379 protein-coding genes, 13 tRNA genes, 16 rRNA genes, 3 pseudogenes and 10 riboswitches (2 of these 421 running past the window's edge) are annotated in these 461,373 nt (G+C 39.5%); of the genes and pseudogenes, 330 read left to right on the plus strand and 81 right to left on the minus strand.

The window, feature by feature from the left end; all coding sequences use genetic code 11:
• From MHI18_RS12415 to MHI18_RS12425, 3 genes are all read left to right on the plus strand, one after another.
• On the plus strand, positions 1–83 hold the final stretch of the coding sequence (locus MHI18_RS12415; RefSeq protein WP_340847821.1) for a FecCD family ABC transporter permease. It extends 928 nt beyond the left edge of the window; only the last 83 of its 1,011 coding nucleotides appear in the window; its start codon lies beyond the left edge, outside the window; its stop codon occupies positions 81–83.
• Between the two features lie 15 nt (positions 84–98).
• Positions 99–884 (plus strand): ABC transporter ATP-binding protein, encoded by a 786-nt coding sequence (locus MHI18_RS12420; protein WP_340847822.1) that lies wholly within the window; start codon positions 99–101, stop codon positions 882–884.
• 190 nt (positions 885–1,074) lie between these two features.
• Positions 1,075–1,635 carry a histidine phosphatase family protein gene (locus MHI18_RS12425; RefSeq protein WP_340847823.1) on the plus strand — a complete coding sequence of 187 codons (561 nt, stop codon included), beginning with the start codon at positions 1,075–1,077 and terminating at the stop codon, positions 1,633–1,635.
• 36 nt (positions 1,636–1,671) lie between these two features.
• Here MHI18_RS12425 and MHI18_RS12430 read toward each other — a convergent pair whose 3' ends face one another.
• Positions 1,672–2,301 carry a nitroreductase family protein gene (locus MHI18_RS12430; RefSeq protein ID WP_340847824.1) on the minus strand — a complete coding sequence of 210 codons (630 nt, stop codon included), beginning with the start codon at positions 2,299–2,301 and terminating at the stop codon, positions 1,672–1,674.
• Positions 2,302–2,509: 208 nt separating this feature from the next.
• Here MHI18_RS12430 and MHI18_RS12435 point away from each other — a divergent pair, with 208 nt between their 5' ends.
• The 7 genes from MHI18_RS12435 to MHI18_RS12465 all read left to right on the plus strand — a co-directional run bounded on the left by MHI18_RS12435 (position 2,510) and on the right by MHI18_RS12465 (position 9,575).
• Positions 2,510–3,577 (plus strand): nitric oxide synthase oxygenase, encoded by a 1,068-nt coding sequence (locus MHI18_RS12435; protein WP_340847825.1) that lies wholly within the window; start codon positions 2,510–2,512, stop codon positions 3,575–3,577.
• Positions 3,578–3,788: 211 nt separating this feature from the next.
• The gene (locus MHI18_RS12440) at positions 3,789–4,331 is read left to right on the plus strand and encodes a helix-turn-helix domain-containing protein (RefSeq protein ID WP_340847826.1); all 543 of its coding nucleotides are present in this window, start codon (positions 3,789–3,791) and stop codon (positions 4,329–4,331) included.
• 66 nt (positions 4,332–4,397) lie between these two features.
• Complete coding sequence (locus MHI18_RS12445) at positions 4,398–5,507, plus strand: ABC transporter ATP-binding protein (protein WP_340847827.1); 1,110 nt, start codon at positions 4,398–4,400, stop codon at positions 5,505–5,507.
• Positions 5,497–6,300 carry an ABC transporter permease gene (locus MHI18_RS12450; protein WP_340850279.1) on the plus strand — a complete coding sequence of 268 codons (804 nt, stop codon included), beginning with the start codon at positions 5,497–5,499 and terminating at the stop codon, positions 6,298–6,300. Before MHI18_RS12445 ends, MHI18_RS12450 begins: the two co-directional genes overlap by 11 nt.
• Position 6,301: 1 nt before the next feature.
• Positions 6,302–7,105 (plus strand): ABC transporter permease, encoded by an 804-nt coding sequence (locus MHI18_RS12455; protein ID WP_340847828.1) that lies wholly within the window; start codon positions 6,302–6,304, stop codon positions 7,103–7,105.
• Positions 7,102–8,175 carry an ABC transporter substrate-binding protein gene (locus MHI18_RS12460; RefSeq protein ID WP_340847829.1) on the plus strand — a complete coding sequence of 358 codons (1,074 nt, stop codon included), beginning with the start codon at positions 7,102–7,104 and terminating at the stop codon, positions 8,173–8,175. Before MHI18_RS12455 ends, MHI18_RS12460 begins: the two co-directional genes overlap by 4 nt.
• A gap of 494 nt (positions 8,176–8,669) precedes the next feature.
• Positions 8,670–9,575: a foldase protein PrsA gene (locus MHI18_RS12465; RefSeq protein WP_340847831.1), complete on the plus strand. Its 906-nt coding sequence runs from the start codon at positions 8,670–8,672 to the stop codon at positions 9,573–9,575.
• Between the two features lie 193 nt (positions 9,576–9,768).
• Here MHI18_RS12465 and MHI18_RS12470 read toward each other — a convergent pair whose 3' ends face one another.
• The gene (locus MHI18_RS12470; RefSeq protein ID WP_340847832.1) at positions 9,769–10,245 is read right to left on the minus strand and encodes a YtxH domain-containing protein; all 477 of its coding nucleotides are present in this window, start codon (positions 10,243–10,245) and stop codon (positions 9,769–9,771) included.
• Positions 10,246–10,431: 186 nt separating this feature from the next.
• Here MHI18_RS12470 and MHI18_RS12475 point away from each other — a divergent pair, with 186 nt between their 5' ends.
• From MHI18_RS12475 to MHI18_RS12520, 10 genes are all read left to right on the plus strand, one after another.
• A complete protein-coding gene (locus MHI18_RS12475) occupies positions 10,432–10,899 on the plus strand; it encodes a MarR family winged helix-turn-helix transcriptional regulator (RefSeq protein WP_340847834.1) in 468 nt (155 codons plus the stop codon).
• Entirely contained in the window at positions 10,896–14,012 is a 3,117-nt protein-coding gene (locus tag MHI18_RS12480; RefSeq protein ID WP_340847836.1) for an MMPL family transporter, read from the plus strand. Before MHI18_RS12475 ends, MHI18_RS12480 begins: the two co-directional genes overlap by 4 nt.
• Before the next feature lie 542 nt (positions 14,013–14,554).
• Positions 14,555–15,340 carry a 2,3-dihydro-2,3-dihydroxybenzoate dehydrogenase gene (locus MHI18_RS12485; RefSeq protein WP_340847838.1) on the plus strand — a complete coding sequence of 262 codons (786 nt, stop codon included), beginning with the start codon at positions 14,555–14,557 and terminating at the stop codon, positions 15,338–15,340.
• Between the two features lie 57 nt (positions 15,341–15,397).
• Positions 15,398–16,606: an isochorismate synthase DhbC gene (dhbC, locus tag MHI18_RS12490; RefSeq protein ID WP_340847839.1), complete on the plus strand. Its 1,209-nt coding sequence runs from the start codon at positions 15,398–15,400 to the stop codon at positions 16,604–16,606.
• A 16-nt stretch (positions 16,607–16,622) separates the two neighbouring features.
• On the plus strand, positions 16,623–18,257 hold the full coding sequence (locus tag MHI18_RS12495; RefSeq protein WP_340847840.1) for a (2,3-dihydroxybenzoyl)adenylate synthase: 1,635 nt from the start codon (positions 16,623–16,625) through the stop codon (positions 18,255–18,257).
• A gap of 29 nt (positions 18,258–18,286) precedes the next feature.
• A complete protein-coding gene (locus MHI18_RS12500) occupies positions 18,287–19,177 on the plus strand; it encodes an isochorismatase (RefSeq protein ID WP_340847842.1) in 891 nt (296 codons plus the stop codon).
• 35 nt (positions 19,178–19,212) lie between these two features.
• The gene (locus MHI18_RS12505; RefSeq protein ID WP_340850280.1) at positions 19,213–26,391 is read left to right on the plus strand and encodes an amino acid adenylation domain-containing protein; all 7,179 of its coding nucleotides are present in this window, start codon (positions 19,213–19,215) and stop codon (positions 26,389–26,391) included.
• Positions 26,388–26,609 (plus strand): MbtH family protein, encoded by a 222-nt coding sequence (locus tag MHI18_RS12510; protein ID WP_340847843.1) that lies wholly within the window; start codon positions 26,388–26,390, stop codon positions 26,607–26,609. Before MHI18_RS12505 ends, MHI18_RS12510 begins: the two co-directional genes overlap by 4 nt.
• A 386-nt stretch (positions 26,610–26,995) precedes the next feature.
• Positions 26,996–27,751 (plus strand): 4'-phosphopantetheinyl transferase family protein, encoded by a 756-nt coding sequence (locus MHI18_RS12515; protein ID WP_340847844.1) that lies wholly within the window; start codon positions 26,996–26,998, stop codon positions 27,749–27,751.
• Positions 27,738–29,087 carry an MFS transporter gene (locus tag MHI18_RS12520; protein ID WP_340847845.1) on the plus strand — a complete coding sequence of 450 codons (1,350 nt, stop codon included), beginning with the start codon at positions 27,738–27,740 and terminating at the stop codon, positions 29,085–29,087. The genes MHI18_RS12515 and MHI18_RS12520 overlap by 14 nt, the downstream gene beginning before the upstream one ends.
• A 52-nt stretch (positions 29,088–29,139) precedes the next feature.
• On the opposite strand, the gene MHI18_RS12525 is transcribed toward MHI18_RS12520, so the two are convergent.
• Positions 29,140–30,873: an AAA family ATPase gene (locus MHI18_RS12525; RefSeq protein ID WP_340847846.1), complete on the minus strand. Its 1,734-nt coding sequence runs from the start codon at positions 30,871–30,873 to the stop codon at positions 29,140–29,142.
• Positions 30,874–31,112: 239 nt separating this feature from the next.
• Between MHI18_RS12525 and def the strand changes: the two genes are divergently transcribed.
• The gene (gene def, locus MHI18_RS12530; protein ID WP_340847847.1) at positions 31,113–31,691 is read left to right on the plus strand and encodes a peptide deformylase; all 579 of its coding nucleotides are present in this window, start codon (positions 31,113–31,115) and stop codon (positions 31,689–31,691) included.
• Between the two features lie 42 nt (positions 31,692–31,733).
• Here the strand turns inward: def and MHI18_RS12535 are convergent, their stop codons facing one another.
• Positions 31,734–32,429 carry an SGNH/GDSL hydrolase family protein gene (locus MHI18_RS12535; RefSeq protein ID WP_340847848.1) on the minus strand — a complete coding sequence of 232 codons (696 nt, stop codon included), beginning with the start codon at positions 32,427–32,429 and terminating at the stop codon, positions 31,734–31,736.
• 225 nt (positions 32,430–32,654) lie between these two features.
• Complete coding sequence (locus MHI18_RS12540) at positions 32,655–34,175, minus strand: MDR family MFS transporter (protein ID WP_340847849.1); 1,521 nt, start codon at positions 34,173–34,175, stop codon at positions 32,655–32,657.
• A 125-nt stretch (positions 34,176–34,300) separates the two neighbouring features.
• Between MHI18_RS12540 and MHI18_RS12545 the strand changes: the two genes are divergently transcribed.
• The 6 genes and pseudogenes from MHI18_RS12545 to MHI18_RS12570 form a co-directional block, all read left to right on the plus strand.
• Complete coding sequence (locus tag MHI18_RS12545) at positions 34,301–34,786, plus strand: MarR family transcriptional regulator (protein ID WP_340847851.1); 486 nt, start codon at positions 34,301–34,303, stop codon at positions 34,784–34,786.
• A gap of 101 nt (positions 34,787–34,887) precedes the next feature.
• Positions 34,888–35,736 (plus strand): iron uptake system protein EfeO, encoded by an 849-nt coding sequence (gene efeO / locus MHI18_RS12550; protein WP_340847854.1) that lies wholly within the window; start codon positions 34,888–34,890, stop codon positions 35,734–35,736.
• Entirely contained in the window at positions 35,737–37,026 is a 1,290-nt protein-coding gene (gene efeB, locus MHI18_RS12555; protein ID WP_340847856.1) for an iron uptake transporter deferrochelatase/peroxidase subunit, read from the plus strand.
• Positions 37,027–37,058: 32 nt separating this feature from the next.
• Positions 37,059–38,804, plus strand: a complete 1,746-nt coding sequence (locus MHI18_RS12560; protein ID WP_340847857.1) for an FTR1 family iron permease — start codon at positions 37,059–37,061, stop codon at positions 38,802–38,804.
• Between the two features lie 67 nt (positions 38,805–38,871).
• Positions 38,872–39,435: a helix-turn-helix domain-containing protein gene (locus tag MHI18_RS12565; RefSeq protein ID WP_340845507.1), complete on the plus strand. Its 564-nt coding sequence runs from the start codon at positions 38,872–38,874 to the stop codon at positions 39,433–39,435.
• Positions 39,429–40,262: pseudogene (locus tag MHI18_RS12570) on the plus strand (IS3 family transposase); the annotation flags it as partial. The gene MHI18_RS12565 and the pseudogene MHI18_RS12570, both read left to right, overlap by 7 nt.
• A 45-nt stretch (positions 40,263–40,307) precedes the next feature.
• On the opposite strand, the gene MHI18_RS12575 reads toward MHI18_RS12570, so the two are convergent.
• Positions 40,308–40,739 carry a DUF4395 domain-containing protein gene (locus tag MHI18_RS12575; RefSeq protein WP_340847858.1) on the minus strand — a complete coding sequence of 144 codons (432 nt, stop codon included), beginning with the start codon at positions 40,737–40,739 and terminating at the stop codon, positions 40,308–40,310.
• 520 nt (positions 40,740–41,259) lie between these two features.
• Here MHI18_RS12575 and MHI18_RS12580 point away from each other — a divergent pair.
• From MHI18_RS12580 to MHI18_RS12595, 4 genes are all read left to right on the plus strand, one after another.
• Positions 41,260–41,652, plus strand: coding sequence for a MerR family transcriptional regulator (locus MHI18_RS12580; RefSeq protein ID WP_340850281.1), 393 nt, complete (start codon positions 41,260–41,262; stop codon positions 41,650–41,652).
• A gap of 146 nt (positions 41,653–41,798) precedes the next feature.
• Entirely contained in the window at positions 41,799–43,094 is a 1,296-nt protein-coding gene (locus tag MHI18_RS12585; protein ID WP_340847859.1) for a hemolysin family protein, read from the plus strand.
• Positions 43,095–43,292: 198 nt separating this feature from the next.
• A complete protein-coding gene (locus tag MHI18_RS12590; protein ID WP_340847860.1) occupies positions 43,293–46,100 on the plus strand; it encodes an ATP-binding protein in 2,808 nt (935 codons plus the stop codon).
• A 32-nt stretch (positions 46,101–46,132) separates the two neighbouring features.
• Positions 46,133–46,966, plus strand: coding sequence for a CheR family methyltransferase (locus MHI18_RS12595; protein ID WP_340850282.1), 834 nt, complete (start codon positions 46,133–46,135; stop codon positions 46,964–46,966).
• Positions 46,967–47,000: 34 nt separating this feature from the next.
• On the opposite strand, the gene MHI18_RS12600 is transcribed toward MHI18_RS12595, so the two are convergent.
• The 3 genes from MHI18_RS12600 to MHI18_RS12610 form a co-directional block, all read right to left on the minus strand.
• The gene (locus MHI18_RS12600; RefSeq protein WP_340847861.1) at positions 47,001–48,140 is read right to left on the minus strand and encodes a PP2C family protein-serine/threonine phosphatase; all 1,140 of its coding nucleotides are present in this window, start codon (positions 48,138–48,140) and stop codon (positions 47,001–47,003) included.
• 321 nt (positions 48,141–48,461) lie between these two features.
• Positions 48,462–48,626 carry a CsbD family protein gene (locus MHI18_RS12605; protein ID WP_081704767.1) on the minus strand — a complete coding sequence of 55 codons (165 nt, stop codon included), beginning with the start codon at positions 48,624–48,626 and terminating at the stop codon, positions 48,462–48,464.
• Positions 48,627–48,698: 72 nt separating this feature from the next.
• Positions 48,699–49,454 (minus strand): alpha/beta hydrolase, encoded by a 756-nt coding sequence (locus MHI18_RS12610; protein WP_340847863.1) that lies wholly within the window; start codon positions 49,452–49,454, stop codon positions 48,699–48,701.
• Positions 49,455–49,515: 61 nt separating this feature from the next.
• Positions 49,516–49,618: riboswitch (SAM riboswitch) on the minus strand.
• Positions 49,619–49,810: 192 nt separating this feature from the next.
• Positions 49,811–49,915: riboswitch (SAM riboswitch) on the plus strand.
• An 81-nt stretch (positions 49,916–49,996) separates the two neighbouring features.
• Positions 49,997–50,095, plus strand: a riboswitch (SAM riboswitch).
• Positions 50,096–50,170: 75 nt separating this feature from the next.
• On the opposite strand from MHI18_RS12610, the gene MHI18_RS12615 reads away from it, so the two are divergent.
• The 7 genes from MHI18_RS12615 to rrf (MHI18_RS12645) all read left to right on the plus strand — a co-directional run bounded on the left by MHI18_RS12615 (position 50,171) and on the right by rrf (MHI18_RS12645) (position 59,166).
• Positions 50,171–51,202 carry a methionine ABC transporter ATP-binding protein gene (locus tag MHI18_RS12615; RefSeq protein ID WP_340847865.1) on the plus strand — a complete coding sequence of 344 codons (1,032 nt, stop codon included), beginning with the start codon at positions 50,171–50,173 and terminating at the stop codon, positions 51,200–51,202.
• A complete protein-coding gene (locus MHI18_RS12620; RefSeq protein WP_340847866.1) occupies positions 51,192–51,842 on the plus strand; it encodes a methionine ABC transporter permease in 651 nt (216 codons plus the stop codon). The genes MHI18_RS12615 and MHI18_RS12620 overlap by 11 nt, the downstream gene beginning before the upstream one ends.
• A gap of 16 nt (positions 51,843–51,858) precedes the next feature.
• Complete coding sequence (locus tag MHI18_RS12625) at positions 51,859–52,689, plus strand: MetQ/NlpA family ABC transporter substrate-binding protein (protein WP_340847868.1); 831 nt, start codon at positions 51,859–51,861, stop codon at positions 52,687–52,689.
• A gap of 18 nt (positions 52,690–52,707) precedes the next feature.
• Positions 52,708–53,913, plus strand: coding sequence for a M20 family metallopeptidase (locus MHI18_RS12630; protein WP_340847869.1), 1,206 nt, complete (start codon positions 52,708–52,710; stop codon positions 53,911–53,913).
• Between the two features lie 453 nt (positions 53,914–54,366).
• A 16S ribosomal RNA gene (locus tag MHI18_RS12635) occupies positions 54,367–55,912 on the plus strand.
• 140 nt (positions 55,913–56,052) lie between these two features.
• A 23S ribosomal RNA gene (locus MHI18_RS12640) occupies positions 56,053–58,985 on the plus strand.
• A gap of 65 nt (positions 58,986–59,050) precedes the next feature.
• Positions 59,051–59,166, plus strand: a 5S ribosomal RNA gene (gene rrf, locus MHI18_RS12645).
• Together the 16S, 23S and 5S rRNA genes form the textbook arrangement of a ribosomal RNA operon.
• A 351-nt stretch (positions 59,167–59,517) precedes the next feature.
• Here rrf (MHI18_RS12645) and MHI18_RS12650 read toward each other — a convergent pair.
• A complete protein-coding gene (locus MHI18_RS12650) occupies positions 59,518–60,060 on the minus strand; it encodes an IS3 family transposase (RefSeq protein WP_340850283.1) in 543 nt (180 codons plus the stop codon).
• A complete protein-coding gene (locus MHI18_RS12655) occupies positions 60,060–60,353 on the minus strand; it encodes a transposase (RefSeq protein WP_340847871.1) in 294 nt (97 codons plus the stop codon). Before MHI18_RS12655 ends, MHI18_RS12650 begins: the two co-directional genes overlap by 1 nt.
• Positions 60,354–62,491: 2,138 nt before the next feature.
• Between MHI18_RS12655 and MHI18_RS12660 the strand changes: the two genes are divergently transcribed.
• The 14 genes from MHI18_RS12660 (at position 62,492) to MHI18_RS12725 (ending at position 83,878) form a co-directional block, all read left to right on the plus strand.
• Positions 62,492–64,038 (plus strand): 16S ribosomal RNA (locus tag MHI18_RS12660).
• A gap of 139 nt (positions 64,039–64,177) precedes the next feature.
• Positions 64,178–67,110 (plus strand): 23S ribosomal RNA (locus MHI18_RS12665).
• A gap of 65 nt (positions 67,111–67,175) precedes the next feature.
• Positions 67,176–67,291: ribosomal RNA gene (gene rrf, locus MHI18_RS12670) — 5S ribosomal RNA — on the plus strand.
• 323 nt (positions 67,292–67,614) lie between these two features.
• Positions 67,615–68,178, plus strand: a complete 564-nt coding sequence (locus MHI18_RS12675; RefSeq protein WP_340847872.1) for a group-specific protein — start codon at positions 67,615–67,617, stop codon at positions 68,176–68,178.
• A gap of 840 nt (positions 68,179–69,018) precedes the next feature.
• The gene (gene ltrA, locus MHI18_RS12680; RefSeq protein ID WP_340847873.1) at positions 69,019–70,293 is read left to right on the plus strand and encodes a group II intron reverse transcriptase/maturase; all 1,275 of its coding nucleotides are present in this window, start codon (positions 69,019–69,021) and stop codon (positions 70,291–70,293) included.
• 2,194 nt (positions 70,294–72,487) lie between these two features.
• A 16S ribosomal RNA gene (locus MHI18_RS12685) occupies positions 72,488–74,033 on the plus strand.
• 139 nt (positions 74,034–74,172) lie between these two features.
• Positions 74,173–77,105, plus strand: a 23S ribosomal RNA gene (locus MHI18_RS12690).
• 65 nt (positions 77,106–77,170) lie between these two features.
• Positions 77,171–77,286, plus strand: a 5S ribosomal RNA gene (gene rrf, locus MHI18_RS12695).
• 288 nt (positions 77,287–77,574) lie between these two features.
• Positions 77,575–78,432, plus strand: a complete 858-nt coding sequence (locus MHI18_RS12700; protein WP_340847874.1) for a tyrosine-type recombinase/integrase — start codon at positions 77,575–77,577, stop codon at positions 78,430–78,432.
• Between the two features lie 90 nt (positions 78,433–78,522).
• A complete protein-coding gene (locus tag MHI18_RS12705; protein ID WP_340847875.1) occupies positions 78,523–79,125 on the plus strand; it encodes a pyroglutamyl-peptidase I in 603 nt (200 codons plus the stop codon).
• Positions 79,126–79,260: 135 nt separating this feature from the next.
• Complete coding sequence (locus tag MHI18_RS12710) at positions 79,261–80,166, plus strand: diacylglycerol/lipid kinase family protein (protein WP_340847876.1); 906 nt, start codon at positions 79,261–79,263, stop codon at positions 80,164–80,166.
• Between the two features lie 114 nt (positions 80,167–80,280).
• Positions 80,281–80,943 (plus strand): hypothetical protein, encoded by a 663-nt coding sequence (locus tag MHI18_RS12715; protein ID WP_340847878.1) that lies wholly within the window; start codon positions 80,281–80,283, stop codon positions 80,941–80,943.
• 13 nt (positions 80,944–80,956) lie between these two features.
• On the plus strand, positions 80,957–82,204 hold the full coding sequence (locus tag MHI18_RS12720; RefSeq protein WP_340847879.1) for an efflux RND transporter periplasmic adaptor subunit: 1,248 nt from the start codon (positions 80,957–80,959) through the stop codon (positions 82,202–82,204).
• A 143-nt stretch (positions 82,205–82,347) separates the two neighbouring features.
• Positions 82,348–82,495, plus strand: a riboswitch (cyclic di-AMP (ydaO/yuaA leader).
• 129 nt (positions 82,496–82,624) lie between these two features.
• Positions 82,625–83,878: a cation:dicarboxylate symporter family transporter gene (locus tag MHI18_RS12725; RefSeq protein WP_340847880.1), complete on the plus strand. Its 1,254-nt coding sequence runs from the start codon at positions 82,625–82,627 to the stop codon at positions 83,876–83,878.
• A gap of 47 nt (positions 83,879–83,925) precedes the next feature.
• On the opposite strand, the gene MHI18_RS12730 is transcribed toward MHI18_RS12725, so the two are convergent.
• Positions 83,926–84,537, minus strand: a complete 612-nt coding sequence (locus MHI18_RS12730; RefSeq protein WP_340847882.1) for a histidine phosphatase family protein — start codon at positions 84,535–84,537, stop codon at positions 83,926–83,928.
• Positions 84,538–84,728: 191 nt separating this feature from the next.
• On the opposite strand from MHI18_RS12730, the gene MHI18_RS12735 reads away from it, so the two are divergent.
• The 6 genes from MHI18_RS12735 to MHI18_RS12760 all read left to right on the plus strand — a co-directional run bounded on the left by MHI18_RS12735 (position 84,729) and on the right by MHI18_RS12760 (position 92,618).
• The gene (locus tag MHI18_RS12735; protein WP_340847883.1) at positions 84,729–85,496 is read left to right on the plus strand and encodes a hypothetical protein; all 768 of its coding nucleotides are present in this window, start codon (positions 84,729–84,731) and stop codon (positions 85,494–85,496) included.
• 174 nt (positions 85,497–85,670) lie between these two features.
• Positions 85,671–86,732 carry a D-alanine--D-alanine ligase gene (locus MHI18_RS12740; RefSeq protein ID WP_340847885.1) on the plus strand — a complete coding sequence of 354 codons (1,062 nt, stop codon included), beginning with the start codon at positions 85,671–85,673 and terminating at the stop codon, positions 86,730–86,732.
• Positions 86,733–86,766: 34 nt separating this feature from the next.
• Positions 86,767–88,158 carry a UDP-N-acetylmuramoyl-tripeptide--D-alanyl-D-alanine ligase gene (locus MHI18_RS12745; protein WP_340847886.1) on the plus strand — a complete coding sequence of 464 codons (1,392 nt, stop codon included), beginning with the start codon at positions 86,767–86,769 and terminating at the stop codon, positions 88,156–88,158.
• A 930-nt stretch (positions 88,159–89,088) separates the two neighbouring features.
• Positions 89,089–90,609, plus strand: a complete 1,521-nt coding sequence (locus tag MHI18_RS12750) for a DEAD/DEAH box helicase (protein ID WP_340847887.1) — start codon at positions 89,089–89,091, stop codon at positions 90,607–90,609.
• A 109-nt stretch (positions 90,610–90,718) separates the two neighbouring features.
• Positions 90,719–91,192 (plus strand): PH domain-containing protein, encoded by a 474-nt coding sequence (locus MHI18_RS12755; protein ID WP_340847888.1) that lies wholly within the window; start codon positions 90,719–90,721, stop codon positions 91,190–91,192.
• The gene (locus MHI18_RS12760) at positions 91,185–92,618 is read left to right on the plus strand and encodes a PH domain-containing protein (RefSeq protein ID WP_340847890.1); all 1,434 of its coding nucleotides are present in this window, start codon (positions 91,185–91,187) and stop codon (positions 92,616–92,618) included. Before MHI18_RS12755 ends, MHI18_RS12760 begins: the two co-directional genes overlap by 8 nt.
• On the opposite strand, the gene MHI18_RS12765 is transcribed toward MHI18_RS12760, so the two are convergent.
• The gene (locus tag MHI18_RS12765; protein WP_340847892.1) at positions 92,619–93,215 is read right to left on the minus strand and encodes a rhomboid family intramembrane serine protease; all 597 of its coding nucleotides are present in this window, start codon (positions 93,213–93,215) and stop codon (positions 92,619–92,621) included.
• Between the two features lie 88 nt (positions 93,216–93,303).
• Here MHI18_RS12765 and acpS point away from each other — a divergent pair, with 88 nt between their 5' ends.
• Positions 93,304–93,660 carry a holo-ACP synthase gene (gene acpS, locus MHI18_RS12770; RefSeq protein ID WP_340847893.1) on the plus strand — a complete coding sequence of 119 codons (357 nt, stop codon included), beginning with the start codon at positions 93,304–93,306 and terminating at the stop codon, positions 93,658–93,660.
• 71 nt (positions 93,661–93,731) lie between these two features.
• Here the strand turns inward: acpS and MHI18_RS12775 are convergent, their stop codons facing one another.
• Positions 93,732–94,232 carry a hypothetical protein gene (locus tag MHI18_RS12775; RefSeq protein WP_340847894.1) on the minus strand — a complete coding sequence of 167 codons (501 nt, stop codon included), beginning with the start codon at positions 94,230–94,232 and terminating at the stop codon, positions 93,732–93,734.
• Positions 94,233–94,500: 268 nt separating this feature from the next.
• On the opposite strand from MHI18_RS12775, the gene MHI18_RS12780 reads away from it, so the two are divergent.
• The 13 genes from MHI18_RS12780 (at position 94,501) to MHI18_RS12840 (ending at position 105,159) form a co-directional block, all read left to right on the plus strand.
• On the plus strand, positions 94,501–95,508 hold the full coding sequence (locus MHI18_RS12780; protein WP_340847895.1) for a LolA family protein: 1,008 nt from the start codon (positions 94,501–94,503) through the stop codon (positions 95,506–95,508).
• Positions 95,509–95,626: 118 nt separating this feature from the next.
• Positions 95,627–96,796, plus strand: a complete 1,170-nt coding sequence (gene alr / locus MHI18_RS12785) for an alanine racemase (RefSeq protein ID WP_445669993.1) — start codon at positions 95,627–95,629, stop codon at positions 96,794–96,796.
• Between the two features lie 148 nt (positions 96,797–96,944).
• Positions 96,945–97,226 carry a CopG family ribbon-helix-helix protein gene (locus MHI18_RS12790; RefSeq protein ID WP_040373983.1) on the plus strand — a complete coding sequence of 94 codons (282 nt, stop codon included), beginning with the start codon at positions 96,945–96,947 and terminating at the stop codon, positions 97,224–97,226.
• A 7-nt stretch (positions 97,227–97,233) separates the two neighbouring features.
• Complete coding sequence (locus MHI18_RS12795) at positions 97,234–97,584, plus strand: type II toxin-antitoxin system PemK/MazF family toxin (RefSeq protein ID WP_040373999.1); 351 nt, start codon at positions 97,234–97,236, stop codon at positions 97,582–97,584.
• A gap of 392 nt (positions 97,585–97,976) precedes the next feature.
• Complete coding sequence (locus MHI18_RS12800) at positions 97,977–98,834, plus strand: RsbT co-antagonist protein RsbRA (RefSeq protein WP_340850285.1); 858 nt, start codon at positions 97,977–97,979, stop codon at positions 98,832–98,834.
• On the plus strand, positions 98,806–99,162 hold the full coding sequence (locus tag MHI18_RS12805; protein ID WP_040373982.1) for an STAS domain-containing protein: 357 nt from the start codon (positions 98,806–98,808) through the stop codon (positions 99,160–99,162). Before MHI18_RS12800 ends, MHI18_RS12805 begins: the two co-directional genes overlap by 29 nt.
• A gap of 4 nt (positions 99,163–99,166) precedes the next feature.
• Positions 99,167–99,568 carry an anti-sigma regulatory factor gene (locus MHI18_RS12810; protein WP_340847897.1) on the plus strand — a complete coding sequence of 134 codons (402 nt, stop codon included), beginning with the start codon at positions 99,167–99,169 and terminating at the stop codon, positions 99,566–99,568.
• A gap of 11 nt (positions 99,569–99,579) precedes the next feature.
• A complete protein-coding gene (locus MHI18_RS12815) occupies positions 99,580–100,590 on the plus strand; it encodes a PP2C family protein-serine/threonine phosphatase (protein ID WP_340847898.1) in 1,011 nt (336 codons plus the stop codon).
• Between the two features lie 60 nt (positions 100,591–100,650).
• Positions 100,651–100,983, plus strand: a complete 333-nt coding sequence (locus MHI18_RS12820; RefSeq protein WP_040373979.1) for an anti-sigma factor antagonist — start codon at positions 100,651–100,653, stop codon at positions 100,981–100,983.
• Complete coding sequence (gene rsbW / locus MHI18_RS12825) at positions 100,980–101,450, plus strand: anti-sigma B factor RsbW (protein ID WP_340847900.1); 471 nt, start codon at positions 100,980–100,982, stop codon at positions 101,448–101,450. Before MHI18_RS12820 ends, rsbW begins: the two co-directional genes overlap by 4 nt.
• Positions 101,428–102,216 carry an RNA polymerase sigma factor SigB gene (sigB, locus tag MHI18_RS12830; protein WP_340847901.1) on the plus strand — a complete coding sequence of 263 codons (789 nt, stop codon included), beginning with the start codon at positions 101,428–101,430 and terminating at the stop codon, positions 102,214–102,216. Before rsbW ends, sigB begins: the two co-directional genes overlap by 23 nt.
• On the plus strand, positions 102,216–102,824 hold the full coding sequence (locus tag MHI18_RS12835) for a PP2C family serine/threonine-protein phosphatase (protein WP_340847903.1): 609 nt from the start codon (positions 102,216–102,218) through the stop codon (positions 102,822–102,824). Before sigB ends, MHI18_RS12835 begins: the two co-directional genes overlap by 1 nt.
• 151 nt (positions 102,825–102,975) lie before the next feature.
• Positions 102,976–105,159, plus strand: coding sequence for a Tex family protein (locus MHI18_RS12840; protein ID WP_340847904.1), 2,184 nt, complete (start codon positions 102,976–102,978; stop codon positions 105,157–105,159).
• Positions 105,160–105,238: 79 nt separating this feature from the next.
• Here MHI18_RS12840 and cmpA read toward each other — a convergent pair whose 3' ends face one another.
• A complete protein-coding gene (cmpA, locus tag MHI18_RS12845; RefSeq protein WP_152526437.1) occupies positions 105,239–105,358 on the minus strand; it encodes a cortex morphogenetic protein CmpA in 120 nt (39 codons plus the stop codon).
• Between the two features lie 84 nt (positions 105,359–105,442).
• Here cmpA and MHI18_RS12850 point away from each other — a divergent pair, with 84 nt between their 5' ends.
• The 22 genes from MHI18_RS12850 to tsaD all read left to right on the plus strand — a co-directional run bounded on the left by MHI18_RS12850 (position 105,443) and on the right by tsaD (position 115,550).
• Positions 105,443–105,916, plus strand: coding sequence for a SprT family protein (locus MHI18_RS12850; protein ID WP_340847905.1), 474 nt, complete (start codon positions 105,443–105,445; stop codon positions 105,914–105,916).
• A gap of 188 nt (positions 105,917–106,104) precedes the next feature.
• Positions 106,105–106,179: transfer RNA gene (locus MHI18_RS12855), tRNA-Asn, on the plus strand.
• 3 nt (positions 106,180–106,182) lie between these two features.
• Positions 106,183–106,273: transfer RNA gene (locus MHI18_RS12860), tRNA-Ser, on the plus strand.
• A gap of 14 nt (positions 106,274–106,287) precedes the next feature.
• Positions 106,288–106,359: transfer RNA gene (locus tag MHI18_RS12865), tRNA-Glu, on the plus strand.
• 18 nt (positions 106,360–106,377) lie between these two features.
• Positions 106,378–106,454: transfer RNA gene (locus MHI18_RS12870), tRNA-Asp, on the plus strand.
• A 71-nt stretch (positions 106,455–106,525) separates the two neighbouring features.
• Positions 106,526–106,600: transfer RNA gene (locus MHI18_RS12875), tRNA-Gln, on the plus strand.
• Between the two features lie 11 nt (positions 106,601–106,611).
• Positions 106,612–106,687: transfer RNA gene (locus MHI18_RS12880), tRNA-Lys, on the plus strand.
• Between the two features lie 10 nt (positions 106,688–106,697).
• Positions 106,698–106,778: transfer RNA gene (locus MHI18_RS12885), tRNA-Leu, on the plus strand.
• A gap of 58 nt (positions 106,779–106,836) precedes the next feature.
• Positions 106,837–106,923, plus strand: a tRNA-Leu gene (locus tag MHI18_RS12890).
• 33 nt (positions 106,924–106,956) lie between these two features.
• Positions 106,957–107,033: transfer RNA gene (locus MHI18_RS12895), tRNA-Arg, on the plus strand.
• A 5-nt stretch (positions 107,034–107,038) separates the two neighbouring features.
• Positions 107,039–107,115, plus strand: a tRNA-Pro gene (locus MHI18_RS12900).
• Between the two features lie 31 nt (positions 107,116–107,146).
• Positions 107,147–107,220: transfer RNA gene (locus MHI18_RS12905), tRNA-Gly, on the plus strand.
• A 98-nt stretch (positions 107,221–107,318) separates the two neighbouring features.
• A 16S ribosomal RNA gene (locus tag MHI18_RS12910) occupies positions 107,319–108,864 on the plus strand.
• A 140-nt stretch (positions 108,865–109,004) separates the two neighbouring features.
• Positions 109,005–111,937: ribosomal RNA gene (locus MHI18_RS12915) — 23S ribosomal RNA — on the plus strand.
• Positions 111,938–112,002: 65 nt separating this feature from the next.
• Positions 112,003–112,118 (plus strand): 5S ribosomal RNA (gene rrf, locus MHI18_RS12920).
• A 29-nt stretch (positions 112,119–112,147) separates the two neighbouring features.
• Positions 112,148–112,221: transfer RNA gene (locus tag MHI18_RS12925), tRNA-Met, on the plus strand.
• Between the two features lie 251 nt (positions 112,222–112,472).
• Positions 112,473–112,588 (plus strand): 5S ribosomal RNA (rrf, locus tag MHI18_RS12930).
• A 30-nt stretch (positions 112,589–112,618) separates the two neighbouring features.
• Positions 112,619–112,692: transfer RNA gene (locus tag MHI18_RS12935), tRNA-Met, on the plus strand.
• Between the two features lie 201 nt (positions 112,693–112,893).
• Positions 112,894–113,346, plus strand: a complete 453-nt coding sequence (tsaE, locus tag MHI18_RS12940) for a tRNA (adenosine(37)-N6)-threonylcarbamoyltransferase complex ATPase subunit type 1 TsaE (RefSeq protein WP_340850286.1) — start codon at positions 112,894–112,896, stop codon at positions 113,344–113,346.
• The gene (tsaB, locus tag MHI18_RS12945) at positions 113,346–114,050 is read left to right on the plus strand and encodes a tRNA (adenosine(37)-N6)-threonylcarbamoyltransferase complex dimerization subunit type 1 TsaB (protein WP_340847907.1); all 705 of its coding nucleotides are present in this window, start codon (positions 113,346–113,348) and stop codon (positions 114,048–114,050) included. Before tsaE ends, tsaB begins: the two co-directional genes overlap by 1 nt.
• Positions 114,051–114,084: 34 nt before the next feature.
• On the plus strand, positions 114,085–114,537 hold the full coding sequence (gene rimI, locus MHI18_RS12950) for a ribosomal protein S18-alanine N-acetyltransferase (RefSeq protein ID WP_340850287.1): 453 nt from the start codon (positions 114,085–114,087) through the stop codon (positions 114,535–114,537).
• On the plus strand, positions 114,534–115,550 hold the full coding sequence (gene tsaD / locus MHI18_RS12955) for a tRNA (adenosine(37)-N6)-threonylcarbamoyltransferase complex transferase subunit TsaD (protein ID WP_340847909.1): 1,017 nt from the start codon (positions 114,534–114,536) through the stop codon (positions 115,548–115,550). Before rimI ends, tsaD begins: the two co-directional genes overlap by 4 nt.
• A 334-nt stretch (positions 115,551–115,884) precedes the next feature.
• Here the strand turns inward: tsaD and MHI18_RS12960 are convergent, their stop codons facing one another.
• Positions 115,885–117,804, minus strand: coding sequence for an ABC-F family ATP-binding cassette domain-containing protein (locus MHI18_RS12960; RefSeq protein ID WP_340847910.1), 1,920 nt, complete (start codon positions 117,802–117,804; stop codon positions 115,885–115,887).
• Positions 117,805–117,951: 147 nt separating this feature from the next.
• On the opposite strand from MHI18_RS12960, the gene moaC reads away from it, so the two are divergent.
• Together moaC and MHI18_RS12970 are read left to right on the plus strand one after the other, a co-directional pair.
• Positions 117,952–118,455 (plus strand): cyclic pyranopterin monophosphate synthase MoaC, encoded by a 504-nt coding sequence (gene moaC, locus MHI18_RS12965; RefSeq protein WP_340847911.1) that lies wholly within the window; start codon positions 117,952–117,954, stop codon positions 118,453–118,455.
• A gap of 34 nt (positions 118,456–118,489) precedes the next feature.
• Positions 118,490–119,152: a redox-sensing transcriptional repressor Rex gene (locus MHI18_RS12970; protein ID WP_340847912.1), complete on the plus strand. Its 663-nt coding sequence runs from the start codon at positions 118,490–118,492 to the stop codon at positions 119,150–119,152.
• Between the two features lie 38 nt (positions 119,153–119,190).
• Here MHI18_RS12970 and MHI18_RS12975 read toward each other — a convergent pair whose 3' ends face one another.
• Both MHI18_RS12975 and MHI18_RS12980 read right to left on the minus strand, forming a co-directional pair.
• The gene (locus MHI18_RS12975; protein ID WP_340847913.1) at positions 119,191–119,403 is read right to left on the minus strand and encodes a YdiK family protein; all 213 of its coding nucleotides are present in this window, start codon (positions 119,401–119,403) and stop codon (positions 119,191–119,193) included.
• On the minus strand, positions 119,400–120,137 hold the full coding sequence (locus MHI18_RS12980) for a CPBP family intramembrane glutamic endopeptidase (protein WP_340847915.1): 738 nt from the start codon (positions 120,135–120,137) through the stop codon (positions 119,400–119,402). Before MHI18_RS12980 ends, MHI18_RS12975 begins: the two co-directional genes overlap by 4 nt.
• Before the next feature lie 338 nt (positions 120,138–120,475).
• Between MHI18_RS12980 and groES the strand changes: the two genes are divergently transcribed.
• From groES to MHI18_RS12995, 3 genes are all read left to right on the plus strand, one after another.
• Positions 120,476–120,760 carry a co-chaperone GroES gene (gene groES, locus MHI18_RS12985; RefSeq protein WP_040376616.1) on the plus strand — a complete coding sequence of 95 codons (285 nt, stop codon included), beginning with the start codon at positions 120,476–120,478 and terminating at the stop codon, positions 120,758–120,760.
• 62 nt (positions 120,761–120,822) lie between these two features.
• Complete coding sequence (gene groL, locus MHI18_RS12990; RefSeq protein ID WP_340847918.1) at positions 120,823–122,445, plus strand: chaperonin GroEL; 1,623 nt, start codon at positions 120,823–120,825, stop codon at positions 122,443–122,445.
• A gap of 384 nt (positions 122,446–122,829) precedes the next feature.
• On the plus strand, positions 122,830–123,258 hold the full coding sequence (locus MHI18_RS12995; RefSeq protein ID WP_340847920.1) for a hypothetical protein: 429 nt from the start codon (positions 122,830–122,832) through the stop codon (positions 123,256–123,258).
• 397 nt (positions 123,259–123,655) lie between these two features.
• On the opposite strand, the gene MHI18_RS13000 is transcribed toward MHI18_RS12995, so the two are convergent.
• Positions 123,656–123,982: a hypothetical protein gene (locus tag MHI18_RS13000; RefSeq protein WP_340847921.1), complete on the minus strand. Its 327-nt coding sequence runs from the start codon at positions 123,980–123,982 to the stop codon at positions 123,656–123,658.
• Positions 123,983–124,419: 437 nt separating this feature from the next.
• Here MHI18_RS13000 and MHI18_RS13005 point away from each other — a divergent pair, with 437 nt between their 5' ends.
• The 5 genes from MHI18_RS13005 (at position 124,420) to MHI18_RS13025 (ending at position 129,600) form a co-directional block, all read left to right on the plus strand.
• Positions 124,420–124,791 (plus strand): DUF956 family protein, encoded by a 372-nt coding sequence (locus MHI18_RS13005; protein WP_340847922.1) that lies wholly within the window; start codon positions 124,420–124,422, stop codon positions 124,789–124,791.
• 934 nt (positions 124,792–125,725) lie between these two features.
• On the plus strand, positions 125,726–126,700 hold the full coding sequence (locus MHI18_RS13010; protein ID WP_340847923.1) for a mannose/fructose/sorbose PTS transporter subunit IIA: 975 nt from the start codon (positions 125,726–125,728) through the stop codon (positions 126,698–126,700).
• A gap of 37 nt (positions 126,701–126,737) precedes the next feature.
• Positions 126,738–127,544 (plus strand): PTS mannose/fructose/sorbose transporter subunit IIC, encoded by an 807-nt coding sequence (locus tag MHI18_RS13015; RefSeq protein WP_340850288.1) that lies wholly within the window; start codon positions 126,738–126,740, stop codon positions 127,542–127,544.
• A gap of 22 nt (positions 127,545–127,566) precedes the next feature.
• Positions 127,567–128,478, plus strand: coding sequence for a PTS system mannose/fructose/sorbose family transporter subunit IID (locus MHI18_RS13020; protein ID WP_340847925.1), 912 nt, complete (start codon positions 127,567–127,569; stop codon positions 128,476–128,478).
• Between the two features lie 105 nt (positions 128,479–128,583).
• Positions 128,584–129,600: an oxidoreductase gene (locus MHI18_RS13025; protein WP_340847926.1), complete on the plus strand. Its 1,017-nt coding sequence runs from the start codon at positions 128,584–128,586 to the stop codon at positions 129,598–129,600.
• 97 nt (positions 129,601–129,697) lie between these two features.
• Here MHI18_RS13025 and MHI18_RS13030 read toward each other — a convergent pair whose 3' ends face one another.
• A complete protein-coding gene (locus MHI18_RS13030; protein ID WP_340847928.1) occupies positions 129,698–131,110 on the minus strand; it encodes a PQQ-dependent sugar dehydrogenase in 1,413 nt (470 codons plus the stop codon).
• Between the two features lie 148 nt (positions 131,111–131,258).
• On the opposite strand from MHI18_RS13030, the gene MHI18_RS13035 reads away from it, so the two are divergent.
• The 9 genes from MHI18_RS13035 (at position 131,259) to MHI18_RS13075 (ending at position 142,208) form a co-directional block, all read left to right on the plus strand.
• Positions 131,259–131,834, plus strand: a complete 576-nt coding sequence (locus MHI18_RS13035) for a hypothetical protein (RefSeq protein WP_340847929.1) — start codon at positions 131,259–131,261, stop codon at positions 131,832–131,834.
• A gap of 250 nt (positions 131,835–132,084) precedes the next feature.
• Complete coding sequence (locus tag MHI18_RS13040) at positions 132,085–135,861, plus strand: AAA domain-containing protein (RefSeq protein WP_340847931.1); 3,777 nt, start codon at positions 132,085–132,087, stop codon at positions 135,859–135,861.
• A 104-nt stretch (positions 135,862–135,965) separates the two neighbouring features.
• Positions 135,966–136,595 (plus strand): DUF305 domain-containing protein, encoded by a 630-nt coding sequence (locus tag MHI18_RS13045; RefSeq protein WP_340847933.1) that lies wholly within the window; start codon positions 135,966–135,968, stop codon positions 136,593–136,595.
• 157 nt (positions 136,596–136,752) lie between these two features.
• A complete protein-coding gene (locus tag MHI18_RS13050) occupies positions 136,753–137,553 on the plus strand; it encodes an ABC transporter ATP-binding protein (protein WP_340847934.1) in 801 nt (266 codons plus the stop codon).
• Entirely contained in the window at positions 137,550–138,575 is a 1,026-nt protein-coding gene (locus MHI18_RS13055; protein ID WP_340847935.1) for a FecCD family ABC transporter permease, read from the plus strand. Before MHI18_RS13050 ends, MHI18_RS13055 begins: the two co-directional genes overlap by 4 nt.
• On the plus strand, positions 138,572–139,585 hold the full coding sequence (locus tag MHI18_RS13060; RefSeq protein WP_340847937.1) for a FecCD family ABC transporter permease: 1,014 nt from the start codon (positions 138,572–138,574) through the stop codon (positions 139,583–139,585). Before MHI18_RS13055 ends, MHI18_RS13060 begins: the two co-directional genes overlap by 4 nt.
• A gap of 92 nt (positions 139,586–139,677) precedes the next feature.
• Positions 139,678–140,601, plus strand: coding sequence for an ABC transporter substrate-binding protein (locus MHI18_RS13065; RefSeq protein ID WP_340847938.1), 924 nt, complete (start codon positions 139,678–139,680; stop codon positions 140,599–140,601).
• A gap of 112 nt (positions 140,602–140,713) precedes the next feature.
• Positions 140,714–141,313: a TetR/AcrR family transcriptional regulator gene (locus MHI18_RS13070; RefSeq protein WP_340847939.1), complete on the plus strand. Its 600-nt coding sequence runs from the start codon at positions 140,714–140,716 to the stop codon at positions 141,311–141,313.
• 109 nt (positions 141,314–141,422) lie between these two features.
• Positions 141,423–142,208, plus strand: a complete 786-nt coding sequence (locus MHI18_RS13075) for an SDR family NAD(P)-dependent oxidoreductase (RefSeq protein ID WP_340847941.1) — start codon at positions 141,423–141,425, stop codon at positions 142,206–142,208.
• A gap of 131 nt (positions 142,209–142,339) precedes the next feature.
• On the opposite strand, the gene MHI18_RS13080 is transcribed toward MHI18_RS13075, so the two are convergent.
• A complete protein-coding gene (locus MHI18_RS13080) occupies positions 142,340–142,471 on the minus strand; it encodes an anti-repressor SinI family protein (protein WP_340847943.1) in 132 nt (43 codons plus the stop codon).
• 316 nt (positions 142,472–142,787) lie between these two features.
• Positions 142,788–145,334 carry a LuxR C-terminal-related transcriptional regulator gene (locus MHI18_RS13085; RefSeq protein ID WP_340847945.1) on the minus strand — a complete coding sequence of 849 codons (2,547 nt, stop codon included), beginning with the start codon at positions 145,332–145,334 and terminating at the stop codon, positions 142,788–142,790.
• A gap of 349 nt (positions 145,335–145,683) precedes the next feature.
• Here MHI18_RS13085 and MHI18_RS13090 point away from each other — a divergent pair, with 349 nt between their 5' ends.
• The 14 genes and pseudogenes from MHI18_RS13090 to MHI18_RS13155 all read left to right on the plus strand — a co-directional run bounded on the left by MHI18_RS13090 (position 145,684) and on the right by MHI18_RS13155 (position 155,984).
• Entirely contained in the window at positions 145,684–146,328 is a 645-nt protein-coding gene (locus MHI18_RS13090; RefSeq protein WP_340847946.1) for a 2OG-Fe(II) oxygenase, read from the plus strand.
• Between the two features lie 179 nt (positions 146,329–146,507).
• Positions 146,508–147,917, plus strand: coding sequence for a glycoside hydrolase family 1 protein (locus MHI18_RS13095; protein ID WP_340847947.1), 1,410 nt, complete (start codon positions 146,508–146,510; stop codon positions 147,915–147,917).
• 10 nt (positions 147,918–147,927) lie between these two features.
• Positions 147,928–148,635 carry a GntR family transcriptional regulator gene (locus MHI18_RS13100; protein ID WP_340847949.1) on the plus strand — a complete coding sequence of 236 codons (708 nt, stop codon included), beginning with the start codon at positions 147,928–147,930 and terminating at the stop codon, positions 148,633–148,635.
• 97 nt (positions 148,636–148,732) lie between these two features.
• Complete coding sequence (locus MHI18_RS13105; RefSeq protein WP_340847950.1) at positions 148,733–149,881, plus strand: glycerate kinase; 1,149 nt, start codon at positions 148,733–148,735, stop codon at positions 149,879–149,881.
• A gap of 271 nt (positions 149,882–150,152) precedes the next feature.
• On the plus strand, positions 150,153–150,446 hold the full coding sequence (locus MHI18_RS13110; protein ID WP_340847951.1) for a hypothetical protein: 294 nt from the start codon (positions 150,153–150,155) through the stop codon (positions 150,444–150,446).
• A 160-nt stretch (positions 150,447–150,606) separates the two neighbouring features.
• On the plus strand, positions 150,607–150,771 hold the full coding sequence (locus tag MHI18_RS13115) for a hypothetical protein (protein ID WP_340847953.1): 165 nt from the start codon (positions 150,607–150,609) through the stop codon (positions 150,769–150,771).
• 117 nt (positions 150,772–150,888) lie between these two features.
• Positions 150,889–151,104, plus strand: a complete 216-nt coding sequence (locus MHI18_RS13120) for a hypothetical protein (protein WP_340847954.1) — start codon at positions 150,889–150,891, stop codon at positions 151,102–151,104.
• A gap of 1 nt (position 151,105) precedes the next feature.
• Entirely contained in the window at positions 151,106–151,534 is a 429-nt protein-coding gene (locus MHI18_RS13125) for an SMI1/KNR4 family protein (RefSeq protein ID WP_340847956.1), read from the plus strand.
• A gap of 132 nt (positions 151,535–151,666) precedes the next feature.
• On the plus strand, positions 151,667–152,185 hold the full coding sequence (locus MHI18_RS13130) for a hypothetical protein (RefSeq protein ID WP_340847958.1): 519 nt from the start codon (positions 151,667–151,669) through the stop codon (positions 152,183–152,185).
• 84 nt (positions 152,186–152,269) lie between these two features.
• Positions 152,270–152,614, plus strand: a complete 345-nt coding sequence (locus MHI18_RS13135; protein ID WP_340850289.1) for an HNH endonuclease — start codon at positions 152,270–152,272, stop codon at positions 152,612–152,614.
• Between the two features lie 5 nt (positions 152,615–152,619).
• Positions 152,620–153,105, plus strand: coding sequence for a DUF6985 domain-containing protein (locus MHI18_RS13140; protein ID WP_340847959.1), 486 nt, complete (start codon positions 152,620–152,622; stop codon positions 153,103–153,105).
• Between the two features lie 350 nt (positions 153,106–153,455).
• A pseudogene (locus MHI18_RS13145) lies at positions 153,456–153,770 on the plus strand (pre-toxin TG domain-containing protein); the annotation flags it as partial.
• Positions 153,770–154,207 carry an SMI1/KNR4 family protein gene (locus MHI18_RS13150; RefSeq protein ID WP_340847960.1) on the plus strand — a complete coding sequence of 146 codons (438 nt, stop codon included), beginning with the start codon at positions 153,770–153,772 and terminating at the stop codon, positions 154,205–154,207. The pseudogene MHI18_RS13145 and the gene MHI18_RS13150, both read left to right, overlap by 1 nt.
• Before the next feature lie 385 nt (positions 154,208–154,592).
• Positions 154,593–155,984, plus strand: coding sequence for a VWA domain-containing protein (locus tag MHI18_RS13155; RefSeq protein ID WP_340847961.1), 1,392 nt, complete (start codon positions 154,593–154,595; stop codon positions 155,982–155,984).
• Between the two features lie 419 nt (positions 155,985–156,403).
• Here the strand turns inward: MHI18_RS13155 and MHI18_RS13160 are convergent, their stop codons facing one another.
• Positions 156,404–156,604 (minus strand): hypothetical protein, encoded by a 201-nt coding sequence (locus tag MHI18_RS13160; protein WP_340847963.1) that lies wholly within the window; start codon positions 156,602–156,604, stop codon positions 156,404–156,406.
• 147 nt (positions 156,605–156,751) lie between these two features.
• On the opposite strand from MHI18_RS13160, the gene MHI18_RS13165 reads away from it, so the two are divergent.
• The 28 genes from MHI18_RS13165 to purD all read left to right on the plus strand — a co-directional run bounded on the left by MHI18_RS13165 (position 156,752) and on the right by purD (position 195,140).
• Positions 156,752–157,957 carry a quaternary amine ABC transporter ATP-binding protein gene (locus MHI18_RS13165; RefSeq protein ID WP_340847964.1) on the plus strand — a complete coding sequence of 402 codons (1,206 nt, stop codon included), beginning with the start codon at positions 156,752–156,754 and terminating at the stop codon, positions 157,955–157,957.
• Positions 157,958–157,961: 4 nt separating this feature from the next.
• Entirely contained in the window at positions 157,962–159,689 is a 1,728-nt protein-coding gene (locus MHI18_RS13170) for a glycine betaine ABC transporter substrate-binding protein (protein WP_340847965.1), read from the plus strand.
• A 239-nt stretch (positions 159,690–159,928) separates the two neighbouring features.
• Positions 159,929–163,462: a hypothetical protein gene (locus MHI18_RS13175; RefSeq protein ID WP_340847966.1), complete on the plus strand. Its 3,534-nt coding sequence runs from the start codon at positions 159,929–159,931 to the stop codon at positions 163,460–163,462.
• A gap of 350 nt (positions 163,463–163,812) precedes the next feature.
• Entirely contained in the window at positions 163,813–163,971 is a 159-nt protein-coding gene (locus MHI18_RS13180) for a hypothetical protein (protein ID WP_340847968.1), read from the plus strand.
• Between the two features lie 145 nt (positions 163,972–164,116).
• Positions 164,117–165,073 carry an AAA family ATPase gene (locus tag MHI18_RS13185; protein ID WP_340847970.1) on the plus strand — a complete coding sequence of 319 codons (957 nt, stop codon included), beginning with the start codon at positions 164,117–164,119 and terminating at the stop codon, positions 165,071–165,073.
• 1 nt (position 165,074) lies between these two features.
• The gene (locus tag MHI18_RS13190; RefSeq protein ID WP_340847972.1) at positions 165,075–166,283 is read left to right on the plus strand and encodes a DUF58 domain-containing protein; all 1,209 of its coding nucleotides are present in this window, start codon (positions 165,075–165,077) and stop codon (positions 166,281–166,283) included.
• A complete protein-coding gene (locus MHI18_RS13195; RefSeq protein ID WP_340847974.1) occupies positions 166,280–168,499 on the plus strand; it encodes a DUF4129 domain-containing transglutaminase family protein in 2,220 nt (739 codons plus the stop codon). The genes MHI18_RS13190 and MHI18_RS13195 overlap by 4 nt, the downstream gene beginning before the upstream one ends.
• A 30-nt stretch (positions 168,500–168,529) precedes the next feature.
• A riboswitch (purine riboswitch) is annotated at positions 168,530–168,631 on the plus strand.
• A gap of 164 nt (positions 168,632–168,795) precedes the next feature.
• Entirely contained in the window at positions 168,796–170,349 is a 1,554-nt protein-coding gene (gene guaA / locus MHI18_RS13200; RefSeq protein ID WP_340847976.1) for a glutamine-hydrolyzing GMP synthase, read from the plus strand.
• Positions 170,350–170,518: 169 nt separating this feature from the next.
• Positions 170,519–170,620: riboswitch (purine riboswitch) on the plus strand.
• Positions 170,621–170,721: 101 nt separating this feature from the next.
• Positions 170,722–172,053, plus strand: coding sequence for an NCS2 family permease (locus MHI18_RS13205; protein WP_340847977.1), 1,332 nt, complete (start codon positions 170,722–170,724; stop codon positions 172,051–172,053).
• Between the two features lie 145 nt (positions 172,054–172,198).
• A complete protein-coding gene (glcT, locus tag MHI18_RS13210; RefSeq protein WP_340847978.1) occupies positions 172,199–173,041 on the plus strand; it encodes a glucose PTS transporter transcription antiterminator GlcT in 843 nt (280 codons plus the stop codon).
• Between the two features lie 184 nt (positions 173,042–173,225).
• A complete protein-coding gene (gene ptsG / locus MHI18_RS13215; protein ID WP_340847979.1) occupies positions 173,226–175,286 on the plus strand; it encodes a glucose-specific PTS transporter subunit IIBC in 2,061 nt (686 codons plus the stop codon).
• A gap of 337 nt (positions 175,287–175,623) precedes the next feature.
• Positions 175,624–177,169: ribosomal RNA gene (locus MHI18_RS13220) — 16S ribosomal RNA — on the plus strand.
• A 140-nt stretch (positions 177,170–177,309) separates the two neighbouring features.
• Positions 177,310–180,242: ribosomal RNA gene (locus MHI18_RS13225) — 23S ribosomal RNA — on the plus strand.
• A 65-nt stretch (positions 180,243–180,307) separates the two neighbouring features.
• A 5S ribosomal RNA gene (rrf, locus tag MHI18_RS13230) occupies positions 180,308–180,423 on the plus strand.
• 897 nt (positions 180,424–181,320) lie between these two features.
• Positions 181,321–181,857: a DUF2179 domain-containing protein gene (locus tag MHI18_RS13235; RefSeq protein WP_445669994.1), complete on the plus strand. Its 537-nt coding sequence runs from the start codon at positions 181,321–181,323 to the stop codon at positions 181,855–181,857.
• A complete protein-coding gene (locus MHI18_RS13240) occupies positions 181,841–182,041 on the plus strand; it encodes an NETI motif-containing protein (protein ID WP_340847983.1) in 201 nt (66 codons plus the stop codon). Before MHI18_RS13235 ends, MHI18_RS13240 begins: the two co-directional genes overlap by 17 nt.
• Before the next feature lie 79 nt (positions 182,042–182,120).
• Positions 182,121–182,221: riboswitch (purine riboswitch) on the plus strand.
• Positions 182,222–182,336: 115 nt separating this feature from the next.
• A complete protein-coding gene (gene purE, locus MHI18_RS13245) occupies positions 182,337–182,825 on the plus strand; it encodes a 5-(carboxyamino)imidazole ribonucleotide mutase (RefSeq protein WP_340847984.1) in 489 nt (162 codons plus the stop codon).
• Positions 182,809–183,969, plus strand: a complete 1,161-nt coding sequence (gene purK / locus MHI18_RS13250; RefSeq protein ID WP_340847985.1) for a 5-(carboxyamino)imidazole ribonucleotide synthase — start codon at positions 182,809–182,811, stop codon at positions 183,967–183,969. Before purE ends, purK begins: the two co-directional genes overlap by 17 nt.
• On the plus strand, positions 183,966–185,258 hold the full coding sequence (gene purB, locus MHI18_RS13255; protein ID WP_340847986.1) for an adenylosuccinate lyase: 1,293 nt from the start codon (positions 183,966–183,968) through the stop codon (positions 185,256–185,258). The genes purK and purB overlap by 4 nt, the downstream gene beginning before the upstream one ends.
• A gap of 88 nt (positions 185,259–185,346) precedes the next feature.
• Positions 185,347–186,066 carry a phosphoribosylaminoimidazolesuccinocarboxamide synthase gene (gene purC, locus MHI18_RS13260; RefSeq protein WP_340847987.1) on the plus strand — a complete coding sequence of 240 codons (720 nt, stop codon included), beginning with the start codon at positions 185,347–185,349 and terminating at the stop codon, positions 186,064–186,066.
• Positions 186,059–186,313, plus strand: a complete 255-nt coding sequence (gene purS / locus MHI18_RS13265; RefSeq protein ID WP_340847989.1) for a phosphoribosylformylglycinamidine synthase subunit PurS — start codon at positions 186,059–186,061, stop codon at positions 186,311–186,313. Before purC ends, purS begins: the two co-directional genes overlap by 8 nt.
• Positions 186,310–186,996: a phosphoribosylformylglycinamidine synthase subunit PurQ gene (gene purQ / locus MHI18_RS13270; RefSeq protein WP_340847990.1), complete on the plus strand. Its 687-nt coding sequence runs from the start codon at positions 186,310–186,312 to the stop codon at positions 186,994–186,996. Before purS ends, purQ begins: the two co-directional genes overlap by 4 nt.
• Positions 186,980–189,202, plus strand: a complete 2,223-nt coding sequence (purL, locus tag MHI18_RS13275; protein ID WP_340847992.1) for a phosphoribosylformylglycinamidine synthase subunit PurL — start codon at positions 186,980–186,982, stop codon at positions 189,200–189,202. The genes purQ and purL overlap by 17 nt, the downstream gene beginning before the upstream one ends.
• Entirely contained in the window at positions 189,187–190,599 is a 1,413-nt protein-coding gene (purF, locus tag MHI18_RS13280) for an amidophosphoribosyltransferase (RefSeq protein ID WP_340847994.1), read from the plus strand. The genes purL and purF overlap by 16 nt, the downstream gene beginning before the upstream one ends.
• Positions 190,600–190,617: 18 nt before the next feature.
• The gene (purM, locus tag MHI18_RS13285; RefSeq protein ID WP_340847996.1) at positions 190,618–191,652 is read left to right on the plus strand and encodes a phosphoribosylformylglycinamidine cyclo-ligase; all 1,035 of its coding nucleotides are present in this window, start codon (positions 190,618–190,620) and stop codon (positions 191,650–191,652) included.
• A 10-nt stretch (positions 191,653–191,662) separates the two neighbouring features.
• Positions 191,663–192,259: a phosphoribosylglycinamide formyltransferase gene (gene purN / locus MHI18_RS13290; RefSeq protein WP_340847998.1), complete on the plus strand. Its 597-nt coding sequence runs from the start codon at positions 191,663–191,665 to the stop codon at positions 192,257–192,259.
• Positions 192,256–193,788 (plus strand): bifunctional phosphoribosylaminoimidazolecarboxamide formyltransferase/IMP cyclohydrolase, encoded by a 1,533-nt coding sequence (gene purH, locus MHI18_RS13295; RefSeq protein ID WP_340848000.1) that lies wholly within the window; start codon positions 192,256–192,258, stop codon positions 193,786–193,788. The genes purN and purH overlap by 4 nt, the downstream gene beginning before the upstream one ends.
• 80 nt (positions 193,789–193,868) lie before the next feature.
• The gene (gene purD / locus MHI18_RS13300) at positions 193,869–195,140 is read left to right on the plus strand and encodes a phosphoribosylamine--glycine ligase (RefSeq protein WP_340848002.1); all 1,272 of its coding nucleotides are present in this window, start codon (positions 193,869–193,871) and stop codon (positions 195,138–195,140) included.
• Positions 195,141–195,183: 43 nt separating this feature from the next.
• On the opposite strand, the gene MHI18_RS13305 is transcribed toward purD, so the two are convergent.
• A complete protein-coding gene (locus MHI18_RS13305) occupies positions 195,184–195,438 on the minus strand; it encodes a YgaP family membrane protein (RefSeq protein ID WP_340848004.1) in 255 nt (84 codons plus the stop codon).
• Between the two features lie 166 nt (positions 195,439–195,604).
• Here MHI18_RS13305 and MHI18_RS13310 point away from each other — a divergent pair, with 166 nt between their 5' ends.
• From MHI18_RS13310 to MHI18_RS13340, 7 genes are all read left to right on the plus strand, one after another.
• Positions 195,605–197,350: an adenine deaminase C-terminal domain-containing protein gene (locus MHI18_RS13310; protein ID WP_340848008.1), complete on the plus strand. Its 1,746-nt coding sequence runs from the start codon at positions 195,605–195,607 to the stop codon at positions 197,348–197,350.
• A gap of 40 nt (positions 197,351–197,390) precedes the next feature.
• Positions 197,391–198,419: a DUF3048 domain-containing protein gene (locus MHI18_RS13315; RefSeq protein WP_340848009.1), complete on the plus strand. Its 1,029-nt coding sequence runs from the start codon at positions 197,391–197,393 to the stop codon at positions 198,417–198,419.
• A 19-nt stretch (positions 198,420–198,438) separates the two neighbouring features.
• The gene (locus MHI18_RS13320) at positions 198,439–198,741 is read left to right on the plus strand and encodes a YerC/YecD family TrpR-related protein (RefSeq protein ID WP_040375236.1); all 303 of its coding nucleotides are present in this window, start codon (positions 198,439–198,441) and stop codon (positions 198,739–198,741) included.
• A 922-nt stretch (positions 198,742–199,663) separates the two neighbouring features.
• The gene (locus tag MHI18_RS13325) at positions 199,664–200,347 is read left to right on the plus strand and encodes a heptaprenylglyceryl phosphate synthase (protein ID WP_340848011.1); all 684 of its coding nucleotides are present in this window, start codon (positions 199,664–199,666) and stop codon (positions 200,345–200,347) included.
• A gap of 82 nt (positions 200,348–200,429) precedes the next feature.
• Complete coding sequence (gene pcrA / locus MHI18_RS13330; RefSeq protein WP_340848012.1) at positions 200,430–202,673, plus strand: DNA helicase PcrA; 2,244 nt, start codon at positions 200,430–200,432, stop codon at positions 202,671–202,673.
• A 28-nt stretch (positions 202,674–202,701) separates the two neighbouring features.
• The gene (gene ligA / locus MHI18_RS13335; protein ID WP_340848014.1) at positions 202,702–204,708 is read left to right on the plus strand and encodes an NAD-dependent DNA ligase LigA; all 2,007 of its coding nucleotides are present in this window, start codon (positions 202,702–202,704) and stop codon (positions 204,706–204,708) included.
• A 12-nt stretch (positions 204,709–204,720) separates the two neighbouring features.
• Positions 204,721–205,893, plus strand: a complete 1,173-nt coding sequence (locus MHI18_RS13340) for a CamS family sex pheromone protein (protein WP_340848017.1) — start codon at positions 204,721–204,723, stop codon at positions 205,891–205,893.
• Positions 205,894–206,014: 121 nt separating this feature from the next.
• On the opposite strand, the gene MHI18_RS13345 is transcribed toward MHI18_RS13340, so the two are convergent.
• From MHI18_RS13345 to nagA, 4 genes are read right to left on the minus strand one after another with little or no spacing between them, the layout of a single operon-like run.
• Positions 206,015–206,752: an SIS domain-containing protein gene (locus MHI18_RS13345; RefSeq protein ID WP_340850290.1), complete on the minus strand. Its 738-nt coding sequence runs from the start codon at positions 206,750–206,752 to the stop codon at positions 206,015–206,017.
• 22 nt (positions 206,753–206,774) lie between these two features.
• Positions 206,775–207,497: a GntR family transcriptional regulator gene (locus MHI18_RS13350; protein ID WP_340848020.1), complete on the minus strand. Its 723-nt coding sequence runs from the start codon at positions 207,495–207,497 to the stop codon at positions 206,775–206,777.
• Positions 207,487–208,236, minus strand: a complete 750-nt coding sequence (nagB, locus tag MHI18_RS13355) for a glucosamine-6-phosphate deaminase (RefSeq protein ID WP_340848022.1) — start codon at positions 208,234–208,236, stop codon at positions 207,487–207,489. Before nagB ends, MHI18_RS13350 begins: the two co-directional genes overlap by 11 nt.
• A 2-nt stretch (positions 208,237–208,238) precedes the next feature.
• Positions 208,239–209,423 carry an N-acetylglucosamine-6-phosphate deacetylase gene (gene nagA, locus MHI18_RS13360; RefSeq protein WP_340848023.1) on the minus strand — a complete coding sequence of 395 codons (1,185 nt, stop codon included), beginning with the start codon at positions 209,421–209,423 and terminating at the stop codon, positions 208,239–208,241.
• 253 nt (positions 209,424–209,676) lie between these two features.
• Here nagA and nagE point away from each other — a divergent pair, with 253 nt between their 5' ends.
• Complete coding sequence (nagE, locus tag MHI18_RS13365) at positions 209,677–211,563, plus strand: N-acetylglucosamine-specific PTS transporter subunit IIBC (RefSeq protein WP_340848026.1); 1,887 nt, start codon at positions 209,677–209,679, stop codon at positions 211,561–211,563.
• 221 nt (positions 211,564–211,784) lie between these two features.
• Complete coding sequence (rlmN, locus tag MHI18_RS13370) at positions 211,785–212,849, plus strand: 23S rRNA (adenine(2503)-C(2))-methyltransferase RlmN (RefSeq protein ID WP_340848028.1); 1,065 nt, start codon at positions 211,785–211,787, stop codon at positions 212,847–212,849.
• Positions 212,850–212,906: 57 nt separating this feature from the next.
• Here the strand turns inward: rlmN and putP are convergent, their stop codons facing one another.
• On the minus strand, positions 212,907–214,382 hold the full coding sequence (gene putP / locus MHI18_RS13375; RefSeq protein ID WP_340850291.1) for a sodium/proline symporter PutP: 1,476 nt from the start codon (positions 214,380–214,382) through the stop codon (positions 212,907–212,909).
• A 417-nt stretch (positions 214,383–214,799) separates the two neighbouring features.
• Here putP and gatC point away from each other — a divergent pair, with 417 nt between their 5' ends.
• The 3 genes from gatC to gatB are packed head-to-tail and all read left to right on the plus strand — an operon-like array spanning position 214,800 to position 218,006.
• Complete coding sequence (gene gatC, locus MHI18_RS13380; RefSeq protein WP_340848031.1) at positions 214,800–215,093, plus strand: Asp-tRNA(Asn)/Glu-tRNA(Gln) amidotransferase subunit GatC; 294 nt, start codon at positions 214,800–214,802, stop codon at positions 215,091–215,093.
• 12 nt (positions 215,094–215,105) lie between these two features.
• Positions 215,106–216,566: an Asp-tRNA(Asn)/Glu-tRNA(Gln) amidotransferase subunit GatA gene (gene gatA, locus MHI18_RS13385; RefSeq protein WP_340848033.1), complete on the plus strand. Its 1,461-nt coding sequence runs from the start codon at positions 215,106–215,108 to the stop codon at positions 216,564–216,566.
• Between the two features lie 12 nt (positions 216,567–216,578).
• Complete coding sequence (gene gatB, locus MHI18_RS13390; protein WP_340848034.1) at positions 216,579–218,006, plus strand: Asp-tRNA(Asn)/Glu-tRNA(Gln) amidotransferase subunit GatB; 1,428 nt, start codon at positions 216,579–216,581, stop codon at positions 218,004–218,006.
• Here the strand turns inward: gatB and MHI18_RS13395 are convergent.
• Entirely contained in the window at positions 218,003–218,185 is a 183-nt protein-coding gene (locus tag MHI18_RS13395) for a hypothetical protein (RefSeq protein ID WP_340848036.1), read from the minus strand. The two genes, gatB and MHI18_RS13395, sit on opposite strands and share 4 nt — an antisense overlap.
• Before the next feature lie 428 nt (positions 218,186–218,613).
• Between MHI18_RS13395 and MHI18_RS13400 the strand changes: the two genes are divergently transcribed.
• A complete protein-coding gene (locus tag MHI18_RS13400) occupies positions 218,614–220,182 on the plus strand; it encodes an IS1182 family transposase (protein WP_340846018.1) in 1,569 nt (522 codons plus the stop codon).
• A gap of 69 nt (positions 220,183–220,251) precedes the next feature.
• On the opposite strand, the gene MHI18_RS13405 is transcribed toward MHI18_RS13400, so the two are convergent.
• Positions 220,252–221,391, minus strand: coding sequence for a GGDEF domain-containing protein (locus MHI18_RS13405; RefSeq protein ID WP_340848039.1), 1,140 nt, complete (start codon positions 221,389–221,391; stop codon positions 220,252–220,254).
• A 390-nt stretch (positions 221,392–221,781) separates the two neighbouring features.
• Here MHI18_RS13405 and MHI18_RS13410 point away from each other — a divergent pair, with 390 nt between their 5' ends.
• The 3 genes from MHI18_RS13410 to MHI18_RS13420 are packed head-to-tail and all read left to right on the plus strand — an operon-like array spanning position 221,782 to position 224,090.
• Positions 221,782–222,738 carry a diacylglycerol kinase gene (locus MHI18_RS13410; RefSeq protein ID WP_340848041.1) on the plus strand — a complete coding sequence of 319 codons (957 nt, stop codon included), beginning with the start codon at positions 221,782–221,784 and terminating at the stop codon, positions 222,736–222,738.
• 46 nt (positions 222,739–222,784) lie between these two features.
• On the plus strand, positions 222,785–223,348 hold the full coding sequence (locus MHI18_RS13415; RefSeq protein WP_340848044.1) for a GNAT family N-acetyltransferase: 564 nt from the start codon (positions 222,785–222,787) through the stop codon (positions 223,346–223,348).
• 13 nt (positions 223,349–223,361) lie between these two features.
• The gene (locus MHI18_RS13420) at positions 223,362–224,090 is read left to right on the plus strand and encodes an alpha/beta fold hydrolase (RefSeq protein ID WP_340848046.1); all 729 of its coding nucleotides are present in this window, start codon (positions 223,362–223,364) and stop codon (positions 224,088–224,090) included.
• A gap of 33 nt (positions 224,091–224,123) precedes the next feature.
• Here the strand turns inward: MHI18_RS13420 and MHI18_RS13425 are convergent, their stop codons facing one another.
• Complete coding sequence (locus MHI18_RS13425; protein WP_340848048.1) at positions 224,124–224,342, minus strand: methionine aminopeptidase; 219 nt, start codon at positions 224,340–224,342, stop codon at positions 224,124–224,126.
• 205 nt (positions 224,343–224,547) lie between these two features.
• Here MHI18_RS13425 and rlmD (MHI18_RS13430) point away from each other — a divergent pair, with 205 nt between their 5' ends.
• The 5 genes from rlmD (MHI18_RS13430) to MHI18_RS13450 all read left to right on the plus strand — a co-directional run bounded on the left by rlmD (MHI18_RS13430) (position 224,548) and on the right by MHI18_RS13450 (position 232,668).
• Positions 224,548–225,921, plus strand: a complete 1,374-nt coding sequence (rlmD, locus tag MHI18_RS13430) for a 23S rRNA (uracil(1939)-C(5))-methyltransferase RlmD (protein ID WP_340848052.1) — start codon at positions 224,548–224,550, stop codon at positions 225,919–225,921.
• Between the two features lie 365 nt (positions 225,922–226,286).
• On the plus strand, positions 226,287–227,264 hold the full coding sequence (locus MHI18_RS13435; protein ID WP_340848055.1) for a tRNA dihydrouridine synthase: 978 nt from the start codon (positions 226,287–226,289) through the stop codon (positions 227,262–227,264).
• Positions 227,265–227,668: 404 nt separating this feature from the next.
• On the plus strand, positions 227,669–229,039 hold the full coding sequence (locus tag MHI18_RS13440; protein WP_340848057.1) for a 3' terminal RNA ribose 2'-O-methyltransferase Hen1: 1,371 nt from the start codon (positions 227,669–227,671) through the stop codon (positions 229,037–229,039).
• A 2-nt stretch (positions 229,040–229,041) separates the two neighbouring features.
• Positions 229,042–231,636, plus strand: coding sequence for a polynucleotide kinase-phosphatase (locus MHI18_RS13445; RefSeq protein WP_340848058.1), 2,595 nt, complete (start codon positions 229,042–229,044; stop codon positions 231,634–231,636).
• Between the two features lie 273 nt (positions 231,637–231,909).
• Positions 231,910–232,668 carry an SDR family NAD(P)-dependent oxidoreductase gene (locus MHI18_RS13450; protein WP_340848060.1) on the plus strand — a complete coding sequence of 253 codons (759 nt, stop codon included), beginning with the start codon at positions 231,910–231,912 and terminating at the stop codon, positions 232,666–232,668.
• Positions 232,669–232,730: 62 nt separating this feature from the next.
• On the opposite strand, the gene MHI18_RS13455 is transcribed toward MHI18_RS13450, so the two are convergent.
• Both MHI18_RS13455 and MHI18_RS13460 read right to left on the minus strand, forming a co-directional pair.
• The gene (locus MHI18_RS13455; protein WP_340848061.1) at positions 232,731–233,639 is read right to left on the minus strand and encodes an EamA family transporter; all 909 of its coding nucleotides are present in this window, start codon (positions 233,637–233,639) and stop codon (positions 232,731–232,733) included.
• Between the two features lie 259 nt (positions 233,640–233,898).
• Positions 233,899–234,111 (minus strand): DUF5316 family protein, encoded by a 213-nt coding sequence (locus tag MHI18_RS13460; RefSeq protein ID WP_340848063.1) that lies wholly within the window; start codon positions 234,109–234,111, stop codon positions 233,899–233,901.
• Positions 234,112–234,482: 371 nt separating this feature from the next.
• On the opposite strand from MHI18_RS13460, the gene MHI18_RS13465 reads away from it, so the two are divergent.
• Complete coding sequence (locus MHI18_RS13465) at positions 234,483–234,701, plus strand: hypothetical protein (protein WP_340848065.1); 219 nt, start codon at positions 234,483–234,485, stop codon at positions 234,699–234,701.
• Between the two features lie 41 nt (positions 234,702–234,742).
• Here the strand turns inward: MHI18_RS13465 and MHI18_RS13470 are convergent, their stop codons facing one another.
• Positions 234,743–235,075: a hypothetical protein gene (locus MHI18_RS13470; protein WP_340848067.1), complete on the minus strand. Its 333-nt coding sequence runs from the start codon at positions 235,073–235,075 to the stop codon at positions 234,743–234,745.
• Positions 235,076–235,147: 72 nt separating this feature from the next.
• Positions 235,148–235,248, minus strand: a riboswitch (SAM riboswitch).
• 161 nt (positions 235,249–235,409) lie between these two features.
• On the opposite strand from MHI18_RS13470, the gene MHI18_RS13475 reads away from it, so the two are divergent.
• Both MHI18_RS13475 and purT read left to right on the plus strand, forming a co-directional pair.
• Positions 235,410–236,135, plus strand: a complete 726-nt coding sequence (locus MHI18_RS13475; protein WP_340848068.1) for a GDSL-type esterase/lipase family protein — start codon at positions 235,410–235,412, stop codon at positions 236,133–236,135.
• Positions 236,136–236,390: 255 nt separating this feature from the next.
• A complete protein-coding gene (purT, locus tag MHI18_RS13480; RefSeq protein ID WP_340848069.1) occupies positions 236,391–237,551 on the plus strand; it encodes a phosphoribosylglycinamide formyltransferase 2 in 1,161 nt (386 codons plus the stop codon).
• A gap of 154 nt (positions 237,552–237,705) precedes the next feature.
• On the opposite strand, the gene MHI18_RS13485 is transcribed toward purT, so the two are convergent.
• A complete protein-coding gene (locus tag MHI18_RS13485) occupies positions 237,706–238,494 on the minus strand; it encodes a hypothetical protein (RefSeq protein ID WP_340848071.1) in 789 nt (262 codons plus the stop codon).
• A gap of 527 nt (positions 238,495–239,021) precedes the next feature.
• Here MHI18_RS13485 and MHI18_RS13490 point away from each other — a divergent pair.
• From MHI18_RS13490 to MHI18_RS13530, 9 genes are all read left to right on the plus strand, one after another.
• Positions 239,022–240,743 carry a vWA domain-containing protein gene (locus tag MHI18_RS13490; protein WP_445670034.1) on the plus strand — a complete coding sequence of 574 codons (1,722 nt, stop codon included), beginning with the start codon at positions 239,022–239,024 and terminating at the stop codon, positions 240,741–240,743.
• A gap of 11 nt (positions 240,744–240,754) precedes the next feature.
• Positions 240,755–244,144 (plus strand): tubulin-like doman-containing protein, encoded by a 3,390-nt coding sequence (locus MHI18_RS13495; RefSeq protein ID WP_340848074.1) that lies wholly within the window; start codon positions 240,755–240,757, stop codon positions 244,142–244,144.
• Between the two features lie 20 nt (positions 244,145–244,164).
• Positions 244,165–246,477, plus strand: a complete 2,313-nt coding sequence (locus tag MHI18_RS13500; RefSeq protein WP_340848075.1) for a hypothetical protein — start codon at positions 244,165–244,167, stop codon at positions 246,475–246,477.
• 17 nt (positions 246,478–246,494) lie between these two features.
• Positions 246,495–247,772: a vWA domain-containing protein gene (locus MHI18_RS13505; protein ID WP_340848077.1), complete on the plus strand. Its 1,278-nt coding sequence runs from the start codon at positions 246,495–246,497 to the stop codon at positions 247,770–247,772.
• A 23-nt stretch (positions 247,773–247,795) separates the two neighbouring features.
• On the plus strand, positions 247,796–248,425 hold the full coding sequence (locus tag MHI18_RS13510) for a beta-mannanase (protein ID WP_340848079.1): 630 nt from the start codon (positions 247,796–247,798) through the stop codon (positions 248,423–248,425).
• 10 nt (positions 248,426–248,435) lie between these two features.
• A complete protein-coding gene (locus MHI18_RS13515; protein ID WP_340848080.1) occupies positions 248,436–249,689 on the plus strand; it encodes a TRAFAC clade GTPase domain-containing protein in 1,254 nt (417 codons plus the stop codon).
• Between the two features lie 2 nt (positions 249,690–249,691).
• Positions 249,692–252,298: a GAP1-N2 domain-containing protein gene (locus MHI18_RS13520; RefSeq protein ID WP_340848082.1), complete on the plus strand. Its 2,607-nt coding sequence runs from the start codon at positions 249,692–249,694 to the stop codon at positions 252,296–252,298.
• A gap of 181 nt (positions 252,299–252,479) precedes the next feature.
• The gene (locus MHI18_RS13525; RefSeq protein ID WP_340848083.1) at positions 252,480–253,322 is read left to right on the plus strand and encodes a DUF1206 domain-containing protein; all 843 of its coding nucleotides are present in this window, start codon (positions 252,480–252,482) and stop codon (positions 253,320–253,322) included.
• A gap of 105 nt (positions 253,323–253,427) precedes the next feature.
• Positions 253,428–254,279, plus strand: a complete 852-nt coding sequence (locus MHI18_RS13530; RefSeq protein WP_340848085.1) for a VOC family protein — start codon at positions 253,428–253,430, stop codon at positions 254,277–254,279.
• 222 nt (positions 254,280–254,501) lie between these two features.
• Here the strand turns inward: MHI18_RS13530 and MHI18_RS13535 are convergent, their stop codons facing one another.
• The 4 genes from MHI18_RS13535 to MHI18_RS13550 form a co-directional block, all read right to left on the minus strand.
• Complete coding sequence (locus MHI18_RS13535; protein WP_340848086.1) at positions 254,502–254,987, minus strand: QueT transporter family protein; 486 nt, start codon at positions 254,985–254,987, stop codon at positions 254,502–254,504.
• A gap of 9 nt (positions 254,988–254,996) precedes the next feature.
• Positions 254,997–255,042: riboswitch (PreQ1 riboswitch) on the minus strand.
• Between the two features lie 42 nt (positions 255,043–255,084).
• The gene (locus tag MHI18_RS13540; protein ID WP_340848087.1) at positions 255,085–256,713 is read right to left on the minus strand and encodes a PAS domain S-box protein; all 1,629 of its coding nucleotides are present in this window, start codon (positions 256,711–256,713) and stop codon (positions 255,085–255,087) included.
• A 327-nt stretch (positions 256,714–257,040) separates the two neighbouring features.
• Positions 257,041–257,859: an STAS domain-containing protein gene (locus MHI18_RS13545; protein WP_340848088.1), complete on the minus strand. Its 819-nt coding sequence runs from the start codon at positions 257,857–257,859 to the stop codon at positions 257,041–257,043.
• A gap of 91 nt (positions 257,860–257,950) precedes the next feature.
• Positions 257,951–258,247: a DUF3892 domain-containing protein gene (locus tag MHI18_RS13550; RefSeq protein WP_340848090.1), complete on the minus strand. Its 297-nt coding sequence runs from the start codon at positions 258,245–258,247 to the stop codon at positions 257,951–257,953.
• Between the two features lie 308 nt (positions 258,248–258,555).
• Between MHI18_RS13550 and adhP the strand changes: the two genes are divergently transcribed.
• Positions 258,556–259,569 carry an alcohol dehydrogenase AdhP gene (gene adhP / locus MHI18_RS13555; RefSeq protein ID WP_340850292.1) on the plus strand — a complete coding sequence of 338 codons (1,014 nt, stop codon included), beginning with the start codon at positions 258,556–258,558 and terminating at the stop codon, positions 259,567–259,569.
• Between the two features lie 42 nt (positions 259,570–259,611).
• Here adhP and MHI18_RS13560 read toward each other — a convergent pair whose 3' ends face one another.
• The 4 genes from MHI18_RS13560 to MHI18_RS13575 form a co-directional block, all read right to left on the minus strand.
• The gene (locus tag MHI18_RS13560; RefSeq protein ID WP_340848092.1) at positions 259,612–261,057 is read right to left on the minus strand and encodes a sigma-54-dependent transcriptional regulator; all 1,446 of its coding nucleotides are present in this window, start codon (positions 261,055–261,057) and stop codon (positions 259,612–259,614) included.
• Positions 261,058–261,075: 18 nt separating this feature from the next.
• Positions 261,076–262,551 carry a GAF domain-containing sensor histidine kinase gene (locus MHI18_RS13565; protein WP_340848093.1) on the minus strand — a complete coding sequence of 492 codons (1,476 nt, stop codon included), beginning with the start codon at positions 262,549–262,551 and terminating at the stop codon, positions 261,076–261,078.
• Positions 262,552–262,690: 139 nt separating this feature from the next.
• Complete coding sequence (locus MHI18_RS13570) at positions 262,691–263,839, minus strand: iron-containing alcohol dehydrogenase (protein ID WP_340848095.1); 1,149 nt, start codon at positions 263,837–263,839, stop codon at positions 262,691–262,693.
• A 132-nt stretch (positions 263,840–263,971) separates the two neighbouring features.
• Positions 263,972–266,389 carry an SH3 domain-containing protein gene (locus MHI18_RS13575; RefSeq protein WP_340848096.1) on the minus strand — a complete coding sequence of 806 codons (2,418 nt, stop codon included), beginning with the start codon at positions 266,387–266,389 and terminating at the stop codon, positions 263,972–263,974.
• 244 nt (positions 266,390–266,633) lie between these two features.
• On the opposite strand from MHI18_RS13575, the gene MHI18_RS13580 reads away from it, so the two are divergent.
• From MHI18_RS13580 to MHI18_RS13625, 10 genes are all read left to right on the plus strand, one after another.
• Positions 266,634–266,921, plus strand: coding sequence for a hypothetical protein (locus tag MHI18_RS13580; RefSeq protein WP_340848097.1), 288 nt, complete (start codon positions 266,634–266,636; stop codon positions 266,919–266,921).
• Between the two features lie 134 nt (positions 266,922–267,055).
• Positions 267,056–268,348, plus strand: a complete 1,293-nt coding sequence (locus MHI18_RS13585) for an ABC transporter substrate-binding protein (RefSeq protein ID WP_340848098.1) — start codon at positions 267,056–267,058, stop codon at positions 268,346–268,348.
• A 99-nt stretch (positions 268,349–268,447) separates the two neighbouring features.
• Positions 268,448–269,308, plus strand: a complete 861-nt coding sequence (locus MHI18_RS13590) for a carbohydrate ABC transporter permease (RefSeq protein ID WP_340848099.1) — start codon at positions 268,448–268,450, stop codon at positions 269,306–269,308.
• On the plus strand, positions 269,308–270,126 hold the full coding sequence (locus MHI18_RS13595) for a carbohydrate ABC transporter permease (RefSeq protein WP_340848100.1): 819 nt from the start codon (positions 269,308–269,310) through the stop codon (positions 270,124–270,126). Before MHI18_RS13590 ends, MHI18_RS13595 begins: the two co-directional genes overlap by 1 nt.
• 26 nt (positions 270,127–270,152) lie before the next feature.
• Positions 270,153–270,881, plus strand: coding sequence for a ThuA domain-containing protein (locus tag MHI18_RS13600; RefSeq protein WP_340848101.1), 729 nt, complete (start codon positions 270,153–270,155; stop codon positions 270,879–270,881).
• Between the two features lie 12 nt (positions 270,882–270,893).
• A complete protein-coding gene (locus tag MHI18_RS13605; protein WP_340848102.1) occupies positions 270,894–271,919 on the plus strand; it encodes a Gfo/Idh/MocA family protein in 1,026 nt (341 codons plus the stop codon).
• Between the two features lie 13 nt (positions 271,920–271,932).
• Positions 271,933–272,994, plus strand: a complete 1,062-nt coding sequence (locus MHI18_RS13610) for a Gfo/Idh/MocA family protein (RefSeq protein ID WP_340848103.1) — start codon at positions 271,933–271,935, stop codon at positions 272,992–272,994.
• Positions 272,991–273,959 (plus strand): sugar phosphate isomerase/epimerase family protein, encoded by a 969-nt coding sequence (locus MHI18_RS13615; RefSeq protein WP_340848104.1) that lies wholly within the window; start codon positions 272,991–272,993, stop codon positions 273,957–273,959. Before MHI18_RS13610 ends, MHI18_RS13615 begins: the two co-directional genes overlap by 4 nt.
• Positions 273,960–274,100: 141 nt before the next feature.
• Positions 274,101–275,138 carry a DUF2804 domain-containing protein gene (locus tag MHI18_RS13620; RefSeq protein WP_340848105.1) on the plus strand — a complete coding sequence of 346 codons (1,038 nt, stop codon included), beginning with the start codon at positions 274,101–274,103 and terminating at the stop codon, positions 275,136–275,138.
• A gap of 372 nt (positions 275,139–275,510) precedes the next feature.
• The gene (locus MHI18_RS13625; protein ID WP_340848107.1) at positions 275,511–278,222 is read left to right on the plus strand and encodes a GTP-binding protein; all 2,712 of its coding nucleotides are present in this window, start codon (positions 275,511–275,513) and stop codon (positions 278,220–278,222) included.
• A gap of 46 nt (positions 278,223–278,268) precedes the next feature.
• On the opposite strand, the gene MHI18_RS13630 is transcribed toward MHI18_RS13625, so the two are convergent.
• Positions 278,269–278,628, minus strand: a complete 360-nt coding sequence (locus MHI18_RS13630; protein WP_340848108.1) for a hydrolase — start codon at positions 278,626–278,628, stop codon at positions 278,269–278,271.
• 132 nt (positions 278,629–278,760) lie between these two features.
• On the opposite strand from MHI18_RS13630, the gene MHI18_RS13635 reads away from it, so the two are divergent.
• From MHI18_RS13635 to qoxD, 10 genes are all read left to right on the plus strand, one after another.
• On the plus strand, positions 278,761–279,597 hold the full coding sequence (locus MHI18_RS13635) for a hypothetical protein (protein WP_340848110.1): 837 nt from the start codon (positions 278,761–278,763) through the stop codon (positions 279,595–279,597).
• A gap of 384 nt (positions 279,598–279,981) precedes the next feature.
• Positions 279,982–280,746, plus strand: a complete 765-nt coding sequence (locus tag MHI18_RS13640) for an alpha/beta hydrolase (RefSeq protein WP_340850293.1) — start codon at positions 279,982–279,984, stop codon at positions 280,744–280,746.
• A gap of 119 nt (positions 280,747–280,865) precedes the next feature.
• Positions 280,866–281,570 carry a response regulator transcription factor gene (locus MHI18_RS13645; protein WP_340848111.1) on the plus strand — a complete coding sequence of 235 codons (705 nt, stop codon included), beginning with the start codon at positions 280,866–280,868 and terminating at the stop codon, positions 281,568–281,570.
• Positions 281,560–282,978: a sensor histidine kinase gene (locus MHI18_RS13650; RefSeq protein ID WP_340848112.1), complete on the plus strand. Its 1,419-nt coding sequence runs from the start codon at positions 281,560–281,562 to the stop codon at positions 282,976–282,978. Before MHI18_RS13645 ends, MHI18_RS13650 begins: the two co-directional genes overlap by 11 nt.
• 139 nt (positions 282,979–283,117) lie before the next feature.
• Complete coding sequence (locus MHI18_RS13655) at positions 283,118–284,383, plus strand: S1C family serine protease (protein WP_340848114.1); 1,266 nt, start codon at positions 283,118–283,120, stop codon at positions 284,381–284,383.
• 262 nt (positions 284,384–284,645) lie between these two features.
• A complete protein-coding gene (locus MHI18_RS13660) occupies positions 284,646–284,780 on the plus strand; it encodes a BA3454 family stress response protein (RefSeq protein WP_340848115.1) in 135 nt (44 codons plus the stop codon).
• A gap of 329 nt (positions 284,781–285,109) precedes the next feature.
• Entirely contained in the window at positions 285,110–286,015 is a 906-nt protein-coding gene (gene qoxA, locus MHI18_RS13665; RefSeq protein ID WP_340848116.1) for a cytochrome aa3 quinol oxidase subunit II, read from the plus strand.
• A gap of 49 nt (positions 286,016–286,064) precedes the next feature.
• Entirely contained in the window at positions 286,065–288,008 is a 1,944-nt protein-coding gene (qoxB, locus tag MHI18_RS13670; RefSeq protein WP_340848118.1) for a cytochrome aa3 quinol oxidase subunit I, read from the plus strand.
• Positions 288,005–288,601: a cytochrome aa3 quinol oxidase subunit III gene (qoxC, locus tag MHI18_RS13675; RefSeq protein WP_340848120.1), complete on the plus strand. Its 597-nt coding sequence runs from the start codon at positions 288,005–288,007 to the stop codon at positions 288,599–288,601. The genes qoxB and qoxC overlap by 4 nt, the downstream gene beginning before the upstream one ends.
• Position 288,602: 1 nt before the next feature.
• Entirely contained in the window at positions 288,603–288,887 is a 285-nt protein-coding gene (qoxD, locus tag MHI18_RS13680) for a cytochrome aa3 quinol oxidase subunit IV (RefSeq protein WP_340848121.1), read from the plus strand.
• A 50-nt stretch (positions 288,888–288,937) separates the two neighbouring features.
• On the opposite strand, the gene MHI18_RS13685 is transcribed toward qoxD, so the two are convergent.
• Complete coding sequence (locus tag MHI18_RS13685) at positions 288,938–289,168, minus strand: hypothetical protein (protein WP_040374438.1); 231 nt, start codon at positions 289,166–289,168, stop codon at positions 288,938–288,940.
• Positions 289,169–289,433: 265 nt separating this feature from the next.
• Between MHI18_RS13685 and MHI18_RS13690 the strand changes: the two genes are divergently transcribed.
• From MHI18_RS13690 to MHI18_RS13700, 3 genes are read left to right on the plus strand one after another with little or no spacing between them, the layout of a single operon-like run.
• Positions 289,434–290,321 (plus strand): ABC transporter permease subunit, encoded by an 888-nt coding sequence (locus MHI18_RS13690; RefSeq protein WP_340848122.1) that lies wholly within the window; start codon positions 289,434–289,436, stop codon positions 290,319–290,321.
• Positions 290,318–291,268, plus strand: coding sequence for a hypothetical protein (locus MHI18_RS13695; protein WP_340848123.1), 951 nt, complete (start codon positions 290,318–290,320; stop codon positions 291,266–291,268). The genes MHI18_RS13690 and MHI18_RS13695 overlap by 4 nt, the downstream gene beginning before the upstream one ends.
• Positions 291,269–291,292: 24 nt before the next feature.
• Positions 291,293–291,919, plus strand: coding sequence for a class I SAM-dependent methyltransferase (locus tag MHI18_RS13700; RefSeq protein ID WP_340848125.1), 627 nt, complete (start codon positions 291,293–291,295; stop codon positions 291,917–291,919).
• 36 nt (positions 291,920–291,955) lie between these two features.
• On the opposite strand, the gene MHI18_RS13705 is transcribed toward MHI18_RS13700, so the two are convergent.
• Positions 291,956–292,792, minus strand: coding sequence for a DMT family transporter (locus tag MHI18_RS13705; protein ID WP_340848126.1), 837 nt, complete (start codon positions 292,790–292,792; stop codon positions 291,956–291,958).
• Between the two features lie 233 nt (positions 292,793–293,025).
• Here MHI18_RS13705 and MHI18_RS13710 point away from each other — a divergent pair, with 233 nt between their 5' ends.
• The 24 genes from MHI18_RS13710 (at position 293,026) to MHI18_RS13825 (ending at position 320,072) form a co-directional block, all read left to right on the plus strand.
• On the plus strand, positions 293,026–294,396 hold the full coding sequence (locus MHI18_RS13710; RefSeq protein WP_340848128.1) for an aspartate kinase: 1,371 nt from the start codon (positions 293,026–293,028) through the stop codon (positions 294,394–294,396).
• A 648-nt stretch (positions 294,397–295,044) separates the two neighbouring features.
• The gene (locus MHI18_RS13715) at positions 295,045–295,302 is read left to right on the plus strand and encodes a DUF3953 domain-containing protein (RefSeq protein ID WP_340848129.1); all 258 of its coding nucleotides are present in this window, start codon (positions 295,045–295,047) and stop codon (positions 295,300–295,302) included.
• Between the two features lie 200 nt (positions 295,303–295,502).
• Positions 295,503–296,702, plus strand: coding sequence for a sensor histidine kinase (locus tag MHI18_RS13720; RefSeq protein WP_340848131.1), 1,200 nt, complete (start codon positions 295,503–295,505; stop codon positions 296,700–296,702).
• Positions 296,699–297,358, plus strand: a complete 660-nt coding sequence (locus tag MHI18_RS13725; protein WP_340848133.1) for a response regulator transcription factor — start codon at positions 296,699–296,701, stop codon at positions 297,356–297,358. Before MHI18_RS13720 ends, MHI18_RS13725 begins: the two co-directional genes overlap by 4 nt.
• Positions 297,359–297,550: 192 nt before the next feature.
• Positions 297,551–298,444: a CPBP family intramembrane glutamic endopeptidase gene (locus tag MHI18_RS13730; RefSeq protein ID WP_340848135.1), complete on the plus strand. Its 894-nt coding sequence runs from the start codon at positions 297,551–297,553 to the stop codon at positions 298,442–298,444.
• A gap of 297 nt (positions 298,445–298,741) precedes the next feature.
• Positions 298,742–299,677: an ABC transporter ATP-binding protein gene (locus tag MHI18_RS13735; RefSeq protein WP_340848136.1), complete on the plus strand. Its 936-nt coding sequence runs from the start codon at positions 298,742–298,744 to the stop codon at positions 299,675–299,677.
• A gap of 10 nt (positions 299,678–299,687) precedes the next feature.
• The gene (locus MHI18_RS13740) at positions 299,688–300,887 is read left to right on the plus strand and encodes an ABC transporter permease (protein ID WP_340848137.1); all 1,200 of its coding nucleotides are present in this window, start codon (positions 299,688–299,690) and stop codon (positions 300,885–300,887) included.
• A 13-nt stretch (positions 300,888–300,900) separates the two neighbouring features.
• Positions 300,901–302,049 (plus strand): ABC transporter permease, encoded by a 1,149-nt coding sequence (locus MHI18_RS13745; protein WP_340848139.1) that lies wholly within the window; start codon positions 300,901–300,903, stop codon positions 302,047–302,049.
• A 277-nt stretch (positions 302,050–302,326) separates the two neighbouring features.
• A complete protein-coding gene (locus MHI18_RS13750; protein WP_340848141.1) occupies positions 302,327–303,268 on the plus strand; it encodes a VanW family protein in 942 nt (313 codons plus the stop codon).
• Between the two features lie 926 nt (positions 303,269–304,194).
• The gene (locus tag MHI18_RS13755; protein WP_340848142.1) at positions 304,195–305,925 is read left to right on the plus strand and encodes an ABC transporter ATP-binding protein; all 1,731 of its coding nucleotides are present in this window, start codon (positions 304,195–304,197) and stop codon (positions 305,923–305,925) included.
• Positions 305,912–307,699, plus strand: a complete 1,788-nt coding sequence (locus MHI18_RS13760) for an ABC transporter ATP-binding protein (protein WP_340848144.1) — start codon at positions 305,912–305,914, stop codon at positions 307,697–307,699. Before MHI18_RS13755 ends, MHI18_RS13760 begins: the two co-directional genes overlap by 14 nt.
• 65 nt (positions 307,700–307,764) lie before the next feature.
• The gene (locus tag MHI18_RS13765) at positions 307,765–308,106 is read left to right on the plus strand and encodes a PadR family transcriptional regulator (protein ID WP_340848145.1); all 342 of its coding nucleotides are present in this window, start codon (positions 307,765–307,767) and stop codon (positions 308,104–308,106) included.
• 253 nt (positions 308,107–308,359) lie between these two features.
• Positions 308,360–309,379: an ATP-grasp domain-containing protein gene (locus tag MHI18_RS13770; protein WP_340848146.1), complete on the plus strand. Its 1,020-nt coding sequence runs from the start codon at positions 308,360–308,362 to the stop codon at positions 309,377–309,379.
• 207 nt (positions 309,380–309,586) lie between these two features.
• Positions 309,587–311,209 carry a YceG family protein gene (locus MHI18_RS13775; protein WP_340848147.1) on the plus strand — a complete coding sequence of 541 codons (1,623 nt, stop codon included), beginning with the start codon at positions 309,587–309,589 and terminating at the stop codon, positions 311,207–311,209.
• Positions 311,210–311,252: 43 nt separating this feature from the next.
• Positions 311,253–312,350 carry a toxic anion resistance protein gene (locus MHI18_RS13780; protein ID WP_340848149.1) on the plus strand — a complete coding sequence of 366 codons (1,098 nt, stop codon included), beginning with the start codon at positions 311,253–311,255 and terminating at the stop codon, positions 312,348–312,350.
• Between the two features lie 121 nt (positions 312,351–312,471).
• The gene (locus MHI18_RS13785; protein ID WP_340848151.1) at positions 312,472–313,083 is read left to right on the plus strand and encodes a TerD family protein; all 612 of its coding nucleotides are present in this window, start codon (positions 312,472–312,474) and stop codon (positions 313,081–313,083) included.
• Between the two features lie 30 nt (positions 313,084–313,113).
• Positions 313,114–313,695 (plus strand): TerD family protein, encoded by a 582-nt coding sequence (locus tag MHI18_RS13790; protein ID WP_040374422.1) that lies wholly within the window; start codon positions 313,114–313,116, stop codon positions 313,693–313,695.
• A gap of 49 nt (positions 313,696–313,744) precedes the next feature.
• On the plus strand, positions 313,745–314,323 hold the full coding sequence (locus tag MHI18_RS13795; RefSeq protein WP_340848153.1) for a TerD family protein: 579 nt from the start codon (positions 313,745–313,747) through the stop codon (positions 314,321–314,323).
• 92 nt (positions 314,324–314,415) lie between these two features.
• Positions 314,416–315,192 carry a TerC family protein gene (locus MHI18_RS13800; protein WP_340848154.1) on the plus strand — a complete coding sequence of 259 codons (777 nt, stop codon included), beginning with the start codon at positions 314,416–314,418 and terminating at the stop codon, positions 315,190–315,192.
• Positions 315,193–315,297: 105 nt separating this feature from the next.
• Complete coding sequence (locus tag MHI18_RS13805) at positions 315,298–316,494, plus strand: HpcH/HpaI aldolase/citrate lyase family protein (RefSeq protein ID WP_340848156.1); 1,197 nt, start codon at positions 315,298–315,300, stop codon at positions 316,492–316,494.
• Entirely contained in the window at positions 316,439–317,899 is a 1,461-nt protein-coding gene (locus tag MHI18_RS13810) for a phosphoribosyltransferase family protein (RefSeq protein ID WP_340848157.1), read from the plus strand. Before MHI18_RS13805 ends, MHI18_RS13810 begins: the two co-directional genes overlap by 56 nt.
• Positions 317,847–318,962, plus strand: coding sequence for a cysteine protease StiP family protein (locus tag MHI18_RS13815; RefSeq protein ID WP_340848158.1), 1,116 nt, complete (start codon positions 317,847–317,849; stop codon positions 318,960–318,962). Before MHI18_RS13810 ends, MHI18_RS13815 begins: the two co-directional genes overlap by 53 nt.
• Positions 318,963–318,969: 7 nt before the next feature.
• Complete coding sequence (locus MHI18_RS13820) at positions 318,970–319,791, plus strand: HAD family hydrolase (protein WP_340848159.1); 822 nt, start codon at positions 318,970–318,972, stop codon at positions 319,789–319,791.
• A gap of 41 nt (positions 319,792–319,832) precedes the next feature.
• The gene (locus MHI18_RS13825) at positions 319,833–320,072 is read left to right on the plus strand and encodes a helix-turn-helix domain-containing protein (protein ID WP_340848160.1); all 240 of its coding nucleotides are present in this window, start codon (positions 319,833–319,835) and stop codon (positions 320,070–320,072) included.
• Positions 320,073–320,130: 58 nt separating this feature from the next.
• Here the strand turns inward: MHI18_RS13825 and MHI18_RS13830 are convergent, their stop codons facing one another.
• On the minus strand, positions 320,131–321,507 hold the full coding sequence (locus MHI18_RS13830) for a TerD family protein (RefSeq protein WP_340848161.1): 1,377 nt from the start codon (positions 321,505–321,507) through the stop codon (positions 320,131–320,133).
• Positions 321,508–321,878: 371 nt separating this feature from the next.
• On the opposite strand from MHI18_RS13830, the gene MHI18_RS13835 reads away from it, so the two are divergent.
• From MHI18_RS13835 to MHI18_RS13865, 7 genes are all read left to right on the plus strand, one after another.
• A complete protein-coding gene (locus MHI18_RS13835) occupies positions 321,879–323,093 on the plus strand; it encodes an ammonium transporter (RefSeq protein ID WP_340848162.1) in 1,215 nt (404 codons plus the stop codon).
• A gap of 18 nt (positions 323,094–323,111) precedes the next feature.
• A complete protein-coding gene (locus tag MHI18_RS13840) occupies positions 323,112–323,477 on the plus strand; it encodes a P-II family nitrogen regulator (RefSeq protein WP_340848164.1) in 366 nt (121 codons plus the stop codon).
• A 22-nt stretch (positions 323,478–323,499) separates the two neighbouring features.
• The gene (locus MHI18_RS13845; protein ID WP_161629125.1) at positions 323,500–323,661 is read left to right on the plus strand and encodes a hypothetical protein; all 162 of its coding nucleotides are present in this window, start codon (positions 323,500–323,502) and stop codon (positions 323,659–323,661) included.
• 253 nt (positions 323,662–323,914) lie between these two features.
• Complete coding sequence (locus MHI18_RS13850; protein ID WP_340848167.1) at positions 323,915–324,565, plus strand: LytTR family DNA-binding domain-containing protein; 651 nt, start codon at positions 323,915–323,917, stop codon at positions 324,563–324,565.
• A 130-nt stretch (positions 324,566–324,695) separates the two neighbouring features.
• A complete protein-coding gene (locus tag MHI18_RS13855; protein ID WP_340848169.1) occupies positions 324,696–326,228 on the plus strand; it encodes an acetyl-CoA hydrolase/transferase family protein in 1,533 nt (510 codons plus the stop codon).
• Between the two features lie 115 nt (positions 326,229–326,343).
• The gene (locus MHI18_RS13860) at positions 326,344–326,916 is read left to right on the plus strand and encodes a TetR/AcrR family transcriptional regulator (protein WP_340848171.1); all 573 of its coding nucleotides are present in this window, start codon (positions 326,344–326,346) and stop codon (positions 326,914–326,916) included.
• A gap of 56 nt (positions 326,917–326,972) precedes the next feature.
• Positions 326,973–327,908, plus strand: coding sequence for an SDR family NAD(P)-dependent oxidoreductase (locus MHI18_RS13865; protein ID WP_340848172.1), 936 nt, complete (start codon positions 326,973–326,975; stop codon positions 327,906–327,908).
• A 435-nt stretch (positions 327,909–328,343) separates the two neighbouring features.
• On the opposite strand, the gene MHI18_RS13870 is transcribed toward MHI18_RS13865, so the two are convergent.
• Together MHI18_RS13870 and MHI18_RS13875 are read right to left on the minus strand one after the other, a co-directional pair.
• Positions 328,344–328,997 (minus strand): carboxymuconolactone decarboxylase family protein, encoded by a 654-nt coding sequence (locus MHI18_RS13870; protein ID WP_340848173.1) that lies wholly within the window; start codon positions 328,995–328,997, stop codon positions 328,344–328,346.
• Positions 328,998–329,019: 22 nt separating this feature from the next.
• Entirely contained in the window at positions 329,020–330,438 is a 1,419-nt protein-coding gene (locus MHI18_RS13875) for an NAD-dependent succinate-semialdehyde dehydrogenase (protein ID WP_340848175.1), read from the minus strand.
• Positions 330,439–330,664: 226 nt separating this feature from the next.
• Between MHI18_RS13875 and MHI18_RS13880 the strand changes: the two genes are divergently transcribed.
• The 12 genes from MHI18_RS13880 (at position 330,665) to MHI18_RS13935 (ending at position 340,907) form a co-directional block, all read left to right on the plus strand.
• Positions 330,665–331,747, plus strand: a complete 1,083-nt coding sequence (locus MHI18_RS13880) for a hypothetical protein (RefSeq protein WP_340848176.1) — start codon at positions 330,665–330,667, stop codon at positions 331,745–331,747.
• Positions 331,734–333,899, plus strand: a complete 2,166-nt coding sequence (locus tag MHI18_RS13885) for a molybdopterin oxidoreductase family protein (protein WP_340848177.1) — start codon at positions 331,734–331,736, stop codon at positions 333,897–333,899. Before MHI18_RS13880 ends, MHI18_RS13885 begins: the two co-directional genes overlap by 14 nt.
• The gene (locus MHI18_RS13890; protein ID WP_340848178.1) at positions 333,900–334,457 is read left to right on the plus strand and encodes a 4Fe-4S dicluster domain-containing protein; all 558 of its coding nucleotides are present in this window, start codon (positions 333,900–333,902) and stop codon (positions 334,455–334,457) included.
• Positions 334,458–334,472: 15 nt separating this feature from the next.
• Entirely contained in the window at positions 334,473–334,994 is a 522-nt protein-coding gene (locus MHI18_RS13895; protein ID WP_340848180.1) for a Rieske (2Fe-2S) protein, read from the plus strand.
• The gene (locus tag MHI18_RS13900) at positions 334,984–335,184 is read left to right on the plus strand and encodes a hypothetical protein (protein ID WP_340848181.1); all 201 of its coding nucleotides are present in this window, start codon (positions 334,984–334,986) and stop codon (positions 335,182–335,184) included. Before MHI18_RS13895 ends, MHI18_RS13900 begins: the two co-directional genes overlap by 11 nt.
• Positions 335,185–335,186: 2 nt before the next feature.
• Positions 335,187–335,498: a hypothetical protein gene (locus MHI18_RS13905; RefSeq protein WP_340848183.1), complete on the plus strand. Its 312-nt coding sequence runs from the start codon at positions 335,187–335,189 to the stop codon at positions 335,496–335,498.
• Complete coding sequence (locus tag MHI18_RS13910) at positions 335,485–335,769, plus strand: hypothetical protein (protein WP_340848184.1); 285 nt, start codon at positions 335,485–335,487, stop codon at positions 335,767–335,769. Before MHI18_RS13905 ends, MHI18_RS13910 begins: the two co-directional genes overlap by 14 nt.
• The gene (locus MHI18_RS13915) at positions 335,762–337,273 is read left to right on the plus strand and encodes a nitrate/nitrite transporter (protein ID WP_340848186.1); all 1,512 of its coding nucleotides are present in this window, start codon (positions 335,762–335,764) and stop codon (positions 337,271–337,273) included. Before MHI18_RS13910 ends, MHI18_RS13915 begins: the two co-directional genes overlap by 8 nt.
• Before the next feature lie 90 nt (positions 337,274–337,363).
• Positions 337,364–338,014 carry a sensor histidine kinase gene (locus MHI18_RS13920; RefSeq protein ID WP_340848187.1) on the plus strand — a complete coding sequence of 217 codons (651 nt, stop codon included), beginning with the start codon at positions 337,364–337,366 and terminating at the stop codon, positions 338,012–338,014.
• Between the two features lie 30 nt (positions 338,015–338,044).
• Positions 338,045–338,698: a response regulator transcription factor gene (locus tag MHI18_RS13925; RefSeq protein ID WP_340848188.1), complete on the plus strand. Its 654-nt coding sequence runs from the start codon at positions 338,045–338,047 to the stop codon at positions 338,696–338,698.
• Complete coding sequence (locus MHI18_RS13930; RefSeq protein WP_340848189.1) at positions 338,688–339,164, plus strand: GAF domain-containing protein; 477 nt, start codon at positions 338,688–338,690, stop codon at positions 339,162–339,164. The genes MHI18_RS13925 and MHI18_RS13930 overlap by 11 nt, the downstream gene beginning before the upstream one ends.
• 15 nt (positions 339,165–339,179) lie before the next feature.
• Positions 339,180–340,907: a PAS domain S-box protein gene (locus MHI18_RS13935; protein ID WP_340848190.1), complete on the plus strand. Its 1,728-nt coding sequence runs from the start codon at positions 339,180–339,182 to the stop codon at positions 340,905–340,907.
• A gap of 43 nt (positions 340,908–340,950) precedes the next feature.
• Here the strand turns inward: MHI18_RS13935 and MHI18_RS13940 are convergent, their stop codons facing one another.
• Together MHI18_RS13940 and MHI18_RS13945 are read right to left on the minus strand one after the other, a co-directional pair.
• Entirely contained in the window at positions 340,951–341,862 is a 912-nt protein-coding gene (locus tag MHI18_RS13940) for a ketopantoate reductase family protein (RefSeq protein ID WP_340848192.1), read from the minus strand.
• A 119-nt stretch (positions 341,863–341,981) separates the two neighbouring features.
• On the minus strand, positions 341,982–342,542 hold the full coding sequence (locus tag MHI18_RS13945; protein ID WP_340848193.1) for a 3D domain-containing protein: 561 nt from the start codon (positions 342,540–342,542) through the stop codon (positions 341,982–341,984).
• Between the two features lie 373 nt (positions 342,543–342,915).
• Here MHI18_RS13945 and MHI18_RS13950 point away from each other — a divergent pair, with 373 nt between their 5' ends.
• Positions 342,916–343,503 carry a helix-turn-helix domain-containing protein gene (locus MHI18_RS13950; protein ID WP_340848194.1) on the plus strand — a complete coding sequence of 196 codons (588 nt, stop codon included), beginning with the start codon at positions 342,916–342,918 and terminating at the stop codon, positions 343,501–343,503.
• A gap of 522 nt (positions 343,504–344,025) precedes the next feature.
• Here the strand turns inward: MHI18_RS13950 and MHI18_RS13955 are convergent.
• Entirely contained in the window at positions 344,026–345,114 is a 1,089-nt protein-coding gene (locus MHI18_RS13955) for a M20 family metallopeptidase (RefSeq protein ID WP_340848195.1), read from the minus strand.
• A 226-nt stretch (positions 345,115–345,340) separates the two neighbouring features.
• On the opposite strand from MHI18_RS13955, the gene MHI18_RS13960 reads away from it, so the two are divergent.
• Positions 345,341–345,895: a general stress protein gene (locus tag MHI18_RS13960; protein ID WP_340848197.1), complete on the plus strand. Its 555-nt coding sequence runs from the start codon at positions 345,341–345,343 to the stop codon at positions 345,893–345,895.
• A gap of 356 nt (positions 345,896–346,251) precedes the next feature.
• Positions 346,252–347,733, plus strand: a complete 1,482-nt coding sequence (gene dacB, locus MHI18_RS13965) for a D-alanyl-D-alanine carboxypeptidase/D-alanyl-D-alanine endopeptidase (protein WP_340848199.1) — start codon at positions 346,252–346,254, stop codon at positions 347,731–347,733.
• A gap of 34 nt (positions 347,734–347,767) precedes the next feature.
• On the opposite strand, the gene MHI18_RS13970 is transcribed toward dacB, so the two are convergent.
• Positions 347,768–348,112, minus strand: a complete 345-nt coding sequence (locus tag MHI18_RS13970) for a DUF6176 family protein (RefSeq protein ID WP_340848200.1) — start codon at positions 348,110–348,112, stop codon at positions 347,768–347,770.
• Between the two features lie 158 nt (positions 348,113–348,270).
• On the opposite strand from MHI18_RS13970, the gene MHI18_RS13975 reads away from it, so the two are divergent.
• Entirely contained in the window at positions 348,271–349,050 is a 780-nt protein-coding gene (locus MHI18_RS13975) for an aminoglycoside adenylyltransferase domain-containing protein (protein WP_340848201.1), read from the plus strand.
• Between the two features lie 281 nt (positions 349,051–349,331).
• Here MHI18_RS13975 and MHI18_RS13980 read toward each other — a convergent pair whose 3' ends face one another.
• Both MHI18_RS13980 and MHI18_RS13985 read right to left on the minus strand, forming a co-directional pair.
• Positions 349,332–349,910: a GNAT family N-acetyltransferase gene (locus tag MHI18_RS13980; protein WP_340848202.1), complete on the minus strand. Its 579-nt coding sequence runs from the start codon at positions 349,908–349,910 to the stop codon at positions 349,332–349,334.
• A 221-nt stretch (positions 349,911–350,131) separates the two neighbouring features.
• Positions 350,132–351,046, minus strand: a complete 915-nt coding sequence (locus MHI18_RS13985; RefSeq protein WP_340848204.1) for a helix-turn-helix transcriptional regulator — start codon at positions 351,044–351,046, stop codon at positions 350,132–350,134.
• 166 nt (positions 351,047–351,212) lie between these two features.
• Here MHI18_RS13985 and modA point away from each other — a divergent pair, with 166 nt between their 5' ends.
• The 10 genes from modA (at position 351,213) to MHI18_RS14035 (ending at position 361,249) form a co-directional block, all read left to right on the plus strand.
• A complete protein-coding gene (gene modA / locus MHI18_RS13990; protein WP_445669995.1) occupies positions 351,213–351,998 on the plus strand; it encodes a molybdate ABC transporter substrate-binding protein in 786 nt (261 codons plus the stop codon).
• Between the two features lie 3 nt (positions 351,999–352,001).
• Complete coding sequence (gene modB / locus MHI18_RS13995; RefSeq protein ID WP_340848207.1) at positions 352,002–352,658, plus strand: molybdate ABC transporter permease subunit; 657 nt, start codon at positions 352,002–352,004, stop codon at positions 352,656–352,658.
• Positions 352,659–353,248: 590 nt separating this feature from the next.
• Positions 353,249–353,941, plus strand: a complete 693-nt coding sequence (locus MHI18_RS14000; RefSeq protein WP_340848208.1) for a response regulator transcription factor — start codon at positions 353,249–353,251, stop codon at positions 353,939–353,941.
• A gap of 1 nt (position 353,942) precedes the next feature.
• Positions 353,943–354,869 carry a sensor histidine kinase gene (locus tag MHI18_RS14005; RefSeq protein WP_340848209.1) on the plus strand — a complete coding sequence of 309 codons (927 nt, stop codon included), beginning with the start codon at positions 353,943–353,945 and terminating at the stop codon, positions 354,867–354,869.
• Between the two features lie 92 nt (positions 354,870–354,961).
• Entirely contained in the window at positions 354,962–355,885 is a 924-nt protein-coding gene (locus tag MHI18_RS14010; protein WP_340848210.1) for an ABC transporter ATP-binding protein, read from the plus strand.
• Positions 355,878–356,570 (plus strand): ABC transporter permease, encoded by a 693-nt coding sequence (locus MHI18_RS14015; protein WP_340848211.1) that lies wholly within the window; start codon positions 355,878–355,880, stop codon positions 356,568–356,570. Before MHI18_RS14010 ends, MHI18_RS14015 begins: the two co-directional genes overlap by 8 nt.
• Positions 356,571–356,730: 160 nt before the next feature.
• Positions 356,731–358,164, plus strand: a complete 1,434-nt coding sequence (locus MHI18_RS14020; protein ID WP_340848212.1) for an NAD(P)H-hydrate dehydratase — start codon at positions 356,731–356,733, stop codon at positions 358,162–358,164.
• Positions 358,165–358,174: 10 nt separating this feature from the next.
• A complete protein-coding gene (locus tag MHI18_RS14025; protein WP_340848213.1) occupies positions 358,175–358,732 on the plus strand; it encodes a GNAT family N-acetyltransferase in 558 nt (185 codons plus the stop codon).
• Between the two features lie 569 nt (positions 358,733–359,301).
• A complete protein-coding gene (locus MHI18_RS14030) occupies positions 359,302–360,489 on the plus strand; it encodes a M14 family metallopeptidase (protein ID WP_340848214.1) in 1,188 nt (395 codons plus the stop codon).
• A gap of 58 nt (positions 360,490–360,547) precedes the next feature.
• Positions 360,548–361,249, plus strand: coding sequence for a suppressor of fused domain protein (locus MHI18_RS14035; RefSeq protein ID WP_340848215.1), 702 nt, complete (start codon positions 360,548–360,550; stop codon positions 361,247–361,249).
• 47 nt (positions 361,250–361,296) lie between these two features.
• On the opposite strand, the gene MHI18_RS14040 is transcribed toward MHI18_RS14035, so the two are convergent.
• Positions 361,297–363,333: a molybdopterin oxidoreductase family protein gene (locus MHI18_RS14040; protein ID WP_340848217.1), complete on the minus strand. Its 2,037-nt coding sequence runs from the start codon at positions 363,331–363,333 to the stop codon at positions 361,297–361,299.
• A 173-nt stretch (positions 363,334–363,506) separates the two neighbouring features.
• On the opposite strand from MHI18_RS14040, the gene MHI18_RS14045 reads away from it, so the two are divergent.
• The 6 genes from MHI18_RS14045 (at position 363,507) to megL (ending at position 369,339) form a co-directional block, all read left to right on the plus strand.
• On the plus strand, positions 363,507–363,833 hold the full coding sequence (locus MHI18_RS14045; RefSeq protein ID WP_340848218.1) for a PadR family transcriptional regulator: 327 nt from the start codon (positions 363,507–363,509) through the stop codon (positions 363,831–363,833).
• Entirely contained in the window at positions 363,823–364,374 is a 552-nt protein-coding gene (locus MHI18_RS14050) for an HAAS signaling domain-containing protein (RefSeq protein WP_340848220.1), read from the plus strand. The genes MHI18_RS14045 and MHI18_RS14050 overlap by 11 nt, the downstream gene beginning before the upstream one ends.
• Complete coding sequence (locus MHI18_RS14055) at positions 364,374–365,369, plus strand: DUF4097 family beta strand repeat-containing protein (protein ID WP_340848221.1); 996 nt, start codon at positions 364,374–364,376, stop codon at positions 365,367–365,369. Before MHI18_RS14050 ends, MHI18_RS14055 begins: the two co-directional genes overlap by 1 nt.
• A gap of 93 nt (positions 365,370–365,462) precedes the next feature.
• Entirely contained in the window at positions 365,463–366,740 is a 1,278-nt protein-coding gene (locus MHI18_RS14060) for an ATP-binding protein (RefSeq protein ID WP_340848222.1), read from the plus strand.
• A gap of 50 nt (positions 366,741–366,790) precedes the next feature.
• Positions 366,791–367,927, plus strand: coding sequence for a DEAD/DEAH box helicase (locus tag MHI18_RS14065; protein WP_340848223.1), 1,137 nt, complete (start codon positions 366,791–366,793; stop codon positions 367,925–367,927).
• 218 nt (positions 367,928–368,145) lie between these two features.
• Entirely contained in the window at positions 368,146–369,339 is a 1,194-nt protein-coding gene (megL, locus tag MHI18_RS14070; protein WP_340848224.1) for a methionine gamma-lyase, read from the plus strand.
• A 35-nt stretch (positions 369,340–369,374) separates the two neighbouring features.
• Here the strand turns inward: megL and MHI18_RS14075 are convergent, their stop codons facing one another.
• Positions 369,375–370,091, minus strand: a complete 717-nt coding sequence (locus tag MHI18_RS14075) for a tryptophan-rich sensory protein (protein WP_340848226.1) — start codon at positions 370,089–370,091, stop codon at positions 369,375–369,377.
• Between the two features lie 157 nt (positions 370,092–370,248).
• The gene (locus tag MHI18_RS14080; RefSeq protein WP_340848227.1) at positions 370,249–371,268 is read right to left on the minus strand and encodes an NADP-dependent oxidoreductase; all 1,020 of its coding nucleotides are present in this window, start codon (positions 371,266–371,268) and stop codon (positions 370,249–370,251) included.
• A gap of 148 nt (positions 371,269–371,416) precedes the next feature.
• Positions 371,417–371,546, plus strand: a riboswitch (FMN riboswitch).
• 144 nt (positions 371,547–371,690) lie between these two features.
• On the opposite strand from MHI18_RS14080, the pseudogene ribD reads away from it, so the two are divergent.
• The 7 genes and pseudogenes from ribD to MHI18_RS14115 form a co-directional block, all read left to right on the plus strand.
• Positions 371,691–372,799: pseudogene (gene ribD, locus MHI18_RS14085) on the plus strand (bifunctional diaminohydroxyphosphoribosylaminopyrimidine deaminase/5-amino-6-(5-phosphoribosylamino)uracil reductase RibD); the annotation flags it as partial.
• A complete protein-coding gene (gene ribE, locus MHI18_RS14090) occupies positions 372,784–373,422 on the plus strand; it encodes a riboflavin synthase (RefSeq protein ID WP_340848230.1) in 639 nt (212 codons plus the stop codon). The pseudogene ribD and the gene ribE, both read left to right, overlap by 16 nt.
• Before the next feature lie 18 nt (positions 373,423–373,440).
• Positions 373,441–374,631 (plus strand): bifunctional 3,4-dihydroxy-2-butanone-4-phosphate synthase/GTP cyclohydrolase II, encoded by a 1,191-nt coding sequence (locus tag MHI18_RS14095; RefSeq protein WP_340848233.1) that lies wholly within the window; start codon positions 373,441–373,443, stop codon positions 374,629–374,631.
• Positions 374,632–374,644: 13 nt separating this feature from the next.
• Positions 374,645–375,118 carry a 6,7-dimethyl-8-ribityllumazine synthase gene (ribH, locus tag MHI18_RS14100; protein WP_340848235.1) on the plus strand — a complete coding sequence of 158 codons (474 nt, stop codon included), beginning with the start codon at positions 374,645–374,647 and terminating at the stop codon, positions 375,116–375,118.
• A gap of 73 nt (positions 375,119–375,191) precedes the next feature.
• The gene (locus tag MHI18_RS14105) at positions 375,192–375,326 is read left to right on the plus strand and encodes an RAxF-45 family protein (RefSeq protein ID WP_340848237.1); all 135 of its coding nucleotides are present in this window, start codon (positions 375,192–375,194) and stop codon (positions 375,324–375,326) included.
• Between the two features lie 174 nt (positions 375,327–375,500).
• The gene (gene abc-f / locus MHI18_RS14110) at positions 375,501–377,375 is read left to right on the plus strand and encodes a ribosomal protection-like ABC-F family protein (RefSeq protein ID WP_340848239.1); all 1,875 of its coding nucleotides are present in this window, start codon (positions 375,501–375,503) and stop codon (positions 377,373–377,375) included.
• Positions 377,376–377,536: 161 nt separating this feature from the next.
• On the plus strand, positions 377,537–378,721 hold the full coding sequence (locus tag MHI18_RS14115; RefSeq protein ID WP_340848241.1) for a DHH family phosphoesterase: 1,185 nt from the start codon (positions 377,537–377,539) through the stop codon (positions 378,719–378,721).
• 51 nt (positions 378,722–378,772) lie between these two features.
• Here the strand turns inward: MHI18_RS14115 and MHI18_RS14120 are convergent, their stop codons facing one another.
• The 7 genes from MHI18_RS14120 to mreBH all read right to left on the minus strand — a co-directional run bounded on the left by MHI18_RS14120 (position 378,773) and on the right by mreBH (position 384,300).
• On the minus strand, positions 378,773–379,660 hold the full coding sequence (locus tag MHI18_RS14120) for a YihY/virulence factor BrkB family protein (protein ID WP_340848243.1): 888 nt from the start codon (positions 379,658–379,660) through the stop codon (positions 378,773–378,775).
• Positions 379,661–379,779: 119 nt separating this feature from the next.
• Positions 379,780–381,006: a cation:proton antiporter gene (locus MHI18_RS14125; protein ID WP_340848245.1), complete on the minus strand. Its 1,227-nt coding sequence runs from the start codon at positions 381,004–381,006 to the stop codon at positions 379,780–379,782.
• Positions 381,007–381,009: 3 nt separating this feature from the next.
• Positions 381,010–381,507 (minus strand): cation:proton antiporter regulatory subunit, encoded by a 498-nt coding sequence (locus MHI18_RS14130; RefSeq protein WP_340848246.1) that lies wholly within the window; start codon positions 381,505–381,507, stop codon positions 381,010–381,012.
• A gap of 59 nt (positions 381,508–381,566) precedes the next feature.
• Complete coding sequence (locus MHI18_RS14135) at positions 381,567–382,130, minus strand: tyrosine-type recombinase/integrase (protein ID WP_340848248.1); 564 nt, start codon at positions 382,128–382,130, stop codon at positions 381,567–381,569.
• A 156-nt stretch (positions 382,131–382,286) separates the two neighbouring features.
• A complete protein-coding gene (locus MHI18_RS14140) occupies positions 382,287–382,559 on the minus strand; it encodes an acylphosphatase (protein WP_340848250.1) in 273 nt (90 codons plus the stop codon).
• A complete protein-coding gene (locus MHI18_RS14145) occupies positions 382,556–383,119 on the minus strand; it encodes a thioredoxin family protein (RefSeq protein ID WP_340848252.1) in 564 nt (187 codons plus the stop codon). The genes MHI18_RS14140 and MHI18_RS14145 overlap by 4 nt, the downstream gene beginning before the upstream one ends.
• 173 nt (positions 383,120–383,292) lie before the next feature.
• Positions 383,293–384,300, minus strand: a complete 1,008-nt coding sequence (gene mreBH / locus MHI18_RS14150; protein ID WP_340848254.1) for a rod-share determining protein MreBH — start codon at positions 384,298–384,300, stop codon at positions 383,293–383,295.
• 536 nt (positions 384,301–384,836) lie between these two features.
• On the opposite strand from mreBH, the gene MHI18_RS14155 reads away from it, so the two are divergent.
• The 13 genes from MHI18_RS14155 (at position 384,837) to MHI18_RS14215 (ending at position 406,783) form a co-directional block, all read left to right on the plus strand.
• A complete protein-coding gene (locus MHI18_RS14155; RefSeq protein ID WP_340848255.1) occupies positions 384,837–385,148 on the plus strand; it encodes a hypothetical protein in 312 nt (103 codons plus the stop codon).
• Between the two features lie 193 nt (positions 385,149–385,341).
• The gene (locus MHI18_RS14160) at positions 385,342–386,670 is read left to right on the plus strand and encodes a glycoside hydrolase family 125 protein (protein ID WP_340848256.1); all 1,329 of its coding nucleotides are present in this window, start codon (positions 385,342–385,344) and stop codon (positions 386,668–386,670) included.
• Positions 386,671–386,693: 23 nt separating this feature from the next.
• Complete coding sequence (locus tag MHI18_RS14165) at positions 386,694–387,308, plus strand: YesL family protein (protein WP_340848257.1); 615 nt, start codon at positions 386,694–386,696, stop codon at positions 387,306–387,308.
• Positions 387,309–387,347: 39 nt separating this feature from the next.
• Positions 387,348–389,228 (plus strand): beta-N-acetylhexosaminidase, encoded by a 1,881-nt coding sequence (locus MHI18_RS14170; RefSeq protein WP_340848258.1) that lies wholly within the window; start codon positions 387,348–387,350, stop codon positions 389,226–389,228.
• A 705-nt stretch (positions 389,229–389,933) separates the two neighbouring features.
• Positions 389,934–390,815, plus strand: coding sequence for an ABC transporter permease (locus tag MHI18_RS14175; protein ID WP_445670035.1), 882 nt, complete (start codon positions 389,934–389,936; stop codon positions 390,813–390,815).
• 46 nt (positions 390,816–390,861) lie between these two features.
• The gene (locus MHI18_RS14180; protein ID WP_340848260.1) at positions 390,862–391,845 is read left to right on the plus strand and encodes a carbohydrate ABC transporter permease; all 984 of its coding nucleotides are present in this window, start codon (positions 390,862–390,864) and stop codon (positions 391,843–391,845) included.
• Between the two features lie 22 nt (positions 391,846–391,867).
• Complete coding sequence (locus MHI18_RS14185; protein WP_340848261.1) at positions 391,868–393,322, plus strand: ABC transporter substrate-binding protein; 1,455 nt, start codon at positions 391,868–391,870, stop codon at positions 393,320–393,322.
• 126 nt (positions 393,323–393,448) lie between these two features.
• A complete protein-coding gene (locus tag MHI18_RS14190; RefSeq protein ID WP_340848262.1) occupies positions 393,449–395,239 on the plus strand; it encodes a sensor histidine kinase in 1,791 nt (596 codons plus the stop codon).
• Positions 395,232–396,737, plus strand: a complete 1,506-nt coding sequence (locus MHI18_RS14195; protein WP_340848263.1) for a response regulator transcription factor — start codon at positions 395,232–395,234, stop codon at positions 396,735–396,737. The genes MHI18_RS14190 and MHI18_RS14195 overlap by 8 nt, the downstream gene beginning before the upstream one ends.
• Before the next feature lie 413 nt (positions 396,738–397,150).
• Positions 397,151–400,270, plus strand: a complete 3,120-nt coding sequence (locus tag MHI18_RS14200) for an alpha-mannosidase (protein ID WP_340848265.1) — start codon at positions 397,151–397,153, stop codon at positions 400,268–400,270.
• A gap of 88 nt (positions 400,271–400,358) precedes the next feature.
• The gene (locus MHI18_RS14205) at positions 400,359–402,650 is read left to right on the plus strand and encodes a glycoside hydrolase family 3 N-terminal domain-containing protein (RefSeq protein ID WP_340848267.1); all 2,292 of its coding nucleotides are present in this window, start codon (positions 400,359–400,361) and stop codon (positions 402,648–402,650) included.
• 677 nt (positions 402,651–403,327) lie between these two features.
• Positions 403,328–404,743, plus strand: a complete 1,416-nt coding sequence (locus MHI18_RS14210; RefSeq protein WP_340848269.1) for a glycoside hydrolase family 1 protein — start codon at positions 403,328–403,330, stop codon at positions 404,741–404,743.
• 405 nt (positions 404,744–405,148) lie between these two features.
• Positions 405,149–406,783 carry a M20/M25/M40 family metallo-hydrolase gene (locus MHI18_RS14215; RefSeq protein WP_340848271.1) on the plus strand — a complete coding sequence of 545 codons (1,635 nt, stop codon included), beginning with the start codon at positions 405,149–405,151 and terminating at the stop codon, positions 406,781–406,783.
• 109 nt (positions 406,784–406,892) lie between these two features.
• Here the strand turns inward: MHI18_RS14215 and pflA are convergent, their stop codons facing one another.
• From pflA to MHI18_RS14230, 3 genes are all read right to left on the minus strand, one after another.
• The gene (gene pflA, locus MHI18_RS14220) at positions 406,893–407,624 is read right to left on the minus strand and encodes a pyruvate formate-lyase-activating protein (protein ID WP_340848273.1); all 732 of its coding nucleotides are present in this window, start codon (positions 407,622–407,624) and stop codon (positions 406,893–406,895) included.
• Positions 407,625–407,680: 56 nt separating this feature from the next.
• A complete protein-coding gene (gene pflB / locus MHI18_RS14225) occupies positions 407,681–409,906 on the minus strand; it encodes a formate C-acetyltransferase (RefSeq protein ID WP_340848274.1) in 2,226 nt (741 codons plus the stop codon).
• 235 nt (positions 409,907–410,141) lie between these two features.
• The gene (locus MHI18_RS14230) at positions 410,142–410,591 is read right to left on the minus strand and encodes a C40 family peptidase (RefSeq protein ID WP_340848276.1); all 450 of its coding nucleotides are present in this window, start codon (positions 410,589–410,591) and stop codon (positions 410,142–410,144) included.
• A 312-nt stretch (positions 410,592–410,903) separates the two neighbouring features.
• Here MHI18_RS14230 and motA point away from each other — a divergent pair, with 312 nt between their 5' ends.
• The 3 genes from motA to MHI18_RS14245 all read left to right on the plus strand — a co-directional run bounded on the left by motA (position 410,904) and on the right by MHI18_RS14245 (position 412,853).
• Positions 410,904–411,695: a flagellar motor stator protein MotA gene (gene motA / locus MHI18_RS14235; protein WP_340848277.1), complete on the plus strand. Its 792-nt coding sequence runs from the start codon at positions 410,904–410,906 to the stop codon at positions 411,693–411,695.
• Positions 411,688–412,455 carry a flagellar motor protein MotB gene (gene motB / locus MHI18_RS14240; RefSeq protein WP_340848279.1) on the plus strand — a complete coding sequence of 256 codons (768 nt, stop codon included), beginning with the start codon at positions 411,688–411,690 and terminating at the stop codon, positions 412,453–412,455. Before motA ends, motB begins: the two co-directional genes overlap by 8 nt.
• Before the next feature lie 143 nt (positions 412,456–412,598).
• A complete protein-coding gene (locus MHI18_RS14245) occupies positions 412,599–412,853 on the plus strand; it encodes a late competence development ComFB family protein (RefSeq protein ID WP_340848280.1) in 255 nt (84 codons plus the stop codon).
• A gap of 129 nt (positions 412,854–412,982) precedes the next feature.
• Here the strand turns inward: MHI18_RS14245 and MHI18_RS14250 are convergent, their stop codons facing one another.
• Positions 412,983–414,164 (minus strand): MFS transporter, encoded by a 1,182-nt coding sequence (locus MHI18_RS14250; protein WP_340848282.1) that lies wholly within the window; start codon positions 414,162–414,164, stop codon positions 412,983–412,985.
• A gap of 277 nt (positions 414,165–414,441) precedes the next feature.
• Here MHI18_RS14250 and MHI18_RS14255 point away from each other — a divergent pair, with 277 nt between their 5' ends.
• Together MHI18_RS14255 and map are read left to right on the plus strand one after the other, a co-directional pair.
• Positions 414,442–414,960 (plus strand): type 1 glutamine amidotransferase domain-containing protein, encoded by a 519-nt coding sequence (locus MHI18_RS14255; protein ID WP_340848284.1) that lies wholly within the window; start codon positions 414,442–414,444, stop codon positions 414,958–414,960.
• A 133-nt stretch (positions 414,961–415,093) separates the two neighbouring features.
• Complete coding sequence (map, locus tag MHI18_RS14260; RefSeq protein WP_340848285.1) at positions 415,094–415,843, plus strand: type I methionyl aminopeptidase; 750 nt, start codon at positions 415,094–415,096, stop codon at positions 415,841–415,843.
• 606 nt (positions 415,844–416,449) lie between these two features.
• Here the strand turns inward: map and mobB are convergent.
• The 3 genes from mobB to MHI18_RS14275 form a co-directional block, all read right to left on the minus strand.
• Positions 416,450–416,974 (minus strand): molybdopterin-guanine dinucleotide biosynthesis protein B, encoded by a 525-nt coding sequence (gene mobB, locus MHI18_RS14265; RefSeq protein WP_340848287.1) that lies wholly within the window; start codon positions 416,972–416,974, stop codon positions 416,450–416,452.
• A complete protein-coding gene (locus tag MHI18_RS14270; protein WP_340848289.1) occupies positions 416,968–418,233 on the minus strand; it encodes a molybdopterin molybdotransferase MoeA in 1,266 nt (421 codons plus the stop codon). Before MHI18_RS14270 ends, mobB begins: the two co-directional genes overlap by 7 nt.
• A 140-nt stretch (positions 418,234–418,373) precedes the next feature.
• On the minus strand, positions 418,374–418,595 hold the full coding sequence (locus tag MHI18_RS14275) for a DUF1128 domain-containing protein (protein WP_040373817.1): 222 nt from the start codon (positions 418,593–418,595) through the stop codon (positions 418,374–418,376).
• A gap of 189 nt (positions 418,596–418,784) precedes the next feature.
• Between MHI18_RS14275 and MHI18_RS14280 the strand changes: the two genes are divergently transcribed.
• Entirely contained in the window at positions 418,785–419,177 is a 393-nt protein-coding gene (locus MHI18_RS14280; RefSeq protein ID WP_340848291.1) for a YtxH domain-containing protein, read from the plus strand.
• Between the two features lie 26 nt (positions 419,178–419,203).
• The gene (locus MHI18_RS14285) at positions 419,204–420,043 is read left to right on the plus strand and encodes a YihY/virulence factor BrkB family protein (protein ID WP_340848292.1); all 840 of its coding nucleotides are present in this window, start codon (positions 419,204–419,206) and stop codon (positions 420,041–420,043) included.
• A gap of 221 nt (positions 420,044–420,264) precedes the next feature.
• Here MHI18_RS14285 and MHI18_RS14290 read toward each other — a convergent pair whose 3' ends face one another.
• Positions 420,265–421,446 (minus strand): MFS transporter, encoded by a 1,182-nt coding sequence (locus MHI18_RS14290; protein WP_340848293.1) that lies wholly within the window; start codon positions 421,444–421,446, stop codon positions 420,265–420,267.
• 124 nt (positions 421,447–421,570) lie between these two features.
• On the opposite strand from MHI18_RS14290, the gene cax reads away from it, so the two are divergent.
• Positions 421,571–422,635: a calcium/proton exchanger gene (gene cax, locus MHI18_RS14295; RefSeq protein WP_340850294.1), complete on the plus strand. Its 1,065-nt coding sequence runs from the start codon at positions 421,571–421,573 to the stop codon at positions 422,633–422,635.
• 505 nt (positions 422,636–423,140) lie between these two features.
• A complete protein-coding gene (locus MHI18_RS14300; RefSeq protein ID WP_340848295.1) occupies positions 423,141–423,953 on the plus strand; it encodes a YfkD family protein in 813 nt (270 codons plus the stop codon).
• A gap of 38 nt (positions 423,954–423,991) precedes the next feature.
• Here MHI18_RS14300 and yfkAB read toward each other — a convergent pair whose 3' ends face one another.
• Positions 423,992–425,116: a radical SAM/CxCxxxxC motif protein YfkAB gene (yfkAB, locus tag MHI18_RS14305; RefSeq protein ID WP_340848296.1), complete on the minus strand. Its 1,125-nt coding sequence runs from the start codon at positions 425,114–425,116 to the stop codon at positions 423,992–423,994.
• A 144-nt stretch (positions 425,117–425,260) separates the two neighbouring features.
• Between yfkAB and MHI18_RS14310 the strand changes: the two genes are divergently transcribed.
• Positions 425,261–425,446 carry an SE1561 family protein gene (locus tag MHI18_RS14310; protein WP_040373823.1) on the plus strand — a complete coding sequence of 62 codons (186 nt, stop codon included), beginning with the start codon at positions 425,261–425,263 and terminating at the stop codon, positions 425,444–425,446.
• 260 nt (positions 425,447–425,706) lie between these two features.
• Complete coding sequence (locus MHI18_RS14315; RefSeq protein WP_340848297.1) at positions 425,707–427,278, plus strand: fumarate hydratase; 1,572 nt, start codon at positions 425,707–425,709, stop codon at positions 427,276–427,278.
• A 34-nt stretch (positions 427,279–427,312) separates the two neighbouring features.
• Here MHI18_RS14315 and MHI18_RS14320 read toward each other — a convergent pair whose 3' ends face one another.
• Complete coding sequence (locus MHI18_RS14320) at positions 427,313–427,480, minus strand: hypothetical protein (protein WP_340848298.1); 168 nt, start codon at positions 427,478–427,480, stop codon at positions 427,313–427,315.
• A gap of 118 nt (positions 427,481–427,598) precedes the next feature.
• On the opposite strand from MHI18_RS14320, the gene MHI18_RS14325 reads away from it, so the two are divergent.
• Positions 427,599–427,799 carry a hypothetical protein gene (locus MHI18_RS14325; RefSeq protein WP_340848299.1) on the plus strand — a complete coding sequence of 67 codons (201 nt, stop codon included), beginning with the start codon at positions 427,599–427,601 and terminating at the stop codon, positions 427,797–427,799.
• A gap of 142 nt (positions 427,800–427,941) precedes the next feature.
• Positions 427,942–428,703, plus strand: coding sequence for a delta-lactam-biosynthetic de-N-acetylase (gene pdaA / locus MHI18_RS14330; protein ID WP_445670036.1), 762 nt, complete (start codon positions 427,942–427,944; stop codon positions 428,701–428,703).
• A gap of 417 nt (positions 428,704–429,120) precedes the next feature.
• On the opposite strand, the gene MHI18_RS14335 is transcribed toward pdaA, so the two are convergent.
• Together MHI18_RS14335 and MHI18_RS14340 are read right to left on the minus strand one after the other, a co-directional pair.
• On the minus strand, positions 429,121–430,080 hold the full coding sequence (locus MHI18_RS14335; RefSeq protein ID WP_340848301.1) for a hypothetical protein: 960 nt from the start codon (positions 430,078–430,080) through the stop codon (positions 429,121–429,123).
• Positions 430,077–431,018: an ABC transporter permease gene (locus tag MHI18_RS14340; RefSeq protein WP_340848303.1), complete on the minus strand. Its 942-nt coding sequence runs from the start codon at positions 431,016–431,018 to the stop codon at positions 430,077–430,079. The genes MHI18_RS14335 and MHI18_RS14340 overlap by 4 nt, the downstream gene beginning before the upstream one ends.
• Positions 431,019–431,169: 151 nt before the next feature.
• Between MHI18_RS14340 and MHI18_RS14345 the strand changes: the two genes are divergently transcribed.
• Positions 431,170–432,051, plus strand: coding sequence for a DNA-3-methyladenine glycosylase family protein (locus MHI18_RS14345; protein ID WP_340848305.1), 882 nt, complete (start codon positions 431,170–431,172; stop codon positions 432,049–432,051).
• On the plus strand, positions 432,048–433,427 hold the full coding sequence (rlmD, locus tag MHI18_RS14350) for a 23S rRNA (uracil(1939)-C(5))-methyltransferase RlmD (protein ID WP_340848307.1): 1,380 nt from the start codon (positions 432,048–432,050) through the stop codon (positions 433,425–433,427). Before MHI18_RS14345 ends, rlmD (MHI18_RS14350) begins: the two co-directional genes overlap by 4 nt.
• Positions 433,428–433,659: 232 nt before the next feature.
• Here the strand turns inward: rlmD (MHI18_RS14350) and MHI18_RS14355 are convergent, their stop codons facing one another.
• Entirely contained in the window at positions 433,660–434,175 is a 516-nt protein-coding gene (locus MHI18_RS14355; RefSeq protein WP_340848309.1) for a TetR/AcrR family transcriptional regulator, read from the minus strand.
• 109 nt (positions 434,176–434,284) lie between these two features.
• Here MHI18_RS14355 and MHI18_RS14360 point away from each other — a divergent pair, with 109 nt between their 5' ends.
• From MHI18_RS14360 to MHI18_RS14430, 15 genes are all read left to right on the plus strand, one after another.
• The gene (locus tag MHI18_RS14360; RefSeq protein WP_340848311.1) at positions 434,285–434,626 is read left to right on the plus strand and encodes a VOC family protein; all 342 of its coding nucleotides are present in this window, start codon (positions 434,285–434,287) and stop codon (positions 434,624–434,626) included.
• A 245-nt stretch (positions 434,627–434,871) separates the two neighbouring features.
• Entirely contained in the window at positions 434,872–435,744 is an 873-nt protein-coding gene (locus MHI18_RS14365; RefSeq protein WP_340848313.1) for a YitT family protein, read from the plus strand.
• 73 nt (positions 435,745–435,817) lie between these two features.
• Positions 435,818–436,879, plus strand: coding sequence for an LLM class flavin-dependent oxidoreductase (locus MHI18_RS14370; protein WP_340848315.1), 1,062 nt, complete (start codon positions 435,818–435,820; stop codon positions 436,877–436,879).
• A gap of 196 nt (positions 436,880–437,075) precedes the next feature.
• Entirely contained in the window at positions 437,076–437,606 is a 531-nt protein-coding gene (locus tag MHI18_RS14375) for a YehS family protein (RefSeq protein WP_340848317.1), read from the plus strand.
• 321 nt (positions 437,607–437,927) lie between these two features.
• Entirely contained in the window at positions 437,928–438,239 is a 312-nt protein-coding gene (locus MHI18_RS14380; protein WP_340848319.1) for a PadR family transcriptional regulator, read from the plus strand.
• A gap of 2 nt (positions 438,240–438,241) precedes the next feature.
• On the plus strand, positions 438,242–438,781 hold the full coding sequence (locus tag MHI18_RS14385) for a DUF2812 domain-containing protein (protein ID WP_340848320.1): 540 nt from the start codon (positions 438,242–438,244) through the stop codon (positions 438,779–438,781).
• A 145-nt stretch (positions 438,782–438,926) separates the two neighbouring features.
• Complete coding sequence (locus MHI18_RS14390; RefSeq protein WP_445669997.1) at positions 438,927–440,105, plus strand: amino acid deaminase/aldolase; 1,179 nt, start codon at positions 438,927–438,929, stop codon at positions 440,103–440,105.
• Complete coding sequence (locus MHI18_RS14395) at positions 440,105–441,409, plus strand: D-arabinono-1,4-lactone oxidase (RefSeq protein WP_445670037.1); 1,305 nt, start codon at positions 440,105–440,107, stop codon at positions 441,407–441,409. The genes MHI18_RS14390 and MHI18_RS14395 overlap by 1 nt, the downstream gene beginning before the upstream one ends.
• A gap of 393 nt (positions 441,410–441,802) precedes the next feature.
• Positions 441,803–443,359, plus strand: coding sequence for a response regulator transcription factor (locus tag MHI18_RS14400; protein ID WP_340848324.1), 1,557 nt, complete (start codon positions 441,803–441,805; stop codon positions 443,357–443,359).
• A gap of 32 nt (positions 443,360–443,391) precedes the next feature.
• Entirely contained in the window at positions 443,392–445,158 is a 1,767-nt protein-coding gene (locus tag MHI18_RS14405) for a sensor histidine kinase (protein WP_340848325.1), read from the plus strand.
• Positions 445,159–445,321: 163 nt separating this feature from the next.
• Positions 445,322–446,614, plus strand: a complete 1,293-nt coding sequence (locus tag MHI18_RS14410) for an ABC transporter substrate-binding protein (protein ID WP_340848326.1) — start codon at positions 445,322–445,324, stop codon at positions 446,612–446,614.
• 187 nt (positions 446,615–446,801) lie between these two features.
• Positions 446,802–447,674 (plus strand): carbohydrate ABC transporter permease, encoded by an 873-nt coding sequence (locus MHI18_RS14415; RefSeq protein ID WP_340850296.1) that lies wholly within the window; start codon positions 446,802–446,804, stop codon positions 447,672–447,674.
• Entirely contained in the window at positions 447,667–448,491 is an 825-nt protein-coding gene (locus MHI18_RS14420) for a carbohydrate ABC transporter permease (RefSeq protein WP_340848327.1), read from the plus strand. Before MHI18_RS14415 ends, MHI18_RS14420 begins: the two co-directional genes overlap by 8 nt.
• 89 nt (positions 448,492–448,580) lie before the next feature.
• Positions 448,581–451,727, plus strand: coding sequence for a beta-galactosidase subunit alpha (gene ebgA / locus MHI18_RS14425; RefSeq protein ID WP_340848329.1), 3,147 nt, complete (start codon positions 448,581–448,583; stop codon positions 451,725–451,727).
• A gap of 188 nt (positions 451,728–451,915) precedes the next feature.
• Positions 451,916–452,674: an SDR family NAD(P)-dependent oxidoreductase gene (locus tag MHI18_RS14430; protein WP_340848330.1), complete on the plus strand. Its 759-nt coding sequence runs from the start codon at positions 451,916–451,918 to the stop codon at positions 452,672–452,674.
• A gap of 158 nt (positions 452,675–452,832) precedes the next feature.
• Here MHI18_RS14430 and MHI18_RS14435 read toward each other — a convergent pair whose 3' ends face one another.
• On the minus strand, positions 452,833–453,732 hold the full coding sequence (locus MHI18_RS14435) for a 3-hydroxyacyl-CoA dehydrogenase (protein WP_340850297.1): 900 nt from the start codon (positions 453,730–453,732) through the stop codon (positions 452,833–452,835).
• A 343-nt stretch (positions 453,733–454,075) separates the two neighbouring features.
• Here MHI18_RS14435 and MHI18_RS14440 point away from each other — a divergent pair, with 343 nt between their 5' ends.
• The 4 genes from MHI18_RS14440 to MHI18_RS14455 all read left to right on the plus strand — a co-directional run bounded on the left by MHI18_RS14440 (position 454,076) and on the right by MHI18_RS14455 (position 458,812).
• Positions 454,076–454,861 (plus strand): SDR family oxidoreductase, encoded by a 786-nt coding sequence (locus MHI18_RS14440; RefSeq protein WP_340848332.1) that lies wholly within the window; start codon positions 454,076–454,078, stop codon positions 454,859–454,861.
• A gap of 267 nt (positions 454,862–455,128) precedes the next feature.
• A complete protein-coding gene (locus MHI18_RS14445; protein ID WP_340848333.1) occupies positions 455,129–456,361 on the plus strand; it encodes a cytochrome P450 in 1,233 nt (410 codons plus the stop codon).
• A 177-nt stretch (positions 456,362–456,538) separates the two neighbouring features.
• Positions 456,539–457,018, plus strand: coding sequence for a hypothetical protein (locus MHI18_RS14450; RefSeq protein WP_340848334.1), 480 nt, complete (start codon positions 456,539–456,541; stop codon positions 457,016–457,018).
• A 144-nt stretch (positions 457,019–457,162) separates the two neighbouring features.
• Positions 457,163–458,812 (plus strand): catalase, encoded by a 1,650-nt coding sequence (locus MHI18_RS14455; RefSeq protein WP_340848336.1) that lies wholly within the window; start codon positions 457,163–457,165, stop codon positions 458,810–458,812.
• Positions 458,813–458,970: 158 nt separating this feature from the next.
• Here MHI18_RS14455 and MHI18_RS14460 read toward each other — a convergent pair whose 3' ends face one another.
• The gene (locus tag MHI18_RS14460; protein WP_340848338.1) at positions 458,971–460,392 is read right to left on the minus strand and encodes a LysM peptidoglycan-binding domain-containing protein; all 1,422 of its coding nucleotides are present in this window, start codon (positions 460,390–460,392) and stop codon (positions 458,971–458,973) included.
• Positions 460,393–460,649: 257 nt separating this feature from the next.
• Between MHI18_RS14460 and MHI18_RS14465 the strand changes: the two genes are divergently transcribed.
• On the plus strand, positions 460,650–461,373 hold the 5' portion of the coding sequence (locus MHI18_RS14465) for a protein adenylyltransferase SelO (RefSeq protein ID WP_340848339.1). It continues 740 nt past the right edge of the window; 724 of the gene's 1,464 nt are visible here — the first part of the coding sequence; its start codon is at positions 460,650–460,652; the stop codon falls past the right edge of the window.

The raw sequence follows: 461,373 nt of genomic DNA on the forward strand, positions 1-461,373 counted from the left end.
CACCTGTCGAGATTCCAGCGGGGATTGTTGTTTCTATTATCAGCACACCCTATTTTATCTATCTATTATTGAAAACAAAATAAGATTGGAGAGTCATCATGACAAACTTATTTGCCGAGGAGTTAACGATTGCATATGATAATGAAGTAATCGTCGATCGTTTGAATCTCAGGTTTTCACCCGGAGAGATTACTGCGATTATCGGTCCGAATGGCTGTGGGAAATCTACTATTTTAAAAACGATGGCCCGGCTGCAGCCAAGCCAATCCGGGGCAGTTTATTTAGACGGAAAACTGATTCATAAAACGCCTTCCAAAGAAATAGCGAAGAAAATGGCTATTTTGCCACAATCTCCTGATGCTCCAGAAGGACTGTCAATATATGAGTTGATTTCTTATGGCCGTACCCCTTATCAGTCAGGGTTTTCACGGTTAACGACGCATGATTGTGAAATGATTGAGTGGGCACTTAGGGTAACAGGATTGAGTTCGATTCAGCACCAGCCAGTAGATACGCTGTCAGGGGGCCAGCGTCAAAGGGCTTGGATTGCAATGGCTATCGCTCAAGAAACGAATTTGCTGATGCTTGATGAACCGACAACCTATTTAGATCCTGCTCACCAGCTTGAGGTTCTGACGTTATTAGAAAAGTTGAATAAAGAAGAGGGACGAACAATCGTTATGGTTATTCACGATTTGAATCACGCTGCACGGTTTGCACACCATCTGGTTGCTCTGAAACAAGGGAAAGTCATCAAAGAGGGAACAGCTGAACAAGTGATGAATGCAGAGGTACTTAAAGAAGTCTTTACTATTGATACAGAGATTATAACGGATCCGCGTACAGGAAAACCCGCAATGATTTCTTATGATTTAATTAAATAAACGTGAGGCGGAAGCCTGATGGGACAGGCTTAATGATATTTAATCAATCGATTGATTAAGAAAAAATGGGTCAGTACTATTTACTTGGAATATTCGGCTTACTAGGGGTTAAAGACGGTCATAAATGGCTCTATATCAAGCCTATATGGATTTTAATCAATCGATTGATTAAGAGAAGTGGGGGGGTCTCATGGTAACGACGATTTATTTAGTTAGACATGCCCATTCTGTATACAGCCTAGATGAAGTGAATCGGCCTTTGTCAGAAGAAGGGTTTAAGGATGCTAGTCAGGTCAGTTATGCGATGAACAAGGAGCAGATTGATATAGTTGTATCGAGTCCCTATAAACGTGCGATTCAAACCGTAGAGGGAATTGCAAGCCATATCAGGAAAGAGGTTGTGCTGCAGCCTGCTTTTCGGGAAAGAAAGCTTTCAGAAGAACCGTTGGAGAATTTTGAAGATGCTCTTAGAAAGGTTTGGTCTGACGAGGAATTTTTTTGGGGTGGTGGTGAGTCAAATCTTACCGCAAGGCAGAGGGGTATACTAGGAATTCACCACGTACTTGAACAGTATAAGGGAAAAAGGATTGTAATTGGTACTCACGGGAATATCATGATCCTAATCATGAGTGCCTACGATCCGCGTTATGATTTTCATTTTTGGAGAAAGCTTGACATGCCGGATATATATCAGTTGACCTTTGAGGAAAAGGATTTGATTGGAATTAAAAGAATTTGGACACCAAGCTAAAATAACACCCCTCGCATAATGCGAGGGGTGTTTGGGTTAGATAAATTTAGCTACTTCGTTCAATGGCAGGCGGGAAGATTGGAAAGAGGGTCCTGCTGACTTGCCAATCGCAATCAATACAATCGGAACATAACGTTCTTCTACATTGAATTTTTCACTAAATTGCTGCTTATTAAACCCGCCCATAGTCACGGTATCATAGCCCCTTGAGCGGGCAATAAGCATCAGCTGCATGGAGATAAGACCTGCATCAAAAGAAGCAATACTCTCTAAAGCTGTTTTAGGAGCAAGGGGGTATGAGTTCAACGTATTTTGAACAATACGATCGCGTGTTCCTTCATCCATGAAACCAGCTTCAACATTCATGCTATAGATTTTATCAACATTTTTGAACATTTCTGTATCACCCAGCACGGCAATAACAGCAGAAGATGTTTCAACGGCTTCTTGGTTATTGGCTATCGGTCGTAACTCTTTTTTAACTTCCTGATCAGAAATAACAAGGAAGCGCCAAGGCTGAAGATTACTTGAGGATGGGGCAAGAATGGCTTCATTCAAGATCTCTTCCAATTCTTCTTTTGACATTTTATATGATGGATCATATTTTCTAACAGAGTGACGTTCTTTAATAATGGTGGATAAAGTTTGATCTGTGGGCATAGTCATTATATTTCCTCCTCGTACGCTTACTTTAAGTAAGCGGATTTATAGAATACTCCTTATGTACTCGTTTGGTCAAGAAAAAAGATTGGTGCGTGTTATAAGGCTTCGTTAGGCACGATTTTAGGGGCTGGGTAAGGAATATGGTAAATTAGGAAGAGAAAACCGAGAATGAGTTAGGTCGTGCAGCTAAGTCACGAAGGAGGCAAAGAATATGCAGGAGTTGCTTCATGAAGCGGAATTATTTATTCGTACGAGTTATATAGAAATGAATAAAACAGAAACTGAAATAAAACGGCGTCTGAATGACGTTCGCCTTTCAATAGAAAAAACGGGTGAGTACAAACATACTTTTGAGGAATTGAAATATGGTGCGAGAATGGCTTGGCGTAACAGTAATCGTTGTATTGGCAGATTATTTTGGGAGTCTTTACATGTTTTTGATCAAAGGGACTTAATGACCATTGAAGAGGTAAAGGAAGCTCTTTTTACTCATATTCGTTTTGCAACGAATCAGGGGAGAATTAAACCAGTGATATCCATCTTCAATGAAAAACAGGTAAGGATTTGGAATCATCAGTTGATTCGTTATGCGGGTTATGAAACGGAAGAAGGTACGATTGGTGATCCGGATTCGATCCATTTTACAAAAACATGTGAAAAACTTGGCTGGAAAGGAGAAGGCGGTTCATATGATCTGCTTCCCCTTGTCATAGAAATGAACGGCTATCCTCCGGAGTACTTTGACTTACCAAATGAAATGATTATGGAGGTCCCATTGCGTCATCCGGAATTTGACTGGTTTGAAGAACTTCATTTGAAATGGTATGCCGTTCCGATTATTTCGAGTATGGCTCTTGAAATAGGAGGAATCTCTTATGCTGCGGCACCATTTAACGGCTGGTATATGGGAACAGAAATTGGAGCACGTAATCTAGCAGATGAAGACCGCTATAACATGCTACCAGCAGTAGGAAAGAGAATGGGACTTGATATTCAAAGAAATTCGTCGCTATGGAAAGATCGTGCCCTAATTGAATTGAATCAAGCTGTATTATATTCCTATAAAGAGGCAGGCGTTAGTATCGTCGATCATCATACTGCAGCGCAGCAATTTAAGCTGTTCGAGAAACAAGAAGCAGCTGCTGTTAGAGACGTTACAGGAGATTGGACATGGTTAATACCACCGGTCTCACCCGCAGCCACACACATTTTCCATAAATCCTATGATAATAAACGGGTTCAACCCGCATATACCTATCAAAAGCTGCCTTATGAGTAAAGTAAGTAACCCCCTTTTCTGTTGAAAGAAAAGGGGGTTTTGCGTTCGGGTATTTCATAAAAAATAGAAGAAAATCTTTCTTGAAAAAAAATATTGCAGTTTATCATAAAACCTGTATAATTAGCTTGGTTAAAATTAAACTTAAAGTTTACCAATAGTGAACTTTATTGCTCGTAAGTTTACTATACTTAAACTGAATGAAGGTAATAGTATGAATATTGGTCGGAAAATTAAAAACTTACGTTTAAAAAAGGGTCTAACACAAGAAGAACTAGGTGAACGCACCGATTTAAGTAAAGGATATATATCACAAATTGAACGGGACCTCAGTTCACCGTCTATAGAAACCTTCTTTACAATAATAGAAGTTCTTGGCTGTACACCAAAACAGTTTTTCGATGAGGAAGAACGAAAACAAAAAGTGGTGTATGACGAAGCTGAGCAAACCTTTTATCAAGACGAAGAACGCGGATACCAAATTCAGTGGCTCGTTCCGGAATCTAATGAAAAAGAGATGGAACCTATTCGACTGACACTGAAAGAAAAGGGAGAACATAAAACCTTTGAACCTTCACTTTCTGAAACATTTGGGTATGTGTTAACAGGACGAATTCTAGTTCGGCTTGGAAGACATGTTTACCAAGCAAAAGCAGGAGAATCTATCTACTTTCATGCATCAGAAGAGCATCAAATTGTGAACGATCATGATGGTCTTTCGGAATTATTGCTGGTGGTAACAAATTCATACCTTTGAAAGGTATTTGGGAACATTAAATAGTGAGGAAGCGAAGGTTTCACACTGTAAAAGGGAGAGGTCGCAATGTCAGACCAAGTAATTATTCGATTTGAGGGTGTAACAAAACAGTACGATCAAGATTCACCCGTGTTAGATGATGTCAGCTTCGAAATTGAACGCGGCAAGTTCTATACACTGCTTGGGCCATCAGGTTGTGGAAAAACAACTATCCTGCGGTTAATTGCTGGATTCACTGAGGCTACGCAGGGAGAGATCTATTTTAATGGAAATGTGATTAATAACGTGCCTGCGAATAAGCGTCAAGTTAACACAGTTTTTCAGGATTACGCCTTGTTTCCGCACTTAAATGTTTTTGAAAATGTTGCATTTGGACTGCGCATTAAAAAAACGAAAAAAGAAGAAGTAGCCAAAAAAGTTCATGAAGCGCTGGCATTTGTTAACCTTGAGGGATATGAGAATAGAGAGATTCGTGAAATGTCCGGTGGACAGCGTCAGCGTGTTGCTATCGCTCGTGCCATCATTAATGAGCCAGAAGTTATTCTTCTAGATGAACCATTATCGGCGCTTGATTTAAAGCTGCGTACCGAAATGCAGTATGAACTTCGTGAATTGCAACAGCGCCTTGGTATTACCTTTATATTTGTTACTCATGACCAAGAAGAAGCATTAGCCATGTCAGATGAGATTTTTGTTATTAACCGCGGTAAAATTCAGCAAAGCGGAACGCCGACGGATATCTATGATGAGCCAATTAATCGTTTTGTTGCTGATTTTATTGGTGAATCAAACATTGTAAAAGGAAAAATGGTGGCTGACCATCTTGTTGAGTTTGTCGGAAAACAATTTGACTGTGTCGATCAGGGGCTTAATCCAAATGAACCGGTGGAAATTGTTATTCGTCCAGAAGATCTTGAAATCTCTACACGTGAACGCGGTAAACTGCAAGTTAGAGTTGATTCCCAGTTGTTCCGGGGGGTTCATTATGAGATCAGCAGTTATGATAAAGATGGAAATGAGTGGCTTGTTCATTCAACTAAAAAGGCAACTGTAGGTGACGAAATCGGATTATACTTTGATTCAGAAGCGATTCACGTTATGCGTTTTGGCGAAACTGAAGAAGAATTCGATAAACGACTTGAAGCTTATGGAGATGGTGTCGGGCATGAAGAATAAACTGTCACACAATCTCTATGCCATCCCTTATGCTCTCTGGATTTTAATTTTCGTGGTTGCACCTATTGTGCTCGTGCTTTATTATTCGTTTTTTGACATTGAGGGTAATTTATCACTTACAAACTATATAAACTTCTTCACACCCGTTTATTTGAAAATGACATTAAGCTCCTTTTGGTATGCGTTTTTAATTACAGCCTTTACATTATTAATTTCGTATCCAACAGCTTTCTTGTTAACTAAAACAAAACACAAGCAGTTATGGCTGCTTTTAATCATTGTTCCTTCTTGGATAAACCTTCTGCTAAAAGCCTATGCTTTTCTTGGCATTTTCGGTACATATGGTACAGCGAACAGCTTACTTGAGGTACTTGGGATTGGCTCAAAGCAAATTTTATTCACTGATTTTAGTTTTATTTTTGTTTCGGTCTATATCTTTATTCCGTTTATGATTTTACCAATCTTTAATGCATTGGATGAAATGAGTCCAACTTTACTAGACGCAGCCAACGATCTTGGAGCTTCTGCTTGGACAACTTTCCGTAGAGTTATTTTCCCTTTAACATTAGATGGTGTTCGTTCAGGCTGTCAGGTTGTCTTTATCCCAGCGTTGTCTTTGTTCATGCTGACAAGATTAATATCAGGTAATCGGGTCATTACGCTGGGAACAGCCATTGAACAACAGTTCCTTGTTACGCAAGACTGGGGAATGGGCTCAACCATTGCTGTTTTCTTAATTATTATTATGTTTGTGTTTGTTGCCCTAACTGGCAGCAGAAAGCGGGGTATGTAAGTTGAAAAAGAAATTAACTCCGTTGTCGACATTCTTCCTTGTACTTGTGTTTCTCATCTTGTACGCACCGATTTTCTTTTTAGTATTTTACTCGTTTAACAGCGGCGGTACGATGTACAGTTTTGAGAGCTTTACGCTTGACTGGTATCGAGAGCTGTTCTCTGATACACGCTTATTGATTATTGTTTTGAATACCGTAGTGGTTGCTTTGCTATCTGCACTCATTTCTACCATTATTGGAGTGTTAGGGGCCATAGCCATTAAGTCAGTTAAAGGGAGACGGTCCAAAAACACCCTGCTTTCTTTAAACAGTGTGTTAATCGTCAGTCCTGATGTAATCATTGGTGCTTCTTTTTTAATTTTATTCACTATGGCTGGCGTTAAGCTAGGTTTCTACTCAGTTTTACTTTCGCATATTGCTTTTAGTGTGCCGATTGTAGTTCTGATGGTACTGCCGAAACTTATGGAAATGAGCCCAAGTTTGCTAGATGCAGCTTATGATTTGGGGGCAAGTCGCTGGAATGTACTGACAAAAGTTATCCTTCCGTATATTACTCCAGGTATTTTCGCTGGATTTTTTATGGCATTAACCTATTCGTTAGATGATTTTGCCGTGACGTTCTTTGTTACGGGTAATGGCTTTTCAACATTGTCTGTAGAAATTTATTCGTTAGCTCGTCGTGGAGTTTCCTTGAATATTAATGCTTTATCTACTTTAATCTTTATTGCTACGATCTTTCTGGTTATTGGCTATTACTTTATTACAAAACAATATAGTAAAAGCGGAATGGGGGGCAAAAAATGAAGAAGCTTCTCCAAGCGTTCGTACCTATTCTAATCGTATCTATTGTGCTTTTATTTGTCATTTCAAGCTTAAATTCGTCTCAGGGCTATTCAAGCAAGAACAAGTTGACCATTTATAATTGGGGAGATTATATTGACGCCGATTTAATTGAGCAATTTGAAAAGGAAGCAGGCATTACAGTAGTCTATGAAACCTTTGATTCAAACGAAGCGATGATGACCAAAATTGAACAAGGAGGAACCGCTTATGATGTAGCTGTTCCATCTGAATATATGATTGATAAAATGATTCAAGAAGATCTGCTTCTTCCGCTTGACCACGAAAAATTGTCAAATCTAAATAATATTGACGATCGATTTATGGACCTTCCGTTTGATCCAAAAAATAAGTATTCAATTCCTTATTTTTGGGGAACCGTCGGGATTGTTTATAATTCGAAAATGCTTGGTGATATCGAGATTAACAGCTGGTCTGACTTATGGGATCCACGTTTGAAAAATGAAATCCTGCTAGTTGACGGTGCAAGGGAAGTAATGGGAATGGGGCTTAATAGCTTAGGCTATTCATTGAATGATTTGAATCAAGATCATTTGAATGAAGCGAAGAAAAAACTCGACACATTAATGCCCAATGTAAAAGCAATTGTGGGTGATGAAAGCAGAATGCTGCTTGAAAATGAAGAAGCATCAATCGGGCTAGTGTGGTCCGGGGTAGCTTCCGAAATCATGGCAGAAAACGAAGATCTCGAATTTGTCGTCCCAAAAGAGGGATCAAATTTATGGTTTGACAATATGGTCATTCCGAAAACAGCCAAAAATGTCGAAGCAGCTCATCAATTTATTAACTTTATGCTGGATGCAGAAGTTGCCGCTCAAAATACAGAATACGTCAGCTATGCAACACCTAATAAAGAGGCACTGAACTACTTGCCAAAAGAAATTGTGAACGATGAGCGCTTTTATCCTGCGCCAGAGCTAACTGAAAGACTCGAGGTTTATGAGAACTTAGGTAAAAAAAATCTTGCTTACTATAATGAATTATTTTTACGCTTTAAAATGCATACGAAATAAGAAGAACGCCGTCCTTAATTTGGACGGCGTTCAGTTTGTCGACAAAAGGGGGCTGGAATGGTTTCATTCTAAACTCATTTGGATTTTTTGAGCGGGAACAAGCTGGTCTAGTGTTAACATTTCAAGTTGGTTTTCGAAAATACTCCTTATTACCTCAAAAAAATAGGTCTTGACCTTTAAATTTAGAAAGTCTGTTGATTGAAATGTAAGGCGTGAAGACTCCTGCGGGAACAGCGGGACAGGTGAGACCCCGCAGGAGCGTAAGTATTGATGCGGCTCACCGCCCGCCCGCGGAAAGCGAAGCGACTGGAATGGAAATCAACATCTCGATTTTAAATCTCACCTGAGTATGTCTACAGTCTGAACGCCGTCCTTAATTTGGACGGCGTTTTTTTTGTGAACTTACTTCATGGTTCTTTCACTGCCTGTTCATAGTTTATTCATAATTAGGGAGTAAGATTAGGTTAATTGAAAAGAGGGACGTGAATAAATTAATGAAGAACAGTTGGAAACAGCCCAGTACGTATTTTTGGATTGCAGGTATTCTTGTAGTAGGAGCGCTTATCTTTTTGTTAATCACATATACGAGCAGTGCAAAAGGAAAGGCAGTAGCTACAATAGATGGGGAAGAAATTTCGAAAGACGAGTTATATGAGAACTTAGTTAATCAATATGGTGCAACTGCATTAAGTACCATGATTTCCGATAAAATCGTTGATATGGAAGCAAAGAAGGAAGATATTAAGATAACGGATAAGGAAATCGATAAAGAAATGAAAACGTTGATTGAATCTTATGGTGATGAAGAGACCTTTGAACAGCAATTAGCGGCAACAGGTGCGACTAAGAGTACCCTTGAAAAAGACATAGTGAAATATCTGCAGACAGTCAAAATACTTGAACCGCGTATTGAAATTACAGATGAAGAAATAAATACCTACTTTGAAGAAAATAAGGACTCCTTTGCTCAAGAAGAACAAGTAAAAGCTTCCCATATTCTTGTAGAGAGTAAAGTGGAAGCTAAAGATATAGCTAAGAAGTTAGCGGCTGGGGAAAAGTTTGCTGACCTTGCTAAGGAATACTCCACAGATACCGCCAGTGTAGAGAATGGTGGGGAACTCGGCTTTTTCGGTAAAGGAGAAATGGCTGAGGAATTTGAAAAGGTTGCTTTTTCTCTTGATAAAGGAAAAATCAGTGATCCAGTCAAAACGAGTTATGGCTATCATATAATCAAAGTAACAGATAAAAAAGCAGCTAAAAAGGCTAATCTTAAGGATAGCAAAACGGAAATTACTGCGACATTAAAAAATGAAAAACTACAGACTGAATATACAACTTGGCTGACAGAGAAGCAAAAGGATTATGATATTTATAATAGTCTTGAAAGTGAAACAGAATAAGAAAAACGGTTTAATTTGGTGTAAACCAAGTTAAACCGTTTTTTTTGTTACTGCCTACTTTATTTTAGTGGGATAAAGTTCCACGTGAAACAATTCTGTTCTTTTGTCAGAGGATCTGGAAGAATGAACAGACAAAATTGAAGAGAAAGGTACCTTTCTCTTCAATCCGTGGAGGTTAATTACTTTTCAACTATTATAATTTTGAAGAAGAGGGTTCATAGGTGCTTGTGTTAGCGTCATTTGTTTGTGCAGTTTCAGTTAGTTGTGAACCAGCTTCAGCTACTTTACTAGTAAGGCCTTTGAGTTCTCCGGTTACTTCTTTTGCGCTGGATAGGGCTTCTGTAGAAATTTCTTTTACTTCGTTTACTTTACCAAAAATATTCTCGTTGACTGTAGCATATAAATCTTGAGCATCACTAATTGCTTCTTTCAAGGTTTCTGAAGCTGCTTTAAAGCGATCAACCATTTGGTCTTTAAGTTCAGTTGGGTTTTCTTTGACTTGTGTGAACATATCGACTGATGAATCTTTCAAATCCACTGCTGTTTCAGTGACTTTTCTACGAGTCGTTGAATCAAGAAGCATCAAAGCTCCGCCAACTATACCTCCGATAATAATCCCTTTTATTAACTTGCTGCTGCTTTCATTATCTGTAGTCATTTGTTTTGACATAATCATTCCTCCTCAATAGATTTACTTTATATAATTGTTTTTGCCCGTTTTCTCCACTTTTCAAACGTCGATCAGTAAAACAATAAAAAAGAAAATATACCTAAATTTGACAGTAAGGTTTTACCATATTATAGTTTACTATGTTAATAGTTAACGACGTGAACTAAATGAAGGGCGTGAACAGGTTTGAACAAAGATCAAGTTACTGAGTTAATTCATCGCTATACAAAGGTGTCTTTTATTGTAAATAGGATGGCTGAGTCGCTGATTAAGGATCAATTATCAGACGCTTTGACAAATGGCCAATTCTATATGCTGAGGTACATACAGGAGCAGGGAACGTGTACATCTTCCAATCTTGCTGAAGCTTTTTTTGTTAATAAAAGTGCCATTACGGCAATTATTTCTCGTCTTAAGGATAAAGGGTTAATAAACCGGGTCCGAAATGAGGATGATCGAAGGGTGGTCTATCTGACTCTTTCGGAGAAGGGGCAGAAATTATTTACGGAAACAGAAACGAGGATTCATCTGCTGTTAGAAAACTTTATAACCGAATTTAATGAAGATGAGATATCAGCCTTTATCACCACTTACGAAAAACTTTCAGAGATACTGGTGGATCTAAAACAAAATCAACAGGAGGAATTAGAATGAGGGGAATCGTAAAAGGAAAATGGGTCATTTTACTTGCTTGGATTGTCATTGTCGCTGGATTACTGCTTACGGCCCCAGGGATGGCTGATTTAGTCCGTGAAAAGGGGAATCTTGATGTTCCCGAGGGCTATTCCTCTTCTCTAGCTGCTGATTTGCTGAATGACATTCAGAAAGAAGGGGACTCTTCAGCAGCGCTTGTCTTCACAAGCGAAAAGAAATTATCTGATACTGATATGTTGGAAATTGAGCAGGGGATACAAGCGCTTGAAAAGGATCAAACCAAGTTAGGAATTGCAGGAATTACAACTCACTTTAATGAGCCTGCCTTAAAAGATCAGCTGGTTTCAAAAGACGGAAAAACCGTGTTGGTTTCCCTGACTATGAATATGAAAGATCGTGAACCAAAGCAAGTGTTAGCAGCTCTATACGACAGGATTGAAGATAATAAAGTGGAACATTACTATACAGGCGACTGGATCATTTCTGAAGACTTGAACACAAACTCGCAGGAGGGGTTAAAGAAAACAGAGGGAATAACGGTTGTATTTATTCTTGTCGTGCTCCTGTTGGTATTCCGCTCAGTGGTTACGCCTATTATTCCGCTGATTACCGTGGGCTTCAGCTACTTAGCTTCTCAGTCAGTGGTAGCGTTCTTAGTCGATCGTTTTGATTTTCCCATATCCTCTTATACGCAAATCTTCTTAGTTGCTGTGTTATTTGGAATTGGGACGGATTATTGTATCTTACTTTTAAGCCGTTATAAGGAAGAACTATCAAAGCAAGAATCCATTTTAGAAGCCATTGTAGAAACCTATCGTACTGGCGGAAAAACCGTATTCTATAGCGGCCTAGCTGTTATGATCGGGTTTGCAGCGATTGGTTTTTCCACATTTAAATTGTATCAATCGGCAGCAGCCGTAGCAATCGGTGTTGCATTCCTCTTATTAGCGCTTTATACAGTGGTCCCGTTCTTTATGGCTGTGTTCGGTATGAAGCTGTTTTGGCCGTCTAAAGGAAAGCTCGAACATAAGGAAAGTCGTTTCTGGGGATTTCTCGGTACCTTTGCGCTCAATCGACCAGTCATTGCCTTAACGTTTGTCGCAGTCATCTGCGTTCCTTTTTTGTTGACTTATGATGGAGAGGTTTCTTATAACTCTCTAGAGGAGGCAGGCGATGATGTCCCGTCCATTATGGCTTTCAATATCATTGCAGAAAGTTTCGGGCCTGGTCAATCGATGCCCACTCAAATTGTCATTGATAATGATGAGAAAATGAATTCTGAAGAATATATTGGCTTGGCTGAAAAAATCAGTGAGTCATTGAGTAAAGTGGATGGTGTAGATACTGTACGTTCAGTAACCAGACCTACAGGTGAGCCAATCAAGGAATTATTTGTTCCTAATCAAGCGGCAACGCTAGGGGAGGGAATCGGCAAAGGAAATGAAGGAATTGAAGAAATCAGCAATGGTCTTAAGACAGCAGGAAGTGAACTATCGAAATCGAGTCCGCAGCTTAAGCAAGCAACGGGTGGTATTGACAGCCTGATAAAGGGCACTGATGAGTTGAAAGGCGGCGTCGGTCAGGTTCAAACAGGTTTAGGGAAAATCGAGCAGGGAATACGTGACGGCTCAATGGGCTCTAGAGAAATTAATAAAGGTCTTAAGGAAATAAATACGAATCTCCGTGAGTTGGCTGCAGGAACAACTCAATTAGCAAAGGGGTACCGTGAAGCAGCTTCAGGCTTAGGAACGATTAGAAAAGAATACGATGGGATTCAGAGTAATCTAACCACGATGGCTAAGTCACTCAGCAGGTTAGATTCAGCTTTTAAGGGCCTCGAAAACAGTAATCCGAATCTGTTAACTGATGGTAACTACCAAACGATTAAACAAACTGTTCAAGGGGTTGAATCCGGATTGGTTCCAGTAGCAGCTGGAATGAAGGAGTTGAATAAAAACCTGGCTGTTATACAAGGAGGGCTTGGTACAGCCAATAAACACTTAGCAGCTATTGCAAGCGGTCAACCGAAATTGGCTGATGGGATTGAAAAGTTGATTACCGGCGTTAGTGAATTGCAAACAGGTTTAAATGCAGCAGCTAATGGTCAAAATCAGATTATCGGTAACCTATCTTCGTTCGAAGGAGGGCTCGATAGCATTAATAATGGACAGCAGAAGCTTTTATCTGGTTTTTCCGGTCTTGATGGTCAAATGAATGAACTATCAAATGGATTGACGAAAAGCTCTAAAGGGCTTGATCAAGTGCATGATGGTTTGAATTCAACCGAAAGCTACTTATCTGGTCTTGCAGCGGTTGAAGATAGTATAGCAGGGGTTCATATTCCAAAAGAACTTTTAGAAAGTGATGATTTTGCACAGGTTTTGGACACCTATCTGCCTGGAGATCATAAAATCATGACGCTCGATGTGATTTTTAAGAACAATCCGTATTCAAATGATGCGATTAATAAAATTGATGAACTCGAAGCCGCGATTAAACAAGCAACATTGGATACTAAGCTTGAACATGCCGAAGTAGCAATTGGCGGGACAACGAGTACGTACCATGACCTAGGGAATCTATCGGACGCTGATTTTTCACGTACAGTCCTTTTAATGCTGTCAGGTATTGCCATTATTTTGTTTCTGATGCTGCGCTCATTGGTCATGCCGATTTACTTGATTTTATCATTAATTTTGACATACTATACAGCGGCCTCTATCACAGAATTAATATATGTTGATCTACTCGGTTATGATGGAATCGGCTGGGCAGTACCATTTTTTGCTTTCGTCATTCTTATCGCGTTAGGAATTGATTACAGCATCTTCCTAATGGATCGCTTTAATGAATTTAAAGAACAGCCAGTAAGAGAAGCCATGCTGCTCGCTATGCGGAAGATGGGAACGGTCATTATCTCAGCAGCCATTATCCTTGGCGGAACGTTCGCTGCTATGATGCCTGCAGGCGTGCTATCATTACTGCAGATTGCGACCTTAATTCTGATTGGTCTCGTTTTATATGCACTTCTTATTCTGCCTCTCTTTATCCCTGTGATGGCTAACTTATTTGGCAGAGCCAACTGGTGGCCGTTTGTGAATCATAAACGGTAGAGAAATAATGAATTCAGGCTGTCGAAACTCGACAGCCTTTTTCGTTTATAGATAGACTCTTGAATGAATAATAGGGTGTCTTTAGTCATGTTTGTGAAAAAGGATTCAAAAGAGGTGAATAGGGATTTCTCCTTATTAATTAACAGGGAAAAAGACAAAGTAAACATAGGAGTGCGCGTGGATGATCATGAATAATACCTGATTCACAATTAGTCAAAAAAGTGAGCTGTATGTGTGGTTAAAGGGGGTTATAAATAGAATCTATAAGGATCGGTTCCCTCATAGATGAATGAATTATGGGCTTTAATGCTAAGGATGAATAAACCTGAGGTAAGGAATAGGTCTTTCTTAGCAAATCATGGAATACCCATTGACCGTTAAGGTAGAAATGTATATCATTACCTGTAGAATTTGATTGATAATGATTCTCATTATTGATAAGACAGGTGGAAATTCCCAAGATTAGATTAAATGGAGTGAGCCTTTAATAGATTGAATACGATTCAAACTAGTGTTTCTGATGAAGAAAGGGAGAGGTAAGTATGTACGAACAGGAGTTTAAGGGAAAAGTTGCGCTGGTCACAGGAGGAGCGCAAGGCATTGGAGGTACAGTGGTTCAAACCTTAGCGAAACTTGGTGTTGTTGTAGCGGCGGTTGATTTTCAAGCTGAAAAGTTACAGAAGCATGTAGATGCTTTGAAGTCTGAAGGGTTAGACGTTTATGCGTTTCCAGCAGATGTAAGTGATAGCTCGGCTATTGATAGAATGGTTGATACTGTTGAGCGGGAGATCGGTCCAATAGAATTATTGGTAAATGTAGCCGGTGTACTTACCCCAGGATTAATAGAGTCATGCAGCGATCTTAATTGGGAAAGGACGTTTGCTGTCAATTCTACCGGCGTTTTCAATGTTTGTCGTTCCGTCAGTAAACATATGGTTTCGAGGAAAAATGGATCCATTGTGACAGTAGGTTCCAACGCGGCAAGTGTTCCAAGAATTTCTTTAGCTGCTTATGCGGCATCTAAGGCAGCTGCGACTATGTTTACTAAGTGCTTAGGTTTAGAGTTAGCGCAATATAATATTCGCTGTAACATCGTTGCCCCTGGTTCGACGGATACAGAAATGCAATGGTCTTTATGGGATGGCAATGATGGAGCGAGAACGGTAATAGATGGTATTCCTGAAGTTTTCAAGGTGGGAATTCCGCTGAAAAAAATCGCTGAACCTTCTAATATAGTAGATGCGATTCTTTTCTTCCTATCGGATCAATCAAATCATATTACCATGAGCAATCTCTGTGTGGATGGGGGAGCAACCCTAGGCGCTTAAGCTATCCTTGGTTTTACATAACTGAATATTCAATAAAAAAAGGGAGATGTTGATTAGATGAAACAGGAACCTAGCTCTGTCGTTTTGGAAAAACCAATGTTGAATGATTACCAAGTTGGTGACTTCTTTCTATCAAGTCCGAACCAAACCATATTAGGAAAAGGTTCCATGACCACTGTTCCAATAAATGAGGAACAGGATAATCAAATGGAAGGACTCATTGATCGAGTTGCCGCGGCATTGCTTTATGCAAAAGAGCAAGGACATAGTAATCCAATCGTCACAGGGGCAATACCCTTTGATTATAAAAAGCCAGCTCATCTGCATGTACCGCAGACGGTACAAATGTCTGCCAGTTTACAAGAATATGAGGTTGGCAAGACAGTAGAAACAGATAGTCCTCCTGTATACGAAATACAATTCGTTCCCGATCCTGCTCAATATATAGAAGGTGTGGAGAAAGGGCTGGCTCAGATAGCCAGTGGTCATCTAGACAAAATTGTACTGGCTAGGTCTCTGCATCTTACTTCATCTGCAAATGTAGAGATTCATCAGCTTCTTCAAAATCTAGCTGCTCAAAACACAAAAGGGTATACATTCGCTGTTGATTTAAACAAAAAAGGAAAATTCATTCGTGACCATTCATTAATTGGAGCTAGTCCAGAATTACTTGTTTCAAGGACTGGATTACGTGTTGTCGCGAATCCCTTGGCAGGCTCTAGGCCGCGAAGTGACGATCCAGTAGAAGATCAAAGACGGTCGAAGGAACTGCTTTCGTCTTCAAAAGATTTACATGAACATGCTGTCGTAGTAAATGCAGTTGCGGAAGCACTTCGACCGTTCATGAAACACATAGAAGTACCTGACAGTCCATCATTAATAAGTACAGAGACGATGTGGCATCTTTCAACAAAAGTGAAGGGGGAACTTGCCCATTCGGAGACTTCTGCTTTAGAACTTGCGATTGCCCTTCATCCGACACCGGCCGTATGCGGTTCACCGGCGGAACGAGCAAGGGAATCCATTTTGGACATCGAATCCTTCGACCGTGGTTTCTTTACGGGAATGGTTGGATGGTGTAATGCCCTAGGAGATGGTGAATGGATCGTTACGATTCGATGTGCAGAGGTTGAAGAAAACGAACTTCGTTTGTTTGCAGGGGCAGGAGTAGTCGGGGAATCAAAACCGGAAGAAGAACTGGCTGAAACGACGGCTAAACTTCAAACCATGCTTCGCGCAATGGGAATTACAAAGCTATCAAAGTAATGTGGAGGAGATTTTAATGTTGAACGGTTTCACTTCATGGCCTAAGAACATGGCTGATTTATATAGAAAAGAAGGCTGTTGGAAAGGTGAAACTTTCGGCAGTATGCTGCGTGAACGTGCAGAAATGTATGGAAGTCGAATCGCTCTTACTGGCGGGGATAGAGTCCTGACTTATGCTGAATTGGATATCCAAGTGGATCGGTTAGCGGCAGGTTTTCAACAGCTTGGAATTAAGAAGATGGATCGGGTGGTGATCCAGCTTCCTAATATTGTGGAATTTTTTGAGGTCTGTTTCGCATTATTTAGGATTGGGGCTCTACCTGTTTACGCGCTTCCGTCACATCGTAGTAACGAAATCGATTACTTTTGCGAGTTCACTGAGGCGGTCGCCTATATTATTCCGGATAAGCACAACGGATTTGATTACAGAACACTAGCCAGAGGGGCGCAAGGGAAAAGTGATACCTTATTGAATGTGATTGTGGCAGGAGAACCTGAGGAGTTCATCTGTTTAGAACGTTTATATGGAGAACCTGCCGATTTAATGGAAACGAATGTTCAACCGAGTGATGTTGCGTTCCTTCAATTATCCGGAGGAAGTACCGGGTTATCCAAATTAATTCCAAGAACGCATGATGATTACATATACAGTTTACGGTTAAGTGCCGATATTTGCGGAATCAATCAAGATAGTATCTATCTTGCGGCCCTTCCTATTGCTCATAACTTTCCAATGAGCTCACCTGGTACGCTGGGTACGCTGTATGGAGGTGGACAGGTTGTTCTTTCACCTGGTCCAAGCCCCGATGAAGCGTTCCCTCTCATTGAAAAATATGGCGCGACGATAACAGCACTTGTTCCTCCACTGGCTTTGAGATGGCTTGATGCCGTTTCAACACGCAATTACGATTTATCCAGCCTTCAGGTCCTTCAAGTTGGAGGAGCAAAGTTTAGTGCTGAAGCGGCGCGTCGTGTAGGTCCAGTATTTCAGTGTGTCTTACAACAAGTATTTGGGATGGCGGAAGGCCTAGTGAACTATACAAGACTTGATGATCCAGAAGAGATTGTCGTGAACACTCAAGGAAGACCCATGTCTGAACTAGATGAAATTCGAGTGGTTGACGAAGAGGATAGGGAAGTAGCACCTGGTGAAGTAGGGACTTTATTAACAAGGGGACCCTATACGATTTGCGGGTATTATAATGCACCGGCCCATAACGAGAAGGCCTTTACTAAAGATGGTTTTTACCGGACAGGTGATTTGGTTAGTTTGAATTCTTCAGGGTACCTGACTGTGGAAGGACGAGATAAGGATCAAATCAATCGAGGCGGCGAAAAAATTGCAGCAGAAGAAGTGGAAAACCACCTGCTGGCCCATACATCTGTTCATGACGCAGCCATTGTTTCCATGCCTGATGACTATCTTGGGGAGCGGTCTTGTGCCTTCGTGATTCCCCGAGGGGAAACGCCTAAAGCTCGAGAACTTAAACAATTCTTAAAAGATAGGGGTTTGGCTGCCTATAAAATTCCCGACCGTGTGGAATTTATGGAGGCCTTTCCTAAAACACCATTAGGCAAAGTGAGTAAGAAAGCATTACGACAACTAATTTCTGATAAGTTACGTGCAAGCCGTACGGTCATTCATAAATAAAAAAATAATGAGGATAAAGGAGTGATTTGATGGCTATTCCTGCTATCACACCATATACAATGCCTGTTGAATCTGATTTACCAAAAAATAAAGCAGCATGGAAAGCGGAACCGAAACGTTCAGTTCTTCTCATTCATGACATGCAGCAATATTTTATCGATTTTTATGAAAAAGGCGATTCACCCATACCAGAATTACTTAAGAATATAACAACCATTAAGAATCGTTGTATGGAATTAGGAATCCCGGTTGTTTATACGGCTCAGCCTGGAGAACAAGATCCTAAGGACCGTGCACTTTTAACTGATTTCTGGGGGCCGGGACTCGATAATAATCCAAACCAAACAAATATTGTGAGCGAGGTTGCTCCAACGGACGATGACATCGTGTTAACTAAATGGAGATACAGCGCATTTAAAAGAACTAATCTTCTTGAATTAATGAAAGAACAGGGTCGTGATCAACTTATTATTTGCGGAGTATATGCTCATATCGGCTGCCTCTTAACCGCAAGTGAAGCGTTTATGCAGGATATAGAATCCTTTTTAGTAGCAGATGCTGTAGCAGATTTTTCTTTGGAAGAGCATAAAATGGCCATAAAATATGCAGCAGAACGATGCGCGTTTACCACTTCAACCAGTCAATTACTTGACCAGCTAGAAGCTCCTGAACAGGAAGGAACCAATCGGACGTTGGAGGAAGTAAGAACGCTTATTTTTGAACTTCTTGGCGAAGATCCTTCTGAAGGTCTCGATGATCATGAGGATTTAATTGACAGAGGGATGGACTCTATTCGCATGATGAGCCTTGTGGAAATGTTGAGAGAAAAAGGGGCAGACATAAATTTCATGCAGTTGGCTGAAAAACCAACGATTGCTGCTTGGGGGAATCTGTTGACCTCTAAAAAAGTTTTAGCTTGAACCGAGGCAGAAAGGGGATAGATGAAGTGAGTAATATGGAGAACCAACAGCGCTGGGCATTGTCCGGCGCACAGTCCGGCATATGGTTTGCCCAGCAGCTAGAACCGAATAATCCGATTTATAATACCGGTGAGTACATAGAGATTAAAGGGAACATTGATCTAAATAAGTTTGAAGAAGCACTGACTAGGGCTGTAAAGGAAGCAGAAAGTTTACATCTCCAATTTGGGGAAGACCAAAATGGGCCCTATCAGGTAATGGGATTCGCTGATGAAGTACCTTTTCATTTCTTGAATGTAAGTGATCAAATTAATCCTGCAGAGAAGGCCTTGCAATGGATGAAAGAAGATCTGCTTCGGCCCATTAACTTGAAAACGGATAGGCTCTTCTCTCAAGCCTTATTTAGGGTCACAGCAGACCGGTATTTCTGGTATCAGCGGATTCATCATATTGTTATGGATGCCTTCGGTTTTTCCTTGCTATCGCAGCGAGTGGCGAAACTATATACGGCACTTGTTCAAGGTCGAACCTGTGAAGAAACAGCCTTTAGCCCCTTTGTTAAGCTTTTGGAAGAAGATTTAGGGTATCGCGCATCAGAAAAATTTGAACATGATCGGCAGTTTTGGCTGGAGCGCTTTGTCGATCAACCGGAAGTTATGAGTCTTGCTGAACGGGCACCTAGGACATCTACTGGTTTTCTTAGTCAAACGGGTTATTTGTCATCAGCCGCTGCACAATCGTTTAAAAAAAATGCTCATAAATATGGGGGAACATGGCATGAATTGGCCATGGCCGTCACAGCTGTTTATATCCATCGTCTGACGGGGACGGAAGATGTCATCTTATCTCTGCCGATGATGGGGCGCTTAGGATCTGCTTCAATTAATATTCCAAGTATGGTCATGAACTTACTCCCGCTCCGTTTAGCGGTACAACCGGAGATGACGTTGAGGGATTTAGTCAAGCAAGTATCAAAAGAAGTACGTACGATCCGCCGCCATCAAAATTATAGACATGAAGAACTTCGCCGTGACCTCAAGCTTCTTGGTGATAATCAACGATTATTCGGTCCGCAAATTAATGTCATGCCTTTTGACTATGGGTTGGATTTTGCCGGTAATCAAGCGATAACACATAAGTTGGCTACAGGACCCGTCGATGACCTCTCAATCAATATTTATGACAAGTCTGATGGTAATGGACTCAGAATCGATTTGGATGCGAATCCTGAAGTGTATGGGTTGGGGGAGTTAGCCACCCATCACAGCCGTTTCTTAAGCTTACTTGAAAAAGTGGCCAATCTTGAGGGGGGCCATTTAATAGGGGAACTTGAAGTGCTGTTACCGGAAGAACGCGTGAAGGTTATGCATCAATGGAATCAAACAGACCAAGAAATTCCTCTTGCTAGTCTGCCAGAATTATTTGAAAATCAAGCAGCAAAAACCCCGTACCTGACAGCTCTAGCAGATGAAAAGACCGTTCTTAGTTATGCTGAATTGAATGAGCGAGCGAATCAACTTGCACATCTATTAGTAAAAAAAGAACTAGGACCCGAAAAATTCGCAGCGATTGCCTTACCACGCTCTGTGAACATGGTTGTGGTCATGTTGGGTGTATTAAAAACAGGGGCCGCATACTTACCAATTGACCCAGATTACCCAATCGACCGTATCGATTACATATTGAACGACGCGAAGCCAATTTGCCTCATAACAAACAAAGAGCTTGCTTCAAAGTTACCAATTGACGGGGCAACTGAGCTCGTTATATTGGATGAGTTAGAACTGCATCAATATCCTACTGAGAATGTGGATGACACGAAACGGATTGGCAAGCTATCACCGCTTAATCCGGCATATATGATTTATACATCTGGTTCCACGGGGAAACCAAAAGGCGTCGTGATTCAATCGGAAAGCTTGATTAACTTCCTTTCTTCTATGCAAAGTCAATTTTCTTTGCATCAAGAAGACAGGCTTTTAGCGGTTACGACTATTGCTTTTGATATATCTGGTTTAGAAATTTACCTGCCGCTTCTTCATGGAGCCGGCTGCATCGTTGCTTCTAAGGAGACGATTCAAGAGCCTAAGGCTTTAGCAGAAATGATGACACAGCATGATATTACGATTATGCAAGCGACACCGACGCTTTGGCAAGCAATGGTAGCCAATTACCCAGAGGTGATCAAGAATCTCAGGGTGCTTGTTGGCGGGGAGGCGCTTTCCATTAGCTTAGCCACAGCCTTACAGGAGATAGGCTGCGAAGTAACCAATCTATATGGCCCTACTGAAACAACGATATGGTCAACGTCAAATTCACTGAATTCTAACCAGGCAGGTATGCCTTCTATTGGATCACCTTTATGGAATACACAGGTGTTTGTACTTGATGCCGGATTACAACCAGTTCCTCAAGGGATTGTCGGCGAATTATATATTGCTGGAATGGGTCTGGCCCGTGGATATTTAGGCCGACCTGATTTAACAGCTGAACGTTTTGTCGCCAACCCGTATGGCCCTAAAGGAAGTCGGATGTACCGTACAGGCGATTTGGTACGTTGGAGAGATGATGGAAGCCTGGATTATATTAGTCGGGCAGATCATCAAGTTAAAATACGCGGTTTCCGAATTGAACTTGGAGAAATAGAAGCAAGGCTCGCCCAGCATCCAGAAGTTGAACAGGCGTCAGTGATTGTTCGTGAAGATACTCCCGGGGAAAGACGGATAGCAGCCTACATTGTCTCTTCAAAGAATTCAACTGTGGATTCAGGGGAACTTCGCGAGTTTGCCGGCAGCAGTCTTCCAGATTATATGGTTCCATCCGCAATCGTTGTGATGCAGGAGTTACCGCTGACACCGAATGGGAAGCTTAATCGTAAAGAATTGCCAGTGCCTGACCTCTACTCTCTCATTACAGATCGAGTACCGAGAACGCCGCAAGAAGAAATTTTGAGTGAGTTATTTGCCGAGGTTCTTGGTCTTTCTAGGGTAGGGATAGACGATAGTTTCTTTAATTTAGGCGGTCATTCACTCCTAGCCTCAACGTTAATGGCTCGCATCCGCAGTACATTTGGAGTGGAATTAGGTATAGGAAAGATCTTTGAGGCACCGACTGTATCGAGCCTTGCCAAAACGCTCTCTCAGGGAAAAAGCGCACGATTACCTGTGAAAAAAACGAGTAAACCTGAAAAGATCCCTCTATCCTTTGCTCAAAGAAGATTGTGGTTCCTTCACAGTCTTGAAGGTCCTAGTCCGACCTATAATATTCCACTAGTAATCGAGTTAACCGGTGATTTAGATACGAAGGCTCTCGAGGCCGCGATTAATGACATTGTTGCTCACCATGAAACGCTTCGGACAATTTTTCCAGTAACCGAGGGAAATGCTTATCAAGACATTATTGACTCTTCAGAAGCACAAGTTGAATTGCTAATTACAAGAATTAAAGAATCGGAACTGGATGCGGAGATTACCAGCGCTACTCGGTATAGCTTTAATCTTGCAATGGAGCCATCCATTTATGCGCAGCTTTTCACGATGAAACGAGACAAGCATGTTCTAGTTTTACTGTTACATCATATTGTAGCTGATGGATGGTCCCTCACACCGCTTACGAGAGATTTAACAGCAGCATATAAAGCCCGAATCCGTGGGGAGGCGCCTAACTTGACTCCTCTTCCCGTTCAGTATGCAGATTATGCGCTTTGGCAGGAAGAGATGTTGTTGGCTCGTGACAACGGGGAAGTCAGTTTAGTCGCTGAACAGCTTGATTATTGGAGGAAGACGTTGGCAAACCTTCCTGAACAATTGGAATTGCCTATGGATTTCCCGCGTCCTATCGAACCAAGTTATAAGGGTGATACAAGGAGATTTACCATTTCTCCTGTCCTCCATGGCAAGTTGATCGAACTGGCTCGAGAAAATGGTGTCAGCTTATTTATGGTGTTACAGGCGGGACTTGCGGCCTTGTTTACTCGCCTTGGTGCGGGTACTGACATACCAATTGGAAGTCCGATTGCAGGGAGAAGTGACGATGCCTTGAGTGAGATTGTTGGGTTATTTATTAATACCCTAGTGCTGCGTACGGATACTTCCGGAAATCCTTCTTTCCGCGAGCTTTTTGAAAGGGTGCGAACAGTTGATTTAGCGGCTTATGACCATCAAGATATTCCATTTGAACGTTTGGTAGAAGAACTGAATCCCCCTCGTTTAAGGTCTAGGCATCCGTTATTTCAAATTATGCTTGCCCTGCAAAATACGCCTGAGCCAAAATTGGAACTTCCAAATGTTCAATCCAACTTAGAGTTAGTTAGTGTTGGAACGTCTAAATTCGATATGACGATTGAAATTCGTGAAACGTATGATGAAATAGGGAAACCGGATGGAATGAACGGGTTTGTTGAATATAGTACAGATTTATATAAATACGAATCAATGGATTTACTGGTTAATCGATACGTACGATTATTAGAAGCCGCTGTTACAGAACCTGATCAGCCAATTGGCCGGCTGAACATACTTGCATCAGAAGAACGTCAAAAAATTCTAGTTGAATCAAATCCACATGGTAAAGAGATCGAGCAGGAGACTTTGCCTGCATTGTTTGAGGAACAAGTAAGTAAGTATCCTGAAAAAATTGCTGCCGTATATGAAGAGGAATCAGTAACCTATGCAGAATTAAACAAAAGGGCGAACCAACTTGCCCATCTGTTGATGGATAAAGGAGTAGGAGCGGAGCAGTTTGTAGCATTGGCTACACCAAGATCATTGGATATGGTGGTTGGTTTACTTGCTGTACTAAAAGCAGGGGCGGCTTATTTGCCTCTAGATCCAGACTATCCAATCGACAGACTGACATTCATGATCCAAGATGCAAAGCCAAGCTGTGTCCTTACAAGTTCCAGTGTGGCAGCCAGCCTCCCAGGTATACATAGCCAACAAATTGTAATGGATGATCCAAGCACGCTAGTAGAATTGTCACGATATTCTTCAGAAAACCCACTGGACAGTGACCGGAAACAGCCAATATCACCTTTAAACACAGCCTATATTATTTATACATCAGGTTCAACGGGTGTACCAAAAGGGGTAGTCATTCCTCATCAGAATGTTACAAGGCTTTTTCGGTCGACAGAAGCATGGTACCAATTTAACGCTGATGATGTTTGGACGATGTTCCACTCATATGCTTTTGATTTTTCAGTGTGGGAGATATGGGGGGCTCTTCTTCAAGGTGGAAAGCTTGTCGTTGTTCCACATGCAATCAGCCGATCACCTGAAGAGTTTTTACAGCTCCTTGTGGATGAACGAGTCACTGTTCTTAACCAGACCCCATCTGCTTTTTATCAATTAATGCAGGCGGATCGGAACCATCCGGAACTTGGGCAGGATCTTGCGTTACGGTATGTGATTTATGGCGGGGAAGCACTTGAACTTAGTCGTTTGGAGGATTGGTATAGCCGTCATCTCGAAAATGCACCGCAGTTAATTAATATGTATGGCATTACGGAAACCACCGTTCATGTAAGCTATCTTGAGCTTAATCGAGACATTACCTCGGTGAAGGCGAACAGTCTCATAGGCAGTGCAATACCGGATCTTGGTGTGTATATACTGGATGAGAGTTTACAACCAGTGCCGGCAGGAGTGATTGGTGAGATGTATGTTTCTGGGGCTGGTTTAGCCCGAGGGTATCTTGGACGCCATGGTTTGACAGCAGAACGTTTTGTTGCTAATCCATTTGGCCAAGCTGGAAGCCGAATGTATCGGACTGGAGATTTAGCCAAATGGCGTGAGGATGGCTCATTAGATTATCTGGGCCGGGCCGACCACCAGATCAAGATTCGCGGCTTTCGGATTGAACTTGGAGAAATTGAGGCAATACTTGCCCAGTGTACTGAACTGGTACAAGTTGCAGTTATAGTACGCGAAGACAATCCAGGTGATAAGAGATTAGTTGCTTATGTAGTGCCAGCAGCTAATACGGACTTTGATTCAGCTGAATTACGACGGTACGTAGCAGCCAGCCTTCCAGATTACATGATTCCATCAGCATTTGTACAAATGGTAGATTTGCCTTTGACAGCGAATGGAAAACTTAATCGAAAGGCGTTGCCAATTCCAGAATTCGGTGCGGCCATAACAGGGCGTGGACCACGGACACCGCAAGAAGAAATCCTTTGTAATCTATTCATGGATGTTCTCGGTTTACCACAGGTGGGAATCGATGATGGATTCTTTGATTTGGGGGGACATTCCCTTCTCGCTGTCCAGTTGATGAGTAAAATACGTGAGGCGCTTGGCATTGAATTAGGTATCGGGAATTTATTCGAGGCACCAACAATTGCTGGTCTAGTAGAAAGGTTTGAAATGGGATCAAGTCAGAGTGCTTTGGCTGTTCTGCTGCCACTTCGTAAAAGTGGTCAAGAGCTTCCGCTATTTTGTTTACATCCAGCGGGAGGCTTGAGCTGGTGCTATGCGGGGTTAATGACAGCACTCGGACCGGACTATCCGATATATGGTCTGCAAGCTCGCGGTATTTCAGAGCGTGAGCGTTATCCGGAAACACTAGTAGAAATGGCAGAGGATTATATTAAACAGATCCGTAAAGTCCAGCCGCAAGGCCCTTATCGTTTATTGGGTTGGTCACTGGGTGGAAATGTCGTTCATGCCATGGCTGTGCAACTACAAAACGAGGGAGAAGAAGTCCAACTTGCCGCTATTCTAGATGCCTATCCTAGTCAGTTCTTGCCGACCCAAGACGCACCAGGTGATGAAGAAGCCTTAATTGCCCTGCTTGCTTTAGGCGGATTTGAACCTAATAAATTAGGAAGCGAACCTTTAGATGATGCTAGTGCCATAGAAATTTTGCGTCAGGATGGAAGCGCGTTGGCTAGTTTGGAAGAAGAAACGATTCTTAATTTGAAAGAGACCTATGTTAATTCTGTTCGCATCATGGGCGAATACGAACCGGGAGTATTCAATGGTGATGTCTTATTCTTTAAATCGACACTCGTGCCGGAATGGTTTCCTGACATTTCTACGGATTCATGGCATCCATATATAAAAGGAGTAATTGAACAGCATGATATCGTTTGCCGCCACAAGGATATGTGTCAACCTGAACCGCTTGCAGAAATCGGACAGGTTATTGCAACTAAGCTAGCAAAAATGAAAACTTACGCATTAATTAATGAAGGTGGAGATAACGGATGACCAACCCTTTTGAGAAGCAGGATGGTACGTATAAAGTTTTAATAAATGAAGAAGGCCAGCATTCCCTTTGGCCCGCCTTTTTACATATACCAGAAGGCTGGTCCACCATATATGGAGAAGAAAGCAAAAAAAACTGTTTGGACTATATCAATGCAAATTGGATCGATCTTCAACCTAAAAGTTTAAAGCTTGTTACGAACATCTATGGAAAAAAGTAAGTGGCATAGACAAAAATTAGTCGTTTGTATGGTTTGTGTGATTGCCATGTTTATGGTTTCTATGGATGCCACGATCGTCAATGGGAAGAGCAAATTCAAGGATAAATGTACAAAATAGAGTGGGTTCTGCCGCAGGTGTTGCTCTATTAGCCAGTGTTTTGGGAACAAGTGAAATGACAATGGGACGGGATCTAACGTAGTAACGGTAGTCATTCTTGTTTTAGGTCTATTCATTCACTAAGTTTGAAGAAAGAAGACTTCAAGAACATCCAAAGTTAATTCCAAGGTAGATTGAGTAAGTCATAGATAGAAAGTTTAGAATAGTGGGTTGCTGAATATTAATCAGCGGCCCCTATTTATTTGTTCCAATGAAAGGAGGGAATCTGGTGGTTGAAGTATATACCTGTAAATTACCTGCGAACAGAGAGACTACGGTGTTAGATAAATTGCTTTTTCATGTTTCAAAAGAAAGACAAAGTCGATTGAAAAGGTTTGTGAAGATTGATGACGCATACCGTTCACTGGTTGGCGATTTGCTCGTTCGTTTTGCGCTGACAGAACGATACGGTGCAATAGACGGGGAACTGAAAATTGAGACCAATGAATATGGAAAGCCATTCTTATGTGAGTACTCTGATTTTCACTATAACATCTCCCATTCGGGTGACTATGTGGTGTGTGCTGTTCATGTTGATGCCGTGGGCGTAGATATTGAATACATAGGACCATTTAATTTGCACCTGGCTAAGGAGCTGTTTACTGAAGAAGAGTATCAAGAAGTACAGGAAAATGAGAACAGCCTGGCTGCCTTTTATGATATATGGACCTTGAAAGAAAGTTATATTAAAGCCGTTGGGCAGGGTTTGTCCAAGTCGTTAAAGGAGTTTTCTATAAAAAAAGATAGAAGTAATGACTCTATTCGAATAAAGGATGTGCAGACAGGTAAAGAGATGATGGACTATGTTTGCAGACAGTATAAGGCAGACGATAACTACCGTCTCTCTGTTTGTGCTCATCATGCTAATGCTGCTCAGTTTAGAAGTCTGCCTATCTCTGTCACATTTCAAGAAATTTGTGAGAGATTGGGCATGGCTGTAACGAAACCCAATGTATATGGAGGAATAAAAATTGAGACAAATTAACATTGCGCAGGTTATTGAAGGGAGTAAATTTAACTCTTTTCACTTATCTGTTTTACTATGGTGTGTTTTCCTTATCCTGTTTGATGGCTATGATTTAACTGTTTTTGGAGCAGTTATTCCAACCTTAAGTAAAGAGTGGGGGACGTCACCAAGTATCTTAGGCTTGATCGGAAGCTTAACTTTAGTTGGCGGCTTAATCGGCTCACTTATTTGTGGAATAGCAGCAGATAAAATAGGGAGGAAGAAAGTCATTATTGGTTGTGTGGCTCTGTTTGGTGCGTTTACTTTATTGACGGGATTAGCACAAGGACCAGTAGATTTTGCTATCTACCGTTTTCTTGCAGGAATTGGATTGGGGGGAATTCCACCATTATTAGTTGTACTAACCTCTGAATATTCTCCTAAGGCAATAAAAAATATCATGGTAGGAATCATGTTCAGCGGTTATTCAATAGGCGGCATATTAGTCTCTCTTTTTGGAATGAAGGTCATTCCAACAGTAGGATGGAATTGGATGTTTTTCATTGGGGCTATTCCGTTAGCCGCCATTCCCTTTCTAATTAAATATTTACCGGAATCTCTCTATTATTATGTGGAAAAGGGAGAACATGAAAAGGCTAAAGAGATAGTGACTCGGTTAGATCCTTCCTATGTTCCTCATGATACAGATCGATTTATAAATGAGTTATCAACCTCAGGTGTTCCTGTCGTAAAACTCTTTGAAAATCAACGCGGCAGGTCCACGATCATGTTTTGGATTGCATGCTTTATGGGATTATTAATGGTATATGGTTTGGGTACATGGCTGCCTCAACTAATGGTTGAGGCAGGATATGAATTGAATTCAAGCTTGCTATTTTTATGCTGTTTAAATATAGGAGCCATCGTAGGTTCGGTGTGCGGCGGTTGGTTAGCCGATCGAATTGGATCAAAACGAGTATTAATTAGTTACTTTAGTATCGGGGCCGTCTGTCTGGTCTTACTTGGGTTTAAACCAGGTTCCCTTTTTCTTTATGTTCTAATCGCTGTAGCTGGGGCAGCGACGATTGGATCGCAAAATTTAAACAATGCGTACATCTCCATGTTCTACCCAACGCAGATGAAATCAACTGCATTGGGTTGGGCCTTGGGGGTAGGAAGGTTAGGAGCGATAATGGGACCGACAATCGGCGGGCTGTTAATACAGTTGAAGCTGCCTATCTATATAAATTTTCTTAGCTTTGCGATTCCTGCATTGATCGCAGCGGTATCGATTAGCTTTGTCCAAAATCAATATAATAGTACGATGAATCTCAAATTATGTCCTTCTCCAGAAGACTACCAAAAGAGCAGCTAATAAAGAACCCATTTTGAACATTGTTCAAAATGGGTTCTTTTCGTATTCACGACTATGAAAATGACAGGACCTTTGCTTCTTGAGAATCAACGATCAATTGTACCTCTGTACCATCAATCGTTTCTTTTTTTAGAAGTACCTCTACGAGTTCTTCGTATTGAGGACGGTTTAAATCAATTAAACTTTCCGTCTCCTGGATTGCTTGAGTGAAAAGGGCTTGCATCTTTTGTTCTTTCTCACTTTTATTAAATGTTAAGGTAAAGCCGTCTTGGAGCAGGCCCGTATCGACCATTTGTTCAAGGAGCTGCTTCGCCTGCTGAACGTCCCCGCCTACGCCGACACTATGTTCACCTAAATACATTCTTTCAGCAACGCCGCCTGCTACGATCATTTTAACTTGATCCAGCAATTCACTTGCCGTAGCTAAATGGAGTTCTTTTGGAATGGGTGCCACATACCCTAAGGCTTCGCCGCGAGGGATAATGGTTGCTTTTCGAACAGAACCAGGTTTAGTTAGAGCGGCAATCAAGGCATGTCCACTTTCGTGAATGGCCACTCTGCGTTTTGTATCAGGGTCATTCAAGCTTCTTGAGGTACTGCCAAGAACAGTCCGGTCAATCGCATAATCAATATCATCTTTCTCTATTAAATCCTGTCCATTACGTAACGCTCGTCTTGAGGCTGTTTCAAAAAGCGAATTCAGGTCAGCACCAGAAAAACCTGACGTACTTTCAGCTAGTTTATCAAGAGATGCGAGAACGTCTAGAGACAGCTGTTTCCCTTTGGCGTGTATCTCTATAATTTCTTTTCTGCCTGTTGTATCAGGAAGGGGGACCTGAAAAGAAAAGTCGATCCGTCCTGGGCGTAGAAAGGCTTCATCAAGCATATCCTTTCGGTTTGTAGCAGCTACAAATAGGATGCCTTCATTTGAATGGCCGCCGTCCAGCTGAACAAGCAATTCGGTAAGGGTCTTTTCCCCCTCTTCACCGCCATTTTGTTTTCTACGTCCAGCAAGTGCATCTACCTCGTCAATGAAAATGACGGCAGGAGTCTGCTTACGAGCATTTTGAAATAAATTTCGAACACGAGATGCACCGACGCCGACAAACATTTCGTTAAAGGCCGAACCGCTTGTTGAAAAGAAGTTTGCTCCTAATTCCTTTGCAATGGCTTGTGCTAACAAAGTTTTTCCGGTCCCTGGAGGGCCGTATAGTAAGATGCCCTGAGGAGGTTTGATCCCAATTTTTGCTGAACGTTCTGGCTCTTTTAGAGTAGTAAGGGTTTGAAGGATTTCTTGTTTAATTTCAGGCTGTAGTCCTCCTACATCAGCTAATGTGATAGACGGAAGGGGGCGGGCTGTCGATATGGCATTCTTAGATTTTCCTTTAATTCCGATACCGCCTTTAGATTTCTTTTGGATCGTTATAACGGCTGCAACAAGTAAACCGACCAAGCCGCCTAAAATCCATATACTATAGGTATTCGTTGAAGAATATACATAATCTATGTTATAAGTGGAAACTAATTTATTCACCATTTGGCTGTTTGGGGGGATATGTGAAACGTATGTGCCATCTGCGGTATTAATCACTAATTTACCGTTTGGCTTTTCTTTAATAGAGATAGTCTGGCCCTCTTGAGCATTAATTGTTTTCTCTACTGAGGAAAAAGGGAGGGGTGTCACTTGGCTTTTATCCATTACATACCAAGCAATACCTGCTAAAATCACAAATGACAAACTAACAATTGGAAGTATTTTCGACATAAACTTGACCTTCGAATTCAACTACTCATCTCCTTTTGGAATATACCTACAAGTATAAGAAATAAAGGTAGAATATAAATGGGTAAAAATACCTAAAAAATTAGGTAAATTATGTTATTTGTTAAATATAGGTTTAATTTTATGGATGGCAGGATTTGAGCATTTTGAATTTGCCGGCAGGGAATGATAAAATATAATCATAATAATACAAGGCTTTAAGATATGAAAAAATAACAAAATGAAGGCAGTTGAATACTAAATTGAGTAAATTCACCAGCGATTATATGATAACGATGAAAGATATTGTGAAGGAAGGCAGTCCTAGTCTTCGCCAAGTAACGGAAGAGGTTGAGCTTCCATTATCAAAAGAGGACAAAGACACGTTGAATTGTATGATGCAATTCTTAAAAAACAGCCAGGATCCTGTTATTTCTAAAAAGTATGGACTACGTGCAGGTGTGGGGCTTTCAGCTAATCAAATCGGGTTGAATAAGCGGATGTTTGTGGTTTACTTTACGGATGAAAAAGGAGTTTTGCATGAATACACAATGATTAATCCAAAGGTTATAAGTACGTCAACTTCAATGATTTATCTGCCGCAAAGCGAAGGATGCTTGTCAGTAGACCGTGAAATCGTAGGATTTGTACCAAGATATGAGCGGGTCAAGGTGAAGGCAATAGATATTGAGGGTAAGGAATTCACGATACGTTTTAAAAAATTCCCAGCAATTGTTTTCCAGCATGAGATGGATCACTTGAACGGTATCATGTTCTATGATCGAATTAACCAGGACAATCCGTTTAAGCTCCCCGAGAATGTTGATATAAACAGTTTATAATGTAAACAAACAGACACCCTGTATGACAGGGTGTCTGTTTGTTTAAAAAGTTTCAGATACACGGTAATGAATGTTCAAATCTTGAAAGATTGCTCTGCTCATTTCCATATATCCTTCAGATGTAAGATGTATGCCGTCATCTGATATTAATTGATTGAGATTACCTGCTTCCTTCAAGTACGTACGGACATCTATCAGTGTTACATTCATTTCCACTGCTAATTGTTTTAATCGGCGATTATACATCCCGTGCCAATGTTCTATCCCGCCAACGCTTGAAACCCAGTGGGCGATGGATGGACCAAATTGTGTGCAAATTGACCGATAATACCGGGCAGGATCGAGAGGTGGAAGTGTAAGTAAAAACGGAGTAATATGTTTATCCTGAAATTCAGAAATAATCGCAGTCAGGTTCTCTACATAACGTTCAATTGGAACGATTGGTTCATGTTCTCCGTCTGGCAGAGCAGCCACTTCATCCCATTTAAAATTACAATCATTACCCCCGACATTAATTAATACCGCATCAGGCTTTTCAGCTATAACATCTTTATCAATACGATTCATCAGAAGGTCTGAATTATCATTAAATACACCTTTATTAATTACTTCTATAGAGGGAAATGATTCAACAAGATTCGCTAATATATTTGGGTAGTTTTGCTTAATAATTCTCAGTCTGCCTTTTACAATGGATATACCTCTAGTTAGACTGTCACCAAAACAAATAATCTTCAATTGGTTTCTCTCCTATCCGTTCCTAACTCTCCTTCTAGTTTAGTAGCAATTCATAGATTCGACAATGGATATGACTTCCTAAATGTTGAGAATTGGTGAACTTTTTTTAAAAGCATGCTAAGTATTCCTGACGGAGATAACCCCGTGCAGAGGCTTCGTTTTTAAAGCTTCTATACCCGCGATTCGGCGAAAAAAAACAACCCTCTAATAAGAGGGCTGTTTAGGTTAATTAGTATGTTGTTCAATCTTAGGTTCTGCTTCAACACGGGCATTACCCATGAAGAAGACGGTGATGATTGCTATACCAATTGGAATTAAAGCGAGCAAGAACGTTAACGTTATGGAATCCGACAAAGCATTAACAATTTTATCGAGTATCTCAGGTGGAATTTGAGAGCGTGTATCGGATTGGAACAGCTGGCGCGGATCGTCGAAATTCATAGCTGCTCCCTGACCACCCATTCCTTTGAATGATTCCGCCATTTTATTAGCAAATGAATTCGTCTGAATAGCTCCAAAAATGGTGATTCCAAGCGTCATTCCGAAAGAACGCAGGAACGAGTTGGTCGAGTTAGCTGAGCCGCGATAACGCGGATCAAGTTTGTGGATGGAGGCAGTCGGTAACAGTGAAAAGGAGAAACCAACGCCAAATCCGACAATGATCATATAAATCGTCAGCAGTGTTCTGCTAGTATCAGGCGTTAATGTGCCAAGCAAGAGCATTCCTGCAAAGAATGAAAAGACCGATACGATCATAAGGGTGCGGAAGCTTGTTTTCGTTTGGAATATCCCTCCGCCGGCGCTGCCTAGAACGCTTCCAAGCATCATTGGCATTAAGATTAAGCCTGCATTTGTAGCAGAACCGCCATAAACAGCTTGAACAAAGATTGGAATATATACGGTCAGTATAATAAATGTTGCACCATAAATAATCGCAAGGATTTGTGAGGTAGCGAATAGTCGTTTTTTAAACATCCAAAACGATATGATTGGATCACTTGCTCTTCTTTCAAAATAGAAGAAAAGGATGAAAAACAGAGCAAAACTTGCAAACAGGGAGATAATTGGAGTAGAGCTCCAACCATATTGTCCGCCTAACTCCAGCGCAAACATTAAGCTGACAACCGCAATAACAAGGGTAGCCGCACCGCCCCAATCAATTTTTTGTTCTTTATGTGAAGAAGATTCTTTATAATAAGAAACAATAAAGAATAATGAAACAAGACCAATAGGTACATTCACATAAAAGATCCAATGCCAGCTTAGGGTTTCAGTAATAAAAGCACCCAATAAAGGGCCAAGAACGCTTGAAATACCAAAGACGGCACCCAGAAGAGCAGTCATTTTTCCGCGTTTATTAGCTGGGAAGATATCAAATACAATGGTAAACGCAATTGGCATCAATGCGCCGCCGCCGATACCTTGAATCGCCCGAAAAATACTGAGCTGCGTCATAGACTGAGCTAGTCCGCATAAGGAAGATCCGATTAAAAACATGACTAGACCAAAAACAAAGAAACGTTTCCTTCCGTACATATCAGATAGTTTTCCGAAAATGGGCATTCCAGCCATCGTTGCGACAAGGTAGGCAGATGTAACCCAGACAAATTTATCAAAATCACCTAAATCAGATACGATAGTACCCATAGCTGTAGAGACAATGGTATTGTCCATAGATGCCATGAAAATCCCCAGTAATAGACCGGCGACAATGAATGATTGCTTATTATTTTTTTCAGCTAGCAAAAGGCTCTCCTCCTTAGTTAGGCATTACTTGCTTTTGTGCTTAGTGAAATGTATACGTTAGAATGAGTAAAAAAATATATCTTGATCATCAAGATAAGTTCAAGTTTAGTTGGAGGGACAAGCTAATGTCAAGAGATAACAGCAGAAAAACGGACCAGATAGAGAGTTTGACACAACAACTGAGAAAGTACGGAATGAGATCTGTTCTGTTTCAACAAAATATGGCCTTAAAACTTGGAGTTTTTCCTACTGATCTTAAGACCGCAGATATCTTAAATGAAACCGGCCCCATCACAGCGGGTGAGCTTGCGAGAATTACCGGCTTAAGCACAGGTGCAGTAACCGCCCTAATCGATCGCCTGGAAAAGGCAGGCATTGTTACGCGTAAAAAGGACCCTAATGATGGGCGCAGAGTTGTTATTGCGCCTGTTTTAAAACGTCATCAAGAAATCTTGGAACATTATCAAACGCTGGCACAGGCTACGAAAGAACTGTGTGTGGATTATGACGAAAAAGAAATGGATTTAATTCTTACATTTACCCGTAATATCACGATGATCATGGAAGAAGAACTTGAAAAATTAACAGTAGAAAGGGATGGAGGCATATAGGAAAAAGTCTTAAAAAAATTTTAATTGAAAATGATTATCAATATCTGTTAGAATGATAAAGGAAATTAATGCGGGAATAAATGACAAGGGAGTTTTGGGGTATGAATACAATTAAATCCACTATGGCCGTTCTATTGTCTACGAGTTTATTATTTGGGTGTGGACAAAAAGAAGAAGCAACGCCTGCTGCAGATAAATCGGAGAAAACAGTGGGATCAACAAGCAATTTAGATAAAGTTTCAACTGAATATAGAGACTATGCCATTCTTGAGATTGAGGAGTTTGTAAAAGAAACAGAAGCATTTACAAATGCCGTTATCTCAGGAGATATTGAGAAGGCAAAGGAATTATATGCACCTGCAAGAATGCATTATGAACGGGCTGAGCCAATAGCTGAGGTATTCGGTGATCTTGATCCGAAAATTGATGCACGTGATGGTGATGTGGATGAAAAAGACTGGGGCGGTTATCACCGTATTGAGCAAGGCTTATGGGAAGAAAACACAACTAAAGGGTATGAAGGATATGCTGAACAGTTAATGAAAGACGTTAACTTGCTTCGTGCAAAGGTTGAAACGGTCGAAGTAACACCTGAATTATTAATAACGGGTGCAGTGGATCTTTTAAATGAAGTGTCAACCTCAAAAGTAACGGGGGAAGAAGATCGCTATTCTCATACAGATTTATATGATTTTGCTGCAAATGTTCAAGGAGCAGAAAAAATCTTTTCTATATTAACTCCAGCTCTTAAAGAAAAAGACGAAGCGTTAGTGACGGAGATTGATACTCAATTTGCTGCCGTTTACAATCTATTAAACGAACAGAAGCAAGGGGAAGATTATACCCTGTATGATAAATTGGATAAGCAAGAAATTAAAGAGTTAAGTCAGTCGATTGATGCTCTTGCTGAACCTCTTTCTCAGATCGGAATTGTAACGGAGGAATCTTAAGTGAGTGATTCATCTATATCTGAAAATGAATCAGCATCTCTTTTGTCAAAAAAAGTAACCAGACGGGATATGCTTAAAACAGCGGGAATCGGGGGAGTCGGCGTACTGATTGGCGCTGCCGGAATAGGAGGCGTGATGTCTCTTTCTACTGCAGCTGCGCCAGAAGGGAATAAGAAGAAAGATACAGTTCCTTTATACGGCGCGCATCAGGCAGGTATCGTAACTGCCATGCAGGATAACTTGTATTTCGCGTCTCTCGAGGTTACGACTACCGATAAAACGGAACTAATTAAGCTTTTTAAGGACTGGACAGTGGCAGCGGCGAACCTTATGGATGGAAAACCAGTGGGTGATTTATCATCTAATGGATTCTTACCCCCTAAGGATACTGGAGAAGCTGAGGGGCTGTCTCCAGCTAACTTAACAATAACATTTGGCGTAGGTCCCTCCCTTTTTGTTAAAGACGGCCAAGATCGATTCGGTCTACGTTCCAAACAGCCTAAGGAGCTCAAAGAATTACCGAAGTTTTCATTTGATGCATTAGATGAAACATGGTGCGGCGGCGACATCTGCATACAGGCTTGTGCTGATGATCCACAGGTTGCTTTTCACGCTGTAAGAAATTTAGTCCGGATTGCTAGAGGGAAATTAATCATTCACTGGGCACAGACTGGGTTCCAACGTACCAAACATGCTGGGAATATTAAAGAAACCCCCCGTAACTTATTCGGGTTTAAAGATGGAACGGTTAATCCAGATGGTAAAGAGGATTTGAAACAAGTGTGGGTTCAGCCGGGTGATGGTCCGAATTGGCTTGTGGGCGGAAGTTACATGGTGGTTCGACGTATTCAAATGTACATTGAGGTATGGGATCGAACAACATTAAAGGATCAGGAAGAAACCTTTGGCCGTAAGCGAATGAGTGGAGCGCCGCTCGGCAAGGAACAAGAATTTGATGAACCAGATTTAGAAGAAAAAGATGAGAATGGAAAGTTTGTTATTCCAGAGACAGCTCATATGCGGCTAGCCCGTGGTGATGGTACGCAGCAACTATTAAGGCGCTCATATTCGTATGCGGGTGGAATGGATCCAAAAACAGGGAGTATTGATGCAGGGTTATTATTTATAGCCTTTCAAAGAACCCCAAGCAAGCAATTCATTCCGATGCAGCAGAGACTGGCGGGTCTTGACAAATTAAATGAATATATCATCCACCGAGGCAGCGCTCTTTTTGCGTGTTTACCTGGAGTAAAAAAAGGCGGATATATCGGAGAGACACTTTTTAATTAAAGTGTCTTCTTTTAAAGGAGTGCGTGGGAAGCATGTTAGTAAGTAAGTGGAAACAGTATCTTGGATTCATGTTCATCATTGGGATGGTTTTTTCGGCGATTCCGCTGGTCGCACAGGCCGAAGATAATCATGATGAGCTATTTATTTATATCGGTGACAGCTTAATGAAAGCTAAAAATGGGGAAAAAGAGATAATCGTCAGCAACATGAATGAGTTTGAAAAGGAATGGCAAAGCACGCGAAAAGACAGCGAGCTGGCTGAGGTTGTGGATCAACAGCTGCTTGCAGTTAAACAGGCACTAGAAAAGGAAGAAGATACTCAGAATCTCAAACCAATATTATCAGCTCTTTCAAGTGCGGTCATAGCGTACGATCTAGAACAAAATCCAGTGGATACAAGCAAACATACAGATACTGTAAAGCAGCTGCTACCATTTATTACTGAATTGGATCGATCAATCGCAGATCAGGACTATGAAAAAGCAAAAAAGAAATATCAAGTTCTCTTGAATTTCTGGAATAAAGAAGTGGAGAGCATTGTTCGTGAGAAAAGTGTCGTTTCATACGGCGAAATTGAAAAATATATGGCCTTCGTCCGGATCAGCATTACGCAAGAACCGGCAGATCAGGATAAGGCAGTCAATAATCTAGATCATTTAAGGACATCTATAGATAACTTTCTGTCTGGAAATGTGAAAAAGGCCGAGGCTGACAGCTTCACATTATCGGATGTAACCGATCTGTTACAAGCGAGCGGACAAGCACTGAAAAGCGGTGAGTACTCTACAACGATTGAGAAGTTAAATGAAATTTTAACTATTTGGCCAATGGTCGAGGGGGATGTATCAACTCGAGACAGTAAGCTTTACAGTGATATGGAAACAAAGGTGCCAACGGCTATCAGTCTGCTGGAATCCGAAAAAGTTAAAGCGGAAGAAGCTCAGACTATTATTGAGGACTTACATGAAAGGCTGCTGCCTCTTATCTCAGAGACGAGCTATTCAACGTGGGATGCCGCCTTAATTCTCCTTCGCGAAGGTCTTGAAGCCTTGCTGATTGTAGCTACGCTGCTAGCCTTTTTGAAAAAAGTGAACCAGGGAGATAAACAAAAATGGATTTGGGTCGGGGTAGCTGCTGGTTTACTAGCCAGTGCGATATTAGCCATTATTATAAATATTGTCTTTTCAAGAATAACCGCGGCATCCAGTCGAGAATACATCGAAGGGATCACAGGCATTGCGGCTGTTGTGATGATGGTCAGCGTTGGAGCATGGCTTCATAGTAAAGCAAATGTGAAAGCGTGGAATCGCTATATAAACAAACAGATGACTCAAGCTATTACTACTGGAAGTGTTATATCTTTTGCTATGGTCAGCTTTTTGTCCATATTCCGTGAAGGAGCAGAGACCATCATTTTCTATGCTGGCATGTCACCTTATATGAGTATGAAGCAGCTGCTGACTGGAATTGTCCTTGCCTTAGTCATTTTAATTGTGGCGGGGGTATTAATCATGAGATATAGTGTGAAAATTCCCATCAGTGTATTCTTTAAAGCAGCGACCGTCTTTATCTATTTATTAGCATTTAAAATACTGGGTGTGAGTGTTCATGCACTACAAGTATCAAAGACGATCTCGATACATACACTTCATTCCTTCCCATTTATCGATTGGATTGGGCTTTATCCAACAGTAGAAACGCTTATACCACAGCTTGTTTTACTACTTATTATTCTCTTTACGGGAATTACGATAAAAAAACGGAATCAAACAGCATAAAAAAAGTTCCCAAATGAAGTGCACCCCAAAAGTTAGAGTCATAATCTAACTTTTGGGGTGTTTTAGTATGGCTAAATATAGCGATGAGTTTAAGTTGATGATTGTGAGAGAGTATCTTAATGGTCCACTTGGCTTCAAACTACTTGTTCGTAAATACGAGATAAAATCACCTACGCAATTAAGAAATTGGGTAAATATATACAAGAACCAAGGCGCAGTTGGACTTTCTAGAAAGAAAACCAATGAATTTTACTCTGTTCAATTCAAGCTTGATGTACTAAGCTTTATGAAAAGGACAGGCGCTTCTTACACTGAAACGGCTCTTCACTTCGGGTTGACCAATCCACCTTTGATTGCTTCGTGGAAAGGAAAACTCCTTGAGAGTGGTGTGGAAGGCCTACTTAAACCGAAAGGACGGCCAGCCATGTCAGACAAAGCGAAGAACAATCAAAGAAGAAAACAGCCTGTAAAAGAGATGACCGTTGAACAGAAACTCAAAAGGGAAAATGAACTTCTGCGTTTGGAGAACGAGTACCTAAAAAAGTTGCGCGCTTTTCAGATGGATCCGGACGGTTATCTCGAAAAGCACAAGCAGCGCTATCATACGAACTCAAAGAAGAATTCCGACTGAAGGATGTACTTCAGTTCATAGGTATTCCCGAATCTTCTTATCATTACCATGTGAAAAAAATGAAGCAAGAAAACCCTCATCAAGAAGTAGAAGAAATCATTCAAGCTATTTTTGAAGAGCATAATGGCAACTATGGGTATCGCAGGATTCGTTTAGCGTTAAAGAACCAGGGACTCCTAGTGAATCATAAGAAAGTACTACGCATCATGAGAAAGCTTGGATTGAAAGGGGATAAGTTCACCCGTAAATCACGTCGATTTAGTTCGTACAAAGGAACAATTGGCACGGTAGCGAAGAACAGAATCCATCGCCGGTTTAAGACCCCTATTCCCTATCAAAAACTCACCACCGACATCACAGAATTCAAGTGTGCGGATGGAGGTAAACTCTACCTCAGTCCGATTTTGGATATGTATAATGGTGAAATTCTTTCATATGGGATGAGTATGCATCCGACACTGGACTTTGTACTAGAGCCTTTGAAGGAAACTCTTCGAGTAGTAAAAGAGGCAAGATACCGAACGACCATCCATTCAGATCAAGGCTGGCATTATCAGCATAGAAAATGGGTCCATACATTGAAAAAACATAACGTGTTCCAAAGCATGTCCCGAAAGGGAAACTGCTTAGATAACTCGCCTATGGAGAACTTCTTCGGATTATTAAAGCAAGAAATGTATTATGGTGAACCACTTCGCACGTACGAGGAACTGAAACGGACTATCGAGTCCTACATTTATTATTATAATAACCAACGCATTAAACAGAAATTGGCTGGAATGAGTCCGGTACAATACCGTCTTCAAACCAACCAATTGGCTGCGTAATATAAAACTCTAACTTTTAGGGGTCACATCAAAAGGGAACTTTTTTTATGCCTTTAACGAACGCCGGTAGCGATACTGCTGCCATTGAAAACGGATAAAACAGCCAATACAGAAACCGAGGATGGCAATAAATGAGGCTAATGCAACCATGCATGTAAACACATACCCTGCTGAATTCCAGTTCATAAGAAAACTGAGTAATCCCAACCCCAGAAAGACGACAGCAATACCTTGATTAAATTGCTGTTGTGCATGCTCTTCTGGGATATAATCAGAAGGATTCTTCTTCAGAAACAGCTTTGCGAATCTCATTATAGGATTAAAATTAACAAGTAAACCAAGCATGCCAAAGAGTAACGGCACAGCTAAAATCCACTCTTGACCTGATATCCAAGTGATCACAACACTTAAGAAAATAAACCATTGATTGGTTCTCACCAGAGGCCGAGGTACCGTACGGATAGGAGTGTTTATCATAAACCCAACCTTTCAAGTGTGTTTTATCTATTAAAGCACGATACAGGTTGTTTTGGAAATGTCTTTGTTTAAATTATAATAATTCTAAATAAGTATTGATTATTGTTTTAAAGTAAGATACTATATAAATAACTAGTTGAAGAGTATAAATCTGAAGGAGGAAGTATGATGGCAGTGAAAATTTGCGATACATGCGGAACACCAATAAAGAAATTAAAACACTCGGTATTATGTCAATGTGGTCCGAAGATTCTGACTGGACATCATACTGCTAAAAGCAAGAAGTAAAGATTGCTGATCTCTAAAGATTGTTCAAAGGTCGATTGTTTTCCCGAGGAAAACGGTTGGCTTTTTTCGTTTCTTCTTACTTTTTACAAAAACGTTACGAAAATAGTAGATATTCTTATTCAAAATCGTGAATATAATGTAAGATAGTATAGGAAGTATTTTTTTTATTAAAACTCTGCAAACCATCACGTTATAGTTAGGGGGAAATTAAATTGGGATCGATAATCTGAAAATAGGTGAACTAGCACAACTAGCCAATGTTACGAAACGAACTGTTGATTACTACACCAATCTTGGATTGTTACAAGCAAGGCGGTCCTCATCTAATTACCGCTACTATACAGAAGATGAGCTTGAACGTTTGCGGCTGATTGTGGAATATAAACGTAATAAATATACGCTTGAAGAAATAAAAGTATTTTTGCTAAAAAAAGAACAAGAAGAAACTGACGTTGAACAAGCAAGACAAGAGCTTACCTGTAAGCTGACTCATATAAACCAAGAACTAAAAGAAGTCATTTCTTTTCTTGAGAAAAATAAACACAATAAACCCATGTTAAATCAACCTGTGTCCCATGAAAGCGTCACATTAATACAATCATTAACAGCTCTATTTTTAGTATAAGCAGGTTTTTTTGGAAATGTTAATGATATGAATTACAACTTAACTAAGTGACCCATACAAACATTATGTAGGAGGTGCTTGGGAGATAACCAGCTTTTCTTCCGAAGCTAGATGCGGAGGGGATGAAGTTGGTTAACCCATACACATTGGAAATTACGATAAAATTATTAGCAGTTGCTTTATTAATAGCATTAACAGCATTTTTTGTCGCATCAGAATTTGCGATTGTGAAAGTAAGAACATCCCGTATTAATCAGCTAATTGAAGAAGGCAACACGGCAGCCATTGCTGCAAAACGTGTAATTGGACATCTCGACGAATATTTGTCAGCTTGTCAGTTAGGGATTACTGTGACAGCACTTGGACTCGGGTGGTTAGGGGAACCTACTGTAGAACTCATTTTACACCCGTTGTTTGAGAAGTTCCATATGGATGAATCACTAACCGGTATTCTTTCTTTCGTTATTGCTTTTGCTTCGGTTACTTTCCTTCATGTTGTTATTGGTGAATTAGCACCAAAAACAGTGGCTATCCAGAAAGCTGAACAAATAACGCTGCTGTTTTCAAAACCATTAATTTGGTTTTACCGTATCATGTTTCCGTTCATTTGGGTGCTGAATGGTTCAGCGCGTATTTTAACAGGAATGTTCGGAATAAAGTCGGCCTCTGAACAAGAATCAGCACATTCTGAAGAAGAGCTTCGGATTATCTTGTCAGAAAGCTATAAAAGCGGTGAAATTAATCAATCTGAGTACAAATATGTAAATAAAATTTTTGAATTTGATAATCGTAATGCAAATGAAATCATGGTACCCCGTACAGAAGTGGTGGCTATTGAAAAAGGTACGTCACTATTGGATGTCATTGAAATTGTTCAGCAGGAGCAATTTACCCGCTATCCTGTTATTGAAGGTGACAAGGACAATGTCATCGGAATGGTTAACATTAAACGTCTGTATACAGCAACCATCACAGAAGAGCACGTTGCCGAACTGCAAATTGATAATTTTATTGCGCCAGTTATTCGTGTCCTTGAGACGATTCCAATTCATGATTTATTATTGAAGATGCAAAAAGAACGGATTCATATGGCTATTTTAACTGATGAGTATGGCGGAACAGCCGGGTTAGTAACGGTTGAAGATATTTTGGAGGAAATCGTAGGGGAAATCAGAGACGAGTTCGACCAAGATGAGCGCCCGCTTATTCAAAAGATTAAAGAAAACCATTATCTGTTTGACGCCAAAATGCTTATACAAGATGTAAGTGATATGCTCGGCATTCAGCTTCCAGAAGAAGATATCGATACACTCGGTGGATGGATATTGACAGGAAGATATGACGTAGCAATTGGTGATAAAGTGGAATATGAAGGGTATGAATTTACTGTTAAAGAAATGGATGGCCACCATGTTTTATATATAGAGGCTAATAAGCTATAAGTAGTTGACCGGAGGCAAGAGCTTCCGGTTTTTCTTTTGGGTTAAAGTGTATAGTAAGAATGGATCATTACCAATAATCTGCCTCGTTTAGTACTACTGTTCTTACTGTAATAATGTTAAAATAGGAATATCCATGACTATCTATACTTCGGTTGAAATCATAGATTGAAATTTTACTAATAGGAAGCAGGAGATAAGATGAGTTTTAAAAAGAAACAGCTAATAGGCTTCGGATTAATCTTGCTTTTTTTAGCGGTGTTGCTTACTGGCATTATCTTTATGCTAAATAGTATAAAAAGCGATATGACTGAAATTGTAGAAGATCGGTATTATAAGGCGCAAAGTACGATGGAAATCCGTCAGCTTTTTTCACGTTCGGATCGAGAAGTACTCTTTGCGGTGAATGAAGCCAATAAAAAGGAAGCAATGGCTAGTGTTGAAATTGTAGAAGAAAATCATAAAGAAATTAATGCAAAGATTGCTGAGCTATCAAGTATTTTAAATACGGTGAAAGCGGAACAGCTCCTTAAACAGGTAGAAACTGATTATGCCTCTTACCGTATGACTGAAGAAGATATTGTGCAAAGTGTTAAGGAGTCTAATTCTGCAGGTTCATTGACAGGATTGATGGCAGATCAAAGCAGTAAGCGTCTGAAAGTCATGGAGAGTATTGAAGACTTCAAAGATTATCAGGAAACCTTAATGAATAATGCACTGAGTGATGCCACAACCACATACAATGATTTGATAAATTTTATTATTATTGCGGTTAGTTTAAGTATTATAGTCATCGCAGCAACGGTGATTTGGATGATAAAGAGTACATCGAATAACTTACAGTCTATTACGGAAGTTATTAAGCAAATTGACTTTAAAAATTTATCGAACTTACCAAGGATTTCTGTTCAAACAGATGATGAAATCGGTGAAATTGCTGAGTCATTTAATGAGATGGCAGGTTCTCTGGAAACATATAATAAAAAAGAAAAAGAATTTACAAGCAAGATCAGCAATCAAAATTGGGTTCAAACGAGACTTGCTGATATGGCCACGATGTATCAAAGAATTGTGGATATGGAAGCTCTGGGTCATCGATTCATTACGCGTCTTACCCCTATGATGGGAGCCTCATTGGGTGCGTTTTATGTTAAACGTGGTCAAGGTGAATATACAACCTTTGTTAAACTTGCTTCATTTGCAGGAAATGGGGAAGAAGCAGGTCGGGTGGAATTCAAGCCGGGTGAAGGTCTCATTGGACAATGTATTCTGGAGAAGCGCTCGCAGATTATTAATGATGTACCAGATGATTTTAAAGTGGTGACAACGGGATTAGGTGAAGCAAAGCCTAAAAGTATATTTATTACGCCAGTTATTTTTGAAGATGAAGTGATTGCTGTCATCGAGCTTGGAAGTTTAGAGCCATTTACTGAACAACAACAAACTTTATTAGGTAGAGTTGTAGAAACATTGGGGATTACAATCAATAGTGTTCAAGGACGAATGGAAATTGAACGTCTATTGAAGGAATCACAGGCTCAAACAGAGGAATTACAGGCTCAGTCAGAAGAGCTGCAAGCACAATCAGAAGAAATGCAGGCACAATCCGAAGAACTCCAGACACAAGCTGAAGAGTTACGCATGATTAACGAACAGCTTGAAGAACGTAACCGTGATACTGAAGAGAAATCTAAGGAACTACAACGAGTGAAAGTAAGCTTAGAAGCACAAGCAGAAGAGCTTAAGTTAAGTTCTAAATATAAATCTGAATTCCTGGCAAATATGTCGCATGAATTACGTACACCCTTGAATAGTATCCTTATCCTATCTGAAATGTTATCTGATCAGACTGAGACGGGGCTTTCAAGTGAACAACAGGAATTCGCCCGCGTGATTAACACATCAGGTCAGGATCTTCTGTCGTTAATAAATGATATTTTGGATTTATCCAAAGTTGAGGTTGGGAAACTGGATGTTGTGTTTGAAGAAACCAACCTTAGTGAGCTGCCTGACTCGTTAGTACGTAATTTTGAGCACGTGGCAGCTAAAAAAGGTTTAGACTTTACTGTGAAAAAAGATAAAAATGTACCAGATATCTTCTTTACTGACCAACAGCGTTTCCAACAGATTTTAAAGAACCTGCTTTCAAATGCAATTAAATTCACTGAAAAAGGATCTGTTTCTGTACACATTAAGCTTGCTGAAGAAGAACAAGTTGCACAGTTCATCAATACGAGTGGGGCAAATAACTGGGTTGAAATTAAAGTAACCGATACTGGGATTGGTATTCCAAAAGAAAAACAAGAACAAATTTTTGAATCCTTCCAGCAGGTAAATGGCGCTACTATGAGAAAATACGGTGGTACGGGACTTGGTCTTTCGATATGTCGAGAATTTGCAAAACTTCTTGGCGGTTGGGTAATTGTAGATAGCGAAGAAGGTCGAGGCAGTGAATTTACGTTATTTATTCCGAGCCTTCCAGAAGGTGTAAACAGTGAAAACAATACTGCTGCACAAATAGAGGAAGTAGCTGCGGGAACCGCTGTTCCAACTGCTGAAACGAATGTTGAAATTCAGATTAATATCAGTGACGAAGATAATGCAGTATTCGAGGATACTAACACGACTAACCTATTTAAAAATAAAAAGGTGCTAGTTGTAGACGACGATCACCGGAATATTTATGCATTAAAGTATGCCTTAGAGCGTGAAGGTATGGAAATCATTACTGCTGAGAATGGGATGGAATGTTTGGAAATCCTGAAAAATGGTTATAGTATTGACGCAATATTAATGGATATTATGATGCCTGAGATGGATGGATATGAAACCATGCGTCGTATACGGAGTGAAGGGATCTATGAAGAATTGCCGATTATTGCTTTGACAGCAAAAGCGATGAAAGGCGATCGAGAGAAATGCTTGAAGGCCGGGGCATCGGATTATGTAAGTAAACCATTGAAAATGGATCAGCTGCTTTCTGTATTACGAGTATGGCTGACGAATTAACAGGGGAAATAGAAAAGGCAGGCGGTACGTTCATGAAGGACCAATTGAGCCAAGAAGAACGGGAAGAACTGGAGATAGACTTATTGCTTCAAGCCGTTTATCGGGTTTCTGGTTTTGATTTTAACCAGTATATGAGGTCTTCGATTAAAAGGCGTATTGATAATCGTATGAGGCTGGACCGAGTCCGTACGATTAGCGGTATGATAGAAAAAGTATTGTATGATAAAGGGTTTGTTGAGAAGTTGATTAGTGACTTTTCGATAAATGTTACGGAAATGTTTCGGGATCCAGATTTCTTCAAATCGTTTCGGACTAAAGTTATTCCACTTCTTCGAGAACTTCCTGAAATCAGGATATGGCATGCTGGTTGTTCAACAGGAGAAGAAGCCTTTTCGATGGCTATTCTTCTCGAGGAAGAAGGTCTTTATGATCGGTCGAAGATTTACGCAACCGATATGAATGAACGAGTTCTCGAACAAGCTGGAAAAGGTATTCTTCCATTGAATAGAATGCAGTCCTATACGAAGAATTACCTGCAGTCCGGCGGTAGTCAGGCTTTTTCTGAATACTATAGTACGGATTACCAATTTGCCTATTTGAATCCACCATTGCTGAAGAACATCACCTTTTTTCAACATAATCTTGTTACAGACGGTTCATTTAATGAATTTCACGTGATTATGTGCCGGAATGTGATGATTTATTTCAACAGTGAATTGCAAGAAAGCGTTAATCAACTATTTTATGATAGTTTATGTAAAGGTGGATTCCTAGGAGTAGGAAACAAAGAAACACTAAGAACTATGGATTACTCTGACAAGTATTCTGACTTTGACTGTAGAGAAAAGATTTATAAAAAATTATAAAAAAACGAGTATGCCCTTTAGGCATACTCGTTTTTTAATGGGCTTGGATAAACACCACGCACATATCGTCGGGTTGTTCAAGTTGCAGTTCTTGGGGCATGACGAAGTTTATTGGCTCTTCGTTTGAACCATCGAGCCATTTCTCTGAAATGACTGCTTTCAGTTGTTCAAGACCATCGATTCCGTCCTTTTCAACGGCTTCCATTACACCATCGGTAAATAAAAGCAGCTGAATTTTGTCTTTGTAGGAAAGGGTAGCTTTCTCAATTTTCATTTCAGGAAAAAACCCAACCGGACAGCTTCCAGTTGATAGAGGATGTATTTCTTCATCATCAATCATGGCAAAGCCAGGGGGATGCCCGGCATTCACATATTCTACTGTTTTTTCGCTGGTATCAATGATCATATAAATCGCTGTGAAATAATAATGAACTTCATTATCTTCTTTATTAAGAAGATTCATCCATCGGTTTAATTCAGTTATAACGGCTGTAGGATCTGTATAAGTACGAATCGCATCTCGTAATACAGAAGAAATAAACATACATACGAGTGAAGCGGTAATTCCGTGCCCCATCATATCTAATAGGATAATTGCGTACCGGTCTTTATCGATTCGGTGCCAGTAGTACATATCACCCGCGAGTTTATTCGCAGGTAAGTATGACGCCTTAATGAGCAGGTGATCATTTGCAACAGGTTCACTTAACAGACTGCTTTGTACTTGCATGGATAAATCAAGTTCATTGCGGATTTTTTCTTCTTGCATTCGGTGCCAGTCTTTCTCGTATTTTAGACGAAGGCCTACTCGAATTCTTGCGAGTAAATCGACTTTATTAATAGGTTTTAATATGTAATCAATTCCACCGACATCTAAGGCTTCTGCCACCTTATTAGAATCTTCAAGGGCGGTAACAAAGATGACTGGGATATCTTTTAAGTGTGGAATACTTTGAAGCTTCCTGCAAGCTGTAATTCCATCAATATCAGGCATCATAATGTCGAGGAGAATAATATCAACTGATGTTTCTTTATTTGGACCGTCTACCTCTAAATAATCATACATTTCCTGAGCAGAAGTCAGGGAGGTGAAATCTTCATAGCCGGCGCGCTTTAAAATTTTTTCTATAACAAAAAGATTTACCTGATTGTCATCTACGATTAGAATTTTCATTCTCTGCTTCTCCTTTAAACTTAACAAAAAATACGTATATATATTCTTATGGAATATAGAATCAAGTAGGTTAATTGTTAGATAATGGCGTAATACTTTTATTATAACGTACTTTTGTTTACAAATATAATTAGAGAGTGTTGAAAAATCAAGATAAGCAACCATAAAAAAACATGGCTCAAGTCAAAAGAGCCATGAGGAAAAATACCAATATACACTTCATTTACCCTGCTGAAATAAAAATAAACCTAAAATAGCATAAAACTTTTAAAAATAAAAAAACCGACTCCCTAGGGGGAGCCGGTTTTATATGGTAATACCTTAATCTTTTAATTTTCCAATTCCTTTTTGAATACTGCCTTTTACTTTATCTGCTTTTCCTTCTGCTTGTAGGGAAGGATCATTCTGTGCGTTACCAGCTTGATCTTTGGCCTCGCCTTTAACTTTATTTACAGTGCCTTTTACCTTATCAGATAATCCACTCATATAAAATTCCTCCTCATTAGCGTGATAATGTTCTTTACCCGGATTAGGAAGAGGGTAAACACATGTGGATGATTAAGAGGCCATTTTTTTAAGGACATAACGCTCAATAAAGGAAAGGGATGCCTCTACAATTTTATCCTTATCATAGTCTAGGGATGCTACGTGATAAGAAGAGGGTAAGTCCATACATTCCTTTTCAGAGGATGAAATACTTTGAAAAATTTCCATGGAACAATAAGCCGGAACTACGTGGTCATCAGGAGAGCTGCATATGAGAACAGGACAGGAAACGTGATGGAGCTTTTGCCGTAAATCCTGCATTAAGAGCAGTAATTGTTGAACTGCTTTAAGCGGAACGGAGGGATAGGTAATTTCATACGCAGCTGGATCATGAATATCTGGTTTTCCTTCTGCAATGAATCTGGGTGAATCTGCGTGTTTAAATGTTTCATACCACGGGACCTCGAGGGCAGCATTTAGCGTGACAATGCCGCTGCATGCTTCCTTTTCTGCTAATGTTAAAGCTAGGGTGCCGCCCATTGATTGACCAATCACAACTATATTGGAACAAGTTTTCTTAAGTGTGTTGTATGCATCTTCTATATTTTGAATCCAATCTTGGTAATAACAAGTCTCCATATCTTCTGCGCACGTACCGTGTCCTTTTAAAAGCGGGGCATATACAGTGAAGCCCGCCTTAGCGAAGCATTCGCCAATATAGGCAATGCTCTGGGGGGTACCGTTAAAACCGTGACAGATTAGAATACCAGTATGGTTTCCGGGTATGAAGAATGAATCAGCGCCGGAAATAATCGTCGAGTTTGACATAAAAATTCTCCTTTCAAAATAAAAAACCTTCTTCTTATAGTTGAGAAGAGGGTTTTAGCCGATTTCATCAACCAAAGCATAGCTTTGCTGGTAGGAGCACCTTTCCATTTAGGAGGTTGCTGTGAAGTCTATGAGCCAGTTCTCTCGTTCACTCTTGATACACGTGTATGAAGGGAATTCACTCGAAATGAAATTATTCCCACTTGTTTACTTGGGATTATCGTATCATGAAGCCTGAAAATATGTCAAGACCAGAATAAAACGAATTGTTTAAATGGTTTTAAAAAATAGAATAATCAATAAACAGGTTGACAAACGGTGTCAGTGTTTGTAAGATTGTATTAACTTAATATGCATTCTTATCCAGAGAGGTGTAGGGATTTGGCCCGTCGATACCTCAGCAGCAGATTCTTTTTAGAATACTGTGCTACTTCCAACAAGCATAGCTTGGTAGATAAGAGCGTACTGATCGGATATTATGATTGGAACCTCTTCTATTTGCAGAAGAGGTTTTTTGTTTGAAAATAAAAAACTATATAGATTTCTTATCCAGAGAAGCTGAGGGACTGGCCCAATGAAGCTTCGGCAGCGGACGCAGGTACCGTGCCAATTCCAGCAAGCTTTAGCTTGAAAGATAAGAAGAGGCAGTCTTTGGACTGCGCAGACCCTCTTCTTATTTAGAAGAGGGTCTTTTTAATAGAGATTGGGGGAGCATCATGATTACATTCGAAGGATTGGAGAAAGAATACCGCACGAAAGACAAAACCTTTAAAGCTCTTAATGGAATTAACTTAACCATAGAAAAAGGAGAGATATTTGGAGTGATTGGCTTCAGCGGTGCTGGTAAAAGTACATTAATCCGCTGTGTTAATTTCTTAGAAAAGCCGACAGGAGGGAGGGTGCTAGTTGATGGGCAAGACTTATTAACGCTGTCCCCTTCTAATATCCGAAAAGTAAAAAGGAATATCGGGATGGTTTTTCAGCATTTTAATCTCCTGCAGTCAAAAACAGTGTTTGCTAATATCGCTATGCCGTTGGTATTAGAAGGAGCACCGAAGAAACAAATCAAACAACGAGTAGAAGAACTGCTAAAGTTCGTTGGATTAAGCGATAAGGCAGGTGCCTATCCAGAACAACTTTCAGGTGGACAAAAACAGCGTGTTGGTATTGCGCGGGCGCTGGCTACACAGCCATCGATTCTGCTTTGTGACGAAGCTACATCGGCACTTGATCCACAAACAACAGGCTCGATTTTAAAACTTTTGAAAAAAATTAATGCCGAATATAAGATAACAATCTTGATGATTACCCATGAAATGTCTGTGATACGAGATATTTGCGACAAGGTCGCTGTGATCGAAGGCGGAGAAATCATTGAATCTGGCACTGTCTTTGATATATTTTCAAATCCCCAAACGAAAACAGCGCAAAACTTTGTTCATTCGGTTCTTAATGATTCCATTCCTGAATCAGTCAGGACTCTCGTTAAAGAACATAATCCAAATGGAAAGCTGTTTAAAATCAATTTTGTAGGAGCTTCTTCCGGGCAGCCTTTGTTATCGAAGATTGCTAAGAAGTTTGATGTTGATATAAACGTGTTGTTTGGGAATATTACGGAGCTTCAAGGGGTCCCATTTGGGCACCTAATTGTTGAACTCCGCGGACAAGAAAATGAAATTAAACGAGCTTATCTGCATATTCAGCAGGAGAACGTCAGCATACGGGAGGTAATTGCAGATGCGAGTTAGTAATGAAGAAATTATCGAAGCTTTTTGGGAAACCGTATCAATGGTCAGTATTTCACTACTATTTGCGGTAATCATTGGTCTCCCGCTCGGCATTTTATTAGTCGTTACAAGAAAGGGACATCTATTCGAAAATAAATTTATCTTTTCCATCCTAAGTACTGTGGTTAATATCTTCCGTTCGATTCCGTTTATTATCTTAATGGTAGCAATCGTGCCCTTAACAAGATTATTAGTAGGATCATCGATTGGAACAGCTGCAGCAGTCGTGCCATTGGTCTTTTATTCTGGACCTTATATTGCGAGGTTAATTGAAAACTCCTTGCTCGAAGTTGATTCAGGAGTTATTGAGGCGGCTGAGGCGATGGGAGCAACGCCTTTTCAAATTATTTTCCGATTCCTTATACCTGAAGCGTTAAGTTCACTTATTCTGGGGATTACCATCGCGACCATTGGGTTGATTGGTGCCTCGGCAATGGCTGGAGCTGTTGGAGGGGGAGGCCTAGGCGATTTAGCCATTACATATGGATATCAACGATTTGATACACAGGTCATGGTCATTACTGTTGTCATTCTTATTCTTATGGTTCAAGGGATGCAGACATTCGGAAATATACTTGCGAAAAAAATTAGAAGAAACTAACGAGGAGAGTGCAAACATGAAAAAATTATTCTTATTTATCATATTAGCTGTATTTTCGACTGTATTGAGTGCTTGTGGAGATAGTGAAGGATCAGGGGACAAGAAAGAAACAGTGAAAATCGGTATTAGCGGGACAGATGATCGAGTTTGGAAATATGTAGCCGAAAAAGCCGAAAAAGAAGGAATTGAAATCAAACTGGTAAGTTTCTCTGATTATGTGCAGCCAAATGTTGCGCTGGCAGAGGGAGATTTAGATGCAAATTCTTTTCAAACAGTGTCGTATTTCAATGCATTTATTAAAGAACGTAAGTTAGATCTAGCGCCGGTTGCTACAACGGTCATTGCACCGATGGGTTTATACTCAGAAAAACATAAAAGTATAAACGATATACCGAATGGCGCCACCATTGCGGTACCGAACGAAGCCACTAATATGGGCAGAGCCTTTTTACTCTTACAAGAAGCAGGTTTGATTACCTTGCCGAAGGATTTTGATGGCAATGGATCCTTGGACAAAATCGTGGATAACCCAAAGAACATTAAAATTGAACCAGTGGTAGCTGGGCAGACACCACGTGTCCTTCCTGATGTGGATGCATCCATTATTAATAATGGAATTGCTGTAGATGCAGGGTTTGATCCTATCAAAGATTCCATTTTCCATGAAGACGCAACGGCAAAACCGTATATAAACATTATTGCTGCTCGAACCGAGGACAAAAATCGTGACGTATTAAAACGCATTGCAGAGCTTTACCAAGAAGATGATGTAGCGAAACTAATAGAAACAGAATTTAAGGGAGCGCAAATTCCAACATTTGTCCCATTAAGTGAAATCGATTATTAAAAGGGAGGATGAGATACTATGACCACAATTACACATGATACTGAACTACTAAAAGCTAGCATCATCTCGAGTATTGAAAAGAATAAACAAACGTATCTCACTACCAGTCATCAAATTCATGAACGTCCGGAAATTGGTAATCAAGAATTCTTTGCTTCAGAATTACTGAAAAGTCTTCTTCTATTAGAAGGATTTACAATTGAAAGTAATGTAGCTGGACATGAAACAGCTTTTATCGCTAGAAAGAAAGCCGCAAAGCTAGGAGGTCCGGTTATTGGTTTCTTAGCAGAATATGATGCCTTACCTGGACTCGGGCATGCTTGTGGTCATAATATTATCGGGACAACTAGTACGGCAGCAGCCATCGCTTTTAGTAAGGTAATAGAAGAAACAGGCGGAGAAGCCGTTGTATTTGGTACACCCGCAGAAGAAGGCGGCCCTAATGGAAGCGCAAAGGGAAGCTTTGTGAAACATGGATTAACCGATGGAATTGATGCCTTCATGATGATACACCCTGGCAATGAAACGAGAGTGACCTGTGAGACACTTGCTGTTGACCCGCTTGACTTTGAGTTTATTGGGAAGTCTGCTCATGCAGCAGCAGCTCCTGAAGAAGGAATTAATGCCTTAGATGGTGTGATTCAACTTTTCAATGGAATCAATGCACTGAGACAACACCTCTCAAGTGATGTACGTATCCATGGGATTATTACTGATGGGGGAGATGCGCCTAATATTGTCCCGGACTACGCAAAAGCCAGATTCTATATTAGAGCAGCCACTCGACAAACATTAGATGCAGTTACGAATAAAGTGAAGGCTATTGCTGAAGGAGCTGCACTGGCTACTGGCGCAAAGGTAAATGTGATTGCCTTCCAAAATCAAATCGATAACTTTTTATTAAATAAAAGCTTTGATGAAGCAGCAGGGAATGTATTAGATAGTCTTGGAGAAACTTTGTTCACTAGTGAAGGAAAAGGCTTAGGTTCGACTGACGGAGGAAATATAAGTCAGGTCGTACCGACTATTCATCCCTATATTAAAATTGGAGGAAGTGAACTTGTCGCGCATACTAATGAATTTAGAGAAGCGGCTAGATCACCTAAAGGTGATGAAGCACTCATTACGGGTGCGAAAGCGCTTGCTTTAATTGCTCTTAGATTAGTAACCGAACCGGAATTATTAAAAAGGATTAAAGAAGAGTTTATAGAAACAAAAAAATAGCAGCAAACAGAAAGCGTGTATCTCTAAGTGAGATACACGCTTTTATATAGAAGGAAGTAGGTATTTACTAAATCAATGAAAGAAAGTGATTGACATAAAAAGCAGGAGGGAGTATTATTAGTAAGTCGCCAACACAGCGGCTTTGAAAAAACAATAACACGCATGCCACAGGGGATGCTGAAGCGTAGCTTAAGAAGAAACATTCTTAAAAAAACTTATTGACTTCTTACTTGGTTGATGGTAAGATAAAGTAGTCGCTGAGAAACACGGCGATTAAAAATAAGTTAAAAACTTCGCAGAAGTTGACAACTGTTCGTAACCATGTTATACTAATTCTTGTAGCTAGCGAATAACTCGCAGCTGAAATTGCTCTTTGAAAACTGAACAAAACAAAGCGTCAACGTTTTAAAGAAGTGAGTACACACTATAAAAACAACCGAGCAAGTCAAACATTCTACGGAGAGTTTGATCCTGGCTCAGGATGAACGCTGGCGGCGTGCCTAATACATGCAAGTCGAGCGAATTGTTGAGTTTACTCAACAGTTAGCGGCGGACGGGTGAGTAACACGTGGGCAACCTGCCTATAAGACTGGGATAACTTCGGGAAACCGGAGCTAATACCGGATATGTTCTTTTCTCGCATGAGAGAAGATGGAAAGACGGTTTCGGCTGTCACTTATAGATGGGCCCGCGGCGCATTAGCTAGTTGGTGAGGTAATGGCTCACCAAGGCAACGATGCGTAGCCGACCTGAGAGGGTGATCGGCCACACTGGGACTGAGACACGGCCCAGACTCCTACGGGAGGCAGCAGTAGGGAATCTTCCGCAATGGACGAAAGTCTGACGGAGCAACGCCGCGTGAACGATGAAGGCTTTCGGGTCGTAAAGTTCTGTTGTTAGGGAAGAACAAGTACCAGAGTAACTGCTGGTACCTTGACGGTACCTAACCAGAAAGCCACGGCTAACTACGTGCCAGCAGCCGCGGTAATACGTAGGTGGCAAGCGTTATCCGGAATTATTGGGCGTAAAGCGCGCGCAGGTGGTTCCTTAAGTCTGATGTGAAAGCCCCCGGCTCAACCGGGGAGGGTCATTGGAAACTGGGGAACTTGAGTGTAGAAGAGGAAAGTGGAATTCCACGTGTAGCGGTGAAATGCGTAGAGATGTGGAGGAACACCAGTGGCGAAGGCGACTTTCTGGTCTATAACTGACACTGAGGCGCGAAAGCGTGGGGAGCAAACAGGATTAGATACCCTGGTAGTCCACGCCGTAAACGATGAGTGCTAAGTGTTAGAGGGTTTCCGCCCTTTAGTGCTGCAGCTAACGCATTAAGCACTCCGCCTGGGGAGTACGGCCGCAAGGCTGAAACTCAAAGGAATTGACGGGGGCCCGCACAAGCGGTGGAGCATGTGGTTTAATTCGAAGCAACGCGAAGAACCTTACCAGGTCTTGACATCCTCTGACACTCCTAGAGATAGGACGTTCCCCTTCGGGGGACAGAGTGACAGGTGGTGCATGGTTGTCGTCAGCTCGTGTCGTGAGATGTTGGGTTAAGTCCCGCAACGAGCGCAACCCTTGATCTTAGTTGCCAGCATTCAGTTGGGCACTCTAAGGTGACTGCCGGTGATAAACCGGAGGAAGGTGGGGATGACGTCAAATCATCATGCCCCTTATGACCTGGGCTACACACGTGCTACAATGGATGGTACAAAGAGCTGCAAACTCGCGAGGGTAAGCGAATCTCATAAAGCCATTCTCAGTTCGGATTGCAGGCTGCAACTCGCCTGCATGAAGCCGGAATCGCTAGTAATCGCGGATCAGCATGCCGCGGTGAATACGTTCCCGGGCCTTGTACACACCGCCCGTCACACCACGAGAGTTTGTAACACCCGAAGTCGGTGAGGTAACCGCAAGGAGCCAGCCGCCTAAGGTGGGACAGATGATTGGGGTGAAGTCGTAACAAGGTAGCCGTATCGGAAGGTGCGGCTGGATCACCTCCTTTCTAAGGAAAATTAACGTGACGCTTTTGTTTTGTTCAGTTTTGAATGAGTAATTCATTCAACCTTGTTCTTTGAAAACTAGATAATAGATAGAAGGCAAATTTTGCATCAATTTTTAAAACACCGAATGTTTTTTTTAGTAGGTTAAGTTAGAAAGGGCGCACGGTGGATGCCTTGGCACTAGGAGCCGATGAAGGACGGGACTAACACCGATATGCTTTGGGGAGCTGTAAGTAAGCGTTGATCCAGAGATTTCCGAATGGGGAAACCCACTGTTCGTAATGGAACAGTATCTTTACCTGAATACATAGGGTACTGAAGGCAGACCCGGGGAACTGAAACATCTAAGTACCCGGAGGAAGAGAAAGCAATAGCGATTTCCTGAGTAGCGGCGAGCGAAACGGAATCAGCCCAAACCAAGAGGCTTGCCTCTTGGGGTTGTAGGACACTCAATATGGAGTTACAAAGGAACGGGGTAAATGAAGAGGTCTGGAAAGGCCCGTCAAAGAAGGTAAAAACCCTGTAGTTGAAACTTCGTTCCCTCCTGAGTGGATCCTGAGTACGGCGGGACACGAGAAATCCCGTCGGAAACAGGGAGGACCATCTCCCAAGGCTAAATACTCCCTAGTGACCGATAGTGAACCAGTACCGTGAGGGAAAGGTGAAAAGCACCCCGGAAGGGGAGTGAAATAGATCCTGAAACCGTGTGCTTACAAGTAATCAGAGCCCGTTAATGGGTGATGGTGTGCCTTTTGTAGAATGAACCGGCGAGTTACGATCCCATGCGAGGTTAAGTTGAAAAGACGGAGCCGCAGCGAAAGCGAGTCTGAATAGGGCGAATTAGTATGTGGTCGTAGACCCGAAACCAGGTGATCTACCCATGTCCAGGGTGAAGTTCAGGTAACACTGAATGGAGGCCCGAACCCACGCACGTTGAAAAGTGCGGGGATGAGGTGTGGGTAGCGGAGAAATTCCAATCGAACCTGGAGATAGCTGGTTCTCTCCGAAATAGCTTTAGGGCTAGCCTCAAGATGAGAGTATTGGAGGTAGAGCACTGATTGGACTAGGGGCCCCCAACGGGTTACCGAATTCAGTCAAACTCCGAATGCCAAATACTTATTCTTGGGAGTCAGACTGCGAGTGATAAGATCCGTAGTCAAAAGGGAAACAGCCCAGACCACCAGCTAAGGTCCCAAAGTATACGTTAAGTGGAAAAGGATGTGGAGTTGCTTAGACAACCAGGATGTTGGCTCAGAAGCAGCCACCATTTAAAGAGTGCGTAATAGCTCACTGGTCGAGTGACTCCGCGCCGAAAATGTACCGGGGCTAAACGTATCACCGAAGCTGTGGATGGACACCGTAGGGTGTCCGTGGTAGGAGAGCGTTCTAAGGGCGTCGAAGCTAGACCGTAAGGACTGGTGGAGCGCTTAGAAGTGAGAATGCCGGTATGAGTAGCGAAAGAAGGGTGAGAATCCCTTCCACCGAATGCCCAAGGTTTCCTGAGGAAGGCTCGTCCGCTCAGGGTTAGTCGGGACCTAAGCCGAGGCCGAAAGGCGTAGGCGATGGATAACAGGTTGATATTCCTGTACCACCAATTTATCGTTTGAACGATGGGGGGACGCAGGAGGATAGGGTAAGCGCGCTGTTGGATATGCGCGTCTAAGCAGTTAGGCCGGAAACGAGGCAAATCCCGTTTCCATTAAGGCGGAGCTGTGATAGCGAGGGAAATTAAGTACCGAAGTTCCTGATTCCACACTGCCTAGAAAAGCCTCTAGTGAGATAAAGGGTGCCCGTACCGCAAACCGACACAGGTAGGCGAGGAGAGAATCCTAAGGTGTGCGAGAGAACTCTCGTTAAGGAACTCGGCAAAATGACCCCGTAACTTCGGGAGAAGGGGTGCTTTTTAGGGTGAATAGCCCGGAAAAGCCGCAGTGAATAGGCCCAGGCGACTGTTTAGCAAAAACACAGGTCTCTGCGAAGCCGCAAGGCGAAGTATAGGGGCTGACGCCTGCCCGGTGCTGGAAGGTTAAGGGGAGAGGTTAGCGTAAGCGAAGCTTTGAACCGAAGCCCCAGTAAACGGCGGCCGTAACTATAACGGTCCTAAGGTAGCGAAATTCCTTGTCGGGTAAGTTCCGACCCGCACGAAAGGCGTAACGATCTGGGCACTGTCTCAACGAGAGACTCGGTGAAATTATAGTACCTGTGAAGATGCAGGTTACCCGCGACAGGACGGAAAGACCCCGTGGAGCTTTACTGTAACCTGATATTGAATTTTGGTACAGCTTGTACAGGATAGGTAGGAGCCTTTGAAACCGGAGCGCTAGCTTCGGTGGAGGCATTGGTGGGATACTACCCTGGCTGTATTGAAATTCTAACCCGCGCCCCTTATCGGGGTGGGAGACAGTGTCAGGTGGACAGTTTGACTGGGGCGGTCGCCTCCTAAAGAGTAACGGAGGCGCCCAAAGGTTCCCTCAGAATGGTTGGAAATCATTCGTAGAGTGTAAAGGCACAAGGGAGCTTGACTGCGAGACCTACAAGTCGAGCAGGGACGAAAGTCGGGCTTAGTGATCCGGTGGTTCCGCATGGAAGGGCCATCGCTCAACGGATAAAAGCTACCCCGGGGATAACAGGCTTATCTCCCCCAAGAGTCCACATCGACGGGGAGGTTTGGCACCTCGATGTCGGCTCATCGCATCCTGGGGCTGTAGTCGGTCCCAAGGGTTGGGCTGTTCGCCCATTAAAGCGGTACGCGAGCTGGGTTCAGAACGTCGTGAGACAGTTCGGTCCCTATCCGTCGTGGGCGCAGGAAATTTGAGAGGAGCTGTCCTTAGTACGAGAGGACCGGGATGGACGCACCGCTGGTGTACCAGTTGTCTTGCCAAAGGCATAGCTGGGTAGCTACGTGCGGACGGGATAAGTGCTGAAAGCATCTAAGCATGAAGCCCCCCTCAAGATGAGATTTCCCATAGCGTAAGCTAGTAAGATCCCTGAAAGATGATCAGGTAGATAGGTTTGAGGTGGAAGCGTGGTGACACGTGGAGCTGACAAATACTAATCGATCGAGGACTTAACCATTCGTTTTAATTACATGCAAAACCCTTCTTATTATCTAGTTTTGAAGGAACAACGTTCCTTTATAGTCTGGTAATGATGGCGAAGAGGCCACACCCGTTCCCATTCCGAACACGGAAGTTAAGCTCTTCAGCGCCGATGGTAGTTGGGGGTCTCCCCCTGTGAGAGTAGGACATTGCCAGGCAATAGAAAGAAAAGATCAGCTGCATAGCTGGTCTTTTTTTGTGGTGTTTTTTAGAAGTTGAGCAGGAAGCGTGGTACTTTGAGGGGTATTTTGTACTGAAAATAGTGCCCAGACAGGAATAAACAAGATCCAGACGCGATTACCACAACGTAGACGGGAATAAGAGTACTCCTGGTCTTATGTCAAGAAAGTGGACACTATATTTCGGCGAACTTTCCTATGTGAAGTCCTACCGTACTTAGCTTAAGGGGGATATAAAATCGATTAGTCGACATCTCAACTAATCGAATTTTTTATCAAACTGGTTAAATAACAGCCTTCTTTACGGGGTGTTGTCCCTCGTAATTTCGCTCAAAATGAATAGCTTAACTTGGAATGTTTTCTCTTCTCATTATTATCGTCCATCGCCCACCCGACAATTTTTCTAGAAAACAAGTCCATGACCGTCGATAAATATACCCACCCTTCTAAGGTCCGTATGTACGTAATATCAGCTACCCATACTTGATTGGGGGTTTGAACGGTAAACGTTTGATTTAATAGATTAGGATAGATACGTAGGTTATGCTTGGAGTCGGTAGTCGCCACATATCTTTGTTTTGGCGTAGCCCGGATACCTAGTTCACACATCATACGGCCTACCGTTTTGCATGAAATCGTGTACCCCCATTCCACTAAGTCATGATGGATACGCGGACTGCCATAGGTTTCACCACTTTCGTGAAAGGACTTACTAATTTTCTGTTGAACCTCTTTTTTATACACTTCTTTTTCAGGAGAAAGTTTGTCCTGGTTTTTCCGCCATTTATAGTACCCACTCGTTGATACCTTCAAAACTCTGCACATCATCACTACCGTATGCTCATCCTTATGGGCGTGAATAAACCGGTAAATTACGAGGGGTCTTTTGTGAAAATATGCATGGCCTTTTTTAAGATTTCATTTTCCTCTCTCAGTTTATTCAATTCTTTTTCATGTTGTTTTTGAAGGGTCTCAACTTCACTTGGAGTGAGGTAGGTTTCTTGATCGGATCCTTTCTTTTTCTTCTTCCGATAGTCTGACACCCATCCCTTAATGGTCGAAGAAGAAATCTCTAATTCATGAGCGACTTCTGTAACCATACGATGATCTTCTACGATTAGTTTAGCTACATACTCTTTGAACTGTGAATCACGATGTTTTCCCATGTAAACACTTCCTTTTATTAGGTAAGTTAAGTATACGTTATAACTGGATTTGACGTGTCCACTTTTAAGACTAACTTTACTCCAGATGGGATTAATGGTCGGAATAGCATAAACAGAGATAAAATACCCCTAGGGGAAAACTTATTCATCAGGTCTACCTAAAAAGTGTAACTAAAGAAATAGATCTAAAGATTAGCGACCCATTTTCAAAAACCATCAAAACAATGATGCCCCATGGGGTATTTTAGAGCAGAAAATAGGGCCCAGACGGGAATACGCAGCCTCTAGACGGGAATACGCATGATCCAGACGGGAATACGTGAAGACCAGACGGGATTAATGGCCGGAATAGCAGAAAAATAGATAATATACCCCCGCAGAGGAACTTATTCATCAGGTCTACCTAAAAAGTGTATCTAAAGAAATAGACCTAAAGAATAGCGACCCATTTTCAAAAACCCTGCAAACAATGATGCCGCACGGGGATATTCTAGATATGGAAATATTGCCCATGAGGGAATGGGCATGATGCAGACGGGAATACGGCCATCTCAGACGGGAATACGTGAAGACCAGACGGGATTAACAGCCGGAATAGCAGAAAAATAGATAGAATCCCCCCCGGGGAAACTTATTCATCAGGTCTACCTAAAAAGTGTATCTAAAGAAATAGTCCTAAAGATTAGCGACTCATTTTCTAAAAAACCAATAAAGCATGATGCCGCAGTTAGTTATTTGAAATTGACTGGTCTTCTTTAAAAGTGTATCTAAAGAAATAACAATGCAAAAGAAGTGACACGTTTTAAAAAACTACACTAAAGATAGTGTCGAGACTGATTGAGCTCGTTATGGACAAATAATTTTATATTGGCTCTGTTAATGTTTATTGTTGATAATAGGTAATTAGGAACTTAGGTTCTACAATGGGGTTAACTAAAAAGATTGGTGACGACCGTGAGAGCGACTGATATTCTTAAAGCCATTCAAAAATTAAATCCAGCAGAGAAATCGACTACGAGAATATTTAATAGAGAGAGAAGGATAAGTATTAATGCAAATTTATTCATATAGCATCCCAGCTTTAGATTACAAGAGCATTCCTATTTATGATAAACATAACAATGGTGCGTAAGTTTAAGAAGAAAATTTTTAAAATAGAACTTCCCTGAAACAAGAAGATTTATTTTTGGTTTTATTTCAACATCACTTTAACAGAGCCTTTATATTAAATAAGGTCGACATTCGCTGCACACATGTTCATGACAATAAAAAGCACAAGTGAAAGTACCCGAATGTACTTGAACTTCAATATTAAATTTTTCCTTCTATATAAATAACATAATATCTTAATCAGTGCAGTTACATAGCCTTGGGTTAGAAAGAATCAACTGAGAGATATATGAATTATAGTTTGTAGCATACTAATTTTGTGTAAGAAACATACCAATATCCAGTGAATCTAATTTCTGTCTTATTAAATCAACACTGTATTAAGGTTAATTGTCTATTTTAATCGAAGGGATAAACTTCGTTCATAGGTTTCTTACTTCTAGGTGATCCTTTGAAATTGAAATGGTGATAACTCCTATTATAGAAGAGAATGTTCACTTGAGACGTATGCTGGAGATATAATAAGTTGAACTGGAAAGTTAATGATGATCAGATTAGATGGTCGTAACCAACTAAAGTTAGGCAAAGGGACTAATTGAGTTGTCACCTTTTTTGCTGCCGTTTGATACTTATGATTAGTTTATTTTTATTTTGATATAACATATTGACATTAATCATGATAAGCAGTATTATTAGTAAGTCGCCAACACAGCGGCCTTGAAAAAACAATAACATGCATGCCGCAGGGGATGCTGAAGCGTAGCTTAAGAAGAAACACTCTTAAAAAAACTTATTGACTTCTTACTTGGTAGATGGTAAGATAAAGTAGTCGCTGAGAAACACGGCGATTAAAAATAAGTTAAAAACTTCGCAGAAGTTGACAACTGTTCGTAACCATGTTATACTAATTCTTGTAGCTAGCGAATAACTCGCAGCTGAAATTGCTCTTTGAAAACTGAACAAAACAAAGCGTCAACGTTTTAAAGAAGTGAGTACACACTATAAAAACAACCGAGCAAGTCAAACATTCTACGGAGAGTTTGATCCTGGCTCAGGATGAACGCTGGCGGCGTGCCTAATACATGCAAGTCGAGCGAATTGTTGAGTTTACTCAACAGTTAGCGGCGGACGGGTGAGTAACACGTGGGCAACCTGCCTATAAGACTGGGATAACTTCGGGAAACCGGAGCTAATACCGGATATGTTCTTTTCTCGCATGAGAGAAGATGGAAAGACGGCGTCTCGCTGTCACTTATAGATGGGCCCGCGGCGCATTAGCTAGTTGGTGAGGTAATGGCTCACCAAGGCAACGATGCGTAGCCGACCTGAGAGGGTGATCGGCCACACTGGGACTGAGACACGGCCCAGACTCCTACGGGAGGCAGCAGTAGGGAATCTTCCGCAATGGACGAAAGTCTGACGGAGCAACGCCGCGTGAACGATGAAGGCTTTCGGGTCGTAAAGTTCTGTTGTTAGGGAAGAACAAGTACCAGAGTAACTGCTGGTACCTTGACGGTACCTAACCAGAAAGCCACGGCTAACTACGTGCCAGCAGCCGCGGTAATACGTAGGTGGCAAGCGTTATCCGGAATTATTGGGCGTAAAGCGCGCGCAGGTGGTTCCTTAAGTCTGATGTGAAAGCCCCCGGCTCAACCGGGGAGGGTCATTGGAAACTGGGGAACTTGAGTGTAGAAGAGGAAAGTGGAATTCCACGTGTAGCGGTGAAATGCGTAGAGATGTGGAGGAACACCAGTGGCGAAGGCGACTTTCTGGTCTATAACTGACACTGAGGCGCGAAAGCGTGGGGAGCAAACAGGATTAGATACCCTGGTAGTCCACGCCGTAAACGATGAGTGCTAAGTGTTAGAGGGTTTCCGCCCTTTAGTGCTGCAGCTAACGCATTAAGCACTCCGCCTGGGGAGTACGGCCGCAAGGCTGAAACTCAAAGGAATTGACGGGGGCCCGCACAAGCGGTGGAGCATGTGGTTTAATTCGAAGCAACGCGAAGAACCTTACCAGGTCTTGACATCCTCTGACACTCCTAGAGATAGGACGTTCCCCTTCGGGGGACAGAGTGACAGGTGGTGCATGGTTGTCGTCAGCTCGTGTCGTGAGATGTTGGGTTAAGTCCCGCAACGAGCGCAACCCTTGATCTTAGTTGCCAGCATTCAGTTGGGCACTCTAAGGTGACTGCCGGTGATAAACCGGAGGAAGGTGGGGATGACGTCAAATCATCATGCCCCTTATGACCTGGGCTACACACGTGCTACAATGGATGGTACAAAGAGCTGCAAACTCGCGAGGGTAAGCGAATCTCATAAAGCCATTCTCAGTTCGGATTGCAGGCTGCAACTCGCCTGCATGAAGCCGGAATCGCTAGTAATCGCGGATCAGCATGCCGCGGTGAATACGTTCCCGGGCCTTGTACACACCGCCCGTCACACCACGAGAGTTTGTAACACCCGAAGTCGGTGAGGTAACCGCAAGGAGCCAGCCGCCTAAGGTGGGACAGATGATTGGGGTGAAGTCGTAACAAGGTAGCCGTATCGGAAGGTGCGGCTGGATCACCTCCTTTCTAAGGAAAATTAACGTGACGCTTTTGTTTTGTTCAGTTTTGAATGAGTAATTCATTCAACCTTGTTCTTTGAAAACTAGATAATAGATAGAAGGCAAATTTTGCATCAATTTTTAAAACACCGAATGTTTTTTTAGTAGGTTAAGTTAGAAAGGGCGCACGGTGGATGCCTTGGCACTAGGAGCCGATGAAGGACGGGACTAACACCGATATGCTTTGGGGAGCTGTAAGTAAGCGTTGATCCAGAGATTTCCGAATGGGGAAACCCACTGTTCGTAATGGAACAGTATCTTTACCTGAATACATAGGGTACTGAAGGCAGACCCGGGGAACTGAAACATCTAAGTACCCGGAGGAAGAGAAAGCAATAGCGATTTCCTGAGTAGCGGCGAGCGAAACGGAATCAGCCCAAACCAAGAGGCTTGCCTCTTGGGGTTGTAGGACACTCAATATGGAGTTACAAAGGAACGGGGTAAATGAAGAGGTCTGGAAAGGCCCGTCAAAGAAGGTAAAAACCCTGTAGTTGAAACTTCGTTCCCTCCTGAGTGGATCCTGAGTACGGCGGGACACGAGAAATCCCGTCGGAAACAGGGAGGACCATCTCCCAAGGCTAAATACTCCCTAGTGACCGATAGTGAACCAGTACCGTGAGGGAAAGGTGAAAAGCACCCCGGAAGGGGAGTGAAATAGATCCTGAAACCGTGTGCTTACAAGTAATCAGAGCCCGTTAATGGGTGATGGTGTGCCTTTTGTAGAATGAACCGGCGAGTTACGATCCCATGCGAGGTTAAGTTGAAAAGACGGAGCCGCAGCGAAAGCGAGTCTGAATAGGGCGAATTAGTATGTGGTCGTAGACCCGAAACCAGGTGATCTACCCATGTCCAGGGTGAAGTTCAGGTAACACTGAATGGAGGCCCGAACCCACGCACGTTGAAAAGTGCGGGGATGAGGTGTGGGTAGCGGAGAAATTCCAATCGAACCTGGAGATAGCTGGTTCTCTCCGAAATAGCTTTAGGGCTAGCCTCAAGATGAGAGTATTGGAGGTAGAGCACTGATTGGACTAGGGGCCCCCAACGGGTTACCGAATTCAGTCAAACTCCGAATGCCAAATACTTATTCTTGGGAGTCAGACTGCGAGTGATAAGATCCGTAGTCAAAAGGGAAACAGCCCAGACCACCAGCTAAGGTCCCAAAGTATACGTTAAGTGGAAAAGGATGTGGAGTTGCTTAGACAACCAGGATGTTGGCTCAGAAGCAGCCACCATTTAAAGAGTGCGTAATAGCTCACTGGTCGAGTGACTCCGCGCCGAAAATGTACCGGGGCTAAACGTATCACCGAAGCTGTGGATGGACACCGTAGGGTGTCCGTGGTAGGAGAGCGTTCTAAGGGCGTCGAAGCTAGACCGTAAGGACTGGTGGAGCGCTTAGAAGTGAGAATGCCGGTATGAGTAGCGAAAGAAGGGTGAGAATCCCTTCCACCGAATGCCCAAGGTTTCCTGAGGAAGGCTCGTCCGCTCAGGGTTAGTCGGGACCTAAGCCGAGGCCGAAAGGCGTAGGCGATGGATAACAGGTTGATATTCCTGTACCACCAATTTATCGTTTGAACGATGGGGGGACGCAGGAGGATAGGGTAAGCGCGCTGTTGGATATGCGCGTCTAAGCAGTTAGGCCGGAAACGAGGCAAATCCCGTTTCCATTAAGGCGGAGCTGTGATAGCGAGGGAAATTAAGTACCGAAGTTCCTGATTCCACACTGCCTAGAAAAGCCTCTAGTGAGATAAAGGGTGCCCGTACCGCAAACCGACACAGGTAGGCGAGGAGAGAATCCTAAGGTGTGCGAGAGAACTCTCGTTAAGGAACTCGGCAAAATGACCCCGTAACTTCGGGAGAAGGGGTGCTTTTTAGGGTGAATAGCCCGGAAAAGCCGCAGTGAATAGGCCCAGGCGACTGTTTAGCAAAAACACAGGTCTCTGCGAAGCCGCAAGGCGAAGTATAGGGGCTGACGCCTGCCCGGTGCTGGAAGGTTAAGGGGAGAGGTTAGCGTAAGCGAAGCTTTGAACCGAAGCCCCAGTAAACGGCGGCCGTAACTATAACGGTCCTAAGGTAGCGAAATTCCTTGTCGGGTAAGTTCCGACCCGCACGAAAGGCGTAACGATCTGGGCACTGTCTCAACGAGAGACTCGGTGAAATTATAGTACCTGTGAAGATGCAGGTTACCCGCGACAGGACGGAAAGACCCCGTGGAGCTTTACTGTAACCTGATATTGAATTTTGGTACAGCTTGTACAGGATAGGTAGGAGCCTTTGAAACCGGAGCGCTAGCTTCGGTGGAGGCATTGGTGGGATACTACCCTGGCTGTATTGAAATTCTAACCCGCGCCCCTTATCGGGGTGGGAGACAGTGTCAGGTGGACAGTTTGACTGGGGCGGTCGCCTCCTAAAGAGTAACGGAGGCGCCCAAAGGTTCCCTCAGAATGGTTGGAAATCATTCGTAGAGTGTAAAGGCACAAGGGAGCTTGACTGCGAGACCTACAAGTCGAGCAGGGACGAAAGTCGGGCTTAGTGATCCGGTGGTTCCGCATGGAAGGGCCATCGCTCAACGGATAAAAGCTACCCCGGGGATAACAGGCTTATCTCCCCCAAGAGTCCACATCGACGGGGAGGTTTGGCACCTCGATGTCGGCTCATCGCATCCTGGGGCTGTAGTCGGTCCCAAGGGTTGGGCTGTTCGCCCATTAAAGCGGTACGCGAGCTGGGTTCAGAACGTCGTGAGACAGTTCGGTCCCTATCCGTCGTGGGCGCAGGAAATTTGAGAGGAGCTGTCCTTAGTACGAGAGGACCGGGATGGACGCACCGCTGGTGTACCAGTTGTCTTGCCAAAGGCATAGCTGGGTAGCTACGTGCGGACGGGATAAGTGCTGAAAGCATCTAAGCATGAAGCCCCCCTCAAGATGAGATTTCCCATAGCGTAAGCTAGTAAGATCCCTGAAAGATGATCAGGTAGATAGGTTTGAGGTGGAAGCGTGGTGACACGTGGAGCTGACAAATACTAATCGATCGAGGACTTAACCATTCGTTTTAATTACATGCAAAACCCTTCTTATTATCTAGTTTTGAAGGAACAACGTTCCTTTATAGTCTGGTAATGATGGCGAAGAGGCCACACCCGTTCCCATTCCGAACACGGAAGTTAAGCTCTTCAGCGCCGATGGTAGTTGGGGGTCTCCCCCTGTGAGAGTAGGACATTGCCAGGCAACAAGAAGAAAAAGATCAGCTACATAGCTGGTCTTTTTTTGTGGTGTTTTTTAGAAGTTGAACAGGAAACGGGGGTATATTGCGCCCGAAAATGCTCCCAGACGGGAATACGAGGTCTCTAGACGGGAATATGCAGGGCTTGGACGGGATTAACGTGATCTCAGAAGGGAATATGGATACTCCAGAAGGGATTAATGGTTGGAATAGCATAAAAATAGGTGAAATACCCCCCAAGGACACTTAGTTACTATCCTGAAACGGAAATTGAAGAGGAGAGTGTTGGACACTTGTCGAATTATACATAAGATATGGAGGTGCCAGAATGCAAGAATATATATATCATATGGTACCTAAAGAGATGATCGGCGACAAACTGATACCTTTGAGTGCTTTAGGTGAAATTTCTCCTCATTTGTTTAAGCAATATACGAAAAAGTATTTTAGTCACCCTGAGAGATTGAAATTGCTTAAAAGACAAGTCCCTAAACTAAATTGTTTATGGAATGATGTTATTCATTTTATTCCTCTAAACCCCTATTACGTATATGAAGCTCTTACATCTTTAGGGATCAAAACTAAAGAAAAACAACAATTTTTTAAAATTCCAATTGAAAGATTAACAAATAATACGAGTGCTATATATTTTTATACAAAAGAGAAATACAGAGGTCCAACTAAAGAAATTGAGGAAGATGAAATTAAGATTTTGAATGTTGAGACTTATCAAGAACTAAAAGAATTACCCACAGCATCAGTAGAATATTATCAACTTGAATATGAAAAGGGTAATAAATTTGGCCTTTTTGCATATATTCCCCATGTATTAAGTCTTGGCGAGGTTCAAATTAATGATGTGGAGATTGTATATTGGAACCAATACAAATGAAATGCTATTTGGTACTCTATTTCAATGTTTAACTTTGGAATGTAAATACTTTAAAAGGAGCAAAAGATGTCTTCAGGTTTTATTGTAGTCATAGCTATAGTGTCTATATATATTTGGAGTAAATTGTCCCTAGAAATTATGAAAGAGAATAATAAAAATAGATTCAAACTAATAACCTTAATGTTGTCGGGTACCTTAACAACACTATTTTTAATGGTCTCATTCTTTGAATACATACAACTATGAGCTAAAATCTAAATTCGAAGATGTTACATGTGGTTCTTTTACTCGACGGTTTAACGGCAAGATATCAGAGCTGTCTTTATGACAGCTTTTTCTTAGTGTGCCAGGCATGGCAACTATCTAGGTGGTGAAAGTCCACTGTGGGGGTAAACATCGACCAACCACTAAGGAAGCGCAAGGTACTTACCGTGAGGTAAGGGCTGGAGGAAGCGTGGAATAAAATCTTGGCTTGACGAACAGAAATCTGATACGAAGGCTCTACAAAGGGATAAGGCTCCTAAACAAGTCAAAGTCCAAAAGATGTGCGTAACTTTGTAGAGTAAATCAGACGAGTGAAAGAGGAAAGATAGTTGTCTTACCCTGGGAGGTCTTGCGGGTGTACAACTAGTACAGTCGAAAAAGGTTAGCCGCAAGAAGTCAGCAGAAGCCATAGTAATGAAGTCATTCATGAAGGGCTGAACAATTTATAGTGTTTCAACGCCACGAATGCATAAGTGACCTACTCCGAATGTGTTAATGGGGAAAGTATGAGCGTATCTCAAAGGATAACCAAAATGGAGCTATCACTTATTACGTGAGAGGAAAGGAGAAACGAGTGTGGAACTTTTAGAACAGATTCTAAGTAATCAAAATATGAATGAAGCCTACTTGCGTGTCTATAAAAATAAAGGTGCTAGTGGGGTCGATGGAATAACGGTCGATGAACTGAAGCAATATCTGAAAGAGAACAAAGATGAACTACGTCAGCGCATCAGAACAAGAAAATACCAACCACAAGCTGCCTTAAGAGTGGAAATCCCAAAAGAAAATGGCAAGATGCGCAAGTTGGGAATACCTACAGTAGTGGATAGGGTAGTTCAACAAGCCATTCATCAAGTTCTCAGTCCGATATTTGAAAAGCAATTTAGTGAATACAGTTACGGCTTTAGGCCGAAAAGAAGTTGTGAGATGGCAATTATTAAGAGCTTGGAATTTCTAAATGATGGACACGATTGGGTAGTGGACATTGACCTTGAAAGATTCTTCGATACCGTTCATCACGATAAACTGATGCGACTTATATCCAACACAATAAAAGACGGAGATGTCATCTCGTTAATCAGGAAATACTTAATCAGTGGAGTCATGATAAATGGAAAATATGAAGACACACCTGTCGGTACTCCGCAAGGAGGAAACCTCAGCCCATTATTGAGTAACATTATGTTAAACGAACTCGATAAGGAACTAGAGAAAAGAGGACTAAGGTTCGTGAGGTACGCAGATGATGCCCTCATCTTTGTGAAAAGTGAAAAAGCAGCGACTCGAGTAATGAGTTCAATCGTGAGATTTATAGAAGAGAAATTAGGTCTTTTAGTCAACGCAGAGAAGAGTAGAATTTCACGTCCAAAAGAACTAAAATTCTTAGGATTTGGGTATTATTACGACTCTAAAAACGAGAAATACCGAGTGAAACCTCATTCAACCTCCATACAGAAATTCCAAAGGAAGCTTCGACAATTAACAAAGCGGAACTGGAGTATTTCGCTAGACTATCGAATATTGAAACTTAAACAAGTCATATTCGGATGGGTAAACTACTTCAGAATCTCAAGTATGAAAGAAGCTATAAAGCGAATTGATATGAAGCTTCGCTCCAGAATTAGAGTCATCATCTGGAAGCAATGGAAAATTACAAGGAAACAAATCAAATCGTTAATTCAACTAGGGATACCCGAAGAAGAAGCGAAAGGACTAACGTTCTGTCGGAAAGGTTTCCGGTATATCGGATTATCGAAAGTTGTTCAAAGAGCAATTTCAAACAAAAGACTAAAGCAGAGGGGACTACCCTCTGCTTTAGAACATTATCTAAAAGTACACACTGTAATATAAATTGAACCGCCGTATACGGAACCGTATGTACGGTGGTGTGAGAGGGGCGAAAATAATTAAAATATTTTCCCTCTACTCGATTCCCTAAAAGACGGTCTTTTATGTTGACGGATTTTTTTGAAGGCAAGCATAAAGTTGAAACTTCTGTATACTAATATCACTTTAATAGGCAGATAGGGTCAATTTGATGAATGAATTTTAACTGATTAAATGGCGATTAAGTTAAACAAGGATTTGTTTAGAGGAACTGTTGTTATACATGTGGATCAATTGTACAGGACAGCTTACCAAGATTTTGATTACATACTTGAATCATACCTCTAACTCAAAGGGGTGGATTAACAATAACCAGTGCTTCTTATGATGGAGAGTCATTGAAATTACATTTTCTGTGAAAGGAGAAGCAGAGGAAGATTGAAATATCCAAGGATGTATGAAATTTATGATGAAAAAGAGGGGATTTCTGATAATAAAGAATTTGTCTATACGGAGCCATCAGATAGTAGCTATATAGGTAGTATACAATTAAGATAACCAAAAACGGAATTACCTCCATCAACTTCTATCCCACATGGATTCGAGAATATTGGTGAAAAGGATGAGGCTGGAGATTCAACGTACTTATAACCCAATTATCTTATGAGACAGTAATTGTTCAAAGGGATGGAAGATGAGGAAGCAAACATAAAAGTTCATATTAATTAGGTTTACGATGACAAAGGAAAAGAAGTTTATATATCCAGTGACGGAATAGATCTAGAAACAATGGAAGAGAACAATAAAATTATTGTTAAAAGTAGAAGTAGTATTCCACAATCATTGAAGGGAGAAAAATTAGTTATTTATCTTGAGGTATATCCTAAAGTGGCATTAACGGAATCAGACCACTTTATTCAATTAAGTGATGTAGTTAGGGCTGCAAGTTAAGATTTTGTTGTTGGAATGGAAAAGATCACTACTAAGGACTGTTACTTACGATTTCCAAATTAATAAGGGAATTACATGAACTAAGATTTTACGTTTTATCATAACTTTGCTCGTAATGAGGTCACACTGGTTAAAAAAGGATATATATAAAGAGCCGGTTAAGCAAAGATAACTTACGATATAGAGTTACCTTTGATAGTAGTAAAATTAATGACTTTAATATAGTTGAGTGTGTAATAAGAATTAATATGCGTTCATTAAGTTCCGATATTCCTTTCGAGTAAGATAGGAGTCAAAGTTGATTTGAATTTAATACGGTTATTGGGGGAAAGGGGCGGGTACTACCCTTTCTAACTTAGGAGCTGATCAGCTCCTTTTTGTATTAAAATCTGCCGCAGACTAGGCGGGAGGAGACCATCAGGAGAAGAAATTAGAGTTCTGGAAAAGGTTGATTATATTTGAGTGGATAATAAAACAACCTTCTGCCTTACAGAAGAATTGAATGAAAACAAACATTAGACAGCAGTCGTTAGACGTGCAGACGGAATAATGCAGTTTAAGACTATGTTACTACTGAATGTTAGAACATAAATGCCTTGGAGGAAAGCTTTTAGCTATTTACCATACAGGTCAAATTATTCATAAAATTTAGGGTTACCAGTTATAGCATTGTGAAAAAGCAGTAAGCTAAAGTGACATTCGGAGGGGGAAGTTAAATATTTTAAAAATGTCTTTCTTCTATAAAGGAGTTTTATTCTGATGTCTTCGAAAGTAATTACTAAAGCTAAAGGAGAAAAAATCCAGGAATTAAGGATTTTGTATAGAACCTCAAAAAGTAAACGATTAGCTTGAATATGTTCCACAATAGAGATAGTTAAATTAATAAGACTTGGAGAAGAATTGAATTAAGGTGAAAAACATAAAAAAATGCGTATAATAATAAGTGGAATTAGGGATGTTAAAGGAAGATATTCTTTTGATTGCGTTTAATTTTGGTTTTCTGAGTGTCTGAATTTGCGAGTATTTAAAGGGTTAGTAAATGAAAATTCATTAAATAAAGCATTGGTAAGAAGGGTTGAAAATACTTTTGAAATTAATTTAATAAAACCGTTGACAGTCTGTAGTGTGCTTGGTATACTTACATAGTCGCTTCGAGAGAAACGGCAAACGAAATAACAAATTGCTCTTTGAAAACTGAACAAAACAAAGCGTCAACGTTTTAAAGAAGTGAGTACACACTATAAAAACAACCGAGCAAGTCAAACATTCTACGGAGAGTTTGATCCTGGCTCAGGATGAACGCTGGCGGCGTGCCTAATACATGCAAGTCGAGCGAATTGTTGAGTTTACTCAACAATTAGCGGCGGACGGGTGAGTAACACGTGGGCAACCTGCCTATAAGACTGGGATAACTTCGGGAAACCGGAGCTAATACCGGATATGTTCTTTTCTCGCATGAGAGAAGATGGAAAGACGGTTTCGGCTGTCACTTATAGATGGGCCCGCGGCGCATTAGCTAGTTGGTGAGGTAATGGCTCACCAAGGCAACGATGCGTAGCCGACCTGAGAGGGTGATCGGCCACACTGGGACTGAGACACGGCCCAGACTCCTACGGGAGGCAGCAGTAGGGAATCTTCCGCAATGGACGAAAGTCTGACGGAGCAACGCCGCGTGAACGATGAAGGCTTTCGGGTCGTAAAGTTCTGTTGTTAGGGAAGAACAAGTACCAGAGTAACTGCTGGTACCTTGACGGTACCTAACCAGAAAGCCACGGCTAACTACGTGCCAGCAGCCGCGGTAATACGTAGGTGGCAAGCGTTATCCGGAATTATTGGGCGTAAAGCGCGCGCAGGTGGTTCCTTAAGTCTGATGTGAAAGCCCCCGGCTCAACCGGGGAGGGTCATTGGAAACTGGGGAACTTGAGTGTAGAAGAGGAAAGTGGAATTCCACGTGTAGCGGTGAAATGCGTAGAGATGTGGAGGAACACCAGTGGCGAAGGCGACTTTCTGGTCTATAACTGACACTGAGGCGCGAAAGCGTGGGGAGCAAACAGGATTAGATACCCTGGTAGTCCACGCCGTAAACGATGAGTGCTAAGTGTTAGAGGGTTTCCGCCCTTTAGTGCTGCAGCTAACGCATTAAGCACTCCGCCTGGGGAGTACGGCCGCAAGGCTGAAACTCAAAGGAATTGACGGGGGCCCGCACAAGCGGTGGAGCATGTGGTTTAATTCGAAGCAACGCGAAGAACCTTACCAGGTCTTGACATCCTCTGACACTCCTAGAGATAGGACGTTCCCCTTCGGGGGACAGAGTGACAGGTGGTGCATGGTTGTCGTCAGCTCGTGTCGTGAGATGTTGGGTTAAGTCCCGCAACGAGCGCAACCCTTGATCTTAGTTGCCAGCATTCAGTTGGGCACTCTAAGGTGACTGCCGGTGATAAACCGGAGGAAGGTGGGGATGACGTCAAATCATCATGCCCCTTATGACCTGGGCTACACACGTGCTACAATGGATGGTACAAAGAGCTGCAAACTCGCGAGGGTAAGCGAATCTCATAAAGCCATTCTCAGTTCGGATTGCAGGCTGCAACTCGCCTGCATGAAGCCGGAATCGCTAGTAATCGCGGATCAGCATGCCGCGGTGAATACGTTCCCGGGCCTTGTACACACCGCCCGTCACACCACGAGAGTTTGTAACACCCGAAGTCGGTGAGGTAACCGCAAGGAGCCAGCCGCCTAAGGTGGGACAGATGATTGGGGTGAAGTCGTAACAAGGTAGCCGTATCGGAAGGTGCGGCTGGATCACCTCCTTTCTAAGGAAAATTAACGTGACGCTTTTGTTTTGTTCAGTTTTGAATGAGTAATTCATTCAACCTTGTTCTTTGAAAACTAGATAATAGATAGAAGGCAAATTTTGCATCAATTTTTAAAACACCGAATGTTTTTTTAGTAGGTTAAGTTAGAAAGGGCGCACGGTGGATGCCTTGGCACTAGGAGCCGATGAAGGACGGGACTAACACCGATATGCTTTGGGGAGCTGTAAGTAAGCGTTGATCCAGAGATTTCCGAATGGGGAAACCCACTGTTCGTAATGGAACAGTATCTTTACCTGAATACATAGGGTACTGAAGGCAGACCCGGGGAACTGAAACATCTAAGTACCCGGAGGAAGAGAAAGCAATAGCGATTTCCTGAGTAGCGGCGAGCGAAACGGAATCAGCCCAAACCAAGAGGCTTGCCTCTTGGGGTTGTAGGACACTCAATATGGAGTTACAAAGGAACGGGGTAAATGAAGAGGTCTGGAAAGGCCCGTCAAAGAAGGTAAAAACCCTGTAGTTGAAACTTCGTTCCCTCCTGAGTGGATCCTGAGTACGGCGGGACACGAGAAATCCCGTCGGAAACAGGGAGGACCATCTCCCAAGGCTAAATACTCCCTAGTGACCGATAGTGAACCAGTACCGTGAGGGAAAGGTGAAAAGCACCCCGGAAGGGGAGTGAAATAGATCCTGAAACCGTGTGCTTACAAGTAATCAGAGCCCGTTAATGGGTGATGGTGTGCCTTTTGTAGAATGAACCGGCGAGTTACGATCCCATGCGAGGTTAAGTTGAAAAGACGGAGCCGCAGCGAAAGCGAGTCTGAATAGGGCGAATTAGTATGTGGTCGTAGACCCGAAACCAGGTGATCTACCCATGTCCAGGGTGAAGTTCAGGTAACACTGAATGGAGGCCCGAACCCACGCACGTTGAAAAGTGCGGGGATGAGGTGTGGGTAGCGGAGAAATTCCAATCGAACCTGGAGATAGCTGGTTCTCTCCGAAATAGCTTTAGGGCTAGCCTCAAGATGAGAGTATTGGAGGTAGAGCACTGATTGGACTAGGGGCCCCCAACGGGTTACCGAATTCAGTCAAACTCCGAATGCCAAATACTTATTCTTGGGAGTCAGACTGCGAGTGATAAGATCCGTAGTCAAAAGGGAAACAGCCCAGACCACCAGCTAAGGTCCCAAAGTATACGTTAAGTGGAAAAGGATGTGGAGTTGCTTAGACAACCAGGATGTTGGCTCAGAAGCAGCCACCATTTAAAGAGTGCGTAATAGCTCACTGGTCGAGTGACTCCGCGCCGAAAATGTACCGGGGCTAAACGTATCACCGAAGCTGTGGATGGACACCGTAGGGTGTCCGTGGTAGGAGAGCGTTCTAAGGGCGTCGAAGCTAGACCGTAAGGACTGGTGGAGCGCTTAGAAGTGAGAATGCCGGTATGAGTAGCGAAAGAAGGGTGAGAATCCCTTCCACCGAATGCCCAAGGTTTCCTGAGGAAGGCTCGTCCGCTCAGGGTTAGTCGGGACCTAAGCCGAGGCCGAAAGGCGTAGGCGATGGATAACAGGTTGATATTCCTGTACCACCAATTTATCGTTTGAACGATGGGGGGACGCAGGAGGATAGGGTAAGCGCGCTGTTGGATATGCGCGTCTAAGCAGTTAGGCCGGAAACGAGGCAAATCCCGTTTCCATTAAGGCGGAGCTGTGATAGCGAGGGAAATTAAGTACCGAAGTTCCTGATTCCACACTGCCTAGAAAAGCCTCTAGTGAGATAAAGGGTGCCCGTACCGCAAACCGACACAGGTAGGCGAGGAGAGAATCCTAAGGTGTGCGAGAGAACTCTCGTTAAGGAACTCGGCAAAATGACCCCGTAACTTCGGGAGAAGGGGTGCTTTTTAGGGTGAATAGCCCGGAAAAGCCGCAGTGAATAGGCCCAGGCGACTGTTTAGCAAAAACACAGGTCTCTGCGAAGCCGCAAGGCGAAGTATAGGGGCTGACGCCTGCCCGGTGCTGGAAGGTTAAGGGGAGAGGTTAGCGTAAGCGAAGCTTTGAACCGAAGCCCCAGTAAACGGCGGCCGTAACTATAACGGTCCTAAGGTAGCGAAATTCCTTGTCGGGTAAGTTCCGACCCGCACGAAAGGCGTAACGATCTGGGCACTGTCTCAACGAGAGACTCGGTGAAATTATAGTACCTGTGAAGATGCAGGTTACCCGCGACAGGACGGAAAGACCCCGTGGAGCTTTACTGTAACCTGATATTGAATTTTGGTACAGCTTGTACAGGATAGGTAGGAGCCTTTGAAACCGGAGCGCTAGCTTCGGTGGAGGCATTGGTGGGATACTACCCTGGCTGTATTGAAATTCTAACCCGCGCCCCTTATCGGGGTGGGAGACAGTGTCAGGTGGACAGTTTGACTGGGGCGGTCGCCTCCTAAAGAGTAACGGAGGCGCCCAAAGGTTCCCTCAGAATGGTTGGAAATCATTCGTAGAGTGTAAAGGCACAAGGGAGCTTGACTGCGAGACCTACAAGTCGAGCAGGGACGAAAGTCGGGCTTAGTGATCCGGTGGTTCCGCATGGAAGGGCCATCGCTCAACGGATAAAAGCTACCCCGGGGATAACAGGCTTATCTCCCCCAAGAGTCCACATCGACGGGGAGGTTTGGCACCTCGATGTCGGCTCATCGCATCCTGGGGCTGTAGTCGGTCCCAAGGGTTGGGCTGTTCGCCCATTAAAGCGGTACGCGAGCTGGGTTCAGAACGTCGTGAGACAGTTCGGTCCCTATCCGTCGTGGGCGCAGGAAATTTGAGAGGAGCTGTCCTTAGTACGAGAGGACCGGGATGGACGCACCGCTGGTGTACCAGTTGTCTTGCCAAAGGCATAGCTGGGTAGCTACGTGCGGACGGGATAAGTGCTGAAAGCATCTAAGCATGAAGCCCCCCTCAAGATGAGATTTCCCATAGCGTAAGCTAGTAAGATCCCTGAAAGATGATCAGGTAGATAGGTTTGAGGTGGAAGCGTGGTGACACGTGGAGCTGACAAATACTAATCGATCGAGGACTTAACCATTCGTTTTAATTACATGCAAAACCCTTCTTATTATCTAGTTTTGAAGGAACAACGTTCCTTTATAGTCTGGTAATGATGGCGAAGAGGCCACACCCGTTCCCATTCCGAACACGGAAGTTAAGCTCTTCAGCGCCGATGGTAGTTGGGGGTCTCCCCCTGTGAGAGTAGGACATTGCCAGGCAACAGAAAGAAAAGATCAGCTGCATAGCTGGTCTTTTTTTGTGGTGTTTTTTAGAAGTTGAACAGGAAACGGGGGTGTTTTGCGCCTGAAAATAGCTCCCAGACGGGAATACGGGGTCTCTAGACGGGATTTTATTAGCCGGAATAGCATAAAACAGCGAAAAAATCCTCCTTTGAAGAATATGTTTAAAAAGAAAATAACTGAATAGATGATATGTTCTTTATGTTCTGTTGAGATATTATGTTAAAATGGTCTAAACTCGGAATTATGACTTGGGAGGAATAGGCGTTGGAGAGTAATAACGATACTTCTACTAAGGAAACAATTTTTCAAGCTTTTAGCGAATGGCTGATAAGCGAAGGAAAATCAGAAAATACCATAAAGACGTATATTGGTGTGTTGTCACAATTTGAAGGATGGTGTCCTGGGGAATTTAAGGAAGCAGGTCCTGTGGATATTCAAAATTACTTAGATTATTTAGAGGAATCTCAAAAAAGTGCCGGAACGATTGAGAAGCATTATATGGCTATTAATGTGTTTTATAAGTTTCTTGGTCAGCCTCAAGTCATGCTCCATATAGATCGTAAGCTGAAAGAACAAAAGCAAGAGGTTCCTGAATCTCTTAGTCTACAAGAGCAGGAAAGGCTTTTGAAGGATTTAGAGACGGAGGGGAATCTGCGTAACATAGCTATGGTATTCGTTATGCTTCATACGGGTGTAAGGGTGTCTGAGTTATGCGATTTGAATTGTAGTGATGTATTAATTGAGGGAGATAAAAAGTATATTGTGGTGAGAAATGCTAAAGGTGAGGTAGATCGGTCTGTGCCACTCTCTAATGAAGCTGTACAACGCTTGCAGGTATACCTTAGTTCCATTAAGGAGAAGGAACAGAAAACAGCCTTGTTCATTTCCAGCTATGGTCAGCGTATGACACCAAGGTCTGTACAGTATATGCTGAAGAAATTTGATGTTCATCCGCATAAACTTCGTCATACATTTTGTCAGCAGCTTATTAATAAAGGGATAGATTTGCCGATTGTGTCTAAATTGGCCGGACATAAAGATTTGAATATGACCAAAAGGTATCTCATAGATAAGAAATTGGATTTAGATGACGCGATTGATCAGACCTTTTCGAAGTTTTGAACAGGAGGATTAAATAATATCCTCCTATGGGTGTTTATGTTAAAAAAACAGAATATTCTCTTTTAATAGCAGATAGAAAGTAGGAACTTTATGAAAAAATTGCTTCTTACTGGTTTTGAACCATTTCTGAACTACCCCATCAATCCTACAGAAGAGATTGTTCAGGCATTAGATGGAGCAGTCATAGGTGATTATATGGTTTGCAGTAAGCTATTACCGGTTGAATTTCGTCTTTCAGGTGATAGGATCATTGAGTATATTCAAGATATATTGCCAGATGCAGTTATATCTTTAGGCTTGGCTGCTGGTCGAAGTCAGATCACGCTTGAGCGAATTGGTATTAATTGTGCCGACGGTGAAAAAGATAATACAGGATATAAACCGCTAGGAGAGCGCATAGTCGCCGATGGTGCTGATGGTATGTTTACTAGTCTTCCGTTAAATCAAATGCTGGAGGGACTCATAGAGGCTGGTTATCCAGCATCTATTTCAAATAGTGCAGGTACTTATGTGTGTAATCAAGTCATGTATCGAGTACTGCATCATCTTCAAGAAACCAAACAGAGCAAGCAAGCAGGCTTTATTCATGTGCCGGCAAATCATTCCCTTGCGCTGCATATGGGGAAGATTCCTAGTTGGTCACAGCAGGATTTGCAAGAAGCCGTTCAGGTACTAATTAATCATTTAAATTAAGAGAAACAACAAGGACGTTTAGGTGGCAATTTTTCTATTCCACCTTTTTTGTCGTATAAAAAAAAGAAGATGGTTTTGGAATCTTTAAAATGAGGGAAGTTAAGAGTATAAGTAAAATTTTAGGAGGTGTTGATTGTGAAATGGAAAAAGGCCATGTTAATTTATAATCAGGCTGCAGGAAAAGGAAATATCCAAACTATGCTTGAGCAATGTTTGCCTATTCTAACTTTGGAAACGGAAGAACTGATGGTATTACAGTCTTCAAAGGCTGGTGATGCCCTGGAATATTGTCAGAAGTATGGAGAGCAAATGGACGCGGCCTTTATCTTGGGGGGTGACGGAACGGTTCATGAGTGTATAAATGGACTTGCTTCCTTGGAAAATCGTCCAGTAGTGGGAATTCTTCCTGGAGGGACCTGTAATGATTTTTCTAGGACGTTGAATATACCCCAAAATATTCGCCAAGCTGCGGAAACCATGATTTCCGGAGAAGTATCATTAATTGATGCTGGAAAAGCAGGTAATAATTACTTTTTAAACTTTTGGGGAATTGGACTGATCGCAGAAACTTCTGCCAACATATTTGAAAAGGAAAAGAATCGATTCGGTACAATCAGTTATCTGTTAAGTGCTATACGGACGGTAGGGGATAATGAACCTTTTCCATATAAGATTGAATTTGATGGGGAAGTACTTGAGGGTCAGGCCGTTTTGGTGCTTGTGCTAAATGGGAACTATATAGGCACAAACTCTCTGCCTTTTACAGATGTCCACGCAGACGACGGGTTCCTAAATCTAATTATTGTAAAGGAATCTAGTTTGAGCATATTGAAGGAATTACTTACGTTGAAGGGTGCATTAAGCGAAGTAGATGCAGATAACGGTCTGCTTCATTTTCAAGCAAGAGAAATTGTCATAGAAACTCCAGAAGAGATGGATGTTGATATGGATGGTGAAATTTATGCTAAAACACCAACGAAGATAACAAGTCTTCCTCAACATTTTAAAATGTTTTCAGGCATTAGCGAAAAGATTGAGTAAATTGATCGTGTTTTTCTTTAATTTTACAATTTTCAACACAGGAAAACGGCACATTCCTCCATTTTACGATACAATTAAAGGGAAGAATATTTACATAATCACGGGGGAATGTGTATGACTTATCAAGTAAAACTAGTAAAGGGCCTGTTTCGTCCATCTCTTAGTTCCTTTCAATTAAAAGAAGCCGAAGAAATAACCGCATTTAAACTGAAACTAATATGGGTATACATAGCGAGTATCCTATTGTTCTCAATAAGTGGTTATTTTGGGATTGGTACGGAATCGGTTTCAAAAGAGTTAAATGGACTTGGTACGGAAAGATTTGAAACGGGTAAACTGCTTGTATTTTTGGGGAACATCATTGCAGGTCTTATACTCCCGTCTATCTTTTTGTTTGTATCAGCCATGATCTTTTGGGTGATAACAGATATTCCATACATAAAGATTGTTGTTGTCCAGATGATTGGTTTCACACTTTTTTTAGTGGAAAAATTCCTATTGATTCCCTTTTTCTTATTGATGGATCTGAATCAAGATGCTAATCCATTTTCTTTAGGGGTAGTCAGTCAATATTTTATTGCGAATGATTATTTTATTCACTTCTTTAGTGAAGTGTCTATTTTTAGTGTGGCAATTATTGTGATTACATATAAATATTTGAAAGCTTTATCTGATAAGAAACCGATAATTATATTACTGATGATTTGCTTCAGTTACCTTTTATACTGGTTTTTAGCGGCTTTCTGTTCTTATTTAGACGTCAATGTATTCGTATGAGGAGGTGTAGTCAATGAAGAAATGGAAAATTATTTCGCTCTCTGCAGTTTCAGGATTACTAATAGCGGGTAATTTATATTTAATAGGTAAGGAAGATAGTAAAGTTGAGCGAACTTTATATGTAGAGAACTGGACGAAAGCTAAACTAGGCGATATTTCAAGGACTTTTCAAGTACAAGGCATGGTAGTACCATATGAAGAGTATCCTGTGTACTTCGATCATGAAAAACAATTCCAGAAATTTTTAGTACAGGAAGGAGATACGGTCACTTCAGGGACGCCTTTATATGAATACCTTGATCCAAAAGCTTCAACAAGCAAAGCCAATCTTGAAAATGAAAAACAACTTGCTGAAAATGATCTTTCTGCAATAGAGAGTTATATCAGCAGCCTGGAAAGTTATCAATCCTCCATTCCAGAAGCTCCTTCAGTGTCTGATAATGAAGATAATGCAGAACTGGAAGCAGACTTAAATTTGGATGAGCATGCTTCATCTGAACTAATTGTTGCCACTATTGAACAGGAAATATTTAAACAGGAATATGAGAAAAGCAAAATAGAAGAAAAGGTTAACATTCTAGAAGCTGAGCTTGTAAATCTTGATGAAATAAGCGGGACTGTATCAGCTGTTAGTGATGTTGATGGCACTGTGAAGGAAGTGAATAAGAGTCTTACTGGCCCTATTCTAACTTTATCTTCAAATAGGTTGTCAATTGAAGGAGAACTTTCTGAAAAAAGGTTAAAGGAAGCTGAGGAAGGACAGGCAGTTACGGTTGAATCATCTGAATTAAAAAAACCTCTTATAGGGACAGTCGATCGTATTACAGCCTATCCGAAATCGGAACCAAGTATGAAGAAAGAAAGCACTTATCCGTATAAAGCTATAGTTAAGGATGATCAATTGCTTCTACCAGTTGGCAGCAAGGTGAATGTATCGATTGTTACCTCAAGTGTGCAAAATGTTCCGGTTATTCCTGAAGATACCTTACATATGGGTTCAAAGCCATTTGTTTATAAGTTAACTACTGGCCGTGTGAATAAGCAGTATGTAACGAAGGGTATTGAAATGAGTGGAAGACAAGAAATTCGGAAGGGCATGACCGCAGGCGAAACGATTTTAGCTGAACCAGAGAATGTACCACAAAATCATGCTTATTTTATAACAGCACTACAACCAAAAGATATAACACGAAAGCAACTTAAAGAGATTAGTACACGCGATAAATTCCGGTATTTATTAACAGGCCTATTAGAGAGATAGGACTTGATATGTTATTTGAACTACATAAATAAGAGAAAAAACGGATTCATAAAGGGATTTTTGAGGGATTTCCAGCAATTTTATGCATAGAACAGAAATAAATATATTTACAGAAATGAAATTTTACTATAATATTTTATTATAACGTAATACCGCTTAATCTTATCGAAAGAACGGGGGACCCAATTTGCGGATCCGTTCGCTTGGGGTGAATTCTAGATTAGTAGAAAGGGCTTTGTGTTTCCAAGTCCTAACCCGACAGCTAACCTCGTCAGCGTAAAGGGAACAGTTTGAAAAATGTTCGCGTAAAATGACACACAGTGTGTCTTTTTTTTGCCGGAGAAAATTTACCTTGTTTCCCTTACCGAGACAAAATGCATGTTTGCAGCATAGAATTTTTACAGAAGGTGAGGATGTTAGATGAAGAAAATTAGTTTAGCTTGGCAAATATTTATTGGTCTCGTATTAGGGATTATCGTGGGGGCTATTTTTTATGGCAACCCTGACGTATCTACTTATTTACAACCACTTGGAGATGTTTTTCTCCGTTTAATTAAAATGATTGTTGTTCCAATTATTGTTGCGAGTATCGTAATGGCTGTAGCGGGTGTAGGTGACCTTAAGGCACTCGGTAAAATCGGCGGAAAAACGCTTCTCTATTTTGAAATAGTTACAACCATTGCTATTATCGTAGGTATAATGGCTGCAAATATATTCCAACCAGGTGCAGGCGTAGATATGGGCTCCCTGGAAAAAACAGATATCAGCAGTTACGTTGAAACGGCTGATAACACAGAAACTAAATCATTAGTGGATACAATAGTGAATATTGTCCCATCTAACCCAATTAAAGCAATGGCTGAGGGCGATATGCTGGCCATTATCTTCTTCTCCCTTTTGTTAGGTTTGGGAATAGCCGCGGCTGGAGAAAAAGGAAAACCTGTCCTTGGATTCTTCCAAGGGTTGGCGGAAGCAATGTTTGCTATGACTAATATGATTATGAAATTTGCTCCGATTGGTGTATTTGGTTTAATTGGAGTAACCATTTCTAAATTTGGACTAGAATCCCTTATTCCACTGGGTAAATTAGCGATTACTGTTTACGGAACGATGATTTTCTTCGTAGTAGTTGTTTTAGGTTTAATAGCTAGACTTGTTGGCTTTAATATTTTCAAATTATTCATCATCTTAAAAGAAGAATTGATCTTAGCTTTCTCTACTGCAAGTTCAGAAGCAGTACTTCCAAAATTGATGGAGAAAACAGAAAAGCTAGGCTGTCCAAAGCATATTTCTACATTCGTCATCCCAACTGGTTACTCGTTTAACTTAGATGGTTCAACGTTATACCAAGCGTTGGCAGCAATCTTCATTGCTCAAATGTACGGAATAGATTTAACTATAGGTGCTCAAATTTCCCTAATCCTTGTCTTAATGGTTACTTCAAAAGGGATTGCGGGTGTGCCTGGTGTTTCATTCGTTGTCCTATTAGCGACATTAGGATCAGCTGGAATTCCAGTAGAAGGTTTAGCCTTCATTGCTGGTATCGACCGTATCCTTGATATGGGTAGAACAGTTGTTAACGTAGTAGGTAACTCTCTAGCAGCTATCGTTATTTCTAAATGGGAAGGTCAATTCAATCCTCCTGTAGAAGCGGCTGAAGTAAAAAGTGCATAATAAAAAAGGACTTGCAGTTTCTGCAAGTCCTTTTTTTATTAGGTCAATCAACTTAAACAGTGGGTAGTGTCTCCCTCGAAAATGATTTCGGGCTTATTTTGATTGACGGTAATTTTAGTTAAACTTACATTCCCAATATAGGGTTGTGAATAGAGCTGGGATAAGGAAAGATTCTTTATAGTGGCCATAAAAGCTCGAATGAATAGAGAATGGGAAACAATCAGAACTGTCCCTTCAGGGTGTGCTTCGGTAATGTTTTTATAGGAAGTAGCTGCACGTTCTAGGATTTGTGGATACGACTCTCCGCTGTTACGCTGGTAAAGATGGGGAGTCTCCCAAAATGATTTATACTCATTTGGGTATTCTGCTTCAATCTCTTCTTTATGTCTGCCTTCCCAGTCACCAAAAGACATTTCACGCAGCAGTTCACTTTTGATGAGTGGAATCACGCGTTTGCCTGCAATGAGTTCAGCAGTGTGAGCAGCACGTTCACTCGTACTTGTATAGATACAATCGATGGGTGTGTCCTTTAAACGCTTTCCTAAAGCTAATGCATCGTTTATCCCTGAGGTAGTCAGGTCGCTGTTTTCCCAGCCTTGCATTCTTCCTATAAGGTTCCATTCGGTTTGTCCGTGGCGTACTAAGTAGATCGTTAACATCGCTATCTCTCCTGCTTTTGTTTTTAAATTTATTATATACGCTGTATAGCGTACAGGCTAAGATAATGATATTCTTTTCGAAAGAGAAATAAAACATACGAAAGTAAACTATTTGCTCGGCTATTTTGGTAAAATAAAGTGGAAAGTGTCTGTTGTTTTTTTAATTGCTGGTGCGGAGGGTAAGGGATACCATGAAAAATGATAGTAGAGACATTATTTATATACATCTGCAGGCTTCTGAACGTTTTGCACTCTTTTCTGGAATGAGTTTTCGAGAATTTGGACACTCAACGGAAGTACCATTGAGTAATCTTCTGCTGCTAAAGCATCGATATGAAGAAGGAGAATTTAACTTAAATACGTTATTAGAGTATGTTCCTGAGGATCGTGTCGGGGAGATACTGAAGGAAGATGTAGATGAATATGGTGATTTTTGCTGGCTGGATTTTGAGGAAGAGTCAGGGCTCGACGAATTAGATGGACAGGAAATTGCCGAATTATTATATTTAGGGCATTGTAAACATCATCTGCGCCCGCCGTTCTTTCGGAAGCTAAAAAATCAATATGTCTATCTTGCTCATGATGACGGTTGGTTTAATAAATTATACTACCGTACTCTTAGCAGCTATTTACATTTGATTGGAAATGTACTGCCTCTTAAACTAGAATCCGTAACAATAGAACGAACCTGGCTGGGTTTTAAAAAGAAAAGTGAGATCCCTAAGGTGCCGGATGAGATTCTTGCTCATCTTACACCGTTAATGGCAGAGGGTTTGATTTTATCGTTTTCTAAAGCACAACAGACGAGGCAGAAGATTGAAATACCTGGTTGGGTTATTGGTGATTATGTAAATATGGACGATATGATGGAGAGCTATAAAGAAATGAGCGCTGATCATCCACATATACAGATTATTTATTATCGAAAAACAAAAGAGTGGGCCATTATAAAAAAATAATTCCCCTGAATCAGGGGTTTTTGTTTTCCCAAATTATATAGGCAGGCGCGAAAATAGGCTATCTAACATAGATTAGTGAATAAAACTCACCTGATTTCCATGATTAATTTTTTTCGTTTTGAAGGGAAAATGATACAATAATAAAGGTTACTAGAATATTGGAGGGTTTACTTAATGAAAACAAAACTTGGATTGCTTTACGGCGGCAAATCAGCAGAGCATCAGGTATCGATGCAAACGGCTCTTGCAGTTATTAAAGCATTAGATATAGAAAAATATGATATACATCCGATCTACATAACTGAAGAAGGGGAATGGATGAATGGTCCTAAACTGACTGGTCCCGTTCAAAATGTTAAGGAATTAGCCTTTACTGGTGGAAGCTCAATTTCACCTCTAGCGCTTAGTTCTACCGAAGATGAACCGAAATATGATGTCATCTTCCCTCTACTGCATGGTCCTAATGGCGAAGATGGAACTGTACAAGGAATGCTGGAATTGATTAACCTTCCTTATGTAGGGAACGGTGTATTAGCCTCTTCAGCAGGAATGGATAAAGTCATCATGAAAAACCTCTTTGCACAGGCAGGTCTTCCACAGGTGGGCTATAACTGGTTTATTCGTTCTGAATGGGAATCAAATAAAGCAGCAGCTTGTGAAAAGGTTGAAAGTGAGTTAGGGTACCCTTGCTTTGTAAAACCAGCTAATCTTGGTTCAAGTGTGGGAATCAGTAAGGCAGTTAATAGAGATGAATTAATGGCAGCATTTGATGAAGCTTTCCAATTTGATCGTAAAGTAATTGTGGAAGAAGGAGTCATCGCTAGGGAAGTAGAAATTGGGGTGATGGGTAATGATACTCCTGACTGTTCAGTAGCAGGAGAAATCATTGCTAAGAAAGATTTCTATGACTATAAAGCTAAATATGAAGATGAAGATACCGTTATGGTTATCCCAGCTGAAATTACAGAATCAGAATATAAAATGTTAAGTGAAATGGCCGTTACCTCGTTTAAAGCGCTGGATTGCTCTGGACTTGTTCGAGCAGACTTTTTCCTAACAAAAGATGGGAAAGCTTATATCAATGAAGTGAACACGATGCCGGGGTTCACTCCTTACAGCATGTTCCCTCTGTTATGGAAGCACACAGGAGTTGAATATCCTGAGTTAATTGAACGTTTAGTTAACCTGGCTAAAGAACGTAATGAAGAGAAACAAAAAATTAAATATACTTTTTAAGTTATCATGCTGCAAAGATTGGTGGAGGAAGTAAATGATTAAAAGAACGTTTAACCAAATTCGAGAAATGGCAAAAGGCCTTAATCAGACTACCCAATTTGGGGATGTTATGGTTGAGGGTGTCACGATTGATTCCCGGAAAATAGAACCAAACAACTTATTTGTGCCGCTTGTCGGGGAGCATGTAAACGGTCATCAGTTTGTAGAAAAAGCGTTTCTTCAAGGTGCAGCTGCATCCTTTTGGCAAAGTGATATGCCTAATCCTCCGGAAGGACTGCCGCTGATTATTGTTGACGATGTTCAAGCGGCCCTTCAACAATTAGCAAAAGTATACCGTCATCAAGTGGACTGTAAGGTGGTCGGCATTACAGGAAGTAATGGCAAAACGACAACAAAAGATATGACGGCTGCTTTGCTGTCCAAAAAATATAAGGTATGTAAGACAAGAGGGAATTATAATAACCACTTGGGCATGCCTTTGACACTATTATCGATGGATGAAGATACGGATGTCGCTGTCTTAGAAATGGGGATGAGCAGCAGAGGAGAAATAGAATTTCTTTCAGCGCTTGCTCAGCCGGATATCGCTGTTATCACGAATATTGGTGAGTCGCACTTACTTGATCTTGGTTCACGTGAAGAAATTGCGAATGCTAAGCTTGAGATCGTTGCGGGTATGGCTGATGGAGGAACGCTTATTTATCAGGGGGATGAACCCTTACTTCTTGAGCGGATTGACGGGAAGTACCCTCACCTGAAAACAGTATCATTTGGTCGTGGTCAGGATAGTGCTCTTTATGCGGCTTCTATTATGCAAAATCAGGATACTACCTCTTTTAAATTAGAGGAAAATGGGGATGAGTACATGATCCCTGTTCTCGGCAATCATAATGTCCTTAATGCGTTAGCTGCAATTTTAACTGCGAGAGAACTGCAGGTAAGTGAAACAGCTATAAAAGAAGGTCTAAAGACCATTCAGCTGACGAATATGCGCATGGAGATGGTTGCAGGTGCTAATGGCGAGAAAATTATTAATGATGCTTATAATGCCAGCCCTACATCTGTTAAAGCAGCAATCGAGTTAGTTGAAGGGATGACCGGATTTAAACACAAACATTTAGTTTTTGGAGATATGCTGGAGCTTGGACCACAGGAAGAAATCTTCCATTTGAAGATTGGCGAAATGATTAATCCCAGTGAGATTAATTATCTTTACACCTTTGGACCTTTAGCACAAAAAATTGCAGAAGGTGCGGGCAAACAATTTTCTAGTGAGAATGTTCATTCGTTTCAAGATAAATCAGCTTTAATTCTTAAACTGAAAGAATTGTCCAAAGCGGGCGATTTGATTTTAGTTAAAGCTTCAAGAGGAATGAAGCTTGAAGAAGTCGTTTCTGCACTACAAGCAAAAAACAGCGTTCAGTGATTATCCAAAATGGCAGCCCGCAGACCGATTGCGGTGCTGCTGTTTTTTATTTAGAAATGAGAATAACCAAAATAAATCGGGTCCAACATTGCAATACCAGCATTATAATGGTAATATAGAGGTTGAGGTTAAATGCCTTTTAATTGGTGATAATAGTATATGTCTATTTCCTTAAATATTAAAGGCACTTAAGTAGCTCTTATGAAAAATTTTCGTTCGTGAGTTTTCGTTGTTTTTGAAGAAATTCGTACTTTCAGATTAAATAGACCGAGCGTCTTGAAACCATATAAAAGCTGCCGTTTTGGCGGCTTTCGTTGCAAATAGGAATGCGGACCGAGGATCTTCCCTCGGTTAGCAGATTCACAAGTTTCCAGCCTAGCTGGCTGAAATCCACAGACGGAAACTCCGTCATGCCTTAAAGGCACCGCTTGTGACTCGATACCACTTCCGCACTCCCTCAACGCAAAAGGGTCTGTTTGTATGAAGCACCTGGATTTCCAGGTTTGTCTATGCTGTTTGTAGAGACTTTTTCTACTCCCACAGATAGGGAAAAGGTGCAGCAGCCCTCACCTGAATAATACGGCAGCTCCGTATACTACTTTGATATTTCCATTTTTGGATTTAATTTTGATTACATGTACTATTAAAAAGTGAGATGCCTATGTAGGGTGTTTACTGCTTACTTGCAGCAGGCTTTTAAGTAATTTAGCTTGTTTTCATGTTGTTCCTTTTTAATAAATCATGATTAGATTCAGCGTTTTATAAAAAATGTAGTGTTTCTTTTGGGTGATAATTGAGAAAACTTTTCTTAAGAGACGTTTGCTTCTATCGATATGATGGAATTGATTAATGGATACGCTGATGTCCTAAGATCAGCACACCGGGCTATTGCCACGGAAAAAACTAAGATAATAAAGGGGCACGAATAAATTGACATTGTTTAGTGAATTAGGATTAGACAGAACATCGATGAAATCAATAGAAAAAATGGGTTTTGAAGAAGCTAGTCCCATTCAAGCACAGACGATTCCATTGGCACTTGAAGGAAAAGATATCATTGGTCAAGCACAAACAGGTACTGGTAAAACAGCTGCTTTTGGTATTCCTTTGATTGAAAATATCGACTTATCTAGTGATAATGTACAGGGAATTGTTATCGCACCTACTCGTGAATTGGCTATTCAAGTTTCGGAAGAACTTTTCAAACTTGGTTACGGAAAACGCACTCGCGTATTAGCAGTTTACGGTGGACAGGATATTGACCGCCAAATCCGTGCTTTAAAGAAAAATCCGCATATCATCGTAGGTACACCTGGTCGTCTATTAGATCATATTAAACGTAAGAACATTAAATTAGGCACTGTTCATACTGTAGTATTGGATGAAGCAGATGAAATGCTGAACATGGGCTTCATTGAAGATATCCAATCTATTCTTTCAAACGTTCCAGAAGAAAGACAAACATTGCTTTTCTCTGCAACAATGCCTGATCCAATCCGTAAAATTGCGGAAAGGTTTATGAAGGATCCTACACTTGTTAAAGTGAAAGCTAAGGAAATGACTGTTTCTCTTATCGATCAATATTATGTTGAGCTAAGAGAAAATGAAAAATTCGATACATTGGCTCGTCTGCTTGATATTCAAACACCAGAACTTGCTATTGTTTTCGGTCGTACGAAACGCCGTGTTGATGAACTTGCATCTGCATTGACAATTCGCGGTTATATGGCAGAAGGAATTCATGGTGATTTAAGCCAAGCAAAACGTATGTCTGTATTGAAGAAATTTAAAGACGGCAACATTGATGTCTTAGTTGCAACAGATGTTGCTGCTCGTGGTCTAGATATTTCTGGTGTTACTCACGTTTATAACTTTGATATTCCTCAAGATCCTGAAAGCTATGTCCACCGTATTGGACGTACAGGAAGAGCTGGAAAGCACGGAGCAGCCGTTTCTTTTGTAACGCCAAGAGAAAGAGGTCAGCTTCACGCAATTGAGCACACAACTAAAAAGAAAATGGAGAAATTAAAAACTCCTACTTTAAGTGAAGCACTTGAAGGACAACAAAAAGCGGTTACTGAAAAAATCGTTAATACTGTTGAAAACGAAGATTTATCATTATACCTTCCACACGCTGAAGAATTACTTCAAAAGCACAGCGCGGTTGATTTAGTGGCTGCAGTCCTTAAAACAATGACTAAAGAACCGGATGCATCTCCGATTAAATTAACGGATGAAGCTCCAGCTGGATCAAAACGTGGTGGATACAAAGGCTCAAACAGCCGTCCACGTAATGGCAGCGGCGGCGGACGCAGCTCATCAGGCGGCGGACGTAAAGATTACGGCGGTGCTAAACGCACTGGCGGCGGAAGCACTAACCGTAAGTCAAATGGTTATGGCAACCGCAGCAGCAGCAGCACAAGTTCGAACAGAGATAAAATCAATAAATAATATGTTTTAAAACAGAAAGAGCCGCTCACTTGTTGAGCGGCTCTTTCTGTTTTTTATTTTGGAAATTATAGTATACTTAAACTAATTAGAATGAGAAAGGGGATGGCATATGGAACCTCAGAAACGTATTGCTACAGATGCACTCAAAGTGTGGAGAATTAGTGGAATCATTGAATCGTTGCTCATTCTGGTAATCAGCATAGCTGGGATTACGCTGACATACATATTTGATTTTCCACGATGGATTATTATTCTTTGCGTATGTGTAATTATCGTGTTTGTTTTTCTTTTTGTGTTCCTTCTACCAACGCTAAGGTGGAAGCGGTGGAGGTATGAGGTAAGAGAAGATGAAATTGAGATACAAAGTGGGATTTGGATTATTAAACGTACACTGATCCCGATGGTTAGAGTTCAACATGTTGAAACAAAGCAAGGACCTCTACTAAGAAGATATGAGCTGGCAACCGTAGAAATTTCAACTGCTGCTACAAGCCATGAGATACCAGCTTTAGAGATAAAAGAAGCCGATGATTTGCGGTTCTATATTTCAAGAATGGCCAGTGTGGAGGAAGAAGATGTATAATCCGAAACGGCTCCATCCAGCTGCTATCTTGTTAATGATTCTGAAAATACTTAAGGACGCTATTTTCCCCCTGGTACTCATTTTTCTTTTTGGAGGAAACAATTTTGGAGAGAAAAGTTATCTGCTGTATCTAGGGTTTGGATTAGTTATTTTGTTTGTTATCGGGTCAGCAGTTCTAACTTGGTTTCGATTTACATACTGGATTGAGAATGGGGAACTTCGTATTGAATCAGGGTTATTTGTTAAAAAGAAACAATACATCCGATTTGAACGCATACATAGTGTGAATATTTCTGAGGGACTGGTTCAGCGATTGTTTGGCTTAGCTAAGCTTCAAATAGAAACGGCTGGCGGGGAACAAGCTGATGTGGAACTAGCTGCGATTAATAAGAAGGAAGCTGAAAGAATTCAATTGACGCTGGCAGAAGGGAAAAGAGAGAAAACACCCGAAGCGGCAGAGTCCGCAGACGTACAAACAGAGAGTATTTTTCAACAGACTTTTCCTCAGCTTTTCTTAATGGCTGCTACTTCCGGTGGCGTAGGCGTTGTTTTTTCCACGTCCGCCGCATTCATTTCTCAATTTGATGAGATTATTCCCTTTGATAAGGTCTTTAGTGGCTTTGAACATGTGTTGGAAGCAAGCCTTATATTTATAACTATTTTGGTGGTGAGTGCCTTTATCGTTGCTTACTTAATTGCTACGATAGGGGTTGTCTTAAAGTATGGTCATTTTACTTTGAAAAAAAAGGGTGAAGAATTAATAATCTCCCGAGGCTTGCTGGAAAAAAGGCAGATTACCATCCCAACTAAGAAGATTCAGGCAATCAGGATATCAGAAAACTTATTAAGGCAGCCTTTAGGGTTGGCGAGTGTCTACATTGAATACGCTGGTGGATCTGCTTCAGAAAATGCTAAGATTATGCTATTTCCACTCATTAAAAGGAAAGATTTGCAGGGACTGCTTGATTCCTTTGTTCCTGGGTATCAATACGAAGCAGCTATGAAAGGTTTGCCGAAGCGAGCATTTTCCCGGTATTTATTTAGGCACTCATTCTTTGCTGTAATCATTATGGCTGCTTGTATCTGGCTGTTCAGACCTTGGGGATTCCTATCATTAGTGCTGATACCGCTATCCTGTCTGTGGGCTTATTTAAGTTTCAGGGAAGCAGGCTGGGAAATTTCGGGCAATCAGCTTCAAGTAAGATTTAGAATCATTTCTAAACAGAGTTACCTATTTCATAAAAATCGAATTCAGTCTATAACTTATTCCACCAATTGGTTTCAATTACGCAAAAGTCTAGCCTCCATTTTTATCACCGCAAAATCCGGAGCAGGTCCGACAATCGGACGGATAAAAGATTTAGAAAAACAAGATACATCAACGATTACACGATGGCTTGCTTCACGTGATTACGAACAAGTTTAACTAAAGTTGTTGAGACCGTTTTTGAAAAAACGGAGCAAAGACAAATCCGGCAATCAGTCCGGTAAAGTGGCCAATCAGATTGATATTCGGTTCAATCAATGACATAATTACTGCGAAAATGGCAAGAGAGTAAATGGTTGTTTCAAATTGTTTGGGTACAGGCTGCTTATGGAAGATAGACGCATAAAGATAAAAACCTAGTAGTCCCATAATCGAATTACTTGCTCCAACATGGACATATGATAAGGGCATGAATAAATAAGTAGCTATATTTGCGATTAGACCTGTTAAAAGAAAGAAGCCTGCGAATAACGAACTTCCTAAATGACGTTCTAATAGAGGGCCGAATAACAGGATGGATAGACTATTAAATAGGAAATGACTAAATGAAATATGGAGAAAAATAGGGGTTAGGAGCCTCCACCATTCACCGTTAGCGATATAGAGATTGACACCTGCCCCATTGTAATAAAGCAAACCCTTAGGGAATAACGGGGAAATATGGAGAACATAAACAGCTAGACAGAGGGAGAGAATGATTAGTGTCATTGGGTAAAGACTAGGGTATTGACGGTAATTATCTGATTTTAGATACATTAGATTCATCCTTTGTAATAGGAATTTAGTTAATCGATAAGCCTGTCTAATGTATATGCGGGTCAGATAAAGGATAGAAGGGAAGCTTATGATAAAGGGAATAGGTATGGATATTGTAGAAATTGACCGAATTCAGGCAATTGTAGATCGACAGCCGAAATTCATCAGCAGAATATTAACAGAGCAGGAGCGTATGCGGTTTTCTAAATTAAAAGGAAACAGACGTTATGAGTATTTTGCCGGCAGGTATGCAGCAAAAGAAGCATTCTCTAAGGCATGGGGTACGGGAATTGGGAAGGAACTTTCTTTCTTGGATATTGAAATTATGGTTGAACCAAGTGGTAAGCCGTATGTCAGTAAACCGTTGAAGAATGGAGTCCATCTTTCTATTACTCATAGCAAAGAGTTTGCAGCGGCTCAGGTGGTTATTGAAGAACAGGAGTAAGCAAACTTCTAAGAGCCTTACTACACTTAAATGTGTAATAAGGCTCTTAGAAGTTTGTACGAATAGTAAGGTTACTTTTCCTTAATATCCATAACCAATGTATCGAATAATTGGTCGCCAATATAAACGAGGAGGGCCCATTTTCCTGCCTTGGGCAGCTCGACATTCGAAGGTAAACTCGCATCTGCTCCATTTATTTCACCACCACCGATACTCGTCCTAGACCAACTCCCATCACTTAAAACAGGACTTATAGTAGAAGTATCTTGGTTGTAACCCACAAGTGTAAATTCACCTTGATCAATCCCCCAAAAATGCCACAACCACTTTCCCGCTTCATTTGGTTTTAACTCTGGACCGAGTAGGCCAAGTTTATTTTTATTCCCACGTGTACCTGTATCAAAGGAGGCAGCCATCCTATCCCAATCGATTTTTTGAATATCTTGTTCCGTAACAAAATTAGGAACATCTTCAGGCAGACTGATTTTATTTGGATTTACCGTGGTTGATGTACAACCACTCATAACAAATAAACAAATAAATAGTGCGATGAAAAGGCTCTTAATTTTCAAGAAGGTTCCTTATTTCTAGTTTTTTGATTGTACCATTAAATACCATTTTCTGGAGTGGTGATCCTGTCTTCGGCTTTTCAGTCATATTGGTACGAGTTGTCTCATATACTCATATTGCTTAGGGAGACAAGGCCTGTTAGAAGGAACATTGACATATAAACCGAAAGACGAGATAAACGGAACTCATGATTTGGTTATGTATTCAATGTCTGGACGCTGCCCTTTCCTCTCTCTTTTACATTTAAATGAAAAGATGGGGGCTGGAGAAATGAAGAAGGTCTTTGCAATTTTTGCAGGAATATTACTGATACTTGCGCTTTCTGCCTGTGGAAAAAAGTCGCAGGATGAAGTAGTGAGTGATTTAAACGAAAAAGTGGATGAAATGAAGGGCTATAAGGTGAATGCTGTTATGACCTTGAAGATGGGAACGGATCCTCAAGTATATGATGTGGAAATCTGGCATAAGAATCCTGATTTTTACAAAGTGAATTTAAAGAATTCTGAAAAAGAACAAAGCCAAATGATTCTCCGTAATGATGAAGGCGTGTATGTACTAACACCTGCTTTGAATAAAAGTTTTAAATTTCAGAGTGAATGGCCAGAAAACAGTAGTCAAGCCTATTTATATGAATCATTGGTAAAGGACATTATGGATGATGAAACAGCAGGATTCAAAGAAACGGATAAACATTACGTCTTTACGACAAAGACACGTTATCAAAATAATAAAATGCTCCCTTACCAGGAGATTACTCTGACCAAACGTGATTTAAAACCGGTCAGTGTCAAAGTAATGGATCCTGATCAAAATGCCCTCGTGACGGTAAAGTTCTCGAAAGTAAACTTCAATGCTGCATTTGATAAGGATGCTTTTGATATGAAGAAAAATATGGCGCGGGCAAAGATGGAGATGCCGGCAATGGCTGGGATGAAGGATGAGAATTTCTCAGTGCGGTATCCAGAAGGAATCGAAGGAGCAACACTTGCGGAGGAGAAAGAAATAGCAATTGAAAATGGACGTCGAGTAGTCTTGACCTATCAAGGTGAGCGTAACTTTACGTTGGTTCAGGAAAAAAGAGATGTCAGAGAAACGACTGTCTTATCGGATTTGGTGAATGGCGAGCCGGTTGATTTAGGCTTTACTTTCGGTGCAATGACAGCTAATACAGTTAGGTGGACATATGAAGGTGTTGATTACACCCTTGCGTCTCAAAATTTAACGGAAGAAGAATTGGTGACGATCGCCCGTTCAGTTAATGGGACAGCAGTAAAATAATGAATGCTGACTCTGCCGATTGACCTAGAAGAACCAACTTCTTTTTTCTGGTGTACTGTATTTGTCCTTCCGTTATTAAAAAAAATTCTCTATAATAAGGGGCACATAACAGTACACTATGAAAGAAGGATTATCTGTGACTTTGCATAATTTTTATAGAGATACTTGGGCAGAAATCAATTTAGATGCTATTTACGAGAATGCAGCAAATATGAAAAAACACCTGCCTCCTGAGATTACTCTCTTTGCGGTTGTAAAGGCAAATGCATATGGTCATGGCGATGTTGAGGTTGCTAAGACTGCAATTCAGGCTGGTGCGGGGTATTTAGCAGTAGCCTTTTTAGATGAAGCACTCGCATTACGAAAAAAAGGAATAACGGCACCGATTTTAGTCTTAGGAGCATCACGCCCTGAAGATGCTCAAATCGCTGCTAAAGAAGCAATAACCTTAACTGTTTTTCAAGCAGGCTGGCTTGAAGCAGCTCAGTCTTTTCTTGAAGGAACGGTTCTAAATATACATGTAAAGTGTGATAGTGGTATGGGGAGAATTGGGATACGGAAACAAGAAGAGATGAATGAAATCGAACGTATTCTTCAGAAAACGAAGTGTTTTGTATTAGAAGGAATCTTTACGCACTTCGCCACTGCGGATCAACTAGATACAGAGTATTTTAGTAATCAGCTTGCTCGATTTGAGGAAATGCTGACATGGCTCAAGGAAAAACCAAAATATGTCCACGCGGCAAATAGTGCTGCATTATTAAGATTCCCAAATGCAGTCTTCAATTCGGTTCGTATGGGTATTTCTTTATATGGCTTGTCACCCTCCATGGAAATGAAAGGCGTTTTACCTTTTAAGCTGCGTCCAGCTTTTTCATTAAAGACCAAACTTGTGCATGTCAAGAATATCTCGAAAGGCCAAAGCGTAAGCTATGGAGCGACCTATACAGCAGAAGAAGATACTTGGATTGGCACGTTGCCTATTGGTTATGCGGATGGCTGGATTCGAATGCTCCAAGGTCAGGAGGTATTGCTTGAAGGTGAAAGGTCTCCGTTAGTTGGGCGGATATGTATGGATCAATGCATGGTTAAATTATCACGAGATTTCCCAGTAGGTACTGAGGTAACGTTAATAGGGAAGAATGCTACTGAGTGTATCACTGTCGATGACATTGCTGAGAAATTAAAGACAATAAACTATGAAGTAACCTGTATGATTTCATCCCGGGTTCCTCGGGTGTATCTGCAGGAAGGACGGGTCACTGGAGTCAGTAATCAACTAATATAATTAATTTATAAATAATATCGTATAAAATATATCTACTTTTGCTGATAATAATATAGAGTTTCGAATATACTCTTTGCAGATAGTAAATTTAATGGTAATATTATAAAGAATATATTATGGTGTGTAGTGATGGTGGAGGTGTATGTTTGTGTCTGAATCCAGCGCAACAAGAGAAATTTTAATTCGATTACCTCAAAACTTTTTATCCGAGCTTGATGGGTATGTTTCTGAAGAAAATGTGAATCGTAGTGAATTTATTTACCATGCGACAAAAGTGTATATTCGTGAAAGAAAAAAAAGAGAATTTCGCGAATCGATGAAACGTGGTTATATTGAGATGGCAGCCATTAACTTAACAATTGCTTCGGAAGCATTTTTGTTAGAATTTGAAGCTGACCATTGCGTTGAACGATTAGCTAGCGGAGGCTGAGCCCTTGATTGTTGTGAAACGTGGTGACGTATACTTCGCAGACCTGTCTCCGGTCGTAGGATCAGAACAAGGCGGGACGCGACCAGTGCTTATCCTTCAAAATGACATTGGAAATCGCTTTAGTCCTACTGTGATTGTAGCAGCCATTACAGCGCAAATTCAAAAAGCCAAATTGCCTACACACGTTGAAATTAATGCCAAGAAATATGGGTTCGAGCGTGATTCAGTTATTTTACTAGAACAGATCCGCACTATTGATAAGCAGCGGCTGACTGATAAAATTACTCATCTTGATGAACCGATGATGGAAAAGGTCAAAGATGCTCTGCAAATTAGTTTAGGACTGGTTGATTTTTAAGAAAATGTCATCCTATTTATTATTCATATAATCTGAATCCTGAGATTCTCAGGATACTTGGAAAAGGCTGATCCGAAAAGGACAGTCTTCTTTTTTTGCATTTTTTTAGCTCATCGATAAAATGGACTTCTTTTTTTCAACTTACGTAAATTAGCAGGGGAAACTATAACATTTGACGAATGAAAGAATAAAAACGTATAGTTAAAATGAGAAGAATCTCCATTTAGTAGGATATTCAGATATAGGAAAAATACTGAAGCAGGTAAATTAATAGATCGTTGAGCAATAGTTAATGATAAATTCGAGATAAATAAGTTTTTATTTACATTTAGATAACATCCATGTTACCTGGAAGGGAATGGCCTAGGGGATGTGTTAGAATGGAGGAAAATATGAATAAACAGGTGTATGATTTTATAAGAAATAACCAAGAATTCATCCTAGAAAAATGGATGGATATTATGAAGAAAAATGCGGATGAGCGTCTTATAAAGGTAATTTCTGATCAGATGTTTACTCAGACAAGCCATGAATTTATTGATATGGTTATTGCCAATATGGAAAGTAAAAATGATGCATTTACAACTAAACTGTCTGATTTTGCAGAAAAAGTTGTTCGCTTAGGCTGGCCGCTCTTCTTTGTGAACGAAGGTTTACATAAATTCACACTGATTGTCTTAAATGGTATGGCTGAACAAAAAATCATAAATCCTGAGAATCAAATTGAGATTATAAATAGCCTTGATAAGTGGTCCTCTCCAATGAATAATGAAATAGTTAATGTGTACACCCATACATGGGAAAGAACCGTATCTCTTCAAAAAATCGCGCTGCAAGAGTTATCTGCACCTTTGATTCCAGTATTAGAGGGCATCACGATTATGCCTTTGATCGGAACCATTGATACAGAAAGAGCAAGGCAAATTATGGAGAACTTACTAACAGGCGTGGTAAAACACCGCTCAGAAGTAGTGCTAATCGATATCACAGGGGTACCTGTCGTTGATACAATGGTTGCTCACCACATTATTCAGGCAGCGGAAGCTGTCCGTTTGGTAGGAGCAAAATGTATGCTGTGCGGCATAAGACCGGAAATTGCACAGACTATTGTTAATTTAGGGATCAATTTGAATGAAATTATTACAAAGAACTCCCTCAAAAAAGGAATAGAGGCAGCTTTAGAAATAACAAGCCGTAAGATTATAGAGGTGGAGGAAGATCATGAGAATTCCAATTTTAAAACTATATGATTGTCTTCTCGTTTCGATACAATGGGAGCTTGACGACGCAACCGCCCTTCAATTTCAGGAAGATTTACTGCAAAAGATCCATGAAACAAATGCTAATGGTGTAGTAATTGATATTACTTCGATTGACTTTATCGATTCCTTTATAGCTAAGGTATTAGGTGATGTCTTTAGTATGTCGAAGCTGATGGGGGCGAAAGTTGTCATAACAGGAATCCAGCCAGCTGTTGCTATTACCCTCATTGAATTAGGAATCACCTTAGATGATGTCCTTACAGCGTTAGATTTAGAGAAAGGCCTGGAGAAATTACAACAGGAATTGGGGGATTAGAAGTATGGAGGTCCAATCCTGCGTAAAAATTATCAATGAATGGGATATCGTGGCCGCTCGACAGCTTGGACGAAATGTGGCGAAGGAACTCGGCTTTGGCACGGTCGATCAAGCAAGAGTTACGACGGCCATTAGTGAGCTGGCAAGAAATATTTATCTATATGCCGGACAAGGTAATATAGCGATAGAAAAAGTCCAGAGAAATGGAAAAGCTGGAATGAAAATAATTGCCATGGACGAAGGTCCTGGAATTAAAGATATTCGAAAAGTGATGGAAGATGGATATACTACTTCAGGAGGACTAGGAGCAGGCCTTCCTGGGGTAAAGAGGTTGATGGATGAATTCGATATCGATTCCACGCCAGGGAAAGGAACGAAAATCCTTGCAACGAAATGGCTTCGTTAGGGGGAGAGGTAATGGAATTCAAAGATAATTTGGAAGGTAAATACCGTGAGGCCCTTTCAAGCTTTCTTAAGGATCAAACAGAACAAGCCTTATACCAAGGACAAAAAATCAGTAGAAAAACGATGGAAAATCGTGTTTCACCTGAAGAAATCATTAGCATGCATAAAAGTATTCTAATGGAAGTTTGTCCTGATGATCCGCAAAAGGTACTTGATTCATTTGATTTTTTAATGGAGGTCATGATGGGATACGGGATTGCATATCGTGAACATCAAAGCTTACGTCATCAGCAGCAGGAGCTCAAATCAGAAATAGAACTAGCAGCAAATGTACAGCATACGCTGCTTGAAACAAAAATTCCGGATGTGAAGGTGATGGATATTGGTGCAATTAGTGTGCCTGCTCGCCAAATGAGCGGAGACTACTATCACTTTGTCCAAGATGAAAACCAAAATATCGGGGTGGCAATAGCCGATGTAATCGGTAAAGGAATTCCAGCTGCGCTTTGTATGTCGATGATTAAATATGCAATGGACAGCCTTCCAGAAAATCGTCATGCTCCGAGTAGTGTTCTTGAAAGTCTTAATCGGGTTGTTGAACAAAATGTCGATCCAAGTATGTTTATCACGATGTTTTATGGGCTTTATAACCCGGATAATCACGTTTTTTCGTATGCTGCAGCGGGCCATGAGCCAGGGTTTTATTATGAAGCAAGCACAGATACGATGAGTGATTTAGATGCCAGAGGGTTGTTATTGGGGGTCGAGAAAAAAACCAAGTACCGCCAATACGAAAAGCAAGTTGAACCTGGAGATATGATTATTCTGCTTTCCGATGGTGTAACAGAATGCCGGACAAGTGAAGGGTTTATCGAAAGAGAAACATTAATGCAATTTATAAGAAATAATCTCCATCTAGGAGCGCAGGAAATTGTCAATAATATCTTTAAGCAGCTGGAGAAAATGCAGCACTTTGAACTAAGAGATGATTTTACTTTAATTATTTTAAAAAGAGATGTTTAAGAGTAATTAAACTGGGTATATAAAAACATGGATATTGAGATATAAAGGTGGGTCAATCGAATGAATATTACAATTGATGTTAAAGATATAAACTCAACCGTAGAAGTGCAAGTTAAAGGCGAAATTGACGCTTATACAGCACCAAAGCTTAGAGAATCATTATTTCCGCTTTCAGAGCAGGCTAATGTTTCTATGGTAGTCGATTTAACAGAAGTATCTTATATGGACAGTACTGGCTTAGGAGTATTTGTAGGTTTGTTTAAAAGTGTAAGAGCGCATAATGGAGAATTCAAGCTGATTGGATTATCTGAACGTCTGCGCCGTCTGTTTGATATTACCGGTCTAGCCGATATTATCGATATTAAAAGTCATGCAGAGGGTGGGTTAGAATGAGTCAAGCATACGATTTTATTGAAATGAAAATACCCGCAAAGCCAAATTTCATTGGAGTAATTCGTTTGACCCTTTCAGGTATCGCCAGCCGAATGGGCTTCACTTATGATGAAATTGAGGACTTGAAAATCGCTACAAGTGAAGCTTGTACGAATGCAGTTCAGCATGCATATAAAGATAATCAAGGCGAAGTGAAAATTAGTTTTGGCCTTTATGAAGATCGTTTAGAAGTCATGGTCTCAGATAGTGGAGAAAGTTGTGACTTTGATGAAGTACGCCAAGGATTAGGACCGTATGAGAATGGACAAAACGTAGAATTCCTTCGAGAAGGAGGCTTGGGCCTTTACCTCATAGAGACTCTAATGGATGAAGTGAAAATTCACCAGCATGAAGGGGTCACGGTATTTATGACTAAGTTTATAGAGCGGGAGCAGGTGGAGATGGATGCAAAGACACTCTCAACCTAATCAGATGACTAAAGACAAGGTCAATGCTTGGATTAAAGCTTACCAACTCCACCAAGATGAGGAAGCTCAACAACAACTTGTTCTTCATTATAAAGGCTTAGTTGAAACGATTGCGCGAAAGTATTCAAAGGGAAGATCCTTTCAAGAAGATATCTCTCAAGTAGGGATGATCGGATTGCTTGGTGCAATTCGTCGATATGATGAAAGTTTTGGAAAGAGTTTTGAAGCGTTCGCAGTACCAACTATCATCGGAGAAATTAAACGTTTCTTACGTGATAAAACATGGAGTGTTCATGTTCCGCGTCGTATCAAAGAACTTGGACCGAAAATTCGGGTTACGGTTGAAGAACTTACAACAGAACTTCATCGGTCACCTAGAATTGATGAAATTGCAGAGCACCTTGACGTACCAGAGGAAGAAATTCTAGAAGCAATGGAAATGGGAAAAAGTTATCAAGCTTTATCAGTTGATCATTCTATTGAAGCGGATTCAGATGGAGGAACCGTTACTCTTCTGGATATCTTCGGAAATGTTGATGAGGGCTTTGAACGAGTTAATCAACGCCTTGTTCTGGAAAAGGTTCTACATGTATTGAGTGAAAGAGAAAAGATGATTATTCAATATACGTACCTTGAAAACCTTAGTCAAAAAGAAGCAGGAGAAAAACTAGATATTTCCCAAATGCATGTATCGCGTCTTCAACGAAGAGCGATTAAAAAACTGCAAGTGGCTATAAATGCAGAAAATAATACGGAGTCTCTATAATGATTAAAGAAGTACTCAGGGAGAAGGAGCTAGAAGTGTTAGCTTCCCAATCCTCCAAAAATGGGATGCCCTATTGCGGAGATGATTACTTTTTCATGAATACAAATGAGTATTTCCTATGCGTTCTCGCAGATGGTCTCGGCAGTGGTAAATTCGCATACGAGTCCTCAAGTGCAATAACTGATGAGGTTAAGAATTATCATCATGAAAGTGTCGAGACCCTCATGTCACTTTGTAATAATACACAGGTGAATAAAAGAGGGGCAGCGGTGTCCATTCTGAAGATATACTATGACACGAAAGAGTTTGTATACAGTTCAGTAGGAAATATCCGTTTTTTTCTGTATAACCCCGACTCAGATAAGTTGGTTTATCCATTACCGGTAACCGGTTATTTATCTGGCAGGAAACAAAAGTATCATACGCAAAGATTTAAATATGAATCAAACGCGAAATTTATACTCCACTCAGATGGCGTTTCTCTGCAGGGAGCAAAATCTTTATTGAACACAAGATTTTCTCTTGAACGGAACGCTCAATTGATTTTAGATGGGAATACCATTCAGTCTGATGATTCTACATTTATAATAGGAAGCTTACTTTCTTGAGAAATCATAAAAGTAAGCTTTTTTATGTTAGGTGCTTTTGGTTGTATGAAACAGAGTGAAGATTCGCAACATGCTTTTTGATTTGTTAGACTAGTTATAAGCAATAAAGAGATAATGATTATTTTTTTACATAAAGAGCGGAGGAATCCCGATGGTAGCAGAAGAAAATCAATTAAAACTGATCATTAAACAAGTAGTAAAAGAATTAAATTTAAAAGTTAATCAAGTTCAAAGTGTCATTAACTTGTTAAATGAGGGGAATACTGTCCCGTTTATTGCTCGATATCGGAAAGAGATGACCGGTTCGTTGGATGAAGTAGAAATTCGCTCGATAATGGATAGATGGAAGTACCTTGAAAATCTTCATACTCGTAAAGAAGAAGTAGTACGTATTATTGAAGAACAAGGCAAATTAACACCCGAGCTGAAAGCTCAAATTGAACAATCGGTAAAGCTGCAAGAAATTGAAGATCTTTATCGGCCGTATAAGCAAAAAAGAAGGACGAAAGCCACTGTAGCTAAAGAAAAAGGGTTAGAACCTTTTGCTTTATGGTTGATGGAATTTCATCCTGAATCTGTTTTGCCTAAGGCAGAGGAATTTATTTCTGCTGATTTAGAAGTTTTAACGGCAGACGATGCTATTGCTGGTGCAAAGGATATTATTGCTGAGCAGATCTCTGACGACGCTTCACTGCGAAAGTGGATGAGGGCAGATGTCTTTAAAACGGGGAAAATAATGTCCGTTAGTAAAAATGAGGATGCCGACGAGAAAAAAATCTTTGAAATGTATTATGAATATGAAGAGCCTGTTCAAAAGATTGTCCCTCACCGAGTTCTTGCGCTCAACCGTGGAGAAAAAGAAGATATTTTAAGAGTGTCGATTGAGCCGAAGGAAGAAGCAATTATCGAGTATATGGTAAGAAAAATCATTAATAAAAATGAATCAGAATCCGCAAGTTTTGTGACCGAAGCCATTGAAGATAGCTTCAAACGTTTGATTTTTCCTTCAATTGAGCGTGAAATTAGGAAAGAACTAACCGAGAAGGCTGAAGATCAAGCCATACATATATTCTCTGAAAATCTGAAGAATTTATTGCTGCAGCCACCTTTAAAAGGAAAAGTCATACTTGCATTAGATCCAGCGTTTCGAACAGGCTGCAAACTTGCTGTACTTGATGAAACAGGAAAAGTCATTGATATTAGTGTTATTTATCCACATGCTCCGATTAATAAAAAAGCAGAGGCCCGAGATAAAACAATTTCGCTCATTGAACAGTTTGATGTAGAAGTGGTAGCGATAGGGAATGGGACAGCTTCAAGGGAGTCGGAACAATTTATTGCAGATATCCTTAAAGACTTGCAGCGGAATATTTCGTATATCATCGTAAATGAAGCGGGTGCAAGTATTTATTCAGCATCTGAAATAGCGCGTGATGAATTTCCTGACTTACAAGTTGAACAGCGCAGTGCCGTATCTATTGGCAGAAGGCTTCAGGATCCACTTGCTGAATTGGTGAAAATAGATCCGCAATCTGTTGGTGTAGGGCAATATCAGCATGATGTATCACAGAAAAAATTAGCTGAATCGTTAACATTTGTCGTAGAAACGGCTGTTAATCAGGTAGGAGTAAATGTTAACACGGCTTCACCGTCATTACTTCAGTATGTGGCAGGACTATCAAAGACTGTCGCGCAAAATATCGTGAAGAAAAGAGAAGAAGAAGGAAAGTTTGAAAGTAGAAAACAATTAAAAAACATTCCAAGACTCGGTGCAAAAACCTATGAACAAAGCATTGGTTTCATGAGGATTATAGATGGTACAGAACCACTGGACCAAACATCTATTCATCCTGAAAATTATGGTGCTGTGACAAAACTACTGAAAAAATTAGGTTCGACTAAAGCTGAATTGGGAAGTGAAGCGTTAACTCAGTCATTAAAGCATTTAGATGTAAAGGCGTATTCAGAGGAACTGGATATCGGTGAAATTACCCTGAAAGATATCATAGAAGCTTTGATGAAGCCGGGCAGAGACCCCCGGGATGAACTGCCTAAACCATTGTTGAAGAAAGACGTGCTTAAAATGGAGGATTTACAGAAAGGGATGGAACTACAAGGTACGGTCCGAAATGTTGTCGACTTTGGTGCTTTTGTCGACATCGGGGTTAAGCAGGATGGTCTTGTCCATATCTCCAAACTAAGCAACCGTTTTGTCAAACACCCACTGGATCTTGTGTCAGTAGGAGATGTTGTTACGGTATGGGTTGAGCAGATAGATGTTAATAAACAACGCGTATCATTAACTATGCTTGAACCTAAAGAACAGACTATGTAAAAGACTGCCCCTTTCTTCTATATAGAAGAAAGGGGTATTTTTATGGATTGTTAACCACTATAGGTTGACAAGTTCTCTGCTATAAATGAATTCGTTCTTTTTTACGATAATAAAACCAGCATTGATTAAGTAATTTGATTTGATAGGAGTCTTTTTCATAGAAAGCCCGTTTCATTTGGTTTTGTAACCAATTTGGCATGGATAAACCTCCTGGTTTTCTCACTAGTTACCACTATGTTTATGATATAATGGGTTGTCATGTTACCAGGAAAGGGAGAAGTTAATGGATAACGAGATGCTTCAGGAGTTAGTCGAAGATATTTCGGAAAGAGAATTTGGTAAAACGTTTAGGCATCAAGCAAGTTTTAATTCTCGCTTACGGACGACAGGCGGCCGATACTTACTTCGATCTCATAATATCGAGATTAATGAAAAATATTACTTAGAAGGCGGAATGGATGTTTTAGTAGGGATTATTAAACATGAGCTATGTCACTATCACCTTCATCTAGAAGGAAAAGGATATCAGCACAGAGATGCCAGTTTTAGAAAATTACTAAGAGAAGTAGAAGCCCCGCGTTTCTGCAAGCCCCTTGCTTCACAGCAAGTTAAACAGAAGAAGTCGAGAATTCTTATGTACTCTTGTACAAGCTGCAGCCAGATTTATCAGAGAAAGAGAAGAATAAATCTAACGAAATATGTTTGTGGAAAGTGTAAAGGAAGACTGGTGTTGACAAAAGAAATCATAGCCCAATGAAAAGTTCTTTAGATTTATCAATGGTTGAAACCCTTGTGGTTATTGAGTTTACGGCTTTAAAACTTCTTTCTTAAATAATAAATGAAGAATATTAAAAAAGAGTGTTGACTTTTGATAACAATGTCCTTATAATCTAAAGAGTCGAGAAAATAACTTACGGGTTTTTAACGGCAGACAAGATACATTATTCCGCAGTAGCTCAGTGGTAGAGCATTCGGCTGTTAACCGAACGGTCGTAGGTTCGAGTCCTACCTGCGGAGCCATATGGGGAAGTACTCAAGAGGCTGAAGAGGCGCCCCTGCTAAGGGTGTAGGTCGCGCGAGCGGCGCGAGGGTTCAAATCCCTCCTTCTCCGCCAGGAACATTTTTTAAGGCCCCTTGGTCAAGCGGTTAAGACACCGCCCTTTCACGGCGGTAACACGGGTTCGAATCCCGTAGGGGTCACTTTATACATAATTTAATGGTCCGGTAGTTCAGTTGGTTAGAATGCCTGCCTGTCACGCAGGAGGTCGCGGGTTCGAGTCCCGTCCGGACCGCCATTATTATTTTAAAAAAGTACTTGCAGTGAAACATCGTAATGTGATAAGATGATTTTCTGTATTAGATTTATTGGGCTATAGCCAAGCGGTAAGGCAACGGACTTTGACTCCGTCATGCGTAGGTTCAAATCCTGCTAGCCCAGCCATTTTTTTGTACGAGCCATTAGCTCAGTTGGTAGAGCATCTGACTTTTAATCAGAGGGTCGTAGGTTCGAATCCTACATGGCTCACCATTTTTTATATGCGGGTGTGGCGGAATGGCAGACGCACCAGATTTAGGATCTGGCGCCGCGAGGCGTGGGGGTTCAAGTCCCTTCACCCGCATTAGAAATTACTTGTTGACAGCAACTCACCAACGTGTTACGATGATAAAGTCGCTTTTGCGGTCGTGGCGGAATGGCAGACGCGCTAGGTTGAGGGCCTAGTGGGGGTTAACCCCGTGGAGGTTCAAGTCCTCTCGGCCGCACCAACAAAATTTCAAAATATACTTTTCTTATATAAAGCGCCCGTAGCTCAATTGGATAGAGCATCTGACTACGAATCAGAAGGTTGTAGGTTCGACTCCCGCCGGGCGCACCATATTTCGGGAAGTAGCTCAGCTTGGTAGAGCACTTGGTTTGGGACCAAGGGGTCGCAGGTTCGAATCCTGTCTTCCCGACCATTACTTCTCAATAAAAATTTCAATTATATATGCGGGTGTAGTTTAGTGGTAAAACCTCAGCCTTCCAAGCTGATGATGAGAGTTCGATTCTCTTCACCCGCTCCATTTTAACTTTATTGCTCTTTGAAAACTGAACAAAACAAAGCGTCAACGTTTTAAAGAAGTGAGTACACACTATAAAAACAACCGAGCAAGTCAAACATTCTACGGAGAGTTTGATCCTGGCTCAGGATGAACGCTGGCGGCGTGCCTAATACATGCAAGTCGAGCGAATTGTTGAGTTTACTCAACAGTTAGCGGCGGACGGGTGAGTAACACGTGGGCAACCTGCCTATAAGACTGGGATAACTTCGGGAAACCGGAGCTAATACCGGATATGTTCTTTTCTCGCATGAGAGAAGATGGAAAGACGGTTTCGGCTGTCACTTATAGATGGGCCCGCGGCGCATTAGCTAGTTGGTGAGGTAATGGCTCACCAAGGCAACGATGCGTAGCCGACCTGAGAGGGTGATCGGCCACACTGGGACTGAGACACGGCCCAGACTCCTACGGGAGGCAGCAGTAGGGAATCTTCCGCAATGGACGAAAGTCTGACGGAGCAACGCCGCGTGAACGATGAAGGCTTTCGGGTCGTAAAGTTCTGTTGTTAGGGAAGAACAAGTACCAGAGTAACTGCTGGTACCTTGACGGTACCTAACCAGAAAGCCACGGCTAACTACGTGCCAGCAGCCGCGGTAATACGTAGGTGGCAAGCGTTATCCGGAATTATTGGGCGTAAAGCGCGCGCAGGTGGTTCCTTAAGTCTGATGTGAAAGCCCCCGGCTCAACCGGGGAGGGTCATTGGAAACTGGGGAACTTGAGTGTAGAAGAGGAAAGTGGAATTCCACGTGTAGCGGTGAAATGCGTAGAGATGTGGAGGAACACCAGTGGCGAAGGCGACTTTCTGGTCTATAACTGACACTGAGGCGCGAAAGCGTGGGGAGCAAACAGGATTAGATACCCTGGTAGTCCACGCCGTAAACGATGAGTGCTAAGTGTTAGAGGGTTTCCGCCCTTTAGTGCTGCAGCTAACGCATTAAGCACTCCGCCTGGGGAGTACGGCCGCAAGGCTGAAACTCAAAGGAATTGACGGGGGCCCGCACAAGCGGTGGAGCATGTGGTTTAATTCGAAGCAACGCGAAGAACCTTACCAGGTCTTGACATCCTCTGACACTCCTAGAGATAGGACGTTCCCCTTCGGGGGACAGAGTGACAGGTGGTGCATGGTTGTCGTCAGCTCGTGTCGTGAGATGTTGGGTTAAGTCCCGCAACGAGCGCAACCCTTGATCTTAGTTGCCAGCATTCAGTTGGGCACTCTAAGGTGACTGCCGGTGATAAACCGGAGGAAGGTGGGGATGACGTCAAATCATCATGCCCCTTATGACCTGGGCTACACACGTGCTACAATGGATGGTACAAAGAGCTGCAAACTCGCGAGGGTAAGCGAATCTCATAAAGCCATTCTCAGTTCGGATTGCAGGCTGCAACTCGCCTGCATGAAGCCGGAATCGCTAGTAATCGCGGATCAGCATGCCGCGGTGAATACGTTCCCGGGCCTTGTACACACCGCCCGTCACACCACGAGAGTTTGTAACACCCGAAGTCGGTGAGGTAACCGCAAGGAGCCAGCCGCCTAAGGTGGGACAGATGATTGGGGTGAAGTCGTAACAAGGTAGCCGTATCGGAAGGTGCGGCTGGATCACCTCCTTTCTAAGGAAAATTAACGTGACGCTTTTGTTTTGTTCAGTTTTGAATGAGTAATTCATTCAACCTTGTTCTTTGAAAACTAGATAATAGATAGAAGGCAAATTTTGCATCAATTTTTAAAACACCGAATGTTTTTTTTAGTAGGTTAAGTTAGAAAGGGCGCACGGTGGATGCCTTGGCACTAGGAGCCGATGAAGGACGGGACTAACACCGATATGCTTTGGGGAGCTGTAAGTAAGCGTTGATCCAGAGATTTCCGAATGGGGAAACCCACTGTTCGTAATGGAACAGTATCTTTACCTGAATACATAGGGTACTGAAGGCAGACCCGGGGAACTGAAACATCTAAGTACCCGGAGGAAGAGAAAGCAATAGCGATTTCCTGAGTAGCGGCGAGCGAAACGGAATCAGCCCAAACCAAGAGGCTTGCCTCTTGGGGTTGTAGGACACTCAATATGGAGTTACAAAGGAACGGGGTAAATGAAGAGGTCTGGAAAGGCCCGTCAAAGAAGGTAAAAACCCTGTAGTTGAAACTTCGTTCCCTCCTGAGTGGATCCTGAGTACGGCGGGACACGAGAAATCCCGTCGGAAACAGGGAGGACCATCTCCCAAGGCTAAATACTCCCTAGTGACCGATAGTGAACCAGTACCGTGAGGGAAAGGTGAAAAGCACCCCGGAAGGGGAGTGAAATAGATCCTGAAACCGTGTGCTTACAAGTAATCAGAGCCCGTTAATGGGTGATGGTGTGCCTTTTGTAGAATGAACCGGCGAGTTACGATCCCATGCGAGGTTAAGTTGAAAAGACGGAGCCGCAGCGAAAGCGAGTCTGAATAGGGCGAATTAGTATGTGGTCGTAGACCCGAAACCAGGTGATCTACCCATGTCCAGGGTGAAGTTCAGGTAACACTGAATGGAGGCCCGAACCCACGCACGTTGAAAAGTGCGGGGATGAGGTGTGGGTAGCGGAGAAATTCCAATCGAACCTGGAGATAGCTGGTTCTCTCCGAAATAGCTTTAGGGCTAGCCTCAAGATGAGAGTATTGGAGGTAGAGCACTGATTGGACTAGGGGCCCCCAACGGGTTACCGAATTCAGTCAAACTCCGAATGCCAAATACTTATTCTTGGGAGTCAGACTGCGAGTGATAAGATCCGTAGTCAAAAGGGAAACAGCCCAGACCACCAGCTAAGGTCCCAAAGTATACGTTAAGTGGAAAAGGATGTGGAGTTGCTTAGACAACCAGGATGTTGGCTCAGAAGCAGCCACCATTTAAAGAGTGCGTAATAGCTCACTGGTCGAGTGACTCCGCGCCGAAAATGTACCGGGGCTAAACGTATCACCGAAGCTGTGGATGGACACCGTAGGGTGTCCGTGGTAGGAGAGCGTTCTAAGGGCGTCGAAGCTAGACCGTAAGGACTGGTGGAGCGCTTAGAAGTGAGAATGCCGGTATGAGTAGCGAAAGAAGGGTGAGAATCCCTTCCACCGAATGCCCAAGGTTTCCTGAGGAAGGCTCGTCCGCTCAGGGTTAGTCGGGACCTAAGCCGAGGCCGAAAGGCGTAGGCGATGGATAACAGGTTGATATTCCTGTACCACCAATTTATCGTTTGAACGATGGGGGGACGCAGGAGGATAGGGTAAGCGCGCTGTTGGATATGCGCGTCTAAGCAGTTAGGCCGGAAACGAGGCAAATCCCGTTTCCATTAAGGCGGAGCTGTGATAGCGAGGGAAATTAAGTACCGAAGTTCCTGATTCCACACTGCCTAGAAAAGCCTCTAGTGAGATAAAGGGTGCCCGTACCGCAAACCGACACAGGTAGGCGAGGAGAGAATCCTAAGGTGTGCGAGAGAACTCTCGTTAAGGAACTCGGCAAAATGACCCCGTAACTTCGGGAGAAGGGGTGCTTTTTAGGGTGAATAGCCCGGAAAAGCCGCAGTGAATAGGCCCAGGCGACTGTTTAGCAAAAACACAGGTCTCTGCGAAGCCGCAAGGCGAAGTATAGGGGCTGACGCCTGCCCGGTGCTGGAAGGTTAAGGGGAGAGGTTAGCGTAAGCGAAGCTTTGAACCGAAGCCCCAGTAAACGGCGGCCGTAACTATAACGGTCCTAAGGTAGCGAAATTCCTTGTCGGGTAAGTTCCGACCCGCACGAAAGGCGTAACGATCTGGGCACTGTCTCAACGAGAGACTCGGTGAAATTATAGTACCTGTGAAGATGCAGGTTACCCGCGACAGGACGGAAAGACCCCGTGGAGCTTTACTGTAACCTGATATTGAATTTTGGTACAGCTTGTACAGGATAGGTAGGAGCCTTTGAAACCGGAGCGCTAGCTTCGGTGGAGGCATTGGTGGGATACTACCCTGGCTGTATTGAAATTCTAACCCGCGCCCCTTATCGGGGTGGGAGACAGTGTCAGGTGGACAGTTTGACTGGGGCGGTCGCCTCCTAAAGAGTAACGGAGGCGCCCAAAGGTTCCCTCAGAATGGTTGGAAATCATTCGTAGAGTGTAAAGGCACAAGGGAGCTTGACTGCGAGACCTACAAGTCGAGCAGGGACGAAAGTCGGGCTTAGTGATCCGGTGGTTCCGCATGGAAGGGCCATCGCTCAACGGATAAAAGCTACCCCGGGGATAACAGGCTTATCTCCCCCAAGAGTCCACATCGACGGGGAGGTTTGGCACCTCGATGTCGGCTCATCGCATCCTGGGGCTGTAGTCGGTCCCAAGGGTTGGGCTGTTCGCCCATTAAAGCGGTACGCGAGCTGGGTTCAGAACGTCGTGAGACAGTTCGGTCCCTATCCGTCGTGGGCGCAGGAAATTTGAGAGGAGCTGTCCTTAGTACGAGAGGACCGGGATGGACGCACCGCTGGTGTACCAGTTGTCTTGCCAAAGGCATAGCTGGGTAGCTACGTGCGGACGGGATAAGTGCTGAAAGCATCTAAGCATGAAGCCCCCCTCAAGATGAGATTTCCCATAGCGTAAGCTAGTAAGATCCCTGAAAGATGATCAGGTAGATAGGTTTGAGGTGGAAGCGTGGTGACACGTGGAGCTGACAAATACTAATCGATCGAGGACTTAACCATTCGTTTTAATTACATGCAAAACCCTTCTTATTATCTAGTTTTGAAGGAACAACGTTCCTTTATAGTCTGGTAATGATGGCGAAGAGGCCACACCCGTTCCCATTCCGAACACGGAAGTTAAGCTCTTCAGCGCCGATGGTAGTTGGGGGTCTCCCCCTGTGAGAGTAGGACATTGCCAGGCTGTTTCTTTTTTAGTTTCATTCAAATCGTCGCGGGGTGGAGCAGTCCGGTAGCTCGTCGGGCTCATAACCCGAAGGTCGCAGGTTCAAATCCTGTCCCCGCAATCATTTAAAAGACAACAGAGAACTTTCTCTGTTGTCTTTTTTGTTTCGACTATTAAAAGTGTCATTAAATCGGATTCAGGTCATATGATAAAAAAGAGATAGTGAATAAACAGTTGTTAAATGGAGAAAATAAAGTTAGAGTTAAAGATCCACAGGCAGCAATTTCTTCTAGAAGAAAAAAGAAACAAAAAAGCTCTTGCAATTGTGTAAAAATAATGTTAATATAATATTATAGTAAGAAATGAATAATGTCTGGCAGTGATGGCGAAGAGGCCACACCCGTTCCCATTCCGAACACGGAAGTTAAGCTCTTCAGCGCCGATGGTAGTTGGGGGTCTCCCCCTGTGAGAGTAGGACGTTGCCAGGCATATTTATTTTTTAGTTTCATTCAAATCGTCGCGGGGTGGAGCAGTCCGGTAGCTCGTCGGGCTCATAACCCGAAGGTCGCAGGTTCAAATCCTGTCCCCGCAATCAGTTAAAAAAACGAAACAATTGTTTCGTTTTTTTTTATGTCTAGAAAGATAGAAAAATTCGTTTCTAACTCAGTGCTATTCGTCGTCAAATCACATTTCCGGTTCATCCGTTGTTTCCTATAGCGAAAAAAGGTAAACTACAGGTATAAGGTTTATTACAGGTCGATGATAAAAGAAGGATATAAGGGTGAATGATAATATGCAGCAGTATGAGTTAGTTACTGAGAATGAAGATCAAACATTCGCTTTAGCGAAACAGATAGGTGAAAAGCTTAATGGTGGAGAGGTAATTGCGTTAGAAGGAGATTTGGGGGCTGGAAAGACGGCGTTTACGAAAGGCCTAGCCAAAGGTCTAGCCGTAACTCGGGTGGTCAACAGCCCTACCTTTACGATTATTAAGGAATACCAAGGGCGGATTCCCCTTTACCATATGGATGTTTATAGGGTAAGTGCGGAGGATGAAGATCTTGGTTTTGACGAATATTTTGAAGGTACAGGGGTTACGGTTGTGGAGTGGGCACATTTAATTAAAGAACAGCTTCCTGATGAACTGCTGACCATTAATATCTATCGGATTGGTGATACAAGCCGTAAATTTGTATTAGAAGCTAAGGGAGAACGATACCTTCAGTTATGTAAGGAGATTTGTTAATGAAAGTGTTAGCGTTAGATACATCAAATTTTATATTAGGTATCTCTTTAATAGAGGATGATAAGGTAATTGGCGAATATATCACGAATCTAAAGAAGAATCATTCATTACGTGTTATGCCGGCCATTGAGGGTTTATTGAAGGAATGTGATACTACTCCAGGAGAACTCGATAAAATTGTTGTAGCAAAAGGACCAGGATCCTATACGGGTGTAAGGATAGGTGTTACCATTGCTAAAACATTGGCTTGGACCCTAAAAATCCCCCTATCTGGCGTATCCAGCCTTGAAGCATTGGCTGCGAATGCTCGTTTTTTTGATGGGTATATTGCACCGTTGTTTGATGCAAGACGGGGCTTGATCTTTACAGGTCTTTATAAATTCACCAATAACAAATTAGAAACAATCATAGATGACTGCAACATTTTATCTGTAGATTGGGCTAAACGGTTAAAGTCTACGAATGAATCGATTTTATTCATTGGCCAAGATATCGCTTTGCATCAAGAAGCCATTATAGAGGGATTAGGAGAACAAGCCGTATTTGCCCCGCCCTCATTATTCAACCCAAGACCGAGTGAGCTGGCTTTATTGGGAAGGGATAAGGATGAAGAAGATATCCATCAATTTGTACCAAATTATGTCCGGATGGCTGAAGCAGAAGTTAAATGGCTGGAAACTCAGGCGAAAAAAAATGACCTTTGATGAGAAAATACTTGGTGAAAAGAGACCGGTTTCGATGAGTGATTCTTTAGTGTTTAGACTTATGAGAACAGAAGATATTGACCAAGTTTTAATCGTGGAAAGAGAGTCTTTTACACTTCCATGGAGCAGGGAAGCTTTTTATAATGAATTGAATACTAATCAATATGCTATTTACCTGGTTATTGAGGATGAAGGAAAGATTGTCGGGTATTGTGGGGCTTGGATTGTTTTAGATGAGGCGCACATTACCAATATAGCCATACTGCCAGAATACAGGGGGCAAAAGCTTGGCGAGGCTTTACTAGTTAAGATGATTGAAGTTGCATTAAGCAAGCAAGTAATCAAAATGACTTTAGAGGTTCGTGTAAGTAATATACCGGCACAATCCTTATATAAAAAACTCGGATTCCAAACTGGCGGAACCCGGAAGAATTATTATACGGATAACCAGGAAGATGCATATGTTATGTGGGTGAATTTATCGTGAAAAAAGATCAAATTATATTGGGAATTGAAACAAGCTGTGATGAAACGGCTGCAGCAATTATTAAGAACGGTACAGACATTCTAAGCAATGTCATTTCATCACAAATAGAAAGCCATAAGCGTTTTGGCGGTGTTGTTCCAGAGATTGCCTCAAGAATGCATGTTGAACAAATTACACTTGTCATAGAAGAAGCATTACTTCAAGCAGATGTTACCTATAAGGATATCGATGCAATTGCCGTTACAGAAGGACCAGGCCTTGTAGGCGCCCTTTTAATTGGTGTTAACGCAGCTAAAGCCGTGGCATTTGCTCATGGGATTCCGCTTGTAGGTGTTCACCATATAGCAGGTCATATCTATGCTAACCGATTAATACAGGAAATGAAGTTTCCAGCGTTGTCTCTCGTGGTTTCAGGGGGGCATACAGAACTTGTATTACTTAAAGAGCATGGTTCATTTAAGGTAATCGGTGAGACTCGTGATGATGCAGCAGGAGAAGCGTATGATAAGGTGGCTCGGACACTTAACTTCCCGTATCCAGGCGGTCCACATATTGATCGTCTTGCCCATGAGGGGAACCCTTCGATAAACCTTCCTAGAGCATGGCTGAATGGAAGCTATGACTTTAGCTTTAGCGGATTGAAATCTTCGGTTATTAATACTCTGCATAACGCGGAACAGCGTGGAGAAACGATAGAACCGGCAGATTTGGCAGCTAGCTTTCAAGCTAGTGTCATTGAAGTGCTTGTCACAAAAACCCTTAAGGCAGCTGAAGATTTCAACGTGAAGCAAGTTATGCTAGCAGGCGGAGTCGCGGCGAATAAGGGACTTCGTGCAGCTCTTACAGAAGCTTTTACCGTAGTTCCGGATATAGAGCTTGTGATTCCTCCATTATCTCTTTGTACAGATAATGCAGCGATGATTGGTGCAGCTGGAAGTATCCTGTTTGAAAAAGGCAAGCGATCAGATCTTGCTTTAAACGGTAATCCTGGTCTTGATATTGAAAATCTCTGAATAAATGCGTGAGATGCCGAATTTGGTATCTCACGTTCTTTCTGTGGGTAAAAGGAAAATATCTCACTATTCTGTGGATAAAGTTTTTTGATTATTAAAACAGATTGTGTATAACTCGGCTTATTGTGGATAAAACAGACGACTTCTGTGGATAATGTGGAAAACTCTAAGGAATGTGGGTAAATCAAGCTTTTGTTTGTGGGTAATTCTGTGGATATGTTGATGTGAAAAAATAAAAGTTATCCACAAAAATAAATTGAAGTGAAAGAAGATGAATACCAAATGAAAACAGGCTGCTTCAAGCCCGTCTATCGGGTCTTGAGGCAGCCTGTTCTTACCCTTCAAGTTCAGCCCATTCTTCTAGAAGTGTATCGACATCTGATTGTGCCTGATCGAGTTTCACTTGGATTTCAAGGACCTTTTCATGGTTTTGGAATATTTCAGGATCGCATAGTAGTTCATTGTAGGTTCTGATTTCTTCTTCTAGCTTCTCAGTAGCGATTTCTATTTCCTCAATTCTCCGCTTACGCTGTCGTTCCACTTTTTTTACTTCCTTATCCATTTGATAAGAAGTGGCGACTGGAGGTGTATCAGCCTTTATCGCGTGTTCTTTTCTTTCGAGCTCAATGAGTTCAGCTTGTTCCTGTTTCTTCTCTACGTAGTAATCATAATCACCAAGGAATTCTTCACTGCCGTTTTTACTAAGCTCAATGACCTTTGTGGCAATTCGATTGATAAAGTAACGGTCATGGGAAACGAAGAGGATCGTCCCAGGATAATCGATTAAGGCGTTTTCGAGCACCAGTTTACTATCAAGGTCTAGGTGATTGGTCGGTTCATCTAAAATTAACAGGTTGCCTTTTTCCATCATCATCTTAGCTAGTGCGAGGCGAGCCTTCTCGCCGCCGCTGAGGGATGAGACGTTCTTAAGGACATCATCACCGGAAAAAAGAAAATTGCCTAGAATGGTACGGATTTCTTTCTCGGGCTTCAGTGGATGTTCATCCCATAACTCATTTAACACACGCTTGTTTGAGATGAGATTAGCTTGTTCTTGATCGTAGTAGCTGATTTGGACGTTTGTGCCCATTTTAAATTGTCCTGAAAGCAATTCAAGCTTTCCAATCAACGTCTTTAATAAGGTTGATTTCCCAACCCCATTAGGACCAACAAGCGCTACACTGTCCCCTTTTGAAATATTGATGTTAATGTTTCGGGAAACATAATCTTGGTTGTAGCCAATGGCTGCTCCCTGAATAGCAAGCACATCGTTCCCGCTTTGTCTTTCGATTTGAAACGAAAAATTCGCTGATTTTTCATCACCACTTGGCCTGTCCAATACATCCATTTTTTCTAGTTGTTTACGCCGGCTTTGTGCCCGTTTGGTCGTTGAAGCTCTGGTAATATTACGTTGAACGAAGTCCTTCAGCTTATCAATCTCGTCCTGCTGCTTTTCAAATTGCTTTAAATCCCGTTCATAGTCGAGTTCTTTTAAGGCTAAGTAGGCACTATAGTTTCCATGGTACTTCCGCATTGAATGACGAGATATTTCATAGACCTGGTTAACGACTTTGTCCAGAAAATAACGATCATGAGAAACAATTAATACGGCACCAGGATAGCCCTGTAAATACTGTTCCAGCCAAGAAAGAGTATCGATATCAAGGTGATTGGTCGGTTCATCTAGAATAAGAATATCAGGTTTCTTTAAGAGTAATTTACCTAGTGCAAGCCTGGTTTTTTGACCACCGCTTAGCGTGGCAATCGGTGTAGATGGATCAAACGTAGAGAATTGCAGCCCATGAAGAACGGACCGGATATCTGCTTCATATTGGTACCCGCCCTGTTCAGCAAACTTGACTTGCAAGGCATCATATTCAGAAAGAATCTTTTTATAGAGTGTTTCATTTTCATAGGTCTCCGGCTTGGCCATCGTGACCTCTAGGTGCCGCAGCTGCTTTTCTTTAGCAATCAGCTCAGTAAAAACAGTCAGCATTTCATCCCATATGGATAATTCAGACTCTAAACCGGTATCCTGAGCCATATAGCCAATAGTCGTACCTTTAGGTTTAATGATCTCGCCGCCATCATGAGAAAGATGACCAGCAATAATTTTTAATAGTGTGGATTTCCCTGCACCATTTCTGCCGACAAGAGCCACTCGATCTCTATTTTGAACTTCGAGCTTCATATTTGATAAAATAAGCTCTGCCCCATAATATTTCGATAATTGGTTAACTTGTAATAGAATCATGTTTTTCACCTCTAAATTGCGTTATAGATAGTGTACCTTATTCAGGCAATATCCGCGAGGGTGAGTATCAATATGATTATGTGAAGGATGAAACAAAGTCATTACAAATGGTGAATTTTAGTGTATGATTTAGGAGAGGTGTTTTGAATGAAAGAGTTAACTCATTTTAATGAAGAAGGCAGGGCGAAAATGGTTGATATCAGCCAAAAGCCTGAAACTGTTCGTACAGCTGTTGCTCAGTCGAGCATATTGCTGAATGAAGAAATTTACGAAAAAATAACCAACAATAAAATGAAAAAGGGAGACGTACTTGCTGTTGCCCAGGTAGCGGGAATCATGGCTTGTAAGAATACGTCCAACATTATTCCTATGTGTCATCCCATTTCATTACAAGGTGTGAATATCTCTTTTAACTGGTTAAAAGAGGACGATAATCATCGTCTGCAGATTGAAGCAACGGCTAAGACAAAGGGAAGCACAGGTGTGGAAATGGAAGCGTTAACAGCTGTTTCAGCAGCTGCACTGACTGTTTATGATATGTGTAAGGCTGTGGATAAGGGTATGATCATAGGACCAACGTTTTTAGTTGAAAAAACCGGTGGTGTTTCCAGTCCCGACTACCAGAGGCAGATTAATCAAACCGAAGAATAGGATTCGGAAACATTTGTGAAAGCGGGGAAAATATATGAGCCCAGAACATTTGAAGATACCGCAGGCAACCGCCAAGAGATTACCCTTATACTATCGTTTTCTAAAAAACCTACATTCGTCAGGCAAACAGCGTGTTTCTTCAGCTGAACTCAGCGAAGCTGTTAAGGTAGATTCTGCCACGATACGCCGGGATTTTTCTTATTTTGGTGCACTTGGTAAAAAAGGCTACGGATATAACGTTAATTATCTTTTATCATTTTTCCGGAAAACACTGGATCAAGATGAGTTGACTAAAGTAGCCTTAATAGGTGTAGGTAACTTGGGTACAGCTTTTTTGAATTATAATTTCTTAAAGAATAATAACACGATTATTGAGTTAGCCTTTGATGTTGACGAAAGTAAGGTGGGCACGAGAATCTGTGACGTTCCGGTGTACCATATGGACGAGTTAGAAGAACAGTTAAATCAACGTGATATATCTGTCGCAATCTTAACTGTGCCATCACATGTGGCGCAAACCATTACGGATTACCTCGTTAAATCAAATGTTAAAGGGATTTTAAATTTTACTCCGGCACGCCTTACTGTACCGGCTGCCATAAGAGTTCACCACATTGATTTATCTATTGAACTGCAATCATTAATTTATTTCTTAAAGCATTACCCATCAGCCAATATTCAGGCCATCACCGATTAAATACAAAAACGCTGCCAGATTATAAGCAGCGTTTTTTGTTATTTCTTATTCTTTTTCTGGATAGATTTAATTTTTAAGTGCAGGAGCAGCATTCGAATGCCTGATCCTAAATCAAGTGTGGCCAACAATACAAGAAAATAGGCGAAGAAGCCCCATCCGGATCTAGAAACCGTTTGGATGGACATAAAGATAAATAACGCGCCTAAAGCCATATAAATAATGGCTAAAGTTAAAGGTGAAATTCGTTTCATAAAAACCCTCCGATGAAGTTTTGCACGTGCTCTGCGTCCTTCAGGAATTTTTCAATATCATCTTTGTAAATTTGAGTAATGACCACTAAGGAGTTCATGGACACGTGCGCAAAGATGGGGACTAAGATACGATTGGTTTTTACATATAAAAAGGCAAAAACAAATCCCATCGCAGTGTAGAGCAATAAATGAATAAATTCGCCGTGAGCGGCCCCAAATATTAATGAACTAATCAGAGCAGATAAGAAAAAGTTAAGTCGTTTGTGCAGGGATCCAAAAATAATTTTACGAAAAACGATTTCCTCAAGAATCGGTCCAATAACAGAACTAACAAATAAGACCAGAGGAACATTGAGAATTAAATTAATAATTGTCTGCGTATTCTCAGAACCTGCCTCAATGCCGATGGCTGTTTCAATCATTCCTGCTATGGATTGAGAAAATAACGCAAGAAAGATTCCGGCGAATCCCCAAAAAATAGAGGTAGGAACAGACGCTTGATGTTTTCGTAAATCACTATTATTTTTCACTTCTTTTCGTATTAAGAATAATGTTGCTATCAATCCTATAAGGAAGCTGATAACAATCCAATACGCGCCAGAAAGCTGTTGAAGCTCGGCATTTTTTTCGGCTCCTCTCCAGATCCCAAACATCATTAAAAGAGGAACACCAACGATACTCGATAACTGCATTGCAATATAAACAATAATAATGTACCAATATTCTCTCTTCAAACTCATAACTCCTTCGATGTTGCGGTAAAGGCAGCCTGCCGTAAACCCAACAAAATGAATCGCACTAGTGAGAGCCTAAGCTACCTTATAAAAGAGTATCAAAATAAACGACCAAACTCCACATAAAGGTTTCCAAAATGCAAAGGATTTAAAGATGGTGTAAGGTGTTTTCTTATTATAGTATTCCCAAGCACCTCAAGAAATTAATAGAAAAAAAAGAGATAAGATACTTGCAAATATGTCCCAATTTATTTAATATAGTAATTGTGTTAGCACTCACAGTAGATGAGTGCTAATAATTAAACACTAACCAGTAGAATTTGAGGAGGTCGTTTCACTTGTTAAAACCATTAGGTGATCGCGTAATTATTGAGCTAGTTGAATCAGAAGAAAAAACTGCCAGCGGTATCGTTTTACCGGATACTGCAAAAGAAAAGCCGCAAGAAGGAAAAATTGTAGCTGTAGGAACAGGCCGTGTTCTTGAAAATGGCGAGCGTGTTGCTTTAGAGGTTGCCCAAGGCGATCGGATTATCTTCTCTAAATATGCAGGTACAGAAGTGAAATATGACGGGTCAGACTACTTAATTCTTAGAGAAAGTGACATCTTAGCTGTTATTGGCTAATTGTCCTAAACATACTTAATAAACGAAAACTAATACAAAAATACTTTGGGAGGTTTTTATATATGGCTAAAGACATTAAATTCAGTGAAGACGCACGACGTTCCATGCTTCGCGGTGTAGATGCACTCGCTAATGCAGTAAAAGTGACACTTGGACCAAAAGGACGTAACGTCGTTCTTGAAAAGAAATTCGGTTCACCGCTTATTACGAATGATGGTGTGACAATCGCTAAAGAAATTGAATTAGAAGATGCATTCGAAAACATGGGTGCAAAATTGGTTGCTGAAGTAGCAAGCAAAACGAATGACATTGCTGGTGATGGTACAACAACAGCTACAGTTCTTGCACAAGCTATGATCCGTGAAGGCCTGAAAAACGTAACGGCTGGTGCGAACCCTATGGGCATTCGTAAAGGGATTGAAAAAGCTGTGAAAGTGGCTATTACTGAGTTACAAGCCATCTCTAAACCAATTGAAAACAAAGAGTCTATTGCGCAAGTTGCAGCGATCTCAGCTTCTGACGAAGAAGTGGGTCAATTAATCGCTGAAGCAATGGAACGCGTTGGTAATGACGGTGTTATCACGATTGAAGAATCTAAAGGTTTCATAACTGAACTAGATGTAGTAGAAGGTATGCAATTCGATCGTGGATATGCATCTGCTTACATGGTAACAAACCCAGATAAAATGGAAGCAGTTCTTGAAAATCCATATATCTTAATTACAGACAAAAAAATCTCTAGCATTCAAGAAATTCTTCCTGTACTTGAACAAGTTGTTCAACAAGGAAAATCTCTATTGCTGATTGCTGAAGACATCGAAGGCGAAGCACTATCAACACTTGTTGTGAACAAACTTCGCGGAACATTCAATGCAGTTGCTGTAAAAGCACCTGGATTCGGAGATCGTCGTAAAGCAATGCTAGAAGATATCGCTGCATTGACTGGCGGAGAAGTGATTTCTGAAGAAGTGGGTCTTGAACTGAAATCAGCAACACTAGCTTCACTAGGCCGTGCATCTAAAGTTGTTGTAACGAAAGAAAACACAACAATCGTTGAAGGTGCTGGAGATTCAGCACAAATTCAAGCACGTGTACACCAAATCCGTGTTCAATTAGAAGAAACAACTTCTGAATTCGACCGTGAAAAATTACAAGAACGTCTTGCTAAACTAGCAGGCGGAGTAGCTGTCATTAAAGTCGGAGCTGCTACTGAAACAGAACTAAAAGAACGCAAACTTCGCATTGAAGATGCGCTTAACTCTACTCGTGCAGCGGTTGAAGAAGGAATCGTAGCCGGTGGTGGTACAGCACTTCTTAATGTATACAACAAAATTGCTGAAATTACAGCAGAAGGCGACGAACAAACAGGAATCAACATCGTACTACGTGCGATCGAAGAGCCTGTACGTCAAATCGCTCACAATGCAGGACTAGAAGGTTCTGTCATCGTAGAGCGCCTAAAACACGAAGAAGTAGGCACAGGCTTCAACGCAGCTACTGGCGAGTGGGTAAACATGATCGACGCTGGTATCGTTGACCCTACTAAAGTAACACGCTCAGCGCTTCAAAACGCTGCATCTGTTGCTGCAATGTTCCTAACTACTGAAGCAGTAGTTGCAGACAAACCAGAAGAAAACCCAATGCCATCAATGCCTGATATGGGCGGCATGGGCGGCATGATGTAATCATCTCCCTAGAACCCTTTAGATTGGGTTTTGGAGTAAGATGAGAGTGTAATGCTAATATTGCGTTTAATAAAGGAGGCTTCTCATGAGTTCATTGAACTTGTGCGGAGCTTCTTTTTTATTTATTGGGGGATATGGAGATAGACATTAGACCTTGATATTGAAGGGCTTGTGGGTTATGTGGTTATTTTTATTCGTCTAAAAGTATAGGTTTCCGCTATAAAATCGCTTATTAAAACCCCGATTTAAGGCTGTTTTAGCCCGCAAAGTTTGGAAATTGGCTTGACGTTTTCGTAAAATTGAATATAGGGTAGAGTCGTATAAAGATTGTTCCGCAATCGGGCCAGGTTATGGCCAACAAAATATTAATAGAGGAATGAGACTATGGAAGTGCCTATGAGTTTAGACCAAGCAACTTATCATGTAGAAAAAACTAAACCACTGAAACTAAAAGAAGTAAATTTCAAGATTAAACCTAACATTAAAGAACAAAAAAGATTATTTAGAACATCGTTATATAAATTAACAATTATCGTAGAGGTAAATAATCAAGTGTATGAATTTGTAGGTTATAATCTCAATCACAAGCTGATTTCACAGCTAGAAAAAGACCCTTCAAGATTTCTAGTTGGAGCAGAGCCACCATTTTTAAGTGGAACTAACTGGCCGGATAGTGGAATATCTGAAGTCGTTGAGGCAAACAATGTACCTTTGGATTCCCTGATTATAACAGATGGAAAAAAGGTCATTGCTACAATTTATAATGATGAGATACCTATATTGATTAACTGGCTTGAAAATTTAATCAATTAAAATAAAAAGAAGAGAAAAGGGGATTTACTAAATGTATTTAAGCGATATTCACGTAGTGTGGTGATTTGATTCTATGGAAACAACTATTAAAACTAGCTGTGGATAGTGATGAATCTTTATTCTAGAAGATATAGGTACTGTAGAGTGAAGGTTGTAACACACAGATTAAGGAGGATAAATACTAGGCGTTCGTTATCTTGCATAGAATTAACTTAATGCAACAATCAATGCATTATATGGTCAGTGGATAATGGGAAGCGATTAGTACCTCACCGCCTCCCTGTTTTCAAGTACATAGTCGACTTAGAACAGTATTGATATGCCTTAACTCCTTGGCGAAGAGGCATGCTAAGTAACTTTATCTAAAATGATTAAAGACTCAATTAGATATCAACCTTTACAAAGGCTTTAATTCACGTAAAAATCCATCTACCTCATCATCTGATTGGAATTTATAAGCATATCCAAAGCAAATTGGTCCATTACCAGTGTGTTCTCTCTTGGGGAAGTTTAGGAAAGCTGTATTATGAATTAACCCGGTAGATTTTACTTGTAGATCTTTATTTTTTTCTACAATTTTTGGATTTAAAACTATAGTAATTTCTTTGTTTGGAAGTAAATAAACTATTTCATCGGTTACAATATTTTTAAATTCAATAGCTTTTGATGTTTCTTTTATCGTTTTAAAATTGTTTAAACCAAATGTATTTTGTATATTTCCCATATTACAATTCACCTCTTAATGTAATTATATACTAATTCTGTTAATAGGTATAAATTCATAATCCCGTTATGTAATAGAAAAAGGGACAAGAAGATTGATATTAGCCCATAGTGTGAACAGTAATACCTATAATTCGGTATAACTGAGATAGAGGATGTATAAAGACTTTTTTTCATGAGGAAACACATTCTTCATCATTTGTTCACGGATAAGACCGTCATACCACTGATTTATACATTGTGATGCCGGCATTTTTTTAATATAATTTAGGTAGTAGTAAACATATTCCTTTGGTATTTAGTTGCTATAGAAGATTCTTTAACTCTATCATCTCAATTTTATTAGAATTTAGCTGAGATCCTTTATCATGTATAAGTTTTGCTTAAAGTGAAAAGATGAGTATAATCATGATTAATAAAAGAGAGAAGTGGATATACATGGTTCAATCAATTAATACAAAAGTCGATTTAGTTATTGATGCAACCTCACATATGGGACTTCCTGATTACGGAAAAATTATGATTGGAAACAAGGGATTTGAATTTTTTAATAATCGTGATGCTCGGAAATTTATCCAAATTTCCTGGGAAGAAGTTGATAGTGTTATTGCTTCGATCATGTTCAAAGGGAAATGGATACCGCGTTATGCTATTAAAACGAAGCGAAACGGGACATATACATTTTCATCAAAAGATTCGAAAAAAGTTTTGCGAGCAGTTCGTGAATATGTTGAGCCGAATCGTATGGTTCAATCATTAAGTTTTTTTGATGTTATCAAACGCGGAATGAAGAATACATTTAAAAAGTGAATACACACAATAAAGACAAGTAGAAACTTGTCTCAGTTAGTAGACAAACGAGGTACGGAATGGTTTCATTCCGTACCTCGTTTGCATTTTGAACACATTTCATGGATGTTATCCTCCTGAATCTGTTCTAGGGTAGCACGTGTTGCCGTTCAAACGCTGGGTTTTAATTCAAGATTGAATATAGAGAGACGGTTGATTGGAGAGGAAGGCGTGAAGACTCCTGCGGGAATAGCGGGACAGGTGAGACCCCGCAAGAGCGTAAGCGATGAGGAGGCTCACCGCCCGCCCGCGGAAAGCGAAGCGCTTGGAACGGAAATCAACAGAACCATTTTTACAAACTAAAAAAAGAAGACTGTAGACAAACTTAATTTCATCGAGTTTGTCTACAGTCTAAGACAAGCTGGAACTTGTCTTTTTTTATTGGTACCGAACCAAATTTGTGAACTTTTATTGTCATTTTTTTTCACTGTACACATAATTTTTACCCGGTTTTTATGTTTTTTAACTGAAAATAATTCATTGAAAGTCGTTGCCTAGCGGGGATTCACAAGCATTCGTAGTCTATAATCTGCAATTGATAGAATAGTCCTTGTTATGAGTGGAGAGTCACATGAAAAAGTTAATTTTTGCATGGAAATGGATTATTTTATGTGCTATAATCTCTATGAAAGATGATTAAAGCGTTTGCAATATAATACTAAATATCCATCGCCATTATTTTTTACGTGTTACTGATTCGATCAGGCATGAGTGAAGAGTATTGATAGATGAAGAAAAAGGGTGCATTCTATACCTATATCTTCATTATCAACTTTTTATTCATGCCTTTTTTGGCGCTTGTGGAAACGCTTTCGGGTCGATGGGTAATACCTTAAGGAATAACTGGACGTGTATCACCGGTTTAATTATTACTATATTAATAGGAGGTAAAAAGATGGTAGGGATTATCATTGCTAGTCACGGCGAATTTGCCAATGGTATCTTGCAATCCGGGGAGATGATCTTTGGAGTACAAGAAAATGTAAAAGCTGTTACATTGATGCCGAGCGAAGGACCTGATGGTGTAAAAGCAAAAATAACTGAAGCAATCTCCTCTTTCGACAACCAAGACGAAGTATTATTCTTAGTCGATCTTTGGGGTGGTACTCCTTTCAACCAAGCCAACAGCTTGTTTGAAGAACATCAAGACACATGGGCAATTGTTGCCGGAATGAACTTACCTATGTTAATTGAAGCCTTTGCATCGCGCTTTTCCATGAACACAGCGCATGAAATTGCCGCGCAAATTTTAGGAACAGCTAAAGAAGGAGTTAAAGTAAAACCTGAAGAGTTAGAACCAGCGGTATCAGTTGCATCTGAAGATCAACGATCAACGGCAGGTGTCCCGGGTACATTCGAATATGTGTTAGCACGCATTGACTCTCGCTTGCTTCATGGACAGGTAGCGACAGCTTGGACAAAATCGACGCAGCCAACTCGTATTATCGTTGTATCTGACACAGTAGCTAAGGATGAGCTTCGTAAGAAATTGATTCAACAAGCTGCCCCGCCCGGTGTAAGGGCACACGTTGTTCCGGTCAAAAAAATGATTGAACTTGCAAAAGATGATCAACACTTCGGCAGCGAGCGCGCATTGCTGCTTTTTGAAAACCCGCAAGATGCACTAAAAGCAGTTGAAGGCGGCGTTCCATTGGAGACGATTAATGTCGGTTCTATGGCACACTCGCTTGGTAAAGTACAACCGAATAAGGTATTGGCATTTAGTCAAGATGATATTGATACGTTTGCAAGACTAAAAGAGCTTGGTTTGAAATTTGATGTACGTAAAGTTCCGAACGATTCAAAAGGCAATATGGCTGAAATTATTAAAAAGGCGCAAGAGGAGTTAAACAAACAAAAACAATCATGATTATCATGAAAAAAAGGGAGGATAAATCATCATGGATTTGACGATTATTCAAATCATATTAGTCGTTCTCGTTGCATTTTTGGCTGGTGTAGAAGGTATTCTGGATGAATTCCACTTCCATCAACCAATCATTGCATGTACGTTAATCGGCTTAGCTACAGGACAAGTTGTACCTTGTCTTATCTTAGGCGGTACGCTTCAAATGATCGCTTTAGGCTGGGCGAATATTGGAGCTGCCGTAGCACCGGATGCTGCGTTGGCAGCTGTTGCATCTGCCATTATTTTAGTTTTAAGCGGACAAGGTCAAGATGGTGTATCTTCTGCAATCGCGATTGCTGTTCCACTTGCAGTTGCAGGTTTATTGTTAACGATCATCTGCCGTACGATAGCAACAGCATTTGTTCACTTTATGGATGCTGCGGCTCAGGATGGAAACATTAGAAAAGTTGAATTTTGGCACATCATGGCAATCTGTTTGCAAGGGCTGCGTATAGCAATTCCAGCTGCCTTAATTGTAGCAATTGGCGCTGGCCCAGTTAGAAACCTGCTTGAATCTATGCCAATGTGGTTGACAGACGGTTTAGCAATCGGCGGCGGAATGGTTGTAGCCGTTGGTTATGCCATGGTTATTAATATGATGGCAACAAAAGAAGTATGGCCGTTCTTTGCCATTGGGTTCGTATTAGCGACTGTTTCACAAATCACACTTATCGGTCTAGGTGCGATCGGTGTGGCTATTGCACTTATCTATCTAGCACTTTCTAAACAAGGCGGTTCAGGCGGAGGCAATGGCGGTAACGGTAATACAGGTGATCCGATAGGCGACATTATTGATAGTTACTAAGAAAATGAAGGAGGACGGAAAAATGGAACAAGAATTAAGATTATCAAAAAAAGATCGTATTTCTGTTTGGTGGCGTTCAACTTTCATTCAAGGTTCTTGGAACTATGAACGGATGCAAAACGGCGGTTGGGCATACGCAATGATTCCAGCCATTAAGAAATTATATAAAACAAAAGAAGATCGTTCGGCTGCACTAAAACGCCACTTAGAGTTCTTTAATACGCATCCATATGTAGCTTCACCTATATTGGGTGTAACGTTGGCGCTTGAAGAAGAACGAGCAAATGGCGCGCCTGTTGATGACGTAGCGATACAAGGGGTTAAAGTCGGAATGATGGGACCTTTAGCAGGTATCGGGGATCCAGTTTTCTGGTTTACAATTAAGCCGATTCTTGGTGCGTTAGCAGCTTCCCTTGCTATGACTGGTAATATCCTAGGTCCTATTCTTTACTTTGTTTTATGGAATCTGCTTCGGATGGGATTCACATGGTATACGCAGGAATTCGGTTACAAAGCTGGATCTAAGATCACGGAAGATTTATCTGGCGGGCTGCTTCGAGATATTACCAAAGGAGCATCCATACTCGGTATGTTTATCCTTGGGGCATTAGTTAACCGTTGGGTATCTGTAAGTTTTACTCCAACCGTTTCTAAAGTTCAACTTGATGACGGCGCTTTTATCGAGTGGGATAAACTTCCGGCAGGTGCGGAAGGGATTAAATCGGCGCTGGAACAACAAGCTTCCGGGCTTTCATTGACCGCTGAGAAAGTAACCACTTTACAAAGTAACTTGGATAGTTTAATTCCTGGATTAGCAGGATTACTATTAACACTTTTCTGCATGTGGCTGCTTAAGAAGAAAGTATCTCCTATCGTTATGATTCTTGGGTTATTCGTAGTAGGTATTGTATTCCACTTAGTACACTTGATGTAACTAGTCATTCTCGAATAAATATAAAGCACCTTCTAGCATGAGCTTATGTTAAGAAGGTGCTTTTCATATGCATGGTACTAGACAAATAGATTTTAGGAGGAAGCTATGCTTACTATTGGTTACATAGGAAATGGAAAAAGCACGAACAGATATCATCTTCCGTTCGTCTTGCAAAGAGAGAATATAAAGGTTAAAACCATCTATCAAAGAAATCCTGATCATGAAGACTGGGACCGGATTGAAGGGGTCCATTATACTTCTGTTTTAGATGAATTATTAACTGATAAGGATATTCAGCTGATTGTGGTTTGTACTAAACATGACAGTCATCTTGAATACGCAAAATTTGTATTAGAACACAATAAACACTGCTTGGTTGAAAAGCCTTTTATGGAAACGTCCAAGGAGGCGAAAGAAATATTCGCACTGGCAAAAGAGAAAGGACTAATCGTTCAAGCGTATCAAAACCGGCGCTTTGACAGCGATTTTTTAACGGTTCAGAAGGTTATTGAAGAAGGGAAATTAGGGGACTTGCTGGAAGTGGAAATGCATTATGACTATTATCGTTCTGAAGTACCAGAGTCCGTTCATTCCTCTGATCCTGCTTTGTCCTTTTTATACGGACATGGCTGTCATACACTGGATCAGGTAATCAGCTATTTCGGAAAACCGGAACATATTCATTACGATGTAAGACAATTACTAGGACAAGGAAGAATGAATGATTACTTCGATTTGGACCTATATTATGGCACGTTAAAAGTATCAGTGAAATCCAGTTATTTTAGACTCAAAGAAAGACCAAGCTTCGTCGTTCATGGCAAAAAGGGATGCTTTGTGAAAGAAACTAAAGACCGCCAGGAAGAACATTTAAAGTTATTTTACATGCCTAATAACAAAGACTTTGGTATCGATACGATTAAACAGTATGGTGTACTGACCTATATTGATGAAGAAGGAAACATACACGAAGAGAAAGTGAAATCGGTAAATGGAGACTATGGAAGAGTATACGATGATTTATATGAGTCTATCGTCAACGGGAAAGCTAAAACCATTACAGACGAACAGATCCTGCTGCAAATGGAGATATTGGAAACCGGAGTTAGAGATTTAAAGTGAAATGAATAATGTTCTTAGCAACTAAGGCCGTTCATGTGAAGAAAAACCATCTCCTAAAATTCAGGAGATGGTTTTTTTATATGATTATTCCTTTGAATCACGGAATAATCTCAAATATCGTCCCTTGGTTAAAGTCAGTCACCTTCATAGATCCATAAACCCCTAAATAGAGTTTAGTTTGATCTAGATTCGTTCCTAAACTAACGTAATAAGCTGATTGATTCCCAAAATGGTAATCGGTTTGAATCACGCTGAAATCATTTGGTCTACCATCTGTTCTTAGCCGAGTATAAGCTAGTACCCCTTTGGCTGGGGATTTAGTTTCTTCCTTCCGGGAAAGGTCGGTAAACACAACGCTTCCGGTTAATGCTGGGATGTTATTCCCCATGTAAGCTTGCACGCCTGTAAGTGCAGTTCCTTGAAATTTATCGGTTCGTGGATCTTTATGATAGTAGCTGGTTACTGGTTGAAGACGTGTTACTGAATCGCGTACTGCTTCCTCATAATAAGCCATTGTTTTCTCAGTTAAGGCCGGATTTGCGGTACAGTCCTTGATAATCTGAGTAGGGAAAATACCTTCCCATGATCGCCAGCCAAAGTTAACCAAACCTTCTTGGTTAGTTTCAGCTTGCATTAAATAAGCTTGGACAAGCTGGGTAACCGGTAGGGGGTTATTCTGATTGAATGAAAAAATGGACTCTACCAAATCCTGTCCGACGTTTCCTACATATTTAATGTATTGATTATGAAATTTTTGAAATGAAATGCCCGGTATATTTCGAACCCCTTTGGCAACCACTGAGAGTGTTTCCTGAATAGGGACGGGAAGTTCATGAAAGCGTGTGACTACGGGTGGGTTCTGGATAAGTGTGTGTTTACCTACATCAATTTCGACTATTTTACCGGCGATTTCCATGTCATTTTGGCTTAAATTGAATGGATCATAGCCTGATCCGCCATCCCCCGTAGTTAAAACGAGTTTTCCTGTTTCAGGTGAAAAATTCAAGCTATTGAACCCATTATGATTCGAAAAGGGTCTTCTTATGTTTAGTAATGTCCGGCGCTTTTGAGGTTGCCCACTCGATGGTAAAGTCCATTCTTCCACAGTATCGATATGATCATATTGAGTGTCTCTATCTTTCCATGTAAGGTTTAACGTTTTTGGATCACACGGGTCCGGCGAAAAAGACTCAGAAAGAGCACCTGGACCTTGTGTTCCAGCTGATGAATAATGAAGATAAAACAGACCGTTATTATAAAATCCAGGATGAAATGCCAGCCCCAGCAATCCTCGTTCATCATACCCACCAGAAGTACCTAGTTTCACAATCCGAGTACGAATATCTAAAAAGATCCGTACACTTCCATCTCTTATGTAAAAAATCTCTCCTACCTGAGTTGCAATAAATAATGTTTCTTTGGAGTCACCAGGAAGTATCGCTGTTTTCAAAACGGTCGGTAAATTTACCTTGCTGACAATAGGCTGTAAGCTAACCTTAACTTTTATCAACAAACTTCACGCTCCTTTTATACTCTTTTAAAAGAATATGAGGAGAACAGTATTATTAATACAGGAGTTGGTAAACCAATAGGGATTTTTCTATAAAACAGTGAATAGCATAAGGGTAGCAGCTTACTAGTTGCCGGGGGTGGGATGCGTGATAAATGTAGTCGTACAGTATTGGCAGGACCCTTTCGTTGAAATCAAACATGACATTAAGGAGTTGTCACCTACTACAAAACTGATATTTACAGCGGTACTAAGTTCTTTTGCAGCTATACTTCAGTCAGCAGGAGCATATGCGCCAGGTATCGGTTTTATTGTAAGTGCCATGACGACTTTACCAATATTCTTAGCAACAATTGTATCCATCAGGCACGGTTTCCTTTCTTATTGTGTTACGTTTCTCCTTTTAATGATTATCCAGCCCAGTGAACTCCTTATTTTCTCCTTTACAACCGGGGTTCTTGGACTAGTCCTTGGTGTTTCCTTCTATACGTCGCAAACACGATTTTGGGTTGTTTCTTTGGGGGGAGCGGCCTTATTTATAGGCATTATAATGCTTCTATTTATTTTCGGCTTTCCAGTATTAGGACCAGGTTTTGGTACTTCTCTTCAGTATCGTCCTTTATTGCTGATCGTGATGTTCAGTATGTTGTATGCATGGATAGCCGCAGAAGCTTGTTCGTTTACATGGAAACGATTGGCTCACAGGTTTAGATCTTATGAATAGAGAGAAACTATTCCTAACAACCTTCAGGTCATATAGGACCATGACAAAGAATAGGAATGTATACATGTTATTTTTGTGTATGGTACTATTGCATTAAAAAGGTAATTTAATCTATATTTATGTAATAATGGATAATATATAAAGGGGTTAGTGATTGTATATCAAAATGAACGAAGTTATTTCATCCTAGATAAGAAGATTATCATGAAAAAAAATTTATGGGGAGGAGCATATGCTCTTCCTTTTTGAGATGGAAATTCTTCAGAGAGAAGGTAAAACGGTGAAAGAAAATCTAATACATATGAGAGATAAACTAAATGATATTAGTCGACGTAATCGCTCCATTAGATTGTTGAAAATTTATAATAAGTGGAGTTTTGACTTAACGGAAATAGATAAGGTATCTGATAAAAACGTTTCTGAATCTATAGTTAGGAAGATAGTTAGGCAATCAAAAGATGAGATTACGCTATTAAAGCCGATTTTGGATAATGAAGACTCCTTGGCTATTTCAAAAAAATTAACGGATCTAACAAGAAATATAAAAATGATTGAAGAAGAATCAGGTGTTCATGACTTTTATTTAGGTTATCCGTTTATAGCAGGAAGCCTCTCTGACGGCACTTTTTATCAAGCTCCACTTTTCTTATATCCAATACGATTAGAAAAAAGCAAGGTAAATACACACAAATGGATGATTCGAGTGGAAGAAGCAGGTCCACAAATTAATCGAACTTTATTTTTGGCTTTTAAGAAATTAAATAATGTTGAGTTCACTGAAGAATTTTTTGAAGAAGCAGCTGAAATTGCTAAAACAGATGATATAGAAGTATGGCATTCCTTCTTTAAAAAACAAGAAATGGATCTATCATTTTCTAGGAATGGAATAACAAAAATAAAAGAGTATAAAAAGGATGAAATTCCTGAGTTAAACGGTAACACAATGTTAGAACATGCGATTATTGGGAGTTTTCCACAAGGTAGTTCTTCACTTGTTAAAGATTATGATGAACTAATAGAGCTTTCTAAGGAATCTAATTTATCGTTAGTAAGTGAATTGATCGATCCCCAAGAGAGTGAGTCATCAGAAGATATAGAAATAGAAAGTAATCTTATTCGTGATGATCTGGACATTCTTAATCTCCTAGATACTGACGGGTCACAAGAAGAAATATTAAAAGAAGCAAGATATAAAAAAGGAATTGTTGTTCATGGACCTCCAGGAACGGGAAAATCACAAGTCATTGTAAATTTAATTACAGATGCTATTAGTAGAGAAAAGAAAGTATTGGTGGTCTGTCAAAAAAGAGCAGCTCTTGATGTAGTATATCAACGTCTAGACGGGTTAAAGCTAACAAACCATATTGCATTAGTTCATGACGAAAAAAATGATCGGAAACTTTTGTACAATAAAATTGGTAGTCTAATTGAAAATAATAAAATTTTGTTTGAACAGTCTCTCCAAGAATTAAGATCCACGTCTAAAAGGATGGCTACCCATGAAAACTTGTTAAATGATATTGCGAAAGGACTTTATGAAAATCAAGATTTTGGATATCGTTTATATGATTTATATGGGAAAGCAACATCTTTAGATAACGTGACTCACATGCTAAATTTAAAACCTATCTTAAGTGAGTTACATAAAGATGTTTTAGATGATATAGGAGAAAAAATATACAGTTATGCAGAATGGTATGAAAGATTTGGCAGTGAGGACTATGAATTAAAAAACCGTAAATCCTTTGCGCAGTTTTCTATGAAGGATAAAATAGAATTGGAAGAATTACTTAATCATTTAATTAAGAAGGCAAAGGTCTCTGCTGAGTATTTGAATTCATTAGATTATAAAAAGATTACCCCTGCATACACATGGTTGATGGAAAATAAGTTAGAAAAAATATATCCTGACCTAGAAGATGATAGTAAAAAAACGCTACAAGGATTAAGGATTTGGTGGTGGACTTCCTTCTCTGGAAAATCGATAATCGAAGAATTGTTGGACGGGGAAAAGTTTCAAGGAACGAATTCCACAGAGTGGATTAAACTAAAACAATCACTTATTGTGATGAATAATTTGGGTAAGGAAACGAGAAAAATGTCAGATGAATTCAATCATTTAAAAAAATATTTTGATGAAAAAATGATTGAAAATTTTCAAAGTAGAATTGCGAATGGGGATATACCATTACAAGAATTAGATAAAATTGCAGAATATATTTATCAAGATTTCGAAGATTTACAACAAATGGATATGTATTTGGAAGAATGTTCGACGGTGACGAAAAAAATAATTCAAGAACTCATAACCAAAATTCCTGTCTCTGAACAAGGCTTATCAGATTATTGGGTTCAATTATTTAAGAATGCTGCTTATATTCATTGGATAGATGAGACGGAAAGTAAATATCCAGAGGTAAAGAAGATATCAACAACTGAATTTTCAAGGATAAGAGAAAACTTCGCCAAACTAATTGTACAAAAAAGAACGATTGCCAATGAATATTTAATTAATCAATTAACACAATCAGTAGACATAGTTCAGAAAAGATATCCAAAAGATTTAAGAGACCTTAAACATCAGGTAGGAAAAAAAAGAATGATCTGGCCTTTGAGAAAATTGGTCAATCAATTTGCTGATAAAGGATTGATTGAACTTATGCCCGTTTGGTTAGCATCACCTGAAACGGTTTCTGCTATTTTTCCTTTAAAAGAGGATTTATTTGATCTTGTCATTTTTGATGAAGCTTCACAATGCACAGTAGAGAGTGGTATTCCTGCAGTTTATAGAGCGAAACAATTAATTGTTGCAGGAGATGAAAAACAATTACCACCATTTACGATGTTTCAGTCTACATATGTAAATGATGAGGATGAAGAGGCTTATGATACAGATGAATCACAAAGTTTATTAAATTTAGCGAAAAGAAGGTTTCCAGAAAAAATTCTTCAATGGCATTATCGTTCAAAATATGAGGAGTTAATTAATTTTTCTAACCATGCCTTTTATAATGGACAAATACAAATTGCCCCAAATGTTGAACCGTTAAAGAATCCACCTTCAATTACGTGGAATAAGGTTGACGGTAGATGGATTAATCAATCAAATGAAGTAGAAGCACAAGAAATTTATAGCATTTTAAAAGATATTTTGATAAAACAACCAGATAAAACGGTCGGTATCATTACTTTTAATGCTAAACAACAAACAAAAATAGTAGACACGATTGAAAAATCAGCAGCAACTGATCAAGTATTCAATGTTGCATACAATCAAGTAATGGGGAAAGAACTTGATGAAAGAGTGTTTGTTAAAAATATTGAAAATGTTCAAGGGGATGAAAGAGATATAATTATTTTTTCTATAGGATATGCTAAGAATGAAGAAGGGAAAATCTTTAATCGTTTTGGCATGTTAAACCAAGTGGGTGGAGAAAACAGATTAAATGTAGCTGTATCAAGAGCGAAAGAAGGAATCGTGGTTGTATCGAGTATCGAGCCAGAAGAATTGAATGTTACTAATACAGCGCAAGTTGGTCCTAAACTCCTTAAATCCTATTTAAAATATGTAAGAGCAGTTTCAAAAAATAATAAAGAACAAATCCAGGCAGTTTTCAATGAGATTAATGAAAATGTGAGCACAAATGTTAAAGAACAGGGACTACATTTCGATTCCCCATTTGAAGAACAAGTATATAAACAAATAAAAAATTTAGGTTATGAAGTTGCTACACAAGTTGGAACGTCAGGTTACAGAATTGATTTGGCCATTGTTCATCCATCGGACTCTTCTAGATATATTTTGGGTATTGAATGTGATGGAGCCATGTATCATAGTTCAGCTAATGCAAAAGAACGAGATATATATCGCCAGAGGTACCTAGAGAATCGAGGTTGGGCAATTGAAAGAATATGGAGTAGAAACTGGTGGAAAACTCCTGGAAAGGAAATAGAGAGAATTGATCAAAGGATTAGAGAACTTTTAAGAAGTGAAGAGTTAAGTATGAAAATTCATTCCCACCATTAACTCTCAAGAAAGGATACTTCCTCGTTCGAGAGAAACTCGAATTTGTATAAAAATCCTCTCCATTTTGCATATTAAAAAGAGCATAACTATTGGAGGGGACAGGTATGAAAAAACGTATTCAAATGGCGAGAATAGGGGTATTGACACTGATACTTTGCATGTTTAGTATTCAAGCACACGCACAGGTAGGTCAGGAAGAAAAAGCGTATTATGATAATTATAAAAGTATCTTGCAAATCATGAAAAGAGGGATGGAGGCAGCGCCTAAAACTGGTGATCCGAGTCTTGATTTCCTATATGAAATGATTCCGCATCACGAAGCTGCTGTATCGATGTCTGAAAATATCCTGAAATATGGTCATAATGAACAGGTCAAGCAACTAGCTGCAAACATTATAAGAGACCAGCTTGCAGGTATTGGGAAACTGGAAGCTCTTAAAGAAAAACTAATTAAAAATCCGCAAATAAATAAACAAGCCGAGGAAGCTTACTTAAAAACGTATACTAACATCTACCAAACGATGATTACGGCCATGCAAGATGCTAAACTAACAGGGAATATTGATAAAGATTTCCTCGAAGAAATGATTCCACATCATGAAGGTGCAATCAAAATGTCTCAAAATATAATGAAGTATACGCAAAATACGGAACTGAAAACCATCCTGCAAAATATTATCACTACTCAACAAAAACAGCTTGCTGAAATGAAAAATCTGTTAAAGACGATATAATTAAATGGAAACTAAAAGAAGATCAAATGGACCTAATGACTATGGGAATAGTTAAGGTCTATTTGTCGTTTTTGTTTTTAACATATAATGATTGACTCGTACCCCTATCCCATATAGACTGAAAACGGTTATCAATTAAAAGAATGAGGATTCAACTATGAGTAATTACTTCGAGACGAAACAAGTGAAAATTAGTTATGAAGATAAAGTGATTGTACCGAATTTAAATATAACGATACCGCAGGGAAAGATTACGGCTCTTGTGGGTGCGAATGGTTCTGGGAAGTCAACGATTTTAAAAACACTCGCCCGTATTATGCAGCCACAAAGCGGGGATGTCTATATTGATGGACAAGCCATTCAGAAACTTCCGACGAAGGAAGTAGCTAAGAAACTGTCTATTCTTCCTCAAAACCCGGTTGCCCCTGACGGTTTGTCTGTCAGTGAATTAGTGGCATACGGTCGATACCCACATCAAAAGGCGTTTAGTTCTACGACTAAATCAGATTATGAAATCATCCAATGGGCCATTGAATCGACTGGTTTGACAGCATTGCAGGATGAATTGGTTGATGAGCTATCAGGTGGACAACGTCAACGTGCTTGGATTGCGATGGCATTGGCTCAAAAAACAGGAATTCTGTTATTAGATGAACCAACGACTTTTTTAGATATGGGACATCAGCTGGAAGTGTTGAAGTTGCTTCGGAAACTTAATAAGGAAGAGAAGAGCACAATTGTGATGGTTGTTCATGATCTGAATCACGCCACACGTTTTGCGGATCATTTAGTGTGCATTAAAGAAGGGGAAGTCATGCATGAAGGAACTCCGCATGAAGTATTAAATGACAAGATGTTAAAAGAAGTATTCCATATAGAGGCAACGATTTTAATTGAACCGAAGTCAAATGTGCCTATATGTATCCCAATGGATACGTTATATGGGGATCAGCGATGATGCGTAAGGAAAAATTACTTTGCGATATCCGCAGCGGTCGCTTTTATCTGATATCGGTAGTGTCCATCCTTATCTTAGGTCTTAGTATGTTTGCAGCTATTTCAATAGGTGCTAAACAGCTTTCGCTCTCAATAGTATGGGAGGCACTTTGGCACTTTGACAAAACGAATATCGAACATCAAATTTTACATTCAATCCGATTCCCGCGTGTTTTTGCAGCGGCATTAGTTGGAGCAGCTTTTGCAGTTGCCGGGACATTGATGCAGGGAGTGACGAGGAATCCTTTAGCGGATGCTGGAGTGTTAGGGATTAATGCAGGAGCTACATTTGTTGTGGCACTGTCTTTTGTTTTTTTACCCAATCTTTCATTTTCTACATTGATGATCTTGTCATTCTTGGGTGCAGCTTGTACAACCATTTTCATCTTCGGGTTAGGAGCAAGCTCGCCTGGAGGATTAACGCCGCTGAAACTAACGTTAGCTGGCACAGTTGTTGCTTCGCTGCTGCATTCGTTTACATCTGGTGTTGCGATTTACTTTGACCTTAGTCAAGATTTAGCGTTTTGGTATGCTGGAGGTGTAGCTGGTGTGGAATGGCCGCAGCTTAAGATTGTGGCTCCGATTATCCTCTTCGTGGTGATAATGGCTTGTCTGCTAGGACGGCCTATTTCTTTAATGGCAATGGGTGAAGAAATTGCGGTTAACTTGGGGATACAGACGCAAAAAATCCGGATAATTGCTATGATTTTTGCGGTTATATTAGCCGGTGTATCCGTAGCAGCCGTTGGCTCAATTGCCTTTGTCGGATTAGTCATTCCCCATATCACAAGGAAGCTGGTCGGCGTAGATTATCGCTTTGTTATTCCATTGTCAGCCATATTAGGTGCCGTTTTACTGGTAGTGGCAGACCTTGGTGCAAGAACGATGGATCCGCCAAAAGAATTGGCAATCGGAGTGATTGTTGCCATGATAGGTGTACCGTTCTTTTTATTTGTGGCACGGAAGGAAAAGAGAAGTTTATGAATATCACCAGGAAGAGACGAAAGAAATGTCTTCAAGTTGGGTTTGCCCTATCTATCCTGATCTTAACGATCATAGCTCTTGGATTAAATACAGGATCGTTGAAGATCGCACCGCTTGATGTTGTCAAAACGATCCTTGGTTTCGGTACGCCGATGTATGAGTTGGTCTTATTCGAATACCGGATGCCTCGTATCATCATTACCATTTTGGCTGGAATGGGTCTGGGGATATCAGGTGCCATTTTCCAAGGGATTACTCGGAATCCCTTGGCTGATCCTGGTGTTTTAGGGATTCATGCAGGGGCGAGCCTAGGATTAATTGTTTATGTTACATACTTCACATCATTGAATACGACTCCTGCATTACTAATCCCGCTATTCACCTTTATGGGAGGATGTCTGGCTGCAGGTCTCATTTTCTTATTAGCGAGTGAAAAAGGAAAGGGGTTGCTCCCCACAAGACTTTTACTAGTCGGAATTGCCATTGCAGCAGGGTTTAATGCCATAAGTTTGTATTTATCTCTGCAGCTAGATGAAAAAACGTATTCATTTACGGCGAGTTGGCTGCTGGGTAATGTGTGGGGCAGGGATTGGATCAATGTGTATGCACTACTTCCATGGATGTTGATTTTGATTCCAATTGCCTTCATGAAGGCAAAACCATTAAATAGCTTCGCATTGGGGGATACGATCGCAACCGGGATTGGCACGCGAGTAAACAAAGAACGGATTCAGCTGCTATGTATTGCCATAGCTTTATCATGCGCAAGTGTCTCGATGGTTGGCGGAATCGGTTTTATTGGACTGGTCGCTCCCCATATTGCCCGACGTTTAGTAGGTCCGATGCATCAATATGTATTACCGATTTCTGCGTTGACGGGCGTCGTCATTCTTGTTTTTGCCGATACTATCGCGAGATCTCTTTTTGAACCCAATGCCATACCGGCAGGAGTTGTAGTCGCAGCAGTAGGTGCGCCTTATTTTCTATATCTATTATTTAGAGCAAAGTAATCTAGAATTGGATTTGTCGTTTGAACGGTTACTCTGTATAATCCATAAGGACAATCTATTTTGATGAATTTTTTTGAGAGCAGGAGATCAGCATGAGAAAACTTCTAGTTTTATTGATGAGCACATTCCTTTTCATCTTGGCAGCATGCGGGAATGAAGAAGGGCAAGACAAGAAAGTAAACGAAAATAAAGATTCAAAGGCTTCTTCAGATAGTAAAGTTGAAGAGTATGATAAAAAGGTAGCATCCATTTCTATTTTCTTAACGGGAGATTTAATGGCATTGGGAATCACCCCTGATGGAACAACGACAAGTGATTACTTGCCGCTTGATGAAGAACGTTTTTCCAAAACGGAATATTTAGGATTTACAAAAGAACCTGATATGGAAGCATTAATTGCGATGCAGCCCGATGAAATTTTCATTGATACAGAATTCGCTGGCAAGCATGGTTTAGAGAAATATGAGGCAATTGCCCCGACAAATGTCATTAACCTGGATGAAGGCCGTTGGAAAGACCACTTACATGATATAGCTGACATCGTGGATCGTGAAAAAACTGCCGAACAATTCATTAAAGACTATGAAGCTAAGGCGGAAGAAGTATCTACGCTGGCAAAAGAAAAGCTTGGTGAGGGTACAGTAATGGCGGTACGTATATCACCAAAAGGGCTGCGTGTATATGGAATGGAACGTCCATTAGGTCCGATTTTGTTTGAAGATGTAGGTTTCAAACCAGCAGCTGGTGTGGAGGCAATTGAGGAGAACTGGGAGAATATCTCAAAAGAGGTGTTACCAGACTTCGATGCTGACACCATTTTTGTATTAGTATCTTCAGTAGATGAAGGCAGTGAAGACGTTTATAAGGAATTACAAAATGATCCGATTTGGCAAAGTCTTAAAGCGGTTAAAAACGATCAAGTATTCCTAATCTCTGAACAACCTTGGTTAGATTATTCTGCCTATGGAAACAAGTTGGCACTGGATAATCTGGAAGAGATATTAATTAATAAGTAAAAAGGAGAAGGGCTTTTCAACGGATTATCTGTTGAGAGGCCTTTCCTTTTTTACAAGTTAAAGAAAGTTAATTGATATAATAGAAGTAGATAAACGTGAATGGGGTTTTCTGATGAAAAATGGAAACATACCTTTTGACTCTATAGAAGAAATAGACGTGCGATCTGCAAAAAATAAACTAATTTTAAGTTTTCGAAAGTTAGTCATCATGAAAGAGTTTGAGAAGCTGACAGTGGCTGAGATCTGTGAACATGCGAATGTTTCACGTAAAACGTTTTATACTCATTTTAAGGACAAAAATGACATGATCGAGCAAAATGTTCTGCATAGTATTACACAACCATTTAAAGAAATGAGAAAGCTCTATACAGTACATGATTTACCTTCGACTTTAATAATGGAATGGTTATATCAACGAATTTATGAAGATAGAGAATTCTATGCCAAGATTAGTAGTTTTACCGGCCAAAATTCGCTTCAAGAATTTGTTTTACAGCATACAACGGAAATGTTGGAAGATATGTTGATAAATGTGGAGATGTCAGTGGAGGATAAGGAATATACGGTCTACTTTTATGCTGCTTCTCATACTATTTTACTTATTAAATGGATTCGTGATGGCATGGTAGTTTCCCCTCGAAAAATGGCCAGTTATTATGAAAAATGGACAATTCCCATTTGGAGAGATTTCTCGACAAATAAGAAAAGGTAACATCGGTATGAAAGTGTCACCAAATATGTAACAAGTAGATCGTTTCGATAATCGTTTTTAGATAACGCTTTCATTATAATGAAGATATAGTGAAAAAAGGAGTGTTCTTATGCAGTTAAAAGGTAAACGTATTATCGTAACAGGTGGTGCTAGTGGTATTGGAGCGGGAACGGTGAAAGCGTACGTTCGAGAAGGAGCTATTGTTTCAGCGTTAGATATAGCTGATGATTTAGGTCAAAAAGTAGTCGACGAAGCAAATTCTACAGGTACGGGGAAAGCCACTTACTACCACTGTAATATTGCAGATGCGGAAGAAGTGTTTTCTGTATTTGAACAAGCTGCAAACGAAATGGGCGGTCTGGACGTATTAGCCCATGTTGCTGGTATTGAGTCTTTAAAACCAGCTGAAGAGTATACACCAGCGGATTTAAACTTTGTATGGGGCGTCAATATTAATGGTGCGATTTATACGAACCAAGCGGCATGCAAGATTATGAAAGAACAAGAAGGAGAAGGGGCAATTATTAACTTCTCTTCCGACGTTGCATTAGCGGGACAGCCAAACGGTGCCCTATATGCAACGGCAAAAGGAGCCGTCCTTTCTTGGACACGTACAATCGCGTATGAATGGGCAATGAAATACAACATTCGTTGTAACTGTGTGAATCCAACGATGAAAACGCCTATGTATCAAGAATACTTAGATAATTTAGAAGAAGAAGAACGTGCTAAATTTCTAGCTGCTGAGAAAATGAAAGTGCCAATGCGAGGTGAAATGGGAGACGTTGATCGTGACATGGCACCCGTAATGGTATTCTTGGCCTCTGATGCTTCAGGCTACATTAATGGACAAATTATTGCGGTTAATGGTGGACGGAACATGCTTCGAGGATAACCCAATGCAACAAAAGAATGGCAATTCAAAACTACATTAGGAAAAGACTTTTCGGTTACATGCTGAAAGGTCTTTTCTTTTTATTTTCTTTTTAGTTCATTTTTCATGTTTCCCACTGTTCCTATATGGAATTATCTTGATAGCACTTCTTTCTTCGCTTCCTCTTGTTGATAAAGAAAAAACTCTCGTATATCATCGATGCTTAGGCCTAATTCTTTTGCATCAACAATTAATTGAATCCATTCTTGATCTAATTCAGCCACTGTTAGTACCTCCGCTCAATTAATTTTCACATGCTATAAGGGGAAAACAGTACCTTACCTTAAGATTGTTAAGTCAATGAAGAAATTCTTCCGTGGATTGAAGTGTTGGGTAAATTTTAATCTAGGATAGCTAAAACGGAGGAATTGTTTGGCACTTGATGAGGGGGTAGCTTTTGTATAAATCATAAACAAATACGTTTCCATCCGCTATTGAGGAATGTTAATACTAAATCGATTTAATTTTTTACTGACTGACTATAAATAAAAACAAAGAAACACATCCATTAGAATGTGTTTCGATAGATTGCAATCCTTCTTAAAGATCCCATTCTTTCGCTAGCAAGATTGCTTGAGTTCGGGATTGAACTTCGAGCTTGCTATAAATAGTGGTTAAATAAACGCGAATGGTTCCTTCAGAAAGAAAAAGTTGACTAGCAATTTCTCGGTTTGATGCGCCACTCGCTAATAATTGGAGGACATCCATTTCACGAGGAGTAAGTATGTCTTTCCTTGATTCATCGGTAATAGGACTAGTCCTTAACAAATCTTCAACATAGGAAAGGGGAACGGATTCCCAATGTTTACTCGAATCTTTTTTTCGAAAGGTTACATATTTTTTTAATAAGGGAATGATATCGGATTCATCAATGAAGCTTCTCTTATATCCATAAGGTGAACCTATTTCCAAAGCTTTATGTAACGCAGCATAGGCTGGTTCTTTCTGATTTACTTTCATGTAACAAAGTGACTCAAGTATAGAGGCTTCAATCATTGTAGATATTTGATCCTCATTTGAAGACTTTTCCTTTACACGAATAACAATTTTCAACGCTTCTTTAAAGCGGTTTGTTGCTAGTAAAAATCGGACGTAAACGAGCAGCCAGAACTCTTGACCCAGCTCGATTTTAAGTATGTCTGGTCTTTTTGTTTTGAACAATTCTATTTCAGCATTTTTTATATCGGACTCCATTAAATAACAATAGGCTTTCAAGGCTTGTAATGAACGAATCCAGTACCACTCCGTTACATCTTCTATGGCATGATCTAACACAGCTTGAGCAGTAGCAAATTGTTTTTTGGTTATAAAAATTCTGCTTTTTAATAGATAAAGAGGAGTGGATAAACCAGTATCTTGAAAGCGATAGGCATATTGTAATCCGCCCTCAATTTCATTTAGTGCATCTTCAAATAAATTCACTTCATACATGGTCTCAGCTAACACACCATAACTAAATCCCATCATATTTTGTTCTTTGAATTCGGTCTGACGAAAGAATTGTGCAAATGCGATTGACTGATCTACTGGCGTGAATTTTCCTTTTGATCCAATCAACGTTCGGAACAATTTTGGTTCAAACTGGTTGTATTGCATAGGAATATGATCCCACCTGGAACTCACTCGTCCCTTTTCAAGCTGGGTTAAAATAATTTCTACCGTTTGTGCCTTTTCATCGCCGATCGCGGTTATAATATATGCTTTTAAGGTGATCAAAATACTGGCAACCCCTTGATTATCAGGATGATCCATCCATTGATCGACTGTATGCCTTTGGTCTAGTTCAATGATTATTTGGTTTGCTTTTTGTAAATTGGAAAGAGAAGTCAGCGCAATGGTATACATGACAATCGTTTCAAGAGGAAGAGGGTAATTTTTCATACGCAACAAATCCACCCAGCGTACAAATGTTGCTATTTGCCCTGTTGTAAAGATGTCTACTAGATAAGTAGTGATCCAAGAATCTGCTAGAACAAAGAGTTGCTGCTGTAAAACTAATTCAATGGCTGCAATGTAATCCCCTTTTTTACTGAGAAGATTGCCAGCTCTTTTATAAATAGCCATCACTTCTTCTTCCGTATAAAAATTTTTCAGTTCTGCTTGAAGTGCGCCCGCAAATAAATGGTGATAACGAAAAACAGGGTTTTTCGAAGACAATTGAATCGTGAATATCCCTTTTTCGACAAGTTCAACTAATACATCGTAACTATCTGATCGGTTGGTTAATGAATTACAATCCTCGGGTTCCAGCATATTTAGGATTGAAGTTTGTACTAGGAAATGCTGAGTAGTAAGTGGAAGTGTATCTAAGATTTCTTTAATTAAAAATTCGGCGACATAGGGATGTGTTCCATCAAATCGATCAATATGTACTGTGTCAGTCTCGATGGATAGGCAAGCCAGTTGAATTCCCGCAGCCCATCCTTCCGTTTTGTCCAGCACACCTTGTAATCCTATATCATCATAAAAGTCGAGGTTTTGTTTTTTGTATAAGTCTCCAATTTCAGAGTAAGTGAAACTTAATTGCTCGATTCCAATCTCTGTAATCCAAGATTTTACACGCCATCTAGATATCGGAAGGGGTATTTTCGTCCTGCTTATTATATATACCCGGGTGTTACTCGGTAAATATTCTATGAATCGAATCATTAATTCGTGGATGAAAGGATGCTCAATAAAGTGATAGTCGTCTATAAAAATATGTAAATTTTCTTTAATAGAGTCTAGTTCATTTAAAAGTGAGTCAATTATGAGCTCAAACGGTGAATGAGGATGTGAAGTAAACAGTGGAGATAACCGTGTATCCAAATGATTGTTAAGTGTGTCAGACACAGATTGGATAAGATATTTCCAAAAACGAATGGGATCATTATCAATGGCATCAAGAGAAAGCCACGAAGTGTTTTCGTCAAGTTGGTTTATCCATTGACTGAGAATGGTTGTTTTCCCATAGCCAGCTGGAGCTTGGACAATCGTTAATTTTGTAGAATTCCCTTCTTCTAATAATTGGTATAACCGCTTGCGGTTGACAGCTGTTTTTGTTATGGTCGGTACTTTTGTTTTTGAGTTCAACCAAATTGTTTCCATTCATATTCTCCTCCTAAATTCACCCGCAGCATCCTACAAATCCTGATAGTATTAACCTGTTGAAACTCTCATTTTAAGTTATTTTTTGATGGAATGAGGGACTATTTACTTAACATTATTGAATATAGTATATATGAGTATATCGTATAATAATTAACTATTTTAACTATTTTAACAATTTGAGTTATTTTTGGTATATAAATATTGTGTAGTAGTCCTCATTAACAGAATAGGTAATTGCTAGTTTACGGAAGCTTCATGGTATACTATTCATAACTTAAACGCTTACATTAAATGGTATAGCGGGAAAATAGTTTGAAAATTAAATTTCTGGGGAGTAGTGAAACGAATGGATGGTACAACATCAATTATCAAAGAACAAACTATTTTTAATCACGTTGGGAATACAATAAAAACAGAAGATAGAGAGATTAATATATTAGCAAAATTTGAGGAACCACTAGTCGTCATTTTAGGAAACGTGTTGAGTGATGAAGAATGCAACGCCTTGATGAGCTTATCAACAGATAAATTGAATCGTTCGAAGATTGGGTCCACCCGTGAAGTCAATGAGATGAGAACGAGCAGCAGTATGTATTTTGAAGAAAATGAGAATGAGTTGATTACTAAAATTGAAAAAAGACTTTCATCGATTATGAATATACCCACTGAACATGGAGAAGGAATTCAAATTCTAAAATATACGCCTGGACAAGAATATAAGGCTCATTATGATTATTTTTCATCTTCAAGTAAAGCCGCACAAAATAATAGGATAAGCACAATCGTTATCTACTTAAATGATGTGGAAAGTGGGGGAGAAACGTATTTTCCTAAACTAAATCTTTCCGTATCTCCGAAAAAGGGAACGGCCGTGTATTTTGAATATTTTTATAGCGATCAACAGATTAACGAGCAAACGTTACATGGTGGAGCCCCAGTGATAGCAGGAGAAAAGTGGGTTGCTACACAGTGGATGAGAAGACAAAAATAGTACTGTATCTCCAATAAGGCGGGGAAACGCCTCTTCCCGTCTCTTTGAAGTGCCTTCCTCTTTAATCCCCTAAGATAATCCCTTTAGCCTGTTTGCCAACAATTGAATAATTGTATATAATCAAAGGTATATTTGTACCTATGAATTAAATATGATGGTATGAAAATGGAGGTTATTATATGAAGTTTCCACATGATTTTCTATTCGGCGCGGCGTCTGCTTCTTATCAGATAGAAGGAGCATGGAATGAAGATGGGAAAGGCGTAACCAATTGGGACGTCTTTTCAAAGATTCCTGGAAAGACGTATGAGGGAACAAACGGCGAGGTGGCGATTGACCATTATCATCGTTACAAAGAAGATATTCAATTAATGGCCGAGATGGGTCTTGAATCGTACCGGTTTTCTCTTTCATGGGCGCGTATTTTGCCAACAGGCGATGGCGAAGTGAATGAAAAAGGATTGGAATTTTATAATAATGTAATTAATGAATGTTTAAAATATGGAATTGTTCCGTTTGTTACTCTGTATCACTGGGACTTACCTCTGACCCTTGAAGAAGATGGGGGATGGACTAATAAACGAACCGCTGAGGCTTTCGTGAAGTATGCAGCGATTTGTTTCCAGTCATTTGGAGATCGGGTAAAACACTGGATTACGTTTAATGAAACGGTTATGTTTTGTGGGTTAGGCTACTTAAAAGGAGCTCATCCGCCTGGTATTCAAAATGATGAGAAGAAGTATTTTCAAGCCACGCATTACGTGTTTTATGCCCATGCAAAAGCCGTAGAAGTCTATAAGGAATTAAGACAGTACGGGGAGATTGGCATAACGCATGTATTCTTGCCAGCATACAGTGTCGATGATAAACAGGAAAATGTGATAGCTGCTCAACATGCGAATGAATATGAAACGTTTTGGTACTATGATCCGATCCTAAAAGGGACATATCCCACTTATGTGGTCGAGCAATTAAAGGAAAAGGGCTGGACACCAGATTGGACGGAAGAAGAGCTGAATACCTTACAAAGAAATGCCGAGAAAAATGATTTTATTGGTCTGAATTATTATCAACCGATTCGAGTCGAAAAAAACAATACAGTATTTTCTTCCATGGAACATTCACGAGAAACATCTACGCTGGTTCCAGGAAGTCCTTCTTTTGACGGATATTATCGGACTGTTAAAATGGAGAACAAAACCTATACTAAATGGGGATGGGAAATTTCACCTCAAGGATTTTTAGATGGGCTGCATCTATTAAAAGCACGTTATGGCGATATAAAAATGTATGTTACAGAAAATGGACTTGGGGATGAAGATCCGATTATAGATGGTGAAATCGTAGATGTTCCTCGGATAAAGTATATCGAGCAGCATTTAAAAGTGATTAAGCGGGCAATCCAAGAAGGGATTCATTTAAAAGGGTATTATGCATGGTCCGCTATTGATTTATTAAGTTGGCTAAACGGATATAAAAAGCAATATGGCTTTATTTACGTGGATCATCAGGATCATTTAAATCGAAAGAAAAAGCTTTCGTATTATTGGTATAAGGATATTATAAAAACAAGAGGCGAAAAGCTGTAAGGGAGATTATATGGCCGTAAAATACAAAGAAATAGCGGATGAGTTAGAAAAGGATATTAGGGCTGGAAAGTTTGACGAAACAAAAAAGCTTCCGACAGAAGAAGAACTGATTAAGAAGTATGAAGTGAGTAGAAATACGATCCGAAAAGCCATTACTCAGTTGGTCAATCGAGGTCTTGTCTATCAAGTACAGGGCAGTGGAATGTTTTTGAGGGAAAAATCGGAAACGGATTTCATTAATTTAGGCAGTCTTAGAGGTTTAACAAAGGATTTGACCTCCAAAAAAGTTGAGACAAAAGTTCTGGCTTTACATGTGGTTGAAGCAGATGAAGAAATAGCCAAACAATTACGTTGTGATATAGGAACAAAGCTGTATTATAGTAAGCGGTTAAGATTAGTAGAAAATGAGCCGTTCTCGATTGAAATAAGTTATTTTAAAAAAGAGATTGTCCCTTATTTAAACGAAGAGATTGCATCGAATTCCATCTATCGTTATCTTATCGAGGACTTAAAACTAAACATTGGCTTTGCGGATAAAGTCATTATTTGCGAAAAAATTAACGAGGAAAATGCGGGCTTGCTCCAAGTTAGTCCATTAGATCCGGCCTTAATTATTGAAAACACAGTATGTCTAACGAATGGAACGATCTTTGAATTATCCAAGTCACTTTTTCATTATCAAAAAGCAAAAATCTTAAATCGAATTAACTTTAAATAAATGCTCAGGCTTTCCAATTCGCTAACGTGATGGAAAGCTTTTTTCTTCCTTCAAGTTTATAATAATGTAAACGCTTTCTATATAAGGAGATGAAAAAATGAAGATTGTGATAGCTCCAGATTCATTTAAAGGAAGTATCTCTAGTATGGATGCTGCATTGTCGATTGAACGAGGGATTTTGCATGCTTATCCTCATGCGGAAACCGTCCTAGTACCTGTTGCAGATGGCGGTGAAGGAACAATGGAGAATTTAGTTGCAGCAACAGGTGGTCATAAAACCAAAGTTCATGTTATCAATCCGCTGAAAAAGCCAATTGAGGCTGAGTTTGGAGTACTTGGTGATCAGCAAACATGTATTATCGAGATAGCAGCTGCTTCAGGATTGAATTTAGTCAGCATTGGTGAACGCAATCCGTTAAAAGCATCGACTTACGGCACTGGACAACTCATCAAAGCTGCCTTAGATGAGGGATATAGAAACTTTATTCTTGCGTTAGGCGGGTCGGCAACGAATGACGGCGGAGCGGGAATGCTGCAAGCACTCGGTGTTGAATTAAAAAATAGCGCAGGGCAAGAACTGGATGTTGGCGGAGGCGAATTAGGTCAGCTGCAGCAGCTATCAATCAAAAATTTTGACCCGAGAATAGAAGAAAGTCAGTTTATTATTGCGTCAGATGTCGAGAATCCTTTTGTCGGTCCTACGGGTGCAACGTATGTATTCGGTCCCCAAAAAGGAGCGACAGAAGCGATGGTCAAGGTGCTGGATGCCAATCTTTTGCACTTTGCCAACAAAATTGAAGAAAAAATGGGCGTCAGACTTCATGACAGCCCAGGTGCAGGAGCAGCCGGGGGAATTGGCGGAGCTTTTCAGGCATTCTTCCCTTCAACATTGAGAAGAGGGGTGGACGTTGTGATGGAGTATACAAAACTCGATGAACAGTTAGAAAATGCGGACCTAGTCATTACAGGAGAAGGGCAGGTCGATTTTCAAACTGCATATGGAAAAACACCAATGGGAGTCGCTCAATCAGCCAAAGCAAAAAATATACCCACCATCATCCTAGCAGGATCCTTTGAAGGAAAGATTGATTCACTCTACCAATACGGAGTGATAGGGGTATATAGCGTGATGAATAAGTCGATGACCTTGGAACAGGCAATGAAGGATGCGAGTCTATTACTAGAGAAAACAGCGGAACAAGTTTGCCGTACCTATTTTTTTAATCGAGGAGGAGACTGCTCGTGAAAACGCCCCTAATGAGAGGCAGAAAAAATTGCCGATTCCTTATCAATATTTAGAAAAATGAGTTGATGCATCTGTAAGCTTTTGGGTACTAACGCCAGATCCAGAGATAAATCCAAATTACGAGGTTAATCCTGATTTAAAAGCTAACATAGACACTAAAGTTACGCCAGATTCAAAGCTAGATATGATGCCTGATGGAGATACGGACCTTCATAAACGCCTAAGACCATTTCCTTCCCGTTAAATTTTATTACTGAGAAGAGGATTTAATTTGAAAAAAAGTCTATTTTCGAAACTAGCATATCTATATTCTTCTATCGTTTTTGTCGCATTCTTAATCTATGTGTTTAGTATAGCGGATGAAAATTGGACAGTAGATTTTCAAAAACATAAAACATTTTTCACACTATTTTTCGGTTTATTTATAATCAGTGCAATATTATTAGGAATTAATTTAGTAAGTAATAAAGACAAGAAAGATAAAATTCAAGGAAAAACAATAGTCAGCGGTCTGACTTTGGTCGTGTTTTTCATTGTATGGAGAGTTCTAATGGAGATTTTTTAAATTGGGGTAAATGAAAAAAATATTTTCTATTTATTGATTTAGTTAGGTGGCACTTTACGCAGGTGCCGCTTTTTCTTTATCAAATTGTAAATAATTTTGTGTCGCAAGTTACCAATCTAAATCAAATGTCGGAGGAGAATAAATCTAATAGGAGGGAGAAATGAAGATACATTTAAATAAAAAAGTTTTTCTGTTGTGCAGTCTGTTCTATTTACTTTTTTCTTTTATTCTAGTCCTACCAGTTTCTGCAGAAATTAGTGAAATAGAAACGAATAAAAATACCATCTCTAAAACGGAGATCACTGATGCAACAAATGGGGGATAAAAGAAATAGGTAATAAAATTAAAGATCAAGTTAGAGAGGCTGTAGATTGGGTAGTCGATGAAGGAAAAGATTTCTTAGGTTGCTCCTATTCTTGATGCTGAAGGTAGTGTTGCAACGTTGCATCATTCACAACAAAAAGGTGTTGGACCATTATATGAAGCTTCAACTAGGTACCATAATATCAGTAATGCTAAAAGAGCTCCACTACATCCTTATAAAGGAAAGTTAAACCCATTTTATCCAATGGATGAGACAACTAGAGGAGCATTTCAAAAAGTAGATTCTATTAATTATTGGAAAATACGAGGAGAAGAAGCTTTAGGAGGAAAATAATATGAGTATTTTGCCTGAGAGACTAGATGAAGTTCTAGGAGAAGAAATATATAAACGTGAAGATAGCAATCTAGTACAGGATGCCTTAATTAGGTTAGGTGTAAACGTGTCAGATAATTTCCAAGAATTTTATACCCAGTATGCAGGACCTTTTTGGGAAGAGCATGTACCGTTTGAATTACTAGATATAGCAGATGAAGAAAATAATATTGAATCATACACACTCATTTCAAGAAAAGAACATGGTTGTCCAAAGCAGTATCTGATTTTAAGTCAAATGTCAGCAAATGCTGTATTAGTGCTGGATACTGTAACAGATAAAGTTTATATAGTTAATTTTGAGGGTGGAGATGAACTGCTTTTAAAAGGAGAGCTAAAGGAAACTTGGTCATCGTTTTTTGATTTCTTGAAGGCATATTTTAATTGTTAATTATGGATCAATAAAAGATTATTCATAGATACTTAAAACCTTGATTGCTATTTGCCTTTCAACGTTTTTAAATGACCTTAAGTATCTTTATGATTAAATCAATAATTGAAAGAGGCTGTTACGTGGGAAAATATGCTTTTTAACTTAGCCTTTGGAGCAGTGATGGGACCATTAGCAGCTAAGCTGTTTAGTAAGCCAGGAGTGAATCAAGCAATAAAAGGGCCAGGCAAATGGCTGGCAACCATACTAGCGAAGAAAACAGGAAAACCAATAGGAGCGATTTCGAGTTCCATTAGCTCCGCATGGCAAACAGTAAAGGCTACCGCCTCTATTAGTGCCATCAGCAGCCTATTAATCGGAGGGTTTGACAGCTTCAAGCAGTATAAACAAAATGGCGAAGTAGATTGGAAGAAAACAGGCCAGCGAACAGCTATGATTTTCACAACGACCTTGATATTCGGAGTTGCCCTAGGGCTTGGACCGAAGTTCATGATGAAAGGGTGTGCCTGCGATGATCCACAAGTTTCGCAGGTGCAGCAGTCGGAGAAGAGTGTTACTGAAAAGAGTGTAACTAAGGGTACGGGTAAAAATAGGCAGATAGACTATACGAGAGGTTTTGACGTAGAGCCTAAATATAGCTCTTATGAATAAAGGGTAAAAACTACCCCCGTTAATAGAGGTAAATGGAGTAACGAACGAGCAGAATCATTATTTATCTCTGATAAGACCGGTGAAATTAAAAAATATCTTGATGAAGCTGGTGTTGATGGAGTTGAGTACAAAAACGGAATCCCAGACTTTTCTCCATTTTCCAAAGGTGAAATTAAATTAGAAAACATGACTAATGATAGAAAATCAAACTTTTCGACTGCTGACGAAGAATTGGCTAAAAAGTGGAGTACACCAGAACAAAAATGGACAGCAGAAGATATAGCTGATTGGCGAGAAGATAATAAATATACTTGGCATGAACTTAATGACTTGGAAACAATACAATTGGTACCAAGTAAAATCAATAGTGTTTTTAAACATTTGGGTGGAGTTGGCGAATATAATATAAAAGTTAAGTTAGGAGAGTAATTAGGATGACAATGATTAGTGATGATTTATTTGGAAGGCTTGAATATAAAAACAACTTCTGGAGAGGAAAAACAACTATTAGAATGTTTGATTTGGAAAAGGAAATACTTTTAAGTGTTGATGCACATGAAAATGCTGATTTTTCGAATGTACAGCGAGAAGCATTTCTTAACTTTATTCAAGATATGAAAAACGTAATATATGAGGCAGAAGAGCAAGTATATGATTACTATAGTGAGAACTATGAAGAGTATAGAGAGATGTTAGGTAATAAATCAGAAGCAGACAATTTTGCTCCGAAAATTGATTCTATCTCAGATTTAAAAAGATTAGTGAAGCCAACTGAATTAATTGTAAGAAGAGTAAGGAAGAATGGGAAAAGAAGACTAGGTTTGCTTTGCGATGTCTCTTGGGATATTGAAAATGGATTGGGAATAAAAATTGAAGATGAAATTGTAGAAGAAGTAGGTTATCAAGATATTGTACTATAACTTACCAAATATAAATGATGTTAAGATTGACTTTGTATGGCTAACAGCTCATTCAAGGTTTTTTTACGAATAAATAATAGATGAAAGTAAGATAAAAAATAAAGAAATAACTAACGACAATAACAAAGCTCGTGGCGATAAACAATGGGTAACGTGAAAGAGAGTTGTAATATTGCCTTAGCTTTTGAATTTTGGGTTGTACTTCTACAAAAGACGGTCGTATAATACTCGCTATTCGTTTTAAAAGAGTTACGTGTATTATAAATGTATTTTTTAATAAAACACATAAAGATGCACAACCCAAGCCTAGAGTTCTTGGACCAAATGGAGGTAGATAACAATCTCATCATGGTCTACAGCAGGAATGGGCAAAAACCAACCTTAGTCAATATGGCTATACCCCTAATCTCGCTCCAACAGTTACTCTCGAAACAGGAAAAGGATTACCGCATACTACTATAAGTACTGCTCAAAATGCTAGAAGGAATGCCAGAGTTGCTATGGGAAAAGGTAAGTGGAGTTCTTATATACAAGAAGAATTACAGTATTTAGTGGGGGATTTTACAAAAGCAGGTTATAATCGTTCAACCATCGAAGGGGTCTTAGAACAACAATATGAAATGCTAGATAAACTAAAAGTACCTTATAAAAGGATTGATTATTAATGAGAATATTTGATGATTTAAATGAAATATATACACTAGAGGCCACGGATAGATCGGCAACAGATGAAGAAATAAAGCAATTGCAGGAATTTTCTCCGGTAAGTTTACCATTGGATTATATTAGTTTGTTACAAGAGGCAACAGATGTAGAAATAACCGTTGAAAATGGGAAATTAATTAGAATTTGGGGGATTTCTGGTATGAATGGTGTTATTGAACTTAATGACGCCTATGAAGTTCAAAAAAACATTTCTAATTCATTGGTAATTGGTGATGATAGTGGTGATATGGCATTAATGCTTCTTAATGGTAATGAGGGATTTGGACTATATATAACTGGGTTTGGTGACCTAGACCGGGAAACTGCTATAAAGATAGCGCCAACTTTGAATGACTTTCTTATTGATAAAGTCGGTGTAGAAAATTTTTTATGGTAAAAAACTAAAAATTAATAACGTGAAGTAATTATAAAGTAATATGACTTAAGGTTTAAAAACCTTGATTGGCTGTAAGCCTTTCAGGGTTTTGATATGACTTTAAATATAAAAATGTTTACTAGATTAAGAGCAGCCTTCCATCACGATTCCTGTATGAATATAACTGTTCAACTTGTAAGTGTAAACCTTTTCAAAATTTTTAATAATGAATAGATATGTATTTTTTTGTTATAAATGATAGAAAAAAGTTTTGTTTTTGTAGGAAGTGGTATGTATTAATTGGGTTAATATACCTTATGATGATAATTTTGGTATCTTAAAGTAGTTTTTGACGATAGTGGTTAACCTTTTTAGTGTCTGAATGTATAGGGGAGTGTTAAGGAACATGGGGAGAAAGAAGCAGATTTTGATTGTGTTAATGAGTATATTCTTTATTTCTGCATGCAGTGATAAGCCGGTTGAATCGGAAACAGGTAAAGAGGTCGAGACAAAAGAGAAAAAAATGGAGCAGAAAGAAACGACCAAACCAGATGAAAGAGATACAGCCTTTCTTCTGTCGGAGCTGCCAGCACCTACTTGGACGGTTCAGGAAATTGTCCATGCAGCTGCGGGTGAATTTTCGGGTCAAGATTTTTCTGATTTAGAGTTGGAAAAACAAAACAAAGCGGTGGCACTTCTAAAAGAACTTCCGAAAATCGGGAAAAATCCAACAGAGGATGAAATTGAACTTTACTGGCGGAAGTCGTTAGAACTCTTTCATGAAGACTACCCAAATCCAGCGAATGTGTTAGATGAGATAGCGATCGAGTCATTTGGCAATTCTGAAATCGAAGATGAACGGTATCAATTTAAGGATAAACTAAACGTAGAAATTATTCTGGATGCCAGTGGAAGCATGGCGAAAAAGATGAACGGCAAGACGATGATGGACACGGCGAAAGAAGCGATTGAAGAGTTTGCCGGCGCCCTGCCTGGGGGGGCAAATATTGCCTTGCGGGTCTATGGACACAAAGGGAGTAATGAAGACAAAGATAAAGAAGTATCGTGTAAAAGTAATGAATTAGTTTATGACATGCAATCATATGACCAAACGAGTTTGCAAGATTCATTGAATCAATTTAAACCAACTGGTTTTACGCCTCTAGCGAACGCATTGACAGAAGCAAAAAAAGATTTAGAAAAACTAAACAGTGATGAGAATACCAATATTATTTATGTAGTTAGTGACGGCGTGGAAACCTGCAATGGTGACCCTGTAGCTGAAGCTAAAAAACTGGCTGAATCGGATATCCAGCCGATAGTAAATGTCATTGGATTCGATGTCGATAGCGACGGTCAAAACCAGCTGAAAGAAGTGGCTAAAGCAGCAAAAGGACTATATGCGGATGCGAAGAACCAAGAACAATTGAAGGAAGAACTAGAAAAAACCCAAGAGATTGCGAAACAGTGGGAGGAATGGAAAAGAGACGCCGTGAATGGAGCGTCCTCACAACGCTATGAGCAGATGCGTAAGAATATCCCTCGTTTCGGTATTGAATGGGGCGATGCAAATAGCTTTGAGAAATTTAATATGCGTCAACCACTTAATATGCTGAAAGACGAGGGTCATATCAGCCGCACAGCTTTTCAACTCTTATCTGATAAAACGAGTGAGCGCTACAGTCATATAATGGAGTTACGAAAAGAAGTGGAGAACGATTTGAGAAACTTAGCTGATCAAAGTTTTGAAGAGGCACGAGAAGAAATTAATCAGAAATATAAAGAAAATAGTGAATAAACATTGATAGGGAATTCATACGTTTTTATAGTAAAAAAACAAATTCTGTAAAAAATAGCTTTAGACGACACGATATAAGGTGTCGTCTTTTTGGGCTTTTAAACTGGCTGAATGGACCCGTAAAGAGTTGTTTAATTACGATCCAAGCATATATTTTCCGCTTTGCTGATGTAAATCGTTTGGATTTTCATCCAAACTTTGTTATCCTAATATAAGAGTGTGTGTAAAAGCACAGATATATGTAGTGAAAGCCCATTTATATTTTGTTCGTTTAGCTGTGCAGGTAGTTTCCTCTTTTATCCTATCACATCGTTTTTTCCTACAAGAATTGATCAATTAATTAGATACGGATGTTTAATAATACGTATGGGAATTATACCTCTACGCACAGTGCCTTGTGTAAGCGTAGAAAACTCCTTTTAGGCAATAGCAATTTTACTATAAATGAAACCAAGTTTCATTCCTTTCTCAACATACTGTATATGCAAAATTCCCTCAGTTGTTTTAGTTCCCTCTCCGGAGAACTTAGTAATCACATACTTTATTCTTTCAATATAATCCTGAATTGAAAAATTATTCTTCCTTGTGGTTAGTGGGCTGGCGTATGTTAGCTGCTTCATTGTCCATCTTTGGTGTTATTACGTTCTAACATCAATGTGATTTGTAAGGGGAATAAGCTTGTGCAAGGATAGTGAAATTCATCAGAAAAAGAGGAAATACAGCATAACCGAATATCATCTGGGCAACTATTAGAATGAGGTGACTTAATGAAACCAAATGTAGAAGTTAGAAATGTCTCGAAAATTTTCGGGAAATCTCCAAAAACAGCTGCTGATTTGTTAGTCCAAGGTAAATCAAAGAAAGAAATTTTGAAAAAAACCGGACATACAGTTGGGGTTAATAATGTGAATTTCGAAATATACCCTGGTGAGATATTCGTCATTATGGGATTGTCGGGAAGTGGGAAATCAACTTTAATCCGCATGTTTAATCGGTTGATTGATCCGACGATTGGTGAAATTCTTATTGATAATGAAGATATCGTTAAGATGAATTCAGCTCGATTAAGAGAAGTTAGACAGAAGAAGATTAGTATGGTCTTTCAAAACTTTGCTCTTTTTCCTCATAAAACGATTGTCGAAAATGCTGAATATGGACTTGAAATTCAGAAAGTTGATCCAAAAATACGGCGTGAAAAAGCAATCAAAGCACTCGAAGTTGTTGGGTTAAAAGGGTACGAAAATCAGTTGCCATCGCAACTTAGCGGCGGTATGCAGCAACGCGTAGGTCTTGCTCGTGCGCTTGCAAGTGATACCGATATCTTGTTAATGGATGAAGCGTTCAGCGCTCTAGATCCATTAATTCGTAAAGATATGCAGGATGAATTAATTGAAATCCAAGAGCAATTCAAAAAAACGATTATTTTTATCACTCATGATCTTGATGAAGCGCTAAGAATTGGCGATCGAATTGCGTTAATGAAAGATGGCAGTGTGATTCAATTGGGCACGCCCGAACAAATTATGATGAATCCTGCCAATGAATTTGTAGAGAAGTTCGTTGCAGACGTGGATCTATCGAAAGTACTGACTGCATCCCATGTGATGATTCGACCAGAGAAAGTAACGGTTGATAGAGGGCCGAGGGTTGCTCTAGAAATTATGCGTAAACAAGGTTATTCCAGTATATTTGTCGTGGATCGTAAGCAGAAGTTATTAGGGGCATTGTCTGCTGAACAAGCACGTCAAGCGATGGAACATGACCTCTCTATCTCTGAAGTGATGTCAACAGATATCCCAACGGTTCCAGAGGATCAACTACTGGCTGATCTTATGGATGTAATTTCAACCTCATCAGTACCCATATCTGTAATAGATGATGAACATAGAATAAAAGGAATCGTCCTTCGTGGGCCAGTTATTGGTGCGTTAGCGGGAAATAAAGATTCTTTAAATGAATTGGAGAGTGAGTAATTCAATGAATATACCGAAAATCCCACTAGGAGCATGGGTAGATTCTTTAGTGGATTGGATGACGATTGCATTTGCTGGATTATTCTCACTTATAACCAATACGATTGAAGGTCTCTTAAATATTTTAGTGGATGTTATGAGTGTAGGTCCTTCTATTGTTTTAATTGTTATTCTAACGCTATTGGTTACTTATACAAGTAAGTGGCCGCTCGGACTATTTACTTTAATTAGTTTACTATTAATTGATAACCTGGGTTATTGGGAATCAAGTATCCAAACCCTTGCCATCGTTATCTTATCAGGTTTCCTGACCATTTTAATTGGGATCCCCATTGGAATATGGTGTGCCCAAAATAAAACGGTTAGAAAAGTGGTAACACCTATTTTAGACTTCATGCAAACGATGCCGGCCTTCGTCTATTTAATTCCAGCCATTTTATTTTTTGGTATAGGCGTAGTACCAGGAATCATCGCATCGTTTATTTTTGCTATCGCTCCGACGATACGCATGACTAACTTAGGGATACAAGAAGTACCGAATGAATTAATCGAAGCATCTGATGCCTTCGGTTCTACAACGACTCAAAAGTTATTTAAGGTGCAGCTTCCAATTGCCACACCGACGATCTTAGCAGGGGTCAATCAAAGCATCATGCTTGCTCTGTCTATGGTCGTTACAGCATCATTAGTTGGGGCGCCTGGGCTAGGGGCAGATGTTTACCGGGCTGTTAGTCAAATTAATGTAGGACAAGGTTTTGAAGCCGGATTATCGATTGTTATTATTGCGATTGTTCTCGATCGTATTACACAAAACCTGCGTAAGCCGGCATATGAACATATTATTAGCCGAAAACTTATTTCGATCATTATGGTTGTACTTGTAGTTGGTACAGCAATCTTCACGATGATCTCTAAGGAAGCTGCTATAACAGGGGATAAAGATAATATCGGTGCTCAAGTCGATTATGAAATTGTCGGGATTGAACCTGGAGCAGGATTAATGAAATTGACGAATACGGCAATAGAGGATTATCAGCTAGATGACTGGACGCTTATTGAAGGTTCTTCAGCAGCCATGGTTGCTGAATTGAAAAAAGCTCTAGATAAAAAAGAACCTATTGTTGTAACCGGCTGGTCGCCGCACTGGATGTTCTCTTCTTACGATTTGAAATATCTTGACGATCCGAAAAAGTCGTTTGGCGGTTCTGAAAATATTAATACCGTTGTTCGAAAAGGTCTAGAACAAGATGCGCCTGGTGCGTATACGATTCTCGATCAATTTTATTGGGAAACAAGTGATATGGAAGAAGTAATGGTCGATGTTGCTGGGGGAATGTCTTCAACTGAAGCAGCAGAAAAATGGATAGAAGCACACCCAGATGATGTGGCCAAGTGGACAAAAGGTGCTAAAGCTGGAAATGGTGAAAAAATCCAACTGGTTTATGTAGCATGGGACACTGAAATTGCCAGTACAAACGTAATTGGCAAGGTTCTTGAGCAAAACGGCTATGATGTGACATTAAGTCAAGTAGAAGTAGGCCCGATGTTTGCGGGGGTAGCTAATGGCAGTGCCGATGCAATGGTGGCTGCATGGCTCCCAGGAACACATCTAGAATTTTATAATAACTATAAAGATGAAATAATTGATCTGGGACCAAACCTAAAAGGAACGAAAAATGGATTGGTCGTACCTGAGTATATGGATATTGATTCTGTTGAAGATTTAAAATAAGTAAAGATATTGTCCTAAAGGGTCATTGGAAAATGACTTTTTGGGACATTTTTTTATTTATGCACATAAAGTCAGCATGTAGGTTTAAATTTGGTATTAGTAATTGAGGTGGATACATAAAAATCACGTAGGGGAATCTGAAAAATATTTAAAGGAAATTTTAGAAAATGAATGAATATATAGAGGAGAAGTAAATTTAATCAATCGATTGATTAAATGAGTGTGAAAGGAGTGGGTAAATGAACAAGCCTCTAGAAAGAACAGATCTTGATGAAAGAAGGCAAGTCTTTCAGCAGGAATTGGATACCCTTTGGGAGAAACGATTAATTCCAAAAACCGATTATATTCGAATCGGGAGTACATATGACCGTCATTATCATCAGTTGGTCCAGCATCTACATAATCAGCAAACCGTTAAGGAGAAAGAAGCAGTTAAACAAGATCAACCTGCTGTCATAGAAGAAACTAACCCAGAGAGAGTAGAATTATCTACATCTACTGGTCATGTGGTTGAGAAGCAGGTAGAACATTCATCTCCAAGTCAAACGGAGACGATGGCACCTGTTTATCAAGCTGCACCAATTAAAGAAAAAACACAGGAACAGATTAGAGAAAGAAACATTACAGCTGTGTTAATTACAGGTGTTATTCTTTTATTGTTTGGTGGTCTGATATGGGCAACATCTACATGGGGAAGTTTAAACTCACTTCTTAAAGTGTTTTGTATTAGTGCGGTTTCAGTCTTCTTTGGCGGAATGGCGTACCTTGCTGCGAGGCTCAAGATTAGACAGACGTCTTTTGCCTTTTTAACGTTGGCAAGTCTGTTTGTTCCGATTGCCCTCCTTTCTGCTTCTTATTATCAGATTTTTGGTCCTTACTTATCTCTTAAAGGAGACGGGCGCAGCCTCTTCGGCTTCTTAGGGGGTTTGCTTTGTTTGACCATTTATTACAAAATAGCTTCTCGATTCACATCGAAATTATTTATCTCTATTGCATTAGTTACTTTTGTTATCACGTTCATCTTTGGGTTTAACTATTTGGCTCCTACTTTGGAAGTGCTTTGTCTGCTTATTACGGTGTTCAACCTGTTATTACTTTGGAAAATGGACACGATTCGTGACTGGCCTTTTCTCGCGGTATTTCGGCCGTATTTTTTCGCTTTTGTACAGTTTAAGATTTTTGTAGAAGGTTTCATGGTGTTTACCCTATTTAGCAGCACCGTTATTTATTCGGTTAGCTTATTACTATCGTCCTTGTTGTTTTTGATTTTGGCGGTTAAGTATAAAAAACGTTATTTTAACTTTGTGTTCAGTATACTCTTCACTTATGGTTATACTCATTTTATTTACAATACCATTTTGGAAGAAACGGCTGTCATTGCGTTTGCCTGTCTACCATTGATTTTTACAGCCTTACATGTCTGGCTGGTACGTACCAATCCATACCTCGGAAAAAGCTTTGCTTATACGAGTATGACGGTAAGTCTCCTTAGCTTTCTGTATATCAATGCCTTTTCTTATCAAGAGCATTATGCGCAGATTGTTTTAGCTCTTTTGATAATTGCAGCTCAGTACATCTTCTATGCTAATCGGGAGCAGAAAGCTGTGTATACCTATCCAGTCATCGGTCTGGTTAATTTAGCTTTGGTCTATCTAGGTCTCGCATTCAATGTATCCTTGGCATCAATCGTCACTTCATTATTTTTAATTCAAGTGCTCAGCTATCTAGGTTTCTATCTATTTAATTATCTAGATCAATTAAGACTTTATAAGCAGGGTGCTTTACTTTATTCGAGCGGGATTATGGTCTTCATTTTGCTGATTAAATTTGCCCAAATGGATTGGCTTATTGTAAGTCTATTCTTAGCCATCGTTTCAGGCCTATTTTTACTAACGGATGTTAAAAACCAATCGAATTGGAGTAAGCAAGCAGGTCCTTTTGGCTTTATCATAGCGCTGACGGTTTCTCTGAATAGTCTCTATCTGTATGCTATTGAAGTCAGTCTTTGGTACGAAGAGACGATCATCATAAGCATTCATCTAGTTGGGATCTCATTCATCATACTGATGTTAGGGTATTTATTACGAAACTATTCTAAGCGATACTTTCACGTTGGTTTTCTGACTGGGCAAGTTATGGCTATGCTAGCCTTTATCTCAGTCTATATCGGTGAGTCCCATCCATTTGTGATTACTGACATCATGCTGATTGTCACAGCAATCAATCTGACCTCTGTGTATCTTTATCGGGAGCACCCCTTATGGTTAGCGGTCATTTTCACAAGCTTTGGTGTCTATTTTTCCCTATTCGATTTGATTGGTTCAACCAATAAAGAGTTCATTACCGCTTTCTGTTTATTTGCTTCACTATTTTTTATGTTGGTTTCAGAGTTTATCAGGAGATATTCAGAAAGTGGCCGAACCTATTATTTTTGGTTTAGTCATTTAGTAAATATAGTAGGCGTTATTCTTGGGATTGGTCTTATATATAGTTTTGATTCTTCCCCTTTCTGGTACTTAATGCCGCTAAGCCTTTATTGTTTCAGTGCCTTAAGAGCTAAGGTGAATTGGGAGCAATATAGTTTTACTTATGTAGGTTTCTTAACGCTATTTGTTCAGACAATGTTGTTCTTTAAAGATATCCAAAATACAGCCTACCTGACAGCATATGCTTTTGCCATTTCAGCTGGAATCATTAGTGTGTTGTGGTTGTTGGGAAATGATAAATGGAAAGATATCATTGGCTATTACTTAATTCCATATTTACACTTTTCCATGATTGTCTATATTTCTGAATCCTTTATAAATGGGTTTCCAAGTTATTGGGCAGCGGTTTTTTGGATCAGCAGCGCGGTATTGCAGCTTATATTTGCAGGATACTTATTGTTGAAACGTAAATGGAGCCACGCAATTGCAGGGACACTGTTCCTTAGTTTTCTTTTCTTTTCTATGTATGTCCAAACCTTATCGCTCATGGCTTGTCTATCAGTACTCTTAATGTTAACTGCCTTGATGACAGGGTTGAGCAGTAGATGGGTAAAGGGTCTGGTGGTTCGAAGAGGTGAGAAAACCCTTGTAGATTTTTATAGGGTTTTTGGGTTGATTTATCTTATTCAGTTAAACTATCAGTTGATGAACAGCCAGTCCACTAATGCTGGATTAGACATTGGTGCAGCTAGTTTAATCCCACTTTATTTCTTAGTTATTCGCACGTTTACGAGTAAGCAAGCAGAAAGACAGGGGTATCTCTCGGCAGCGCTGATTTTGAGTCTTTTTCCGTATCAAACAATATTGGAACAATTTACGATACCTGAAGTCATTCAAGCAGAAGTTTGGATCCTGCCACTTCTCATTATTAGTTCACTCTTGCTAAGGAAGCTCTACAACATGGGAGAAACCACGCAACAAATTGAAATAGGCGTTGTGGCTTTTTTCTTTTTTCTCTTAATTGTTGATGCGGTTCGAGGAGATACGTTGAACGATGCCTTAGTTATTGGGACGATTTCTCTAGCAGCGATTTTATTTGGCTTTAGTAGAAGATATAAATCTTACTTCTTGGCTGGAATAGGTACTATTTTATTAAATATTTACATGAATACAAGGTCTCTATGGGGTTATCTTCCGTGGTGGTTGTATTTAATTATCGGTGGTCTACTTCTTATCTCCATCGCAAGCTATTTTGAATGGAAAAAACAAAAAGAAAATCGTACATCTAAAGAGATTCTTGAAAAAAATAAACAACGATTTATGAAATGGTTTCATCAATGGAAGTAAGAAAAAATGAATGCCCTAAAGCATGAAGCTTTAGGGCATGGCAATTAGGCAAATGTCATAATAAATCCTAAAACAAGAGCGATTAGGATAACGGTTATAAAGAATTTTTTGAACATGATTCCTCCAGATGATGTTTTCGTATGCTTGTTAGTATATCATGTTTTCAGCATTCTCAACCCATGGTAGAGAAGGTCAGCCTGATTGAAACGGAAAGCAGCGTTTATTTTCGGTTTAATCGGGATCGGTGTCTACCATCCTCATGGTGATGACCTGATAGTGCTCATTTTGTTAGTTTGTTCTTTTTCTTTTTACAAATCGCAGCCGTTATCCTTAGTACACTTGTTAATCAGATGAATCATAAATTATTCGGCAGTTTGATGATTGGAATAGGTGTGTTGTCCTTTCCTTTTTCTTTTTTCTTACTCTATATGCCTTCTGCTTTATATTTCGCCGCAGGTGCACTTGGTTTTAGAAAGTTTGTTCATGGTTCAAAGGATAAAATTGTATAGAGTTATGGTGCCCCTTGAACTTACAATTCTAGGGGTTTTCTCTATTTTCCAGATTTTCCGACAGATTTAGAGAGGGTTTTGAGGAATATAGGTCGAATAGTATGAGTAGTAACAGCTAGTTACAGAAGCTTTAAGGAGGAAGAGAATGGCTTACGAACATAAACATCCAAAATTGAAAAAAGTAATCGATAATATTGAAAATGTCATTATTGGTAAAAGGAATATAGTTGAATTAAGCTTAGTTGCTATGCTTGCAGATGGTCATGTGCTTCTTGAAGATGTACCTGGAGTAGGAAAAACAATGATGGTTAGATCTTTGGCAAAGTCGATTAATGCCAGCTTTAAACGAATTCAATTTACCCCGGATTTACTGCCGTCTGATGTGACCGGTGTTTCCATCTACAATCCTCAATTACAAGAATTCATCTTTCGTCCAGGTCCTATTATGGGCAATATTATTTTAGCCGATGAAATCAATCGAACATCTCCAAAGACTCAAGCTGCATTACTTGAGGGGATGGAGGAAGCAAGTGTGACCGTTGACGGAGTGACGAGACAATTAGAAAAGCCGTTCTTCGTTATGGCAACGCAGAATCCCATTGAATATGAGGGAACATACCCTCTTCCAGAGGCGCAATTGGACCGGTTTTTGTTAAAAATGAAAATTGGCTATCCAACGATGCAGGAGGAAATGGAAGTGTTAAATCTGGCGCGTAAAGCAAAACCAATCGACGAATTGGAGCCAGTTATTTCTATGGAAGAGATAAGGACATTGCAGGAAGAGGTCCTTAAGGTACATGTTGAAGATACGATAAAAAGGTATTTAGTTGATTTGTCTGCGCGTACGCGGGTCCATCCTAATGTGAACCTAGGAGTCAGTCCCCGCGGCACGATTTCATTAATGAAGGCAGCGCAGGCTTATGCATTGTTAAACGGCAGAGATTATGTGTTGCCTGACGATGTTCAATATTTGGCTCCGGCAGTGCTTTCCCATCGAATCATCCTTAAATCAGAAGCGAAATATGGCGGAATCGACGCAGAGAGTATCATTCAGGATATTGTGAGGAAAATTCCGGTCCCTGTTAAAAGGCAAGTGAACTAAGATGAAGAGAGTAGTACATTTCTTTAGGAAATATGCTGAGACGACAGGTTTGTTACTGTTAACGATTACGTCATTTATATTTGCCATGTTCCAAGGCGGATTTTTAAGTTGGTTCTTATTTTATACGTTTCTGCCATTCGCTGTATATTCTTTTATGTTAATCGGATATTCTATGGACAAATTTAAGGTAGAAAGAAGTGTGAGTAAGAGTCAGTATCAGGCGGGAGATTATCTGGAGGCAAGAATTATTATTTCGAGAAACAGCTGGATGCCGCTGTTTTATTTAATGGTGGAAGATGAAATTCCAGCTTCCTTATTACCCCTATCACAACAAAAAAAGAAAATAATCGTTTTTCCTTTGTTCAAAAGGGAAATTAAGCTCAATTATCGATTTGATCATCTTCCGCGCGGGGAGCACTTCTTGGAAACCATTCGACTGCAAACAGGAGACTTCTTTGGATTATATCAAAAGACTTCAATTTACACTGTACCTCAAACGATTATGGTGTACCCGGCTATTATTCAGCTTCCTTTTCAACAGCTTGAAAAAGCATATGATCAGGGAAATGGGGGATCCATTCGAAAGCTGTTGCATGATCATACGCTCGCATCAGGGGTAAGGGACTATCAACCTGGCGATCAAATTTCTTGGATAAATTGGAAAGCAACAGCTAAGAAAAATGAAATGATGACAAAGGAATTCGATGAACAAAAGAGTCATGACCTTTTCTTAATCTTGGACGAGCAACAGACTCCTTTATTTGAAGAAATGGTTGTTTTTACGGCCTCTTTTTCCCATGCAATTTTAAAGAAAGGGATACAGATGGGCTACCTTGGAACAGCATTTCAAGAGCCGTTTCTGCCTATTAGGGGTGGAGAACATCAAAGACAAGATATATTGTACAAACTAGCTCGAACAAAAGCATCGGCTGTGGAGAGGCTGGAGGTATCCATTGAAAACCACCAAGCTATACTACCGTTAAATGCAGCATTAATCATTGTTACAGGGAAACTTTCTCGAACTACTATGGAGTTGATTAGCGGCTATAAATTAAATCGAGCGATAACGGTGTTCTGTATGAAAACCGGCTCCTTTTTGACTGCGGAGGAGATAGCTGTTCGTGAATCAGCTAAGAGAAAGGGAGTTAGAGTGAATTATTTGGATCAACATCAATATGAATCTGAAATAATTGAGGTGGCGGCCCAATGATGCAGAAGAAAACGTTGAATACGAGTATTCGTTGTCTGTTATATATCTTTGGGCTGTTGCTTATTTGGGAGTGGGTGAGACCGGTCGGTCAACTCACTAATACTGGGAATCTATCTGTCTTTCTTGTTTTTGCTATCTTCTCTTTACTGTTACATTATCTCCAGTTGAACTGGCTTGTTCGGTTTGTTTTCTTATCAGGATATACCATCCTGTGCCTTCAATACCTTTATTTTGATGTTTCGTTGTTTAAGGTAAGCTGGATTTGGGACATGACAATGGAATTTAAAAATAACCTGCTTAGTGTTTTTGCAGGTGAATGGTTAAACTTATCAAATCTATTTCGTTCCTTTTTATTTTTTATTTTAATCTGGTTAATTACGTACCTTATTCATTATTGGATAACCGTTAAGAAAAAGATCTTCCTGTTTTTTTTATCGACTGTAATGTATCTATCATTTCTTGACACCTTTACCATTTACGATGCAGATCAAGCGATTATTCGAACAATTATCATTGGGTTTATCTTTCTTGGTCTGTTGGCCTTTTTCAGACTACTTGACCGGGAAGGTCTTGAGATTTCAGCTGTTAATCTCGGGAATTGGGTGCTCCCTCTTGGTCTTATGCTGGTACTAAGTACACTTTTCGGCTTTGCTGCACCCAAGCTTGATCCACAATGGCCTGACCCTGTGCCTTTTTTAAAAACCCAATCTGGAAAGGAAGGATCCGGTGGGAACGGAAAAAACGGGATTAATCAAATGGGGTATAGTGAAAATGATGACCGGCTTGGCGGCTCCATAGAAGGAAATGACACCGTCATCTTTTATCATAATGCGAAGAATAATCCGTATTGGAAGGTAGAAAACAAAGATATGTATACCGGTAAGGGCTGGAGAGACAGGGCCTTTTTTGAAATGAGTGAGTTTACAACTAACCAAGATGTTTCTGCACAAATGGTTCCTGAAGACACCTCCAAGATAAAGTTAGATGAATATAGCGTAGATATAACGGTTAAAAAAACCTATAATCATGTCGTCCTTCCAGAGCCTAGCTATCTAAAAAAAGTTAACACTAAAAATGAAAGTTCTTTTCAATTTGATGAGCTTACAGAGAAGCTGCACTCTTGGTCAGCAAATGGAGCTGATAAGGTTAAATTAAATCAATACACCTTGGACTATCTTGTCCCATCATATGATATGGTCGCCCTGAAGGAAGTTACTGAAGATCAATTATACGAAGAGGTACCGATGAGGGGCGAGTACACACAGCTTCCTGAAATCCCAGACCGAGTCAGGGAACTTGCCTTAGAAATTACGGCCGAAAAAACGAATTATTATGATAAAGTGAAAGCAATTGAGAATTATTTCGATCGATCTGAGTTTGTCTACGATAAGACAGATATTCCTTATCCAGAGGGCTCCCAAGATTATGTTGATCAATTTTTATTTGAAACAATGCGAGGGTACTGTGATAACTTTTCAAGTGCGATGATTGTTCTTCTGCGAGCGAATGATATTCCTTCGCGCTGGGCAAAGGGATATACGACAGGTGTTACAGCAACCTACAAAGGAAAACAAGTTAAAAAAGTGACCAATAATAATGCTCATTCCTGGGTTGAAGTTTATTTTCCGGGTACGGGGTGGGTACCATTTGAACCTACAAAGGGATTTTCCAATTCTGCCAGCTTTTATGATTCCTCTGTTGAAAGTACCAGTACGAGTCAAAATGACATGCCTGATCAAAATGCAGATGAATTAAAAAAACCTGATGCAGCTGAAAGCAAAACACCTGCAAAAAACTTGGATGAACCTGCAGCTTCTAGAAGTGGAAGCGAAGATTCCAATTGGTCGTGGATTTCTTTTACGATTGCGGGGATAGGGCTTGGACTTATTGGCTTTTACGTATATAAGTCACGTCGTAAATGGCTGCCTTGGATTTACATTCGTCGTTATAAACAGATGCAGGATCATGCTGTCTTCTCTAAAGCTTACTTGACATTGTTATCGCAATTGCAGCGTGCTGGATTCAATCGTCCAGAAGGTCAAACGCTGAGAGAATTTGCGGTATCTGTTGATTCACGGTATGGTGTAAATGAGGCCCTTATGCAGAAGTTAACAAAAGAATACGAAAGAATTATCTACCGTGGGGACACTGAAAAAGAGAGTCTAGGTAAGAATTTTGAATTATGGGAAAAGTTAATTAAAAAGACTACCACTTGACCTTGTTTTTAACCTGTTGTTACAATTGAATAAACTTATATGTAACACCTTCATATATCCTCGATAATATGGATCGAAAGTATCTACCGAATCACCGTAAATGATTTGACTATGAAGGCAGTTTTTCGTATAGTAGCTGGAATTCTGCCTTCTTCGTTTATTCGAGAGGCAGAATTCTGGCTTTTTTTTATTATTTTCGAAGAAATTTGCAACAATAAAAGGAGTAATTACTTATTTCAGTCTTCTTAAAGGGACATACATGAATTGAGTGAAATTCAACAGTAGAGGTGACGATTGTGCCGGGTAAAGTAGAATTGCAAAACCAAGAAATGATTTTAGTGCTTGATTTCGGAAGTCAGTATAACCAATTAATTACGCGCCGTATTCGTGAGTTAGGTGTTTATAGTGAGTTGCATCCTCACACGATTACTGCAGAAGAAATTAAAAAAATAAACCCTACTGGAATCATTCTTTCCGGAGGCCCTAATAGCGTTTATGATGATACAGCTTTCAGCTGTGACGAACGCATTTTCGAGCTCGGCTTACCTATAATGGGAATTTGTTATGGCATGCAGTTGATGACTAAGCATTTTGGCGGCAGAGTGGAACGTGCTAAGAATCGTGAATATGGAAAAGCTACGTTGAAAATCCAACATGCTTCAAGCATTTTCACCGGCCTTCCTGAAGAACAGATTGTTTGGATGAGTCACGGTGACCTAGTCATGGAGACACCAGAAGGATTTTCAGTCGATGGAATCAATGCATCATGTCCTATAGCCGCAATGAGTGATGAATCACGTAAATTATATGCTGTCCAATTCCACCCAGAAGTTCGTCATTCAGCGTACGGAACCGAAATTCTAAAGAATTTTGTATTTAACGTATGTGAGTGTACAGGTGATTGGTCCATGGAAAACTTCGTTGAAGTTGAAATTGAAAAAATTCGTCAAGAAGTCGGAGACAGAAAAGTTCTTTGTGCGTTAAGCGGGGGTGTTGATTCATCTGTTGTTGCCGTGTTAATTCATCAGGCAATTGGTGACCAATTAACCTGTATTTTCGTTGATCACGGTCTTCTTCGTAAAGGCGAAGCCGAAAGCGTCATGAAAACATTTACTGAAGGTTTCAACATGAATGTAATCTTGGTTGATGCAAAAGAACGCTTCTTCTCAAAACTTGAAGGTGTTTCTGACCCAGAGAAAAAACGGAAAATCATCGGGAATGAATTCATTTATGTATTTGATGATGAAGCAACGAAACTTGAAGGAATAGACTTCCTTGCGCAGGGTACGTTGTACACAGATATTATCGAAAGCGGTACAGCTACAGCGCAAACCATTAAGTCACATCATAATGTCGGAGGATTGCCTGAAGACATGCAATTCACGTTAATTGAACCATTAAATACACTTTTCAAGGATGAAGTGCGTGCTCTTGGTTCAGAATTAGGGATTCCTGATGAAATTGTTTGGCGTCAGCCATTCCCAGGTCCAGGCTTAGGGATTCGTGTTTTGGGTGCCATTTCTGAAGAAAAATTAGAAATCGTTCGTGAATCTGATTACATTCTACGCGATGAAGTGAAAAAAGCTGGATTAGAACGTGAAATTTGGCAATACTTCACAGTTCTTCCTGACATACGTAGTGTTGGAGTAATGGGCGATGCGAGAACGTATGATTATACAATCGGGATTCGTGCAGTGACGTCCATTGATGGAATGACATCCGACTGGGCAAGAATTCCTTGGGAAGTCTTGGAAATCATTTCTACAAGGATTGTTAATGAAGTGGATCATGTTAACCGTGTTGTCTATGACATTACTTCTAAGCCGCCTGCAACGATTGAGTGGGAATAGATTAATTATAAGAAAGGGTTTTTTAGCTTAATCTATATCGGATTAAGCTGGGAAATCCTTTCTTTTTTGTTTAACACGAACATTTATTATTTAATTTCCAATATTATTCGTAAAAACTATTGACGACCAATTACATTGGTTGTTACAATGGTCCTATAATAATTGAAAAATTCATAATACATATATTCATCGTATAATCTTGGGGATATGGCCCAAAAGTTTCTACTGAGCTGCCGTTAACAGCTTGACTACGATGTAAAGGATAGGTCTCTTTATTGACTGTCTCTTTTGCATTTATGTAGTTAAGCCGCGTTCGGTCAAGAACGCGGTTTTTCTTTATGTGGCAAAAACATTTTAAGGGAGACGAGAAAAATGAAGAAGTACTTTCAATTCGAAGAACTAGGTACTAATTTCCGACGTGAAATACTGGGAGGACTAACGACCTTCCTAGCAATGGCATATATTTTAGTAGTCAATCCTGTGACATTAACATTGAGTAGTGTAGAAGACCTGCCGGATGCACTTCGTATGGATTATGGATCTGTCTTTGTTGCAACAGCATTAGCCGCAGCAATTGGATCTATTTTAATGGGAGTCATTGCTCGATATCCCATTGCCTTAGCACCTGGTATGGGTTTGAATGCATTCTTCGCCTATACAGTCGTGTTAACCTTTGGAATACCGTGGGAAACAGCTTTAACAGGTGTGTTAATTTCTGGAGTCATTTTTGTTCTATTATCTCTATCCGGTATACGGGAAAAAATAATAAATGCCATTCCTGCTGAGTTGAAATATGCAGTAGGGGCAGGCATTGGACTTTTTATAACATTTGTAGGGTTTCAAAATTCAGGAATCATTGTTAAAAATGAAAATGTTATTGTTGGGATTGGCGACCTCACTTCAGGTAATACCTTGCTAGCTATCTTCGGAATTCTGGTTACAGTGATGTTATTAACTAAAGGAATAAAAAGCGGGGTCTTTGCCGGAATGGTGATCACTGCGATAGTAGGTATGATCTTCGGCTTAATTGATGTTCCTACAAAAATTATCGGATCCGTACCAAGTCTATCCCCAACATTCGGAACAGCTTTTAATGCTTTCGGAAATCCAGGTGAGTTATTCACCGGTCAGATGCTGATTGTGATCTTAACCTTCCTGTTTGTCGCATTTTTTGATACAGCTGGTACGTTAGTAGCTGTGGCTCAACAAGCGGGTTTAATGAAGAATAATGTTCTGCCAAGAGTAGGAAAAGGTCTTCTTGCTGATTCTTTATCAATTGTTTTCGGTGCTGTACTTGGTACCTCAACAACGACATCTTATGTAGAGTCTACTTCAGGCGTTGCAGCCGGAGCGCGTAGTGGTTTTGCGGCTGTAGTTACTGGTTTACTTTTTGTTCTTTCAATCTTCTTCTTCCCATTATTATCGGTCGTTACTTCAGCAGTTACAGCACCTGCATTAATTATCGTCGGTGTCATGATGGCTGCTTCATTGAAGAATATTGAGTGGGATAAATTCGAGATTGCGGTTCCAGCCTTCTTTACAGTTATCATGATGCCTCTAACTTATAGTATAGCAACAGGAATTGCCTGTGGTTTTGTCTTTTATCCGATCACGATGATTATGAAAGGGAAAGCAAAACAGGTTCACCCCATTATGTATGGACTCTTCATCATCTTCATCCTATACTTTGTTTACTTGATATAGTTAGTAGGGGAATCCCAATAGGGGTTCCTTTTTTTCTGTTTTTTTTACGAGAATTCCCTATTTGGAATTGATTTAACATTGCTTTCGACGGGTAATTTGTCTAACATGAAGGGTAATAGAAATCGAGCGTAAATGAGGGATTTTCATGGAAGGAATTCATATAAGCAAGGTGTTAAACAATAATGTTGCCATAGCTGTTCACCCTTCTTATGGAGAAACGGTTGTCATTGGTAAAGGTGTTGGCTTTAATCGTAAAAAAGGTGATGTGCTGCCTGAAGATTTGGCCGATAAAATGTTTGTCCTGAAAAGCGAGAAGGAACAGGAGAATTACAAGAAGTTACTTCCAAATATCGATGAACAAATGCAGGCTAGTATTATTGAAACCATTCAACATATAAATTCTCGGGTGCCTGGCAGCTTAAATGAACATATCCATGTTGGTTTGACCGATCATCTCCTTTTTGCTCTCAATCGTGTTCAAAATGGGATGGAAATGAAAAATCCGTTTCTTATAGAAACAATCACGCTTTATCCCTTTGAATATGAGGTGGCAAAAGAAGTTATTGAAATTATGAAAGAAAAAACAGGAATCGGACTACCGGAAGGTGAGATAGGATTCATCACCCTTCATATTCATAGTGCGGTTGTAAATAAAGAGTTAGCAGAAGTTAATAAATTCTCCCAGTTGGTCAGTCATTTAGTAGGGATAATAGAAGATCAGCTTGATTTTAAAATGGATAAAGAAAGTGTGGACTATATCAGGCTGGTTCGACACCTCCGTTTTACCATTGATCGAGTTCTTGCTGATGAAAAAATAGATGAACCACAAAAAATTGCGAATCTATTGAAAGAAGAATATCCCCTGTGCTATAATCTGGCGTGGAAGCTGATAAAAATTATGCAAAAAAAATTAATGAAGCCTGTATACGATGCTGAAGCTGTTTATTTGACCATGCATCTTCAACGACTTCAAACAAAAATTAAATAAAGAAATAACATTCACGTGTTACTGATTAGATCAGGCATAAGTGAAGTAAGTAATGGATTGTTAAGTAACTGGTTATATTAATATAATCAGCAGCTGGCATCTATACTTATCTTTGCTTATGCCTTTTTATTGTTGAATTTTGTTTTTTTATTAGTATTCCACAAAAACTTTTGGAGGTCACACCATGTTTAAAAAATTATTTGGTGTTTTACAAAAAGTAGGGAAAGCGTTAATGCTTCCAGTTGCGATTTTACCAGCAGCAGGGATTCTTCTTGCGTTTGGTAATGCACTTCAAAATCCTACGTTGTTAGACTTAGCACCGTTCCTAAATAATGGCGGAGTAGAAATGGTTGCATCGGTTATGGAAAACGCGGGGAACGTTATCTTCACCAACTTGGCCCTATTGTTTGCAGTTGGTGTAGCTATCGGACTTGCTGGTGGAGACGGAGTAGCTGGACTAGCTGCTATCGTTGGATTCCTAATTATGAATGTAACAATGGGTACAGCATTAGGAATTGATGCAAAAGCGTTAGAAGGCAGTGTCGAGTATGCAAGTGTCCTTGGTATTCCGACGCTTTCAACAGGTGTCTTCGGCGGGATTATTGTCGGTATTATCGCTGCGGCAATGTACAATAAATTCTTCCGAATTGAATTGCCATCATACCTCGGATTTTTTGCAGGAAAACGTTTTGTTCCAATTGCCACTGCAGTATCTGCCTTAATCTTAGGCCTACTGATGATTGTTATTTGGCCGCCGATTCAACATGGCTTAAATACATTCTCAGAGTTCATGCTTAATGGAAATTTAACTGTCTCATCATTCATCTTTGGATTAGTAGAAAGATCGTTAATACCTTTCGGATTACATCACATTTTCTACTCGCCGTTTTGGTTTGAATTTGGAACGTACACAAATGCGGCCGGTGAAATTATTAAAGGTGACCAAGCTATCTTTATGAATCAAATCAAAGATGGTGTACAAAACTTAACAGCTGGAACGTTCATGGCAGGTAAATATCCATTTATGATGTTTGGACTTCCAGCAGCAGCTCTTGCTATTTATCACGAAGCTCGTCCAGAAAAGAAAGTTATGGTTGGGGGATTAATGGCTTCTGCAGCATTAACTTCATTCCTAACAGGGATTACAGAACCACTTGAATTCTCGTTCCTTTTTGTAGCACCAGTATTATTTGGTATCCATGCAGTTTTTGCAGGATTGTCATTTATGACGATGCACTTACTTAATGTGAAAATCGGAATGACGTTCTCAGGTGGATTAATTGACTATGTATTATTCGGATTAATCAATCCACAAACCAATGCCTGGTTAGTTATTCCTGTAGGTATCGTATTCGCTTTAATTTATTACTTCGGATTCCGTTTTGCTATCCGTAAATTCAACTTAAAAACGCCAGGACGTGAAGTTGAAGATGAAAATGAAGGACCAGCTGTAAAAGTTAATGCTGAAACACTGCCATTGCAGATTCTTGATGCGATGGGAGGAGAGAAAAATATTGCTCACTTAGATGCTTGTATTACACGCCTAAGAGTATCAGTAAATGACGCTAAACAAGTAGATAAAGAACTACTGAAAAAACTAGGCGCGGCTGGTGTTTTAGAAGTAGGTAACAGCATACAAGCAATCTTCGGACCTCGTTCTGAAACAATCAAAGGTCAAATGAAAGACATTATGGAAGGAAAAACTGTTCGTAATGTTGAAATACCACCTGAAAAAGGTGTAGAAGACCAAATCGTTGATGTTATGCCAGAAGCTTTACGTACTGAAGGAGAAAATCATGTCTTTATTTCGCCGATTACTGGTGAAATTAAACCAATTAGCGAAGTACCTGATGCAGTGTTCTCTGAAAAAATGATGGGTGATGGATTTGCGATCATTCCAGAGGATGGAACCATTGTTTCACCTGTGGATGGAACGATTGTCAACTTCTTCCCAACCAAACATGCAATCGGGATTGAATCTGACACGGGCCTTGAAGTCTTAATTCATGTAGGGATAGATACAGTTAAATTAGAAGGGAATGGTTTTGAAGCACTTATTGCACAAGGTGATAAAGTCAAAGCTGGACAGCCTCTATTACAAGTTGATTTAGACTATGTGAAAAATAATGCTACTTCTATCATTACACCAATTGTCTTCACTAACTTAAAAGCTGGTCAATCAATTGCTATTGAAAAGACCGGTAAAGTAACAAGCGGTGAAGAAAACATTATCTCTATTAAATAAAATTGCGATCTATAGCTGCTCGCATGTCCGTCACTGGATATGCGGGCAGCTATTTTTTTGTCGTGAATCGGGACTTTCTGCTTATTGAAGTTATTTGAGGTAGATGTTACTATATGTAGTACACGCATCAGGCGGAAAACATTTTAATATAACGCTAAAAAAGATTATTTAAAAAAGATGTTGACGATATGTTGTGTAGATGGTATATTAGTTAAGTCGCTTCGGAAGAAACGGCAAACGACATGAAAAATTGCTCTTTGAAAACTGAACAAAACAAAGCGTCAACGTTTTAAAGAAGTGAGTACACACTATAAAAACAACCGAGCAAGTCAAACATTCTACGGAGAGTTTGATCCTGGCTCAGGATGAACGCTGGCGGCGTGCCTAATACATGCAAGTCGAGCGAATTGTTGAGTTTACTCAACAATTAGCGGCGGACGGGTGAGTAACACGTGGGCAACCTGCCTATAAGACTGGGATAACTTCGGGAAACCGGAGCTAATACCGGATATGTTCTTTTCTCGCATGAGAGAAGATGGAAAGACGGTTTCGGCTGTCACTTATAGATGGGCCCGCGGCGCATTAGCTAGTTGGTGAGGTAATGGCTCACCAAGGCAACGATGCGTAGCCGACCTGAGAGGGTGATCGGCCACACTGGGACTGAGACACGGCCCAGACTCCTACGGGAGGCAGCAGTAGGGAATCTTCCGCAATGGACGAAAGTCTGACGGAGCAACGCCGCGTGAACGATGAAGGCTTTCGGGTCGTAAAGTTCTGTTGTTAGGGAAGAACAAGTACCAGAGTAACTGCTGGTACCTTGACGGTACCTAACCAGAAAGCCACGGCTAACTACGTGCCAGCAGCCGCGGTAATACGTAGGTGGCAAGCGTTATCCGGAATTATTGGGCGTAAAGCGCGCGCAGGTGGTTCCTTAAGTCTGATGTGAAAGCCCCCGGCTCAACCGGGGAGGGTCATTGGAAACTGGGGAACTTGAGTGTAGAAGAGGAAAGTGGAATTCCACGTGTAGCGGTGAAATGCGTAGAGATGTGGAGGAACACCAGTGGCGAAGGCGACTTTCTGGTCTATAACTGACACTGAGGCGCGAAAGCGTGGGGAGCAAACAGGATTAGATACCCTGGTAGTCCACGCCGTAAACGATGAGTGCTAAGTGTTAGAGGGTTTCCGCCCTTTAGTGCTGCAGCTAACGCATTAAGCACTCCGCCTGGGGAGTACGGCCGCAAGGCTGAAACTCAAAGGAATTGACGGGGGCCCGCACAAGCGGTGGAGCATGTGGTTTAATTCGAAGCAACGCGAAGAACCTTACCAGGTCTTGACATCCTCTGACACTCCTAGAGATAGGACGTTCCCCTTCGGGGGACAGAGTGACAGGTGGTGCATGGTTGTCGTCAGCTCGTGTCGTGAGATGTTGGGTTAAGTCCCGCAACGAGCGCAACCCTTGATCTTAGTTGCCAGCATTCAGTTGGGCACTCTAAGGTGACTGCCGGTGATAAACCGGAGGAAGGTGGGGATGACGTCAAATCATCATGCCCCTTATGACCTGGGCTACACACGTGCTACAATGGATGGTACAAAGAGCTGCAAACTCGCGAGGGTAAGCGAATCTCATAAAGCCATTCTCAGTTCGGATTGCAGGCTGCAACTCGCCTGCATGAAGCCGGAATCGCTAGTAATCGCGGATCAGCATGCCGCGGTGAATACGTTCCCGGGCCTTGTACACACCGCCCGTCACACCACGAGAGTTTGTAACACCCGAAGTCGGTGAGGTAACCGCAAGGAGCCAGCCGCCTAAGGTGGGACAGATGATTGGGGTGAAGTCGTAACAAGGTAGCCGTATCGGAAGGTGCGGCTGGATCACCTCCTTTCTAAGGAAAATTAACGTGACGCTTTTGTTTTGTTCAGTTTTGAATGAGTAATTCATTCAACCTTGTTCTTTGAAAACTAGATAATAGATAGAAGGCAAATTTTGCATCAATTTTTAAAACACCGAATGTTTTTTTTAGTAGGTTAAGTTAGAAAGGGCGCACGGTGGATGCCTTGGCACTAGGAGCCGATGAAGGACGGGACTAACACCGATATGCTTTGGGGAGCTGTAAGTAAGCGTTGATCCAGAGATTTCCGAATGGGGAAACCCACTGTTCGTAATGGAACAGTATCTTTACCTGAATACATAGGGTACTGAAGGCAGACCCGGGGAACTGAAACATCTAAGTACCCGGAGGAAGAGAAAGCAATAGCGATTTCCTGAGTAGCGGCGAGCGAAACGGAATCAGCCCAAACCAAGAGGCTTGCCTCTTGGGGTTGTAGGACACTCAATATGGAGTTACAAAGGAACGGGGTAAATGAAGAGGTCTGGAAAGGCCCGTCAAAGAAGGTAAAAACCCTGTAGTTGAAACTTCGTTCCCTCCTGAGTGGATCCTGAGTACGGCGGGACACGAGAAATCCCGTCGGAAACAGGGAGGACCATCTCCCAAGGCTAAATACTCCCTAGTGACCGATAGTGAACCAGTACCGTGAGGGAAAGGTGAAAAGCACCCCGGAAGGGGAGTGAAATAGATCCTGAAACCGTGTGCTTACAAGTAATCAGAGCCCGTTAATGGGTGATGGTGTGCCTTTTGTAGAATGAACCGGCGAGTTACGATCCCATGCGAGGTTAAGTTGAAAAGACGGAGCCGCAGCGAAAGCGAGTCTGAATAGGGCGAATTAGTATGTGGTCGTAGACCCGAAACCAGGTGATCTACCCATGTCCAGGGTGAAGTTCAGGTAACACTGAATGGAGGCCCGAACCCACGCACGTTGAAAAGTGCGGGGATGAGGTGTGGGTAGCGGAGAAATTCCAATCGAACCTGGAGATAGCTGGTTCTCTCCGAAATAGCTTTAGGGCTAGCCTCAAGATGAGAGTATTGGAGGTAGAGCACTGATTGGACTAGGGGCCCCCAACGGGTTACCGAATTCAGTCAAACTCCGAATGCCAAATACTTATTCTTGGGAGTCAGACTGCGAGTGATAAGATCCGTAGTCAAAAGGGAAACAGCCCAGACCACCAGCTAAGGTCCCAAAGTATACGTTAAGTGGAAAAGGATGTGGAGTTGCTTAGACAACCAGGATGTTGGCTCAGAAGCAGCCACCATTTAAAGAGTGCGTAATAGCTCACTGGTCGAGTGACTCCGCGCCGAAAATGTACCGGGGCTAAACGTATCACCGAAGCTGTGGATGGACACCGTAGGGTGTCCGTGGTAGGAGAGCGTTCTAAGGGCGTCGAAGCTAGACCGTAAGGACTGGTGGAGCGCTTAGAAGTGAGAATGCCGGTATGAGTAGCGAAAGAAGGGTGAGAATCCCTTCCACCGAATGCCCAAGGTTTCCTGAGGAAGGCTCGTCCGCTCAGGGTTAGTCGGGACCTAAGCCGAGGCCGAAAGGCGTAGGCGATGGATAACAGGTTGATATTCCTGTACCACCAATTTATCGTTTGAACGATGGGGGGACGCAGGAGGATAGGGTAAGCGCGCTGTTGGATATGCGCGTCTAAGCAGTTAGGCCGGAAACGAGGCAAATCCCGTTTCCATTAAGGCGGAGCTGTGATAGCGAGGGAAATTAAGTACCGAAGTTCCTGATTCCACACTGCCTAGAAAAGCCTCTAGTGAGATAAAGGGTGCCCGTACCGCAAACCGACACAGGTAGGCGAGGAGAGAATCCTAAGGTGTGCGAGAGAACTCTCGTTAAGGAACTCGGCAAAATGACCCCGTAACTTCGGGAGAAGGGGTGCTTTTTAGGGTGAATAGCCCGGAAAAGCCGCAGTGAATAGGCCCAGGCGACTGTTTAGCAAAAACACAGGTCTCTGCGAAGCCGCAAGGCGAAGTATAGGGGCTGACGCCTGCCCGGTGCTGGAAGGTTAAGGGGAGAGGTTAGCGTAAGCGAAGCTTTGAACCGAAGCCCCAGTAAACGGCGGCCGTAACTATAACGGTCCTAAGGTAGCGAAATTCCTTGTCGGGTAAGTTCCGACCCGCACGAAAGGCGTAACGATCTGGGCACTGTCTCAACGAGAGACTCGGTGAAATTATAGTACCTGTGAAGATGCAGGTTACCCGCGACAGGACGGAAAGACCCCGTGGAGCTTTACTGTAACCTGATATTGAATTTTGGTACAGCTTGTACAGGATAGGTAGGAGCCTTTGAAACCGGAGCGCTAGCTTCGGTGGAGGCATTGGTGGGATACTACCCTGGCTGTATTGAAATTCTAACCCGCGCCCCTTATCGGGGTGGGAGACAGTGTCAGGTGGACAGTTTGACTGGGGCGGTCGCCTCCTAAAGAGTAACGGAGGCGCCCAAAGGTTCCCTCAGAATGGTTGGAAATCATTCGTAGAGTGTAAAGGCACAAGGGAGCTTGACTGCGAGACCTACAAGTCGAGCAGGGACGAAAGTCGGGCTTAGTGATCCGGTGGTTCCGCATGGAAGGGCCATCGCTCAACGGATAAAAGCTACCCCGGGGATAACAGGCTTATCTCCCCCAAGAGTCCACATCGACGGGGAGGTTTGGCACCTCGATGTCGGCTCATCGCATCCTGGGGCTGTAGTCGGTCCCAAGGGTTGGGCTGTTCGCCCATTAAAGCGGTACGCGAGCTGGGTTCAGAACGTCGTGAGACAGTTCGGTCCCTATCCGTCGTGGGCGCAGGAAATTTGAGAGGAGCTGTCCTTAGTACGAGAGGACCGGGATGGACGCACCGCTGGTGTACCAGTTGTCTTGCCAAAGGCATAGCTGGGTAGCTACGTGCGGACGGGATAAGTGCTGAAAGCATCTAAGCATGAAGCCCCCCTCAAGATGAGATTTCCCATAGCGTAAGCTAGTAAGATCCCTGAAAGATGATCAGGTAGATAGGTTTGAGGTGGAAGCGTGGTGACACGTGGAGCTGACAAATACTAATCGATCGAGGACTTAACCATTCGTTTTAATTACATGCAAAACCCTTCTTATTATCTAGTTTTGAAGGAACAACGTTCCTTTATAGTCTGGTAATGATGGCGAAGAGGCCACACCCGTTCCCATTCCGAACACGGAAGTTAAGCTCTTCAGCGCCGATGGTAGTTGGGGGTCTCCCCCTGTGAGAGTAGGACATTGCCAGGCAACAGAAAGAAAAGATCAGCTGCATAGCTGGTCTTTTTTTGTGGTGTTTTTTAGAAGTTGAACAGGAAATGTGTACCCTGAAACGGGATTATGCAGGGCCTAGACGGGAATATCGTGATCTCAGACGGGAATATATGAAGACCAGACGGGATTAATGGCTGAAATAGCAGAAACATAGATAAAATACCCCCATGGAAACTTAGTTACCAGGTCTTCTTAAAAAGTGTAACTTAAGAAATAGTTCTAAGGATAAGCGACCCATTTTCAAAACCCTTAAAACAATGATGCCCCATCGGGTATTTTAGAGCTGAAAATAGTGCCCAGACGGGAATACGCTGTCTCTAGACGGGAATACCCATGATCCAGAAGGGATTACGTCCATCTCAGACGGGAATACATGAAGACCAGACGGGATTAACAGCCGGAATAGCATAAAAAGAGATAAAATACCCCCCATGGAAACTTAGTTACCAGGTCTGCCTAAAAAGTGTAACTAAAGAAATAGTTCTAATGATAAGCGACCCATTTTCAAAAAACAATTAACACATGATGCCCAACGGGGTATTTTGTGCTTTAAAAAAGCAAACAAACGAGAATACGCTTGATCCGGGAGGGATTAATAGCCGGTATAGTATAAAAATGAACTCTAGGATCAGCATGTTTTCAAAAAAATAATAAACTGGTCACTATTTCTAAAGTTAGTCTACTATAATAATATTTCTCGATATGGTGTATTTTAATCTTGCAAATACATGGTAGAGCTGTATCATTAGTAGATATGAAATCCTTATCTATAAGTACTACATACATGTTTGGATGATAAAACGTGTGATACGTGTAAATTAGGGTAATATAAAATAGATAGGGGCGGGTACAGTGCTAGAAAACAGTTTTATTATGGTACTCATTATTCTGATAATTAATATTGTATATGTAACGTTTTTTACAATCCGAATGATTCTTACTCTTAAAGGTTATCGGTATCTGGCTGCATCAATTAGCATGATAGAAATAGTCATTTATGTGGTTGGGCTGGGGCTTGTATTGGATAATTTAGATAAGATTCAAAACTTAATTGCCTATGCAGTGGGTTATGGTATTGGTGTTATAGTGGGAATGAAGATTGAAGAGAAGTTGGCAATCGGGTATATTACGGTTAATGTGATTACTGCGGATTATAAAAATAATAATCTTTCGAAAAGAATTAGGGAAAAAGGTTTTGGTGTGACAGATTGGATGGCTCAGGGTCTTGAGGGCGATCGAATGGCGCTGCAGATTTTGACGCCGAGAAAGTATGAGTTGAAATTATATGATACGATTAAAGAGCTTGATCCGAAGGCTTTTATAATCGCTTATGAGCCGAAAACGATTCATGGTGGTTTTTGGGTTAAATCAGTTAAGAAGGGACGATTATTTCGTGACGCAGAAAAGTAAGAAGACGTTTGAAGTAGCAGAAGGGGAAAGTATTGATTCTTGTCTTGATCGAATGAAGGCTGAAGGATATGCTCCTGTACGGCGGATTGAAAAGCCGATCTTTGCTGAACATGTTTCGGATGGAATTACTCAATACGAGCCTGTGAATCGGAAAATTGTTTTTGAAGCCAAGATTATTCAGTAAAACACGAACAATAAATATAAATTTTTGATTAATATTCGATTTTTTCTTGACAGGCATTTAGGATAATGGTTAAAATGTAACTAATGATATAGAAGTCTCTCATATAATCCAGGGGATATGGCCCAAAGTTTCTACCCGATAACCGTAAATTATCGGACTATGAGAGAAAGATGAACGTTAGGACTATACTCTATTTTTATATTAAGGGTAATCCGGGCAGACACTTTCTCTTTGGAGAGTTTCTGCTCGGATTTTTTTGTTTTAATCTTATACCAGCATTGTTGGAGGCGAAGAAATGAAACCGCAAGTTGGCGTTATTATGGGAAGCGTTTCGGATTGGGAAACAATGAAGTATACCTGTGAAGTATTAGAGCAGTTGAATATACCATTTGAAAAGAGAGTGGTGTCCGCACACCGTACTCCTGATTTAATGTTTGAATATGCGGAAAATGCCAGAGATAGAGGGTTGCATGTGATTATCGCTGGTGCTGGTGGTGCCGCGCATTTGCCTGGGATGATTGCAGCCAAAACAACAGTCCCTGTTATCGGAGTACCTGTACAAACAAAAGCACTGAATGGCATTGATTCATTACTATCGATTGTTCAAATGCCAGGCGGCGTACCAGTTGCGACAGTGGCTATTGGAAAGGCTGGTGCGACAAATGCAGGGTTACTTGCAGGTCAAATCCTTTCTATAAATAATACGGCAATCACAGAGCAGTTAGAAGCTTTGCGATATGAAACGAGGGAAAAGGTATTTGAGAGCAGTGAACAGCTTAAATAAGCAAGTTATAGGCCCTAATCAAACCATCGGGATTATCGGCGGTGGTCAGCTGGGAAGAATGATGGCACTGGCTGCTAAAGCATCGGGATTTAAGATTGCCGTATTAGATCCAACACTTGGTTGTCCGTGCGGGCAAGTAGCCGACTATCAGATAACAGGTGCTTACGATGATCTGGCTAGTTTAAGAAAACTTTCTGAGATTAGTGACGTCATTACTTACGAATTTGAAAATGTGAGTGCTGAGGCTCTTGAATGGCTGAAGGAACATGCTAATTTACCACAAGGAACGGAATTACTGAAGCTTTCACAAGATCGTTTACGAGAAAAGGCGGCTATAGAAGCGGCTGGCGTTCCTGTTGCTCCCTATTACCCTATCCATTCAATCGAAGATATTTACGTATCTATTGAGAAATTAGGCTATCCGAGTGTGTTAAAAACAGTTCGGGGAGGCTATGATGGAAAAGGGCAGTTCGTGATTCGAGATGAGTCTGATATAAGCAAGGCAAGTAATCTTGTAGAAATGGGAGATTGTGTCCTCGAAGCGTGGGTACCTTTTGTTAAAGAAATCTCAGTCATTATGACTCGTAAGGCAAATGGTGACCTGACTCATTTTCCCGTCGCTGAAAACATACATCAAAATAACATCTTGCATCAAACCATTGTTCCTGCGCGAATTACACAGGAAGCCGAGCAAAAAGCCGTACAACTAGCGAGAAATCTAGCTGAAGAGCTTCATTTGGTTGGAACCCTCGCCGTTGAAATGTTTTTGACAGCAACCGATGAATTAATTGTCAACGAGCTGGCACCGCGGCCGCATAATTCTGGACACTTTACAATTGAGGCTTGTGAGACATCTCAATTTGAGCAGCATGTCCGTGCTATTTGTAATTGGCCGTTAGCCAGTACGAGACTATTAAAACCCGTTGTGATGGCTAATCTTCTTGGAGAACATCTTGATGGTGCTCTCTCCGCTATTACGGAACAAAAGGATTGGAAATTCCATCTCTATGGAAAAGAAGAAGCGAAGTCAAAAAGGAAAATGGGCCATATCACTATATTGCGCCCTACGATTAAACAAGCATTAGCCGAATTAGAAGCTAGTGGAATTTGGAAGCATCAGGTTGAAACGGAGGAAATAAAATGATAGAACGCTATACTCGTCCCGAAATGGGCGCAATTTGGACAGAAGACAATCGATTTAAAGCATGGTTGGAAGTTGAAATTCTTGCTTGTGAAGCATGGTCGGAATTAGGTGCCATTCCAAAAGAAGATGTGAAGTTACTTCGTGAAAATGCTTCATTTGATACGAAACGTATTAAGGAAATTGAAGAAGAAACGCGTCATGATGTGGTTGCTTTTACAAGAGCCGTTTCAGAATCCCTTGGTGAAGAACGGAAATGGGTTCATTATGGTCTCACCTCTACAGATGTGGTAGATACGGCGCTATCTTATATCTTAAAACAAGCAAATGAAATTTTGTTTGCTGATCTAGAACGTTTTATTGAAATTTTAAAGAATAAAGCAATTGAACATAAGTTTACAGTCATGATGGGACGTACACATGGCGTTCATGCAGAGCCAACTACCTTTGGATTAAAGCTTGCGCTTTGGCATGAAGAAATGAAACGGAACCTAGAACGGTTTAAATCCGTTTGTAAAGGCATTGAAGTTGGCAAAATGTCTGGTGCAGTTGGTACTTTTGCCAATATTGATCCATTCATCGAGAGTTATGTTTGTGAAAAGCTTGGTCTTGAAGCGGCACCAATTTCAACTCAAACTTTACAGCGCGACCGTCATGCAGATTATATGGCAACACTCGCTTTAATTGCTACATCCATTGAAAAGTTTGCTATTGAAATCCGCGGGCTGCAAAAAAGTGAAACACGTGAAGTAGAAGAGAGGTTTACTAAGGGGCAAAAGGGCTCATCTGCGATGCCTCATAAACGAAATCCAATTGGTTCAGAGAATATGACTGGTCTTGCCCGTGTGATCCGCGGTTATATGCAGACTGCTTACGATAATGTACCACTTTGGCATGAACGTGATATTTCTCATTCATCTGCTGAACGGATTATTCTTCCGGATGCGACGATTGCCTTGAATTATATGCTTAATCGTTTTGGTAACATCGTGAAGAATTTGACTGTTTATCCGGAGAATATGAAACGTAATATGGACCGTACACTGGGTCTGATTTATTCACAACGTGTATTACTTACCTTAATCGATAAAGGACTGGCAAGGGAAGAAGCCTATGACACCGTTCAGCCAAAAGCAATGGAATCATGGGAAAAACAAGTTCCTTTCCGTACGCTTCTTGATAACGATGATAAAATTACTAGTTTATTATCGAAAGAAGAGTTAGATGAATGTTTTGATTATCACCATCATTTAAAACAGGTTGATTATATCTTTGATCGCCTCGGTCTTTAAAAATAGTGCTGCTGGAAAGATATCCAGCGGCCTTCTTCAAAAAATATAGAGTGAAAATTTCCAATATTGCTAACATGGGGGCGTAATCATGGAAAAACGAGAATTACTGTATGAAGGAAAAGCGAAACGGATTTATGCAACAGAAGACCAGGAAATTGTTTGGGTAGAATACAAAGATTCCGCAACGGCATTTAATGGCGGGAAAAAAGCAGAAATTGAAGGTAAAGGTGCTCTGAATAATGGAATTACCAGTTTACTATTTTCAAAGCTGCAGCAATCGGGTATCTCTTCTCACTTTATAAAATCAATTTCCGAACGTGAACAACTGGTCAAGAGTGTCACCATTATTCCGCTTGAAGTAGTCGTACGTAATATCGCAGCCGGAAGCCTGGCAAAGCGTCTTGGATTTCCAGAAGGTCAGCCTCTAAAACAACCGATTGTTGAGTTTTATTATAAAGATGATGAATTAGGCGATCCATTACTTACAGAAGCACATATCAATGAACTAGCAGTGGCAAGCAGTGATGAAGTAACGGTTCTTCGGAATAAGGCACTTCAAGTGAATACCGTTTTATCAAGCTTTTTTCAAGAAATTGGCGTCCTTCTGGTCGATTTTAAACTGGAATTTGGCAAACTTGCCAATGGTGATATTCTGCTGGCCGATGAGATATCTCCTGACACTTGCAGGCTATGGGACAGTGAAACGAAAGAAAAGTTCGATAAAGATGTATTCCGACGCGATTTAGGGAGTTTAGTAGAGGCTTACGAAAAAATCTATGCAAAGCTAAAGGAGACTCAACATGTATAAAGTAAAAGTTTACATTACCTTGCGTGAAAGTGTTTTAGATCCACAGGGAACGGCGGTTAAACAATCGTTACACAGTATGACCTACAATCAAGTGCAGGATGTTCGAATCGGAAAATATATGGAACTTAGTATTGAAGATACAACAACAGATGTGAATCAGTTAGTTAAAGAAATGTGTGAACGCCTGCTGGCTAATACAGTCATTGAGGATTATCGCTATGATATTGAGGAGGTTGTCGCGCTGTGAAATTTGCCGTAATCGTATTTCCCGGCTCCAATTGTGATGTTGATATGTATCATGCAATTAAAGATGAACTAGGAGAAGAAGCGGAATATGTTTGGCATACTGCGGATAACTTAGATCAATTTGATGGAATTCTTTTACCTGGCGGCTTTTCATACGGTGATTACCTGCGCTCAGGTGCTATTGCTCGGTTTTCGACAGTGATGACAGAGGTGGTTAAAGCGGCAAATGCAGGTAAGCCTGTCCTTGGAATATGTAATGGATTTCAAATTCTTCTTGAAGCAGGTCTTCTGCCTGGAGCGATGCGTAGAAATCGTGACTTGAAATTTATCTGTCGTCCGGTTCAGCTGCAAGTTGAAAATGCCGAAACAGCTTTTACAAACGGCTATTCTCAAGGGGAGATCATTAATATCCCCGTAGCACATGGTGAAGGAAATTATTATTGTGATGCTCAAACTCTAGAACAGTTGAAAGCTAATAATCAAATTGTATTTACCTATAAGGGTGACAATCCAAATGGCAGTCTTGAGAAAATTGCCGGAATTATTAATCAGCAGGGAAATGTACTTGGGATGATGCCTCACCCTGAGCGTGCTGTCGATTCGCTGCTCGGAAGTAATGACGGATTAATGCTGTTTCAATCGATCGTTAAGAACTGGAGGGAATCACATGTCGTTAATGCTTGAGCCAAGCCCAGAAATGATTAAGTCAGAGCGGATATTTGCAGAAATGGGACTGACGGATGAAGAATTTGCGATGGTGGAAAAAATCCTTGGGCGTATGCCTAATTATACAGAGACCGGTTTGTTTTCGGTTATGTGGTCAGAGCATTGCTCGTATAAAAACTCTAAACCTGTATTGAGCAAGTTTCCTGTCACAGGTGAGAAAGTTCTTCAAGGTCCAGGAGAAGGTGCTGGCATCGTTGATATTGGGGATAATCAAGCGGTAGTATTTAAAATTGAAAGTCATAACCATCCCTCTGCGATTGAGCCTTATCAAGGAGCAGCAACGGGTGTCGGTGGAATCATTAGAGACGTATTTTCCATGGGATCCCGACCGATTGCTATGTTGAATTCTTTACGCTTTGGCGAGCTGGATAACCCAAGGACCAAATACTTATTCAAAGAAGTTGTCGCTGGAATTGCTGGGTATGGGAACTGTATGGGCATTCCAACTGTTGGAGGGGAGATACAATTTGATCCATCCTATGAAGGAAACCCGCTTGTGAATGCTATGTGTGTTGGATTAATAAATCATCATGAAATTCAAAAAGGTCAGGCTCGCGGTATTGGGAATACGGTTATGTATGTTGGTGCTAAAACCGGTCGTGATGGAATACATGGCGCAACTTTTGCGTCAGAAGAATTGACAGAAACGTCTGAAGCCAAACGGCCTGCAGTGCAGGTGGGTGATCCTTTCATGGAGAAGCTGCTTCTTGAAGCATGCCTTGATTTGATTAAATCGGATGCACTTGTTGGAATTCAAGACATGGGTGCAGCAGGATTAACGAGTTCTTCAGCCGAGATGGCCAGTAAGGCAGGGTCCGGAATTGAAATGAACCTTGACCTTATCCCACAGCGTGAGACAGGAATGACCGCTTACGAAATGATGCTTTCAGAATCTCAGGAGCGGATGCTTATTGTTGTGAAAAAAGGCCGCGAACAAGAAATCAGAGAGATATTTTCTAAATATGATTTAGAGGCAGTAGCCGTCGGACAGGTAACAGAAGCGAAAAATTTAAAACTGACGCATAAAGGCTCAATCATTGCCGATGTTCCTGTGGATGCACTGGCTGAAGAAGCTCCTGTATATCATAAACCATCAAGTGAACCAGGCTATTTCCGAGAGTTTCAGGCTATGACTATTCCAGCACCACAAATTTCTGATTACAAGACTGCGTTGAAAGATTTGTTGTCACAGCCGACCATCTCAAGTAAGGAATGGGTTTATGACCAATATGATTATATGGTACGAACAAATACAGTTGTAGCCCCAGGTTCAGACGCGGCTGTTGTTCGGATTCGTGAAACAAATAAGGCTTTAGCCATGACAACGGATTGCAATTCCCGCTATCTCTACCTTGACCCGGAAATGGGTGGAAAGATTGCGGTTGCTGAAGCAGCTCGTAATATCATTTGTTCTGGTGCAGAGCCGTTAGCAATTACAGACTGTTTAAACTTTGGCAGCCCAGAGAAACCAGAAATTTTCTGGCAAATTGAAAAAGCAACAGATGGCATGAGTGAAGCGTGTCGTACGCTGCAAACACCGGTCATCGGCGGAAATGTCTCCCTTTATAACGAAACAAATGGAGTGGCCATCTATCCCACACCTGTAATTGGGATGGTTGGATTGATTAGTGATTTAGCTCATATAACTACACAGGAATTCAAACAAGCTGGGGATTTAATTTATGTAATCGGCGAAGCAAAGTCTGAGTTTGGCGGAAGTGAGCTGCAGAAAATGATTGATGGCAAAATTTCTGGACCGGCACCATTTATAGACCTTGCTGTGGAACAAAAACGCCAACAGCACATTCTTCAAGCGATTCAACTGGGTTTAGTGGCATCCGCACACGACATTGCCGAAGGCGGGTTTGCCGTAGCGGCAGCAGAGTCATTGTTTGGACAAAATAACCTTGGTGCTGAAATGGTCATTAAAGGTGATGTGATGTCAGCTCTATTTGCAGAAACGCAATCACGTTTTATTCTTTCGATAAAACCGGAACATAAAGAAGGCTTTGAAGCACTTGTGGATGATGCCTATCTGATTGGGACAGTCACGCATGATGCAACATTAAAAATGGTAAATGAAGCGGGCACCAATTTGATAGATGTAGACGTTTCTGAATTACATGCTGCTTGGAAAGGAGCTATTCCATGCTTGCTGAATTAAAAGGACTAAATGAGGAATGTGGAGTTTTTGGTATCTGGGGTCATGAAGATGCTGCACAAATTACCTATTACGGATTGCATAGTCTGCAGCATCGAGGACAAGAAGGCGCTGGTATTGTCGAAATGAACGACGATCAGCTAACCTGTGTCAAAGGTGAAGGGCTTGTTACAGAAGTCTTTACGACGGAGAAGATGAAGAACCTCAATGGGAGAGCGGCAATCGGCCATGTTCGATACGCAACAGCAGGCGGCGGAGGCTATGAAAATGTCCAGCCGCTGCTGTTCAACTTCCAAAGCGGCGCCATGGCATTGGCTCATAACGGTAATCTGGTCAATGCAAATCAATTAAAATCACAGTTAGAAGCACAGGGGAGTATATTTCAAACTTCTTCAGATACAGAAGTACTTGCACACTTAATACGCAGAGGCGGTTTTGCAACACATAAAAACCGTCTTAAAAATGCATTGAGTATGCTAAAAGGTGCATATGCCTTTTTAATTATGACAGAGACAGAAATGATGGTGGCGTTAGATCCTCATGGTTTACGTCCATTATCCATTGGTAAGCTCGGTGATGCGTATGTTGTCGCATCGGAAACGTGTGCGTTAGATATCGTAGGGGCAAAATTTGTTCGTGATGTGGAACCTGGTGAATTAGTCGTTATTAATGACGATGGAATAACATCTGAGTACTTTTCCATGTCCTCACAACGGGCAATGTGCACGATGGAATACATTTATTTTGCCCGTCCGGATAGCAATATTGAAGGAATTAATGTTCATACTGCAAGAAAGAATCTCGGAAAGCAGCTGGCAAAAGAAGTAACCATTGAAGCGGATGTAGTAACAGGCGTTCCTGATTCTAGTATTTCCGTCGCAATTGGTTATGCTGAGGCAACAGGGATGCCTTATGAACTTGGATTAATTAAAAATAGATATGTAGGCCGGACATTTATCCAGCCTTCACAGTCTTTACGTGAACAGGGTGTAAAGATGAAATTATCAGCCGTAAGAGGAGTAGTTGAAGGCAAGCGGGTGGTAATGGTTGATGATTCCATTGTTCGGGGAACGACAAGTAAGCGAATTGTAACCATGTTAAAGGAAGCAGGAGCAAAAGAGGTCCACGTGCTGATCAGCTCACCTCCAATAAAAAACCCCTGCTTTTATGGCATTGATACCTCAACTACATCCGAATTGATTGCCTCTGAAAATTCAGTTGAAGAAATTCGGCAGTTGATTGGTGCTGATTCACTCACCTTCTTAAGTGTTGAAGGTACCGTCGAAGGAATTGGACGATCGTTTGATGGCGAAACTCATGGTGCCTGTATGGCTTGCTTCACTGGAAACTATCCAACAGAAATCTATGAAGAAACACGTGAAGGCTATCAAAAATGCTGAGTATGAGGAGGCAATATTGTGTCAAATGCATATAAAGAAGCTGGCGTGGATATAGAAGCGGGCTATGAAGCCGTTTCACGAATGAAAAAACATGTCCAGAAGACGATGCGTACGGGTGTTATGAGTAGTCTAGGAGGCTTTGGCGGGATGTTTGATTTGTCAATGCTAGGGCTAAAGGAACCAGTGCTGGTTTCAGGAACGGATGGAGTCGGCACCAAACTGCTTCTAGCAATAATGATGGATAAACATGATACAATTGGGATTGATTGTGTAGCTATGTGTGTGAACGATATTATTGTCCAGGGAGCCGAGCCTCTTTACTTCCTCGATTATATTGCATGCGGGCAGGCTGACCCAGAACGAATTGAACAGATTGTCAAAGGGATAGCCGATGGCTGTGAACAGGCAGGCTGTGCTCTAATTGGCGGAGAAACAGCAGAAATGCCAGGAATGTACTCGACCGAAGAATATGATGTTGCTGGATTTGCTGTTGGAGCTGCAGAGAAAGCACAGTTAGTGACAGGAGAAAGTATTCAAGCGGGAGATGTTGTTATTGGCCTAGCGTCTAGCGGCATCCATAGCAATGGCTATTCATTGGTTCGTAAAGTTCTTTTACAGGATGCAGAAATGGACCTTAGCGAGATCGTCGAGGAACTTGGCTGTACGCTTGGCGAGGAACTTCTTAAACCAACGAAAATCTATGTAAAATCAATCCTAGCTGCCTTAAAACAATATGACCTAAAAGGTCTGGCCCACATTACCGGAGGAGGGTTTATTGAAAATATTCCTCGTATGCTGCCAGATCATCTAGGTGTTGAGATCATCCAAGATTCATGGAAGATACCAGAAATCTTTAACTTGCTGCAAGCAAAAGGCGCGCTTAAATCAGAAGACATGTTTAATGTGTTTAACATGGGTATTGGTATGACGATTGTAGTGAAGGAAACTGAAGCAAGTCAGCTATGTCAGTACTTTAATGAATTAGGTGAAGAAGCATCAATCATTGGAAGAGTGACAAACATTGCCGGTGTGTCTTTTCGGGAAACGGTGTAAGGAGGCAGTCATGAAAAAGATTGCAGTATTTGCTTCTGGGAACGGGAGCAATTTTCAGGCGCTGGTCGAAGCAGAGAAAATGGGTAAACTTGATGCGAAGATCAGTCTGCTTATTTGTGATCAACCAGAAGCGTACGTGTTGAAAAGGGCTTCGGCTGAACGTATTCCTTTCCTATGTGTTTCACCCAAATGTTATTCATCTAAAATATCCTATGAACAAGCCTTATTAGAACAGTTAAATAGAGAGAATATTGATTTTATCCTTCTTGCTGGGTATATGAGATTGATAGGCCCGACTTTATTACAAGCATATCCGCGAGGAATCATAAACATCCATCCATCACTTCTTCCGGCCTTTCCAGGGAAAGATGCAGTTGATCAGGCTGTTAAAGCTGGCGTTAAGGTAACGGGTCTGACAATCCATTATGTCGATGAGGGATTGGATACTGGTCCAATCATTGCACAACGAGCTGTTGAGATTGAAACTGGAGATACGAGGGAAAGTATACAGAAACGCATACAACTGGCAGAGCATCAAGTATATCCTGCCGTCGTACAGCAATTGCTGCACGACTGTATAAACTTACACTTGGAGGGTTCAAAATGAAACGTGCACTAATTAGTGTTTCAGATAAAACAGGAATTGTAGAATTTGCAAAAGGATTAATTGAAGCAGGATTTGAAGTTATTTCAACAGGGGGAACTAAAAAGACGTTGCTTGAACATGGTCTTGAAGTCATCGGCATCAGTGATGTTACCGGTTTTCCTGAAATTCTAGATGGTCGTGTCAAAACCCTGCATCCAAATGTACATGGCGGACTTTTAGCAAGACCAAACGATTCAGCTCATCTAGCTCAACTAGAAGAACATCAAATTCAGCCAATTGAGCTTGTTTGTGTTAATTTATATCCATTCCAACAAACGATTGCTAAACCTGACGTTACACCTGAGGACGCAATTGAGAATATTGACATTGGCGGGCCGACAATGCTGCGCTCAGCGGCAAAGAACCATGAGCATGTTACAGTCGTGGTTGATCCAGCTGATTATCCTTATGTTTTAGCAGAACTTAATGAAAATGGACAGGTGTCTCCAGCGAAGAAACGCCAATTTGCTGCGAAGGTTTTCCGTCATACGGCTGGCTATGATGCAGTCATTTCTGAGTATATGACCGAGCTTGCTGGTGAGGAAAACCCAGAAAGTTTAACGATGACGTTTGATTTAAAACAAACACTACGTTACGGAGAAAATCCGCATCAACAAGCCTCATTTTATAAAAAACCACTTGGTTCTGCTTTTTCAATTGCTTATGCCGAACAATTACATGGAAAAGAGCTTTCTTATAATAATATTAATGACGCTGACGCAGCCCTGCAAATTGTTAAAGAGTTCAATGAACCGGCTGCAGTTGCAGTTAAACATATGAATCCATGCGGTGTTGGAACTGGAGATACGATTGCTGCCGCCTTTAAAAAAGCCTTTGATGCAGATTCTACATCGATTTTTGGCGGCATTATTGCACTGAATAGAGAAGTGGATCTTGAGACAGCTAGTATGTTAAAGGACATTTTCCTTGAAATCATTATTGCACCAAGCTTTACACAAGAAGCATTTGAAATCCTAAGTGTTAAAAAGAACATCCGTCTGTTAACTGTCTCTTTTGACAGTGGAGTGAAAGACGAACGGAAATTCACCTCGATTCAGGGAGGACTTCTTGTCCAAGACCGTGATACATATGGGTTTGAAGAGGCAACAATCACTGTGCCTACCAAGCGTCAGCCTACCGAACAAGAATGGGAAGATTTAAAGCTTGGCTGGAAGGTTGTTAAGCATGTTAAGTCAAACGCAATTGTTGTTTGTGGAGAAGGTATGACATATGGTGTTGGCGCTGGACAGATGAATCGTGTGGGCGCAGCCACTATCGCTCTTACTCAAGCGGCAGAAAAAGCAAAGGGTGCGGCATTAGCATCAGATGCCTTTTTCCCTATGGACGATACGGTTGAAGCTGCAGCAAAAGCAGGAATCACTGCGATCATCCAACCAGGAGGTTCAGTGAAGGATGAGGATTCCATTAAAAAAGCAGATGAATACGGAATAACCATGGTGTTCACTGCCGTCCGACATTTCAAACATTAATTGAAAAAAATTGTTCGGATTTGTGCTAAAAAGGGTATAAGAGACTTACTGGCATGATTAACTGAAAACGGGGTGGTCCTATGAAAGTTTTAGTGATTGGACGCGGCGGGCGAGAACATGCCTTAGCGAGAAAGTTTCATGAAAGTAAGAGCGTGTCAAAGGTGTTCGTTGCCCCAGGAAATGCGGGGATGGAGGACGTAGCCGAGCTCACAGCGATTGATGAAAATAATCACGATGCGTTAATTAGGTTCGCCAAGGAAAACGATGTAGCGCTTACCGTAATTGGAGCTGAAACTCCATTGATTAATGGACTTGCTGATGAATTCACTAATGAAGGATTAACCGTTTTCGGACCGAGTGCACGTGCGGCTGAAATCGAAGGAAGTAAAACATTTGCCAAGGATTTAATGAAAAAGTACGATATTGCCACGGCAGCTTATGAGACATTTACGGATTTTGAAAAAGCGAAATCTTACGTGGAGGAAGTCGGAATACCAATTGTTATTAAAGCAGATGGATTGGCTGCGGGTAAAGGGGTAGTCGTTGCTAAAACAATGGAGGACGCCATTGAAGCTTTGCAGGACATGCTTTTGAATGCTAAGTTCGGAGATGCATCTCGAAAAGTGGTCATTGAAGAATTTCTTGATGGTGAGGAATTCAGTTTGATGTCGTTTGTGAATGGTGATCGAGTTTATCCACTGGCAATCGCTCAGGATCATAAGCGTGCCTATGATGGTGATAAAGGACCGAATACTGGAGGAATGGGAGCCTATTCTCCTGTCCCGCAAATTCCAGATGTTATCGTATCCAAGGCAATTGAACAGGTTGTTAAGCCTGTTGCAGAAGCACTTATTGAAGAAGGCAGATTCTTTACAGGCGTGTTATATGCTGGATTAATTGTAACCAAAAAAGGGACAAAGGTTATTGAGTTTAATGCGAGATTTGGAGATCCTGAGACGCAGGTAGTCTTACCGCGTCTTCAAAACGATTTAGCAGAAGCAATGCTTGCAGTGCTTAGACAAGAGGATTATAAACTTATCTGGGATCAACAACCCGTTTTAGGAGTAGTTGTGGCTGCTAAAGGATACCCAAGTGAATATGAAAAAGGCTGTAAAATTTTTGGTCTTCATGACATTAGTGAGGATGTTCATGTTTATCATGCTGGTACAAAGAAAGATGAAACTGGTGAATACGTGACTGACGGTGGTCGTGTGTTACTTGTTACTGGAAAAGGTGAAGATTTGTTATCGGCACAGACCAAAGTTTACCGAGAACTGGAGAAGTTGCATAATGACGGCCTATTCTGGCGTAAAGATATCGGCCATCATGCTATCCAATTCGACTTTTCTTGATAAATTCACCCCCCTTCCAATCGGATGGGGGGTGTTTACTTTATTAATAGCGATTAGGGAGGAATTCACTTTCTTCTGAATCCATCTTCTTTTCTAGGCCTTCTTCTACCATGTCAGTAACCGGACAATACCTAAGAATTCCTTCACCAATTTTCATTCCTGATAGCATGGCTACGATTAAGTATGAATTATTCCACGGTTTTTTCGCTAATTTAGCTCCAGCCCATGTTAAACAGGTGAATCCACATGTGATCCGAAGTAAGGCATTCATAATACTGATATTAGGTGTAAGTTTCATGTTGTTGTCTCCTTTGTTTAATATTATTTTTGTAAAACGTTAATGTGTTGCGTGGGAGAATATGGTATTATAAAGAAAATCAGAATAATCATACTATAATTCGATTATTAGTATTTTATTATCAATAAAAATGCTTGGAAAAATAGTATCAACTGGAGGATTCGTTATGTTAGAACAGCGATATAGATGGAAAAATAAAGATTTACGTGAGCATGTTGAAGTACTAGACGGAAGTAAAGCGCCAACGATTTTACTCCAGAACGCAGTCTACCTCAACCAATATTTAAGAAAATGGACAAAAGCAAACATCTGGATTTATGATGATCGAATTGTCTATGTTGGCGACAAGTATCCTGATGATGTAGAGGGGTGTGAAGTTATTGATTGTGAAGGACGCTTTTTAGTACCTGGCTATATTGAGCCCCATACTCATCCGTTTCAGTTATATAATCCCCTTACGTTTTCTCAATATACATCTAAATATGGAACGACAACTCTTATAAATGATAACCTGATGTTGTTTTTGCAATTGGATAAAAAGAAAGCGTTTTCTTTATTGAAAGAACTTCGGACGATTCCAGCCACCATGTATTGGTGGTGTCGTTTTGACGGACAAACAGAACTCTTGGATGAAGAATTGATTTTTACTCACGGAGAGGTAAAGGCGTGGCTAGAGCATGACGCAGTCTTGCAGGGAGGCGAACTAACAGGATGGCCGCGGCTTTTAGACGGCGATGATATGATGCTTCATTGGATTCAAGAAACAAAACGGATGAAAAAGAAGATTGAGGGTCATTTTCCGGGAGCTTCAGAAAAAACATTAGCAAAGATGATGTTGTTTGGTGCGGATTGTGATCATGAAGCTATGTCAGGCGAGGAAGTCATGAACCGTTTGATGCAGGGGTATACGGTTGCGCTGCGCCATTCGTCCATTCGTCCAGATTTACCTAGACTTTTAAAGGAAATTCAAGCACTTGGTGTTAATCAGTTTGATAAGTTTTTCTATACGACGGATGGTTCCCCTCCTTCCTTCCATGAAGAAGGGTTTACAGATCAATTAATTAAGATAGCCATTGATAGTGGTGTACCAGTCATTGATGCTTATAACATGGCGACTATTAACATTGCCCGGTATTATAATATGGAGTATTTGCACGGTAATATTGCTACGGGTAGAGTGGCAAATATTAATTTCTTATCAAATGAAAAAAATCCTACTCCTGTTTCTGTTTTAGCAAAGGGGCAATGGGTGAAACGGGAAGGTGAGTGTCTGCCCAGTAAAGCAACTATAAACTGGAAAGACTTTCAGTTAGAACCCTTACAGCTTGAATGGGACATTGATGCGGCAAGGGATTTTGAATTTTCAATGCCTTTTGGAATAGAAATGGTGAATGATGTTATTCTTAAGCCATATTCAGTTGTGACAGACATTTCTTTCGATGAGTTGTCATATAAGGACGATCAATGCTTTTTTGTCATGATTGACCGTAGTGGGAAATGGCGGATTAATACTATTATTAAAGGATTTGCAGATAAATTGAATGGATTTTGCAGCTCTTTTTCCAATACAGGGGATATTGTCATGATTGGTAAAAGTAAAAAGGATATGTTTCTGGCTTTTAACCGTATGAAGGAAATAGGCGGCGGTATTGTCCTTGCTGAAAATGGTAAAATTGTTTATGAAATGGAGTTAGGACTAAACGGATTAATGTCTACTAAGTCACTAGAGTCACTTATTATGGAAGAACTAGAATTAAAATCATTGTTAGAGCAAAAAGGATATCGGTTCAGTGATCCGATCTTTACGTTATTATTTTTCTCAGCTACTCACCTTCCCTATATTCGGGTGACTCAGCTTGGAATCTATGATGTAATGAATAAAACTGTACTCTTTCCCTCGATAATGCGTTAAAATGTAAAAGAGAGGGAATTTTCAACAGCAGGGAGTGTGAATGATGAAGGTAAAGACGTTCTTTATTTTATTAGCCTCTTTATTATTAATTACTGGCTGCACCCAAAAAGAAGAAGATTCCAAACAGCCTTCCGAAAAACCAAAAACTACGACTAATAGTGAACAAAAATACCCGTTAACAGGGATTAGCACCAATGAGGATATCGATAGAAGAGCCATCGCAGTCACGATTAACAATCATCCGAAAGCAAGACCTCAAACGGGACTAGCTGATGCGGATATCGTTTACGAACTATTGGCTGAAGCCAACATTACTCGTTTTTTAGCAGTGTATCAAAGTACTTGGCCTGAAGAAGTCGGTCCGATTCGCAGTGCAAGGGACTATTATATTGAACTCGCTAAAGGATTGGATTGTATTTATGTTTGCCATGGCAATAGTCCTGATGCAAAGACGATGCTTGCTAATAATTATATTGAAGCACTGAATGGCTTGAAGTATGATGGAACATTATTTACTCGTTCGCAGGATCGGAAAGCACCCCATAATTCGTACATCACTTTTGCGAATATCGAAAAAGGGGCTGAACAAAATTCATTTGACCTGACTGGAGCACCCGAACCATTTTCTTTCTTAAGTGAAGAAAAGGCCGAGAGACTAGCTGGTGACGAGGTTTTATCTGTACGCGTTTCTTACGGTAACAGCTCTGATAATACTAGTTACGAGTATGATGAGGAAGCAGAAAAGTATAAACGTTTTTCTGCTGGTGAGCAGACCGTTGAGGCAAAGGTTCAAACTCCAATCCTTCTAGATAATCTTCTCATTATTGAGGCGCCACATAAGGTAATTGACAATGAAGGACGCCGCAATATTGATCTTACTGCCGGCGGCAATGGGTATCTGCTTCAAAAAGGCAAAGTAAATAAAATTCAATGGGTAAATAAAAATGGAAGAATAGTTCCGATGATTGATGGGACAGAAGCAGGACTTATCACCGGAAAGACATGGGTTAACGTCGTTCCTGCTGACCCTGGTCTCGAAGCAACCGTTACGTTGAATGCCAAAGAGTAATTAAAAAAGGAGTTAAATTATGCAAATTGATAAATTAAAAGGAAAAGACTTAGACCAATTATTCACGGCCATTCTATCCCTAAACGATATGGAAGAATGTTATCGCTTTTTTGACGATTTATGCACAGTAAATGAAATACAATCTCTGGCTCAGCGACTTGAAGTAGCAAGAATGCTCAAAGAGGGCAAAACCTATCATAAGATAGAAACAGAAACAGGTGCAAGCACCGCAACGATTTCACGCGTAAAACGCTGCCTAAACTATGGAAACGATGCCTACTCCATGGCCCTTGATCGAATTAAAGAAGAAGTAAAAGAATAAACCACGACCAAAGGCGGGAAGCTCAAATCCTGCCTTTTTATTTTTGAGTATGGAAGATAATCCCCGAAAAGCGACACACTTACAAACAAACCAAACATCTAGATACCCCGCCAGGTATTAATCACTCGAAAATGGTGTCGAGACGGGAATAAGCCGCCTTCAGACGGGATTAATGCATATCCAGACGGGAATAACCTTAGTCGGGACGGGAATAACACCTGCCCAGACGGGAATAACTGCTGAGAAGGTAAGAAAATAGAGGAAATACCCCCCCTAAAACTAAGAGTAAGCGTGTCTTGTTAAAAAGGGGTAATAGGAAAAGATTTTACCATCTCAGAGGACTCCCAAAAGAATTGCTCCACCCCAAGCAAAGTGACACATTTTCAAATAAACCAAACATCCCGATACCCCACCAGGTATTAATCACTCGAAAATGGAGTCGAGACGGGAATAAGCTGCCTTCAGACGGGATTAATGCATATCCAGACGGGAATAACTGCTGAGAAGGTAAGAAAATAGAGAAAATACCCCCCTAAAACTAAGAGTAAGCGTGTCTTGTCAAAAAGGGGTAAAAGGAAGAAATCTTACCATCTTAGAGGACTCCCAAAGAAGTCCTTCACTCCAAACAAAGCGACACATTTTCAAATAAACCAAAAGAGTCAGCGTGTCTTAACAAGGTTCCTCTCCCTATTTCCTTCGGGGTCTAAACGGGGTACTTACGTTTTTCGTTTGTCTAACTCCAGCACCCCAGACCGCTGTGGAAAAGAGGAGAGTCCCCAAAAGGCAAAGGACGCCTTTAGGTTCCACTCCCTATTTCCTTCGCGGTCTAAACGGGGTACTTACGTTTTTCGTGTTATATCTTTTTTTATGAAATTTCTTAATGCTATAATGGTGTAATGGGAAATAGATAGGAGGATGTATGATGTATGATTTTCGCGAGTGGAAGCATGCTTTCAAACTCGATCCAAATAAAGAGATTACGGATGAGTCGTTAGAGAAAATCTGCGAATCCGGTACCGATGCTATTCTTGTTGGGGGCAGTGATGGAGTTACGTTGGAAAATGTTCTTGATTTGATGGCGAGGGTCCGCCGTTATACGGTTCCTTGTGTGTTAGAGGTTTCATCACTTGAGATTGTTACGCCTGGTTTTGATTTGTATTTTATTCCAAGCGTTTTAAATAGCACTAATCCTAACTGGATGATGAAGTTTCATCAACAGGCTGTGAAGGAATATGGTGAATTGGTAGATTGGGATGAGATGTTCGTGGAGGGGTATTGCATCATGAATAAGGATTGTAAGGCTGCAATATTGACGTCCGCGGATACGAATCTAGATGCTGAGGATGTTGGTGCCTATGCCATGATGGCCGAAAAAATGTTTCATCTGCCAATATTCTATTTAGAGTATAGCGGCACCTATGGAGATGTAGATACAGTGAAGACAGCTAGTCAGAACTTGGAGGAAACTGTCCTTTTTTATGGAGGCGGTATTAATTCACCTGAGAAGGCGGCTGAAATGGCGGCTTTTGCTGATGTAGTAGTCGTTGGAAATATTATATATGAAGATCTTGCCATCGCACTTACAACGGTTCGTGCAGTAAAATAGATGTTCCTGCGTGTTGGCAAAAATCAGCAGAACAGGGTATAGTATAACGAAGAACAAATGTTCGATTGAGGTGGGATATAGAATGCAATATTTAGCAGAGAAATTACTTAGAGGATTAAATGATCAGCAGCAAGCAGCAGTAAAAGCTACTGATGGCCCGCTATTAATTATGGCTGGTGCAGGATCCGGAAAGACACGGGTTCTTACCCATCGTATTGCTTTTCTAATGGTTGAAAAAGAAGTGGCTCCGTGGAATATCTTGGCCATTACCTTTACAAATAAAGCGGCAAGAGAAATGAGAGAGAGAGTTCGTGCTATTCTAGGCGGGGCTTCTGATGATATTTGGATTTCAACGTTCCACTCCATGTGCGTCCGTATCTTAAGACGTGATATTGATCGGATTGGGTACAATCGTAATTTCTCGATTTTGGATACATCTGATCAGCAGTCGGTGATTAAACAAATTCTAAAAGATAAAAATTTGGATACAAAAAAATATGATTATCGAGCGTTACTTGGTACGATCAGTTCGGCGAAAAATGAATTGGTTACGCCTGAGGAGTATGCAAAAACGGCTTCTGATTTTTTCACAAAGGTTGCTGCCGATGTCTATACTGAATACCAAAAGAGGCTTCGGAAAAATCAAGCGCTGGACTTTGATGATTTAATTATGAAGACAATCCAGCTCTTTCAGCGTGTACCGGAAGTCCTTGAATTTTATCAACGTAAGTTTCAATATATCCATGTTGACGAATATCAGGATACGAACAGAGCTCAGTATATGCTTGTAAAATTAATGGCATCTAGATTCCGTAATCTATGTGTAGTGGGTGACTCTGATCAGTCGATTTATCGTTGGCGGGGAGCAGACATTGCGAATATTTTGTCCTTTGAAAAAGATTATCCGAATGCAACGATGATTTTCTTAGAACAAAACTATCGATCCACAAAACGGATTCTTGATGCTGCAAATAACGTCATCGGTAAGAATCAGAATCGTAAGCCGAAGAACCTTTGGACCGAAAATATGGAAGGCAGTAAGCTGTCTTATTTCCGTGCAGATAGTGAACAGGGTGAAGCTCAATTCGTAGCTGGAAAGATTAACGAACTTGTACGTGACGGCGAACATAAATATGCGGATATCGCCATTCTTTACCGAACGAATGCCCAATCACGGGTTATGGAGGAAGTTCTGCTCAAATCGAATATTCAATACAGCATCGTGGGCGGAATTAAGTTCTATGATCGTAAAGAAATTAAGGATATCTTGGCCTATTTAAGGCTGATTGCCAATCCTGATGATGATATCAGTCTGCGTCGTGTCATTAATGTTCCTAAGCGTGGAATTGGCTCAACTTCATTAGATAAAGTGGCGGATTATGCGGCCATGAGTGACTTGTCCATGTATCAAGCTTTGCAGGATATTGAGATGATTGGCTTGAGCGGCAAGGCGGCTAAGGAAGCTAGAGGATTCCGAGACCTCATTCATAACTATACGAATATGCTGGAATACTTATCAGTAACTGAGCTTGTTGAAGAGGTTATTGAGAAAACGGGTTATCGTGATATGTTGAAAATCGAAAAAACAATTGAATCTCAGACAAGACTAGAAAATATTGATGAGTTTTTATCAGTAACTAAATCATTTGAAGCACAAAATGATGATAAAACGCTTGTTGGGTTTTTAACCGATCTTGCCTTAGTGGCAGATATTGATCAACTTGACGATACAGAAGAAGCTCAGGATTCAGTTACCTTAATGACGCTTCACTCAGCAAAGGGGCTTGAATACCCGGTAGTCTTTTTACTAGGACTAGAAGAGGGCGTATTCCCTCACAGCCGTTCGCTGATGGATGACGATGAGATGGAAGAAGAAAGACGGCTGGCCTATGTAGGGATTACCCGTGCCGAAAAAGAGCTGTTTATTTCGAATGCGCAAATGCGGACGTTATACGGCCGGACAAATATGAATCCAGTTTCTAGATTTATTAAAGAAATTCCTGAAGAACTTCTGGAAGACTTACAGCCGCCTAAACCGAAAAAAGTAGAGAAAAGTTTTGGGACAGGTTTGTCAACAAGACCTATTCAATCGGGCGGGTCAAGAAGGACACCATCCTTTGGGAAAGCAGTGACTGCTCCTTCCTCAACAGGGGGCGACGAAATCGGCTGGAAAGTCGGAGATAAAGCTGCACATAAAAAATGGGGTACGGGAACTGTCGTCAGCGTGAAAGGTGAAGGCGAAGGCAAAGAGCTGGATATTGCATTCCCAAGCCCGACAGGCATAAAACGGTTACTTGCTAAGTTTGCTCCAATCGATAAAGCCTAATAATAATAAATCAGAAAGGGATGAATAAATGGATCTGAAAGAGGCTGAAAAGCTGGTTGCTGATTTACAAAATCTCTTAAACCAATACAGTTATGAGTATTATGTGCAAGATAAGCCCTCGGTACCGGATGCTGAATACGATCGGCTGCTGAGAGAACTGATTGAGTATGAGGAAGCTTTTCCTGAATTAAAAACCCCAGATTCACCTACACAGCGTGTGGGCGGTACAATTCTTGACATGTTTGAAAAAGTGGAACATCGTTCACCGATGCTTAGTCTTGGCAATGCATTTAATGAGGATGACCTGCGCGATTTTGATCGGAAGGTTCGCCAAGCAGTTGGGGACAAGTATTCATATGTATGTGAACTGAAAATTGATGGGCTTGCTGTCACTCTGCAGTATGAAGCAGGCTATTTCACCAGAGGAGCAACTCGAGGTGACGGCAGTGTTGGTGAGGATATCACCGAGAATCTTCGTACGATAAAATCGATTCCATTAAAGCTCAAAGAACCGGTTTCTATTGAGGTTCGTGGTGAAGCCTTTATGCCGAAGCGTTCATTTGAAGCACTAAACAAAGCCAAAGATGATCAAGGAGAAGAACCGTTTGCTAATCCGCGTAATGCGGCAGCTGGTTCGCTTCGACAGCTCGATTCAAAACTTGCAGCGAAGCGGAATCTTGATGTTTTCCTGTATGCAATTGCTGATTTGGGCGAAACAGGCGTGGAATCACATAGTGAAGGTCTGGATTTACTAGATCGCTTAGGTTTTAAAACCAATCAAGAACGAAAAAAATGTTCAACCATAGAAGAAGTTCTAACTTATATTGAGGGATGGGTTGAAAGACGTCCTAATCTTGCCTATGATATTGATGGAATTGTTATTAAGGTTGATTCACTACAGCAACAGGAAGAGATGGGGAGAACTGCAAAAAGCCCAAGATGGTCTATTGCTTATAAATTTCCGGCTGAAGAAGTGATTACCACTCTTCGCAGTATTGAATTGAATGTAGGGAGGACAGGTGTTATCACCCCGACTGCTATCTTGGATCCTGTCCGAGTAGCTGGTTCAACTGTTCAGCGGGCAACCCTTCATAATGAAGACTTGATTCGTGAAAAAGATATCAAAATTGGTGATCAGGTCGTTATTAAAAAAGCGGGCGATATTATTCCGGAGGTAGTCAATGTTTTAGCTGACCGTCGTACAGGCGAGGAGATTGACTTCGCCATGCCGACAGAATGTCCAGAATGTAATAGTGAGCTTGTGCGGCTTGAAGGGGAAGTGGCTTTGCGCTGTCTTAATCCTCAGTGTCCCGCACAAATACGTGAAGGATTAATCCATTTTGTCTCTCGTAACGCCATGAATATTGATGGTTTAGGTGAGAAAGTAATCAGTCAATTATTCAGTGAGCACTTAATTCATGACGTTGCCGATCTCTATAAGGTGACGTATGAGCAGCTGATTGGAATGGAACGGATGGGCGAAAAGTCAGCTACGAACTTGCTGAAAGCGATTGAGTCTTCTAAGTCAAATTCACTGGAGCGGTTATTGTTTGGTCTAGGTATTCGACATGTAGGTTCAAAAGCAGCGAAAACGTTAGCACAGTATTTTGAAACAATGGAAGTCTTAAGTCAAGCACAATTAGAAGACTTAACGGCTATTAATGAAATCGGTGAAAAAATGGCGAATGCGGTTGTTGCCTACTTTGAAAATGAGGAAGTACAACTCCTCTTGTCTGAACTAAAAAAAGCTGGAGTCAATTTTTCATACACAGGGCCAAAGCTTGCAGCCATTGAAACCATTGATTCGGTGTTTGCCGGCAAGACGGTAGTATTGACCGGGAAACTCCATCAAATGGGGCGCGAAGAAGCAAAAGAAAAGCTCGAAGCACTTGGGGCTAAAGTGGCTGGCAGTGTTAGTAAGAAAACGGATTTATTAATTGCAGGTGAAGATGCAGGTTCAAAGCTTACGAAAGCGGAAAGCTTGGGAATTGACGTGTGGGATGAAGATAGACTTATTACAGAATTAAAGAGTTAAGAGGGTGTAGGCATGAAAAAAAGCTTTTTTGTGGGGTTAGGTGTTGCACTACTTCTTGCAGGATGTGCACCTCAATTCGATGATGGGGAAGAAGAAATTGTTCAAGATAAAGCTGAAAAAACAGAAAAAGCGATTATTCCTAAGTATCAAATATCCGACGATTATTATAAGATGCTTTTACCTTTTGAAGCTTCACAGGCTCGCGGTTTAGTTGTATCAAATCTAAATACGCGTTATGACATTGAAGAGTTTGAAACAGGATTAATGCGTATTTCGCAAAAGGACTTTAATCAAGATAAGTACTATTTTAAAGAGGGCCAAGTATTAGACAGCAGTACCATCAGTAAGTGGCTAGAACGTAAATATACAAACGAGCAATTAACAGAAAAGAAATTGAAGTCAAGCGACAATCTTGGATTGAACCCGATTGATACAGAAAAGGGTGATATCAAGACTCGTAATGAAAAAAACCCAATCTATCTGGCACATATTCTAGAACATGATTATCTAATTAAGAATAAAGATAATCAAGTTAGTCTTGGTGGAGTTGTAATCGGCCTTGCGCTTAACTCCGTTCATTATTATCAAAAAGAAGAATATGGAGCAACCTACGATACGTCTATTTCAGACCAGAAGATAGAATCAGAGGGGAAAAAGATTGCTGCAGAAGTTCTTAAAAGACTTCGGAAGACAGATGAATTGAAAGACGTGCCGATTACCATTGCACTATTTAAGCAGGTAGAAAAATCATCAGTTATTCCGGGCAGCTTTATGAGCTTTACCCATGTAAGTAAAGACGGAAACAGCATCGGTAAATGGGAGAATGTTGATGAGAAATATTATGTACTTCCTTCAACAGATGCTGAGAAAGAACACCGTGATGATGTTACGATGTTTAAGAAATTTAAGCAAGATGTCGAGGAATATTTCCCGAACTTTAATGGAGTTGTCGGACGTGCCTTTTATGTGGACGATCAGCTGCAAGATCTCAATATAGAAATACCCATTCAATTTTACGGTAACTCTGAGGCAATTGGATTTACTCAATACTTAACGGGCCTTGTGATGGAACATTTCCCTGATTACGTTTCCGTACAGGTATCTGTTACATCCGTGAATGGACCAGAAGCGTTGGTGGTAAAAAAAGCTGGCGAAGATGAACCGTTTGTCCACATTTATAAATAATGAACTATGCCCAGCTTATGCAGCTGGGCTTTCTTTATTATATGGAGCAAGCATGTGGCGCGGTACTGTTGTGGGGGATACCCAAATTAAAAAGGCTGCGAGGGTTCTCGGCAGCCTAACTTTACGCTTCTAGCATAGGGATTCTATCTTTGTATTGATCAATCAGCTTTCTGTTATGTTCCTCAGCACCATCTACATTCCCGCTTTTGAAAATGGGAGGGGTAAAGTGGTTATTCACCATGATTTCTATGGCTTTGACCATAATCCCATTAAGAAGAGCCATTCCAATAATGGTTGAACCACTGCCAAATTGAATGTTCAGGGCTTCTATTTTCATAAGTGCATCGCCTGTTTCAATATGATTATCAATCGATAGATCAGCAGTTTGATATAAGAAAAGACCGGATGGATGCCTTGAAGATTGGGTTTTAGCATAGCTAGGCGAAGTGATTACGATGACATAAGCGCCTTTTTTCTTAGCCATTTGTGCGACTTCAATTGGAACAGGGTTTCTGCCCGAAGTGGATACAACAATCATCACATCTTCGGGCAGAATAGTATGGGTTTCCATGAATTGTTCAGCAATCCCATGTGTTCGCTCTAGTTCCGAGGAGCGTACAGCTCCTTTGTGGAGCATAAAATCTTCTTCTAGAATAGGACTGATAGGGGCTAGTCCGCCTGCACGATAAAAAAGCTCTTCGCCAAACATATGAGAATGACCGCATCCAAACAAATGAATAATTCCATGCTGCTGAATACTTTCTGCTATTTTTTCTGCGGCTTTAGATAGATTGTCTTTTTCATCATGTTCACATACTGCCAATAACGACGTGATACTTTGGAAATATTGACTGATTATCGTAATCTTCCACCCTTCCATTTCAACGTTTCATGTGGATCTTAAACGTATATCGATCAGCACGGTAAGCAGATATAACAAATTCAAATGGCGTTCCATCTTCTAAGAAGGTATTTCTCAAGATGGACATGATGGGAGCACCTGTTTTAATGTTTAAGTATTTTGCCTCTATTGGGCTGGCAAGGGTTGATTCAATAATCTGTGTGGCCTCTTCGATATGATAACCAAGTTTTTCTTCAATATATCCGTATAAGGATTGATTAACAATGGTCTCCGTTAGACCGCTGATCAAATTGGCTGAAATGTAATTCGTTTCTAAGGCCATCGGGACATTATCTGCCAGACGAATTCGTTTAATTTCATAAACGGGTTCATCCTCTTGAATGCTGAGGTGTTGAGAAATCTGACTAGTAGCAGGTATGATTTGAAAGTGAATAAATTCATTACCAGGCTCTAGCCCGCGAGCTTTCATATCTTCCGTAAAGCTGGTTAAACCTTGCAAGGGCTGTTCAAGTTTTCGTTCAGCAACAAAGGTCCCTTTTCCTTGTCGGCGAGATAAATAACCGGCATTCACAAGTTGTGTGAATGCCTGTCTAACCGTCATTCTGCTGATTTGATATTGTTCTGCGTATTCGCGTTCAGCAGGAAGCGAATCACCTGGAGATAAGTCACCTTTTTCAATCAACTGCTTAATATGTTCGGCGAGCTGATAATAAATGGGGATAGGTGAATTCTTATTGATCATGCTTCTCGATACCGGTCCTTCCTGAACGTGCAGCTTCATCAGCGATGATGACCACATTAGGGTGGTTAAGCAGCGCAGACGCAGGAAAATCCTCCGAAATCTTTCCCTCTAAAAGTTGAGACAACGCTTGTCGTTTGTTTTCACCTGATACAAGCAGCAAAATCTCTTTACTCTTCATAATGGTGTTGATGCCCATTGTATTTGCTTTTGTCGGTACTTCTTCTGGAGACTCAAAGTAACGGGCATTGGCTTCAATGGTTGATGGAGCCAATTCAATAATATGAGAATTTGAAGAGAAGGGCGTACCAGGCTCGTTAAAACCAATATGACCATTTTGGCCGATTCCAAGTACTTGGAGATCAATTCCGCCCGCTTCCTTAATTAACTCTTCATATGCCGCAGGTTCGTCCTTTATTGACTCGATTTTTCCATTTGGGACATGTGTATTAGCAGGGTTGATATCAATATGATTAAAGAAGTGTTCGTTCATATAAGAATGGTAACTCTGTGGATTCTCTTTGGCTAGACCGACGTATTCATCTAAATTAAATGTTGTAACATCCTTATAGGAAGTTTTATTTTTTTTGTGGTCTTCTACAAGATATTTATAGGTGCCGACGGGCGTACCTCCAGTTGCGAGACCTAGAATTAGGTTTGGAGACTGCCGAACCTTACTAATGATATAATCCGCAGCTGCTTTACTCATTTCTTGATAATTTGTTACTTCGATGATTTTCATCTTTATTGTCCCCCTTTAGTGAATGCAAGTTCTCCCCGGCAAAATGTCATATATACATCAAGATTATCATCAAGGATAACGATATCCGCATCCTTTCCAATTGCCAGACTTCCTTTTCGATCAAAAATATTTAATTGTTTTGCAGGATTAACCGACGCCATTTCAATGGCATCTGCAAGGGTACATCCTGTATAGGTAATAATATTTTGCAGTGCAGTTCCTAGTTTTAAAATACTGCCTGCAAGGGTTCCATCAGCCAGAACGGCTTTTCCATCTTTAACAATGACATCTTGTCCGCCCAAATCATATTCACCATTTTTCAAACACTTTGCGCGCATGGAATCGGTGATCAATAAAAGCCCGTCTTTTCTTTTAATTTTATAAGCGAGATCTACCATTTCTGGACGAACATGGACTCCATCTACAATGATTTCTGCTTTTAGTTCATCACGTAAAAACACACTGCCAACAACCCCTGGTTCACGGTGATGGAGGCCGCTCATCTGGTTGTATAGATGTGTAACATGATTAGCCCCAGACTCTATGGCTTTATTCACTTCTTCGAAGGTAGCGTCAGAATGTCCAATAGAAGCTACGATTCCGTGAGTGGAAAGGTAGTTCACCATTTCTAATCCACCTGGTCGTTCTGGTGCTAAAGTGACCAGCTTAATCATGTTGTTAGTCAAGAGTTCCCATTTTTTTAATAATGGTAAGTCTGGATCAATGATGTGCTTGAGCGGCTGCGCTCCAGCTTTATCAGGATTTACAAAGGGTCCTTCCAAATGCACTCCCACAATTTCTGCTTTTCCAGTCTCCTGTTTTCCCTGAAGATACTCTCCGACATTCGCTAGTGCCTTTTCAATTTCTTTGGTATCCTGTGTCATCGTTGTCGCTAAGAAGCTTGTAGTTCCTTCTTTTGGAAGGGTGGAAGACATGGTATCTAAGGCCTCTTTTGTAGCATCCATTACATCCGCGCCATTCACGCCATGAATATGAACATCAATAAATCCAGGAACCGCCTTGTAGGTTGAAGGAACGTTGATAATAGTAAACTCTTCTTCATTTTCTAAATTAGTTAGTAAATCAACTTCTGCTATTTTTTCATCTATTATTTTTATGTAGCCGTTCTGTATGAGCTGGCCCTCACTGTATATATCGATTCCTTTAAGTAATACTTGTTTACTCATTAATAAAACTTCCTTTCATGTTTCCCCCATACTTTAACATCTTAGTAATATAGTTGTCTATACCAATTCAGGTATCTGTTGTGATTAGTATTAATTTCCTCTCTATATGGAGAAAATTAATTTAATATCGGGTAGTATAATGACAAGGACAGCTGGTCTAGACATAGGGATGAGAATAATGATATGATGCCCATTATTATGCGCTATCAAACCACAAGAACTTATACATCATAGAGATGGGGATGAAAACAACATGTTAGGTTTTTTACAGAGAATCGGAAAAGCATTAATGCTTCCGATTGCCGTTTTACCAGCTGCGGGATTGTTATTGCGGTTAGGACAAGAAGATCTCTTCAATATACCGTTTATGGCTAATGCAGGAAATGCCATATTTGCTAATTTAGCGTTAATTTTTGCGATCGGTGTTGCGATCGGTTTTGCAAAAGATAGTCATGGAGCTGCTGGTTTATCAGGCGCCATTGGCTATTTAGTTTTGACAGAAGGTGCTAAATCGTTAGATAAAGGTATCGATATGGGTGTTCTTGGCGGAATTATCGCTGGGATAATTGCCGGTCTTTTGTATAATCGATTCCACGGCATCAAGCTGCCAGAATGGCTGGGCTTTTTCAGCGGGAGACGCTTTGTTCCGATAGTGACTTCACTTGCTATGGTCATCTTGGCGGGAATTGCAGGTTTTGCATGGCCGCCTATCCAGGATGCGATAACTGGAGTTGGTAACTGGATTATTGATCTGGGAGCTATTGGATCAGGTATCTTTGGACTGTTAAATAGATTATTAATACCATTAGGGCTGCACCATGTGTTAAATAGCTTATTCTGGTTCCAATTTGGTGAGTTTGCGGGTAAAACGGGAGATATTGCTCGATTCTTTGCAGGTGATCCAACGGCTGGGACATACATGACTGGTTTCTTCCCAATTATGATGTTCGGGCTTCCAGCAGCATGTATGGCGATTATTGCCACAGCTAAACCGGAGAATAGAAAAAAAGTGTCTGGAATGTTTATCGGTTTAGCGTTAACATCGTTTCTTACCGGCATAACAGAACCTATAGAATTTTCATTTATGTTTGTTGCACCACTGCTTTATGGGGTCCATGCAATCTTAACCGGACTTTCCCTATGGGTAACCACATTGTTGGGCATTAAGAGTGGATTTACTTTCTCCGCAGGATTCATTGACTTTGGAATCAATTATAATATCGCACAAAAACCATTACTTTTAATATTGATTGGTGTTATTTATGCGATTATATATTTCGTCATTTTCTACTTTTTAATCAAAGCGTTTAATTTGAAAACACCGGGTAGAGAAGATGACGGTGAACTAGAAGAAGAAGAAGAAACTGTTATCGAAACGGACGTTAACAAACATGAAAAAATGGCTTCTCAGTTTATTCAAGATATCGGAGGGAAAGAAAATATTTCTTCTATCGATAATTGTGCAACAAGGCTTCGACTAAATGTAAATGATATGAGCTTAGTAAGTGATGCTTCACTGAAGGCACATGGTGCAAAAGGAATTATGAAGTTAAATAAGACCAATTTGCAGATAATTGTAGGAACAGAAGTGGAGTTTGTTGCTGACGCAATGAAGAGATTGGATACAGAATCAATCAGAACGGTTACGGAAGAGGAGCCTGCTGCACCCGAACATACAGGATTACTTCCGTTGACTAAACAAGACTTTGTAATGCCTATTGAGGGAGAAATTATTCCACTTGATGAGATTCCTGATCCTGTATTTTCACAGAAGATGATGGGGGATGGGTTTGGTATCATTCCAAGTAAAGGACTGGTTGTTTCTCCTGTCGATGGGGAAATTATTAATGTTTTCCCAACTAAACATGCTGTAGGAATTATGTCTAAACAAGGGTATGAAATTCTAATCCATGTAGGTTTAGAGACGGTAAATCTCAAAGGAGAAGGTTTTACACTGCTCGTCAAACAAGGGGATCACGTATTAAAAGGACAAGATCTTCTGCAATTTGATTTAGAGTTTATAAAGAATCATGCAGCTTCAACGGTAACACCGGTTATCTTTACAAACCTTACAAAACTAGAAATTAAGAAACAAGGGAAAATAGAACAAGGAAACGACGGTATTGTGTCGATTCAATAAAGAGCGGGGAGTAATCAGTCGAAAAATCTGATTGCTCTCCTTTTTTTTAGACAGCATAACTTAGATGCTGTTTATAGGGAAAACTAAATCAAACATAGAATAATTGCTTAATTAGATATTCATCTGGTATAATAATCTGTTATAATTCACTGATTTGCTACTAGGGGCTAAATTAAGGTAAAATAGAGCTGAAGCTTAAATTTTTGAAAAGAGGTTTAGATATGAATAAAGAATCCATTTATGGATTAACATATGATCAACTAACAGAATGGCTGATGAGTCATGGACATAAGAAATTCCGAGCTACACAGGTTTGGGATTGGTTATATAAGAAACGGGTAACTGAGTTTTCCCAAATGAAAAACGTCAGCAAAGAAATTATTCAATTGTTAGAAGATCATTTCGCAATCCAAACATTAGAATTGCATACGAAGCAAGAATCAGCAGATGGAACGATTAAGTTTTTGTTCAAGCTAAAGGACGGAAATTTAATTGAAACGGTTTTAATGAGATTTAAATACGGTTTATCTGTATGTGTGACGACTCAAGTAGGCTGTAACATCGGCTGTAGTTTTTGTGCTAGTGGACTTTTAGCTAAAAGCCGTGATTTAACCAGCGGTGAGATTGTTGAACAGATTATGAACGTTCAACATCATTTAGATAAGGTTGAGAAGGATGAACGAGTTAGTCATATCGTCGTAATGGGAATTGGTGAACCATTTGATAACTTCGTAAACCTTGTGAGTTTCTTAAACGTGGTTAATGATCAAAATGGACTTGCTATTGGTGCCAGACATATTACCGTATCCACAAGCGGGCTTTCAAATAAAATTTATGAATTTGCGGATATGAATACGCAGGTGAATTTGGCTATCTCATTGCATGCACCAAACAATGAACTTAGAACCAGTATTATGAAAATCAACCGTGCTTTCCCATTGGAAAAGTTGATGGATGCTGTGGATTACTATTTAGAAAAAACCAATCGCCGAATTACCTTTGAATACATCATGCTTGAGGGAGTCAATGATCATAAAGAAGAAGCGTTGCAGCTTGCAGCATTACTAAGGAATAAGCGACACTTATCCTATGTGAATTTAATTCCTTATAATCCAGTTGATGAGCATATTCAATATCAGCGAAGTGAGCAAAAATCGATTGAAGAATTTTATGAGACGTTAAAAAAGAAAGGCATTAATTGTGGAATCCGTCATGAAAATGGAACAGACATTGATGCAGCTTGCGGCCAATTAAGAAGTAAACAAATAAAAAAAGCAAAAGCGTAAGAAGCTTTTGCATAAGAAAACAGCCTTCCCGGATAGGGAAGGCTGTTTTTGTGTGTATTATAGTTTAGAAATTACTTTTTCCATTTCATTGAAAGTATCTTGAACTTCTTTATTTGGAATACTAGTCATAAAGCTGACTCCAATGACGGCAATTAGACTTAACGTAAAGCCAGGAATCATTTCATACATGAAGTCGCTTAAACCAGGAATATTCACCCAGACTAACACAGTAACGGCTCCGACTACCATACCAGCCAAGGCTCCCCATTTCGTCATACGTCTCCAATATAAGCTTAATAGAACAGCGGGACCAAATGCAGATCCAAATCCGGCCCATGCATATCCAACTAGGGCAAGTATGGTTTTATTAGGTGTTAGGGCTAATAAAAGGCCAACAATCGCTACTAACAAGACGGAAAGGCGCCCAATTAAAACTAATTCTTTATCAGTTGCATTTCTGCGCAAGAACGTTTTATAGAAATCTTCTGTAAGCGCACTTGACGTAACAAGCAGCTGTGAAGAAATGGTACTCATGATAGCAGCAAGAATAGCGGCTAATAGAAATCCTGTAATGAGTGGATGAAAGAGTACATTCGAAAGAATAACAAAGATGGTTTCAGGATCATCGACGGGAATATTATTTCTTGTAGCATAAACGAGTCCGGATAACCCAGTTAAAAGGGCCCCGAAAACGGACACGATCATCCAAGTCATACCAATCCGGCGTGCAGGTTTTAGTTCTTTCACGGAAGAAATCGCCATAAAACGAACAATTATATGAGGTTGCCCAAAATATCCAAGACCCCAAGCGAGGAATGAAATAATACCGAGTATGCTGGTGCCTCTGAAAATGTCCATAAGATGAGGATCAATTTGTCTCACATCTTGCATTGCGGAAGCGGGTCCGCCGAGCTCGAAAAACGTCACGACAGGTACTAGTATCAGGGCAAGAAACATAATAATACCCTGGACAAAATCAGTTAAACTGACGGCAAGAAAGCCTCCAAATATGGTATACGCGATAACGACTCCTGCCGTTACAAATAATCCGATTTTGTAATCCATATCGAATGAACTTTCAAAAAGGGTACCGCCTGAAACAAATCCAGCAGAGGTGTATAGTGTAAAGAAGATAATAATGATAATAGCAGATACGAAACGTAGAATCCGTGTATGATCCATGAATCGATTCTCGAAATAATCGGGGATGGTAATAGAATCATTTGCTATTTCTGTATAACTCCGAAGTCTAGGTCCTACTAATAAGTAGTTGAAGTAAGCTCCGACCGTTAATCCAATAGCCAGCCAAACACTTGATAAACCGGTTGAATACATGGCTCCTGGAAGTCCCATCAGCATCCAGCCGCTCATATCAGCTGCACCAGCAGATAGTGCGGTAACGGCTGGACCTAATCCGCGGCCTCCTAACATATAACCAGAAATATCTTCTGAAGATTTTTTGTAGGCATATAAGCCAATTAATAGCATGGCTATAAAATAAATAGCCAAAGAAATCATAACGCCTGTTTCCATTCGTTCAGTCACTCTCCTTTGTGTTGTCCATCATCAAATCTTGTGGAAAACGCAGATGAAGGGGTATGGTTTAAAAAAATAACAGACTTTCTAGGTATATTCAACTTTTAAGGAAGAGGGTTATTTTAAAAAAACACGCGTAAAGCCATTCGTATCAAGCGCTAAAGCTTATTCGACAAAAGTATAAGTTTAAATATTCTGACGACAAAAACCGACTTTTTATGATTATTTCCCAGACAATATTTTTATATTTAATGTCGTTATTTACACATATAGTTTGGCAAGAGGTCAATATTCTAGTTTTGATAATAACACTTGTTGCTTTAGAGCGTGAAAGTTTGTTATGATTTACAAGATGATTTTCAAACAAGAAGCGGCTCCAAATGCCGGTTTTTATATATTTCGGAGGTGAAGATTATGTCACGTATTTCCATGGATGAGGTTAAGCATGTAGCGAATTTAGCACGATTGGCCATTACAGAGGAAGAAGCTGTGAAATTCCAGAAGCAACTAGATCAAATGATATCATTTGCTGAGCAATTGAATGAATTAGATACAGAGAATGTTGCACCAACATCTCATGTACTAGACATGAAGAATGTAATGAGAGAAGATGTCTCGAAAAAAGGACTGCCAGTGGAGGAAGTTTTGAAAAACGCTCCAGACAGCACAGAAGATGGTCACATTCGCGTACCATCAATCTTAGAATAAGGAGGGAAATAAATGTCTCTGTTTGAACAAAGCATTTCTGAGCTTCATAAACAATTACATAACAAAGAAATCACTGTTACGGACCTTGTTCATGAATCCTATACACGCATCAATGAAGTGGAAGATAAGGTTAAGGCGTTTCTTACATTAGATGAAGAAAATGCACGCAAAAAAGCAAAGCAATTAGATGAATCGGTTACAGAAGAAAATAGCGGAAATGTTTTATTCGGAATGCCAATCGGTGTGAAGGACAACATCGTCACAAAGAATCTTCGTACAACCTGCGGAAGTAAAATCCTTGAAAATTTTGACCCGATTTATGACGCAACAGTCGTTCAAAAACTTCAGCAAGCTGAAACCATTACTATTGGGAAATTAAACATGGATGAATTTGCAATGGGTTCTTCAAATGAAAACTCTGCCTATCAAGCAACACGTAATCCATGGAATCTTGATCATGTTCCAGGCGGCTCTTCAGGCGGCTCTGCTGCAGCTGTAGCAGCTGGTGAAGTTCCCTTTTCCCTAGGCTCTGATACAGGCGGTTCAATTCGTCAGCCAGCCGCGTACTGTGGTGTAGTCGGCCTAAAACCTACTTACGGCCGTGTATCACGTTTTGGTCTAGTTGCATTCGCTTCTTCTCTTGACCAAATTGGCCCGGTTACCAGAACAGTTGAAGATAATGCTTACTTACTGCAAGCAATATCCGGTGTTGATCCAATGGACTCTACATCAGCGAACGTAAATGTACCCAATTTTTTAAGCGCGTTAACGGGAGACGTTAAAGGCTTGAAAATTGCGGTTCCAAAGGAATACTTAGGTGCTGGTGTAAGTGATGAGGTACGCAATTCAGTTCATGACGCTTTGAAAGTACTTGAACAATTGGGAGCGGAGTGGGAAGAAGTATCATTGCCGCATTCAAAATATGCACTTGCTGCGTATTATCTGTTGTCATCTTCAGAAGCTTCTGCCAACCTATCCCGCTTTGATGGTGTTCGATATGGTTACAGAACAGATAATGCGGCTAATTTATTAGAAATGTACAAGCAGACTCGTGCGGAGGGCTTTGGTGACGAAGTAAAACGCCGGATTATGCTTGGAACATTCTCATTAAGTTCTGGTTACTATGATGCCTATTATAAAAAGGCGCAAAAAGTTCGTACATTAATTAAGCAAGACTTTGATGATGTCTTCCAAAAGTATGATGTTATTATTGGACCAACAACGCCTACACATGCATTTAAAATTGGTGAAAAAATTGACGATCCATTAACGATGTATGCCAATGATATCTTAACCATACCTGTAAATCTTGCAGGAGTTCCAGGAATCTCCGTGCCATGCGGATTCTCTAAGGAAGGTCTGCCGCTTGGTTTGCAAATTATCGGTAAACACTTTGATGAGAGTACGGTATACCGCACAGCTCATGCCTTTGAACAGGCAACGGCTTATCATAAACAATTTCCAACACTGTAAGGGGTGAATATCATGACATTTGAAACCGTAATCGGCCTTGAGGTACACGTAGAGCTTAAAACAGATTCGAAAATTTTCTCGTCTAGTCCAAACCATTTTGGAGCAGAACCTAATACTAATACCAGCGTGATTGACCTTGGATATCCAGGTGTTTTGCCTGTATTGAACAAAAAAGTCGTGGATTACGCCATGAAAGCCTCGCTTGCTTTAAATTGTGAAGTGGCAGAAGTGACTAAATTTGACCGGAAGAACTATTTTTATCCGGATAATCCCAAAGCGTATCAAATCTCTCAATTTGATAAACCAATTGGTGAGAATGGCTGGGTAGAAATTGAAGTGAATGGCGTTAAAAAGAAAATAGGTATTACCCGGATTCACATGGAAGAAGACGCAGGAAAGCTATCACATACTTTCACCGGCTCACTTTGTGATTATAATCGTCAAGGTACACCGCTGATTGAAATCGTGTCGGAACCCGATATTACTTCTCCTGAAGAAGCTTACGCATATTTAGAAAAAGTAAAATCAATCATTCAATATACTGGAGTGTCTGATTGTAAAATGGAAGAGGGATCATTACGTTGTGATGCGAATATCTCTCTTCGTCCTGCTGGACAAAAGGAATTTGGTACGAAAACGGAGCTCAAAAACTTGAACTCTTTCAACTTTGTTCGAAAAGGTCTTGAACACGAAGAAATTCGTCAGGCTGATATTCTTGAGTCAGGTGGAATTATTGAACAAGAAACACGCAGATTTGATGAAGCAACCGGGAAAACCATTCTAATGCGCGTTAAAGAAGGTTCAGATGATTATCGTTATTTCCCTGAACCCGATTTACTCGATATATACATTGATGAAGAATGGAAAGCGAGAATTCAAGCTGAGATTCCAGAGCTGCCGGATGCTCGGAAGAAACGTTATGTAGAAGAGTTCGGTCTTCCTGCTTATGATGCTGCTGTTTTAACTGTGTCAAAAGAAATGGCTGATTTCTTTGAAGCAGCTGTTTCAGCCGGCGCAGATGCTAAACAGGCTTCCAATTGGATTATGGGTGAATTATCAGCTTATCTAAATGCTGAAGGAAAAGAGCTTCATGATCTTGCTCTTACGGCAGAAGGACTTGCTGGGATGATTAAGCTGATTGAAAATGGAACCATTTCTTCTAAAATAGCTAAGAAAGTATTTAAGGAATTAGCTGAACATGGCGGCGATGCTGAAACGATTGTAAAAGAAAAAGGTCTTGTTCAAATTTCTGATGAAGGTGCTTTATTGAAAGCAGTAAGTGAAGCACTTGATAATAATCCACAGTCTATTGAAGATTTCAAGGCTGGGAAACAAAAAGCAATTGGCTTCCTTGTCGGCCAGATTATGAAAGCGACAAAAGGTCAGGCGAATCCACAAATGGTAAATAAGCTACTTGTTGAAGAAATAAATAAACGCTAAACAATGAACAAACTGGCTGTACCTTTTTTAAAGGTACAGCCAGTTTGTAGACAAAAGAGGTTCGGAATGGTTTCATTCCGAACCTCTTTTTGAATTTGAACATATTTCATGGATGTTTTCCTGCTTACCGAGGCAATCATGACTTTTAATAGGCTTACTGTTATTTTATATATTGACATAGTATCCGCTTTTTAAATCACTTGTGTCCTGCTGAATTTGTTCTAGGATAGCCCTTTCAATCGCAAGGCTTTATCCAGATTAACTTTAGAAAGACGGGTGATTGAAGTGGAAGGCGTGAAGACTCCTGCGGGAACAGCGGGACAGGTGAGACCCCGCAGGAGTGTGAGCATTGATGCGGCTCAACGCCCGCCCGCGGAAAGCGAAGCGCCTGGAATGGAAATCAACATCTTGATTTTAAATCTCACCTGAGTTTGTCTACAGTAATGGAGGCTGGGACAAAACCCTGCTCTAAAATGAAAAAAAGCCGGTGAAAATTTTACGATACGTAAAATTTTCACCGGCTTTGTCTTTTTACTCATAACATAAGGACACTTTCTGCTAAAATTAAGTCACCACAACAAAAATTCAAACAGAAAGAAGTGTCCTTATGTTTAAAGAGTATAACATGAATCAATTAGTTTTGCCTTTAGATTTAGAAGTGAAATTACACAAAAATGATCTTGCCTTCCACGTCCATCACTTAGTTGAAAGTATTCCTCATGAAGCGTTGGAACCTTTCCTGCGAAATGAGGGCTGTCCTGCCTATCATCCACGCATGATGTTGAAAATTATCTTATGTGCCTATACGCAATCTGTTTTTTCAGGGCGGAAAATGGAAGCTCTTTTACAGGACAGCCTCCGAATGATGTGGTTAGCACAAGGATATGAACCAAGTTATCGCACCATTAACCGTTTTCGTGTTCATCCAGAAGTAAAGGAATTAATCCGGCAATGTTTCGTTCAATTCCGTTGCCAGCTTGTTCAAGAGAAACTCATTGATCAAGAAGCAATCTTTATTGATGGAACAAAGATTGAAGCGAATGCGAACAAATTTACATTCGTGTGGAAAAAGTCTATTGAAAACTATCATAAAAGCTTAATCGAAAAATCTAATCAGTTATATGATGAGCTCATTGAAAAAGAAATCATTCCCGAAATCGAACGAGAAAACGTAGAGCAATTGTCCTCAGACGAGTTGGCTCAAGTGGTTCAAAAAGTAGAGGATGTCATTTCTGAATATGACAAAGAAATAGAAGCATCTTCAGATGCGGCAGAACGAAAAACGTTAAGAAGCGAACGAAAATTTCCAAAACAAGTACGGAAACAAGTCCTAAATTTACTTATAAGAAAACAGAACTATCAGCGAGACTTTGAAATCTTTGGCACCAGGAATAGTTATTCAAAAACAGACCCCGATGCGACCTTTATGCGAATGAAAGATGATTATATGAAGAACGGTCAATTGAAAGCTGGTTATAATCTTCAAGTCGCAACAGAAGGCCAATACACCCTGGCCTATAGCCTATTTTCGAATCCGACCGATACTCGCACCCTCATTCCGTTCTTAGATCAAATTGAGCAAAATTATTTCGAGTTGCCGAAGCACATCGTCGCAGATGCCGGATATGGAAGCGAACAGAATTATGATGATATTCTTTCGAATCGTAAAAGGGAAGCATTAATTACCTATGGGATGTACCAGAAAGAGCAGAAGAAAAAATACAAACAAAACGAATTTAATCCAGACAACTGGCAGTATGATAAAGAAAACGATACATACACGTGTCCGAATCAGCAGCGTTTGGTCTTCAAAAATCATTCCGTGCGTACGGACAAATCAGGATTCACACGCGAGTTCAAACTATATGAGTGTGAAAACTGCACAGGCTGTCCATTCCGTTCCTCTTGCACCAAAGCAAAGGAAGGTACGAACCGAAAATTAATGGTGAATGAAAAATGGGAACAGCAAAAAGAATATGTAAGAGCGAAGCTTTCAGAAGAAAAAACAAGTTCCATCTACCGTCAACGGAAAATAGATGTGGAACCAGTTTTTGGATTTTTGAAGGCTAATTTGCGTTTCAACCGATTTTCTGTCCGCGGACAGAAAAAGGTTGAAAATGAAATGGGATTTGCATTAATGGCCGTGAATATAAGGAAATTCGCGGTCAGTAGGTAAGGTTTCATAGAGGAAAACCGAAAAAAGTGAAATGGAGTTAATCCATTTCACTTTTTTTGATAATTGAAGCTAGTTATGTCCCAGCCTCTTTTTTGATATTTCTTGATAGAGAATCAATCGATTCCTTCCATGAGATTTTGCTTGATAGAGTGCCTGGTCAGCTTGTTCAATAAGTGTGGTTACTGATGCGGCCGCATTTGGAATAACTGTACCTATGCCCATACTTACAGTGACATTTGGTGAAATGAGTGAGTTAGCATGCGGGATTTGCATATGCTCAATGGCTTTTTTAATTCGTTCAGCAACAGAAATGGCTCCGGCTGCAGAAGTGGCTGGAAATATAATGGAAAATTCTTCTCCACCGTATCTTGCAGCAAGATCGCCTGGACGAATACAACACGCTTGGATGGCAGCCGCTATTTGAATTAAGCAGTTATCCCCCTCTTGATGTCCATACGTATCGTTATATAATTTGAAATGATCAATATCGAGCATAATTAATGACAGCGGCTCCCCATTTTGACGCAGGGAACGTTTCCATTCATCTGAAATTCTGCTGTCAAAGCTTCGTCTATTTGCAATTCCCGTCAACCCATCCATGCTGGATAAGTTTTGTAGAATCATATTTGATTCAATAAGCAAACGTTCCTTTTCCTTTGCTTCGGTCACGTTCCGGTAATGCCACAAATGTCCGCTATCATGCTGACCTACATAAATCGGTAAATAATCGAATTCGAATATTTGTCCATTAGTCAGGTGAACCTCCTGATTTAAAGCCATACTATGGGCAGTATATAGGGTCCTAATTGTTTGTAAAAATAAATCAGGATCAGTAAACAAAGGAGCGTTTTTTTGAAATAGCTCATGTCCATTTGTTCCATGCAGCTGTTCGCCATTTTCATTGAGACGAAACATCTGGCAGAACTCTTTATTTACATGAATGATTTTCCTATTTTCATCAAGAGCTAATATGCCAGATTTCAGGGAGCTGACAAGTGCAGACATCCTTGCAGTTTGTTTTTTTCTTTCTAGTTCATAATGACGAGTTCTGTCAAATTGATACCCTAAATGCATGGCTAAACCGATTAAAACAATAGCGCCCATGATTTCTAACCAAACTAATTTATGATAATGCGCAAATGTACATACAGCCAAAATGAGAATGATCATAGAAGAGAATGCATATTGAACCTTGCTTACTATTTTCATTTTTATCACTACCTTATGGTGTTTATATAGTTCTATTTTACTATTTATTCAGCGAATGTTCACTATAATTTACCAATAATTGATAAAAATTGATAAAGTAAAGGAAAGCATGTCGCGTATACTAAGGGGATAGGTTCATTTTTTTACCCATCTGTGTGTTAAATGCTCATACTCTAAGAAAGAGAAAGAGTAACGAGATATATAAATTTTTTCGACATAATAAAAGCAGTCATTCTTAGCTCTATTCGAAGTGAGAAAGTAGTATTTTCCATGAATTTGCTATATAATCTTTACGGGCACAAGACAAAGAAATTGGGGAATTTGTTCTTCAAAACTTTTTTTCGTATTTAAGTGAAAAATGATTTTATTTTATACAATAGGATGATGGAAATGAAAAGAGCAAGGTTAATCTATAATCCAACTTCCGGCAGGGAAGCGATTAAGAAAAGCTTACCGGACGTTCTGGCTAAGCTAGAAGCTGCGGGTTATGAAACATCATGTCATGCGACAACAGGCGAAGGTGACGCCACTGAGGCAGCGAGAATTGCTATTGAACGGGGATATGAAGTAGTAATAGCAGCCGGTGGAGACGGTACGATATACGAAGTGGTTAACGGACTGGCAGATGCGGAAAATCGTCCGAAACTTGGAATTATTCCAGTTGGAACGACCAATGATTTTGCAAGGGCTATTCATGTACCCCGGTCTATCGACCAAGCCGTTGATATTATCACAGCCAACCATACTATGCCTATCGATATCGGTAAGATGAATGAAAAGTATTTCATTAATATCGCAGGCGGCGGCCGTCTGACTGAATTGACCTATGATGTACCGAGTAAGTTAAAAACTATGCTTGGACATCTGGCGTATTATGTTAAAGGAATTGAGATGCTGCCATCATTAAAGCCAACGGAAGTAACAATCGAATATGATGGGAAAATCTATGAAGGCGAAATTATGTTATTCCTAGTCGCAAATACCAATTCTGTCGGCGGTTTCGAAAGACTAGCACCTGATGCTTCGTTGAATGATGGAATGTTTACATTGCTGATTCTCAAGAAAACCAACCTGGCGGATTTTATCAGAATCGCTTCTCTAGCTATGCGAGGAGAGCATATTCATGATCGAAATGTTATTTATGTAAAGGCTAATCGGATAAAGGTGACAACTAAGAAAGAAATGATGCTCAATCTAGATGGTGAATTTGGCGGATTGGCACCTGCAGAATTTGTTAATCAATATCGTCATTTTGATGTCTTTGTTCCTGAAGGTGAACTTCAAGATGATCCAGCTAATCAACGGGAACAAATTGGGGACGTAACAGAAGATCACAAAAACGACTAAAGGGCTGGCTATGCCAGCTTTTTTATTTTTTTATGGAGGGCGCAAAATGAAAATCAGAGAAGGCATTCCTGAAGATGCTGATGAAGCTGTTTATTTAATGAATCTGGCTATAGATGAGATTGGCCAAGCATTAACTGGTGAACAAGAGGAAGCGGCCATACTCGAAGTAATGGCATCTTTTTTTAAAAAGAAACAGAATCGGCTCAGCCATGAAAACACATTGGTTATCGAGGAAAATAGTGAAATTATAGGTGTAATTGTTGTTTATCATGGTAGTGAAGCAGAGAAGCTTGATTGGCCATTAATTGAACAAGTACGCCTGAAATCAGGGAATTCAGATTTACTGATCGATATAGAATCAGAGCCTGAAGATTATTATATTGACACAGTTTGTGTAAAACCTAGTTATCGCGGGAATAGACTGGGAACTACGCTGATAGCCGAAGCAGAAAAACGTGGTCGTAATCTAGGGTACGGACGTATGTCATTAAATGTGGAAGCAGACAATAAAGGAGCAAGGGCTTTATATCAGAAGCTTGGGTATCAAAAAGTTGGTAGTAAGACTATATATGGTCATAGCTATGATTATATGGTTAAAGTGATGTCTTGAAGGAGGGTCAGCCATGATTGAGGGTTGGGTGAAAAATGGAGATATTCGTATTCATTATTTAGATAATACAGGTCCTTCCAAGGAGACAACGCCATTGGTTATCATTCCGGGTATTGCTGAAACTGGAGAGGAATATGAGGATCTAATTCAAGCTCTATTACCCAGGCGTGCACTTGTGGTCACCATGCGTGGAAGAGGACTAAGTGATGCTCCAAAAAGTGGATTCACATTAGAACATCACGTTTCTGATATCGAAGTGGTCGTTAATCGGATTACAATCGATAAGTTTGCCATCTTTGGGTATGGCCGTGGTGTTGCTTATGCGTTAGGCTATGCGGTTGCACATACAGACCGTATAAATGGACTAATTATCGGCGATTATCCAGCCATGCAAAAAGATTTACCTGAAGGTTGGTCTGATTTCTTTCTTAAATCAACCAATAAGCGTGTTTTAGAAAGTATGACGCTTGAAACATTAAAGGCCATTGAAAAAGATTCTAAAAATGTTGATTTTTTGAAACATCTAAAAGAGATTGATTGTCCTGTATTGATTTTACAAGGAAGTGAGGAGAGTGTGGGACTGACAGAAGATGGGGCTAAGGACTATTTACGTGCTATGCCGGATGCGAGGGTAAGAATCATTGATCCTGACAAGCCAGGAAGTACGAATCCTAAATCAGCCGAATTTGCAGATACGCTGAAAAAGTTTTTTCAGGAAACAAAGAACTGTGGAATCAACTAAAAAAATACGGTGAAAGACCCGTATTTTTCTTACTTACATTTGTTGGGTCTGGAGTTCAGCCCAATCATGGTAGGTCCCGCTGCCATTACATCCTGAGCATTCATAAACAGAATTGTAATAGTATTCATTCGGGGCATAGGAATCAAACCCCCGTCCACGGCAATCGGGGCAAAATCCCCTTTCCTCCATTGAACTTACATGTTTTTCATATCTTGCTGCGTTCCAGGCAGAGATAGCTTGAAATATACCCATTCTGCTCACCCCATATTTTTACTTTATTCTGAGCAAACAGCGATGCTTTTATACGCATGTCCACTGAGCAAACTGAAAAATTTACTATATAGTATGTATTTGAACTGTAAATGGTGACAGTTGAACGAAGTCCGTTTTGATTCAAGGGCTTTGTATGTTAAAATACGATAAGCAAAAGGTATTTTGAAAAGAAAAGGGAGATTATATGACTAATACAGCACCAGTAGCTAAAAATGATGATATAGATGTAGTTTTTGAGGATTTAACCCATGATGGAGCAGGAGTAGCAAAAGTAAATGGCTACCCAATCTTTGTTCCGAATACATTGCCGGGTGAAAAAGCAAAAATTAGAGTAGTTAAAGCAAATAAAGGATACGGCTTTGGCCGTTTGATTGAATTATATGAAGCAAGCGAGCATCGTGTAGAAGTACCTGTTGAAGAAAACTATAAATATGGCGGCTGTCAGTTGCAGCATATCAGCTATGCGGGTCAACTTGAGTTTAAAGAAAACCAAGTTAAGCAAGTGATGAAACGTATCGGTAAACTGGAAGATGCAACGATTCATCCGATTATTGGAATGGACAACCCTTTAAATTATCGTAATAAGGCACAAGTACCAGTTGGAAAAAGGGGCGGTAATTTAATCGCTGGATTCTATAAGCCGCGCACCCATGAAATTGTAGATACTAACGAAAGCATCGTTCAAGATCCTGCGGTTAATGAAGCGATTAAAGTCGTTAAAGAAATTTGCAGTGAACTCGGAATAGATCCTTACAACGAAATTCACCACCGTGGTGTCCTGCGTCATATTATGGCTCGTTATGCTAAATCAACGGGTGAATTAATGGTTGTCTTAATTACCAGATCAACATCATTACTTCATAAAAACAAAATTGTTGAAGAAATCCTTAAACGCTTACCAAATGTTAAATCAATTGTTCATAACATTAATAATCAAAAGACCAATGTGATTATGGGTGAAAAAACAAAGGTTCTTTGGGGCAATGAAGTAATTTATGATTATATTGGTGATGTTAAATTCGCTATCTCTGCTGTTTCGTTTTATCAGGTAAACCCTGATCAAACAAAAGTACTTTATGACAAAGCACTTGAATATGCGGCTTTAACTGGAGAAGAAACAGTAGTTGATGCGTATTGTGGCATCGGAACCATTTCATTATTCCTAGCTCAAAAAGCGAAGTCTGTTCTTGGAGTCGAAATGATTCCACAAGCAATTGAAGATGCTCGTCGTAATGCGGAGCTTAATGAAGTGGAAAACGTTAAGTTTTCTATTGGTGAAGCTGAAACATTCATTCCATTATGGTATGAACAAGGTAACCGTGCAGATGTAATAGTTGTCGATCCACCGCGTAAAGGCTGTGATGAAGCATTACTGAAGACCATTATTGAAATGGCTCCAAAGAAAATGGTCTACATTTCATGTAACCCGGCTACGCTTGCCCGCGACCTTCGTATTCTAGAAGACGGCGGATACAAAACAGAGGAACTTCAACCGGTTGATATGTTCCCAATGACTACACACGTAGAAGTTGTGGCGAAGTTGACGTTAAAGAAGTAAACTTTCTCGCATAAAATATAAATTTTCCGAGTCAGACTCGGTTTTCGGTAAGGTACCTTTTCCGAATTCCGGGTCTTTTTCATATGCAGGACTTGTCTCTCTATCTATTACTTCCTATTTTTAGGAGTTAATTATTGAAAATGTATACAAGAAAGAGCTTTGTGGCCAATTAATTAAATACAGCAGGAACCTGACAAACGTAGGAAAAGGGTTGACCTTTTCTTTTTACTTGTAGTAAAAAAGAGTAAATGTTCAAAATTTACTATCGTTTGATAAAAAGTCTCTAATCATGCTATAAGTGATAGAGAAGCAGGATATTTTTGCGTGTAACCCGGTATTTCAACTGAGAGGAAATGAATGTTATTATGATAGATAATTTTTGGCGTGATTTACCACGACCTTTTTTTGTACTAGCACCAATGGAAGAAGTAACGGATGTTGTGTTTCGCCATGTAGTGGCTGAAGCAGGCAGACCTGATGTGTTTTTTACCGAATTTACAAACTCAGAGAGTTATTGTCATCCTGAAGGAAGACAAAGTGTGCGAGGACGTTTGACTTTTACAGAGGATGAACAACCCATGGTAGCCCACATATGGGGAGATAAGCCTGAAAAATTCCGTGAAATGAGCATTGGTATGGCAGAGTTAGGATTCAAGGGTATTGATCTCAATATGGGTTGTCCAGTACCTAATGTGGCAGGGAATGGGAAGGGAAGCGGGCTTATTTGTCGTCCCGAAATTGCCGCTGAATTAATACAAGCCGCTAAAGCAGGAGGACTGCCAGTAAGTGTGAAGACCAGGCTTGGTTACACGGATGTAGAAGAATGGCGCACCTGGTTAAGACATGTTTTAGAACAGGATATTGCCAATCTTTCCATTCATCTGCGTACGAGAAAGGAAATGAGTAAAGTTGACGCTCATTGGGAACTAATCCCGGAGATTAAAAAACTTCGCGACGAAGTGGCACCTAACACACTATTGACGATCAATGGAGATATACTTGACCGTCAAGCTGGATTGAAGCTCGCCGAGCAATACGGTATTGATGGGATTATGATTGGGCGTGGTGTGTTTAGTAACCCATTCGCCTTTGAGAAGGATCCAAAAGAACATAGTAGTAAGGAATTGCTTGATCTCTTAAGGCTGCATCTCGACCTTCACGATAAACATTCAGAAATAGAACCTCGTTCATTCAAACCTCTTCCTCGCTTTTTTAAGATTTATGTCCGTGGATTTAGAGGAGCAGGTGAACTAAGAAATCAATTGATGAACACAAAATCAACAGATGAAGTACGTGCCTTGCTCGATGAATTCGAGAGTTTTGATGGAAATGAGGAAAGCTAAATCTTCCGAAAGTGTTCTTTCAATGTTGATAAGCGGCCTATGAAAGCTATGCATAACGTATGGACAAAGCTTGAGAAATGCGCATTTCTCAAGCTTTTCGCCTAATACGATGCATAGCTTTTTTGTCTGTATACGGGTGGGGTATAGATTGAAGTTAGTAGTACTGACTCCCGATGAAAAATGAATGAGGAGATAGTTGTTTTCGAGTTATGTACTTTCCATCCGGAGGATAATTTAGAGATGAGACAATAAAAGTACGAGCAACTTGTAATACAAGTAGAGAAATTCCTTTTATCCTTCATGCAGATAGTTGTGTTAATTTTGAATGATAGGAAAGCATTACCTAGAAGGTGATATACTAACAAAATAACGTACATGCTGAAAAGATAAGAGGAGTGTTTCATATGCAACTAACCATTCAAGCGTCAGGTAATGATGTTGAGGTAATTTCATATCTATTAGCCAAAAATCCGAATAATATATATGAAAGAAGTCAAAATGGTCATCTGGTTAGAATGTTTTATAGCAAGTTTACTGAGAAAGAGGTTGAAGTTACTTTCTTTGTTACACCAGATCCGATTGAACTTTCTAGAAACAGTTCAGAGAAGTATGATATTACCTCGTACATAAATGATAGAGAATTTGCGGTAAGTAGTATTTTTTGTACCTTTTTGAGAACCGCCTTAGGAACAGCTCTAAATGGAAAACCTAAAGAAGAATATGCATCTTGGGTTCGTTATGCCTTTCCATTTACGTTTGAATTTGGGCCGGTCGTATCTAATCTATCGGATAAACAAATTAAAGATTTATTTGAGCCTTTAGGGTATGAAGTATCAATAACGTATGGTGATTCCGACTATAATCTCCCTATTAAATCGAAAAGTTCAGCTAGATATATTATTTTAAAAGGCATGACAACGCTGCAAAACGGTCTAAGACAGCTGTTTGTATTGATTCCAGTACTAGATAATTATAAGCACTACTATATTGATGAAACAGAAATTGAAAAAATTGAAAGGTATGGTGAGGGTTGGCTGGATCTGCATCCTCAAAGAGAATTTATTATACAGAAAGCACTTCGTTTCAAAGAAGTTTATAGCTTAGTAGAAAAAAAAGAAAAAGACAATAGGCCTGCGGAAGAAGGAGTAAAGGAGTCTGAAGGTGATGGTAAAGTACGGTTAAATGACCTCAGATATGAAAAAATCATTGATCATATTAATAGAATGCAGAGAAGAGAAAGTATTGTTGATTTTGGTTCCGGAGAAGGTAAGTTATCTCTTAAACTTGGGTTTGTAAATGGTGTGAAAGAAATACTTGCTGTTGAACCGTCAGAGTCTGCAACTCTTAAAGCTTTGAAGCGATTCGAAAAGGTTGGACAACTGGAAAACTTCCTTATGCCTACCACAATCAAAGGTTCACTTTTCTATTATGATGATAGGGTAAAGCAAAAAGATGTAATGATTTTGTGCGAGGTCATCGAACATATCAATGAGAATCGATTACCTAAAATTATGAATACAATTTTAAACGATTATCAGCCCGGCGTGTTAATAATTACAACACCTAACCAGGAATACAACCAAGTCTATGATATGTCGGAAAATTACAGACATCCTGATCATCGTTTTGAATGGACTAGAGAAGAGTTTCATGTGTGGTGTAATCAGCAAAATGAAGATGAGAATTATGAGTTAATGTTTGATGGTATTGGAGAAGAACATCAACAATATGGATACCCTACTCAAATGTGTTTATTTACAAGAAAGGAGAGATAACCATGGAAGTTGTCTTACCTTACGCTGGAATCGTTCTGCTAGTAGGACCGTCTAATAGTGGCAAATCCACGTTATTAAAAAAATTAGTGAAAAATGAACAATTACTTACTTCAGAAATAGTGAGCTCAGATGATTTTAGAGTGTTAGTAAGTGGTATTGAATTCGTCGATTGGAAGGGTAAGCCAAAGGATGAAGCGGATTCTCTTTACGATCAATATCAACACATATCCGAAGAAGCTTTCATATTAATGGATTCCTTGATCGAATCAAGGTCTAGGCTGAATAAGTTAACGATTGTTGATGCAACACATTTACACCCTGATGACCGTAAAAGATATATGACAATTGCTAAAAACAATCATATACCAATCGTTGCAATCGTATTTGATGTTGATCAAGATACCTTACTAGAAAGAGACGAACAGCGTGATAATCCGAGAGGAAAAAGAAGAATCAGGCAACAGTATCAAGTTTTTAAAAAAGAAAAACGTTTTATCAAAAAGGAAGGCTACCATGCAGCGTATTTCGTCCATAATTCAGATGAAATAGAAGTAAAAAGGCACTACCAGAATCCTATTGAGTTAGATGTTGCAAAAGGGATAGATATTATTGGTGATATACATGGTTGCTTTGATGAATTGATAGAAGTCCTTGAGAAACTAGGGTATGAACAAAATCATGAGAATTTCTTTATCCATCCAGAAGGTCGAAAGTTTTTATCCCTTGGAGATATCATGAGCAGAGGACCCAAGTCATTAGAAACGATGCAATTTTTCTTGAGGCATGTTAATCAGAATCTGGCTTATATGATTGATAGTAATCATGGTTGGAAAATTGCTAGATGGTTGGATGATAGGGATGTTACCTTAAATCATGGTGATGAACTTGTGGAAGAAGAAATACAAAAATTCCATGAACAATATGGTGAAGAAGAGACGAGAGAATTAAAAAAGGAATTAAAGAACTTTCTTTTGCATGCACCTTCGCACTATGTATTGAAAAAAAATGGTGTACCGACATTGGTTTGTACTCATGCAGGAATTAAAGACGAATATATAGCAAAACAATCGGATGTTGTGAGTGATTTTTGCCGTTATGGAGATACAGATGGTTTTAATGGCGGGGGTAAACCCATCAGAAAAGACTGGTCAATCCATCATAAAACAAATATTTCAATCATTTGGGGACATGACCCCAAACCTAAGCCACTTATTATTAACAACACAATAAATATTGATCAAGGTGTGGTTTTTGGTGGAGAGTTAACAGCTTTACGTTACCCTGAAAAAGAATATGTATCTGTTAAGGCTAAAAAAGAGTACTCGGGTGCGGATAGTAATCCACTAAAAGAGCTGGAGAAAAAACGGTTAAATCCCCCCAATATTGCGAAGTTCATTAATGGTTACTCGGTCTTAACTGATGACTTGGGGGAAATTCATATACCTAAAGAATATGCAATCCCATCAATTGATACAGTATCTCATTTTACTGTCCCGATTGAAGAACTTGTGTATATCCCACCTACCATGAGCCCTGCTCCCCTGCCATCCGCATTAGATGACTATCTTGAACATCCGAAGGAAGTCATTGATTACTATCGAAGCAAGGGTATTGAGAAAATGGTTGCTGAAAAGAAACATATGGGTAGTAGAGGGATTTTAATGCTATTCAACAGAAAGGAATCTGCTTTAAAATACATTGGCCGCGAAACCTTAGGTGTTATTTATACAAGGTCAGGAAGAAAATTCTTTGCTGATGAAGTAGAAAGTACTATCCTACAAAGGCTGAATGATGGATTAAACCATCATGGTTATTTTCAGAAGTACAATACGGACTATGTGCTATTAGATGCTGAAATCATGCCATGGAATCTAAAAGCTAAAGAATTGATTAGTCATCAATATGCACATGTTGCTGAAAATGCACTTCTAGATCGAACAATAATTAAAAGTAAGCTTGAAAAATCTATTCATACTAATCAAGACTTAGAAGAATGGCTTGGTGAATATGATGAAAAACTATACAATGCACATGTGTTTAAAGAAGTTTTTCAAAAATACTGTTGGGACATAGAAGATATTAATCTAATTCAGATTGCCCCATTCCATGTACTAGCACATAGTAATGAAACGTTCTTTAATAAGCCGCATACTTGGCATATGGAAATGAATCAGGAATTTGCGAAAATGGCAGACCTGTTTGTAGAAACTGAATTTATGGTTATTGACGATTCAACAAGTGAAGAGGCCGTTATTAAATGGTGGGAAAGCATCACAAATGATGGACATGAAGGAATCGTTATTAAGCCAGAGCGATTTATATCAAAAGCAAAAGGTAAACTTATACAACCTGCCATAAAGGTTAGAGGCCGGAAGTATCTAAACATTATTTATGGTATGGACTACTTACTACCAAAAAACTTGAACAGGTTAAAGGAACGAAATGTTTCCAAAAAACAGAAGCTGGCACTAAAGGAATTTACGCTAGGAGTAGAAGGAATTCGAAGATTTGTTAGTGGTGAATCTATTGAAAGAGTACATGAGTGTGTGCTTGGAACTCTAGCAATGGAAGCAGATCCAGTTGATCCGAGGTTGTAACAGTTGAATAACGGATAACCGCTCATTTTTAGTTCATGAGCGGTTATTTTTTATTTTCTAAAAACGCATCTGTTTTATTTTGGGGATGGATAGAAGTAAAGTTGTTCGAAGTGTTCTTACACAAGCCTTTTTCACTTTCTTTATAACGAACCGACTCTTCCCGGTGTGTGCATTGTTTTAATTCAAAGTGATTGGGTAAAATACAAACGAGTAGGCATATTAACCTAAAAATATAGATAAAGCAGCTAATACAACTAGGAGGAGTAGTTAATTATGACAACCAAGAATAAGGTAGCGATTATCACAGGAGCAGGAAGCGGCTTAGGACAGGCTACGGCAGTTCGAATGGCCGAAGATGGAATCAACATCGTTGTAGTGGATGTGAATGAAAAGGGAGGTAACGAAACAGTAGAAATGGTAAAAAAATTAGGAGCAGACGCCATTTTCATCAAAACTGATGTTTCTAAGGCAGAAGAAGTGAAGAACTATGTGGATAAGACAGTAGAGAAATTCGGAAAGATCGATTACTTCTTCAATAATGCAGGGATTTCAGGAAGTGGTGCGTACTTCTTAGATACAGCCATTGAAGAAATTGAGAAAATTGTTCAAATCAATTTAATGGGTAGTTTGTACGGCGTTCGTTATGTAGCCGAGGTCATGCTAAAAAATGGCGGTGGATCAATTGTCAATACAGCTTCAAGTGCAGGTGTAATTGGACAGGATTCAGTTGTAACGTATTCAGCAACGAAACACGGAATTGCTGGTTTAACCAAGTCGATGGTAGCTGAATATGGAAAAGACGGATTGCGTGTAAATGCAATTGCTCCCGGTCCTACAGAGACACCTATGGTTAAAGCCTTTTACGAAGCAAACCCGGCAATGAAAGAGAATGCAACGAAAGGCATTCCTCAAAAACGATTGGGAACACCGGAAGAGGTTGCGGAACTTGTAACCTTCCTTTTAACGTCTAAAGCAGAATATATCAACGGAGAAGTTATCCGCATCGATGGCGGGTTTACAAATACTAAGTAAAAAATACAGCAAAAAGAAGCAGTGTCTCAATGGACACTGCTCTTTTTTGAATATTGACTTACTTACAACTCATCAGCAATACCAAGCAAAGCAATCCCAAAAATAACAACAATAATGATGGTATATTGCATTTTGTTCAGTTTTTCTTTAAGGAATATACGCGACAGGATGACAGAGAAAATGCTATATGAAGCAATAAGCGGTGCGGCGATAATTGCATTCTTTGCCATTGCAAATACATAAAAGAATTGACCAATCGTTTCAAGGATGGCGGCAGACGCTTTATCTCGTTCGGTAAAAACGTTGAATGATTCTTTTTTAATTAATTTAAGGTATCCAAACGACAATACAGCACAAATGAAGAAAGTATATTCATAGGCTAGCAGTGCCGAATCTTCGCTGATCAGATTTAATTCATCTAAGTAAATGGCATCGGCAAAGGTTCCTAATCCATCAATAAAAGCATAAAGGATAGGGAAAATAATCGCCATAAAGCCAATTTTATATTTTTTATCAATTTCAACGGATTGATTTTGAAGGGCTTCGTTTTCTGCTTTCTTTTCTAAAACGGCGATGCCGATAACACCTAGTGTGATAATAATGAGTCCTAAAACTTCAATTACACCTAATTCATGGGTGAAAAAGATGAAAATTAGGATTGCCGTAACGGCTCCGGAGGAATTTTGGATAGGCGAAGCAATCGAAAGTTCCAAATATCGTAACCCGATATAACCAATTGCCATCGACAAAATGTAGAGTCCTGATACAGGTAAATAAGTGATTAAATCCATAGGATTAAAAGTCAATCCTTTGAATAAAAGGTACCCTGTTGCATGCAAACCCATAACCAAGCCGACCATAATGATGATTTTAATATGGCTGAACTTATCATTACTATCTGTTCCTTTTTTATAAAATAGATCCGCCCCGCCCCATGCAAGTGCTGTGAGTAGAGCAAAAATAAACCACATAATGAATTCTCCTCTTTTTGTTTATTATACAAATATAGCAATGAGATAATTAATTAAAACTCTTAATTATACAACGGATAATAATCACGTCAAGAAGAAGTTTAAATAAGGGTTCATTTAGAACGCACTTTCTCTGGATGCAGAGAAAGGGTTTTTTGAAAGGATTATTTAGCGGGTCAATAGTTATTGATAAAATAAAAAATCAAAAGGCTGCCGACTCTTTCTCAACAGCCTAGAAGCGATATAAATATCTTGAGAATCATATTGTATTTTTAAAATACAACATTCCGCTTATGGCTAGAGAAAGGATGCCTAAAAATCCAGAATAAATGGCTATTCTTGTTCTGGATCTTCTATATGCGGTTGTTTCATTATTGAATGTAGCTCTTTGCTGTTGAGGCGTCGTCCATGCCCCAACTGATATACCGGAGATAATGATACAGACTACACCGACAAAAAAGAAGTACTGCAAATAAACACCCCCTTTCTTCTATTAGTACGTTACATAATCTTATAAGTTTCGCTATTAAGTAAAATGATTGATAAAATACCTACTCTTTCTATTCTGCTCATTTATTTTAAAAACTAATAGGAGTTTCTTCCAATTTTTATTTATTAAAAGATTTATTTTATTTAATCAATCGATTGATTAAACTGGTTAAACCAATGATACATAAGGGTTTTAAAAGTTACAGACAGTTCGTTAATGATTTAGAAAATAAATTATTTAAATAATTTTTAAAATACAGTTTATTTGGGTATATACTTAAAGTAGATGAAGTAGGACAAGTGCTGTACATCGAGTTCCTATTAGTTTTAAAAAACCGTAATGGAGGAATGGAAATGGAAAACATGGCGATGAGTATGATGATGAAGATGTCAATGGAAAGAATGATGACAGAAATGAATGGTATGAAAATGATGATGACTAGAATGCAAGGCATGGAAATGAATGATGAAATGGGTATGGATATGAAAGAAATGATGATGAAAATGCAAGAGTGTGATGAAATGATTTCAACCATGATGCAAATGATGTCAGCTATGAAGGTTAACGCATAAAAAAGATGGAGTATCTCATTAACGAGATACTCCATCTTTTTTTAGTTAGTTATGAACGATTTATCCTCTTGCAGACAGCGGATTTCCCGACTGATTTCCATACGCTGTTGTTTTAAAGTCCAGAGCTTTTCTCCTATTACTTCTGAGATGGCTGAATCATTTCGCAGTTCTTTGTAAAGAGCCAGTATTTCATTATTTACTCGCTCAAAGGACTCCCATAGAGCCTGAATCTCCCAGGTTTTATCTGTTTTCTGATTATGATTTTTTAGTTGTTCAATTATTTCATTTTGCCAATGAATATCACCAAGATCTTTTGCAAAAAGGTAAAGATCTAAGTATTCATCCACGGTTAAAAACGTCTTATTATTTATCATCGATAAACTCTCCTTTTCTATACAAAAAAACTCTCTTCCTAAGAAGAGGGCTTTTGTAAGAAAAGACACCTCCCCTTATCGTCCAAAGCTAAGCTTTGCTGGAATTAGCACCATCACTACGTGTGGTTGCTGAGGTTTCGTCGGGCCAGTCCCTCCACCTCTCTGGATAAGAGATATGTTTTTATTTTATAAGTAGTATTTTGATTATTCTAATAAAAAAAATTGAATTTGTCAATTGAATGTCGAAAAAATTACTTTAGTCCTAAGAAGGATTTTCAATATAAATACTGAATTTGAACTAGTGAACACCAAAAATTATCAAGGGGGAATTATTTTGAATCGAAAACAGAAAACTGCAAGTATCGTGTTAGCCATGTCACTAGTAGTCGGTGTGCCATTTAGTGCTTCAGCAAAAAAAGCTCCTGCACCAGTAAAGGTTGAATATGTGGCATTAGGGGATTCGTTAGCAGCAGGGCTGTCACCGAATGGCTATTTAGATTATGGGTATGTTGATTATATTGCTGATTCATTTGTGGCAAAAAAGTATAAATTAGCAGACTTTGATAATTTCAGCGTACCAGGTTATACATCGGATCGTCTTCTGCTAGATGTAACGAAAAGCAAGAAAATCAGGAAGGAAATTAAAAGCGCTACTCATATTACCATTGATATCGGGGCAAATGATTTACTTGCCAAGATAAATACGGATCCTTCGAAAGCGTCGGAAGCACTTGTCGCTGTTTCTACTAATCTGAATAAGATACTAAAAACAATTGACGGCCTTAATCCAAAGGTAAAGGTTTATGTAATGGGTTACTATAATTGTTTCCCTTATTATCCAGCTGAACAGCAAGCTGCTTTAATGCCGTTGCTAACAGGGCTTAATACGCAAATTAAGTCAGCAGCAGCAGAAAATGGCGACACGTTTGTGGCGACTGACAAAGCGATTGCTAAGAATTATAAAAAGTATCTTCCAAATAAGACGAATATTCATTTGAGTGAATCTGGATATAAAGTGCTTGCAGCTGAATTTTGGAAGGCAATAAGTAAAAAGAAATAATCAGTGAGCTATGAAGAGTCCTCTTAATTGAAGGGCTTTTTTTATGGAAAATTATTTAATCAATCGATTGATTAAATTTGGGGACACCAAAATTTTTCTGTATATAACCAATATGTATTGTACGTTATGAGGTAGGTTTTTTATGTTAATCTAGTATTATAATTGATTTATTGTTGTTAAAAACGAATAATACTAGATTACTTTATTATAATAGTTCGTATATAATGAAAAAGAGAAAAGGGGAGGTTGACTAATATGTATAAAGCTAAGAAAATTTTACTGTTAGGATCTGGAGAATTAGGAAAAGAAGTGATTATTGAAGCACAGCGCCTGGGTGTAGAGACGATTGCTGTTGACCGTTATGCAGATGCACCAGCGATGCAGGCAGCCCACCGCAGTTATGTGATTGATATGCTGAATGCAAAAGAGCTTCGGGAGATTGTTGAAAGGGAAAAGCCTGATTTAATTGTGCCTGAAATTGAAGCGATTGCAACGTCTGAACTTATTAAGTTGGAGGATGAAGGATTTACAGTCATTCCAACGGCTCGTGCAGCTAAACTGACGATGGATCGGGAAGGCATTCGTAGACTTGCTTCTGAGACATTACAAATACCCACAGCTGGATATCAATTTGCTGATACATATGAAGAATTCGTGAAGGGTGCGTATAAAATCGGTTTCCCAAATGTAGTGAAACCATTGATGAGCTCTTCAGGTAAAGGGCAAAGTGTATGTCTTACTGAAGAGGATTTAGAAACCTGTTGGCAGACAGCCATGGAAGGAGGGCGTGTGCAAAACGGTAGAGTGATTATTGAAGAATTTATTTCATTTGACTCAGAAATAACGCTATTAACAGTTCGAACTGTTGAGGGTACAAAGTTTTGCGCACCGATTGGACATATCCAAGAAGGCGGTGACTATATTGAGTCTTGGCAGCCTCATGATATGACAGACCAGCAAATAGAGGAAGCTCAACGGATTGCACATACGATTACGGATGAGCTGGGTGGTTTAGGTCTATTTGGAGTAGAGCTGTTCTTATCAGGAGAAAAGGTATACTTTAGTGAAGTTTCTCCACGGCCGCATGATACGGGGCTTGTTACACTAGTTACACAAAACTTATCCGAGTTTGCCTTACATATCCGTGCCATTTTAGGATATCCGATTCCAGAAATTACGTTGGTTACTCCAGGAGCGAGCCGTCCCTTGAAGGCACCGACTGAAGCTGAGAATTATAGCATCTCAGGAGTTGAGGAGTCGTTGTCCACTCCAAACACTCAAATTCGTATTTTTGCTAAACCCGTTACGAAACAGGGACGCCGCGTTGCAGTAGTTCTTTCTTCAGCAGAGACGACAGAAGAGGCAAGAGTCCTGGCAAATCAGGCAAAAGGTTGTTTACAAGTAAACGAGAAATAGACATTGCCCGCTAATTAATTGAAAGAGTGCCATTCTATTAGAATGGCATTCTTTTTGTTTGGTATTCGTCTAGTGAGGTGATTACTACGCTAGAGGTCAATCGAAAGAAAGTATTTTTTTCTTTTTCAATTCAACGAGCATATTAAACTCTCTTCTAAAGTAACGCAGCCATTTCTTTCTCACCTGCATACTTTATTTGGATTAGGTTGTGGAGTTGATCTCGTGCTTGGTCCATTTCAGGGGTATTCGTGGTTTGAAGAATCCTGCATAAACGGATAATCCTTTCTTTAGGTAGACCATGAATATACTTCATTATAAAGTCTTGGTAATCGATGAAATACTGTTTCTTTCTTAACGCAGCTCCGGCAGTAGTTATAAATACATCATATGAAAAGTGCTCCTGAATTTCCTCCTCATAGCGAATGATATAATCCAAAACATTTTTGTTAACTAGATTCCGTTGTATCTTAATTGCATCAGTAAGGTAACGAATAAATAACGGGCTGAATCCTTCCGGAAGGAGAGAATCCATTTCTAACTGCATATCTTTTCGAAGGTAAAATTGATTCAAACAACCGAGCTTTAGTTCCTTTATTTCATTATTGTGTATATACAAGCCAATTTTACGGAGGATTTCGTAGGCTTCCTGGTAATGGCCGGTATCAATTTTCTTTTGTACATACTGTATATTTTTATTTATTCCTTCAGTAAGTTTTACTTGATCAGTCAAAACTAGATCATCGAGCAGTAACTTTTTTTCACTCAAGCGCATGGAAAACTTCCACATACTATATCCAATAAGAATCAGTGTTCCAAGAAAAGTTGTTAATAAAAATATGGTTAGGTCAAGGCTGCTTAAAGCAGTTATGACTAACAAGGCGAATAATAAAAGCAGGTGGTTTTGGAACTGTAGACGATACTTTCTTGTGAGAAATTGATCCAATGTGTAAAAACCTTTTGGACTGGAACAATTTTGACATCCGTACTCAGGAAAAAGAGTGTAGCTTTCACACCTTTTACAAAGATGAATTTCAGAAATTAATGATTTAGGCACAATAAACGTTGTCAGCTTAACAGACAGCTTCCTGATAGGATCACCCGCTTTCCTTGATTATTTAGAATTAAGCAGTTCGATGATTCTATTATCAATACTTGGGGTGTCTTCTGCTATTATTTTATCGATATAAAGCATATGAATTTTCCTTACGAGAATAAGAAGAAATATAACGACGAAAATAATAAAAACCATCAGGTTATCCTCCTTGGTTCATAGGTTGTTAATTACATATATTTACTTTAATTAAAAATAAATGCAATAATTAACATATATTGTCTAACTAATTATAGTTAAAATGTAAATAAAATACTATAATATTCATATAATTTGCTATTTTCTATCTTTAATAGATTGATTGTTTATGTATGTAAGGGGGGATATGGGTGAAATTATCTAGATATATAAGTTTTGTTATGATCAGTTTGCTTTTAACGGCAGGTCTGCTGCCCATAAAGGGATACGCTGTGGATACTGGTGAAAAGATGGATGCAGTGTTAGTTGTTGATGTGAGCAATTCAATGAATAAAAGCGATAAGAAGAAAGTAAGTAATGAAGCAATGAAAATGTTTGTTGATATGTTATCCGTTAGCGGAGATAAGGTGGGGTTAGTTGCCTATACTGATCAAATTAATCGTGAAAAGGCCTTGCTGGAAATTCATTCTGAAGAGGATAAAACGGATTTTAAAGAATACATAGATTCCTTAACAAGAGGCTCCTATACCGATATTGCAATAGGGGTGAATGAGGCTGTGAAAATTCTTGATGCTGGCAAGGATAAAGGACATTCACCGTTGATTATTCTTCTGGCAGATGGAATTAATGAGTTAAATCCGGATTCAGGACGGACGCAGAAGCAATCGGATAAAGATATGCAAACAGCCATTAATAAGGCAAAAGCGGAGGGCTATCCGATTTACACCATTGGTCTTAATGCAGACGGCAAGACTAATCAATCTGTATTAAAGAATCTATCGAAAGAAACAAATGGAATCTATTTCACGACCAATTCAGCAGATGATCTGCCAAGTATTTTGAGTGAGATATTTGCCAAGCATTTAAAACTTAAGGTTGTTCCAGTGAAAAATTTAACAGCGAATGGAAACTATCAAGATGTTGTCATTGATATTCCAAACGAAAATGTAATGGAGGCCAATATATCAATAACCACAAATAGACCGATTACTGCCAAATTATTTGACCCTGACGGCAAGGAAGTGAATATCCCTTCTCCAAATATTATTTATTCAAAGTCTAATGCTTATTCTCTCATAAAATTAATTAAACCGGCGATTGGTAAGTGGAAAATCCAAGTTAAGGGAACTAATAAAGACAAAATCGATGTCAATATGATTTACAACTATGATCTAGGGCTTCACCTTGAGGAGCCTGCTAATAAGAACTACGGAAAGAATGATACCGTTGCAATCAAAGCATTTCTTGAAACGGGTGGAAAGAAGCTGCAAAGCCCTGTTATGTACGAAGAGATGAAAGCTAAGCTGCTGGTAACGGACTTAACTCTCAAAAAAGTGGTGGAATATCCACTGGATACTGATGGAAAGAATTTTTTTAGTAATTGGAAAATTCCTGATCAGCATAAATACGAGTTAAAGGTACTAGCGGAGGATAACAGCTTCTCACGTGAAACAAACAGTATTGTTATTGATGCAAGCAGAAAGACTTCACCTGTTTTAGCAGAAGAGACTAAAGAGAGTGGAGTAGTAAAACGGCTTGGAATTGGAATCGGTTTACTTGCCGCCATGTGCTTCGTTTTATATCTTTTGTCCTTGGTTAAGAAAGCAAATAGAGGATTTATTGGTCAGATGATTATAGAAGTAAGAGATGAAAATACGGGAGAGAAAACATCGCCTCAGTATCGAAAGCTGAATGCTTTTAAAGGAAAAGTGAAATTGCATCAGCTGCTTCAATTGGCACCTGAATTTATTGAAACAGAGTCTATCATTCTAGTACCAGGAAAAAATGACACACTTATGCTCTATAACAAAGGAGAGGCTGTTATTGAACGATCGGGTAGAGCTGTTGACGCATCAGAAGGATTGGTACTTAAGAAAAATGATCGTTTGAAAATCATGCTCCATAAGGTCAATAAATCAATATCACTAGACTATATTATTTAGGGGGATAAGACATGAAGGCAACAGTTAGAGAGCATATCCAGCAACTTGACGTCTCAAAAGGAGGCGGAATAGTCAGCGATAAAATCCGTGTAGATACAATCGATAACCCTATGTTGGTTATTGGTTTAGGAGGCACGGGAATCGATGCCCTTCTACGTTTGAAGTATCAGGTCAATAGACGATTTAAATTACCTGCGGATCCTATTTCTAAAAAGAAAAAAGAAAAACCGGCTAATATAGAATATTTAGCTTTTGAAACGAATGAACAAGATCAATTTAAGAAGTATAAAGGCATGGGACTCGATCCTGTCACGGAATTCGTCCTTCTATCTAATGCTGAGATTGGAAGTCTCTTGCAAAACCGGAGTACGCTGCCGAGTTATATTACAGATTGGCTGTCACCGGAGCTTTTGATAACGGATGGAATCAGTGGTGCTTCAGGAGTGAGACAAGCAGGGCGTCTCTTATTATTTACCAAGATTAATCAAGTAGTCCAAACGATAGAGAGAAAGATTAAAGTCTTATCTGAAGGGACCAATAAAAGGTTAACCGTATTTATCATGACTGGTATTTCTGGAGGAACGGGATCTGGCTGTTTCCTCGATATCTCTTATATTATCCGCGGTATCCTTGAGAGGGAGCACGGCAGTGCCGGTGTAGATAAGGTTAGTATTCTAGGTTATCTATTCACGCCTGACGTGAACCTATCGAATAAGAGCTTAAATACGCATACTAGCGAATATATAAAGAAAAATGGTTTTGCCGCTTTGAAAGAACTAGATTACTGGATGAATGTTGATGAACGCAATGAACGATTCAAACAGCAATATGGAAACATCTTGAATGTTAACTCTGCTATGCCGCCATACAATCTTTGCCACTTAATTTCTGCCACCAACTTAGAAGGTAAACCACTTGAAAATGCTTATGATTATACGATGAATGTGACAGCCGAAAATATAACGAATTTCATGGCGAATGAAGATAAACAATCTGGAGAAGAGTTTGCCATCCACGATTATATAAGCAATATCGGTACAAATATTAAGCAGATGCATAAAGAATACACAGCCAATTATATGTATAACATTCTAGGAGCCTCCTCGGCTATTCTGCCGATAGAAGAAATGACTACCTACTTAGCATATAAAGTGTTTAAAAAGATGGAGAAGATGTTTCCTGCTGCCCCTTCACAGGAAGAGGTAGAGAATTTTGCTAATCGAATTGGGCTTGATGTAGATTCTGTCCATCGAAAATTTAATTCACTCGTACCCGAACCAATTCCGGGTTATGAAAATAGTGACCGTCTTAGTTATGCGAATGTGGTTAAACAGCAGATCATCAGTATGGATTCGGAACTAGACCAAGGATATCTCACTAAAGCCAGAGAAAATTACATAAAGATGAAAAAACAATACCCAGCTGAAATTCTTGAAGAGTTTAAAGATCAAATTAGACGTACTTTCTTAAATCCCGAGCAAGGACCATTTTTCGTCTCACGGCTAATTTATACTCATAAGGGCCATAGCCTCCTTAACTTGATTCAATCGTACATTGAATCATTAAAAGAACAGACCTATCGTAAACCAATGGAAATTTCCGATGCATCCGATCAAGCTGCTGAAAAAATGGCTGATGCTAAAAGTGCATTGTTTTCAAAGGATAAAAAGAAAAATGCCTTTATCGCAGCTAAAGTAGAAGAATACTATCTGCGCGCCGACAAAGAATGTATGGAACAAATGGTCGATTTTTATCATGATATTCACACGATGATCAATGATGAAAATAGTAAAATGTACGCCGTGGTCACAGAAATTCTTAATTCATTAAACACAATATTTGAAAAGAATGGTGAGATTTTGACGCGCGGGCAAGAAAAACAAGATCAACAGGGGAATAAAACGTATTATTGGGATGTTGTTAGTGTTCCGGATATGGCCGAGAAGATTACCGAGATTCTGGAGACGAAAGACGGAAATGATATGATTCAAGATTTTACGAAAGAACTTCTTGATCAATCAAATCGTTGGGTGAAGGAGCAGGACATTGATATTATCAGTTCTATTTCGGATTTCCTAACTGATAAATTTGGAGATTTGATAACCAAGTCAATGGAGGAATTTCTCGTTATGAAGTATGGAGAGGAAGAATCCATCGATCATATTGTTGAAAGGAAAATAGCCAAGACTCTCGATGAAGAAGCGATACCTGTATTTCACTTGAATAATAGTGTAGGAAGCTTGGTATTCCCTTCTTGGGGATTTGTCTCTGTTCCAAGGCAGGCACCAAGTATTCTAAAAGGAATTAAAGATTTTCAACGGACATCTGTCAGCGGCTCTCGTTTTACAGTAAAGGAAAGTGAAGTCCGTAATCGTATCTTCTGGTTGAATACAAAGAATGGAATCCCTTTGTTTGTCTTTACCCCACTTTCTAGTTATGAAGAGATCTATGAAAAATCAATCTTCGAACGTGAAGGTGTCGGACGTCATTTGTCGCAGACGAAAGCAATGAACTGGGCCTATCTTCCATCTCCAATTCCTGAAAAGTCGTGGGGGGATATCTATGAAAATCCTCGATTAAAGGATTACAACAGGAGGGTTCGTTCGATTTTTAACGAAGCTAAACAATGGGGCATCATTAAAAATAAAGGAGAACATATCTCTTCCAATAATAAGTTTGAGGTCTATGTATCTGAACGCTTTAGTATGAAAGAATTCTCTATCAGCTATTTAGTGGAAGATGCGGCAGGGAAACCTAACTTTACAGAAATAAAACGCTTTAGAGCGGATCTTCAGCAACTTTTGAAGGAACAGCTGCCGACTGCTGTTACCAAAGATATCTTTTCCAGCAGTAATGAACAGGATGCGATTGAAAACTTTATTCGTACACCAAGATTAGTTGAGGCTGTTAAGGAAGAAATTCAAAAATACGTGTCGATTCAGGAAAAACTGAATGAATTAGATGCTCTCCTTCAGTCCTATAAGGATGAAGAAACTAGTCTGCAAACATTTATTGAAATTTTATATACCGGTACCATAACCAAAAGAGGTGCTCTCTTTGTATACGATCATGATGTAGAAGAAGATAGCTGGGAACCACTCCTTAACTTAACGAAGATCAATACGTTTATTGAATATGAGCTGTATCAAGTATATCGAAGTCTTGATTCTAAACGTAAAGCTCTTCTTGAAAAGAAAGCAGACCGCCGAAACACGCAAATGGCGAATAATACGGATACAGATTTGCTGACACAGAAGCTTGAACGTTTAATGACTGCGGCAAGAGACTCACGAGCTGAGCTCGAATGGACTCGAGATGAGCTTCCTAATGGTAATGAGGTATACGGCTTTTATAAGCAGATTCTTGACAGGTCAAATAGTCTAGTGAAAGTACTAAAATAGTCTTTTAATGGGGTATGATCATGCGCGAATTATTAACTGAATTCACAGATGAATACATCTTAAAAGCAGAAACCAGTCAAGTGGGCAAGGATGAGCGGAGGATCATTAATAATCCAATTTGTTATTTATTTATTGGTGATCAATCGCTGCCAGCCCTAAAAGCGATTTATAAAATGAATCAGCGAAAATGGGCTAATCATGAGGGGATTATTTATATCCATGCTTATTTAGAGGAAACATGGCAGGAGAAAAACGTCTATTCCTTTAAGGCCGTTGATGAGTATGAAGCTGGAAAGAGAATACGCCCAAGTATTTATGAGCGCTTTTACCAGGATGAATCGAAATTGATTGAGTATAACCAACTTTTGCGGCGGGTGAATGTCCATTTTTCTGAGTTGGGTGTCATGTTCAACTCATTTCAAAAGATTCATCTATCAATGGTTACTTCAATTGTTGATCCGTTGACCATCTTAAGTGCCGAATTGACGATTCTTTTAGAAAATTCCTGCCAAGAGCTGTTTACGATGCACTATCTCGATGCTTTTTGTTTAGTGGAAGAGCGGGGAATTGTAGAAGATAACGCTGCATTTGGTATTAGCTTTCTCGAAGAAATAAAGGTGTTGCAGGGGGAAGAATACGTATTTACTGCGGACATTCATGTCACAAAGGATAAAATTCGTATGCCGGTTACTCGTTGCAGCGGACGTCTATTTGATCTGGTGTATATATTGAGCGATAAAGATGAGAGAGGTTTATTTGCCCCAAACGGTATGGCTAAGAATTACGAAATAATCTCCACCATTGTCATGATGAAAAATAAATTGGTTAGTGAACATCAGCACTTCACTGGCAATGAGAGTTATAACAATGTGCAATTTTCGAAGAATAGTCAAAATGATGAGGGGAATCCCGTGTTTGTAACAGCCGGATTTTCTAAAGTAAGCCGGCCAAATAAGGCGATTGCGATTCATGTTCTTTATTATTTTTATCAGTATCTTATCAAAGTGATTCGTGAACGGACGACTAAGATGGAGACTGATGCTATCCTTCACCTGCTGGAATTAGATGAGCTTTCCATTGAACGTAAAACAGAAAGTATTCTCCCAACAGAGGACATGCTAAAGGAAATGCTCGTGCTCATGCCAACATCTACGACATTTTCTCAAGTGAAGATGCAGACCTTAAAAGAAGCGGAAGACATTTTTTTTGGGCAATCAGCGAGGCTGTTTTTTACTGAAAATTACGAAACATTTTTAAATGGAGATCGTCAGTTTGCTGGTAAACAGCAACTAAAGCAGTTGCTAAGTAAACGAGTCGTTGAGCAGCCAGGCTATGGAGTCTATACAGCTTATCAGTGGACGGATGATTCCATGATTCAGCGGCTGTTGAAAATAAAGGCAGGTTATGTCAACCAAATAGCGAGACAAACGGTAGAGTTAGAGACAGTATATGAGGAACTAGGAATAAATCAGAAATTCAAAAAAAACCTATTTTCTGAGAAAACCACGACACGACAGTTTATTTCTCACTTTTTACTGAAAATTTACAGGTTGAAATGGCAAATCCTCAAAAATAGATTGAATGTAAATACGGTAAATATGTACATTGATGTACTCGAGACATCACATCAGGAGTTTGAAAAACAAATTAAGACGCTGGAGATTTTAGAGAATAATCTCCGTGAACAGGCAGAGCAAGTTATAACAGGATATCAAAGTAAAATTAATCAAAACATTCCTGAATATTATCAGCGAGTGGTTGAACTCATTCTTCGCGATATAGTGGAAACACGAAGTATAGAGAGCTTTTTTGATGAGAGTAACCTTGGTAACTATTCTCTATCACTGAATAATGGAACATTTCTAAGCAGAATCTTAACCATGTGTCACAGAATGATCTTTGAATCTGCTAGGCTTGATCATACTTTCGAAGATGAAGTTCTAGCACGGGGAAATATTATGGTCTCTTATGGTGATCCAGAGGTCTTGACGAAGGAGGAGCTGTTTAGTGAAATCTATCAGCTTCTAAATAAGGATTCTGCTTGTCAGATTCATTTACTAGAATACAATCAGAAACACCGATATGAAGAAAACTATTATTTCGGGGATTATGAAAGCAGCTTCATACAATTTGCCTTAAGCAAGGATTCGAACCTCCCTTATCGACATGGCTGTATTCATGAAAAAAGAACCAGCGGGATTGAAAAACTGCATTTAATGGGCGGTTTTCTTATGGAAGATCTACGTTTTTACCAAAGCAATTATCGGTATTATGAAAAATATCAGGAAAATGGATTTGAGTTCCATCGGGATGCTGCTTCCATCACTCCTTAAATGAATGGAGGTATAACATGAAGGTCAGAAAATTCAACTTCCTTCTACTCGTATTGACATTACTCGGAGGCGTCGTGGGAGCTATTACTGGCGAAATGCTGATGGCGAGGTTTATGACGGACATTCCAACCAGTATCCTAGTCGGTTTGTACTTCGGTCAGCTTGGATTGTGGATAGGAGGGATGGCGTTCATTGCTGAAAAATGGAAACCTGTTCTGACAGGGAAGCGGTGGGCAGACCAATATGCTTTATTTTCGTTAAAGCTGTTACTGCCGGTTATGTTTATACTGCCCTTTGCAGCTGGTACCATTTTGCAATACGTATATGAGCTTGATGCATCAACCATTAAACGTCCACAGGATATTGTCCTAGTTCTTGATGTCTCAGGAAGTATGCTGGAAACAGATCCGGATGAAAAAACCGTGACGGCAGTAAAAGAATTCCTGATGAACATGAATAAAAGTCAACGTAGTTCGTTGTTTCTCTTTAATGATGAAACCTCGCTGATCCAGCCCTTTACATCTTTTGCGAACGATAAGGAAAGAGAAAATGCCGGGAAGGCTTTTGAAGAGGTGATTAAGTTTTCGGGAGGAACAGATATCGCTCGTAGTTTAGCAGAGTCCATGAAGTATATTGATAGTGATAATAGTGGTCGGCGGACGATGGTTGTATTACTATCGGACGGAATTAGTGAAGTGAATGTAGGTGAAACACTACAACCGTTTCAAAATAGGGAAATTGTCATTAATACGGTTGGATTAAGCAGAGAAAAATATGAAGGGGCTAAGTTATTGAGCAAGATATCAGTACAAACGGGCGGCCAGTATTATAGCGTGAATGACACAGACAAGCTCGCGGATACTTTTCAAGAAATTCAAAAGAATGCCGGGGAACGGCTGCTGATTGGTGAAAGAACAGGAAGTGCTGGATATATGCTGTTATATAAAATCATGCGAATTGCTTTTATCGCTCTAATTGGCGCTGTCCTTGGAATGGCACTTGGCTTGATGTTTGATAACCGGTTCTTAGCTCAAAGTTTTACATGGGGCGGATTAGCTGCGGGACTGATTGCAGGCTTTGTAATGGAATGGGGGTTTAGAAATTATTACTTACACGGTTTCCTAATACGAGTATCGGCTGACATCCTTTTAGCTGTAATTATTAGTATATTTTCAGCCATTGTTCCCTATCGAATGTATATGGCTAGAGAGGGAAAGAAGAACGGAATCCTATCGAGTCGTATGAACGCACATAATGATTTAAATCAAAAAAAATCCAGCAATTCGTTTCATTAAAGAATGGGGGAGGCGTTTCCATCATGAACTGGAATGAAGCTGAACCTAGTCAATGGGTTAATGATGTCAGTGTACGGAATATTAATCATATCCATATCCTAACTTGGCAATGGCCGAGAAATATTCAGTATGTATACATCGCTAAGGTAATTGAACAGGAAGCAGATATAGAAAGAAGCGAGAGACCGCTTAAGTTATATACAAGAGAAGAGTATAAAGCAAATGCAGGATATCAGGACTCCATGTCATCCATTGGGAAGATTGTATATAAGGTATATCCGGCAATTCGAAAAGAAGGACAAATGATTATTCTAGATCAGCAAAATCAGCTCAACGAAGTAAGTGCAAAAACACAAAAGGGAAGGATCTTTTATTCCATCACCTATAAAAACAACTGGTTTTCTCAACAAAAAACCGTTCGAATAAAGGTTAGGACGGAAATTTCATTGCCAAAAGAAACGCTCAGCTATGTAAAGAAGACTGGGAGCAGTCCGCTGAACATAGAAGATGGCTCAGTTTATTCTTTTGTTCATGATTTTAATCAAGGTCTTACCTTGCTTCCTGATATTCAAATTAATAAGCAGGACTACATCGGCCTCTTCTTTACTAATGGAAAAAAAGACGGTGAGCACTATGAGTTAATACCAGAATAGGGGGATAAGGATGCTAAGCATATTTAAAAATTTGTTTAAAAAAGAAGAAGCCATCAGGCCGGCATTTTATAATATTGTCTGTCCATATTGCTTTGAAAAATACTCCCCAGAACTTGTTGTATTTCGTGCGCAGCATTACCGAGAAGAGGACGAAGAATATGCGCTTCAAGAAGATGAAACTTTAAATAAGTATAGAGCAAAATTTGGAATGGATGCTGCACCTGAGATGGAGGCCATTTTAAATCCGGAATATGCACATGAGGACGATAAAATTTATGTAGACGGAGTGTTAGTGGGGATGACTGATGCTCATGGAGAGTTAACGAAAAAACGATTATGTCCATCCTGTCATAATGTCCTTCCTATTAACGCCGGAAAAGTACCCAGTAATATTATTTCAATTGTTGGGGCTTCCTCAGTGGGGAAATCAGTGTATATGACCTCTTTAATTCATACTCTGCAAAATACTACCGCACATCATTTCGATGCTGCATGCATGCCGTTAAATGGAGAAGTCAGCCGTAAATTCAAGGAAAAATATGAAGATCCGATATTTGAATATGGCAGAATGCTTCAATCTACACGCTTAGAGCTCCAAGAACCATTTATTTTTCAGTTGGTTTTTAAGAACGAAGATAAGGCACCGCTTACGCTTGTGTTTTTTGATGTTCCTGGAGAAGGAATGGTCGATCAAGATTATCTATCTATATTTGCCTCTCATATTAAGAACTCATCAGGTATTCTCTTTTTAGTCGATCCGCTTCAAATCAAGACTATACGGGACCGTATGCTGATAGGCCTTGACGAAAAGGGTGATCTTTCTGACCGGTATGCAGAGCCGAGGGAGGTAATCTTAAACTTATATGAGAATTTCATCGGACATCAAGACAGAGGGAAAACAGATATTCCAACTGCGGTCATATTGACGAAAAGCGATTTACTGAAGTCTTTAGCAGAGGAAGATGGGGAATACATTCAGCCGAATAGTAATATCTTTCAAAACTATGTCCATAGAGAGGCTCTTAATTTACTAGAGTTCGAGAATATTGATGGAGAAATAAGACGCTTGATTGAAAAAATTGACCGGCCGTTCAAAGATGCCCTTGATGTTTACTTTAATCAGACAGCTTACTTTGCTGTATCGGCTCTGGGCGCAAATCCGATCAATAAAGAGATTAATGGAGTCGTCAATCCTGTTCGAGTCGATGAACCCGTTATCTGGCTATTGAATCAGCTAGGCTACATTGACGGAAAGGAATATTAAGTATGACTAAAATTCAGCAGCAGATTTATACGAGGGAGCGCGAGGGGATTTTTTCTTCCTCACCGGGTTACTCTACTATCGCAGCCTCACCTGGATTAGATAAGTCTTACATTAAACAAACGCTTCAGCCGCTGTGCGCTTATTATCCGCCGCAGTCTTTGACAAATGCAGGTATCAGAGAAGAAGAGCGCTATCCAAAAGCCAATTTAATCACCTTCACTGAAATGGGTGAATTAGTAATCGGCCAAAGTGTATACAAAGAATCTGATTATACGGGTGAAAGAGAAACATTTTTCAGTCATAACTATATTGTTCCAAAGGATAGAGTAAGAGAATACCTAACTTCAGCCGATAAGCTGTTTGGAGAACTTCCATTTCGAATGAATTATGATGTGTCACATGGAAAGGTTCTAAATGAAATAGATGCTCTGCCGGTTATGAAACCATCGGTACAACCATTGAATCAGCTTCTAATTGAGCTTGGAATAAGCGGGAAACAATTTAAACAAGTGATATATGCGGTTTTAATGTCAATGACTACGAAGAAAAAAGTGTATATTTCACTACCTGGTGATATCACCAAGGCGACACATGGTTCCTATCAATTAAGTTATTATCTCTTTCAATGTTTGCCTTTTGAAATGCGAAAAGCGTTCAGCGTGCTTACCTATCATGCAGAGCCGCAAAGTAAAAAACATATAGGCTTAATGTTTGTAGAAAAAGGAAGTATACGTCCGCAAGACAGCACAATCCAAAGGGATTTTGTCTTTGATTTTGACCAATCTTTTTTTCTGAATATCAGTGATGAGGCAGATCAGGAGCCTTTCATTCAATTTGTCAGCAAACTAGTCCAAGAGCGTTCGAGAGATTTGGACCATTTTTACGCCTATGCAGAAACCAATTTGCTTGATATCCCTAAACCTTCGCTTACACTCTACAATGAACTAAGCAGGTTATATCTGTTGAAAATGGGTGAATATCGCGAAACTGAAGAAAAAAAATTAGTCGTATTTAAGAGCTTTCGTTCGTTCTTAACGGGTGAAAATTATCAGGATAAGCCTGAACTTTGTGAACAACTCCATGCGATGATTGATCTAGAAAGTAAAAGTCTTACACCAAGTAATTTGCCTGAAAAAGAACTGATTAGCGAGATGATTTACTTTTATTCGATTTTTTCCAAGGAAAATCGAAATCCATATATTTCGTTTTTTTATAGGGTCCTTTATTATGGCAGCAAAGATTTGTCCTATATAGGTTTTCTTTATAGTCAGTTAAAAGCCTATCCGGGATTATTTAAAGGGGTAAACCAATTAGTCTTTAGTAAAAATCATTTAATCTCGATTGTATTTGAGCCATATATTAAAAACCATTTTAGTCGGATTACTTCACTGGATTTACTTATGAATGAAATCGTGTATTGGCATGAGCATACTCCTGAATCCTTTGAAAATTACCGCTTTCAAAAAGCTGCCAGTAAAGGAATACTCAGTTTGTTTCCAAATGAAAAAAATCAGCTTCAAGCTTATCGTAATGTGAAGAAGCTGCTTTATGCGGAACAAGGATATGTGCGTTCTGAGGACGTTGAAGTCTATAAGAAAGAAATAATTGAAGAATTATCCCTTTTGTTAATAAGAGAATTGGATTTAAACTTGGTAAGTCCGAACGATTTAAACCAACTTACAGTGATCACAAATCGGATTCCGAAAGTGCTTCAGTTAGGTGAAGTGAAGTGGAAAATAAGGGTGATTCAACAGGCTCAAGATATACTGCAAAAAGGGTACCCAAGGGAATCTGATCGACTTGCTCATCAGCCATACTTTACTCAATTGCAGATGATGCTTTTGAAAGGAATATCTGATAAACGAATCGTTCAGTTGACAGAGTTGACGGCTTTTTGCTTCCTGAATAAGGATCAAAACCAAACGAATCTTTACCGATATGATGAGATGTTGGCATATGTTCATAAAAATAGCGGTGGACTCGAGGGAGTCAGACAGTTTTTATTTGTTTTTTCAAGACTTGATGAGGGGCTTGTGGAAGAAGATCCGGAGTATAAACGTTCTGTTCAACGATATCTGCATAGTCATGCTAAAGATATTTTTGAAAACAAACGAACGCTGAAAAGATGGCAGGACAATTCTCAACTGAAAAGCTTTTTGGACCGGGTTAAATATGAGCGGATGTCAGGCTTTAGAAAGTTTATGCATACGAATAAAAAAATGCTTCTTTCTGGTGTAATGCTAATTGTCTTAACCTGTGGTGCTCTAACTGTGTTTACGATGTATAAAATGAATGAAGCGGAGAAAGACAAAAAAGTAAGTGAAGAGGCTGCTGCTTTTTCTCCACTCCTGTTTATTAAGGGAATCAAAGCCGGTGAAAATCAATCAATCGAGTTACAGGCATATGATAAAGAAACAACAAAAATAGAAAAGTCTAGTCAACAGATTACGATAAGTTATCTTGGTTATATTTATACGTTAGAAACTAAACAGGTAACAGTTGATAAAGAAAAAGAAATCATCACTTTTCAAAGAATGGACAGCAGCCATTCAGCAGATATGGAGAAGCTGGTAGAAATCAGTGAAAAAGAGAAAGGGCAAGTAGAATAATGATGATGGGGGCACTGACCGATACAGTGCTTTTTATAAGGGCACAATGAAGTAGATTTCTTCATACTTATAAATGAGTCACCTTCTATAGGAATAGTAATTATTAGCAGCTGAGTCTTCTTCGTTTTCTTTTGATAAATAGGGGGAAGAGAAAAGAAGGAGAAGTGGGAGGAATGAGATCATGAATAGTGCTGAACTAAAGGGAAATCTGACTCAAAAAGCAAAGAACACAAAACATGATCTAAAACCATGGATGAAGATTTTTGCCAGAATTGGTTTTATGACAAAAGGATTTGTGTTTATTTTAGTAGGAATCCTGTCGCTGCTGGCCGCTGCTGGGATTGGTGGAAAAGCGAAAGGGACTAACGGCGCTATTGAAGCTGTAGCAGCAAAACCTTTTGGTGAAGCCTTGTTATGGGTAATTGCTGTAGGATTATTGGGTTATATTATCTGGCTGTTCATTAAAATATTTGAAGTAAAATCATTGAAAAAAAATGAGATGAAGGGCTGGACGACGAAAGCAGGAGATATCATTTCTTGTGTCATTTATATTGGTATAGCCTATAAAGCCTTTTCTTTTGCTATTCATGCCGGAAGTACAGGTGACAGTAAACAAACATGGACAGCAATGATATTAGCAACTGACGCTGGTCCATGGCTTATTGGTTTGATTGGTCTGGGAATTATTGCAAATGGAATTTTTCAAATTTATTCAGGTTGGAAAGAGAAGTTTATGTCACAATTTAAAGTGACTGAAATGAGCGATAAGGAAATTGAGGCGGCTAAGAAATCAGGGAAAATCGGATTCATAGCACGAGGGTTGATTTTTGGTTTCCTTGGATTTTTTGTCACTCGAATGGCGATTACTTCTGATCCAGATAATCCAAAAGGATTGGATGAAGCTTTGCAAAAGCTGCTTCAGCAGGATTACGGGTCATATATGCTTGGCATCGTTTCAATCGGATTAGCGTTTTATGGAATGTATGAGATACTGAAGGGAAAAAATAAATACTTGGATCTTTAATTGCAGAATCCTCCTCCGCGGGGATTTTTTTTTGAAAAGAGTTGAAAAAATGAGGTTTTTAATATATAGTTACTTACATAAAGTAAGTAAAGAGGAGCGTTGAAAATGAAATATCAAAATCATCCATATACTTATGTAGGGAATGTTCATTTACTGGTTAAGGATTTACATCGCAGCATGACTTTTTATAAAGAAGTGATCGGATTTACCATTCTTGAACAAACAGAAAAAAAGGCCGCGTTATCGGCCGATGGTAAAACCGTATTACTAACAATAGAACAGCCGGAAGTAATCATTGAAAAACAACCTCGGACAACTGGCTTGTATCATTTTGCACTCTTGCTGCCGACGCGGGCAGACTTAGGGAATGTTCTGCTGCATCTTCTCCAATCGGGGTATCCTCTTCAAGGCGCATCTAATCACGGTGTGAGTGAAGCTATCTATTTAGGGGACCCAGATGGGAACGGCATAGAGATTTATGCAGATACTCCAGAAGAAGAGTGGATATGGCAGGATAACCATGTGCAGATGATTACTGAATCGATGGACGCAGAGGGTGTACTTGCCAGCCGGATAAGCGATACTTGGAATGGCTTACCTGTGGGAACGGTCATGGGACATATCCATTTGCATGTTTCAGATTTAGTGAAAGCAGAGGAATTTTACATCAACGTCCTTGGTTTTGATGTGGTGTTAAGATACGGAGCGCAAGCGTTGTTTATTTCAACAGGGAACTACCATCATCATATAGGTTTGAATACCTGGGCAGGCGTAGGAGCTCCTGCACCAACGAAAAACAGCTTGGGTTTAAAAACCTTTACCCTGCATTATCCTGATAGTGAAACACTGCAAACAGCTGTTGCTAAATTAAAAGAAATGGATGCCTATCTAACAGAAGACAATGGGGCGTACATCACACAAGACCCTTCAGGAAATGTAATACGATTATATGTATAACAAGGTAGACACCGGGATCATTTCTCGGTGTCTTTTTTTTAGACTGGTGAAAGACTTTATAAATATTAAGTATTAGTTAAGAAAGGGATGCTACTTTACTGGTAACGAGACAAAATAAGGGGTTGAGTAGGCAGAGTGCTTATAAAGGGAAAAACACGGTCTTGTATGTTGTTTGCTTGGGGTTGGGCAATAACGAAAAAAAAATCCCCAGACAGGGGATTTTTAAATAAGTTTTTCAAAATTTACTCGTCTATGAATGGCTAGAATAAGAGGTGCACCAATTGCCATGACAGCAAATTCACCAATGGCAGTAGTCAGCCAAGTCCACATAATAGGCAGACCAAAAGCAAGGTTGAGCTCCAGCGCAATAATAAACATCGTTACGGTAAACGCAAGGATATTGACAAGCATCCGTTTCCAGATGGTTTGAATGAAGCGGCAGCAAATAATTGTAATCGTCAATGCAATTAAAGATTGGCCCACTCCAAAGATTAAATCATAGGCTTTCATTGGCGAAAATAGTAGATTGGTTAAAAAGACACCTAATAAAATACCAAAAATATATTTTTTGTTAAAAACGATTAGGTGATTAAACATTTCAGAGACTCGGAATTGAATATTGGTGAAACCGAATGGCTGAATAAGCATTGAGACAGCAATGTACAAAGCGGCCAAAATACCGTTTATAACTAGTGTTTTACTATTCATTTAGCAGGAACTCCCTTAGTTTTTTTAGCGTGGGATGGTTTCGAACCACGTTTTTGAGTGAATACTCGAAGACTAATAATATACTATTCGGCAGCTATTAGTCAATTGGGAGTGTGATTTCAACAGTTGTTCCTATATCAATTTCACTCTGAATGTGGACAGATCCTTTATGTGCCTCAATAATTCGATAGGTGATAGTGAGGCCTAAGCCAGTGCCCTTTTCTTTGGATGAGTAAAAAGGTTCGCCAAGATGTTTAATTCTTGACTGAGTAATACCAAGTCCGTCATCTGTAATTCTTACTAAGACAGATGAGTTATTTAAAATAAATTCAACGTTGATCTTGGTGGCCATGGCTTCGATTGAATTTTTGATAATATTGATAAACACTTGTTTTAGTTGATTGGCTTCGCAGGATAGTGTCGGTAGTCGTGGGTTACTGCCGATGTAGAGTTCTGTTCCAGAAAGATGAGCTTGTGGTTCAAGCAGAACGGCTACTTCAGTCATTAATTGATGGAGATTTTGTTGTGTTAGCTGTAACTCTTGGGGTTTAGCTAGTACAAGCAGTTCACTGACAATCAAATTAATTCGATCTAATTCATTTAACATAATGTTGAAATAATCTTCGCGTGTATCGGAATCATCCTTAAGAAGTTGAATGAACCCTTTAATTGAAGTAAGTGGATTTCTAATCTCATGGGCGACACTTGCCGCGAGTTCGCCGACTACCGATAGCTTTTCTGTTTTTCTAAGCATTTTCTCCGTTTCTCTGAGGTGGGTGACATCTTTTGCGTAACAAATTACGCCGGAAATTGTGCCGTTTATTAGAATGGGAACAATGGTACAAGACAGCCAGATCTCTTTACCCATTTTTGTTTGGAAACGTAAATCTCCCTTATGAATCCCCTTCTTACTATGTATAACGTCAACAAAGGACTGTTTAAGGTTAAGTTGATCTTCTGGAGATTGAAGGATGAAGTCAAAAATAGATACTCCAACTAATTTCACTTCAGATTCGCCAATTAACGCTTCAAATCGAGAGTTCACATTAGAAATTAAACCTTCTAGGTCAAGCATAAAGATAGGATCAGGATTATATTCATATAAAGATTTATATTGCTGTTGGCTGATCGATAATTCATTCTGTGCTTGGATGATATCGGTAACATCACGGCCAATTACAATGAGAGATTTTCTTGATCCATCTTGTTCAAAAAGAGGGATTTTTGTAGTATCAAATATTCGATGTGTGCCATCTGTGAGCTGAATCACTTCTTGGCAATTTGTTACTTTTTTGGAGTTCCAAGTTACTTCGTCCGACATTTCACAATATTCGAGAGCACTCGAGCTAGTATGGGTAAAGCCGGCAAGTTCTGAGTCTGTTTTTCCTTTATAATCAACCTGTTCTAGGTGAAAGAGTTTTAAGCCAAACTCATTCACTTTAATCCAATTGCCCTTACCATCCTTAAAATTCACGAAGTCCCCCATTGTATCGATTAATGCATGCAGCCGCAGCTGCTCTTCGGTAAGCTCTGCAAATTGTTCCATTTTTGAAAGATATAGATAAAGAAATATTCCTGTGAATAGTAGAAGGATGATGCCAATGGTTCGGTGAATATAGACTCTTAAATATTGTTCCTGAATCAGGTTATACATAATGTAATCAATAATCAAAATCCCTGAAAGGCCTAAAATAGTATAAAAAAGTAGTACTTTATATTTTGACATATTTAATCTCCTTCATCATTGCAGCTTTGAAACCATAATGGATTAGTGGCATACGTTCCTATTCTAGCAAAGTTGTTACAGTAATCCTATAGAACAAAGTGAGGAGAAGGTTGGAGTTTGAATTAAATTCCTTTATTTTGGTGTAATTTACAAAAAGAGAAGTGATCTTCGTGGTGTGGCATCTAGTGCATGAGATGAGGTGGGAAAAACTACTCATTCACCAGGAAGTGTTTATGCATTTATAATCCTTGTGGAATACAAACTCATCGATGGAATAGTGAAATCTAAATAAGGCCCGCTAAACGGGGCCTTTTCGTTTGGTGATTATTAGATTGTCTGGATAGCCTGCATGACTGACCCACAGGTCTTAATAGATGAAAAGTCAATACCTTGCCGAACAGCATGTTGAGCAAGAGCAGGACGAATACCTGTAATAATGACCTCGATACCGATTAATTCTAGCATGTAATGGATATTAAAGATGTGGCCAGCCACCTCACCATCCATTTTTACAATTCCTGAAAAATCAATAATCAGCCAATTGATTTTATTATCCGCGATTTTAGGTAATACATTTTCAGTAATATGTGCAGCCCTTTCGTGGTCGATGGAACCATATAAGGGAAGGATGGCAATGCCGTCCTGAATGGGAACAATTTGTGCTGCTAATTCATGTGCCTCTATCTGTGCATCTTTTAATATTTGGGCAGACTTACGCTCATAGGCAAGAGTAGTTTCGCTGATGCTTAAATCTAAGAGGTAGTTGATTATTTCAGTAATTTTCAACATTTCAGTGTGAGATAGATTAAATTTCTCACAGATATTCAATATGTAATTAACTAAAATGACACGGGAAGGTGGATACCGATTTATAATCTCGGAAAGATCACCATCAGTAGAAGCTTCTCTTTCGCCATTTTTCCTGCTCCAAGCTAAGATTTGTTTTGTGTTTATTTCTTTACCCTGTGCGATGGAATCAGCTAAACAGATAAAAAGTCCACTATACATCATTCTTGCTTGCTTGATCTCTTCAGTTGGGATCTCGGATGTAAACTCTTTTAAAATATCACTGACCAACTCAAGGGACAGATCCGCTGCATTTTCTTTAAGGTAAGCGGCCATATCATTGCCGTTTAATGGATTCACTAATGTTTCACCTTCCTTTTTTCATCATTATACGCTTAAAAGAAAGGTGAAATCTATTGTTAAACTCTTTTTAGTGAAGGCTTACTAGTCGCTAAAAGTCAGGGAGTTCTCCTAAGTTATTTTCTTTAATACCGTCCGGTTCACTTCGCAGAATGTCACGTCCGTATTTCTGGAAAACATCAACATGCCCCAAGTTTCCTTCTTTGGCTTCCATTATTGCAGTTGAATAATCGAGTTCACGACCTGTATTCGTCTTAATAGCAATGATATTTCCATCTTCATTCTTTCTCACCGCGATAATTTCCTCTTTATCTGATTCAGGTTCTTTAGGAACTTTCGATGACTCAGGATGCAAATAATTCTCGTATGCTTCTTCAAATTTATCCATATCGAATAACCTCCTATTGTCGTTACACCTATCTTGAACATTTTCATCCGAAAGTATGTGAAACAGGTTTTGTCATCTTTGTGCCGTATTTTTGGGAAAAGCCAGCCGACTTTTCGGCTTACTTTACCTAAAGCCTTTTCCTCTGCGGCACGAACTGTTGGCACAAGACTTGCAATATCTCTAAGTACATCACATTAAGTGGTTAGACTGTCAATTCGTTGTCAGTCAGATAGGGGAGGGAAACGTATATGAGTGCGAACCAAAATGCGAATACATTAGAAGCAAAGAAAAAACAAGAGGTTAAGCTAATGAAAGCGGCAGTAGTGAATGAATTCAATCAAGAATTAGAAATTAAAGAAGTCCCAATACCTGAATTGGCATATGGAGAAATTTTAGTCAAAATTAAGGCTTGCGGGGTTTGTCATACAGATCTTCATGCGGCGCACGGTGACTGGCCAGTCAAACCTACTCTGCCTCTGATACCCGGTCATGAGGGTGTAGGCATTATTGAAAAGGTGGCTGAAGGTGTCACTTCCTTAAAAGTTGGTGACCGAGTCGGAATTCCTTGGCTTTATTCAGCATGCGGCGAGTGTGAATATTGTTTAACCGGCAGGGAAACATTGTGTCCTGATCAATTAAATGCTGGCTATTCTGTGAATGGAAGTTATGCAGAATATTGCAAAGCACCGGCGAAATATGTAGTAAAGGTTCCTGAGGGATTGGATTTTGCTGAGGTATCTCCAATTTTTTGTGCGGGTGTGACGACTTATAAAGCCCTTAAAATTTCTGGTGCGAAACCAGGAGATTGGGTCGCTATTTATGGAATAGGCGGCTTAGGTCATGTCGCACTTCAATATGCGAAGGCAATGGGCTTTAATGTCATAGCAGTAGATATCCAAGATGATAAACTTGAACTCGCAAAAGAACTGGGAGCCGACATAACGATTAACGGCTTGAAGGCAGATCCTATAGAGGATATTAAAAAGAAAGTGGGCGGTGTCCAAGCAGCTATTTCCGTAGCTGTTACAAAAAAAGCCTTTGAACAAGCATATAGCTCTGTTAAAAGGGGTGGGACATTGGTGGTTGTCGGGCTTCCTAATGATGTACTGCCCATTCCAATCTTTGATACGGTGTTAAATGGAATCACTGTAAAAGGTTCAATTGTAGGGACAAGAAAAGACTTAATGGAGGCACTTGAGTTTGCAAAACAAGGAAAAGTGAAAACTAATATTGAAACAAAACCTCTTAAAGAGATTAACGAAATCTTTCAACGTATGGAAAAAGGACAGATTAATGGTCGTGTCGTGTTGACGATGGAATAAAAAACGAAACAGGATGCCCTTAGGGAATCCTGTTTCGTTTTTTTATGATTTCTTTACGTCTGTTTTATTCTTTTCATTTAGTAAATAGCGCAGCTTTCGCATTGAAATATGGAGACGTTTCGCAGCCTCGTTTCTATTTCCAAATGTGTTTTGCAGTGCCTGCTGGACCATATCTTTGCCAATGTCCGTTTCAAGCTGTTTAATCTCAGTAAGAACATGTTCAAGATTTATTTTGTTGCTTGCATTAAAATCGGCGAGTTTCTCATTACGCCACTGCTTTAAATGATTGTTCGTATTAAGAGACGGCGTTTCTGCTTTTAACATTCTTGCAGGTGCAGAACAAGCTGATGATAAAACGATATCATCAGCGGAAATATCGGAGTCTTGGTCCGCGAATGTGAGCGTACGGGTAATTACATTAGAAAGCTCCCGAATATTGCCAGGCCAATCATGCGACATAAGTTTATCTATGGCAGCAGGTGAAAAAGTAATGGATTGTTGGCCGTTCCGCTCTATGAAGTGATGTATGAGTATAGGAATATCTTCTTTTCTTTCTCGTAATGCTGGAAGTTCTAACGTAACAACGTTTAAACGGTAAAATAGATCTTCACGGAACGTACGGTTATCAACCGCTTGTTGAAGATTTTCATTCGTTGCAGCCACCAATCGAGCATTGGTTTGAAGGGTGTGACTGTTGCCTACACGCATAAATTCTCTCGTCTCTAATACCCGAAGCAACTTCACTTGAATCGCAGATGATGCTTCAGCGATTTCATCCAGAAACAGGGTGCCGCTTCCTGCAATTTCAAAGAATCCTTTTCTTTGTTGAGTTGCTCCTGTAAATGCTCCTCTCTCATGACCAAATAATTCACTTTCTAACAGTGATTCCGAGATTGCCCCACAATTAATGCCGATGAAGGGATCATCTCTCCTGGGACTTGCCAGATGAATAAAACGGGAGAGAATTTCTTTTCCGGTTCCCGTTTCTCCTTCAATTAGTACATTGACAGATTTTTGTGCTACTTTCCATGTGGTCTCAACTAACTGATTCATCTCGGGATTTTTTCCGATTAACATACCTGCTTCTTTAGCCAATTTATGAATGTATGGTGGAGTAGCTGATGGTGTTCTTTTTAAGAGGATTTCAACTTGCTTTTCAAGGATTTCAATATCATCAAAGGGTTTCTCAATATAATCACTCGCTCCAAGTTTCATAGCCTCTACTGCTGTTTTAATTGTGCTGTAGCCAGTCATGATGAGAACCTGGCAGTGAGGCTGTTGTTGCTTCAGATGCTGCAATAAAGCAAGCCCGCTTCCATCAGGGAGTTTAATATCAATCATGGCCGCATGAAAGATGTGGGCAGCAAAATCAATTTGGTAGAATTCGTTTGCACTGACTGCTTTATGTACAGTAAATCCCTTTAGGGAAAATAAATGAGATAAGAACGTTCCAATTTCTCTTTCATCGTCTACGATTAGCAAATTCATTCCTGTTCACCTCGCTCGTTACGACCCATTTAAAGGCAATTTGAGTATAAAGCTGCTCCCTTTTCCGTAAGAGCTTTTAACTTCAATTGTACCGCTATGATCCTTGGCAATTCCTAGACTAACAGACAATCCCAAACCGGTTCCTTTTTCCATATCTTTGGTCGTGTAAAAGGGATGGAAAATCAAAGGAATCCTCTCAGATTCGATTCCAATCCCGTTATCTCGGACCACTAGGGCAAGATAGTCTTCCTCAGCGTACGTTTCAATAATTAATCGTTTCTTTTCAGCTTTTCCCATGTCTAATGCATCTCGAGCATTGAGAAGCAGATTAATGATAATTTGTTCAATTTGGGGCTGACTTCCTTTAAGAAGAGGGAGATCATTCATCAAGGACAACTGTATGGTAATTCGATTTTTCTCCAACTGAAACTTCAGTAAGTTAAGAACCTGCTGTATCGCCTCATTCAGAGAATAATAGGTAAAGCTATATTCATTCTGGCGGGAAAAAGTAAGCAGACTTTTAATGATTTCTTTGCAGCGGTTTCCACAATTTTTAATATCTTGTAATAAAATTGCATCTGTATTTTCTGAAGGGTAATTTCGTAAGAGAATTTGGGAATTTCCGAGAATCGCAGTTAATGGACTATTCAATTCATGGGCAATTCCAGCTGCCATTTCTCCAATTGCTGCTAATTTTCCGCTATGGAGCAGCTGCGCTTCCATGTTTCTTTTTTTTGTAACGTTTTTAAAGTAAGCAATAACACCATAGACATGCAAATCTCTGTTTTTAATGGGGTACGTTTGCAAATCAAAGATCAAATCATTCGCAAGATGTATTTCTATGAAATTGGGTGTTTCGTTGACGAAAGTGGACTGGACAAGTGGGTGGGCAGCAATAAGTAAGCTTTCTAAGGAAGTGAATTCTTTTGCAGAATCGTTGCACTGCTCGACTTCTAAATCTTGATTAAAAATCACGATGATATCTTCAATAGCTTTAAAGGTTTCGACCCATTCTTGTTGAGAGTGCAGCAGCTCATTAAAAAGATGAGCCTTCTCAAGCATAATGGTAATCTGGTTTGATAGTTTCCTTAAAAAATCTAATTCATCCTCGTCCCATTCTTCAAGATCTTTCCGGCCGAAAAGTAAAACACCTATTCCATCATCGTGGCAATAGAGCGGCATCATGATGATGGTATGAATATCAAGACTTAATAATTTCTCTTTTTCTATATAAAGGGAAGGGAGTTCGCTGACATGTTTTTGAATAATCGCCCCTTCTAGTAGGGCAAGTTCATGAAGGGCTGTCCATCCTGCTTCCTGTTCAAGCTCACAACTTTTCAAAGGGGATATATGAATTAAGGATGTTTGGTGATCTTTCAAAAGGACTAAATGACAGTTTTCAAAGACCATCAGCTGCCCAAGTCTACCCATAACTTGATGAAGCATTTCCTCGATATTGAGATTAATATGGATGCTATTTGTGATATCATTCATAATTTCCAGCTGTAAATTTTTTTTCTTAAGCTGGTCAACTGTGTTTTTTAATTCAGTATAATAATTCTTTTTGGATGACCGGACGCCTGTAAGAAGTTCAATTAAGTCAGTATTCGCTGCTTGAATAGTGGACGCCTCCTCATAGTGCCTTTAAGAGCAAGTTATTTATTTGGTTTAACGACATATCGCGCGGGTTGGTTATCATGCAGGCGTCCTCTAGTGCAGTCATCCCAATGACATCTATCATATCTCTTGTGATTCCCACTTCAGTAAGTGTGGAAGGAGCACCAATATCCTGAGACAGCTCTTTAACAAACTTTATTGCTGCTATCCCGGCTTCGGTATCTGTTAGCGTTCTTGTATCAATTCCCATGATATCAGCCATTTCTCTAAAGCGCTCAGGCACAGCCATCCGATTGAATTCCATGACATGAGGCAGAAGAATAGCGTTTATCTCTCCATGCGGCAGTAAATATTTGCCGCCAATTGAATGAGAGATTGCATGGGCTGCCCCAAGAATGGCATTAGAAAAGGCAAGGCCCGCTTGCAGGCTTGCCATTGCCATGGCTTCCTTGGCATCTATATTACGTTTGGATGCGACGGAAGGACGTAAAAAACGGGAGACGAGAGACAAAGCATTCTTAGCCTGGACATCTGTAAGAGGAGTAGAGGCGATGCTTACATAGGACTCAATCGCATGTGTCAAAACATCCATTCCTGTAGTTGCAGTTAATTCGGCCTCCTTAGTGGTCAAGGTATTTGGATCAATAATCGCAATATCAGGAACAAGTGATTTAGAGATGATAATCATTTTCTTTTCACGGTCAGAATCAACAATAACCGAAAACTGTGATACTTCCGATCCAGATCCTGCAGTCGTCATGACCATCACCATTGGAGGAAGTGGTGTATGAATTTTATCTATGCCTTCATAGTCTCGGATTCTGCCTTTATTTGAGGAGAGAAGAGCTATTCCTTTAGCTGAATCTAAGGCACTGCCGCCCCCAACACCGATTACAGCATCGCATCCATGATTTAAGAAATGCACGCTGCCAGCCTCTGTTTCTGAATCCTTTGGGTTTGTGGTAGTTTCGATAAAAGTAGTGTACGAAAGCTTTGCCGCCTGACACGACTGGATGACAATGTCGAGCCAACCGGCATTTGCGACCCCGCTGTCACTCACAACTAAAGCTTTAGTGGCACCAAGACGCTTACAGGCTTCTCCTGCTTGGTGAATTGAATTCATTCCAAATATAATTTCTGGAATGACAAATTTAGTAATCGACATGGTTTAGGAATACCTCCTCCATCACAACTACTTCTACTATTTACCAAAGAAGCGGTACATTCCTTTTTTTTATCCTATTTTTTTCTAAAAAAGACACCCCACATTAAAAGTGAGGTGCCAAAGAAAAATATCCTATTTTAATTCTTGAACGATATAACTCTTACTTACCCAGCCATACGTACCGTCGTCCAACTGGATGTAGTACCATGTCTTTTTATCATTCATCATTAATGTGCCATCTTTTTTGAGGACGAGCTGAACATATGAATTAGGTGTCAATTCACCGAGTTTTTCGCTCGATGCAGATGCCTCTTTACGAACATTAAGATTTTGATTTCCTTCAGTACGGCTGACCCGGCCTAAGTTTTTAACGGATATTGCTTTTTTATATTCGACAAAATTAATGCTGTTGGTCCAATATTCTTTATCAGCGACTTTAATTCGTACCCAATAGTCATTTGATTTTTCGAGCAGAGTAAACGATGTACCTGATTTTAAAACTGCTTTTGTTGTGGAGACCGCCTGACTGTTATAGAGCGTTAACGCTTTATTAGCGACCGTTTCGATTCTATTTGGAAACAAGTCGCTGCCAATTGGTTTACTTGGTTCGCCAGGATTAATCGTATCAATCACAGCATTTTTGTACTCTGCTTGATTATAAGGGTAGATTCTTTCCATATGCGCGGCAATCTTTTTCCCCCATTCAGGGTCACTTGCATAATAAAAGTTCATCCCTTCGCTGTTGGCAGCAATTCGGGTATTTTTCATATCCTTCGTACTGAAGCCAAGATAGGCAAACTTTTGGTACCGCCAATCAGCTGGATTCAGGTAGGTAGCTTTCAACTGTTTGGCGATGTATTCAATACAGGCATCAACAGAATTAAAGCGGTATGATGCGATAAATGGAGCGGCGTCGTAGGATCCAAAACCGAATAAATTGTTTTTCCCTAAAGAAATATCTGAGGTGCCATATCCGCTTTCATGAATCGCGTGCGCAGCTAAATATAATGGATTGACTCCATATGCATTTCCAGTTGCTATGAACACTTTCCCTTTTCCTGTTAAAACACTCATTTTGTTTTTTGGGGTTACATATGATGATATATACTGATCAATCTGAGCTGCTGTTACTTTTGATTGTGTGCGTAAATCGATAAATTGGTACCCAGTGCGATTCATGATTGGGTCACCTGTTCTAACTTGGTTAAGCGAGTCAACAGAGACGTAGCCGGTCCTGCTGCCATCAGTGACTTTATACATGTCATTTGAAGTTCGTGCATTTGCCATAATTATTGTTGATGGTTTAAGAGTAAAAGCAGCGGATCCTTTTCCATCCGCTGTTTTATAAGCAGATACTTCAGAAGTCGTCACAAACGTTGTATTGGACATTTTTTCTTCTGTAATCGGTGCCTCTACAGGTGCTTCGTACTCACTGAAATCGCCGTTGAAAATATATCCGATTGTATTTTCATAGCTTATTTCGTACCAGTCGCCAATTTTCTTCTCGGTCATATACTGACTGCCTTTTGTGATAGTGCCTAATTTGGCGAAATCAGTTCCATAAGAGGCATAGACGTTTGTCTCCACTTTAGCCTGTAGAATAGTTGGTTTGATAGACGAAAATGTTTTTTCCACGACATCATCACCCTTTAGGTAGCGTTCTTGGTCATTATACGTAATCTTATACCAAGTACCCGTCTGATTGACTGTCTTTTCTTTAGAAATAAAGCCATTCCCCATCAAAATGGTCCCTGTAGTTGTACTTGAAGATTTAGGAGCTTCGTACACCTTAGCTGCCTTATTCGTAAAGTAAATGGCATCAATACTAGAAATAGTCTCTTTATTTTCGCTAAAATCTTTTATGTAAACGTAGCCGGTATGCCCATTGAAGCTAACACTTAACCAGTCACCGTTTCTTTTTTTGGATGTAATTTCAGTGCCTTTGGGAATCACCGTTAATTTCTTATGGGCATTACCATAGGATTGATAGAGATTTGTTTTCTTTTCAGATACATACTTGGTTTTGGCAAAAGATTTAAAGGTACTCTGTGTAAGTCCACTGTCCTTTAGATAGAGTTTTTTATCGTTTAAATAGACCCTGAACCACGTTTCACCGATGCTGTTTACGATTTTTTGAGTACTATAAAAGCCATTGTTGGCTGCAACGGAAACGGGCGAACCTTTTGCGGACGGTTGGGAATAAAGATTAGTAGCTTTTTTGGTGAAACGATAAGTTTTACTGATAGATTCTTCCGCATTCACAAACCCGCTGCTTACCCAGCCTATTTTTTTTGTAGATTTATAGATGTACGTTACTTTATACCAGCCGGTCTTTTTCTCCGTTGCCGTAATCAATTTTCCTTTTGGAATGGTTAGTAGTTTTTTGGCTTTTGTACTGGCGGAAACACGTAATACTAAATCAGCCGTCGTTTTTAGTTGTGTTTTCTTAATTACGCTTGCTTCAGCAGAGCTGATCCCAAGGGGTGTGACTGCAGGGAGAGCAGCTGTTGTGACTAAAATTCCGGCTGAAAGAGTAAGAACCATACTCATTTTTCTCAATAAAATCATTCCTCTCTTACTTATAAATGCATCGTTTTATGGATTACTAGTAATATCGGTCCCAAATAAAGATTTAGTAGAGTAGTATTATAAGATTTTTGTATACATATATAGTATGAATGTGTAGAATTTGGAAAACAATATTAAATTACCTTTTTTAGTATTTTATTTAGAGGAAAATAACTTGGATGTCCCGAATAGAATTAAGTAGAAGAAGAGGTAAAGGAGTGGTCTAGTGAATGAGCCGGAAGAGTTATTTACGATTATTCCAAATGTTATCTGTTTAAAATGCGGGAATAAAGGGGCCGTACAACCATACGGGAAGTATTATCCTGATGGTGTAGGTGAACTAGCTGATCAATATAAGTCTTTTGAAAGTGTGAAGGATAAGCCGTATATGTCAGCAGCGATGGGGTTTGGGGGGACACTTCCTTCTAGATGCTTGAATTGTGGAAACACCGGTTTAATAGATATTGCAGGATTAGAAGGATATAAACAAGCCTTTAAAACCGTACGCAAATAATAATTGAAGCGGTTACAATTGCGTAGGGACGGTGGATTAGTTTATATTTGTAATATATGATTAATAATGTAAAAATAGGGTAATAGAATTGCGTACATATTTTTACTTATCATAAGAAAATGGGGGGTCTATCGATGAAAAAGGGTAAATTATTTACCGGTATTTTTTCAAGTCTGTTTTTGGCAGGTGCCGTGTTGAGCGGATGTTCATCCTCTTCAGGCGGAGGGGATTCAAAGGATGATCTCACACTAGAAGTCTTTCAGTTTAAAGTAGAATTTAAAAACCAATTTGAGGAATTAGCAAAAGCTTATGAAAAAGAAAATAAAGGCGTAAATATCAAGGTTTCGACTGTTGGGGGAGGAAATGACTATAAGCAGTCATTGACAACTAAATTTGCATCGGGCGAGGAACCGGCAATTTTCAATATTGGCGGACCTACAGATGTCGAGCAATTCAGTGATCGTTTACTCGATTTAGGTGAAACAGATGCATCGAAGGCTGCGCTAGAAGGAACGCTTGATGGAGTTACGGTCGATGGAAAGATATTAGGACTGCCGTTCAACCAAGAAGGATATGGGTTTATTTATAATAAACGAATTTTTGAAAAGGCAGGAATTAAGGCAGAAGAATTAACGTCTTATGACAAACTTTTGGAAGCGGTTAAAACACTGGATAGTAAAAAGAAGGATTTAGAATTAGAAGCAGTCTTTGCTTTTCCCGTTAAAGAAAAATGGGTGACAGGAAATCATTTATCAAATGTTTTCTTGGCTCCAGAGTTCGAGGGGAACGTACTAAAAGCCTATGAGTCGCCAACTGTGGAATTTAAGAATAGTGAAGGGTTAAAACAGTTGGTCGATTTGCAGAATGACTTTTCGGTACAACCGACTACAAGCTTAGATTATTCACAACAGGTTGAGGAATTGTTCTCCCTTGAACGGGTGGCTATCATTCAACAGGGAAACTGGATCTACAACACAGTTTATGAGATGGACCCAGAATTAGCTGAGAAAGGAATTGGCATTATCCCAATTCCGGTTAACGGAGAGTCTAAAATGCCAGTAGGAGTGCCGAACTACTGGGCAGTAAATACTAAAGTTGATGAAAAGGTACAAAAAGAAGCGAAGAAATTCTTGGATTGGATGTACACTTCAGATACTGGAAAACAAGCAGTGTTGGAAGACTTTAAGTTTATCCCTGCCTATGAAGGATATGATGGGACGAAGATTGCTGATCCAATTTCACAGGAAATTTACAAATATTCTGAAGCAGGAAATACGATTGGATGGGCCTTTAATGGTTTCCCAATTGGATGGAATGAAGACGAATTCGGAGCAAGTGTTCAAGCCTATGTCTCTGGTAAATTATCTTGGGATGAATTAGTTAAAAAGAATATGGACGCATGGAAAGAGATTCGTTCACAACAATAAAATAATAAACAGAGAGAAACGGAGAGGAGTCCGCTCCACTTCGTTTCTTTTTAGTTTAAGAGCTTTATAGACATTGGAAGGGAATGGAGGGTTGATTGGATGCGAAATCGTGACTTGTCATTTTGGCTTTTTCTTTCACCAGTTCTAATTTGTTTAATTGCCGTGGTTATTATTCCTTTATTAAATGGACTGTTTTATTCCTTTACTGATTGGAACGGGCTTAGTTTGAGTAAGTTTGTAGGCTTGGATAACTATACGAAGTTACTCAGTGACAATGAATTCATGACATCTTTCTGGTTCACGATTAAGTTTTCAGCTGCGGCTATTATTGTCATAAATATTATTGGTTTAGGATTAGCCTTAATTGTAACGCAGCACATTAAAAGCAGCAGTTTTTTACGGACAATATTTTTCATGCCCAATTTGATCGGTGGATTGATTTTAGGTTTTATCTGGCAATTTATTTTTACAAAGGCATTTGCAGCAGTTGGTGATGCAGTTGGGATTGAAGGGTTGAAAGGATGGCTATCAACCTCAGAAACTGGTTTTTGGGGACTCGTCATTTTGACATCTTGGCAAATGGCTGGGTATGTCATGCTCATCTATATAGCGTATTTGCAATCGGTCCCACAGGAATTAATAGAAGCAGCCCAAATTGACGGGGCAAGTAAGTTTCAGCGGTTTAGAACCATTACCGTTCCACTTATTGCACCAGCATTTACGGTAAGTCTATTCCTGACTCTATCTCATTCTTTTAAAATGTATGATCAGAACTTATCTCTGACTAACGGGGGACCATATAATTCGACAGAAATGGTTGCAATGAACATTATTAAATCAGCTTTTACTGATAACGCTATGGCCTATGCTCAATCAAAGGCTGTCATTTTCTTTGTAGTAGTAGCAGCCGTCTCGCTTGTTCAGGTATTTTACAACAAGAAAAGGGAGGTTGAACTATAATGAGTAATCGCCGGCTGCTCTACCTGGTTGAGATTATGGGAATCCTTCTAGCCCTGGTCTGGCTCTTCCCATTTTATCTAATGGGAGTAAACGCGTTTAAAGAAAAACGAGATATTTTCGCTGATACAATTGGACTTCCGGAAACATGGACATGGGATAATTTTGTCCAAGCCTTTGAACAATTAGGATTCATAAATGCTTTTGGGAATTCATTATTGATTACGGGTGTCAGCACCGTGTTAATAATCATCTTTTCTGCCATGGCAGCCTATGCTTTGTCACGAAACAAGAGTAAGTTCAGCTCTTGGATATTCTTCGTATTTGTGGCATCCATGTTAATCCCGTTTCAATCGGTCATGATTCCACTTGTGGCTCAATTTGGTAAACTCGACATGCTTAATCGAGGCGGCTTAATTTTTATGTATATAGGGTTTGGAGCAAGTCTCTCTATTTTTCTCTATCATGGGGCATTAAAAGGAATTCCAGAGTCACTTGATGATGCAGCTAAAATTGATGGGTGTAATAAATTTCAGACTTTTTGGTATATTATCTTTCCGTTATTGAAACCGATGTCCGTTACAGTTGGTGTATTAAATGTTATTTGGATCTGGAATGATTATTTATTGCCTTCTCTCGTGATTGGCGGCAATGGGACGGAAACCATTCCATTGAAGTTGTTCTTCTTCTTTGGTCAATACACGAAACAATGGCATTTGGCGCTTGCTGGTCTAACGATTTCCATACTACCTGTGATTATTGCGTATTTCTTTGCACAAAAACAAATTATCAAAGGCATTTCAGATGGAGCTGTTAAGTAAATCACATCTTAAAGGAGTGAATTGCAATGAAAGTGGTTGTTTGGAATGAAAATCGTCATGAAAAAACGAATGCGGCTGTATCAGCAATCTATCCAAAGGGGATTCATGGTGCAATTGCAGAGTTTCTTCAAGCACAAGGCATAGATGCATCTACGGCAACGCTGGATGAACCAGAACATGGATTGAGTGAAGAGGTATTAAACGAGACCGATGTCTTGCTATGGTGGGGACATAAGGCACACGATGATGTGAATGATGAGATTGTTGAACGCGTTTATCAGCGGGTTTTACAGGGCATGGGGCTCATTGTTCTTCACTCAGGACATTTTTCGAAACTTTTCAAGAAATTAATGGGGACCACTTGTGATTTAAAATGGCGTGAGGATGGAGAAAAGGAACGGATTTGGGTCGTGGATCCCAGCCATCCGATTGCCGAAGGAATTGGAGAGTATTTTGAGCTGGAGCAGGAAGAAATGTATGGAGAGCATTTCGATATACCTGCCCCTGACCAACTAGTCTTTCTCAGCTGGTTTGAAGGCGGCGAAGTTTTCAGAAGCGGCTGTACATACACTCGTGGAAATGGTCGAATATTTTATTTTAGACCGGGGCATGAAACGTACCCGACCTATTATAATCAGAATGTTCAAAGAGTCATTCAGAATGCAGTTGAATGGGTTAAACCAGTTAAAAGAATTCGACCTGAATATGGACATTCCCAAGCAATCGAGGATCTATCATCAAAGAATAAACAATAGGGAGAGATTGATATGCGAAAATTGAAGGTAGGAGTCATTGGCTGTGGAAGTATTGCAAGATATCGCCATCTTGCAGAATACCAGGCACATGAAAATGTTGAAATAACAGCTGTCTGTGACGTTGTCCAAGAAAGGGCACTCGAAATGGCAGAAAAATTTGGAGCAGCTGCATATACTGATTATCAGGAACTGCTTAAGAACGGTGAAATAGAAGCAGTGAGTATTTGTACTCCCAATGCCCTCCATGCTCCAATGTCAATTACAGCCCTACAGTCTGGAAAACATGTGCTGTGTGAGAAGCCAATGGCGACATCTTTAGCCGAAGCGGAAGCAATGATTGAGGCTGCAAAAGTAAATAAAAAGAAATTAATGATCGCTCATAATCAACGATTTGTTCCCTCCCATGATAAAGCTCATGAACTGATTCAAGCTGGCGACCTAGGCAGAATTTATAGCTTTAGAACGGCATTTGGTCATGGAGGCCCGGAAGGCTGGAGTATTGATGGAGCCAACAGCTGGTTCTTTGATAAGAAACAGGCATTTATCGGAGCTATGGGTGATTTGGGTGTGCATAAAACGGATTTAATGCGATTTTTACTTAATGAAGAATTTACAGAAGTGGCAGCATTTATAGAGACAAATGCAAAGCAAAATACAGAGGTTGATGACAATGCAGTATTTATTTTAAAAACAGAAAACGGAATTATTGGAACCTTGGCTGCGAGCTGGTCTTATGATGCGAAAGAAGATAATTCCACCATCATATATGGAGAAAAAGGAATTCTGCGTTTAGAGGATGATCCCGACCATTCATTAATCATTCATTATACTAATGGTCAAACAGTGAAGGAGAACCTTGGGGGAATTCAAACCAATGAAGAAGGAGGGCAGGAGGATTCAGGAGTCATTACTCGTTTTGTAAAGAGTATACTCTTGGACACGGTTCCTCCAGTCAACGGGGATGAAGGGATGAAGTCATTAAAGGTGATTTTAGGAGCACTTGATTCCAACAAAACCAAAAAAATCATTACATTATAAGAGGTGAAACAGCATGGAAAAGATAAAATTGGGGATTGTTGGAGCAGGCGGCATCTCTCGTGACAGACATATCCCGGCTTTTCAAAAACTTCAGGATAAAGTCGTTCTTTATGGGATTCAAGATATTGAGGAACTGAGAGCAAAGGATCTTGCATTAAAAAATAATATTGAACATGTCTTTACGAATTATCATGATATGTTTCAAGAAGTCGATGCAGTCCTCGTAGCGACACCTAATAAATTTCATGCAGAGATTACGATTGCAGCTCTTGAAGCAGGATGTCACGTTTTATGTGAAAAACCAATGGCGATTACAACGGCTGAGTGTGAAGCGATGATAGAGGCAGCAAGTAAAGCAGGGAAGGTCTTATCTATTGCATACCATTATCGCTTCATGAGAGAGGCACAAGCTGCTAAAGTTGTTATTCAACAGGGAGAAATTGGCCTTCCATATGTAGGGAGGGTTCAAGCGTTACGCCGTAGAAAGGTGCCTGGATGGGGCCTGTTTACCAATAAAGATCTCCAAGGCGGAGGCGGTCTGATTGATTATGGCTGTCATTTACTTGACTTAGCGTTATGGCTGATGGGAGATCCAGAGCCGATTGAAATCTCTGGAACCACCTATAATTATATAAGCAAGGGTCATGAGCAAGTTAACCAATGGGGGAAATTCGACTCGACAACGTTTGATGTAGATGATCACGCAACCGGCTATATTAAATTTGCTAATGGAGCTTCTTTATTATTAGAAACTTCTTGGGCAGCGAATATTCGTGGAGACGCAAACACACTAAGCCTCTCAGGAACTGATGGGGGACTTGATTTATGGCCGTTTACCTTAAATAAAGCCAAGTATGGCATGTTATTGAACAGTGAAGCTGAATGGATTCCTGGTGATGAAACGCCTGATGTGCAGCAAGCTGAAAACTTCGTTGACAGCTGTCTTGGTTACTCTGAACCGCTGGTGAAGCCATATGAGGCCTTAAAGGTTTCAAAAATTATTGAAGCTATTTATAAGAGTTCAGAAAGCGGAAAGAGTATACATTTGGATTTGAAGGAGAGGGAGATTACATGAAATTAGGAGTATTTACTGTACTATTCGCTGATAAATCCTTCGAAGAAATGTTGGATTATGTAAAAGAATCCGGGGTAAAAGCAGTTGAAATCGGCACTGGCGGATATCCTGGCAACAACCATTGTCCGCTTGAAGAGTTGTTAGAAAGTGAAGCTAAAAGGCAAGCCTATTTGGAGGCAGTGCATTCGCGTGGATTAACGATTAGTGCTTTCAGTTGTCATGGTAATCCCTTGTCACCCGATAAAGCATTTGCCGATAAATGTCATGATACCTTTGTTAAAACGATTCAACTTGCCGAGCTACTGGAAGTTCCTGTCGTAAACACCTTTTCAGGTACCCCGGGAGATCAGGAAGATGCCAAATACCCAAACTGGCCTGTAGCACCATGGCCGAATGAGTATAGTAAAGTTTTGGAGTGGCAATGGGAAGAAAAATTGGTTCCCTATTGGAAAAAATGGGGGAAATACGCTGAGGACCATCATGTGAAAATCGGGCTGGAACTTCATGGAGGATTCCTTGTTCATACACCCTATACGTTACTGAAGCTTAGGGAGAAAACATGCGAAGCTATAGGCGCAAATCTTGATCCAAGTCATTTGTGGTGGCAGGGCATCGAACCAGTAGGAGCCATTAAAATTCTTGGTAAAGCTGGTGCCATTCATCATTTTCATGCTAAAGATACCTTCTTAGATCAAGAAAATATCAATATGTATGGCTTGACTGATATGCAGCCTTATAGCAGTGTGCAGACACGTTCATGGAATTTTCGATCAGTTGGATGCGGCCACAGTATTCAAGAATGGTCTGATATTATTAGTGCCCTGAGGACATTCGGATATGACTATGTTGTCAGTATTGAGCATGAAGATCCACTAATGTCGATTGAAGAAGGATTCCATCGCGCTGTCCGTAATTTGAATTCCGTTCTGATTAATGAAAGCCCAGCTGAAATGTGGTGGCTTTAATTTATTGTAGATAGCCAAAGGTAAAGCATTCCTCTACAGGGATGCTTATTTTTTCTGAAAATTTATACTCTTTATATGGTTATTAATGGAGATTCCTCTTGGGCTATGAAATAATAAATAAAAAGGTTCGAGGTGAAGGCTGTGAGGAATCACGAGATTACGAGTGTCCATCCATTATTAGATGAACGAGGCGTGTTAGCTGAATCAGGGTATTCAAAAAGGGAGCTTCTAACCTACAATCGCTTTGCCATTAAAGCTAACCCTTGGCGGATAAAAGAATGGGATTATTACTTGATCTCGAATAATGAGTTTGCGGTGGCATTAACCATTGCAGATAATTCCTATATGGGTTTAATCAGCGCTTCTCTGCTGGACTTTAAGATACCGAGTCAACTAACGACCAGCGTCATGACCTTAGCACCAGGAGGCAAAATGAAACTTCCCAGCAGTTCGAAAATTGGGGATGCCGTATTTCGTAATAAGCGAGTGGAGGCTGAGTTCTATAATGACGGCAGGAAAAGACAGCTGAACTTTAAAATGAAAAAGTTTCATCAAACGGATGACCTGTTTGTGGAAGTAGAGCTATTTGATGAACCAGAGGAATCAATGGTTATTGCTACCCCTTTTAAAGAAGATAAAAAGGCGTTTTATTATAACCAAAAGATTAATCCGATTCGCGCAAAGGGAAAGGTACTATTCGCTGGGCGTGAGTATCTGTTTGATCCTGCTGATTCCTTTGCCGTTTTAGATTGGGGACGCGGTGTCTGGACATATAAAAATACTTGGTATTGGGGTTCAGCTTCAGGATTAATTGAGGGAGTACCGTTTGGCTTTAATATTGGCTATGGGTTTGGTGATACAACAGCGGCGACAGAAAACATGCTTTTTTATCAGGGAAAGGCACATAAACTCGATGATGTAGATTTTCAAATTCCAATCAATAAAGAAAACTCAGAGGAGTACATGAAGCCTTGGACATTTCATTCAAGTGACGGCAGATTTGAGATGACATTTAATCCGATTATTGACCGACATGCCTATTCATCCGTACTCCTTATTTCGAGTAATCAACATCAGGTCTTTGGACGGTTTTCTGGAAAGGTTCTTTTGGACGACGGTAAAGAAATTATTGTAAAAGATTTATTAGGCTTTGCAGAAAAAGTAAGTAATAAATGGTGAAACTAAACTTCTGCGGTTACTATTCTCTTAATCAATCGATTAATTAAACTTATTTATAGATTTAATCAATCGATTAATTAAATCTATGTATCTATTGTGAAATCTCGATATTTAGTCTTAATCAATCAATTGATTAAAATAGGTATGCATCAAATTAACCTGTAAATTCTCCTTAACTGGGATTGTGTTAAAAATTTTACAGCCGAGGAAAACATTGACCCGTAATTGTTAGTAGAATGAAACTTAATTATAATAAAACTTTGTTAAAATAATAAGTTAGAGGTTCATCTCTTCTATTTTAAAATGGTTTGTTTAGAAGGTCCTTCTAACGGGGGCAATTACTTTGACTTATAGATAAGCGGGGGAAAATCAATGGTGTCTGAAAATCAACTAATCGATAAAAAATTTTATGAAACACTAGTCAGTGAAGAACAAGCATCTTATGCTATTCAAGTTTTAGGAGAGGCCTATCTTGAAGAACAAAAAAATGAACTTCCTGAATTAGGAGAAATCCGGTATTCGCAAGGTGAATTATATTACCACTTTAAAGATTACGAGGCTGCTATCTTTAAGTGGGAAAGTATTTCCTCAGAATTACGACCGTGGGCGAGAAAGAACAGTGCAGATGCCTATTACCAACTTGGTATGCTTTCAACAGCTGAAGATTTATATAAATCCATCGAAGCGGAAAGCTTGGTATTAAGAGCGGAAGTTGCCCTGCAGTTATTTTCATTATACATAGAAGAAGCACGGTTTGATCTTGCTTCAAGAACGATTAAAGACGTTGTCGATTTCCACCCTGATTACCCGAATGTAACGGAAGTGGCTCGTTCATTTTTTGAAGACCAACGGGATTGGAACAGTGCAATAGATTTGGCTGCTAATGAAGGAATACGGACAGGTGTCCTTTCATGGTTTGATGTCCTTCAAGGATATGTAGATTACGGGTATACAGCTGCGTTACAACCTGAATACTTCGTTCCTGTTCTAGAAACATTACACGCTGAGGATAGCCAGCGTTTTGAAAAGTTAGTGTTGTCATTATGGGCCATTTATGAGAAACAACCTTCGTATTTCACATGGTTGAATACGATTAATACATTCTTTATGAAGGCTGAGATAGATAAACGAAATACATGGTATGGTATTGTCAAAACGTATAAGGATACGTATATTTCTTTGTTAGACGGCAGCCATTTTATTAAAGAACTGGAAGAAATCATTCCTAACACACTCACCAATTGGCTGAAGCTCACAGATAAGAATAATTCGCTGTTTGCCTCTACTGCAGTACTTGCCTGGAATGAAATATTCCGTGGAAGCTTAGATGCACTTGTTGTACAGGACGCTGAAGCAATGCATCGGGGTGCCAGCGTACATCATGAATCGTTTACAGAAAGCATTGAGCTTTATCAAACCATCATTCGTTGGGCTGAACAGCTTGAACTTCAAGTTGGAGAGAAAAGCAAATGGATGGTTAATCAGCTAATGGATCGTTCTGCACGAACTCTATTGATTGCAGGGATGGATCCTTTAGGAAGTGCTTTAGTTATCAATGGGTTATCCGGTGAAGAGGTGATTTCAGAAGGCAGTGCGGCGTTTATTACGGTGAGCGACAGTCGTCAACCTGAAATTAATCAGATTAATAATGAAGGAATTCTTCCTTTACCTGATTTAGAAGCCATTGAAGAATCAAGCAATTATAGAGAATCCATTTTCGAGGTGAAATTTCCATCCCTATTACTAGAGGAACAGGCATTAACATTTGTTAATACTCCAGGTTTATCAGGGAGTGCGGCTGTTCGAAATGAGTTTTACACATTAACGCATATGGCAGATGGATTATTAGTTACACTTGATGCACAGTCACCATTTACTGAGCGTGAACGAGAACTTGTCTTAGATGTGAGAAAACGGACCCCTCACTTACCGATTCATTTTGTTTTAACAAACTTAGAAAAAATATTCAACGAGCATGATGCCATCCGGATTCTTGAAGATACAGCTGACCGTATTCATGATTATATCCCAGAAGCAGAACTATTTGCTTATTCAAGTCAACAGCATCAAGGTGATGCAGCCAGCTTTATTTGGCGCAATTTCAGCGGCGACCATCTTCCTGTCGATCGTACAGGCAACATGTTGTTCTACATCCGTAAAACCTTAGCAGCCCTGCTAGAAAAACGGATTGAGATGGAAAATCAACATGTGGAATCCATCAGATGGAATGAAGAAATGGTCATTAAACTTAACGGGGCCATTCATCAAGTAACAGATCAAGAGACAGAAAATGTACGTACGATTACCAATGCCTATAAATTACTTAAAGACGAAGTTCGGAATGACCTTACAGGAAGGATTCCTGATCTTCTTCGTGACTGTGCTAGTCTGTTAAAAGAAGACAGCGATTTCCGACGTATACATGTCTTACTTAATGAAGAGATGAATGTACGGATTCAGGATTATGTCAAAAACCGGGTACTTCCTAAATTCCATGTTTCCTTACAAGAATGGATTAATCAGTCAAAAGAAGAATTTAACCAAAGTCAGCTTCTATTAAATGAAATGGCAGAAGGTTTTAATACTCTTTATGGCGACGAACGTATTGAACTCGCATGTGATTACCGAGTGCTTGATGACTGGAGTCGTGATGCAGAGCGGATGACAAGTATGGTGCAAGTTGATGACATGAATATTCTAATGCGTCATACACCGTCACAACTTCTCCTTAAAGGTGCCGGTAAGTTATTCGGGGGAATTACGCAAAATAAAGGCACATTATATAATCAATACAAAAAATATCTAGAAACCATGGATTATGATGATGTAGCAAGTGCAGTTGCGGCAAAATTCCTTTCACAATTTGTTTTGTTTGAAAAATCCCTAGAACGAGATATTGCGATGTTCTTTAGACATCCATACAATGTTCTTAATCAACACACGGAACAATGTCAAATTGAAATTTCAGATAGCCAATCCGCACTAGATCGAATGAGAGAACTTCCAGAGTTATATCGGGATCCAATCACATTATTTAAAATAAGATTGCGTCAATACGAAATGATTCAAGATTCTAGAAAGTAACTATCAAAAAGAGGCTGTTCCTCCAAGGAACAGCCTCTTTTTAGATCTATTTCATTTTTTTGATATCCTCGTCACCTTCAAATTTATTATCTTCAAGAATTCCAATTTCATCAATAAATCGTCTAGCTTCCTCATCACCATATTGATAAATAATGGAGTAAATGTGTTTTAGAGAAGCATCGTACTGATCATTTGGTTGGTCTTTGTGATAAGGAACATAGGGAATAAGTGATCGGATGTGTGCTTGTAAGTCTGCCGTATGACTTTTCTCAAGTTGTAATTTCAAATCAGCTAATTCCTCTTCAGTTGCGTATATTCTAAAGTTTGGATTTTCTTCAATCAGCGGCTTTTCAAGAATATCTCCGCTTACAAGATCAACAAAATAGGTTTGTTTTTCGGAATTCATCATGCTCATCTCCTCATTTTCTTTAGTACTATTCTTTTACCACAATTTTGAATGTTTTAACCCTTTCCACTGAAAAGGAAACTATTATAATGGTATAATGAACCAATTAGAAAGAGGATTGGAGAGTTGATCATGCGAAAAAAAGCACTATTAATTCTACTTGCTTTAGGTCTGTTAGCAGGTTGTACAACTCGTGCCTATGAGACGAACATGGAGTTAGGCAGGAATGAATTAAAGAAACAACATTATTTAGAAGCTTCTGAAGCATTCGATAAAGCTTATCAAGATAATGATTCTGCTGTAGCAAAAGATCTTCGGAACTTATCAGCTGCTATGAGTAAAGCAATAACCGCTTATGAAACATCAGATTATCCAACAGCTCTTACGTTATTAGATAAAGTAATCAAGTATAAAACGAGTGAGCCTGAAGGTGAAGACGTTCATAAACAAGCGAAAAAACTGAAGGCGGAAGTAAGTACAGCCATAAAAGAAAACGAAGAAATGACGTTGAAACTCGCGGAAGGAAAAGTTTTGCTTTCGCAAAAACAATTTAAAGAGGCACGCAGCCTTTTCGAAGAAGTGGCTGAATCAAATGAGCCTTCGACAAGTAAGATTAAGACCGAAGCAAAAAAACTGATGGATCAAACGATACAAAATAAGGATCAAGCAGGTAAAACGATCGATACGGAAAAATCTGAAGAAACGGATAAACAATCTGAAACGAAAGAAGCCAGTGAGTCCACGGAATTAACCACAGAACAAGGCAAAGAAGTAGTGGCCGAATTTATTAAGATGAACGACTCTTCAAATTTAACGATACAATTTGATCGAGAAGATGAAAAAGGAAATTATATTTTTCAAGTATACGAGATTGTCATAGACAACCCGGAAACAAAAGAAGGCCATACCGCAACATGGGGCTGGTACAGCGTTAATCCCAAAACAAAAGAAGTTGAAGATTTAATGTAGCAAAAGAGCTTATCCAAGCTCTTTTTTTTATGTATGGATTCACTTTCGGCTGGTGAGTGGTTTCAGACGGGATTAATTAGGTTTCCCCTTGAATAATAGAAGGAATACCCCCCTGGATTCCGTTCCGAAAAAGGAAGAGAGTCATTTTGGGAAAAATCATTATACCCATAGGGGTAATTTTCGACTGAAAAAAGGCTTCAGACGGGAATAGTGGTTGTCCAGACGGGAATAAGGTGGTCGCAGACGGGAATAGTGAGTTTCCCAAAAACCAATATAATAGAAGGAACAGCCCCGTTCCCGGTTGAAATAGGGTTCTGAAAGCAGGATTTCCTTTCTGGAGAGCGAATGTGAATGATAAGTGATTTAAGAATGGGGGAGTTGTTGATGACGGAAGAGTATCTTGTACTGGATGGTGCTGAGTCTTTCTTTTTTGAAGGTAATGATATCGGTGTTTTACTATGTCATGGCTTTACCGGAACAACACAAAGTATGAAGCCGCTTGGGGAAGCGTATGCTAAGGCTGGCTATACTGTCTGCGGGCCGCGTCTTAAGGGACATGGCACTCATTATGAAGATATGGAACGGACAAAGATGGAAGAATGGATGGCGTCGGTTGAGGAAGGATTAGGTTGGTTGAAGGACCGCTGTGAGACAATCTTCGTGACGGGTCTCTCGATGGGAGGGACACTCACACTCTACTTGGCTGAAACGTATTCAGACATTAAAGGAATTGTCCTTATTAATGCGGCGGTGGAGCTGCCGCAATTGGAAATGGCTCAGCATATAACCGATACACGTTTTCTTGATGCAATTGGTTCTGATATTAAACTGGTTGGAAATCAGGAGCTGGCTTATATGAAAACGCCGGTTCGTTCAATAAAGGAACTGATAAAATTAACGGACGCAGTCAGCAGTAAGTTAAACAAGGTTAGTTGCCCAGCCTTATTATTTGTTTCAATGGAAGACCATGTAGTACCGCCAACTAATACAAAAATTATCTATGATAGAATCAGTACAAATGATAAAAAAATAATTACACTCAAAAACAGTTACCATGTGGCGACGCTGGATAATGATCAAGGAATTATTATTAGTGAAACATTAGCCTTTATAAAACGAGCAGCAAAGAGTAATAGCTTGTATTCATGAGGTACAGCTGTTTGTTTGAAAGCATCTTTTTTCGCAGCCTTATGTTAAAAAAGTTGTAAATATTGCTAAATACCCGTAATTTTAAAGGTAATAATGGATTGTTGAAGGAGATTTGAGAAATGAAGATCCTTGTAATAGAAGATAATGAAAGTGTTTGTTCGATGCTGGAAATGTTTTTTGCGAAAGAAGGGATTTCTGGAGAATTCGTAATGAATGGGCTTGATGGTTACAATCGGTATCTTTCAGGTAAATGGGATGTGTTGATTCTTGATTGGATGCTCCCGGGCATGGATGGGGTAGCTATTTGTCGCAAAATAAGGAGTGCAAAGGATACCATTCCCATTATAATGTTGACGGCAAAAGACAGCGAATCCGATCAGGTATTGGGTCTGGAACTGGGTGCAGATGATTATGTAACGAAGCCGTTTAGCCCATTGGCCTTAATGGCGAGGATTAAGGCAGTTACAAGGAGATATCAGAGTGGGAGTGCGGAGCAGAAGGAAAAACATATGCTTGAAACAAAGTATCTAAGGATCAATAAAGATACGAGAGAAGTATTCCTTGATGGTAAGCCAATTACGAATTTGACGCCAAAAGAATTTGATTTGCTTTCCTATTTTGTTCAGTCACCTCGTCAAGTGTTTTCGAGAGATCAGCTGCTGGAGCGTGTATGGGGTTATCAATTTTATGGTGATGAACGGACCGTGGATGTTCATATAAAAAGGCTGCGAAATAAAATTGGCTCCCCGGCACGTCCTATGCTTCATACGGTTTGGGGTGTCGGGTATAAATTCGATGAAAGTGGAGCGGGGTATGAGAATTAAATATCTTTATCAACTGCTGGGAAGTAATATTATCATCTTGGTCGTGGCTTTTCTTACTTTAAGTTTGCTGTTTGCTAAATACGTTGAACAACTTGTTTACGAAAATACAACGAATGAACTGATTACATATGGCGAGGAAATCTTAACGGAGTTTGAAAATAATCCAAGAGGTCAATCAACAGTACTTAATCAATATGCCTCTGTTCTTGATGATAAGGATATTTTTTTTAGTGTGTTTGATCAGAATCGCGACATTGTATATCCTTATTCAGGTCGTTTGTCGCGTTTTGAGCCTAGCAATGAAGAGTGGGAGAAACTAGCACGGGGTGACACAGTTATTATCCGTCAAGAAAGCAAACGCTTTGAACAGGAAGTTTCGCTGGTTGTTCTTCCTTATATTCAGGCAGGGACGCTGGTCGGGGGAATCTTACTAATTGCCCCAGTCAGTGGTTCAAGAGAAATGATCAGCGAAATTAATCAGTATCTGGTTATTACTGTCCTAATTGCTCTGACAATTTCCTTCCTATTAAGCTGGCTGCTATCAAGGGTACACGTCAAACGAATTCAACGGATCCGTGATGCTGCCTCGATGATTGCAAGTGGGAATTATAATGTTCACGTCCCATCAGCTAACTTCGATGAAATCGGTGATCTTGGAAATGATTTTAATGAGATGGCCGGAAAGTTGAAAGCTTCTAATGAAGAAATTGAAAATTTGGAGAGCAGAAGACGGCAGTTTATGGCGGATGTTTCTCATGAACTAAGGACACCTTTAACCACAATCAGCGGGATGCTTGAAGGCTTAAGAGATGACATGATTCCCGAAAAAGAGAAACTGAAGGGTGTTAACCTTGCAAGTCAGGAAGCAAAACGGCTGATTCGCTTAGTTAATGAAAACTTAGATTATGAAAAAGTTCGTTCTAATCAAATTAAACTGACTAAAGAATCAATACAGCTGCATGAGTTGATGGAAGTGATAAAAGAACATCTCAACATACAGGCAGCAAATAAACAAAATGAAATTCTTGTCGAAGTTGCGGAAGAAGTACTTGTGTATGCAGATTACGATAGATTGATTCAAATTTTGATTAATATTACGAAAAACAGTATACAATTTACGGATAATGGAACCATTTGGCTCAGAGGAAGAGTGAGCAATAAGGAAACGGTTATTGAAATTGAAGATTCTGGAATAGGCATTGATCCGGATGACATCCAAACGATCTGGAGACGTTTTTATAAAGCTGATCTTTCTCGGACAAATAATCCATATGGGGAATTTGGACTTGGGTTGTCAATAGTAAAAAAATTAGTTGAACTACATGGGGGGAAGATAGAGGTATCTAGTAAAAAAGGAAAAGGAACGATCTTTACAATTTACTTGCCTCTATTCATTAATGAAGGATAAGACTTGGCTGTTAAAAGCCAAGTCTTATTTTTTTTCATTTTTTCATTCAGGTTTCATGATTTGTTAATAAATTTTTAATAATTGATGGTTATGATGATACCAAGATAACCAAAAAAATAAAAATGAGGTGTTAAAAGATATGGAAAATAATACTGAAACAGAAAGAATGGAACAGACGCCTGAAGTTACTAAAACGACTCGGAAAGAACAAAAAAGAAAGTCCATCTGGTTTTCATCGCTCACATCAGGAATTGTCGGATCATTGTTAACTTGTTCGGTATTTGTTTTTGGTGCTGATTATATCGATTTTAATCAAACATCTCAAAATGATACACAAGGTGCTGCACTTATTGAAGAGAAAAGTGATTCTGCTGCTTCGCTGCCTATAGCAAAAACTTCATATAGCAATGATAATTCTGGAATAGCAGATATGGTTGAAAAAGCGTCTAACTCGATTGTTGGAGTGATTAATTATCAACAGCAGCAAAGCTCATACAACGGGGGAATGTTTCCAAACTCTAGCTCAACTAACGGTTCATCAGAGGTTGAGAGTGGAACGGGTTCAGGTGTTATGTATAAAAAAGAAGGGAATAAAGCGTACATTATTACAAATAATCACGTGATTGAGAATGCGAGTAAGGTTGAAGTTTCTCTCAGTGACGGCGTGAAGACAGCGGCAGAGATTGTTGGTTCAGATGCGTTAACGGATCTTGCTGTTCTTACAATTGATGCTTCTAAGGCACCTGATAAAATCAGTTTTGGAAATTCCGATGCTATTCGTACTGGTGACTCCGTAATTGCAATAGGCAATCCGCTTGGTCTAGATTTATCACGTACAGTAACACAGGGGATCGTTAGTGCCACTGGCCGTTCAATAGATGTCACGACATCAGCAGGTGAATGGAATTTAGATGTGATTCAGACTGATGCAGCAATTAACCCAGGGAACAGCGGGGGAGCACTGATTAACGCGCAAGGTGACGTCATTGGTATTAACAGCTTGAAAATATCTGAAGATGGTGTGGAGGGTCTTGGTTTTGCTATTCCAAGTAATGATTTACTTCCAATCGTTGAAGAGATTATTAAGGATGGAAAAGTCACTCGGCCATACTTAGGGGTCAGTCTTGGGAATGTCGGCGAACTGCCTCAGAACTATCAACAGTCAATTAATCAAGCAGCTGCAGAAGGTGTCATGATTACAAGTGTTGAGAATGGTTCACCAGCAGCAGAGGCTGGACTTTTGCAACAGGATATCATTACCGAAATTAATGGTACGAAAATCACAACTACATCAGAATTAAGAAAATATTTATATAAAAATGGAAAAGTGGGTCAAGAAATGAGCTTTACCGTGTATCGTGGGGACGATAATAAAACGTTAAAAATCAAGTTAGGTAAATCATAATAATTGTACAAAATCTGTCGTTCACCTTACCCGATTGGGACAGGTAAGCGGCAGTCTTTTTTACCCTAGTCCTTGAACAGAACTACAATATTTGCCAATAATAAAAAGCTTGTTGTTTTAATATGGATAGTGTAATATATTTACAAATATTCAAAAAACCCCAAAAAGGTCATTTGTAATAATGATATATTTATTACCAAGTTTATTTTTCAAGAATTCATGGTATATAAATACTAGAGTCTATTTTAAGGAAGTGATTTAAATGGTTCAATTTACTGTACGTGTAAATTATCAAGGTAAGCTTTATCAAACCAATGTTCTTGCACATCGTGAAGATGCAGAAGAAGAAATCTATAACAGAGCTTTTGAACAAGTACAAAGACAATGGAAAGAATAGAAAGAAGCAGGTCCTAAAAGGATGCCTGCTTCTTTTTATTTTTGATTACATTTATTATGCTAAAAAAATAATATTTAGGATGATAGTATAGACAACTAATAAATGAACAATTCAGATTTACGCTACTTCATCTTTTTCCAATAATCCAATTTAAAGCACCTGCTTCCATTATTTGAGGGAGGTTTAATGAACATTTTGTGACATAAATCTTAATCCGTTGTATTTTCTCTTTTATAATACTAAGATAGAATCGTGAGTTTGTGAATATATTAACACTTGCAGTGAAACTGCAAGTTATAATTTTATTTTCGAGGGGAAAGGAGTACAAAATGAAACTAAAGGGAATTTTACTGTTTTTAATTTTCACTATTGTCACCGTGTTAACGGGTTGTGATAATCCGTTACTCGTTCTTGATCCAAAAGGCCCGGTTGCTGAAGAGCAATCAAATGTTATTAAGTTGTCCATGTGGACTATGGCCGGAGTTGTATTAGTTGTTATTGTATTATATGCATTCATGCTTACTAAATATCGTGCTTCAAAATCTAGTGCGGACTACGAACCACCGCATATTGAGGGAAATAAATATCTTGAGGCGCTATGGATTGGTATTCCAATCATTATTGTTGCCTTCCTTGGGTGGGTAACAGTTGGCTCGCTTGATAAAGTCGAGAATGAACAAACTGGTTATACTGAAGATAAACTGACTATTTATGCTGTATCATCTAATTTTAAATGGCACTTTAGCTATCCAGAAGAAGATATAGAAACGGTTAACTACTTGAACATCCCAACAGATCGACCACTTGAATTCAAATTATATTCGTATGGCCCTATTTCAAGTTTATGGATTCCACAACTTGGAGGTCAAAAGTATGCAATGAGTGACATGGTTAATACCTTGCATTTAGCTGCAGACGTTCCTGGAGCTTATATGGGCAGAAACGCTAACTTCAGTGGTGAAGGATTTGCTCATATGGAGTTTGAAGCATTAGCTATGCCTCCTGCAGAATACGAAGAATGGGTTAAAGATGTTAAAGCAACAGCTGATGAGCTGACAGAAGATAAATTTAATGAACTTCTAGAAGCCGATCATGTTGGACGCAGTACCTTTAATGGAACACATTTAGATTTTGCTCCAGCACCTACTGGTCATAATCATGGAACAGACGATTCCGAAGATGGTCCCAAAGAAGATAATAAAGATCACGAAGAACATGAACACGATCATAAATAATGATAAGACTACTAGTTTAATAAATTAGTAAACGAAAGGAGTCACACACATGAAATGGGACGAATTTATCGTAACCGGAGAACCCATGATTCTTATGGCGCAGATCAGCATCATCGTTGCTTCGATCGCCATCGTTGCGGGCTTAACCTATTTTAAAAAATGGGGATATCTCTGGAAAGAATGGTTAACAACTGTTGACCATAAACGAATCGGGATTATGTACATTTTAGCTGCCTTACTTATGTTATTTAGAGGGGGCGTTGATGCACTATTAATGCGTGCACAGACAGCTAGGCCTGAAAACGGTCTTTTAGATGGGCAGCATTATAATGAGATCTTTACAACACACGGGGTTATCATGATTTTATTCATGGCAATGCCTTTTATCATTGGTTTAATGAACATCGTTACTCCTTTGCAAATTGGGGCACGTGACGTTGCTTTCCCACGTTTGAATGCAATCAGTTTCTGGTTATTCTTTGCTGGAGCAATGCTATTCAATATTTCCTTCGTAATCGGAGGATCACCTGATGCAGGTTGGACGGCTTATTTCCCTCTTGCCAGCACAGAATTCAGTGAAACGGTTGGGAATAACTATTACGCTATTGCCATCCAAATAGCGGGTATTGGTACCTTAATGACCGGGATTAACTTTATTGTTACCATCCTGAAAATGAGAGCTCCTGGCATGACATTAATGAAAATGCCAATGTTCGTTTGGTCCAACCTGATCACGAACGTTATCATCGTTTTTGCTTTCCCAGTATTAACTGTGGCATTAGCATTAATGACAACGGATCGTTTGTTCGGCACTCAATTCTTCACCACAGCTAATGGTGGTAGTGATATGCTTTGGGCCAACCTATTCTGGGTTTGGGGACATCCTGAGGTATATATCGTTATTCTTCCTGCTTTCGGGATTTATAGTGAGATTATTTCTACGTTTGCTCGTAGAAATCTGTATGGATATAAATCAATGGTTATCAGTATGGTTGCCATTTCGTTGCTTTCATTTGTAGTATGGGCTCACCATTTCTACACAATGGGTCACGGCGCAGTAGTTAATGGAATCTTCTCTATTACAACTATGGCCATTGCAGTTCCTACCGGGGTCAAGATATTTAACTGGCTCTTTACGCTCCGAAAAGGAAAAATACAATTTACCAGTCCTATGCTATATGCATTAGCATTTATTCCAATCTTCACAATTGGTGGGGTAACAGGTGTAATGCTTGCTATGGCAAGTGCTGATTACCAATACCACAACACCATGTTCTTAGTAGCTCATTTCCACTATGTATTAATTCCAGGAACAGTATTTGCAGTAATTGCTGGATTTATCTACTGGTGGCCAAAGATCTTTGGTTTCAGCTTGAACGAAAAAATCGGGAAAGTCACGTTCTGGTTTATTGCAATCAGCTTTAACGTAACGTTCTTCCCAATGTTTGTTACTGGTCTAAATGGTCAGGCACGTCGTATGTACACGTATTCTGAATCTACAGGTTTTGGTGCCTTGAATATGCTTTCATTTGTCGGAGCACTTGGTCTTGCAATTGGATTCGGATTACTAGTTTATAATATTTATTGGAGCACACGTTACATGCCAAGAAACGAAACTTCAGATCCTTGGGATGCACGTTCATTAGAATGGGCTACTCATAGTCCAATTCCAGAATACAACTTTGCTCTTGTTCCAACAGTTGAATCTACAGAAGCTTTCTGGGATCAAAAGAAACATAATATCCCGTTATTTAAAGGGAAGTATGAGCCAATTCATATGCCAAACAATAGTGGAATACCAGTTATTCTTGGCGTACTCTTCTTCTTCTGGGGATTCTTCATGGTATTCAGCTGGTGGATTCCAGCAATCATAGCAACAATCGGAATCTTTGCTTGTATGGTTTATCGTACATTCGAGAAAGATCATGGACACTATATTTCAGTTGAAGAAATAGAAGAAACTGAAAACAAATCGCGAGGTGCTCACGCATGAAAATAGATAACTCGCTTCCTTTAGAATATGGAACCGAAGAAAATCGGTTGAAAATATTTGGTTTTTGGATCTTTTTAGGGGCAGAAATTGCCCTCTTCGCTACCTTGTTTGCCGTGTACTTCACACTGGTTAACCGGACTGGAGATGGACCCACAGGCAGTGAAATATTTGAACTTACACCGGTTTTAATTGAAACATTCCTGTTGCTGACAAGCAGCTTCACAATCGGTTTAGCTATTCATGCTATGCGGATTGGTAATAAAAAAGCGATGATGACGTTCTTTGGAATTACGCTAGTCCTTGGACTTGGGTTCCTTGGAACAGAAATCTTTGAATTTGTCACATATATTCATGAAGGAGCAACTTACCAAACAAGTGCTTTCGTATCTGCTTTAATGACAACTCTTGGAACACATGGTGCTCACGTTACACTTGGTCTTTTCTGGGGACTGTTCATCATCATGCAGGTTAGAAAGCAGGGTATTACTCCTGAAACTGCAAATAAATCGTTTATCTTTTCATTGTACTGGCACTTCTTAGACATTGTTTGGATCTTCATTTTCAGCTTTGTCTACTTGAAAGGATTGATGTAATATGAAACAACTATTCCCTATGAAGCAAGTAATGGGATATGTGTTCTCACTAATCCTAACAGTCGTCGCCCTTTCTGTTCTTATGTTTGATTTGTCTGCAACGACTGGCATGCTGATTCTTCTTGTTACAGCATTTGCTCAGGCTAGCATGCAAATTGTATTCTTCATGCATATTGGAGAATCAGAAGATAGAAATACATTGTACACAAATATTGGGTACTCTCTCTTCGTTGGTATTGTTACTATTCTTGGTACACTGCTAACTATGATTTGGGGCTATCAGTAAATAGTAAAAAACCCTTAACGCATCATATGCGTTAAGGGTTTTTTTTAGATTTATGATTTCACTCTTCTTGTTTTTGTAATGAGTTCCTCGGTAATCGTAAAGAACAATCCCACTCCAAACACCAGCATCGAGTTAAATACTATAGCAATCGCAGCAAACGTTAAAAGATGATTATCGTTGTAACCGGTTTCAAATAAACTAATAATAAATATGATTCCACCTATTGTACATCCAATCATTGCAAAGATACGGACAAAGTTAAGTAGTTTGTATTGTTCCATTTTACAAATCATCTCCTTATATAGTTAATTTTAGTATAATTCACAAATTTGTCAAACCTTTTTGTTATTTTATTGTATTTTATGCAAAAAGTGTTGACAAGTGTATAGATAAATGAAAAGTAAAATTCACCCTAAATTTAATATCGCAATATTCTAACTTATTTGATAGTATTGGTAATAGTTACCACGTAATTTAGAGGAGGGGGCTAATATAAAGCTTGCAGCGAGATTAACAGGGAATTTACTTTTATACATAATCATTGGATTGCTTTTGGTATTACTGGTCCTTATGCCTCGTGAAACAACCTCACATCGTGAGGGAACCGTTGACGTGATGAGTTATTCATTTACATGGAGCTCTTATAAGCAAAACATCGTTAATTATTGGACAGAGGTAAAAGAGAATAAAACACTTGGAATGACTATGTATGAAGATCCTGTGGAAGAAGAACTCATTTATTATGCTAAAAAAAGTATTGTACTTATTATTCCCGCTTTTTTACTGAGTATCTTTTTTGGTGTCTGGAAGGGAATATACGATTACCGTCATACTGGCGGTGTTGGGAAATTAACTGGGAAAGGAACCACTTGGGTTTTACAATCCGTCCCAGACTTCTTCTTTATTATGGTCATTCAGATGTTTATGTTCTTTTGTATGAAAAATGATATATGGAAACCGGATATTTATGGCGATGAAGAGTGGTACAACGTATTTTTACCGATTTTCTATCTTTGTATGTACCCGATTGCTATAATCGCTCGTCTAACTGCAGAAGCATTAGAGGAGGAAGAAACAGCTGATTATATTCGGACAGCACGTTCGAAAGGTGCTAAGGAGTGGGCGGTTATCTGGAAGCATGCCTTGTTGAATTGCTGGCCGAAGTTGGTACAGCATTTAATGCCGATTGTCTTAATTATCATGTCAGCGATGTTTGTGGTCGAATATTTATCAATGTATCGCGGTATTGGCACAAGACTTATTAGAGCCCTTCAGTTTAATGGGTGGTTTTATGCTGGTGAACCGATGGTCATGGATACTGCAGCAATAATAGGGTTCAGTTTATTATTGATGGCTATTTTACTAGTTTTCCAATGGCTTCAGGAGATTTTGGCCTTTTTCCTAGTTCCAGTACGGAAGGAGGATAATAAATGAAAAAAAATGTCCCGCTGTTCATAGGCATATGCGGATGTTCGGTGTTTATGTTTCTGGCGATTGCAGGATCCTTTTTACCGGGGATTGATTCCAAACTAACGACGCGCAGCTATTATCCGGATTTTTTTTCATACCCGCCGTTCCCGCCATCCGAAGATTTTTTGTTGGGTACTGACCGGGAAGGTCGTGATGTACTTAGTTACCTTGTGATTGGGACAAGGTATACACTTGCAACGGTAATTGGTATGAGCCTGTCTGTCTTTATTTTAGCGATGATATTGGCTGTTAGTGCAGCTCATTCAAAAAGTATCAATCTGATTTTGCAAGCTTGGAATTACTTATTCTCTCGTGTTCCGGTAATTTTTATGGTTATGTTTTTTTCTTTACTGCCATTAATTGTTTTCAGCCCAAACCGAATAGTCTGGATGATGGGGTTGATTATCGTATTTGAAGTAGGAAAGGTAGCCGAGCTCATGAAGAAAAGTATTCAGCATGTTCAGGTTTCAACGTATTACGAAGCAGCAACTGTACTCGGAACAGGGATTAAAGGACTGTTTACTAGATATTATTGGCCACTATGTTCACCGCAGTGGCTGTCTTATTTCTTCACACATCTGGGCAATATGTTATTTTTGATCGGACAGCTTGGGGTATTTGGAATATTTTTATCACAAAGCTTATCACAAATGGAGAATGGAGCATACATGATTACGAATACAGCTGTCGAATGGCCGCTATATATTTCAAATGTACTTATTGATATTGATGGAGCTCCTTGGATTCCTATTACAGCAGCTATATTTATAGGCTGTGCTATGTTTTCTTTTTTTGCACTCAGCGAAGGCATCAGGCGCAAGTCACGCTTAGAACATCAAGGCTGGATTGTGAGAAAAGGATCACGGCTGAACAGGTTCCTATCTAAGTTTCCTCGATCAAAAAGTGCCTAACAAAAAGGTTAGAAGGAGAAAACGATGCTAAATAAACAAGGATTTGATATTTGGGCAAATAAGTATGATCAAAGTGTTAAAGTTAGTGAAGATCAATCCTTATATCCATTTGCGGGGTATAAGAAAGTAATCAACACCATTTATAATGAAATTATGCAGAAAAAACATGCGCTGGTGTTAGATATTGGTATAGGAACAGCGATTTTAAGTCACCGGCTATATGACAATGGGCATAGTATTGACGGTCTCGACTTTTCTGCTAAAATGATTGAAATTGCTCAAGCCAAAATGCCAAAAGCGAATGTACTAGAATGTGATTTTTCAGCAGGTTTGCCTAAAGAAATCAAAGAAAAGAAATATGATTTTATTGTAAGTACGTACGCTTTGCACCATTTAAACGATGATGAGAAATTGACGTTCATTAAAGAATTACTGCCATTAATAACGGATAACGGAAAAATTTTCATCGGGGACATTGCCTTTCAAAATCGGGATAATTTGGAGGATTGTAGAAAAGAAAGTATTACCTATTGGGATGATGATGAGTTTTATTTTGTATACGATGAATTTGTTGTCATGTTACAAACGATATGTACATGTGAATTTCATCCAATTTCACATTGTGGTGGTATTTTGATCCTAACCAAATAATTTATAGTAAAAAAACAGGGGGGTCCCTGTTTTTTTTTATATCTTTGTTAAGATGATACCGATTAAGGCGATAGCGACACCTGCCATTTGATAGAGCTTTAATCTCTCTTTATAAAGATAGCAGCCAATAAAAACAACCACTAAGCAGTTTAAGCTGACAATAGGAAAGACAATACTGGAGATTCCAGTATTCAATGCATAAAAGTAACACGAGTAACCGATTAGACTGAGCATAGAGACCGCGGCGCCGATTTTAACTTCTGAGTGTTGTACTTTTTCTTTCTTTCTTATCATTGTTATAAGTAAGTAAGCACTGCCCCCGCCATACATGGCGGTTAAAACCTCGACAGACTCAATATGAAGATGAGACGATACCTGCATTAATATCCCAAGTACACCAAAAGAAAAAATGGCTAAAAGAATATGCAGCATCCATAAGGTATAATGATCATTTTTGGAAGCTTTCGGTGAATATTGAATGAGTAATGCCGCTCCAAGCATGCTCAGAATACCTACCCATTGAACGAGTGTAATATGTTCTTTAAAGATAAGACCCGCACATAGAATGGGAAATAGAGTGTTGGCTGCTATCAGAGGGGAAGTTAAACTAGCAGGCCCATTATCAAAGGCATGAGACATCTGGAGATTGCCGTATGCATTTAAAATACCAATTGTCGCCCCTAGTACAATTGCTAGAAGATGAATGTGGTATTTCCCGCTGATTAGGCTGAATCCTAATGTAAGAAAAAAAGCAGAAATATAAAAGAAAAATTGAATATGTATCTTGGAGTAGCCTTTCGTATTGCTCCATTTGAAGATTGTGTTGTTAATTCCAAAAGAACAGCTGGTAAGTAAGGCAGCCAGTAACCACAAGTGACGTCGCTTCTTTCTAAAAAGAGATTTAAAATTCATACTTATTGTAAGTCCGATATAATCGAAACGCAATAGGTAAAAACGGATAGAAGTAATGGACACACTGCATTACATTCCGTTATAAAAGCACATTTGTTTTTTTAGGGTAGAATACCTCTTGATTATTGACTGCAAAAGAGTGATAATAAGGGGAGTTATTTTTACTGAATATTTAATTTATAGGGGATGGATTCATGAAAGTTGTGAAATTTGGCGGTAGTTCGCTGGCTTCGGGAGAACAGCTGAAGAAGGTAATTGATATCGTCACAAGTGATCCTGAACGAAGGATTATAGTCGTATCGGCTCCAGGGAAGCGAAACTCAGAGGATATAAAAGTCACCGATCTATTAATTGCTTGTGGGGAGGATCAACTGGCTGGAGAAGACGCGGCGGATTTACTGGAAACCGTAATTCTCCGCTATTCAGATATTGCTTCAGAATTAGAGCTTAGTGAAGATATTGTTTCTGAAATTAGTGAAAACTTCTATTCGCTCCTCTATGCTGATCAAAAAAATCCACAGAGGTATTTAGATGGGTTGAAGGCAGGCGGCGAAGACAATAATGCTAAACTTGTAGCAGCCTTTTTCATAAAAGAAGGATACGATACCCGTTATGTGAACCCTTTTGATGCAGGGTTAATTCTTACAGATAAAAATGGATATGTCGAAGTACTGCCCGAATCATATGAACGCCTTTACGAACTTCGTAATCAAAAGGAAATTCTAATTTTCCCTGGATTTTTTGGATATACAGCAGACAAAGAAGTGCTCACATTCTCTCGAAGTGGTTCGGATATAACAGGTTCAATCCTAGCTAATGGGACAAAAGCAGATTTATATGAAAACTATACGGACGTTGATGCCGTCTATTCAGTCAATCCGAATGTAGTAAGACATCCGAAAGAAATTAAGGAGTTAACGTACCGCGAAATGCGGGAGCTTTCTTATGCTGGTTTTTCAGTATTTCACGATGAAGCGTTAATTCCCGCTTATCGTGCAGGCATCCCAGTACAAATAAAAAATACAAATAATCCCGAATGTGAAGGGACAAAGATTGTTAACGAAAGAAAAAACAATAATGGTCCAGTTATTGGTATCGCAAGCGACAAGGGGTTCTGCAGTATCTATATTAGTAAGTACTTAATGAACCGTGAAATAGGTTTTGGGAGAAAATTATTACAAATTCTCGAAGAAAATTATGTTTCCTATGAACATATCCCTTCCGGTATTGATGATATAACCATTATTCTAAGAGAATACCAAATTGATCGAGAAACAGAAGCACGCATTATTAAGAGAATTAAAGAGGAACTTCATGCAGATGAAATAGAGGTTCAACATGATTTGGCTTTAATTATGGTTGTGGGTGAGGGTATGCGTCATAATGTCGGAACAACAGCAAGAGCTTCTCAAGCGCTGGCTAAAGAAAAGGTCAACATTGAGATGATTAATCAAGGTTCATCAGAAGTGAGCATGATGTTCGGTGTGAAAGCCAAAGATGAAAAGAAGGCAGTTCAAGCCCTCTATCAGGAATTTTTTTCAGAAGTAGCGGCAATCATTGTGTAATCGTAAGAGGAGTCCTTCAAAAGGGCTCTTTTTTTGTAGACGAGATTGTTCCTATGTTTGAAAAACATAATTGTTTTTCGTGAGGTGGTATTGTTTGTGAATTGTTACACTTAAACTAACTTGGCAGGTTAGTTCCATAAACAAAGTGTATTCGGACTGTGCGGTACTTTCAAAAAAATACATTAAGCCTCTAACAAATCACTTTCTTTTCAGATAAAATAGTTGCTGATAGGCTATTGATAACTTCAACTCTAAAAGGCGGTATTCTCAATTAAACTTCTCCCGAAAAATGTAATCTATATTTATTTAATTCTACTAGCATTCACTACAATTAACGGATTTTTTAATAAACCCGAAGACGAAGGAATACTAGATATTAGTATTGTTATTGCCGTTTCCATAGTTTTAATTATCCATATAGCATTGATTTTTTATGAAAAGAAAAATGCTGATTAAGCAGGTATGACAAATTTGTATTCGGCAATGTTTGTGTCAACTCTGCGATAAATTTTAATGAAATAACGAGGGCTTTACTTCAACAAAAGGGAGGTTGCTGCGGCAACCTTGTTCTTACGGAACTAAAGGGGCAGTTTAGTTTAAATAGGTATCTTTTGAAGGTGACAGATTATCAGTGGGAGGTATAAATAAATGGAAGAAAAAAAGTTTGATATTTTAATGTTATTTCAAATAATTTTCGCAATCCTTGTTATGTTAATTGGTATTTACGGTAAGGTTATGGAAAACTACAACTTACTACCATTGATGTTAATACTTCTGAGTATAACGTTACTTATAATGGGGTTACGAGAATATAAAAGAACTAAGGGTTTATTGTGGGGTATCTTCATTTTATGTACTTCGTTATACATTTTATTCTCTGCTGTTGAAGGCATTATGAATAATTGAATTATTATTCAACTAACGGGTGCTTTAGTAAAAAACGGACATCAAAGAAAAATGAGCTTGGAAATAAATTTTCCAGCTCATTTTTTTTGTGTATTTTAAATCAACCTTTACCTTTAATATAGCCAAATAAAAAGAAAATACTTCCATTTCTCTTGTATCTTCGTCATGATTAAAGAAAAACATAGATAGCGGGTGGTTGTTTGGGGAATTGGTTAATCCATCTTCGAGTGGTTATGTATATCTTGATTAGCTTAATGTATTTTGTAAAGGCGCCTGATCAGATTCTGCTAAAAGGAATCATTTTCATCATAACAGCTATTTTTGTGTACAATCATTTTTTTCAATATGACTTCTATAAAAGTAAAATTAAACTTTCAACTATTTTAATTGATGGCATGCTGTGCTTCATTTACGGATTCCTTTTTCCTTCTTCAACATTGTATTTTATTCTTGTAGGAGTGACTGCTATCACACTGTTCCTCTCTGAATTTGCTAAAAAAGTACGTCATCGTTTGTTATGGGGGAGCTTTTTTTTATGGGTAATTGTCATGATAGAATGCTATGTTCGTATTGGATACGTTGATTTATTTAACAATTTAACAGGCGTTTCTTTTGTTGTTTTCGGGACAGTAGTGGGTGATTTAATTCGGAAATTATATGAAGCTAGTGAAGTGGTCACTTTACAATATGAACATATGAGTCGTTCACATCAAGAATTAGAAGATGCACATCAGCAATTACAACAGTATGCACAGACAGTAGAACAGTTAACGGTAGATCGAGAACGAAACCGGATAGCTCGAGAAATACATGATACGGTTGGACATAAAATGACAGCTTTGCTTGTGCAGTTACAGCTAGCTCGCGAATTAATGAAACAAGATAGACCAAAAGCAGAAACAGCATTGAGCATCTGTGGAGTATTAGCAAGGGATGCATTGGAGGAAGTGCGTTTTTCGGTTAAGACCATCCACAGTGAGGAAGGCTCACAACAAACATTTACCTCCTCCGTTCGTAAATTGTTTGAAGACTTTCATAAATCAGCCGGTCTACAAACAACATTTGATTTAGCTGGTGATCCAGCTAGTATCCCGAGCACGCTACAGCCGACACTTATTCGAATTATTCAAGAGTCTATGACAAATGCCAAACGCCACGGACAAGCAACCCTTTGTCATGTGATACTTTCTTGTACCAAAGAAAAAATTACGTTAACGATAAAGGATAATGGATGTGGAATTAGTAAAGTTACGCCTGGTTTTGGTCTAATTAATATGAAAGAACGAATTGAAGAACATGGAGGGACCGTGTTTTTTCAAAGTATTCTTCAAGGAGGGTTCGAGATTGATGTTGAATTACCGTTACACCAGAAACGTTGGATAATAGGAGGGGCCTCATGATTAGAGTATTGATTGCAGACGATCAAGCATTGATTCGTGAAGGATTATCAGCACTACTTAATCTTAGGGAAGAAATAGAGGTAATTGGAATCGCTGAAGATGGTCAAGATGCTTATGAACAGGCGATTCATTTTCAGCCTGATATTGTTTTAATGGATATCCGTATGCCAAAAGTAGATGGAGTGAAAGGGACTCAACTAATTACATCGCAACTACCAAATACCAAAGTCCTAATGTTGACTACATTTAAAGACAGTGAGTTAATATTTCAGGCATTGGAGGAAGGCGCAGCGGGTTACTTATTAAAAGATCTCTCTGTGGATGCTATTGTTAAGGCGATCATGACGGTATTGTCGGGAGGAATGGTCCTTCCCCCGCAGCTAACAGCCGAGATCATTCATGAGCTGAAAAGGAATAAGGAGAATGATGCTTCAACAATACAAATACCTAAACTATTTCATGAACTTTCTCTTCGTGAAGTTGAGGTTCTGCGCCATTTGGGGGAGGGGCGTAATAATAAAGAAATTGCTGCTAGTCTTTATATCACCGAAGGCACGGTCAAGAATCATGTCTCTAACATCATAAGTAAACTGGAAATGCGCGATCGAACTCAGGCTGCCATATTTGCGGTTAGGTACGGAATAACTGTTTTTTAGTCACCATGACTTTCAGCATAGTGAATTAGCCAAAAGGCCTAACGAAGGCCTTTTTTTCATGCGTTACTTTCTATCCGGAGCTCGATGTTCACTAATCCATTATCTTATAAACTGTGGATAAGAGATGAGAAGGAGGGCAAAGAGAATGCGTATTGTTGAAGATTCGACACTATCTGCTCGTAGGGGGAATACATGTCTATTAATACAAATATAAGAAAAGAAAGCATATTAATAGAAAAGAATCTGTTAATAAAAAGAGCAATACTTTATTTAAGTTTTTTTTGTATTTTTATTTTAATTAGTTGGGTGTTTTTATATAACCTACCAAACAGATTTCTATTTTTTAGCTTTTTCCCTCTTTTAGCTAGTTTACTTACTAGAATAGTGACTAAAGATAAATCCCCCTTAATGATAAAACCTAAATTTCGTGAAAACTGGAGAACTTACTTAAAGGTAGCCTTTACACCAGGCATACTGATCTTTGCATCTGCTGTATTGTTTTTTTTGTTATTTCCCAATTACCTAGATTTAAGTACCGAAAAACTCATAGAAACTTATGGACCATTTGGTTTTCCATCAAATCTACCTCATACACTTCAATCTATTTTGGTGATTGGAATAGTAGGAATATTAATTTCACCTTTTATACTCCCGGTGATTATATTTGCGTTCGGTGAAGAAATAGGATGGCGCGGTTATTTTCTGCCATTACTAATGAAACTAATGAAAAAGGAAAAAGCAATTTTGCTTAGTAGTACGCTTTGGGGACTGGGGCATGCTCCCCTTATATATTTGGGTTTTAATTATGGTTCTGACTACTGGTTATCACCGTATTCTGGAATAGTAATGATGACTGTTCTATGTATTGTACTTGGCATATGGTTATCATATGTAACAATAAAGTCGAAAAGTGTAATCCCCGCAAGTATTTTACATGGTTCCGTTAATGTAATAGGAGAGTGGCCAGCACTTGTAGCAATTCCAGGTATTAGTACATTATTAGGACCTAATCTAACAGGTATGATTGGTATGATTGGATTTGTAATAGTAGCCATTTTCCTACTTAAAAAGCTTTCGGCTAATTAATGATATGTTCTAACGCTTAGTTTATAGAAATGAGGAGCTACTTTTAAAGGATGAACTGTTAGCCTTATTAGTGAAATAAGATTCAATTCCTACTATCAAGATGTATAATCCTTACCACTTGTTATTCAAATAACCAGTTTACTTGAACTGAATGAACAATGACTTTTAGCATAGGGTATTAGCCAAAAGGCCTGATGAAGGCCTTTTTTTCGTGCTTTACTTTCTATCTTGCGCTCGATGTATACCAATCCGTTATTTTATAAACTTTGGAGGATAGATGAAGAGGAGGTTAAGAAAATGCTTAAAGTTGAAAATATAAAAAAGTCATTTGATCAAAAAGAAGTTGTAAAGAATGTTTCCTTTTCAGTTGATAAGGGTGAAGCATTTGGTCTGCTCGGACCCAATGGTGCAGGTAAGTCAACGTTAATTTCAATGATCTGCGGGTTGGTTAAGTATGATCAAGGAGACATTTGGATAGATGGTCTATCAGTCAAAAAAAGACCCTTAGAAATCAAAAAGAAAATTGGGATAGTCCCGCAAGAAATTGCCCTCTACCCAACGATATCTGCTCGTGAAAATCTATTATTCTGGGGGAAAATGTATGGTCTAACAAGGGCTGAAACAAAAAGAAAGGCCGAGGAGGTGCTCTCTTTTGTTGGACTTAGTGAGCGGGCAAAAGATAAGATTGAAACGTTTTCTGGCGGCATGAAGAGACGAATTAATATTGGAGCTGCCTTGATGCATGAACCAGAACTGTTGATTATGGATGAACCAACAGTAGGAATCGACCCGCAATCCCGGAATCATATTCTAGAAACGATCAAGGATTTGAATAAAAGTGGTGTTACGATTATTTACACGAGTCACTATATGGCGGAAGTAGAGTATTTATGTGACCGAATTGGGATTATTGATCAGGGAGAAGTGAAGGCGCTCGGAACCCAAAGAGATTTATGCAATCGGTTAGCAAATGGGACGGTTATCGAAATGAAACTAACGAATCTAAATGAGGAGTTCCTTCAATACATTAAACAAATTCATGGTGTTGAAAGAGTGATGATGAAGCCTGATACACATGCAATCGATATTTGTATTAATGAAACGGAAAATCCACTGCCTGAAATTATTACGCTAGCCGTTAACGCAAATATAAAGATAGAAACAATGGAACGAAAAGAACCCAATTTAGAGAGTCTGTTTCTACAACTGACTGGACGCTCTTTACGAGATTAGGAGGGAAGAGATGCAAAGTTTACACATTGCTTGGAATGACGTCAAAATTCGAATGGCTGATCGCAGCGCCCTTATCATGCTGTTATTGCTGCCGCTTGTCCTAACTGCTATTCTCGGTACCGCTTTGAAACCTATTATGAGTAATGAAGACAGTTTCGCAGACACGACTATTGGTTTGTATACGGCTGATAATGATTCACTCGCAAAGGATTTTGAAGAAGTATTGCGAAAACTTGATTTTATTAAAATTAAAACAACCAATAAAGAAGAAAACTTGGGAAAGATGCTGATGGATGGAAAAATTGATGTGGGTCTCTCTATTCCAGCCGCTTGGAGTGAGAATGTAAAGAAAGGGACACTTAAGGAAGTTTGGTTATTCTCAAGTTCTGAAAAAAATTTGAAAGCCTCTGTGATTGAATCCATATTAACTTCATTTGTCAGCCGTGTTCAGAGTGTTTCTCACACGACCAACATTGTTATGTCCGACTTAAGCACTTCACAAGCCATAGCAGCAGAACCAGGAGAAGTTACTGAACTAGCGAGTACGTTACCTGTGGAATTAACCAATCAAGGAAATGAAGTAACGCCAATAACAGATTGGACGATTGGAAAGGAAACCGTCTCAACTATGCAATATTATGCAGCTGCAATGGCTGCAATGTTTCTTCTGTATAACATACCTACTGGTGCAAAATCCTTTATGAAGGAGCGTGAATTAGGTACGCTGTCACGATTAAAGGCCAGCCCTACAAGTGATTGGTCCATCATCTTAGGTAAATTTCTAGGAACATTAGGGTTTGCATGTATCCAATTCCTTCTGTTTATCTTTGGAACCTCCCTCTTTTGTAAAGTGCATTGGGGGGATAATATTGGCCAATTGCTAGCGATGGGAGGGGCCTATGCTGTGGCTGTTTCAGGACTCTCAATGCTTGTCGCCGGACTCATAAAGGAAATGAGAACGGCGGATTTAATTAGCGGAATTGGGATACAAATCCTAGCATTCGCTGGAGGATCCATGCTGCCACTGTCCCAATTTCCAGATATCCTAAAGCGTTTTTCGGACATGGTTCCGAATAAATGGGCACTGTCAGGTTTTTTAGACATCATGGCTGGAGTTAATTGGGTAGAAATACTCCCTGCTATTATCGGTTTGTTTTTAGTAGGAATCGCGGCCATGTTGATTGGAACGTTACGACTCAGAACACGATGAAGGGGGGATAGTAATGAAGAAAATTTGGAGTATATGCGGTATGGAGGTAAAGCTGGTTTTTAGAAACCCGCGAAACTATTTAATTATGTTTGCTATGCCGATTATCTTCACTCTTCTATTTGGAAATGTAATGAATGAAAGTGAAGAGGAAAAGGCAACAATCCTCTATGTTGACCAAGATAAGACTACTTTATCAAATGGATTTATCGACATAATGAGGAAAGATGATTCACTCTTTACATTGGTGGAAACCTCTTCAATGGAAGCTTCACAAAAACTAAAGAAAAAAGAGGCTGATGGTGTCATTCTCATTTCAAAAGGGTTTGGGGAAGAACTGAAAACTGGGATCAAGCCAGAGGTAAGATTTGAAAGAATTCCAGAGTTTGTTTCAAGTCGTACAGTTACAGATTATGTTTCTAATAAGCTTTCAACAATCGTGAATCATGTATCAGCATCGAAAACGTGGAGTGAATATAGCGGTCAAGATTGGCCAGTTATGTTTGAAAAGTTACAAAGGGATGAACAAGTCCAAAATACGTTGATTAAAAGAGTAGATATGAATTCGGACGCAATAAATGAAAAGAATATTTCGGCCAAGGGTTCAGGATTTTGTATCATGTTTTTAATGATTAAGTTATTTACGGTGACAGGAGTTATTATTGAGGCGAAAGGAAACGGTGTTTGGTATCGGTTGTTGACTACTCCTGTTACACGTTTTCAAGTAGCTTCTGGCTATCTGCTTTCCTTTTTTTTAATCGGCTGGATTCAATTTGGTATCTTAATGCTCGCAACAAACCTGCTATTTGATGTTAGCTGGGGAAACCCGCTGCCAGTATTCATTCTCGTTTCTGCTATGATGCTCGCCTTTGTCGGAATTGGGTTAGTCATAGCAACTACTGCCAAAACATTAGAACAGCAATCAGGTATGGCTAGTTTAATTGTGATCCCGACTTGTATGCTATCGGGAGTATATTGGCCATTAGAACTTGAACCAATTTTTATGCAAAGGATAGCTGAACTTTTGCCTCAAACTTGGGCAATGCGGGGCTTCTCAGACATTATTGCAACAGGCACCCTAGAGTCCATCATGACAAGTACGATGATACTTCTTCTCTTCGCAGCCATATTTTTAACTGCAGGAATTAAAAAAATCAGATTGTGACAAGGATTTTTGAATTTTGGTATAAAATACTACATCTTACCCTTGTTTTTTTGTAGAAAAAACGTTCTTTATCAAGATCATTTGACATTACCTATCGTTAGAAAAAACCGGTTCCTTTTTTCCTATGAAAATTACAGTAAGAGGTGCTTTTTTGATTAAATGTGGTATATAATGGTGTTGAATGAAATCTACGGAAGATTTTATGTGTCTATTAGTATGGGAGTTTGGTAGGGTCTGTTTTGGATTCTGGAAAATATAACTTACGGGTGTGAAGCGAATGAAAAAAGGGATTTTGCTGTTGGTGGTAGTGGGGATTTTAGTGTTTAGCGGGGTATGGCTTGGTGTGGAAAATACTGACCTGGTTTTTTCGAAAGAAAAAGAACCAGTGAAGAATAGCACCCTGGTTAAGAAAGAACTAATGCTCATCGATAAAAAGATGAGTGATCCAAAGCTTGTTTTAGTAGACAGTAGAAATGGCAAGGAAATTCAGGTAGTGAAGGCTTCTGAAATACAGGAGGAGCAAGCGGCTAACGATCTGGTTCGGTCGTTGGAAACAAAATATGACCAACCGATGATTCCAGCAAGATTAAGTAGTGATGGTACATTAAAACCAGGTCAGGCACGTATTGTCTTGGAAAAAAAACCACTTTTGGAGGAGCTTAAAAATTTAGGTGCTTTTCAAAGAGAGGTTAATGTACCGATAATTGAATCAGTTCCAAATGTAACAGCAAAGACGGCAGCCAATGTTGACCAAACCCTTTTAGCTTCATATAAGACAAAATTTAATTCATCAGTTACTGGCAGAACGACTAATATTGCTTTATCTGCTAGTGAAATTGACCAAATTATTTTAGGACCTGGGGATCGGTTTTACTATAACTTAATCGTTGGTGAACGGACAGAAGCTAGAGGATATCAAAAGGCAATGGAGATTCTTAATAAAGAATTAGTAGAAGGAATAGGCGGGGGAATCTGTCAGACGTCATCCACGTTATATAATGCTGTAGATCAGGCCGGTTTAGAAATAATTGAACTTAATCATCATTCAAAAGAAGTCGGATATGTACCAAAAGATCGAGATGCAACCGTATCTTATGGCGGAAAAGACTTCAAATTCTTAAACAATAAGGATTACCCTGTACTGCTTAAGGTAATTGTGAATAAAACAATTGGTACCATTGAGGTGCAAGTACGTGCAGCACAGCAAAATGCTGGCTGAATAGAAAGAGGATGACTCATACTGAGTCATCCTCTCATTTTGTCTACAAAAGAGTTCCGGAATGTTTCATTCCGGAACTCTTTGAGTTTTGAAAACTTTTCACCTTGATCTAATCATAAATGAAAGAAAAGTCCAGGGCTTCTTCTTTTTTGCAGACCAAATAGTCTTCGGAACGTCCAATTCATGCTAATCACGTTGAATTAAATGTTTTTTAAAATTTCTATGTTCAAATAAAGTGACTCTAGAAAAAGTCTCTATCTAAAAGGTAAAACAAAGTTGATTGGAACGGAAGGTACGAGACTCCTGCGGGAAAAGCGTGTCTAGGGGAGACCCCGCAGGCGAAAGCTGAGGAGGCTCCCCGACCGCCCGCGGAAAGCGAGTGCCTGAAGAGGAAATCAACATTCAAGTTATACAAGCCATAAAAATAGACAAACTAAGGTTTTCACCCGAGTTTGTCTACAGTTTGAGAGGATGATTCATCCTCTTTTATTTAAATAGTTAATTACGAATAAAAATTCCCTGGCTCTCATAAATGAAAGAATGCTTAAAGTACAGGGGGGGAAATAACTTGAATAAAGAGGGGGCAATATTCTAGTGATTTTCTGCATTCTTAGTTTAAGGAGGCCAGGGAGATAACCTGAACCGGTTATCAAAGAGTTGTGAAGTCGTTATCACAACATATTACTTAGTTGCTTATGTTACCAAGGTCATGAGTTCAATAATGATAGTGAAAATCATTATCAATTAGATTTTCTCTTACTTTTAATAGAATGTCAATAGTGTTTTAAAATTTTTTCAATTGAGAAGGTAAACTATTTAAAAATTCTTACAATAAATGTATGATATAGCATATATACCTACTATTCGAGATTTTAGAGTGACTAAATGAATGCCGAAAAATATTAATGAAACTAGGGTGGAAAAATATGAAGAAAATGATTCCTTTTTTGAAGCCATACCGGCTTTCGATTATGTTGGCACTTTTCCTCATGTTTTTTGAGTTGGGTGTAGAATTACTTCAGCCGTTATTAATAGCAAAAATTATTGATGAAGGTATCCTGCAGGAGGATATGACTGTTGTGATTACATGGGGTGTAGTGATGACTATATTAGCTATTCTTTCTTTCGGGGGGGGACTAATTAACTCCTTTGCTGCCTCACATGTCAGTCAAAGTTTTGGTTTTGATGTACGGACTAAATTGTTTGAAAAGGTTCAAGCTTTTTCATTTACAAATTTAATTAAGTTCCCGACTTCCTCTTTAATTACACGAATGACCACGGATATTACTGTTCTCCAGAATACGGTGTTTATGAGCTTACGAATTATGTTTCGTGCACCCTTATTAGTAGTTGGCGGTGCTTTGATGGCTATGTTTGTTAATTTCAAGCTATCTATCATTTTATTGCTATCTATACCTGTTTTACTATTCTTTTTAATATGGGTGATGCGTAGGGCAGGCAGGTTATTTAAAAACGTTCAGGAAAAACTGGACCATGTAAATGGAGTTATGCGGGAAAACTTAGTCGGTATGCGTTTGATAAAAGCCTTTCTGCGTAGAAGTTATGAGGTAAATCGCTTTAATAAAACAAGTGAGGTACTCAAAAAAAGAACGGTTTCCGCCCTGCGCCTCATTGAAACGACACAGCCAATTCTCTTGTTCCTGATGAATTGTTCAATACTAGTGATTCTTTGGTTAGGACGAAATCAGCTGGCAGCAGGTGAAATTAAAGTGGGGGAGGTCGTCGCTATCGTCAACTATGCGACACGAATAACCGCTTCGTTTTCTGTTTTTTCTTGGTTGATTATGGGGATATCCCGGGCACGTGCGTCTGTTGCAAGGGTTAATGAAGTGTTGGAAACGGAAATTGATTTACTTGATCATGCCGATGATTCAAAGCAAATGATTAATGAGGGAAAAGTGACTTTTGAGAATGTATCCTTTGGGTACCCCAATCAAAAGCCGGTCCTTAACAATCTTAGCTTTACAGTTGAGGGGGGACAGACAGCTGCCATTATTGGAGCAACTGGAGCAGGGAAAACAACTCTATTTCAGTTGATTCCACGTCTTTTTGATGTCGATAGCGGTCGTATACTAATCGATAATCAGGATAGTAAACTATTGAAACTGGATATGCTCCGGCAGCAAATCGGCTATGTACCACAAGAAGCGCTTCTCTTTTCAGGCACTATCAAATCTAACATAGCTTGGGGGAAAGAGGGTGCCTCCATGGAAGAAATTATCCAAGCTGCAAAGGATGCACAAATTCATGAAATGATACTCCAGCTTCCCTTGCAGTATGAAACCGTACTCGGACAAAAGGGTGTTAACTTATCCGGTGGTCAAAAGCAAAGGCTTTCGATTGCTCGGGCTCTTGTAAGGAAACCGAAAATCTTGTTACTTGATGATAGTACTAGCGCGCTTGATTTAAATACTGAATCAAAACTACTTCAAGCTCTGAAAGGTTATCCTTGTACCATTTTCATTATTACACAGAAAGTAAGTACAGCTACGGGGGCTGATACGACATTATTGATCCAAGAAGGCCAACTGCTTGCGCAAGGTACTCATCATTCACTAGCTCAAAAAAACAGCTTGTATCAGCAAATCATCACCTCGCAAATGGGCAGGGAGGAGATTCCGATTGAGTCAAAGTAAAAAGGAGATCACTCATAAGAAAAAAACAAGCAAACGCTTTGCTGCGATAAAACGGATTTGGTTATACCTTGCTGATAATAAAACGTTACTAATGGTTGTACTAGCTATGGTGGTAATCAGTTCAGCATTAGGTCTACTTGGCCCGTTTCTTGTCGGGATGACTATAGATGATTATATTGTGAGTAAAAATGGGAATCATTTCTTGACGCTCCTCCTAAGTTTATTGGTTATTTACTTATTTAACTCACTTTCAACATTTTTACAAAATTATTGGATGATTGGTATTGCACAAGATACGGTATATACCATGCGCAGCCAGTTATTTCGTCATTTACATAAACTTCCAATTACCTTTTTTGACCGTCGTCAACACGGAGAACTGATGAGTCGAGTGACAAATGATATTGAAAATGTCAGCTCAACATTAAATAGTTCGGTCATACAAATATTCTCAAGTTTACTAACACTGGTCGGAACTATTGTCGTGATGCTTTGGCTCAGTCCACTGTTAACCTTACTGACAATGATCATCATACCGCTAATGTTCTTAGGCATGAAATGGATTACGAACCGGACAGGGAAGTTATTCAAGGAGCAGCAGAAGAACATCGGTGAGCTTAATGGTTTTATTGAAGAAACAGTTTCGGGACAGCGGATCGTTAAAACCTTTTCTCAGGAAGACAGAGTGATTAGAGAGTTTAAAGTGCGAAACGAGAAATTGAAGCAATCAGGCTACTTGTCCCAAGCATACTCTGGATTTATTCCTAAAGTAATGAATCTCCTTAATAATTTAAGTTTTGCGATTATTGCAGGGGTAGGCGGTTATTTAGCTTTAAAAGGATTTATTTCAATTGGTACTATCGTCATTTTTACGGAGTATTCTAGACAGTTTACAAGGCCGATTAACGATTTAGCCAATCAATTCAACACCCTTCTATCAGCTATTGCCGGAGCTGAAAGGGTCTTTGAAATAATAGATGAGGAAGAAGAAGACGCGGATGAACTGGATTCCGGAACTCTGGAAGATATCAAGGGGGAAGTTACCTTTGATGAAGTCTCATTCGCATACGAGAAATCAGGTGAGACGATTAAGAATGTTAATTTACAAGTACGAGCCGGTGAAAATGTGGCGCTGGTCGGACCAACAGGAGCTGGGAAAACAACTTTAATCAATTTACTTGCACGTTTTTATGATCCCAACAGCGGGAAGATTTTAATTGACGGCCATGATATCCAACAAGTAAAAAGAAGCAGTCTGCGCAGTCATATGGGGTTTGTCCTCCAAGACTCCTACCTTTTTCAAGGTACTGTTCGAGAGAATATCCGTTATGGCCGCTTGGATGCAACTGATAGTGAAGTAGAGGAAGCCGCTAGACTGGCAAATGCCCATAGTTTTATAGTAAAACTCCCTAACGAATATGAATTTATGTTAAAACAGGACGGCAGCGGGATTAGTCAGGGACAGAAGCAATTGATTTCAATAGCCAGAGCGTTGTTAGCAGATCCGAGCATTTTGATTTTAGATGAGGCGACCAGCAGTATTGATACCATTACTGAGGTGAAAATACAAGAAGCACTGCAACGGCTAATGTATGGCAGAACAAGTTTTGTTATTGCCCATCGGCTTAATACGATACAACAGGCGGATAAGATACTTGTCCTTGAAGAGGGAAAAATCATGGAAAGTGGAACACACGATTCATTATTGAAGGAAAAAGGCTTCTATTACGGTTTATACAATAGTCAGTTAAATCAAGGAAATCAAACAGGTTGATTAAACGATGGTAAAGGATTACCCTTAAAGTAAATCACTCAGTGTAGTTTATTGGAGGTTCTATAATGAGAAAAAAAGCAGAAAATTATTTACCGCTTACTCATACGACGTTTTATATCTTAATTTCTTTGCAAGACCCGCTTCAGGGTTATGGGATTATGCAACGAGTAAAAGAAATGAGCGATGGAGAAGTGACATTGGGTCCAGGTACTCTTTATGGAGCACTTAGTAAACTTGAAAAGGACGGACTCATTGTTAAACAGGAATCGGATCGACGAAAAAGTTATTCACTTTCTGAACTAGGAAGAATGGTCGTCACACTTGAGTATGAACGTTTGAAGAATGTAGTTAAAAAATGTGCAGTATATATAGAAGAATTACAGACTAGTGCTCATAAGTCGGTGTAAATTCTTTGTACTAGAATACGTAAATACGGTCATTAGAACCATGTCCCCATCACAGACGGTTAAATAACAGGCTGTTAGGATAAAATAGGGATAAGAAGAAATAATATAGAAATAGCTTGCACATGTTTATGCAGGCTATTTTCTTGATGAAAAAATTAAATCTTTAGATAATTATGTTTACTGTGATAAACTGAATAATAATACCAAATACTAGTAAATTAGCCGCATGAGCTTAAGAAAGGAACCATTCGTTATGAAAAAGAAAATATGGTTTAATCGCTGGTTTTCAACAGCATACCATTTTATTGAAGCAATAAAAAACAACCCAGATGGAATCGATTTTGAAATTTACGGGACCCATCCAAATCGAAATACAGTCTATTTACATGTATGTGATTATGCAGAGATTGAACCAGAGGTAAATGGTGAAGAATATATTACTTTTTGTCTGGAATTTTGTAAAAAGCATGGAATTGACGTCTTTATTCCTTATCAGCATGCGCTTGAAATTTCTCAAGCAATTTTACGTTTTCAGGAAATCGGGACGAAAGTAATGGTTTGTGAGGATTTTGCCAGTATGGAAACAATCTCTCATAAGGGGAAGCTTTATGAGTCATTTGTAGATAACGGCCTTGGACACTTAGTTCCAGAATATCGGGTTGTACAGAATGCAGCGCAATTTATGGAGGAGTATAAGAGACTCCGCAGTCTTGGTAAGGTTGTGTGTATAAAGCCGGCTGACGGAAGAGGCGGGGAAGGATTTCGGATTATTCGCGATGCAGAGGATACGATTATCGACTTATTTGGCCATATCAGTCATTACATATCGTTTAACGAAGCCTATAAAATTCTCTCGAAGCAAGACAGATTTGAGGAATTAATGGTAATGGAGTACCTGAGTGGATATGAATTTAGTATTGATTGCTTGTCCTATGATGGCCAGCTGCTAGCTGCCGTCCCGCGTAAGAAAGAAGAAGGACGGATCAGACAGCTTGAAGATATTCCCGAACTAATGGAAATAGCGGGGAAAGTGAATGATATTTATCAAATTCCATATGTCTATAATGTGCAAATAAAGTATAACAATGGCCTGCCGAAGCTTCTTGAAATTAATCCGCGTATGTCTGGCGGTCTGCATATATCATCACTTTCAGGTGTCAACTTTGCCTATTTAGCCTTAAAGCTCATGTTGACGGGTGATGCCGATATTGTGAAACCAAATTTACAGGTTAAAGCAACACACGTAGAAAAATCGGTGCTTTTATCTTCATAATGGATGTTAGGCGATAAAGAAAACCCAGCTTCCATTTTGGAAGTATGGGTTTTCTTTTTTTCTATTATTATTACTTTAACAGCAAGGAGATAGTTAGCTAGGAGGAACACGTAATTTACTACCAACGAATGTGTGTCATATGAAACCTTTTGCGTACTTATACGTTATACTTATTAGGAGTAATGGGTAAAGAAAGGGGGGAGCACGTTGGGCGCTTTTGGCCAATATGCTAAGATCAATCCACAACTAATTACCTTTAAAGATAATGAATGGAAGAAACTGATAGATAGTCCGCGTTCTGAACGAGAACATCATCAAATAGATACAGCTGGATTGAGTTTTGGTCAAGTTGCTGCTCGCTTTTTGGGGATTCCCCATGATGAGGATGATTATTATCTTACCTTATATGAGTTGTCACAGAAGCCGAATGTTGAGGTATGGAGTGATAATCTGAATAAAGAAATCGCCCCTCAAATATTTCAATCTCTGCAAAGTGTGCTGCAAGTGAATCAAAGTGAATCACTTTCTGTTAATCGATTTATCGCTTTTATGGAAGGAAGACAGTTGATTCCCTCTCATGAGGATGCATCATTACACCGCTATATCCGAGAAAGCTACGTTGAAGTCTTGAATCAATTTGCATCAAAACATGAGGGCGGGTTAAAGCATCCAGACTTTAGGCGGGTAATTATGGATCTGACAAAATGGGTTTGGAACCATATTAATGACCTGCTTAAAAAAATGGATGATATTCGTGTACCCTGTATCGTCTGGTATGGTGAGGCATCAAAAAGTGAACAGTACTTTTTATTCTTAACAAAATTACTGGGTATTGATTTATTGATTTTCCACCCAAATGGTGAAGATATTTTTAAAGAGTTTGATCCAGCGAAAACGCTCATGGTTGTTCAGGATTTTCCTGTTAAAAAACAGCCTAGACCATTTCCAAAGGCAAAGCCAGTTAGAAAAGCAACAGTGGCATACCAAGCTTCGAAAGAAATTGACCGCATCCTTCATTCAGAAGAAACGCCTATTTTTAAACCATGGCAATATCGATCTCATATACCAGTTTCTATTACGTTGAAAACGACCTATGATGAACTATATTTAATGAGTAAGGAAAGGGCCTTCATACGACCTGGCTTTTATATTGAAGGAAATGAAATTTATATTCCCTCCGTATTTGCCAAAATTTCAGGTGTTTCTGAAAATCGGCGGAACTATTGGGAACGTGTAGAACAATTGAAGGAAGGGGAGCTGTCCTTATTCATTCGATATTTCCCTTTTACCAATAGTATAAAAGCAAATCATAAATACCATTATGATCATGCGCTTAACCGAGAGGGCACGCTTGATCCAGAAAAGATGATTAAAAGTGTCTGGTGGCGGCTGAATCAGCTTCCGACAGGTGTACAGCTTGCCATTGCTGCAGGGATTTCTAGAGTATGTGCTCAACCTAAACTTCTACCTGAGGGTCATGAATCAGTAGAGGATGTTAAACAGTTCTTGTTTACGCAGCTGACTGCTTTGCCGAAATCTGTTGTTACCCTTTTTATGAAGTTTGATTATCCGCAGCAGGTGCCGCGAATTATCCTTTATAATAGTGGAGCAACGGGAGGAATCAGCCGATCTGATGCAGCATTGTTGTTGCTCCTAAACGAGATTGGGATAGATATTTTACTCTTTAATCCTTCTGGATTAAGGGACTTAGAGTTATATATTGATGAGCATGTGTATGATATCCATTTATTAGAGCAGTTTGAGTTCGAATATGAATATCAGGAACCTAAGCTCCCAATCTGGCGCAGGCTATTTCGAAAAGATACATAACTAGTGGTTGCTAGTGAAAAATTAAAAGAAAAGAGGGATTAGTATGGCGAATATGAAGAGTACTGAAATCTTTGATGAAAACACAAATCAGGTGTCCTTAGCAAAAACGGAAGAACTAAAGGTTCAGCTTCGAAACGATCCTGAAGTCGTTCGACTTGCTCAGCAAATTGACGTGAAAAACCAAATGTCTCTTTTAGAATTCGGTAAAGAACCGGCAATGGAAATATCTAAATTCTCGGATCGTATTCTATCAACAATGAAGTCGAGTTCAATGGAAGACTCCAGTGAGCTGCTAAAACAGCTTGGCAAAATAATGGATCGATTCGACAGCAAAGATTTCGCCCCGGAAAAACGAGGTCTCCTATCAAAGTTATTTAATAAAGGGGAAAAAATGATTGATAAAATCTTCGGTAAATATCAATCGATGGGAGGTGAGATTGATAAGGTCTATGTTGAAATATCCAAGTATCAAAATGAAATGGTTTCATCCACACATACGTTAGAAGAATTGTATGAGCAGAATTTTAATTATTATCTAGCACTTGAGAAATATGCTGTAGCTGGAAATGCTAAGGTGGAAGAACTGAAAGCAACTCTTCTCCCTGAATATGAAACACGCGCGGCATCCGGCGATCAAATTGCAGGAATGGAATTAGATACGCTGAGAAATGGTATTGAGGCACTTGAACAACGAGTCTATGATCTTGAAATGGCCAAAATGGTTGCGTTACAGACAGCTCCGCAAATACGTCTTTTACAGCGAGGAAATACCAAACTTATAGGGAAAATAAATTCGGCTTTTGTTACAACTATTCCAATCTTTAAAAACGGACTGATCCAAGCTGTTTCGGCAAAACGTCAAAAGCTTGTGGCTGATTCAATGAGTGAGCTGGATAAACGCACCAATGAAATGCTTATCCGCAATGCCCAAAATATCACTTCCCAAAGTGTGGATATTGCTCGTCTTGCAGGGGCACCGAGCATAAAAATTGAAACCATTGAAGAATCTTGGGGCATTATTATCAAGGGTCTTGAAGAGACAAAACGAATTGAAGAAGAAAATAAACGAACCCGTGAAGAGGGTACGAAACGTTTAATTGAACTAAAAGAAACGTATCAAACAAGGCAGCTGAAGGGTTAGTCATAAGAAAAGTAATTAATATTTGTACAAATAGGCATCAGATGTTACAATAAATATATAATCACGCTGGCGTGAATTTTACAGGGTGGAGAATTCGAGAATTCGAGAGGACGTGAACCTATTGGCAATTTCGTTACAAAAGGGACAGAAAGTAGATCTTACAAAAGGAAGAGCTGGTTTATCTTCTCTTACTGTAGGTCTAGGCTGGGATCCGGTTACAGCTGAAAAGTCGAAAGGGTTATTCGGCGGTTTATTCGGAGGCGGCAGTACAGCGAATGTGGACTGTGATGCTTCTGTACTTATGCTTGATGAAAAAGGTAAGATGCCAAATAAAAACAGCCTGATCTACTTCGGTAATCTAAAAAGTGCCGATAATAGTGTTCGACATTCAGGAGATAATTTAACGGGAGACGGTGATGGGGATGATGAGCAAATCGTCGTTGACCTAAAATCGATTTCTCCATCAATCCATAAACTTGTCTTCGTTGTCAACATCTATTCTTGTGTATCAAGAAAACAAGATTTTGGTATGATTCAAAATGCTTTTATTCGTCTAGTTGATAATTCTAATAATGAAGAATTGATTCACTTCAACTTAACAGAAAACTATTCTGGATTGACTTCATTATTTGTAGGTGAAATTTACCGTCATAATGGTGAATGGAAATTTAACGCAATTGGAGACGGAACAAAAGATACATCCATCTCGGAAATAGCTAATAAATACGTATAAATAAAAATAATAAAAGTGAGGTAATGCAAAATGGCAATTTCTTTAAGTAAAGGACAAAAAGTAGACTTAACAAAATCAAATCCTGGTTTGAAAAATCTTGTTGTCGGTCTTGGCTGGGATACGAATAAGTATGATGGCGGTAACGATTTTGACTTAGATTCATCCGTATTTCTACTTAATGCATCAGGTAAAGTAGCTTCTGAAAAAGATTTTGTTTTCTTTAATAATCTTCAAGGCGGTAATGGTTCTGTTGTTCATACGGGTGATAACCTAACTGGCGCAGGCGACGGAGACGATGAGCAAATCAAAATTGATTTAAGTAAAGTTCCTGCTGAAGTTGAAAAAATTGCATTTACTATTACTATTCATGATGCTGACGCACGCAGCCAAAACTTCGGTCAAGTATCCAACGCATTTGTCCGTGTAGTGAATGAACAAAGTAATGAAGAATTAATTCGTTACGATCTTGGCGAAGATTTCTCTATTGAAACAGCTGTAGTTGTAGCTGAATTATACCGTCATGGCGGCGAATGGAAATTCAATGCTATTGGAAGCGGATATCAAGGTGGACTAGCTTCACTAGTTAATGATTATGGTCTATCAGCAGGCTGAGTATGGTATTCAACGAGACATACACTTTTTAGTTGAGAGGATGAGTTGAATGACTATTTCTTTAGCAAAAGGCCAGAGAATTGATTTAACTAAAACAAATCCAGGACTAACAAAGGCCATTATTGGTTTAGGCTGGGATACAAATCGATACTCAGGCGGTTATGATTTTGACCTTGATGCATCTGCATTTTTAGTTGATGCAAATAATGTTTGTACGCAAGATTTAGATTTTATTTTCTATAATAATTTACAAGACCCTAGCGGAGCTGTTGTGCATACGGGAGATAACCGGACTGGTGAAGGGGATGGAGATGACGAGCAGATTGTCATTGATTTCTCTAAAGTACCTTCTTCAACCCATAAGGTTGCAATCACGGTAACCATTCATGATGCCGACCAACGAAGCCAGAACTTTGGCCAAGTATCCAATGCGTTTGTTCGCGTAGTGAATGCAGATAATAATGAAGAAGTATTGCGCTATGATTTAGGCGAAGACTTCTCCATCGAAACGGCTGTAGTCATTTGTGAATTATATCGCCACGGTACAGAGTGGAAATTCAATGCCATTGGCAGCGGTTTTTCAGGCGGTCTCGGCGCCCTATGCCGTAACTACGGGTTAAGCGTTTAAGAAGTAATGAGTTAAAAAATATTGGTGATACGGTTTGCCTCCCCATAAAGGAGAAAAAGCCCGAAGCATGCAAACTTTAAAGGAGATTTTACATGGACTTTTTTTCAGGAATGATGGAAACATACGGAAAGTTCTTTTCGTGGGAGGCAATCCAACAAGTAATTACGGATCCCTCTGCTTGGGCAGTTATTGGTACATTAATCGTTTTGGAAGGATTACTTTCAGCGGATAATGCCCTTGTCTTGGCAGTTATGGTTAAGCCCCTTCCAAAAGAACAACAGAAAAAGGCATTGTTTTATGGGATTATCGGAGCTTATGTATTCAGATTTATCGCTATTGGCGTCGGGGTCTGGCTCATACAAATTTGGTGGATCAAAATTGCCGGTGGTGGATATCTTCTATGGCTTGCAATCAGTCACTTCCTTAAAAAGCGAAGAGAGAGTGCTGCAGAAGATAATGAAGATGAAGAAAAAGCTCTTAGTAAACAAGGTATATTTATTCGGTTATTCGGTAACTTCTGGGGTACAGTTGCAGCAGTTGAAGTTATGGATATTGCGTTCTCAATTGACTCGGTTATCGCCGCGTTTGGTGTAAGTGATCAGATCTGGGTACTTTTCCTAGGTGGACTGCTTGGAGTATTAATGATGCGTGGTGTTGCTCAAATATTCCTGACACTTATTGAAAAGATTCCAGAACTTGAAGCGACAGCGTTTATCTTAATTGCCATTATTGGTATTAAGATGGTTATGAGCCATTGGTACCATGTAGGTGAATTAGTATTCTTCAGCGTGCTAGTGGGGGTATTCTTGCTTACTTTCCTTATTCATAAGTTTAATGTCCGCAGAGCAAGTGAAGCTTCAAATGAATAAATGAAACGAAAAGGGTGAACACATTTGTGTTTTCCCTTTCGTTTTATTTTAAAGACTTATCCAGTTGCAGTCGCGTGTGTGTCAAAGAGTAAAGGAGATTAATTTATGAGGCATTTTAATTACTTAACCGAGGAAAGTGTTGAAAATATTTTTTATCGGGAACCGATGAATTTTACGAAAGAAAGTCCGAAAGATCTGTTGGCATTATCACTGGGTGCTTCCTTGTATATGCCTGGAACGAGAGCTGCAATTTGTTCTGATATCCTTTCACAAAAACATGCAGGTCTAGTCTCTATGGTCTTAGATCTTGAAGATGCGGTAAGTGATAAAGAGGTTGATCTTGCAGAAAAAAATGTCATAACACAGCTTCATCAACTTTCCGATAGTATTAATTTGGGGATATGTAAAAATGAAGAGATTCCATTGATTTTCATTCGAGTGCGGAGCCATGTTCAGATGAAGAGTGTGGCAGCAAAACTAGGTAAGGCCATAAGTGTGTTAACTGGTTTTGTTTTTCCAAAATTCACGCATAAAAATGGTGTGGACTATTTAGATGCTCTTCACGAAATCAATCAGAAATACTCTATTCATCTTTATGGAATGCCCATTTTAGAATCACCCGAAGTGATTTATAAAGAATCGAGAATGACGGAGTTAATGAGTATTAAAAAGCTTCTTGATGAAAACTTTGCTCTCATTTTAAATGTCCGAATGGGTGCGACCGATTTCTGTGGACTGTTTGGAATCCGCAGGAGCAGCGATTACACGATTTATGATATTTCGGTCGTCAGGGATTGTATCGCTGATATGGTCAATGTTTTTGGCCGTAGTGAGAAAGAGTATATCGTATCCGGTCCAGTATGGGAGTACTTTTATAAGAGTGAGCGTGTCATGAAACCTCAATTAAGAGAAACCCCTTTTGAAAATATATTGGGCAAAGAAGGATTGGCTATTCGGAAAGAAATGATTAATCAATACCTGGATGGACTCATTAAAGAAGTAATGATGGATAAGAATAATGGCCTAATGGGAAAAACGATTATTCATCCGACCCATATAAAACCTGTGCATGCATTTAGTGTGGTTTCTTATGAAGAATACATGGATGCGGTTAGTATTTTAGAGAGTATGGAAAGTGAAGGCGGCGTGTTGAAAAGCCACTTTTCTAACAAAATGAACGAAATGAAGCCTCATTATAATTGGGCGAAAAAAATTCTAAATAAGGCGAAAGTATACGGGGTGTTCCATGAACAGAACTCATACATTGATTTACTCACAGAACAAGAACTTAGCTACATTTAATATTTTAGACGCTTTATCTGTTGACGTCCAAGTGAAAGAAAATGTGTATAACCTTCCACTCGATTTTCTTTTCGGAATGGCTGCACGGAAAAATAAAAAACGAGGCTTCCTATTTGTCAGCAAGATTCTCGGTAAGCATATACCCGTTGCACCTGTGACTTCTTTATTAAGCGGCGCTTTGCTTGCTATCCGTTTAATTGAAGATCTGTATAAGCAGCAAGTACCTAAACGTGATGAGATCATTGAGGCACTGTTAACTGGGAATGGTGAACAGGAATTATACCAGGAACTAATGACAAGTCCATTTGAACTGCCCGAGGAAACCCTATTTATCGGATTTGCAGAGACGGCTACTTCTTTAGGCCAAAGTGTCTTTGATTTATTCGATAACGCAGCTTATATACATACAACTAGAGAACAAGTGCAGGGCGTGGAGTCGGTCGTTAAGTTTGAGGAAGAACATTCTCATGCGACTGCTCAACGTTGTTTTGGGAAAGAAGAACTGTTCAAAAAAAGCGGCCCCATCGTTCTTGTTGACGATGAGATTACGACTGGGAAAACGGCTATTAACATTATCGAAGCTATTCATCGGGAATACCCTCGTGACGAATATATGGTCGTCTCGTTATTAGACTGGCGATCAGAGGAAGATAAAAAAAGATATCGTGAACTTGAGCAAAGACTAGGGATCACGGTCAAGACAGTAACGTTATTAGCTGGGGAGATTACAGTAGAAGGAACGCCTGTTGAAGAAGAGGGTGCCTATGAATATAGTCGTCCATCTGAGGCTGTCTGTGCAGTTGTAGAGAAAATTCATTTGAATCAATTTAATCAGTTTAAACGAATGAAAGATTTGGAGCTCTCCTCGATTTCTAGTAATGGCGATGTTAACCATGTGCCTTATTCAGCTATGACAGGCCGCTTTAATGGCATAGCTTCAGATGACAGGACTGATATTGACTATTATGCCCGTAATGTTGGGGAAGCATTAGGGAAAACGCGTTCTGGTGGCAGGGCTCTATGTCTTGGTACCGGAGAGTTTATGTACTTACCAATGAAAATCGCAGCCTTTATGGGAGAAAATATTTATTTTCAATCAACGACGAGAAGCCCTATTCATCGTGTTGATCAAGAAGGATATGCGGTAAGAAGTGGTTTTTCTTTCTCTTGTCCGGATGACGATCAGATAACGAATTACTTTTATAATATAGAATATGGCAGCTATGATGATATTTATTTATGTATAGAACGCATTGTTCCGGATGAGCAATTATCATCACTGCTTGAAGCTTTACAGGAGGTTGGAGCTAAACGAATATTTGTTGTTATCATGAACGAGGGGGATATGTTCAATGACGGTCAAAAACAATTATCAGCTAACGCCTATGGGAAGTTACCCGGCTGACGATGTAACATTTCTTTTAAAAGACTTAAGTGATGTAATGGAAGAAAGAGGAACAGAAGATCGGGAAGAAGCAATCCAATCAGGTGTTCATTATTCTGAAATGCTTCCAATAGAATATAAACCAACGTCTGAGTATATGGAAGTTTATCGTCATTCATTAGAAGAATATGCCGGTAAGCTAGCGATTGCAGTTGGTGTAGTTGCTGAAGAAATTGTGAGTAAAAAGGGTAAAGATATAGTCCTTGTTTCTCTGGCTAGAGCGGGAACACCAATCGGCATTTTAATTAAGAAGTATTTATCATTCGCATTTGAAATGAATGTCCCTCACTTTAGTGTATCGATTATTCGTGGTAAAGGGATTGATGAACAGGCGATGCGCTATATACTGGAAAATCATCCTGATAAAGAAATTCAATTTATTGATGGCTGGACCGGTAAGGGGGCTATCACTCATGAATTGACTAAAGCATGTAAACAGTTAAATGAGAAGTATGGTGTTACAGTAGATGATAGTCTTGCTGTATTGGCAGATCCGGGATATTGTGTGGATATCTACGGAACCCGGGAGGACTTTTTAATACCAAGTGCTTGTCTAAACTCGACAGTATCTGGTCTTGTGAGCCGAACTGTCCATAACACCAAGTTCATTAAACCTGATGATTTCCATGGTGCTAAGTATTATCAGCATCTCGAAGGGGAAGACGTTTCTAATGACTTTATACAGCGAGTGACCTCGGAATTTCCTAAAGTAGAACAAGGGATTCAGGAACAGCTTAACAAAATAAGAATTGAACATACTGAGCCTAGCTGGATTGGAATGGAAAATATTAAACAAATACAACATGAATTTTCAATTCCTGACATCAATCATATTAAGCCTGGAGTTGGAGAAACGACTAGAGTTTTGCTCCGAAGGGTTCCTTGGAAAATTCTTGTCCAAGATAAAAATGATCCACGCCTAAAACATATAATGCTATTAGCTAAGGACCGCTCTGTACCTATTGAAGAATATAAGAATATGTCTTATACTTGCTGCGGATTAATTAAGACAATAAGGAGCTAAACGACATATGATATTTGCCAGCGATCTAGATCAAACAATGATCTATTCAAAACGAGCTTTTCGGCTAAAAGAAGGAACCATTGAACCTCCTATTCGTTTAATCGAAACCTATGAAGGCCGTGAAATTTCGTTTATGACTAGTGCGGCAATTGAATTGCTAAAAGAAGTACATGAAAAAATGACTTTTTTACCAGTAACGACCCGTACTATTAAACAATTTCAACGAATTACGTTGTTTCAAGAAGAAATTATTCCTGATATGGCCGTGACGAGTAACGGCGGGAATATTCTTGTAAAAGGCCAAGCAGATCAGGACTGGCAGCGATTAATTAGACGCAAGATGAAAGAAAGCTCTATGTCACCGGAAGACTTGAAAATGCAGTTTAGTGAACTTGCTCATGATAACTGGATTCTTTCGGAGCGTACTGCTGATGAGTTATTTCATTATTATATAATTGATCAGGCAGCGGCACCGCTTGATGAGTTGAAGGATTTTGAGAAAGCAGCAGCAGAAGCAGGATGGAAAATGTCTCTTCAAGGACGGAAGCTCTACTTTGTGCCGATGCCAGTGAATAAATGGGATGCTGTTGCGCATATTAAAGAGAAAATGGGGAAAACGTTTGTTGCTGCGGCTGGAGATTCTCTTCTTGATTTATGTATGCTTGAGGTTGCGGACCTTCCTATTGCCCCTCTGCACGGAGAGTTAAATGAGGCTGCACTTGGCAACACTATACTACGAACTGAGAACCGTGGTCTGCTGGCTGCAGAAGATATCCTAAAGCAGGTGTTAGCGGCTTATGAGAAGAATAAAAAAATATGCGCATCGTAATCATTTATTGATAAACTATATTACAGAGGAAGGTGACTTCTGTGATTAATTTATTTAAACAACAGCCTAACTTAGATGATAAAAATATACTTAGTTCAAGCGATGCTTGTTCAGAATGGGGAATAGAAGCTTCTACGCTGCGTAAGCGTATTGGTGATTTTCCCTATGGAACGATTCGTAAATTCGGCACATCCTGGGTCGTCACCAGAGAAGGGATGTATGCGGTATTCGGAGAAAAACGAATTAATAGAAGTTATTTTAGCTGGAAAAAAAGAGAGTAAGTAGAAAAAAGATTGTAGAGGATTCCTCTACAATCTTTTTTTTAAGTCTTAAAGAGTATCAAGAAAGAAATTCATCAGGATTTAATCCTAATTCAAAGCAAATCTCTCTAACTACGCGTTGTTCATTAGGATCAAAATTACCGTCTGCGTAACCAATTGCAATACAATAGCGGGCTACGAGGCGCGCAACTTCAGGTTTAGATTTAATTCTTCCTAGTGCTTTAAAAGCGTCTGCTCGTCCAATAATTTGATCTCTTTCAATCTTCTGTACAAAAAGATTAAATTGAGAAAGGACTTTCTGGTTATCGAAGACGCGTAATTCTTCACTTTGAGTGACAAATTCAGTCATCTTTTGGCGTTCAGAAGCGTCAAGTTGTCCATCAGCCATTGCCACTAATGCGCATGCGGCAACAACAGCATCCATAGTATCTTGACTCTTGAAACGGGTAAAGACTTCCTGGGCTTTTCGTTTTTGCTGCACAGCCCATTCTGTATAATCTGTTTGAGATGGAGACCACTTATTTCCACAGCTATTGCACGAGAAATTGATTTTCCCTTTTCCAATAAAACCACCTAATAATCCGACAGGTCCAAGAATTAACCCGCCAACTGCTGCTTTTCCCAAACCAAACCCTTTTTTCCCTGTAGTAACGTTAGTAGATTGGCAGCGGGTACAGCGAATTTCATCACCGCCATATGTACCTGTTGCACCTTGAGTGTTCGTTAACGTTTGAGGAGGACCTGAATTAAACGCGGCAGGCGGGTTATAATTCTGGCTAGGCTGTTGGAAGTTCGAATGCTGTTGAGTTGGCTGCTGATAATTCTGCTGCTGAATTGGAGGAGGTGTTGGTGCTGGTGCATCATCAACCGTCACACCGAAATTGCGGCATAAGGCATTGAGGCCTCCTTGGAATCCACTAGCGATAGCATTAAATTTCCATTCGCCATTATGACGATAGAGTTCAGCAGCTACGATGGCTGTTTCAACAGTGAAGTCTTGTCCAAGATTAAATCGAATGAGTTCTTCGTTTGTTTCCGCATTGACTACTCTGACATAAGCATTAGACACTTGTCCGAAATTTTGATTTTTTAAATGTGCATCATGAATAGTAATGGAAAAGGCTATTCGCTGAATTTGGGCTGGTACTTGTCCAACATTTATTCGAATTTGTTCGTCATCATCAGCCCCTGCGCCTGTACGATTATCTCCGCTGTACTGGATGGATCCATTTCCGCCAGAGGGATTGTTATAGAATACAAAGTCAAGGTCACTTTGCACTTTTCCATCAACACCTGTTAAGAAAGCGGATGCATCTAGATCATAACTACCACCAAACTGATTAACATCCCATCCTAGTCCTACAATTACACTTTGTAATCCTGGATGTGACTTGGTAAGGTCTACTTTTTGACCTTTGCTAAGGGTAACCCCCATAAATATTCACTCCTTACTAAATTTTAATAGGAATTTAGATCCACTTGCAGGTAACAAACGTAAGTGGATTAAATCCTGCTGTTACCTTTATTGTACCTGATTTTCAGGTCCTTGTAATTTATTTGTACTAGCAAATTTCTTTTGCAGCCAAGCGGTTGTAGTTCGCCAATCTAACATAAATGACAGCTCCGTTATAGTAGGTTATACAATGGGGAATTACGATACTTTATCACTAGTTATGTTAGGTTATCTTACTAATAAATAAAATATTCTAAAAATTCGTTGATTTTTTAGTCCTTTCGGTATATGATAATAAACATCACATATTAATGTTATATAAACTAACATAAAGAAAAGAGGGGGATGGGTTTATGCAAGCAGCAGATACGGTATTTATGTTTTTGGCAACAATGATGGTTTGGATTATGACACCAGGAATTGCACTTTTTTATGGGGGAATGGTAAAAAGTAAAAATGTCTTGAATACGGCTATGCATAGTTTTATGCCGATGGCGGTGATATCAATTCTGTGGGTGCTTGTGGGATACTCCTTATCTTTTTCACCGGGCAACTCATTTATTGGAGGATTTGAATGGATGGGTCTTAATAATGTAGGGTTTGAACCAGGACCTTATAGTGAGACAATTCCACATAATTTATTCATGTTATTTCAAATGACTTTTGCGGTTTTAACAGTTTCCATTATTGCAGGCGGAATCGCTGAACGTATGAAGTTTTCAGCATTCTTACTTTTCACAATCTTATGGTCGTTAATTGTTTATGCTCCAATTGCTCACTGGGTTTGGGGAGGCGGCTGGTTAGCTCAACTGGGTGCTTTAGATTTTGCGGGAGGAAACGTCGTTCATATTTCTTCTGGTGTAGCAGGTCTTGTATTAGCGATCATGCTTGGGAAACGGAAAGGTAAATCGGAAAGTGCGCCGCATAATCTGCCTTTAACATTTCTTGGAGCAGCGCTAATCTGGTTTGGGTGGTATGGATTTAACGTTGGAAGTGCTCTTTCTATTAATGAAGTCGCTATGAATGTTTTTGTGAATACAGCGGTCGCAGCAGCAGCCGGTATCATTGGATGGTTGTTAGTTGAATATATTGTAAACAAAAAGCCAACGATGTTAGGTGCACTATCTGGGGCAATTGCGGGTCTTGTAGCGATAACGCCAGCATGTGGATTCGTAACCACACCATCATCCATTCTAATTGGAGGTATCGGTGGGGCGGTTTGTTTCTGGGGCGTTTCCTATCTGAAAAGCAAGCTTGGTTATGACGATGCATTAGATGCTTTTGGTCTGCATGGAATCGGCGGAACATGGGGCGGTATCGCTACAGGTTTGTTCGCTACAACTAAAGTAAATGAAGCAGGAGCAGATGGCTTATTTGCAGGAGATTTCAATTTACTTTGGAAACAGCTCGTTGCTATTATTGCTACTTATATTTTCGTAGCTGTACTAACCTTTGTTATTGCTAAGCTGGTTGGTTTTGTAACCTCTCTACGGGTTAACGAAGAAGATGAAACAATGGGCTTAGATTTAACGCTTCATGGTGAAAAAGCATATCACGAATCATTATAGACGATAAGGGGTGTTCGTATGGGAGAGCTACTAACGAAAATTGAGATTATCACAAAAACAGATAAGTTTGATGCCTTTAAACAAGAAATGGCGAAAATAGGCGTTAGTGGAATTACCGTTTCAAATGTTTTAGGTACAGGGCTGCAAAAAGGATATGTTGAGACTTATAGAGGTGTCAAACGTGAAATTACTCTACACGATCGGCTTAAAATAGAAATTGTTGTCTGTGAGGTACCTGTTGCTGACGTGGTGAGTATTGCCAGTAAACTATTCAAAACAGGAAAACCAGGAGACGGCAAAATCTTTATTTATGAATTAGGCAATGTAATAAATATCAGAACGGGTTCAGAAGGGCATGCTGCACTTAAAAATGAACCTGTATAAAGGAAGAGGAGGAAAATAAAAAATGGGAAAGTTGGCACAAATGGTGTGGGCAAAAAAGGAAGAAATCATTAACGTATTGATTTTGGAGAATGTCTATCAGCCGGCCGACCGAACTTTTTTATCTAACCTTCCATTGGCAAATCTAGAAAAATTGCAAAGTGAAAAGGAAAATAAAATTAAATAGACATCATAAAAACCGCTTTCCTCTCAGGAAGGTGGTTTTTATTGTTATAGTATAAGGAGGGAATTATTACATATCGAATCAGCATGCTGGATTTAGAGGGTTTTTTCAATATGTAAACATTTTTCTATGTCAAACACAGTCGAAATTATGTAGAATAGTGTTGAGCTTTAGAAATGCGACGTGGTTTTTCCTCTACCGCCCTTTAAAAAGCAGCGAGATATACGAAATTATAAATCAGGGGTGTATTACACAAATGGATCGATTTACAGTTTCTTCTGTTATGAATGTTATCGGGGATTTCTTTCCCAAAGAAACTTCGATTGCGGTTTCTAATGACAGAGAATTTATATATTACCAGCCAAGTAAAAAAGTAGACTTGGGAATTAAGCCAGGAGACAATATAAATGAAGATACTGTTACGTATAAAGCCTTAGCTGCTCAGCAAAAAGTGGCTGAGTTTATTGATAATAATGCATTTGGTACTCCATATTACGGGATGTCAGTACCTATTTTTGAAGGCGTTTTTCCAAAGGGCTGTGTGACAGCGATTATGCCTTCTAAACCATATCTTCTTTCAAGTACGTTCCTTACGATTAAAACAGATGAGTCATGGGTTCCGGTGCCTTTCGAAGAAATTATCTTCTTAGAAGCACAAAACAGAAAAACAAGAATTCAATCAGGAAGAGGAAAAGGTTCGCATAAGTTGAATCTAAGTGAATTAGAACTTATCCTTCCAACTGAACAATTTATCCGCGTTCACCGTTCATATATTGTGAATGTGAATTTTATTGCTGAAATTTTACCTGATTTTCACTCAACCTTCTTACTGATTATGAAAAATCAGACGAAGATACAAGTTAGTCAGACATACGCCAGCCAATTCCGAAGAGCATTAGGATTTTAAAAGTAATTTGTTGTTTATGTATGGAATATTCTTCTTTATCCCTCATTTAAGGCTTTTCAGTCATTTTCGAATGTCTAATTGTGACGAAATTGTTACAATTATAAGAAAAAAGCGAATGGGGGAACGTTATATGAACGAAAGCGTTTTCAATTTAGTACGAAACGAAAATCTTCAAGATAAAATTGTTACTGCTGAAGAAGCAGCTTTGTGGATAGAGCATGACATGACCTTAGGATTAAGCGGATTTACACGTGCTGGTGATGCAAAGGCTATTCCAATGGCTCTTGTTGAGCGTGCCAAACGTGAAAAAAGTCTTTTTAAAGTGAATGTTTTCACGGGGGCTTCTTTAGGCCCTGAAGTTGACCACTTTATGGCTGAAGCTGGAATCATAAATAAACGTCTTCCCTTTCAAGCGGACAGCAGTATGCGAAGTAAAATCAATTCAGGGGATGTAGTGTATATTGATCAGCATCTTTCGCATACGGCTGAATTAATTCGTAATGAAGTTCTCGAGGAAATTGATTTTGCTATTATAGAGGCCTTAGCCATTACCGAAGATGGAATGATTATTCCTACAACTTCTTTAGGAAACTCGGCCATCTTCGCTCAACGTGCAAAAAATATTATTATTGAATTAAACGTTTCACATTCTGGATCTTTAGAAGGAATCCACGATGTGTATTTACCTGCTAAACAAGGTGAACGCGAACCAATCCCATTGACAAAGGTTGATGACCGCATTGGAACCATCGGGATACCTGTAGATATTGAAAAAATAAAAGGGGTTGTCGTCACCTTCCAGCCTGATGCATCATCTACTATTGTTCCTCCTGATGAAGAAACGCAAGAGATTGCAGATCATTTGTTAACGTTACTTCGTGAAGAAATAAAAGCTGGCAGATTGACAGAAAAACTGGCTCCGCTTCAATCAGGAATAGGCTCAGTTGCTAATGCGGTTTTCCATGGTTTTTTAGATTCGGAATTTACCGAGTTAGAAGTGTATTCAGAGGTCTTGCAGGACGCTGTATTTGATTTATTGGATGCTGGAAAGGTAAAATTTGCCTCAGGATGCTCCATTACCTTGTCTGAGGAAAAAGGACATCAGGTTTATCAAAACCTTGATCAATACCGAGATAAGCTCGTCTTGCGGCCGCAGGAAATATCAAATTCTCCTGAAATCATTCGCCGTTTAGGCTTGATTTCAATTAATACAGCAGTTGAATGTGATATTTATGGGAATGTTAATTCCACACATATTTGCGGAACAAAAATGATGAATGGGATTGGCGGCTCTGGTGACTTTGCCCGTAATGCTGGTCTGAGCATTTTTGTGACAAAATCTATCGCCAAGCATGGTGCCGTTTCAAGCATTGTTCCATTTGCCTCACATGTAGACCATACCGAACATGATGTAGATGTAATCATAACAGAACAAGGCTATGCAGATTTGCGCGGGCTTTCGCCTAGAGAGCGGGTTCATGTTATCATTAACAACTGTTCGCATCCCATGTATCGTAAACAACTTCTGGATTATTTTGAAGAAGCACTTGAAAGAGGGGGTCAAACACCGCATGTATTAGAAAAGGCCTTCTCGTGGCATACTAATTTCGCTAAAAATGGAACCATGCTGCAAGAAGAAGGTCAATTGACTGGCAAACACTAATAAGCGGTTGAAAGCTACAGCAGGTGCTGTGGCTTTTTTTATGGATTTATTTGACAATAGTTGGTTTTATATGTAAAGTTTTAATTAACCAATGGTTAATTAAAAGGAGAATAATATGACACCAAGAAAAGTAGTAGAAAATGAATTAACAAGAGAAATAATCTTGGATACAGCAAGAACTCTTTTTGCTGATACGGGCTATCAACATGTATCAATGAGGAAGATCGCAACCGAGTTAGGCTACTCCCATGGTGCACTCTATTATCATTTTCGAAATAAAGCAGAAATTTTTTATGCCATTATCTTAAAAGATTTTGAGTTACTAGACACAGAATTACAGAGTGTTTTCAAAATGAAAGGAACAGATCTTGAAAAAGGGAGACAGGTTTTGCTTAGCTTTATAAAATTCGGTATGGATCATCCAAATCATTATGAATTAATGTTTTTAACGAAAGATAAAGAAGTGAAGAGCTATTTAAAACAAGAACCGAATAAAAGCTATGAACGATTTGCTAAAACGATCCATCAGCTTACTGAGCAGAAGGCAGGTCCTAAAGAGATATGGTTTGTCCTGTTATCCGTTCATGGATTTGTAACAGTCCACAGCCGTAACGATCAAACATATGACGAAGTTAAAGGACTGGCTGAAACACATGTGAATTTGATTTTGAAGGCTGTTTTAGCCTGATTCATCGTTTTGTTTACTATTGACCAGTGGTTAATTAAAGAGCGGGAGATGAGGGAATGAAAAAGGTCATCGTTTTAGGAGCAACCGGAGGTATGGGAAGTGCACTTGTAAATGAACTAGTTGATAAAGGAATCGCTGTAACGGCATTTGCCAGAAATAAGACCAGGTTAGAGAAAATGTTTGGTCACTATGAACAAATACAGATAATTTCCGGGGATGTGTTTAATCTGAAGCAATTAACAGATGCGGTTGAAAATATGGATGTGATTTTTCATGCTGTAAATATTCCATACCAGGAATGGGCGGAGAAGCAACCGCTGTTAATGGCTAATATTTTAAAAGCGGCAAAAAAAACTGGGGCGAAGCTCGCGCTCGTAGATAATATATATGCTTATGGCAGAAGTGAGGGGGCGCCAATAAATGAGCATCACGAAAAAAATCCTCATACGAAGAAAGGGAAAATTCGTTTACGGCTCGAACAAATGGCGAAGGAATCAGAAGTACCCTTATTCATCGCTCATTTTCCAGACTTTTATGGTCCAAATGGGAACAGCCTGCTCAATTACACTTTCGAAAATATGGTGAAAAACAAACGAGCGATGTTCATTGGGAACCAGGAACTTGCAAGGGAATATATCTATATCCCAGATGGAGCAAAGGCAATGGTTGAATTAGCCATGAAAAATCGCTTTGATGGTGGAAACTGGAACATTACTGGATCAGGCGTAATCACTGGGAAGGAAATTATCGAGATTGCAAGAGAGCACCTTGGATACACCAAGCGTGTGTCAACAGCTGGCATAAATGTATTCAGGTTGTTAGGGATCTTCGATAAATTCATGGCGGAATGTAAAGAAATGTTGTATTTAACTGACGAGGCTGTCATTTTGGATGGGAAAAAGTATGAAAAAGCGATGGGGCACTTGCCTAAAACAAGTTATGTACAGGGCATAGAATCTACACTGAAGAGCATCAAAACAAAGTATTCCTAAAAAATTTCAATTCTTTCACTTTCACTGAGTAATTTTATTTGGAATGAAATAACTAGTGGTTTCCCATCAAGATTCGTGAAATACCTCCTTAAATCTGTGCTGAAAAGGAAAGAGTATCATTTTTGAAAAAAACAAACTAAGGAGATATACCCTTGGGGGTAATTTTTGTCTAATGAATGGCCTCAGACGGGAATAGTGGTTCTCTAAACGGGAATATGCCCATCGCAGACGGGATTAACGATGTGCCAGACGGAAATATGCCTATCACAGACGGGAATATCTAGTTTATGTCCATCAAAATAGAAGGAATACCCCCCGGATCTGCACTGAAAAAAGTCTAAGAAGTCTATACTCCCATCGCATAATTTTCCAATCATAGAGATAACCCAAAAAACCCCTCAGAGCAGCATAGCTCTGAGGGGTTTTTCTCTACACTTATTCGCCGTAGCTTTCGATTAAATTGGTTATATGCGCATACGCTCCACCGGCAAGTAAGGCTGCGGTGACAAGGACAGCTTCCGCGAGTTCTTCCTTAGTAGCACCTTGTTTATCCGCATTCTTAGTATGAACATCAATGCAATATGGGCATTGTGTTGCATGAGCGACTGCAACAGCAATAATTTCTTTGAATTTAGCGGTTAAGGTACCTGCTTTCATCGCGGCTGCACTGAATTGAGAATAGGCAGCAAATCCTTCAGGTGCGGCTGCTTTTAATTGATCAAGGTTTTTCAAATTGGATCGATTGTAAAGTGCATCATTTGCATCGGTATCAAGGGCGTTTGACATATGAGTGCTGTGTGTAACCGCACTGCCTGCTTCCAAGCCGGATACAACAAATACGGCTTCAACGAGTTCTTCGAGCGTTGCTCCTTCGGCTTTGGCACTGTTCGTGTGAATATCAATACAATATGGACATTCTGTTACATGAGCAATTGCAACGGCAATAATTTCTTTTTCTTTTCGGCTTAACGCACCTTCTTTTAATACTGTGGAATTGAACTCAGCAAAAGCATGTAGTTGTTCAGGAGCCAAATTCTTAATCCTGTTTAAATGCACTAAATGTTCTTTTTGATATAAGCTCTTAGTCATGATTCATCCTCCTCTTAGGGATTTATAATCCTAGTGAAATATATTTCACTTCCAAGTACTCTTCAATTCCATGATGACCGCCTTCGCGTCCGAGACCGCTTTGTTTGAATCCTCCGAATGGTGCCTGTGGAGTAGAGGGAATTCCATCATTTAAGCCAATAATGCCATATTCAAGAGCTTCAGTCACTCGGATTCCACGGCTGATGTTTTCAGTAAATACATAAGCTGCAAGTCCGTAGATAGAGTTATTTGCACGTTCAATCGCCTCTTCTTCTGTTTTAAAAGAAGCTATAGGAGCAAGGGGTCCGAATGTTTCATCCTTCATACAGAGCATACTATCATCGATATTAGAGATAATGGTCGGCTCGATAAAGAAGCCTCCCTTAGACTTACCGCCAGCTTCAAGTTTTGCACCTTTATTGAGTGCATCATCAATCTGACTCATGACTTTATCAACAGCATCTTGGTTGATAAGCGGTCCAATATCTACGCCCTCATCTAGTCCATTGCCAACCTTAAGTGTACGTACTTGTTTGGTCAATTTCTCAATAAATCCTTCATAAATCGACTCATGGACATACACACGATTTGAGCAGACACAGGTTTGTCCGGCGTTTCTGAACTTCGAACTGATGACTCCTTCTACAGCTTTATCTAGATCTGCATCTTCAAGTACGATAACAGGGGCATGTCCTCCAAGTTCAAGAGAAATTTTCTTAACAGTATCAGCTGAGCCCTTCATTAACTCCTTACCAACTTCAGTAGAACCGGTGAAGGTAAGCTTCCGAACACGGCTGTCTTCTAGCCAAGTATTTCCGATTTCAGAAGATTTGCCTGTTACGATATTGATGACACCTTTTGGAATGCCTGCTTGATCAGCTAGTTCTACCATCTTTAAGGCTGTTAGAGGGGTTAAACCAGCAGGCTTGACAAGAACGGTACATCCGGCTGCAAGTGCAGGTCCCACTTTGCGGGTAATCATGGCCGCTGGGAAATTCCAAGGTGTAATAGCAGCCACAACGCCTACAGGCTGTTTTATAACGAATAAGCGTTTATTCGTTTGAGAAGAAGGGATGGTTTCCCCATAAATGCGTTTGCCTTCTTCCGCATACCAGGATAAAAAACCATTGGCATAAGTCATTTCACCAATTGCTTCCTTTAAAGGTTTACCTTGTTCGAGCGTCATTACACGTGCAATTTCATCTTTATGTTCATTTATTAAGTGATGCCATTTCCAAATAAGGTCTGACCGTTCATAAACAGACAATGCAGACCAGCCTTTTAAGGCTTGGAATGCCGCATCAGCAGCTTTTTTAGCTTCCGCTGTGCCGCCATTTGGAACTGTACCGACAACCTCACCGTTTGCAGGGTTTTTTACTTCGATTTTGTCCAGATTGAAATCAGACCATTCTCCATTTACGTACATTCCATAGTCTTTCATTTAAAAACCTCCAGTCAATCGATTTTATTAGCAAACTGTTCTCCTAAAAGTATAATCAATAATCCAGATTTACTTAAATCTTATGCCTGTGATAATCAAAAATTTAGAAAATAGGGGGATTCCCCCGAAACAATAGGGAGTTTCCCTGATATGGAAGTTAGGAGGCAGCAATTAGAATGAAGATATAGAAAGAAAAGACCGGAGTTATGAAAGAGGGGGAAGAATTATGAACCACCAAACAGTCATTCCAGGAAAGAAAGAACAAACAATCAATCAGGCATTTGCCTCGAACTTTGCCAAATCGATGTTTCTTACCATCCTTGGTCTGTTCATCCTTACATTTATAGGAACAAGAATGTTTACACATATAGATTTAAACCTATACGGATATATGGTAGGTACTATTGTTTTTATTGGAGGCTTTTTTTATCGCTTTATTGCTTGGGGAGAACGGCCGCCTACTAAGATTCTGATCAAAAAAGGAATGAAGCTGTTATTTAAAAAATCAACGCCTGCAACCACTGTCAATCATCTAGTCACTTATAAATTCATTTGGAACCGCGGAATCTACCGTTGGCTGCAGCATGTCTTGATGGGCGGAGGTACTATTCTTTCTTGTTTCGTTACGTTTCCGCTTGTATTTGGCTGGATGTACTTCACGATGGACGAGAATGGCATGTACAACATCATCATGATTGGTGTAAATGTTCTAACGGTCCCTGCTGATGGTATCATTGCAAATCTATCCTACAACGCACTTAACATAACAGCAACAATGGTTATTCTTGGAGTATGTATGGCTCTTTATCGTCGATTGAAAAATAACCAAGCTCGTGCTGAACAAAAATTTATGTATGATTTCTTGCCTTTATATTTATTACTATTCGTCTCTATTACGGGTCTTACTTTAACTTTCATGAATGTCGTTCTTCATGGTTTTGGTCATTCAGTTATGTCTTTAATCCATCAGTATTCGGTCATCATTACGTTAATCTATCTTCCTTTTGGAAAACTGGCACACATTCCATTTAGACCACTTAGTATCTTTGCTAAAAATTATCGAGAGCATTACGGTCATCAGTCCATGAAGGAATGTAAGGTATGCGGAGAGTCATTCGTATCGGTTGAACAATCGAATGATGTAATTGATGTTCTAGGCATTAACCAGATCGATTTTAAACAGGACGAGGGCTTTCATCTGGCTGAATTATGTCTCCCTTGCAGAAGAAAATACCGAATTGCTCAATTTTCAGGAGCGCCTACTCACCAATTAAAAGTCAAGGAGGCTAATCAAAATGCAAAAGGATAAGTCAAGTAAGATAGCGAATGTCATCCATCCAAATGAAAAACTAGTTAAAACGCATTGCAGCTATTGCGGTATGCAATGCGGCATGAACTTGAGAGTAAATACAGTCTCCAATAAAATTGTGGGGGTTGAGCCTAGATATGATTGGCCGGTAACACTCGGGAAAATGTGCCCAAAAGGGGTGACTGCTTATCAGCAGACAAACCATTCAGATCGGTTACTAAAACCACTTATTCGTGATGATGCCTCTTTAAAAGGAACAAAAGAAGGGTTCCGAGAAGCAAGCTGGGAAGAGGCCTATGACCTTATAATCACTAAATTTAAAGAACTCCAAACTAATTACGGAAAAGATTCACTTTCAGTATACAGTGGAGTCTCCATGACAAATGAAAAATGTTATTTGACAGGTAAGTTTGCTCGGGTGGGACTTCAAACACGTTATATTGATTATAATGGACGGTTCTGTATGTCTAGTGCAGCCGGCGGATTCCTTCGTTCGTTCGGAGTAGATAGAGGATCGACGCTTCCTTGGACAGATATTCATGAAACAGATTGTATTTTTATGGCTGGTTCAAATACAGCTGAGTGTCATCCAACATCAATGTTTCGGGTCTGGTCAGTCCAAGAGCGCGGTGGTTATTTAATCGTTGTTGATCCAAGAGAAACACCGATTGCCAGAAGAGCAGATGTTCATTTGGATCTAAAGCCAGGTACAGATTTAGCTCTGGCAAACGGGATCTTGAACTTACTGATCCAAAACAACTATACGGATGAACATTTTATTAAGAACCATACTAATGGCTTTGAAGAAACGAAAGAATTAGTGAAATTATTCACTCCTGAATATACAAGTAAAATTACAGGTGTTGATCCAGAAAAAATTATCCGAGCTGCAGAATTATATGGGAAAGCACCAAATGCAATCGTCATGTTTGCAAGAGGAATTGAACAACAGATTAAAGGCGTTGATAATGTTTCTGGCTATACAAACATGGCATTGATAACTGGAAAAATCGGACGTCCTAAGTCAGGTGTTGCAACGCTGACTGGACAGGGAAATGGACAGGGCGGCCGAGAACATGGACAAAAAGCTGATGCACTTCCCGGCTACCGTAAGATAGCTAATCCTGAACATGTAAAGGAAGTAAGTGCATTTTGGGGAATAGATCCATCCGAGATGCCAAAGCCAGGTGTTTCTGCATATGAGATGTTTGGTTTAATGGAAGAAAAAACAATTCGGGGTTTATATCTGCTCTGCTCGAACCCAGCTGTATCCGCTCCAAATTTAAATTATGTTAGAAAAGTAATGAAGGAACTGGATTTTATGGTTTGCGCTGATTTTTATCTCTCTGAGTCATGTGAATTTGCCGATGTGGTATTGCCGACGACAACATGGTCAGAGGATGAAGGAACCGTAACTAATTTAGAAGGAAGAATTATAAAAATCAATAAAGCGCAGGAGCCTGTAGGTGAGTCTAAGCCGGATTGGCAAATTCAAATTGAGCTTGCAGAAAGGCTAGGGAGAGGGAAATACTTTTCTCATCTGAAAACAGCAAGAGATGTAGCGGCTGAATTTCGCGGCGCATCCAAAGGCGGCTATGCCGATTACTTCGGTGCAACCTGGGATAAAATTGACAAACAGGATGGAGTATTCTGGCCGTGTAAGAGTGAAGATGATCCTGGTACACCGCATATGTTCCTTGATAAGAAATTTTATCATCCCGATGGAAAAGCAAAAATCTGTGCCCTTCCATATCGGCCGCCAGCTGAAGAGCCAGATGAGATGTATCCGCTGCGTCTAACGACAGGGCGTGTCGTCTACCACTATTTATCTGGTAATCAGACTCGAAGAATTAAATTTCTTAATGACATGTGTCCAGAACCATTTATAGAAGTTCATCCAGAAAAAGCGGTTGAATATGGCATTGAACATGACGAAACCATTCGCCTTTATACAAGACGCGGGCAAGCCTTTTATAAGGTGAAGATTACTGAAGCGATTCGTAAAGATACGGTTTTCGTTCCCTATTCTTTTGGTCATGATGAGTCTATTAATCTACTGACTATTGATGCGCTTGACCCTATTTCAAGGATGCCGGAGTTTAAGGCCTGTGCGGCACAAATAGAAAAATTAGAAATAAAGAAGGTGCTTTAAGTGAAGCAACGTCTATATATAGAGCTTGAGAATTGTATTGGCTGCCGGGCTTGCCTGGCTGCCTGCACCCAGTGCGGCGGGCACGAAGAACGCAATCGAAACTATGTGTATGATGTGAATCCTTTCGTGAATCGTCAAACAATGCCTTTAATGTGTCTTCATTGCGTGAACCCTGCTTGTGCGAGAAGTTGTCCTGCTCAAGCCATTCAAATTCATGAAACCGGAGCTGTTTTATCCGCGCTGGTTGAAAAATGTATTGGTTGTCAGAACTGTACGATAGCTTGTCCTTATGGAATACCAAAATTTGATACAGAACAAAACCTAATGTATAAATGTGACCTTTGTATTGATCGGACAAAAGATGGGATTCCCCCAATGTGTGCCAGTGTGTGTCCAACTAACACTTTGCAATGGCTTACTGAGGAAGAAATCGAAATGAAGCAAAAGCAATTTAATCTTGATAACGGAAAATGGACCGCGAGCATGAAGTTGGAAGGGGAAACAAATGTACGTGTAAACCTCCCTGGAATCCTGCAAGGCGTGACTAAACTATTTTAGGAGGGAGCAGTTACAATGGAAAAGAACAACAGGTTCCCCTTTGAAGAAGATAATTATACACACAATATTAATCGTAATAATGAAAGGAAACTAGATCGGCGCGGGTTCATGAAAACCTTGGCGGGTGCGGCAGGCGTATTCGCTGTATCCTCTCTTCCTTGGGGGGGACTCGCTGCAAAGGAACTAATGGGTCTTGGCGAAAAGGAATATCCGCATCAGAAAATAACGGATATAGCTGCCATTCCTATTGGTGATTCCGTAGAGTTCGCTTTCCCTGGAGAACATGATAGTGCGCTGTTAATCAGACTGGGTGAGAATAAATTCGTAGCTTACCAGAATGCCTGCACACATCTTCGGTGTCCAGTTTATTGGGTCAAAGCTGAGGGAGAAATGATTTGTCCCTGCCATCACGGGAAGTTTGACGTGAAAACAGGAGAACCTACAGCAGGACCACCAAGGCGTCCACTTCCAGAAATAATGGTGAAAGTGGAGAAGGGAGCCGTCTATGCGGTGAAGGTAAAGCGCTATGAAGGCTAAAAATATGAGATTTATTTTAATGTGTATGGTTTTATTCTTAAATATTATTTTCACACAAAAAATGGTCCATCAATATTTCTATGAAAACTATAAAAACGCTTTAATCTATTGTGCGTTAAATCTCGTGGTCTTTCCTGCAGCCTTATTTTTGTATAAATATGATGTAAAGAAGCTGAAGGGGGCAGATTGAGGATGATGAATAATGAAACCTATCTTGATTTCTGCTTTATCAGAAAGAGTGCCGGTCATTTTCAAAGTGAGATTAACTGCATACTTCAGGAACTCTTCGAAGGGAAACCACTGAATTGGTATCTCGAGGAAAAGATGGAGAACGGATCAGATATCGTTATTGCCGAAGTAAAGGGTATGAGCAGCTGGACATCTGAAGAAGAAACGTTTGCTTACCTTGATACAAAAGGAACGGCTCAATTTTGGGAATATCTTCAAGGTTATCAGCTTCATATCTATCCGGCTAAAGGATGTGGAACCTGTGGCAGCCATTGATATCCAATCCATTCAGCAATTTGTTTCGGTGCCAGTTTCCGTGGCTATTCAGTCTAGTGATGGAGAGCAAGCTCAATTTGTCAAAAAAACAATCGAAAAAATTGAATGGTGTCCAGAACTTACACATATCCGAATATACTTTGACCATTTTAATTTTTTTGCGATACCTGCTTCAAGCGAGACGATGCAAACTGATTGTCAATGGTCAGCGTTTGATGCGGAGGGACAATTATTCTACCTAATCCGAAAGGAAAGTGTTAATCATGATTAAGAAAATTCAACTGCCGCTGCAAACAATGAATTTGGTTGTAGGGTTTATGATCTGGGTGCTGCTTTCATCCTTACTTCCATTTATTAAAGAGGACATAGCGATCCCTCCAGAGCAGCTTGCTTGGGTAACCGCCATCCCTGTTGTTCTTGGTTCCATTTTGCGTGTTCCCCTTGGTTACTACGCAAATCAAATTGGTGCACGTATCATTTTCTTAATAAGTTTTGTGCTCTTATTCTTTCCTATCTATTATATAAGTGTGGCAGATTCATTTATCGATTTATTAATTGGAGGGTTGTTCTTAGGGCTTGGGGGAGCAGTATTCTCTGTGGGTGTTACCTCAGTTCCTAAATATTATCCGAAAGAAAAGCATGGCTTTGTAAATGGAATATATGGAGCAGGTAATATCGGTACTGCAATTAGTACGTTTGCCGCACCGGTCGTAGCAACCAAAATAGGATGGAGTGCTACTGTTCAGCTTTATATGATTCTACTTGGGATATTCGTAATTCTTAACTTTTTCCTTGGTGATAAGCACGAAGTGAAGGTCAAGACACCACTAATGGTTCAAATAAAAAGTGTCTATAAAAATGAAAAGTTATGGCTTTTGAGTCTATTCTATTTTATTACCTTTGGTTCCTTTGTTGCATTCACTGTCTATCTTCCCAACTTTTTAGTCATGAATTTCGAACTGGAAAAGGTTGATGCAGGATTACGTACAGCTGGGTTCATTGCTGTTGCAACCGTTATGCGACCAATTGGAGGTTGGCTGGCTGATCGAATTCAACCACTTATTCTGTTAATGTATGTATTTACAGGATTTAGCTTATTCGGAGTTCTTTTATCCTTCTCCCCGACTATCATGTGGTATTCAGTTGGATGTATCGGAATTGCCTTTTGTTCAGGAATGGGAAATGGAGTCATTTTTAAATTAGTACCGGGATATTTTCAAAAGCAAGCTGGTATTGCAAACGGGATTGTATCAGCTATGGGTGGTCTGGGCGGTTTCTTTCCCCCGCTTATCCTGGCCTTCTTATTCAGTTTAACAGGACATTATGCAATAGGCTTTATGGCATTATCTGAAGTGGCGCTTGCCAGCCTAGTGCTCGTCATTTGGATGCACTTCCAAGAAAGACTTGCGTTGACAAAGGAAGTGGTCAATGCAACTGGAGAAGGGCTGCTAGTTACCGACAAAAGTGGTAAAATTATAATGACAAACCCAGCATTCACTAAGCTTACAGGCTACAGTGAGAAAGAGGTTATCGGTCAAAACCCTAGTATGATGCAATCTGGCAAGCAATCGCCGGAGTTTTATAAAGAAATGTGGAAAACGATTCAAGAAGAAGGATATTGGCAAGGAGAAATTTGGAATCAACGCAAAGATGGGCAGAACTACTTGGAATGGCTTACAATCAGTGCGATAAAAGACGATGCAGGTGAAATTAAGCAGTATGCTGGTCTACTTAGTGATATAACAGATTACAAAAAAATAAATATAACGAATTAAGAATAAGAGTGTGATGGGGCTGAAGGTTTCTTTGGCGCTGTCACCTTTTTTCTGTATTAAACAAACTGCAGACTAATAGGAGGCACCACCATGGAAGGAATTCCTGTTACAAAAAGTATCAGTTCATATATTATTCAGTCTCAAGATGAAGAAATTAAACGAATAGCGCTGGAACTCCATGAAGGTGTCGGCCAAACACTTTATAGCCTGTATACGGGCCTGCAGTATATCGAGATGGGAATAGAACAACCAGGAATGAAGGCTTATCTTCAGGAAATGCAGCAAACAATGGAAAGAACGATTAAAGAAATTCAGATGCTGTCAGTTGAACTCCATCCACCTACTCTTTCTTTAGGTTTAGTGTCTGCGATAAAGAGCTATGTAAGATTATATACGTCTACCTATGGAATTGTAGTGAAAGTTGAATCAATTGGAGAAGAAAAGATCCTGCCTGAACAAAATAAAATTGCGATCTTCCGTGTTTGCCAAGAAGCATTAATTAATATTGCAAAGTATGCAGATATAGATTCGGCTTCTATCCAGCTCGACTGGAGGGAAGATGACATAAAAGTGGTAATTGTAGATCACGGACAAGGGTTTAACGTGAAGAAAGTGTTAAGAGAAAATCTGTCCTCAGGGTTGGGAGCTATGCAGGAAAGGATGCTTTTGGCGGGAGGGACATGTGACATTGCTTCCGCACAAGGAAAAGGAACGAGTATACTGATTGACATGCCCTTATAAAAAGATCGGGGAAAAGGGAGAGGGTAAATTGTGATTAACGTACTTCTAGTAGATGACCATGCAGTAGTCAGAATGGGGTTAACCATGTTGTTAAATTCTCATGATGACCTTGAAGTAGTGGGGGAAGCATCTGAAGGAAATGAAGGAATACAAAAAGCATTAGAGTTAAATCCAGATGTAATTGTCATGGATTTAAGTATGCCGCATGGCAAAGATGGTTTGTCGGCTACCTCCGAGTTAAAAAAATTGCTGCCGAAGGTGACCATCTTAATCCTTACTATGCATGATGATGAAGAATACTTATTCAGGGCCATACAAGCTGGGGCATCTGGCTGTATTTTAAAGAGTGCTCCTCACCATGAATTGGTTACGGCTATTCGTTCCGTTGCAGCGGGTGATGCTTATCTTCATCCTTCTGCAACTAAGCGGCTGATGGAAGAATACATGGGTACGATTCAAAAAGGTGGAGTAGACACTTACAGCCTGCTGTCTGATCGTGAAAAGGAAGTACTCGCATTAATTGCAAAAGGCTTTTCTAATAAAGAAATCGCTGAGCAGCTCATTATTAGTGTGAAAACAGTAGAAAACCACAAAGGACACGTGATGGAAAAACTCCAAATGAAAAAAAGACCTGAATTAGTCGCTTATGCATTAAAAAAGGGGCTGCTTGGATATGGAATATAGGGGAAATGACGCAGAAATGGATCAACCTACGTTTTCGGATATTTTAGATGTTTGTCACGAGATGCGTGCGGAATTAAACTGTGATTTTGCAGCCATAGCCATACAAGATGAGGTAGGCACAGATATAAAATGGCCTTATGCATCTGGAAACAGAAATGAAAAGTATAAGAGAATTACGGTCCGTTATGGAAAGGGAATTGCCGGAAAAGTGATTTCGACTGGCCGGCCTATGATGATATCCGACCTTTCAAACGATAAAAGTAGTATGGTTTTAGAACATCCGATTATGCTGGCAGAACAGTTGCTTTCAGCTTATTCAGTACCTCTACTTATAAATGGAACGGCAAAAGGGGCATTATTAGCTGGGAATAGAAGCAGTCATCTTTTTACCGAGAATGAACAAAACAGCATATCTAAGTATGTGAACAAGCTGGAGGTAATGTTTAATTCCAATCATTCACTTTAAGCAGGAGGTCAGTAAATGAACAACTTTGACATTAAAAAAAGGCCTATGTTGCCTGGTTCTAGTGAAGAAACGATCCTGGTTAATCAATCAGGCATTGTTATCTATATGAATAACGAAGCAATTAATTATTTCGGTTATGAATCGGGATATTGTGTATATATCCAAGAACTGATTCCTGATATTAAGCTTGGTGAAATTGAAGAGGGTTATGTCCTGCAGTTCTATGGAAAACATCGGGAAGGGTATACTTTTCCATTGTTTTTAAAAGTGAATAGCTTCATTTCAAATAATAAGCAATATTTCCTTTTTATCATACATAATGTGAGAGATCAGTCGAAAATGGACAAAGAACTCTCACAGCCATTAAATGAATTGATTGATTTGAAATATGCAATAGATGAGGCAGCTATTGTGGCCATTACTGATCACAAGGGTGTGATTCTCTATGTCAATGAGCAGTTTTGCAGTATTTCACAATATACTGCAAATGAATTAATTGGCCGGGATCATCGCATGATTAATTCAGGGTATCACAGTCAAGAGTTTATGAGTGATTTATGGCGTACGATCAGCAGCGGCAAAGTTTGGCGTGGAGAACTACGGAATAAAGCAAAAGATGGTAGTTACTATTGGGTGGATACAACCATTGTACCCTTCATGAACGAAAAGAATAAACCCTATCAATTTCTGGCGATTCGGCAGGATGTGACGGACCATAAACGAGTCGTTGAAGAATTACAGACATCGATCAAAGAATTAAGTGATTTAAAGTTAGCCCTGGATGAGTCATCAATCGTGGCCATCACTAATTCAAAGGGAAAGATCACGTATGTAAATGATCAATTTTGTCAGATATCTAAGTTTTCGAAACAAGAATTGCTAGGAAAAGACCATCGAATCATTAATTCGAACTACCATTCAAAGACATTTTTTCAAAACCTATGGGAGAAGATTTCTAATGGTCAGGTCTGGAAGGGTGAACTTCGAAATAAAGCAAAGGATGGGACTATTTATTGGGTAGATACCACTATTGTTCCATTCATGAATGAGGAAGGTATTCCCTATCAATACTTAGCCATTCGCTACGAAATTACAGAGAGAAAGCGAGTAGAAGAAGAATTACAGCGAATGATGACGAGAATTATTGATGTACAGGAAGAAGAAAGGAAGGTATTGTCTAGAAACCTCCATGATGGAATTGGACAAAATCTCTATAGTCATTTAATTACGATCAGCCGCCTTCAAGCTGAGATTGACCATCCACTGCTGCAGCAAATGCATGATGAGACATCTAACCTAATTAAGGATGTGCGAGAGATATCTTGGGAGCTTCGTCCATCCGTTCTAGACGACCTTGGTTTGTTGCCGGCAATTCGATCATATTTAGTGCGGTATGCAGAGTTTTACGAAATCGATGTTGAATTTGAATGTGGACTTTTAACAAGGCTAGACAGCAATGCTGAACTAACAATCTACCGAATTATCCAGGAGGCCCTTACTAATATCCGAAAATATGCGTATGTCGATAAAGCAAAAGTAATCATGAGGGAAGAAGCAAATCATATTCGGGTACTTATAGAAGACAATGGTCAGGGATTTGATCATAAATCAAATTCTTCGGGAGTAGGGATATTTAGCATGGAAGAAAGAGCTAAATCTGCTGGAGGATTGCTCGAAATCTATTCTGCACCTATGAAAGGAACTAAGATTGTATTAGAATTGCCAAAGAGTAGTTTATCATGATAGCTTCTTCTAACACCACCACCCGTTTTAGGGTGGTGGTTCGTTAATTTTCATATGGTTTAATGATTCCATAGAGGGTCTCAATGACAGGTAGTTTTAGGCCTGCCATTGAAGCAAGTCTAAGTGCACCGCCTTGCAGATGTTCTACTTCAAGCGTTAAAAATTTTCTCCTGTCCTGATGCATGGATGATGTTGATTCATCGGGAAGGTCAGACAGCTGCTGGATGCTTTGAGATATTTGGTTGTCCGAGATTTCTATATCATACGCTGCTGCTAATTGCTGCATCTCGATAAACACTTTTTTCAGCAGGCTGAAGGTTTCTGGGTAATGACGGATGGTTCCGATGTTCAGATTGGCCGCTGTAGTGACACCGGAAAAGGCATTAATGAATAAGTATTTCTGCCAGATCCTTCTGAGTATCTGGGTAGAATGTTGAGCATCCATAATCGCTTGATCAGAGATATGCTCTATTTGAACACATAGTTCTTGCTGGGAGGGATGAAGGGGTCCGAATACTAAATCATGCTGTGTACTGGAATGAACAACATGTCCTCTTTCGTTAAGAGTGGCAATAATATAAGCTGACCCGCCTATAACAGCTTCTTCGCCAAACATTTGTTGGAGAATATGAATATGTTCCAGACCATTTAAAATGGGGAGAATTTTTGCTCCCTTTTCTACTAAGTTGTGTAAAGCAGGGAGTGTTCCTTCGAGATGATGGCCTTTTACAGCAAGCAGGATTAAGTCTGGGTGTTCAATTTCTTCAACATTCTCCGTGTAATCGATCTCATGAAATAGATAATTGCCATGCGGGCTAGTTACATATAAGCCCTCCTCAGCGATTTGACGGGCTCGACGTTCTCTTACCAAGAACTGAACGTGTTGTCCTGATTCTTGCCATCTAGCTCCATAATAAACTCCTAATGCGCCAGCACCAATAATGACAATATTCATATTTTCCCCTTTCCTTAAATAAGGTAGAAGTTCACTGTAATTATATCATTATCTAAATATTTAGAAAACTAATTAAGGCAGAGAAAAAGACTCAGAAACCTATCCGAGTCTGGAATCTATTATTTATAAACTCTAATTTTAACAGTTTTAACTCCCCATTTAATAGCTTTTGCTTTTGAAGAGATAAAGACATCAATTTTATTTCCTTTAATTGAGCTCCCTTTATCTGCAGCAACTGCGTAGCCATATCCTTCAACGTAAACTTTTGTTCCCAAAGGTATTTTCTTAGGATCAACTGAGATTGCTTTTATGGATGGGTTCTTTTTCAAATTAAGTCCAGTAGCTGTAATGCCGCTGCAGCCTTTACAACTTGCTGTATAGGCAGTAGCTTTAACGGTCATTGTCTTGTAAGCTTTAGAAGAAGCCTTTTTTACAGTCGTCTTTTTCTTAGCTGAGGTAGAGGTCTTTTTAACTTTTAAAACTTGCTTTATTTTTATATGATCTGTTTTAAGCTGATTCCAGCTTTTTATCTGCTTAACGGTTATGTTATGGTTTTGGGCAATCTTCCAAAGAGTGTCACCTGATTTTACTTTATATGTATTGCTACTAGCCGATGCAACGCCGGAAATACCGAATACTAGAAAAAAGGCTGCAGTCATAGACAATATTAGTTTTTTCAAAAGTCGAGTCTCCTTTGTTTTTGAATCGTAGGTATAGAATACCAGCTCTGTGTAACAACTGTGTTTCAAGGTAGGCGTATTTATATTACAAAATAGAGTCATTTAGTTGCATTTTGTAATATAACAGAGTATTTCGTAAGTTGCATAGATTAAAAGTGTAGAAAAATAAACTGGGTAATTGGAACTTATTTTACAAAAAACGCATGAAATAGGACTGCTATTAAACGTTTCTGAAAACTATTACTAGATTGAGCCTACAAATGAGGATCCCTTTTATTACAGAAAAAATATAAAGAATGATAATCAGATAGTCTACGGAGCGTTGATTGAGGTTTAGTTAGGTAGCGGGTATTCTTTAGTCGAGGTGAAAAATATGGATTACAGCAAGATTGGAAAGTTGATTTTGACTCTTCGTAGAGAAAAAATGATGACACAAAAAGATGTTGCCGAAGCTATTAACATAAGCGACAAGACCATTTCTAAATGGGAGCGAGGATTAGGATGTCCCGATGTGTCTTTGCTTGGTGATCTTTCCAGTATATTAGGTGTGAATATTGAAAAGATTTTATTAGGCGATTTAGAGCCTAATGATGCAGAAGGAGGAAATATGAAACGAATTAAATTTTATGTATGTTCTAATTGCGGTAATGTTATGAACAGTTTAGGTGAAGCTGATCTATCCTGTTGTGGGAGGAAGTTGGAGGCGCTTATTGCACAGAAGGAGAATGAAGAACACGCGATAACTGTCGAAGAAATTGACAATGAGTATTACTTAACCATACAGCATGAAATGACGAAAACACATTTTATATCGTTCGTTGCCTATGTTGGGTGGGATAGGGTACTTTTAGTAAAGCTTTATCCAGAACAAAATCCAGAAGTACGCATTCCTAAAATGAAAGGCGGCAGCTTTTATATCTATTGTAATCAACATGGTCTATGGAAGAAAGAGAAAAAATGAAACGAAAGAGCACTGCGCTTAAAAAATGGCTCTCGCATTAGAGAGCTATTCAGTTTGTAGACAAAAGAAGATTGGAATTAAAAAATTCTCCCTATAGAAATACTTCGGCGTCTACCTCTAATACATATCTTTCACCAAGCCATAAATGAAAGTGAAATCAATGGCCGCCTTCATTTTGCGAAGCGAATAGTTAGATGGAACCGGTTGATGTAATATAACATTTCAAAGGAGTCTCGCTGAATAGAATCATGTTTAGAAAACATCCTCATCACCTCCGTTTTAATCCTTCTGTTTTCAAACAAAGTGACTCGAGGATCTAAAAGGTAAAACAAAGTTGATTGGAACGGAAAGTACGAGACTCCTGCGGGAAAAGCGTGTCTAGGGGGAGACCCCGCGGAAAGCGAGTGCCTGGAGTGGAAATCAATGTTCATGTTATACAAACCATAAAAATAGACAAACTAAGGTTTTCACCCGAGTTTGTCTACAGTCTGAATGGCTCTCGTATTAGAGAGCCATGCTTTATTAGCCTATGTTTTTTTTATTTGTGCGTAAATGAACAAACTCGTTGGCAAAGTCTATGAGCATTTGTTGATAGTCCTGTACGGAATCAAGAATGACATATTCACGGTCACCATGCCAATTGGCTCCACTCGGTCCAAACTCAATGGATGGAATGTCGTAGGCTGAAAAGAAAACAGTATCTGCTGAACCATGTTGTCCAAAGACTCGAGCATTATCGTTTGTGATATTCTCAATAACAGGTTTTAACAAAGAGATAAATGGTTCGTTTTCTTTCGTTTTCACCGGTATCCCAAACATTTTCATTGTGACTTTCCCATCTGTAATGGATTGGATCTGCTCAATGATGTCATCCTTATTTTGCGTAGGTAGGTAGCGGATATCGAGACTCATTAAGCATTTACCAGGAACCTTATTGTAAACTTCACCTGCATGCAGCTTGGCTAGGTTAATAGAAGGAGAGCGGTAGAGGTCTGAACTTTCGGAAGCAAATGGAAGGGTACGTATTTTTTCATAAATCTCATAAGACTTCTCAATAGCGTTAACCCCTTCCCATGGTCTGCTGCCATGAGCAGGCATGCCGTCTATTTCTATATCAAGTTGTAAGACACCCTTAGCTTGAAGGCCAATACCAAGTTGAGTCGGTTCAGCACAGATGACAAAGTCACCCCGATAGCCGTTTTTAGCTAAATACCCAGAACAATTAAGTCCTCCAATTTCTTCATCCGATACAATTTGCAGTTGGATCCGGACACGAAGGTCTTGCTTTTGCAATTCAGCGAATGCGCACATCATTGCAGCAACACCAGCCTTCATATCAGCTGTTCCTCGGCCATAAAGCTTTCCATCTTCCTCATAAGGAATAAATTGATCAGGATTTCCGCTGACAACATCAACATGACCGTTTAAAATAATGGTTTTATCACCTTGTCCAAGTTCAGAAACAAGCATTTTGTACCCATTATTCGTTAGTACATTCACAGATAATCCTTGTTCTGAAAGCCACTTAGAGCAGAATTCAACTGCTTCATTTGCTCCATCCTTTGTGGAACTGTTAATCGAAACCAAATCTTTAAGTAAATCAGTAAGCATAAAAAAAATTACCTCCTGTGTTTATCTTGTCGTATTGTATCTATACCCACTAGGTACTCAAACATTCATGTTTTTACAAGATTAAGATGAAATTGCGGATGGGTATAAGATGAACGTTCGTTTTTTGACGAATTTTCTTTCTGAATAACAGGTTATTTTTTCTGGACCTGGGGTATTTAAAGACAGAGAAACAGATACATCACTTTTTTTTAGGAGGATGATCAAGATGGATAAACGTGTAGTTGGAGTATATGAAAACGGTGAAGAAGCAATTCGCGCAGTTGAAGATTTGAAAGCTCAGGGCTATAGCCGTGATGATATTTCGGTCGTAGCTAAAGACCGTGATGAAGTGAAAACTGTAAATGCAGAAACTGGTACGAAAACGGAAGAAGGTCTTGCGGCTGGTGCTGCAACAGGTGGAATCCTTGGTGGAACAGCCGGGTTATTAGCTGGAATTGGTGCATTAGCTATTCCAGGAATCGGGCCGGTTCTAGCGGCTGGACCAATTGCAGCAACACTTGCAGGAGCAGCTGTTGGTGCCGGAACTGGCGGTCTTGCAGGAGCATTGATTGGAATGGGAATTCCTGAAGCTGAAGCTGGGCACTATGAAACAGAGGTAAAATCCGGAAAGCTATTAATCTTAGTTGATCCTCATGCACCAAAACATGGTGCTGAATATGCTGAGCCTAGAGTGAATGTAGGAGCACGTAATGATACTCTTGACACTCAACGTGATCCAATTAATAGTCCAATCGACCGCACAAAAAATTTCCGTAACTAACTATAGTTAATTAGACAATAAAAAAACTGGGCATGGTGTATTCCATGTCCAGTTTTTTTATCGTTCATATAAATCTAAATACCTATGTGCATTTAAATGAATCTGACGTTGGTATTGGATGAATTCTTCTCGAATGTGTGATACAAAATACGAGTTATTCCTGTATTACTAGCCAGTTTTTCGACATTTATATTTTACTTTGTTTCATCTAGGTTACGAATGAAATAGAAATGAGAGCGTAAATTAGGAATGAAACAAGAAAAAAATACATCTTTATGACTAGAAGGAAAATAAAGGGTTACAGCATCATCTTCTCGAACATGAAGAATAAATAGACATGGAGGGGTGATGAATTCTTGATTAAAAAAATTAAATGGTGTCTTGCATTATTGCTTATTACCATGTTTGCAGCGTTTCCATATTTACATACTGACAAGGAGTCGGTTTATGCGCTGGATGAGTCAGGGAAATTAGGTCAACAGATAACGAATGCCCTTAACACACCAAAATTGGAAGGGGCACTTGCAGGAGTCAGTATTCGAGATGGATCGAGCGGTGAAATTATATTTGAGAAAGGAGCAGACACTCGATTGCGTCCGGCTTCTAATCAAAAGTTATTAACAGCCGCTGCGGCATTAGAAACACTCGGGAAGGATTATCGGTTTAAAACAGAGGTATATACTGATGGAAACAAACATGGAAAGGTCCTTAACGGAAATATTTACATAAAGGGTGAGGGAGATCCAACCCTGTTAAAAAGTGATTTTGATCAATTAGCAGCTGAAGTAAAGAAAAGCGGCATTAAGCTGATTAATGGAAACGTGATTGCCGATGATACTTGGTATGATGATGAACGTTATTCAGAGGATCTTAGCTGGATGGATGAAGCAGAGTATTATGGAGCGGCTGTATCGCCTTTAACCGCTTCACCCAATGAAGATTTTGATACAGGAACTGTAATAGTTGAGGTGAACCCGGCTAACGTGTCAGGTAAGGATGCCTCAATCAACGTTGTTCCTAAAACTGATTATGTAAAGATTATTAATCATGCAAAAACAGTGGCAGCAGATGGGAAAAAAGATATTGAAATCACACGCGAGCATGGCAGCAATACGATTACGATTGAGGGGACTATACCACTGCAAGCAAGTAAGACAAGGCAATGGGTGGCCGTATGGGAGCCAACTGGCTACGCCTTGGATTTATTTAAGCAATCGTTGAACGAACAAGGAATCAAGGTTACAGGGAAAGCGAAGATCGGACAGATTTCAAAGAAAGCTACCGTACTCGTAAGTCACAGCTCAATGCCGTTATCGGAACTGCTCGTGCCTTTTATGAAGCTTAGCAATAATGGCCATGCAGAAATGCTTGTTAAGGAAATGGGGAAGGTTCGCTTTGGGGAAGGCAGTTGGGAAAAGGGTTTAGAGGTAATGGAAAACACGTTGAAAACATTCGATGTAAATATAAATTCACTAATGATGCGTGATGGTTCTGGTATTTCTCATGTGAATTTGGTTCCAGCTAATGAATTATCAAAGCTCTTGTTCGCGGTTCAAGGAAAGTCATGGTTTCCGGTATATGTAAATTCCCTTCCACTTGCAGGAAACAGTGAACGGTTAATAGGGGGGACATTAAGAAATCGTATGAAGGAAACCCCAGCAGCTGGCAATGTACAAGCAAAAACAGGGACAATCACCTCGGTAAGTTCCTTATCAGGCTATGTCACGAATAAAAAAGGGGAAAAGTTAATATTTTCTATTCTTTTAAATAATTTTGTAGACGAAGAGGGAATTACGAAGATACAAGATGATATAGCTGTTATACTCGCAAATCAATAACTAGGAGCCGGCCGATATGTTGGCCGGCTTTTCTTTATAACATCATCTTTCTAATATTTTTGGGTATCATGACAACCTTCGTTTCCAAATCAACAGGCTTAAAGTCTGAATCGATACATTCCTCCCAATACTGTAGATGAAGCTGGTCAATTTCATGTGCGGAGTTGGTTACTTCTATACCATCCTCGCCTTGGACTGAATACCAATACAAAAATTCCTCACCCTCCAAAACCTCTCGGAAGATGGTTTCTACATACATTTTCTCATCTTCAAGCGTCAACAGGACTTGATCCATATGCTCATTCAGCAAATCCATCCACTTATCTAATTCCGCTGTTTTTCCATTTTTAACTTTAAATCGGGTTAGTTCCACTAACATAGGTATCATCCTTTTTTTAGTATTACTTTTGAAAAGAGAATTATTAAATTAATAATTCTAAAAATAAAGAAAATCTTAGTTAAAGATATTTTACCTAATGAAAGAATAGGTTACTATGAATTTAGTAATTATTACAAATTACAGTGAGGGCGGATTGTATGGTGAAAATTCCTGTTAGTGTACAGTCAGTTTTAAATGAATACATGACATTACTTAATGAACGATTACCAAATACCCTTGTGGGCCTTTATTTGCATGGTTCTATTGCATTGAATGCCTTTGTAGAAAATTCCAGCGATATTGATTTTTTGACGATCATTAATCATCGTTTGGCCACATCTGAAGCAGCGATTTTATATGAGATTCATCAGTCGATTGCTAGAAACAGCAAGCCAGATATGGATGGGTATTACCTGATACAAGAGGAGATTGGCAGTCAAGCAGAAGGTCTTTATTATAACGGAGGACAACTACAAGACAAAACAGTCATAAACCCAGTGACATGGTGGATTCTGAAAAATAAAGGAATTCCTGTTTTAGGAGAAGAGTTGAATTTTGCAGTCGATAGAATGGACTTGCTTTCCTATGTATCTGAGAATATGAATACCTATTGGGCAAACCGAATTAGAAAGATTGAGGATAGTGACCCACTACTCCTGCTGCCAAAGGAATTTCTTAATGAAGAAATCCAATGGTCCATTTTAGGGATACTACGTCAATATTACACACTGAGAGAGCATGATATCATTTCAAAGCTGGGTGCAGGGGAATATGCTTTAAAGCATATTCCAGAAGAATGGCACCACATCATTAATGAAGCAATCCAAATCAGGAAAGGTACGGGGAAGACATTTTTTGAATCTGAGAAAAAACGTTTAAATACAGCTTCATTATTAATGGAATACATATTGAAGGAAAGTACCATAAGGGATATTTGAGGAGAAAACATCTCTTAAATCTATTGGAATGGGAAGAGAGACAAGAGGGATTTCGAGCTGAGCGTTTTGTCCCTCATGTTTATGACAGGAAATTCCTTGCCACATTTTTAACCAATGATTCGCATAATCAATTACTACAATCGAAATGGTGTTTGTCGTAAAGTATGCTAGAACGTTGAAAAATCGGCAGTTTATCATTGTCCAAAGATTGAAGAGTATGGCCATGATCGAATTCATTATCATGGCCATACTTTCAATTCACGGTTTGACTATTAATATAGTTACCTGGCTAAAAAGCTTTCTAAACGATTTTTAACGTCTGGCCACTCTTCTAGAAGGATGCTGAAAACTACAGTGTTTCGAATATACCCGTCGCGGAGGACTTTATCTTTGCGAAGAATGCCTTCCGGTACCGCTCCTAACCGTTTAATGGCAGTTTGTGAGCGAATATTTCGTTCGTCTGTTCTAAATTCGACCCGGTTCATTGACCATGTTTCAAAGGCATGCTGCAATAGTAACAGTTTACATTCTGAATTAACAGCTGTCCGCCAGTACGCGGGATGATACCAGGTTGAGCCAATTTCAAGCGAACGATCTGCGAATTGAATGGAGCGGAGACTGGTACTGCCAATTAGTTGATTTGTTTTATTCTCCATTACCACAAACGGATAATGCAAACTGTTCTCTCTTGCTGCAATGCCATCCTTAATGAAATTTTTTGCATCCTCAAACGATAAGATCTTCGTAGCACTCCACTCCCAAATTTCCTTCGGTTTTGCTGCTTCATATAAGGGGAGAAGATGTTCTTCAGTTAATGGAAGTAACGTGATAGTCTTTCCTTGTATTTCAATATGGTCCATGGAATATACCTCCAATTATCAAGATACTACTAGTATAGGAGAAAACTAATCCTTAGATAAGTACCAGTTTAATTATTATTATAGGTACCAGATTAGTTGGGAGATTACATTCTCCCAATAAGTAAGTTGTAAAAAAGAGAAACGGGATCAAAGGACGGACTTATTGCAGTTCATAAATAAGACAAAGGAACTCATCCATGAGTTCCTTTGTACAACCTAAATTAAAGTGTTTCATAAATGACCGTGCCCATCAGTGAAGTATCATAATCACTTAGGGAGTTGATTTCCGATTGGAAAGAAGGGGAAGCTAAAATCTCTTTTATATTGGTAATGAGCGGCTCGTTTACGGGTGTTTTTAGAATAACAAGATCCAACCGTTCTGTAATTAAGGGAATGAAGTCCACACCGACGATTTTAGCAGCTTTCTCAATTCCTACGCCTGCGTCTGCTAATCCTGAGTTTATTGCTGAAGCAACACTCAAATGATTGGTTTCTTCTTTTGGGTAGCCCTTTATCTCGGTAACAGGTATATTATGTATCCTGAGCTGTTCATCCAAAAGGACCCTTGCGCCTGAACCTTTCTCCCGATTAATGATAGTCACTTGTTTCTGGTGCAAATCCTTCCAGGAGGTAAGATTATGCGGATTTCCTTTTTGGACGTATAGCCCGGCTTTACGTGAAACCAAATTTATTAAAATGTAAGGATAGCTTACTAAAATTTTCTTTACGTAGGGCAGATTATATTCTCCAGTATCCCCATCAAGTACATGCAAGCTAACGATATCACACTCGCCATTGTACATAGAAATCAGGCTGTTTAAACTTCCTGTATAGGATCGTAACGTTTTATAAGTTGACCCTTTTTCAATATGTTTTCCGAGTATATCAAGTACAAGGTCTTGGCCGCTGATGACAATCTTTGAGTTGTCTTTCGCTCCATTTTTTTGATACTCATCAGCTGGCTGATTTCGATTATGATTGATATAGGCGTCTAAGTCTTTCGCGTCCATCCGCATTTGCCTGCCGACGCGAAAAACCGGAATTTCACCTTTTTTTATGAGGTCATATATGGTAAGTTTCGATACTTTTAAAAGCTGTGATACTTCCTCGATTGTATAAGAAAGGTCTTTTGTCATTCTGCTCGCATCCTTCCATCACTTATAATAACTCACTATCCGTAAAAAGTAACTTCACTATCTTCAAGTCTTTCTTTTTTTGTTCTAACCGATTATAATTGGATAGATCTAATTATAACTAGTTATATCTAATTATAACTATAAAGGCGAAAGAAGATGAAGAATAGTGAAAAAGATAGGGATTTTTTGTCTCTCAATTATGTTCTTAGGAGTAGTAATGTCCGGATGTTCATCAAATGAAGAAAGTAAAAAGCAGAATGCTGGTTCAGAAAAAGTTGAATTGACTATTTCGGCCGCAGCAAGTTTACAAGATGCTATAAACGAAATAAAAACAGCTTATGAAAAAGAGAACGCTAATATTAAAATCAATCTAAACTTTGGAGCTTCTGGTGCACTCCAGCAACAGATTTCTCAAGGGGCTCCAGTTGATTTATTCTTCTCAGCCGCTGAAGATAAGTTCGAAAAATTAGTGGATGAGAAACTTGTTGAAAAGGGCATAAATCTAATAGGTAATGAAATTGTCTTAGTGGTTCCAAAAGACTCAAATCAGATAAATAAATTTGAAGACCTCTCAAAAGCTGAAAAAATCGCCCTTGGTACTCCTGAGACTGTCCCTGCTGGCCAGTATGGGAAAGAAACGTTAGAAAACTTAGGTGTTTGGAAAGATAGTGAAGAAAAAGTGGTCTATGCCAAGGATGTACGTCAAGTTCTTACTTATGTTGAAACGGAGAACGTTGATGCGGGTATCGTTTATAAAACTGATGCGTTGACATCTGAAAAAGTCACGATTTCTGCAACAGCTTTAGAAGATACACACACTCCGATTATTTATCCAGTAGGAATCATTAAAGAGAGCTCCCATTTAGAAGAAGCAAATGATTTTTACGAATATCTCCAAACAGATAAGGCGATGGAGATATTTGTGAAATATGGATTTGCGGATATTAACTGATTGATGACAACAGATTTTTGGTCACCTGTCCGATTATCCATTGAGATTGCATTCGTTTCTGGAATATTGGTTATTATTCTAGGTTTAATTGCTGGGAGGTTTATGGCTAGGGCTAAATTCAGGGGAAAAGTGTTGGTTGAAACACTTTTTCTTTTACCTTTAGTGTTGCCGCCAACAGTCGTCGGCTTTTTCTTAATTGTTTTGTTTGGGAAAAACAGCATGTTTGGACAAATAATTGAATGGATATTTAATCAATCGATTATGTTTACCTGGTGGGCGGCTGTTCTAGCTTCGGCTATTGTTGCCTTTCCATTAATGTATCAGTCTTCTAAGACTGGATTCGAAGCGATTGATATCGATATAGAAGGGGCAGCAAGAGTAGATGGAGCGAATGAATTCAAACTATTTCTATTCGTTTCCATTCCCTTAGCTCTAAAGTCGCTTGTTGCAGGTGGAATCCTGAGTGTTGCACGAGCATTAGGAGAGTTTGGAGCAACTCTCATGTTTGCGGGGAACATCCCGGGGAAAACACAAACAACACCGACAGCAATCTATATGGCCATTGACACGGGAAATATGCAAATGGCTTGGCTATGGGTAGTGTGTATAGTCGGCATCTCCTTTATTATGCTGATTGTTTCCCAGTTGGTAAAATCCTAATAGTACTAGTAATGAGCGGCCTCGAAATGATTTCGAGGCCATATTTTTATTGGTCTGATACAAGTCAAATGAATTGTAATGACGCATTTGCAATAATCCCGGTAAACCCAAAAGCTGAGGATATAGTATTTTTTTGCGGCTCAACTTAAGATCGGCCGAATAAAACTCACTATGGGCCGAATAAAAGTGAGAATGGGCCGAATAAGTCAACGATTGGGCCGAATAAATTAGAGAATGGGCCGAATAGTGGACCGATGAGTTAAGTTTAGGTGAAAGAGAGTCTTCCAAAAGGGAATTTACACAATAATAAGGATTTGACGTGAGTTTAAGTGAATTAGCCCCTTTTTTAATCGCTTAGCTCTCAATAATTACATTCAAATTATCTCAGTAGCAGTTACAAGAGTAATTGAAACACAAAAGAAAACCGATTTATCCTCATAGAAGGAAACACGGCTTTTATATAGGATTAGAAAGGAAAAAGGATGTTATAGGAGGTTTTTAAAATCATTTATCGAACTATAACTTGTTATAGAAAATTAGACATAGAGAAAAATTGAACCGGAATTCATCAATTCAAAGGAGAACGAAGGATGCATAAAATTCTACTTGTAGAAGATGATGTGGAAATTAGTGAAATGGTGGGCGTTCAGTTGAACAAAGAAGGATTTGAACTTGTAGCTGCATTTGATGGAGAAGAGGCAATCACGAATTTTGCCCAGTATACCTTTGATTTAGTCATTCTTGATTTAATGATTCCTAAGGTTTCGGGAATGGATATTTTAAAAAGTATTCGTGAAAACAGCAAGGTTCCGGTGCTAATCATGTCAGCTAAAGACAGTGATGTTGATAAAGCGCTTGGTTTGGGTTTTGGGGCTGATGACTATCTCACTAAACCATTCTCTATGATTGAATTAACGGCAAGGGTAAAAGCGATTATTCGACGTGCTACTGACTATTCAAGTGGTGAACAAGCTGTAGATAATTTTCTCGAAATCGGAGATCTTTCCATCGATTTGGAAAACTTCTCAGTTCTTAAAAAGGGGACTGATATTAAATTGACTTCAAAAGAATTTAGTATATTGAAGTTGTTTGTCACGAATCCAAGCAGGGTTTTTACGAAAGCGCAGCTTTATCGTTTTATTTGGAATGATGATTACTACGGTGACGAAAATGTAATCAATGTCCATATTAGAAGATTGAGAGAAAAGATTGAAGATGATCCATCGGATCCCTGCTATATTAAAACCATCTGGGGAATTGGCTATAAGTTGGGAAAGAACTAAGATGTTTATCCTGCTAATAATTAGTTTAATAGTGGTTATCGTCTATCAATATCTCATACATAGAAACCAACAGCGGGTCCTAACATCCATATCCGAAAAGCTGCAGCAAATCATGAAACGTTCATCAGATGAAAAGCTCTTAATACAGACGGATGATGTCATTGTGAAGAAACTTCTTATAGAATTAAATCAATTACTTGAACATACTCAAACAAGTAGAGCAGCACATCTTCAAACAGAAGACTCCATGCGCAGAATGTTATCGAATATCTCTCATGATTTAAAAACGCCGTTGACCGTTGTCATGGGCTACATTGAAATGATTACAGCTGATCCTAACCTGAGCAAAGAAGAAACAGATGTGCTGTTGGAAAAGGTACATAACAAAACAGTTGAAGTACTTAATCTAATGAATAAATTTTTCAATTTAGCCAGATTAGAGTCAGGAGATATAGATATGCCGTTAACTCGAGTCAATATTAATGAAATCTGCCGTAAAAATATTCTGGCCTACTATGACGTGCTGTCAGCTAAAGGGTTTACCGTTGAGTTAGACATCCCAGAGGAGCCATTGTATGTATTGGGTAATGAAGTGGAATTGGAACGAATTCTAAATAATTTACTATCGAATAGTATTCGTTATGGCAGTGATGGTTTAGTTATTGGTCTTAATGTAAGAAGTACTTCTGACATGATTTATGTCGATGTCTGGGATAAGGGAAAAGGAATGAACGAAATTGACCAAAATCGAATCTTTGAACGAATGTATACACTGGAAGATTCCCGGAACAAATTATATCAAGGAAGCGGACTGGGTTTAACGATTACCAAGCGGCTGATTGAACAATTAGGCGGCGAAATCACATTGCATAGTGTACCTTTTGAAAGAACTACCTTTACCTTTAGTTTGAAACGAGTAACTTTTTAGAAACGTAAGGTTTTTGTAAGAAATAGGTAAGAAAAAAGCAACACCTCCTGATTAGAATGATAAGTAACCAATAAGAAAAAGGGAGAGATAGGATGACGTATATCATTCAGACTAATCAGTTGAGCAAATCATATAAGGAAAACCATGTTGTTTCAAATGTGAATATGAAAGTCAAAAAGGGAGAAATATATGGATTCCTCGGACCAAATGGAGCAGGTAAGACAACCGTTATGAAGATGCTGACTGGACTTGTTAAACCATCTGGAGGGAGCATTGAAATCTTTGGTGAAGAACTAAAGGATACTTCATATGAGCTTTTTGAAAGAATGGGTAGCATCATTGAATACCCTGTCTTCTACGATAAGCTGACCGCGAAAGAAAATTTAGATTTGCATGGTGAATATATGGGGTATTACGACAAACAAGCGATTGATGAAGCGCTTAAGCTTGTTGGACTCACGACCATCAGTCAGAAATCGGTAAAAGAGTTTTCACTTGGAATGAAACAACGGCTTGGTATTGCGAGGGCAATTATGACGAAACCTCAGTTATTAATTTTGGATGAACCGATAAATGGTCTAGATCCTGTTGGGATAAAAGAACTCCGGAGTTTATTTCAGATGCTATGCCATGAATACGGAATGACTTTATTAATTTCTAGCCACATATTAGGAGAGATTGAATTAATTGCTGACACAATAGGTGTAATTAAAGAAGGCAGATTAATTGAGGAAGTCTCTATGAAGGACATCCGAGATAGAAATACGGAATATATCGAATTAATCACAGAGCAATCTAAAAAAGCAGTTTATGTCTTAGAAGAAATTTTACAGATTACAAATTATAAGCTGCTAGATGAATCCATCATCAGAATTTATAGTACCGAGCACACTCAACGTGACATAAGTAGGGCACTCATCTTAAACGATGTTTCAATTGAAGCATTGTCTAAGAAAAAACATTCACTGGAGGATTACTTTTTGTCATTGATTAATGGAGGTGGGCTTAGTGCTTAAATTAATTAAGTTAGAAATTAAAAAGTTCAAATTAGCCGGTTATGTGAAAACGATTATGTTTATTAACCTAGGGATTATGATTGCGCTCTGCGGGATTTATTTTGCCGAAAAAAGTGAAGGGATATCCACTTTAGGAAGCTATAAGGAATCTTTCGAGATGATTGGGATTCTTGTTCGGGCGGCTTTTATTATTTTTGCTTCGGTGCTGATTTCTAAATTAATTATTGATGAATATAGAAACAATACGATATCTATATTGTTTACTTACCCAATCAACCGAAAGAAAATTATGCTTGCAAAAATCCTGCTTATAACTGGATTCACATTTGTAAATATAGTTTTGTCTAGTGTCTTTATCGGATTTATGTTCTTTTTAGCTGATCTTGGCTTGAACTTTGTACCGGAGGAACTAACAAGCGGCACGTTAACTGATTCTATCATGCAAATGCCACTTACAGCATTTGCAGCGGCAGGAATGGGGTTGGTCCCGTTATACTTTGGAATGATAAAGAAATCGGTGCCAGTTACAATCGTCACAGCTATTTTGTTAGTCTCATTTGCTAATGTATCTGTGGATGAGTTCAAGCTATCGAATATTTTGGTCGTACCTTTAGCCCTCGGAGCACTTGGCCTATTAGTAGCTTATTTCTCCATTAGAAATATTGATCAAGTGGATATCGATTAGAGAAGTTTTCCTGCCATCTGTTATATCAGGTGGTTTTTTATGTTTTTAGTGGATGTGGGCTTCCTAAGTGAGTATTTAATAGCAAACAGTAGCAGAGTAAATTAGAAGGTAGTTGTGGTAGTATATGGATATCATTTAACCATATAGGATGGTGAACAGGATGTACATTTATAAATCGGAAGACATTAAAAAAGTTGATGCTGAAGCGGCCAAAAAGGGTCTTGATTCATTCACGCTTATGGAGAATGCAGGAAGTGCTCTTTATCGCGAACTATCTTCCATCGTCAATAAAGAACAGCGACTGTTGATTCTTGCGGGCAAAGGAAATAATGGCGGAGATGGGATTGTACTTGCACGGTATCTCAAACAGAATGGCTATCGGTGTGATCTCGTTTTTCCAGATGAAACGCCAATTACCCCAAGTGCACAGAGGCATTTCACTTACTTTTCAAACTGTGGATTTGAAGTATCTCATCTGGTTGGAAGTTATGACGTCATTATTGATGCACTGCTTGGAGCGGGAGCACGGCATCCAATCCAGAAAAATATGTTACAAATGGTGAGCTGGGCAAATACACAGGATGCCCTGCGTATTGCCATTGATATGCCGACTGGGGTAATAGCCGATAAAGGAGAAGTGGAGGCTGCATTTCGAGCCGATTATACCTACAGTTTGCATGGTTATAAACCCTCAGCGTTTTTGGAAGGTAGTGAGGAGTATTACGGAGAAATTTCCGTACTTGATATTGGTTTGCCCCATACCTCGAATTGGCGGATATGGACAGAATCTGACGTAAAAAGGACATTTACTAAAAGAAACCCAAATGCCCATAAAGGAACATACGGGACAGGACTACTTGTTGCGGGAACGGATGAAATGCCTGGGAGTGCACTGCTTGCCGCGTTGGCAGCAATGAGGAGCGGAATTGGAAAGCTGACGGTGGCCACGAATCCCTTTGCATCTGCAATTATTGCGGCCAAAGTTCCCGAATGTACTTTCATTCATAATGGTCTTGAACAGTTAGCTGACGGACAGATTCCCCAGAAGATAAATGCAACAGCTATTGGTCCGGGTCTGACCGATCAAGTGAAAATAGACAAGGCATTGAAGCATCTGTTTGAAGAAAAAATCCCGCTTATACTTGATGCGGGTGCACTGACAATGCGTGAGTATCCGAGGAAAACAGCACCCATTGTTGTCACACCTCATCCTGGAGAATTTGCTAAAATGACAGGGGAAATGACAGCAGACATTCAAAAGAATCGCTTGGATGAAGCATCTGCCTATGCGATAGGAAATGAAGTCATTGTTGTTCTTAAAGGCAGAAATACGGTTATTGCATTCCCCGATGGATCCTTACATATTAATGTTACAGGAAATGCAGGACTGGCAAAGGGAGGGACAGGTGATACGTTAACAGGGATCCTGCTCGCGTTTATTTCCTCTGCGAACGATATAAAATCTGCTATAGCTAATGCTGTGTACCTGCATGGCGCAAGTGCGGAATATTGGAGTGAGACTCGAGCTGAAACCTCCCTTCTTGCTAGTGATGTGAGTGAAAATCTTGCCTTTGTGTTAAAGGCGTTTGAATAAAGGAGACAGTATGTTACTACAAAAAATTACCGAAAATCTCTCTTTCCGCCTCTTTACTGTGGATGATGCGGAAGAAGTATTCACTTTAATTAATAACTCAAGAACGTATTTAAGAGAATATTTAGGCTGGGTCGATCTCACGACTGAAGTAAAAGATTCAGAGACCTGGATCAAAACAACGCTGCAAGGGATGGTCGAAACAGGCGGTTTCCCTACAACTGTCGCGATCATTTATGGAGGAAAAATAGCTGGAACGATTGGCATACAAGAATTAAACCGTGCTAATCGTTCTGCAAGTATCGGATATTGGCTTGGTGAAGGGTTTCAAGGAAAAGGAATCATGACGAAAGCTTGCAGCAGCTTAATGGATTATGGATTTAACGAGCTTAAACTTAATCGGATTTCCATTAAGGCAGCTTTTAGTAATGAAAAAAGCCGTGCCATCCCTGAACGTTTAGGATTTCGAGAGGAAGGACATATTCGGCAGGCGGAGTGGGTTTATGATCATTATGTAGATCATGTTGTGTATGGAATGCTTGCTGAGGAATGGGGAAGCTACCAAAAATAGGAGTTAAAAAAGGCAGTATTACATGTACAGACTACTCAGTTTGTAGACAAAAGGAGACTGGAATTAAAAAATTCCAACTCCCTTTTGAAATACTTGGGTGTGTACCTCTGATTACATATCTTTCACCTAGTCATAAATGAAAGTGAAGTCAATGGAGGGCTCTATTTTACGAATCAAGTGGTTCTGTGGCACCAGTAAATCAAATCATGGTTAGAAAGCATCCTTATCAACTCAAGTTTTAATACTTCTAAAAGGTAAACAAAGTTGATTGGAACGGAAGGTACGAGACTCCTGCGGGAAAAGCGTGTCTAGGTGAGACCCCGCAGGCGAAAGTCGAGGAGGCTCGCCGACCGCCTGCGGAAAGCGAGTGCCTGAAGTGGAAATCAAGGTTCAAGTTATACAAGTCATAAAAATAGATAAACTCGATTTTCACCCGAGTTTGTACACAGTCTGGGCAGTCTATTACATGTATAGACTGCCTTTTCGATGCCTACAAAGAATTTCGCCTATATTTTTTTTGGATGCATATAGTTAGTTAAAATCGAGAATGTGCAGGAGGAGGAATGTACTTGGAAATCACGGTTAGGCAAGGTGATTCCTTATGGTATTATAGTCAGTTATTTAAAATGAATATCCAGCTGATTATAGATTCTAATGCAGGCATAGAGGCTGGACAGCTGTTTATTGGTCAACAAATTAAAATTCCAGGCTTTGTAACCATTCAGTTAACTCTTGAAAAAGGTGACTCACTTTGGGCAATTGCCCAAAAATATAAAGTACCCGTGGCTGCATTGTATACAGTTAATCCAAAAGTAAATGCCTCTTCTCTGCAAGTCGGACAGGTGATTCAAGTGCCATTGCGAGTTACATGGATGCTTGTGGATGGACAACAGGAATATACGTACGAGAAGATGGTTAACGATCTAAATTCTCTTATACAAGTCTATCCGTTCGTTGGTAAATCTTCGATTGGTGCTTCTGTGTTAGAAAAAGAAATCCCAGGCTTGTCGATAGGAAAAGGTGATAAGCAAGTTAATTATAATGGGTCTTTTCATGCAAATGAGTGGATCACAACACCGATTATCATGACGTTTATAAATGATTACTTGCTGGCACTTACCAATCAAACATCTATCCGTGGTTTGGAAGTTTATCCTTTGTATCAACAAACTATGCTGTCCATTGTACCAATGGTGAATCCTGATGGAGTCAACTTAGTATTGAATGAGCTGCCTCCCGAGCCTTGGCTGGGCCGTGTAACGGAATGGAATAATGGAAGCAGAGATTTCTCAGATTGGAAGGCAAATATAAGAGGCGTTGATTTAAATGATCAATTCCCTGCGGAATGGGAATTAGAACGAGAGAGGAACCCAAAGGTACCTGGGCCAAGAGATTATGGAGGAGAAAGTCCTCTTAGCGAGCCGGAAGCGATTGCGATGGCTAATCTAACTAAAAAGGCGGATTATTCCATGGTATTGGCTTTTCATACGCAAGGAGAAGTAATTTACTGGGGATTCGAAAATCTTGAGCCCCCTGAATCAGAAGACATTGTTGAGGAATTTGCGAGGGTCAGCGGGTATGAGGCAGTTCAGACGATAGACAGCTATGCTGGATATAAGGACTGGTTTATTCAAGATTGGCGCCGTCCGGGATTTACCGTCGAACTAGGCAGTGGAGTAAACCCGTTGCCGCTTAGTCAATTTGATGAAATATATCAAGAGGTATTGGGCATTTTTTTAGCAGGACTTTATTTATAGAATACTATATAATTTTTTCTAAATATAGGGTATAGAGAATTATGGAAGGGGGGCTCATATGGGCTATTTTGCTGATCTAAAAAAGAAAAAAAGGGATAAGAAGTTTGACCAAATTTTACAGCAGAGTAGTAAAAGCAGAGAAGAATTTTGGAAGACCGTTGGGGAGTTAGATAATTATGTATTAACACATCTGATTAATCCAATGTTTCTTGGAGGAGTATCTTGGCCGGCTAACCGACAAGGGTTCCTCCGTATTGTAAAGGAAAACAGCGTTGTTTTTGCGAGTGATGGATTGTCAGATCCTTTTTATCCATCTGCTGAAGAGGAGATTCAACCATATAATGGCTATGGTTTGGAATTCTATTTAGAATGTGATGATCCTTCACTTCGAGGAGAACTTGATGACGTGAAAAATCACTGGGCATTTGACCTTATTTATCAAATCAGTCAAAATGCTGCGTCTCGTGGAAATATGCTGGCTCACCTTGAAAAGTATACCGTGTTATCCATGGAATTTACGGAGATAAATTCACCTAAAGGCTACTTAAACGAGAATGGAGTCACAGGTGTACTGCTCGGTGTGGCTTCTCCAGAAATAAAAACAGCCATTGATCTTCCATTGGAATCCGTTCGACTAGTCAGCATTAAACTGCTCACGCCTGAACAGTTAGATTATGTCTATCAATACGGATCAGATGCTAGATTAAATCTTTCTGAGGAGCTGAAAAAGGCTGGAACCTACCATCTAAACAGTATCTAATAAGAGAAAGATAGCCTCCTAGATAAGGAGGCTATCTTTCTTTAGTCTCAGCTTTTAATCTTTTCGCAGCCTACACGTCCGGAGAAAAAGACTGCTCCTCCCCCCATATCAGCGATACGATCAGGTGTTAAGGCATTGACAAGCCGCTTCGCTCCAGAAGCATCTGCCCATAACCCTTGAGTGATGAGAACACCTGGAAGAACATTACTCCCGATTACTACTTTTATCAGACAGTCTCCTCGGTCATTAAAAATGCGAACGAGATCATTTTCTTCTATTCCTAATGTTTCAGCATCGACTGAATTCATATAAAGCTTTGGTTCTTTTTCAAGTTTCATATGTTTGTCATTTGTTGAAAAAGTCGAATTCAAGAAGTTGTGATTAGGGCCTGGAATAAATAGAAACGGGAGATCATTATCACGAATCAGCGGTCGATAGGTTGGCAGCGGGTCATACCCTTGTTTCTCCATTCGGCTTGAAAAAAGTTCGATTTTCCCGCTTGGTGTAGGGAGATTTGGAAAGAACGGCCGATTAGCTTTGATATATTGTTTATCTAGTAAAGATTCATAGGTCATTTCTTTTAGAAATGAATTTTCCTCTTGATTCAGAGCTTGTCGTATCATATCTTCCTCTGTATCAGTGAAAGCCTGTTCAGTGAATCCCATTTCTTCAGCTAACAGCTTAAATACCTCCATATTTGATTTTGCTTCTCCATAACGTTCTATGACAGGCTGCTGAATCTGAAGGTAATGATGCCAATATGAAGTATAAAAATCAGTACTTTCAAAGGATGATGAAGCTGGGAGAACGATATCAGCAAACATGGCTGTCTCTGTTAAAAATAAGTCATGGACAACTGTGAATAAATCTTCCCGCATGAGGCCTTTCCTTACTTTTGTAACGTTTGGGGCAACAATGGCGGGGTTAGAGCTATACACGTAAAGGGAGGAAATGGGCTGTTCTTTCTTAAGTAACGTTTTTCCAAGCTCATTCATGTTGATGACTCGAGTTTGCTTGTTCTGTAATAAATCAGGGCGCTGCACAGCAGCAGAATTAAATGCAAGATATCCAGAATTACCTTTGATCGCTCCGCCGCCTTTTTTTAGCCACTGTCCAGTGAGTGCAGGAAGACAAGCTAGGGTTCTAACGTTCATTCCACCGTTATCATGATGCTGGAGCCCATTGCCGATTCTGATTAAAGAAGGGGAAGTTTGTCCATACATTCTAGCGAGCTTATAAATATCCTCAACTGAAACACCAGTTATTGCTGACACCGTAAGAGGGTCATAGTCTTTTACATGTTCACGCAACTCGGCATCACCGACCGTATACTGTTTTAAAAATTCTTCATCTACAAGGTTTTCAGCATAAAGAATATGCATTAACCCGAGTGCTAGAGCGGAGTCTGTTCCTGGTAAAATAGGAATAAACCAGTTAGCCCAACGGCCGGTTTGATTTTTATGAACATCAATAACAACAACCTTAGCACCATTCTTTCTGGCTGCTTGAGCGATGGTTACCTGATGCATATTGGTGCTGACCGCATTAATCCCCCACATAATAAATAGCTTTGTATGAATAGTATCTTCAGGATCTGTTCCAAACGATCCACCCATTGTATAGGCATATCCCTCAGAACCGGCAGCATTACATATGGTTCGATCAAGTCTGGATGCACCGAGCCGGTTAAAAAAACGCCGGTCCATTCCTTCAGCTGCAAGGATGCCCATGTTTCCATAAAAACTGTATGGAAGAATACTTTCTGGACCTTTTTTTTCGATTAAATCTTTCCATTTACTCGTTATGGTTTCAATAGCTTCTGTCCAGCTGATCCTTTCAAAGGCCCCTGAACCCTTAGGTCCTACACGCTTAAGTGGAAACTGTAGTCGCTGTGGATCATAAAGACGTTCAGACATATGTCTTACTTTGTTGCAGATATTTCCTTTGGTGACTGGATGTTTAGGATCTCCTTCGATTTTGGTAATCTTACCATTTTGTTTATGAACGAGGAGTCCGCACTGATCCGGGCAATCTAAAGAACAGACAGATGGAAAGATCCCATCGCGCATATTTATATAGTTCATTTAATTACACCTCATTAATTGGGATTTAGATGAATCATTCAGAATAGTATACCTTTTTTGAAAATATTTTTATAGTACCTTGCAATGTTCAGTAGTGTAGAGTATGATAAATGTAAATAAAAGGCTATTTTTACCATACTACTGAATATTGTCTAGTAGCAAGGAGGGGACATATGAACATCCAGTTTAAAAAAGGCGCATTAGAACTCTGTGTGCTGATTTTGATAGCAGGAAGAGATCGGTATGGATATGAGTTGGCCCAGGATATTTCAAAGAAGATTGAAGTTGCTGAAGGAACGCTGTATCCGCTTCTCCGCAGACTTACAAAGGAGGAGTTTCTTGAAACCTATCATTTACAATCCTTTGAAGGTCCTCCGCGCAAATATTATAAGCTGACAACTAAGGGAACCGAATATATGAATCAGCTGATAAAAGAATGGAAACAGTTTTCTCTATCTGTAAACCAATTTATTGAGGAGGCAGAAAGGAATGAAGAATGAATTTTTAATGGAGTTAGACAGACATCTTAAGAGAGTACCAGAACGCGACCGACAGGATATGCTTGCTGATTTTAAAGAACATTTTCAGTTGGGTGAAGCAGATGGCAGGACATATAAGGAATTAGCGGAGGAATTGGGTGATCCACGAGAGATAGCAAAGGATTTAATTGCTGACTATTCGATAACAAAAGCGGAAGTGGATCAGTCGTTTAGCAACATTTTTCGGGCAGTGTTTTCTGCGATATCACTCAGCCTTTTGAATTTAATCTTTGTTGCTGGTCCAGCGTTAGCTTTATTGTGTATTTACCTTAGTTTAGGTATTACTTCATTCTCACTGATTATTGTAACCATTCCACTGATGATTCCTGGACTGTATATTGGACTTGAGGGTTTTTTTGTTAGACTGTTTTCAGCAATGGTTACTGGTAGTTTGGGAGTTCTTTCGGGGGTTTTCTTATATTATCTTGGCAAGGTGTTATATACCTGGACTCTGCGCTATATCAAATTTAACGTCCAGATTATTAGAGGGGGCAGAACGTAATGAAAAAGACGATAATCGCAGCAGTGATTGTATTGACAGTAGGCATTATTGGGTTGATGATCACTGTAGTGTCAGCAGGGAATCCATTTAACACGGTGGAAACCAATAAACAGAGCAAAGTACCGATGGAGGGGATTCAACATATAGCTGTTTCAGGAGCGGATGTTGATATTGTCCTTAATGAGCAGGAATCATCAGAGGAAATTAAGGTCGCTCTCAAAGGGAAAATGAATAAAAGCATTCAAGATAAATATAAGCTGAAGGTAAAGAAAAACGGTGACACGTTGGATGTTTCGATAGAAAATGACTCTTTTCAATTCTTTGTTATCAACTCTTCATATCTAGAAATTTTACTGCCCAGTGAAGTGTATCAGTCAGTGACCGCAACGACATCATCAGGAGATATAACAAGCAACGGGATTACTGCAAATAAAATTTCCGTTAAAAGCAGTTCAGGAGATATTAGTACTAAAAACAATAAAATTGAAGAGATATATGTAGTTGAATCCTCAAGTGGTGATATTCTGAGTGTTAATGATCAAAGTCAACAAACAACCCTCACGTCAAGCAGTGGGGATGTGAGCACTTCCGCTTTAGATTCATTAAATACAGAGGTTGCTTCACAGTCAGGAGATATATTCTTGAAGAAAGGATCCGGGAATCTTCTTCTTAAAAGTAGTTCAGGAGATATCCACGTCAAGGGAGATCCTGAAGAGATTAAGGTTGAATCAAAGTCAGGAGATATCTCAATTGAAAGTGATGAGTTAAAAGACAATGTCGATATCAGCTCTTCAAGTGGTGATGTTAGTCTTCATTATAGTAAGAAACCGAAATCCTTTAAATTGACCTATCAAGGCAATTCGGGCGATGGAATTGTTCTATTAAAAGGGGTTAAATATGATGTGAAGTCTGAAAATGCTCTATCCGGGCAGATAGGCGGAGGAAAGCACTTGATAAAAGTAAAGACTGAATCTGGTGATTTTGTGTTACAATAAAACAGCTCGAACCCTTATGTACTGCATGAGGGTTTTTATTTTGGAGAATTTATAGGTAGGAAATAATAATTGCAAGTTGTGAAGGGGTTAAGGATGAATCAGGCTCGTAAAATTGCTGCAAAGGTTACTGTTTTCTATTTAGTCATAGGTGGGTTTTGGATTTTTTTTACTGATTACTTTTCTATGCTTCTGTCAAAATCCAATCTTCAATTATATGCAATATTTCAACAATATAAAGGCTGGCTGTATATTTTTATTACAGGAGTCATTTTGTATACAGTTATTTTTTCATTAACATCTAGGCTTTTAAGTTCTCGTAATGAATTTAAGGTGAAGGACGAGCAATATCGCTCACTGTTTAATCATAATCCTGATGCGGTTGCAGAACTCGATTTGAAAGGAAATCTCGTGGCGCTTAATCCAATAGGTGTGAGTATACTGGGCGTCGAACCGTCTGATATTTATGGAAAGCCTGCCTTATTTATGCTGCAGGATGAAAAAGAAAATGCCAAAAAAAGTTTTTACCGTACTCTATCAGGCGAGTCTTCCATGGTTGAAACGACAATTATTAATCACAAAGCCGAGAATCGACTTTTGCGTTGTAAGCTATTGCCGAGTGTTATTAATGGAGAAACAAAAGGTGTCTATGTAATTGCCAGGGATATTACCGAGTTGCGTCGAGATGAAGAATTAATGATTATGTCTGAAAAACTATCAGTCATTGGTCACCTTGCAGCCGCAGTTGCTCATGAAATCAGGAATCCGCTGACTTCCTTAAAAGGATTTATTCAGCTGTTGATAGTTAGTCGAGAAATCAATGACGTTCATCTTGATATCATGCTTAAAGAGATTGAACGGATCAATATTATCTCTAGTGAGATGCTGGCGTTAGGAACAAAACAGGCAGTTAATTTTAGCAATCAGGACATTAGGGCATCAATCATTGATGTATTAACCTTAATGAAGGCTCAGGCTAACTTTAACGAAATTAAGTTGGATTACAGGGAAAACGTAACAGACGAAGTGCCAGTCCTGATCGATAATATTCAAATGAAGCAAGTCTTAATTAATTTAATAAAAAACAGCTTAGAAGCCATTAATGAATCTGGCACGATTATTATAGACTTAAATAAGTCTGAAAGAGATGCCATTATAATCGTAAGCGATGACGGGACTGGGATGGAGCCGGAGCGTTTAGAGCGAATCGGCGAACCTTTTTATTCAACGAAAGAAAAAGGAACCGGAATTGGTCTTGCTGTTTGTCAAAAAATTATCCATCGCCATCACGGGCAAATTAGCTTTCAAAGTAAAAAAAATGAAGGTACAACTGTAACCATTAGGATTCCGTTAGCTGATAGCAGCGAACAATGATACTATTATAGAAGCTGTAACAGGAAGTTTACCAAAAGGAGAACAACAATATGACAGAGACTACACCATTTATTTCAACATTAAAACCATTTATACAAAATGCTTGGGAAAAAGCCGGGTTTGCTAAGCCAACTCCGATTCAGAGCAACGCCATTCCTTTGATTGTGAATGGGAAAGACGTTCTGGCTGAATCACCAACAGGAACAGGGAAAACACTGGCCTACTTGTTGCCGGTTCTTGAAAAAATTGACGCTGAAAATTCATCGCCGCAGGCCGTTATCCTCGCTTCTTCACGCGAATTGGTTATGCAAATTGCAGAGGAAGTACGGATTTGGACTGAGGGAAGCGGCATCAGTGGTGCAGCTTTCATTGGTGGTGCGAATGCGAAGAGACAGCTTGATCGATTGAAAAAACGTCCGCAGGTAATTGTAGGAACGCCGGGCCGAGTATACGAACTAATCGCACAAAAGAAACTTAAGATGCATGATGTAAAAACGATTGTCCTTGATGAAGGGGACCAGCTGATTGTTGCTGAACATATGGGAACCATTCGTAACATTATTAAGACGACATTGAAAGACCGCCAAATGTTGATGTTCTCAGCAACAATAACGCCTCAGACTGAAGAACTTGCGCGTGAGCTTGCAAATGAACCAGAGATTGTCCGAATTGATAAAAGTGAAAAGATGGATTCTAACGTCGATCATTTATACGTCGTGGCCGAGCGACGTGACAAGTTTAAAATTCTTGAAAAAATTGCGAGACTTGAAGACATTAAAGCTCTTGCCTTTATAAATGATATCGCCGAGCTTAAGGTCATCTATGAAAAGCTTAACTTTAAAGGACTTGAAATTGGCGCTCTTCACGGTGAATCGAACAAAGTTGATCGTGAAAAAGCACTCCGTAAGCTGCGTTCAGGAAAGTTCCCGTTATTGCTGGCAACAGATGTAGCAGCTCGGGGGCTTGATATAAAAGGCTTGACTACAGTTGTACATGTGGATATTCCGCTTTCTTTGGAACAATATACACATCGTTCCGGCAGAACCGGCCGTGCAGGAGCGGATGGAACGGTCATCTCAATCGTAACTGAACGAGAAGAACGTGAACTGAAGAAGCTTGCAAAAGGACTAGGCGTTCCTCTTGCAAAAAAAGTCTTCTACGGCGGCAAACTCGTTGATGAAGCGTAATTTACAAGCTCCCATACTTTGATGTATGGGGCTTTTTTTTGGATGGTCACACATTTTGCCTGCTACGGGAAAATGACATGTAAGACGGAATTAGTTCATGATCTCCCCTTTGCTCAGTTTGAAATTTTATAGTAAGTTAACGCGTTAATGAGAACGCTTTCATTTTATGGTAAGTTAGCCTATTATAGGTAATAGAACACATCTTTAGGAGGGAAAGTATGGGGGAGAACTACAAGCATATTGAAACAGCTGTTATTCATGAAGGCTATGATTCTAAACAGCATCTAGGGAGTTTGGCAGCACCGATTTTTCAAACGTCAACATTTGTTTTTGATACGGCAGAGCAGGGGGAACGTCGATTTGCCGGTGAGGAGGAAGGCTATATTTATTCACGGCTGGGAAACCCTACCGTTAAAGCTCTTGAGGATAGAATAGCTGTGTTAGAAGGAGCAGAAGCAGGCCTTGCATTTGCCTCGGGAATGGCTGCTGTTTCCGCTGTACTACTCGCATTGACCAAAGCGAATGATCATATTATTTGTTCCCAAGGCTTGTATGGCTGTACGTTTGGTTTATTAAAATTAATGAAGGAAAAATATAATATTGAACATGATTTTTGCGAAATGAAAACGGCAGACGAACTGGAAGCAATCATTAGACCGGAAACGACCTGTATATATATTGAAACACCGATTAATCCTACAATGAAAATGATAGATCTTGAGCTGGTGGCTGCTGTAGCCCATAAGCACGGGATACCGGTAGTTGTTGATAACACCTTTTCTACCCCCTATCTGCAAAGGCCTCTTGAACATGGGTGCGATATCGTGCTTCATAGTGCCACAAAGTATATTTGCGGCCATGGGGATGTGATTGCGGGATTGGCGGCTGGGAAGCAGGACTTAATCAGTCAGGTGGCAAAGTCGACACTTAAAGATATAGGCGGTATCTTATCTCCATTTGATGCATGGCTTTTACTAAGAGGGTTAAAGACACTGCCAGTAAGGATGGATCGACATTCAGAAAATGCGGAGAAAATTTTTCAGATGCTAAAAAAAGAGCCCATGATTGAACGGGTCTACTACCCTGGTGATACGGAGCATCCTGATTATTTAATTAAGGAAAAACAAATGAAGCAAGGCGGTGGACTGATTTCATTTGAAGTCAAGGGAACAAAAGCCGACGCACAAAGACTCCTTAATGAATTAAAATTAATTAAAATTGCTGTAAGTCTGGGTGATGCCGAAACCTTGATTCAGCATCCGGCAACCATGACACATGCAGTTGTTCCCGAGCAATCACGGCTTGAGATGGGGATTACCGACCAGTTAGTCCGTCTTTCTGTCGGGCTGGAGAACTGGGAAGATCTTTGGGCCGATTTAAAGAGGGCGTTGACAGCTGTTGAAATGAATTGAAATAAGCTTGGCTCACATTGGTGAGCCAAGCTTATTTACCTTTTCCAAGGATATATGCTAACGATAAAAATCAATGCTGCTAGTGAGTAGGCAAAGATAGGGATCCCATTACCTAAGTCACTGTTTTTACTAGCAATACCGATAAAGGACCAAACAAAGACGAGAGGATATAGCCAATCATGGTTCTTGATTCTAAAGGTAATCGCAAGGATTGCAGCTACAAACATCATAATAATAGTCCAGACTGGATCAGATAAGCCAAAGCCATTCCAGCCAATATTAGTTAATACAAAGGCAATATTCGTGATGGTAGCGACACTAATCCAACCAAGATAGATAGAGAACGGTGCAATATCCATCCATGTATGTTCAACGGATTTGATTTTTGTGTAAAGAATAATCAGCGAGAGTAATAGAGCAATCATGACAATTACGGAAAGAGTAAAAAGTTCATAATGCCATACAAGAATCCAGGAACCGTTAAACAAACAGGTTAATAAAAACCAAGGGAATGAGACTTTGTATACTGGTTCATTTCGGCGGCTTTTAGGAATTTGCCGCAGCACCCAAATACCAAGTAATACATAAATTAATAGCCAAATCGAAAAGACGTATCCAGCCGGTGTAAATAAGACGGGTAAACTATCTGATATTTCACCAGTTCTCTTCCCGTTAATCGGTAGGTAGTTGGCAAGGAAATTAATAAGGACAACAAAAATATAACCAATGATATTAAAAGCTAATAATCTCACAGGGGTTCCTCCTTTACCTGATTAGTCTAGAAAAAAGGTTTGTCTTATATGTACCTATTCCTCTTTTTAAATTTTAATAACCATTTTCAGCACATCCAAAAATTTTCAAGGACAAAAAAAGACTGTCGAGATCTCTCGACAGTCTGGTTAAACATGCTTAATTTTCTTGATCTGCAACTTTAACGAGCTGCTTACCAAGGTTGTTGCCTTTGAATAAACCGAGGAAGGCTTCTGGTGTTTTTTCGAATCCTTCTACGATGGTTTCTTCATATTTTAGCTTACCTTCTTGGAACCACTGAATAAGCTGGGTACTGCCTTCTTTAAATTGGGAAGAGTAGTCTCCAAGTGTAAAGCCCTTCATTAGAGAGCTAGTTTTGATCATAGCTGATTGCAAACGCGGGCCTAAATCTTTTCCTTCGGCATTATATGAAGAGATGGCTCCGCATAAGGGAATACGAGCGTTCCTATTTAAAAGAGTGAAAACAGCATCAGTCACTTCTCCGCCGACATTGTCGAAATAAACATCGACACCATTTGGACAAGCTTTAGCGAGTTCCTCTTGTAGGTGAGCGGATTTATAATTTACTGCTTCATCAAAACCAAGTTCCTCTTTTAAATAACGTATTTTCTCATCACTTCCGGCAATTCCAACAACATGAGCCCCTTTAATTTTCGCAATCTGTCCCACTGCTGAACCGACTGCACCAGCAGCTCCAGAAACGACCACGACTTCACCTTTTTGCGGTTTCCCAATGTCTAACAAACCAAAATAAGCCGTTAGACCAGTTAATCCAAGAATCCCTAAATGTGTTGTAATGGGTGCGGCTGATGGGTCGATTACCCGTATTTCCTTTTCACTGGCAACTGAGTATTCTGCCCATTTGAGATTTCCAATTACGATATCGCCCTTTTTAAATTGGGATGAATTCGATTGAACGACCTGGGCAATTGTACCTCCGACGATTGCTTCGTGAAGCTTGAAGGGTGCAATGTAGGATTTTGCATCTTGCATTCTCCCACGCATATAGGGATCAACGGATAAGTAGAGCGTCCGAACTAATACTTCCTTATCATTTGGTGTTGGAATCGCTCGTGTAACAAAATCAAAATCTTTATCAGAAGGCATACCGCTTGGACGATTAGCTAAGTGTATCTCGGTTTGGGTAGATGTATTCATAAAAAAACTCCTCCTCATTCATATTCTTATGGTCAGCCTACCATTATTGGAGAAATGTAGTCAAAGTATCTGATTGAATAGGAATTTCGTACAATATACAGACTATTTGAACAATGCTATACTTGCAGAAATATTTATATTAAAATAGTTTGTTCTTCGGGGTAGGGTGAAATTCCCGACCGGCGGTGTTGAAGTAATTCTAAGCCCGCGAGCCTTAATCGGCAGGATTTGGTGAGATTCCAAAGCCGACAGTACAGTCTGGATGGGAGAAGAACATATGGAATTAGAAAGTTAATAGCAGAGGCTTATTATTTTAAAAATTTAAGATAATAGGTTTATTTGGTTATATCCTTTCGCCGTATACTCCCGTAATCCCCTTTTATTTAAAGGGGATTTTTATTTTTTTTAGGGGGCTGAGACGTATGAATGATGAGTTTTATATGAATTATGCGCTGCAGCTTGCAGCGGGTGCAGTTGGACAAACCTCACCTAACCCAGCAGTTGGTGCAGTAATCGTTCGTAATGGTGAAATTGTGGGAATGGGGGTTCATTTAAAGGCAGGCGAACCTCACGCTGAGATTCATGCGCTGAACATGGCAGGAAGGAAGGCTGAAAAGGGGACTCTTTATGTAACTCTTGAACCGTGTAGTCATTTTGGACAAACCCCTCCCTGTACGAAGGCCGTTATTGAGTCGGGTCTGGAAAAAGTAATCATTGCGTCAACTGACCAGAACTCATTAGTGGCTGGACAAGGAATAGAGAAATTAAAACAAGCAGGGATTGAGGTTGTTACAGGGTTGCTTCAAGAGAAAGCGGATCAGTTAAATGGCCCTTTTTTTCACTTTATTAAGCAGAGGAAACCTTATGTTACCGTTAAGCAGGCTATAACATTGGATGGAAAAACAGCAGCAAAAACAGGTGACAGTAAGTGGATCAGCGGCGAGGAATCAAGAAGAGATGTTCACCATGACCGCAGCCTGCATGATGCCATTTTAGTAGGGATTAATACCGTTCTAAGTGATGATCCGAGACTAACAAATCGGAATGAAGAAAACACTAGACAGCCGATTCGTCTTATACTTGATACCTTTTTAAAAGTACCGTACACAGCTAACGTCATTACCGATGGTGCAGCGCCTACTTGGATTATTACTGGGGCAGATGCTGATTCACAAAAAGCAGACAAACTGAAGAAAAAGGGTGTGTTCGTCTATAAGATGTCGACACCTGAAATTACAATCGAAGAGGTGCTTGTATTCCTAGGGAAAAAAGGAGTGATGTCGTTGTACGTAGAAGGAGGTCAAACTGTCCATACCAGCTTCTTAAAATCCGGACAAATTAATCGCTTAATTACGTACCTCTCTCCTAAGCTGATTGGCGGGGAGGCTGCATTCGGAATGTTTAATGATATGGAGATAAAGACGATGAAAGAGGCCAAACACATTCGCTTTCAATCTATAGAGCAGATGGGTGAGGATATTAAAATCATCTCGACTTTGGAAATAGGGTGAAAACGTGTTTACAGGAATTATTGAAGACATTGGGATTGTTCAATCAGTTAATACAGGAAGAAATAGTATGTCCATCTGTATGTCCTCCGACTTAATTACGGAAGACATTCATTTAGGTGATAGTATTTCCGTAAACGGAGTATGCCTGACTGTGACATCATTTACACTGAATTTGTTTACTGTTGATGTCATGCCGGAAACGTTCAACGCTACGAATATTGCTGAGCTCCGGCCTGGTGTCCAAGTGAATCTAGAACGGGCCATGAGTCCATCAGGAAGATTCGGAGGTCATTTTGTTTCAGGTCATATTGATGGAACAGGTTTGATTATGGAAAAAAAACGTCAGGCCAACGCAGTCTATTACAAGATTAAAGCTGAAACTGGAATAAGTGACTATTGCATCACTAAGGGGTCAATTGCCATTGATGGCACTAGTCTAACCATATTCGATGTGACACAGGATGTACTAACCATTTCTCTCATTCCCCATACACTTGAACAATCAGTAATCGGTTCTAAAAAAGAGGGTGAAAAAGTCAATATCGAAGTGGATATGCTTGGGAAATATGTGATTAACAAATTAGAAAAAACAAAACAAACTTCAACGATTACGCATGATTTTTTGATAAAGAATGGTTTTTAAAGAAAGGATGCTGACTTAATGTTTAATGAAATTGAAGAAGCATTGGCTGATTTACAGGCCGGGAAGGTCATCATTCTGGTAGATGATGAAGACCGAGAAAATGAAGGAGACTTTGTTGTTCTGGCTGAGAAAGCTACGCCAGAGGTGATTAATTTTATGGCCACTCATGGACGAGGATTAATTTGTACAACGATCACTGAAGAACGGGCCTTGCGCTTAAACCTCCATCCTATGGTCCATGAAAATACCGATCATCATGGGACGGCATTTACGGTGAGTATTGACCATAAACAGGCGAGTACAGGAATAAGCGCCTTTGAACGTGCGGGAACGATAAGGGAATTATTTAATGATCATTCTGTTGCAGCTGATTTTAAACGACCAGGTCATGTTTTTCCTCTAATTGCTAAACCAGGAGGGGTATTCAATCGACCAGGTCATACTGAGGCGTCTGTTGATCTTGCCGAGCAATGTGGAGCGATACCTGGAGGCGTGATTTGTGAAATTATGAATGAGGATGGGACGATGGCCCGAGTACCGGAATTACAAGTGCTTGCAAAAAAACATGAATTAAAGCTTATTACCATTGCTGACCTGATTCGCTATCGGAAGGAGAGAGAAATGAGTGTTATCAGAGAAGCAGAAGTAAAAATGCCGACTACATATGGTGATTATACGTTAATTGGTTATTCAAATTCCTTTGACCAATTGGAGCACCTAGCACTCGTTAAAGGAGAGTGGAATGAGAATGATGCTGTTCTAGTAAGGATACACTCCGAATGCATGACGGGAGATGTATTTGGTTCTAAGCGGTGTGATTGTGGAGAGCAGCTGCATGCAGCACTTAGCCAGATTGAAGAAGAAGGTGCAGGGGTTCTACTCTATATGCGTCAGGAAGGAAGAGGAATTGGTTTATTCAATAAATTGCGAGCCTATAAGCTTCAAGAAGAGGGATACGATACGGTAGAAGCAAATATTGAACTTGGGTTTCCGGCGGAAATGAGGGAGTATGGGGTAAGCGTTGAGATTTTGCGCGACCTTGGTATAAAACGTTTACGTCTCTTAACGAACAATCCCGACAAAATAACCGGGTTGGCCGGCTGCGATTTAGATATTGTTGAAAGAATGCCCATTCAAATGCCGGCTGTAAAGGAAAATGAAGAGTATTTGGAAACAAAAAAAATAAAAATGGGGCATTTATTTGTCTAAGGGGGAAATGGGTGTGGGAAAAGTATATGAAGCGCAATTAATAGGTACAGGATTAAAGGTTGGTATAGTTGTAGGAAGATTTAATGAACTGATTACGAGTAAACTGCTTGGAGGTGCAATGGATGGCCTGAAGCGACACGGTGTGGAAGAAGAGGATATTGATATTGCCTGGGTACCAGGAGCGTTTGAGATTCCATTCATTTCAAAAAAATTAGCTGAATCAAAAAAGTATGATGCGATTATTGGTTTAGGGACGGTTATTCGGGGATCGACCTCTCATTATGACTATGTTTGTAATGAAGCGGCAAAAGGCATTGCATCGGTTTCTTTAGAAACGGGGATTCCAGTGATTTTTGGTGTGGTGACAACGGAAAATATTGAACAAGCAATTGAACGAGCTGGAACGAAGTCAGGAAATAAAGGGTATGATGCAGCTGTCTCAGCCATCGAAATGGCCAATTTAAGCAGCTTAATAAGTTTTGAATAACCCATATTGCTGTAAAAAGTATATTATGGTATAATATTCCTGTAATTAATGTAATGAAAAGGTGGTGAAAGAGATGAATTGTTCTATTATTTTGCGCGAGCAATGGCTTGATTATATGTATGTTTGCCGTGCAATTTTTCATGATGCAATTGTTCAAGGGGGGAGTCTGTCCTTTTCAAACAACTGCATAATGAGAATAGAACGATAAGATGTCTCTTCACCTGCTTACTATAGAATGAGCAAAGGGGCCTTATTAAAGGTCCTTTTTTGTTCGTTTTACCCTACTAGGAACCTATGATGCCTAGTAATAAAAAGATCGCAGAGAAGCATGGACTTCTTCTTGCGGTCTTTTTTTGTACCTAAAATTAGAGGAGTGAAATAGATGATTATATGCGGATTACAACATATTAGTAAAATGTTTGGCGGGGACCCTTTATTTGAGAACCTTTCGTTGGAAGTGCAAGAAGGCAGCCGAATAGGTCTTGTCGGAAGTAATGGCAGTGGAAAGAGTACAATCTTGAAAATAATAGCTAGAGAAGAAACAGTTGACAGTGGGAATGTTATCCTGAAAAAGGACTGTAAGGTAGGTTACCTAGCACAAATCCCTCTTCAGAATCAGCAGCTAGTAAGTGAAGTATTACTGTCCGCATTTGAAAGTACTTTAGATTTAGCAAAAAAAATCAGCAGAATGGAATATAGGATGAAATTGGAGAAGAATGAAGAGGCCTTACTGGTTTTACTACAAGAGTATGGGGCACTGCAAGATCAGTTTGATTTGCTTGACGGATACGGGGTGGAAGCGAGTGTTGCCAAGGTAGCAGAAGGTCTTGGAATTACTGGGCTGCTAGATTCACCATATGAGGCGTTAAGCGGAGGCGAAAAAACAAAAGTGGCATTAGGCAAGGTACTATTATTGGATCCGAACCTGCTGCTATTAGATGAGCCGACCAACCATTTAGATATAGCTGCTGTAGAATGGTTGGAGCAATATCTAAAGGATTACAGGGGTACAGTCGTGATAGTCTCACATGACCGCTTTTTCCTAGACCAAGTTGTGACGACTATTATTGATGTTGAGGACGGGGAGGCAATTTTATACCATCATAATTATTCAGGGTTTGTAAAAGAAAAAGAAAAGCGGCTTCTTGATGAATTTCAGTCTTTTCAGGAGCAGCAAAAAAAGATAAAGAAAATGAAGGAAGCAATTAAACGATTACGAGAATGGGCTAATCAGGCTAGTCCGCCCAGTGAAGCTTTGCATAAACGTGCAACCAATATGGAAAGAGCACTGGAACGAATGGAAAAGCTGAAGCGTCCCATCCTAGAACGAAAGAAAATTGCGCTTCAGTTGGAATCTGGAGATAGGAGTGGAAAGGATGTTATCACGTTAAAGGGCGCAGAAAAAAGCTATCATGGACGATCATTATTTTCTAACGTCTCGTTAACGATTCAGTATAAAAATCGTACGGCTATCGTCGGCAATAATGGTACTGGTAAGTCGACGTTATTAAAAGTAATCATAGGGGAAGAAAGTGTGGATAGTGGAAGTGTACACCTAGGTGCGAATGTGAAGATCGGGTATTTATCTCAAGCCTTGACCGTGACGTCTGATAAAACGGTATTAGAAGCCTTTCGTGAAGAAGTGTTGGTAAGTGAAAATGAAGCGCGGCACATCCTAGCTAAATTTCTATTTTATGGGCCCGCAGTATTTCGGAAGACAAGGCAGTTGAGCGGCGGGGAAAGAATGCGGCTCCGGCTGGCTCAGCTTATGCACCAAGAGATTAATCTTCTCATTCTTGATGAACCTACTAACCATCTTGACATTGATTCACGGGAGGTCCTGGAAGAAGCCTTGGAACATTTTCAAGGGACGATTATTGCCGTTTCACATGATCGTTATTTGCTAAATAAACTTTTCGATAAAACGTATTGGCTGCATGATGGACAGCTCCATATCTTTGAAGGGAACTACTCATGGGCAAGGGAAAAGCTGCAAGTAACAGTAAGAAGTCAAACGGAGCGTAAAGACCCAATCAAACTAAAACACAGTGACTCTAAATCTCAAATGGTGAAACAAGTAACTTCAGATGAGATTGAAAAGCAGGTAGAGGAAGTAGAGAGACAACTTACTGAATTGGAGAAGAATATGGATGACACTGTAGAATTGAAAGATCTGCAGCTGCTTTACGAACAGCAAATCAGACTGAAGGTGCAACGGGATACCCTCTATAAACAACTAGAGACCTGTATGGAGTAATAAATAAAAAAACGTTATAATAGAAGTTGCAGCCGTTTCAGGGAATGGTCAATCTAACTGAAATGGCTTTTTTTATTTCATTGTAATTCAGCATCCATATTGAAATGAAAAGCTTATGATTAGGGTATAGTACTAAAGAATTGATTGCTAGGGGGATTTTAATGTACCAGCTTTTATCACATAATGATTTAGATGGAGTAGGGTGTGGAATTGTAGCCAAGCTAGCTTTTGGTGACAAGGTTAATGCCGTATATAATTCAATTGCAGGACTGAATTATCAGGTTGAGTCGTTTATTGAAGCAGGAAATATGGAAGAAAAATTAATCATTACCGATTTATCAGTAAATCAAGATAATGAAAAGCGCATTACTGATTTTGTTGCAGCTGGGGGCCAGGCTGTTTTAATTGATCATCACAAGTCTGCTGTACACTTAAATGAACATAACTGGGCAGAGGTTACGGTTGTTCAGGAAGACGGTAAGCAAACCTCAGCCACTTCTTTATTATATAAATATCTGATTGATAAAGAGCTGCTGCAGCCTTCACCAATAGTAGACGAGTTTGTTGAACTGGTTCGTCAATATGACACATGGGAATGGGATATTAATAAGAATTTCACTGCTAAGCGGTTAAATGATTTATTTTTTATGTTCCCGCAGCTAGATTTTGAAGAAAAAATGTTGAAAAAGCTTACTGGCAATCAAACTGAGTTTTATTTTGATGACATTGAAATAAAACTTTTAGAGGTAGAAGAAAGCCGGGTAGAGCGTTATATCAAACGGAAAAAAAGAGAAGTGTATCAAGCGAAAATAGGCGAGCATATCGCCGGAATTGTGCATGCTGAATCTTATCATTCAGAATTAGGCAACGAGCTGTCTAAGGAATTTCCACATCTTGATTACATAGCGATTATGATGGTGGGGGGAAAACGCATCAGTCTACGCACAATGCATGATTCAGTAGATGTTTCAGCGATTGCGGCAAAATATGATGGCGGCGGACATCAAAAGGCGTCAGGATGCAATATGACAGATAAAGCATTTAAGTTATTTGTGGAAGCGACGTTTTATGCAGAGCCGCTTCGAAGAGATGCGTTCAAAAATCGTTATAATCTTAAAGAAACCAAACAAGGTGTTCTGTATAAAGCAGGAAATGACTATGTCTTTATCTATTATAAAGAGGGGACAGGTTGGATTACAGAAATCAATCAAAAGATTCACTCCCAACCCTATGCCGATTTTTATGAAGCAGAGCGTACAATCAAGCGAAAGCTTCAAGCTGCCCTGACTCGTGATGATGATTACATCAGCTACTTGACCAAACATTATTCGGTAAAAGGGCAATAAGAAAGACTGACTCGGAAAATCTTTGCGATTCTGAGTCAGTCTATTTTTTGTTTACGTATGAAGTCTGCGGTCCTTTGAGTTTACAGGCTTTTGATGCGTTCGGTCTTTAGGCTGTGTTGCAGCAAGATACCTTTTATGGAGTAAGGCATTAATCTCCCCGCCAATAACGAGGGTAAGTCCGGTAAGGTACAGCCAAAGCATTAAGATGATGACTCCCCCAAGACTTCCATAGGTGGCAGAGTAGTTGCCAAAATTGCTGACATAAAATGAGAACCCTAAAGAAATTGCGAGCCAGATTATAGTTGCAGAAACGGCACCTGGTATTACTTGCTTAAATGGATATTGCTTATTCGGAGCAAATCGATATAGAGTAGTTAACACAATAACGAGAACAGCTAAAGCGACTACCCAGCGTAATAGATTAATAAGGCTTTCGAAGCTTTCTGAAAGTGGGACAACGTATTCAATCATATTAATGATGGTGCTGCCGAATACAGGCAGAACAAGTACGACGATAAAAGCAAAAATTAGTACGAGTGTTAAGACGATTGAAATCAGGCGCGCTTTAATGAAGTTTCGTGTTTCTTCAACATCAAAAGCAATATTCATTGCATGGATGAAGGCATTCATCCCGTTGGAGGCAGACCAAATTGTACCCAGTATACCTATAGTTAACAGGCCGCCATTACGCTCACTAACTATCGTAACGATATTTTCCTCTAATACTTCTGTACTTTCAGAAGGAAGGAAATTATTGATGAATTCGATGGCTTTTTGAGGTTCTATTTGTAGATAGGGGAGAATGGAAAGTAAAAGGATTAATAATGGAAACAGTGACAGCATATAGTAGTAGGCTTGTTCAGCCGCTAATCCGGTTGCTCGATCTTCTTTTATTTCTTGATTAAGTTCTTTTCCAAAAGCGAATAAACTCTTTAACATATCGTGTCACTCCCGCCGTATTCTTATTACCTTTCTTTTCCCTAGCTTTTGTAAGTTTAACCCTTAATATAAATAAAAAAAGAAAGTCTAGGAAATCGACTTTCTTCTTTATGATGAAATTATGACAATCCTTTTTCAGATTGTTTTTTAATTTTTGGGGTATTCCATTTAAATATCTTATTTAGAAATGTGTAAATGTGTTTAGATTCTTTGGTCATTATTGGACCAAGAATGGCTAAAATTAGGACATACAAAGCAGAGAAAGGAGTCAAAATAGGTGCTAAACCGCCTGCAATACCTATGTTAGCTACAATGATAGAAAATTCTCCACGAGAAACAATGGTTAAGCCAATATTGACTGATGCCTTATGAGATAAATTCGCTTGACGTCCAGCAATCATCCCGGCAACGAAGTTTCCGATTATGGTTAGTGCCACAGCTCCAAGCGTTAGCCATAATGCGCCGCCCAGCTCAAATGGATCAATACTTAGACCAAAGCTGAAAAAGAAAATCGCTCCAAAGAAATCACGGAAGGGAACAACCATTTTTTCAATTCGGTCACTATGCTCAGTCTCAGAAAAAACGAGACCTAGTAGTAATGCACCGATTGCTTCGGCAACGTGAATGGTTTCTGAAAAACCAGCTATAAAGAATAGCGATGCAAAAATCACGATAATGAAGATTTCATCGGAGGATATATTTAATAATTTATTTAATAATGGGGCAGCTTTTCGTGCGATAACGAAAAATAATAGCATATACCCGAGGGCTATAAGGATTGAAGTTAGTGAACCGAGTAAGGTAGCATTATCTCCCAGTACTAAACCAGATACGATGGAGAGGTACACGGCTAAGAAGATATCTTCGAACATAATAATGCCGAGAATTAATTCGGTTTCATTGTTACCGGTCCTTTTAAGGTCTACAAGCACTTTGGCAACAATTGCACTTGAGGAAATGGAGATAATTCCGGCGATGATAAGGATTTCCTTAAGGTCAAAACCAGCAACCCATCCATATAAAACACCAATCGTAAAGTTGATGGCTATATAAATCGTTCCGCCAGTAACAATGGATTTCCCAGATTTAATAAGTTTTTTCATCGAAAATTCAAGGCCTAGATAAAACAAGAGAAATAGAACACCAATTCTCCCAAGGAAGGAAATGATTTCTTCGCTGTGGATAAAGCGTAAATCAATAACGCCAATTGTCGGAGCATGGGGACCGACGAGCATTCCAATGACAATGAGAAATGGGATAATCGAGAATTTTAATTTACCTGAAATAATTGCAGCAAGTGCTACAAGTAAAAGGGCCGTACCAACTTCGAAAACTAAATGGTCCAAAATTTACTCACCCCCTTCATTTGATAGCAATTCTTTGATTAAGTTCTTAATGTCAGTCCTTCCTCCAGAAATAACAAGTGTATCTCCTGCCTCAATAATGGTATCAGGGCCTGGATTAACGAGATTTTTGGTATCTTTCTTCGTATGAGCGATAACAGTTACGTTATAATTGCTGCGTATATCGATATCTCCAATTGTTTGATTAATCGCTTTTGCACCTGGCTCCACTTTATACCATTCGATAACTAAGTTCCCAAGGGCCATTTCAATTGTTTCAAGGGCTTGAGGCTTATAAACCATTCCACCAAGAATGCTGGCGATTTGACGAGATTCTTGATCATTAAACGTAACACTTGAGACAATTTCATCATGGTCACTGTCAAAATGATAAAGTTCTCTGCGACCATCGTCATGGATGACAATGACCATTTTTTCATCGTTTCTAGTAATAACTTCGAATTTCTGACCTATTCCTGGAAGTTCACTTTCTCTTATTCTCATTGAAATTCCTCCTTGTTTTTCGGATACAGATAATGGGTTCGTCAGGGTAACTTTTGACCTTACAAATTCACATCGATGATCGTTTTAATTTTCTCTTCTTCTGATATGCCTAGATACTTCATTGTTTCAGCCAAACTCCCATGATGAAAGTGTTTCTGAATCAATGAAACGGAAACACCCTGCTTGTAAGCATGATAGCCAAATGTTTTTCGCATTGAGCTAGCTCCGTATTTTCCTTCTATACCAGCCGCTTCCACAGCTTGATGGATAATTCGGTGAGCTTGTTGTCGTGTGATGGGTTTATTAGTCTTTGGCGACATAAACAAATAAGAGTCATCTTCAGTAGGAACTTTTTCAAGGTAATCTTGTAAAGCAATCCTTACTTTTGCGTTTACATAAACAGAAGTTTCCTTCTCATCATCAAGTTTTAGCTTTACATGCTCTTTAATGGTGTTTTCAGAAGTCAGTACATCTGAGCATTTTAATTCAAGAATTTCATTAATCTTTAAGCCGGTGTTAATCCCAATGACAAACAATGTATAATCCCGTTCAGAATGCTTCTTTAAATACCTTTTTATGGAATTTATATCTTCCACACGCCTAAAGGCTTCTACATATTCCATTTTCGCTGCTCCTTGTATGTTACTTAATTATATTATATCACTAATTATGTAACTATACGACTCTTATGCTTACTATTACACTATCTTCTTAATTTTATCCGGAAGAGAAATAAAAAAACTCCCTAAAACCAGTTCACTGGCGGGAGGGAGTGCGAGTCAGTATATAGTGAAATTAGTGAATTCTCCTGAGGCTTCCTCGACGCTGCATTCCAGCTTATTAACTTTTGAAAACCGTGGACCATTCCTCAGCTTTGTTAAAAGGGATTGACATGCCGTTTCTTCTGTCTCAATGATTACTTGTACAGTTCCGTCGATATTATTACGAACATTTCCTCTTATTCCTAATTCGATCGCTTGGACAGCAGTAAACGTTCGATAACCTACACCTTGTACAGAACCGGTAATCGTTATGATATACCTTTTTATCATAAAGTTTGTTGAAGTGTCTGAATTAAATCGGTTTTAATATGCTGCCAAAGATCTTTATCCGAAGTAAAGCGGGATTTCATCGATTGTATAAATGCATTCATAGCTGCTTCATAACCAGGGTCATCTTTTGCAGGCAATGAACTTCGAAGTTCATCAGCAAATCCTTGAACTTCTGGTGCACGCGGGCCCCATTTTGTCACTTCTTCACCAGCATCATTAATAAAGATAATAATTGGTATGGACCGAGCTGTCCCATTCGTTAAATATTGATCCATAAGTTCTAAATTTTCATCGCGTATTAAATATCGTGTTTCAATGTCAGCTTCTTCAGCAAGTTTCATGAAGATTGGCAAGTTTACCATGGCATCATTACACCAATCAGCAGTCAGAATAATAGCTCGAAGCTGTTTGGGTTTAATTGTTGCCAGCCACTCCTTGTCTTTACTCGTAAGGTTAAACTGATTATAAACGGCTAGCAATGACTCTTTATTGGTAGTCATATCCTCAATATAAGTTTCCCTTGTTAACCCTTTGTCAAACCAATCATTTAATGTAGTCATCAACGTTACCTCCTAATTTCTTATTTTTATCATACCTTATTTTAAAGTTGAACTAAAAGCTCTATTGTGGAAAGTAGAGTAAATAGTGAATTTTAATATGTACGTAAACATTAAAATCTATTAATAGAAGAAGGGACTAATCCATACGGATTAGTCCTTTTCTGAAAATCTGATTATCTTGTAGCTTTTTGTAATTTCTGTATAACTTGAAGAGACATACCTGTTCCAATAGCCACAGATTCTAATGGATGCGGAGCAACATGGACAGGGACAACAATCTCTTGACTAAGCCAGTCCTGCATCCCATTCAGCAATGCGCCTCCACCGGATAGCACAACCCCCTGATCGACAATATCGCCGCTTAACTCTGGAGGACAATCCTCTAATGTGGCCCGGATTGCTTCTAGGATGTGAAACAATGATTCGCGGAGTGCTTCTTGTATTTCTACCGAAGTAATCGAAATGTTTTTTGGTAATCCTGTTACTAAATCCCGTCCACGAATATCCATCGTCATGGTAGGGTGATCAATCATTGCGTAGCCAATCTCTATCTTAATTTGTTCGGCAGTCCGTTCGCCGATTAATAGATTGTATTTTTTTCTTACATATTGAACTATATCCTCATCCAGCTGATCGCCGCCAATTCGGATCGAATGGCACGAAACAACTCCACCATAGGAGATGATGGCCACTTCAGTGGTACCACCGCCAATATCAATAATTACATTAGCTACTGGTTCTTCTACGGGTAAATCAGCACCGATTGCTGCAGCTACGGGTTCTTCAATTAAATGGACATGCTTAGCTCCGCAGCTTTTAACAGCATCCTCAATCGCTCTTCTTTCAACCGAAGTTGATCCTGAAGGTGTACAAACCACTACTGTAGGTTTTCTGATGGCAAAACCAAGCTGTTTACTCGCTTTTTTCATGATTTGCTTTAGCATCTGTGCCGTTACATCATAATCCGCGATAACACCATCTTTTAATGGGCGAATCGCGACAATATTTCCCGGTGTTTTACCGATCATTTCTTTAGCATCTGTTCCTACTGCCATTACTTGCTTTGTATTCAAGTCTATAGCTACAACTGAAGGTTCATTAAATACAATTCCTTTATTCTTGCTGTACACTAATGTATTAGCTGTACCCAAATCAATGCCTATTTCTGTAGTCGAAAACATTTTAGTCGCCCCTTTATAAAAAGTTTGACCCCCTATTAGCATTCTACCTAATAGTTCAGGTTTATGGGGGTATCTTTGAATGGTAATTGTTTCATGTGGAACCAAATACTTATTATTAAACGATTCAAATGGACTAAGAACAATTCTAGGGACTGCTAGTAACCGTCGACAAGGATTCGTGGCCATCAGACTATGGGGTGGTTTTCATTAAACTAGTGAATTGAAAGAATTAGTTAACTGTGCAGCGGAGAGCTGACTAAATAATTTCTCTTTAATTTTCACAGTAAATCTATTAAACGTTCACTATTAATAGTGGGAATAGGAATTTTATAATTGGTGTAAGGGCTTTCAATTGTGAAAGTCAAATTCTTCGTCAGATACAACCCCTATTTCAATGGACTAATCTAATATCAACTGTAATAACTTTATGACATACCGGGATTCTATTGCTAGATTAGCCAAGTTTTCTTATTGTGGGTAGTGTAGAAAGTAATTTATAAAATGACAGCGTTTTCTTTATAAAATGTACATTACCAATGGAAGAAGATTGCCCACGTAATCTCATTCTCACTGGGATAGAGAATGGTATTTACCTTTTGAAAAACATCGCTATTATCAAAATCATGAATACGATAATTAAACAATTCAAGAAGGAAGGCAAGCAATTCAAATCAGTTCATCTGGATAGCCAAACCTTGTTTTTAGAGGACTATCTCACAGTACATCCTGAAAATCGAGAAATCGTAAAACGATTGATTGTAGAGAAGAAACTTAATATTGATTATTGGTACGTTTTGAAGGATGCATTTTTAACCAGCTCTGAAGCTAATATCAGGATGTGGTGTTAAACCTATAGGCTTTAATAACATGGTTTCGGACGCATCAAACTTTGAATCCCAATACTCCGAGATTGTTTGGAAATCAATCATACAAAATTAACATAATGGAAGATGCTACAAATTTGACGGAAGTTCAATATGACGCAGGCAATGCCAAAATTATTACACTTGGTTTTTATAAAAAAAGATAGGGGGGGAATTGATGGTAACTATTCCCGAATCAATGCAGAAGCTCATCAGTCATGTAAAGGATTTCTTTCCAGAAGACGCAAAATTGCAGCGGATGTTTGAGCAATGTTTTGTAAATACGTATACAACAACATTGAAAAAACAGGAAGATGGTAAAACATTTGTAGTTACAGGTGATATTCCTGCCATGTGGCTCCGAGACTCAGCTGCGCAGGTAAGACCTTATTTAATGGCGGCAGAAGAAGATAAAGAATTAGCAGAGATACTCGAAGGAGTGATTCGTCAACAGTTCGAATTTATACTTCACGATCCGTATGCAAATGCTTTTAATGAAAGTGCTAATGGGAAAGGTCATCAAACTGACTTAACAGAGATGACCCCTCATATTTGGGAACGGAAATATGAAATTGATTCATTGTGTTATCCAATCCAACTTGCCTACCTATTTTGGAAGTCTACAGGACGCACTGCATTCTTAGAAGAATCCTTCCATGAAGTCATGGAAACGATTCTTCGAGTATGGAAAACGGAACAGGATCATGAAAAACATTCGTCATACCGATTTAACCGTGCAGATGTTCGCCAGTCTGACACATTAATCCGTAATGGGAGAGGCGGACATGTTAAACCGAATGGGATGACATGGAGTGCCTTTCGTCCTAGTGATGATGCCTGCACCTATGGCTATCTAGTACCATCGAATATGTTTGCTGTTACAGTACTAGAATATGCAGGTGAAATCAGTAATCAAGTGCTAAACCAGCCAACATTAAGAGAAGAATGCTTGAAGCTTCAAAGAGAAATAAAAGAAGGAATTGAAGCAAATGCCAAGTTCACTCACCCAATTTACGGTGAAATGTACGTATATGAAACGGACGGAGAGGGCAGCGTCAATTTAATGGATGATGCTAATGTTCCCAGCCTGTTGGCTGCTCCTTATTTAGGATACTTGTCATATGATGATCAAGTATATGCCAATACTCGTCAATTTCTGTTAAGCAGGGATAACCCTTATTACTATGAAGGTAAAGCTGCAAATGGAATTGGAAGTCCGCACACTCCTGACCATTATATTTGGCATATTGCGCTTGCAATGCAAGGAATGACAACAACAGATGAAGAAGAAAAGCAAAAGGTTTTATCTTATTTTAAAAACACTGATGGTGGAACTGAATATATGCATGAGGGCTTTAACGCTGATTGTCCTGAAGAATTTACACGAGATTGGTTTGCGTGGGCAAATACGATATTTAGTGAATTTGTATTAAGTTTAACTGGGAAGGCGGTTAAAGGGAGCCCACTCTATCACCAGTTAATGGAGATTAATAAGAGTGAAGGATAAGAATGTATTGAGGGGATGAAGTAATGAAAAAAGCACCATGGATTATTGGTTCTTGCGAATGGATTTGGAGAGTGATTTTAGTTAATTGGTGCTGGTTTGTTTTTACAATCCTGGGATTGGGGATTTTAGGTTTTTTTCCGGCATCTGTTGCCTTGTTTGCAATCATAAGAAAGTGGATAAGAAAGGAGACAGATTTCCCCGTCCTGAAGACGTTTAAGCAGGTTTATTTTCAAGAATGGAAGAGAAGTAATGTTATTGGATTCGTTTTCTATGGCATCGGTCTTTTTCTGTTTATTGATATCAGGATAGTCCACCAAATGATGACTGGCTTTATGGCTGTTTTTCTTTCTATCTTCTTATACATTATCGTATGCGTGCTATTATTGACGGTTGGTTACTTTTTTGCAATTTATGCCCATTATGAACTGCCAAATAAGGGATACATTAAACAGGCATTTCTATTTGCGCTGACGAGTTTTCCATCCACTATTCTGATTGTAATCGGCTTTATACTGATTGGCTATATGATTAATGAATATCCAGGTCTTATTCTCTTTGTGTTTGCGGTTGCCCCTGCCTTCTGGATGATGAGGGTTTGTCTTAGCCGTTTTACTGCTCTAGATAGCGAAGTAAGCTGAATTATGGTTGTTGAAAAGGAGAAAAGAGGAGGCATTTTTATGAAATTGTATATAAATGGAGATCTATCTTCGGTAGAAAGCGGGATAAATACTTTAACTAAGCATTTAAATATTGAACTTTCCACAGACGGTCATCCTATTCAAGTGAAAAATGAAAAAGGGGCATTAAGGGCTGCAAATCAAAATGGTATTGGGGAGATTACCTTTGATCAACCTGTACATTTTTTTCGTGCTTTAGGGTTGTGGTTGGAGAATTATCATAAAAACTCTGAATTTGAAGTATCGGAAAATCCGAACTTTGAAATGAGTGGTGTAATGCTTGATGCGTCAAGAAATGCGGTCCCAACCGTTGCTGATTTGGAAAAACTGCTGCTAAAAATGGCAGTCATGGGACTTAACACATTAATGCTTTACACAGAAGATACCTATGAAGTTAAAGAACATCCATATTTTGGATATATGCGAGGGCGGTATACAACTGAAGAGTTAAGGTTATGTGACGATTATGCTAATAAACTGGGAATTGAAATGATTCCATGCATTCAAACGTTAGGTCATCTGCGTGAAGCACTTAAGTGGAATTACGCATCAGATTTTAAGGATACCGATGATATTCTTTTGGTGGATGAGCCTAGGACTTATGAATTCTTAGAGAACTGTATCCGTTCCGTTTCTGAAGCGTTCACTACGAAACGGATTCATATAGGAATGGATGAAACATTCCAGTTAGGACTTGGAAAATATTTAGAAAACCATGGGTATGTTAATCATATCGAAATTATGAACCGACACATACAAAAGGTTGTAGCAATTACAGAAAAGTATGGCTATAAACCAATGATATGGAGTGATATGTATTTCCCTTTATTCTCAAAAGATAGTAAATACCGTGATGAAAAAGGGGAAATACATGACGATATTCTTGCTGGAATTCCAGATGTAGATCTTGTGTATTGGAATTACTATCATAAAGAGCAGAAAGTCTATGAAGATACTATCCAACACCATAAAAATCTTGGGAGCATGCCAATATTCGCTGGCGGGGCTTGGACATGGAATGGAATCGTTCCGAATTATGGCAAAGCTATTGCAACTACTGAAGCAGCTATGGCTGCATGTAAAAAGGAAGGAGTCAAGGAAGTCTTTGTAACACTCTGGGGTGATAATGGAGCGGAGACCCCTTTCTCAACAGCTTATCCGATCCTTCAATTATTTGCTGAACATGCCTATCATCAGCAAGTAACGAAGGAACAAATTGTCGAGCGATTTGAATTTTGCTGTAAAGGAAACTTTGAAGATTTTATGATTTTGAAGTACTTGGATGAAACGCCGGGTGTTATGAAAGATAATATGAATACGTCGATGACTTCAAAAGTAACATTATATCAAGATGTTTTAATTGGTTTATATGATGAGAATATCCGAGGTTTGGGACTTAGCGAACATTATAGTAAGCTAGTATTTGAAATTAAACAGGCAAAACTTCGTAATCCTAGCTGGGCACCTTTATTTGATTTTTATGAGCAACTGGCTAGAGTATTAAGCGTAAAGGCGGAAATCGGTCTTAAGCTAAAGGAGTCCTATGACAAAAAGGAAGTTGAGGTAATACGTTCATTCCTAACTAAGCTTGACTGGATTCAAACCAATGTTGACGAGCTACGTCAAAAGCACCGGTCCATTTGGTTTACAGACTATAAACCATTTGGCTGGGAAGTGATTGATATTCGTTATGGCGGTGTCATTACCAGAATTGATTCTGTAAAATACCGTCTTAATGAGTGGTTGGATGGAAAAATTGATCGAATTGAAGAGTTAGAAGAAAAACGTCTCCTTCATGATGGACCATGGGAGATTATTGACGGGTTAGTCGGTGGGAATATATATCATCGAATTGTTACTGCTGGTAATTTCTCATTATAAGGATAGGCGTGAATAACCGAAAGAAGGTTTGAAGCACGTAAATGATCTAGGGGAGTATCGGTACCGCGATTACTTTGATATTCCCCATTTTTATATCTATAAAGATTATGGTGAGATTGGTTAATATGATGTACATCAACAAATGAAGGTAGGAGACTATTGAAAGGTCGCTACCAGTATATGATGCATGCCAATGTCGATAGACACCTTGCAAAATAACTATAAGCTTTGTCGGAATATATTCATTTGGAGAAACTAGCAGAGTTAATAACTGGGATTCGAACCTTTATTTTTGGTATTCCCCTAAAAAACAAGGAGTCGATTCAAATCACAAGGAAGTTCTCTTTGATGTAGAAAAGGGTTAAAGGAGCGATTTGACGGTTAGCTTCTAATGGAATATTAAAAGAAAGTACATAGACGAATTCTCATTATTCATTTTTTGAAGAAGATCATTCAAGGAGAGGTGTTGCAAATCAATTGGACTGAACCAGGAAGATAAGAATTTTACGAATCTTGTTGTGTAGCGAATACGAGGGAGAAAGTCCTATTTCAAAGAATATTTCAGTTAATCATAAATTAGTCAACTATTAATTATGCTTCCAACGTTATAAAATATAGTTATGAAAGCGATTACATAGATTGGAGGAGGAAACATACTTGAAAAGAATTGCACGTGACCTATATAAAAATCGAGTCTGGCTTCTTATGGTACTTCCAGGCACTATTTGGTTATTAGTATTCTCCTATTTACCAATGTTTGGACAAGTACTAGCTTTTAAGAAATTCCGAATCAATCCGGATGGTTTTTTTGCAAGTGTGATAAGTAGTGAATGGGTAGGTTGGGATAATTTTAAGTATTTATTTAGCACGAATGATGCATGGATTATAACTAGGAATACCCTCGTATATAATATTATCTTTATAGTCGTTGGGCTCATAGCAGCTGTAGCAACAGCCATCCTCCTTAATGAGCTGGTGAATAAAAAATTATCCAAGGTTTATCAGACTTCTATACTTTTCCCACACTTTATTTCTTGGGTTATTGGTAGCTATTTTGTTTTTACTTTCTTAAGTACAGATCATGGTCTAATGAACCATGTACTCAGTTGGTTTCATATAGATCCAATATCATGGTATAACGAATCAAAATATTGGCCGTTTATTTTGGTATTTATGAGCTTATGGAAAGGTGTAGGGTACGGGAGTATTGTTTATTTAGCTTCCATAGTAGGAATTGACCGAACTTATTACGAGGCAGCTATGATTGATGGTGCTTCAAAATGGAAGCAGATTAAACATATCACCTTGCCGATGCTTAAGCCATTAATGGTCATCTTAACTATTATGAATATTGGAAGAATTTTCAATTCGGACTTTGGGTTGTTTTATCAAGTTCCAAGAGATTCTGGAGCATTGTATTCGGCTACAAACGTTATTGATACCTTTGTATATCGAGGTCTTATGAATCTTGGAGACATTGGTATGAGTACGGCAGCGGGTCTTTATCAGTCTGTTGTAGGATTTGCTCTTGTCATGATTACGAATTTCATAGTCAGGAAAATTGATGAGGAAAGTGCATTGTTTTAAATTTTTTTCGTCGGGAAGGAGGGAACGTCGCTTAGCGGCTAACTTTATGGCTAAACTACAAAATCAAACATCAGTTGTTATTTCAGACTCACTAGAAGAGGTGAAACGGGGCGGGAGAAATGTAAGGAAAAAGTATCGTAATCCACAAGAAATTTCTCCAGTTGTAAACAGACTTATTAGTGTATTCCTGGGAATATTAGCGTTCATCTGTATTTTTCCTTTTATCTATGTCATCATAATTTCTTTTACTAGTGAAGAAAGTATTGTAAGAAATGGGTTTCAACTGTTTCCAAAAGAGTGGAGTACAGATGCGTATCAATATTTATGGAGTATGAAGGAGCAATTACTCCGTTCGTATGGTGTTACTATTCTTGTTACTATAATCGGGACTGTTATAAGTGTGTTAATGATTACCTTTTATGCCTACGCTATTTCCAGACCGCAATTTAAGTACCGGAGATTTTTTACATTTCTTGCCTTTTTTACGATGTTATTCAGTGGTGGTCTAGTACCAACTTATATAATTGTAACTCAATTTTTGGGATTGAAAAATACAATATGGGCACTAATACTTCCGCTTGCGATGAACGCATTTTATATCATCATTATGAGGACATTCTTTCTAAAGTCAGTTTCTGAATCAATATTGGAATCAGCGAGAATGGATGGAGCTAGTGAATGGAGGATTTTCTTTCAAATTATCTTCCCGCTTTCATTACCAGGAATTGCTACAATTGCTTTGTTTAGTACATTAGGATATTGGAATGATTGGTTCGCGGCTTTGTTGTATATAGATAACCCTAACTTAGTGCCGTTGCAGTCATTGCTGATGAAAATAGAAGCAAATCTTGAATTTATGAGACAAAATTTAGATGTTGGCTTAATGCAACAAAGTTTGTTCGATACTATCCCGCAAGAGTCAGCTAAAATGGCAATGGTCGTTATCGCCACATTACCAATAGCAGTTTCTTACCCGTTCTTTCAAAAGTACTTTATTAGCGGACTAACTATTGGCGGCGTTAAAGAATAATAAAGAAAGAGGCGAAGAAAGTATGAAAAAAAGGTTTATGGTAGTGCTTACACTTGTTCTATCTATTGGAATGGTTCTTTCCGCATGTACTGGTAAAGAAAGCTCCACCGAAGTAAAAGGCGGAAAGAATGGGGAGCCGTATGAAATAAAATGGTTCACTATTGGAACACCGCAAAATGATAAGGAAAAAGTATTTGCAGAAGTAAATAAATACCTAAAGGAAAAAATAAATGCCACTGTGAAAATGACTCAGATTGATTGGGGAGATTGGGCTCAAAAGTCACAAGTTATGATTAATTCAGGTGAACAATTTGATATCATTTTTACAAATGGAACAGATTATGTACAAAATTCTCAAAAAGGTGCATTTTTAGCTCTTGATGATATGCTAAATAATGAAGGGAAAGAGTTAGTAGAGGTTATTGATCCTGAGTTTTTAGAAGGAATTAAGGTTGACGGGAAAATTTACGGTGTTCCTGCAAATAAAGAAGTTGCTAGACAAAGTGTGTATACGTTTAATAAACGTCTTGTAGACAAGTACAACTTTGATATTTCAAACGTGAAAACTCTAGAAGACTTAGAGCCAATGCTTAAAACTATTAAGGAAAAAGAATCCGGTGTTACCCCAGTCGCAACATTTAAAGCATTTTTACGCTATGACTATGTTTTTAATGGAGAAATGCCATTTGCCTTCCCATTTGATGGGGATACAGAGCGTGTAATTAATCCATTTGAAACAGATGAGGCAATGAATACACTTAAAACCATGCATAAATATTATAAAGCTGGCTACATAAAAGAGGATGCAGCAACTAGTAAAGACACCTGGCCAATGGATGTGGAAAATTGGTTTGTCCGGATGGGAGGTTCACAGCCATATGCAGATTTATTATGGAGCCGTTCAGCTAAATACGAGGTAGTGTCTGCACCTGCAGAACAGCCAACCATTGTAAATGATTCCGTTTCTGGTTCAATTCAGGCCATTTCAGCAACATCAAAGAACCCCAAAAAGGCGATGGAATTCCTGACGTTGCTTAATACTGATCCATATCTTCGCAACTTAGTAGATAAAGGAATTGAAGGCACTCATTATAAGAAAGACGAAGATGGGACAATTGAAGATCTCCCTGCACGTATTGACAACTATAATATGCCGTCCTATTCTTTAGGAAATCACTTTATTTTAAATCTTTACAAAGAGGATCCTAAAGATAAATGGGAAAAATTCAAAGAATTTAATGCTTCTGCCGTTAAGTCACCATCACTTGGTTTCAATTTCAATAGTGATCCAGTTCGTTCAGAACTTGCTTCCATTACGAACATTTCGAAAGAGTTTTATCCAGCTCTTGCAACAGGGTCTGTGAAACCAGAAGAATATCTGCCTAAATTTAATGAAAAGCTGAAAAATGCGGGAATCGATAAAGTGTTAAAAGAAATTCAAAAGCAATATGATGAATGGAAAAGCAAACAAAATTAATTACAAAATCAAGCTGGAATATTCTGGCTTGATTTTATTTCACTTATACAACTTTGTATTGTATCTAAAGAACGTAGCTTCATTGTGTTATAATTAACGAAATAATTAGTAAATTAGAGGGACCATATGGAATTAAAAGGACGCTTTATACAGAATGTATTTAATAGACTATTTTTAATAACTTCTATTACAATTATTGTAACCGTTATCATACTTATTGTTATCATTTCAAATTATTATTCAGATATTATTATTCAAAAAGAAGTTAATATCAATACGCGAACATTAGAAAGAGTAGAAGATTATTTTTCATCTAAGGATATAGACATTAATAGGGCTATAAGAGATCTTTATATTAAAGGGGATATGATAGAGGATATATCCTTCGCTCTGCATAATGGATATGGAAAATATTTAGAATATCATTTAGACGAATTTTCTAATAGTAAGTCTTTTACCCCTAATAATATTGATACGTATTTTAATGGTTATTTCAGTCAGGATATAGATTTAAATGCTATTAGTTTGCGGTCTTTTGAGAATTCGTCAATTGAATATCTATTAATCAATAATAATATTCGTTGGAATAAAAGCGTAATTGACTATGATACGAACGCCGATCCTTCTCTTTCACAAGGAATACCGAATTTAAGCAGGGGTGTTTTGTTACATCAACGAAAGTTAAGAAATACAATTACCAAAAAAACTACCCTAAATAATCCGGTAACTCTTAAAAAAATCGGGGAAATTTCTTTTTATTATTCAACAGAGTGGTTAGACAAGATGTTAAGAAAGCACGAAGGCACACCAGTATCTTTCTTTTTAATGGATGGAGAGGGAACGATTATTTATTCGGTTAATAAAGGTATCCCTGTAGATATGATCCACCAATTAAAATTAGAAACAAATGAAATGAAAATGAAGTGGAAACATGAGAAGTATTATATAAACACTATTGCCAATAAGGGAGATTATATTTATGTAAGTGCCATTCCTAATAAGGGATGGCAGAAGCTGACGATTGTCAGAGGAACAATGTGGGGCGTTATTAGTTTTCTCATTTTTGCTGCTATTTTAATAACTTATTCATTTACTAGAAATTATTCTCGGAGAATTCATAATATCGTAGCAATTATACGCAGGGTAGAAAAGGGAGATTTAGATGCGAGAATTCCGATATCAAAACAAGAAGATGAATTATCTAAGATTGCTGTCAATATCAACTCGATGTTAACGGAACTAAATAATTATATTGAACATAATTACCTGTTAAATATTAAGCAGCAGCAAGCCAAATTAAAAGCTCTTCAGGCACAAATAGATCCGCATTTTTTATTTAATACACTTGAAGCCATTCGGATGGTTGCCGTTGTGGAGGGCTCGAAAACATCTAGTAAAATGACTTTCCTTTTATCTAAGCTTTTTCGCTATACCCTGGAATCTAAAGATACCGTACCCATCTATACAGAAATCGAGTATGTTAATCAATACTTGAATTTAATGCAGTTTAAATATCCTGAAAAGTTAAAAATTCATATAGATATTCCTATTGATGTGGAACAAACAATGGTACAAAAATTAATACTCCAGCCGATTATTGAAAACTATTTTGTTCACGGGTTTAAAAAAGGTCAATTTAATAATGAGTTGTTAATCCGTGCTATACGAGTAGGAGAATTAATAAAAATATCCGTTGAAGATAATGGTAAAGGAATGTCTGAAGATAAGTTAAATAATATTATTCAACATATTAATCATGAAAAGGGTGATGAAATGATATCGATCGGTTTAAGAAACATTCATCAACGCCTAAAGCTCGCTTATGGAGACCAGTTTGGAATTTCTTTAATTAGTATCAAAGACCAAGGAACAACAATTACATTGACCATTCCAGTGCATGGGATACAACATGTATAGGATAGTACTAGCAGATGATGAACCCTTAATTACGAAAGGACTACGGGCCATTTTAGATTGGGAGGATTATGGGTTCGAAATAGTCTATACTGCTGAAAGCGGAGAGGATGCTCTTTCCTATATAATAAATCATCCCATTGACATACTGATCACAGATATCTTAATGGACGAAATGTCCGGCTTAGATTTGATTCGAGAAGTGAAGAAGTTAAATCCTCTAGTTAAGTGTATTGTTTTAACTGGGTATCAAGAATTTCGGTTTATTAAGGAAGGGTTATTGTTAGGAATTGAAAATTACTTGTTAAAACCAGTTGATGAAGAAGAACTATTAGCATCCATACAAAATGTAGGACAAAAGTTAAATATGATTATGTTCAGCAGCCAACAGCAAGAGGAAACAACTCTGCTGGATAATACACTATGGAACTACCTTAATGGTGGAATTGCTCTTCATGATTGTCTGGAAAGGTTGTCATTATACAATTTTGAATTTAAAGATACGTCTTATAGTGTATCCATCTTAAATATTGAGCATTATCAAGATAGTTATATATTAAAAAATGTTCGAAACTTTATTGAATGGAAATATTCTGCTCTTTGTCTCTTTAGCCCCTTTAACGAAATCGTAATTATCTTTAAAGGCAATGAGGAAGAGGGGGTATTGAGACAAAACCAAAGTCTAGTTGATAATCTCCTTGAAGAACAATTTGGGACTGGTCAATTTTATTTATCCATGGGAAAGTCAATCAATATGTTCGAAGAATTAGAGGATAGTTTTAATAGTGCTAGGGAATACAGTCTGCTTCAGTTAAATTTAGAACCTAATGTTCTTATTTCAAGTAAACAAGCGATTGATCAGCAAGAGGATTTAAAGAGACAAAAAGAAATTAAAGAACATATCGTGAAAAAGTTAATGAATACCGAAGAAGATTTTTTGATGCAAATTGATCATTTCTTTAAAGATTTAACAGAGAAGCCAAATTTAATCTCTCCTCAAGTAGTGAAAAAATACGCATTTGATTTAATTTGCTATATCCACTATTCCATACCTCATGATGATTTCTCTCAATATACAGCAGCAGTTGAAAGAATGGTATACAGTACTGACATCGACCATATGGCAGAAATCCTAAAAGAGTACTGTCAAGGTTTACTCCAATCTATGAACCAACATATTTATAGTAGAAGTCCAATTGTACAAAATGTGCTTCAGCATATTAATGCACATTATAATGAAGGGTTATCATTAAAAACACTTGGTCAGCAATTTCATATAAATGCCATTTATTTAGGTCAATTATTTCAAAAAGAAATTGGCTTGGTATTCTCGGACTACCTTAATCGATACAGGTTGGAGAAAGCAAAAGAATTGTTAAAAACAACTCATTTCCGTGCAGGGGACATCGGAAAAAAGGTAGGGTATTCTGATACGACTTATTTTTATAAACAGTTTAAGAAAAATGTAGGAACAACACCTAGTGAATGGAGAAAGATTTAAAAGTAATTAGTAGAGGATTCATCATTTGCATTTTTTCTTTATTGGCAGGCCAAAAAAGAAATTAGTTGTAGCAGTTACATATTAAATTTTTCAACGAGAAAACGTATCGTATTTTAATATGATACGTTTTTTATTATCAACTTTCCCTATATAATTGCTCTTTATTTTCTCCAATAAATCTATATTTTCCCCAATAGGAAGATTCATTAATTATTGTTAGAATTATGAAAAAGCTTACATTTTGCGTGATGAAGACCCATTGAAAGAGCTGAAGAAATCTAGGAAAGCATATTTATAGGATGAATGATCATAGTAATTGTTCAATTGCTGTCTAATAGTCCCCGTAATAAATAGGGCAAAATCAAAACCTCATTATCATTCAGTTTAAAAGATAGGTACTGGAGGGATACATAATGGAAAGAATACAGAGATTAATTCGTTATTTAGCAGATCACCTAATTTTAGAGAGCATTCCAATTTCCGATTGGAAGACAGAACGAGCTTTTTATGTAAAACCTATCGAATATGAGTTAGATCCTGCAGAGTCAAGCTTTGTAAATGATGGTGACTGGTTAATCAATTCAGGTACCACAATGTTTCTTGAAAAGGAAGTATTCATACCAAAAAGCTGGAAAAATCAGCCATTTGGATTAACTTTTCAGGTTGGGGCTAATGGAGAGCCAACCAATCATGAGGCATTGGTTTTTTTAGATGAAATGCCTTATCAAGGGATTGATCGCAATAGAAATTATGTACCATTTCCTGAGATGGAAAGGGTAAAAGAAAATATTACTATTAAGATTGAATTGTTTAACCCTGCTCCCCAGGCAGTTGATAAATTAAATCATCAGAATGAACCTGCGGAGTTTGATCCCCCCCCTCTTTACCTAATAAAAGGGAGATTGGACTTGCCTAATATAGCAATAAAAAGTCTTTTAACAACAGTTTCATGTTACTTAGAGACGGCTAAACTACTCCCTGAAGATGATTTGATAAGATATAAAATATTTGAATCCTTGAAAGAAGTGCAACACCAGATACTATTTGAAAAACCTGAAGCTTTAAGAAATGTTTCATGGGTAGAGAAAATCGAAGAAAAGCTGAAGAAACAATTGGTCGATATACGGTATAGCTTACCAGGACAGATGTTAATGGTCGGTCAGTCCCATATTGATTTGGCCTGGTTATGGCCGATGAAGGAAGCCGTCCGCAAGTGTAGTCGAACTTTTTCTACGATGAGTACCTTACTTGATGAGAATCCAAACTTTACATATGCTCAAAGTCAGCCTCAAGCATACGCATTTGTAAAAGAATTTTACCCTGACATTTATCAGAGGGTTAAAAAGCATATTATTGATGGACGTTGGGAAATTGTCGGAGGTATGTGGGTAGAGCCAGACTTAAATATACCTTCTGGCGAATCGTTGGTACGTCAGCTCTTATACGGCATGAAGTTCTATCAAGATGAATTCGGCCGGCAACCAAGAATTGAGTGGCTTCCAGATACATTTGGTTATTGTGCTTCTCTTCCTCAATTGTTAAAAAAGGCAGGATTAGAGTACTTTATGACAACTAAAATGAACTGGAATGATACAAATCCATTTCCATATGATTTATTTTATTGGGAGGGCATTGATGGAACTCAAATACTTTCGTATTTAAATCATGGTCTGAATGAATATACCCATCCAAAAGAAATTAATAATCACTGGAGAAGCTATAAGCAAAAACAAGTCTATCCAAAACAAATGTTGCTTTATGGACATGGAGATGGAGGTGGAGGTGTTACACAAGAAATGATTGATTATATAGATCGATCTGCCTCCCTTCCCGGATTTCCAGCGGTTGTAAATAGTACAGCACATGAATTCTTTGATGGTATTCATCAAGAAGCTCCTCATCTGCCTACATGGGTTGGAGACATGTATTTAGAACTTCACCGTGGAACGTATACGACACATGCTCGGAATAAGAAATCGAATCGTAAGGCTGAGGTTCTTTTTAGAGAAACAGAATTTTGGAGTGTAATTGCGGCCTATTATGCAGACGCTGGAGCTGTTCCCTCGTTGGAGAAAGAATGGAAATTACTTCTTCTTAACCAATTTCATGATATTATTCCGGGTTCATCGATTCCTGAAGTATATGAAAAATCTGAAGCTGATTATGAGAAAATATTTGATTACGGTGAACAGGTTAAGCAAAATGCCCTTCAATTACTCGAAAAGCAAATAGATACGACAGGGGAAGGACTCCCTTTTCTTTTATTTAATAGTTTATCTTGGACGAGGTCTGAAACAGTCAGGATTATCGGTGGATCTGAATTGGCAGGTAAGAACGCAGTAAACAGCGAAGGTGAGCTGCTTCCATCAGACATTAATCACCTGGAAAGTGGGGAGCTGGAGTTAATTGTTTATGTGTCTGACATTCCTCAAATGGGATATAAAACTATTTGGTTAAAGGAACAAGAAAATCCATGTAAAAATAACAACGAGGAACTGGGTAGTGAATGGGAAACAGAATATTATGTGGTGGAGTGGAATGAAAAAGGGGAAATTTGCCGCTTATATGACAAAAAGGCTCGACGTGAAGTTTTAGCTCCTGATGCACTTGGCAATCAATTTCAATTATTTCACGACCGTCCTATTGTATGGGATGCCTGGGATATTGACCCTGAATTTGAAGACCAATATGCTGACTCAATAGTTTTACTAGCCAAAGATGTACAAAGAGGGAAAACAAAAGATTTACTTCGTTTTAAATGGCAACTGTCGGATTCTACCATTCATCAAGAAATGATTCTTTATCATCAAAGTAAGAGAATTGACTTTTATACTAAAGTCAATTGGCAGGAGCAACATAAATTATTAAAAGTAGCCTTTCCTGTCGATGTTCTTTGTCATAAAGCTACATTTGAAATTCCCTTTGGTGCAGTAGAAAGAGCAACACACACTAATACAAGCTGGGAAAAAGCACAGTTTGAAGTTTGCGGCCATCGCTTTGCTGATCTTTCAGAAACGGGTTATGGTGTCAGTCTTTTAAATGACTGCAAGTATGGGTATGACGTAAAACATAATACACTTCGTCTTTCCTTACTAAGAGCTTCTAAATGGCCTGATCCAGGTGCTGACTTGGGAGATCACGAATTTATGTACTCTTTGCTTCCACATGAGGGGGACTGGAGAGAAGCAGAAGTAGTCAAGAGTGGATATGAGCTGAATCATCCAGTCGTTCCTGTTAGTGCTTCCTCTCATAAAGGGTATCTTCTAAGCTCGCATTCCTTTATCAAGATGAAGAGCAAACATACTATACTAGATACACTTAAACCCTCTGAAGATGGGACTGGGATTGTAGTAAGAATGTACGAATCTAGCGGAGGAAGAGAGGAAGTGCAAATGGCATTTGGAAAACCGGTCAAATCTGCAGACGAAACGAACTTATTGGAGGAAAAGCAGGATGTTGTACCCGTTCAAAATAATAAACTATCCTCCTATCTTAAACCGTTTGAAGTAAAAACGATTTTAGTCACATTCTAATCACTAAGATAATGAGCGAAATGCGACTTAGAAGGATTGTTCAAGAAAAGCCTGAGCAGAGCTGCATAAACAAACCTGAGGTGAAATAATGGAAAATTCAGTTAGGTCAGTAAAAGAACCAGATAGCGTATCAAAACAAGTAGAATCTTTACTCTCAAAAATGAGTCTAAAGGAAAAGGTAGGTCAGGTGAACCAGAAAATGTATGGGTGGGAAGCCTTTAGAAGGACAAAAACAGGATATGAATTAACGGAGAAATTTATAGAACAAGTACAATTTGGTGATGGAATAGGAGTTATTTACGGACTGTTTCGTTCCGATCCATGGTCAGGAATCCATTATGATAATGGAATCATCGAAAGTGAAAGTGCTGAAGTAGCCAATATGATACAGAAATATATAAAAGAAAACACTAGGCTAGGTATTCCAGTTCTGCTATCAGAGGAGTGCTCTCATGGACATCAAGGGCTCGACAGCATGATTACTCCCGTTAATTTAGGCATAGGGGCTACGTGGAACCCGGATTTACATGAAAAGTTGATGGCAGCTGTTGCCGATGAAGTACGAGCAAAAGGTGCTCATTTGGCACTAGTATCGACACTAGATATCCTGCGGGATCCAAGATGGGGGCGTTCAGAGGAATGCTTTAGTGAAGATCCCTACCTAGCTTCCCAGTTAACCAAAGCGGTGGTAAAAGGGATGCAGGGAGAGAAAGGTGAGTATATTCCTGAGGGGAAACTTTTCGCAGTTCTAAAACACTTTGCAGCTCAAGGCAATGGAACAGGCGGCCATAATGCTGCCCCAGCTTCAATAGGTGAAAGAGAATTAAGAGAGATCCATCTACCACCCATGGTGACGGCCATTCAGTCTGGTGCACTTGCATGTATGGCCGCATATAATGAAATTGACGGAATACCTTGTCATGCAAATGGCTATCTGCTCAATCAAATTCTACGCGAGGAATTTGGATTTAAGGGTGCTGTTATGGCAGATGGATGCGCTCTTGACCTTTTGGTCAACTTAACGCAATCCAGGGAAAAGGCGGCAGCACTAGCTCTTGAAAATGGAGTGGATATAAGTCTTTGGGATAATGTATTTACCACCTTGGAAAAGGCGATTGAAGATGGTTTTGTTAGGGAAGAAAAGTTGGATGCAGCAGTAAAAAGAGTGCTAACTCTGAAATTTAAAATGGGACTATTTGAAAATCCGTATGTTAAAAACAAAAGGTCTATAACTAAAGGAGAAAGAGAAAAAATCAATTTAGATTCAGCAAGGCAATCGATTATTTTATTAAAAAACAATGGAATTCTCCCATTAAAAAGCAACTTTAAAAAAATAGCGGTTATCGGTCCCAATGCCAATTCAATCTATAATCAGTTGGGTGATTACACTCCATTCCAGAAAGAAGAAAATGTTATTACAGTGTTTAATGGAATTCGAGAGTTTGCAGGGGAGACAGAGGTTGTTTATGAAAAAGGATGTGGGATTCGTTCAAAAGATACGGATGGAATTGAAAAGGCCATTAGCCTTGCTGAGAGCTCGGATGTCGCTATTGTGGTATTAGGCGGCTCTAGTACAAGGGATTTTGAAGCACAGTTTGATTTAAATGGAGCGGTCGTCAATACAACTGGGGAAGAGGAAATGGACTGCGGTGAAAATGTAGACCTAGCGAACTTAGAGCTGGGCGGTCATCAGTTGCAATTGTTACAGAAAATTATGAAGACCGGTACTCCAACCATTACGATTTTAATACAGGGACGTCCTCACGCGATCCCATGGATTGCAGCCAATGCCCCAGCAATATTATGTGCATGGTATCCAGGGCAAATGGGTGGACAGGCCATTGCAGAAATATTGTTTGGACATGTTAATCCCAGCGGTAGATTACCTGTTTCCATCCCAAAATCTTCTATGCAGCTTCCTGTATTTTATAATCACAAATCCGGTGATTACAAGAAAGACTATTTTGATATGGAAGGAAACTGTTTATTCCCTTTTGGATTTGGGCTTACTTATACGACATTTACTTATGAAAATCTTCGCTGCTCCGTTCAATCAATTTCAGCAGATAATCTCTTAAATGGACAAATGTTTAGCATTACAATAGATGTTACCAATTGTGGTGACACGGATGGCTATGATGTTATTCAGCTTTATATTAATAGTAAAGAATCTAGCATAACGAGAAGAGTGCGGGAGTTAAAAGGATTTAAGAAGGTATGGATAGCAGCTGGAAAAACAAAGGCAGTGACGCTTAAACTTGGAAAAGAAGAGTTGGAGATATTTGGGAACCAACATCAATATAGGTTAGAACCAGGAAGGTTTGATGTGGAAATTGGCTACCCTCTTGAGTTCTTAATAGCTTCGCTAAGGATTTGTTGAAGTACCAGGAACAGGGTTATTTGCGGAAAGAAAAGATTGTAGGAAGGTTAGTCTTTATTTACAATCGGTGCCTCAATTGTGGAAGCTACTATTTTAATTAGTAATGGCTTTCTATTGAATCATATTTCGCGGTCTTTCTTTATTATCTTACGCAAGAATGGTCTGATATAACGGTCTAGACGATACTGGGCTGTACATTATATTCAGCTACAAGGATGAACATTTCTTATAGGACTAGCCGGTGCTGACTGTACCAGAGAACAGGAACGCGAAATTCATGGTCAGCCCCATCAGGATAGAGAAGCTCGTGAAAAGACCAAGGATAAGTACGGATTCAACAAATAATTCAACTAAAGGAACGAGAAAATTAAATACTCCAACATTCGGCAGTTCCACATCTTCTAAGAATGCCCTACCAGTCCTATATAAAAGGTGTAATCCGCCGGTATTGGAAATGGAGCACTGTATAAATCCAGTTACTTTAAGTCCTGTTAAGGGCGCTGTCATGCACCTAGTGAACTATGTAATTGTGTTGTTATCTGGTTGCCATTCTTGAATGCATCAGACAAAACGAATGTTACAAAGGCAAAAGAAGCAGAACAGCAAGAAAAAAATATTATAAACAATTAATAACTAAATGTTCATAGCCTTACATGGGCTAACCAATTAAAAAGGAGATGATCAGCATAAATACACCCATTGAAAAGGTACACTATCATTTTCCTGAAGAATTCTGGTGGGGATCATCTGCATCAGCAACCCAGACGGAAGGGGCTTCTGATGTCGACGGCAAGGGAAAAAATATTTGGGATCATTGGTATGAACTACAGCCAAACCGTTTCATTAATGGAATAGGTCCAGAAGATACCTCGCAATTTTACTACAAATATAAAGATGACATTCGGCTGATGAAAGAAATCGGACATAATTCCTTCCGTTTATCGATTTCCTGGTCGAGGCTTTTTCCAGAAGGTCGCGGGGAACGGAATGAGAAGGCTGTGGAATTCTATAATAATGTGATTAATGAGATGCTTGCTCATGACATTGAGCCCTTCGTAAACCTATATCACTTTGATATGCCGCTTGCCCTCCAGAAAATTGGTGGCTGGGAAAGTCGGGAAACAATTGAAGCATATGAGGCCTATGCAGAGACCTGCTTCCGTTTATTCGGTGACAGGGTGAAAAAGTGGTTTACTCACAATGAACCGATTGTTCCTGTTGAAGGAGGATACTTGTACGATTTCCATTATCCGAATATCGTAGATTTTAAGAAAGCCGTTCAGGTGGCTTATCATACTATTCTTTCCAGTGCAAAGGCAATCCGTATTTATAAATCAATGAATCTGGGCGGAAAGATTGGGATCATTCTAAATTTGACTCCCTCCTATCCGAGAAGCCAGCATCCTGCTGATCTAAAAGCGTCAATACTTGCGGATGCATTTTTCAATCGGTCCTTCCTAGATCCTTCCGTGAAGGGAGAATTTCCGTTTGAGCTTGTGGATATTCTAATGGAGGAAGGCTTCATGCCTAAAATAGCAGAGGATGACTTGCAAACAATTAAGGAAAATACCATTGATCTTCTAGGAGTAAACTACTATCAGCCGAGGCGGGTAAAGGCAAAAGATAATGTGCCGAATCCAGATGGCCCATTCATGCCGGAACGATATTTTGATAACTATATTATGGCCGGTCGTAGAATGAATGTGCATAGAGGATGGGAAGTTTATGAAAAAGGCATTTATGATATTCTGACCAACTTAAGAGAGAATTATGGTAATATTGAATGCTTCATTTCTGAGAATGGCATGGGTGTTGAAGGTGAAGAAAAATTCCAAGATGAAAAAGGGATGATTCAGGACGATTACCGAATAGAATTCATTTCTGGGCATCTTAAATGGGTTCATAAAGCGTTGGAAGAGGGCTCTAATGTGAAGGGTTACCATATGTGGACCTTCATGGATAGCTGGTCCTGGAACAATGCCTATAAAAACCGCTATGGGTTTGTATCAGTCGACATTAATAAAGATACTGAAAGAACAGTGAAAAAAAGCGGATATTGGTTTAAGAATGTAGCTGAAAATAACGGTTTCTAATAAATAGAAAGTCCAACTTAAGAAAAATAATCTTCGACCCGAATTTTTGTCCGTGGCATCCCTTTTTTAATAGAGGGTTCAGAAAAACTACATTCTGAACTCTTTTTTGATTATATGTTCACTGAACTGTCTTGCATTTCTAAGGGAAAGGGAGTCTACAGTTCTTGCCAATTTTTTATTATGTTTATGTGGTGAGGAGCATAATGTATCGGGTTGTTGTTCGAATTCGGTGCTCACAAAAAACTGTGATCCTCATATCATATTTCTATCAATAAGATTATTTCCCGGACAATTTTCTCGGAAAACCACCAAATTCCGCATTAAAAGTACTGACTACCTATCGAAAAATCTATTTTTCCTCAGTATAGTAGATTTGTAACCATCTTGGTGTTGGAGGGATAGGGAATGCTGCAAAGACCTCATTGGAATAATCGTGAAGATTTAGAAAGCATCGTTAAAAGACTAGTCAAAGTCCCAAGTATTTCGGGTACTTTAGGCGAAAAGCGTATGGCTGAAGAATTGGTCGAAATATTAGGGGAGATTCCATACTTTCAAAACCATCCAAACAAAATTTTTACAGAAGATATACCTAATGATGAGTTTGAACGAGTCAACGTTGCGGCTCTATTAGAAGGAAAAGAAAAGAGTAACCGCAAAACAGTAGTGTTATTAAGTCATTATGATGTAGTGGGAACAGCAGATTATGGGAATTTACAACCATTAGCTTTCGATGCTGAACAGTTAACGGAATTCTTACAGGCATCTAAACTTCCTGAGGAAGCAAGTAAGGATCTACAAACAGGTGACTGGTTATTTGGAAGGGGAGTTATGGATATGAAAGCCGGTCTCGCGATTGAATTAGGCTTATTATCAGAGCTGAGTCAAGATGAGTGCTTTTCTGGAAACATCCTGCTCCTCTCCGTTGCAGATGAGGAACGAAACTCGGCGGGAATGCTTGCAGGTGTCGAATTATTAATGAAGTTAAAAAAGAAGTATGACCTCGAATATTCTTTATGTCTATGTACAGAACCATCCTTCGAGAGTTTTCCAGGTGATGAGTCGAAATACATTTATCTTGGTTCAGCGGGGAAAATGCTGCCACTTATGTTTTGCGTAGGAAAGGAAACGCATGTCGGGGAGCCGTTTGCAGGTGTGAATGCTGCATGGATGGCGGCCGCATTTACTTCAAATATGGAGCTGGCAGAGGTTTTTCTTGAAAGGGAAAGTGATTTTTCATGTCCTTTGCCCATCTGTCTTAAGATTGAAGATCTTAAGGAGCAATATAATGTACAGACACCGACACATGCATATGCACTCTATAATATTTTTACCATTAAACAAACTCCTGAAGATGTGATAACCAAAATGAAAAAGCTGGCAGAGCAGACAGCTTCTGAATTAATGGAACGAATGGAAAAAGCTTGTATATCAAGTGGTTTCTTAGAATACAAACAACGTATTAATGAAGCCATTCCGAAAGTTTTTACTTATTCGATGTTATATGATCTGGGGAAACAACGGTTTGGGGAGTCATTTGAACAGGAACTGTTAACAATCATCATGAATAAAGATGTGAATGATTACCGAGAATTGACGATTTCTCTTGCGAAAAAGATAAGTGATTACTTCCCGGATCTGGCACCATTTTATTTAATTATGCTTTCGCCACCCTATTATCCGAATGTCTCATTGAAAGAAGATGTGAATATTAAACAGTTAGCAAATGATATTCAAAAAAAGGCTGAAGGTACTGGAGTCGAGATGAAACTTCAGAAATATTTCATGGGTCTATCTGATGTAAGTTATTGCCGTCTACAGGATTCAGAAAACGTAATTCCGACGTTAGCAAAAGAGCTGCCTTTGTATGGAACAAGATATCATTTACCTTTAGAAACCATTGCAGCATTGGATATTCCAAGTTTGAATATTGGACCCTATGGTAAAGATGCTCATAAACGAACGGAACGTCTAGAATTGCCATTTTCCTTGGAAGTCCTGCCAAATCTACTTAACTATGCTATTAAGAAGGTATTAATCTAGGTGGGAAAGATTGGAATATTACCTTTCCTGATGGGATTAGTGTAAGGGCTTCACCCACAACTCAAGAAAGATATAAAGAAGGCCGCACAATATTTGTGCGGCCTTCCATTTAGTTCTTAACGTTCAACAGTTGATAAGCGCTTTGTACAGCCTCTTCTGAAGGGGGCTGTATATCCTCAAGCGGATAGGTAAGTCCTAAGACATTCCACTTGTATACGCCAAGTTTATGATAAGGAAGAATCTCAACCTTTTCTACATTGCTTAGCGTACGGATAAACTGTCCAAGATTGGTCAAATCCTCTTTGGAATCGGTAATGCCAGGAACTAGAACATGGCGGATCCAAACAGGAATGTTCTTCTCATCCAGGTAGTGAGCAAACCGAAGGATATGTGCATTCGGTTTACCTGTCAGCTTACGGTGCTTCTGATCATTAATATGTTTGATATCCAGAAGAACGAGATCGGTGTATTTTAGCAATTCATCAAGTCCTCTGATAAAGAACGGTGTTTCTGAAAAACATCCGCCTGAAGAATCAAGTGCCGTATGGATACCTAATTTCCTGCATTCTTTAAATAATTCTGTAACAAAGGGTAAATGCAGCAGTGGTTCGCCGCCGCTTACCGTAATACCACCGTTTGAAGCACGGATAAACGGAAGGTATTCTTTTAAGTCCTTAATAACTTCTTCTACGGTAATATCTTTTCCAGAACCGATGCTCCAAGTATCAGGATTATGACAATACTGACAGCGGAGTAAACAGCCCTGTGTAAAAATAATGTACCGGATACCGGGACCATCCACGGTGCCGCATGTTTCAACAGAATGTATATTTCCAATCATTGCTTTCAGCCCTCTCACCGCCTCCATGGGGGTGGGGGCGAATTATTAGTTTTTAATTAAAGATTTTCATGGAATGTACGATTAATTACATCAATTTGTTGTTCTCTTGTTAGTTTAATAAAGTTGACAGCATACCCAGATACACGAATTGTTAATTGTGGATACAACTCTGGGTGATCCATTGCATCAAGTAATGTTTCACGGTTGAATACGTTTATGTTTAAATGATGACCTTTTTTCATGATATAACCATCTAATATTGCAGCAAGATTGCCATTTTGAGCATCTTCTTCTTTACCAAGTGCTTTTGGAACCATAGAGAAGGTATTAGATATTCCATCTAGTGCATGATGATAAGGAAGTTTAGCTACAGAAGCTAAGGAAGCTAGTGCACCTTTAGTGTCCCGGCCATGCATTGGATTTGCTCCAGGTGCAAACGGTTCGCCCTCACGTCTGCCATCTGGTGTATTCCCAGTCTTTTTACCATAAACAACATTAGATGTGATGGTCAGGATGGATAGAGTGTGAACAGATTGCCGATATGTGGCGTGTTTCTTGAGCATAGACATAAAGGTCTCAACCAAGTTAACAGCCAGTTGATCGACGCGGTCATCATTATTTCCGTATTTCGGGAAGTCACCTTCTATAACATAATCTATTGCAATACCGTTATCGTCGCGAATAACTTTTACGTTTGCAAATTTTATAGCGCTTAAAGAGTCAGCTACAACACTGAGTCCTGCAATACCTGTAGCCATTGTTCGGACGATTTCTGTGTCATGCAGGGCCATTTCAATGCGCTCGTAGCTATACTTATCGTGCATATAATGAATAACATTCAGGGTATTGATATACAATCCAGCAAGCCAATCCATCATGAGTGTATACCGTTCCATGACTTCATCATAGTCTAAATAATCGCTTGTAATGGGTGCCATTTTCGGTCCAGCCTGAACTTTCAGTTTTTCGTCAACACCGCCGTTTATGGCATAAAGCAAAGCTTTGGCAAGATTGGCACGTGCACCGAAGAATTGCATTTGCTTCCCAATCTTCATAGCAGATACACAACAAGCAATTCCATAGTCATCGCCATATTCTAATCGCATCAAATCATCATTCTCATACTGAATGGAACTGGTTTTAATAGACATGCTGGCACAATATTTTTTAAACTCTTCAGGAAGCTGTGGAGACCAAAGGACTGTAAGATTTGGTTCAGGTGCTGGTCCAAGATTTTCAAGAGTATGCAGGAACCTGAAACTGTTTTTTGTGACAAGTGTTCTGCCGTCAATAGCCATGCCGCCAATGGCTTCAGTCACCCAAGTAGGATCACCGCTGAAAAGTTCATTATAGTCAGGTGTACGAGCAAATTTAACTAGACGAAGTTTCATGATAAAATGATCGACAATTTCCTGTGCTTCTTCTTCCGTTAATGTTCCTTCATTAAGATCTCGTTCAATATAGATATCAAGGAAGGTAGAAACACGGCCAAGACTCATTGCTGCTCCATTTTGTTCTTTAATAGCTGCGAGATACGCAAAGTACAGCCATTGGAAGGCTTCACGAGCATTCTGAGCTGGAAGTGATACATCATAGCCGTAAGAGAGGGCCATAGTGTGTAACTCTTGAAGGGCTCTAATTTGTTCTGATAACTCTTCCCGAAGGCGAATAACATCCTCTGTCATTGTAGTGGATGTATTTTGAAGACTCTTTTTCTTATCTTCAATTAGCCGGTTAGTCCCATATAATGCAACACGACGATAATCGCCAATAATCCTTCCACGTCCATATGCATCTGGTAATCCGGTAATAATCCCAACTTTACGCGCAGTCATCATTTCATCTGTATAAGCATCAAATACACCTTGATTGTGTGTTTTACGGAAGTCTGTAAAGATTCGTTCAATTTCTTTATCCAGCTCGTATCCATAAGCATTACATGCTGCTTGAGCCATGCGAATGCCGCCGTATGGTTGAAGGCTGCGTTTGAATGGTTGGTCGGTTTGTACTCCAACAATCGTTTCAAGATCCTTATTTAAATAACCTGGAGCATGTGAGGTAATACTAGAAACAGTTCTTGTATCCATATCTAATACTCCGCCATTTTCGCGCTCTTTTCCGGTTAACTCCATTACTTGCTGCCAAAGTACTTCTGTTGATTCTGTAGCTTTTTCTAAAAATTCGGCATTACCTTGATAAGGAGATACATTGTTTACGATAAAATCACGTGTATTTACTTCAGACTGCCAATTTCCTTCGATAAAACTTCTCCAATGGTTCATGGTTTTTTCGCCGTCCTTTGATTAATTTATTTTTAAAAACATAACTAATTTAGTAATAGCTTACATCCTTATCATACAGTGAAAAATTGGTTATTTTTAAAATATATGTGAATCCTTTGTGAAACTGTTATAGTATTTAAAATAATCTGTTATATATTTAGCGATAAAATTAACATCTGTTATAGTGCTTGGACTATAAAAAAAACAACCACTATATGGCTGTTATAAAATAAAACTATAATCGCTTACCGCCAATAAATTTATTCTTCCAGTAAGAACCATTTATTGAGTCGATACGGACCCCTTTGGAAGAAGAAGAGTGAATGAATTTGTTGTTTCCAACATAAATACCTGTATGACTGGCTCGTTTTTTACCATTTGAAAAGAATACAAGATCTCCTTTCTCTAAACTATTCTTTTTTATGTACTTTCCTATTAAAAACATTTGTGCTGCCGTTCTTGGAAGAGACTTTCCAGTAGCTTTTTTAATTGAATAGGATACAAATCCAGAGCAATCGAAGCCTACTGGGCTCATTCCACCCGTTTTGTATCGAACACCAATGTACTTTTTGCTTACTGATACTACTTGATCTGGTGAATAAGAAGCTTTGGCCGAGTCGAAAGGAACTAGAAAACTACCTAATATACAAAGTGATAGCACAGATGCGAATATATTCTTTTTCATGTGTTTCCCCCTGGTTTTTAGTAATCTCTATATTTCTCTCTTTTAGTAGTTTTACTATATCAAAAATAGGTATAAAGTATGGTTACAGTATAGTTAAGTAATATTACAAAATTTACTCATTTTGACATTTTTGTCATTGAAACGACATAATATTCAGAAAAATAGAGAAACCTTACTAGAATCCCTAGTAGGGCTCTTTCTATTTTAAAAATTGATTTCTACAAAAAATCCAGAATCCATTCACTTTTTTTAACTAGTTACCGATATAAAGAAAAGTGAATGCAGAACACTTTATATGATTGGGTGTGTATTATGGATAAAACATCATTTATCGGAATTTTACTTGGAATTATTGCTGTTGGTGTTGGTATGGTGTTAAAAGGGGTAAGTTTATCGGCATTAATCAATCCTGCAGCTATTCTTATCATTTTCGTTGGGACGGCTGCTGCTGTTACTACAGCTTTTCCAATGTCAGAACTAAAAAAAGTACCTGTGTTGTTCAAGATTCTATTTACTGAACAGCGTTTAACAAAGCCAGAAGAACTTATCCGAACATTTTCAGAATGGGCAGTCATTGCTAGAAAAGAAGGACTATTAGCGTTGGAAGTCATTTCTGAGGATATAGAAAATCAATTCTTAAAAAATGGGTTAAATTTAGCGGTAGAAGGACAAAGTGCCGATTATATTCGTGATATTTTATCAGAAGAAATTGATGCTATGGAAGAGAGACATCTTGGCGGTGCAGCTATATTCAGTCAAGCAGGTACATATGCTCCAACGCTAGGTGTGCTTGGAGCAGTACTCGGTCTGATTGCTGCACTAGGCAACATGGATAATACAGAGGAATTAGGTCATGCAATATCGGCAGCTTTTGTTGCGACTATGCTTGGGATTTATACTGGTTATGTACTTTGGCATCCGTTCGCTAATAAGTTAAAAAGAAAATCAAAAGAAGAGGTACGAATTAAAGAAATGATGATTGAAGGGATCCTTTCTATTATTGAAGGAGAAGCTCCCCGAACGATTGAACAAAAACTAACGTCTTATTTGCCTGCTAATGAACGGAAAAAATGGCTGGAAGGCGAAGTGAAGGGAAATGGCTAGGAGGAAAAAGAAGGTACGTCATGAAGAACATATGGATGAGTCTTGGCTGGTTCCATATGCAGATATTTTGACTTTACTACTGGCTCTTTTTATAGTGCTTTTTGCTTCTAGTTCGGTTGACGCCAATAAATTTCAACAACTTTCGAGTGTATTTAATCAAATTTTCACGAGTGGTTCTGGTGTCCTAAATTATCCTAGTCCTGTTCAGGATGTCACTCCATCTACAACAGATGAGAATGAAAAGTCTTCCGGAAAAGAAGATGATCCGGAAGCCCTTTGGATGGTTGAGAAAAAAGAACTAAAAGAAATACAAGATAAAGTAAACCAGTTTATTGAAAAAAATGATTTGGCTAAAAAGCTAGATACATCTTTAACGGATGAAGGACTACTGCTTACAATACGAGATAATGTCCTTTTTGAATCTGGTAGTGCGGTCATCCGACAAAAAGATGTGAACATATCGAATGATATTGCGGAATTATTGATTATGAATCCACCACGCAGCATTGTCATCAGTGGACATACAGATAATGTGCCAATTAAAACCTATCAATATGAGTCTAATTGGGACTTAAGCGTTATGAGGGCTGTGAATTTCATGAAGATTCTTCTTGAAAATGAAAGTCTAAATCCTCAATGGTTTAGTGCAAAAGGGTACGGTGAATTCAGTCCTATTGCATCTAACCAAACGGCAAAGGGACAGGCTAAAAATAGAAGGGTCGAAATTTTAATTATGCCGAGGACAGCTCTTAACCAGTAAGAAATTGTTTCTAAACAAGACGTTAGCTTAAGGCATGTTAAGCTAACGTCTTTATGTGATTGTAAAACGTATATGAGAATAGAAAGCCATGCGAACTCAAACAGCGGATGTGGATAAAAGTGGATAGAGAATATGTAAATGTAATGGAGGAAATTGTGATTACTCTTGTAACGTTTATGATGACGGGACCTGATTATCAGACGTTTTGTAAATGTGGGAAATGCAAGAGTGATATTATTGTGCTCAGTCTTAACAATCTTCCGAACCATTATGCAACAACAGAGACTGGTAGGAAAATTGTATTTGATCGTTTAAATACGGTGGAAAATCGGGCGTGGATTAACAAAAGGATTATTAGCGCAATCCATGTTGTAGGAAAATATCCTAAGCATGACTAACTATAACGTACCTGTCGAGTTTCTCGACCGGTTTTTTCATTCGTTACCCATAAATAAAAAAGATGGCTGCAACCTCTCAAGTAGGTGGCAGTCATCTTTTTTGACGTGCTGGGTTTTAGATTACTAAATTTATGTTCTTGCCTTGCGCTGACTAGAATATCTTCCATGCAAAAAATAGTAGAGCGGAAGAGTAAGAAACACGAGGATACCGCAATAAAGATACAGTTTGGCATAACCGACCGATGCTGCGAATAAGCCCATTGTAAAAGAGCCTAGGGCAAATCCTCCATCGAAAAGGGTGAAGAAGGTGGCTGTGGCTGCACCGCGTCTGTGAGGGGCAGCTTGATTAATTGCAACGGTTTGGAAGCTGGGTGTCAAGCTTCCGTAACCAAGGCCAATAATTGCGCCTGATACTAATAACAATCCAGCTGATTGTACCTGGCTAAGTAGAATCAAGCCTATTGCAAAAATGATCATACCTGGATAGATAATAACATTTTCACCTTTCATATCAAACCACCGGCCAGTAAAGGGACGGGCGGCAATCATTGTTACAGCGTATACAACAAAGAAAAAACTAGCAGCTTCTACGAGACCGAGCTGTTTAGCATAAACAGAAATAAAAGCCATTAGTCCTGCATAGGAAAATGAAAGAATTCCTGCAATGGCAGCAATACGAAGTGTAGATACTTCAAAAAGTGATTTGAATGACATTTTTTCTTTAATTTTCACGGGTCCTTTTACCTGATCTGGGAACTTTGCAAAGAAACCAAGAATGAGGGCAAGGAACGCGGCTATTCCACAAATGATAAATAAAATGGTGAAAGTCGTTTTAGTGGCAATCATAATTCCCATAAAGGGTCCAGCTACCATAGCTAGATTCATGGACATTGAGTAATATCCCATTCCCTCGCCACGACGTTCATCTGGGATCAAATCGGCTACAATCGTCCCTAAAACTGTTGTGGCCATACCAAAGCCGATACCATGGATGAAACGCAATAGTAAAAGCAGAGGAAAACTTTTTATCCCCATATAAAATACAGCAGATAATAAAAAGATAATGAGCGAAAAATAGAGCATTTTTTTTCTTCCAAAGTCTTCAATCCATTTTCCAGTAAACGGTCTGCAGATTACAGCAGAGATTAAGAAGACAGTAACAACAAGTCCAATTTGTGCTTCAGAACCTTCTAAATGATCAACAACAAAAATGGGAAGGGTTGTTAGAAGGACGTAAAATGTGAAAAAAATAAAAAAACTGCTTAGTGAGACGCTGATGAAATCTTTCGTCCAAAGCGGTTTCTTTTGCATATATATCATCTCCAAATCTTGTCTAGCGAAAAGTACTACTCCTGTCTGAATAAAATTCATCGCCGATTAATATCTTTAATTAAAATAATTGTTGTACTAACTATATATGATAATAAGCGATTTGAAAAGATTTTATTGAATTTCCTTTACTTAGTTATTTATTAATTAGTTCACTAGATTAAGTAATGCACATCAATATAAAATGTTTAAAGCTATCATAACCGGGAAAAATAGAAGTAAGAGAGACAATAATTTTTAAGAAGGAGAGGATGCAGATATGAGTAAAAAAATTGCTTGTGTAATAACCAATGACTTTGAGGATTCAGAATATACAGAGCCTGTAAAAGCATATAAAGAAGCAGGACATACGGTGATAACCATTGAGAAAGAAGCCGGAAAAACAGTAGTAGGTAAAACAGATAAAACAGAAGTGAAAATTGATAAATCTATTGATTCAGTGAACCCAGCTGACTTCGATGCATTACTAATTCCTGGAGGATTTTCTCCTGATCAACTTCGTGCAGATGATCGATTTGTTGCTTTTACAAAAGCATTTATGGATGAAAAGAAACCCGTTTTTGCTATCTGTCATGGTCCACAGCTGTTGATTACAGCAAAAGTGCTTGAGGGCCGGGATGCAACAGGATTTACATCGATTAAAGTGGATTTAGAAAATGCGGGAGTCAAGTTTGCGGATAAGGAAGTGGTTGTTTGCGGGAACCAACTCGTTACCAGCCGAACTCCGGATGATCTGCCGGCCTTTAATCGTGAATCATTAAAACTTCTTGAAGTATAAAAAAATAGAAAAAACCCGGAATTCCGGGTTTTTTTTGCGTTTAAGGGATGAAGGATTAATTTAAACGGATATTCATATCTACTCATTTTTAAAGTAAAATAGAGATAGTTCATTGAAAAAGGAAGTGTCAGGTGTGATTGTATTAAAATCAGAACGTGAAATCGAAGCTATGCATGAATCGGGCAAGCTGCTAGCTGCAACACATAAAGAAATAGCGAAGTTAATTCAACCTGGTGTAACTACTTGGGAAATAGAAGAATTTGTTGAAGCGTATTTGAAAAAACACGGTGCAAAACCGGAACAAAAGGGATATAAAGGTTATAAATATGCAACGTGTGCAAGTATAAATGAAGAAATTTGTCATGGGTATCCAAGGAAAACACCTTTGAAAAATGGAGACATTGTAACCATTGATATGGTAGTTAACTATAATGGTGCTCTTTCAGATTCTGCTTGGACGTATAAGGCAGGCACTGTTTCAAAAGAAATCGATCATTTATTGCATGTAACGAAGGAATCGTTGTATAAAGCAATCGCTCAGGCTGTTCCAGGGAATCGGATTGGCGATATTGGCCATGCCATTCAATCCTATGTAGAGCCTGAAGGTTTCTCGGTTGTTCGTGATTTTATTGGTCACGGAATAGGAACAGTAATTCATGAAAGTCCTGAAGTTCCACATTACGGACTGCCGAATAAAGGTCTCCGCCTAAAAGAAGGAATGGTCTTTACTATTGAACCGATGGTAAATGTCGGAACCTATAAAGCAATACGAAACCCAAATGGCTGGACAGCTTCAACTGCAGACGGAGGGTACTCTGCGCAATATGAGCATACTATTGCCATTATGAAAGATGGGCCGCTTATTTTAACCGAGCAGGAATAAAGTGCAGACTATAATAAAAAGATCATTCTGTCATCAGAATGATCCAGTTTGTCGACAAAAGAGGTCAGGAATGTTTCATTCCGGACCTCTTTGAGTTATGAACACTTTTCATGGAGGTTTTCTGGCTTATAAAGACTGTTCATGGCATCTTTCTAGGCCGGCATACTTCCCAATACAGATCATCCTTGACCAGATCATAAATGAAAGAAAAATCCAGGGCTTCTTCCATTTTGCGGACCAAATGGTACGTTGATTTCCATTCCAGGCGTTTCGCTTTCCGCGGGCAGGCGGTGAGCCTCCTCATCGCTTACGCTCTTGCGGGGTCTCACCTGTCCTGCTATTCCCGCAGGAGTCTTCACGCCTTTCACTGCAATCAACTGCCTTTCTAAATGCAATCTCAAAAGTCAAATCCGTTCTATTTTAAAATAAACTTGATAAGGATCCTTTTGAAAACCCATTTAATTCAACGTGGTCAGCTTGAAATGGTCGCATTAGACCAGCTTGTTCACCTCATTTTAGAAGATAAAAAACTGTAGACAAGACTCGATTTTCACCTGAGTTTGTCTACAGTCTGGATCATTCTCTCATCAGAATGATCTTTTTTAGTTACTGAAAATATTCTGTTAGGAACCAATCGAAGAAATCTGTTTCCCCGAGCTGGAATACCAAGATGGGTTTTGAAACGAGATCGGCCGCTTTCTGATAGCAATCTGGCCAAGCGATAACTGCTTGAATATTATCTAGTTCTTTTAACAGTCTAAAGTCGCTTTCCTCTTTGATAACTACAGCCTTTGGGTAGATTTCACGTTTATAGCCTTCAACCAATATGACATGCGGCTCAAAAAAACGCAGTACCCCAAGCAGGGCGGGTACAGAGGGAGGTTCATTTTTACTCATTCGTGATAATAACTGAATGGTTCCAGCACCCTCCACCATTGAAGCAGTTGCACCTGCTGAAAAGTGTTGTTCAGAATCATTTTCGCCAATATCGGGTATCCCGCCATGACCATGATGTTTTAAGACTGCCACTTCAATTTGTTGATTGGTCAGTACATGAATCATGTTTTTAATGAGTGTGGTTTTCCCACTATTTTTAAATCCAACAATTTGAAAAACAATGGTATCTACCACGGCCAACTACTTCCTGTCTGGTCATCAAGTAATAAGGTTTCTACCATGTCACCTTTTTGGAAACCGCGGGTCCCGCCTGGGAGAATCGTTAAACAATCTGCCCCAGCCAGGCTCATAATAATATTCGATTTGTCTACCCCGCTCGGTACTACTTCGAGCCTGCCATCTTGATAAGTTAAGGTAGTGCGGACAAAGCGGTGGAAAGGGTTGGCTTTTGGTAAATCTGTTCCTAAGTAAGCTTGTACTTTACGTAGATGGGGTGTATCACAGAAAGAAAGAGAGCGGACAATCGGCCTGACAAATAATTCAAAGCCAACATAACAGGCAGATGGATTTCCGGAAAGTCCGAATAATAATTTATTCCCAAGTGCAGCTACCGTGGTGACACTCCCTGGCCGCATGGCTACTTTGTTGAAGAGAACTTCTGCTCCTAATTTTTGATAAATGTCGGGAAGGAAGTCATAATCTCCTACCGACACACCACCTGTAGTAATTAGAATGTCAACCTGATCAATCGCAACTGAAATGGCACGGTAACTCGTTTCAAGTTCATCTGCCAATTGGCCAAAGTATACAACTTCACCGCCGGCTCTAGAAATCTGAGCAGCAATCATATGGGCATTACTATTGCGGATTTTCCCAGCTTGAAGCGGTTCATGTACTTCTAATAATTCAGAACCAGTTGCATAAAGTCCAATTAACGGTTTTTTTGCCACAGGAACTTCCGCATAACCGAATGTGGCCAATACACCTTTCATTCCTGGGTTAATCTGACTTCCTTTTTTGACAATTACGTCGCCTGTCTTAGCATCTTCACCTTGAAAAGAAACATTCTCACCTTTTTTTATGGATCGTTTAAAAGAAATATATTTCTTCCCAGCTTTCTCATAGCCTTTTGTAAGTTCAAGCATAATCACACAATCACATTCTTCGGGCATTTGGGTACCTGTCATAATTCGTACAGCTTGGTTTTTTTGCACAGTTTTCGAAGAAACCATTCCTGCTCCAAGTTCTTCAATTACTTCAAATTCTAGTGGATTTGTAAGCGAACCAAATGTGGTATCTTCAGATCGAAGAGCAAATCCATCATAGGGGGAACGATTGAAATGAGGTACATCATGAGTGGCGACAATATCCTCAGCTAAAAAACGCCCCTGACATTCTGCTATGGTGACATACTCTTTTTCTCCGATTCCTTTTTTATCAATGATTTTAGTAACAGCTTCTGCTACGCTGATTGGAATTCTGCGTTCGAGCATTATTTTCACTCCTATTTTTTTCTATGTCCTGATTTATGGTACAACTATAACAAAATAATGAGAGCGATGGTATATTCCAAGGCTCTCGAAAGATACTACAAAAAAACCGTTCCGGTTATACGGGACGGTTTAAGTTAAAGTTATTTTCTTAATCGGCCAAGCTCTTCCGCAATGGCTTCCATCTCTCTTGGGCTGAAATTACCTTTTCTCATGACCATTTCATAAATGTCACGAAGTTCTTCGTACATTTCAGAATTGAAATTGGTGGATTTAATCGCACCGAAATTCATGAATTTTAGCTTTGTTTTAATTTCATCCACCATGTATTCGATGGTTTCGGGTGTGTTAGTAGACAAATCCATTATTCTTCTTCCTTTCGCATCAAGGGTTCAATAATGTCCATTTTTTCATGATTAGTTGAAGAAGTCAATGAAAACAAATGGTTCATTTAGCCTTTTAGTCAATGATAATATAAAATAAATGTGGACAGATGCGATATACTTAAAGAATAAATTTCTAAAAATGGATATATAGTAAAGGAGGACAAAGTGATGAATCAACATTTCAATGAGAATAAAAAGAACAGTCAATTTACGAAAGCAGTATTACTAGGTGCGCTGGCAGGTGCGGTAATAAGTTTATTTGATAAGGATACAAGAAGCTCAGTGGCAGTCAATGGTAGATCCTTTGCTTCGGGAGTCAAAAACTTTTTATTACATCCAGATGGTGTACTGAATCAGGTGAAAGAAGCAACCGGAACAATGAGGAGTACAGTTGAGAAAATATCAGATGATGTTGCTTTCATTGCGGACAAAGTGGATGAGTTTAAAGAGGTGCCTTCTCAATTAGTCAAGATGGTAATCGATACGAAGGAATCGTTTGAACAAGATAAAGGTAGCTATACGTCGTCGACAGACATTCCACAAAAAGAAACAACGCTATAAAATAACGGGCAGAAATCAGGTGAGATATGTCCAGTAATTTTGACTGGGTGCATGAATCCTTTTTAGTTAAACTGATGAAGCGGATACATGGAGATGACGCAGTGGGGATGGCCTCCCAATTGGCTTATTTTTTCTTATTGTCTTTATTTCCTTTGCTGATTTTTCTGGTTACTCTCTTACCTTACCTGCCAATTTCACAAAACGATATCCTTAACGCGATTGGCAGTTTTGCTCCGCCCGAATCAATGAAATTAATTGAAGATAATTTAACAGAGATTATGAAAGGAAGCAGACCACTGCTCTCCTTAGGAATCTTAGGAACCATATGGTCAGCTTCAAATGGGTTAAACGCTATTATTAAAGCTTTTAATAGAGCCTATGATGTACCTGAGACGAGAAATTATATCGTGGCGAGATTCGTTTCGATTTTGCTGACACTGGCTATGTTATTTGTTTTTGTTATTGCCCTCATGCTTCCCGTTTTTGGAAAACAAATTGGTCTCTTTCTCTTTGATGCATTAGGGATGAGCAGTGAATTCTTGTCCGTATGGTTTGCGTTAAGGTGGGTCATAACCCTTCTTATTGTGTTGTTAGTCTTTACGGTTCTTTACTGGATTGCTCCTAATAAACGACTGAAATGTTTGACTGTCCTTCCTGGTGCTGTGTTTGCAACTTTCGGGTTAGGCATCGTTTCCTGGGGGTTTTCGTTTTATGTAGAACACTACGGTAATTATGCAAATACCTATGGAAGTCTTGGCGGAATAATTGTCTTAATGATTTGGTTTTATTTATCCGGGATAATTATTATTATCGGCGGTGAATTAAATGCCATGAGAAGTGAAAGGAATAATCCAAAATGTGAGTAGTCAACCATTGATTTCTGTGTTGAGTTTCCTTATGAAAAGCCATACTAAGAGGAGTTCAACTAGGGGGTTAAAAAAATGGCGAAAAGCAGCACAAAGAAAAAGGGAAAGAAGCACTCTAAGAATAAGACAAGTGGATCAGCTAATGGGAAAAATGCATACCATTAAAGGTTTTCAAAGGCTGTCGAGATATTTCTCGTCAGCCTTTACTCTACATATAGTTTCTATCTGGTATTACTAATGCTGTACTCCTCTGTACCTTTTTCTTTAAATAATCCTAATGAAATAAAAATAATTAGCAGCATGGAACTCATGACGAAGAAAAATCCTCCTTCTAAAAATTGAATGATGATACCGCCAATGAAAGGTCCTGTTATACTTCCTAAACTGAAAAAAATACCGCACAAAAGATTTCCAGTTGGTAATAGGTTTGATGGAAGTAAATCGGCCATATAACTGATTCCTAAAGAAAAAGTAGATCCAACCATGATGCCAGCAGCAAAAAAACAAGTAAATAACCCTGCAGTAGATTGATCAACGAAGCCTGCGATAGTGAAAATTAAAAAACCAGTGAACATAATAATCATCAAAATCTTATGCCGCCCATATTTGTCGCTTAGCATACCAAGTGGTATTTGCGAAATGATACTACCGGCAGCAAATGCTGGAATAATAATAGAGACACTTGAAAGGTCAAGTCCAGAACGTAAAGCGTAGACAGGAAAACTGCCGTTAAGTGTAGCCTCAAGAAAACCATAACTAAATGGGGGAAGAAAGGCTACCCATGCGTATCGGCTGACTTTAGTGAAACGTTTAAGTGTACCGAAAAATGAGGATGTTTCAATATCATGGTCTTGATCAGGAAAGGCGTTTTTTAAGAAAAAGACGCTCGTCCAGACTAAAAGGCTCATAAAGCTGGAGATAATAAACGGCAGTGCTTCACTTATCTCCAGAAGTTTAGCCATTAAAGGTCCGACAGCAAAGCCTATGCTAAAGGAAAGACCATAAATAGCGATATTCCGCCCACGTCTTTGTAAAGGTGAAATCGCTGTAATCCAAGTCTGCGTAGCAAAGTGGAGCGTGTGATCACCAATTCCGATCAAGAGACGAAGAACAAACCAAAACCAAAAGGATTGCCAGATAGGAAACAATCCAAGAGAAAGAATGACAGTAAGTCCTCCCGCAACAATTAACGGTTTGTAACCAAATTTCCTAAGCGGACCTTCCATCAAAGGTGAAATGAGTAAAATCCCTATATATAGTCCTGTTGCATGCAGCCCATTTAAAGAAGAACTAACACCATTATTTTCAAATATGATTGCTATTACGGGCAAAAGCATTCCTTGAGAAAATCCTGAGATTCCAACGAGTCCGATTAAAATACTAATTAATAATTTTTGATTCATCCCCAAGTTCTCCTTGATATGTATAATTTTTTACGTATTAAGTGGATTATACAATAGTGAAAAGGGAATATAGTAAAAATACATAAAAGTAATGTGTAAAATTTGTAAAATGGAGATTGAAGCGATGATTAATAAATTGTTTTTAATTCTTGTAGGTGTAGGGGTACCATTATCAGTTGCAGGTGCATTGCTGCAGTGGCCGAGTGTGTTAATGTTCGTCATTTATTGCTTAACTATAATCGCTCTTGCCAGTTTTATGGGGAGAGCCACAGAAAGTTTGGCTATTGTGTTAGGCCCAAGAATTGGAGGATTACTTAACGCAACATTTGGTAATGCGGTTGAATTAATTATTTCTATTTACTCGTTAAAAGCAGGATTAGTCGGTGTAGTGTTAGCATCGCTGACAGGTTCCGTTTTAGGAAACTTATTATTAGTTGCAGGTTTGTCTTTTTTTATCGGTGGAACAAAATACAAAAGACAAACGTTCAATGTCTATGATGCCAGGCACAATGCTGGCCTATTGATTTTTGCTATAGTTGTGGCTTTTGTGATTCCTGAGGTTTTTTCGGTTAATATGAACGAACAAGAGACGATGTCGTTAAGCATAGGAATCTCTGTGGTATTAATCTTACTTTACTTAGCTGCCTTATTCTTTAAACTGGTTACTCATCGTGGGGTGTATCAGCCAACTGAACGTGTGCGTGAACCCGATCATGAAGAAGAGGTACCAGAATGGAGCAAGAAGACAGCGATACTAGTATTGGCAGCTGCGACTGTAGCAGTGGCGTATGTATCTGAACATTTAGTTCATACCTTTAGCGAGGTTGGAGAAAGTTTTGGCTGGTCTGAGCTGTTTATCGGGGTAATCATTGTTGCGATTGTCGGAAACGCAGCAGAGCATGCCTCAGCTTTAGTCATGGCATATAAAAACAAGATGGATATTACGGTAGAGATAGCAGTAGGATCGACCTTGCAAATTGCAATGTTTGTTGCACCAGTACTTGTGCTCATTTCCTTGTTGTTTTCCACATCCATGCCGCTTGTTTTTACACTTCCAGAGCTAATAGCTATGGTCACTGCGGTGTTACTAATGATTAGTATTTCTAACGATGGAGAAACAAACTGGTTTGAAGGTCTTACACTGCTTGCAGCTTATGTCATTATGGGAATTGGTTTTTATTTACTTTAGGGTTCATCACCAGCCTGTGCATGCAGGCTGGTTTTTTTAATAAAAGAACAAAAATGGCTCTTGCTGTATGAAAACCTACAGTAAGAGCCATTTTATATTAGTAATACGAGCATTTAATTATCCAAAATGAACATTATTCTTGTACATGATTATTAACTTTATGGTTAGCAGCTTATCGTACTAATACGTACCAAAAATACATGCAATGAACAAGTTATTCTAGAATGTCACCATCCTTTTATTTAAGTATCACCAGCGAATTTCGTTAGTATAAGTAAGCATCGGTAGCAGGGAATTGTCTCTATAAGCATTCCTCCTAGACTTAGATGTGTTACGAACGAGCTTCGCCTCCTTCATATTAAGGTAAAGTCAGTATATAACATATATAAAGTTTTGTAAATATTCAGTTAATAAAAAAGTTAAAATTTTTATCTAACGTGCATAAGATGGACGGACTTGGCAGAAGCTAAAAACAAAATTGACTACTCTTTAAAGGGAGTGCCACATGAAACGATTTATATGTTTAGCTGCTATGTTGATATTGCTGCTGATTGGACAACAGACCTTTGCAGAAACTGCACCTTCAAACAAAGCTCCTGAGGCGAGTAAGACAAAGATTCCGTCTTCTGTCTTAAATATTGCTAAGGAAAATACATACCCAAATCCGACTCAGGATTTGCCGTATCTCATGCCCAGCAAGTTTGCAAAGTCATTAATAAAAACAACTGATATTAAGATTGAAAACCCAGAACTCATTCATATGCTGAATGAAACGGCGATATCAAAAGCTCCGTTGGTTATTGGATACAGGGCTACCATCTATTTAGGTCACTGGGCTTTAAATTACCAATCAACGGAAACGTCTCCTAATTGGGAGTACCAGCAAGTGAATACCAATTTTTTTGACAATCGCGGCACAGATACCATCTATCCACTTCATTATAATCAACAAGCTCAAAAAGTAATTCGTGGTGGACTGACTGCAAAAATACCTGCTACTGCAGATGTACAAAAAATGATGCTGCTTAAAGCATCTGAAAAAACCAATTTGCCTCTTTCCTTTGAGACAATTATTGGAGGCGGTACAAAAAAAGACCAGACATATAATGTTCCTTCGCAGCGTCTAGGCTACCTAAATGCTTACGTGCCTGCAATCAATGAGAAGGGGAAGGTCACATATGGCGAGGTATATCTAATCCTAAAAGGGAATACACGAACAATTGACATTAAAAACATCACTTCCCAAGGAATAGGTGCTTGGATTCCAATTCAAGATCATCTAACTTTTAGTTTTACCGCTGCCCAGCAGCCACGCTAACCTACTAAAAAACAGGACCTAAGCAGGCCCTGTTTTTGTTAGATGTTTGATTTGTTTTCTAAAAAGTTTATCTCCGGATAATAAGCATTTTTAACGAGTACATTTGGTCCTAGACATTTAACGGCGGGACAATGGCAACTCAGTGATTTTGCAAGTTTTGACTTCATCCACGTTTCATACGACTCCGTCAGCGGTTGATTGATTATATTCCCAAGCCCTGGTGCATCTCCAAAGTCGGTCACAATTACATCACCAGTGAAAATATTAACATTCAAACGAGAGCGGCCATCGGGATCATTTCGAACAGTGACGTTCTTGCTGTCATATAGTCTTTGAAGCAGCCTAAGGTCTTCCGGATCGTTGCTGCACGGGTATAACGGAAGTGTGCCAAATAACATCCACGTATTTTCATCACGAATATCAAGTAAATGATGAATCGCTTCCCGCATTTCAGGTAATGGAAGTGTTTCTAAAGCCGAAGCAAAATCACTTGGATACATTGGATGCACTTCATGTCGCTGACAACCCATTTCCTCAACAATTTGTTTATGGATATGTTCAAGATAAGGAAGCGTTGATTTATTGAGCATAGTTTCTGCAGAGACAAGTACTCCCGCTTCGGTCAAAGCGCGTGAATTGGTAATCATTTTATCGAATAGTTTTGCTCGTTGTTCTCGCGTAGGCTTCCGGTCCATCATGGCGAACCCAACATCAATAAATTCATCGAGCGTTCCCCAGTTATGCGAAATATGTAAAACATCTAGATAGGGAATAATTTCTTCATAACGTTCAAGATCCAAAGTCAGATTTGAATTGATTTGTGTCCGTACACCTCTTTCATGGGCATACTTCAGAAGGGGGACAACATAATTTTTTACACTTTTTCTGGAAAGCATCGGTTCACCGCCGGTTATGCTGAGCGAACGTAAGGAAGGAATTTCTTCAAGACGTTGAAGAAGCAATTCTATTGGCAGCGCATTTGGATCCTTAGGCTGCAGCGTATATCCTACAGCACAATGCTCACAGCGCATATTGCATAGCGTAGTCGTTGTAAACTCAATATTAGTCAATGTCATCTTGCCGTATTGTTCTATATCCATATAGGCTTCCCATGGATCATGTAACGGGGTGATTTTAAGTGGTTGATTTTTCAATAGTGTCATTGTATGGTTTCTCCTTACATAAGATGGCACTACTCATTATGGACTACCGAGAAATAATGTCAATGTGAAATCATACGTGTAAGAGGTATTGAACTTTTTCCTTTTGTTCGGTACGATAGAAGAACAATGAAAGGAGAGTGCCCCATGGGAAAATCCATCTATAAAAAAGACGACCAACTGAGCTATTTAAAAGAGCGCCTGGCGATGTTCCTGGAGGTTCTTGAAAATATTGATCCTGAAACTACAGAACTTGATGATATCGATCGTCTAATTACGATCATTGATGAACTAGAAACAAAAATAGAGCAATTTAAAAAACGCAGTGAATAAATTAAATATATGTATTGCCAGTTAAAACATGAGAAAACAGCTTCGTGTCACCATTTGGGTGACGCGGGGCTTTTTTTTATAAAACGTTTTTGCCTCTCTTCTCTTTTACCATTTCTTAAATAACCCTCAATTCATAATTTTGTCTTCTTTTCGAAATAGTATGTTAGTTGTATAATAAAACGGGTATGCCAAGTAAGCGCATTCGTAATCGCAGGTAGATTATCCGTTTTGCAAAGATAATTTTTAGGGGGAAGAGCAGGATGAATATTGAGAAATTTCAAGAAAGCATGTATAGCTTAATCGTTGAAACTTCAACAAATCTTCCAAAAGATGTGCGCAGAGCAATTAAAGCGGCAAAAGCACGTGAAAGTTCGGGAACTCGTTCCGCAATGAGTTTAGCGACAATTACTAAGAATATTACAATGGCAGATGACAATGTTTCTCCAATTTGTCAGGATACAGGACTGCCGACCTTTAAAATTAAGACTCCGGTTGGTGTTAATCAGCTGGAAATAAAACAAGCAATAAAAAATGCACTTATTTTAGCAACGAAGGCTGGAAAGCTGCGCCCGAATGCTGTTGATTCATTAACTGGAGAAAACAGCGGTGATAATTTAGGACTTGGCTTACCGGTGATGAAGTTTGAGCAATGGGAAAAAGATTATATAGATGTCCGTCTTATTTTAAAAGGCGGCGGCTGTGAAAATAAAAATATCCAATACAGTCTACCTTGTGAATTAGAAGGACTAGGACGTGCTGGCCGTGATTTAGATGGGATTCGTAAATGTATCCTCCATTCTGTTTATCAGGCGCAGGGCCAGGGCTGTAGTGCTGGGTTTATTGGAGTAGGAATTGGCGGAGACCGATCGGCTGGTTATGATCTTGCTAAACAGCAGCTTTTCAGAAACTCAGAAGATGTAAACCCACACGAAGATCTACGGAAATTAGAAGAATACATAGTTGAGAAAGCAAATGAATTAGGCATTGGCACGATGGGCTTTGGTGGGGAAACTACGCTGCTAGGTTGTAAAATAGGCATTATGCATCGTATCCCAGCTAGTTTCTTTGTATCTGTAGCGTATAATTGCTGGGCTTTCCGTCGGTTGGGCGTAGAAGTTCATGCAGAAACAGGAGCTATTAATGAATGGCTTTATCAAGAAGGGGAAACGATTGATTTTGCTGCTGAGAAAGAACTTGAAAGTGCGGGCCTTGAAATGGCTGCAACATCTGAAAAGCCTGCTGATACAGGCCGCGAAATTGTCCTTCAAGCGCCTATTACAGAAGAGAAAATCCGTGAATTAAAGGTTGGCGATGTGGTGCATATTAGCGGTCGTATGTACACGGGGCGTGATGCCATCCATAAATATCTATCTACAAATGATTCTCCCGTTGATTTAGACGGACAAATCATTTATCACTGCGGTCCGGTTATGCTTAAGGATAATGAAGGCAAGTGGCATGTTAAAGCTGCTGGTCCGACAACGAGTATTCGTGAAGAACCATATCAAGGAGATATTATGAAGCGTTTCGGAATTCGGGCTGTTATTGGTAAAGGCGGTATGGGACCGAAAACCCTTGCCGCTTTAGAAGAACATGGCGGTGTGTATCTAAACGCAATAGGCGGTGCTGCTCAGTACTATGCAGACTGTATCAAATCAGTTGAGGGTGTTGATCTCATGCAATTTGGTATCCCGGAAGCGATGTGGCATTTAAATGTAGAAGGTTTTACTGCAGTTGTTACCATGGATTCTCATGGAAATAGTTTACATCGGGATGTCGATCAGTCATCACTTGAAAAGCTGTCTAAATTTAAAGAACCTGTCTTTAGTTAAATGAAAGAAGCGCCATGGTTTGGCGCTTCTTTTTTTACTCTTCTTTTTTCTCCTCCACTTCCTTACTTTCAATAATGGGAAATGGATCGATTCGTGATGAATCACTGCGATCGAGTCCAGATCTTAAGGCAAAGAAAAAAACACACCCAAGTAAACCGAGACATATAATAAATCCAATCGTAACAATCAAAAAGTGCGCCATTAGAATCCCCCCTATATAGAGGTATATGCAGAAAATCTGCTTTATTTCTAGAGTTTTTACTTTTATTGACGCGCAGAAACTAAATGCAACATATAGTGAAGAGAAAGGAGGGATACCTATGGATTCGCTTACAGTAGTTTTCTTTGCAGCTATGTTAGCCGGATTTGCCTTAATCAAGCTTGCTTTAGCTGGAACCATTTTTGCCAGCATAGAGGTTGTATTGACCACACTTGGTGTCGTTGTGGTAATTGTGTTTGCATTTGTCCTTATTTGGCGGGGTATTAGAGCGTTAATAAATAGAACTCATACTCATTTATAAAATGGGTAATCTTTCAGCCATTTCTCAAATGAGGAATGGCTTTTATTATTATGAAAATGTATAGGATCCTCCCTTCTTCAAACAATAAGAGAAAAAAGAAATTGGGAGGAACACAATATTGAAGAAAATCAGTATTTTGACTTTGGCGATCTGTTTGTGTCTGCCAGTTACTGCAAGTGCAGCTGCCGATTCGTATGGATGGGGCTTTAATAAAGGGAAAAATGGACAACCTGCCGATGCTGGTCCGAAATTTGAAAACATGATTAAAAAATCTGCGGCTATTTACAAAGGTGATCCTAGAAAAAAAGAGATTTATTTAACGTTTGATAACGGCTATGAAAATGGATATACAGGAGATATTTTAAATGTACTGCGTCGTCAGCATGTTCCAGCCGCGTTTTTTATTACAGGCCATTACTTAAAAACAGCACCTGAGTTGGTTGTAAGAATGGTAAAAGAAAATCATATTGTGGGGAATCACTCATGGACACATCCAGATATGAGCCGTTCGTCAGACGAAGTAATCCGCCAAGAGTTAAGACGAGTGAAAGAAGAAACAGAAAAATTAACCGGACAGCAAACGATGAACTACCTTCGTCCACCGCGAGGCGTATTTAATGAACGAACGATGGCGGTAGCGAAGAAAGAAGGCTACACCCATGTATTTTGGTCACTTGCTTACCGGGATTGGGTTGTTGATCAACAACGAGGAGCCAAGTATGCGTATGATGAAGTGATGAAGCAGATTCATCCGGGAGCCATTTTGCTGTTGCATACCGTGTCTAAGGATAATGCCGAAGCCTTAGACTCCATTATTACCGATTTAAAAAAACAAGGATACGTGTTTAAAAGTCTTGATCAATTAATGATTGATCAACAGCTGACTTCGCCAATGCTTTATTAAACAGTATTGGGGGTAAGTTGCTCTAACCACTTATAGACGGGAGAATCACATTTTCCAGCAGCAATTCAATCAAAATTTCCCCCGAGATTAAAGCGAATCATTAGATACGGTAGGGGGTATTAAGTGACTGAAATAAAGGCTCAGACGGGAATAAGGCTACTCGAGAAGGAAATAAGCCTATTCCAGACGGGAATAACGATGTGTCAGACGGGAATAAGTCGCTTCCAGACGGGATTATCATATTGTCCAGCACCAAATCAATCAAAATCCCCCCCGAGATTTCCGTTAGGATCAAAAAAGCGAGTCATTTTAGGTAGGGGGATCGAATGGCTGAATTAAAGGGCTCAGATGGGAATAAATCATTTTATGTTGAATAGATTAACCATATACCCCCCTCATTCATATAGAAAAACAAGCTCAGGCTGGCTTTCGCCATTTCTGAGCTTGTTTTTCTATAAATGCATGTAATTTTGGCTGACCTTTGGGAAGCTGATTTACGTAATGCCTTCGAATTCCGTCTGAAAGAGCGTGGAAGGAGAGCATTGCTGCAGTTATAAAAGCAGCTGCTGATAGTGGAATCCATGGGGCTGGATCAATGTCAAAATAAAAATTGGATAAATAAGTCGCCCAGTTGGGTAATGTATTTTGGAATTCATAAGTAGCAAGTCCCCCTGGAACTCCTCCGATTGGAATCATGGCTTGCGCTAAAAAAATATTGAAAATCCCTAGCTGGCCGAGTAGAAACAGGATACTGCCGACATGGCTGAAAAAGTGGGAGAGCCATTGTGAGAAACAATTTGGCCAGTAGTACCATTTAAACAAACCCCAAAAACCAGTTCCCATGACCACTCCCGATTGAAAATAGTCGGTCGATTGGATAATCAGTATGCTTTTTCTTACAAATTCACCTAATTTCCCAGTTTCAATCAAAATGATGATCCCAACAAGATAATAGAAGCGGTGTGGGGAAAATATGAAATAAGGGATGGTGGCAAAGAAGATGACCAAAAAGAGAAGAGGAATTCTAGAAAATACTCCATTCCAAGTCTTTAATAACCAGTGAATCCCGGGTTTATGAGCAGCCCCTGCCCCTAGTACGAGTGCGAGTGAGAACGCAATAATGCTGATGCTTAAAACAGTCAGTAACGTATAACGGGTGCCAATAATAAGTGCACTATACATATCTACACCTTTTCGGTCTGACCCAAATGGAAAATCAGCATCGGGAGAGAATATAGGAATATTGAAAAGATCTTTCCAATAAAAATTCTGCTTTAGTTGAGCATCTACGCCCGGAAAATTCGGACCTAAAATGATAATAATCAAAAAGATAAAACAGCCGAGGCTACCTAGCCATAACGACCAATTTCGGTTCATGACGCAGCCTCCTCTTTATGCTTCGTTAAAAAATGAGTTAGGATGGAGTCGATCCATTGGACAATTAAAAGAACAAAAAGAATTAAAAAGCTAAACCCGATAAAAGCACCAGGATCGATTGGAAGCGGCTGACCTGGCAGCATTTTAGTCTGAATGGCAAGAATAGACAGCAGCCTTGTGCCAATTCCACGATACATGGTCAAAAACTCGACTACGAGCATAGCAGACAGCAGTGTCATGACGACTGGCATAAAGTGAAGCAGTAGTTTTGGATAACAATTTCGCAGGGCGTGTCTCCATATAATTATTCTTCGTGGTACACCTTTTGAGAGTGCGGTTCGGATATAATCCTTCTGTGCCTCTTCTTCAAGGGCTTCAGCTGTATATTTAGCGATTAAAGAGACCGGATACATACTTAAAAAAAGTATCGGCATGATGACGTTATACCATTGTTCATCACCATACATATCAATCTTAATGAGTCCTTGGGTCATAAGGAAGAAGAAGAATGTTTGAACAGAGAAGATGATAAAGAAGTCTGGAATCGACTGCCCAAGCCAGGTGGTGAATGTACCGAAAATTTTCAAAGGACCTTTTTGATAGGTATAATCATAGACACCTTTGAGAATACCGAGAATAATACTGAGAAAGAATGCAGGTATCATAATTTTAAGACTACGGAGGCCATAATGCTGCAACTCAGTCTCTACAGGGATTTTAAATTGAGTGGTACCAAGACTTTTGTTTTCTTTCACGTCCCTATAATAATTCACGATATTCTCTCCATATGCCTTCCAACTGAAATCCCATGCCATATGATCAATTGTGCCAATTCGCTCAAAGGTGGTTTCCCTCGGAATAAGGGCTGCGAGAACAATAATCACAGCTATTGAGAACCAAAAGATTAAATTCATTAATAACTTTGTAAAGAGTGCCATAAAAATCTCCTTGGTAAAGTTTTGGTTAATTATACCTAAATATTTTAAATATTGGAACAACTAATCGGGATTATGTTGTCTATCGTATTGGGAAGTAATTAAAGAGGAAACATGATATAATACGGGGAAAACTGTTAAAGGCAGGAATACTATGTGGACGAAAACAATTAGGGTTCAACCGCCTTATGATTTCGATTTAGTAGTAGAGCGTTTAGCGCTCGACCCTCTTCATGTAATCAACAGAGAAGAACGCACTGTAAAGGTTCCGTTATATATAGAAGGAAAGCCAGTTGTTCTAACCCTAAAAGCTGAAGGGAGTACAGATGACCCTTTATTTACAATCAGCGGTAAAACGGAGTATATAGAACAAGGAATGACCCGTTTAAAAAAGGTCTTTCACTTTCATCAGCCCTTGCAGAACATTTCGACCCATTTTGAAGATACGGATTTAAAGGGGTTATTTACAGACCATCGCGGCACTCCGATTGTACTCGACTTTGATTACTACAGCTGTCTCGTAAAGTGTATCGTCCATCAGCAGCTAAACTTGGCCTTTGCACATACCTTGACCGAACGCTATGTGAAGACTTTCGGCTTTGAGCTCGATGGAGCCTGGTTTTACCCATCACCTGAAACAGCAGCTAACCTGACTGTTGAACAGCTTCGAGGCATTCAGTTCAGTGGACGAAAAGCAGAATACGTGATTGGGCTATCTCAGGAAATCACGGCAGGTTGTCTTGATCTAGAACAGCTTGCACAGAATTCGGACCAAGATATTATCGAGATATTAACGAAGATTCGCGGCATCGGAAAATGGACTGCGGAAAACTTTTTATTGTTTGGAGTAGGCCGTCCAAATCTGTTTCCTAAAGCAGATATCGGGATTCAAAACGCAATAAAGCAATTATTTGGACTGCAGCAAAAACCAACACAGGAGGAAATGGAGAAATACAGTGTAAGCTGGTCTCCATACCTAAGTTATGCGTCTCTTTATTTATGGAGAAGCATTGAAAAACGGAGTGATAAGAAATGACAAATTCAGAAGACATCAAACTCGAACTGGGACAAACATTCCCATTAACTATAAAACGCCTTGGCATTAATGGTGAAGGCGTAGGCTATTTTAAAAAGAGAGTCGTTTTCGTACCAGGTGCCCTTCCTGGCGAAGAAGTGGTTGTAGAAGCAACCAAGCTTCATCCGAAATTCACAGAAGCTAAAATCAAAAACATTCGCAAGCCATCTGTTCACCGGATCGCACCACCTTGTCCCATTTATGACCAATGCGGTGGGTGTCAGCTTCAACATTTAGATTACAGTCAACAGCTTGTTGAAAAGCGTGATCTTGTTCTGCAAGCAATGGAACGTCACTCAAGCCGTACAGCTGACCAAGTCGAAATCCGTCCGACCATCGGTATGGAAGATCCTTGGAATTACCGGAATAAAAGTCAATATCAAGTAGGATTCCGCGATGGAAACATCATCGCCGGCCTATACGGAATAAATTCTCATAACCTAATCGATATCCCGAACTGTTTGGTGCAGCATAAAGCCAGCAATAAAGTGACACGAGTCATTAAAAAGATTCTTAAAAATGAAGGCATTTCGATTTATAATGAAAAAACGAAAAAAGGTGCTGTCCGCACAGTGATCACTCGTGTCGGTTTCGAAAGCAGAGAAGTACAAGTGGTCTTCGTTACCAGCACATCAGAATTACCGAAAAAGGATCGAATCATTGAACTAATTCATGGACAGCTTCCAGAGGTTAAATCGATTGTCCAAAATATAAACAACGAAGATACGTCACTTATCTTTGGTAAGGAAACGATTCACCTAGCTGGAGAACAGGTGATTAATGAAACACTTGGTGACCTTTCTTATGAGTTATCAGCTCGTACCTTCTTCCAGCTCAACCCAATCCAAACGGTTAAGCTTTACGAAGAAGTGAAAAAGGCGGCAGCACTCACTGGAACGGAAAAAGTGGTTGATGCCTATTGCGGCGTTGGAAGCATTGGTCTTTGGCTATCAGAAGATGCAGAAGAAGTCCGCGGCATGGACACGATTGAAGATTCGATTGAAGATGCCAAAGAAAATGCGATTCGTCACGATCGTGCAAACATCTCATTCGAAGTCGGCAAAGCAGAAGAAGTCCTGCCACGCTGGATTGAAGATGGCTTTGAAGCAGACGTGATTGTTGTCGATCCACCACGCACAGGCTGCGATGATGGCTTGCTAAAAACCATCCTAAAAGCAAAACCAAAGAAAATAGTTTATGTATCCTGCAATCCATCAACACTCGCTAAGGATATTAATATTTTGAACAAGTTTTATCAAGTAGAGTACATGCAGCCTGTAGATATGTTCCCGCAGACTTCTCATGTTGAAGTGGTTACGAAATTAACATTGAAATAAAGTAAACAATTAAAGCACTAAATTCAGTTAGTACTACGGCTGAATTTGGTGCTTTTTTTGATTAATAAATGCAGCTAGGACTTGCGATAGTTCTCTTACTGATTAATTTTAAGTAACTAGAGAACTGAGCAACAGCCCACTTTTCTTTGCGCAATGCATCCATTAATTCTGGTCCTGCATGTAAATTACTGCTGACGATCGTTAGGTGTCAGCGCCAAAAAGAGATAAATTATTATCCCTTTTTAAAAATCCAGTTAATTAATTCTTTCCCTTGTTGAAGAGAAAGTTGATTTGTACTTATTTCCTTAAGAATAGAACGCCAAGAGGAAAGTAAGAGTATCTCAATTGGAAGTTCTTGATCCTTATTGATTAAACTAGATAGAAATTCCCCTATTTTATCTTTCTTCTCATAAGGTAATTCTTCGCTGATTAACTTACAAATGTTAAATTTCACAGCGGAGTCTAAACCAGTGATTAGCGCAGCCTTTACAGCTTCTTCTGGTTCAGTAAATAAAGAAGCGGCTCCCTCCATTCTATCAATTACTCGTTGTTCCATCTCCGTTCTTATTACTTCATAAAGGTTAGATTTTGAACCAAAATGATGATAGACAGCGCCAGTGGTCATGTCAGCCTTCTTCGCCAATTCAGTAATATTAACCTCTTTGTAACCTTTCACAGAAAATTCCTCTAATGCAACTTTGATTAATGTATCTTTACTAGTCCCTGGTATTCGTATCCATTCTTTCATAAAATTTATTTTATCACATTGACATAATTTAGTAAAAGAACTATGATATGCATAATCACCTTATGCCTTACATAATTGAATTACGTAATTATTTAAGGGGGAATTGGGTATGAAATTAGTGTTTTTATATCATCCAGTCAAAAATCTGAAAGAGTCTCTTGCCTTTTATCGTGATACTCTTGGTTTTGAGGAAGCGTGGAGGGAAGGAGAGCACACAGTTGCTTTAAGTTTGCCTAATTCTGAAATCAGATTAATGATTGAGGATGATGAACAAGAATTGACAGCCGGCGGAATATTTTTGGTTGATAGTGTTGACAGCTTTTTTAAAGAAAATAAAGAAGTATTGGAATTTGTAAAAGAACCTATCGATATACCGCCAGGCCGGTATGCTATTTATAAAGATAACTCAGGTAACCTTTTAAGAATTCTTGACTTTACTAAAGAGAATTAAAATTTGATATTAAAGTTAAAAGGACCTTAGTATATAGGGTTCTTTTTTTCTTATAGAAAATCCGTACATTGTATTGTGCTATCTTAATTAAAATCATGGGTACGTTATTCAAGAGGATGGAGACAAATGATTGGGTTTAATCGGCACCTTTGTATTTAGTTCTCTAATAAGATAAGCTATACTTTATTATAGTGAAGTGAAAACTGGATAGATTCTTTAAATTTTTTGTGAAATGGAGAAAATAAATGAGTGGTAAAACAAAACGAAAATCAAAATTTCTGAAGGTATTTTCAAAAGTATTATTAATTATTATCGGAGCCATGATCACAGCTTATGGATTAGAAGCGGTACTAATCCCAAATAACGTTTCTGATGGTGGTGTAACAGGGCTAAGTATTGTGGGATCGCAACGTTTTGGTTTGCCATTGGGGCTTCTAATTGGTGTTATAAATATTCCATTTGTTTGGTTAGGATATAAACAAATTGGTAAAAGTTTCGCCATTTATTCTGTTATCGGTATTGCTTCATTAGTAGTTGGTACGATCGTCATGCATCATGTGCCGACGATTATCGAGGGGGATACATTACTTATTACTGTTGTTGGTGGTATTATCATCGGTTTCGGTATGGGTTTAGCCTTGCGTAATGGCGGTGCCTTAGATGGGATTGATATGTTAGCCGTGTTGCTTTCAAAAAAATTACCGTTTGGAACAAGTGATTTAATCTTATTTTTGAACATGTTTGTGTTTATTGTTGTATCCACAGTATTTGGACTTCAAGGGGCTATTCTTTCTGCCATTGCGTACTTTATTGCATCTAAGGTCATACATATTGTCGAAGAAGGTCTGAGCGGTTCTAAAACCTTTAAAATTATTACCAAACAACCTGAACTGATGGTAGAAACAATCCGTGATCGGTTGGGACGTGGAGCTACCTACAATGATGCTTATGGCGGGTATTCAAATGAACAGTTTAAAGAGATTACTTGTATTATAAACCGTCTGGAAGAAAGTAAAATGAAAGAAATTATACACGAGATTGACCCAAACGCTTTTGTTACGGTATATGACGTAGCAGAAGTTAAAGGCGGTAGCTTTAAGAAGAAGGATATTCATTAATAAGAAATAAACAATATAGGGCGGTACTCTAATAGGAGTTCCGTCTTTTTTCTTAAATTAGGGGGAAATGGTTATGGAAATAGGATTAACAACATTTGTGGAGACAACTCCGGATGTGAAGACTGGTAAGGTAATCAGTCATGCAGAGCGTATACGAGAAGTCGTGGAGGAAATTGTGTTAGCAGACGAGGTCGGGTTGGATGTTTATGGGGTCGGCGAGCATCATCGGAGGGATTACGCAGCCTCATCACCAGCGGTTGTTTTGGCCGCAGCTGCTTCACGGACAAAACGGATACGGCTTACTAGTGCTGTTACGGTGTTATCTTCTGACGATCCAGTGAGAGTATTTGAACAATTTTCAACACTTGATGCGATTTCAAATGGCCGGGCAGAAATTATGGCGGGCCGGGGTTCTTTTATCGAGTCCTTTCCGCTATTTGGATATGACTTAGATGATTATAATGAATTGTTCGATGAGAAGCTGGACTTATTGTTAAAAATCCAGAAGTCCGAAAAGGTGACATGGGATGGCAAGCATCGTCCGGCTATTCAAAATCTTGGTATCTACCCGATTCCTGTTCAAAATCCGTTACCTGTTTGGATTGCCAGCGGCGGGACACCACAATCAGTTGTTCGTGCAGGCATGCTTGGACTGCCGCTCGTCCTAGCGATTATTGGAGGAAGCCCGCGGCAGTTTGCCGGGCTTGTGCAACTTTATAAAAGAGCTGCTAAAGAGGCGGGGCATGATGTAACTAAGCTGCCAATTGCCTCACATTCACACGGATTTATTGCCGAGAGTACAGAACTTGCAGCAGATAAATTCTTCCCGTCCACTCAGCAAGCGATGAATGTTATAGGAAGAGAGCGCGGGTGGGGGAAATATACACGGGCAACGTTTGATTCTGCACGTAGCTTAGAAGGCGCCCTCTATGTTGGCGATACGGAGACAGTCGCAGAAAAAATTATTCATCTTCGCAAAAACGTGGGGATTACACGCTTCATGCTGCATGTACCCGTAGGATCAATGCCGCATGATGATGTAATGAAAGCCATCGAACTGTTGGGTAAAGAGGTAGCCCCGATTGTCCGGGAGGAAATCCGCAGATGGGAAGCTGAGGGTGAAGAGGAATCCTAAGCTTTACATTGCTTTCACCAAACTTAATGTCGGATTAAACTTTTTTAGGTATAATAAAAATACAGTATACTTACAGCATCCGGGAATCTGTAAAAGATTCTCGGATTTTCATTTGCCGTTTAGTATTCGAAGAATTTACTAGGGCAATGATAAAGATGAAGCTACTGAAACAGGTGCGATAATAGGAGGTTTATGGATGCATAATCATGATATTTTAATCAGAGTACGCTATGCTCTAGATATAAAAAATAACGATATGGTAGAGATGTTTAAACTTGGCGGGGTGAACGTCACTAAAGAAGAAGTCCTAGAGATGCTTACCAAACCCAAAGAAGATGACTATGATGACTACGACGATGATGTCGATTTTTATGATTATGAAGAGGAAGAAGATACGATCAAATGCAATAATAAGATGATGGAATCATTTTTGAATGGCATGATTATTTTTAAAAGAGGAAAACAACAGCCAAAACCAGGACAACCAGAGAGCCCTGCACCGACAGGGAAGGAAAGTGTGAATAACGTTCTTCTTAAGAAATTGAAAATTGCACTGAGCTTAACCAGTGAGGATATGATTGATATCTTAAAAGAAGCAGGTGTCGATATAACTAAAGGTGAGTTAGGTGCTATTCTAAGAAAAGAAGGTCATCGAAATTATAAACAGTGCGGCGACCGATATGCTCGTAACTTCTTAAAAGGGTTAACGTTGAAATATAGAGGATAACGAGAAAACAAAAGGCTTGGGTGATAAGGAGAAATCCTTATTGCTTGAGCTTTTTTTTGTGCAAATTTATTACTCATTGGCTATGTAAGGTTTAATTGTATTTTGGAATTCGTTTTAGTTTAAAACGCTTGGAGTTATCTAAGTTTTAAGTGTACCTATACCGTAATACAATTTTCCATAGTTAATTGAATCAGATTGAATTCATTTAAATTAAAAGGGAATGAAAAATATTTATGGATAATATTTACTTTTATATCGACTGTTGATATAATAAAAGTATATCAACAGTCGATATAACGTCAGACGATAGGTGGTGTAACGATGGACGATAGTGCTCCTTTGACAGAAGGTGTTTATTACATCCTTGTATCTTTATATGAGCCCAGACATGGATATGGAATTATGCAGTTTGTTTCCGAACTTAGTAATGGTCGTGTTGAGCTTGGCCCAGGAACGATTTATGGAGCGATTAAAACATTGGTTAAGCGTAAATGGATTGTTCCTTTAGATGAAGGGGAACGAAAAAAGGAATACGTCATTACGGATGCTGGGAAGTTAATGGTTGAAAATGAAATGAAACGACTTTATGAGTTGCATCACAACGGTTTGCTCATTACGAAGGGAGAGAAGTAGCCGTGAAGAAAGTTAGGTATCGCTTTTATTTGGATTATGAAAAAGAAGAAAAGTGGATCAATGAGATGGCCGAGCAAGGCTGGCACCTTAAAAAGTGGTTTTTGGGCAGGTTCACCTTTGCAAAGGGAGATCCGGGATCATTTATTTACCGCAATGAATTCATCATTGAAAAGTCTAAAAAAGAGAAGAAGGAATACTTCGAATTGCTTGAAGACAGTGGACTTACCATTATTCATGAATCTGGTGGCTGGATTTACATGAAGAAGGCAGCGGCAGAAGGACCTTTTGAATTATATACAGATACACATTCAAAGATTGATTATTATAAGCGCATGTTAAATATTTTTCTCGTGCTCTTTTTCGTTAATGTATTCGCGGGAATTGTGAATACAGGTATTTTGGGAGATCAATCACTGCCTCAATTGACGAACTCAGTTATTGGTTTTCTGAACATAGCTGTTGCCATTATCCTAACGTTTCCCATTATAAAGATCATCCAGCGAAAAAGGGCATTGAAGAGATCAAAGGATTTATTTGAGTGAATGATGATGATATTTTCATGTAGGCGATAAAAAAGCAGAAGGCGACTAAGGGACCTTCTGCTTTTATGCCTTTGAAATAAATCGGAATATTCAAAATAAAACTTTTTTAAGTTCCTTTACTCGTTTATTATAAAAATGAGAGGTGGTGTTGGTATTGCTGAATGAAATAGCAAAGGATTTTTCTCTTCCTGCTCTTTTATTGGATTTAGATGCCTTTGATCAAAATTGTAAAAAGATCGCAGAAAAAGCAAATGGTAAAACGATCAGAATTGCTACTAAATCGATACGATCTATTCCAGTTTTAAAGAGAATTCTGGAGTCCAGCCCTGTCTTTAAAGGCGTAATGTGTTATAGCTCTGATGAAGCTATTTTTCTTGCAGAACAAGGCATTGAGGATATCCTTATAGGTTATCCTTGCTTCAATCGCGAAGCTTATACTAAAATAGCAGAATTAAATGGTGAAGGTAATCAAATTACCTGTATGGTCGATTCAATTGAACAGGTTACGCAGTTAAATGAGATTGGTAAAAAGGTAAATGGTTTTTTAAATTTATGTATTGATATTGATATGAGCACTACGTTTGGCAGCCTTCATTTTGGGGTGAGGCGTTCTCCATTAAGAACGCCTGGTGAGGTCATTCAGCTAGTCCGCTATATAAAGGAATATCCGACACTGAAGCTGATTGGCATCATGGGCTATGAAGCTCAAATTGCTGGGGTAAGTGATCATCTGCCTTCTCAGAAACTAAAAAACATAGCGATTTCTTTTATGAAAAAGAAATCGATAAATAAAATTAAAATGCGAAGAGAGGCGATTGTTCACTCTCTTGAGAGAGAGGGTCTTCAACCGTTATTTGTAAATGGTGGCGGAACGGGAAGTCTTAATACGACGTCGAAAGAAGAAGGTGTTACGGAACTCACTGCGGGTTCAGGCTTCTATGCCCCTTTGTTATTTGATTATTACCGAGATTTCCGCTTCATCCCTGCCTTATTTTTTTCGTTGCCAATCGTTAGAAAACCGACCCCCAATATTTATACTTGTCTTGGAGGTGGATATGTTTCATCTGGAGTACATGGTCAGGATAAGGTGCCTATGCCAGTATACCCGCCGGGTGGTAAACTATTACCATTTGAAGGAGCAGGGGAAGTGCAAACCCCTGTTTATTATAAAAAGGAAACGCTGGAAATTGGAGATGTCATCATCTTTAGAGCAGCCAAAGCTGGAGAAATTTGTGAACGATTTAATGAAATTATTTGTTTTGCTAATGAACAAGTTGTGGACCAATTTCTTACCTATCGGGGGGAAGGGAAATGCTTTCTGTAATGAAAACGGTGCAACGGAAACGATGGGAAAATTGGTCTAAAACGAGTGAATGTACTCCAGAAAAAATCCTATATCCATCTTCAATTGAGGCGGTTGTTTCAATTGTTAAAGAAGCTGCTAAACAAAAGAAAAAGATTAGAGTAGTAGGAGCAGGACATTCATTTAATAATTTAGTAAAAACAGATGATTGGCTGGTATCACTTGATTTACTTAATGGAATTGAACAACTTGATGAGGCAGCTAGCACAGTTACCGTTCTGGGTGGAACCAGGTTATTTCAATTAGGAGAAAGGCTTGGTCAGGAAGGATATTCTCAAGAAAATTTAGGAGATATCAATGTCCAAAGCATTGCGGGGGCCATTTCTACTGGAACACATGGAACTGGCCTTGAGTTCGGTAGTATACCAACTCAAGTAGTAGAACTTGTCATTGTTACAGCGTCAGGAGAGGTACTTACTGTCTCTGAGGAACAAAATCCTCGATATTTCAAAGCATGCCTTATATCTCTCGGAGTACTTGGAATAATTGTAAAAGTAACACTGAAAATAATTAAAACACCTATATACGAATATAGAAGTGAACAAATAGAATATCCACTTTTTGAGCAACAGCTTGAATGCTATATCAACGAAAACCGTCACTTTGAGTTTTATCTATTCCCCTATTCAAATCTTGTCCAAGTTAAAACGATGAATATTACGAAGCGTAAACCACAGCGTTTATTTTCCCACAATTTAAAAAATCTTATTCTTGAAAATTACTTATTTTTTATACTGTCAGAGGTATGTCGATTGTTCCCAAAAAGCAGTCGAACGATCAGCAGGTTATCTGCGAAGGCCATTGGAACAACAAACATTGCGGCAAATAGTCATGAGTTATTTGCAACTCCTAGACTTGTGAAGTTTAGAGAAATAGAATATAGCATTCCTCTTCAACATTTTAAGAGTGCCATTCGAGAGCTTCGAGAGTGTATTGAAGTAAAGAAGCATAAGGTTCATTTTCCAATAGAATGCAGGACGGTCAAGGCTGATGATATATGGTTTAGCCCTTCTTATCAAAGGGATTCTGCTTATATAGCTTTCCATATGTATAAAGGAATGCCATATGAAGATTATTTTCGAGAGATGGAAGCGATTATACAGAAGTACGAAGGAAGGCCGCATTGGGGCAAAATGCACAGCCTAGGCAAAAACGAATTATCTATCTGCTATCCCAAACTACCGGATTTTCTAGCCATAAGGCATGAATTGGATCCGCAAGAAATTTTTCTGAACGACTATATCAAAAAGATGTTGATCGGATAAACAAGGAAATTGAGCAAACAAAAGTAAGATGGTCCCGTAGGGATTAACGGATTAGTTCTTATCGCTGCACAGAGCAATATCGGAATAGAAAAGTTCAAAGTGTCTGGCTTCAGCCCAGACACTTCACTCTATCGACAGTCAAATTGAGCTGCGTCTTTCTCCTGCTTTTCCCCACATTACTTAGACGTTCCTTTGAAAAAACATTAAAATTTATGATTAGCTAAATGAGTCAATTTCATAAATTCGAACCTTAGAGCTGCAAGGGTTTTGATAGGAAAAAAAGGAGGAATTTCTTAATATGTCGAAATGAGTAAAGAGATTTCGGCTTACAGCAGGTATATTGAAGCTTGTTAAAAAACGATTAGACGTGTGACCAATTGGAGGTTGATCATATTGGATTCTGGGGAAATGTGCAGAATACTGATTGTAGATGATGAAATATTAATCAGACGAGGGATTATGCATTATTTAGATTGGGAATCGGAAGGTTTTCAAATCGTTGGTGAAGCTTCAAATGGTCAAGAAGCTTTGGAATTGATAGAAGCAACGTATCCTCACATTATTATTACAGACATTGTTATGCCTATCATGGATGGAGAAGAATTAACACGAATCGTCAAAGAAAAATATCCACAAATTCAAATTATTATTTTGAGTAGTTATGGAGAATTTGATTATGTGCGCTCCGCCTTTCAACGTGGAGTGGTCGACTATATTCTAAAACCAAAGCTCGAGGCGGAAAGTCTATTAAATGTTTTGAAAACGGCTGTTAAAAGAATTCCAGGTTTTCAATCTAGAGAAAAGGATTTAAGTATTAAACTATCCATCGATCAAATTATTAACAAGTTAGTTTTAGGATACGATGTATATTATGGTTCGGAACAGGTTACAAGAGCGTTTCCCTATAGTCATTACTGTTTAATGGGTGTAGACATGAAAAAACAACCATCTAATGGTTCTGCTGAATTTCCTGCCCAAGTCAAAGATATCGTTGAAAATGCCTTCAACAAACAGCTAAGCGAGGCCGCTTACTATTCTTTTACCTTTGATCCGAACATAATCGTATTTCTGGTTAATGTAAATCAAGAAGATTTGACAAAGGTTAGGGATGTTGGCAATCAATTAGCAGCTGCGCATGTTGAGAGCGGTATTGCTTTAACAGAGGGATTTCAACAATTTGATCAACTAGGCAAAATGTTTAAGGAGAGCCTTCTAAAACTCTTAAACTATCATTTTTATTTTCCAGATATCCTCGTTTTAACTGAATTTGATTTGCCAAGTATTGTGCCTAAAGGTGAAAAATTCAATCTGGATTGGTTTACAGAAGAGTTTATGCGCAGGAACTTTGATTCATCTTTTTTCTATTTAAGGGATTATGCCGAAAAATTATCCCACAGTTTTACTATGGATGTTTATGAGTATAAAGCATTTTTCAGTAATATCATCTTTAACATCACGATCCTCCTTGGCAATATGAATGATGAAATAAAAGAACTGGAGCATAGCAGGTACACCTTTTTCAAGCTCATTGACGAAGCACATTCTTCGAGAGAGACAATTAACCTATTGAATCGTTTTATTGAGGAAGCGAATGAAAGCATATTCAAAATGCAAAACCGAGCGGAAAATATAAATATGAAGAAGTTCATGGAATATCTTAAGAATCATTATGCAGAGCCGCTTACCTTAAATGATGTAGCTGCTGCGTTTCATTTTAATCCTTCTTATATTTCGAGCTATTTCAGTGCTCATAATAATGAAGGATTTATAGAATCTCTGAATAGAATACGGATTGAGGAGGCGTGTAAGCTGCTCCTTCTAGAATCAGCGGCCATATCGGAGATTAGTGAAGTGGTCGGTTTTTCGGATCACAGTTATTTTTGCAAAGTATTTAAAAAAGTAAAGGGAATGTCCCCTAGTCAATATAAAAGAAAACAATTGATAGGATAAGGGACGTGATAAAAAATATGAGATTCATACCGATGCGCTTTAAACATAATACTTTGTTTATTACCATATCCCTTATTACTTTTATGATTATCATTCTGGTTTCAGTGACCATTACATGGACGACAATTCGGATGTCTGAGCAATTCTTTTTTGAAAAATTTACTATTACGAATGTGAAAATCATAAACGAAATAGAAGAACGCTTTGAATCTTTTCATTACTCTATTGTCATTGCATCAAATAATATACTACAAAGCGGTGTGATTAAGACCAATCTAACTGAAGAGCAAACGAATGCCGAGAAAATGATCTCATTTTTTACAATGGGGGAATACATTAAGCAAATTCAGTCAAACTTTGATGCGTATGAGTTTGAAATCATTGTTAAAGGAGAAAATGGAGTCACCTTAACGACCAATCGACCCCATTGGCCAATTTCTGATCAGGAACTTAACGAGAGTTTTTTAACAAGCAATACGCTTAAAGAACCGAAAAGACTGCTGTATCAATTTGATGAACGAGAGAGCGAAACAAGAAGTATTGAGGAAACACGGTTTGTTGTGGCTACCAAAGCATTAATGGATCGACTTTCCGGTACGGTGTATGGCTCCCTTTATTTTTCATTTAGGGAAAGTGAATTCAAAAAGGTGTATGTGAACTATACAAGTCCAGGGAATGATATTTTCATAGTTGATAAGTCAGGGAAAATTGTTTCCAGTAACCAGTCTCAATTAATTGGGAAAAGAGAAGTCGAGCTCCTTCAGTATGCGCAAGAGATTAAAACGAACTCTCATAAGTACATGATTGGGAGTTTTAGAGGGAAGAAGCAGATTATTTTAGTAGAATCACTCCCCTCTTTAGATATGTATCTATTCAATATAATTGACAAGGAAAAGGCATTTGGAAATTTAATTGATAAGAGAAAAATTGTGTTGATCTCGATAGGGATTGTCTTGATAGCATTAGTCAGTGTATTTTTCGTATCAAGAAGATTAACTAATTCTTTATCAAGGCTTGTAAGACAGATTGAACACGCGCCAAAATCTGAATTTCGTCAATACGTGGCTGTTTTAGGTACATATGAAACGAGGCAAATCGGCCATGCTTTTAATTCCATGCTGGACGAGCTTCATGAGTATGTGGAGCAATTGATGCTGTCGCAAAAGCAAAAAAGGAATGCGGAGCTGGAGGCTCTGCAACAACAAATCAATCCACATTTCTTGTACAATACATTGGCTTCCATTAAATTTATGGTGCAGCAGGACAGCAAGGAAGATACGGAAGCAATGATTACCGCTTTGATTTCCCTGCTTCAGAATACAATAGGTAATGTTAATGAAACTGTGACTGTCAAACAGGAATTGGATAATTTAAAAAACTATGTTTTCATTAATCAAAAGCGTTATGGAAGTCGAATAAATGTAAGTTATCTGGTTGCGCCTGATTGTCTGGATGTACGATTGCCTAAACTGATTCTGCAGCCCTTTATGGAAAACTCATTTTTTCATGGATTCAATCGTAAAGCAGGTGGATCAATTCATGTCCTGGTTTGGCAAGAAAAGAACAATCTGATTTGTGAAGTAGCAGATAACGGTGATGGAATGGAAGAGCTATCAGAAAAAAACCTTCCTAATCAAAAGTATAAACGACAGCTTTTCTCAGGTATAGGTGTGAGGAATGTTCATGAGCGAATTCAACTCATTTATGGGGAAGAGTATGGTGTAACCATTTCCAGCAAACAAGGTGAAGGAACAAAGGTAAGGATTATTCTTCCTTCTCACGTAGAACAAATATTGTAATAAAATCTAAAGATATTCCAAATCTAAAAAATAAACGCGTTGCCAAATCCTAAAGATAATCCAAGTTTACGAAAAAATCTTCCTACCGAGTAATGTTGAAGGGGTGATAACATAATATATGTATAAATGATAACGCTTACAAAAAGAAATGGGGGGGATATCATTGAAGAAGGTTTTTGCATTATTATTAGCAAGTTTGCTTTTATTATCAGCATGTTCTTCTGAATCAAAAACATCGGAAGAGGCAACTGATACCGAAAAGGAGACCAATGAATTAACCGTATGGACTTGGGATCCGAACTTCAACGTGAAAGCAATCAATATGGCAATGGACACGTATAATAAGGAAAATTCTAAGCTTAAACTAAAAGTCATTGAAAATGCTCAAGCAGATATTGTCCAAAAACTGAATACGAGCTTAAGCTCAGGTACAACTAAAGGGATGCCTAATATTGTTCTAATTGAAGATTATCGTGCGCAAAGCTTTCTTAAAGCCTATCCGGATGCGTTCTTCGATTTATCAAGTTCCTTCAAAGCGGAGGATTTTGCAGAATATAAACTTGCTCCAACCAGTTTGGAAGATAAACACTATGGAATTCCGTTCGATACAGGAGTATCCGGTCTATACGTAAGAACAGATTACTTAGAGAAGGCAGGATATACTGTTGAAGATTTGCAAGGAATAGACTGGAACAAATATATAGAAATTGGTAAAAAAGTTAAACAAGCTACTGGAAAATCTATGATATCAATGGATCCGAAAGATCTTGGGCTTATTCGTCAGATGATTCAGACCAGCGGTTCATGGTATTTGAAGGAAGATGGCGTCACACCAGACTTAGGGGATAATGAGTTTCTTAAAGAAGCATTTACTACTTACAAAGAAATTATAGATGCAGACATATCGAAACCTGTCTCTGACTGGGGTCAATACCTTGCCTCCTTTAACAGCGGCGAAACTGCATCCGTTCTAACAGGTAACTGGATGACAGCTTCCGTAAAACAGGAAGCTTCTCAAAAGGACAAGTGGGCAGTGGCCCCTTTCCCTAAACAATCGGGTAATGCAAATTCTGTTAATGCATCTAACCTTGGTGGAAGCTCCTGGTACGTTCTAAATATTTCAGGTAAAGAGAAGGCTGCAGATTTATTGGCTAAAACATTCGGTTCAAATGTTGATTTTTATCAGGACATCAACAAAGAAATTGGTGCTATTGGTACGTATAAGCCTGCTGCAGAAGGAGAGGCTTACAAAGCTGCAGATGACTTCTTTGGAGGTCAACCAATCACAGAAGATTTTTCTAAATGGGTGGCAGAGATTCCACAAGTAAACTACGGTGCACATACGTATGTAATTGAAGATATATTAGCGGTCGGTATGCAGGATTACTTAAAAGGAAAAGATCTTGACACAGTTTTGAAAGACGCACAAAAACAAGCGGAACAACAAATTAAATAATAGAATAATTGTCTCGGGAATTCGCCGGCTCTCCTATTGGTATGGCGGAGCTACACTGTGTAACAGGCGGTATTTCCCGAGTTTTTGTATCAAGATGGTAAGGAGTTGATGTAAAGTGATTCCGGCAAAAACTAAACAAAGTTATTCATCGACCGGCCAAAATGTACAATCCAGTAAATCTAGTAGGATGCATCGGATAAAAAATGCAACGATAGGATGGTCTTTTGTCGTACTGGCAGTCGTCATGATCTGTATGTTTACTTTCTATCCAATGGTTCATGCATTTATGATGTCTTTGCAATCAGGAACAGGTACAAATCTTTCCTTTGTCGGATTGGACAATTATGCACGTTTGTTGAAGGATCCCACGTTTTTGACAACTGTAAAAAATACGGTTATCTATCTCATCCTTCAAGTTCCGATTATGATTATTCTTGCTCTATTTATATCGGTACTGCTGAATAACCCCAAACTAAAGTTTAGGGGGTTCTTTCGAACAGCCATTTTCTTACCATGTGTAACCTCACTTGTTGCGTATTCGGTTATTTTTAAATATTTATTTTCACTAGATGGCATTGTTAACATCATGCTCATGAAGATTTCACTTATTTCTGAACCAATTCAGTGGCTGACTGACCCTTTTTGGGCAAAAATCACCATTATTGTTGCGATTACTTGGAGGTGGACTGGCTATAATATGATCTTCTATTTATCCGCTCTGCAAAATATTGATTACTCAATTTATGAATCAGCAAAAATGGATGGTGCGTCCCCAATTCAGCAGTTTTTTAAGATTACTATTCCATTACTAAAACCAATCATTTTGTTTACTTCCATTATCTCAACAATCGGGACCCTTCAATTGTTTGATGAAGTCATGAATATTACGCAAGGAGGGCCAGGAAATGCAACGATGACCATTTCTCAGTATATTTACAATCTATCGTTTAAATATACCCCTGACTTTGGTTATGCGGCGACTGTCTCTTATGCAATTGTGATTATGATTGGAATCTTTTCCATTCTTCAGTTTAAAGTGGCAGGTGATAAAAATGAGTAAACTATCGAGCATATTCACCTATACTTTTTTAAGTTTAGCCGCCATTGTTTCCATCTTCCCATTTCTCTGGATGGTTGTCAGTTCGACAAATAAGTCAGTGGATGTGACGAAGGGACGATTATTGCCAGGGAGTCATCTTCTAGAGAATTTCCAGAGCTTATTGGATACAGTGGATCTTGTACCCGTATTAATTAATTCTATTAAAATAGCCGTTATTACGACGCTGCTTGCTTTAGTGATTGCCTCCTTAGCCGGTTATGGATTTGAAATCTTTAAAAGCAAAATGAAAGACTATGTGTTTAGTTTCTTATTACTCTCAATGATGATTCCTTTTGCCGCTCTGATGGTGCCGTTATTCCGGATGTTTGGAACCATTTCCGAAGCTGCTCCAATAATCGGGATTGATACACTTGCCGCAGTCATTTTACCAACGAGTGCAACGGCTTTCCTAATCTTTTTCTTTCGACAAAGTACAAAGATGTTCCCAAGAGAAATTATTGAGGCTGGTCGGATTGATGGATTATCGGAGCTAGGGGTATTCATAAGAATTTATATTCCAACAATGAAAACAACGTATGCTGCAGCCGCAATTATTACCTTTATGGCTAGCTGGAACAGTTATTTATGGCCGCTTGTCGTACTTCAGTCTTCAGAAAACCATACATTACCGTTACTCATATCGAACCTTGGATCTGGATATTCCCCAGACTTTGGAGTGATTATGACAGCCATTGTTATAGCAACCCTGCCAACTGCACTGATATTCTTCATACTGCAAAAACATTTCGTTGCGGGCATGATGGGGTCAGTGAAGTAATCGTTTTAACTTAAATATCAATAAATCGGTCTGATCTGCTAAGTAAGTATGTTAACTATTCAAATGAGTAGAAAGATAGGTGAAATGTTATGAAAAAAGAGTTGAAGGATTGGGAAAACTTATCTGTACTTCACGTGAATCGATTGCAGGAGAGAGCGTATTTCTTTTCTTATTCCAGTGAGTCATCGGCATTGACTTACGACAGAGGAAAAGCGGAAGGGTTTAAGCTGCTAAATGGGGTTTGGAAATTTCATTATGCTGAGAATCCTATTTTGGCACCGAAGCAATTTTTTGAAGAATCATTTGATTCTAGTCAATGGGACAATTTGCAGGTTCCATCAAACTGGCAGATGCATGGGTTTGGAAGGCCGCATTATACGAATGTACAATATCCATTTCCAGTTAATCCGCCCCATGTTCCAACTGAAAATCCAACTGGCTCTTATAGACGTGAATTCCACATTCCAAGTGAGTGGGCAGATCAAGCCATTACCTTGCGATTTGAAGGGGTGGATAGTGCATTTCATGTTTGGGTAAACGGAAAGGAAGTCGGCTATAGCCAAGGCAGCCGCCTGCCTAGTGAATTTGATATTACCTCGTTTGTTCATGATGGAAAAAATGTAGTAGCTGTTCAGGTTTATCAATGGTCTGAAGCGAGTTATATCGAGGACCAGGATATGTGGTGGCTCAGTGGTATATTTAGAGACGTTTATTTGCTTGCAAGACCAAAGACGAATGTGAGAGATTATTTTGTCAAAACGACTCTCGATGAAAACTACGAAAATGGCGAATTAGAAATTGAGGCATTATTATTCAACCAGCAAAATACTACGTTGGCCAATTATCAACTGGAAATAAAGTTGTTAAATCATTTATATGAAGAGGTCGAAACAAAGAATTTAGATAATATCACCATTGAGGGGATGAATGAACAGAAAATATCTGCTGTAATCCCAATTTACAGCCCGAATAAATGGAATGCTGAAAGTCCATACCTATATCATCTGCTTATGACCTTAAAAGATGAAAAAGGGAATGTGGTAGAAGTTATCCCTACTAAAGTAGGTTTCCGCACAGTCGAAATAAGTGATGGCGTGTTGCTGATTAATGGAGTCCTGGTCATGTTTAAAGGTGTCAATCGCCACGATCACCATCCTGACCTTGGACGAGCTGTTCCGTTGGACTCAATGATTGAAGATATCCAGCTGATGAAAAGTCACAATATTAATGCGGTCAGGACGTCCCATTATCCTAATGATTCACGTTTTTACGATTTATGTGATATCTATGGTTTGTATGTCATTGATGAGGCGGATTTGGAATGTCATGGATTTGAAGAGATTAATGACTTTAATCAAATCAGTGATGACTCCAATTGGGAAGAGGCTTACGTTGATCGGATGAAACGAATGGTTGAGAGAGATAAGAATCATGCTTCCATTATAATGTGGTCGCTAGGGAATGAATCAGGATTTGGCCGAAATCACGTAGCGATGGCTGACTGGTCCAGAGCAAAAGATCCTACAAGACCTATTCACTATGAAGGGGAATGCCGCTTCATTATGGATGAAGACCAAAATAATCCGTCCAGGGATCCAATCGCTTCTGATGTTCATACAACTATGTACACACCAGTCGAGGTAATGGACGAATTAGGAAAAAGAAACGACCTGAATAAGCCGCATATTCTTTGCGAATATGCCCATGCGATGGGAAATGGTCCTGGAGGGTTAAAAGAGTATTGGGAAACCTTCTATAAATATAGAAGATTACAAGGAGGTTTCGTCTGGGAATGGATTGACCATGGTATTAGACAAATAAGCGATCATGGGGAGGAATATTTTGCTTACGGTGGAGATTTTGGAGAAACGCCGCATGATTCGAACTTTGTCATAGATGGTCTTGTCAGGCCTGATCGTACGCCATCACCCGCGTTAACAGAATACAAGAAGGTAATCGAGCCAGTTAAAGCAGAAGTAGTAGATTTAGAGAAAGGGATTATCGAAATTACCAACCGCTATGATTTTATTTCTTTAGATCATCTGCAATTATCATGGTCTATTATATGTGATGATCAAATTCTCGATCAGGGAATACAATCAATTGAAGGTATTCAAGCAGGTAACTCAAAGAACATCACAATACCGTTTACGCTGCCTGAAAATATAAAGGCTCGCACTGATTACTTATTGAATGTCAGTTTACGGACAACTGTGGATACCTTATGGGCTAAAGCAGGTCATGAAATAGCATGGGAGCAATTTAACTTTCCAGTTTCATCCGAAGTAACTGAAGAAATTAGCCTGCTTTCATTTCCAATGACTGTTAAAGAGTCTGACACGTTGATTTCTATCTCTGGAGATACATTTGAATTTGCTTTTAATAAAATTTTTGGCGTCATTGACTCATGGACTGTTGAGGGTATGAAGGTTTTGGAGGCAGGGCCAAAAATGAATTTCTGGAGGGCGCCGACAGATAACGACAAACTAGCTATTCATAAAGGCGTCAGTTCGAAGGAAGTATGGCAAAAATATGGCTTACACTGGTTACAACATAGAATCGATGATATATCGTATGTTGTTTCTTCTGACAAGAAGAAAGTGGATATTCATGTTGTTGTGCGAATTGCTCCTCCAAGGTTAGCGTGGGGAATCAACACCACATACACCTACACCATTTTAGGCAGCGGAGATGTTTTCCTGAAGGTAAAAGGCGACCCTCAAGGAGACCTGCCGGAAACAATGCCAAGAATAGGGTTAACGATGAAACTGTCAAAGACGCTGGAGAATGTCAGCTGGTACGGCCGCGGCCCTGGAGAATCTTATGTGGATAGCATGATGGCCAATAAAATAGGCGTCTGGTCCAGTGATGTTGAAGGGTTATATACACCTTATGTCTGGCCGCAGGAAAATGGAAATCGGCACCAGGTTAAATGGGTCTCATTAACGGACGCAAATGGTTTTGGTCTTTTAGCGGTCGGTAAACCAGATATGGATTTTAGTGCTCATTACTATACTGCTGAAAATATTGAAAACGCTAACCATACGTATGACTTGAAGAAACAAGATTTCATTACCTTTAATTTGGATCATAAACAACACGGTCTTGGCTCATCCAGCTGTGGTCCAGATGTACTGGAAAAATATCGTTTAAAACCTGAAGGTTTTGAATTTGAAGTACGTTTCAAACCTTATTTTAAGAATCAATTTTCCCCTGTTGAACTAAGCAAGTTTTAATAATAACTAAAAAAAGCGGCGAAATCTCAATGAGTGAATGAACGTTCTGGGACCTCGCCGCTTTTGAAACAGAAGTGGGGTAAAGAACATACATACAAAAATTGGATTGGATAGCAACAGGTTTCGGCCTCCCAAGAACTATTAGGGTAATTAAAACTCTCTTTAAATGAAATTTAGGAGGTTTTCTGATGGGACGTTTAGAAAACAAAGTAGCTATAATTACAGGTGCTGCTTCAGGAATGGGGTTAGCGGCCATTCATTTATTTATAAAAGAAGGAGCAAAAGTCGTTGCAACTGACATAGCTTTTGAACAATTAAAAGAAGCGACTACCGCAATCGAAGGTGAAATTTTATGTGTTGAATTAGATGTTACTTCGGGAGAACAATGGAAAACTGTAATGAATAAAGCAAAAGAGACATTTGGTAAAATTGATATTTTAATTAATAATGCGGGTGTATCGTTCCATAGACCACTTTTAGAGGAAACATTAGAGGGCTGGAACCGTACAATTCACTTGAATTTAACGTCTGTATTTTTAGGTATGCAATCAGTCATACCATATATGCAGGAAAATGGGAGTGGGTCAATCGTAAACTGTGTATCGTTAGCAGCGATTATCGGTAGTGCAGACAATGGTGCAGCTGCTTATGCTGCAGCAAAGGGCGGCGTCAGAGCTTTATCAAAACATGCTGCTATTAACTTCGCAAAAGATAACATTCGAGTAAATTCTATTTACCCTGGTGCAATCTTAACTGGTGCAGCTCAACGTCATGGCGTTACATCACAAGAAGTATTAGGAAAAGCATTTGAAGGAACAATTCCTTTACCACCATTTGCTGGGGAAGCTATTGATATTGCTAATGGATATTTATATTTGGCATCAGCTGAATCAAAGTTCGTTACGGGTGAAGAGTTAATCATTGATGGTGGATGGAGTTCTAAGTAATCGAGTCAGTTTAAAATTGTATCTTTTATCCTGCGATTATGGGAGCGATGTAGAACAGTGTTAAGAGAGTCAACCGATGAGAATTTTAAAAAATCAGGCTGTCTGCATCCAAATGAATTTGGTGTTAGACAGCCTGATTTAATTATGGCTCAGGATAATTACTCTTTTAAGAAGTCTGCTTGAGCAAAAGCGGGGTTAGGGTATTTGTAAAATCCTTCTCCTGCTCCTCTTCCAGTTTTGCCTTTATCGATATACTCCGACTTCAAGAGGGCAGCCAATTTTTTGAAATGTGGATCACCTGCTTGGGCTTTTGCATTGGCAATGTTGTAAGCGGTCGTAATTCCGACAACGTCTAATATAGCAAAAGGTCCAAGAGGGGCACCAGTTGCAATCATCCATGTTTTGTCGATGGTCTCTGCATCGGCCACTTCATTTAATAAAAGTCCCTGACCTGCTTCTAATAAAGGAACCAATAATGAATTTAAGATATAGCCGGGCTGCTCTTTATGTAATGGGAGGGCGACCATGCCGATGGTTTTTGCAAATTCAATCACTTCATTAAAGACCACTTCAGCTGTCCCAGGATGTTTCATGACTTCAGCAGTATTGTTTTTCCAAATTTCATTAGCAAAGTGTAGGGCCAGAAATCTTTCAGGACGGCCAGTTGCTTCAGCAAATTGACTTGGTAATAATGTAGAAGAGTTGGTTGCGAAAATGGTTTTTTCAGGAGCCACTTTCCCCAATTCACGATAAAAATTCGTTTTAATTTTTACGACTTCAGGAATCGCCTCAATCACAAGGTCCGCATCAGCCACTGCATTTGCTAAATCGGAATGAAAGGAAATTCGATTATAAGCTTCATTAAGTTCTTCTTCCACAGCCCCTAAATCTTCTTTATAATATGGCTTTAAATTCAATATCCGATCTTTAGCACGTTCTAATGCCTCGTCGTTAATATCATATACGACTACGTTAAATCTTCCTTTGTAAGCAGTTTGAAAGGCAATTTGACTTCCTAAAACGCCGCTTCCGGCGACTGTGATGGTTTTGTAGTTCATCTTCAAAGACCCCGTTTTCCTTTAATTATTTTGATGCAGAGATGCGCCCAATATGTGTAAGTATCCCCTTGATGGACTTTTATAACCTAAGAGACCGGGTGTCCACTATTAAAATTACAACCATTATTATCATGTCCATCCATTATTAATATGGGGTCTGTTTAATCGTAAAAGTCCTTTTAGTAGCTCATTTTCCCTGGTTATAAATTAAGCATGAAAAGTTCGATAATGATTGTTTCACACCGATATAGGGTCACTTCTACTAAGCACTGAAATTGAAAGGTTTAGGTCCTTAGTAACGGGGAAGAAAAATAGTAGTGAACTTTAATAGGAGGAATTCTATATGGCAAAAACAATTTTTATTACTGGTGCAGGGAGCGGTCTTGGACGAGGTGCTGCAATAGGATTAGCCAAGCGTGGGCATCACGTGATTGCAACTACAGAAATCACATCTCAGAAAACAGATCTTATGCGTGAAGCACAAGAGCTTGGTTTAACGATGGACGTGTTTAAATTGGATATAACAAATGAACGGGACCGTGCGTTGATTGACGAATATGATTTTGACATATTTGTGGCAAATGCAGCGATCAATGAAGGCGGTGCGCTTGGGGAAATACCAATGGATCGATTCCGGGCAATTTTCGAAGTGAATGTTTTCGCGACACTTGAATCCGTTCAGCATGCTGCAAGAAAGCTGGTCGAAAAAGGAAACGGAAAAATCATATTCTTGAGTTCGATGGCTGGGATTATTACCACACCATATGGAGGTCCTTATGCAGCCACTAAACATGCTATAGAGGGAATTGCTTTAACATTGAAGGATGAGTTAAATAAATTTGGTGTCCAAGTTGCGACCATTAATCCAGGTGCTTATAATACTGGTTTTAACGACAGGGCAGTAGAAGAAAAGTGGAAGTGGTTCGATGAGACAAGTAACTTTACACGCAAAGAAGATATGAAAAAACAAGATGCGGGACTAAAGAATCAACTTGATCCGGAAGATATGATTGAAAAAATGATTGAAATCATCCCTGCGGATCATCATAAATTCCGTATAGCTTATCCAAAAGCAACGGAGAATAAAATGAAGAAAACGGAACAAGAGCGTTGGGATATGGAGGTTTGACTAACTAAGAAGAACTCATTTTGACTTTTGTTGGATCAAAATGAGTTCTTTTTGTATATAGTGCGGTTAATTCTTTCATGTAGAGTAGTATGACCCATGAAAGACCATATGTTATTTAATTGTAGGCGCCATGAACTATTACTTTTTGCTTTTTCTAAATTACTCTATTTAGAGTAAAATCTGAATGGAGAATAGACACAGAAGTTACCTTTTGAGGAAAAATACGTTTGTATCCGTGTCTATTTATTTAGAAGAGGAGGAATAATTTTGAATAAAGAAGTCATTCCAATTAATGAGATACCAAATTTTCAATCACGTGCTGAAGAGTTTTTTCCTATAGAATGGTATAAAGAAATGCTGCACCATCATCCTGTATATTATCATGAAGGAACGAATACATGGAATGTCTTTAAATATAAAGATGTTAAGCAGGTATTAAGTAATTATGAGTTTTTTTCAAGTGATGGACCTAGAACTGCTATTTTTGTTGGAGCTAATAAAAAACCAGAAAAAGCTACTTCTATATCTAATATTACAATGGTAGATCCTCCTGATCATCGGAAGAGTCGCTCTTTGTTAGCCGCCGCTTTTACTCCCCGCAGTTTAAAAAACTGGGAACCACGTATTCAACAGATTATAACGGACCTTGTGGAGAATATACCAGTAGATGCTACGGTTAATATCGTGGAAGCTTTTGCTGCTCCGTTGCCTAGTATGGTTATTGCAGACTTATTTGGGGTTCCGATAAAAGATCAGCATCAGTTCAAAGAATGGGTAGATATCTTATTCCAACCTTATGAAAAAAATCGGGTAGAAGACATTATGCAAGAAAAAGAACAGGCAGCGAAGGAATATTTCCAATATCTATATCCAATCGTTGTTCAAAAACGCTCCAATCTATCTGATGATATTATCTGTGATTTAATTAGAGCAGAAGTAGAGGGAGAGAAATTCACAGACGAAGAGATTGTACAGGCGACCATGTTACTATTAGGTGCAGGTGTCGAAACAACGAGTCATGCAATCGCCAATGCTTTCTATTCTATGCTATACGATGATACGTCTATCTATGGAGAAATAAAGAAAAATACAGAATTAATTCCAAATACAGTTGAAGAAATGCTCCGTTATCGGTTCCAAAGCTCTAGAAGGGATCGTACAGTAAAACAAGATAATGACTTATTAGGCGTCCCTTTGAAAAAGGGGGATTCCGTTATCGCATGGATGAGTGCCTGCAATATGGATGGAGATATGTTTGAGAATCCATTCGAAATCGATATCCACCGATCGAACAATAAAAAACATTTAACCTTCGGAAGCGGTCCACATTTCTGTTTAGGCGCACCACTTGCACGATTAGAAATGAAGCTAGGATTAGAGACATTTGTAAAGAAATTTTCTCGTATTGAACGAGTAGAAGGATTTGAATTAGAAAAAAACCTAACGGACTCTGCTACCGGACAATCCTTAACCTATCTACCAGTGAAGGTTTATAAATAAGAGTAATGAAATGGGGACATCAGAATATTTTCTGGTGTTCTTTTTTAAAACATATTTTTACTACACCCTTTGCTGTCAGATGCTAGCTGGAAAAATTCATAAAACCGCCCATCATATGAAAACGGTAACTATTCATAACTGGTAAAATAAGTTATGAAGTAGGGTGGAGGTATTTATATGTTTGGTCAATTTGGTTTTTCATATGTAGGTCTGATTTATCTATTTATGTTAGTGTTTCCAAACACTCTTTGGAGCAAAAATAAGCCAATAGACTTTAACATGGAACAAGAAAACAAAATGTTAGTTTGGTTTGAGCGGATTGGGCAGGTATGTTGTACGTTCAGCCTGTTGTTTTTTCGTGATTTTAACATTGCTCCATTTTCAGGATGGAGTTGGTGGTTGATAGCATCAGTTTTTCTAATGATGTTATATGAAATAAACTGGATTAGGTATTTTATGAATGAGCATACAGTAGAAAATTTTTATCGAAGTCTTTTTGGAATTCCGCTGCCTGGCGCTATTCTGCCAGTCTTGGCTTTTTTGCTGCTAGGAATTTACGGTAAAGTAATATGGTTGATTGCATTCGCTATACTACTTGGCGTTGGTCATATTGGTATACACATTCAGCATGTGAAGGAATATAAATTGAAAAAATGAAATTTAATAGTAATAATCTATGAAAGGTGATCACGAACTACTATCTATTGAACATTTTGACTAATCAGGACCTTTTCACTATATTAATTCTTTAAATTTGGGGTAAATAAATGGTGAGGAAATTACTTTTAGGAGGTTATCATTTTGGCAGAAAACAAAGATAAGAATGCTTCAAACGGTCAAGATGTAAAACGGGAGTCGTTGACAACACGTCAGGGACATCCTGTTACAGATAATCAGAATATCCGGACAATAGGCAATCGTGGTCCTGCAACACTAGAAAACTATCATTTCATTGAAAAGATATCTCATTTCGACCGCGAAGAGGTACCGGAGCGTGTCGTTCACGCACGTGGTGCCGGAGCGTTTGGGTATTTTGAGGCATATGGAAAAGTTGGCGATGAACCAGTTGAAAAATATACTCGTGCCAAAGTATTCTCTGGCGCTGGCAAGAAAACGCCGCTCATGGTTCGTTTCTCAACAGTAGCCGGTTCGAAAGACTCACCAGAAACTGCGCGGGATCCACGCGGCTTTGCAGTGAAAATGTATACGGAAGATGGGAACTGGGATTTGGTTGGGAACAACCTGAAAATTTTCTTTATCCGTGATGCGATGAAGTTTCCAGATATGATTCATGCATTTAAGGTGGATCCGGCATCAAACGTGCCAAATCCTGAACAAATGTTTGATTTCGTTTCCCGTTCGCCAGAAGCTACTCATATGATTACATTCCTATTCTCTCCATGGGGCATACCAGCTACATATCGCCATATGCAGGGATCAGGCGTAAATACGTATAAATGGGTAAATGAAAAAGGGGAAGCGGTCCTAGTCAAGTACCATTGGGAACCTAAACAAGGCATCCGCAACTTAACACAAGAAGAAGCGGACTCCATTCAAGGAAAAACCGTTGCCCATGCAACACAAGATTTATATGAGGCAATCGAGAGCGGTGAATATCCAGAGTGGGAACTCTATGTGCAAATCATGGAGGACGATTACCATGAGGAACTCGATTTTGATCCGCTGGATGATACGAAACTTTGGCCAGAAGATAAGTTTCCATGGCTGCCGGTTGGTCGGATGGTTCTAGATCGCAATCCGGTGGACTACCATGCCGAAATCGAGCAGGCGGCATTCGGTACTGGTGTTCTTGTAGACGGAATGGACTTCTCCGATGATAAAATGTTACAAGGACGCACCTTCTCATATTCTGATACTCAACGCTATCGTGTAGGTTCAAATTATCTGAAATTGCCTGTAAATGCACCGAAAGCTCCTGTACGTACGAATCAGCATCGTGGACAAATGGACATTCGAGATCCGAAAGAGAATGGGGATAATCCATCAATTAATTATGAACCATCGATGATCGGCGGATTTAAAGAAGCAAACAAAGAAGAACGTCCTCAACATCGTCCAACCTTTAATGCGGCTGCTATGAGTGCACCGATAGACCGTCCTAATAATTATGGTCAAGCAGGTGAAACATATCGCAGTTTTGAGGACTGGGAACGTGACGAATTAATCAATAACTTATCCAACGCACTTGCAATATGTGATAAACGAATTCAAGATGCAATGGTTGAGCACTTTACACAAGCCGATGAAGAATATGGCCGCCGTGTGAAGGAAGGCATCGAAATGAAAATGAAAGAAATTCAATCTTTGAAGAACGAAGACAAAATTCCTGGTCGTGAATCAGGTAAATCAAGATATGGCCAAGGATCAATAGCCGCGAATAAAGCCACAAAAGATGCGGTGAAGAAAAGCCACGAAGCAGATCCATATTAATAAAACAGCAAGTGCTGTCCGTACAATCAGTAAAAACTGATGACGGGCAGCTTTTTTGTTTTGATCAATCTTACTATGCCTTCCAAGAATGAACCGCCTCGTAAAACTCACTTGTTTAAGACACGGAGGCGGTAAACTTTCTATTAACCTATAGTGGTTCAACTATATTTCGATAATTTTTTTATCGTAAAGTTTTCATTTAATAATGTCCAGTTTTGGGGATATGGAAAACCGAGTGCCCAGTAACTAATCCCGCGGAGCTTATAATCCTTAACTAGTTCAAACTTGGCTTGGGCGCTCCTTGCATCTTCAAACCATACTTCATGTGCTTTTCCTTTTTCATCCGTATATCGGTAAAAAGGGGATTGAGCTGTGGGATCATATTGAATGGGAGCTCCATATTTTATCGCTCTTTTTATGGCTTCTTGGGGGCTGAATGTCTCAGCTTCTTGGCCTTGAGCGTGTGGAAGAAGCCAATCTCGAGCATAAATTTGAAATCCTAGGTAGATTTTTTCAGCTGGTATAACGGAAAGGGCATATTCAACCACTTTCCTCATTTGGTCTAGAGGAGAGATGGCCTGCGGTGGTCCCATTCGATATCCCCATTCATAAGTCATGAGCACGACAAAATCAGTAATCCGCCCGTGCGCTTTATAATCATGTGCTTCATATAAAACACCGGATTGCTCTGTGCTTGTTTTTGGTGCAAGAGCCGTCGAAACTAGATAACCTCTAGTATGAAGGAGGTCAACAGCCGATTGGAGAAATCTGTTGTAATTCTCTCGGTCTTCGGGCAGTACATTTTCGAAGTCGATGTTTAATGCCGTATAGCCTTTATCATCCATCAGTTCCAGGACATTCTTGATGACTTTTTTTCGTAAAGAAGGACTTGCTAATATGACATGGGCTAAATTAGAACCAGCTTCTGTTGAAGTGAAATTGGTAATGGACATCATTGGGGTAATATTTTCTGAAAGGGCTGTATCAACCATTTCTTCATCATTCAATCCTTCTATTGTGCCATCTTCCTTGATTTTATAAGCAAAAGGACTGAAATAGGTAAGCAGCTGACCAATATCTTTTAGTGATTGGACTGCCGCTTCACTTGATTGATAGGTATAAGCATTCACTTCAATGGTGCGTTTTGATCTTGGAATAATCAGGGTCATCCCAGAATAAATATTGTTTGGACTATCAACTTGATTGGCACTCATAATGGCTTGAACGGTAGTTCCATACCAGATAGAAATATCCCACAATGTCTCCCCAGGCTGTACGAGATGTTTAACGGCAGGAATGTATAGAACACTGCCTTGATATAGCACATTTGGATCAGTAAGTTGATTGGCTTCCATGAGAGTCTCGATAGAAATTCCGTATTGCTTGGCAATCGTCGCTACTGTTTCCCCGGATTCCACGATATGAGATGTTCCAGGGTAAGGAATAATAATTGACTGACCAATTGTTAATTGACTTGGAGCAGTTAATGCGTTCAGTTTAGAAATTGAATCCAGTGTTACGCCATAACGGTTTGCAATCTTCCAAAGCGTATCGCCGCTTTTCACTACATAGATAATCAATAGAGCTCCCCCTAAGTAATTTCAATAATGCCATCCTATGTAATAGTAAATTAAATGTTTCTTTAGTTGTTTGCGTTAAAGAGACTAATACATTTAATGTTTAATAAGAGTCAACCTTAAGTGGAAACGGTATAATATATAGGGATAAGCAGACATTATAAATGTACTTCAGGCAATTGGAATTACATACATGCTTATGTTTTTATTGCTAAAAAAAGGGAAAATAGTATAAAAACCATATGAAGAAAGGGGATCCTATGACAAAGATTATGGAAACAGGATGGAACTTAGAAAATAGCTATGCCAGCCTTCCAACCTCTCTTTTCACCCGTACAAATCCAACTCCGGTAAGTTCACCAGAATTGATTGTGCTGAATGAGCAGTTAGCAGCATCCTTAGGTTTGAACGCTGAGTTTTTAGAAAGCGAAGCTGGTGTGGCGGTGCTTGCTGGAAACGAGATTCCAGAAGGTGCTACGCCTCTTTCCCAAGCTTACGCAGGTCATCAATTCGGGAACTTTACCATGTTAGGTGATGGTCGGGCCGTCCTATTAGGAGAGCAGATTATACCTGAGGGAAAGAGGGTGGATATTCAATTAAAAGGGCCAGGCAGAACGCCATACTCTCGTGGAGGTGATGGTCGGGCAGCTTTGGGTCCGATGTTGCGTGAATATATTATTAGCGAAGCTATGCATGGCCTTGGTATTCCCACTTCCCGCAGCCTTGCTGTCGTGAAAACTGGCGATCCGGTATATCGTGAAAATGTATTACCAGGCGCGGTGTTAACGCGAGTGGCTGCCAGCCATATTCGTGTAGGAACCTTTCAATATGTAGCAAAGTGGAGGACAATCGAGGAATTACAAGCATTGGTTGATTATACAATAAGGCGTCATTATCCAGATATTGAGGATGATGAGAATCGATCCCTTTCATTGCTCAAGCAAGTAATTAGCCGACAGGCTGAACTTATTTCAAAATGGCAAT

Origin of the sequence: Peribacillus sp. FSL H8-0477, assembly GCF_038002765.1 — a bacterium.
GTDB lineage: Bacteria > Bacillota > Bacilli > Bacillales > DSM-1321 > Peribacillus.

Bases quoted from the DNA above. Each gene is read 5' to 3' on its own strand.
- MHI18_RS12420 (WP_340847822.1), top strand. From the start codon at position 99: ATGACAAACTTATTTGCCGAGGAGTTAACGATTGCATATGATAATGAA.
- MHI18_RS12425 (WP_340847823.1), top strand. From the start codon at position 1,075: ATGGTAACGACGATTTATTTAGTTAGACATGCCCATTCTGTATACAGC.
- MHI18_RS12430 (WP_340847824.1), bottom strand. From the start codon at position 2,301: ATGACTATGCCCACAGATCAAACTTTATCCACCATTATTAAAGAACGT.
- MHI18_RS12435 (WP_340847825.1), top strand. From the start codon at position 2,510: ATGCAGGAGTTGCTTCATGAAGCGGAATTATTTATTCGTACGAGTTAT.
- MHI18_RS12440 (WP_340847826.1), top strand. From the start codon at position 3,789: ATGAATATTGGTCGGAAAATTAAAAACTTACGTTTAAAAAAGGGTCTA.
- MHI18_RS12445 (WP_340847827.1), top strand. From the start codon at position 4,398: ATGTCAGACCAAGTAATTATTCGATTTGAGGGTGTAACAAAACAGTAC.
- MHI18_RS12450 (WP_340850279.1), top strand. From the start codon at position 5,497: ATGAAGAATAAACTGTCACACAATCTCTATGCCATCCCTTATGCTCTC.
- MHI18_RS12460 (WP_340847829.1), top strand. From the start codon at position 7,102: ATGAAGAAGCTTCTCCAAGCGTTCGTACCTATTCTAATCGTATCTATT.
- MHI18_RS12465 (WP_340847831.1), top strand. From the start codon at position 8,670: ATGAAGAACAGTTGGAAACAGCCCAGTACGTATTTTTGGATTGCAGGT.
- MHI18_RS12470 (WP_340847832.1), bottom strand. From the start codon at position 10,245: ATGTCAAAACAAATGACTACAGATAATGAAAGCAGCAGCAAGTTAATA.
- MHI18_RS12480 (WP_340847836.1), top strand. From the start codon at position 10,896: ATGAGGGGAATCGTAAAAGGAAAATGGGTCATTTTACTTGCTTGGATT.
- MHI18_RS12485 (WP_340847838.1), top strand. From the start codon at position 14,555: ATGTACGAACAGGAGTTTAAGGGAAAAGTTGCGCTGGTCACAGGAGGA.
- dhbC (WP_340847839.1), top strand. From the start codon at position 15,398: ATGAAACAGGAACCTAGCTCTGTCGTTTTGGAAAAACCAATGTTGAAT.
- MHI18_RS12495 (WP_340847840.1), top strand. From the start codon at position 16,623: ATGTTGAACGGTTTCACTTCATGGCCTAAGAACATGGCTGATTTATAT.
- MHI18_RS12500 (WP_340847842.1), top strand. From the start codon at position 18,287: ATGGCTATTCCTGCTATCACACCATATACAATGCCTGTTGAATCTGAT.
- MHI18_RS12505 (WP_340850280.1), top strand. From the start codon at position 19,213: ATGGAGAACCAACAGCGCTGGGCATTGTCCGGCGCACAGTCCGGCATA.
- MHI18_RS12510 (WP_340847843.1), top strand. From the start codon at position 26,388: ATGACCAACCCTTTTGAGAAGCAGGATGGTACGTATAAAGTTTTAATA.
- MHI18_RS12545 (WP_340847851.1), top strand. From the start codon at position 34,301: ATGTCAAGAGATAACAGCAGAAAAACGGACCAGATAGAGAGTTTGACA.
- efeO (WP_340847854.1), top strand. From the start codon at position 34,888: ATGAATACAATTAAATCCACTATGGCCGTTCTATTGTCTACGAGTTTA.
- MHI18_RS12560 (WP_340847857.1), top strand. From the start codon at position 37,059: ATGTTAGTAAGTAAGTGGAAACAGTATCTTGGATTCATGTTCATCATT.
- MHI18_RS12565 (WP_340845507.1), top strand. From the start codon at position 38,872: ATGGCTAAATATAGCGATGAGTTTAAGTTGATGATTGTGAGAGAGTAT.
- MHI18_RS12575 (WP_340847858.1), bottom strand. From the start codon at position 40,739: ATGATAAACACTCCTATCCGTACGGTACCTCGGCCTCTGGTGAGAACC.
- MHI18_RS12590 (WP_340847860.1), top strand. From the start codon at position 43,293: ATGAGTTTTAAAAAGAAACAGCTAATAGGCTTCGGATTAATCTTGCTT.
- MHI18_RS12595 (WP_340850282.1), top strand. From the start codon at position 46,133: ATGAAGGACCAATTGAGCCAAGAAGAACGGGAAGAACTGGAGATAGAC.
- MHI18_RS12600 (WP_340847861.1), bottom strand. From the start codon at position 48,140: ATGAAAATTCTAATCGTAGATGACAATCAGGTAAATCTTTTTGTTATA.
- MHI18_RS12605 (WP_081704767.1), bottom strand. From the start codon at position 48,626: ATGAGTGGATTATCTGATAAGGTAAAAGGCACTGTAAATAAAGTTAAA.
- MHI18_RS12610 (WP_340847863.1), bottom strand. From the start codon at position 49,454: ATGTCAAACTCGACGATTATTTCCGGCGCTGATTCATTCTTCATACCC.
- MHI18_RS12615 (WP_340847865.1), top strand. From the start codon at position 50,171: ATGATTACATTCGAAGGATTGGAGAAAGAATACCGCACGAAAGACAAA.
- MHI18_RS12620 (WP_340847866.1), top strand. From the start codon at position 51,192: ATGCGAGTTAGTAATGAAGAAATTATCGAAGCTTTTTGGGAAACCGTA.
- MHI18_RS12625 (WP_340847868.1), top strand. From the start codon at position 51,859: ATGAAAAAATTATTCTTATTTATCATATTAGCTGTATTTTCGACTGTA.
- MHI18_RS12630 (WP_340847869.1), top strand. From the start codon at position 52,708: ATGACCACAATTACACATGATACTGAACTACTAAAAGCTAGCATCATC.
- MHI18_RS12655 (WP_340847871.1), bottom strand. From the start codon at position 60,353: ATGGGAAAACATCGTGATTCACAGTTCAAAGAGTATGTAGCTAAACTA.
- MHI18_RS12675 (WP_340847872.1), top strand. From the start codon at position 67,615: ATGCAAGAATATATATATCATATGGTACCTAAAGAGATGATCGGCGAC.
- MHI18_RS12705 (WP_340847875.1), top strand. From the start codon at position 78,523: ATGAAAAAATTGCTTCTTACTGGTTTTGAACCATTTCTGAACTACCCC.
- MHI18_RS12715 (WP_340847878.1), top strand. From the start codon at position 80,281: ATGACTTATCAAGTAAAACTAGTAAAGGGCCTGTTTCGTCCATCTCTT.
- MHI18_RS12720 (WP_340847879.1), top strand. From the start codon at position 80,957: ATGAAGAAATGGAAAATTATTTCGCTCTCTGCAGTTTCAGGATTACTA.
- MHI18_RS12725 (WP_340847880.1), top strand. From the start codon at position 82,625: ATGAAGAAAATTAGTTTAGCTTGGCAAATATTTATTGGTCTCGTATTA.
- MHI18_RS12730 (WP_340847882.1), bottom strand. From the start codon at position 84,537: ATGTTAACGATCTACTTAGTACGCCACGGACAAACCGAATGGAACCTT.
- MHI18_RS12735 (WP_340847883.1), top strand. From the start codon at position 84,729: ATGAAAAATGATAGTAGAGACATTATTTATATACATCTGCAGGCTTCT.
- MHI18_RS12740 (WP_340847885.1), top strand. From the start codon at position 85,671: ATGAAAACAAAACTTGGATTGCTTTACGGCGGCAAATCAGCAGAGCAT.
- MHI18_RS12745 (WP_340847886.1), top strand. From the start codon at position 86,767: ATGATTAAAAGAACGTTTAACCAAATTCGAGAAATGGCAAAAGGCCTT.
- MHI18_RS12755 (WP_340847888.1), top strand. From the start codon at position 90,719: ATGGAACCTCAGAAACGTATTGCTACAGATGCACTCAAAGTGTGGAGA.
- MHI18_RS12760 (WP_340847890.1), top strand. From the start codon at position 91,185: ATGTATAATCCGAAACGGCTCCATCCAGCTGCTATCTTGTTAATGATT.
- MHI18_RS12765 (WP_340847892.1), bottom strand. From the start codon at position 93,215: ATGTATCTAAAATCAGATAATTACCGTCAATACCCTAGTCTTTACCCA.
- acpS (WP_340847893.1), top strand. From the start codon at position 93,304: ATGATAAAGGGAATAGGTATGGATATTGTAGAAATTGACCGAATTCAG.
- MHI18_RS12780 (WP_340847895.1), top strand. From the start codon at position 94,501: ATGAAGAAGGTCTTTGCAATTTTTGCAGGAATATTACTGATACTTGCG.
- alr (WP_445669993.1), top strand. From the start codon at position 95,627: ATGAAAGAAGGATTATCTGTGACTTTGCATAATTTTTATAGAGATACT.
- MHI18_RS12800 (WP_340850285.1), top strand. From the start codon at position 97,977: ATGAATAAACAGGTGTATGATTTTATAAGAAATAACCAAGAATTCATC.
- MHI18_RS12805 (WP_040373982.1), top strand. From the start codon at position 98,806: ATGAGAATTCCAATTTTAAAACTATATGATTGTCTTCTCGTTTCGATA.
- MHI18_RS12810 (WP_340847897.1), top strand. From the start codon at position 99,167: ATGGAGGTCCAATCCTGCGTAAAAATTATCAATGAATGGGATATCGTG.
- MHI18_RS12815 (WP_340847898.1), top strand. From the start codon at position 99,580: ATGGAATTCAAAGATAATTTGGAAGGTAAATACCGTGAGGCCCTTTCA.
- MHI18_RS12820 (WP_040373979.1), top strand. From the start codon at position 100,651: ATGAATATTACAATTGATGTTAAAGATATAAACTCAACCGTAGAAGTG.
- rsbW (WP_340847900.1), top strand. From the start codon at position 100,980: ATGAGTCAAGCATACGATTTTATTGAAATGAAAATACCCGCAAAGCCA.
- sigB (WP_340847901.1), top strand. From the start codon at position 101,428: ATGCAAAGACACTCTCAACCTAATCAGATGACTAAAGACAAGGTCAAT.
- MHI18_RS12835 (WP_340847903.1), top strand. From the start codon at position 102,216: ATGATTAAAGAAGTACTCAGGGAGAAGGAGCTAGAAGTGTTAGCTTCC.
- MHI18_RS12840 (WP_340847904.1), top strand. From the start codon at position 102,976: ATGGTAGCAGAAGAAAATCAATTAAAACTGATCATTAAACAAGTAGTA.
- cmpA (WP_152526437.1), bottom strand. From the start codon at position 105,358: ATGCCAAATTGGTTACAAAACCAAATGAAACGGGCTTTCTATGAAAAA.
- MHI18_RS12850 (WP_340847905.1), top strand. From the start codon at position 105,443: ATGGATAACGAGATGCTTCAGGAGTTAGTCGAAGATATTTCGGAAAGA.
- tsaE (WP_340850286.1), top strand. From the start codon at position 112,894: ATGCAGCAGTATGAGTTAGTTACTGAGAATGAAGATCAAACATTCGCT.
- tsaB (WP_340847907.1), top strand. From the start codon at position 113,346: ATGAAAGTGTTAGCGTTAGATACATCAAATTTTATATTAGGTATCTCT.
- rimI (WP_340850287.1), top strand. From the start codon at position 114,085: ATGAGTGATTCTTTAGTGTTTAGACTTATGAGAACAGAAGATATTGAC.
- MHI18_RS12960 (WP_340847910.1), bottom strand. From the start codon at position 117,804: ATGATTCTATTACAAGTTAACCAATTATCGAAATATTATGGGGCAGAG.
- moaC (WP_340847911.1), top strand. From the start codon at position 117,952: ATGAAAGAGTTAACTCATTTTAATGAAGAAGGCAGGGCGAAAATGGTT.
- MHI18_RS12970 (WP_340847912.1), top strand. From the start codon at position 118,490: ATGAGCCCAGAACATTTGAAGATACCGCAGGCAACCGCCAAGAGATTA.
- MHI18_RS12975 (WP_340847913.1), bottom strand. From the start codon at position 119,403: ATGAAACGAATTTCACCTTTAACTTTAGCCATTATTTATATGGCTTTA.
- groL (WP_340847918.1), top strand. From the start codon at position 120,823: ATGGCTAAAGACATTAAATTCAGTGAAGACGCACGACGTTCCATGCTT.
- MHI18_RS12995 (WP_340847920.1), top strand. From the start codon at position 122,830: ATGGAAGTGCCTATGAGTTTAGACCAAGCAACTTATCATGTAGAAAAA.
- MHI18_RS13000 (WP_340847921.1), bottom strand. From the start codon at position 123,982: ATGGGAAATATACAAAATACATTTGGTTTAAACAATTTTAAAACGATA.
- MHI18_RS13005 (WP_340847922.1), top strand. From the start codon at position 124,420: ATGGTTCAATCAATTAATACAAAAGTCGATTTAGTTATTGATGCAACC.
- MHI18_RS13010 (WP_340847923.1), top strand. From the start codon at position 125,726: ATGGTAGGGATTATCATTGCTAGTCACGGCGAATTTGCCAATGGTATC.
- MHI18_RS13020 (WP_340847925.1), top strand. From the start codon at position 127,567: ATGGAACAAGAATTAAGATTATCAAAAAAAGATCGTATTTCTGTTTGG.
- MHI18_RS13025 (WP_340847926.1), top strand. From the start codon at position 128,584: ATGCTTACTATTGGTTACATAGGAAATGGAAAAAGCACGAACAGATAT.
- MHI18_RS13040 (WP_340847931.1), top strand. From the start codon at position 132,085: ATGGAAATTCTTCAGAGAGAAGGTAAAACGGTGAAAGAAAATCTAATA.
- MHI18_RS13045 (WP_340847933.1), top strand. From the start codon at position 135,966: ATGAAAAAACGTATTCAAATGGCGAGAATAGGGGTATTGACACTGATA.
- MHI18_RS13050 (WP_340847934.1), top strand. From the start codon at position 136,753: ATGAGTAATTACTTCGAGACGAAACAAGTGAAAATTAGTTATGAAGAT.
- MHI18_RS13055 (WP_340847935.1), top strand. From the start codon at position 137,550: ATGATGCGTAAGGAAAAATTACTTTGCGATATCCGCAGCGGTCGCTTT.
- MHI18_RS13060 (WP_340847937.1), top strand. From the start codon at position 138,572: ATGAATATCACCAGGAAGAGACGAAAGAAATGTCTTCAAGTTGGGTTT.
- MHI18_RS13065 (WP_340847938.1), top strand. From the start codon at position 139,678: ATGAGAAAACTTCTAGTTTTATTGATGAGCACATTCCTTTTCATCTTG.
- MHI18_RS13070 (WP_340847939.1), top strand. From the start codon at position 140,714: ATGAAAAATGGAAACATACCTTTTGACTCTATAGAAGAAATAGACGTG.
- MHI18_RS13075 (WP_340847941.1), top strand. From the start codon at position 141,423: ATGCAGTTAAAAGGTAAACGTATTATCGTAACAGGTGGTGCTAGTGGT.
- MHI18_RS13085 (WP_340847945.1), bottom strand. From the start codon at position 145,334: ATGGAAACAATTTGGTTGAACTCAAAAACAAAAGTACCGACCATAACA.
- MHI18_RS13090 (WP_340847946.1), top strand. From the start codon at position 145,684: ATGGATGGTACAACATCAATTATCAAAGAACAAACTATTTTTAATCAC.
- MHI18_RS13095 (WP_340847947.1), top strand. From the start codon at position 146,508: ATGAAGTTTCCACATGATTTTCTATTCGGCGCGGCGTCTGCTTCTTAT.
- MHI18_RS13100 (WP_340847949.1), top strand. From the start codon at position 147,928: ATGGCCGTAAAATACAAAGAAATAGCGGATGAGTTAGAAAAGGATATT.
- MHI18_RS13105 (WP_340847950.1), top strand. From the start codon at position 148,733: ATGAAGATTGTGATAGCTCCAGATTCATTTAAAGGAAGTATCTCTAGT.
- MHI18_RS13115 (WP_340847953.1), top strand. From the start codon at position 150,607: ATGAAGATACATTTAAATAAAAAAGTTTTTCTGTTGTGCAGTCTGTTC.
- MHI18_RS13125 (WP_340847956.1), top strand. From the start codon at position 151,106: ATGAGTATTTTGCCTGAGAGACTAGATGAAGTTCTAGGAGAAGAAATA.
- MHI18_RS13130 (WP_340847958.1), top strand. From the start codon at position 151,667: ATGCTTTTTAACTTAGCCTTTGGAGCAGTGATGGGACCATTAGCAGCT.
- MHI18_RS13140 (WP_340847959.1), top strand. From the start codon at position 152,620: ATGACAATGATTAGTGATGATTTATTTGGAAGGCTTGAATATAAAAAC.
- MHI18_RS13150 (WP_340847960.1), top strand. From the start codon at position 153,770: ATGAGAATATTTGATGATTTAAATGAAATATATACACTAGAGGCCACG.
- MHI18_RS13155 (WP_340847961.1), top strand. From the start codon at position 154,593: ATGGGGAGAAAGAAGCAGATTTTGATTGTGTTAATGAGTATATTCTTT.
- MHI18_RS13160 (WP_340847963.1), bottom strand. From the start codon at position 156,604: ATGAAGCAGCTAACATACGCCAGCCCACTAACCACAAGGAAGAATAAT.
- MHI18_RS13165 (WP_340847964.1), top strand. From the start codon at position 156,752: ATGAAACCAAATGTAGAAGTTAGAAATGTCTCGAAAATTTTCGGGAAA.
- MHI18_RS13170 (WP_340847965.1), top strand. From the start codon at position 157,962: ATGAATATACCGAAAATCCCACTAGGAGCATGGGTAGATTCTTTAGTG.
- MHI18_RS13175 (WP_340847966.1), top strand. From the start codon at position 159,929: ATGAACAAGCCTCTAGAAAGAACAGATCTTGATGAAAGAAGGCAAGTC.
- MHI18_RS13180 (WP_340847968.1), top strand. From the start codon at position 163,813: ATGAATCATAAATTATTCGGCAGTTTGATGATTGGAATAGGTGTGTTG.
- MHI18_RS13185 (WP_340847970.1), top strand. From the start codon at position 164,117: ATGGCTTACGAACATAAACATCCAAAATTGAAAAAAGTAATCGATAAT.
- MHI18_RS13190 (WP_340847972.1), top strand. From the start codon at position 165,075: ATGAAGAGAGTAGTACATTTCTTTAGGAAATATGCTGAGACGACAGGT.
- MHI18_RS13195 (WP_340847974.1), top strand. From the start codon at position 166,280: ATGATGCAGAAGAAAACGTTGAATACGAGTATTCGTTGTCTGTTATAT.
- MHI18_RS13205 (WP_340847977.1), top strand. From the start codon at position 170,722: ATGAAGAAGTACTTTCAATTCGAAGAACTAGGTACTAATTTCCGACGT.
- glcT (WP_340847978.1), top strand. From the start codon at position 172,199: ATGGAAGGAATTCATATAAGCAAGGTGTTAAACAATAATGTTGCCATA.
- ptsG (WP_340847979.1), top strand. From the start codon at position 173,226: ATGTTTAAAAAATTATTTGGTGTTTTACAAAAAGTAGGGAAAGCGTTA.
- MHI18_RS13235 (WP_445669994.1), top strand. From the start codon at position 181,321: ATGGTACTCATTATTCTGATAATTAATATTGTATATGTAACGTTTTTT.
- purE (WP_340847984.1), top strand. From the start codon at position 182,337: ATGAAACCGCAAGTTGGCGTTATTATGGGAAGCGTTTCGGATTGGGAA.
- purB (WP_340847986.1), top strand. From the start codon at position 183,966: ATGATAGAACGCTATACTCGTCCCGAAATGGGCGCAATTTGGACAGAA.
- purC (WP_340847987.1), top strand. From the start codon at position 185,347: ATGGAAAAACGAGAATTACTGTATGAAGGAAAAGCGAAACGGATTTAT.
- purS (WP_340847989.1), top strand. From the start codon at position 186,059: ATGTATAAAGTAAAAGTTTACATTACCTTGCGTGAAAGTGTTTTAGAT.
- purL (WP_340847992.1), top strand. From the start codon at position 186,980: ATGTCGTTAATGCTTGAGCCAAGCCCAGAAATGATTAAGTCAGAGCGG.
- purF (WP_340847994.1), top strand. From the start codon at position 189,187: ATGCTTGCTGAATTAAAAGGACTAAATGAGGAATGTGGAGTTTTTGGT.
- purN (WP_340847998.1), top strand. From the start codon at position 191,663: ATGAAAAAGATTGCAGTATTTGCTTCTGGGAACGGGAGCAATTTTCAG.
- purH (WP_340848000.1), top strand. From the start codon at position 192,256: ATGAAACGTGCACTAATTAGTGTTTCAGATAAAACAGGAATTGTAGAA.
- purD (WP_340848002.1), top strand. From the start codon at position 193,869: ATGAAAGTTTTAGTGATTGGACGCGGCGGGCGAGAACATGCCTTAGCG.
- MHI18_RS13305 (WP_340848004.1), bottom strand. From the start codon at position 195,438: ATGAAACTTACACCTAATATCAGTATTATGAATGCCTTACTTCGGATC.
- MHI18_RS13310 (WP_340848008.1), top strand. From the start codon at position 195,605: ATGTTAGAACAGCGATATAGATGGAAAAATAAAGATTTACGTGAGCAT.
- MHI18_RS13315 (WP_340848009.1), top strand. From the start codon at position 197,391: ATGATGAAGGTAAAGACGTTCTTTATTTTATTAGCCTCTTTATTATTA.
- MHI18_RS13320 (WP_040375236.1), top strand. From the start codon at position 198,439: ATGCAAATTGATAAATTAAAAGGAAAAGACTTAGACCAATTATTCACG.
- MHI18_RS13325 (WP_340848011.1), top strand. From the start codon at position 199,664: ATGTATGATTTTCGCGAGTGGAAGCATGCTTTCAAACTCGATCCAAAT.
- pcrA (WP_340848012.1), top strand. From the start codon at position 200,430: ATGCAATATTTAGCAGAGAAATTACTTAGAGGATTAAATGATCAGCAG.
- ligA (WP_340848014.1), top strand. From the start codon at position 202,702: ATGGATCTGAAAGAGGCTGAAAAGCTGGTTGCTGATTTACAAAATCTC.
- MHI18_RS13340 (WP_340848017.1), top strand. From the start codon at position 204,721: ATGAAAAAAAGCTTTTTTGTGGGGTTAGGTGTTGCACTACTTCTTGCA.
- MHI18_RS13350 (WP_340848020.1), bottom strand. From the start codon at position 207,497: ATGATCAATAAGAATTCACCTATCCCCATTTATTATCAGCTCGCCGAA.
- nagB (WP_340848022.1), bottom strand. From the start codon at position 208,236: ATGAAAATCATCGAAGTAACAAATTATCAAGAAATGAGTAAAGCAGCT.
- nagA (WP_340848023.1), bottom strand. From the start codon at position 209,423: ATGAGTAAACAAGTATTACTTAAAGGAATCGATATATACAGTGAGGGC.
- nagE (WP_340848026.1), top strand. From the start codon at position 209,677: ATGTTAGGTTTTTTACAGAGAATCGGAAAAGCATTAATGCTTCCGATT.
- rlmN (WP_340848028.1), top strand. From the start codon at position 211,785: ATGAATAAAGAATCCATTTATGGATTAACATATGATCAACTAACAGAA.
- putP (WP_340850291.1), bottom strand. From the start codon at position 214,382: ATGGAAACAGGCGTTATGATTTCTTTGGCTATTTATTTTATAGCCATG.
- gatC (WP_340848031.1), top strand. From the start codon at position 214,800: ATGTCACGTATTTCCATGGATGAGGTTAAGCATGTAGCGAATTTAGCA.
- gatA (WP_340848033.1), top strand. From the start codon at position 215,106: ATGTCTCTGTTTGAACAAAGCATTTCTGAGCTTCATAAACAATTACAT.
- gatB (WP_340848034.1), top strand. From the start codon at position 216,579: ATGACATTTGAAACCGTAATCGGCCTTGAGGTACACGTAGAGCTTAAA.
- MHI18_RS13395 (WP_340848036.1), bottom strand. From the start codon at position 218,185: ATGTCAATATATAAAATAACAGTAAGCCTATTAAAAGTCATGATTGCC.
- MHI18_RS13400 (WP_340846018.1), top strand. From the start codon at position 218,614: ATGTTTAAAGAGTATAACATGAATCAATTAGTTTTGCCTTTAGATTTA.
- MHI18_RS13405 (WP_340848039.1), bottom strand. From the start codon at position 221,391: ATGAAAATAGTAAGCAAGGTTCAATATGCATTCTCTTCTATGATCATT.
- MHI18_RS13410 (WP_340848041.1), top strand. From the start codon at position 221,782: ATGAAAAGAGCAAGGTTAATCTATAATCCAACTTCCGGCAGGGAAGCG.
- MHI18_RS13415 (WP_340848044.1), top strand. From the start codon at position 222,785: ATGAAAATCAGAGAAGGCATTCCTGAAGATGCTGATGAAGCTGTTTAT.
- MHI18_RS13420 (WP_340848046.1), top strand. From the start codon at position 223,362: ATGATTGAGGGTTGGGTGAAAAATGGAGATATTCGTATTCATTATTTA.
- MHI18_RS13425 (WP_340848048.1), bottom strand. From the start codon at position 224,342: ATGGGTATATTTCAAGCTATCTCTGCCTGGAACGCAGCAAGATATGAA.
- rlmD (WP_340848052.1), top strand. From the start codon at position 224,548: ATGACTAATACAGCACCAGTAGCTAAAAATGATGATATAGATGTAGTT.
- MHI18_RS13435 (WP_340848055.1), top strand. From the start codon at position 226,287: ATGATAGATAATTTTTGGCGTGATTTACCACGACCTTTTTTTGTACTA.
- MHI18_RS13440 (WP_340848057.1), top strand. From the start codon at position 227,669: ATGCAACTAACCATTCAAGCGTCAGGTAATGATGTTGAGGTAATTTCA.
- MHI18_RS13445 (WP_340848058.1), top strand. From the start codon at position 229,042: ATGGAAGTTGTCTTACCTTACGCTGGAATCGTTCTGCTAGTAGGACCG.
- MHI18_RS13450 (WP_340848060.1), top strand. From the start codon at position 231,910: ATGACAACCAAGAATAAGGTAGCGATTATCACAGGAGCAGGAAGCGGC.
- MHI18_RS13455 (WP_340848061.1), bottom strand. From the start codon at position 233,639: ATGTGGTTTATTTTTGCTCTACTCACAGCACTTGCATGGGGCGGGGCG.
- MHI18_RS13465 (WP_340848065.1), top strand. From the start codon at position 234,483: ATGGAAAACATGGCGATGAGTATGATGATGAAGATGTCAATGGAAAGA.
- MHI18_RS13470 (WP_340848067.1), bottom strand. From the start codon at position 235,075: ATGATAAATAATAAGACGTTTTTAACCGTGGATGAATACTTAGATCTT.
- purT (WP_340848069.1), top strand. From the start codon at position 236,391: ATGTATAAAGCTAAGAAAATTTTACTGTTAGGATCTGGAGAATTAGGA.
- MHI18_RS13490 (WP_445670034.1), top strand. From the start codon at position 239,022: ATGATCAGTTTGCTTTTAACGGCAGGTCTGCTGCCCATAAAGGGATAC.
- MHI18_RS13495 (WP_340848074.1), top strand. From the start codon at position 240,755: ATGAAGGCAACAGTTAGAGAGCATATCCAGCAACTTGACGTCTCAAAA.
- MHI18_RS13500 (WP_340848075.1), top strand. From the start codon at position 244,165: ATGCGCGAATTATTAACTGAATTCACAGATGAATACATCTTAAAAGCA.
- MHI18_RS13505 (WP_340848077.1), top strand. From the start codon at position 246,495: ATGAAGGTCAGAAAATTCAACTTCCTTCTACTCGTATTGACATTACTC.
- MHI18_RS13510 (WP_340848079.1), top strand. From the start codon at position 247,796: ATGAACTGGAATGAAGCTGAACCTAGTCAATGGGTTAATGATGTCAGT.
- MHI18_RS13515 (WP_340848080.1), top strand. From the start codon at position 248,436: ATGCTAAGCATATTTAAAAATTTGTTTAAAAAAGAAGAAGCCATCAGG.
- MHI18_RS13520 (WP_340848082.1), top strand. From the start codon at position 249,692: ATGACTAAAATTCAGCAGCAGATTTATACGAGGGAGCGCGAGGGGATT.
- MHI18_RS13525 (WP_340848083.1), top strand. From the start codon at position 252,480: ATGAATAGTGCTGAACTAAAGGGAAATCTGACTCAAAAAGCAAAGAAC.
- MHI18_RS13530 (WP_340848085.1), top strand. From the start codon at position 253,428: ATGAAATATCAAAATCATCCATATACTTATGTAGGGAATGTTCATTTA.
- MHI18_RS13535 (WP_340848086.1), bottom strand. From the start codon at position 254,987: ATGAATAGTAAAACACTAGTTATAAACGGTATTTTGGCCGCTTTGTAC.
- MHI18_RS13540 (WP_340848087.1), bottom strand. From the start codon at position 256,713: ATGTCAAAATATAAAGTACTACTTTTTTATACTATTTTAGGCCTTTCA.
- MHI18_RS13550 (WP_340848090.1), bottom strand. From the start codon at position 258,247: ATGGATAAATTTGAAGAAGCATACGAGAATTATTTGCATCCTGAGTCA.
- adhP (WP_340850292.1), top strand. From the start codon at position 258,556: ATGAAAGCGGCAGTAGTGAATGAATTCAATCAAGAATTAGAAATTAAA.
- MHI18_RS13560 (WP_340848092.1), bottom strand. From the start codon at position 261,057: ATGAATTTGCTAATCGTAGACGATGAAAGAGAAATTGGAACGTTCTTA.
- MHI18_RS13565 (WP_340848093.1), bottom strand. From the start codon at position 262,551: ATGAATGATATCACAAATAGCATCCATATTAATCTCAATATCGAGGAA.
- MHI18_RS13570 (WP_340848095.1), bottom strand. From the start codon at position 263,839: ATGTCGATTACTAAATTTGTCATTCCAGAAATTATATTTGGAATGAAT.
- MHI18_RS13575 (WP_340848096.1), bottom strand. From the start codon at position 266,389: ATGAGTATGGTTCTTACTCTTTCAGCCGGAATTTTAGTCACAACAGCT.
- MHI18_RS13585 (WP_340848098.1), top strand. From the start codon at position 267,056: ATGAAAAAGGGTAAATTATTTACCGGTATTTTTTCAAGTCTGTTTTTG.
- MHI18_RS13590 (WP_340848099.1), top strand. From the start codon at position 268,448: ATGCGAAATCGTGACTTGTCATTTTGGCTTTTTCTTTCACCAGTTCTA.
- MHI18_RS13595 (WP_340848100.1), top strand. From the start codon at position 269,308: ATGAGTAATCGCCGGCTGCTCTACCTGGTTGAGATTATGGGAATCCTT.
- MHI18_RS13600 (WP_340848101.1), top strand. From the start codon at position 270,153: ATGAAAGTGGTTGTTTGGAATGAAAATCGTCATGAAAAAACGAATGCG.
- MHI18_RS13605 (WP_340848102.1), top strand. From the start codon at position 270,894: ATGCGAAAATTGAAGGTAGGAGTCATTGGCTGTGGAAGTATTGCAAGA.
- MHI18_RS13610 (WP_340848103.1), top strand. From the start codon at position 271,933: ATGGAAAAGATAAAATTGGGGATTGTTGGAGCAGGCGGCATCTCTCGT.
- MHI18_RS13615 (WP_340848104.1), top strand. From the start codon at position 272,991: ATGAAATTAGGAGTATTTACTGTACTATTCGCTGATAAATCCTTCGAA.
- MHI18_RS13625 (WP_340848107.1), top strand. From the start codon at position 275,511: ATGGTGTCTGAAAATCAACTAATCGATAAAAAATTTTATGAAACACTA.
- MHI18_RS13630 (WP_340848108.1), bottom strand. From the start codon at position 278,628: ATGAATTCCGAAAAACAAACCTATTTTGTTGATCTTGTAAGCGGAGAT.
- MHI18_RS13635 (WP_340848110.1), top strand. From the start codon at position 278,761: ATGCGAAAAAAAGCACTATTAATTCTACTTGCTTTAGGTCTGTTAGCA.
- MHI18_RS13640 (WP_340850293.1), top strand. From the start codon at position 279,982: ATGACGGAAGAGTATCTTGTACTGGATGGTGCTGAGTCTTTCTTTTTT.
- MHI18_RS13645 (WP_340848111.1), top strand. From the start codon at position 280,866: ATGAAGATCCTTGTAATAGAAGATAATGAAAGTGTTTGTTCGATGCTG.
- MHI18_RS13650 (WP_340848112.1), top strand. From the start codon at position 281,560: ATGAGAATTAAATATCTTTATCAACTGCTGGGAAGTAATATTATCATC.
- MHI18_RS13655 (WP_340848114.1), top strand. From the start codon at position 283,118: ATGGAAAATAATACTGAAACAGAAAGAATGGAACAGACGCCTGAAGTT.
- MHI18_RS13660 (WP_340848115.1), top strand. From the start codon at position 284,646: ATGGTTCAATTTACTGTACGTGTAAATTATCAAGGTAAGCTTTATCAA.
- qoxA (WP_340848116.1), top strand. From the start codon at position 285,110: ATGAAACTAAAGGGAATTTTACTGTTTTTAATTTTCACTATTGTCACC.
- qoxB (WP_340848118.1), top strand. From the start codon at position 286,065: ATGAAATGGGACGAATTTATCGTAACCGGAGAACCCATGATTCTTATG.
- qoxC (WP_340848120.1), top strand. From the start codon at position 288,005: ATGAAAATAGATAACTCGCTTCCTTTAGAATATGGAACCGAAGAAAAT.
- qoxD (WP_340848121.1), top strand. From the start codon at position 288,603: ATGAAACAACTATTCCCTATGAAGCAAGTAATGGGATATGTGTTCTCA.
- MHI18_RS13685 (WP_040374438.1), bottom strand. From the start codon at position 289,168: ATGGAACAATACAAACTACTTAACTTTGTCCGTATCTTTGCAATGATT.
- MHI18_RS13695 (WP_340848123.1), top strand. From the start codon at position 290,318: ATGAAAAAAAATGTCCCGCTGTTCATAGGCATATGCGGATGTTCGGTG.
- MHI18_RS13700 (WP_340848125.1), top strand. From the start codon at position 291,293: ATGCTAAATAAACAAGGATTTGATATTTGGGCAAATAAGTATGATCAA.
- MHI18_RS13710 (WP_340848128.1), top strand. From the start codon at position 293,026: ATGAAAGTTGTGAAATTTGGCGGTAGTTCGCTGGCTTCGGGAGAACAG.
- MHI18_RS13715 (WP_340848129.1), top strand. From the start codon at position 295,045: ATGGAAGAAAAAAAGTTTGATATTTTAATGTTATTTCAAATAATTTTC.
- MHI18_RS13725 (WP_340848133.1), top strand. From the start codon at position 296,699: ATGATTAGAGTATTGATTGCAGACGATCAAGCATTGATTCGTGAAGGA.
- MHI18_RS13730 (WP_340848135.1), top strand. From the start codon at position 297,551: ATGTCTATTAATACAAATATAAGAAAAGAAAGCATATTAATAGAAAAG.
- MHI18_RS13735 (WP_340848136.1), top strand. From the start codon at position 298,742: ATGCTTAAAGTTGAAAATATAAAAAAGTCATTTGATCAAAAAGAAGTT.
- MHI18_RS13740 (WP_340848137.1), top strand. From the start codon at position 299,688: ATGCAAAGTTTACACATTGCTTGGAATGACGTCAAAATTCGAATGGCT.
- MHI18_RS13745 (WP_340848139.1), top strand. From the start codon at position 300,901: ATGAAGAAAATTTGGAGTATATGCGGTATGGAGGTAAAGCTGGTTTTT.
- MHI18_RS13750 (WP_340848141.1), top strand. From the start codon at position 302,327: ATGAAAAAAGGGATTTTGCTGTTGGTGGTAGTGGGGATTTTAGTGTTT.
- MHI18_RS13755 (WP_340848142.1), top strand. From the start codon at position 304,195: ATGAAGAAAATGATTCCTTTTTTGAAGCCATACCGGCTTTCGATTATG.
- MHI18_RS13765 (WP_340848145.1), top strand. From the start codon at position 307,765: ATGAGAAAAAAAGCAGAAAATTATTTACCGCTTACTCATACGACGTTT.
- MHI18_RS13770 (WP_340848146.1), top strand. From the start codon at position 308,360: ATGAAAAAGAAAATATGGTTTAATCGCTGGTTTTCAACAGCATACCAT.
- MHI18_RS13780 (WP_340848149.1), top strand. From the start codon at position 311,253: ATGGCGAATATGAAGAGTACTGAAATCTTTGATGAAAACACAAATCAG.
- MHI18_RS13790 (WP_040374422.1), top strand. From the start codon at position 313,114: ATGGCAATTTCTTTAAGTAAAGGACAAAAAGTAGACTTAACAAAATCA.
- MHI18_RS13795 (WP_340848153.1), top strand. From the start codon at position 313,745: ATGACTATTTCTTTAGCAAAAGGCCAGAGAATTGATTTAACTAAAACA.
- MHI18_RS13800 (WP_340848154.1), top strand. From the start codon at position 314,416: ATGGACTTTTTTTCAGGAATGATGGAAACATACGGAAAGTTCTTTTCG.
- MHI18_RS13805 (WP_340848156.1), top strand. From the start codon at position 315,298: ATGAGGCATTTTAATTACTTAACCGAGGAAAGTGTTGAAAATATTTTT.
- MHI18_RS13810 (WP_340848157.1), top strand. From the start codon at position 316,439: ATGAACAGAACTCATACATTGATTTACTCACAGAACAAGAACTTAGCT.
- MHI18_RS13815 (WP_340848158.1), top strand. From the start codon at position 317,847: ATGACGGTCAAAAACAATTATCAGCTAACGCCTATGGGAAGTTACCCG.
- MHI18_RS13820 (WP_340848159.1), top strand. From the start codon at position 318,970: ATGATATTTGCCAGCGATCTAGATCAAACAATGATCTATTCAAAACGA.
- MHI18_RS13830 (WP_340848161.1), bottom strand. From the start codon at position 321,507: ATGGGGGTTACCCTTAGCAAAGGTCAAAAAGTAGACCTTACCAAGTCA.
- MHI18_RS13835 (WP_340848162.1), top strand. From the start codon at position 321,879: ATGCAAGCAGCAGATACGGTATTTATGTTTTTGGCAACAATGATGGTT.
- MHI18_RS13840 (WP_340848164.1), top strand. From the start codon at position 323,112: ATGGGAGAGCTACTAACGAAAATTGAGATTATCACAAAAACAGATAAG.
- MHI18_RS13845 (WP_161629125.1), top strand. From the start codon at position 323,500: ATGGGAAAGTTGGCACAAATGGTGTGGGCAAAAAAGGAAGAAATCATT.
- MHI18_RS13850 (WP_340848167.1), top strand. From the start codon at position 323,915: ATGGATCGATTTACAGTTTCTTCTGTTATGAATGTTATCGGGGATTTC.
- MHI18_RS13855 (WP_340848169.1), top strand. From the start codon at position 324,696: ATGAACGAAAGCGTTTTCAATTTAGTACGAAACGAAAATCTTCAAGAT.
- MHI18_RS13860 (WP_340848171.1), top strand. From the start codon at position 326,344: ATGACACCAAGAAAAGTAGTAGAAAATGAATTAACAAGAGAAATAATC.
- MHI18_RS13865 (WP_340848172.1), top strand. From the start codon at position 326,973: ATGAAAAAGGTCATCGTTTTAGGAGCAACCGGAGGTATGGGAAGTGCA.
- MHI18_RS13870 (WP_340848173.1), bottom strand. From the start codon at position 328,997: ATGACTAAGAGCTTATATCAAAAAGAACATTTAGTGCATTTAAACAGG.
- MHI18_RS13875 (WP_340848175.1), bottom strand. From the start codon at position 330,438: ATGAAAGACTATGGAATGTACGTAAATGGAGAATGGTCTGATTTCAAT.
- MHI18_RS13880 (WP_340848176.1), top strand. From the start codon at position 330,665: ATGAACCACCAAACAGTCATTCCAGGAAAGAAAGAACAAACAATCAAT.
- MHI18_RS13885 (WP_340848177.1), top strand. From the start codon at position 331,734: ATGCAAAAGGATAAGTCAAGTAAGATAGCGAATGTCATCCATCCAAAT.
- MHI18_RS13895 (WP_340848180.1), top strand. From the start codon at position 334,473: ATGGAAAAGAACAACAGGTTCCCCTTTGAAGAAGATAATTATACACAC.
- MHI18_RS13900 (WP_340848181.1), top strand. From the start codon at position 334,984: ATGAAGGCTAAAAATATGAGATTTATTTTAATGTGTATGGTTTTATTC.
- MHI18_RS13905 (WP_340848183.1), top strand. From the start codon at position 335,187: ATGATGAATAATGAAACCTATCTTGATTTCTGCTTTATCAGAAAGAGT.
- MHI18_RS13915 (WP_340848186.1), top strand. From the start codon at position 335,762: ATGATTAAGAAAATTCAACTGCCGCTGCAAACAATGAATTTGGTTGTA.
- MHI18_RS13920 (WP_340848187.1), top strand. From the start codon at position 337,364: ATGGAAGGAATTCCTGTTACAAAAAGTATCAGTTCATATATTATTCAG.
- MHI18_RS13930 (WP_340848189.1), top strand. From the start codon at position 338,688: ATGGAATATAGGGGAAATGACGCAGAAATGGATCAACCTACGTTTTCG.
- MHI18_RS13935 (WP_340848190.1), top strand. From the start codon at position 339,180: ATGAACAACTTTGACATTAAAAAAAGGCCTATGTTGCCTGGTTCTAGT.
- MHI18_RS13940 (WP_340848192.1), bottom strand. From the start codon at position 341,862: ATGAATATTGTCATTATTGGTGCTGGCGCATTAGGAGTTTATTATGGA.
- MHI18_RS13950 (WP_340848194.1), top strand. From the start codon at position 342,916: ATGGATTACAGCAAGATTGGAAAGTTGATTTTGACTCTTCGTAGAGAA.
- MHI18_RS13955 (WP_340848195.1), bottom strand. From the start codon at position 345,114: ATGCTTACTGATTTACTTAAAGATTTGGTTTCGATTAACAGTTCCACA.
- MHI18_RS13960 (WP_340848197.1), top strand. From the start codon at position 345,341: ATGGATAAACGTGTAGTTGGAGTATATGAAAACGGTGAAGAAGCAATT.
- MHI18_RS13970 (WP_340848200.1), bottom strand. From the start codon at position 348,112: ATGTTAGTGGAACTAACCCGATTTAAAGTTAAAAATGGAAAAACAGCG.
- MHI18_RS13975 (WP_340848201.1), top strand. From the start codon at position 348,271: ATGGTGAAAATTCCTGTTAGTGTACAGTCAGTTTTAAATGAATACATG.
- MHI18_RS13980 (WP_340848202.1), bottom strand. From the start codon at position 349,910: ATGGACCATATTGAAATACAAGGAAAGACTATCACGTTACTTCCATTA.
- MHI18_RS13985 (WP_340848204.1), bottom strand. From the start codon at position 351,046: ATGACAAAAGACCTTTCTTATACAATCGAGGAAGTATCACAGCTTTTA.
- modB (WP_340848207.1), top strand. From the start codon at position 352,002: ATGACAACAGATTTTTGGTCACCTGTCCGATTATCCATTGAGATTGCA.
- MHI18_RS14000 (WP_340848208.1), top strand. From the start codon at position 353,249: ATGCATAAAATTCTACTTGTAGAAGATGATGTGGAAATTAGTGAAATG.
- MHI18_RS14005 (WP_340848209.1), top strand. From the start codon at position 353,943: ATGTTTATCCTGCTAATAATTAGTTTAATAGTGGTTATCGTCTATCAA.
- MHI18_RS14010 (WP_340848210.1), top strand. From the start codon at position 354,962: ATGACGTATATCATTCAGACTAATCAGTTGAGCAAATCATATAAGGAA.
- MHI18_RS14020 (WP_340848212.1), top strand. From the start codon at position 356,731: ATGTACATTTATAAATCGGAAGACATTAAAAAAGTTGATGCTGAAGCG.
- MHI18_RS14025 (WP_340848213.1), top strand. From the start codon at position 358,175: ATGTTACTACAAAAAATTACCGAAAATCTCTCTTTCCGCCTCTTTACT.
- MHI18_RS14035 (WP_340848215.1), top strand. From the start codon at position 360,548: ATGGGCTATTTTGCTGATCTAAAAAAGAAAAAAAGGGATAAGAAGTTT.
- MHI18_RS14040 (WP_340848217.1), bottom strand. From the start codon at position 363,333: ATGAACTATATAAATATGCGCGATGGGATCTTTCCATCTGTCTGTTCT.
- MHI18_RS14045 (WP_340848218.1), top strand. From the start codon at position 363,507: ATGAACATCCAGTTTAAAAAAGGCGCATTAGAACTCTGTGTGCTGATT.
- MHI18_RS14050 (WP_340848220.1), top strand. From the start codon at position 363,823: ATGAAGAATGAATTTTTAATGGAGTTAGACAGACATCTTAAGAGAGTA.
- MHI18_RS14055 (WP_340848221.1), top strand. From the start codon at position 364,374: ATGAAAAAGACGATAATCGCAGCAGTGATTGTATTGACAGTAGGCATT.
- MHI18_RS14060 (WP_340848222.1), top strand. From the start codon at position 365,463: ATGAATCAGGCTCGTAAAATTGCTGCAAAGGTTACTGTTTTCTATTTA.
- MHI18_RS14065 (WP_340848223.1), top strand. From the start codon at position 366,791: ATGACAGAGACTACACCATTTATTTCAACATTAAAACCATTTATACAA.
- megL (WP_340848224.1), top strand. From the start codon at position 368,146: ATGGGGGAGAACTACAAGCATATTGAAACAGCTGTTATTCATGAAGGC.
- MHI18_RS14080 (WP_340848227.1), bottom strand. From the start codon at position 371,268: ATGAATACATCTACCCAAACCGAGATACACTTAGCTAATCGTCCAAGC.
- MHI18_RS14095 (WP_340848233.1), top strand. From the start codon at position 373,441: ATGTTTAATGAAATTGAAGAAGCATTGGCTGATTTACAGGCCGGGAAG.
- MHI18_RS14105 (WP_340848237.1), top strand. From the start codon at position 375,192: ATGAATTGTTCTATTATTTTGCGCGAGCAATGGCTTGATTATATGTAT.
- abc-f (WP_340848239.1), top strand. From the start codon at position 375,501: ATGATTATATGCGGATTACAACATATTAGTAAAATGTTTGGCGGGGAC.
- MHI18_RS14115 (WP_340848241.1), top strand. From the start codon at position 377,537: ATGTACCAGCTTTTATCACATAATGATTTAGATGGAGTAGGGTGTGGA.
- MHI18_RS14120 (WP_340848243.1), bottom strand. From the start codon at position 379,660: ATGTTAAAGAGTTTATTCGCTTTTGGAAAAGAACTTAATCAAGAAATA.
- MHI18_RS14130 (WP_340848246.1), bottom strand. From the start codon at position 381,507: ATGAGAATAAGAGAAAGTGAACTTCCAGGAATAGGTCAGAAATTCGAA.
- MHI18_RS14135 (WP_340848248.1), bottom strand. From the start codon at position 382,130: ATGGAATATGTAGAAGCCTTTAGGCGTGTGGAAGATATAAATTCCATA.
- MHI18_RS14140 (WP_340848250.1), bottom strand. From the start codon at position 382,559: ATGATAAAAAGGTATATCATAACGATTACCGGTTCTGTACAAGGTGTA.
- MHI18_RS14145 (WP_340848252.1), bottom strand. From the start codon at position 383,119: ATGACTACATTAAATGATTGGTTTGACAAAGGGTTAACAAGGGAAACT.
- mreBH (WP_340848254.1), bottom strand. From the start codon at position 384,300: ATGTTTTCGACTACAGAAATAGGCATTGATTTGGGTACAGCTAATACA.
- MHI18_RS14155 (WP_340848255.1), top strand. From the start codon at position 384,837: ATGGAAGAAGATTGCCCACGTAATCTCATTCTCACTGGGATAGAGAAT.
- MHI18_RS14160 (WP_340848256.1), top strand. From the start codon at position 385,342: ATGGTAACTATTCCCGAATCAATGCAGAAGCTCATCAGTCATGTAAAG.
- MHI18_RS14165 (WP_340848257.1), top strand. From the start codon at position 386,694: ATGAAAAAAGCACCATGGATTATTGGTTCTTGCGAATGGATTTGGAGA.
- MHI18_RS14170 (WP_340848258.1), top strand. From the start codon at position 387,348: ATGAAATTGTATATAAATGGAGATCTATCTTCGGTAGAAAGCGGGATA.
- MHI18_RS14175 (WP_445670035.1), top strand. From the start codon at position 389,934: ATGGTACTTCCAGGCACTATTTGGTTATTAGTATTCTCCTATTTACCA.
- MHI18_RS14180 (WP_340848260.1), top strand. From the start codon at position 390,862: ATGGCTAAACTACAAAATCAAACATCAGTTGTTATTTCAGACTCACTA.
- MHI18_RS14185 (WP_340848261.1), top strand. From the start codon at position 391,868: ATGAAAAAAAGGTTTATGGTAGTGCTTACACTTGTTCTATCTATTGGA.
- MHI18_RS14190 (WP_340848262.1), top strand. From the start codon at position 393,449: ATGGAATTAAAAGGACGCTTTATACAGAATGTATTTAATAGACTATTT.
- MHI18_RS14195 (WP_340848263.1), top strand. From the start codon at position 395,232: ATGTATAGGATAGTACTAGCAGATGATGAACCCTTAATTACGAAAGGA.
- MHI18_RS14200 (WP_340848265.1), top strand. From the start codon at position 397,151: ATGGAAAGAATACAGAGATTAATTCGTTATTTAGCAGATCACCTAATT.
- MHI18_RS14205 (WP_340848267.1), top strand. From the start codon at position 400,359: ATGGAAAATTCAGTTAGGTCAGTAAAAGAACCAGATAGCGTATCAAAA.
- MHI18_RS14210 (WP_340848269.1), top strand. From the start codon at position 403,328: ATGATCAGCATAAATACACCCATTGAAAAGGTACACTATCATTTTCCT.
- MHI18_RS14215 (WP_340848271.1), top strand. From the start codon at position 405,149: ATGCTGCAAAGACCTCATTGGAATAATCGTGAAGATTTAGAAAGCATC.
- pflA (WP_340848273.1), bottom strand. From the start codon at position 407,624: ATGATTGGAAATATACATTCTGTTGAAACATGCGGCACCGTGGATGGT.
- pflB (WP_340848274.1), bottom strand. From the start codon at position 409,906: ATGAACCATTGGAGAAGTTTTATCGAAGGAAATTGGCAGTCTGAAGTA.
- MHI18_RS14230 (WP_340848276.1), bottom strand. From the start codon at position 410,591: ATGAAAAAGAATATATTCGCATCTGTGCTATCACTTTGTATATTAGGT.
- motA (WP_340848277.1), top strand. From the start codon at position 410,904: ATGGATAAAACATCATTTATCGGAATTTTACTTGGAATTATTGCTGTT.
- motB (WP_340848279.1), top strand. From the start codon at position 411,688: ATGGCTAGGAGGAAAAAGAAGGTACGTCATGAAGAACATATGGATGAG.
- MHI18_RS14245 (WP_340848280.1), top strand. From the start codon at position 412,599: ATGGAGGAAATTGTGATTACTCTTGTAACGTTTATGATGACGGGACCT.
- MHI18_RS14250 (WP_340848282.1), bottom strand. From the start codon at position 414,164: ATGCAAAAGAAACCGCTTTGGACGAAAGATTTCATCAGCGTCTCACTA.
- MHI18_RS14255 (WP_340848284.1), top strand. From the start codon at position 414,442: ATGAGTAAAAAAATTGCTTGTGTAATAACCAATGACTTTGAGGATTCA.
- MHI18_RS14270 (WP_340848289.1), bottom strand. From the start codon at position 418,233: ATGCTCGAACGCAGAATTCCAATCAGCGTAGCAGAAGCTGTTACTAAA.
- MHI18_RS14275 (WP_040373817.1), bottom strand. From the start codon at position 418,595: ATGGATTTGTCTACTAACACACCCGAAACCATCGAATACATGGTGGAT.
- MHI18_RS14280 (WP_340848291.1), top strand. From the start codon at position 418,785: ATGAATCAACATTTCAATGAGAATAAAAAGAACAGTCAATTTACGAAA.
- MHI18_RS14285 (WP_340848292.1), top strand. From the start codon at position 419,204: ATGTCCAGTAATTTTGACTGGGTGCATGAATCCTTTTTAGTTAAACTG.
- MHI18_RS14290 (WP_340848293.1), bottom strand. From the start codon at position 421,446: ATGAATCAAAAATTATTAATTAGTATTTTAATCGGACTCGTTGGAATC.
- cax (WP_340850294.1), top strand. From the start codon at position 421,571: ATGATTAATAAATTGTTTTTAATTCTTGTAGGTGTAGGGGTACCATTA.
- MHI18_RS14300 (WP_340848295.1), top strand. From the start codon at position 423,141: ATGAAACGATTTATATGTTTAGCTGCTATGTTGATATTGCTGCTGATT.
- yfkAB (WP_340848296.1), bottom strand. From the start codon at position 425,116: ATGACACTATTGAAAAATCAACCACTTAAAATCACCCCGTTACATGAT.
- MHI18_RS14310 (WP_040373823.1), top strand. From the start codon at position 425,261: ATGGGAAAATCCATCTATAAAAAAGACGACCAACTGAGCTATTTAAAA.
- MHI18_RS14315 (WP_340848297.1), top strand. From the start codon at position 425,707: ATGAATATTGAGAAATTTCAAGAAAGCATGTATAGCTTAATCGTTGAA.
- MHI18_RS14320 (WP_340848298.1), bottom strand. From the start codon at position 427,480: ATGGCGCACTTTTTGATTGTTACGATTGGATTTATTATATGTCTCGGT.
- MHI18_RS14325 (WP_340848299.1), top strand. From the start codon at position 427,599: ATGGATTCGCTTACAGTAGTTTTCTTTGCAGCTATGTTAGCCGGATTT.
- MHI18_RS14335 (WP_340848301.1), bottom strand. From the start codon at position 430,080: ATGAACCGAAATTGGTCGTTATGGCTAGGTAGCCTCGGCTGTTTTATC.
- MHI18_RS14340 (WP_340848303.1), bottom strand. From the start codon at position 431,018: ATGGCACTCTTTACAAAGTTATTAATGAATTTAATCTTTTGGTTCTCA.
- MHI18_RS14345 (WP_340848305.1), top strand. From the start codon at position 431,170: ATGTGGACGAAAACAATTAGGGTTCAACCGCCTTATGATTTCGATTTA.
- rlmD (WP_340848307.1), top strand. From the start codon at position 432,048: ATGACAAATTCAGAAGACATCAAACTCGAACTGGGACAAACATTCCCA.
- MHI18_RS14355 (WP_340848309.1), bottom strand. From the start codon at position 434,175: ATGAAAGAATGGATACGAATACCAGGGACTAGTAAAGATACATTAATC.
- MHI18_RS14360 (WP_340848311.1), top strand. From the start codon at position 434,285: ATGAAATTAGTGTTTTTATATCATCCAGTCAAAAATCTGAAAGAGTCT.
- MHI18_RS14365 (WP_340848313.1), top strand. From the start codon at position 434,872: ATGAGTGGTAAAACAAAACGAAAATCAAAATTTCTGAAGGTATTTTCA.
- MHI18_RS14370 (WP_340848315.1), top strand. From the start codon at position 435,818: ATGGAAATAGGATTAACAACATTTGTGGAGACAACTCCGGATGTGAAG.
- MHI18_RS14375 (WP_340848317.1), top strand. From the start codon at position 437,076: ATGCATAATCATGATATTTTAATCAGAGTACGCTATGCTCTAGATATA.
- MHI18_RS14380 (WP_340848319.1), top strand. From the start codon at position 437,928: ATGGACGATAGTGCTCCTTTGACAGAAGGTGTTTATTACATCCTTGTA.
- MHI18_RS14395 (WP_445670037.1), top strand. From the start codon at position 440,105: ATGAAAACGGTGCAACGGAAACGATGGGAAAATTGGTCTAAAACGAGT.
- MHI18_RS14405 (WP_340848325.1), top strand. From the start codon at position 443,392: ATGCGCTTTAAACATAATACTTTGTTTATTACCATATCCCTTATTACT.
- MHI18_RS14415 (WP_340850296.1), top strand. From the start codon at position 446,802: ATGCATCGGATAAAAAATGCAACGATAGGATGGTCTTTTGTCGTACTG.
- MHI18_RS14420 (WP_340848327.1), top strand. From the start codon at position 447,667: ATGAGTAAACTATCGAGCATATTCACCTATACTTTTTTAAGTTTAGCC.
- ebgA (WP_340848329.1), top strand. From the start codon at position 448,581: ATGAAAAAAGAGTTGAAGGATTGGGAAAACTTATCTGTACTTCACGTG.
- MHI18_RS14430 (WP_340848330.1), top strand. From the start codon at position 451,916: ATGGGACGTTTAGAAAACAAAGTAGCTATAATTACAGGTGCTGCTTCA.
- MHI18_RS14435 (WP_340850297.1), bottom strand. From the start codon at position 453,732: ATGAACTACAAAACCATCACAGTCGCCGGAAGCGGCGTTTTAGGAAGT.
- MHI18_RS14440 (WP_340848332.1), top strand. From the start codon at position 454,076: ATGGCAAAAACAATTTTTATTACTGGTGCAGGGAGCGGTCTTGGACGA.
- MHI18_RS14450 (WP_340848334.1), top strand. From the start codon at position 456,539: ATGTTTGGTCAATTTGGTTTTTCATATGTAGGTCTGATTTATCTATTT.